This is a genomic window from Bradyrhizobium mercantei (genome assembly GCF_001982635.1).
Classification (GTDB): Bacteria; Pseudomonadota; Alphaproteobacteria; order Rhizobiales; family Xanthobacteraceae; genus Bradyrhizobium; species Bradyrhizobium mercantei.
This window is the reverse complement of the sequence record NZ_MKFI01000001.1, coordinates 1,135,694-1,570,373: the sequence shown is the minus strand read 5'-3', so window position 1 is coordinate 1,570,373 and position 434,680 is coordinate 1,135,694. Positions and strand designations below refer to the sequence as shown.

422 protein-coding genes and 1 pseudogene (1 of these 423 only partly in view) are annotated in these 434,680 nt (G+C 64.1%); 262 read left to right on the top strand and 161 right to left on the bottom strand.

What is annotated here, in order from left to right:
- Positions 1-1,601: NADP-dependent glyceraldehyde-3-phosphate dehydrogenase (locus BI327_RS07650; RefSeq protein ID WP_076859322.1), on the bottom strand; the 1,601-nt coding region annotated here is incomplete at its 3' end.
- A 670-nt stretch (positions 1,602-2,271) separates the two neighbouring features.
- Between BI327_RS07650 and BI327_RS07645 the strand changes: the two genes are divergently transcribed.
- The 13 genes from BI327_RS07645 to pyc all read left to right on the top strand — a co-directional run bounded on the left by BI327_RS07645 (position 2,272) and on the right by pyc (position 15,939).
- Positions 2,272-3,564, top strand: a complete 1,293-nt coding sequence (locus BI327_RS07645) for an ABC transporter substrate-binding protein (protein WP_245334744.1) — start codon at positions 2,272-2,274, stop codon at positions 3,562-3,564.
- Positions 3,565-3,679: 115 nt separating this feature from the next.
- Positions 3,680-4,612 carry a carbohydrate ABC transporter permease gene (locus tag BI327_RS07640; protein ID WP_076859077.1) on the top strand — a complete coding sequence of 311 codons (933 nt, stop codon included), beginning with the start codon at positions 3,680-3,682 and terminating at the stop codon, positions 4,610-4,612.
- Entirely contained in the window at positions 4,609-5,571 is a 963-nt protein-coding gene (locus BI327_RS07635) for a carbohydrate ABC transporter permease (RefSeq protein ID WP_076859076.1), read from the top strand. The genes BI327_RS07640 and BI327_RS07635 overlap by 4 nt, the downstream gene beginning before the upstream one ends.
- Positions 5,568-5,768, top strand: coding sequence for a hypothetical protein (locus BI327_RS07630; RefSeq protein ID WP_076859075.1), 201 nt, complete (start codon positions 5,568-5,570; stop codon positions 5,766-5,768). The genes BI327_RS07635 and BI327_RS07630 overlap by 4 nt, the downstream gene beginning before the upstream one ends.
- Before the next feature lie 7 nt (positions 5,769-5,775).
- Complete coding sequence (locus BI327_RS07625; RefSeq protein WP_076859074.1) at positions 5,776-6,873, top strand: ABC transporter ATP-binding protein; 1,098 nt, start codon at positions 5,776-5,778, stop codon at positions 6,871-6,873.
- Positions 6,866-7,888 carry an ABC transporter ATP-binding protein gene (locus tag BI327_RS07620; RefSeq protein ID WP_076859073.1) on the top strand — a complete coding sequence of 341 codons (1,023 nt, stop codon included), beginning with the start codon at positions 6,866-6,868 and terminating at the stop codon, positions 7,886-7,888. Before BI327_RS07625 ends, BI327_RS07620 begins: the two co-directional genes overlap by 8 nt.
- 13 nt (positions 7,889-7,901) lie before the next feature.
- Positions 7,902-8,525: a dihydroxyacetone kinase subunit DhaL gene (dhaL, locus tag BI327_RS07615; protein ID WP_076859072.1), complete on the top strand. Its 624-nt coding sequence runs from the start codon at positions 7,902-7,904 to the stop codon at positions 8,523-8,525.
- Positions 8,522-8,914 (top strand): dihydroxyacetone kinase phosphoryl donor subunit DhaM, encoded by a 393-nt coding sequence (gene dhaM / locus BI327_RS07610; RefSeq protein ID WP_076859071.1) that lies wholly within the window; start codon positions 8,522-8,524, stop codon positions 8,912-8,914. The genes dhaL and dhaM overlap by 4 nt, the downstream gene beginning before the upstream one ends.
- A 76-nt stretch (positions 8,915-8,990) precedes the next feature.
- The gene (locus tag BI327_RS07605) at positions 8,991-9,254 is read left to right on the top strand and encodes an HPr family phosphocarrier protein (RefSeq protein WP_347337662.1); all 264 of its coding nucleotides are present in this window, start codon (positions 8,991-8,993) and stop codon (positions 9,252-9,254) included.
- 1 nt (position 9,255) lies between these two features.
- Entirely contained in the window at positions 9,256-10,875 is a 1,620-nt protein-coding gene (ptsP, locus tag BI327_RS07600) for a phosphoenolpyruvate--protein phosphotransferase (protein ID WP_076859069.1), read from the top strand.
- The gene (locus BI327_RS07595; RefSeq protein WP_076859068.1) at positions 10,868-11,290 is read left to right on the top strand and encodes a hypothetical protein; all 423 of its coding nucleotides are present in this window, start codon (positions 10,868-10,870) and stop codon (positions 11,288-11,290) included. The genes ptsP and BI327_RS07595 overlap by 8 nt, the downstream gene beginning before the upstream one ends.
- Positions 11,291-11,307: 17 nt before the next feature.
- Complete coding sequence (gene dhaK / locus BI327_RS07590; RefSeq protein ID WP_076859067.1) at positions 11,308-12,291, top strand: dihydroxyacetone kinase subunit DhaK; 984 nt, start codon at positions 11,308-11,310, stop codon at positions 12,289-12,291.
- A 186-nt stretch (positions 12,292-12,477) separates the two neighbouring features.
- Positions 12,478-15,939: a pyruvate carboxylase gene (gene pyc / locus BI327_RS07585; RefSeq protein ID WP_245334736.1), complete on the top strand. Its 3,462-nt coding sequence runs from the start codon at positions 12,478-12,480 to the stop codon at positions 15,937-15,939.
- A 1,351-nt stretch (positions 15,940-17,290) separates the two neighbouring features.
- On the opposite strand, the gene BI327_RS41505 is transcribed toward pyc, so the two are convergent.
- Together BI327_RS41505 and BI327_RS42615 are read right to left on the bottom strand one after the other, a co-directional pair.
- Positions 17,291-17,647, bottom strand: a complete 357-nt coding sequence (locus BI327_RS41505; protein WP_143271550.1) for a hypothetical protein — start codon at positions 17,645-17,647, stop codon at positions 17,291-17,293.
- An 8-nt stretch (positions 17,648-17,655) separates the two neighbouring features.
- On the bottom strand, positions 17,656-17,832 hold the full coding sequence (locus BI327_RS42615) for a hypothetical protein (protein ID WP_167386843.1): 177 nt from the start codon (positions 17,830-17,832) through the stop codon (positions 17,656-17,658).
- A 1,143-nt stretch (positions 17,833-18,975) separates the two neighbouring features.
- Between BI327_RS42615 and BI327_RS43050 the strand changes: the two are divergent.
- The 5 genes and pseudogenes from BI327_RS43050 to BI327_RS07550 form a co-directional block, all read left to right on the top strand.
- Positions 18,976-19,239 (top strand): annotated as a pseudogene (locus tag BI327_RS43050) (helix-turn-helix domain-containing protein); the annotation flags it as partial.
- A 214-nt stretch (positions 19,240-19,453) separates the two neighbouring features.
- On the top strand, positions 19,454-20,704 hold the full coding sequence (locus tag BI327_RS07565; protein ID WP_076859064.1) for an acetyl-CoA C-acetyltransferase: 1,251 nt from the start codon (positions 19,454-19,456) through the stop codon (positions 20,702-20,704).
- A gap of 18 nt (positions 20,705-20,722) precedes the next feature.
- The gene (locus BI327_RS07560; RefSeq protein WP_076859063.1) at positions 20,723-21,505 is read left to right on the top strand and encodes an SDR family NAD(P)-dependent oxidoreductase; all 783 of its coding nucleotides are present in this window, start codon (positions 20,723-20,725) and stop codon (positions 21,503-21,505) included.
- A gap of 32 nt (positions 21,506-21,537) precedes the next feature.
- Positions 21,538-22,305, top strand: a complete 768-nt coding sequence (locus BI327_RS07555; protein ID WP_076859062.1) for a crotonase/enoyl-CoA hydratase family protein — start codon at positions 21,538-21,540, stop codon at positions 22,303-22,305.
- Positions 22,306-22,389: 84 nt separating this feature from the next.
- Positions 22,390-23,550 (top strand): acyl-CoA dehydrogenase family protein, encoded by a 1,161-nt coding sequence (locus tag BI327_RS07550; protein WP_076859061.1) that lies wholly within the window; start codon positions 22,390-22,392, stop codon positions 23,548-23,550.
- A gap of 124 nt (positions 23,551-23,674) precedes the next feature.
- Here BI327_RS07550 and BI327_RS07545 read toward each other — a convergent pair whose 3' ends face one another.
- Positions 23,675-24,232 carry a TetR/AcrR family transcriptional regulator gene (locus BI327_RS07545; RefSeq protein WP_076859060.1) on the bottom strand — a complete coding sequence of 186 codons (558 nt, stop codon included), beginning with the start codon at positions 24,230-24,232 and terminating at the stop codon, positions 23,675-23,677.
- A gap of 81 nt (positions 24,233-24,313) precedes the next feature.
- On the opposite strand from BI327_RS07545, the gene BI327_RS07540 reads away from it, so the two are divergent.
- On the top strand, positions 24,314-25,135 hold the full coding sequence (locus BI327_RS07540) for an oxidoreductase (RefSeq protein WP_076859059.1): 822 nt from the start codon (positions 24,314-24,316) through the stop codon (positions 25,133-25,135).
- Positions 25,136-25,308: 173 nt separating this feature from the next.
- On the opposite strand, the gene BI327_RS07535 is transcribed toward BI327_RS07540, so the two are convergent.
- Positions 25,309-25,986: a GntR family transcriptional regulator gene (locus BI327_RS07535; protein WP_076859058.1), complete on the bottom strand. Its 678-nt coding sequence runs from the start codon at positions 25,984-25,986 to the stop codon at positions 25,309-25,311.
- Between the two features lie 144 nt (positions 25,987-26,130).
- On the opposite strand from BI327_RS07535, the gene BI327_RS07530 reads away from it, so the two are divergent.
- The 3 genes from BI327_RS07530 to BI327_RS07520 all read left to right on the top strand — a co-directional run bounded on the left by BI327_RS07530 (position 26,131) and on the right by BI327_RS07520 (position 31,577).
- On the top strand, positions 26,131-29,532 hold the full coding sequence (locus BI327_RS07530) for a molybdopterin-dependent oxidoreductase (RefSeq protein ID WP_076859057.1): 3,402 nt from the start codon (positions 26,131-26,133) through the stop codon (positions 29,530-29,532).
- Between the two features lie 51 nt (positions 29,533-29,583).
- Entirely contained in the window at positions 29,584-31,038 is a 1,455-nt protein-coding gene (locus BI327_RS07525) for a short-chain fatty acid transporter (RefSeq protein WP_076859056.1), read from the top strand.
- 326 nt (positions 31,039-31,364) lie between these two features.
- Positions 31,365-31,577, top strand: a complete 213-nt coding sequence (locus BI327_RS07520; RefSeq protein WP_076859055.1) for a hypothetical protein — start codon at positions 31,365-31,367, stop codon at positions 31,575-31,577.
- An 18-nt stretch (positions 31,578-31,595) separates the two neighbouring features.
- Here the strand turns inward: BI327_RS07520 and BI327_RS07515 are convergent, their stop codons facing one another.
- Genes BI327_RS07515 through BI327_RS07505 form a run of 3 tightly spaced genes read right to left on the bottom strand, consistent with a single transcriptional unit; the run spans position 31,596 to position 36,277 of the window.
- Positions 31,596-32,318 carry a formyltransferase family protein gene (locus BI327_RS07515; protein ID WP_076859315.1) on the bottom strand — a complete coding sequence of 241 codons (723 nt, stop codon included), beginning with the start codon at positions 32,316-32,318 and terminating at the stop codon, positions 31,596-31,598.
- A gap of 37 nt (positions 32,319-32,355) precedes the next feature.
- Complete coding sequence (locus BI327_RS07510) at positions 32,356-33,714, bottom strand: hypothetical protein (RefSeq protein ID WP_076859054.1); 1,359 nt, start codon at positions 33,712-33,714, stop codon at positions 32,356-32,358.
- Between the two features lie 58 nt (positions 33,715-33,772).
- Complete coding sequence (locus tag BI327_RS07505) at positions 33,773-36,277, bottom strand: HAD family hydrolase (RefSeq protein ID WP_076859053.1); 2,505 nt, start codon at positions 36,275-36,277, stop codon at positions 33,773-33,775.
- A 508-nt stretch (positions 36,278-36,785) separates the two neighbouring features.
- Here BI327_RS07505 and BI327_RS07500 point away from each other — a divergent pair.
- From BI327_RS07500 to BI327_RS07450, 11 genes are all read left to right on the top strand, one after another.
- Positions 36,786-37,487 carry an RNA polymerase sigma factor gene (locus BI327_RS07500; RefSeq protein ID WP_076859052.1) on the top strand — a complete coding sequence of 234 codons (702 nt, stop codon included), beginning with the start codon at positions 36,786-36,788 and terminating at the stop codon, positions 37,485-37,487.
- Positions 37,488-37,627: 140 nt separating this feature from the next.
- Positions 37,628-38,452 (top strand): flagellin, encoded by an 825-nt coding sequence (locus BI327_RS07495; protein ID WP_076859051.1) that lies wholly within the window; start codon positions 37,628-37,630, stop codon positions 38,450-38,452.
- Between the two features lie 63 nt (positions 38,453-38,515).
- Complete coding sequence (gene fliD / locus BI327_RS07490) at positions 38,516-40,222, top strand: flagellar filament capping protein FliD (protein WP_076859050.1); 1,707 nt, start codon at positions 38,516-38,518, stop codon at positions 40,220-40,222.
- Positions 40,222-40,665 (top strand): flagellar export chaperone FliS, encoded by a 444-nt coding sequence (locus BI327_RS07485; protein ID WP_076859049.1) that lies wholly within the window; start codon positions 40,222-40,224, stop codon positions 40,663-40,665. Before fliD ends, BI327_RS07485 begins: the two co-directional genes overlap by 1 nt.
- Positions 40,666-40,762: 97 nt before the next feature.
- The gene (locus BI327_RS43650; RefSeq protein WP_347337658.1) at positions 40,763-41,284 is read left to right on the top strand and encodes a hypothetical protein; all 522 of its coding nucleotides are present in this window, start codon (positions 40,763-40,765) and stop codon (positions 41,282-41,284) included.
- 251 nt (positions 41,285-41,535) lie between these two features.
- Positions 41,536-42,207, top strand: a complete 672-nt coding sequence (locus BI327_RS07475) for a flagellar hook assembly protein FlgD (protein ID WP_076859047.1) — start codon at positions 41,536-41,538, stop codon at positions 42,205-42,207.
- 19 nt (positions 42,208-42,226) lie between these two features.
- Positions 42,227-43,516, top strand: coding sequence for a flagellar hook protein FlgE (gene flgE / locus BI327_RS07470; protein ID WP_076859046.1), 1,290 nt, complete (start codon positions 42,227-42,229; stop codon positions 43,514-43,516).
- Positions 43,513-43,770, top strand: coding sequence for a hypothetical protein (locus BI327_RS07465; protein ID WP_347337657.1), 258 nt, complete (start codon positions 43,513-43,515; stop codon positions 43,768-43,770). The genes flgE and BI327_RS07465 overlap by 4 nt, the downstream gene beginning before the upstream one ends.
- A 20-nt stretch (positions 43,771-43,790) precedes the next feature.
- Positions 43,791-44,246, top strand: a complete 456-nt coding sequence (locus tag BI327_RS07460; protein WP_076859045.1) for a flagellar protein FlgN — start codon at positions 43,791-43,793, stop codon at positions 44,244-44,246.
- 28 nt (positions 44,247-44,274) lie between these two features.
- Entirely contained in the window at positions 44,275-46,053 is a 1,779-nt protein-coding gene (flgK, locus tag BI327_RS07455) for a flagellar hook-associated protein FlgK (protein WP_076859044.1), read from the top strand.
- A 16-nt stretch (positions 46,054-46,069) separates the two neighbouring features.
- Positions 46,070-46,978, top strand: a complete 909-nt coding sequence (locus BI327_RS07450) for a flagellin (RefSeq protein ID WP_076859043.1) — start codon at positions 46,070-46,072, stop codon at positions 46,976-46,978.
- Between the two features lie 17 nt (positions 46,979-46,995).
- On the opposite strand, the gene BI327_RS07445 is transcribed toward BI327_RS07450, so the two are convergent.
- The 4 genes from BI327_RS07445 to BI327_RS07430 all read right to left on the bottom strand — a co-directional run bounded on the left by BI327_RS07445 (position 46,996) and on the right by BI327_RS07430 (position 50,425).
- The gene (locus tag BI327_RS07445; protein WP_076859042.1) at positions 46,996-47,931 is read right to left on the bottom strand and encodes a substrate-binding periplasmic protein; all 936 of its coding nucleotides are present in this window, start codon (positions 47,929-47,931) and stop codon (positions 46,996-46,998) included.
- On the bottom strand, positions 47,928-48,278 hold the full coding sequence (locus BI327_RS07440) for a c-type cytochrome (protein ID WP_076859041.1): 351 nt from the start codon (positions 48,276-48,278) through the stop codon (positions 47,928-47,930). Before BI327_RS07440 ends, BI327_RS07445 begins: the two co-directional genes overlap by 4 nt.
- A gap of 13 nt (positions 48,279-48,291) precedes the next feature.
- Positions 48,292-49,956, bottom strand: a complete 1,665-nt coding sequence (locus BI327_RS07435) for a methanol/ethanol family PQQ-dependent dehydrogenase (RefSeq protein WP_076859040.1) — start codon at positions 49,954-49,956, stop codon at positions 48,292-48,294.
- Positions 49,957-50,179: 223 nt separating this feature from the next.
- Positions 50,180-50,425, bottom strand: coding sequence for a hypothetical protein (locus tag BI327_RS07430; RefSeq protein ID WP_076859039.1), 246 nt, complete (start codon positions 50,423-50,425; stop codon positions 50,180-50,182).
- Between the two features lie 201 nt (positions 50,426-50,626).
- Between BI327_RS07430 and BI327_RS07425 the strand changes: the two genes are divergently transcribed.
- Positions 50,627-51,025: an EF-hand domain-containing protein gene (locus BI327_RS07425; protein ID WP_076859038.1), complete on the top strand. Its 399-nt coding sequence runs from the start codon at positions 50,627-50,629 to the stop codon at positions 51,023-51,025.
- 330 nt (positions 51,026-51,355) lie between these two features.
- A complete protein-coding gene (gene pqqA / locus BI327_RS07420) occupies positions 51,356-51,436 on the top strand; it encodes a pyrroloquinoline quinone precursor peptide PqqA (RefSeq protein ID WP_009031067.1) in 81 nt (26 codons plus the stop codon).
- Between the two features lie 214 nt (positions 51,437-51,650).
- Here pqqA and BI327_RS07415 read toward each other — a convergent pair whose 3' ends face one another.
- Positions 51,651-54,779, bottom strand: a complete 3,129-nt coding sequence (locus BI327_RS07415) for an efflux RND transporter permease subunit (RefSeq protein ID WP_076859037.1) — start codon at positions 54,777-54,779, stop codon at positions 51,651-51,653.
- On the bottom strand, positions 54,772-55,839 hold the full coding sequence (locus tag BI327_RS07410; protein ID WP_245334735.1) for an efflux RND transporter periplasmic adaptor subunit: 1,068 nt from the start codon (positions 55,837-55,839) through the stop codon (positions 54,772-54,774). Before BI327_RS07410 ends, BI327_RS07415 begins: the two co-directional genes overlap by 8 nt.
- 211 nt (positions 55,840-56,050) lie before the next feature.
- Between BI327_RS07410 and BI327_RS07405 the strand changes: the two genes are divergently transcribed.
- The gene (locus BI327_RS07405; protein ID WP_076859036.1) at positions 56,051-56,287 is read left to right on the top strand and encodes a hypothetical protein; all 237 of its coding nucleotides are present in this window, start codon (positions 56,051-56,053) and stop codon (positions 56,285-56,287) included.
- Between the two features lie 6 nt (positions 56,288-56,293).
- Here BI327_RS07405 and BI327_RS07400 read toward each other — a convergent pair whose 3' ends face one another.
- Genes BI327_RS07400 through BI327_RS07385 form a run of 4 tightly spaced genes read right to left on the bottom strand, consistent with a single transcriptional unit; the run spans position 56,294 to position 59,059 of the window.
- Positions 56,294-56,647: a hypothetical protein gene (locus tag BI327_RS07400; protein WP_076859035.1), complete on the bottom strand. Its 354-nt coding sequence runs from the start codon at positions 56,645-56,647 to the stop codon at positions 56,294-56,296.
- 39 nt (positions 56,648-56,686) lie between these two features.
- Positions 56,687-57,397, bottom strand: a complete 711-nt coding sequence (locus tag BI327_RS07395; protein WP_076859034.1) for an ABC transporter ATP-binding protein — start codon at positions 57,395-57,397, stop codon at positions 56,687-56,689.
- A complete protein-coding gene (locus BI327_RS07390; RefSeq protein ID WP_076859033.1) occupies positions 57,387-58,124 on the bottom strand; it encodes an ABC transporter permease in 738 nt (245 codons plus the stop codon). Before BI327_RS07390 ends, BI327_RS07395 begins: the two co-directional genes overlap by 11 nt.
- Positions 58,125-58,126: 2 nt before the next feature.
- Complete coding sequence (locus BI327_RS07385; RefSeq protein ID WP_167386852.1) at positions 58,127-59,059, bottom strand: ABC transporter substrate-binding protein; 933 nt, start codon at positions 59,057-59,059, stop codon at positions 58,127-58,129.
- Between the two features lie 149 nt (positions 59,060-59,208).
- On the opposite strand from BI327_RS07385, the gene BI327_RS07380 reads away from it, so the two are divergent.
- Positions 59,209-59,550, top strand: coding sequence for a hypothetical protein (locus BI327_RS07380; RefSeq protein WP_394329838.1), 342 nt, complete (start codon positions 59,209-59,211; stop codon positions 59,548-59,550).
- A gap of 26 nt (positions 59,551-59,576) precedes the next feature.
- On the opposite strand, the gene BI327_RS07375 is transcribed toward BI327_RS07380, so the two are convergent.
- Together BI327_RS07375 and BI327_RS07370 are read right to left on the bottom strand one after the other, a co-directional pair.
- Entirely contained in the window at positions 59,577-60,401 is an 825-nt protein-coding gene (locus BI327_RS07375) for a quinoprotein dehydrogenase-associated SoxYZ-like carrier (protein WP_076859030.1), read from the bottom strand.
- A 54-nt stretch (positions 60,402-60,455) separates the two neighbouring features.
- Positions 60,456-61,382 carry a quinoprotein relay system zinc metallohydrolase 2 gene (locus BI327_RS07370; RefSeq protein ID WP_076859029.1) on the bottom strand — a complete coding sequence of 309 codons (927 nt, stop codon included), beginning with the start codon at positions 61,380-61,382 and terminating at the stop codon, positions 60,456-60,458.
- 167 nt (positions 61,383-61,549) lie between these two features.
- Here BI327_RS07370 and BI327_RS07365 point away from each other — a divergent pair, with 167 nt between their 5' ends.
- Both BI327_RS07365 and BI327_RS07360 read left to right on the top strand, forming a co-directional pair.
- Positions 61,550-62,431, top strand: a complete 882-nt coding sequence (locus tag BI327_RS07365; protein WP_076859028.1) for a substrate-binding domain-containing protein — start codon at positions 61,550-61,552, stop codon at positions 62,429-62,431.
- A complete protein-coding gene (locus tag BI327_RS07360; RefSeq protein WP_076859027.1) occupies positions 62,428-62,982 on the top strand; it encodes a PQQ-dependent catabolism-associated CXXCW motif protein in 555 nt (184 codons plus the stop codon). Before BI327_RS07365 ends, BI327_RS07360 begins: the two co-directional genes overlap by 4 nt.
- A gap of 23 nt (positions 62,983-63,005) precedes the next feature.
- Here the strand turns inward: BI327_RS07360 and BI327_RS07355 are convergent, their stop codons facing one another.
- The 6 genes from BI327_RS07355 to BI327_RS07330 all read right to left on the bottom strand — a co-directional run bounded on the left by BI327_RS07355 (position 63,006) and on the right by BI327_RS07330 (position 67,851).
- A complete protein-coding gene (locus BI327_RS07355) occupies positions 63,006-63,302 on the bottom strand; it encodes a copper-binding protein (RefSeq protein ID WP_076859026.1) in 297 nt (98 codons plus the stop codon).
- A gap of 113 nt (positions 63,303-63,415) precedes the next feature.
- Positions 63,416-64,033, bottom strand: coding sequence for a hypothetical protein (locus tag BI327_RS07350; RefSeq protein ID WP_076859025.1), 618 nt, complete (start codon positions 64,031-64,033; stop codon positions 63,416-63,418).
- Complete coding sequence (locus BI327_RS07345) at positions 64,030-64,878, bottom strand: ABC transporter permease (protein ID WP_076859024.1); 849 nt, start codon at positions 64,876-64,878, stop codon at positions 64,030-64,032. The genes BI327_RS07350 and BI327_RS07345 overlap by 4 nt, the downstream gene beginning before the upstream one ends.
- Positions 64,875-65,690 (bottom strand): ABC transporter ATP-binding protein, encoded by an 816-nt coding sequence (locus BI327_RS07340; protein ID WP_245334733.1) that lies wholly within the window; start codon positions 65,688-65,690, stop codon positions 64,875-64,877. The genes BI327_RS07345 and BI327_RS07340 overlap by 4 nt, the downstream gene beginning before the upstream one ends.
- Complete coding sequence (locus BI327_RS07335) at positions 65,687-66,664, bottom strand: YVTN family beta-propeller repeat protein (protein WP_076859023.1); 978 nt, start codon at positions 66,662-66,664, stop codon at positions 65,687-65,689. Before BI327_RS07335 ends, BI327_RS07340 begins: the two co-directional genes overlap by 4 nt.
- Before the next feature lie 5 nt (positions 66,665-66,669).
- Entirely contained in the window at positions 66,670-67,851 is a 1,182-nt protein-coding gene (locus BI327_RS07330) for an ABC transporter substrate-binding protein (RefSeq protein ID WP_076859022.1), read from the bottom strand.
- Positions 67,852-68,010: 159 nt separating this feature from the next.
- Here BI327_RS07330 and BI327_RS07325 point away from each other — a divergent pair, with 159 nt between their 5' ends.
- Entirely contained in the window at positions 68,011-68,526 is a 516-nt protein-coding gene (locus tag BI327_RS07325) for a DUF3280 domain-containing protein (RefSeq protein WP_089025391.1), read from the top strand.
- A 177-nt stretch (positions 68,527-68,703) separates the two neighbouring features.
- On the opposite strand, the gene fghA is transcribed toward BI327_RS07325, so the two are convergent.
- Positions 68,704-69,543 (bottom strand): S-formylglutathione hydrolase, encoded by an 840-nt coding sequence (gene fghA / locus BI327_RS07320; protein ID WP_076859021.1) that lies wholly within the window; start codon positions 69,541-69,543, stop codon positions 68,704-68,706.
- Between the two features lie 30 nt (positions 69,544-69,573).
- The gene (locus BI327_RS07315; protein ID WP_076859020.1) at positions 69,574-70,194 is read right to left on the bottom strand and encodes a response regulator transcription factor; all 621 of its coding nucleotides are present in this window, start codon (positions 70,192-70,194) and stop codon (positions 69,574-69,576) included.
- 178 nt (positions 70,195-70,372) lie between these two features.
- Here BI327_RS07315 and BI327_RS07310 point away from each other — a divergent pair, with 178 nt between their 5' ends.
- On the top strand, positions 70,373-71,737 hold the full coding sequence (locus BI327_RS07310; protein ID WP_076859019.1) for a histidine kinase: 1,365 nt from the start codon (positions 70,373-70,375) through the stop codon (positions 71,735-71,737).
- Here the strand turns inward: BI327_RS07310 and BI327_RS07305 are convergent.
- Both BI327_RS07305 and BI327_RS07300 read right to left on the bottom strand, forming a co-directional pair.
- Positions 71,734-72,138, bottom strand: coding sequence for a YkvA family protein (locus BI327_RS07305; protein ID WP_076859018.1), 405 nt, complete (start codon positions 72,136-72,138; stop codon positions 71,734-71,736). The genes BI327_RS07310 and BI327_RS07305 overlap by 4 nt on opposite strands.
- 32 nt (positions 72,139-72,170) lie before the next feature.
- A complete protein-coding gene (locus tag BI327_RS07300) occupies positions 72,171-73,145 on the bottom strand; it encodes a helix-turn-helix domain-containing protein (RefSeq protein ID WP_076859017.1) in 975 nt (324 codons plus the stop codon).
- Between the two features lie 421 nt (positions 73,146-73,566).
- Between BI327_RS07300 and xoxF5 the strand changes: the two genes are divergently transcribed.
- From xoxF5 to BI327_RS07275, 5 genes are all read left to right on the top strand, one after another.
- Complete coding sequence (gene xoxF5 / locus BI327_RS07295; protein WP_076859016.1) at positions 73,567-75,372, top strand: lanthanide-dependent methanol dehydrogenase XoxF5; 1,806 nt, start codon at positions 73,567-73,569, stop codon at positions 75,370-75,372.
- Positions 75,373-75,494: 122 nt separating this feature from the next.
- Positions 75,495-75,977 carry a c-type cytochrome, methanol metabolism-related gene (locus tag BI327_RS07290; protein WP_076859305.1) on the top strand — a complete coding sequence of 161 codons (483 nt, stop codon included), beginning with the start codon at positions 75,495-75,497 and terminating at the stop codon, positions 75,975-75,977.
- A 50-nt stretch (positions 75,978-76,027) separates the two neighbouring features.
- Positions 76,028-77,137, top strand: coding sequence for an S-(hydroxymethyl)glutathione dehydrogenase/class III alcohol dehydrogenase (locus tag BI327_RS07285; RefSeq protein WP_076859303.1), 1,110 nt, complete (start codon positions 76,028-76,030; stop codon positions 77,135-77,137).
- 33 nt (positions 77,138-77,170) lie between these two features.
- Positions 77,171-77,734 carry an S-(hydroxymethyl)glutathione synthase gene (gene gfa, locus BI327_RS07280; protein WP_076859015.1) on the top strand — a complete coding sequence of 188 codons (564 nt, stop codon included), beginning with the start codon at positions 77,171-77,173 and terminating at the stop codon, positions 77,732-77,734.
- A gap of 140 nt (positions 77,735-77,874) precedes the next feature.
- Positions 77,875-78,831, top strand: coding sequence for a hypothetical protein (locus BI327_RS07275; protein ID WP_076859014.1), 957 nt, complete (start codon positions 77,875-77,877; stop codon positions 78,829-78,831).
- Between the two features lie 6 nt (positions 78,832-78,837).
- Here the strand turns inward: BI327_RS07275 and BI327_RS07270 are convergent, their stop codons facing one another.
- Complete coding sequence (locus BI327_RS07270) at positions 78,838-79,269, bottom strand: hypothetical protein (protein ID WP_076859013.1); 432 nt, start codon at positions 79,267-79,269, stop codon at positions 78,838-78,840.
- Between the two features lie 221 nt (positions 79,270-79,490).
- Here BI327_RS07270 and BI327_RS07265 point away from each other — a divergent pair, with 221 nt between their 5' ends.
- Entirely contained in the window at positions 79,491-80,633 is a 1,143-nt protein-coding gene (locus BI327_RS07265) for an epoxide hydrolase family protein (protein WP_076859302.1), read from the top strand.
- An 18-nt stretch (positions 80,634-80,651) separates the two neighbouring features.
- Here the strand turns inward: BI327_RS07265 and BI327_RS07260 are convergent, their stop codons facing one another.
- Positions 80,652-81,116 carry a GNAT family N-acetyltransferase gene (locus tag BI327_RS07260; protein WP_076859012.1) on the bottom strand — a complete coding sequence of 155 codons (465 nt, stop codon included), beginning with the start codon at positions 81,114-81,116 and terminating at the stop codon, positions 80,652-80,654.
- A 447-nt stretch (positions 81,117-81,563) separates the two neighbouring features.
- Here BI327_RS07260 and BI327_RS07255 point away from each other — a divergent pair, with 447 nt between their 5' ends.
- Positions 81,564-82,196 carry an invasion associated locus B family protein gene (locus tag BI327_RS07255; protein ID WP_076859011.1) on the top strand — a complete coding sequence of 211 codons (633 nt, stop codon included), beginning with the start codon at positions 81,564-81,566 and terminating at the stop codon, positions 82,194-82,196.
- A 52-nt stretch (positions 82,197-82,248) separates the two neighbouring features.
- Here BI327_RS07255 and BI327_RS07250 read toward each other — a convergent pair whose 3' ends face one another.
- Positions 82,249-82,722 carry a hypothetical protein gene (locus BI327_RS07250; RefSeq protein WP_076859010.1) on the bottom strand — a complete coding sequence of 158 codons (474 nt, stop codon included), beginning with the start codon at positions 82,720-82,722 and terminating at the stop codon, positions 82,249-82,251.
- 40 nt (positions 82,723-82,762) lie between these two features.
- Positions 82,763-83,089: a hypothetical protein gene (locus BI327_RS07245; protein ID WP_076859009.1), complete on the bottom strand. Its 327-nt coding sequence runs from the start codon at positions 83,087-83,089 to the stop codon at positions 82,763-82,765.
- A gap of 113 nt (positions 83,090-83,202) precedes the next feature.
- Between BI327_RS07245 and BI327_RS07240 the strand changes: the two genes are divergently transcribed.
- Positions 83,203-84,135 (top strand): LysR family transcriptional regulator, encoded by a 933-nt coding sequence (locus BI327_RS07240; protein ID WP_076859008.1) that lies wholly within the window; start codon positions 83,203-83,205, stop codon positions 84,133-84,135.
- A gap of 230 nt (positions 84,136-84,365) precedes the next feature.
- Here BI327_RS07240 and BI327_RS07235 read toward each other — a convergent pair whose 3' ends face one another.
- A complete protein-coding gene (locus BI327_RS07235; RefSeq protein WP_021080321.1) occupies positions 84,366-85,160 on the bottom strand; it encodes a class II aldolase/adducin family protein in 795 nt (264 codons plus the stop codon).
- A 185-nt stretch (positions 85,161-85,345) separates the two neighbouring features.
- Between BI327_RS07235 and BI327_RS07230 the strand changes: the two genes are divergently transcribed.
- Together BI327_RS07230 and BI327_RS07225 are read left to right on the top strand one after the other, a co-directional pair.
- Positions 85,346-86,842, top strand: coding sequence for a M81 family metallopeptidase (locus BI327_RS07230; protein WP_076859007.1), 1,497 nt, complete (start codon positions 85,346-85,348; stop codon positions 86,840-86,842).
- Positions 86,839-87,849 (top strand): glutathione S-transferase N-terminal domain-containing protein, encoded by a 1,011-nt coding sequence (locus BI327_RS07225; protein ID WP_076859006.1) that lies wholly within the window; start codon positions 86,839-86,841, stop codon positions 87,847-87,849. The genes BI327_RS07230 and BI327_RS07225 overlap by 4 nt, the downstream gene beginning before the upstream one ends.
- 35 nt (positions 87,850-87,884) lie before the next feature.
- Here the strand turns inward: BI327_RS07225 and BI327_RS07220 are convergent, their stop codons facing one another.
- The 5 genes from BI327_RS07220 to BI327_RS07200 form a co-directional block, all read right to left on the bottom strand.
- Positions 87,885-88,514: a 2-hydroxychromene-2-carboxylate isomerase gene (locus BI327_RS07220; protein WP_076859301.1), complete on the bottom strand. Its 630-nt coding sequence runs from the start codon at positions 88,512-88,514 to the stop codon at positions 87,885-87,887.
- Positions 88,515-89,018: 504 nt separating this feature from the next.
- Positions 89,019-90,941 (bottom strand): flavin-containing monooxygenase, encoded by a 1,923-nt coding sequence (locus tag BI327_RS07215; protein WP_076859005.1) that lies wholly within the window; start codon positions 90,939-90,941, stop codon positions 89,019-89,021.
- Between the two features lie 9 nt (positions 90,942-90,950).
- Positions 90,951-91,724 (bottom strand): SDR family NAD(P)-dependent oxidoreductase, encoded by a 774-nt coding sequence (locus BI327_RS07210; RefSeq protein ID WP_076859004.1) that lies wholly within the window; start codon positions 91,722-91,724, stop codon positions 90,951-90,953.
- Positions 91,721-92,365, bottom strand: a complete 645-nt coding sequence (locus BI327_RS07205) for a TetR/AcrR family transcriptional regulator (RefSeq protein WP_076859003.1) — start codon at positions 92,363-92,365, stop codon at positions 91,721-91,723. Before BI327_RS07205 ends, BI327_RS07210 begins: the two co-directional genes overlap by 4 nt.
- Positions 92,362-93,858, bottom strand: coding sequence for an AMP-binding protein (locus BI327_RS07200; protein ID WP_076859002.1), 1,497 nt, complete (start codon positions 93,856-93,858; stop codon positions 92,362-92,364). The genes BI327_RS07205 and BI327_RS07200 overlap by 4 nt, the downstream gene beginning before the upstream one ends.
- 170 nt (positions 93,859-94,028) lie before the next feature.
- On the opposite strand from BI327_RS07200, the gene BI327_RS07195 reads away from it, so the two are divergent.
- From BI327_RS07195 to BI327_RS07155, 9 genes are all read left to right on the top strand, one after another.
- The gene (locus BI327_RS07195) at positions 94,029-95,288 is read left to right on the top strand and encodes an ABC transporter substrate-binding protein (RefSeq protein ID WP_076859001.1); all 1,260 of its coding nucleotides are present in this window, start codon (positions 94,029-94,031) and stop codon (positions 95,286-95,288) included.
- A 97-nt stretch (positions 95,289-95,385) separates the two neighbouring features.
- Positions 95,386-96,288 (top strand): branched-chain amino acid ABC transporter permease, encoded by a 903-nt coding sequence (locus BI327_RS07190; RefSeq protein ID WP_076859299.1) that lies wholly within the window; start codon positions 95,386-95,388, stop codon positions 96,286-96,288.
- Positions 96,285-97,304: a branched-chain amino acid ABC transporter permease gene (locus BI327_RS07185; protein WP_076859000.1), complete on the top strand. Its 1,020-nt coding sequence runs from the start codon at positions 96,285-96,287 to the stop codon at positions 97,302-97,304. Before BI327_RS07190 ends, BI327_RS07185 begins: the two co-directional genes overlap by 4 nt.
- Positions 97,305-97,306: 2 nt before the next feature.
- Positions 97,307-98,065 carry an ABC transporter ATP-binding protein gene (locus BI327_RS07180; protein WP_076858999.1) on the top strand — a complete coding sequence of 253 codons (759 nt, stop codon included), beginning with the start codon at positions 97,307-97,309 and terminating at the stop codon, positions 98,063-98,065.
- Positions 98,062-98,778, top strand: a complete 717-nt coding sequence (locus tag BI327_RS07175; protein ID WP_076858998.1) for an ABC transporter ATP-binding protein — start codon at positions 98,062-98,064, stop codon at positions 98,776-98,778. Before BI327_RS07180 ends, BI327_RS07175 begins: the two co-directional genes overlap by 4 nt.
- A gap of 98 nt (positions 98,779-98,876) precedes the next feature.
- Positions 98,877-100,082: a CaiB/BaiF CoA transferase family protein gene (locus BI327_RS07170; RefSeq protein WP_076858997.1), complete on the top strand. Its 1,206-nt coding sequence runs from the start codon at positions 98,877-98,879 to the stop codon at positions 100,080-100,082.
- 16 nt (positions 100,083-100,098) lie between these two features.
- Complete coding sequence (locus tag BI327_RS07165) at positions 100,099-100,875, top strand: enoyl-CoA hydratase/isomerase family protein (RefSeq protein WP_076858996.1); 777 nt, start codon at positions 100,099-100,101, stop codon at positions 100,873-100,875.
- Entirely contained in the window at positions 100,876-101,331 is a 456-nt protein-coding gene (locus tag BI327_RS07160) for a MaoC family dehydratase (protein ID WP_076858995.1), read from the top strand. It abuts the gene before it with no gap.
- 3 nt (positions 101,332-101,334) lie between these two features.
- A complete protein-coding gene (locus BI327_RS07155) occupies positions 101,335-102,189 on the top strand; it encodes an HpcH/HpaI aldolase/citrate lyase family protein (protein ID WP_076858994.1) in 855 nt (284 codons plus the stop codon).
- Between the two features lie 10 nt (positions 102,190-102,199).
- Here BI327_RS07155 and BI327_RS07150 read toward each other — a convergent pair whose 3' ends face one another.
- Positions 102,200-103,792: an ATP-binding protein gene (locus tag BI327_RS07150; RefSeq protein ID WP_076858993.1), complete on the bottom strand. Its 1,593-nt coding sequence runs from the start codon at positions 103,790-103,792 to the stop codon at positions 102,200-102,202.
- A complete protein-coding gene (locus tag BI327_RS07145) occupies positions 103,789-104,490 on the bottom strand; it encodes a response regulator transcription factor (protein WP_076859298.1) in 702 nt (233 codons plus the stop codon). The genes BI327_RS07150 and BI327_RS07145 overlap by 4 nt, the downstream gene beginning before the upstream one ends.
- Before the next feature lie 320 nt (positions 104,491-104,810).
- Between BI327_RS07145 and BI327_RS07140 the strand changes: the two genes are divergently transcribed.
- The gene (locus BI327_RS07140) at positions 104,811-106,115 is read left to right on the top strand and encodes a glycoside hydrolase family 3 N-terminal domain-containing protein (RefSeq protein ID WP_076858992.1); all 1,305 of its coding nucleotides are present in this window, start codon (positions 104,811-104,813) and stop codon (positions 106,113-106,115) included.
- A gap of 9 nt (positions 106,116-106,124) precedes the next feature.
- On the opposite strand, the gene BI327_RS07135 is transcribed toward BI327_RS07140, so the two are convergent.
- The 3 genes from BI327_RS07135 to BI327_RS07125 all read right to left on the bottom strand — a co-directional run bounded on the left by BI327_RS07135 (position 106,125) and on the right by BI327_RS07125 (position 108,504).
- Positions 106,125-107,279, bottom strand: a complete 1,155-nt coding sequence (locus BI327_RS07135; protein ID WP_076858991.1) for an OpgC domain-containing protein — start codon at positions 107,277-107,279, stop codon at positions 106,125-106,127.
- A gap of 165 nt (positions 107,280-107,444) precedes the next feature.
- On the bottom strand, positions 107,445-107,720 hold the full coding sequence (locus BI327_RS07130; protein ID WP_076858990.1) for a hypothetical protein: 276 nt from the start codon (positions 107,718-107,720) through the stop codon (positions 107,445-107,447).
- Positions 107,721-107,868: 148 nt separating this feature from the next.
- A complete protein-coding gene (locus BI327_RS07125) occupies positions 107,869-108,504 on the bottom strand; it encodes a LexA family transcriptional regulator (RefSeq protein ID WP_076858989.1) in 636 nt (211 codons plus the stop codon).
- 127 nt (positions 108,505-108,631) lie between these two features.
- On the opposite strand from BI327_RS07125, the gene BI327_RS07120 reads away from it, so the two are divergent.
- The 4 genes from BI327_RS07120 to BI327_RS07105 all read left to right on the top strand — a co-directional run bounded on the left by BI327_RS07120 (position 108,632) and on the right by BI327_RS07105 (position 112,229).
- A complete protein-coding gene (locus BI327_RS07120; RefSeq protein ID WP_076858988.1) occupies positions 108,632-109,192 on the top strand; it encodes a GcrA family cell cycle regulator in 561 nt (186 codons plus the stop codon).
- 94 nt (positions 109,193-109,286) lie between these two features.
- Positions 109,287-109,862, top strand: coding sequence for a DUF6456 domain-containing protein (locus tag BI327_RS07115; RefSeq protein ID WP_076858987.1), 576 nt, complete (start codon positions 109,287-109,289; stop codon positions 109,860-109,862).
- Between the two features lie 370 nt (positions 109,863-110,232).
- Positions 110,233-110,655 (top strand): GFA family protein, encoded by a 423-nt coding sequence (locus BI327_RS07110; protein ID WP_076858986.1) that lies wholly within the window; start codon positions 110,233-110,235, stop codon positions 110,653-110,655.
- A 311-nt stretch (positions 110,656-110,966) separates the two neighbouring features.
- On the top strand, positions 110,967-112,229 hold the full coding sequence (locus BI327_RS07105; protein WP_076858985.1) for a CaiB/BaiF CoA transferase family protein: 1,263 nt from the start codon (positions 110,967-110,969) through the stop codon (positions 112,227-112,229).
- Positions 112,230-112,382: 153 nt separating this feature from the next.
- On the opposite strand, the gene BI327_RS07100 is transcribed toward BI327_RS07105, so the two are convergent.
- Positions 112,383-112,568, bottom strand: a complete 186-nt coding sequence (locus tag BI327_RS07100) for a hypothetical protein (protein WP_016847356.1) — start codon at positions 112,566-112,568, stop codon at positions 112,383-112,385.
- Positions 112,569-112,593: 25 nt separating this feature from the next.
- Between BI327_RS07100 and BI327_RS07095 the strand changes: the two genes are divergently transcribed.
- Positions 112,594-112,776: a hypothetical protein gene (locus BI327_RS07095; protein WP_076858984.1), complete on the top strand. Its 183-nt coding sequence runs from the start codon at positions 112,594-112,596 to the stop codon at positions 112,774-112,776.
- Between the two features lie 23 nt (positions 112,777-112,799).
- Here BI327_RS07095 and BI327_RS07090 read toward each other — a convergent pair whose 3' ends face one another.
- From BI327_RS07090 to BI327_RS07075, 4 genes are all read right to left on the bottom strand, one after another.
- Positions 112,800-113,120 carry a cupin domain-containing protein gene (locus BI327_RS07090; protein WP_076858983.1) on the bottom strand — a complete coding sequence of 107 codons (321 nt, stop codon included), beginning with the start codon at positions 113,118-113,120 and terminating at the stop codon, positions 112,800-112,802.
- A complete protein-coding gene (locus tag BI327_RS07085; protein ID WP_245334732.1) occupies positions 113,117-113,803 on the bottom strand; it encodes a YqcI/YcgG family protein in 687 nt (228 codons plus the stop codon). Before BI327_RS07085 ends, BI327_RS07090 begins: the two co-directional genes overlap by 4 nt.
- Before the next feature lie 94 nt (positions 113,804-113,897).
- Positions 113,898-115,190 (bottom strand): MFS transporter, encoded by a 1,293-nt coding sequence (locus BI327_RS07080; protein WP_076858981.1) that lies wholly within the window; start codon positions 115,188-115,190, stop codon positions 113,898-113,900.
- Positions 115,190-115,903, bottom strand: coding sequence for a hypothetical protein (locus BI327_RS07075; RefSeq protein WP_076858980.1), 714 nt, complete (start codon positions 115,901-115,903; stop codon positions 115,190-115,192). Before BI327_RS07075 ends, BI327_RS07080 begins: the two co-directional genes overlap by 1 nt.
- A 117-nt stretch (positions 115,904-116,020) precedes the next feature.
- Here BI327_RS07075 and BI327_RS07070 point away from each other — a divergent pair, with 117 nt between their 5' ends.
- From BI327_RS07070 to BI327_RS07055, 4 genes are all read left to right on the top strand, one after another.
- A complete protein-coding gene (locus BI327_RS07070; protein ID WP_245334731.1) occupies positions 116,021-116,986 on the top strand; it encodes a GlxA family transcriptional regulator in 966 nt (321 codons plus the stop codon).
- Positions 116,987-117,151: 165 nt separating this feature from the next.
- Entirely contained in the window at positions 117,152-118,285 is a 1,134-nt protein-coding gene (locus BI327_RS07065) for an alpha-hydroxy acid oxidase (protein ID WP_076858978.1), read from the top strand.
- A gap of 143 nt (positions 118,286-118,428) precedes the next feature.
- The gene (locus BI327_RS07060) at positions 118,429-118,632 is read left to right on the top strand and encodes a hypothetical protein (protein ID WP_076858977.1); all 204 of its coding nucleotides are present in this window, start codon (positions 118,429-118,431) and stop codon (positions 118,630-118,632) included.
- A 425-nt stretch (positions 118,633-119,057) separates the two neighbouring features.
- Positions 119,058-119,411, top strand: coding sequence for a phasin (locus BI327_RS07055; RefSeq protein ID WP_021080362.1), 354 nt, complete (start codon positions 119,058-119,060; stop codon positions 119,409-119,411).
- A gap of 25 nt (positions 119,412-119,436) precedes the next feature.
- On the opposite strand, the gene BI327_RS07050 is transcribed toward BI327_RS07055, so the two are convergent.
- A complete protein-coding gene (locus BI327_RS07050) occupies positions 119,437-119,697 on the bottom strand; it encodes a hypothetical protein (RefSeq protein ID WP_076858976.1) in 261 nt (86 codons plus the stop codon).
- Between the two features lie 204 nt (positions 119,698-119,901).
- Here BI327_RS07050 and BI327_RS07045 point away from each other — a divergent pair, with 204 nt between their 5' ends.
- The gene (locus BI327_RS07045) at positions 119,902-120,204 is read left to right on the top strand and encodes a hypothetical protein (RefSeq protein WP_076858975.1); all 303 of its coding nucleotides are present in this window, start codon (positions 119,902-119,904) and stop codon (positions 120,202-120,204) included.
- Positions 120,205-120,227: 23 nt separating this feature from the next.
- Here the strand turns inward: BI327_RS07045 and BI327_RS07040 are convergent, their stop codons facing one another.
- Positions 120,228-120,413, bottom strand: a complete 186-nt coding sequence (locus tag BI327_RS07040; protein ID WP_021080365.1) for a hypothetical protein — start codon at positions 120,411-120,413, stop codon at positions 120,228-120,230.
- A gap of 1,191 nt (positions 120,414-121,604) precedes the next feature.
- Between BI327_RS07040 and BI327_RS42220 the strand changes: the two genes are divergently transcribed.
- The 8 genes from BI327_RS42220 (at position 121,605) to BI327_RS07000 (ending at position 126,554) form a co-directional block, all read left to right on the top strand.
- Positions 121,605-121,766, top strand: a complete 162-nt coding sequence (locus BI327_RS42220) for a hypothetical protein (RefSeq protein WP_159450412.1) — start codon at positions 121,605-121,607, stop codon at positions 121,764-121,766.
- A gap of 1 nt (position 121,767) precedes the next feature.
- Entirely contained in the window at positions 121,768-122,022 is a 255-nt protein-coding gene (locus BI327_RS07030; protein WP_076858973.1) for a hypothetical protein, read from the top strand.
- An 835-nt stretch (positions 122,023-122,857) separates the two neighbouring features.
- Positions 122,858-123,094, top strand: a complete 237-nt coding sequence (locus BI327_RS07025; protein ID WP_076858972.1) for a hypothetical protein — start codon at positions 122,858-122,860, stop codon at positions 123,092-123,094.
- A 4-nt stretch (positions 123,095-123,098) separates the two neighbouring features.
- Entirely contained in the window at positions 123,099-123,392 is a 294-nt protein-coding gene (locus BI327_RS07020; protein ID WP_076858971.1) for a hypothetical protein, read from the top strand.
- A gap of 87 nt (positions 123,393-123,479) precedes the next feature.
- On the top strand, positions 123,480-123,908 hold the full coding sequence (locus BI327_RS07015) for a GNAT family N-acetyltransferase (protein WP_076858970.1): 429 nt from the start codon (positions 123,480-123,482) through the stop codon (positions 123,906-123,908).
- Positions 123,909-124,079: 171 nt separating this feature from the next.
- Positions 124,080-125,306: an acyl-CoA dehydrogenase family protein gene (locus tag BI327_RS07010; protein WP_076858969.1), complete on the top strand. Its 1,227-nt coding sequence runs from the start codon at positions 124,080-124,082 to the stop codon at positions 125,304-125,306.
- 10 nt (positions 125,307-125,316) lie between these two features.
- Positions 125,317-125,871: a flavin reductase family protein gene (locus tag BI327_RS07005; protein WP_076858968.1), complete on the top strand. Its 555-nt coding sequence runs from the start codon at positions 125,317-125,319 to the stop codon at positions 125,869-125,871.
- Positions 125,868-126,554 (top strand): TetR/AcrR family transcriptional regulator, encoded by a 687-nt coding sequence (locus BI327_RS07000; protein ID WP_076858967.1) that lies wholly within the window; start codon positions 125,868-125,870, stop codon positions 126,552-126,554. The genes BI327_RS07005 and BI327_RS07000 overlap by 4 nt, the downstream gene beginning before the upstream one ends.
- A 6-nt stretch (positions 126,555-126,560) precedes the next feature.
- Here the strand turns inward: BI327_RS07000 and BI327_RS06995 are convergent, their stop codons facing one another.
- Entirely contained in the window at positions 126,561-127,436 is an 876-nt protein-coding gene (locus BI327_RS06995) for a polysaccharide deacetylase family protein (RefSeq protein WP_076858966.1), read from the bottom strand.
- A 16-nt stretch (positions 127,437-127,452) separates the two neighbouring features.
- Positions 127,453-128,550: an LLM class flavin-dependent oxidoreductase gene (locus BI327_RS06990; RefSeq protein WP_076858965.1), complete on the bottom strand. Its 1,098-nt coding sequence runs from the start codon at positions 128,548-128,550 to the stop codon at positions 127,453-127,455.
- A 168-nt stretch (positions 128,551-128,718) separates the two neighbouring features.
- Here BI327_RS06990 and BI327_RS06985 point away from each other — a divergent pair, with 168 nt between their 5' ends.
- The 8 genes from BI327_RS06985 to BI327_RS06950 all read left to right on the top strand — a co-directional run bounded on the left by BI327_RS06985 (position 128,719) and on the right by BI327_RS06950 (position 137,206).
- Positions 128,719-129,600 (top strand): FAD binding domain-containing protein, encoded by an 882-nt coding sequence (locus BI327_RS06985; RefSeq protein ID WP_076858964.1) that lies wholly within the window; start codon positions 128,719-128,721, stop codon positions 129,598-129,600.
- Positions 129,597-130,082 (top strand): (2Fe-2S)-binding protein, encoded by a 486-nt coding sequence (locus BI327_RS06980; RefSeq protein WP_076858963.1) that lies wholly within the window; start codon positions 129,597-129,599, stop codon positions 130,080-130,082. Before BI327_RS06985 ends, BI327_RS06980 begins: the two co-directional genes overlap by 4 nt.
- The gene (locus BI327_RS06975; RefSeq protein ID WP_076858962.1) at positions 130,079-132,466 is read left to right on the top strand and encodes a xanthine dehydrogenase family protein molybdopterin-binding subunit; all 2,388 of its coding nucleotides are present in this window, start codon (positions 130,079-130,081) and stop codon (positions 132,464-132,466) included. The genes BI327_RS06980 and BI327_RS06975 overlap by 4 nt, the downstream gene beginning before the upstream one ends.
- A gap of 79 nt (positions 132,467-132,545) precedes the next feature.
- On the top strand, positions 132,546-133,799 hold the full coding sequence (locus BI327_RS06970; protein WP_076858961.1) for an ABC transporter substrate-binding protein: 1,254 nt from the start codon (positions 132,546-132,548) through the stop codon (positions 133,797-133,799).
- 52 nt (positions 133,800-133,851) lie between these two features.
- Positions 133,852-134,736 carry a branched-chain amino acid ABC transporter permease gene (locus BI327_RS06965; protein WP_076858960.1) on the top strand — a complete coding sequence of 295 codons (885 nt, stop codon included), beginning with the start codon at positions 133,852-133,854 and terminating at the stop codon, positions 134,734-134,736.
- A gap of 7 nt (positions 134,737-134,743) precedes the next feature.
- Positions 134,744-135,730, top strand: a complete 987-nt coding sequence (locus BI327_RS06960; protein WP_076858959.1) for a branched-chain amino acid ABC transporter permease — start codon at positions 134,744-134,746, stop codon at positions 135,728-135,730.
- Positions 135,727-136,497, top strand: coding sequence for an ABC transporter ATP-binding protein (locus tag BI327_RS06955; protein WP_076858958.1), 771 nt, complete (start codon positions 135,727-135,729; stop codon positions 136,495-136,497). The genes BI327_RS06960 and BI327_RS06955 overlap by 4 nt, the downstream gene beginning before the upstream one ends.
- Before the next feature lie 4 nt (positions 136,498-136,501).
- Positions 136,502-137,206: an ABC transporter ATP-binding protein gene (locus BI327_RS06950; RefSeq protein WP_076859296.1), complete on the top strand. Its 705-nt coding sequence runs from the start codon at positions 136,502-136,504 to the stop codon at positions 137,204-137,206.
- 13 nt (positions 137,207-137,219) lie between these two features.
- Here the strand turns inward: BI327_RS06950 and BI327_RS06945 are convergent, their stop codons facing one another.
- Complete coding sequence (locus BI327_RS06945; RefSeq protein ID WP_245334730.1) at positions 137,220-138,569, bottom strand: zinc-dependent alcohol dehydrogenase; 1,350 nt, start codon at positions 138,567-138,569, stop codon at positions 137,220-137,222.
- Between BI327_RS06945 and BI327_RS06940 the strand changes: the two genes are divergently transcribed.
- The 7 genes from BI327_RS06940 (at position 138,568) to BI327_RS06910 (ending at position 144,583) form a co-directional block, all read left to right on the top strand.
- A complete protein-coding gene (locus BI327_RS06940; protein ID WP_076858956.1) occupies positions 138,568-139,575 on the top strand; it encodes an ABC transporter substrate-binding protein in 1,008 nt (335 codons plus the stop codon). The two genes, BI327_RS06945 and BI327_RS06940, sit on opposite strands and share 2 nt — an antisense overlap.
- 38 nt (positions 139,576-139,613) lie before the next feature.
- On the top strand, positions 139,614-140,429 hold the full coding sequence (locus BI327_RS06935) for an ABC transporter permease (protein WP_076858955.1): 816 nt from the start codon (positions 139,614-139,616) through the stop codon (positions 140,427-140,429).
- A 4-nt stretch (positions 140,430-140,433) separates the two neighbouring features.
- The gene (locus tag BI327_RS06930) at positions 140,434-141,219 is read left to right on the top strand and encodes an ABC transporter permease (protein WP_076858954.1); all 786 of its coding nucleotides are present in this window, start codon (positions 140,434-140,436) and stop codon (positions 141,217-141,219) included.
- Entirely contained in the window at positions 141,216-142,274 is a 1,059-nt protein-coding gene (locus BI327_RS06925; protein ID WP_076858953.1) for an ABC transporter ATP-binding protein, read from the top strand. The genes BI327_RS06930 and BI327_RS06925 overlap by 4 nt, the downstream gene beginning before the upstream one ends.
- 9 nt (positions 142,275-142,283) lie before the next feature.
- A complete protein-coding gene (locus BI327_RS06920) occupies positions 142,284-143,123 on the top strand; it encodes a phosphodiesterase (protein WP_076858952.1) in 840 nt (279 codons plus the stop codon).
- A gap of 295 nt (positions 143,124-143,418) precedes the next feature.
- Positions 143,419-144,156, top strand: coding sequence for a Crp/Fnr family transcriptional regulator (locus BI327_RS06915; RefSeq protein ID WP_076858951.1), 738 nt, complete (start codon positions 143,419-143,421; stop codon positions 144,154-144,156).
- A 139-nt stretch (positions 144,157-144,295) separates the two neighbouring features.
- Complete coding sequence (locus BI327_RS06910) at positions 144,296-144,583, top strand: hypothetical protein (RefSeq protein WP_143271549.1); 288 nt, start codon at positions 144,296-144,298, stop codon at positions 144,581-144,583.
- Between the two features lie 63 nt (positions 144,584-144,646).
- Here the strand turns inward: BI327_RS06910 and BI327_RS06905 are convergent, their stop codons facing one another.
- The 7 genes from BI327_RS06905 to BI327_RS06875 form a co-directional block, all read right to left on the bottom strand.
- Complete coding sequence (locus BI327_RS06905; RefSeq protein WP_076858949.1) at positions 144,647-145,741, bottom strand: amidohydrolase family protein; 1,095 nt, start codon at positions 145,739-145,741, stop codon at positions 144,647-144,649.
- 103 nt (positions 145,742-145,844) lie between these two features.
- The gene (locus BI327_RS06900) at positions 145,845-146,840 is read right to left on the bottom strand and encodes a Bug family tripartite tricarboxylate transporter substrate binding protein (protein WP_076858948.1); all 996 of its coding nucleotides are present in this window, start codon (positions 146,838-146,840) and stop codon (positions 145,845-145,847) included.
- A 26-nt stretch (positions 146,841-146,866) separates the two neighbouring features.
- A complete protein-coding gene (locus BI327_RS06895) occupies positions 146,867-147,553 on the bottom strand; it encodes a cyclase family protein (protein ID WP_076858947.1) in 687 nt (228 codons plus the stop codon).
- A gap of 93 nt (positions 147,554-147,646) precedes the next feature.
- Positions 147,647-148,942, bottom strand: coding sequence for a TRAP transporter large permease (locus tag BI327_RS06890; protein WP_076858946.1), 1,296 nt, complete (start codon positions 148,940-148,942; stop codon positions 147,647-147,649).
- 15 nt (positions 148,943-148,957) lie between these two features.
- Positions 148,958-149,470, bottom strand: coding sequence for a TRAP transporter small permease (locus BI327_RS06885; RefSeq protein ID WP_076858945.1), 513 nt, complete (start codon positions 149,468-149,470; stop codon positions 148,958-148,960).
- 41 nt (positions 149,471-149,511) lie between these two features.
- On the bottom strand, positions 149,512-150,537 hold the full coding sequence (locus tag BI327_RS06880) for a TRAP transporter substrate-binding protein (protein WP_245334729.1): 1,026 nt from the start codon (positions 150,535-150,537) through the stop codon (positions 149,512-149,514).
- A gap of 39 nt (positions 150,538-150,576) precedes the next feature.
- Entirely contained in the window at positions 150,577-151,311 is a 735-nt protein-coding gene (locus tag BI327_RS06875) for a GntR family transcriptional regulator (protein WP_076858943.1), read from the bottom strand.
- 81 nt (positions 151,312-151,392) lie between these two features.
- Between BI327_RS06875 and BI327_RS06870 the strand changes: the two genes are divergently transcribed.
- Complete coding sequence (locus BI327_RS06870) at positions 151,393-152,199, top strand: SDR family NAD(P)-dependent oxidoreductase (protein WP_076858942.1); 807 nt, start codon at positions 151,393-151,395, stop codon at positions 152,197-152,199.
- On the opposite strand, the gene BI327_RS06865 is transcribed toward BI327_RS06870, so the two are convergent.
- Positions 152,200-152,907: a molybdate ABC transporter substrate-binding protein gene (locus BI327_RS06865; protein ID WP_076859294.1), complete on the bottom strand. Its 708-nt coding sequence runs from the start codon at positions 152,905-152,907 to the stop codon at positions 152,200-152,202.
- A 38-nt stretch (positions 152,908-152,945) separates the two neighbouring features.
- Positions 152,946-153,920, bottom strand: coding sequence for a Bug family tripartite tricarboxylate transporter substrate binding protein (locus tag BI327_RS06860; protein ID WP_076858941.1), 975 nt, complete (start codon positions 153,918-153,920; stop codon positions 152,946-152,948).
- Positions 153,921-154,070: 150 nt separating this feature from the next.
- On the opposite strand from BI327_RS06860, the gene BI327_RS06855 reads away from it, so the two are divergent.
- The 3 genes from BI327_RS06855 (at position 154,071) to BI327_RS06845 (ending at position 158,222) form a co-directional block, all read left to right on the top strand.
- A complete protein-coding gene (locus BI327_RS06855) occupies positions 154,071-155,141 on the top strand; it encodes an ABC transporter substrate-binding protein (protein ID WP_245334728.1) in 1,071 nt (356 codons plus the stop codon).
- A 124-nt stretch (positions 155,142-155,265) separates the two neighbouring features.
- On the top strand, positions 155,266-157,365 hold the full coding sequence (locus BI327_RS06850) for a molybdopterin oxidoreductase family protein (RefSeq protein ID WP_076858939.1): 2,100 nt from the start codon (positions 155,266-155,268) through the stop codon (positions 157,363-157,365).
- A gap of 77 nt (positions 157,366-157,442) precedes the next feature.
- A complete protein-coding gene (locus tag BI327_RS06845) occupies positions 157,443-158,222 on the top strand; it encodes an enoyl-CoA hydratase/isomerase family protein (RefSeq protein WP_076858938.1) in 780 nt (259 codons plus the stop codon).
- A gap of 467 nt (positions 158,223-158,689) precedes the next feature.
- Here BI327_RS06845 and BI327_RS06840 read toward each other — a convergent pair whose 3' ends face one another.
- The 3 genes from BI327_RS06840 to BI327_RS06830 all read right to left on the bottom strand — a co-directional run bounded on the left by BI327_RS06840 (position 158,690) and on the right by BI327_RS06830 (position 162,960).
- Complete coding sequence (locus BI327_RS06840; RefSeq protein WP_076858937.1) at positions 158,690-159,118, bottom strand: GlcG/HbpS family heme-binding protein; 429 nt, start codon at positions 159,116-159,118, stop codon at positions 158,690-158,692.
- The gene (locus BI327_RS06835; RefSeq protein ID WP_076858936.1) at positions 159,111-162,089 is read right to left on the bottom strand and encodes an FAD-binding and (Fe-S)-binding domain-containing protein; all 2,979 of its coding nucleotides are present in this window, start codon (positions 162,087-162,089) and stop codon (positions 159,111-159,113) included. Before BI327_RS06835 ends, BI327_RS06840 begins: the two co-directional genes overlap by 8 nt.
- Before the next feature lie 118 nt (positions 162,090-162,207).
- A complete protein-coding gene (locus BI327_RS06830) occupies positions 162,208-162,960 on the bottom strand; it encodes a GntR family transcriptional regulator (RefSeq protein ID WP_076858935.1) in 753 nt (250 codons plus the stop codon).
- A gap of 132 nt (positions 162,961-163,092) precedes the next feature.
- On the opposite strand from BI327_RS06830, the gene BI327_RS06825 reads away from it, so the two are divergent.
- The 9 genes from BI327_RS06825 (at position 163,093) to BI327_RS06785 (ending at position 173,470) form a co-directional block, all read left to right on the top strand.
- Positions 163,093-164,295 (top strand): pyridoxal-phosphate-dependent aminotransferase family protein, encoded by a 1,203-nt coding sequence (locus BI327_RS06825; RefSeq protein WP_076859293.1) that lies wholly within the window; start codon positions 163,093-163,095, stop codon positions 164,293-164,295.
- A 39-nt stretch (positions 164,296-164,334) separates the two neighbouring features.
- Positions 164,335-165,618, top strand: coding sequence for an MFS transporter (locus BI327_RS06820; protein WP_076858934.1), 1,284 nt, complete (start codon positions 164,335-164,337; stop codon positions 165,616-165,618).
- A gap of 130 nt (positions 165,619-165,748) precedes the next feature.
- The gene (locus BI327_RS06815) at positions 165,749-166,945 is read left to right on the top strand and encodes a pyridoxal-phosphate-dependent aminotransferase family protein (protein WP_076858933.1); all 1,197 of its coding nucleotides are present in this window, start codon (positions 165,749-165,751) and stop codon (positions 166,943-166,945) included.
- A 33-nt stretch (positions 166,946-166,978) separates the two neighbouring features.
- Positions 166,979-167,776, top strand: coding sequence for an enoyl-CoA hydratase/isomerase family protein (locus tag BI327_RS06810; RefSeq protein ID WP_076858932.1), 798 nt, complete (start codon positions 166,979-166,981; stop codon positions 167,774-167,776).
- A 485-nt stretch (positions 167,777-168,261) separates the two neighbouring features.
- Complete coding sequence (locus tag BI327_RS06805; protein ID WP_394329841.1) at positions 168,262-169,239, top strand: tripartite tricarboxylate transporter substrate binding protein; 978 nt, start codon at positions 168,262-168,264, stop codon at positions 169,237-169,239.
- A gap of 106 nt (positions 169,240-169,345) precedes the next feature.
- Complete coding sequence (locus tag BI327_RS06800) at positions 169,346-170,221, top strand: S-methyl-5'-thioadenosine phosphorylase (protein ID WP_076858930.1); 876 nt, start codon at positions 169,346-169,348, stop codon at positions 170,219-170,221.
- Positions 170,218-171,321, top strand: a complete 1,104-nt coding sequence (mtnA, locus tag BI327_RS06795) for an S-methyl-5-thioribose-1-phosphate isomerase (RefSeq protein WP_076858929.1) — start codon at positions 170,218-170,220, stop codon at positions 171,319-171,321. The genes BI327_RS06800 and mtnA overlap by 4 nt, the downstream gene beginning before the upstream one ends.
- Positions 171,322-171,393: 72 nt before the next feature.
- Positions 171,394-171,936, top strand: coding sequence for a tripartite tricarboxylate transporter TctB family protein (locus BI327_RS06790; protein ID WP_076858928.1), 543 nt, complete (start codon positions 171,394-171,396; stop codon positions 171,934-171,936).
- Positions 171,937-171,958: 22 nt separating this feature from the next.
- Positions 171,959-173,470: a tripartite tricarboxylate transporter permease gene (locus BI327_RS06785; protein WP_076858927.1), complete on the top strand. Its 1,512-nt coding sequence runs from the start codon at positions 171,959-171,961 to the stop codon at positions 173,468-173,470.
- A 48-nt stretch (positions 173,471-173,518) separates the two neighbouring features.
- Here BI327_RS06785 and BI327_RS06780 read toward each other — a convergent pair whose 3' ends face one another.
- Positions 173,519-174,712, bottom strand: a complete 1,194-nt coding sequence (locus BI327_RS06780) for a CaiB/BaiF CoA transferase family protein (protein ID WP_076858926.1) — start codon at positions 174,710-174,712, stop codon at positions 173,519-173,521.
- A gap of 298 nt (positions 174,713-175,010) precedes the next feature.
- Between BI327_RS06780 and BI327_RS06775 the strand changes: the two genes are divergently transcribed.
- From BI327_RS06775 to BI327_RS06740, 8 genes are all read left to right on the top strand, one after another.
- Positions 175,011-176,564 (top strand): lipopolysaccharide biosynthesis protein, encoded by a 1,554-nt coding sequence (locus tag BI327_RS06775; RefSeq protein WP_076858925.1) that lies wholly within the window; start codon positions 175,011-175,013, stop codon positions 176,562-176,564.
- 2 nt (positions 176,565-176,566) lie between these two features.
- The gene (gene asnB, locus BI327_RS06770) at positions 176,567-178,405 is read left to right on the top strand and encodes an asparagine synthase (glutamine-hydrolyzing) (protein ID WP_076858924.1); all 1,839 of its coding nucleotides are present in this window, start codon (positions 176,567-176,569) and stop codon (positions 178,403-178,405) included.
- A 3-nt stretch (positions 178,406-178,408) separates the two neighbouring features.
- Positions 178,409-179,506 (top strand): glycosyltransferase family protein, encoded by a 1,098-nt coding sequence (locus BI327_RS06765; RefSeq protein WP_076858923.1) that lies wholly within the window; start codon positions 178,409-178,411, stop codon positions 179,504-179,506.
- 148 nt (positions 179,507-179,654) lie between these two features.
- Positions 179,655-180,494 carry a methyltransferase domain-containing protein gene (locus BI327_RS06760; protein ID WP_167386842.1) on the top strand — a complete coding sequence of 280 codons (840 nt, stop codon included), beginning with the start codon at positions 179,655-179,657 and terminating at the stop codon, positions 180,492-180,494.
- On the top strand, positions 180,491-181,060 hold the full coding sequence (locus tag BI327_RS06755) for an acyltransferase (RefSeq protein WP_076858921.1): 570 nt from the start codon (positions 180,491-180,493) through the stop codon (positions 181,058-181,060). Before BI327_RS06760 ends, BI327_RS06755 begins: the two co-directional genes overlap by 4 nt.
- The gene (locus BI327_RS06750; RefSeq protein WP_076858920.1) at positions 181,050-181,901 is read left to right on the top strand and encodes a class I SAM-dependent methyltransferase; all 852 of its coding nucleotides are present in this window, start codon (positions 181,050-181,052) and stop codon (positions 181,899-181,901) included. Before BI327_RS06755 ends, BI327_RS06750 begins: the two co-directional genes overlap by 11 nt.
- Positions 181,902-181,904: 3 nt before the next feature.
- Positions 181,905-182,834: an NAD-dependent epimerase/dehydratase family protein gene (locus BI327_RS06745; RefSeq protein ID WP_076858919.1), complete on the top strand. Its 930-nt coding sequence runs from the start codon at positions 181,905-181,907 to the stop codon at positions 182,832-182,834.
- A complete protein-coding gene (locus tag BI327_RS06740; RefSeq protein WP_245334727.1) occupies positions 182,768-184,021 on the top strand; it encodes a glycosyltransferase family 4 protein in 1,254 nt (417 codons plus the stop codon). The genes BI327_RS06745 and BI327_RS06740 overlap by 67 nt, the downstream gene beginning before the upstream one ends.
- Positions 184,022-184,035: 14 nt before the next feature.
- Here the strand turns inward: BI327_RS06740 and BI327_RS06735 are convergent, their stop codons facing one another.
- Positions 184,036-185,181, bottom strand: a complete 1,146-nt coding sequence (locus BI327_RS06735) for a glycosyltransferase (protein ID WP_143271548.1) — start codon at positions 185,179-185,181, stop codon at positions 184,036-184,038.
- The gene (locus BI327_RS06730; RefSeq protein ID WP_076858916.1) at positions 185,178-186,395 is read right to left on the bottom strand and encodes a glycosyltransferase; all 1,218 of its coding nucleotides are present in this window, start codon (positions 186,393-186,395) and stop codon (positions 185,178-185,180) included. Before BI327_RS06730 ends, BI327_RS06735 begins: the two co-directional genes overlap by 4 nt.
- Positions 186,396-186,706: 311 nt before the next feature.
- On the opposite strand from BI327_RS06730, the gene asnB (BI327_RS06725) reads away from it, so the two are divergent.
- From asnB (BI327_RS06725) to BI327_RS06615, 22 genes are all read left to right on the top strand, one after another.
- Positions 186,707-188,626 carry an asparagine synthase (glutamine-hydrolyzing) gene (asnB, locus tag BI327_RS06725; protein WP_083741944.1) on the top strand — a complete coding sequence of 640 codons (1,920 nt, stop codon included), beginning with the start codon at positions 186,707-186,709 and terminating at the stop codon, positions 188,624-188,626.
- A gap of 71 nt (positions 188,627-188,697) precedes the next feature.
- A complete protein-coding gene (locus BI327_RS06720) occupies positions 188,698-189,909 on the top strand; it encodes a glycosyltransferase family 4 protein (protein ID WP_076858914.1) in 1,212 nt (403 codons plus the stop codon).
- Between the two features lie 242 nt (positions 189,910-190,151).
- A complete protein-coding gene (locus BI327_RS06715; protein ID WP_245334726.1) occupies positions 190,152-190,748 on the top strand; it encodes a winged helix-turn-helix transcriptional regulator in 597 nt (198 codons plus the stop codon).
- A gap of 20 nt (positions 190,749-190,768) precedes the next feature.
- Positions 190,769-191,251 carry a transcription termination/antitermination protein NusG gene (nusG, locus tag BI327_RS06710; RefSeq protein ID WP_245334725.1) on the top strand — a complete coding sequence of 161 codons (483 nt, stop codon included), beginning with the start codon at positions 190,769-190,771 and terminating at the stop codon, positions 191,249-191,251.
- A gap of 113 nt (positions 191,252-191,364) precedes the next feature.
- Entirely contained in the window at positions 191,365-192,303 is a 939-nt protein-coding gene (locus BI327_RS06705) for a Gfo/Idh/MocA family oxidoreductase (protein WP_076858911.1), read from the top strand.
- Entirely contained in the window at positions 192,300-192,893 is a 594-nt protein-coding gene (locus tag BI327_RS06700) for an acyltransferase (protein WP_083741943.1), read from the top strand. Before BI327_RS06705 ends, BI327_RS06700 begins: the two co-directional genes overlap by 4 nt.
- 4 nt (positions 192,894-192,897) lie before the next feature.
- On the top strand, positions 192,898-193,893 hold the full coding sequence (locus BI327_RS06695) for an NAD-dependent epimerase/dehydratase family protein (RefSeq protein ID WP_076858910.1): 996 nt from the start codon (positions 192,898-192,900) through the stop codon (positions 193,891-193,893).
- 36 nt (positions 193,894-193,929) lie between these two features.
- The gene (gene asnB, locus BI327_RS06690; protein WP_076858909.1) at positions 193,930-195,801 is read left to right on the top strand and encodes an asparagine synthase (glutamine-hydrolyzing); all 1,872 of its coding nucleotides are present in this window, start codon (positions 193,930-193,932) and stop codon (positions 195,799-195,801) included.
- Between the two features lie 138 nt (positions 195,802-195,939).
- Positions 195,940-196,821, top strand: coding sequence for an ABC transporter permease (locus BI327_RS06685; RefSeq protein ID WP_076858908.1), 882 nt, complete (start codon positions 195,940-195,942; stop codon positions 196,819-196,821).
- Complete coding sequence (locus tag BI327_RS06680; RefSeq protein ID WP_076858907.1) at positions 196,821-198,581, top strand: ABC transporter ATP-binding protein; 1,761 nt, start codon at positions 196,821-196,823, stop codon at positions 198,579-198,581. The genes BI327_RS06685 and BI327_RS06680 overlap by 1 nt, the downstream gene beginning before the upstream one ends.
- Positions 198,571-199,293 (top strand): class I SAM-dependent methyltransferase, encoded by a 723-nt coding sequence (locus tag BI327_RS06675; protein WP_083741942.1) that lies wholly within the window; start codon positions 198,571-198,573, stop codon positions 199,291-199,293. The genes BI327_RS06680 and BI327_RS06675 overlap by 11 nt, the downstream gene beginning before the upstream one ends.
- Entirely contained in the window at positions 199,239-200,735 is a 1,497-nt protein-coding gene (locus BI327_RS06670; RefSeq protein ID WP_159450411.1) for a hypothetical protein, read from the top strand. Before BI327_RS06675 ends, BI327_RS06670 begins: the two co-directional genes overlap by 55 nt.
- Positions 200,736-200,737: 2 nt before the next feature.
- The gene (locus BI327_RS06665; RefSeq protein ID WP_076858904.1) at positions 200,738-201,433 is read left to right on the top strand and encodes a metallophosphoesterase family protein; all 696 of its coding nucleotides are present in this window, start codon (positions 200,738-200,740) and stop codon (positions 201,431-201,433) included.
- Positions 201,430-202,485: an ATP-grasp domain-containing protein gene (locus tag BI327_RS06660; RefSeq protein WP_076858903.1), complete on the top strand. Its 1,056-nt coding sequence runs from the start codon at positions 201,430-201,432 to the stop codon at positions 202,483-202,485. Before BI327_RS06665 ends, BI327_RS06660 begins: the two co-directional genes overlap by 4 nt.
- 50 nt (positions 202,486-202,535) lie before the next feature.
- A complete protein-coding gene (locus BI327_RS06655; protein WP_083741941.1) occupies positions 202,536-203,690 on the top strand; it encodes a class I SAM-dependent methyltransferase in 1,155 nt (384 codons plus the stop codon).
- A 94-nt stretch (positions 203,691-203,784) separates the two neighbouring features.
- Positions 203,785-204,915, top strand: coding sequence for a DegT/DnrJ/EryC1/StrS family aminotransferase (locus BI327_RS06650; RefSeq protein ID WP_076858901.1), 1,131 nt, complete (start codon positions 203,785-203,787; stop codon positions 204,913-204,915).
- Complete coding sequence (locus tag BI327_RS06645; RefSeq protein ID WP_076858900.1) at positions 204,915-206,525, top strand: glycosyltransferase; 1,611 nt, start codon at positions 204,915-204,917, stop codon at positions 206,523-206,525. Before BI327_RS06650 ends, BI327_RS06645 begins: the two co-directional genes overlap by 1 nt.
- A 220-nt stretch (positions 206,526-206,745) precedes the next feature.
- Positions 206,746-208,668: a glycosyltransferase gene (locus tag BI327_RS06640; protein ID WP_143271546.1), complete on the top strand. Its 1,923-nt coding sequence runs from the start codon at positions 206,746-206,748 to the stop codon at positions 208,666-208,668.
- 166 nt (positions 208,669-208,834) lie between these two features.
- Positions 208,835-210,583 (top strand): glycosyltransferase, encoded by a 1,749-nt coding sequence (locus BI327_RS06635; protein WP_143271545.1) that lies wholly within the window; start codon positions 208,835-208,837, stop codon positions 210,581-210,583.
- Between the two features lie 93 nt (positions 210,584-210,676).
- Complete coding sequence (locus BI327_RS06630; protein WP_143271544.1) at positions 210,677-211,807, top strand: class I SAM-dependent methyltransferase; 1,131 nt, start codon at positions 210,677-210,679, stop codon at positions 211,805-211,807.
- A 7-nt stretch (positions 211,808-211,814) separates the two neighbouring features.
- Positions 211,815-212,702, top strand: coding sequence for an NAD-dependent epimerase/dehydratase family protein (locus BI327_RS06625; RefSeq protein ID WP_076858896.1), 888 nt, complete (start codon positions 211,815-211,817; stop codon positions 212,700-212,702).
- A gap of 272 nt (positions 212,703-212,974) precedes the next feature.
- On the top strand, positions 212,975-214,279 hold the full coding sequence (locus tag BI327_RS06615; RefSeq protein WP_076859288.1) for a nucleotide sugar dehydrogenase: 1,305 nt from the start codon (positions 212,975-212,977) through the stop codon (positions 214,277-214,279).
- Positions 214,280-214,345: 66 nt separating this feature from the next.
- Here BI327_RS06615 and BI327_RS06610 read toward each other — a convergent pair whose 3' ends face one another.
- Positions 214,346-215,710, bottom strand: a complete 1,365-nt coding sequence (locus BI327_RS06610; protein ID WP_089025388.1) for a hypothetical protein — start codon at positions 215,708-215,710, stop codon at positions 214,346-214,348.
- Positions 215,711-216,069: 359 nt separating this feature from the next.
- Between BI327_RS06610 and BI327_RS06605 the strand changes: the two genes are divergently transcribed.
- The 3 genes from BI327_RS06605 to BI327_RS06595 are packed head-to-tail and all read left to right on the top strand — an operon-like array spanning position 216,070 to position 218,711.
- On the top strand, positions 216,070-217,131 hold the full coding sequence (locus BI327_RS06605; RefSeq protein ID WP_076858893.1) for a Gfo/Idh/MocA family protein: 1,062 nt from the start codon (positions 216,070-216,072) through the stop codon (positions 217,129-217,131).
- Positions 217,128-217,595 (top strand): acyltransferase, encoded by a 468-nt coding sequence (locus BI327_RS06600; RefSeq protein ID WP_076858892.1) that lies wholly within the window; start codon positions 217,128-217,130, stop codon positions 217,593-217,595. The genes BI327_RS06605 and BI327_RS06600 overlap by 4 nt, the downstream gene beginning before the upstream one ends.
- 18 nt (positions 217,596-217,613) lie before the next feature.
- Positions 217,614-218,711 (top strand): DegT/DnrJ/EryC1/StrS family aminotransferase, encoded by a 1,098-nt coding sequence (locus BI327_RS06595; protein ID WP_076858891.1) that lies wholly within the window; start codon positions 217,614-217,616, stop codon positions 218,709-218,711.
- 32 nt (positions 218,712-218,743) lie between these two features.
- Here BI327_RS06595 and BI327_RS06590 read toward each other — a convergent pair whose 3' ends face one another.
- Positions 218,744-219,274 (bottom strand): HAD family hydrolase, encoded by a 531-nt coding sequence (locus BI327_RS06590; protein WP_076858890.1) that lies wholly within the window; start codon positions 219,272-219,274, stop codon positions 218,744-218,746.
- A gap of 101 nt (positions 219,275-219,375) precedes the next feature.
- Positions 219,376-220,599 carry a phenylacetate--CoA ligase family protein gene (locus BI327_RS06585; RefSeq protein WP_076858889.1) on the bottom strand — a complete coding sequence of 408 codons (1,224 nt, stop codon included), beginning with the start codon at positions 220,597-220,599 and terminating at the stop codon, positions 219,376-219,378.
- A gap of 107 nt (positions 220,600-220,706) precedes the next feature.
- Between BI327_RS06585 and BI327_RS06580 the strand changes: the two genes are divergently transcribed.
- Positions 220,707-221,858 (top strand): AGE family epimerase/isomerase, encoded by a 1,152-nt coding sequence (locus BI327_RS06580; RefSeq protein ID WP_076858888.1) that lies wholly within the window; start codon positions 220,707-220,709, stop codon positions 221,856-221,858.
- A 74-nt stretch (positions 221,859-221,932) separates the two neighbouring features.
- On the opposite strand, the gene BI327_RS06575 is transcribed toward BI327_RS06580, so the two are convergent.
- From BI327_RS06575 to BI327_RS06550, 6 genes are all read right to left on the bottom strand, one after another.
- Entirely contained in the window at positions 221,933-222,772 is an 840-nt protein-coding gene (locus BI327_RS06575) for an ABC transporter ATP-binding protein (RefSeq protein WP_029084718.1), read from the bottom strand.
- Between the two features lie 132 nt (positions 222,773-222,904).
- Positions 222,905-224,188 carry an ABC transporter substrate-binding protein gene (locus tag BI327_RS06570; RefSeq protein ID WP_076858887.1) on the bottom strand — a complete coding sequence of 428 codons (1,284 nt, stop codon included), beginning with the start codon at positions 224,186-224,188 and terminating at the stop codon, positions 222,905-222,907.
- A gap of 51 nt (positions 224,189-224,239) precedes the next feature.
- Positions 224,240-225,313, bottom strand: a complete 1,074-nt coding sequence (locus tag BI327_RS06565; protein ID WP_076858886.1) for a branched-chain amino acid ABC transporter permease — start codon at positions 225,311-225,313, stop codon at positions 224,240-224,242.
- Between the two features lie 3 nt (positions 225,314-225,316).
- Positions 225,317-226,210: a branched-chain amino acid ABC transporter permease gene (locus tag BI327_RS06560; protein WP_076859286.1), complete on the bottom strand. Its 894-nt coding sequence runs from the start codon at positions 226,208-226,210 to the stop codon at positions 225,317-225,319.
- Between the two features lie 145 nt (positions 226,211-226,355).
- On the bottom strand, positions 226,356-228,284 hold the full coding sequence (locus BI327_RS06555) for a long-chain fatty acid--CoA ligase (RefSeq protein WP_076858885.1): 1,929 nt from the start codon (positions 228,282-228,284) through the stop codon (positions 226,356-226,358).
- Positions 228,281-229,102, bottom strand: coding sequence for an ABC transporter ATP-binding protein (locus tag BI327_RS06550; protein WP_076858884.1), 822 nt, complete (start codon positions 229,100-229,102; stop codon positions 228,281-228,283). The genes BI327_RS06555 and BI327_RS06550 overlap by 4 nt, the downstream gene beginning before the upstream one ends.
- Before the next feature lie 389 nt (positions 229,103-229,491).
- On the opposite strand from BI327_RS06550, the gene BI327_RS06545 reads away from it, so the two are divergent.
- The 3 genes from BI327_RS06545 to fcl all read left to right on the top strand — a co-directional run bounded on the left by BI327_RS06545 (position 229,492) and on the right by fcl (position 232,347).
- Positions 229,492-230,166, top strand: coding sequence for a Crp/Fnr family transcriptional regulator (locus tag BI327_RS06545; RefSeq protein WP_076858883.1), 675 nt, complete (start codon positions 229,492-229,494; stop codon positions 230,164-230,166).
- Between the two features lie 143 nt (positions 230,167-230,309).
- Positions 230,310-231,410: a GDP-mannose 4,6-dehydratase gene (gene gmd, locus BI327_RS06540; protein WP_076858882.1), complete on the top strand. Its 1,101-nt coding sequence runs from the start codon at positions 230,310-230,312 to the stop codon at positions 231,408-231,410.
- The gene (gene fcl / locus BI327_RS06535; protein ID WP_283807767.1) at positions 231,391-232,347 is read left to right on the top strand and encodes a GDP-L-fucose synthase; all 957 of its coding nucleotides are present in this window, start codon (positions 231,391-231,393) and stop codon (positions 232,345-232,347) included. Before gmd ends, fcl begins: the two co-directional genes overlap by 20 nt.
- Positions 232,348-232,495: 148 nt before the next feature.
- Here the strand turns inward: fcl and BI327_RS06530 are convergent, their stop codons facing one another.
- Positions 232,496-233,338, bottom strand: a complete 843-nt coding sequence (locus BI327_RS06530) for a uroporphyrinogen-III synthase (protein ID WP_076858880.1) — start codon at positions 233,336-233,338, stop codon at positions 232,496-232,498.
- Between the two features lie 135 nt (positions 233,339-233,473).
- Here BI327_RS06530 and purU point away from each other — a divergent pair, with 135 nt between their 5' ends.
- Together purU and BI327_RS06520 are read left to right on the top strand one after the other, a co-directional pair.
- Positions 233,474-234,337 carry a formyltetrahydrofolate deformylase gene (purU, locus tag BI327_RS06525; protein ID WP_076858879.1) on the top strand — a complete coding sequence of 288 codons (864 nt, stop codon included), beginning with the start codon at positions 233,474-233,476 and terminating at the stop codon, positions 234,335-234,337.
- A gap of 64 nt (positions 234,338-234,401) precedes the next feature.
- Positions 234,402-235,187, top strand: a complete 786-nt coding sequence (locus BI327_RS06520; RefSeq protein WP_076858878.1) for a phosphodiesterase — start codon at positions 234,402-234,404, stop codon at positions 235,185-235,187.
- A gap of 123 nt (positions 235,188-235,310) precedes the next feature.
- Here the strand turns inward: BI327_RS06520 and BI327_RS06515 are convergent, their stop codons facing one another.
- On the bottom strand, positions 235,311-235,514 hold the full coding sequence (locus tag BI327_RS06515; protein WP_394329836.1) for a hypothetical protein: 204 nt from the start codon (positions 235,512-235,514) through the stop codon (positions 235,311-235,313).
- A 455-nt stretch (positions 235,515-235,969) separates the two neighbouring features.
- On the opposite strand from BI327_RS06515, the gene BI327_RS06510 reads away from it, so the two are divergent.
- From BI327_RS06510 to BI327_RS06480, 7 genes are read left to right on the top strand one after another with little or no spacing between them, the layout of a single operon-like run.
- The gene (locus BI327_RS06510; RefSeq protein ID WP_076858877.1) at positions 235,970-237,151 is read left to right on the top strand and encodes an ABC transporter substrate-binding protein; all 1,182 of its coding nucleotides are present in this window, start codon (positions 235,970-235,972) and stop codon (positions 237,149-237,151) included.
- Entirely contained in the window at positions 237,148-237,339 is a 192-nt protein-coding gene (locus tag BI327_RS06505; protein WP_076858876.1) for a hypothetical protein, read from the top strand. Before BI327_RS06510 ends, BI327_RS06505 begins: the two co-directional genes overlap by 4 nt.
- 4 nt (positions 237,340-237,343) lie before the next feature.
- Positions 237,344-238,213 carry a branched-chain amino acid ABC transporter permease gene (locus BI327_RS06500; protein WP_076858875.1) on the top strand — a complete coding sequence of 290 codons (870 nt, stop codon included), beginning with the start codon at positions 237,344-237,346 and terminating at the stop codon, positions 238,211-238,213.
- Between the two features lie 7 nt (positions 238,214-238,220).
- The gene (locus BI327_RS06495; RefSeq protein WP_076858874.1) at positions 238,221-239,252 is read left to right on the top strand and encodes a branched-chain amino acid ABC transporter permease; all 1,032 of its coding nucleotides are present in this window, start codon (positions 238,221-238,223) and stop codon (positions 239,250-239,252) included.
- A complete protein-coding gene (locus BI327_RS06490) occupies positions 239,249-240,001 on the top strand; it encodes an ABC transporter ATP-binding protein (RefSeq protein WP_076858873.1) in 753 nt (250 codons plus the stop codon). Before BI327_RS06495 ends, BI327_RS06490 begins: the two co-directional genes overlap by 4 nt.
- Positions 239,994-240,719 (top strand): ABC transporter ATP-binding protein, encoded by a 726-nt coding sequence (locus BI327_RS06485; protein ID WP_076858872.1) that lies wholly within the window; start codon positions 239,994-239,996, stop codon positions 240,717-240,719. The genes BI327_RS06490 and BI327_RS06485 overlap by 8 nt, the downstream gene beginning before the upstream one ends.
- A gap of 19 nt (positions 240,720-240,738) precedes the next feature.
- Complete coding sequence (locus BI327_RS06480) at positions 240,739-241,857, top strand: cobalamin-independent methionine synthase II family protein (protein WP_076858871.1); 1,119 nt, start codon at positions 240,739-240,741, stop codon at positions 241,855-241,857.
- A 123-nt stretch (positions 241,858-241,980) separates the two neighbouring features.
- On the opposite strand, the gene BI327_RS06475 is transcribed toward BI327_RS06480, so the two are convergent.
- Positions 241,981-243,711 (bottom strand): caspase family protein, encoded by a 1,731-nt coding sequence (locus BI327_RS06475; protein WP_076858870.1) that lies wholly within the window; start codon positions 243,709-243,711, stop codon positions 241,981-241,983.
- A 186-nt stretch (positions 243,712-243,897) separates the two neighbouring features.
- On the opposite strand from BI327_RS06475, the gene BI327_RS06470 reads away from it, so the two are divergent.
- The 3 genes from BI327_RS06470 to ahcY all read left to right on the top strand — a co-directional run bounded on the left by BI327_RS06470 (position 243,898) and on the right by ahcY (position 248,140).
- Complete coding sequence (locus tag BI327_RS06470; protein ID WP_076858869.1) at positions 243,898-245,253, top strand: hypothetical protein; 1,356 nt, start codon at positions 243,898-243,900, stop codon at positions 245,251-245,253.
- Positions 245,254-245,313: 60 nt separating this feature from the next.
- A complete protein-coding gene (metK, locus tag BI327_RS06465; RefSeq protein ID WP_076858868.1) occupies positions 245,314-246,510 on the top strand; it encodes a methionine adenosyltransferase in 1,197 nt (398 codons plus the stop codon).
- Between the two features lie 202 nt (positions 246,511-246,712).
- Complete coding sequence (ahcY, locus tag BI327_RS06460) at positions 246,713-248,140, top strand: adenosylhomocysteinase (protein ID WP_076858867.1); 1,428 nt, start codon at positions 246,713-246,715, stop codon at positions 248,138-248,140.
- 79 nt (positions 248,141-248,219) lie between these two features.
- Here the strand turns inward: ahcY and BI327_RS06455 are convergent, their stop codons facing one another.
- The 8 genes from BI327_RS06455 to BI327_RS06420 all read right to left on the bottom strand — a co-directional run bounded on the left by BI327_RS06455 (position 248,220) and on the right by BI327_RS06420 (position 259,994).
- Positions 248,220-249,704: an HlyD family type I secretion periplasmic adaptor subunit gene (locus BI327_RS06455; protein WP_076858866.1), complete on the bottom strand. Its 1,485-nt coding sequence runs from the start codon at positions 249,702-249,704 to the stop codon at positions 248,220-248,222.
- Positions 249,705-249,709: 5 nt separating this feature from the next.
- Positions 249,710-251,848, bottom strand: coding sequence for a type I secretion system permease/ATPase (locus tag BI327_RS06450; RefSeq protein WP_076858865.1), 2,139 nt, complete (start codon positions 251,846-251,848; stop codon positions 249,710-249,712).
- 370 nt (positions 251,849-252,218) lie between these two features.
- Positions 252,219-253,073, bottom strand: a complete 855-nt coding sequence (locus tag BI327_RS06445; protein WP_143271543.1) for a hypothetical protein — start codon at positions 253,071-253,073, stop codon at positions 252,219-252,221.
- Positions 253,074-253,449: 376 nt separating this feature from the next.
- Complete coding sequence (locus BI327_RS06440) at positions 253,450-254,304, bottom strand: hypothetical protein (RefSeq protein WP_143271542.1); 855 nt, start codon at positions 254,302-254,304, stop codon at positions 253,450-253,452.
- Between the two features lie 411 nt (positions 254,305-254,715).
- On the bottom strand, positions 254,716-255,570 hold the full coding sequence (locus BI327_RS06435) for a hypothetical protein (RefSeq protein WP_143271541.1): 855 nt from the start codon (positions 255,568-255,570) through the stop codon (positions 254,716-254,718).
- 502 nt (positions 255,571-256,072) lie between these two features.
- Positions 256,073-256,867: an IclR family transcriptional regulator gene (locus tag BI327_RS06430; RefSeq protein ID WP_076858861.1), complete on the bottom strand. Its 795-nt coding sequence runs from the start codon at positions 256,865-256,867 to the stop codon at positions 256,073-256,075.
- Positions 256,868-257,065: 198 nt separating this feature from the next.
- Positions 257,066-258,784 carry an FAD-dependent oxidoreductase gene (locus tag BI327_RS06425; RefSeq protein WP_083741940.1) on the bottom strand — a complete coding sequence of 573 codons (1,719 nt, stop codon included), beginning with the start codon at positions 258,782-258,784 and terminating at the stop codon, positions 257,066-257,068.
- A gap of 10 nt (positions 258,785-258,794) precedes the next feature.
- Complete coding sequence (locus BI327_RS06420) at positions 258,795-259,994, bottom strand: ABC transporter substrate-binding protein (RefSeq protein WP_076858860.1); 1,200 nt, start codon at positions 259,992-259,994, stop codon at positions 258,795-258,797.
- Positions 259,995-260,353: 359 nt separating this feature from the next.
- Here BI327_RS06420 and BI327_RS06415 point away from each other — a divergent pair, with 359 nt between their 5' ends.
- Positions 260,354-261,283: an aspartyl/asparaginyl beta-hydroxylase domain-containing protein gene (locus BI327_RS06415; protein ID WP_076858859.1), complete on the top strand. Its 930-nt coding sequence runs from the start codon at positions 260,354-260,356 to the stop codon at positions 261,281-261,283.
- 91 nt (positions 261,284-261,374) lie between these two features.
- On the opposite strand, the gene BI327_RS42610 is transcribed toward BI327_RS06415, so the two are convergent.
- Entirely contained in the window at positions 261,375-261,530 is a 156-nt protein-coding gene (locus BI327_RS42610) for a hypothetical protein (RefSeq protein WP_167350189.1), read from the bottom strand.
- 454 nt (positions 261,531-261,984) lie between these two features.
- On the opposite strand from BI327_RS42610, the gene BI327_RS06410 reads away from it, so the two are divergent.
- Positions 261,985-263,685 carry an NAD-dependent malic enzyme gene (locus BI327_RS06410; protein ID WP_076858858.1) on the top strand — a complete coding sequence of 567 codons (1,701 nt, stop codon included), beginning with the start codon at positions 261,985-261,987 and terminating at the stop codon, positions 263,683-263,685.
- Here the strand turns inward: BI327_RS06410 and BI327_RS06405 are convergent.
- Positions 263,682-264,935 (bottom strand): MFS transporter, encoded by a 1,254-nt coding sequence (locus BI327_RS06405; protein WP_076858857.1) that lies wholly within the window; start codon positions 264,933-264,935, stop codon positions 263,682-263,684. The genes BI327_RS06410 and BI327_RS06405 overlap by 4 nt on opposite strands.
- A 30-nt stretch (positions 264,936-264,965) precedes the next feature.
- Positions 264,966-265,424: a cupin domain-containing protein gene (locus BI327_RS06400; protein ID WP_076859279.1), complete on the bottom strand. Its 459-nt coding sequence runs from the start codon at positions 265,422-265,424 to the stop codon at positions 264,966-264,968.
- 89 nt (positions 265,425-265,513) lie between these two features.
- Between BI327_RS06400 and pdxR the strand changes: the two genes are divergently transcribed.
- The 3 genes from pdxR to BI327_RS06385 all read left to right on the top strand — a co-directional run bounded on the left by pdxR (position 265,514) and on the right by BI327_RS06385 (position 268,841).
- Positions 265,514-266,947: a MocR-like pyridoxine biosynthesis transcription factor PdxR gene (pdxR, locus tag BI327_RS06395; protein WP_076858856.1), complete on the top strand. Its 1,434-nt coding sequence runs from the start codon at positions 265,514-265,516 to the stop codon at positions 266,945-266,947.
- Positions 266,948-267,079: 132 nt separating this feature from the next.
- On the top strand, positions 267,080-268,438 hold the full coding sequence (locus BI327_RS06390) for an MFS transporter (protein WP_076858855.1): 1,359 nt from the start codon (positions 267,080-267,082) through the stop codon (positions 268,436-268,438).
- 25 nt (positions 268,439-268,463) lie between these two features.
- Complete coding sequence (locus BI327_RS06385) at positions 268,464-268,841, top strand: SPW repeat protein (protein ID WP_076859277.1); 378 nt, start codon at positions 268,464-268,466, stop codon at positions 268,839-268,841.
- A gap of 3 nt (positions 268,842-268,844) precedes the next feature.
- Here the strand turns inward: BI327_RS06385 and BI327_RS06380 are convergent, their stop codons facing one another.
- A complete protein-coding gene (locus tag BI327_RS06380; RefSeq protein WP_245334723.1) occupies positions 268,845-269,117 on the bottom strand; it encodes a hypothetical protein in 273 nt (90 codons plus the stop codon).
- Positions 269,118-269,375: 258 nt separating this feature from the next.
- Positions 269,376-269,543, bottom strand: coding sequence for a hypothetical protein (locus tag BI327_RS42215; protein WP_159450410.1), 168 nt, complete (start codon positions 269,541-269,543; stop codon positions 269,376-269,378).
- Positions 269,544-269,732: 189 nt separating this feature from the next.
- Here BI327_RS42215 and BI327_RS06370 point away from each other — a divergent pair, with 189 nt between their 5' ends.
- On the top strand, positions 269,733-269,999 hold the full coding sequence (locus BI327_RS06370; RefSeq protein WP_076858852.1) for a hypothetical protein: 267 nt from the start codon (positions 269,733-269,735) through the stop codon (positions 269,997-269,999).
- A 62-nt stretch (positions 270,000-270,061) separates the two neighbouring features.
- Here the strand turns inward: BI327_RS06370 and BI327_RS06365 are convergent, their stop codons facing one another.
- The gene (locus BI327_RS06365) at positions 270,062-270,763 is read right to left on the bottom strand and encodes a fumarylacetoacetate hydrolase family protein (RefSeq protein ID WP_076858851.1); all 702 of its coding nucleotides are present in this window, start codon (positions 270,761-270,763) and stop codon (positions 270,062-270,064) included.
- A 153-nt stretch (positions 270,764-270,916) separates the two neighbouring features.
- Here BI327_RS06365 and BI327_RS06360 point away from each other — a divergent pair, with 153 nt between their 5' ends.
- The gene (locus BI327_RS06360) at positions 270,917-272,095 is read left to right on the top strand and encodes a dipeptidase (protein ID WP_076859276.1); all 1,179 of its coding nucleotides are present in this window, start codon (positions 270,917-270,919) and stop codon (positions 272,093-272,095) included.
- A 124-nt stretch (positions 272,096-272,219) separates the two neighbouring features.
- Here the strand turns inward: BI327_RS06360 and BI327_RS06355 are convergent, their stop codons facing one another.
- Both BI327_RS06355 and galE read right to left on the bottom strand, forming a co-directional pair.
- Positions 272,220-274,028 (bottom strand): ABC transporter ATP-binding protein, encoded by a 1,809-nt coding sequence (locus tag BI327_RS06355; RefSeq protein WP_076858850.1) that lies wholly within the window; start codon positions 274,026-274,028, stop codon positions 272,220-272,222.
- A 107-nt stretch (positions 274,029-274,135) separates the two neighbouring features.
- Positions 274,136-275,149: a UDP-glucose 4-epimerase GalE gene (gene galE, locus BI327_RS06350; protein ID WP_076858849.1), complete on the bottom strand. Its 1,014-nt coding sequence runs from the start codon at positions 275,147-275,149 to the stop codon at positions 274,136-274,138.
- A 137-nt stretch (positions 275,150-275,286) separates the two neighbouring features.
- Between galE and BI327_RS06345 the strand changes: the two genes are divergently transcribed.
- Positions 275,287-276,327 (top strand): glycosyltransferase family 4 protein, encoded by a 1,041-nt coding sequence (locus BI327_RS06345; RefSeq protein WP_076859274.1) that lies wholly within the window; start codon positions 275,287-275,289, stop codon positions 276,325-276,327.
- Here the strand turns inward: BI327_RS06345 and waaF are convergent.
- Positions 276,309-277,373, bottom strand: a complete 1,065-nt coding sequence (gene waaF, locus BI327_RS06340; protein WP_076858848.1) for a lipopolysaccharide heptosyltransferase II — start codon at positions 277,371-277,373, stop codon at positions 276,309-276,311. The two genes, BI327_RS06345 and waaF, sit on opposite strands and share 19 nt — an antisense overlap.
- Positions 277,374-277,510: 137 nt before the next feature.
- On the opposite strand from waaF, the gene rfaD reads away from it, so the two are divergent.
- From rfaD to BI327_RS06310, 6 genes are all read left to right on the top strand, one after another.
- On the top strand, positions 277,511-278,491 hold the full coding sequence (gene rfaD / locus BI327_RS06335; protein ID WP_076858847.1) for an ADP-glyceromanno-heptose 6-epimerase: 981 nt from the start codon (positions 277,511-277,513) through the stop codon (positions 278,489-278,491).
- Between the two features lie 18 nt (positions 278,492-278,509).
- Positions 278,510-279,982, top strand: coding sequence for a D-glycero-beta-D-manno-heptose-7-phosphate kinase (gene rfaE1 / locus BI327_RS06330; RefSeq protein ID WP_076858846.1), 1,473 nt, complete (start codon positions 278,510-278,512; stop codon positions 279,980-279,982).
- 8 nt (positions 279,983-279,990) lie between these two features.
- Complete coding sequence (locus BI327_RS06325; RefSeq protein WP_076858845.1) at positions 279,991-281,271, top strand: O-antigen ligase family protein; 1,281 nt, start codon at positions 279,991-279,993, stop codon at positions 281,269-281,271.
- Positions 281,272-281,356: 85 nt separating this feature from the next.
- On the top strand, positions 281,357-283,270 hold the full coding sequence (locus tag BI327_RS06320; RefSeq protein ID WP_076858844.1) for a nucleoside-diphosphate sugar epimerase/dehydratase: 1,914 nt from the start codon (positions 281,357-281,359) through the stop codon (positions 283,268-283,270).
- Positions 283,271-283,318: 48 nt separating this feature from the next.
- Entirely contained in the window at positions 283,319-284,533 is a 1,215-nt protein-coding gene (locus tag BI327_RS06315; protein WP_076858843.1) for a glycosyltransferase family 4 protein, read from the top strand.
- On the top strand, positions 284,530-285,471 hold the full coding sequence (locus tag BI327_RS06310; RefSeq protein ID WP_076858842.1) for an NAD-dependent epimerase/dehydratase family protein: 942 nt from the start codon (positions 284,530-284,532) through the stop codon (positions 285,469-285,471). The genes BI327_RS06315 and BI327_RS06310 overlap by 4 nt, the downstream gene beginning before the upstream one ends.
- 5 nt (positions 285,472-285,476) lie before the next feature.
- Here the strand turns inward: BI327_RS06310 and BI327_RS06305 are convergent, their stop codons facing one another.
- Both BI327_RS06305 and BI327_RS06300 read right to left on the bottom strand, forming a co-directional pair.
- Positions 285,477-286,487 (bottom strand): MraY family glycosyltransferase, encoded by a 1,011-nt coding sequence (locus BI327_RS06305; RefSeq protein WP_076858841.1) that lies wholly within the window; start codon positions 286,485-286,487, stop codon positions 285,477-285,479.
- Between the two features lie 10 nt (positions 286,488-286,497).
- Positions 286,498-287,463, bottom strand: a complete 966-nt coding sequence (locus tag BI327_RS06300; protein ID WP_076858840.1) for a lysylphosphatidylglycerol synthase transmembrane domain-containing protein — start codon at positions 287,461-287,463, stop codon at positions 286,498-286,500.
- A 352-nt stretch (positions 287,464-287,815) separates the two neighbouring features.
- On the opposite strand from BI327_RS06300, the gene BI327_RS06295 reads away from it, so the two are divergent.
- The 6 genes from BI327_RS06295 (at position 287,816) to BI327_RS06270 (ending at position 296,317) form a co-directional block, all read left to right on the top strand.
- Complete coding sequence (locus BI327_RS06295) at positions 287,816-289,228, top strand: mannose-1-phosphate guanylyltransferase/mannose-6-phosphate isomerase (protein ID WP_076858839.1); 1,413 nt, start codon at positions 287,816-287,818, stop codon at positions 289,226-289,228.
- 249 nt (positions 289,229-289,477) lie between these two features.
- Positions 289,478-290,494 carry a Gfo/Idh/MocA family protein gene (locus BI327_RS06290; protein ID WP_076858838.1) on the top strand — a complete coding sequence of 339 codons (1,017 nt, stop codon included), beginning with the start codon at positions 289,478-289,480 and terminating at the stop codon, positions 290,492-290,494.
- Positions 290,495-290,544: 50 nt separating this feature from the next.
- On the top strand, positions 290,545-291,696 hold the full coding sequence (locus BI327_RS06285) for a DegT/DnrJ/EryC1/StrS family aminotransferase (protein ID WP_076858837.1): 1,152 nt from the start codon (positions 290,545-290,547) through the stop codon (positions 291,694-291,696).
- A 103-nt stretch (positions 291,697-291,799) separates the two neighbouring features.
- Entirely contained in the window at positions 291,800-293,329 is a 1,530-nt protein-coding gene (gene murJ / locus BI327_RS06280; protein WP_076858836.1) for a murein biosynthesis integral membrane protein MurJ, read from the top strand.
- Positions 293,330-293,457: 128 nt separating this feature from the next.
- Positions 293,458-295,767 carry a xanthine dehydrogenase family protein molybdopterin-binding subunit gene (locus tag BI327_RS06275; protein WP_076858835.1) on the top strand — a complete coding sequence of 770 codons (2,310 nt, stop codon included), beginning with the start codon at positions 293,458-293,460 and terminating at the stop codon, positions 295,765-295,767.
- Between the two features lie 103 nt (positions 295,768-295,870).
- Positions 295,871-296,317 carry a c-type cytochrome gene (locus BI327_RS06270; protein WP_076858834.1) on the top strand — a complete coding sequence of 149 codons (447 nt, stop codon included), beginning with the start codon at positions 295,871-295,873 and terminating at the stop codon, positions 296,315-296,317.
- A gap of 97 nt (positions 296,318-296,414) precedes the next feature.
- Here BI327_RS06270 and BI327_RS06265 read toward each other — a convergent pair whose 3' ends face one another.
- Positions 296,415-296,837 (bottom strand): CHRD domain-containing protein, encoded by a 423-nt coding sequence (locus BI327_RS06265; protein WP_076858833.1) that lies wholly within the window; start codon positions 296,835-296,837, stop codon positions 296,415-296,417.
- 165 nt (positions 296,838-297,002) lie between these two features.
- Here BI327_RS06265 and BI327_RS06260 point away from each other — a divergent pair, with 165 nt between their 5' ends.
- On the top strand, positions 297,003-297,941 hold the full coding sequence (locus BI327_RS06260; RefSeq protein ID WP_076858832.1) for a c-type cytochrome: 939 nt from the start codon (positions 297,003-297,005) through the stop codon (positions 297,939-297,941).
- A 74-nt stretch (positions 297,942-298,015) separates the two neighbouring features.
- Here BI327_RS06260 and BI327_RS06255 read toward each other — a convergent pair whose 3' ends face one another.
- Together BI327_RS06255 and BI327_RS06250 are read right to left on the bottom strand one after the other, a co-directional pair.
- A complete protein-coding gene (locus BI327_RS06255; RefSeq protein WP_089025387.1) occupies positions 298,016-298,369 on the bottom strand; it encodes a DoxX family membrane protein in 354 nt (117 codons plus the stop codon).
- 20 nt (positions 298,370-298,389) lie between these two features.
- Positions 298,390-299,064, bottom strand: a complete 675-nt coding sequence (locus BI327_RS06250) for a hypothetical protein (protein ID WP_143271540.1) — start codon at positions 299,062-299,064, stop codon at positions 298,390-298,392.
- A gap of 125 nt (positions 299,065-299,189) precedes the next feature.
- On the opposite strand from BI327_RS06250, the gene BI327_RS06245 reads away from it, so the two are divergent.
- Complete coding sequence (locus tag BI327_RS06245; RefSeq protein ID WP_076858830.1) at positions 299,190-299,795, top strand: TetR/AcrR family transcriptional regulator; 606 nt, start codon at positions 299,190-299,192, stop codon at positions 299,793-299,795.
- A gap of 104 nt (positions 299,796-299,899) precedes the next feature.
- On the opposite strand, the gene BI327_RS06240 is transcribed toward BI327_RS06245, so the two are convergent.
- Positions 299,900-300,145 carry an Lrp/AsnC ligand binding domain-containing protein gene (locus tag BI327_RS06240; protein WP_016845986.1) on the bottom strand — a complete coding sequence of 82 codons (246 nt, stop codon included), beginning with the start codon at positions 300,143-300,145 and terminating at the stop codon, positions 299,900-299,902.
- A 192-nt stretch (positions 300,146-300,337) separates the two neighbouring features.
- On the opposite strand from BI327_RS06240, the gene thiD reads away from it, so the two are divergent.
- From thiD to BI327_RS06220, 4 genes are all read left to right on the top strand, one after another.
- Entirely contained in the window at positions 300,338-301,135 is a 798-nt protein-coding gene (thiD, locus tag BI327_RS06235) for a bifunctional hydroxymethylpyrimidine kinase/phosphomethylpyrimidine kinase (protein WP_076858829.1), read from the top strand.
- A 206-nt stretch (positions 301,136-301,341) separates the two neighbouring features.
- Positions 301,342-302,154: a UDP-2,3-diacylglucosamine diphosphatase gene (locus BI327_RS06230; protein ID WP_076858828.1), complete on the top strand. Its 813-nt coding sequence runs from the start codon at positions 301,342-301,344 to the stop codon at positions 302,152-302,154.
- The gene (locus BI327_RS06225; protein ID WP_076858827.1) at positions 302,151-303,242 is read left to right on the top strand and encodes a glycosyltransferase family 4 protein; all 1,092 of its coding nucleotides are present in this window, start codon (positions 302,151-302,153) and stop codon (positions 303,240-303,242) included. The genes BI327_RS06230 and BI327_RS06225 overlap by 4 nt, the downstream gene beginning before the upstream one ends.
- Positions 303,243-303,344: 102 nt before the next feature.
- Positions 303,345-304,334 carry a threonine/serine dehydratase gene (locus tag BI327_RS06220; RefSeq protein WP_076858826.1) on the top strand — a complete coding sequence of 330 codons (990 nt, stop codon included), beginning with the start codon at positions 303,345-303,347 and terminating at the stop codon, positions 304,332-304,334.
- Between the two features lie 74 nt (positions 304,335-304,408).
- Here the strand turns inward: BI327_RS06220 and BI327_RS06215 are convergent, their stop codons facing one another.
- Positions 304,409-305,038: a CGNR zinc finger domain-containing protein gene (locus BI327_RS06215; RefSeq protein WP_076858825.1), complete on the bottom strand. Its 630-nt coding sequence runs from the start codon at positions 305,036-305,038 to the stop codon at positions 304,409-304,411.
- A gap of 58 nt (positions 305,039-305,096) precedes the next feature.
- On the opposite strand from BI327_RS06215, the gene BI327_RS06210 reads away from it, so the two are divergent.
- Entirely contained in the window at positions 305,097-306,032 is a 936-nt protein-coding gene (locus BI327_RS06210; protein WP_076858824.1) for a DMT family transporter, read from the top strand.
- Between the two features lie 9 nt (positions 306,033-306,041).
- Here BI327_RS06210 and BI327_RS06205 read toward each other — a convergent pair whose 3' ends face one another.
- Positions 306,042-307,598 (bottom strand): caspase family protein, encoded by a 1,557-nt coding sequence (locus BI327_RS06205; RefSeq protein WP_174683028.1) that lies wholly within the window; start codon positions 307,596-307,598, stop codon positions 306,042-306,044.
- Positions 307,599-307,831: 233 nt separating this feature from the next.
- Complete coding sequence (locus BI327_RS06200) at positions 307,832-309,196, bottom strand: hypothetical protein (protein ID WP_076858823.1); 1,365 nt, start codon at positions 309,194-309,196, stop codon at positions 307,832-307,834.
- A 75-nt stretch (positions 309,197-309,271) separates the two neighbouring features.
- Between BI327_RS06200 and BI327_RS06195 the strand changes: the two genes are divergently transcribed.
- Positions 309,272-310,471, top strand: coding sequence for an MFS transporter (locus tag BI327_RS06195; RefSeq protein WP_076858822.1), 1,200 nt, complete (start codon positions 309,272-309,274; stop codon positions 310,469-310,471).
- Here the strand turns inward: BI327_RS06195 and dgcA are convergent.
- Positions 310,441-311,442, bottom strand: coding sequence for an N-acetyl-D-Glu racemase DgcA (gene dgcA, locus BI327_RS06190; protein WP_076858821.1), 1,002 nt, complete (start codon positions 311,440-311,442; stop codon positions 310,441-310,443). The genes BI327_RS06195 and dgcA overlap by 31 nt on opposite strands.
- A 143-nt stretch (positions 311,443-311,585) precedes the next feature.
- Here dgcA and BI327_RS06185 point away from each other — a divergent pair, with 143 nt between their 5' ends.
- The 3 genes from BI327_RS06185 (at position 311,586) to BI327_RS06175 (ending at position 314,485) form a co-directional block, all read left to right on the top strand.
- Positions 311,586-312,719, top strand: coding sequence for an MlaE family ABC transporter permease (locus BI327_RS06185; protein ID WP_076858820.1), 1,134 nt, complete (start codon positions 311,586-311,588; stop codon positions 312,717-312,719).
- 2 nt (positions 312,720-312,721) lie between these two features.
- Complete coding sequence (locus BI327_RS06180) at positions 312,722-313,492, top strand: ABC transporter ATP-binding protein (protein WP_076858819.1); 771 nt, start codon at positions 312,722-312,724, stop codon at positions 313,490-313,492.
- 120 nt (positions 313,493-313,612) lie between these two features.
- Entirely contained in the window at positions 313,613-314,485 is an 873-nt protein-coding gene (locus BI327_RS06175) for an MlaD family protein (protein ID WP_076858818.1), read from the top strand.
- Positions 314,486-314,744: 259 nt separating this feature from the next.
- On the opposite strand, the gene BI327_RS06170 is transcribed toward BI327_RS06175, so the two are convergent.
- A complete protein-coding gene (locus tag BI327_RS06170; protein WP_076858817.1) occupies positions 314,745-320,816 on the bottom strand; it encodes an apolipoprotein A-IV repeat region-like domain-containing protein in 6,072 nt (2,023 codons plus the stop codon).
- A gap of 380 nt (positions 320,817-321,196) precedes the next feature.
- Here BI327_RS06170 and BI327_RS06165 point away from each other — a divergent pair, with 380 nt between their 5' ends.
- Complete coding sequence (locus BI327_RS06165) at positions 321,197-321,574, top strand: Hpt domain-containing protein (protein WP_076858816.1); 378 nt, start codon at positions 321,197-321,199, stop codon at positions 321,572-321,574.
- A gap of 162 nt (positions 321,575-321,736) precedes the next feature.
- Positions 321,737-322,057 carry a 2Fe-2S iron-sulfur cluster-binding protein gene (locus BI327_RS06160; protein WP_018272592.1) on the top strand — a complete coding sequence of 107 codons (321 nt, stop codon included), beginning with the start codon at positions 321,737-321,739 and terminating at the stop codon, positions 322,055-322,057.
- 16 nt (positions 322,058-322,073) lie between these two features.
- Here the strand turns inward: BI327_RS06160 and BI327_RS06155 are convergent, their stop codons facing one another.
- On the bottom strand, positions 322,074-322,535 hold the full coding sequence (locus tag BI327_RS06155; protein ID WP_024585034.1) for an acyl-CoA thioesterase: 462 nt from the start codon (positions 322,533-322,535) through the stop codon (positions 322,074-322,076).
- A 163-nt stretch (positions 322,536-322,698) separates the two neighbouring features.
- Here BI327_RS06155 and BI327_RS06150 point away from each other — a divergent pair, with 163 nt between their 5' ends.
- Entirely contained in the window at positions 322,699-323,727 is a 1,029-nt protein-coding gene (locus tag BI327_RS06150) for an NAD(P)/FAD-dependent oxidoreductase (RefSeq protein WP_076858815.1), read from the top strand.
- Between the two features lie 142 nt (positions 323,728-323,869).
- A complete protein-coding gene (locus BI327_RS06145) occupies positions 323,870-324,445 on the top strand; it encodes a DUF2147 domain-containing protein (RefSeq protein WP_076859270.1) in 576 nt (191 codons plus the stop codon).
- Between the two features lie 191 nt (positions 324,446-324,636).
- Here BI327_RS06145 and BI327_RS06140 read toward each other — a convergent pair whose 3' ends face one another.
- Entirely contained in the window at positions 324,637-325,839 is a 1,203-nt protein-coding gene (locus BI327_RS06140) for an alpha/beta fold hydrolase (protein ID WP_245334722.1), read from the bottom strand.
- 204 nt (positions 325,840-326,043) lie between these two features.
- Between BI327_RS06140 and BI327_RS06135 the strand changes: the two genes are divergently transcribed.
- Positions 326,044-326,622: a TetR/AcrR family transcriptional regulator gene (locus tag BI327_RS06135; RefSeq protein WP_210191179.1), complete on the top strand. Its 579-nt coding sequence runs from the start codon at positions 326,044-326,046 to the stop codon at positions 326,620-326,622.
- A gap of 203 nt (positions 326,623-326,825) precedes the next feature.
- On the opposite strand, the gene BI327_RS06130 is transcribed toward BI327_RS06135, so the two are convergent.
- Positions 326,826-328,784, bottom strand: a complete 1,959-nt coding sequence (locus tag BI327_RS06130; RefSeq protein WP_076858812.1) for a hypothetical protein — start codon at positions 328,782-328,784, stop codon at positions 326,826-326,828.
- A 103-nt stretch (positions 328,785-328,887) separates the two neighbouring features.
- Entirely contained in the window at positions 328,888-329,964 is a 1,077-nt protein-coding gene (locus BI327_RS06125) for a lysylphosphatidylglycerol synthase transmembrane domain-containing protein (protein ID WP_076858811.1), read from the bottom strand.
- 636 nt (positions 329,965-330,600) lie between these two features.
- On the opposite strand from BI327_RS06125, the gene BI327_RS06120 reads away from it, so the two are divergent.
- Both BI327_RS06120 and BI327_RS06115 read left to right on the top strand, forming a co-directional pair.
- The gene (locus BI327_RS06120) at positions 330,601-331,989 is read left to right on the top strand and encodes an MFS transporter (protein ID WP_076858810.1); all 1,389 of its coding nucleotides are present in this window, start codon (positions 330,601-330,603) and stop codon (positions 331,987-331,989) included.
- Between the two features lie 183 nt (positions 331,990-332,172).
- Positions 332,173-334,575: an EAL domain-containing protein gene (locus BI327_RS06115; protein WP_076858809.1), complete on the top strand. Its 2,403-nt coding sequence runs from the start codon at positions 332,173-332,175 to the stop codon at positions 334,573-334,575.
- Positions 334,576-334,698: 123 nt separating this feature from the next.
- Here the strand turns inward: BI327_RS06115 and BI327_RS06110 are convergent, their stop codons facing one another.
- Positions 334,699-335,133 carry a hypothetical protein gene (locus tag BI327_RS06110; protein ID WP_076858808.1) on the bottom strand — a complete coding sequence of 145 codons (435 nt, stop codon included), beginning with the start codon at positions 335,131-335,133 and terminating at the stop codon, positions 334,699-334,701.
- 70 nt (positions 335,134-335,203) lie between these two features.
- Between BI327_RS06110 and BI327_RS06105 the strand changes: the two genes are divergently transcribed.
- The 3 genes from BI327_RS06105 to BI327_RS06095 all read left to right on the top strand — a co-directional run bounded on the left by BI327_RS06105 (position 335,204) and on the right by BI327_RS06095 (position 336,940).
- Complete coding sequence (locus BI327_RS06105; RefSeq protein WP_076859268.1) at positions 335,204-335,830, top strand: hypothetical protein; 627 nt, start codon at positions 335,204-335,206, stop codon at positions 335,828-335,830.
- Between the two features lie 70 nt (positions 335,831-335,900).
- The gene (locus BI327_RS06100; RefSeq protein WP_076859266.1) at positions 335,901-336,494 is read left to right on the top strand and encodes a YdcF family protein; all 594 of its coding nucleotides are present in this window, start codon (positions 335,901-335,903) and stop codon (positions 336,492-336,494) included.
- Between the two features lie 89 nt (positions 336,495-336,583).
- Positions 336,584-336,940 carry a hypothetical protein gene (locus BI327_RS06095; RefSeq protein ID WP_076858807.1) on the top strand — a complete coding sequence of 119 codons (357 nt, stop codon included), beginning with the start codon at positions 336,584-336,586 and terminating at the stop codon, positions 336,938-336,940.
- 39 nt (positions 336,941-336,979) lie between these two features.
- Here BI327_RS06095 and BI327_RS06090 read toward each other — a convergent pair whose 3' ends face one another.
- The gene (locus tag BI327_RS06090; protein ID WP_076858806.1) at positions 336,980-338,323 is read right to left on the bottom strand and encodes an aminotransferase-like domain-containing protein; all 1,344 of its coding nucleotides are present in this window, start codon (positions 338,321-338,323) and stop codon (positions 336,980-336,982) included.
- Positions 338,324-338,504: 181 nt separating this feature from the next.
- Here BI327_RS06090 and BI327_RS06085 point away from each other — a divergent pair, with 181 nt between their 5' ends.
- The gene (locus BI327_RS06085; protein WP_076858805.1) at positions 338,505-338,741 is read left to right on the top strand and encodes a DUF1127 domain-containing protein; all 237 of its coding nucleotides are present in this window, start codon (positions 338,505-338,507) and stop codon (positions 338,739-338,741) included.
- Positions 338,742-338,879: 138 nt separating this feature from the next.
- On the opposite strand, the gene BI327_RS06080 is transcribed toward BI327_RS06085, so the two are convergent.
- The gene (locus BI327_RS06080; protein WP_021077991.1) at positions 338,880-339,305 is read right to left on the bottom strand and encodes a universal stress protein; all 426 of its coding nucleotides are present in this window, start codon (positions 339,303-339,305) and stop codon (positions 338,880-338,882) included.
- A gap of 161 nt (positions 339,306-339,466) precedes the next feature.
- Positions 339,467-340,009: a SixA phosphatase family protein gene (locus BI327_RS06075; protein ID WP_076858804.1), complete on the bottom strand. Its 543-nt coding sequence runs from the start codon at positions 340,007-340,009 to the stop codon at positions 339,467-339,469.
- A gap of 94 nt (positions 340,010-340,103) precedes the next feature.
- Here BI327_RS06075 and BI327_RS06070 point away from each other — a divergent pair, with 94 nt between their 5' ends.
- The 5 genes from BI327_RS06070 (at position 340,104) to BI327_RS06050 (ending at position 348,047) form a co-directional block, all read left to right on the top strand.
- Positions 340,104-341,600, top strand: a complete 1,497-nt coding sequence (locus tag BI327_RS06070; protein ID WP_076858803.1) for an NAD(P)/FAD-dependent oxidoreductase — start codon at positions 340,104-340,106, stop codon at positions 341,598-341,600.
- A 73-nt stretch (positions 341,601-341,673) separates the two neighbouring features.
- A complete protein-coding gene (gene msrB / locus BI327_RS06065; protein WP_076858802.1) occupies positions 341,674-342,174 on the top strand; it encodes a peptide-methionine (R)-S-oxide reductase MsrB in 501 nt (166 codons plus the stop codon).
- Between the two features lie 225 nt (positions 342,175-342,399).
- Positions 342,400-344,235 (top strand): flagellar hook-basal body complex protein, encoded by a 1,836-nt coding sequence (locus BI327_RS06060; RefSeq protein WP_076858801.1) that lies wholly within the window; start codon positions 342,400-342,402, stop codon positions 344,233-344,235.
- 46 nt (positions 344,236-344,281) lie between these two features.
- On the top strand, positions 344,282-346,159 hold the full coding sequence (gene flgK / locus BI327_RS06055) for a flagellar hook-associated protein FlgK (protein ID WP_076858800.1): 1,878 nt from the start codon (positions 344,282-344,284) through the stop codon (positions 346,157-346,159).
- A 7-nt stretch (positions 346,160-346,166) separates the two neighbouring features.
- Positions 346,167-348,047, top strand: coding sequence for a flagellar protein (locus BI327_RS06050; RefSeq protein WP_076858799.1), 1,881 nt, complete (start codon positions 346,167-346,169; stop codon positions 348,045-348,047).
- 72 nt (positions 348,048-348,119) lie between these two features.
- Here BI327_RS06050 and flbT read toward each other — a convergent pair whose 3' ends face one another.
- Both flbT and BI327_RS42210 read right to left on the bottom strand, forming a co-directional pair.
- Positions 348,120-348,551, bottom strand: a complete 432-nt coding sequence (gene flbT, locus BI327_RS06045; protein WP_076858798.1) for a flagellar biosynthesis repressor FlbT — start codon at positions 348,549-348,551, stop codon at positions 348,120-348,122.
- Positions 348,552-348,774: 223 nt separating this feature from the next.
- Positions 348,775-348,927: a hypothetical protein gene (locus BI327_RS42210; RefSeq protein ID WP_210191173.1), complete on the bottom strand. Its 153-nt coding sequence runs from the start codon at positions 348,925-348,927 to the stop codon at positions 348,775-348,777.
- On the opposite strand from BI327_RS42210, the gene BI327_RS06040 reads away from it, so the two are divergent.
- The 3 genes from BI327_RS06040 to BI327_RS06030 all read left to right on the top strand — a co-directional run bounded on the left by BI327_RS06040 (position 348,914) and on the right by BI327_RS06030 (position 351,051).
- Positions 348,914-350,083, top strand: a complete 1,170-nt coding sequence (locus BI327_RS06040) for a flagellin N-terminal helical domain-containing protein (protein ID WP_076859264.1) — start codon at positions 348,914-348,916, stop codon at positions 350,081-350,083. The two genes, BI327_RS42210 and BI327_RS06040, sit on opposite strands and share 14 nt — an antisense overlap.
- Before the next feature lie 207 nt (positions 350,084-350,290).
- On the top strand, positions 350,291-350,656 hold the full coding sequence (gene flaF / locus BI327_RS06035; protein WP_076858797.1) for a flagellar biosynthesis regulator FlaF: 366 nt from the start codon (positions 350,291-350,293) through the stop codon (positions 350,654-350,656).
- A gap of 29 nt (positions 350,657-350,685) precedes the next feature.
- The gene (locus BI327_RS06030; RefSeq protein WP_076858796.1) at positions 350,686-351,051 is read left to right on the top strand and encodes a hypothetical protein; all 366 of its coding nucleotides are present in this window, start codon (positions 350,686-350,688) and stop codon (positions 351,049-351,051) included.
- 18 nt (positions 351,052-351,069) lie between these two features.
- Here the strand turns inward: BI327_RS06030 and BI327_RS06025 are convergent, their stop codons facing one another.
- The 4 genes from BI327_RS06025 to BI327_RS06010 form a co-directional block, all read right to left on the bottom strand.
- The gene (locus BI327_RS06025) at positions 351,070-351,456 is read right to left on the bottom strand and encodes a hypothetical protein (protein WP_074131709.1); all 387 of its coding nucleotides are present in this window, start codon (positions 351,454-351,456) and stop codon (positions 351,070-351,072) included.
- Positions 351,457-351,616: 160 nt separating this feature from the next.
- Positions 351,617-352,114 carry a hypothetical protein gene (locus BI327_RS06020; protein WP_076858795.1) on the bottom strand — a complete coding sequence of 166 codons (498 nt, stop codon included), beginning with the start codon at positions 352,112-352,114 and terminating at the stop codon, positions 351,617-351,619.
- A 24-nt stretch (positions 352,115-352,138) separates the two neighbouring features.
- Positions 352,139-352,495, bottom strand: coding sequence for a flagellar assembly peptidoglycan hydrolase FlgJ (flgJ, locus tag BI327_RS06015; protein WP_089025384.1), 357 nt, complete (start codon positions 352,493-352,495; stop codon positions 352,139-352,141).
- Complete coding sequence (locus BI327_RS06010) at positions 352,495-353,619, bottom strand: flagellar basal body P-ring protein FlgI (protein ID WP_076858794.1); 1,125 nt, start codon at positions 353,617-353,619, stop codon at positions 352,495-352,497. Before BI327_RS06010 ends, flgJ begins: the two co-directional genes overlap by 1 nt.
- A 265-nt stretch (positions 353,620-353,884) precedes the next feature.
- On the opposite strand from BI327_RS06010, the gene BI327_RS06005 reads away from it, so the two are divergent.
- Positions 353,885-354,298: a flagellar assembly protein FliX gene (locus BI327_RS06005; RefSeq protein WP_076858793.1), complete on the top strand. Its 414-nt coding sequence runs from the start codon at positions 353,885-353,887 to the stop codon at positions 354,296-354,298.
- A 40-nt stretch (positions 354,299-354,338) separates the two neighbouring features.
- Here BI327_RS06005 and BI327_RS06000 read toward each other — a convergent pair whose 3' ends face one another.
- The gene (locus BI327_RS06000) at positions 354,339-354,725 is read right to left on the bottom strand and encodes a winged helix-turn-helix transcriptional regulator (protein ID WP_074131694.1); all 387 of its coding nucleotides are present in this window, start codon (positions 354,723-354,725) and stop codon (positions 354,339-354,341) included.
- A gap of 102 nt (positions 354,726-354,827) precedes the next feature.
- Between BI327_RS06000 and BI327_RS05995 the strand changes: the two genes are divergently transcribed.
- From BI327_RS05995 to BI327_RS05985, 3 genes are all read left to right on the top strand, one after another.
- Positions 354,828-355,439, top strand: coding sequence for an NAD(P)-dependent oxidoreductase (locus BI327_RS05995; protein WP_076858792.1), 612 nt, complete (start codon positions 354,828-354,830; stop codon positions 355,437-355,439).
- A gap of 222 nt (positions 355,440-355,661) precedes the next feature.
- The gene (gene dksA, locus BI327_RS05990) at positions 355,662-356,027 is read left to right on the top strand and encodes an RNA polymerase-binding protein DksA (protein WP_021077973.1); all 366 of its coding nucleotides are present in this window, start codon (positions 355,662-355,664) and stop codon (positions 356,025-356,027) included.
- Positions 356,028-356,283: 256 nt separating this feature from the next.
- Positions 356,284-357,090 carry a phytanoyl-CoA dioxygenase family protein gene (locus BI327_RS05985; protein WP_076858791.1) on the top strand — a complete coding sequence of 269 codons (807 nt, stop codon included), beginning with the start codon at positions 356,284-356,286 and terminating at the stop codon, positions 357,088-357,090.
- Between the two features lie 30 nt (positions 357,091-357,120).
- Here BI327_RS05985 and BI327_RS05980 read toward each other — a convergent pair whose 3' ends face one another.
- The gene (locus tag BI327_RS05980; RefSeq protein WP_347337655.1) at positions 357,121-357,663 is read right to left on the bottom strand and encodes a winged helix-turn-helix transcriptional regulator; all 543 of its coding nucleotides are present in this window, start codon (positions 357,661-357,663) and stop codon (positions 357,121-357,123) included.
- Here BI327_RS05980 and BI327_RS05975 point away from each other — a divergent pair.
- Complete coding sequence (locus BI327_RS05975; protein WP_076859261.1) at positions 357,644-358,672, top strand: SDR family oxidoreductase; 1,029 nt, start codon at positions 357,644-357,646, stop codon at positions 358,670-358,672. The two genes, BI327_RS05980 and BI327_RS05975, sit on opposite strands and share 20 nt — an antisense overlap.
- Before the next feature lie 110 nt (positions 358,673-358,782).
- Positions 358,783-359,568: a 2-keto-4-pentenoate hydratase gene (locus tag BI327_RS05970; protein WP_076858789.1), complete on the top strand. Its 786-nt coding sequence runs from the start codon at positions 358,783-358,785 to the stop codon at positions 359,566-359,568.
- Between the two features lie 197 nt (positions 359,569-359,765).
- On the opposite strand, the gene BI327_RS05965 is transcribed toward BI327_RS05970, so the two are convergent.
- On the bottom strand, positions 359,766-360,518 hold the full coding sequence (locus BI327_RS05965; RefSeq protein ID WP_076858788.1) for a carbonic anhydrase: 753 nt from the start codon (positions 360,516-360,518) through the stop codon (positions 359,766-359,768).
- A 590-nt stretch (positions 360,519-361,108) separates the two neighbouring features.
- Here BI327_RS05965 and BI327_RS05960 point away from each other — a divergent pair.
- The 7 genes from BI327_RS05960 (at position 361,109) to BI327_RS05930 (ending at position 365,009) form a co-directional block, all read left to right on the top strand.
- A complete protein-coding gene (locus BI327_RS05960; RefSeq protein WP_076858787.1) occupies positions 361,109-361,432 on the top strand; it encodes an ArsR/SmtB family transcription factor in 324 nt (107 codons plus the stop codon).
- Entirely contained in the window at positions 361,429-361,860 is a 432-nt protein-coding gene (locus BI327_RS05955) for an SRPBCC family protein (RefSeq protein ID WP_076858786.1), read from the top strand. The genes BI327_RS05960 and BI327_RS05955 overlap by 4 nt, the downstream gene beginning before the upstream one ends.
- Positions 361,861-362,051: 191 nt before the next feature.
- Complete coding sequence (locus BI327_RS05950; protein WP_076858785.1) at positions 362,052-362,285, top strand: hypothetical protein; 234 nt, start codon at positions 362,052-362,054, stop codon at positions 362,283-362,285.
- 33 nt (positions 362,286-362,318) lie between these two features.
- A complete protein-coding gene (locus BI327_RS05945) occupies positions 362,319-362,750 on the top strand; it encodes a DUF1801 domain-containing protein (RefSeq protein ID WP_076858784.1) in 432 nt (143 codons plus the stop codon).
- 39 nt (positions 362,751-362,789) lie between these two features.
- Positions 362,790-363,293 (top strand): GNAT family N-acetyltransferase, encoded by a 504-nt coding sequence (locus BI327_RS05940; RefSeq protein WP_076858783.1) that lies wholly within the window; start codon positions 362,790-362,792, stop codon positions 363,291-363,293.
- Positions 363,294-363,672: 379 nt separating this feature from the next.
- Complete coding sequence (locus BI327_RS05935; protein ID WP_076858782.1) at positions 363,673-364,632, top strand: phosphatase PAP2 family protein; 960 nt, start codon at positions 363,673-363,675, stop codon at positions 364,630-364,632.
- 104 nt (positions 364,633-364,736) lie between these two features.
- Complete coding sequence (locus BI327_RS05930; RefSeq protein WP_076858781.1) at positions 364,737-365,009, top strand: hypothetical protein; 273 nt, start codon at positions 364,737-364,739, stop codon at positions 365,007-365,009.
- Positions 365,010-365,060: 51 nt separating this feature from the next.
- Here BI327_RS05930 and BI327_RS05925 read toward each other — a convergent pair whose 3' ends face one another.
- The 7 genes from BI327_RS05925 to flgF form a co-directional block, all read right to left on the bottom strand.
- Positions 365,061-365,399 (bottom strand): hypothetical protein, encoded by a 339-nt coding sequence (locus tag BI327_RS05925; protein WP_076858780.1) that lies wholly within the window; start codon positions 365,397-365,399, stop codon positions 365,061-365,063.
- Between the two features lie 154 nt (positions 365,400-365,553).
- Entirely contained in the window at positions 365,554-365,847 is a 294-nt protein-coding gene (locus BI327_RS05920) for an antibiotic biosynthesis monooxygenase (protein ID WP_076858779.1), read from the bottom strand.
- A gap of 96 nt (positions 365,848-365,943) precedes the next feature.
- On the bottom strand, positions 365,944-366,378 hold the full coding sequence (locus BI327_RS05915) for a hypothetical protein (RefSeq protein WP_076859259.1): 435 nt from the start codon (positions 366,376-366,378) through the stop codon (positions 365,944-365,946).
- Positions 366,379-366,692: 314 nt separating this feature from the next.
- Positions 366,693-367,445, bottom strand: a complete 753-nt coding sequence (gene flgH / locus BI327_RS05910) for a flagellar basal body L-ring protein FlgH (RefSeq protein ID WP_076858778.1) — start codon at positions 367,443-367,445, stop codon at positions 366,693-366,695.
- 5 nt (positions 367,446-367,450) lie between these two features.
- Entirely contained in the window at positions 367,451-368,506 is a 1,056-nt protein-coding gene (gene flgA / locus BI327_RS05905) for a flagellar basal body P-ring formation chaperone FlgA (RefSeq protein WP_076858777.1), read from the bottom strand.
- A gap of 2 nt (positions 368,507-368,508) precedes the next feature.
- Positions 368,509-369,297: a flagellar basal-body rod protein FlgG gene (flgG, locus tag BI327_RS05900; protein ID WP_076858776.1), complete on the bottom strand. Its 789-nt coding sequence runs from the start codon at positions 369,295-369,297 to the stop codon at positions 368,509-368,511.
- Between the two features lie 16 nt (positions 369,298-369,313).
- A complete protein-coding gene (flgF, locus tag BI327_RS05895; protein WP_076858775.1) occupies positions 369,314-370,078 on the bottom strand; it encodes a flagellar basal-body rod protein FlgF in 765 nt (254 codons plus the stop codon).
- Between the two features lie 382 nt (positions 370,079-370,460).
- On the opposite strand from flgF, the gene fliL reads away from it, so the two are divergent.
- From fliL to BI327_RS05870, 5 genes are all read left to right on the top strand, one after another.
- Complete coding sequence (fliL, locus tag BI327_RS05890) at positions 370,461-370,949, top strand: flagellar basal body-associated protein FliL (RefSeq protein ID WP_076858774.1); 489 nt, start codon at positions 370,461-370,463, stop codon at positions 370,947-370,949.
- An 18-nt stretch (positions 370,950-370,967) separates the two neighbouring features.
- The gene (gene fliM / locus BI327_RS05885; protein WP_076858773.1) at positions 370,968-372,167 is read left to right on the top strand and encodes a flagellar motor switch protein FliM; all 1,200 of its coding nucleotides are present in this window, start codon (positions 370,968-370,970) and stop codon (positions 372,165-372,167) included.
- A complete protein-coding gene (locus tag BI327_RS05880) occupies positions 372,164-372,634 on the top strand; it encodes a DUF6468 domain-containing protein (protein WP_076858772.1) in 471 nt (156 codons plus the stop codon). The genes fliM and BI327_RS05880 overlap by 4 nt, the downstream gene beginning before the upstream one ends.
- Positions 372,631-373,455 (top strand): MotE family protein, encoded by an 825-nt coding sequence (locus tag BI327_RS05875; RefSeq protein ID WP_076858771.1) that lies wholly within the window; start codon positions 372,631-372,633, stop codon positions 373,453-373,455. Before BI327_RS05880 ends, BI327_RS05875 begins: the two co-directional genes overlap by 4 nt.
- A 207-nt stretch (positions 373,456-373,662) precedes the next feature.
- On the top strand, positions 373,663-377,457 hold the full coding sequence (locus BI327_RS05870) for a hypothetical protein (protein ID WP_076858770.1): 3,795 nt from the start codon (positions 373,663-373,665) through the stop codon (positions 377,455-377,457).
- A gap of 15 nt (positions 377,458-377,472) precedes the next feature.
- On the opposite strand, the gene BI327_RS05865 is transcribed toward BI327_RS05870, so the two are convergent.
- Positions 377,473-378,312, bottom strand: coding sequence for a glyoxalase superfamily protein (locus BI327_RS05865; RefSeq protein ID WP_076858769.1), 840 nt, complete (start codon positions 378,310-378,312; stop codon positions 377,473-377,475).
- 268 nt (positions 378,313-378,580) lie between these two features.
- On the opposite strand from BI327_RS05865, the gene BI327_RS05860 reads away from it, so the two are divergent.
- From BI327_RS05860 to BI327_RS05840, 5 genes are all read left to right on the top strand, one after another.
- Complete coding sequence (locus BI327_RS05860) at positions 378,581-378,817, top strand: hypothetical protein (protein WP_076858768.1); 237 nt, start codon at positions 378,581-378,583, stop codon at positions 378,815-378,817.
- Positions 378,818-378,967: 150 nt separating this feature from the next.
- Positions 378,968-379,909, top strand: coding sequence for a LysR family transcriptional regulator (locus BI327_RS05855; protein WP_076858767.1), 942 nt, complete (start codon positions 378,968-378,970; stop codon positions 379,907-379,909).
- 158 nt (positions 379,910-380,067) lie between these two features.
- Entirely contained in the window at positions 380,068-380,778 is a 711-nt protein-coding gene (locus tag BI327_RS05850) for an SDR family NAD(P)-dependent oxidoreductase (protein WP_076858766.1), read from the top strand.
- Between the two features lie 24 nt (positions 380,779-380,802).
- A complete protein-coding gene (locus BI327_RS05845; RefSeq protein WP_076858765.1) occupies positions 380,803-381,045 on the top strand; it encodes a tautomerase family protein in 243 nt (80 codons plus the stop codon).
- Between the two features lie 121 nt (positions 381,046-381,166).
- Positions 381,167-382,408, top strand: a complete 1,242-nt coding sequence (locus tag BI327_RS05840) for a YbfB/YjiJ family MFS transporter (RefSeq protein ID WP_245334719.1) — start codon at positions 381,167-381,169, stop codon at positions 382,406-382,408.
- On the opposite strand, the gene BI327_RS05835 is transcribed toward BI327_RS05840, so the two are convergent.
- The 4 genes from BI327_RS05835 to BI327_RS05820 all read right to left on the bottom strand — a co-directional run bounded on the left by BI327_RS05835 (position 382,405) and on the right by BI327_RS05820 (position 386,268).
- Positions 382,405-383,556, bottom strand: coding sequence for an aminotransferase class V-fold PLP-dependent enzyme (locus BI327_RS05835; protein WP_076858764.1), 1,152 nt, complete (start codon positions 383,554-383,556; stop codon positions 382,405-382,407). The two genes, BI327_RS05840 and BI327_RS05835, sit on opposite strands and share 4 nt — an antisense overlap.
- A 54-nt stretch (positions 383,557-383,610) precedes the next feature.
- Positions 383,611-384,489, bottom strand: coding sequence for a hypothetical protein (locus tag BI327_RS05830; RefSeq protein WP_076858763.1), 879 nt, complete (start codon positions 384,487-384,489; stop codon positions 383,611-383,613).
- 85 nt (positions 384,490-384,574) lie between these two features.
- On the bottom strand, positions 384,575-385,327 hold the full coding sequence (fliP, locus tag BI327_RS05825; protein ID WP_076858762.1) for a flagellar type III secretion system pore protein FliP: 753 nt from the start codon (positions 385,325-385,327) through the stop codon (positions 384,575-384,577).
- On the bottom strand, positions 385,324-386,268 hold the full coding sequence (locus BI327_RS05820) for a flagellar biosynthetic protein FliO (RefSeq protein WP_076858761.1): 945 nt from the start codon (positions 386,266-386,268) through the stop codon (positions 385,324-385,326). Before BI327_RS05820 ends, fliP begins: the two co-directional genes overlap by 4 nt.
- A 359-nt stretch (positions 386,269-386,627) precedes the next feature.
- On the opposite strand from BI327_RS05820, the gene flgB reads away from it, so the two are divergent.
- The 9 genes from flgB (at position 386,628) to BI327_RS05775 (ending at position 394,837) form a co-directional block, all read left to right on the top strand.
- Positions 386,628-387,038: a flagellar basal body rod protein FlgB gene (flgB, locus tag BI327_RS05815; RefSeq protein ID WP_076858760.1), complete on the top strand. Its 411-nt coding sequence runs from the start codon at positions 386,628-386,630 to the stop codon at positions 387,036-387,038.
- Positions 387,039-387,068: 30 nt separating this feature from the next.
- Positions 387,069-387,494, top strand: coding sequence for a flagellar basal body rod protein FlgC (flgC, locus tag BI327_RS05810; RefSeq protein ID WP_076858759.1), 426 nt, complete (start codon positions 387,069-387,071; stop codon positions 387,492-387,494).
- Positions 387,495-387,520: 26 nt separating this feature from the next.
- Positions 387,521-387,835, top strand: coding sequence for a flagellar hook-basal body complex protein FliE (gene fliE / locus BI327_RS05805; protein ID WP_076858758.1), 315 nt, complete (start codon positions 387,521-387,523; stop codon positions 387,833-387,835).
- Positions 387,836-387,958: 123 nt separating this feature from the next.
- Positions 387,959-388,222 (top strand): flagellar biosynthesis protein FliQ, encoded by a 264-nt coding sequence (gene fliQ, locus BI327_RS05800; RefSeq protein WP_021077937.1) that lies wholly within the window; start codon positions 387,959-387,961, stop codon positions 388,220-388,222.
- 18 nt (positions 388,223-388,240) lie between these two features.
- Entirely contained in the window at positions 388,241-389,011 is a 771-nt protein-coding gene (fliR, locus tag BI327_RS05795) for a flagellar biosynthetic protein FliR (RefSeq protein ID WP_076858757.1), read from the top strand.
- Between the two features lie 10 nt (positions 389,012-389,021).
- The gene (gene flhB, locus BI327_RS05790; RefSeq protein WP_076858756.1) at positions 389,022-390,095 is read left to right on the top strand and encodes a flagellar biosynthesis protein FlhB; all 1,074 of its coding nucleotides are present in this window, start codon (positions 389,022-389,024) and stop codon (positions 390,093-390,095) included.
- Between the two features lie 141 nt (positions 390,096-390,236).
- Positions 390,237-392,807 (top strand): cell cycle histidine kinase CckA, encoded by a 2,571-nt coding sequence (gene cckA, locus BI327_RS05785; protein ID WP_076858755.1) that lies wholly within the window; start codon positions 390,237-390,239, stop codon positions 392,805-392,807.
- 242 nt (positions 392,808-393,049) lie between these two features.
- Entirely contained in the window at positions 393,050-394,012 is a 963-nt protein-coding gene (locus tag BI327_RS05780) for a Tim44 domain-containing protein (protein ID WP_076858754.1), read from the top strand.
- A gap of 150 nt (positions 394,013-394,162) precedes the next feature.
- On the top strand, positions 394,163-394,837 hold the full coding sequence (locus BI327_RS05775) for a lectin (protein ID WP_076858753.1): 675 nt from the start codon (positions 394,163-394,165) through the stop codon (positions 394,835-394,837).
- A gap of 156 nt (positions 394,838-394,993) precedes the next feature.
- Here BI327_RS05775 and BI327_RS05770 read toward each other — a convergent pair whose 3' ends face one another.
- Positions 394,994-395,401 carry a DUF3606 domain-containing protein gene (locus tag BI327_RS05770; protein WP_076858752.1) on the bottom strand — a complete coding sequence of 136 codons (408 nt, stop codon included), beginning with the start codon at positions 395,399-395,401 and terminating at the stop codon, positions 394,994-394,996.
- A 154-nt stretch (positions 395,402-395,555) separates the two neighbouring features.
- Here BI327_RS05770 and BI327_RS05765 point away from each other — a divergent pair, with 154 nt between their 5' ends.
- A complete protein-coding gene (locus BI327_RS05765) occupies positions 395,556-396,263 on the top strand; it encodes a glutathione S-transferase (RefSeq protein ID WP_076858751.1) in 708 nt (235 codons plus the stop codon).
- Positions 396,264-396,378: 115 nt separating this feature from the next.
- Here BI327_RS05765 and BI327_RS05760 read toward each other — a convergent pair whose 3' ends face one another.
- Together BI327_RS05760 and BI327_RS05755 are read right to left on the bottom strand one after the other, a co-directional pair.
- Entirely contained in the window at positions 396,379-396,738 is a 360-nt protein-coding gene (locus tag BI327_RS05760) for a GFA family protein (protein WP_076858750.1), read from the bottom strand.
- A 9-nt stretch (positions 396,739-396,747) separates the two neighbouring features.
- Positions 396,748-397,422, bottom strand: coding sequence for a methyltransferase family protein (locus BI327_RS05755; RefSeq protein ID WP_076858749.1), 675 nt, complete (start codon positions 397,420-397,422; stop codon positions 396,748-396,750).
- 155 nt (positions 397,423-397,577) lie between these two features.
- Between BI327_RS05755 and BI327_RS05750 the strand changes: the two genes are divergently transcribed.
- Together BI327_RS05750 and BI327_RS05745 are read left to right on the top strand one after the other, a co-directional pair.
- The gene (locus BI327_RS05750) at positions 397,578-397,904 is read left to right on the top strand and encodes an ArsR/SmtB family transcription factor (RefSeq protein WP_076858748.1); all 327 of its coding nucleotides are present in this window, start codon (positions 397,578-397,580) and stop codon (positions 397,902-397,904) included.
- Complete coding sequence (locus BI327_RS05745; RefSeq protein WP_076858747.1) at positions 397,904-398,344, top strand: SRPBCC family protein; 441 nt, start codon at positions 397,904-397,906, stop codon at positions 398,342-398,344. Before BI327_RS05750 ends, BI327_RS05745 begins: the two co-directional genes overlap by 1 nt.
- 4 nt (positions 398,345-398,348) lie before the next feature.
- On the opposite strand, the gene BI327_RS05740 is transcribed toward BI327_RS05745, so the two are convergent.
- Positions 398,349-398,840 (bottom strand): hypothetical protein, encoded by a 492-nt coding sequence (locus BI327_RS05740; RefSeq protein WP_394329835.1) that lies wholly within the window; start codon positions 398,838-398,840, stop codon positions 398,349-398,351.
- Between the two features lie 75 nt (positions 398,841-398,915).
- Positions 398,916-399,233 carry a Kazal-type serine protease inhibitor family protein gene (locus BI327_RS05735; RefSeq protein WP_076858746.1) on the bottom strand — a complete coding sequence of 106 codons (318 nt, stop codon included), beginning with the start codon at positions 399,231-399,233 and terminating at the stop codon, positions 398,916-398,918.
- A gap of 219 nt (positions 399,234-399,452) precedes the next feature.
- On the opposite strand from BI327_RS05735, the gene BI327_RS05730 reads away from it, so the two are divergent.
- From BI327_RS05730 to BI327_RS05720, 3 genes are all read left to right on the top strand, one after another.
- Positions 399,453-401,108 carry a fumarate hydratase gene (locus BI327_RS05730; RefSeq protein WP_076859254.1) on the top strand — a complete coding sequence of 552 codons (1,656 nt, stop codon included), beginning with the start codon at positions 399,453-399,455 and terminating at the stop codon, positions 401,106-401,108.
- Positions 401,105-401,779, top strand: a complete 675-nt coding sequence (locus BI327_RS05725; protein WP_076858745.1) for a DUF429 domain-containing protein — start codon at positions 401,105-401,107, stop codon at positions 401,777-401,779. Before BI327_RS05730 ends, BI327_RS05725 begins: the two co-directional genes overlap by 4 nt.
- A gap of 180 nt (positions 401,780-401,959) precedes the next feature.
- On the top strand, positions 401,960-402,541 hold the full coding sequence (locus BI327_RS05720) for a hypothetical protein (RefSeq protein ID WP_076858744.1): 582 nt from the start codon (positions 401,960-401,962) through the stop codon (positions 402,539-402,541).
- A gap of 36 nt (positions 402,542-402,577) precedes the next feature.
- On the opposite strand, the gene BI327_RS05715 is transcribed toward BI327_RS05720, so the two are convergent.
- The 4 genes from BI327_RS05715 to BI327_RS05700 all read right to left on the bottom strand — a co-directional run bounded on the left by BI327_RS05715 (position 402,578) and on the right by BI327_RS05700 (position 405,880).
- Positions 402,578-402,874 carry a hypothetical protein gene (locus BI327_RS05715; protein WP_076858743.1) on the bottom strand — a complete coding sequence of 99 codons (297 nt, stop codon included), beginning with the start codon at positions 402,872-402,874 and terminating at the stop codon, positions 402,578-402,580.
- 60 nt (positions 402,875-402,934) lie between these two features.
- A complete protein-coding gene (locus BI327_RS05710) occupies positions 402,935-403,483 on the bottom strand; it encodes an inner membrane-spanning protein YciB (protein ID WP_076859252.1) in 549 nt (182 codons plus the stop codon).
- Positions 403,484-403,537: 54 nt separating this feature from the next.
- Positions 403,538-404,113 carry a hypothetical protein gene (locus BI327_RS05705; RefSeq protein ID WP_076858742.1) on the bottom strand — a complete coding sequence of 192 codons (576 nt, stop codon included), beginning with the start codon at positions 404,111-404,113 and terminating at the stop codon, positions 403,538-403,540.
- 363 nt (positions 404,114-404,476) lie between these two features.
- Positions 404,477-405,880 carry a carotenoid oxygenase family protein gene (locus BI327_RS05700; protein WP_076858741.1) on the bottom strand — a complete coding sequence of 468 codons (1,404 nt, stop codon included), beginning with the start codon at positions 405,878-405,880 and terminating at the stop codon, positions 404,477-404,479.
- Positions 405,881-405,993: 113 nt separating this feature from the next.
- On the opposite strand from BI327_RS05700, the gene BI327_RS05695 reads away from it, so the two are divergent.
- Complete coding sequence (locus BI327_RS05695) at positions 405,994-406,719, top strand: TetR/AcrR family transcriptional regulator (protein ID WP_076858740.1); 726 nt, start codon at positions 405,994-405,996, stop codon at positions 406,717-406,719.
- 233 nt (positions 406,720-406,952) lie between these two features.
- Here BI327_RS05695 and BI327_RS05690 read toward each other — a convergent pair whose 3' ends face one another.
- Together BI327_RS05690 and BI327_RS05685 are read right to left on the bottom strand one after the other, a co-directional pair.
- On the bottom strand, positions 406,953-410,342 hold the full coding sequence (locus BI327_RS05690; protein ID WP_076858739.1) for an adenylate/guanylate cyclase domain-containing protein: 3,390 nt from the start codon (positions 410,340-410,342) through the stop codon (positions 406,953-406,955).
- A gap of 296 nt (positions 410,343-410,638) precedes the next feature.
- Positions 410,639-411,241 carry a hypothetical protein gene (locus tag BI327_RS05685; RefSeq protein WP_076858738.1) on the bottom strand — a complete coding sequence of 201 codons (603 nt, stop codon included), beginning with the start codon at positions 411,239-411,241 and terminating at the stop codon, positions 410,639-410,641.
- A 165-nt stretch (positions 411,242-411,406) separates the two neighbouring features.
- Between BI327_RS05685 and BI327_RS05680 the strand changes: the two genes are divergently transcribed.
- A complete protein-coding gene (locus BI327_RS05680; RefSeq protein WP_076858737.1) occupies positions 411,407-412,129 on the top strand; it encodes an SET domain-containing protein in 723 nt (240 codons plus the stop codon).
- A 29-nt stretch (positions 412,130-412,158) separates the two neighbouring features.
- On the opposite strand, the gene BI327_RS05675 is transcribed toward BI327_RS05680, so the two are convergent.
- Positions 412,159-412,593 carry an RrF2 family transcriptional regulator gene (locus tag BI327_RS05675; RefSeq protein ID WP_076858736.1) on the bottom strand — a complete coding sequence of 145 codons (435 nt, stop codon included), beginning with the start codon at positions 412,591-412,593 and terminating at the stop codon, positions 412,159-412,161.
- Positions 412,594-412,676: 83 nt separating this feature from the next.
- Here BI327_RS05675 and BI327_RS05670 point away from each other — a divergent pair, with 83 nt between their 5' ends.
- The gene (locus BI327_RS05670; protein ID WP_076858735.1) at positions 412,677-413,138 is read left to right on the top strand and encodes a group III truncated hemoglobin; all 462 of its coding nucleotides are present in this window, start codon (positions 412,677-412,679) and stop codon (positions 413,136-413,138) included.
- Positions 413,135-413,293 carry a hypothetical protein gene (locus BI327_RS42605; RefSeq protein ID WP_167386840.1) on the top strand — a complete coding sequence of 53 codons (159 nt, stop codon included), beginning with the start codon at positions 413,135-413,137 and terminating at the stop codon, positions 413,291-413,293. Before BI327_RS05670 ends, BI327_RS42605 begins: the two co-directional genes overlap by 4 nt.
- A gap of 61 nt (positions 413,294-413,354) precedes the next feature.
- On the opposite strand, the gene BI327_RS05665 is transcribed toward BI327_RS42605, so the two are convergent.
- Together BI327_RS05665 and BI327_RS05660 are read right to left on the bottom strand one after the other, a co-directional pair.
- Positions 413,355-413,753 (bottom strand): hypothetical protein, encoded by a 399-nt coding sequence (locus tag BI327_RS05665; RefSeq protein ID WP_076858734.1) that lies wholly within the window; start codon positions 413,751-413,753, stop codon positions 413,355-413,357.
- Positions 413,754-413,785: 32 nt separating this feature from the next.
- Complete coding sequence (locus BI327_RS05660) at positions 413,786-414,010, bottom strand: hypothetical protein (protein ID WP_076858733.1); 225 nt, start codon at positions 414,008-414,010, stop codon at positions 413,786-413,788.
- Positions 414,011-414,104: 94 nt separating this feature from the next.
- On the opposite strand from BI327_RS05660, the gene BI327_RS05655 reads away from it, so the two are divergent.
- The 3 genes from BI327_RS05655 (at position 414,105) to BI327_RS05645 (ending at position 416,380) form a co-directional block, all read left to right on the top strand.
- Positions 414,105-414,929, top strand: a complete 825-nt coding sequence (locus tag BI327_RS05655; protein ID WP_076858732.1) for a helix-turn-helix domain-containing protein — start codon at positions 414,105-414,107, stop codon at positions 414,927-414,929.
- A gap of 62 nt (positions 414,930-414,991) precedes the next feature.
- The gene (locus BI327_RS05650) at positions 414,992-415,657 is read left to right on the top strand and encodes a DsbA family oxidoreductase (RefSeq protein ID WP_076858731.1); all 666 of its coding nucleotides are present in this window, start codon (positions 414,992-414,994) and stop codon (positions 415,655-415,657) included.
- A gap of 84 nt (positions 415,658-415,741) precedes the next feature.
- A complete protein-coding gene (locus tag BI327_RS05645) occupies positions 415,742-416,380 on the top strand; it encodes an NIPSNAP family protein (RefSeq protein WP_076858730.1) in 639 nt (212 codons plus the stop codon).
- Between the two features lie 192 nt (positions 416,381-416,572).
- Here BI327_RS05645 and BI327_RS05640 read toward each other — a convergent pair whose 3' ends face one another.
- The 3 genes from BI327_RS05640 to BI327_RS05630 form a co-directional block, all read right to left on the bottom strand.
- Positions 416,573-417,406 (bottom strand): transglutaminase domain-containing protein, encoded by an 834-nt coding sequence (locus tag BI327_RS05640; RefSeq protein WP_076858729.1) that lies wholly within the window; start codon positions 417,404-417,406, stop codon positions 416,573-416,575.
- A gap of 86 nt (positions 417,407-417,492) precedes the next feature.
- Positions 417,493-418,677 carry a GNAT family N-acetyltransferase gene (locus tag BI327_RS05635; RefSeq protein ID WP_076858728.1) on the bottom strand — a complete coding sequence of 395 codons (1,185 nt, stop codon included), beginning with the start codon at positions 418,675-418,677 and terminating at the stop codon, positions 417,493-417,495.
- A 160-nt stretch (positions 418,678-418,837) separates the two neighbouring features.
- Positions 418,838-419,479 carry a TetR/AcrR family transcriptional regulator gene (locus tag BI327_RS05630; protein ID WP_143271539.1) on the bottom strand — a complete coding sequence of 214 codons (642 nt, stop codon included), beginning with the start codon at positions 419,477-419,479 and terminating at the stop codon, positions 418,838-418,840.
- A gap of 255 nt (positions 419,480-419,734) precedes the next feature.
- Here BI327_RS05630 and BI327_RS05625 point away from each other — a divergent pair, with 255 nt between their 5' ends.
- The 5 genes from BI327_RS05625 (at position 419,735) to BI327_RS05605 (ending at position 426,313) form a co-directional block, all read left to right on the top strand.
- The gene (locus BI327_RS05625; protein WP_143271538.1) at positions 419,735-420,352 is read left to right on the top strand and encodes a hypothetical protein; all 618 of its coding nucleotides are present in this window, start codon (positions 419,735-419,737) and stop codon (positions 420,350-420,352) included.
- A 208-nt stretch (positions 420,353-420,560) separates the two neighbouring features.
- On the top strand, positions 420,561-421,826 hold the full coding sequence (locus BI327_RS05620; RefSeq protein ID WP_076858725.1) for an MFS transporter: 1,266 nt from the start codon (positions 420,561-420,563) through the stop codon (positions 421,824-421,826).
- Between the two features lie 32 nt (positions 421,827-421,858).
- Positions 421,859-423,145 carry a DUF1254 domain-containing protein gene (locus tag BI327_RS05615; RefSeq protein ID WP_076858724.1) on the top strand — a complete coding sequence of 429 codons (1,287 nt, stop codon included), beginning with the start codon at positions 421,859-421,861 and terminating at the stop codon, positions 423,143-423,145.
- A 53-nt stretch (positions 423,146-423,198) separates the two neighbouring features.
- Complete coding sequence (locus BI327_RS05610; RefSeq protein ID WP_076858723.1) at positions 423,199-425,322, top strand: hypothetical protein; 2,124 nt, start codon at positions 423,199-423,201, stop codon at positions 425,320-425,322.
- Between the two features lie 241 nt (positions 425,323-425,563).
- The gene (locus BI327_RS05605) at positions 425,564-426,313 is read left to right on the top strand and encodes an SDR family NAD(P)-dependent oxidoreductase (RefSeq protein ID WP_076858722.1); all 750 of its coding nucleotides are present in this window, start codon (positions 425,564-425,566) and stop codon (positions 426,311-426,313) included.
- Between the two features lie 115 nt (positions 426,314-426,428).
- Here the strand turns inward: BI327_RS05605 and BI327_RS05600 are convergent, their stop codons facing one another.
- Entirely contained in the window at positions 426,429-426,881 is a 453-nt protein-coding gene (locus tag BI327_RS05600) for a hypothetical protein (protein WP_076858721.1), read from the bottom strand.
- A gap of 160 nt (positions 426,882-427,041) precedes the next feature.
- On the opposite strand from BI327_RS05600, the gene BI327_RS05595 reads away from it, so the two are divergent.
- From BI327_RS05595 to BI327_RS05580, 4 genes are all read left to right on the top strand, one after another.
- Positions 427,042-427,269 (top strand): hypothetical protein, encoded by a 228-nt coding sequence (locus tag BI327_RS05595; protein ID WP_076858720.1) that lies wholly within the window; start codon positions 427,042-427,044, stop codon positions 427,267-427,269.
- Positions 427,270-427,421: 152 nt separating this feature from the next.
- Positions 427,422-428,879, top strand: a complete 1,458-nt coding sequence (locus BI327_RS05590; protein WP_076858719.1) for a caspase family protein — start codon at positions 427,422-427,424, stop codon at positions 428,877-428,879.
- 73 nt (positions 428,880-428,952) lie between these two features.
- A complete protein-coding gene (locus tag BI327_RS05585; RefSeq protein ID WP_076858718.1) occupies positions 428,953-430,977 on the top strand; it encodes a pyrroloquinoline quinone-dependent dehydrogenase in 2,025 nt (674 codons plus the stop codon).
- A gap of 200 nt (positions 430,978-431,177) precedes the next feature.
- On the top strand, positions 431,178-431,471 hold the full coding sequence (locus BI327_RS05580; protein ID WP_076859250.1) for an HdeA/HdeB family chaperone: 294 nt from the start codon (positions 431,178-431,180) through the stop codon (positions 431,469-431,471).
- 81 nt (positions 431,472-431,552) lie between these two features.
- On the opposite strand, the gene BI327_RS05575 is transcribed toward BI327_RS05580, so the two are convergent.
- From BI327_RS05575 to BI327_RS42205, 3 genes are read right to left on the bottom strand one after another with little or no spacing between them, the layout of a single operon-like run.
- Positions 431,553-432,014, bottom strand: a complete 462-nt coding sequence (locus tag BI327_RS05575; RefSeq protein ID WP_076858717.1) for a PaaI family thioesterase — start codon at positions 432,012-432,014, stop codon at positions 431,553-431,555.
- Positions 432,015-432,050: 36 nt separating this feature from the next.
- Positions 432,051-433,526: an amidase gene (locus tag BI327_RS05570; RefSeq protein ID WP_076858716.1), complete on the bottom strand. Its 1,476-nt coding sequence runs from the start codon at positions 433,524-433,526 to the stop codon at positions 432,051-432,053.
- Positions 433,486-433,851 carry a hypothetical protein gene (locus tag BI327_RS42205; RefSeq protein ID WP_159450408.1) on the bottom strand — a complete coding sequence of 122 codons (366 nt, stop codon included), beginning with the start codon at positions 433,849-433,851 and terminating at the stop codon, positions 433,486-433,488. The genes BI327_RS05570 and BI327_RS42205 overlap by 41 nt, the downstream gene beginning before the upstream one ends.
- Before the next feature lie 90 nt (positions 433,852-433,941).
- Here BI327_RS42205 and BI327_RS05560 point away from each other — a divergent pair, with 90 nt between their 5' ends.
- Entirely contained in the window at positions 433,942-434,244 is a 303-nt protein-coding gene (locus BI327_RS05560) for a hypothetical protein (RefSeq protein ID WP_076858714.1), read from the top strand.
- Positions 434,245-434,342: 98 nt separating this feature from the next.
- Positions 434,343-434,573, top strand: a complete 231-nt coding sequence (locus BI327_RS05555; protein ID WP_076858713.1) for a hypothetical protein — start codon at positions 434,343-434,345, stop codon at positions 434,571-434,573.
- 51 nt (positions 434,574-434,624) lie between these two features.
- On the opposite strand, the gene BI327_RS05550 is transcribed toward BI327_RS05555, so the two are convergent.
- Positions 434,625-434,680: the 3' portion of a hypothetical protein gene (locus BI327_RS05550; protein WP_076858712.1), read on the bottom strand. The gene runs 151 nt beyond the window's last position; the window shows 56 of its 207 coding nt (coding positions 152-207); its start codon lies off the right edge, out of view; it ends in the stop codon at positions 434,625-434,627.

Here is a 434,680-nt window from a genome sequence, read left to right as displayed (position 1 = left end):
TTGGACCGGTGCTCCTTCACGATTGTCCCCAGCAGCCGTCTGTTGGTGTCGGTTTGCTTGGTGGCGATCATCGACCGGATCGAGAAGGATCGCAGTGCGTCCGATACCGACAATGTGCCCTCGGCCGAGTCCTTGCGCCCTGTAAAGGGAAAAACGTCGGGGCCGCGTTGGCACTGGCAGTTGATGTTGACGCGGCAAACCTGGTTGACAAGAGGATCGACCAGCCGCCCGACCAGTTCGGGATTTGCGCTGAAGATGCTGACCTGTTGGCCGTTCTCCGCGCCGGCGACATAGTCGAGTGCAGCCTCGATCTTGTCGAACGGAATGACAGGAATCACAGGTCCAAACTGCTCTTCGCGGTAGAGCTTCATCCCCTCGCTTACGGGATATACGAGGGCGGGGTAGAACAACGATTGGCAAGTGCTCCCGCCCCCCGGATTGACGACGCGCGCTCCCTTGCCTTCCGCATCCTTGATGCATTCGGTGAGGTAGGCGGCCTTGCCGGGCTCAGCGAGGGGGGTGATGCTGACCCCAGCGTCCCAGGGCATGCCGACTTTCAGCTTTGCGATCTCTTCGCTGAAGCGATGCATGAATTGATCGACGATTGAGCCGTGAATCAGCAACGCCTTGAGGGCGGTGCATCGTTGACCGTTGAACGAGAGCGCTCCGAGCAGGCACTCGCGGACTGCAAGTTCGATGTCGGCGTCGGGCATGACGATCGCCGCATTCTTCGCGTCGAGCCCGAGGATGGCGCGCAGGCGATTGACCTTGGGGTGCAGCTTTTTGAGATGATCTGCGACCTTGCTCGAGCCGATCAGCGTCAGCACATTGACCTTGCCGGATCCGAGCAATGCAGGAACGACGTCGGCACCATTGCCGTAGACGGTGTTGACCACGCCCTTCGGAAAGGAGCTGCCGAAGGCTTCGAGCAATGGATGGAACAGGAGAACGCCGAAGCGCGGGGGTTTGAGCAGGATTGTGTTGCCCATGATGAGCGCAGGAATCAAGGTCGCGAAAGTCTCATTCAGCGGGTAGTTGTACGGCCCCATGCAAAGGACGACGCCGAGCGGCGTTCGACGGATTTGCCCGATCGTGCCCTCCGCGACGACGAAGCGAGAGCTGGAATTGTCGAGGTCCTTGAGTGCGTCGATCGTGGCAGCGATATAGGCGATCGTGCGGTCGAATTCTTTCTCGGAATCGGGAAGAGTCTTGCCGACCTCCCACATGATCAGACTGACGATCTCGGCCCTTCGCGCCAGCATCTGCCGGGTAAACCTTTCCACACAGGCAATTCTTTCAGCGACCGTCATCGTCGGCCACTCGCCGCCGCCGTTCGCGTAAGCCCTAACCGCGGCAGCGAGAGCCGCTTCGGTTGCTTCGCTGGAGCCTTTTGGATAGGAGCCAAGTTCTGTCGGCTCCAGTAAGCCTTCGCAATTCCTGGTCCAGATCGGCGACAAGACGGGTTGGTTGACGCCATTCCATGGCTTCAACGCTCCATCCAAAAGAATGCTGCGCTGGTGGATCGGCGCGGCCAGTCGATGCTTGGACGGAATGTCGGGCAGCGACACGAAGAGTCGTTCGAGATTCGCGCTGTCGAGCATGGTCGTTACCTCATCCCAAGTGTTGTTGCGTTGTGCATTGCGGACTTCGAAATGATCGCGTTGTCGCCGATTCGCTAAACGGTCAGTAATCTAGAATACTAAACATCGCGATTCAAGCGCGAGTCATCTTTTCCGCGGCGCTCCGTACCCGCCGCTTGCATCCCCAATCGTGATTTCAGTGATTTGCGACATCATGGGCTGTCCCTCGCAGGGCGCCGGTGACAATGGTGAATGACGCATTTGGCCTATATTTAGAGGTAAATGTCGCGATCCAATCGACGTTCGTCGCCTGGCCGAGCCAGATATGTTGCGATGCGAAGCTGGGTCAATGTCTCTGACTGATTGGCCGCTGAACTTTTTTGCTTCCCCGCGATAAACCCGCTTGACGCCATTTTGAATTTAGTAATACGTTTAGCGAAACAAAAAACTAAACATCACGCTTCGGGCTGATGTTGGGAGGAGCCAGTCCTTCCGGATCGAGTATCCGGAAACGGTCCGTCTCAAATCCCCATCATGGCTCAGCAAAACTCGGTTTCAGGGGGTCGGCTTTCGTCCGCGAAACGGGCTGAGCGGGTTTGTGATTCCATGGAGAGAGGAAACGGACATGCGACGATTGAAGTGGCTAGGTAGTGCAGCGACATCGGTTGCCCTTGGGGCGGCGGTGCTTGGGATGTTCGGTGGCGGCGAGGCTGCGGCTCAGGGCAAGCAGCTCACGCTGTGCTGGGCGGCGTGGGATCCTGCGAACGCTCTGGTCGAGCTCGGCAAGGACTTTACCAAGCAGTCCGGCATCGAGATGAAGTACGAGTTCGTTCCCTGGACGAGCTATGCCGATCGCTTCCTCAACGAGCTCAACTCCCACGGCAAGCTCTGCGACCTGCTCATCGGCGACAGCCAGTGGATCGGTGGTGCCGCCGAGAACAAATGGTACGTCAAGCTCAACGACTTCTTCGACAAAGAGCACATCTCGATGGACGACTTCGTCCCGGCGACGGTCGTCGGCTATTCGGAGTGGCCGAAGAACACGCCGAACTACTGGGCGCTGCCGGCGATGGCCGACGCGGTGGGCTGGACCTATCGCAAGGACTGGTTCTCGCGTCCCGAAATCCAGTCGGCGTTCAAGGCCAAGTACGGCCGCGACCTGGCGCCGCCGAAGACCTATGACGAGCTGAAGCAGGTCGGCGAGTTCTTCCAGGGCCGTGAGATCGACGGCAAGAAGGTCTACGGCGCCTACATCTTCACCGAGCGCGGATCGGAAGGCATCACGATGGGCGTGACCAACGCGCTCTACAATTACGGCTTCAGCTACGACAATCCGAAGAAGCCGTACCAGATGCAAGGCATCGTCAATTCGCCGGAAGCGGCCAAGGGGCTCGAGTTCTACAAGGAACTCTACAAGTGCTGCACCGCGCCCGGCATGACCAATGCCTACATGCAGGAAGGGCTTGATGCCTTCAAGTCCGGCCAGGTGGCGATGCAGATGAACTGGTTCGCCTTCTTCCCCGGCCTCTACAAGGATCCGAATGTCGGCGGCGACAAGATCGGCTTCTTCGTCAATCCGGCCGGTCCGAAGGGGCACTTCACCCAGCTCGGCGGCCAGGGCATCTCGGTGGTTGCGACCTCCGAGCACAAGGACGACGCGCTCGCCTACATCAAATGGTTCGCGCAGCCGACGGTGCAGCAGCGATGGTGGCAGCTCGGCGGCTACTCGGCGCTGAAGGCCGTGGTCGACGCGCCCGACTTCCCGAAGAGCGCGGCGTTCGCCCCGCAATTCCTGGAGTCGATGGGCATCGTCAAGGACTTCTGGGCCGAGCCGTCCTACGCGCAGCTGCTGCTCGACATGCAGAAGCGCGTGCATGACTACGTCGTCGCCGACAAGGGCACGTCGCAGCAGGCGCTCGATCTTTTGGTCAAGGACTGGACCAAGGTGTTCAAGGAGCAGGGCAAGGACGTTGCGTCCCAGTAGACGCAACAATCGCAACCAGCATGACCGGCTTCCCCGGAGCGAGGCTCCGGGGAGGTCGAGCCCAACCAGCCGATGGAACCCCATGAGTACGATAATTCATCCTGATCACGCCGCGATGACCGGAGCCGGGGAGGTTGCCCTGTCTCAACCCATGAAGCATGTGCGCGGTCTGTCCGACCGGACCATTGCGTGGCTGTTCGTGGCGCCGACGATCGCGCTGCTGCTCGCCATCAACATCTTCCCGCTGGTCTGGATGATCCGGCTGTCCTTCACCAACCTCAACCTCAGCATGTCCTATCTGCCGCTGCGGTTCATTGGACTCGACAATTTCACCGACATCCTCGGCGACGAGGACGTTTGGTTCCGGCTGCAGACCACGGCCCGCTTCGTCCTCTGGTCAGTGGCGCTTGAGATGGTGATCGGATTCGGCCTGGCGCTGCTGATCAAGCGACAGTTCCGCGGTCACAGTTTCTGGACCACGATCATCCTGCTGCCGATGATGCTGTCGCCCGCGGTGGTCGGCAATTTCTGGACGCTGCTGCTGCAGCCGCAGATCGGCCCGTTCAATCACTTTATCAGTCTGTTGACTGGCGTGCCCGCAAGTTCGTTCAGCATGACCGGCGAGGTCGTCCTGGCGCCCTGGACCATCGTTTTGGTCGATACCTGGATGTGGACGCCTTACGTGATGCTGATCTGCCTCGCCGGGCTGCGCTCCATTCCCGACTACATCTATGAGGCGGCCGAAGTCGATCGCGCCTCCGCCTGGCGGCAGTTCTGGTCGATCACGCTGCCGATGACGGTGCCGTTCCTGATGCTCGCGGTGCTGTTCCGCGCGATCGAGAACTTCAAGATGTTCGACATGGTGAACCTGCTGACCTCAGGTGGGCCGGGCTCGACCACCGAGCTGGTGTCGATCACGCTGAAGCGCGCCGCGTTCGAGAAATGGCGCACCGGCTATTCGTCCGCGCTGGCCATCATCCTGTTCGTGACCGTGTTCGGTGCGGCCAACATCTACGTCAAGGCGCTCAATAAGGTGAAGCAACGATGACCGCAGCTGCCGCAAAATCTACCGCCCACTCGATTGTCGAGGCGTCGCCACGCTCGAGAGCGGTGGCCGGATCCCTGGTCATTCTCTACGCCGTGATCACGCTGTTGCCGATGGTGTGGATCGTCGCCACCGCGTTCAAGTCGCAGAGCGATGCGATCGCCTATCCGCCCAAGGTCTTGTTCGAGCCGACGCTGGAAGGCTATGTCAATCTGTTCACCGTGCGTACGCGTCAGACAGCGGATTTCATCGCGAAACTGCCGCCGCCGTCGACCTGGTATGACGTCATCGTTCGCAAGCATGACATGGTCATTGCCGGCCCGTCCAAGGTGGTGCCGCGCTTCGTCAACTCGCTGATCATCGGCTTCGGCTCGACGTTCCTGGCCGTCTTCCTCGGCACGCTCGCGGCCTACGCGTTCTCGCGCTTCCGCATTCCGCTCGCCGACGATCTCTTGTTCTTCATCCTGTCGACGCGAATGATGCCGCCGGTCGCGGTGGCGATCCCGATCTATCTGATGTACCGCCAGCTCAACTTGACCGACACGCGGCTCGGCATGATCCTGCTCTACACTGCCGTGAACGTCTCGCTCGCGGTCTGGCTGCTCAAGGGCTTCATCGACGAGATTCCGCGCGAATATGAGGAGGCCGCCCTGGTCGACGGCTATACGCGGCTGCAGGCGCTGCGCAAGGTGGTGCTGCCGCAGGCGGTCACGGGCATCGCAGCCACCGCGATCTTCTGCCTGATCTTCTCCTGGAACGAGTATGCCTTCGCGGTGCTGCTGACCAGCGGCGAGGCGCAGACCATGCCGCCCTTCATCCCCTTCATCATCGGCGAAGGCGGGCAGGACTGGCCGGCCGTTGCAGCCGCGACCACGCTGTTCGTCGTCCCGATCGTCCTGTTCACCGTGCTGTTGCGCAAGCACTTGCTGCGCGGCATCACCTTCGGAGCTGTCCGCAAATGAGCGACGTTTCCATCCCCAAGGGCGGACTATCACGCTGGTTTCGCCGTAGCCGCTGGGAGACAGCTGCCATGACCCTGATCGGCGGCGGCATCGTCATGCTGGTGCAGCCCTGGTCGATCGATCTCTACGGCTACTCCTTCGTGACGATTTTGACCGGCACGTTGGGCTTCACCATCGTTAGCCATTTTCCGGAGTAAACGGCCAATGGCACAGATTCGTGTTGAAAACCTGCGGAAGTCGTTCGACCAGTTCACGGCCGTCCACGGCTCCAATTTCACCATCCCCGATGGTACGTTCTTCGCGATGCTGGGTCCGTCCGGCTGCGGCAAGACAACCACGCTGCGCATGATCGCCGGCCTCGAGTTGCCGACTGAAGGCAAGATCCTGCTCGACGACGAGGACGTCACCTTTCGCCGCGCGGCCGCACGCGACATCGCCTTCGTCTTTCAACTCTTTGCGCTGTATCCCCATTTCAACGTCGCAGAGAACATCGCCTTTCCCCTGAGGTGTCAGGGCATGAGTCGACGGGCTATTGGCGAGCGGGTGCAGGAGACCGCGCGGATGCTGCGGATCGAGCATCTGTTGTCAAGCAAGACCTCGAAGCTCTCGGGCGGCGATCGCCAGCGCGTCGCGCTGGGGCGCGCCATGGTCCGGCGGCCGAAGGCCTTCCTGATGGACGAGCCTCTCGGCGCACTCGATGCCGAGTTTCGTCATCTGATGTGCGGCGAGCTGCGCGATTTGCACGATCGCATCAAGGCGACCACCGTCTATGTCACCCACGACCAGCTCGAGGCGATGTCGATGGCGGATCAGATCGCGGTCATGAACAAGGGGCTTGTTGAGCAGATTGGTTCGCCGCAGGAGATTTATGATCGGCCGGCGAGCATGTTTGTCGCAGACTTCATCGGCTCGCCGTCGATGAACTTCCTGCGCTTCGAGGGCGGTCTGCGATCCGGCGATCGTGCAATCCGGCTGCAGGACGCGAATGTTGCCGTCCCCGAAGTTCGCGAGGATCGCGCAAGTGCGCCGCTCGTACTTGGGGTGCGTCCGGAGCACGTCCGCTTTTCCGACGATGCACTAATGCGAGGGAAGGTGTTTGGCGCGGAATATTTGGGAACCACCCAGATCGTCACCGTCGACACGGCGAATGGGCGGGTCGCGGCGCGGCTGCCGTCCACCGCAAATGTGCGGATCGGCGAAGCGGTTGGTCTCGTATTCCAGTCCGAAAGGCTGACGCTGTTCGATGCGGGCAGTGGGTTGGCCATACGCAGCGCAATCGAAGGGAGCGTCCGTCATGGCTGACGTCATACTCCGCAACGTCAGCAAGCGTTTCGGCTCGGTCGAAGCCGTTCGTGAGCTATCACTGGCCGTCAATGACGGTGAATTCCTGGTGCTGCTTGGGCCGAGCGGCGCCGGCAAGACCACGACGCTACGGCTGATCACCGGGCTTGAACGCCCGGATGCCGGCTCCGTGATGATCAATGGGCGCGACGTCACGCAGGACCCTCCCGGATCTCGGGACATCGCCTTCGTGTTTCAGCAATATTCGCTGTATCCGCATTTGACGGTCTTCGACAACCTGGCGTTTCCATTGCGCTCTCCGGCGCGTCGTGTTCCGGAGCCGGTCATCCGGAAGCGCGTCGAGCAGACCGCGGAGCTGCTGCATATCGCCGGCAAGTTGAACAATCGCGCGACCCGCCTGTCCGGCGGCGAAATGCAGCGCGTGGCGATCGGCCGCGCGCTGGTGCGCGATCCCTCGATCTACCTGATGGACGAGCCGCTGTCGTCCCTGGACGCGAAGCTCCGCGCCGAGCTTCGGCTTGAGCTCAAGCGGATCCAGCTCGAGGTCGGTGCAACGATTCTCTACGTGACCCACGATCAGGTGGAGGCCATGACAATGGCCAGCCGTATTGGCGTGGTGAAGGACGGCCGGCTGCTGCAGGTCGGCACTCCGCGGGAGATCTACGAAGCGCCGTCTTGCAGCTATGTTGCCTCGCGGCTCGGGACGCCGCAGATCAATCTGCTTCCAGCCAGTCTCATGTCCGACATCCCGCTCCCGCGTGGGACCCAAACGGTCGGGATCCGCACCGAGCATTTGCAGATCGCCGCACGCAATGGCGGACGGTTGATCGGTCGGGTGAGCCGGGTCGAGCATTTGGGTGAGCAGAATCACGTCCACCTCGACTACAGAGGACAGATGCTCGTGACACTGGCGGATCCGCACCAACCGTTGATGTCCGGTCAGGAAGTGGAAATGCGGTTGACCAACCCGCTGTATTTCGACGCTGCGGGGCAACGTTTGGACGCAATGCTTTAGAGAGGATAGTTCAATGTCGCTGCAACCCGAGATATTCAAGTCGTTGGTGAGGTCCGCTGCAGAACAGGTCATCGCCAGCGCGCCGGAGCTCACGAGCCTGGATCAGGCGATCGGCGACGGTGACCACGGGACCAACATGAAGCGCGGCTGCGAAGCCGTGCTCGGCAAGCTCGATGCCATCTCGGCGGAGCCGCTCGATGCGGCGCTGAAAATGATCGGCAAGACCCTGGTCATGACCGTGGGCGGTGCATCCGGGCCGCTTTATGGCAGCTTTTTTCTCGCGGCCGGGGAGGCGGCGTCTCGCCACGCGCAATTGCCAGGCGACCTCGCTGACATCTTCGACAGCGGGGTGACCGCCGTGAGCGCGCGAGGCCGCTCGCAGGCTGGGGAAAAGACGATGCTCGACGTGCTTATTCCGGTGCTGGAGACGTTGAGGACCGCAGCGGGCCAAGCCGATCTGATCGATCGTGTACGCGCGATCGCCGCCGAGGCCGCCGAACGGACGGCGCCGATGCAGGCGACCAAAGGTCGCGCCTCATTTCTCGGCGAGCGCAGCGCCGGACATGTCGATCCCGGCGCGCGGTCGAGCTGCGTGCTGGTACAAGCGGTGTGTGCGGGCCTGGAGGGACAACAATGACCGATACGGTTGGAATCGTGATCGTTTCGCACTCAGCTGACATCGCCAAGGGCACCGCCGACATGGTGCGGCAGATGGTCGGCAGCGAGGTCAAAGTGGCTTTTTGCGGCGGCAATTCTGATGGCGGGCTGGGCACAAACGTGCCGTTGATCATCGACGCGATCAACAGCGCCTGGTCTTCAAGGGGCGTCGCAATCCTGGTCGATCTCGGCGGCGCCGAGACCAACAGCGAGATGGCGGTCGAGATGCTCGAGCCTGAACGGCAGGATTTCGTCGTTGTCTGCAATGCGCCCATCGTGGAAGGAGCGGTGATGGCGGCAACCGAATCGGCGGGCGGCAGCTCGCTCGCTCAAGTGAAGGCCGTGGCCGAGGAACTGTCCGCCGGCTAACGGATCGACGAAGGTATGATGGAAAATGACTATGCTGGAAACGTCACAAGCTGACGAACACACATTCACGAGCAGCGTGCGCTTGGTGCACGCCGTGGGCATGCACGCGCGCCCGGCGGTCAAGCTGACCAAGCTCGCCAAGAAATTCCAGGCGCAGATCTCCGTGCGGGTCGCGGGGGCGCCCGAATGGATCAATGCCAAGAGCGTCGCCAAGATCATGGCGATGCGTGCGGCGCACGGCAGCACGATCGAGATCAAGGGCGCGGGCAGCGATGCGCAGGCAGCGGTCGCGGCGCTGGTCGATCTGATCGCAACCGACTTTCCGGACGGGAATTCGTGACATGCGCAACGGCGTTGCAGGAGCGGCCTATCGCGGCAGGACGGCTTCAATCGGATTCGCTCATGGACCGTTTGTCCGTGTCGACCAGCTAGAGAGCGCCCAACGCGCGGCCGGCAGTCTGGTTGACGAAGCGCTGGCTCTGCGAAGTGCCATTGATACGGCCAGCCAGCAGATCGTTGACCTCGCCGCCATTGCCGGAGGGGAAGCCGCGCAAATTCTGGAGTTTCAGGTCGCGCTACTTGACGACGAAGACTTCATGGCCGTGATCTTTGCGGCGATCGGTGAGGGCGCAGCGGCCGACGCCGCGTGGCGCTCGGAACTCGACAAGCAGATCGCCGACTATGGCGCGGCGCCGGACGAATATTTGAGAGCTCGTTCGTCGGATTTGGCCGACCTTCGCGATCGTGTGATCCGCGCCCTGCAAGGCGATCAGCGTGCCACACTTGGAATTCCGAGCGGCGCCATAGTGTGTGCAGACGATCTTCCACCGTCCCAATTTCTTGAGATCGACTGGTCGGGTGGAGGCGGACTTGCTCTTTTGCAGGGCAGTCCCACCAGCCACGTTGCGATGTTGGCCCGGGCGCGTGGAGTTCCGATGGTTGTGCAGCTCGGGACCATCCCTGCAGCGGGGGCAACCGCGCTCCTCGATGGCGAAGGTGCAACGCTTGAGCTTGATCCGTGCGCCGAGCAGATCGGCTCGTTCGAGACCCGGCGCGAGGTTCATTGCAAGAGCCGGGCCGCTGCCCGCGCGATTCTCCGCCGCCCGGCGGCGTCCTGGCGTGGTGAGCGGATCAAGCTCTTCATCAACATCCAGCGCGTCGAGGATCTCGATCATGCCGACGCGCAATATGCCGACGGCATCGGCCTGATGCGGACCGAGTTCCTGCTGACGAACAACGGAGGCCTGCCCGACGAGGAGACTCAGTTTCAAGCCTACGATGCCGTTCTTCGTTGGGCCGGCCAACGCCCGGTGACGATTCGCACCTTTGATGCAGGCGGTGACAAGCCGGTCTCGGGATTCACGCCCGGGGGAGAAGCCAATCCGTTCCTTGGGGTTCGGGGCCTGCGCCTCTGCCTGGCCCGGCCGGAGATTTTTGCCGTTCAGCTGCGTGCCCTTGCCCGTGCTGCCGTCCACGGAAATCTTAAGGTGATGTTCCCGATGGTGACCTCAGCCGACGAGCTCGAGGTAGGCCGCAAGCTGTTCGTTCAGGTCGTGGCCGAATTGCAGGCGAACGGAGTCGCTGCAGCGCTTCCCGAACTGGGGATCATGGTCGAGGTGCCAGCTGCGGCGCTGGCAATTCCGAGTTTCAAGGCCTCGTTCTTCTCGATCGGTTCGAACGACCTCGCGCAGTACGTCCTGGCCTGCGATCGATCGAACGGGGCGCTTGCCGGCCTGTTGGATCCGCTGCATCCAGCCGTCGTCGAGCTGATCAAGCGGACAGCCGAGCACGGTCAGCGTACCGGTATCAGCGTCAGCTTGTGTGGCGATATGGCGAGCGATCCGCGCTGCACGTCGACGCTGTTGAATTGCGGCCTGCGCGAGCTTTCGGTGAATCCTTCGACACTCGCCCAGATCAAGCAAACCGTCGACGGTTTGAGCAACGGAGGAAATCATGGCTGATGCGGCGGTCGACGAGGAGGCGGATGCCGGCGCGGTCGCAGTCTACAAGCGCATCTTCAAGGAAGTCCTCGACAAGCGTCCCTCGGGTATGCGGTTGCGGCTCGCCCATGCTATGGGGAAGAACCGCAGCTTCGTCAGCCAGATATCCAATCCGACCTACCCGGTCCCGATACCGGTGCAGCACCTCAACACGATTTTCGACGTCTGCCATTTCTCGCCTCAAGCCAAGGCTGCCTTCCTCCGCGCCTATGGGCGCGCTCATCCACGCCGGGTCAACAGGCTAACCGAAGGACCCCATGAGCGAACATTGACGCTTCATCTGCCGGATCTCGGCAACACCAAGCGAAATGGCCAGCTTGACGCACTGTTTCAGGAATTCGCGCGGCGTCTGGCCGCCCTCGTACAAGACAAGTGAGTTTGGATATGACGAAAATGAAGAAGTTCATGAATTCCGCTGAGACGGTCCTCCAGGAAAGTCTGGATGGTTTCGTCGGAGCCCATGCCGACATCGTGACGCTGGGACCGGAGCGGAAGTTTGTTCATCGCCGCGAGCTTAATCGGAACAAGGTTGCGCTGGTGTCCGGTGGTGGCAGTGGCCATGAGCCCTTGCACGCCGGCTTTGTCGGCTACGGCATGCTCGATGCGGCCTGCCCTGGGCAGGTCTTCACGTCGCCTACGCCTGATCAGATCGTCGAGGCGGCGCAGGCGGTCGCGGGTGACGCCGGCGTTCTTTTCATCGTGAAGAACTATGCCGGCGACCGAATGAATTTTGAGATGGCAGCCGAAATCGCCGATGGCCGAACGGCCACCGTGATCACCGATGACGACGTCGCGGTGGAGAATTCGACCCACAGCATGGGACGCCGTGGCGTGGCCGGTACGATGGTCGTCGAGAAGATCGTCGGTGCAGCAGCTGAGAAAGGTGCCGATCTCGCGAGGTGCGTTGCGCTGGCAGAGCGTGTCAATGCGCGCACCCGGTCCATGGGCGTGGCGTTGACGAGCTGTACGGTTCCGGCTGCCGGCACCCCGACATTCTCGCTCGCTAACGACGAGATGGAGATGGGCGTCGGCATTCACGGCGAGCCGGGGCGCCGTCGCCTCAAGCTCGAGACTGCCGATGTGATCGCGGCGGAGATGACGACGGCCATCGCCGACGATCTCGCCCCGCGCGCCGGCTCTGACGCCCTGCTGCTGGTCAACGGATTCGGCGGCACGCCGACGATCGAGCTCTATCTGATGTATCATGCGGCGCGCCGCATGCTCGAGCAGCGCGGACTGCGCATATCCCGTTCGGTGGTTGGAAATTTCGTCACTTCGCTTGAAATGGCCGGCTGCTCGATCACCGTCAGCCTGCTCGATGGCGAGACCGCCGCGCTCTGGGATCATCCCGTGCATACCGCGGCGATCAGATGGTGAGCATTGGTTGCATTCCCGATACGTTAGGAAATTCCGCGCGAGCGGAGCACAGGCCTGGGTGTGAATCCACTCACGCACCGGGGATCTCCCGGTTCTCCTCCCTGAAACCTCGCCGTGCCTTCGGGCACGGCTTTTTCTTGTCGAGCCGACGTGCTCCGGCCCCCCTCATGAGACAGGTCTAAAACGGTGAATTCGACGACGCTCAACGTGCCGATACGCCGGCTCCTGGTCGCCAATCGTTCAGAGATTGCCATCCGGATATTTCGTGCGGCGACCGAGCTGGGGATTCGAACATTCGCTGTCTATGCAAAGGAAGACAGACTTTCGTTGCATCGCTTCAAGGCGGACGAGGCCTATCAGATCGGTAAGGGCAAGGGAGCGTTGGAGGCTTATCTGTCGATCGATGAGATCGTCGGGATCGCCAGGGACCATCGGATTGACGCGATCCATCCAGGCTACGGTTTCCTCTCGGAGAGTCCGGAACTAGCAGAGGCCTGCGCGCGCGAAGGAATTGCGTTCGTCGGACCTTCGCCACAAACGATGCGAACGCTTGGCAACAAGGTTGCTGCACGTCATCTGGCGATTGCCTGCGATGTTCCGGTGATGCCGGCAAGCGATCCCCTTCCGGACGACCCAGCGTCGATTCTCGCCGTGGCCGACGCGATTGGATATCCGGTCATGATCAAGGCCTCATGGGGTGGCGGCGGCCGTGGGATGCGGCCGATCGATAGCCCTGATCGTCTGGTAGACGCCGTGATGAGTGCGCGGCGTGAGGCAAAGTCGGCATTCGGCAAGGATGAAGTCTATCTCGAGAAGCTGGTACGTCGTGCGCGACATGTTGAGGTCCAGATTCTGGGCGACAAGCACGGCAACCAGGTGCACCTGTTCGAACGCGATTGCTCGATCCAGCGGCGCCATCAAAAGCTGATCGAACGGGCTCCTGCGCCTTATCTGAATCCGACGACGCGCGAGGCATTGTGCCAATCGGCACTCCGGATCGGGCGCGCGACCGACTATATCGGCGCGGGCACGGTCGAATTCCTGATGGATGCAGAGAGTGGCCAGTTCTACTTCATCGAGGTAAACCCCAGGATCCAGGTCGAGCACACGGTGACCGAGGCCGTCACAGGGCTCGACATCGTGAAGGCGCAGATCAGGATCGCCGGCGGCGGCCGCATTGGTGACGCTGCTGAAACGGGCGTCCCGGTGCAGTCGGAGATTCGGCTGTCAGGGCACGCCCTGCAGTGCCGGATAACCACGGAGGATCCGCAGAACAATTTCATTCCCGACTATGGCCGGATCACCGCTTATCGCGGGGCCATGGGATTTGGAATCCGGGTTGATGGTGGAACGGCCTATTCGGGCGCTGTGGTCACGCGGTTCTATGATCCGTTGCTCGAGAAGGTGACCGCATGGGCTCCCACGCCTGACGAGGTCATCGACCGCATGGCACGTGCACTAACCGAGTATCGCATCCGAGGCGTGGCGACCAACCTGCCGTTCCTGCACAACGTGATCACCCACCCGCAATTCCGCAACAACAGCTACACCACCCGGTTCATCGACGAGACGCCGGCCCTGTTTGATTTCAGCCAGCGCCAGGATCGCGCCACCAAGCTGCTGAAGTGGATCGCGGACGTCACCGTCAATGGTCATCCCGATACAAGAGGACGAGCTCGACCGGCGGCCGGCACGCTTGGTCCAGAGCCGCCCGAGTTCGATACGGCCCCGGTTGATGGAACGCGTCAGATCTTCGAACGGCTGGGTCCGAAAGGTTTCGCAAACTGGATGAAGGAGCAGGCACGTGTCCTCGTCACGGATACGACGATGCGCGATGCGCATCAGTCATTGCTTGCGACGCGAGTCAGGACCAGAGACATCGTCGCGGTTGCTCAATCCTATGCGGAAGGCTTGCCGCAACTGCTCTCGCTCGAGTGTTGGGGTGGCGCTACCTTTGACGTCGCCATGCGCTTCCTTTCCGAGGATCCGTGGGAGCGATTGAGGCTGATCCGAGAGAAAGTCCCGAATATCCTCACTCAGATGCTGCTTCGGGGCGCCAATGGCGTTGGCTACACCAACTATCCCGACAATGTGGTTCGATACTTCGTCCGGCAGGCTGCGGAAGCCGGAATGGATATCTTCCGGATCTTTGACTGCCTCAACTGGGTCGAGAACATGCGGGTGTCGATCGACGCGGTGCTGGAATGCGGCAAGCTGGCCGAGGGCGCGATCTGCTATACCGGCGACATTCTCGATCCCTCGCGCGCCAAGTATTCACTGAACTATTATACCGCGCTGGCAAAGGAACTCGCGGGTGCGGGGGTCCACGTCATCGGCCTAAAGGACATGGCGGGCGTGTTGAAGCCGGCGGCCGCTCGCGTCCTGATCAAGGCGATCAAGGACTCGACTGATCTCCCAATCCATTTTCACACGCATGACACGTCCGGCATTGCTGGTGCGACGATCCTCGCCGCGATCGAAGCCGGCGTCGATGCCATCGATGCTTCGATGGACGCCATGAGCGGAACGACGTCGCAGCCTGCATTGGGGTCAATCGTTGAGGCGCTCGCGCGCAGCGAGCGCGATACGATGCTCGATTCCGACGCAATTCGCCGGATCAGCCTCTACTGGCAGGCGGTGAGGGCTCAATACGCCGCGTTTGAAAGCGACGTGAGGTCGGGTGCTTCCGAAGTCTATCTGCACGAGATGCCGGGTGGCCAATTTACCAATCTGAAGGAACAGGCCAGGTCGCTGGGCCTTGAAGGGCGCTGGCACGAAGTGGCCAAGGCTTATCGGGCTGCTAACGACCTGTTTGGGGACATCGTCAAGGTGACGCCTTCCTCCAAGGTCGTCGGGGACATGGCGTTGATGATGGTGTCCCAGGGGCTGACGTCCGGAGACATCGTCGATCCGGCGCGCGAGATCGCATTCCCGGCCTCGGTCGTCGATATGCTGCGGGGGGACCTCGGTCAGCCGCCGGGTGGGTGGCCGAGGGTGCTGCAGGAAAAGGCTATGAAAGGGAATGCGACGATCGCCGTGCGGCCCGGTTCGCTATTGGGGATCGCGGATCTGTCCTCGCTTCGGTTGGAGGCGGCAAAGACGAGCGGTCGCGCGGTGGACGATTTCGAGTTTGCGGCCTTCTTGATGTACCCAAAGGTCTTTGCCGAATTCAGCGCAATGCAACGCAAATTTGGTCCCGTCTCCGTCCTGCCGACCCTCGCATTCTTTTATGGCATGAAGGTCGGCGAAGAGCTGACGTTGGAAATCGAGGACGGAAAATCACTCGTCGTCGTCCTGACGACCATCGGCGATGTCCGCGATGACGGACAGGTCGAACTTTTCTTCGAACTCAATGGTCAGCCCCGTATCATTACCGTGCCTGATCGCTCTGCAGCTTCGGCAATCAAGACACGCCCAAAATCCGAGGATGGCAACGTCCATCATGTCGCCGCGCCGATGCCCGGTGTGATCTCGACCATCAGCGTGGCTGGCGATCAATTGGTGAAGGCGGGCGACGTTCTCCTGACGCTTGAGGCGATGAAGATGGAAACAGTCCTTCATGCACCGCATGACGGTGTCGTCGCGAAGGTTTGGGTGGAACGGGGAACGCAAGTCGATGCGAAGGATCTACTGATCGAGTTGCGATAGTTGGCCGCTTATCGGACCTACTAGATGTATGAGGCCAAGAGGCACTTTTGAAGCGCGAAATGCGCCTAAACTCGTCATCTACTTCTGTAACGTGTTGAAATTACAGAGAATGCGAACGCCCTCCGAGCGCACCATAAGCTCACGTGTTGGGATGCTTTCAGCGGGTGTCAGGTGGCCTTCGTTCTAGACGGTTTTTGGAAAGCGTATGCCAGTGCGATCGAATGCGCCTCGACCGCAGATCTCCTGCTCCAGGCGCACCATGACGCTAGTGTTCATTGGCAAGCAACGTGTTTCTGAAAACGAGCGCAGCTGAGCCGGCCTTGTCGATCAGTATGTTTCGCTTGGGCGTGTACACACAAATCCGGTACGCCCGTCTGGAACGGTGAGGTCCGGATTTGCCTCAAAGGCAGACACGGAAGATTGCCTAAGTGAATGGTCTGCCCTGGGCCATTTCCGGACTCCTGCATCGCAAGAAGTCGCGCAAAAAAATGACGGGCCAATCTAAACGTCCGCCCCCAGTGGCACCTATTACTTGCAGCCGCGGCAAATCGTAAGCTTGCCCTTTAGCTTGTCATCGTCCGCGGGATCGACCGATTGCTGCCCAGAGGCACGATCTGCTTCCTGATTGAGCTTGGGCTGCTTTGTCTGGCGCGACCTGACGGGTCGTGTCGTCTGGCTTGGTGGGTCATCGTCGATGCCGACGCTAAAGCCATCGTAATCGGGGACCGGCGTAGGCGACGGTGGCGACCTGTTGATCACTTGCGCCGGCGAAACGCTGTCGGACTCTAACGGCGTGTGTTCGATAGTCGCAGATTGTGGGGCATTCGAGCGTGGCAGCAAATCTTTAGCGGCTCTAGGCAGTGCTGAACTCTTGGCGGTCGCCGTCGGTGGCCAAATGCTGTTGGTTGCGGCCGGAGATGCCGACCCCTCACTCGACGGCGGCGGCGCAAGCGAGAGCGGAGGGGAAAGCGACGTCTGACATCTCGCGCTGTCGTGTGACCAAATTCCCGCTGCCAATAGACCAAGGGCAAACAGCGTTGCGCTCTTCATTCCCTGTCCTGCAAATCACTTAGAATAAAACCATTGATCGTGTGACTCCTATGGCCACGCGTCGGCGAAAATGTCACATCCGACATAACGATCAAGATTGACGGAAGTGGGGAGCTATGGACCGACACATGCGCGCTTCGGCCGACGCTCGTTCCTTGCCTCCAATAGGCGCGTTTGGACATGAGAGACCTCTCCCACAAGGGACGAGGCAAACAGTACCGACATCACCCGCCTTGCGCATTGCGAAGGCTGACCATGGCAATGGCGGCGCGGTCTTGCCTAATGCGAAGGTCAACCCTGTCTACCGCTGTTCAACCCTGGTGCGCCACAGAGCATCGAAAGTATTCGCGTGAGTCGGCGTCCCATCTTCGGGATCGACCGGATCGCCAGCTTTTTCCACAAGGGCGCTGGCAAGCTTTTCGCTGGGACGAGACTGCGTCGAAACCCGCACAGGCCATTCCAGTAATGATCTTGAGAGCATGGGCCTGCCTTCGTACCAGCATTTTCGTCCGTCGATGAGGCGCCAAGACCAATACTCGCGCGGATTTGGCGGCATCGCGGCGTTGCATTGTTGTTTCGCCTGCGCGCTTGGGATTCCAATTAATAGAAACGAAGTGATGCAGGCGGCCAAAGGCATTAATAGAAATTGTTTCGTCATCTGAGCACTCAGAGACTACTTCGCTGCTGCAATCGGCGCACAGCAACGACCAGATCGGGCCGCTCAAGAACCTCCACTAACCTGTCGAGAATGCGCTCATTGTCGTGGGGGCGGGGTTGAAGGTATTCGTTCAGTATGCCTTGGGCCTCGCTGACGGCCTGAAGAGCAAGTTGTTGATCGGTCATCACTTCTTACCCATTCGACTGATGGAAGATCGCGGAATCAAAGAAGGATTAAGGATCAAGTCGTCTTTTTGACTTATCCCATCAAATTTTATTTCAATTGAGATGGATTGCGACTTTAGGCAGCGCGCCACCCTCCGCTCGCCTAGGCCACGGGCACCATAAACTCGGCGGACAGCGGTCGGGGGAACGTAGGTAGCACTCCAGTGACTCGAACCCCCGACGTCTCCCAGACCGCTCTTCCGAAGTGAGCCGGCGCGTTATCCTCGCGAGTCGAAACCCAGCATTCCGACAGATCAAAAAGCTCTCGTTCGTTCAATGCAGTCCCATCTCCCCATTTGTCGGAATAGCTACTGATCTTTCTTGCAAATCATGCGTCTCTTAATCAGCGGGTCCCAGGTTCGAGCCCTGGTGCGCCCACCAAGCTTTCAAAGCTTAGGTTTAGCCCTCGTAACGGTCACTCCGACCAGCGGTCGCATTTGTTCCGGCTACCGCTTTCGCGTGCTTCCTCGCGACGTTTCATGATCTCCGCTTTCAACTGCCTGCGTGCATCGTTGCACGACCGGCAATTGTTGGAGCGCGCCCGCTATTGCGCGTGGAATCTCGATCACCGTTCAGCGCCGGCTTCAATTTGACGGACTTCATCACGACGGGTCCGTGACCACCGCGCCGACGACGGTTGGAGCGAAGCTGCCGGCTGAGCGCGGGGCGCCCTGCGGCGAGAGCGGTTGACAGGGGGAAGCGCCCACTTTAATCACCTGACTAATTAATCAATTAATTAAAGCTCGGAATCCTAGGGAAAGAATCCGCTTGAAGCTGGCCGGCCAAAGATATTCGAAGCTGCTTGCCCCGCGCGGTCGCGGCTTCATTTGGCTGGAAAACCACGCGCCGATGGATTCCAGGCCGCGCCCGAAGCCTCCTGCGACCGCGTCAAGCCGTCGATCCCTGGAGCGGTCCTGCGGCATCGCTGTGATTGCCGGCGCGGCCCGCGCCGATCCCTGCCGTCAGATCTTGCATGCAGGTCCGCGCGCGCGTGGGCGGCGCGCCGCTGCGCGCCCGGCCGTGACGTCGCGGACCGGCACCTTCCGCTCGAACCCGAGCGGGCTTCGTTCACCCGTACGAAAAATGAGGAGTGAGGCGTAAACGATGGGACGTCGATCTGAAGTACTGATGGCGCAAGATTCCGCCGGCACGGACAACCGGCGCGTGATCCAGGTGGTCTCGCGCGCATTCGACATCGTGCGTTGCTTCGAAGGTCGAAGCATACGCCTCGGCAATCGCGACATCGCCGATCGCTGTGGTCTGCCGCGATCGACGGTCTCCCGTCTCACGCTGACCCTCACCCAGATCGGCCAGTTGATCTACCTGCCGCAAGAGCAGAAATATGCCCTGGGTCCGCACGCCGCCGCGCCCGGCGTGCCATTGTTTGCGCAGGGTTGCGACAAGCCCGTCTGTGCCGACGAGCCGCAACTTCCGAAGGTGCCGCGCTACTTCGAAGATCAGCGCAACTCGATTGCCGAGCCGCTTGCGGTGACGCCGCTTCACCGCTGACGCTTCGGCTCGTCCCGAGGCAAAAGGCCCGGCGACACCGCACAACGAAATTTCTGAAAGGGAAGGGAAACGCATGTCTGAAGCATACATCATCGACGCGGTCCGTACGCCGCGCGGCATCGGCAAGCCGGGCAAGGGTGCGCTGTCGCACCTGCACCCGCAGCATCTGGCTGCGACCGTGCTCGGCGCGCTCAAGGAGCGCAACAAGCTCGACACCTCGACCGTCGATGACATCATCTGGTCGACCTCGACCCAGGAAGGCAAGCAGGGCGGCGATCTCGGCCGCATGTCGGCACTCGCGGCCGGCTACGACATCAATGCCAGCGGTACGACGCTGGATCGTTTCTGCGGCGGCGGCATCACCTCGGTGAACCTCGCGGCAGCTTCGGTGATGTCGGGAATGGAAGACTGTGTCATCGCGGGTGGTACCGAGATGATGAGCTATCAGCAGACCCTCGCAGCCGAGCGCTCCAAGGCCGGACAGCCGGCGCGGATGATGGGTTCGGGCAATCCGGCGCTTGACGAGATTCACCCGCAGTCGCACCAGGGCGTGTGCGGCGATGCTATCGCGACGCGCGAGGGGATCAGCCGCGAGGCCTGCGATGCCCTGGCACTGACGAGCCAGCAGCGCGCCAAGCGGGCGATCGATGAAGGCCGCTTCGCCAAGTCGGTGATCCCGGTGCTCAACGACGACGGCAGCGTCGCGCTCGGCCGTGAGGAGTTTCCGCGCCCCGAGACCACGGCCGAAGGGCTTGCCTCGCTGAAGCCGAGCTTCGAGCAGCTTGCCGATTTCGACCTCGGCAACGGCACGACCTTCAAGAAGCAGATCCAGCGCCGCTACCCAGGCCTCGAGTGGAAGGGCGTGCATCACGCCGGCAACAGCTCGGGCGTGGTGGACGGTGCCGCAGCGGTTTTGATCACGTCGAAGGAATATGCCGAGAAGCACGGCCTCAAGCCGCGCGGCCGCATCGTTGCCTATGCCAATCAGGGCGATGACCCGACACTGATGCTCAACGCGCCGGTTCCGGCGGCCAAGAAGGTTCTCGCCAAGGCCGGCCTGACCAAGAACGACATCGACGTCTGGGAGATCAACGAGGCCTTTGCCGTTGTCGCCGAGAAATTCATCCGCGACCTCGAGCTCGATCGCGAGAAGGTCAATATCAATGGCGGCTCGATTGCGCTCGGCCACCCGATCGGCGCCACCGGATCGATCCTGATCGGCACCGCGCTCGACGAGCTCGAGCGCAGCGGCGGTCGCTATGGTCTGGTCACCATGTGCGCCGCCGGCGGCATGGCGCCGGCCATCATCATCGAACGCCTCTGATCGCGAAAGGATAGCGTAATGAAACTCGATTCATCAGTCGCCGCGGTCGTCACCGGCGGCGCGTCAGGCCTCGGCGCAGCCACCTCGCGGGCGCTCGCCGCGCAGGGCGTGAAGGTCGCGATCTTCGACTTCAACGAAGAGAAGGGTGAAGCCATCGCCAAGGAAATCGGCGGTGTGTTCTGCAAGGTCGATGTCACCTCTGACGAACAGGTCGAAGTGGGCTTCGCCAAGGCCCGCGCGGCACACGGCCAGGAGCGCATCCTGGTGAACTGCGCCGGCACCGGCAACGCGGTGAAGACCGCGGGCCGCGACAAGAAGACCGGCGAGCCCACGCACTTCCCGATCGACGCCTTCAACCGCATCATCCAGATCAACCTGGTCGGCACCTTCCGCTGTATCGCCAAGTCGGCGCAGGGCATGCTGTCGTTGTCGCCGCTGGAGCACGGCGAGCGCGGTGCGGTCGTCAACACCGCGTCGGTCGCGGCCGAGGATGGCCAGATGGGGCAGGCGGCCTATTCGGCCTCAAAGGCCGGCGTCGTCGGCATGACGCTGCCGATCGCGCGCGACCTGATGGCCGAGGGCATTCGCGTCAATACCATCCTGCCGGGCATCTTCAACACGCCGCTGCTGCAAGGTGCGCCTGAGAACGTCAAGGCCGCGCTCAGCGCGTCGGTGCCGTTCCCGAAGCGTCTCGGCATGCCGGAGGAATATGCGCAGCTCGCGCTGACCATGATCACCAACGGCTACTTCAACGGTGAAGATGTCCGTCTCGACGGCGCGATCCGCATGGCTCCGCGCTAGGCAACGGCGCACGGCAACAGGAGACCAAAGCGATGTCCGAAGAAACTCCGGTCCTCACTGAAGTCCGCGGACCGATCCTGATCATCACGCTGAACCGGCCGGAAGCCAAGAACGCCGCCAACCTCGCCCTCTCCAAGGGCGTGGCCGCGGCGATCGACCGGCTCGACGCCGACGATGCGCTGAGCGTCGGCATCATCACCGGCGCCGGCGGCACGTTCTGCTCGGGCATGGACCTCAAGGGGTTCCTGAAGGGCGAGCGGCCGTCGATCCCCGGCCGCGGCTTCGCCGGTCTTACCGAGGCGCCGCCGAAGAAGCCGCTGATTGCGGCGGTCGACGGCTACGCGCTCGCCGGCGGGATGGAGATCGCGCTGTCGTGCGACATGATCGTCGCCAACCGCAACGCCAAGTTCGGGATCCCCGAGGTGAAGCGTGGATTGGCGGCTGCGGCCGGCGGACTGATCCGGATGCCGCGCCAGATGCCGCACCGCGTGGCGATGGAGTTTGCGTTGACGGGCGAGTTCTTCGGCGCAGAGCGCGCCTATCAACTCGGCATCATCAACCGCGTCACCGACGGCCCGGCGCTCGACGCCGCGCTCGAGCTTGCAGCAGCGATCGGCGCCAACGGCCCGCTCGCCGTCAAGGCATCCAAGCAGGTGGTCGTCGAGTCCCGGCTCTGGCCGGAAGACCAGATGTGGAACAGGCAGCAGGAGATCGTCGGTCCGGTCTTCGTCTCCGAGGATGCCCGCGAGGGCGCGGCTGCCTTCGCGGAAAAGCGCGCGCCGAACTGGAAGGGCAAGTAAGGCAGCGACCGTTTCGACAACGGAGCGCCGGTTTTGTTGAAGCAGAACCGGCGCTTTCTTTTGAGAGCGCTATTGGGGTGAACGATGCGCAGCTTTACCGAAGACCAGGTCATCTTCCGCGATTCCTATCGCAAGTTCCTTGCGAGTGAGATCACGCCGCACATGGAAGAGTGGCGGGAGGCCGGCATCGTCGACCGCAGCGCGTTCAAGAAGGCCGGCGACCTCGGCTTCCTGATGATCTGGCCCGAAGAAAAATACGGCGGAATGGGCGACGAGGACTTCCGCTATGAGCAGATCATCATCGAGGAGACCGCGCGCTCGGGCTGCAAGGGCTGGTTCAATACGCTGCACAGCCGCCTGGTCGGCTCCTACTTCAAGCGCTTCGGCACCGAGGAGCAGCGCGACCGCTTCCTGCCGAAATGCGTCAGCGGCGAGACGATTCTCGCTATTGCGATGACCGAGCCCGGCGCGGGCTCAGACCTTGCAGGCATGCGGACGACGGCGGAGGACAAGGGCGATCATTTCCTGCTCAACGGCTCCAAGACCTATATTTCCAACGGCATCAATTCCGACGTGGTGATCGTGGCGGCCAAGCTCGCGGGCGCCGAGAAAAAGCATGCGATGGTGCTGCTGATCGTCGAGCGCGGCATGGAAGGTTTCGAGCGCGGCCGCAATCTCAAGAAGATGGGCATGCCGGCGCAGGACACCGCCGAACTGTTCTTCAACAATGTGAAGGTGCCCAAGGCCAACGTGCTGGGAGAGCCGGGCAGGGGCTTCTACTATCTGATGGAAGGCCTCGCCGAGGAGCGGCTGATCTCCGCGGTCGGATCGATCGCCAATGGCCGCAAGGCATTCGACATCACGCGCAGTTATGTGATGGATCGCAAGCTGTTCGGCCGGCCGCTGGCCGAACAGCAGAACACCCAGTTCCGCATGGCGGAGATGGATGCCGAGATCGATCTCGTGCAGGTCTATGTCGATCACTGCGTGGCCGAGCACAATGCGGGACGCCTGACCAGCAACATGGGCGCCAAGGCCAAGATGATGTCGTCGGAAGTCGAGTGGAAGATGCTCGACCTCGGCGTCCAGCTACACGGCGGCGCAGGCTATATGGATGAATATCCGATCAGCCGCATGTTCACCGACGCGCGTGTCAACCGGATCCTGGCGGGAAGCTCCGAAGTGATGCGGCTGATCATCGGCCGCGATGTCTTCTCGGAGCATTACAAGAGCATCCTGGATTAGGGCGTGCCATAATCGGGGCCACGGGTGTTTGTTCTGCTCCGGATAGCGGTGGGCAGCCGACATTGCCCGAGTTTGCTTGTGAAGCGGTTGCCTTGACCGCTTTTTCTATTGTCTCGCGATCGCTTCAGGCTACGCAGCGCATGGCCATGGTCGTCAGGCCATGCAGCAGCTCGTCGAGATGAGCTTGATCGCGCGCCTCATGCTTCGCAGCAATTGCGAAATGCAGGACCGCGTCGGCAAGTCGACGAACCGTCATCCCAGACGCTCGGATCTTGTCTTTTTCCGGTGCCAGCAACTGCTCGATCAAAGCGCGGAACCCCTCGTTGCACTCTGCAATTACCATCCGACTTTCGGCGCTCATGCCCTCGATGATGTCCTCGGTATGGGGTGAGGCGTGAAGCATCCTATAGGGGCGCCTAGCCACATGCTCGAAGACGATGCCGAGCTGCTTGCGCAAGTCACTGCACCCTTCCAACTCACGCTGCGTCTCCTTGAGCGCCCGATCCATGAACAGGCGGGTCGTCGCGAATAGGACCGCGTCCTTGTTGGGGAAAGCATTGTAGAGCGTCTGCCGCGCAACTCCGGCTTCGCGCGCAATATCATTCATGCCGGTCCGCTTTACCCCGTAGTGCATGAACAGCCCGGCGGCCGCCTCGCAGATCGCTATTTCTCGCTCATTCATGGCAGACACATTGACAAACAGAGGCTGAGTGTCAATATGGACATAACGACAAAGATTGTCCAATTGACTAAAGGACCCACCATGAACCCAAGAACCGCATTAGTTACCGGGGCCTCGTCCGGCATCGGCGAAGCCACTGCACGCATTCTCAAGAAAGAAGGTTTCACCGTGTATGCCGCCGCTCGGCGGGTGGACGCAATGAAGTCCCTGGAGGCCGCCGGCGTTCATATCGTACCGCTCGATCTTACCGACGAAGTGTCGATTCGAGCCTGCGTCGACGCCATTTTCGCGCGCGGAGGTCGGATCGATGTACTGGTGAACAACGCGGGCTACGGGTCCCATGGCGCCATCGAGGACGTGACCATCGAGGAGGCGCGGCGCCAGTTCGAAGTCAATATCTTCGGCCTTGCGCGTCTCACCCAGCTCGTCCTGCCAAATATGCGGGAGAACGGTTTCGGCAAGATCGTCAATGTCACCTCGATCGGTGGCAAGATGTCGATGCCCTTCGGCGGCTGGTATCACGCCACCAAGTACGCGCTTGAGGGCTGGTCGGATGCTCTGCGGATCGAGACAGCGCCGTTTGGTATCGACGTCATCATTGTCGAGCCCGGTGGGATCAAAACGCCTTGGGGCAGCATCGCTGCCGATCACCTCCGCACGGCATCGGGCGCTGGCGCTTATGCGGCAGCGGCGACGAAGGCCGCAGACGGCATGGCCAAATACTATGCGGGCAAGCAGCTCTCGGATCCGTTGGTTATCGCGCAGACGATCGGTCGGGCCGTGACGGCCTCAAAGCCCCAGACGCGTTACGCCGCGGGCTATTTGGCGAAGACCATCCTGTTGCTACGCTGGCTGTTGTCCGATCGTCTGTTCGATCGGATGATCGTTTCGATGGCGGGCTGAGGAGTGGAGCGACCGCTCCGCTCTTTGCAGGCGAACTTGAGCCTTGCTGCCGAGCCATGATCCAGTCGCGGTGAAGCATACCCACTGACGAAGAGTGGAAGGCATTCAACGCCGGCAAACAAGCCGCGGAGTGCCGCGCTCACTGCTGCCGGCTATCTACTTCACTCCGCGCGTCAACCGCGCGCCTGCCTAAGCGGCTCGCGCGCGTGTTCCTTCGAGCGCATCAATGCGTCGACGAAGATCGGCTCCCAGGAGCGTATGTGGCTGCGCAGCAGGGTCGGCAGCGCCTCGGTTTCGCCGGCGAGCGCGAGCTCGATCAGTTTGTAGTGTTCGGGCACCGAAGCCTGCTGTCGCTCATGCCCCGCGCGCGAGCTGATGCCGTAGAGCCGCATCTTGTCGCGCAAGCCCATCACCATGTCGGTCAGGAGCTCGTTGCCGGCGGCGGCGATGAACTCGCGATGATAGTTGCGATCGGCTTCCAGATAGAGCTGGACGTCGTCGGTCTCGACCGCCTTGGCGATCTGGTCGGCCCAGCCGCGCACGACCGGTAGATCCTTTGGAGGATTGGCGGCGACCAGCACGGCGGCGTGCAGTTCGAGTACTTCGCGCATGTCGAACAGATTACGCAGCTCGGTCAGCGACGGCTCCACCACCTTGAAGCCACGGTTGCGCATCGGCTCGACCAGGCCGCCGCGGCTGAGTTCGAGCAGCGCTTCGCGCACCGGGGTCGAGGAGACGCCGAGGCTCGCGGCGAGACTTGGCACCGAGTACATGGTGCCGGGAAGGCTCTGCCCGGAAATGATCTCGGCGCGCACCCGTTGCAGCACCTGTTCGCGCAAATTCTGGTCCATGGGTGGTCGCAGCCGTCTCTCGCCGGGAACTCCGATTCGTCCCCTGATTATTACTTAGCCTTGACGGGACGGGTAGCGTATGACGTAAATGTGTAACGCATTACTAAAGTGCGTCACATGGGCTGACTGGATTGTGAGACGGCAGTGAAACAGCGGCTACCCGGCTATTGCACGCTTTGTCGCTCGCGCTGCGGTGCTGTCACCGTGGTCGAGGACGGGCGGCTTGTCGGTGTAGAGGTATTGAATAACCACCCGACTGGCGGCGCACTGTGCGCCAAGGGCCGCGCGGCACCCGAAATCGTCGCCAGCCCGCGCCGTCTGACCGTGCCGCTCAAGCGGACGCGCCCGCGCGATGCGGCCGATCCGGGCTGGGTCGAGGTGTCCTGGGACGAGGCGTTGACCGAGATCGCGGCCCGGCTCGGCACGATCCGCGCCGAGAGCGGCGCCGAAGCAGTGGCGTTCGGCGTCACCACGCCGAGCGGCACGCCGATGGTCGACAGCTTCGAGTGGGTCGAGCGCTTCATCCGCGGCTTCGGCAGTCCCAATCTGATCTACGCTGTCGAGATCTGCGGCTGGCACAAGGACTTTGCCCACGCGCTGACCTTCGGCCGCGGCATCGGCTTTCCCGACTACGACAATGCGGATGCGATCATCCTGTGGGGCCACAATCCCGCGCGCACATGGCTGGCCCAGGCGACACGGATCGCCGATGCGCGGCGGCGCGGTGCCAAGGTCGTCGTCGTCGATCCCAAGCCGAACGGCTCTGGCCAGCAGGCCGACCTGTGGCTGCGCATCCGCCCGGGCGCCGATGGCGCGCTTGCGATGGGGGCGATCCGTCATCTCATCACGACCGGCGATTTCGATGCGGAGTTCGTCAACGCCTGGACCAACGGATCGCTGCTGGTCGATCGCGCCACCGGGCGGTTCCTGCGCGCCGATGCGCTGTGGCCGGATGGCGCGGCTGAGGCTTTCGTTCGTCTCGATGCGTCGGGCGCGCCGGTGCCTTGTGACACAAGCTACGCGCCGGAGCGCGGCGGCCAGCTGCGCGGCGCGCTGTCGATCCATGGGCGCGACGGCCGGACGATCTCGGCGGCAACCGCGTTCGAATTGCTGGCCGAGCGCGCTGCGCCATATACGCCGATGCGTGTGGCGCAACTGACCTGGCTTGATGTCGAGGATATCGACGCGTTCAATGCGCTGCTCGCGACCCGCCCGCGGCTTGCCTATCATTCCTGGACCGGCGTCGGGCAGCAGACCAACGCCACTGCGATCGAGCGCACGATCGCGTCGCTCTATGCGCTGACCGGCGCCTGCGATCGGCCCGGCGGCAATCGCTGGCCGGTCCCGCCGCCGACACGTCCCCTCAACGACTACAACATCCTGCCGCCGGAGCAGCAGGCCAAGGCGCTCGGCCTTGCTGAGCTGCCGCTCGGCCCGCCGGCGAAGGGCTGGATCACGGCGCGCGATTTCAGCCGCGCCGTGCTCGAGGGCGAGCCTTATCGGGTGCGTGCGCTGGTCGCCTTCGGCACCAATTTCGTGGTCTCGCAGGGCCATTCCGAGCGCAACCGCGCGGCGCTGAACGCGCTGGAATTCCAGGTTCATATCGACATGTTCATGAACCCGACCGCGGAGAGCGCCGATTTCGTTCTGCCGGCCAGCACGCCGTGGGAACGCGACGCGCTCAAGATCGGGTTCGAGATCACGCAGGCAGCCGTCGAGACCGTGCAGTTTCGCCCGCGCATGGTGGAGCCGGTCGGCGCGGTGAAGGCCGATTACGAGATCGCGGCCGCACTCGCGCTCAAGCTCGGCATGGGCGACTTGTTCTTCGGCGGCGACATCAAGGCCGGCTGGAATTATCAGCTAGCGCCGCTCGGCATCGGTGTCGAGGATCTGCGCGGTCATCCCGAAGGACTTCGCTTTCCACAGGCCTTCCGCAACGAGAAGTATGCCGTCACGCGCGAAGACGGCACCGCGGCGGGCTTTGCGACGCCGACGCGCCGTGTCGAGATTTATTCGGAACTGATGCTGGGACACGGATATGATCCCTTGCCCGATCATGTCGAGCCGGTCGGCAGCCCGCTCACGACAGCCGCCGACGAACGCTTTCCGCTCGTGCTCTCCACCGCCAAGAGCGGCTGGTTCGTTCACTCCTCATATCGGCATGTCGCCTCGCTGCGGCGCAAGTCGCCGGACCCGGCCGTCGAGATCAGCCCGCAACTCGCCGAGCGGCGCGGGCTTGTCGAGGGCGACTGGGCCGTGGTGGAGACGCAAGGCGGTGCCGTGCGTCTGAAGGTCCGTCTCAATGCGGCGCTCGACGATCGCGTGGTCGTCGCCGAATTCGGCTGGTGGGAGGACTGTCCGCCGCTCGGCCGCGATCGCTCCGCGACATCAGGTATCCGCACGCGCAATATCAATGCGGTGCTACACGACGATGCGCGCGATCCGGTCAGCGGCTCCGTTCCGCTGCGCGCGATCGTCTGCGAGATCAGGCGCGACGGCGTCGCCAGCCGCGGCGTCTGGAGCGGCCGGCGGCGATTTGTGGTCGCCGAGCGCCGGGCCGAGGCCGACAATGTCATAGCCCTCAGCCTGCGGCCGCTTGATGGCGGTCCGTTGCCCGACTTCCTGCCAGGACAGCATGTGATGATCGCGCTACCCGGCGCGACCGAGGCACGCGCCTATTCGCTGACCGGATCGGGCGATCTGCCTGATGCGCTGTCGATCGCGGTGAAGGGGCGCTTCTTCGATGAAGCCAGTCGCGCCGACGCGCCGTTCTTCATGCCGGATCGCCTGCATGGCCTCGCCGTCGGAGACGAGGTTCTGCTGGAGCCGCCGGGCGGCATCTTCACGCCGCCAATGAAGGGGCCGCGGCCGCTGGTCTTCCTCGCGGCCGGCATCGGCATCACGCCGTTCATCAGCCATCTCGAGACACTGCACCACGTTGCACCACAGGATCGCGTTCGCAAAATCCTGCTGCTGCATGGCTGCCGCAGCAGCCGCGAGCATCCGTTCGCGCAGCGGCTCGCGGAGCTGGAAGCCGCCACGCCGGAGCTGACGCGCGTGACCTTCTACTCGGCGCCCCTCGCGCAGGACCCGGTCAACTCGCATGCGTTGTGCAAGGGACGGATCGATCTCGCGCAGGTCAAGCCGCTGTTGGCGCGCCGGCCGCTGGTCTACATCTGCGGCTCGCCGGAATTCGTCACAGCGCAGATCGAGGCCGCAGTGGCGCTCGGTATTCCGCGGTTCGACATCTTTGCCGAAAGCTTCGTATCGCCGCCGTCGGTGCCGAGCGACCTCGCGCCGCGCACCATCCGGCTTGCGAGCAGCAAGCAGAGCTTCTCCTGGGGACCGGAGCAGGGCACGCTGCTCGACGCGGCGAGTGCGGCCGGCGTCGCGCTGCCGAGCGGCTGCCGTGTCGGGCAGTGCGAAAGCTGCGCGGTCGAGGTGCTCGATGGGGAATTCACCCATCTTGGTCCGGTCGATGGCAGCGAGGGCCAATGCCTCGCCTGCCAAGCCGTGCCGCTCACCGATCTCACGCTCGCACTTTGATGACCAAACACGATTGAAGACGAACCGCATCACCGGAAGGGGATCATATTGATGACCAATGCAACGCACGACCAGACCATGAGCCTGCGAGAACCCGTCGCGGACAACATCATCGCGCGCTTTTCGCAAGCCCTGGTGTCGTTCGCGGAGCGCTGGTTTCCGGATGCCTACGTCTTTGTCCTGATCGCGGTGATTGTGGTTGCAGCAGGTGCGATGCTGCACGGTGGCTCGCCGCTCGCCGTCAGCCGCGCATTCGGCGACGGGTTCTGGAACCTGATTCCGTTCACGATGCAGATGGCACTGGTCGCGATCGGCGGTTACGTCGTGGCGATGTCGCCGCCGGTTGCTTCCGTGCTGGCGCGGCTTGCAAGCGTGCCGAAGACCGGGCGCGGCGCGGTGGTCTTCGTCGGCGTGCTCAGCATTCTTCTGTCGCTGCTGAACTGGGGCCTCAGCCTGATCTTCTCCGGCCTCCTGGTGCGGGAGATCGCGCGGCGCACCGACATCAGGCTCGACTATCGGGCGGCGGGTGCGGCGGGTTATCTCGGGCTCGGCTGCGGCTTCACCCTCGGCATCACGTCGTCGGCCGCGCAGCTCCAGGCCAATGCGGGCAGCATTCCGGCCTCGCTGCTGCCGATCACCGGCGTGATCGGCTTCTCGGAGACCATCCTGACCTGGCAGAACATGGTCACCGTCCTGATGGTGACCGTCGTGTCCGCGGCGATCTGCTATTTCACGACGCCGGCGCCCGAACAGGCGAAGACGGCGCAAGATCTCGGCGTCGCGCTCGGCGATGACCGCATCGAGGCCAGGAAACCGGCGCGTCCCGGCGACTGGCTCGAGTTCAGCCCGCTGCTGACGATCCTGATCGCCGTGCTTGCCGCCGGCTGGCTGTGGCAGACGTTCCAGTCGGGCAATCCGCTGATCACGCTGTCGGGCCTCAACACCTATAGTTTCGTCTTCCTGATTCTCGGCATCGTGCTGCATTGGCGCCCGCGCAGCCTGATCGAATCGTTCTCGAAGGCGATGCCGAGCGTCTCCGGCGTGCTGCTGCAATTCCCGTTCTATGCCGGCATCGCGCAGATCCTGACCAAGGTGCCGAACAGCAGCGGCACGACGCTGTCGGACACGATCGCGCACTGGTTCGTCGGCGCCTCCAGCAATTCCACCGTGTTCTCCTTCCTGGTCGGAATCTACTCCGCGCTGCTCGGCTTCTTCGTACCTTCGGCCGGCGGCAAGTGGATCATCGAGGCGCCCTACATCATGAAGGCGGCCAACGATATCGGCGCGCATCTCGGCTGGACTGTGATGGTCTACAACATCGCCGAGACGTTGCCGAACTTCATCAACCCGTTCTGGATGCTGCCGCTGCTCGGCATTCTCGGCCTGAAGTCGAAGGATCTGATCGGCTACACCTCGGTGCAGTTCTTCATCCACTTCCCGATCGTGATGCTGCTGGCGGCGATCCTGATGGCGACCTTCACCTATCACCCGCCGATCCTGCCCTGAGCGATGATGGCCGGGTCGGTACCCCGGCATCACAAGAACTGTGCTGTTTTTCCGCCCGGCGCGAACGAGGCATCGCGCCGGGTCGTGATCTTTGGACGGCCATTTCATTGACTGGCGCGTGGTTCGGCCGGATATTGATGCGCGATATTCGCATTGTTCAAGGTCCCGCAATGAGACATCACCACCGCAGCTTGATGTGCGACATGCGAAACCGCATGCCGCACCGCTGCGTCTCGGCGGCGACCGGCGTCTGTTGTTGATCGCTTAGACGATCCCAAGCACCCGACAATCAGACAGGAGCGCCGTCATCCGGCGATCGAGCACGCATGTCCCAAGCCCAAGTGTCCCAAGCCTACGTCATCGAAGTATCGGATCGCACCGCAGGTATCGTCGTCAGCGACAGCAGAGGCTTCTGCTTCTTCTCCTCGGATCGCGCCTTTGATGGCCTTGACGGCGGCTATTTCGGCTCCGCGCGCGCCGCGGAGCGGGCGGTGAGGGCGCACCTGCAGCAGCGCCGCGAGGGCCGAGGTCGCGCGTGAAGGTGTTGAGGTCAATCCTCAGGAGGCCGCGGCGAGCGGCGGCGAGATCACCTGCGGCGCTTCCGTCTCCGTGGCCGTCGTCGCCAGCTGGAAGCGGATGCCGTGCAGCGAATAGGTCAGCGGGATGCCGCGAAAATCGTCATGGAAGGCGCGGATCCGGCGCGCCAGCTCGCCGGCGCTGACGCCGGCGGGAAGCTCGCACATCTCGCGGTACATCTGCCGGGTGCTCTTGATGCCGCACCAGGCGATGTCCAATTCCGCTAGCGGTGAGGGATCGCAGGCGAGATCGTGCGACATCCGCCAGAACAGATGGGCGAGCCGCACATAGGCGATCTGCTCGAGTCCGCGCACGCTGATCTTGTCGGGAATGATGAACGACTCGACCCCGACGATGGGACCGGAATCGACGCGCCTCGCCATCACATGGGCGGTCGCGCCGAAGGTGCGGGCGCCGTCGTAGAGTGCGAAATGCGCCGGCGCCCAGCCGGGATATTGCGGCGGTCCGGGGTGGAAATTGTAGGCGCCGTAGCCGAGCGCCGCCAGAATGTGTTCGGGCACTATCACGCTGGTGGTGAAGGCCAGCAGCCGGGCTTCGCGCAGCACGTCAGGCTCGATCGCAGCGAGCTCCTCGGCCGTCACCGCGCAGCGGAACGAGAGCGCCGGATTGTGCGCCTTCAACAGCTCGGTGAGCGCAAATTGCTGACTGACGATGCCGGTGAGAAGGATGATGGTCTTCATGATGCGGGCGTCCTTCCCTTGCTCGATTGCTGTGCCGTGATCAACCGCGCAGCCCGGCCATGACCACGACGCTGCCGGCATCGCGGGATTGGCTGACGGTGCGGAACAGATCGGCCGGCAAGGTCTGCCATGGCGCAATCTCGATGATCCGGTTGTTCGCGCTTTTGGCGGCCGACTTCGCCGCGCGGATATCGTCCTGCCAGGGGCAGAGCGCGAGCTCGAGCCGGCCGAATCCGCCGCAGTCGGCGGCAAACGCGCCGGTCACCGCCTCGATGCTGGCCGCCATCTCGCGCGCGTCGCTGGTTGCGATGTCGCGCATGATCACTGTGATCGCGTCATTCGAGGCCGCCTGCGACTGGATCACGATCATGGCGTCGCGGCCGCCGCTGCGGCTGGCACGCCGCGCGGGGCGCATCGCGACACCGAATTCGGCGTCGGGCCCAAGATCGCCGTTGTCGGTGGGCAGGCTGTGAATGATCGTCGTGTGGCGGGGCGTGCCGGCGTCTTCGGCCGGCGCGTGGTACGAGCGCGGCAGCCAGGCGGTGTCGAGCGGCATCTGTGACGACGTCAGGGTCCACGCCTGGTCGAGCAGGTAGCCTTCCCACACTGCGGGATAGGCGGTCGCGATGTGATGCCAGTTGCGCAGCAGCGCTTTGGCCGCCGGGGTGCGGGCGAGGTAGAGGGTACGCGCCGACATCTCCCACCGGTTCCACTTGTGGAGCGCGATGTCGCAATCGAGCGAGGACGGCAGTAGCGGCGGTTCGCCGAGGGTCGCATCGGCTTCGATGAAAAGCAGCGGCTCGCGGTGCTGCTCCCACATCCGCAGCATGAAGGCTGTCTTCTCGGATGCGCGCGGCGGCTCGCCGTCCGCGGTGTCGATCGGCACGATGTCGTAAGCGATCTGGAATTCGGCGAGCTTATCCCGGAGCGCGCGGGCATGGTCATCGCCGCAGGCACGGGGATAGCAGGAGACCACGCGCAGCGCGGCATCGGATCGGGCGCCTTCCGCCGGCGCGATCGGGCGCCAATTGAGCCCGCCCCACCACATCTCGTGCGGCCCATCGAAGCTCGGCCCGATCGTCCCGAAGTCGGTCAGCTTCGACTTCAGGAAATCGAAGGCGGGATTCTCGCCGAAAGGGATGACGACCGCACAGTCGGTGTGAAGCGACCGGTAAAGCATCTCGGCGGCAGGCCCGCTCGGCGGTTCGATCAGGATGATGACGCCATGGTCGCGAGCCGGCACTGCACCGGACTGATGGATGGCCACGCGTCCAAGCCGTCCGGACAGCCAGGCGAGCCGCCGGCGCTGTGCGGCACTCATGCGGATGCCGTTCGCCGCCAGCAATTGGTCGAAATTCGTCTGCAAGCCGTGCGCTTGCGCCGTGTCAGCCGAAATCATGCCCGCACTACCCCTCGTTAACCTTCTACGGGCGGGGCGGTCAGATCAGGCGGACAAATCAATCGCGGTCGGTTGCCGGCGTGCCATTGGCGCTGCGCCAGCTCAGCGTGGCGGACGGCGCACCATTGCCGTCGCGGTCCCCGGCCGCGAGGATGCGGTCATGATCGAGGGCGGTCAGCGCGACCGTGTAGATCGCAACATCGTCTTTGAAGCCATCGACCGGGATCAGCAGCATGCTGTCCTCGGTGGCGGCGTGGAATTGACGGCCGCGCCGCTCGAGACCGGCATCGATGAGCCGGCCCTCGGCGATCGCCGTCGCGTTCGAACTCTCCGCGGCTTTCGCCGCGCTCTCGCCATACTGGACTGTGACGCCGTGGAGCATGCCGTCACGGGTGAGCTTTGCCAACGGCAGCGCGATGGTCGCAACCGCCATGCGGGACGACAGGGGAATCCGCAGGCGCACGTCGCCGAGCCCGGTATGATAAACGGTGATGGTTTCCAGCGAGGCCTGGCCGTTCTTCTCGAACAGGCCGATTTGCAGAGTCCCGCATGGCGCCTCGCCGAACACGTTCGCGGGCAGCCGGTTGGCGCCGAACAGCGTGTAGAGATAGGCGTGCGACGGCGACAGCGCGGCAAAACTGCCGGCCAGCCACATCGGAGGCGCCGGCGCCGTGCAGGCGGTCACGAGACCGCGGGCAACGATGCAGTCATTGACGAAGTTGGCGTCGAGCAGTGGCGCCAGCGCCTGGGTGCCGAGATTGACGTCGTGCTTGATGCCGCCGAGCAGCACGAGCTCATCATCGTCGGGCAACAGCAGGAGACGTCCGAGGACGGCGGCTGCCCAGCGTGCCGCGGCAGAAGGGTCCGCGTCAGGCCGCAATGCATGGCGCGATGCCAGCTCGCGGGCGCGCGACCCGTAGGCAAGCGTGCCGGATTGCACTTCGGTCGCCAGCGCGAGCTGCGCGGCCGGGCGCTGATCGTCCTCGCGCAACACCTCGCCGCCGCGATAATCGCGCACCGATCCCTCCGCTGAACAGCAAAGCTGCTCCAGCAAGGCGACGTTGCGGATCAGCATGCGTTTCACGTGCGGCGTGACCACGCGATCCGAGATCAGGCCCTCCGCGGTGTCGTCGTCGGCGATGTCGTCGAAGGCATCGTCCAGCGTCAAAAGATAGGCGCCGTGCAGGCGGATGCGAATGCCTTCGCGATCGAACATGCGCCGCAGCGATTTCTGCACGCTCGCGGAATAGCCGAGGTCGACCAGGATCAGGTCGGTGCAATCGTCGAAATCGGAAATCTGCGCGCGAAGGTAGGTGAGCAGACGGGCGCGAACGCCGGCGGCGATGTCGGTGATTTCGCGCGGATCCATCAGGTCGGGCAGGGCGTCGGAGAGCTCGCGGCCGCTCGCAATGCCGTCGGGATATTGCGCAAAGAACGTCATCACCGCGGGCGGCTGCACCTTGACGATATCGACGAAGGTTGCCGCGTCGATCTTGACGACGCGGCTCAGCAGCTCGCTGAGCGGTTCGAGCGTGTCGGCGGATCCGACCAGGCTGACGCGTCGATTGATCTCGACGTAGGCGCAGGTGTCGCCGTGATTTGCCTGCCAGACACGGTACGGCAGCAGACCGTCGCGGCCGAGGAAGCCGATCGCAACCCGCGCGCCCTCGCAAGCGAGCGCTGCGCGCCGCGCTTCGATGAATGCGTCGAACGCCGTCATGACAGGGCCGAGCACGGTCACGCCGAGGTTGAAGGCGGCAGAATGCTCAGCGCTGCGTGCCGTTACCGCGCGCCGCAGGGTGCGGGCGCCGCAATCGAGCCGCGACGGCTGATCGGGACACAGCAGTTCGAAGATCGACGTCTCGCGCTGAAACTTCGATGCCAACGCCGCACCGGCCTGCGGGTAGTAGCGCGGGCGGATGCCGTGGCGCTGAGCGCCCTTGATGTCGGCGTTGTGATTGTCGCCGACATGGAACGAGCTTGCCGCATCGATGCCTTGCTCGGCGAGATAGGCCGCAAACAGCGCTTCGCTCTTGCTGCTGCCGTGATCGCAGGACGCGTAGAGGAAATCCCAGGTCAGCCCCGGGCTACAGGAGCGCAGCAGCTGCGCGAGCTGGTCGGTGCTCCAGTAGGTATCTGAAATGAAACCGGTGCGAAAACCGCCGCGCTTCATGTCCAGATATTGCTCGAGCATTTCCGGATTGGCGCGGCACAGCTCGAGCTCGGCTTCGAACTCGAGCTGCGCGAGATCCTGCAATGCGTCGCGGTTCAGACCGAACAGCCTGAACGGAAAGTACTTATAGATGTCGGCGATGCGCACTTCTGTGGAGCCGTTGCGTTCTTGCGCGAGCTTGCGCGCACGCGCCTCCGCCTGGATTCGATGCTGAACGAAATTGACGGACATATTTGGAAATTTTTCAGCAATGCGAGAAAGCTGAAAAACCCTTTCAAATACGCCATCCGGCGTCGTGCAGGCGCGCAACAGAAATGTATCGAAAACATCGAATGAACATGCAGAAACATTCTGCGCTCGACGCGTCGCGTCGATCGTCATGATCGTCATGCGCAAAATTCCCGCCAGTCCTCATGCGTTTAACGCGTGCATGAGACAAATCAGGCGCGATGATTCAAAAAAGTTGATGCGAGATTCGAAAACGCGCGCTTCGCGACTGACAGACTCAAAAAATCCGATAACGTCGAAATGGTGATTCGGAAAAAATTGCCTAGTCGCAATCGTCGAATGCAAGATGGCGACCAACGGCGATGGATCACTCGCATGCTCTGCGCATGCATGTGTTCGCGTGGCGTTAGTTGATGTGACAACAGCGTTTTCCGGCGCGACGAACTCTCCCGCGGGAATGCGAGGCGATGCTGAACGACTGCTCCAGATTCCGTCGAACTTTTCCCTGCGCCTTCGCGCAGCGGCAGCTTTTGCCGGGCGGTCGGCAAAAAAATCCAGCTAAGCATTTGAAAAATAACAAAAAAACTTCGCCTGGTTTGCTCGGGCCCTCCGTTCAACGCTCAGAAGCCGCATGGGATGTGTGCCAGCGGCGCTGGTTGGAGAGCGGGGCATGAGTTACGCGCTTGATATGATGGCGGCGGCCGAGGTGGAGGCCACGACGCCCGCGGTTGCGCCGGTCGAAGCGGCTGCTCCCTGGAGCAACGTCCCCACAATTGCCGACGCGGGTCCGCTCGACACCGTCGAGATCCAGGACGAAGACAAGGAACTGCTCGACCGCCTCGCCGCCGGCGACGAGGCGGCGTTTCGTGCTCTCGTCGAGCGCCATGTCGATCGCGCCTACGCGATCGCGCTGCGCATCGTCGGTAACGCCGCGGACGCCGAGGACGTGGTGCAGGACACGATGCTGAAGGTGTGGACGCATCGCGGCCGCTGGCAGCATGGCCGCGCCAAGTTCTCGACCTGGCTCTATCGAGTCGTCAGCAACCGCTGCATCGATCTGCGCCGCAGGCCGCGCACCGAGAATGTCGATGTCGTGCCCGAGGTCGCCGACACCCAGCTCGACGCAAGCACCGTCATCGAGCGCAACGAAATCGGAAATCTTCTGGAGGTCGCGATGCAGCGGCTGCCCGAGCAGCAGCGCGTCGCGGTGATCCTGTCCTACCACGAGAACATGAGCAACGGCGAGATCGCCGAAGTGATGGATACGACGATCGCCGCGGTGGAGTCGCTGCTGAAACGCGGGCGGCAGCAGCTACGCGAAATGCTCAAGCGGCACGAGCGGGACCTGCGCGGCGCGTTTACCGACTGCTAACCATAAATTCCAGCTTCTGAAGATTTCGCGCCTGACCACCGGCGGCCGACCCGTTTGATCGGGCGGACGGGGGCTGGATCCGCGTCACCTCAATTTCTCACGATGCGGCATGCCATGCCCCATCAGCACAGGAGCTATACATGCCGGCAATTTCCACCAATACCGCCGCGAACTCCGCGGTCCGCTACCTCAACATCAACTCGATGCAGGAAACCAGCGCGCTGTCGAAGCTGTCGAGCGGCTCGCGCATCACCTCTGCTTCCGACGACGCAGCCGGCCTCGCGATCTCGACCCGCATTTCCTCCGACATCACGACGCTGCAGCAGGCCGCCACCAACGCGGCGCAGGCGACCTCGATCCTGCAGACCGCCGACGGCGGCGCGTCCAACATCTCGGACATCCTGGCCCGCATGAAGTCGCTGGCTTCCGAGTCCGCGTCCGGCACCGTGGCCGATTCCAGCCGTGCCTACATCAACTCGGAATTCACGCAGCTCAAGGGCGAAATCGACTCCATCGCCTCCGGCACCCGCTACAGCAGCCAGAGCCTGCTCGATGGTTCGAGCGTGTTCTCCTCGGGCGTCTCGGTGCTGGTCGGCTCGACCTCGGCCGATACCATCACGATCACGCTGACCAGCCTGACGGCGTCCTCGCTCGGCGTGACCTCGCTCGACGTCTCCAGCCTGTCGAGCGCCACCAGCGCCATGTCGGCCCTCGACAGCGCGATCGACACCGTGTCGTCCGCCCGCGCCGAGATCGGTGCCCAGGAATCGCGCTTCAACTTCTCGGCCGACTCGATCTCGACCCAGACCCAGAACCTGCAGTCCGCCAATTCGGCGATCAAGGACGTCGATATCGCCGCCGAGCAGGCGACGCTGTCCTCGGCCGAAGTGAAGACCCAGGCCGCGGTTTCGGCGGAAACGGCGGCGAACCAGATGCCGCAGTACCTGCTGAAGCTGCTCGGCTAGTTCGAACGACAAATCGGGCCGGCATGATGCCGGCCCGGTTCTCATTGCGGCGGAAGTGTCGACATGACGGTTAGCAGCGCTACCTCGAGCTCCTCGAGCACATCAAGCACGGCATCGTCCAGTTCCGCCAGCACGGTGACCACGACCGGCACGACGAACTCGACCAGTATCGATTGGGATGCCCTGATCGAGGCCGAGGTCAACGCCAAGCTCGCAGCGGCGACATCGATCACCACGACGATCACCGCGAACCAGGCCAAGATCACGGCCTACCAATCCTTGCAGACCGAGCTGTCGACCCTGGCCTCCGGGTTGTCGTCGCTCAGCACGTCGATCATCAATTCGATCGCCACCAACGCCTTCGCCACGCGCTCGGCGACGATCTCGTCCACCGGCGACGTCAGCGCCTCGTCGGCGCTCAACATGAGCGTCAACAGCGGTTCGGCGACCGGCGATCACACGCTCCAGATCACCCAGCTTGCGACCGCGCAGAAGGTGATCGGCTCAGCGCAGTCGAGCACGTCGACGGCGCTGGGCCTTGCCGGCACGTTCTCGCTGGGCCTGTCCGGCGGCACCAGCACGGCGATCTCGATCACCAGCGGCATGTCGATGCAGGATGTCGTCGACACCATCAATGCCCAGACCTCGACCACCAATGTCCAGGCCTCCATCGTCCAGGTGTCGAGCGGGTCCTATCAGCTGGTGCTGACAGGAACCGCGGACGCTGCCGACATCACCTATTCGTCGACATCGGGCGACGACATTCTCAACAAGCTCGGCGTCACCGACACGACCGGCGCCTTTACCGATGTGCTGCAGAAGTCGCAATCCGCGGAATTCACCCTCGACGGCATCGCGCTGACGCGCAACACCAACGACATTTCCGACGTTCTGTCCGGCGTCACCTTCGACCTGCTGCAGCCGACGCCGAGCGGCACCAGCCTGAACATCAGCATCGAGACCGACACCAGCCAGATCACGACGGCGCTTCAGACCTTCGTCACCAACTACAACGCGTTTCGCGACCAGGTGATCGCGCAGTCCGCGCAGAATTCCGACGGCACGGCCGCATCGAGCGCGGTGCTGTTCGGCGACAGCACGATGCGCGATATCATGACCCAGCTGCAGCAGGTGCTCAGCGGGACCGTGAACGGCATGACGATGGCGGATCTCGGCCTGTCCTTCAACGAGAACAACGAGCTGCAGCTCGATACCGGCACGCTGTCGACCGTGCTGACGCAAAACCTTGCCGGCGTCACCAAGCTGCTGTCGGCGCAGACGACCACATCGTCGAGCCAGCTCAGCGTGGTCAACACCGGCACATCGCCGCAATCCTTCACGCTCGACCTCACGGTGGATTCGACGGGGACGCTGACCGGAGCCTCGGTCGGCGGTGACAGCTCCGGCTTTTCGGTGGTCGGCAATACCATCATCGGCAATTCGGGCACGATCTACGCCGGCATGGCGTTCAGCTATACCGGATCGACCTCGCAGTCGATCACCGTGACATCGACATCCGGTCTTGCGACGCAGCTTTACCAGCTTGCGCAGACCAATTCGGGGACCAGCGGTCAGCTTCAGACCATGATCACGAACCTGCAGTCGCGCGATACCGATCTGTCGTCCCAGGTCAGCGACATCCAGAGCAATGCCGCGACGTTCAAGGCGCAGCTCCAGGTCCAATACGCCAATTACCAGGCCGCCATCGAAAGCGCGAACAACACGCTGGGCTACCTGAAAGCACTCCTAGACGCAGCATCGAGTAACTGATGACACAGAACGCGACCGCCTACCTCGCCAACAATGCCTATCGATCCGCCGCGGTGGCGGTGCCGCCCCTGAAGGCGGTGGTGATGCTGTGCGACGGCGCCATCACGCTGTTGCAGAAGGCGCTGGACGCGCACGAAGCGAAGCGTTTCGAGGAAGGCCACACCTATCTGACGCGGGCGACCGCGATCCTGCGCGGACTGAGCCACCATCTCGACGTCACCCGCGGCGGCGCGATGGCCGATCGTCTGTTCCGGACCTACAACGCCCTGATCATGGCGTGCCTGCGCTCCTACGGCCGGCCGCACGCCCGGGAGAACTTTCGGCGCATCATTGCCAGCCTGACGGAACTCCGGGACGCCTGGAAGTTCGTTGAGGCAAACGCCGGCAAGGCCGCCAAGGCCAAGACGCTCGACAGGGCGCTCGAATCGGCCGCCGGCCGCTGAGCGGGCGAATCGGCCGGCGAACCCCGGTTTCGCCGGGAGGGGGCAGGGCGCTCGGGCGGGGCGGCCTGTTGAGGAAAAAGGCCGCTCGGTGAGCACCATGCTGGACCTGACGCCACGGCGGCGGAAATTGATTTCCGCCGTCCCGCGAATGCTTTATGACAGCCTTGGGGATGAGGCTGGATCTACGCGCGGGATGGACGTTGCGACATTCGAAGACCTGATCGACCGGCTGGGGGAGGATCTGTCCCGCTGGCCCGACGATCAACGTCTTGCCGCCGTCCAGCTTCTCGCATCCTCGCCTGAGGCGCGGACGCTCTATGAGCAGGCGAGCGCGGTGCGCCGGGCGATGGCGGCGCCGCCGGTTCGTGCACCCAGGGGCCTCGTCGACCGCATCGTGACCGCTGCAGCGAAACTGCCTCAAGAGAACATGCCCCAACAGCCGGCTTCGGAGCCGGCCCCGCCCGAAGATCAGCCGAACGACGCGCAAGCCTCAGGCGAATCCGCGCAGCAAGGCAAGGTGCTGCCGGCGCTGTTGCTGGCGCTGTTCCTGTTGCCCGCGCTGGCGCCGCCGGCATTGACGCTCGGCGGGCCGGATCTGCCGGTCAGCCTTTCGCTCTAATTCTCCCGCTCTAACTCTCCGAATTCCCGCGACGGCACTTCGCGCTTCCGCGCCGCGGGGCCGCATGCGCGCGCTTGCCGGGCTCGCGAGGCCGCGGCCGATCGGCAAAATCTGCCGATTAATCAAATGATTTCAGGCGGATGAATCCGCGCCTGAATTCGGCGCGTCGTCCGTTTTATCTGCGAACGACTTCACGACCCCAATGTTCCACCGCGTTCCGTCGCCTAGCCCGCGACGAAGAGAGCCTTGTCATGACCGTTTCCTCGGCAACCTCTGCAGCCACCTCCGCCGCCTCGAGCTCGTCCTCGAGTTCATCGTCGAGTGCGTCGATGGGGATGAGCTCGACCGATTTCCTCAACCTGCTGGTCAGCGAGCTGCAGAACCAGGATCCGCTGAACGCCACCAGCACGACCGACTTCATCAACCAGCTCACCTCCTACGCCAACTTCACCGAGCAGCAGTCCACCAACGCCAGCATGACGTCGCTCGCGAGCTCGTTCTCGAGCCTCGTGACGCTCAACTCGGTCAACTATATCGGCCACACCGTCGAAGCGAAGACGAACACGGCGCAGCTGACCGACGGTTCAGCGACGTTCGGCTACTCGCTCACCTCGGCCGCTTCCAACGTCGCGATCACGATCCAGGACTCCTCGGGCAACACGGTGTGGAGCGGCAAGGGCACCGGAAACGCCGGCTCCAACACCTTCACCTGGAACGGCCAGACCACGAACGGCACCCAGCTCAGCAATGGCGGCCAGTACACGATCTCGGTGACCGCGACCGACTCCGCCGGAAACTCGCTGCTTAGCTACACCACGATGACGGGAACGGTGACCGGGATCGATGCCTCGGGCTCGACGCCGTCGCTGCTCGTGAACGGCGTCCCCGTCAGCGCCGCCAACATCATCGGCGTCACGTCCTGATTGCTTCCGGAGTATTATCATGAGTCTCACTGGTGCTCTTTCCTCGGCGATCTCGGCGCTCAATGCGCAGAGCCAGTCGCTGGCAATGATTTCCGATAACATTTCCAACGCCGATACCACGGGCTACAAGACCACGTCGGCGATGTTCGAGGATCTGGTGACGGCGTCGAACAGCGCCACCTCCTACACGTCGGGCGGCGTCACGGTGTCCGGCCGCGCCAACATCACCCAGCAGGGCTTGTTGTCTGCGACCACCAATGCGACCGACGTCGCGATCCAGGGCAGCGGCTTCTTCGTCACCACCAACGCGACGTCCGGCGGCACCACCTCCTATACGCGCAACGGCGCGTTCACCACCGACAATCTGGGTTACCTCGTCAACAACGGCAATTACCTCGAGGGCTGGCGCACCGACGCCGACGGCAACATCGTCGGCAACGCCTCAGCCGCGAGCCTCGGGCCGATCAACACCCAGGTGGCTTCGACCAGCGGCAGCGCGACCACCAAGACGACAGTCGCGGCGAACCTGCCGGCCGATGCGGCCGTCGGCGCGACCTTCAACAGCTCGATGACGGTCTACGACTCGCTCGGTACGGCGAGCACGATCCAGATCGATTGGAAAAAGACCGCCGACAACAGCTGGCAGGCCAGCTTCGAGACGCCAAAGCTCGCGTCGGACTCCACGACGGACAGCGCCAACGCGATCACCGATACGGTGGATATCACCTTCAACAGCGATGGCTCGCTCGCCTCGACAAGCCCGAGCCCGCCGACAATCTCGATAACAGGCTGGAAGGACGGCGCGGCCGACAGCTCTACCGCCAACGGCACGGCGATCACGCTCAATCTCGGTACGGCCGGCAAGACCGATGGCCTCACGCAATATTCGTCCGGCGAGACCACGCCGGCGGTCGATCTCACGAGCATCACCTCGGACGGTCTGCCCTACGGCAAGCTGAGCAGCATCGCGATCGGCAAGGGCGGTGTGGTCGACGCCACCTATTCCAACGGTCAGACGATCGCGATCTACAAGATCGCGGTCGCGACCTTCAGCGACGCCAACGGATTGAGCGCGGCCAGCGACGGCATGTACTCCGCGACGGCCGCCTCCGGCAACGCCACGCTGCAAACCTCGGGGACCAACGGTGCCGGCACGATCTACGGCAGCGAACTGGAATCGAGCACCACCGACACCAGCGGCCAGTTCTCCAACATGATCTCGGCGCAGCAGGCCTATTCGGCGGCGTCACAGGTGATCACCACCGTCGACAAGATGTTCGATACCCTGATCTCGGCGGTGTCGCGATGATGGCAAACGCAAGCGGCGAAGATGCCTTGTTGCGGAAGCTGCGGCGCCTAACGGCGCGGGCGGGGGCCGTCAAGGCCCACGATCGGGCGCAGCTCACCGCGCTGCTCGACGATATCGGGACACTGCGTGGCCAGCTGGTGCGCGAATGCGCACGGCTCGACCAGGAACTCAACCGGGCCACGGTCCGGGTCACGGCGATTACCGCGTACGGGCGCAGCGCACAATCAGTCCGCGCCCTGCGTCGCGGACACTAGCTTGAACGGGGAGCGATGACATGACACCGGAACGCAACATCAAGATCAATCCCGCGGGCAATGACGAGCGCGCCAGGTCGTTGATCGCGCTGATCGACAATCTGATCGCGATCGTGAACGAGGAGAATGTCGAGCTCGCCAAGGGGCTGCCGGCCTCGCGGCTGAAGCAGGTCGACGAGAAGAACCGGCTCGCCACCCTGTTCGAGCAGTGCGTGGCCGAGGCCGTCGGCAAGGCCGCAAACCTCAACGTCCAAGACCGCGTGCTGCGTGAGCAGTTGATGGACCGCATTCTGAAGCTGCGGGTCGCGATGGACGAGAACGTGATGCGGCTGCGCGCGGCGATCGACGCCAGCAACCGAAGGATCGAGGCGATCATGCAGGCAATCCGCGAGCAGATCGCCAACGTCTCGCCCTATGGCGCCGGCGGCCGTCGCGTCACGCCCGCGATGTCCTATGGCACCAACGTGCGGGCCTGAATCAGGCCGGCGGCGGAGGGAGTAGGTCGTGTCATCGCTCGATATTGCACGAAGCATCGCGTTCAGCGGGCTGTCAGCCACGCAGGTGCAGATCAGCATAGCCTCGGCCAATATCTCCAATGCCGACACCAAGGGCTATACCGAGAAGACCGCCAACCAGAGCAGCAGTGTCACCGCCGGTGTCGGTACCGGCGTCACCATCACCGGGATCACCAGCACGGTCGACAAGCTGCTGCTGAAGTCGCTGGTCGGGGCCGATTCCGATCTTGGTGCCGCCGACACCAACAACAATTACCTGACCGAGCTCCAGCAGCTCTATGGCTCAACCTCGAGCTCGGACAGCTCCACGACGGGGACGTCGCTCGCCAACACGATCGCGGCGTTCGAGTCGGCGTTGTCGTCGCTGGCGAGCACGCCGAGCAGCGCATCGTTGCAGGCGAACGCCGTCAGCGCGCTCAACGCGGTCACGGCCCAGCTGCAGCAGACCTCGAGCGGTATCCAGAAGCTGCGCGCCGACGCCGACCAGGATATCGCCTCGTCGGTCAGCGACATCAATACCGACCTGCAGCAGATTTCCGACCTCAACAAGCAGATCAAGCAGGAAGCGGCGGCGGGCCAGCCGACCGCCGATCTCGAGGACCAGCGCAACAGCGCGCTGCAGGATCTCGCGTCGCAAATGAACGTGAGCTATTTCACGAACTCGAGCGGTGACCTGCAGGTCTATACCGGCTCGGGACAGGCGCTGGTCGACAGCACGGCGCATCCGCTGAGCTACACGGCAGCGTCCAGCGTCACGGCATCGACGACGTATGTCGCGGGATCGGCGACGAGCGGCTTCAGCGGAATCACCGTCAACGGGGTCGACATCACCTCGCAGATCTCCTCCGGCAAGGTCAGCGCGTTGATCACCCTGCGTGACCAGACGTTGCCGGCGGCGCAGTCGCAGCTCGATGAGCTTGCCCAGCAGCTTACCGCGAGCGTGAACGCCGTATCGAACCAGGGCACATCGTTGCCGCCGCCGTCCAGCCTGACCGGAACGGCGACCGTGAGCAGTTCAACGGCGCTGTCGGCGACCGGCACGGTGCGGATCGCGGTTGCGGACAAGAGCGGCAATCTCGTGTCCTACAAGGACCTCGATCTGTCGTCCTACGCGACGGTCGGTGACCTCGTCACCGCGATCAACGGGATCTCGGGCCTGTCGGCGTCGGTCGATGCCAATGGCCATCTGTCGATCTCGGCGACCGGATCCGGCAACGGTGTTGCCATCAACGAGATGACGAGCTCGGTCGGCAGTTCGGGTGAGGGCTTTTCGGACTATTTCGGGCTCAACGATCTCATCACCGGCACCAACGCTTCGAATATCGCGGTGCGTAGCGACATCCTCAGCGGCACGGCGACACTGCCGACGGCGACGCTCGACGCGTCGTCCACCCTGACGGTCGGAAACTCGGTGCTGTCGTCAGGCTCGGCCACCGTGGTGAATGCGCTCTCGAGCGCGCTGACCGGGTCGACCAATTTCGGCATGGCGGGCGGGCTCGGCGCGACGACCGGCTCCTTCACGGATTATGCGGCTGCGATCGTTGCCAACGTCGCGGGCAAGGCGAGCCAGGCGTCGGCGACCTATACCGCCAAGCAAACCGCGCAGTCGACCTATGCGAGCTCACTGTCGTCGCAGTCCGGCGTCAACATTGACCAGGAAAGCGCGAATCTGAGCGCATTGCAGAACAAATACGCTGCCGCGTCCCAGATCATCACGGCCATCAACGCCATGTTCTCGGCGCTGATGACCGCGATGAGCGCAAGCTAAGGGTGAGGGCGTCGTCATGTTGATGCGTGTTGCCACCTTCGCGCAGTCGGATCAGATGATCACCAATGCACTGCGGCTGCAGGCGGTGATGGCCAACGAGCAGGTGCAGGAATCTTCCGGGCTGCAATCCGAGGACTTCGGGGGATACGGTGCCAACGCCGGGCGCGTCATCAATCTGCAGGTCTCGGTGACGCGCGCCCAGACCTATATCGATGCCAGCAATCTCGCCGACAACAAGGTGCAGGCGATGTATTCGGCGGTCGGCTCGGTGACCGATATCATCACGCAGCTCCGGACCCAGCTTAGCGCGGCCACCACCGGCAGCAGCACGGCGACGGCATCGGTGATCAACTACGCCCAGCAGGCAACGTCGCAGATGCAGGGGCTGCTCAACACCCAGTATGACGGCGAATATGTCTTCAGCGGCGCGCGCACCGATACTGCGCCTGTGGATCTGTCGAGCTTCGACAGCGGCACCGGCTCGCTGACGACGTCAGACAGCAGCTACTACAAGGGCGACAGCGAGATCGCGTCGGTGCGCGTGTCGGACAGCCAGTCGGTCTCCTACGGCGTCACCGCAGACAATTCGGCATTCGAACAGGTCATGCGGCTGTTGAAATATGTCGGCAACAGCACGACGTTGTCGTCGAGCGATATCTCGCAGGCGCTCGACCTCGCCAGCAGTGCGCTGGATGCAACCTCCACGGTGCAGGCCAAGCTGTCGACGGCGGCATCGCAGATCGAAACTGCCAGCACCAACCAGAGCGACTATCAGAATTTCGCCAAGACCCTGTCGACCAACCTCACCAGCGTCGACGTCGCCGCGGTGACGGCGCAGCTCGCGACCTATCAGGCGCAGCTGACGGCATCCTATTCGGCGATCTCCAAGATCCAGAGCCTGAACCTGGCGAGCTATCTGCGATAGCGGGGCGGTCGCCGGCGTCACCGGTTCAGGATCTTCAGCCAGACATCGCCGAGGATGATCGGTTCGCGCGGCGGAAGCCAGGTGAGGCCTGCGGCCTTGCCAAGCTCGGCGATGCTGCCTTTGGCCTGCAGCTCGGACAGCACCTTGTTGACGGCCTCCAGCAGCGCCTTGTCGGATGCGAGCGCGACGTAACCGCGGTTGGCACCGATCGGATAGTAATAGCCGGAGGCCGTGATCCTGGTCTCCGGATGATCAGCGCGGTAGGCGTCGAACCGGCGCAGGTCGAGCAGCGTTGCGTCATATTCGCCGCGCTCGAGCTCGCCCAGCAGGTCGCTGCGTCCGGGAACGAGGTGGGTGATGTCTTCGATCAGCTTTCCCTTGTCGAAGGTCATCAGGATGGCATCGCCCAGCGTGCCGCTTTCGATCGTCAGACGAAGCCCGGCGAGATCGCCGATATCGGTGATCTTGCGGTCCTTGATCTTGTCCTGGGCCTTGGGGCCGAGCACGACGGTCATCGGCGAATAGATGTAGGGCGCGCTCGGCACCAACACTCCGATCGGAATCCGCCGCCGGCGATCCTCGCGGGTGGCGCCGTCGAAGTCCGGCAGCTTGGCCGTCGTGACACCCGGCGCCTTCAGCGAGTCAGTGGTGAGTGCGTAGCCGCCGACCAGCGAGCAGCGCCCGTCGGACAGTAGCGCGTTGGCTTCGAGCGCGGGGCTCGAATCCTCGTCGAGCTTGCTCTCGAACCACTGAATCTTGAGCGGACGTCCAAGCCGCTCGGCGATTACTTGCGCGAGCGCGACGTCGAAGCCGGAATCCGGCTTGCCGCGATGATGTGCCGATAGTGGCGGGAGATCCTCGTCGAGGCACACCTTGAGCGGCTCGCTGGCATGCGCTGCCGCCGACGTAGCGAGCAGCAAGGCCGCCGCTGCGCCTGCCAGGAGGGCCCTCATTGGGGCCTCCGGGTCGCCAGGAAGGCCCAGACGTCGGCGATCTCCTGCTCGTTCAGGATGTCGGCCCAGGGCGGCATCTTGCCGTTCTTGCCTTGCTTTACAGTGGTCACGAAGCGGGTCTTGTCGCCGGCAAAGGCGCGCAGGTCCGGCGTGATGGTGCCGGAGTTGACCATGTTGGGCCCATGGCAGTGCGAGCAGTTCTTGGCGTAGGTGACCTTGCCTTGGTCGGCCTGACCTTCAAGATCGATTGCACCGGGTTGCTGTGCGGCGGCCGGGATCAAGGTGATCGAGGCCGCCGCGACGGCGGCGAAGATCGCCGCCGTCAACAGGGATACTCTTTCAGTCACGTGGGCTCCGCGCTCAGTTCTTGACCGCGAAAACCCACAGCGAGCCGCCAGGTGGCACCTTGGCAAGCCGCTCGTCGCCGGAGAACAGCGAATAGACGCCGCCATAACCCGAGGTGACGGCGACATATTGCACGCCGTCCTGCTGCCAGGTGATGGGTTGTCCTTCGATGCCCGAGCCAGTCTGGAACTGCCAGAGCTTCTTGCCGGTGCCGGCGTCGAACGCCTCGAATTCGCCGGTCAGCTGACCGGAGAACACCACGCCGCCGGCGGTGGAGAGGACGCCGGAGAAGCGCGGAATGTCGCTCGGCGCTTCCCACTTCGCCTTGCCGGTCATCGGATCGATCGCCTTGAGATGACCGCGCGGTCCGGTGCCCCATTCCCAGGGATCGGTGAGGTCCATGCCGAGATACCATTCACCCTGCTTGAACGTCACCGGTTCGGCCTTGTACTTGCCGCCGAAGGCGAGCGTATTGGCGTAGGCGAGGCCGGTCTGCGGATTGAACGACATCGGCTCCCAGTTCTTGCCGCCGAGGATCGACGGATAGACCGTGACCTTCTTGCCCTCACGCGCGTCCTTGGCGACGTCGGTCTCGATCGGGCGGCCGGTCTTCATGTCGATCCCGGTGGCCCAGTTGACGTTCACATAGGGATTGGCCGCGAGCAGCTTCCCGTTGGTGCGGTCGAGCACGTAGAAGAAGCCGTTGCGGTTGGCATCCATCAGCACCTTGGTCGGCTTGCCCTCGACATTCATGTCGGCGAGCACCATCTCGGCCACCGAGTCATAGTCGAACGGATTGTTCGGCGAGAACTGGTAGTGCCACTTGATCTTGCCGGTCTTCGGATCGAGCGCCAGCACCGAGCAGGTGTAGAGGTTGTCGCCGGGACGCACCGCCGAGTTGAACGGTCCGGGATTGCCGATGCCCCAATACACCGTGTTCAGTTCGGCATCATAGGAGCCGGTGATCCAGGTCGATCCGCCGCCGAGCTTCCAGGTGTCGCCCTTCCAGGTGTCGCCGCCGGGTTCGTCCGGCGTCGGGATCGAGTAGGTCCGCCAGAGCTTCTTGCCGGTGGCGGGATCCCAGCCGTCGATGAAGCCGCGCGTGCCGAACTCGGCGCCCGAGATGCCGGTGATCACGACGCCGTCGGCGACCAGCGGCGCCACCGTCATCGAGTAGCCTTCCTTGATGTCCGCGGCCTTCTCGCGCCACAGCTCCTTGCCGGTCTTGGCGTCGAGCGCGATCACGTTGGCGTCGAGGGTGGTGCGGAACACCTTGCCGTCATACAGCGCGGCGCCGCGATTGATGATGCCGCAGCAGACGATCCGCGGCGTCTCGGCGGGATATTCGACCTTGGTCTTCCAGATCTGCTTGCCGGTCTTGGCGTCGATCGCGATCGTCGCGTTGTGCGTGGTGACGTACAGAACGCCCTGGTAGACGAGCGGCTGCGATTCCTCGCTGCGGTCGTCGTTCAAACTGTAATTCCAGACCGGCACCAGATTCTTGATGGTGTCCTTGTTGATCTGGTTCAGCGTCGAGAAGCGCTGAAGATTGTAACCCATTCCGTAATTGAGAACGTTCGATGTATCGGTCGCCCCCTTGACCAACTGCTCGTTGGTCTGGGCGCTTGCACCATACGATGCAAGAATCACGAGGCTTGCGGCCAGCGCAATGCGTCTCATCCTATCCTCCCAATGAACCTTTTTCTGCACGCCTATTCCTGACGTTGCGGACGCAACCATCCGCCTGAAACCAAAACGGGTCAATACGAAAACGTGAACGAACCCCAGCCAACCGTGAGAGGCCGTCGACGGCGCCAGGTTTTTTGCAGATGCGTCCGTGCCTTACCGTCGCGTGGAATACGCAACACCAGCGTTGGCCCTCATGTCGCAGCGCGAACGGTCGTCAGCTCGACGGCGTGTGGGGACAAGCGCTCGGCCGCGGTTTCGCGCCCCGCTTGTCCGGCGGCACATTGCAATTGTCGATGCGCTGCTCGTCGGTCCATTTGCGGCCGAGCCGCTCCTTGCCGGTGAGCGGGCGCTGCTGGACCGTCTCTGCCGACCGGGCAGGGGCCCCGTTCTGCGCGGACACCGGCGCGATCAGACCGAGCGCAACGAGGCAGCCCAACGCGGTCCTGCAAATATCGCTCATGGGTGGCCTCGCTCGTGCTGCTGCAAATGCAATCGACAGGCCGCCACCGTTGATCCGTCAGGGCGTCGTTTTCCACCCGAAACCCGACAGGATCTCGCCGGTTGCATGAACGGTAGGAACCCTCGCCGAAGCTGCTATGCTGAGCTTCGATCGCAGACCCGCTCCGGTCTTTTGCCGGAGCGGCATCAAGGGAGACGAACGATGATTTCGCGCCGATCGCTTGCTTTGACTTTGGCCATGGCCGTCCTGTCAGTTCCCGCCCTGGCGGCATCCGGCGGTCGCAGCGCGCTCAAGATGCTCGACCCCGACAATGACGGCACGGTCGACCTTGCCGAAGCCAAGAAGGCTGCCGCCGATCTGTTCGCAAAGCTCGATCCTGATCATGACGGTACGCTCGACGTGCGCGAATTGCGCGGACGGTTGACCGCAAAGGAGCTCAAGATGGCGGATCCGGATCGCGACGGCACCCTGACGCTCGACGAATACCTCGCGGTCGTCGAGCAGCGTTTCAAGGCGGCTGATCCCGACAATGATGGAACGCTGGATGCGAAAGAGTTGAAGTCGCGCGCCGGCCAGGCTCTGCTGCGTCTGCTCAAATAGGGGGCTTGCCGGGCGGATTTGCGGATATTGACGCCGGATTCCGCGCATAACAAAAAAAGATACGATTTCGCTCTTGGGCAAGACGCAGCCGGCATAATCAGGTTTGCTTATTGGTGCGTCGCTGCCCGGTGGCCGGAAAATGCCTGACAGAACAATGCCGGCATTTCCCAGCCGTTTCGAAACCGGGCAGACGTGAGCGAGCCGTCGTCCGTTCCGGCATGTCCAGAAGCGAAGTCGGGCCCTCACCACCCCAGCTTGCGCCCTGGAAAAGCCAGCCCTAGCTTGCCGCGCGGCGCGAGGCTTGCGCCAGCTTTTACTTGGGAGAAGGAAATGGCCTGGAAAACACCGAAGATCGTCGAAGTGCCGGTGGGCATGGAAATCAACATGTACGCCTGCGCAGCGCGCAAGTAAGACCACCTGTCGACCTGCCGCGGCTTCGATGGCAAACGCCGTCGAAGCCGTGGCAGCGTCGGCGGGCCTTTTGTCTCCGGGCAACTGTCGAATCGATCGCTGCGGCGTCGCCGCGCCAATCTCCGTCTGAACGGGATTCGACACTCCCCCCAATTCTCAACTGTCCATTGCCGGATCGTGCTGCGTCACGCTTGATCAGCGCCGCTATGCGTGTTCAGGGCCGGCTCTTGAACCGCGCATATCGAAGCGCGAGGGTCGGCAGCACCAGCAGACTCAGTGCCATCGAAGTCATCAGGCCCCCAAGGATGACGATCGCCATCGGGCCCTCGATTTCACGTCCCGGTTCTCCCGCGCCGATCGCGAGCGGCAGCAATCCAAGGCCGGTCACTAGCGACGTCATCAGGATCGGGACGAGGCGGTCGGCCGCGCCCTCGATCACGGTATCCAGCCCCCACACGCGACCGTCGACCAGCACGAGATGCTCGTAGTGAGAGATCATCAGGATGGAGTTGCGCAGCGTGATTCCGAACAGCGTGACGAAGCCGACCATCGATCCGAGCGAAAGCAGGCCACCGGTCAACGCCAATGCGAACACGCCACCGACAAAGGCAAACGGCAAATTGATCAATACCAGCATCAGATTTCGCCAATGGCCGGTAACCATCGCAAGCAGAACGACGATACCTGTGCCGGCCAGCAGGGAGTTGACGATGAGATCGTGCCGCGACCGCGCCTGCGCCTCGGCCGCTCCGGCAAATTCGACATGAGCACCTGGCGGCAGCGTGACCTCGCGGGCGAGCTTGCGCTTGGCGGCGGCCACGAAGGATTCGAGATCGCGTCCGCTGACGTTCGCCGTGACGGTCTGAACGCGCTGCGCATTCAGGTGCTGGATCTGATAACGGCCCGAGGTCTCGTAGACGTCGGCGATTTGCTTCAGCAGAATGTAGGCGCCGCTCGGCGTGCGCACCGGTAGCTCACCGATCTGGGTGACGCGGGCGCGGGCATGCGCGTCGAGGATCACGATGACATTGAAGACGGCGTTGCCTTCATATCCCTGGCCGACGACATCGCCCTGATAGGCGGTGCGAATCATTTCGAGCACTTCGACCGCATCGAGTCCCCAGCGCTGCAGATCCGTCGGGCGAAGCGTCACGTTGACCTGCGGCATCCCCGGCGGGGATCGTTGCTGCACGTCGACTGCCCCCGCGACCTCATCCAGTTCTCGCGCGACGTCGCGCGCAGCGCGCTCGAGCAAATCGAGATCGGGCCCGTAGATGTTGACGACCACCGCCGCGGTGAAGCCGGAGACGGTCTCCTCGACGCGTTCGGTCAGGTAGGTCTTGCTCGAGAAGGATACCCCGGGAAAGTCGGCAAGAGCCGCCCTGATGCGCGCTTCCGCCACGGATTGAGCGCGGCCCGAGAGCCCGGGCTCCAAATCGACCTCGAACTCGCTGGAATGCGGACCAACCGTGTCGATGCCGGCCTCGGCCCGGCCTGCATGCTGCGCCACCCTGCGCACGCCCGGAATCTGCCGGAGCGTATCCGTCATCAGCTTGCCGATACGAAGCGATTCGTCGAGCGAGGTGCCGGGGATCGCAGAGACGTGCAGGATCAGATGGCCTTCCCGCAGATCCGGCAGGAAGGTGCCGCCGAAGAAAGGCAGCATCGCCGCGCCGGCGATCGTTAAAGCCGCGGCCGCCGTCATCACCAGCTTCGGGTAACGGCCGATACGACGCAGCAATGCCTGGTAGTAGCGACGGGACCACCGCACCGCAGGCGGTTCATGCAAGCGCTGTCCGCCCGTCCTCCCGACGAGGAGCAGCATGGAGAGTGCCGGCGTCACCGTAAGGGCGACCGCGAGCGAGGCGAGCACGGCCAGGATGTAGGCGATGCCCAGGGGGCCGAACAGACGGCCTGCAACGCCGGAGAGCGTCAGGATCGGGAGGAAGACCAGCAGCACGGCAAACGTCGCGTAGGCCACGGCGGTACGCACTTCGAGGAAGGCCTCGAGCACGACGCGCGCCTCGGGTCTCGGCGCAGTCGCGCGGCGGTTTTCGCGCAATCGACGCACGACATTCTCGACGCCGATCACGGCGTCATCGACGACTTCGCCGATCGCGATTGCAAGGCCGCCGAGCGTCATCGTGTTGAGCGTTTCGCCCATCCATTGCAGTGCGAGCACCGCCGCTATCAACGACAGGGGAATTGCGGTGCAGCTGATGATCGAGGTGCGCCAGTCGAACAGAAATAGAAACAGGACAACGACGACGAGCGCGCCGCCGATCAGCAAGGCGTTGAGCACGTTCTCGGTCGCCGCGTCGATGAAATTGGCCGGGCGGAAGATGTCGGCATGAAGCTTGACTCCGTCGGCTTCGAGGCCGGGTCGCAGTTCCTGCAGCGCGGCTTCCGCCCGCGTCGTGACCTCTCGCGTGTTCGCGCCGTATTGCTGGCTGACCATCAGCATGATGCCGGGCGCGCCGTCGATGAGGGCGGCCCCGATCGGCGGCTCCGGTGCGGTCACGACGGTGGCGACGTCGCCGAGCACCACGCTTGCGCCGCCTTCATGTCGAAGAACGGTGCGAGCAAGCTGGTCGGGCGTCAAGGACTGGCCCTGGGTTTGCAGTGTGACGCGCTGATTGGCGGTATCGATGAAGCCGGCGCCCCGTACGCCGGTGGCCTTGCGCGCGGCGGCCAGCACATCATTGAGACCGACCCGGAATCGGATCAAATCGTCGGGGCGGACCTGCACTTGCAGCGACCGGACGTCCTTGCCGTAGGTGGAGACTTGCGCCACGCCCGTCACGGCCAGAAGCCGCCGTGCCACGGTCCAGTCCGCAATTGTTCGCAAGTCCATCAGCGAGAGCCGGTCGGACGTCAGGCCAATGACCAGCACCGTGCCGGCCAGCGGAGTCAATGGTGTCATCGACGGCGTCTGCACGCCCTGTGGCAGCCGTGCGGACACGGCCGCGAGACGTTCCGTCACCAATTGGCGCGCCCGGTAGATATCGCTGCCCGGCTGGAAGACGACCGTCACCACGGAGAGGCCCTGGATCGATGACGAGCGCAGACTTTCGACACCGGCCAGGCCGTTGATCGACGTCTCGATCGGTTGCGTAACCAGAATCTCGACATGCTCCGGGCTGAGGCCGGGGGCTTCGGTCTGGATCGTGACCTGGGGCGGTGCGAACTCGGGGAAGACGCCGTATTTGGCTTCGCCGAGCGCGAACAGGCCGTAGCCCAGCAGCGCGAACGAAAGCGCGAGCACGATGCCGCGGAAGCGGATGGCGAACGCGACGAGAGCGGCTTGCGGCCCTGACCGATCGGAGCCGGTGCCGTCAATCATTGTCATCGCCGCCCCGAAGCTCGCTCTTGGCCTCTTCGGAAAGCAGGACCTGTGCACCCCGGATGACGATTTCCGATCCCGACGGGATGTCCCGGACGACGTAGTCGTCATCCGAGACCGGCTGATCCGTGCTGATCGGATGCCGCCGGAAGCTGTCGGGGCTCACGCGCAGGTAAACCCACGATCGGCCCTGCCATCGCACGATCGCGGTATCCTCGATGAACACGCCCTCGTAAGTGTTGCCCGACGGCACATAGGCAGTGGTGTTCATACCCGGCAGCAGGCCGCTGTCGCCTGGCGCCGAGAAGAAATAGCTCAATCCCTGAATGCGGGGGTCGGTGCGTGTTGCCGGAGAGATGTACTGCAGATCGATATTCGCATTTTGCGTCGGCGCCTGCGCCAGGGCCGTCCCCGGAGTCCCGGTGACACTCACACCGGGCGGCAGCGTCACCTGAACCAGAAACTGATCGCGCTCGATCAACCTGACAATGGCGGGCGAGCGCTCGACGATTCCACGGCCGATCACCGACCCCCATTCCTGCTGTGCCGTTGCCGCGAGAGTCCGGAGCTGCGATTCCGCAGCCGCAAGCGCGGCCTTGTCGGTCCGCAACGTTCCTTCCGCGGCCTCGGCTTCCTTTCTCGGGAGCGCGGCGGAATCGACGAGGTTCTTGGTCCGGTCGAATGCGCTCTTGGCGACTTCGAGCTTGGCCTGCGCCGTCTGAAGTTGGGCCTGCGCGTTGGCGTAGCTGTTGGCGAGCTCGGTAATGCGGGAGATGTCCAGCACCGCGCCGTATGCGCGGAATTGCTCGGGATGCGGAGCGGCTTCCACGACCGCGGTCTCGAGTCCGATCTGTCCCTGCTGGCTGGGTGTCAGCTTGACCACCGCCTGGCCGCTGTTTGCGGCGCGGGAAGGCTCGGCGCGACCCGAATCCGATTTCTCCGGCTGCGGCTCCGCCGCCGCGCGCCGGACCTCGCCGGTGAGAGCCCAAGCGCCGGCGGCGAGCGCCAGCAAGCACACAGCGACCGCGACACCGCGCCAGGAGGTTTCCGTAAGAGCCATCAGCCTGTTAGCAGTTGTGGGGAAGCAGCTTATTGACGAAATGAATTGGCGGCAAGGTGCCGGTTTCACGGTTACCGTCTCGTGTGAGGCCGGCGTGCTTGCTGGCCCGTGACCGCCAGGTTCCGCTTGATCTCGCGCGAAAATGAAACTTCCGGCTGCTGTGGGCGTAGCGCTTATGTTATCTTTTGAAGACGCCCGCGAGGTTTCATGCATGAATCCGATTGATCTGATCGTCACTGTATGTGCCGTGCTGTCGCCCGCCACCTGCGAGGAGCAGCATCTGGTGTTCAACTGGAACGGCTCGCTGCAGCAATGCGCCATGGCCGCGCCGCCGTACATCGCGCAATGGGTCGGCGAACATCCGAAATGGACCGCGGTGCGATGGCGTTGCGAATATCCGCACAGCAACGATCGCGCCGGCACCGGCGGCAATCCGCCGGCCGGCTAGCCCCGTTTACTTGTTGCAGTCCTTCAGATCCTTGTCGGACACCGAAAACACGGCGTCGGCCTTGATCTCGATGTCGCGGGCGACGCACTGCTTGCCCCCGCTGTAGCCGACCTTGGCGTCGTAGCGGCCGGGCTCGACGCCGGTGATGCGCAGACGCTCGTCGTGGTCGACTTCCTTGTCCTTGTCGTTGAGCGTCTGGTTGGGACCCCACTCGTTCTTGCCGGCGGGCGACAGCTCGAAGCTCGAAATCGTGGCGCTGGTCAGATTCCACAGCCGGATGCCTTTGCCCTTGCTCTGGGCGAGCACGGTCGCCGGCAGCACGAGCAACGCAACACCAACAGCGATCAACGCGCGCGACATCCAACCTCTCCTTTGCTTTCGTCCAAGGATGACGGCGTCTCACATATTTGCAAGATCCAACTGCGAGAGCTGCCGCTTGATTTCGTTAATATCGGGCTCACCGCGCGTCGCGCGCGGCGTGGCGATGGTTTCGACGTGGAGGATCCGCGCCGGCCGTGGCGACAGGAAGAACAGGCGGTCGCCGAGCCGGACTGCGTCGTCGACATCGTGGGTGACAAGGAGCGTCATCATCTTCCGGCTGGCCACCAGGGTCGCAATCTGATCGCGCAGCCGTCCCGCGAGTGCATTGTCGAGCGAGGCAAGCGGCTCGTCGAGAATCAGGAAATCGGGCTCGATGGCGAAGGCTCGGGCGAGCGCGACGCGGCGGGCGAGGCCGAGCGAGAGCTCTCCTGGAAAATGGTTGCGGTGCGAACTCAGCTCGAGCACCTCGAACAGCGCCGACAACCTGCCATCGTCGACGTCAGGTGCGGCGAGCCGCACGTTCTCCTCGACCGTGCGCCAGGGCAACAGCCGCGGCTCCTGGAACACCATGCCAAGGCGCATGCCGGGCGTGCACATCACCTGGCCCCGGTAGTTGCCGTCGAGCCCGGCGAGAATCCGGAGCAGGGTGCTCTTGCCGCAACCCGACGGGCCGAACAGCACGCCCACCTCGCCGGCGTTCAGCGTGAAGGTGACGTTGTCGAGCACGTCGTGCCGCTTCCCGGCCGCGCTCTCGAAGCTCTTGCCTGTGATATTGACCTCAAGCTGCACGGAGCCGCCACCGCGTTAGCCTGGTTTCAAACGGCTGCACCATCAGGGTCTCGATGACCAGCACGACGCCCGCAAAGCTCAGCGAATAGGCGAGCAGCAGGGGGATGTCGAACAGCTGGAAGGCGACGCCGATCTCGAAGCCGACACCGTTCGGCCGGCCCAGATATTCGGCGACCAGCACGATCTTCCAGACCAGCGAGAGCCCGGAGCGTGCGGCGGCCGCAATGTAGGGAGCTAGCTGCGGCAGGATCACATGCCGGAAGGCGCGGCCGCGCGGCAACGCAAACGCCGTCGCCATCTCGTCGAGCGCAGGATCGAGCGCGCGGGCGCCCTCGCGCAGCGTGACCACGGCGGTCGGCAGCTTGTTGATGGCGATGGCCGCGATCGCCGCGACCTCGGTCAGTCCGGCCCAGATATAGGCCAGCACGATGACGACCAGCGCCGGCAAATTGAGCAGCAGGATCAGCCAGGGGTCACCAAGGCGATTGGCGAGCGAGACGCGGCCCATCAGATAGCCGATCGCCGAGCCGAGCGCCATTGCAAGTGTGAACGCCAGCGCGACGCGTGCCAGCGTCGCGCCGAGATTGATGAACAAGGCGCCCGATCGGGCTTCCGCGACCAGCACCGAAAGCACCGCCGGCGGTGCCGGCAGCTTCGCATCGCCGATCACCAGCGAGGCAATCCACCAGGTGGCGATGAACAGCGTGAATGACAGCAGGCGCAGCACCGCTAGTCTCCCGGGATCGCTTGATAGAACGTGCCGGGATCGAGCTCGGTGGCGGTGCCGACCAGGTCGCGGCCACCGAGCTGCGCCAGCACCCGGTAGAGCACGCGCGCATCCGCTTCTTCGTCAGCGATTGGTCGGCGCGGGATGCCTTCCCGGTAGCGGTCGCGATAGGCCTGCAGCGTTGCCGCATCCTGCGCGCCGGTCAGCGGCGCGATCGCGTCCCATTCGGCATCCGAGGTCGCCAAAATCTCCTTCGCGGCACGCGTCACGGCGATGAAGCGGGCCACCAGATCCTTGTTGGCATTGGCCCAGGCCTCGTCGAACACGTAGCCGATCATCGCGATGCGGCCCTTGCTACCAAGCTTCTGCAGGATCTCCTCCATGCCAGCGAGACGGCGAAAGCCCTTGGCCTCGAGCGCAGCGCAGAAATTCCAGTAGTTGAGCGTCGCGTCCATCTCGCCGCCGAGCGTCTTGGCGGCGAGCAGCGGCGGCGCGCCATAGACGATAGTCGCCTGCGACTTCAGGTCGATGCCGTCCTGCTTCGATGCGGCCTGCAGCAGCAGCCAGTTCTTGTCGATCGCGCCGCCGGCGACGGCAAGCTTGCGTCCCTTGAGGTCGGCAAGCGTCTTGACCGGCGAGGCGGCCGGTACCATCACGGCGCCCAGCGCGCTCGAATAGGGATAGAATTGCAGCTTGGCGCCGAGCGAACGCTCGCGCGACACCCAGGGCCAGTCGGACACCATCACGTCGGCCGTGCCGGAGCGCAGCGCGATCTTGCCGGCCTCGGGGCTGGCGAGCTCGACGACGTCGATCGACAGATTGGCCTTCTTGTCGAGACCATGGGAGCGAATGACGGCCAGTTCCCAGGCCAGCGTTCCGGTCTTCTGCGCTGCAACGCGGACGGTCTCCGCATAGCATGAGGTGCCGAACTGCATGACCGCCAGAACTGCCGCAGCCAACACCGTGCGTACAGAGATGATCATCGTTTCTTGAGCCACTTCCCCGAATGTTTTCTTTTCTGATCAACATCCATAGCATAGCTTGCGGGAAGAGAAGAGGAAGCACGACCATGGCAGGAGCCGGCATGCTACGACCGATTGTTGCCATCCTGGCGCTCGCCGGGACCGCCGTCTGCGTGCGGGCCCAGGAAATCAACGACTATCCGACCTCGGCGCGGGCGGAATATGTGTTCGGCTGCATGAAGGCCAATGGCGAATCCCGGCAGTCGATCGAGCAATGTTCCTGCTCGATCGACGTGGTCGCCTCGATCATCCCCTATGATCGCTACGTCACCGCCGAGACCGTGCTGAGCATGGCGCAGGTGCGCGGCAATCTGGGCGGCCAGTTCCGGTCGTCCGAGCAGGCCGCGAACGCGCTCAACGACCTCAGGCGCGCCCAGGCCGAAGCCGAAGTTCGGTGTTTCTAGAGCGTGATCGCGAGATCGCGTGCCCGTCAGGTCCCGGGATTCTCGATCTTCCATTCGTGCTCGAAGACGTGTCCCTCGGTATCCTTGGCTTCGGCACGGAAGAGCTTGGCGCCATTCGAGACGTAGGTGAAGCGGATATTGGGATCCTCGGAAATCGAAATTCCGCCCTCCATCGCCAGCACCGGACTGTCGTCCTGCCAGATGTGCAGCTCGTTGACGAAGAAGGCCGGGATATAGAGCTGCGTGACCTGGTCCATCTGCAGGCCTGAATTGTTCGGATGCCCGATCATGATCTGGGCTTCCCGCGTGCTGGTCGCCGGCCCCTGTTCAGACTTTGTGAATTGCCGGTAGCGCATCTGGCCGAGCCGGCTGTTCGCTTCCTCGACGTTCTTGCCGGCCGGAGCCGAGCAGCCGCCGGACGCTTTGACATAGACCTTGCTGACATACAGCTTGCCGTCGCTGAGCTCCGCGACGGCGTGCACGTTGGTGTAGTTGTTGACGCGGACGCGGGTCGAGATCTCGGTGACGTTGGCGCTCGGCCCCAGCATGAATTTCGCGGCCATCGGCGCCGGGTTCTCGTCGATGACGAGCGTGATCGCGACGACGCGTCGGCTGTCGCTGGGCTGCAACTTGGTGCGCAGCGTCACCGGAACGATCGCGGCATCTTCGGCGCGCACTGGCATCTCGATGCCGATGACGTCGTTGCCGTCATTCATCGGACGATTGCTGAAGATGTCCTGGACGAGGCCCGGCCAGGGATCATAGGTCTCGGCCGCGCGCGCGGCCGGTGTACCCAGCGCGATCGCAACCAAGCTTATGATCCAAAGCAGGCGGGCGCGATGTCCAGTCATGTTCGCGAAATCCTATGCAGCCGCGTCATTATAAGACCAACACGGGACCAACAGCTACTCCCATTCAATTTCCGAAAATGCTGCAGTTGCGTTGCGGGCGTTGTAATCGTCGAACAATTGCCAACGCGGCCGCTCGGCGGCTGCGGCTTGCTCCGCCGCAGCCGTGATCGGCTTGCCGCTTTTGACCAGCGCCCGCACGTCCGCGGCGAGCGTTTCAAGATAACGCCGCTCGTCGGCGAGCGCCGCAGGCCATGCGCTCACGGGTCCGTGACCGGGAACCACGCGCTCGGCGGGAATCGCCTGGAGGTCGTCGAGCGCGCGCAGCCAGCCTTTGAGGCTGCCGTCGACCACGGGAATATGCTCGAGGAACACCATATCGCCCGCGAACAAGGTCCCGGTGCGTTCGTCGAAGACGGTGAGGTCGTTGTCGCTGTGGGCGGGTGGCCATGCCTTCAGGGCGAGGACCCGACCGCCGAGGTCGAGCTTCAGCGTGTCCGCGACCAGTACGGTCGGTGGGATGATCTTCACCTCGTCGATCAAGGCGTCGCCCATCGTGCGGCGAAAGCCGTCGAGATAGAATTGCCCGCGCGCCGCCAGTGCGCGGGGCAGGGCCTTGTGGCCGACAAAGCTGGTCCCGTCGCCGACAAAAGCGGCGTTGCCGAAGCTGTGGTCGGGGTGCGCGTGGGTGTTGATCACGTAGCGGATCGGCTTGTCGCTATGGCTGCGCACCGCCGCGAGCAATTGGCGCCCTTCGCGGACGCTGCCGCCGGTGTCGATGACGGCAACCGCACTGTCGCCAACCACGAAGCCGACATTGGCGATGGCGCCTTCGTTGTCGCGCGTCATCAGTGCGACGACCCCGGTGTGAACGAATATTCCGGGGGCGACTTCGCTTACAGGCAATTCCACCTCTTGCGCCCGCGCTATGGTCGGCGCCCAGAGCATCAGGAGCAGCGCAAGCATCGAACCGCCATGAGTCATGTTTCCGCCTCAGTTTCTCCGGGGCGCGCGATCGAGGTCGTCGCGCGCCAGTTTGCGCTGCAACAAGCAACGCGGCACCGTTGCGATCATTGTTCCTGTTGCACGTCGTGCTGCGCCGGGCAATTGGTGGCTGATGGTGACCCGTCCGATCAAGAGGAGACCGCGTAATGAGAGTTGTCGGATGCCGTCCTGTTCTGCTCGCGCTTGCGGGCTTCATTGCCTGTCTTGCCGGTCGCGATATCGCGCAGGCGCAGGTGAATGATCAGGGCGAACTCTCGATCGAGCTGGTCGATGCCAGGGTGCTGCGCATCTGCGCCGATCCGCGCAATTTGCCGTTCTCGAACGACAAGGGCGAGGGCTTTGAGAACAAGATCGGCGAGCTGTTTGCCGAGAAGCTGCAGAAGAAGCTCGACTACATGTACTTTCCGCAGGCCACCGGCTTCGTGCGAATGACACTCGGCGCGCATCGCTGCGACGTGATCATGGGGTTTCCGCAAGGCGATGACCTCGCGCAGGGCACGAATCCCTATTACCGCACGTCCTACGCGATCGTCGCGAAGCCGGGCACTGGGCTCGATGAGGTCACGACGCTCGAAGACGAGCGGCTGAAGGGCAAGCATATCGGCATCGTGGCGGGAACGCCGCCTGCGACCAACATGGCCTTGAACGGCCTGATGGGCAACGCCAAGCCCTATCCGCTGATGATCGATACGCGCTACGATTCGTCGGCCGAGGCGATGATGAACGATCTGGCCAAGGGTGAGATCGACGCCGGCATCCTGTGGGGGCCGATGGCGGGCTTCTATGCCAAGAAGGCGAATCCGCCGCTGCACATTACGCCGCTGGTCAAGGAGACCACGGGACCGAAGCTGGTCTATCGCATCGGCATGGGCGTGCGCGGGTCCGACCAGAACTGGAAGCGCCAGCTCAATCGCCTGATCCAGGAGAACCAGCCGGCGATCAACAAGATCCTGCTCGATTACGGTGTTCCGCTGCTCGACGAGAACGACCGCCCGATCGGGCCGGAGACCGCCACCAAGTCGCCATGACCAAGCTCGCGGCCATGCTTGCGGTGATGTTGCTCGCCGCTTCGCCTGTCCGCGCGCAGGACGCGCCCGCAGAGCCCGAGGGCTATCGGACCGAGGATTACCGCGCGCCGGTGCCGGTGACGCTGGCCGGCGCACGCGTGCTCACGACCGCGGAAGCGGAAGCGATCTGGCACGACAAGTCCGGTGCCTTCGTCGACGTGCTGCCGCGCGCGCCGAAGCCAAATCTGCCCGCCGGAACGGTGTGGCGCGAGCGGCCGCATCTCGATATTCCCGGCAGCATCTGGCTGCCCGACACGGGCTACGGCAGGCTTGCCGCCTCGACCGAGGACTATCTGCGGCGCGGCCTGGCGCGCGCCTCCGGCGGCGACAAAGCAAAATTGCTGGTGGTCTACTGCCAGGAGAATTGCTGGATGTCGTGGAACGCGGCCAAGCGCGTGCTCTCTTACGGCTACCGCAATGTCGCGTGGTATCCGGATGGGACCGATGGCTGGGACCGTGCCAAATTGCCGCTGGCGGATGCGGAGCCCGAGCCGCGTGAGGGCGAGCAATAGCCCGTCCTCACGCGGCTTGTGGGTTATTTTTCCTTGTCGAGCTTGTCGATGGTCTTGCCGCCATCGCTGTCTGACGCCGTGAACGTCACCTTGTCACCGGCGTGGAAGGCTTCGAGCGACTGCCCCTTGGGCACCTTGTATTCCTGTATCGCGCCGCCGGCTGCGCCCACCGTGCCGCTCTGTGTCTGCTGGATCGAGATGGTGCTGCGCAGTCGGTCAATCTTGGTGACCATTCCCGACATGGATTGCTGGGCCAAAGCCGCTGTGGTGATCAGGCTCGCGGCGGCGAGGCTGGTCATGACGATCTTGGCTGCTCTCATCGAGGTCTCCCAACTTCAGATATAGTTGAAGACAACGAGCGGGGAGCGCAGTTGGTTCCGGACTGCTGCGATCCGGCGGCATTAATGATCCCCGGGGCGATCGGTCGCAGGCCTCAATCCAGCTCCTGCTGGATGGTGCGGCCCAGCGCGAACAGCCGCTGATCGATGGCGGTCGGCACCTCGCAAACGAATTTCACCACCCGCCCGCGGTCCTCGAAGATCCGCGTCTCCCAGACCAGCTGGTTGCCGAGCTCATCGACCTTGGCTTGGTCCGGCGGCGTGGCGTCCTGCAGCGCCTGGAGCCTGATCGTGTCGTCGCGGATCTTTTCCGCGGCCTCGCGCTGCTTGCGCATCACGCGCTCCAGCCCGTTCATGACGGAGGCGCGCTGCCCGTTGAGCGTATCGAACAGGCCCGCGAACAGCAGTTTTCCCGCATTGGCCTTGTCGGCCGCGGCAGCGGAGAGGAACTCGGTGATCTCCTTCTGCGCATCCTCCAACGGAATGCGGCGTGCCGCGAGCTTGGCCGCAAGTGCGCTGATCTTCGGATCGTCCCTCCACTTGGTCTCGGCATCGCCGAGCGGCGGGCCGGCCCAGACCGCGGCAAGCGAGATCTCGGGCACCTTGGCCTGCTGGCAGGGCCAGTCCGGATAGCGCGGGTCGGCGCCGAACGCGGCCTGGTTCGACAGAACCATCGCGAACAGCATGCCCAGTCCGAAACGCCAACCTGTCATGCCTCGCCTCCGCCGGGTCCGCGGCGCACTAGGCCGCGCGATGGATCGTAAGCCAGGATCGCGCCGATCATGAACACCACCGTGCACCCGCCGACCACCGCGAGCGAAACCCAGTTCATCTTGCCGTACAACGCAAACCGGATCAGCTCCACCGCATGCGTGAACGGATTGCATTGGCAGACATAGTACAGCATTGGGCTGCCTTCTTGCACCCGCCAGAGCGGATAGAGGGCCGACGAAGCGAAGAACATCGGGAAGATCACAAAGTTCATCACGCCGGCGAAATTTTCCAACTGCTTGATGCTGGCCGAGATCAGCATGCCCAATGCGCCGAGCATCAGGCCCGACAGCACCAGCGCCGGAAGCACGGTGAGGTAGCCGATGGTCGGCGGCGTGATGTCCCAGAACCACGCGATCAGCAGGAACGCGTAGACCTGCAGCAGCGACACCGCCGTGCCGGCGAGCAGTTTGCAGAACAGCAGATAGCCGCGCGGCAGCGGGCTGACCAGCAGCGTGCGCATGTTGCCCATCTCGCGGTCATAGACCATCGACAGCGAGGATTGCATGCCGTTGAACAGCTGGATCATCGCCATCAGGCCGGGCGCGATATAGACCTCGTAGAGGATGTAGGTCTCATAGGGCGGGATGATCGAGATGCCGAGTACCTGGCGGAAGCCGGCCGCGAAGATGAACAGCCAGACCAGCGGCCTGACCAACGCCGAGACGAAACGTTCGCGCTGATGCAGGAAGCGCAGCGCCTCGCGCCATACGATGCCGTTCAGGCAGACGATGTATTCGGACAGCGAGAAGCCGCTGCGCTCGGGTGTGACCGTCGTGCTGCTCATGTTGGCGGCTTTCCGGTGAGGGTTGCCGTTCCGGTCAGGCGCATGAACGCGGTGTTGACGTCCTGCGCGCCGGCATCAGTGATCACGCGCGACATCGGGCCATGCGCCAGCATCCGGCCCTGATGCAGCACGACAAGGTCGTCGCCCGGCATGATCTCGTCGAACAGATGCGTCGCCCAGAGCACGCCGATGCCCTGTTCGGTGACGAGCTGCCGGACATGGTCGAGAATGTCGGCGCGCGCCTTGACGTCAAGCCCGACGGTCGCCTCGTCGAGCAGCAGCAGCCGGGGACGGTGCAGCAGCGCGCGGGCGATCTCGAGCCGCCGCATCTGGCCGCCCGAGAGATCGCGCACCTTGCTGGCCGCGCGGTCGGCAAGGCCGATGCGGCCGAGCACCTCGGCGCTGCGCGTCCGCGCCTCGCGCCTGGAGATGCCGTGCAGCGCGGCGTGATACAACAGGTTCTGCGTCAGCGAGAGGTCGAGGTCGAGCGTGCGCGGCTGGAACACGACGCCCATCAGCCGCAGCGCTTCACCGGGCGTCCGGCTGATGTCGTGGCCGAAGATCTTGATCTGGCCGTTCTGGATGCCGAACAGCCGCGTCACCAGCGAGAACAGCGTACTCTTGCCGGCGCCGTTGAGGCCGAGCAATGCGGTGAAGCTCGCCGGTGCGACGGTGAAGTTGACATCGATCAGGGCGCGGCGCGGGCCGTAGCTGTGGCTGACATTGCCGATCGACAGCGCCGGCTGCACCGCCGCTGTGGGACCTGCGTCCGGCGAGGGCTCGTTCGCGATATGGGCGTCGGTTGCGGTCATGGCTGCGCGATCGTGATCCCCCAGGGCAATTCGCCGACCTGAATGGTCTTGATCACCTTCTGGGAGGCGATATCGATCACCGAGACATCGTTGGAGACGCCGTTGGTGACCATCAGATATTTTTCGTCCGGGGTGAAATCCATGTGCCAGACCCGCTGGCCGACCAGGAGATATTTGAGCACCTTGTGGGTCGTGGCATCGACCACCGCGACCCGGTTCGCCGGGCCCAGCGCGACGAACGCGATCTTGTCGTCCTTGGTCATGCCGATGCCGACCGGCTGGATTGCCTCGTTGCGCAGTCCCGGGATTTCGAAGGTGACTTTGCCGGTCACCACGTGCTTGACTGGATCGATGATCGAGACGGTGCCGCCGATCTCGGAGGAGACCCACAACTCGGAGCCGTCATGCTTGAACTGGGCGAAGCGTGGCCGCGAATCGACCAGCACGTTGGCGACGATCTGGCGCGTCGTGGTGTCGATGAAATGCGCCATGTTGGTGGTTTCGGACGTGTTGATCAGGATCTTGCCGTCCGGGCTGATCGTCATGCCCTCGGGCTCGACGCCGACCTGGATGTCGCCGATGCGGGCGCGCTTTTCGAGATCGATCACGGTGACCGTGTTGTCGTTCTCGTTGGCGACATACATGGTCTTGCCGGCGGCATCCTGCGTGAACAATTCGGGGTCGGGGCCGGAGGGCAGGGTGTCGACGATCTCCTGCGTCTTGGTGTCGATCACCTGGATGGTGTCGTCGTCGCCGACCGCGACCATCACGAACTTGCCGTCGCGCGAGAACTCGATGCCGCGCGGCCGCTGGCCGACCTTGATGGTCTTTGTCACCGTCCAGCTATTGGTGTCGATCACCGTGACGGTGTTGCCTTTCTCGTTGGAGACATAGGCAACGAAGGCGGACGCCGGTGTCGCGGCAAGCCAAACGAGCATCCCGGTCAACAGACAGCGGCGCCACATGCGTTTCATCTCCCTCACTGCAGCTTGCATTTCGTTTCAGGCCGGTCAACACCGAGCGTGTCGAGTTCGGAGACCTGATGCAGGAAACCTTCCTGCGGCGAGACCGAAACGACCATACGACCATCGGCCAGCAGGATCGGTTGGCGGAGCTGCAGATTCCAGTCTCGCAGGGTCAACCGCGTGCCCTTGAAGGCGGCGATCGAGAAATCCGGGCTCTTGAGGAAGGCGATGACCTTCTTGGGATCGCCCGAATTGGTTCGCGAAGTGGCTTCGCCGATCATGCGCGCCGCGGTCCAGGCCTGCATGTCGAGCGCCGTCATGCGGCGCATGTTCAGCTTGACGAAGCGGTTCTGGATCTGGACGGCGCCCCATTGATCATGCGCGGCGTCCCAGCTGGTCGGCACCAGGCCGGCCGAACCCGCCACGGGCCGCGGGTCCCAGGTGCGGTAAGGCAGGTAGTTCGCGAACACCTCGCTCTCGTCGGCGGCGACGAGCACGTCGTAAGCCGGGGCCTGCTGCGTGAACACCGGCATCTGGCGCTGGATCAGCGTCACGCCAGAGTCGGTGCGGCGTGCGCCGCCGGTGTCCTCGAATGTCCGCTCCTGCACGATCTTGGCGCCGAAACGCGTGGCGGCGCGGCGCAGCGCGTCGGCGTAAAGCTTGTCCTGATCGTGCGAGCCGCTCACCAGCAGCCAGCGCTTCCACTGCTTCCACACCAGATACTGGCCGAGCGCGTCCGCCAGCATCGAGCGGGTCGGCGCGACGTGGATGACATTGCCGCGGCAATCCTGCTCGCGCAGCCGATCGTCGATCGCACCCGCGTTCAGCAGCACAGTGCCGCGGTCGCGCAAGGCATCGGCGACCTTGAGCAGGGCATCGGCGGGCAGGTCGGTGATGATATAGTCGTTATGGGCGGCGAGATCGGTCGCGATCTTGGCGACATCGTCGCTGTCCTTGACCTTGACCTCGTCGAGCGTGAAGCGCTGGTTGAGGAATTTCCCGGTTGTATTGTTGTCCTCGATCGCAAGCCGCGCGCCGGCGATCCCGTCATTGTCGGCCGGTTGCTGGACCAGCGAGAGCGTCGATTTGACGCCGGCATGACCGAGATAGCCGATATGGATCTCGACGGGATCAGCCGCCAGCGCTCCGGACGCCATCATGCTGAGCGCGATCGTGCCGATCAGCCATCGGAACATAATTCCTCCCGCAGTCATTCTTCACCGGGCATGGCGTTGTCGAAAGGCGGGCTTCCGCTTTTCTTGCCTTGCGTTGACGTGCAAGATGCCGGAATTGGCCTGGCTTGCAACCCCGCTTTTTGTCGTTGCGAGGTTACAAATTTCGATTGGTTCACAATCATGAGATCAGCGTTTGCTTTCGCCGTATCTTTGCTGTTGGTGTCTGCGGCAGCGCGCGCCGAACCGCCCAAGCTTGCGGTGTTCGACCTCGAGATGATCGACACCAGCTTGCAAGGCGAGGTGAACGGACCGCGGACCGACGAGCAGGCGCGGCTGCTCCGGACCGGCGATCAGGTGCGCAAGGAGCTCGCCGATTCAGGCAAGTTCCGTGTGCTCGATATCTCGCCAGTCAATGCTGCGGCGCACGGCAGCAATCTTCAGGCCTGCGGCGGATGCGATGTGAAACTGGCCGGCGAACTCGGGGCTGACCTTGCGATGACAGGCGTGGTGCAGAAGGTCTCCAACCTCATCCTCAACATCAATCTCTATCTGCGCGACGTGCACACCGGGCAATTGGTCGCCGCGGCCAGCGCCGACATGCGCGGCAATACCGACGAATCCTGGTCGCGCGCCACCGATTACCTCGTGCGCAACCGCCTGCTCGCGCCGAACTACGGCGCGCCGCAAGCAAGGTAGCGTGCGTGCACAGATTTTCTCCGTCATCCTGAGGCGCGAGCGAAGCGAGCCTCGAAGGATGGATCGGCCCGGCTACAGCCGCGCGGAGAAAGTCGGGCCCGTCGACCCTTCGAGACGGCCGCTGCGCGGTCTCCTCAGGGTGACGGGGATCGACTGGTGCGATCGCCGCGCGAGGCGTCACGCCTTCAGCCGTGCGGCGTGCCAGCGCAGGTGATCGGCCATGAAGGTCGAGATGAAGTAATAGCTGTGGTCGTAGCCGGGTTGACGCCGCAGGGTGAGTGGAATGTTGGCCTTCTCGCAGGCGGCCTTCAGCAACTCGGGCCGCAACTGCTCGGTGAGAAATCCGTCGGCATCGCCGTAATCGACCAGCAGGTCGGGGAAGCGGGCGCCGTCCTCGATCAATGCCACCGCGTCGTGCTTGCGCCACGCCTGTTTGTTGCTGCCGAGATAGCCGCCGAGCGCCTTGTTGCCCCACGGCACCTGCGACGGCGCCACGATCGGCGCAAATGCGCTCGCCGCGCGATAGCGATCGGGGTGGCGCAGCGCAACCGTCAGCGCGCCATGGCCGCCCATGGAATGACCGAGTATCGATTGCCGCGCCGTGTCGACCGGGAATTGTTCGGCGATCAGCTTCGGCAATTCCTCGATCACGTAGCTCCACATCCGGTAATTGGCCGCGAACGGCTGCTCCGTCGCATCGACATAGAAGCCGGCGCCGAGGCCGAAATCGTAGGAATTGGCGGGATCGCCGGGGACGCCTTCCCCGCGCGGGCTGGTGTCGGGCGCGACGAAGATCAGGCCGAGCTCGGCGCAGGCCTGGCGGAATTCACCCTTCTCGGTGACGTTGGCGTGGGTGCAGGTCAGGCCCGACAGATAGGTCACGACTGGCAATTTGGCGCCGGCCGTGTGCTCGGGAACGAACACCGAGAACGTCATGTCGGTCTTGGTCTCGCGGCTTGGATGCCGATAGACGCCTTGCGTGCCGCCATGCGACTTGTTCTGGGAAACCATCTGCATTGTCGTATTCCTCTCGGTTGGAGCGCTGCGTCAGGCGACGCCGCTCTCGATCGCCAGGCGCACCAGCTCTGCCGAGGTGCGCACGCCAAGCTTCTGGCGCATGATCGATGACGTATTCGCGACCGTCTTGTATGACGAATGCACCAGCCAGGCGATCTCCGACAGGCTCTTGCCGGAACTGAGCAGGCGCAGGATCTCCATCTCGCGCGAGGTGAGCTTGGACAGCGGATTCTGCGCAAAGCCCGGCCGCGCAAAGGCGACGTTACGCGCGATCGCGGGCGGCAGATAGACGCCGCCATTGCCGACTTCGCGCACCGCCTCCACAAGATCGTTGGGATCGCCGGTCTTCGAGACGTAGCCCTTGGCGCCGATGTCGATGGCGCGAGCGGCAAACACCGGGTCGTCGTTCATGCTGAACATGATGAGGCGCGCCGATGCATCGTGGGACAGGATGCGGCGCGCCAGCTCGAAGCCCGAGACCGTCGGCAGGTTGATGTCGATGACGCAGAGATCGGGCTTTTCCGCAACGAAGGCCCGCTCGCCGCTTTCGGCGTCCGCGGCTTCGAGCAGCGTGATCTCGGGATCGTCAGCGAACACGGTGCGACAACCGGAGGCAACGATGGGATGATCATCAACGATCAGAATGCGCATGGCGTTGTTCCGGCGACCTTCGATTCACTCATCATCATGTCGGTTTGCGCGAAGAACAGCTCGGTTCCGACCGGTTGTGCAGCTCGCGCGAGATTGCGATAGGGTGCGATTAGATAGCCGGGCAAATTTGGCTGTCAACGATCCTCTCAGAGGAGGGATCGCGGTCGGGGGCAACGTCATGTGGCAAAAGCTATCCTTGCGCGCACGGATCAACCTGCTGCTGGCGCTGATTTTGGCGCTCGGGTTGGGCATCAATATCGCACGGCTAGTGCTGGAGGCGGGACCTCGTGTTCAGGCAGAAGATCAAAGCGTTATCCGGCTGGCACGCGAGTTCGTAGCGACGATCGTGGCCGGTCTGGACGAAGCGCCGGATCCGGATGCGCGGCTCGACCAGATCGTCCAGGACCTGAGCCGGCTGCGTCATGTCAGCATCACGCGGCAGAACGGCGCGATCGCAAAGTCTACCGGGCGACCCGAGAGCGCCGGCGATTTGCGCGCGCCGCCGGAGTGGTTCGTCGCGCTGGTCCATCCCGAGCAGACCTCGGTGCGGGTGCCGATCTCGGTTCACGGCAAGCCGCAATCGCTTGTCATCACCTCGCATCCCGACGATGAAATCGCCGAGATCTGGGATGGCATCGTCACCCAGCTCGAGGTCGGCTCCGCGATCGCGATCGCGCTGCTTCTGGTCACCATGCTGGTGGTCGGCCGCGCGCTTGCGCCGCTGGAGGCGCTGTCGCAGGCGATGATCAGCATTGAAGCCGGCGATTACGATGCCCGCGTCGAGCCCGGCGGGTCGCCGGAATTGGCCGCGATCTGTGCCAAACTGAACCATTTGGCGGCGACGCTGGGTGAGGCCGTCGACAGCAAGCGGCAGCTGGCCGAACGTGCGGTGTCGCTGCAGGATTCCGAGCGCAAGGAAATCGCGCGCGAATTGCACGATGAGTTCGGGCCTTATTTGTTCGCGCTGCGCGCGCATGCCGGCGCGTTGACCCGGCTGTCGGAGGTCGAGCGGCCCGATCCCGCGGCACTGCGCAAGCACGGCAACGCCATCCTCGAGCAGGTCAATGCGCTGCAGCAGTTCACCCGACGCATCCTGGAGCGATTGCGGCCGGTGGGATTGGCCGAACTCGGGCTCAGGGAAGCGCTCGGCGCGCTGGTGCGGATGTGGAGCGAAACTCACCCGGAGGTGGAGATCGAGAGCAACGTATCGCCCGAGCTCGGCGATACCGGCGAGATGGCCGACCTGACGATCTATCGCATCGTCCAGGAAGCGCTCACCAATGTGTTCCGCCACGCCGGCGCGACGGCGGTCGATATCACGATCGAACCCGCGGAGCGGCAGACCGGCCTGCGCGGCAGCCGCGGCTGCGCGCTGGTGAGGGTGCGCGACAACGGCCGCGGCCTGCTCAGGGATCACCGGCTTGGCCGCGGTCTGACCGGCATGCAGGAACGGATCCTCGCGCTTGGCGGCACCCTCAACATCAATTCCAGCGATGATGGCGTGACGGTCGAGGCGCTGGTGCCGAAGGCCGCGCCAGCCTAGGGCGCGGACCTCAGCCAGTAGGTGAAGGCGATCCACGCCAGCGCCAGCGCGCCGGCGATCCAGAGCACGATGATCGCGATCATCCCGGCGCGGCTGGTCGGACGCTGCAGCAGGTCGCCGGCCTTGGCGCGGCATTCCGCCATCACCTCGTCCGGAACGAGCGAGATGGCAATCCAGATTCCGAGCGGCAGCAGGATCAGATCGTCGAGATAGCCGACGACGGGGATGAAGTCCGGAATCAGGTCGATCGGCGAGAGCGCATAGGCCGCGACGGCGACCGCAAGCGCCTTGGCGTACCACGGCACGCGCGGATCACGCGAGGCGAGATAGAGCGCGACACTGTCCCGCTTGAGGTTGCGCGCCCAGGCCTTGATTGAAGAAAGGTTGATGACGGACAGCATGGCGCGACGCCTGCACGCCAGGCTGATACGCGCTATTCCAGTACCACGTCCACCGGCATGCCGCCGTGCAGACCCTTGTGGACGGAGGAGGGCGCGATGCCGAAATACTTCCGGAAGACGCGGCTGAAATGCGAGGAACTCGAGAAGCCCCAGGAGAACGCGACGTCCGTAATGGTCTTGCCGTTCTGGGATTCCAACTCCTGCCGGCAATTCTGCAGGCGCGCCTTCCAGATGTAGTCGCTGACCGTCATGCCGCGATCGCTGAACAGCATGTGCAGATAGCGCTTCGAGCAGCCGAGCGCTGCGGAAATGCGGTCGATGCAGAGATCGGGATCGCGCAAATGCTCGCGGATGAAGCCCTGGGCGCGCACATAGGTCGCCTCGGCGCTGCCGCGGTCGAACATGGCGCCGGTTTCGCGCAGCGGCAGCAGCAAGAGGTCGATCAGCGCATCGGCCACGCCGACCGCGTTTACCGGGGTCAACGTCGGGGCCTCGCCGAAAGCCGCATGGACGAAATCATAAGCGATGCGGCCGGTGCCGTTACGTGCCGACAGTTTGCACGGCGCCATCTTGGAGAGCTGGAAGCCGCGCTCCTTGAGCAGGTCCTTCGGCACGATGACAACCTCGTGACGCGTCAGGGACGGGCTGATGATCGTGTGCGGACACGACACGTCGTAGGCGAAGCAGTCGCCCGGCATGATGTCGAAGTGCAGGCCGTCCTGCTCGAAATGCGAGACGCCGTGGGTCTGGAACACGATCTTGATGTAGGGGTGCTCGCTCAGTTTGATGCGCGAGATGGTATGGGCGATGCGATGCTGGCTTGCCTCGATCTGGCACAGCTTCAGCCGCGACACCGTCGTGAAATTGATCCGGCCCTCGAGCGAGGATCCCTCGAGTGCATCGACGTCGAACTGACCGCAGAGGTCAGTGAGCGCATCCGACCAGCGCTGGATTTGCCGCTTCGGCGTCAATCCGTTCGTGCTGAGTGAATGGACTGTATCGGTCATCTTTCCAGCCACCGATTCGATCCCCAACGTGACTGCCACCGCGCTTGAGTCTGGTCCGGATGATGCGCCTTCTCCCTGATTCTGAATAGGTTAGGGAGGCGGCGGGATTTCTTCCCGGTTAGTGTCGGGTGATCCTCCGACTTAGTTCTGGGCTCGTCAAGCGCAACCTTAGAACGCGTCAATCTGGCGCTCGAATTACGCCGGCCTACGATTGATGCCCTGCAACATGAAGCAATCTTTCCCGCCAATTCGCGGCATGGCCGGCAAAAATCTGGCGAAGCTTCGCTTTTGAGCAAACGGCTCTTCTCTATTGGGCAAGTCAGCAGGCTTTGATGGGACTACGACTGGGACACCAAAATGGAAGAAGTGGGGCCGTTTCGGCGGAAACCCTTGAGCTCTTGAACCTGGGAGGAAAACCACGATGCGCAAGTTGCTTTACGCGACCGGTCTTGGGGCTATGGCGGTATTTGCCGTCGGAGCGGCCAATGCCAATGACGAGCTCCACAAGATGGCGCAGAACCCGAAAGACTGGGTGATGCCGACCGGAGACTACGCGAATACACGTTTCTCCAAGCTGAATCAGATCAACGCCTCGAACGTCGGAAAGTTGCAGGTTGCCTGGACGTTTTCGACCGGCGTGCTGCGCGGCCACGAAGGCGGCCCGCTGATCATCGGCAACATGATGTACGTGCACACCCCGTTCCCGAACAAGGTCTACGCTATTGACCTTTCCAAGGACAATCAGATCGTCTGGAAGTACGAGCCGAAGCAGGATCCGAACGTCATTCCGGTGATGTGCTGTGACACGGTCAACCGCGGCGTTGCCTATGGTGACGGCAAGATCATCCTGCACCAGGCCGACACCACGCTGGTCGCGCTCGATGCCAAGACCGGCAAGGTGGAATGGAGCGTCAAGAACGGCGATCCGAGCAAGGGATCGACGGGTACCTCGGCGCCGATGGTGGTCAAGGACAAGGTCCTGGTCGGCATCTCCGGCGGCGAGTTCGGCGTTCAGGCCCACATGACGGCCTACGATCTCAAGACCGGCAAGCTGGTCTGGCGTGGATACTCGGAAGGTCCGGATGACCAAATCCTGGTCGACGATAAGACCACCGAGCTCGGCAAGCCGATCGGCAAGGACTCGAGCCTGAAGACGTGGCAAGGCGATCAGTGGAAGATCGGCGGCGGCGCGACTTGGGGCTGGATCTCCTACGATCCCGAGCTGAACCTCGTGTATTACGGGTCGGGCAACCCCTCGACTTGGAATCCGAAGCAGCGTCCCGGCGACAACAAGTGGTCGATGACGATCTGGGCGCGTAACCCGGATACCGGTGTCGCCAAGTGGGTCTACCAGATGACGCCCCATGACGAATGGGACTATGACGGCGTCAACGAGATGATCCTCTCGGATCAGTCGATCGACGGCAAGCCGCGCAAGCTGCTGACGCACTTCGATCGTAACGGCCTCGGCTATACGCTCGATCGCGCCACCGGCGAGTTGCTGGTCGCCGACAAGTATGATCCGAAGGTGAACTGGACCTCCGGCGTCGACATGAACAAGAGCTCGCCGACCTATGGTCGTCCGAAGGTTCTTGACGCAGCGTCGACCGACAAGGCCGGCGAGGACCACAACGTCAAGGGCATCTGCCCGGCAGCGCTTGGTTCGAAGGACGAGCAGCCGGCGGCGTACTCGCCGGATACCCAGCTGTTCTATGTGCCGACCAACCACGTCTGCATGGACTACGAGCCGTTCAAGGTGAGCTACACCGCAGGTCAGCCCTATGTCGGCGCGACACTGTCGATGTATCCGCCTCCCGGTGAGACCAACATGGGCAACTTCATTGCCTGGGACGGCAAGACCGGCAAGATCGTCTGGTCGAACAAGGAGCAGTTCTCGGTCTGGTCGGGTGCACTCGCGACCGCCGGCGGCGTGGTGTTCTACGGCACGCTGGAAGGCTACCTGAAGGCTGTCGATGCCAAGACGGGCAAGGAGCTCTACAAGTTCAAGACTCCGTCCGGCATTATCGGCAACGTCACCACCTATGAACATGGCGGCAAGCAGTACGTCGCAGTTCTGTCGGGTGTTGGCGGTTGGGCAGGCATCGGCCTCGCGGCCGGTCTGACTGATCCGACGGCCGGTCTCGGTGCAGTCGGTGGCTACGCCGCGCTGAGCAACTACACCGCGCTCGGTGGAACGCTCACCGTGTTCTCGCTGCCGCAGCAGTGAGCTGAACGAACCTCGTTCCGGCGCATGGACCACCTCCATGCGCCGGTCCGTCTTCAATCGCACGCGAGGATATGCTTTTGCGTAAGATCTGGTTTGTGACTGCTGCGATCTTCGTCGTGGCAATGGGAGGAGTTGCCTCTGCCGAAGCTCCCGGCGACCCGACGGCGGTCAAATCCGAGGACGGCAAGTATCTCGATAAGGACGGTAACCCGACCTACAAGGTCGAACCTGACGGGACCGTGGATTGGTACACCTACTCCGGATATCGCCGATACCATTCGGAGTGCCACGTCTGCCACGGGCCCGATGGCATGGGTTCGACTTATGCGCCTGCGCTGAAGGACTCGCTGAAGAGTATGAACTATGCCGATTTTCTTGGCGTGGTCGCGAGCGGACGCAAGAACGTTTCGACGTCGCAGGAGAACGTCATGCCGGCGTTCGGCGACAATCCGAACGTTGCTTGCTACATGGACGACCTCTATGTCTACCTGCGCGCTCGTTCCAATGACGCGGTTGGGCGCGTACGGCCGGCCAAGCACGAAGACAAGTCAGAAGCCTACGGCAAGGCGGAAGACGCCTGCATGGGCCACAACGACAAGAAGTGAGCGTGACCGGCGCGAACGACAAACCTGTTTGATGTTTAGTGGAGACCAAGATGAAGACCCGCGCCGCAGTCGCATTCGAAGCAAAGAAGCCGCTTGAGATCGTCGAGCTGGATCTGGAAGGCCCCAAGGCCGGCGAGGTCCTTGTCGAGATCATGGCGACGGGCATCTGCCACACCGATGCCTACACGCTCGACGGTTTCGACAGCGAAGGCATCTTCCCCTCGATCCTCGGCCACGAAGGCGCCGGCATCGTTCGTGAGGTCGGGGCCGGCGTGACGTCGGTGAAGCCGGGCGATCACGTGATCCCGCTCTATACGCCCGAGTGCCGGCAGTGCAAAAGCTGCCTGAGCCAGAAGACCAATCTCTGCACCGCGATCCGCGCGACGCAAGGCAAGGGCGTGATGCCGGACGGCACCTCGCGCTTCAGCTACAAGGGCAAGACGGTCTTCCACTATATGGGCTGCTCGACCTTCTCGAACTTCACCGTGCTGCCAGAGATTGCGGTCGCGAAGATTCGCGAGGACGCGCCGTTCGACAAGAGCTGCTACATCGGCTGCGGCGTCACCACCGGCGTCGGTGCGGTCGTCAACACCGCCAAGGTGACGCCGGGCTCAAACGTCGTGGTGTTCGGTCTCGGCGGCATCGGCCTCAACGTGATCCAGGGCGCCAAGATGGTCGGTGCGGATAAAATCATCGGCGTCGACATCAACGATTCAAAGGACGCCTGGGGCAAACAGTTCGGCATGACGCATTTCGTCAACCCGACCAAGGTGAGCGGCGACATCGTCCAGCACCTGGTCGGCCTCACCGACGGCGGCGCCGACTACACCTTCGACTGCACCGGCAACACGACCGTGATGCGGCAGGCGCTGGAAGCCTGTCACCGCGGCTGGGGTGTCTCGGTGGTGATCGGCGTGGCTGAATCCGGCAAGGAGATCGCGACGCGTCCGTTCCAGCTCGTCACCGGACGCGTCTGGAAGGGCACTGCGTTCGGCGGCGCGCGCGGCCGCACCGACGTGCCGAAGATCGTCGACTGGTACATGGGCGGAAAGATCCAGATCGATCCGATGATCACCCATGTGCTGAAGCTCGATGAGATCAACAAGGGCTTCGACCTGATGCACGAGGGAAAATCGATCCGTTCGGTCGTCGTATTCTGAAATCAAAACACCAAGCACTAGGAGGATAGGTCAATGACTGTTCATATCCACCCGTCGGTCGACAGTGGCGTCAAGCAAGGCTCCGGCAGTTTTGCCGGCGGCACGCTGGTCTGCAAATGCGCGGACAAGAAGGTCAAGGTCGGGGTCAAGGGCGACGTTGCCCATAACCACGCCTGCGGCTGCACCAAATGCTGGAAGCCCTCGGGCGCCACCTTCTCGGTGGTCGCGGTGGTTCCGCGCGAGAACGTCACCGTGCTGGAGAACGGCGACAAGCTGAAGATCGTCGACGCGGCTGCGGTGATCCAGCGCCACGCCTGCACCGGCTGCGGCACCCATATGTACGGCCGGATCGAGAACAAGGGCCACCCGTTCTACGGCCTCGACTTCATCCATCCCGAGCTGTTCCAAGAGTCCGGCTCGGCGGCTCCAGGGTTTGCTGCTTTCGTCTCGTCGGTGATCGAATCCGGCGTCAAGCCGGCCGATATGGCCGGGATCAGGTCGCGGCTGAAGGAGCTTGGGCTCGAGCCCTATGACTGCCTGTCGCCGCCGCTGATGGACGCCATCGCCACCCACGTGGCGAACTCCAAGGCGGCCTAAAGAAGAGGCAGTCGAACAGGCGCGGCCTGATGGCCCGGCCCCTGAAGGGATCCTGCGCCGGCAGCGGGCCTGCCGGCAACGGATATGCTGGTAGTACCCGTGACCTTGAACCTTGCATGCCCTGCGGGCGACCACAGGGCATGCATTTTATTTTCCGCCTTGCCCTCGTCCTTTCCCCGATCCTGCTCCTCGCGAACGCCCATGCGGCGTCGCCGGAAGACCGCTACATCGCCGCGCGCGACGCTGCGATCGCCAAATTCGCCAAGCTGTCGAGCGACAACAAGATCGACGAGGCCGCCGACAAGGCCGAAGCGGCCGCGCGCGCCGAGCTGAAGGGGCAGCTGAATGCCATCCTGTCCCAGCCCGCCCGGCCGGGCTTTGCGCCTGCCCAGCTCAACCTCGACACTCTATATAAGGGCGATATGGGGTTCGGCATGCTGGACGGCCTGCGCTTCGATGCCGATACCGGCAGGGAAGGGGCAAAAATCGGAGAAAAGCGCGCCGACGGCAGCTTTGTCGAGCCGAAGGCCCATATCATCGTCACCACCGAAGCCCTGTTCACGCGCTGGCTGCATGAACACAAGACCTGGTGGGACAAGGGCAGCAAGAACGTGCCGCAGCAGGTCGATGCGGCGCTGAAGTTCGAGGGCCTTTACACCCAGGCGATCTCGACCGATGCCGCCGTGGTCAATTTCGACGACCTGCCGGTCACCAAACCGGCGTCCGCCACTTTGGCTTACGGCTTCCTTGCCGGCCGCACCCAGGATTCGTTCCCCGACAAGGCCGACGAGGTGTTCGTGGCGGCGCTCGCCGGCGGCAAGATGTATGTCGTCTACGGCGAGATCGAGCCAGCCGTGCAGGTGGCGGCCTGCAGCGCGATCCGGACCGACTACAACAAGAAGGCCGACGCGGCCGCCGAGAAGCTCGAGCGCAAGCAGATCACCAGGGCGGCGTATGCCAAGCTCGGCGACCTTCGCCAGCAGGGCGAGGATTCCTTCAAGCGCTGCTTCACCGAGCGCGCACCGCAGCAGCCGGCATTTGCCGCGGCCGCGAAGCAGGCTCAGGCGCTGCTGGAGACGGCGATCGGCAAACAGTAGAGCGGGCTACTCCAAATCTCCCAACAGCCATAACGCCCAGATCACCTGCATGATCGGCCAGGCTGCAAATACGATACACAAGAGCCAATAGGGGAGCGGCTTCCGCGCTCGGCGCACTTTCACGATGGAGGCGACCCCGAATGGTACCAGCAGAAGGAATGTCGGTGCGAAAAGTCCGCCATAGAGTATGACGCGCGACGCGTGAGCAGCAATGCCTGTCTCTATGATGGATTGCAGCACGAACAAGTAGGCGACGAGCAGCACGGGCGCAAACAGCGCGGACGTGACGGCCGGTGAAAACCCCGTCGGATCGATGTCGGGTCTTTTCACCCATGTCCTGATGGTGAGCCAGGCGGACAGGAACACGATGGTCAGCGGCAATCCCAACTTCAACAGAGCGTCTTGTCCGTCATGGATGCTCGTCAGATAGATTGCCACAACAAGCCCCCATCGGCTGCGACGTCAGCGTCTCGACCGCCTGCGCTTCATGTTGTCGAGGCCTCCATTAGCAACACGGCGCCGCCGATCGTGGATTTTGTCGTGCAGATTTCGCGGTTTGTCGTGCAGACCTCGTGCAGGCGGCGCTTGTCGCAGGTTTGATCGGCGACCCGCGTGCGCCTATCTTCTCCGGAAAGCTCTGCATCCCCGGGGAGACGCACATGAATTCCACCATCAGCCCGTTTCGCATCGCCGTCAGCGACGATGTCCTCGAGGATCTCCGCAGCCGGCTGCGACGGACCCGCTGGCCGGAAGCCGAGCTGGTCGACGACTGGAGCCAGGGCGCGCCGCTGCAATGGATCAAGGATGTCTGCCACTATTGGGCCGAGACCTATGATTGGCGGCAGCGCGAGGCGCAGCTCAATCGCTTCAGCCAGTTCACCACCGAAATCGACGGGCTCGACATCCACTTCATCCATGTCCGCTCAAAGCATCCGGAGGCGCGGCCCTTGATCATCACCCATGGCTGGCCGGGTTCGGTGGTCGAATTCCACAAGGTGATCGAACCTCTGACCGATCCGACCGCGCATGGCGGCAGCGCCGCCGATGCCTACCATGTGGTGTGTCCGTCGCTGCCGGGCTTCGGCTTCTCCGCCAAGCCGGTTGCGACAGGCTGGGGCGTCGACCGGATCGCCAAGGCCTGGGCGGTCCTGATGGAGCGGCTCGGCTACAGCAGCTATTTCGCGCAAGGCGGCGATTGGGGTTCCGCCGTCACCACCGCGATCGGCGGACAGGACTCAGTCCATTGCGCTGGCATTCACATCACGCTTGCGATGTCGACCCGGCCCAATGTCGAGGGCCAGCCGACGCCGGAGGAAACCCGCGCGCTCAACGGCATCAAATATTATGCCGCGTGGGACTCCGGCTATTCCAAGCAGCAATCCACCCGGCCGCAGACGCTCGGCTACGGGCTCACGGATTCGCCGAGCGGGCAGGCCGCCTGGATCCTGGAAAAATTCTGGGCCTGGACCGACTGCGACGGGCATCCGGAAAACATCCTGAGCCGCGACGAGCTGCTCGACAACGTCATGCTGTACTGGGTCACCGCGACGGCCGCGTCGTCGGCGCGGCTCTATTGGGAAAGCTTCGGGCCGGGCAAGCGAACCCCGCACAAAGTGAGTGTGCCGACCGGCGTTGCCGTGTTTCCCAAGGAGATCGTCACGCCGGTACGCAAATGGATGGAGACGAGCTTCACCAACATCCAGCACTGGAGCGAGATGCCGAAGGGCGGGCATTTCTCGGCATTCGAGCAGCCCGAACTATTCGTTCGCGAGGTGCGGGCGTTTTTCGGGAAGCTGCGCTGAAGCTAAGGCAGCTACGAACTACAGCAGTCCCCGATAGATCCCAGGTGCAGAGCCTTCGATCGCCACCGCGCCGACTGCCTTCGCATAGAAGTCGGCTGGCCCGACGCCGCCGATGATCGCGTAGCCGAAGCCCTGGTGTTTCATGTCTTCAAGACAGGCGAACAGCAGCGCCTTGCCGATTCCGCCCTGCTGAGCCTTTGGCGCGACTCCGGTAGGACCGAAGAAGTTGCGACAGGCCGCGTCGTGGCAGGCGAAGCCCACGATCTTCTTGTGCTGGATCGCGATGAAGCAGGCGACCGGTTGGCGGCTGAACGCGACCTCGGTCTCGCTCGCCCATGCCTCGCTGAATGTCTCCCGCACCCAGGCTGTGACCTTGTGCTTTTCGGGGGCGAGCGCGCGGCGCATGACTATCCCGGCCTGCTGCAAGCGATCGTAGGCGGGCCGGGAATCGGGCAGGGCATAGAGCTTGACGAGCATATCCATCCCGCGACCTTAGTTGAAAAGGCGCCCCGCGGGCAAATCATGACACGGCCCGTCCTGCGTCGCTTCGTCATTACGGGGCGTGCGCAGCACGAGCCCGGAATCCACCGCGTCGCGGGCTCTGCGGATCAATGGATTCCGGGTTCTCGCGGAACCTGTCATCGGCGCGCATTCGCGCGACCCGTTGGCGAGCCCCGGAATGGCGGTCTCGCGTGCCGGAATACGGGCCGTGCCGCTACCACTTCCGCTGTTGCTTATTCGCGGCCTTCACCTCACGCACAATCGCCCAATAGTACCCGCCGCAGAATGCGACGATCGCAACAATCACAGTGGCGGCGATAATCTCTTGCATATCCGCGGTTCTCCAAGTACACGTACCTCAAATTCGTGGGAATTATACCCACGTAAAGTGAAAATCGGTTTCGAGATGTGGCTAGGCGGAGCGCAGGCATGGTGAGAGTCAACGCAACAGACTGGCGTCGTCGGGCGATCGTCGCTCTCGTCGTCCTGGCCGGCATCGGGTCGGCACAGGCGGCTCGAACCGCCGAAAAATCGGATGCCAGCGGGGGTGTCGTTTCCGTGCCGAGCGACACGCGAGGCCAGGCGTCCGCGGCGGATGGTGCTGTCAGGGCCGTCCAGCTTCCGCGCGGCGCTTCCGCGATCAGCGAGACCTACGGAGACTGGATCGTCAAATGCCAGCTCGACGGCGGTGCAAGGTTGTGCACCCTCAGTCAGACGCAGACCTCCAAGGAGACCAATCAGCAAGTCTTCGCGATCGAACTGCTGCTCCGCAACGGAAAAGCCGAGGGCAACATGCTGATGCCATTTGGGCTGAAGCTCGACGCCGGAGCCGTCGTCAAGCTTGACGGCAAGGACCTGGAGCAGACGCGCTTCTCCACCTGCACGGCGCAAGGCTGTTTGCTTCCGGTCTCTTTTCCGACCGTCGTGACCGACACCATGAGCAAGGCCAATACGCTCACCGTTGCCGCACAGAACATCAACACCGGGCAGGCGGTCGTCTTCAATATCCCGCTCAACGGCTTTGCCGCAGCGCTGGAGCGCACCATTCAGCTCGGCAGCTGACCAGTACGCCGCGCTGTGAGCTCGCCCCGTGAGCCCACAAGGCTACTCGGACTCAGGCAGCGAACCGATCGCCATCGGTCACGGCGGCATTCCGGGCTTCGATCGCCTTGACGGAGTTCTCGAACGCTTTCTCCAGCACGCCTCTGCCGACGGTACGAAGCACGAGGCCGAGGATCCATCCCTTGAGGTTCTTGCCGTCGCGTACCACGACCACGTCGATATCGGTCGTGCCGTCGGGCCGGCGCACAAAATTGTAGATGTGGCCCGACGCTCCGCCCCATACATTGGAGTCGGTCGTCGTCAGGACGACGTGATCGGGATCGGACCAGTCGTAGCGCAGGCGTTCCCAGATGCCGCCCGAGCCTTCTGTCACGTCGGCATGCGAGGGGCCGCGATGATGCACCTTGAGATAGGCGTCCGCACTGTTGCCGAAGAGCTTTGAGCGGCCCGGCCCGAAGTCGGTGAGACCGGCAACGTACTGCTCGGGTGTCAGGCTCGTCGTGCGATGAAGGCGGATGGTGGACATCTGCGGCTCCTGCAATTGGAAGGCACCGGCGGCGTCGGGGCTAGTTGGAGAGTGCGCCCGACTTGCGGATGGTGAGGCTGTCGCCGTTCCGGCTGATCTCCAGCGAGCCTGCCTGGTTCGGCGTCGACAGCAGGGCCCGCTGACCGGGCGCCAGCACCGACACAAAGCGGACCGGCGTTCCAGCCGCGCCCTGTGCGAGCGTGGTGACGACGCGATATCCTTCGGGCTCGACGGTGTAGTAGGCGACGCCGGACACGTCGCCGAGATGGATGCTCTGGCCCGCGATCGGCTTGAGACCAGCCGCGTGCGCGGCTCCCAGCGAGGCGAGGGTGAAGGCGCTTGCGAAAACGATGCTGCGGATCGACATGAGATCCTCCTTTGGCTTCGGTGACGATTTGGGCAGCGAGCGATTGCCCGTCTGACCCCTTGCCGCAGGAGATGGTCAGGCTATGATCATCGATCAAATAGATGGGATCGATAATGGCCATCGATATCGTCAATTTAGGTCGTATCGACTTGAATTTGCTCGTTCATCTCGATGCGCTGCTGACCGAACGAAGCGTGACGAGGGCGGCGGCCTGCGTCGGCATCGGCCAATCCGCGATGAGTCATAATCTTGCCCGCCTGCGCGAGCTGTTCGCTGACGAGCTTCTGACGCGTGGAGCCGATGGTATGCGGCTGACCCCGCGCGCGATGACCCTGCTCGAGCCAGTGCGGACTGCGCTGGCGCAGATCGAGACGGTGGTGTTGCGCGACCAGACCTTCGATCCGGCCACGGCGGTGCGGACGTTCAGGCTCGGACTGTCGGACAGTATGGAGATCCTGATCATGCCCGCTCTGCTGGCGCGCGTGCGCGAGGCTGCGCCGGGTGTTCACTTCCGGCTCTACAATGTCGATTCGTCTCGACTGCTCGATGATCTCGACGCCGACGAACTGGATCTCGCCGTCGCCCATGGGCCGCTCCCGCAGGGACAAATGCATCACAAGCGGCGCACGCTGTTGACCGAGCGCTTCCTGTGCATGTTCAACGCCGAGAAGACCGGTATCACGCCGCCGATCTCGCTCGATGATTACGTGCGGCTTCCGCATGTGCTGACCAGCCTGCGGCCGGGCCGCAGCGTGCGCGGAATTGTCGACGACGCGCTCGACAAGCTCGGTCTGCAGCGCACCGTTGCGCTGACCACGCCGCGTTTCTTCACCGTGCCGCATCTGGTGGCGCAGGCGCCCGTCATCGTCACCATGGGGGCGCGGCTGGCCACCCGCTTTTCCGCCGAATTCGGGCTCAGCCTCAGCCCGCCTCCGGTGGAGTTGAGCGAGATGCCGGTGACGTTGCTCTGGCACGCCTCCTACGATCGCGATCCGGCCCATGCCTGGTTGCGAAACCAGGTGGTGCAGCTGGCAGCTGAAATGTGAGGGAGCGCATCGCCTGCGACAAATCAACTCGACGGTGGCTGTTTGACTCACAGCCCGTGCAACACATTCGGTGTCGTCCCTGCGAAAGCAGGGACCCATGACCACGAATAGTTGTCGGTGAGTGGTGTTGGAACGACGAGTCCCTTCAGCAACGAAAGCCGCGGAGTATGGGTCCCTGCGTTCGCAGGGACGACACCGCTATCGAGAACGGTGCTTTGCGCTCAACGGCCTCAATCCCGATACGATGGATCGGCCCGATCGAGCTTGCGCAGCAGCGCCGGCCAGGCGAGCTCGCCGTTGCGCGCGGCGCGGCCGGGCTTCGGCAGCATCCGCTCATAGGTGTCTTCGAGAATGTTTTGCGGCGGATAGATCAGCTTGGTGTTGCAGGACAACGCCATCACCTGGGTCTGGCAGGCGCGCTCGAGGCGGAATAGTACGTTGAAGGCGGCAGGCACGGTGCGGCCGACGACCAACAGGCCATGGTTGCGCAGGATCATCGCCTCGTTATCGCCGAGGTCGCGGACCAGCCGCTCGCGCTCGTCGACATTGTCGGCGATGCCTTCGAAGTCGTGATAGGCGATGTGCAGGAAGCGCATCGAGGTCTGCGCGAGCGGCAGCAGGCCGCATTCCATCGCCGAGACCGCCATGCCGGCGGGGGTGTGGGTGTGCGCGACGCAGTCCATGTCGTGCTTGGCCATATGGATGGCGCTGTGAATGACGAAGCCCGCGACATTGACGTCATAGTCGGTCGCGTTGAGTAGCGTATTGCCCTCGACGTCGACCTTGATCAGGCTGGAGGCGTCGATCTCCTCATACAGCATGCCGTAGGCGTTGATCAGGAACTGGTCGGTGGTGCCGGGTACCCGGCACGAGATGTGGTTCGCGATCATCTCGGTCATGCCGTACATCGCCGTCAGCCGATAGCAAGCGGCGAGATCGACGCGGGCCTGCCACTCCTCGGCGCTCACCTGCTCGCGAACGGATTTGACGACCTTGATCGCGGGCGAGCTGACGGGGGGATTCATGGCGTTCTCTCCTTGGGAAATCTGGGCCGAGGCCTGATTGTAGCCGCGGAACATAGCAGAATCCGCGCGGCGGCAAGCTCGCGTGCGTCTGCGTATTTGCAGGTCTGTCGGGCGAAAACCGAATGCGGATTGGCGCGCCGCGTCTTCGATGCCACACTGCGGCAAAACAGCCGAGGCGCACCAAAATGAGCGATCGCAAGATACGTATCGCCGTCCTGCATTTCTCCCACGAAACCGTCTCGTTCCTGCCGAACGAGACCACGCTCGACGACTTCATCTATCCCGGCTCGCCGGCCAAGGGCGAGGCGCTGCTGCAATTCGATCCCAAGAACTACATGGGCGGCTTCGTGCAGGTGGCGCGCGAGTTCTCCGAGGTGGAGCTGGTTGGCATCGAATCCCCGCTCTGGCCGAAAACCTACACCGGATCGGGCTGGATCACCCAGGAAGCCTATCGCACCTTCACCGGCAAGATGATCGCAGGGCTGAAGGAGGAGGGGCCGTTCGACGGTGTCTATCTGTGCCTGCATGGCGCCATGGCCGTGCGCGACGTGCCGCGGCCGGAGGCCGATCTGGCGCGGCAGGTCCGCGAGGTAGTTGGCCGCTCCGCCTTCATCGCGGCGACCTTCGACCCGCACGGCAATGAGGACGAGGCGTTCCTCGAACAGGCGGACATGGCGTTCGCGGTTAAATATTTCCCGCATTACGACGCGCATCTGCAGGGCGAGCGGGCGGCGCGGATGCTGGTGCGGGCGATCCGCGGCGACTACAAGCCGGCGCATAAAACCATCAAGGTTCCGGTGATCTCGCCCACCGTGCTGCAATGGACCGGGGCGCGTCCGTGGATGGATCTCGTGCAGCGCGCGCTGGTCTGGGAGGCCCGCGAGGTCGACGTCTACGTCAACATCTTCTTCGGCTTCCCGTTCGCCGATGTGCCGGATGTCGGCATGACCGTGCAGGTGCTGACCAACGGCAACCCGAAGCTTGCCGAGCAGGTCGCGCGCGATCTTGCAGGCACGATCTGGCGCCTGCGCGAAGCGCTGCTGCAGTCGACCAAATTGCACGGCATTGCCGAAGGTGTGACGCTGGCAAAGCAGGCAACAGCCGATGGCAGCACGCCGGTGGTGCTGGCCGATCACAGCGACCGCTCGGGATCGGCGACCTGGCTGCTGCGCGAGATCATCGCGCAGGACCTCGCCAACACTGTCATCGCGACCATTGCGGATGCCAAGGCAACGGCCAGCCTGAAGGCGGCCGGCGCCAAGGCCGGCGATGCCTTCGACATGGAGATCGGCGGTCGCGCCGACGAGTCGGCGGGCGATCCCGTTCGCATTCAGGGCACCATCTCGGCCGCGGGCGAGGGCTATGGGCAGTTCTGGGTCTGCGTGCGCTTCGGGCGCAACAATGTGCTGATCCTCTCCACCTATCTGGTGCAGGTGATGGAGCCGTTCTCGCTGAAGGCGCTGGTGCCAGACATTGGCAGCTTCGAGGTGATGGCGATCAAGTCGCGGGTGCATTTCCGGCGCGGCTTTGACGACAATGGCTTTGCCAGGACGATCCTGCTGGTCGAGCCCGAGCAACCGTTCCTCGGCACCACGCGTCTCGACAAGCTGCCTTACAGGAATGTCGACCTCACGCGGTTCTACCCCTACGGCAATCCGGCGTTTTCGGAGCAATCGTCATGACGGAAGGCCGCTATCGCCTGATCGGTTCGACCGCATCGCCTTATGCGATCAAGCTACGCGCGCTGATGCGCTACCGGCGGATTCCGCACGACTGGGTGATCATGACCAAGGCGCTGCGCGAGGCGACCGCGCATCTGAAGCCGATGCTGATCCCGGTGCTGCAATATCCCGACGGTAGCTACCGCGGCGAGACGACGACGCTCGCCTATGATCTGGAAGCGCGCTGCCAGGGACGCTCGGTCATCCCCGAGGACCAGGCCGTCGCATTCGTCTGCGATCTGCTCGAGGACCTCGCCGACGAATGGGCGGTGAAACCGCTGTTTCTCTATCGCTGGTGGGATCCGGAAGACCAGGCCTATGTGTCGCGCTGGGCCGGCGAGGAATGGTCGACCTCGGAAGCCGAGGCCGGCAGCCGCGAGGAGATCGAGGAATTCCGGCAGCGGCAGATTTCGCGCATGGGCATTCTAGGCGCGACGGACGAGAACAGACCACTGCTTGAGGAGAGCTATCGCCGGACGCTTGCGGCGTTCGAGCCGCATGTCGGCATGACGAGCTATCTATTCGGCAGCCGGCCATCGCTGGCGGATTTCGCCTGGTTCGGCCAGCTCAGCGAGATGGCGACCGACCCGACTCCGATGCGGATCATGCGGCAGCGTGCGCCGTTCACCGATCATTGGGTGCGGCGGCTCGATGATGCGTCCGGCGTCGAGGGCCACTGGTATCCGCGTGAGCAGGCGCTCGGCGGATTCGCCGAGGCGCTGCTGCGGATCGCGGGCGAACTCTATCTGCCTTTCCTTGCTGCCAATGCGGATGCATTCGCGAAAGGCCTCGAGCGCCTTGAGCTCAACGTCTGGGGACTGCCTTACGCGCTGGCGCCGTTCAAATATCAGGTCAAGTGCCTGCAGCAGCTGCGCACGAAGTTTGCCGCGCTCGCTGCCGACGATCGCGCGGCATTGAAGCCGGTGCTGGAACGCACCGGGTGCTGGGCGGACCTGGATGGCGGCTGATCGATCACGGCAATCAGGTTCAAAACCACGTGAACTCAGGTCCGGTGCCTGCTGCCGAGCGCGACGGCGATCGTCTCGGGTTTCTTGATCCGCTCGGTCAGCATGTCGATGCGGTCGCCGCCCCAGAACAGCTCGCCGTTGAACACCATGGTTGGAACACCGAACACGCCGAGCGCCTCGGCCTCATCGATGATGCGATCGTGCTCGGCGCGGGCGGGGCCGTGAACGTAGGACTCGAAAGCGTCGACGGAACCACCGATCGCGGCAATCACGGCGGCAATCTCCGACAACTCGTCGATCTCCAGCTCGTGGTTCCAGAATTTCTGGAACACCGTGTCATGATAGGGCCGGAACAGCCCATGGCGCTGCGCGAACAGCATCCCGGCGCTGGCGTAGAAGGCGTCGTAGATCCGGCGCGGCCCCTTCATGGTGAGCCCCTGCGCGTTGGCGAACCGTCGCGCATCCATATAGGCGTAGCGCACCTTGCGCCAGAAATGCGGCGTGCGCGCCTCGACCGTGCCCATGAACTCGGGAATGCGCAGCGTGTAGGGCAGCCATTGCAGCTCGACGCCGTAGACCTCCTCGAGTTCGAATAGCCGCTTGTTGGCGACATAGGCGTAGGGAGACTTGTAGTCGGTGTAGATGCGTACAAGCGGCTTTTCCATCATCGCTCCTGATCCGGTCAGGACAATTGTTCCTGATCCCGTGCGGTGACGCAATGAGGCGACGATAGAGGGATGGCACTCAAACGAACGGGCCCCGGTGCAGTCAAGCATCGCGGGGCCCTGCTACTTCGTTTTAGCGAAGGATCTCTGGTATAGACCAGTGGTGTTTCTGGACCCAAAAGCGCTTGGCCTTTGCGCTCTCGTCCTGCGGATATGTTCAGATTGTCGGCAGTGCACGCAGCTAGCAGCTGCTATCAGCCTCACGTGCACCGAGACCTTGCCGCTGAGCAAGGTCGCTGGCTTTCGCCGGTGGCGTCATGCTCCTCTCCAAGGGTGGGCCGACGGACCTCTGTCCGCTTTCTGCTGCCTGGCGGCCGATCCCATAATCGTCCGTCAATTCCTGCGACGCGAGGAGCAGACGCTCCAGCACCCCGACAGGTGCAGTCATCGAAATGCTGCGGCAGTTATGCCCTGCTGTCAAGTTAACGAGCGGGGTATTTCAGGTCAGCTTTCCTGTCGCGCCTTGGTCTTTCGATACTGCGTGAAATCCGGATCGTGCGTCATTTTCCAGTAGTCCACGAACCGCCACGGCATCGCCGAGAACACGCGACCGCGGCTGTTGCGGTAGTAGGTCGTCATTCCCGGATGCGTCCAGATGAGTTGCTCATGCTCGGCATCGACATTGCGGATGTATTCGTCATGCGCGCGTGGATCGACGTCGATCGCTGCGATGGCGTTCTCGATCATCTCGACCAGACACGCGGAGATGTAGCGGCTCTGGCATTCCGACTGAAAGATCACGCTGCCGCCATGCGCCGGCCCCGAGTTGGGACCGAGCATCAGAAACAGATTTGGGAAGTCAGGCACGGTGAGGCCGAGATAAGCGGTCGGATTGTCGTGGCTCCAGACCTGCTTGAGGTTCTTGCCGTCGCGCCCGGTGATGTTGAGGCGTGCCGCCATCTCCGAGACCTTGAAGCCGGTCGAGATCACGATGATGTCGTGCTCGCGCGATGTGCCGTCGGCCGTGACGATTCCTTCCGGTGCGAAATGGTCGATCGTGTCGGTGACCAGCTCGACATTCGGTTTGGTCAACGTCTTGAACCAGTTGTTGTCGAGCAGGATGCGCTTGCCATAGGGCGGATAGGTCGGCATGCACCTCTCGATCAGGTCGGGGCGATCCTTCAATTCGGAGAGGATGAACTCGGCCAGTTCCTGGCGATGCCGGTCATTGCCCTTGTTGACGGCCCGGTCGGGATGCGGCCAGGCCGGATCCTTGCGCAGGAACGGCAGTAGCCCGTCGCCGTAACGCCAAAACATGTTGAAGCGATACCACTGCACATAGAACGGCAGATGGGCGAGCAGCCACTGCGCGCCCTCGGTAATCGGATCGGAATAGCCCTTCACCGGCCGCGCCCATTGCGCGGTGCGCTGATAGACGGTGACCGAGGCGACGCGATCGGCGATCGACGGCACCAGCTGCATCGCGGTCGCGCCGGTGCCGATCACGGCGACATGCTTGCCGTCGAGCTTGATGTCGTCGGACCACAGCGCCGAATGGACCTTGAGGCCGGTGAAATCCTCGTCGCCGTTAAAGCGGGCGGGCAGGGGATCGTTGAGCTGGCCGATCGCGCTGACCAGCGCGGTGGATTCGAAACTCTCCTCGCTGTCCGCGGTCTTCAGCGTCGAAATCCAGCGGCGCTTGGCTTCGTCCCACCGCGAAGCGACGAGCTCGGTCGAGAGACGGACGTGCTTGCGGATGTCGTACTCGCGCACGACTTTGAGCAGATAATCCAGCAATTCCTGGCGCTGCGCGAAATAGCGCGTCCACGGATTGCGAGCACCGAAGGAGAAGGAATAGGAATGGTTCGGCGTATCGACGCCGCAGCCGGGATAGCGGTTGACGTACCAGGTGCCGCCGATCTCGTCCTGCTTCTCGACGATCGTGTAGGGAATTCCGAGCCGCCCCAGCGCAACGCCAAGCGCAATCGCGCAGACTCCGGCACCGACGATCAGTACGTGCTGCTGCGCCAGCTTTTCGCCCGACGGGCGCTCGCGCCAGCGGGCTTCGCGGGGAACGAATCCCATCTCCTCCCGCATCAGCGGGGCATATTCGGGCGTGACGTCCTCGCCGAGCGTCGCGCGCATCATCCGCAGCATCAGCTCATCGCCGGGATCGGTGATGACGGGCTTCGGCGTCCCGCTCGCGAACAGGTTCAGCACGGCGGCGCGGATCTCGTCCTGGATCTCCTTCGGCACGCCGGCATCCGGATCGGGGATCAGGCGGACGTCGCGCTTGGGCTTGTAGGGCGGCTCGAGCCACTTCTCGTCGCCGGTCATGTGCACCAGCACCATTAGCAGCACGCGGATGTCGCCCTCAGCAATGGCGGAGGATAAATCGAGGTGTTGGCGCGAAAGCTCGATATTCATGGATTGTCCTCAGCTGCGTGGAGCGTCCGGCAGGCCGCCATAGGCGGCCCAAGTGGTGCCTGCGATGTAGCCGGCATCGACCGGCAGGTTGATGCCGGTCACGCCGCTGCTCTGCGGCGAGAGCAGCCAGGCGATCGCCTGCGCCACTTCGATCGGCTCGACCAGCCGGTTCATCGCGGTGGGGCTCGCCAGCAGGTCCTTGTTCAGGGCGCCCGACGCGATACCTGCTTCAAGCGCAGCCGTGCGGGTGAAGCCGGGCGACACCGCGTTGACGCGCACGCCGCTCCGTCCCCATTCGGCCGCGAGCGTCTGCGTGATCTGGATGACGCCGGCCTTCGCCGCGGTATAGGCATGGATCGGACCCGACGTCATGCCGGCCACCGAGGCGACATTGACGATCGCGCCGTGACGCCGCTTCGCCATGCCGATGCCGACGCTGCGCGCGACCAGGAAGGTGCCGCGCAGGTCGATGTTGACCTCGCGGTCCCATTGCTCCATCCGCACCCGGTCGATCGTGTGCATCTTGCCGAACACGCCGGCCGCGTTGACGAGGCCGGTGATCGGGCCGTGCGCCTTCTCGATATCGGCGATGCCGGCGACGACGGCGCTCTCGCTCGCGACGTCGAACGGCGCGGGCCACAGGATGGCCGCTGTACCGACCAACGGCTCGGGCGCGATGTCGACGATGACGACGCGATGCCCTTGGTCGGCGAGCAGCGTGGCGGTGGCGGCGCCAATGCCGCGGCTGCCGCCGGTGACGAGGATGGTGCCATCAGCACTCATGACTTTCTTCCCTTGTCGCTCGTGGTGAACAGGCCGCGCGTCACCAGCTTCTGGTACGCCGTGATGACATAGTCGGGCACGGCGGTGACGCCGCGCTCGGAATAGGAGTAGCGGCGGCTGAGATAACCGCGCGCGCCCATCAGGACCTGGACGATGGCCTCGAATTCCTCGTCGCTGAAATCGTTGGTCGCGCCCGCGGCGCGCGCGCGCTGGAGGATCCGGACGTAGGCGTTCGAGATGTTGTCGAAATGCTTCTGGTAGCCGATCGGCGCGAAGAACTCGGCTTCGTTGAGGATGCGGAGAAACTCCGGCACTTCGCGGATGAAATCGAAGAAGGCGCTGAAGCGCTCGACCTCCTGGCGGGCTTCGCTGGCGGTGCCGGTGCGGGCATGGATGAAGCGGACCATGTCGAGGCCGATCTTCGGCAGCAGCTGGTCGAGCAGTTCCTGGCGATTCTCGAAGTGGTTGTAAAAGGTGCCCTGCGCGACACCGGCGGCTTCGGTGATGCGGGCAACCGAGGCTTCGGCATAGCCGTATTTGCCGACGATCTTGGTCGCGGCGTCGAAGATCTTCTGCTTGGTCCAGGCGTTGCGCTCGACCCGGTTGAGTTTGGTCACCTTGGCGGATGTCGCTTGTGTCATGCGGAGGCCTCGAGTTCGGCGCGGAGCACGCGTTTGAGCACCTTGCCGGATGGATTGCGCGGCAGGCTGTCTCGGATGATGAGTTGCCGTGGCACCTTGAAGGCGGCGAGCCGCGAGCGGCAGAAATCGGCAAGATTTGGGAGATCGAGCCTGGCGTCGTCGGCGAGCACCACGATGGCGACCGGCTTCTCACCCCAGCGCGCGTCCGGCAGGCCTATCACCGCGACCTCGCGCACCTCAGGCATTTCATAGATGACGCGCTCGACCTCGGAGGAGGCGATGTTCTCGCCGCCGGAGATGATCATGTCCTTCTTGCGGTCGGTCAGATAGAGAAAGCCGTCATCGTCGAGATAGCCGATGTCGCCGGTGCGGAACCAGTCGCCGAAGAATGCCGATGCGGTCTTCTCCTGATCCTTCCAATAGCCCTGCGTGACCTTCGGGCCGCGCAGGCAGATCTCGCCGTCCTGGTCGGCAGGCAGTCGCTTGCCGGCATCGTCGCGGATCTCGATCTCGACATGGGCGATGGCGCGGCCGGTCGAGCCGATCTTCTCGATCTCGCGGCCTGCGTCCATGAAGGTATCGCCGCCGCAGCTTTCGGTGAGGCCGTAGGCATCGATGTAGCGCGCGTTCTTGAAATAATCCGAGAAGGCGCGGATGCGGACCTCCGGTGTCTTCTCGCCGCCGCCGATCGCCCAGCGCAGGCTGGAGACGTCGTAGCGGTCGCGGTTCGGACAGGTGAGGAGGGCCGTGGTCATGACCGGTGCGAACCATGCGGCGTTGAGTTTTTCGCGCTCGATGGCGGCGAGCGCCGGCTCGGGCTCGAAGCTGCGGTGGATGCACAGCATGCCGCCATGCCAGAGCACGGCGATGCCGGGCAGGTCGAGCGCGCCAACATGATAGAGCGGACCGACCACGAGCAGCCGCGTGTCGGCATTCAGTCCGAGCACCAGGGTCTGGTCGGCGGATTTCCAGTAGATGTTCTCGTAGGTGAGCATCACCCCTTTGGGCCGATCCGTCGTGCCCGAGGTGTACATCAGCCGCATCAGGTCGCGCGGCCGGCGCACATGGATCGGCGCCGGTGCGATGTCGGGTGCAAGGTTGGTGACGCTGGATTGCGCGACTTCATCGAGCAGCACGACAGGCGCACCGCCGCTTGCGATCGCGGCAAATTCCTCGTCGGCGACCAGCAGGCGCGCGCCGGAATTGCCGACGATGTAACCGACTTCATCGGCCGACAGGCGATAGTTGATCGGCAGGAACACCGCGCCGATATGGCTGGTCGCGAACACCAGCTCGAGAAAGGCCGTGCTGTTCTTCATCAGGACAGCGACGACATCGCCGGGCGCAATCCCGCGTGCCGTGAGCCAGCCGCCGACTTGCCGGATCCGCAGGTCAAAGTCGGCGTAGGAGACGTCCTCGCCGCGATATTTCAGCGCACAGCGGTCCGGAGTCCGCCTGGCGTGAAATGCGATGAAGCTGGAAAGATTGATCATTTGCCGCCCGTCGGGCCGATTTCCGGCGCCGTGTTCTCCCTAGATGAACTATGACTCGTAATTCATATTTGGCTTGACGTCACCCCCCTTGCTCTGAAAACATTGTGGCCATGGAGACGGAACGATCTCCGCAAGCGATTTTGGGAACGCGACCCGACAGGGAGGGGAATATGAAGAAGACGCGGAAGCCGGGCATCAGCCGGCGCGCCACGCTTGCGCTGATGGGCGCCGGCGCGGCGACCTTGGCCGCGCCATGGGTGGCGCGCGCGCAGGCCAAGACGATCAAGATCGGCATGCCGACCATTCTGTCGGGCCGCGTCGCGCAGCTCGGCACCTCCTCGCGCAATGCGGTGATGCTGGAAGTCGAGAAGGTCAATGCTGCCGGCGGCCTTGCCGGGCGACAGATCGAGATGGTGATCCGCGACTCCAAGGGACAGCCGCAGGAAGCCGCGCGTATCGCCCGCGAGCTCGTCAATACCGACGGCTGCGAGATGCTGCTGGACGGTGAGGCATCGTCGGGATCGTTCGCGGTTCACGAGGTGGCGCGCGATCTCGGCGTGCTCTGCATCCACACCTGCTCGGAAGCCTCGTCGCTGACGGCCGATCCCAAGCAACACATCCCGAACGCCTTCCGTTGCGTTCGGCAGGGTATTCATGACTCGATCGTCGGCGCCGGCTACGCGGCAGGGATCGCCAAGGCCAAGGGCCTGAAGAAGTGGGCGACCTGTTCGCCTGACTATGCCTACGGCCGCGACACCACCGGCGAGTTCGTGCTGTACCTCAAGAAGTTCGCGCCCGATGTCGAGATCATCAGCGAGTCCTGGCCAAAACTGTTCCAGCCCGACTACACCGAGGTGGTGACCAAGATCCTGCAGGCCAAGCCGCAGGCGCTGTATTCCTGCCTGTGGGGCGGCGATCTCACGTCCTATATCGACCAGGCAAACATCTACGCGCTGTTCACCCAGATGGAGGTGTTCGCGGTCAACATGGCCGACTACACCGCGCTCACCGTGGTGAAGAACCTGCCGAAGGGCATCCACTCCGGTGATCGCTACATCAAGACGTTCCCGGCGACGCCGGAGAATGCCGCCTGGGGCGATGCCTACAAGGCGAAGTACAACGAGTATCCGACCAACTGGTCCTGGCAGAACGCAACCGCGGTCATGTTCCTCAACGAGGCCGTCAAGAAGGCGAACTCGACCGATGGCAAGAAGGTCGCAGAGGTTCTTACCGGGCTCACCATCAAGTGCCCGTTCGGCGCCGACGGCACCGTCACCATGCGTGCGGACGATCACACGCTGGTCGGCTACGCGATCGGCTGGGGCACCACGATCCCGAAAGAGCCTTACGTTCCTGATGTGAAGGCCGGTGACTGGAAGACCATCTTCGAGCTCGAAGCCGAGTGGAAGAAGAGCAAGGGCTACACCTGATCCGCATGTGAGGCGGAGGAAGCAGCCAGCTGCCTCCGCCTTTCATCTGAGTTTTCTCGCGTGCCGGCGTTGCGGCTCGCCGTAATGGATGATTCCCGTGGACCTCGACGCGCTCGCCAGTTGTCTCGCCAGCCCTGCCTGCCTGGTGACGCAAACCACCAGCGGCCTGATCATCGGCATGCTGCTGTTTCTCGTCGCCGTCGGGCTGACCCTGATCTTCGGCGTGCTCAAGGTGGTCAATTTCAGCCATGGCGCCTTCTACATGTTCGGCGCCTATTTCGCGATGACGGCCTACCAGCTCACCGGCAGCTTTGCGCTGGCGATCCTGAGCGGCGCAGTGGGTACCGCAATCCTCGGCCTGATCTTCGAGCGCGTGTTCATGAGCCGGGTCTACGGCCGCGACGTGCTGATGCAGCTCCTGGTCTGTTACGCCTTCGTGCTGATCTTCGATGATGTCGTCCGCATGATCTGGGGGCCTGAATTCAGGTCGATGGGCATGCCGGCCGCGTTCCAGGTGCCGCCGCTGTTCATCGCCGGCGGCGTCGTGCCGCCCTATTATCTGCTGCTGATCGGTGTGGCGCTCGCCGCCGCGGTGGTTCTCGGCCTAGGACTGGCGCGCTCAAGAATTGGCAAGGTGATCCGTGCGGCCGCGCATAACCCCGGAATGGTCTCCGCGCTCGGCATCAACACCGGGCTGATCTATGGCGGCGTGTTCGCCCTCGGCGGCATGCTGGCGGGCCTGGCCGGAGCGCTTGCCGCGCCGGTGCGCTCGCTGACGCCGGGCATGGGGTTCTCGGTGCTGATCGAGTCCTTCATCGTCACGGTGATCGGAGGTATGGGCTCGATCCTCGGGGCATTGATCGGTGCGCTCTTGATCGGCCTGATCCGCTCGTTCGGATCGCTCGGCTTCCCGCTGTTCACCGAGGGGCTGATGTATCTCTTCATGGTGATCGTTCTGGTGTCGCGGCCGACAGGCCTGTTCGGCAAGGAGGTCGCATGACCGAGTTGCAGGCCGGGCAGGGCGCGCAGCCCCTTAAGGTGCCCCGAATCGACGCCAGACCGCAGCGCTACCGCGATGTGCTGATTGCGCTCGTGGCCTTCGTCCTGCTCGCGCTGCTGCCGTTCATCTTCGGCAGCAAGCAGCTGCTCGACTTCGTGATCCGCTGCGCGGCTTACGGATTGTTCGCGACGTCGCTCAACCTGCTGGTCGGCTACACCGGCCTGATCTCGTTCGGCCACGGCATGTTCTTCGGCCTCGGCGCCTATGGCTTCGGCCTGATGATGCAGAAGACCGGCGTGGCGATCCCGGTGGCCTTCGTCGCCACGCTGGCGATGACCTTCGTGGTCGCCATCGTGATCGGCGCAATCTGCGTGCGGCTGAAGGAGATCTACTTCGCCTTCGTCACGCTGGCGTTCCAGATGCTGATCCACTCGACGATCCTGTCGTGGCAGTCGCTGACAGGCGGCGACCAGGGCCTGCGCGGCGGCATTCCGCGGCCGCCGTTTCTCGGCATCGATTTGTCGAACCATCTGCATCTCTACATCACGAGCTGCGCGCTGCTGGTGATCGGGCTCTTCCTGATGCGCCAGATCGCGCAGTCGCCGTTCGGCTACACGCTGCGCATGATCCGCGACAACGCCACGCGGGCGAGCTTCATCGGCATCGACGTCTGGCGTGCGAAGCTTGTGATCTTCGTGCTGGCGGCGCTGTTCGCCGCGACCGGCGGCATGATCATGGCGCTGTTCGTCTCCGGCGCCTATCCCGAATTCGCCTACTGGACGATCTCGGGCGAGGGCATCTTCATCAACATGCTCGGCGGCGTGACCACCTTCCTCGGGCCGATGGTCGGCACGGTTCTGCTGCTGATCCTCAACGACACGGTCACGCGCCTGACCGAGTATCACGGCATCGTACTCGGCGTCGTGATCCTGTTTTTCGCCATCGGCCTGCGCAAGGGCCTGATGGACTTTGTCGTCGAATGGTTCGCGCAGCGACGCGGCGAGGGGCGCGGCTAGCGATGCTGGAGATTCGCGGGCTTTCAAAATCCTTTGGCGGCGTCAAGGCGACCGACAACGTCTCGCTCGACTTTGCCGACGGTTCGCTCACCGCCGTGATCGGGCCCAACGGCGCCGGCAAGAGCACATTCTTCAACCTGATCACCGGCGCGCTGCGGCCCGACGCCGGGCAGATTTTGCTGAACGGTGTCGACATGGCGGGCAGGGCGCCGCCGGAGATCGTGCGCCACGGCATCGGTCGCGCCTTCCAGGTTGCGAGCATCTTCCCGTCGCTGACGGTCGAGGAGACGATGCTGGCCGCGGTCTGTGCCGATCAGCGCCGCGCCGGTGTGATGCATCGCTGCTTTCCATTGGCCGAGACGCGCGACCGCGCCGAGCATGCAATGGAGCTGCTCGGCCTTGCCGGCAAGCGCAACAGGACCGCGGCGACGCTGTCGCATGGCGACCAGAAGCTGCTCGATATTGCGCTCGCGCTGGTGCTCGAGCCCAAGGTGCTGTTGTTGGACGAGCCCACGGCTGGCATGGGCACGGAGGAGCGTTGGCGCATGATCGACAAGGTGCGCGAGCTCTGGGAGAAGCAGAAGATCACGGTCGTGTTCATCGAGCACGACATGGATATCGTGTTCAAGATCGCGCCGCAGATTGTCGTGCTGTGCTACGGCCGGATCCTTGCGACCGGGACGCCCGACGCGATCCGCACCAACGAGGCCGTCATCGAGGCCTATCTCGGCAGCGACGACCATGCGGGAGCGGTGGCATGAGCATGCAGCCGGTGGTGCAGGTCGAGGACCTCGACGTCTACTACGGCACCAGCCAGATCCTGTTCGGCGTCGGCCTCTCGGTACGCAAGGGCGAGACCATGGCGCTGCTCGGCCGCAACGGCGCCGGCAAGTCGACCACCATGAAGGCCATCATGGGACTGGCGCCAGCACGCCGCGGCCAAGTCACACTGCGCGGCCAGGTGGTGTCCGGAATGAGGCCGCATCACATCGCGCGTGCCGGGCTCGGCTTCGTGCCGGAGGATCGCCAGATCTTCCCCGAGCACACGGTCGAGGACAATCTCGTGATCGGCCAGAAGAAGGGGCCGGGCGGTGAGGATGAGTGGTCGATCCGCCGCGTCTATGACGTGTTTCCGCTGCTGGAGCCGCTGCGCTATCGGATCGCCGGAAGGTTGTCTGGCGGCGAGCAGCAGATGCTGGCGATCGCCCGCACGCTGATGGGCAATCCGGTGCTGCTGTTGCTGGACGAGCCGAGCGAGGGGCTGGCGCCGATCATCGTGCAGCGCATCGGCGAACTGCTGCGGCAGCTCCGGGGCACCGGTGCCACAGTATTGATCGCCGAGCAGAACATGCATTTTTGCCTTGGCCTTGCGAGCCACGCGACGGTTATCGACAAGGGACAGATCGTCTACACATCCTCCATCGAAGAGCTGAAGGCCAACGACAACATCCGGCAGCGCTATCTGGCGCTGTAGGGCATGATCCGGACCGGCACGGTCGCGTTAGCGCAAAGTGTGTAGCGGTTTCCGATCGGATCATGCCCCAGAGGCCTTCGACAGACGTGGGAGGACAAATGGCGGGCGAACGCAAGCTGACGCCGACGCACGAGGCGCCGTATCGCGGGCTGAAGGTGCTCGATTTCGGGCAAGGGATCGCCTCACCCTATTGCGCGATGCTGCTCGGGGTCTATGGCGCCGACGTCATCAAGGTCGAGCCGCCGGAAGGCGACTGGTCGCGCTATCTGGGCACGACCTACGGCAATCACACGACCCTGTCGGCGGTCTACAACCGCGGCAAGCGTAGCCTGTGCCTCGACATGAAACACAAGGACGGGATCGCGATCGCGCAGCGGTTGGCGCGCGAGGCCGACGTGCTCATTGAAGGGTTTCGCCCCGGTGTCGCCGAGCGGCTTGGGCTCGGCTACGAGAGCCTGGCGTGCGACAATCCGGGCTTGGTCTACCTGTCGGTCAGCGGCTTCGGGCAAAGCGGGCCTTATGCCAAGCGGCCCGGCTCGGATTCGGTGGCGCAGGCGTTCTCGGGACTGGTCTCGGTCAATGTCGGCACCGATGGCGTGCCGCATCGGGTCGGCACCACGATCTCCGACGTCGTCACCGGCGTCTACGCTTTCCAGGCGATCGCGACGACGTTGTTTGCGCGCGCAACGGTCGGCACCGGCCGCTGGATCGACGTCAATCTTTGCCAGTCGACATCGGCGCTGCTCGGTCACAAGGTCGCGGAGTTCATCCTCGAGGGCGGTGCGCCGCGCGCGCTGAACGTGCCGGCCGGCACCTACCAGACGCAGGACGGCTGGATGATGGTGACGCTGGTGAACGAGCCGCAATACAAGCGGCTGTGCGGTGCGATCGGCCGCGAGGATCTCGCCAGCGATCCGCGCTTCGCCGACTTCGCCCGCCGCGCCGATGCCGCCGACGCTCTCATCCCGCAGCTGCGCGAGGTGTTCCGGACGCAGCCGACGGACGCCTGGCTGACGTACCTGCACGCCGCCGACATCATCGCGGAGCGGATCCTCAATCCCGGCGAATGGCTGCGCAATGCCCATGTCGAGGCGACCAGGGCGTCGGTCCGCCAGGATACGCCGGGCGTCGGCGCGGTCTATTCGCCGCGGACACCGGGGATCGCGAGCCTGTCCGAGGATCACCTGTGTCCCGCGCCGGACGTTGGACAGGACAGCCGGGCTGTGCTGACAGAGGCTGGATTTGGCTCCGCGGAGATCGACGGCCTGCTGCTGTCGGGCGCGGTGCGGCAGGCCAAGCGATGAGGGGAGGTAGCAGATCATGAGCACAAACCTGGTTCGTTACTCGGTCACTGAGCAGATTGCGGAGATCGTGCTGGATCGCGCGCCGGTGAACGCGCTCAGCATTCCCCTGATCGACGCGCTGCTGGCGGCGCTGGCGAAGGCGCGCGATGATGAGGCGGTGCGCGCCGTGATCATCAGCAGCGCCCACAAGGTGTTTTGCGCCGGTCTCGATCTCGACATCGTCAGGGGCAAGCCCGCGATCGAGACCAAGACATTCCTCGAGCGGCTGTACTTCGCGCTAAACGATACGCAGTACCGCATGGGTAAGCCGACGATCGCGGCGATCGACGGCGCGGTGCGGGCCGGCGGCATGACCATCGCGATCTCCTGCGACATGATCGTCGCGGGCGACAGTTCGACCTTCGGCTATCCAGAGATCGATGTCGGCCTGATTCCGGCGATCCACTTCGTGCAATTGCCACGGCTGGTCGGAAAGCATCAGGCATTCGGCCCGTTGTTCCTCGGCGAGCCATTCGATGCGGCAACCGCCTTTCGGATGGGCCTGCTCAGCGAAGTGGTGCCGAAGGGCACCGCGCTGGCGCGTGCCCGCGAGATCGCGCGCAAACTGGCGGCGAAATCGCCGATCGTCATGAAGATCGGCCGCGACGCCTTCATGCGTGCGGTGGATGCCGATTTCCGCCGCTCGGTCGAGAACACGGCGGAGAGTTTCGTGGTGGTCGCGTCGACGGAAGATTGCCAGGAAGGGCTGAATGCGTTCGTCGAGAAGCGGACGCCCAACTACAAGGGACGTTAAATGGCTGGATTGTATTTCGAGGAGTTCGAGGTTGGGCAGGAATTCCATCACGAGTTCAGCCGGACCGTGACAGAAATGGACAACACCATGTTCAGCCTGCTGACAATGAATCCGCAGCCGTTGCACATCGACGCGCATTTCGCCGAGAAGACCGAGTTCGGGCAACGGCTGTTCAACAGCCTCTACACGCTCGGTATCATGATCGGCATGAGCGTGTATGACACGACCCTGGGCACCACGGTCGGCAATCTCGGCATGACCGACGTCAAGTTCCCAAAGCCGGTGTTCCATGGCGACACGCTGAAAGCGCACACGAAGATCATCGGCAAGCGCGCCAGCAAGTCGCGCCCGACCCAGGGCATTGTCGAATTCGAGCACACCATGACCAATCAGCGTGGTGAGGTGGTGGCAAGCTGCCGCCGCACCGGCCTGATGCACTGCAAGCCGAAGGCATAGACGATGCGATCGTTCCTGTTCGTTCCCGGCGACAGCACCCGGAAATATGAGAGCGCGAAGAAGACCGCGGCCGATGCGCTGATCCTCGATCTCGAGGATTCCATCGCGCCGGACCAGAAGGTCGTCGCGCGCGGCATCACGCGCGCAATGCTCGATGCGCGCAATCCGGACCAGAAGCTCTATATCCGCGTCAATGCGCTCGACACCGACCTGACGCTCGGCGATCTCGCCGCCGTAATGCCCGGCAAGCCCGATGGCATCGTGCTGCCGAAATGCGCCGGCGCCGCCGACGTCAACAAGCTGGCGCTCTATCTCGATGCGTTCGAGGCTGCTTCAGGTATCCCGCAGGGGTCCACACGGATCGTCACGGTCGCGACCGAAACGGCGCGCGCGGTGCTGAAAATCCTCGACTTCGAGAATATGAGCCCGCGGCTGTGGGGCATGATGTGGGGCGCGGAGGATCTCGCAGCCTCGCTCGGCGCTACCCGCAACCGCACTGACGGCCGCTATCACTCACCCTTCATTCTGGCCCGCGATCTCTGCCTGATCGGCGCGGCCGCGGCCGGGGTGGTGGCGATCGACACCATCGCGACCGACATCAACGATCTCGATGCGCTGAAGGCCGAGGCGATCGCCGCGCGGCAGGACGGCTTCCTCGCCAAGGCCGTGATCCATCCCAAGCATGTCGATGTCGTCAACGCGGCATTCATGCCGACCGATGAGGAGATCGCATGGTCGGAGCGGGTGATCGCCGCGTTCGCCGACAATCCGTCGGGTGTCGCCAAGATGGACGGCAAGATGCTGGATAAGCCTCACCTGCGTGCCGCCGAGAAGATCCTGGCGTCGCGCAGGAAATAGGGCGACCCGGTCAGACGGCCGGGAACTCCAGCGCGAAGGCGACGCCCCGGCTGGATGGTAAAAGACGGATCGTGCCGCCATGGGTCGCCATGACGGCCTGCGCGATGGCGAGCCCCATGCCCGTGCCGCCGCTATCGCGTCGGGTGGTGAAGAAGGCGTCGAAGACCTTGTCGCTGTTGGCATCGGAGATCGGGTCGCCGTCGTTGCTCACCGTCATGCTGATGATGGAAGCTTCGCCGCGTGCCTCCAGCCGCACGGATGTCGCATTGTGACGGAACGCATTGTCGGCCAGATGCGCCAGCACGATCAGCGCCTTTTCGCCGGACATCCCGATTGAGCGATCGAGGCTGCCGCTAGCCACGATCGTCCGCCCGGCAAAGCGGCTCTTCAGGGTCTCGATGACGGTCGAGAGAGGGGTCTGCTCGTTCTGCGGCGCACTTTCCGCGCGCGCAAGCTCGCGCAGCCGCTGGCTCATCGCATCGAGCCGTTCGACGTCGCCAATAATGTTCGAGATGAAGCTCTGTTGCTCGGATCGGGTCAGGATATCCGATTTGCTCTGGAGGGAATCCTGCAGCAGCTCAGCTGCGCCCCTGATCGATGTCAGCGGTGATTTCAACTCGTGGGTCAGGTGTGCCGAGAAGGTGGCGATGTAGTCGGAGCGGCGCGACAATTGCTGGGCCATCTCGAGAAAGCTATCGGAGAGTTGGGCGAGCTCCCGGGTGCCATAGTGCTGCAGCGGCCGAAACGCGTTGCGGTCGCCGCGGCCGATCCGCACGGCGCGATCGACGAGCTCGCGCATCGGACGGGTGACCGTGCGTGAGAACATCAGCCCGATCGCAACCGTCGCCAGCAGCACCGCCAATGTGGCGAGCAGGAACTTGCCGCGCTCCTGATAGAGATGGTCGAAGATGTTGCTCGGCGTTCGCGACGTGTAGATCACGCCGGCAACGTGATCGTTGACGATCACGGGCATCGCGGAGAAGACATGAACGCCGACGCCACGGCTGATCGAATAGATCGGCGGCGGAGGCTTGTCCGGCATGCGGATGCGCAACGCGGCGCTGTACTGGCCTCCGAGCGCCGCGGCGACTTCCTCGATATGGGCGAGCGACTGTCCGACCTCCTGGCGACCGGCGATCACCACGCCTTGCGGGTCGAGGATGCGGAAGCCCGCAAGCGTGACTTTTTGCGTCTCCAGGATGATGGGCATCAGCCGGGCACCGATCTCGACATAGGCCGGATCCGCGGGCTTTGGCGCAGGCAGCGCATCGGGCCGTCGCCGTAGCAAGTCGTTGCCGGCGAGATCGAGCGCAGGCCGGATCGGGGTCACCTGATCGCCGGGATCGGGTAATGCCTCCGGCGGCACGATCGCGCCGAGCGGGATGCCCTTGTCGAGCTGCGCCTGCACGTCCGTTGCATAGATCGCAGCCAGCACGCGGCTCTGCGCGATCAGCTCGGCCTGGGTCTGATGAATCAGCTGGTTGTCGTAGAGGCGGAAGAAGAACAGCCCCATCAGCGGCAGCATCGCGACCAAGGCGAGCACGGTGAATATCACGAAGCTGAGCGACGGTCGCCACTTCTGGTCGGCGCGGAAGGACGTCATGCCGGGGGCTCGCAGCGCCCGAGCTTGAAGCCGACGCCGTGCACGGTCTCGATGACGTTCTCACACTGCGCCGCGGCGAGCTTGGCCCTGATGTTGCGGATGTGGCTGTCGATCGTGCGGTCGGAGACCTGGATGTTGAGGTGATATGCCGCACTCATGATCTGCTCGCGGTTGAACACCGCCGTCGGCCGGGTCAGGAAGGCGCGCAGGATCCCGAATTCGATCGCGGTGAGATGAAGCGCCGTGCCGGCGAAGGTCGCAACGTGCTGCTCGGGATCGATCGAAAGCTGTCCCCGCGACAGCACGGCCGCCTCCGGCATCGCACCTGCACGCGGCATCAGACGCCGCAGGATGACATTGATCCTCGCGACGAGCTCGCGCGGACTGAACGGCTTGGTCACATAGTCGTCGCCGCCGATCTCAAGGCCGAGGACGCGATCGATTTCCTCGTCGCGGGCGGAAAGGAACAGGATCGGCACGTCGGACGATTTGCGGATCTCGCGGCAGACGTCGAGGCCATCGAACTCCGGCATGCCGATGTCGAGCACGAGGAGGTCCGGCCGTTCGCCGGCAAATCGGGCCAGGGCGTCCTTGCCGTCGCGCGCTTCGGTCACACTCATGCCGGCTTTCTTGAGGGCGACACGGATGACCTCGCGGATATGCGGGTCATCGTCGACGACGAGAATTCGGTGGGTCAACGGGATCTCCGAATGCGGCGTGCTGGTCACGCCTTTGCGCTCGCTTGATGCAATTGTCTTACAAGGCAACTGCCGCGGGAGACAAGAACGGATCGGCATCAAGACGGTCGGCTCATCTGGCTACGTCCATCGCGGGCGGATCAGACCCGGCCCGCAGCCCGGCAAAATTGAGCCTTGCATGTGCAGCGGGTGAGAACGCTGCCAGCAGGAGTTCAGGATTCTTATGCAGATTGCGTGCAGACGCAGCTTATCGGCTCGTGCTGGTGAATCTCGTCTGATACGGACGAGGCCGAGCGTCCCTCTCCATCATGCGTGCTCCCATGCAAGTCAGCAAAAGCATCGGCATTAGCCTGCTCTGGATCGTCGGCTTCGTATTGGTCTGCGCAGGCATCAGCAACAACGATCCGTATCTGGTCCCGTTGCGCGGGACGGGCAATCTTCTCCTCGTGGTGGCGAGCGCAGCCGTCGTGCTTTTGCTGGTTCGCCGCACCGGGTGGCGCAGGCGGACGCTAGCGGGGAGGCTGCTGGTCATCCTGTGGTGCCTGCCGCCGCTCGCGGTGCTCGCCGCGCATGGTGTGTTCGAGCTGCGAAAGCACCGTGTTCTCCGGACTGAGCCGGTTCTCGCGCGGTCGCTCGGACAGCATTTCATCGTCGGCTACCGGTCGTTTGACGAGGTCGCGCCACTTGTGGAGAAGGGGTTCATTGCCGGCATCTATGTCACCGGGCGCAACGTCGCCGGCAGGACGGCTGACGCGCTGAAGACGGAAATCGCCGCGCTGCAGGCCAGGAGGGGGGCCGCGGGGCTGCCGCCACTGATGGTCGCGACGGATCAGGAAGGCGGCATTGTTTCACACCTCGTGCCGCCGCTGACGCGGCTGCCCGCGCTTGCCTCATTGGCCGACCTGGCGCCGGATGAGCGCAAGGCAAAAGCCGAGGAGTTCGGCCGCATCCATGGACGCGAACTGGCGTCGCTTGGCATCAATCTTAATCTTGCCCCGGTGCTCGACCTGCGGCCGGACGCCAGGCACGATCGGCTCGATTTCAATACGCTGATCAATCAGCGGGCGATTTCCGCTGACCCGGCCAAGGTGAGCGCGGTCGCAGGCGCCTACATTCATGGTCTCGAATCCGCAGGCGTCAGCGCCACGGTGAAGCACTTTCCGGGATTGGGCCGCGTGCGCGCCGACACGCACCACTTCGACGCCGATCTCGATACGCCGGTCGGCGAACTGGACGCGACCGACTGGCGTCCGTTCCGCGATGTGCTGTCAACGACCGGCGCACGCCTGATGGTCGGGCATGTCGCGGTGAGTGCGCTCGACCCCGGTCGGCCTGCATCGCACTCAAAGGTCGTCGTCGATGGGCTGCTCCGGAAGACCTGGAACTACCAGGGCATCGTCATGACGGACGATCTGGTGATGGGCGCGATCTATCAGCACGATGTCTGCACCGCGGTCGTGGAGGCGTTGAACGCGGGCGTCGATCTCCTGCTGGTCGCCTATGACGGGTTGCAATTTTACCGTCTGTTCGCTTGTGCGACCGATGCGGCCGCGCGAGGGGAGCTCGACGCCGCAATGCTGCACGACAGCGAGACGCGGCTGGGCCGCGCCTTGCTGATCGACTAGGGAGCAAATTCAGGAATGAGCTCCGACGGCCGATTTATTGTCCTGCTGCTTCGACCACGAGACGTAGTAGGCAACCGCAATCATCGCCGCGATGCCGGCGACGCTGACCACAACCTGCCTGATCACCGAGTTCGGGCCGGTGATCAGGATCAGGTGCGCGGCAAAGGAGAGGAACACGCCTGCACAAAACACGGCGAGCCACTCCTCGCCGCACTTGATGATCGGCTGCAAGGCGTAGGAGCGCAGGTACCCCCAATTGCACGGCACCAGCAAGGTAAACAGGAATGTCAGGGCCAGGAAATGCAGGATGCGGTGCGGCGCGATGTCCTCCCGGTCGCTGGGCAAGAGCACATCACTCAATTCAGTCGGCATCATCTGGGCGAGGGCCGGGATCTCGCTGCTGGAGACGATCGCGAGCGCGAACACCAGATACAACAGGGCCGCAGCGCGCAGCGTCGGCATGGCCTGCATCGCGCGAATCTCGGGCGCGTACCGCTTGCCGACCAGCGCGAGCCAGCCGCCCATCACAAACAGCAATTGCCAGCAGAACGGGTTCAGGTACCAGTATCCGTCGGGGTATGACATCAGGTTCCAGTCGAGCACGCGGGCGGTCGCATAAAGCGCCGCGGAGCCGGCGAGCGTCGCGTTGGGTACATAGAACAACCCGCATATGACAATGGGCTGGAACGCCATCAGGACGATGCTGAGTTGCAGCACGTCGAGATTGAGCGGCTTGGCCTGCAGGAACAGGCCGTAGATCAGCGTTCGAATCCCGTGATCGATAAAGCCGGTGATGTTGAACTCGCTGATGATCTCGGGCGCCGCGGTCCGGGCCGCAACGTAGCTGATCAACTCGACATAGATGACGAACAGAACGATGTAGGCCGCGTAGAGCTGCCACACGCGCCTGAAGATGCGGGTGGCCGCTACCAGCATTCCGCGTTCCGCGGCCATCCTCGTGTAGATCAGCGTTGTCGTGTAGCCACCGACGAACACAAACAGGTCGGTGGCGCCGCTAAAGCCGAAGTTGCGCATGGTCAGCGCGCTGACGACGTTGTGCGGAATATGGTCCAGGAACAGAAACCAGTTCGCGATGCCAAGCAGCAGCGCGATCCTGAGATCGCCATCGGCCTTCGCGATCTCGGCGTTTGTTGTCGGAGTCATCTGAAGCTGAAATCTGCCGGCCCGAGAAAACGAATCGTCAATCTAGAGGGAACCCACGCCCGGTCCGAATAGACTCTGCGTGAACCCTATCTAGTCCGTTTCGGGTTCCGGCCAAGTGGTCGGCTCAAGAAAGATCACGGTTTCGCAATCGGCACGTGACTGAGGTCAGACCGGCTCGTGTTTGCGCAGGTCACGGGCGTGATCCAGCGTATTGGCCTGCAGGTCGGCGCCGGTCGGGGCGATCTCCGGCAGGGCGGCCTCGGTAAGGATGTCGACCGTGACATCTTCGACCGAGCACTCGGCGATCTCGTGGATGAAGCTGATGTTTGTGTATTCTCCCGATGCGACCCGCGAGACGACCTCGCGCCGTGTCATTTCAGGATCGACGATCGCCTCGCGGCCACGGCGGCCATAGTCGATCATGACGACAAAATACTGCATGCCTGATGGTTCGATGCGTTGACTGTCATCGACCATTATTTCCGATAATCGGAAATATGTCAAGAGGGGTCGCCGATAATCGGAATTCGGGCGGGCGCTCCGACCGATTCGTGCTCCGAATCGGTCAGGCAGGTGCCGAAGCAGCGCTCTACTTCTCGGACGATCGGCCGCCCTTGGAAGTGGATTTGCGGCCCTTCGCCGCCGTCTTGCCGCGCAGCCTTTCGATCTGGCCGCGGGGCAGGGTGACGCAGATTTCGCCGATCCATTCGAGCTTGACGCCGTTGATCGGCTTGGCGTTGAAGCTCTTGAGGTTGACGGTGCCGGAAGAACTGCCGCGTTCGATCGTCTTCAGGTAACGCTCGCCGCTCTTCAGCCGGACCGCAGCCTCCTCTCCGTAGAAGCTCGACAGCGGATAGCGCTGCTCGCGATAGACCACGATGACGTCGCCGTTCTCGTATTTCGGCAGCATCGAATCGCCCGAGACCTCGAAAGCAACGGTCTCCTCCGTCATCGGGAACGGGAGTTCGATCTCCCCGAGCCCTTCCGGCGGTACCTGCTCGAGCTCCGGCTGGATCGATGCGCCGGCGCCGACCCGGCCCACGATCGGGACCGAGTTCAGCTCCAGATATTCCATGATCGGGGCGATCTCCGATGCCTTGATCAACCTGATTCCCGAAAGAATTTCGGAAACCGCCCCGGCCCGAACGCCCATTGCGCGGGCCAGCCCGCCTTTGCTCTTCCCTGTCTTTTCCAGTGCCCGTTCGATCAGTGCCGCATCCAGCATGTTTCATCCTCTCCAAGCCTGGATACATTACTACCGTTACGATTATCAGAAATCAAGCTTGACTTTTTGTTCGGAATATCGGAAGTTGTGCGAGGCGCCGGCGGAATGACAAAAATGGGAATTTGGAATGGAAATGATGAATTGGCTGCCGGAGCATTCGGCAGCCTTGCAGGACCTGCGCGCCCGCGGCTTGTCCTATTCGGAAATCGCTGACGCGATCAACGCAACCTTCAACACGGCCTATACACGTTACGCGGCGCTCAGCCGGGCCCAGCGCATGGGGTTGGCGGGCCTCGGTCGGTTCGAGCCGTCCCTGCCGGGGCACCTCGACCCGCCCAAACCGGCCTTGCCGGAGCTTCCGAAGATCGGCCGTCTCGGTGCGGGGCAGGCCGAGCTGAAGCCCGATTGGCTTCGCTGGCCGAAGATCTTCGTCGAACCGGAGGAGATGCCTCAGCTTCGTTGCGCGGCAGTCGAGCCGCGGCACCTGTCCCTGCTCGACCTCAAGCGCGGAGACTGCCGCTATCCCTATGGCGGGGATGCCGACGGCGAAGCCGTTACCTTCTGCGGTCACCCGTGCCGGCCGGACTCGAGCTACTGCTCCCCGCATTTTCACCTGAGCCGCGACCCCGAGGCCTCGGCGAGGCCAGTCTTGAGCGACGCCTGGCTTCAGGCCGTCGAGGCCATCTGAGGGAATCCATCTCCCGGCCGACGGACGTCGGCCCGCAACCGCGGTCGCGCGGAAGCCTCCGCGCGCCCATCATCAGAGGTCTTGGAGGTAACCAATGCCGCGCGCAAAACGCCGGAAGCCATACGATCCCGCAGGAACACATGACCGGTGCTCCCGGGATCTGCCCTTTAATGCCGAGGTGGCGACCATCGAGGTGGACGATCCCCTTGCGCTCGAGCCCGGCGATAAGATCGTGGCGTTTCGCTCGATCCGTAGCGATCCGCTGGGACGGCTGCACGCACACCGGCAGATCGACGACACGCAGTATCGGAGCGGTCGGGCCTTCCAGTACGATTGGGAAAAGGCCGAGCGCGGCCCTCGCGCGGTGGATACGACACGCGAATACGTCGATGGCGGTCAGCAACGCGAGGCGATCACGGAGGGGCAGCGCCAGGCGACATTGCGTTTGAACCGCGCCGAGCACGAGCTTGGCGCTGACGGTTCGGCGCTGGTGCACGACGTCTTGATCCTCGGCATGACCATGGAGCAGGTTGGACAGCGACGCGGACTGCGCACGCAGCGCTGGCAGGACTATTTTGCACGGCGTCTCAAGGAATGCCTGGATCGGCTGGCGCTGATGTATGGGCTTGCCACGGTCAATCGAGTTCCCGCAAAGGACCGGCAATGCTGATCTAGCGTGAAGTGCTGACGTGCCGGTCGCCGCGCAGGCTTCCGGCGCGCCGGCAATCTTCACATGCGGCACTGTGCAATTGCCTCACACTGAGCTCCATCTTGTCTGCGATGGCAGATGTGTCCGGTCAGGCCGTGTCGAAGATGGTCGACAGCGGCGCGGACTCTCATGTAGCTTTGCTTGTGTCGACGACCTGCCTGCATTCGAGTGCAGTGATTGCCTCTTGCGCGGGGAATGGTCTGGTACGTCCACAAGGGAGTTCGCAGCGGCTACGCCCGTTTACGTCTTGTCCAGCATCGCAAACATCACGAGTAACGTGGGTCGATGCCGGCGCGGAGTCCGATCAAATTCACCCAAGGAGAATCGACCGATGAATCACACTGGAAACTGCTTTTGCGGCGCTGTCGAACTCAAGGTCACGGGAGAACCTGAGGCGATGGGCTACTGCCACTGCCGTTCATGCCGTTCCTGGTCCGGCGGTCCGGTGAATGCGTTCAGCCTCTGGAAGCCCGAGGCCGTCGAGGTCACCAAGGGCGCCGATCATATCGAAACCTTCGAAAAGACCGCGATGAGCCAGCGCAAATACTGCACCAAGTGCGGCGGCCACTTGATGACCAACCACCCGACGCTTGGGCTCGTCGACGTGTTCACGGCGACGATCCCGACGCTGAAGTTCAGCCCTGGCGTTCACGTCAACTATTCCGAGGCGGTGCTGCCGATACGCGATGGCCTGCCGAAGTTGAAGGACTTTCCGGCCGAGTTCGGCGGCTCCGGTGAAGTGATCGCTGAATAGCGCGACTGCTCTCCATGATGAAGGCGGGTAGCGACGGGCGTCGCTACCCGTCAATATGTGTGTCTTCCGCCGGGCGGTCCCCCGACAGATCGCTATCCGGCAGGTTTCCTCGACATTCGCACAATCCGACCATGCCGGTGCTGCCCGCACCGCGGGACCGTCCTGGCCGATGACAGCCATGTCAGACGAAGGTCCCGCCCTGCAAAATCCGGGTTTGGTTTTGGTGATGGGCTTCCGCTAAAAGGCGAGCAGCGCCGGTCTTGCCAAAGGGCGCGGTATTTCGCCTGATAAAATAACAGAGGAAGCGTCAGATCATGACCAGACCAGAACTGCCGGAGCGCGCGCCGCGCGGGGAGGGAGTTCCGACGGCGCTCGATGGCCTGCTGGTCGTCGACTTCACCCGCGTCGTCGCCGGCCCGGCCTGCACGCAGACGCTGGCCGACTTCGGGGCCGAGGTCATCAAGATCGAGAATCCGGACGGTGGTGATGACACGCGGGCCTATGAGCACGCCGAAATCGGCGGGGAGAGCGCGGCGTATCTGAGCCTCAATCGCAACAAGCGCGGCATTGCGCTCGATTTCAACAATCCGGCAGCGCTCGAAGTCGCGCGCGCGTTGATTGCCAAGGCCGACGTCGTGGTGGAGAACTTCTCCGGTGGCGTGATGAAGAAATTCGGTCTCGATTATGCGTCGGTGGCGCCGACCAATCCGCGGCTGATTTATTGCTCAATCTCCGCCTACGGCCGCAAGGGCGAATTTGCGCTGCGCCCGGGCTTCGACCCGATCACGCAGGCCGAAAGCGGTTTCATGTCGCTCAACGGTTTTCCGGATGGCGAGCCGGTGCGCACCGGTCCTCCGATCGTGGACATGGCGACGGGAATGTCGGCCTGCAACGCCATCCTGCTGGCGCTGATTGCGCGTGATCGGCTCGGTCGCGGCCAGCAGGTCGAGGTCGCGCTGATCGACACCGCGGTGTCGATGACCGGCTTCTACGGCATGGCTTATCTCATCAACGGCAACAATCCCGGTCGCTTCGGCAACTCTCCGAACGGTTCACCGACCGTCGGCGTCTACCGGGCGTCCGACGGACCGCTCTACATGGCCTGTGCCAACGACCGGCTCTATCGCCGGCTTGTCACCGACGTGCTGGAGCGTCCGGATCTCGTCACCGACCCCGAGTTTGCTCACCGCAAGGCGCGGACGGCCAACAAGGAGAAGCTGCGCGGCATCATCGCCAGCGTGTTTGCGAGCGATACGCTCGAGCACTGGATGGCGAAGATGAAGAAGGCCAATATTCCGGTCGGCTATCTGCGGACCGTGGAGGAGGGGTTCAACGCACCCGAGGTGCGCGATCGCCATCGTCTGAGCAAAATCGCGCATCCGACCGCCGGCTCGGTTCCGAACATCGAGTCGCCGGTCCATATGAGCCTGACGCCGACGGTCGATCCTGTTGCCGCTCCGCTGCTCGGTCAGCACACGCGGGACGTGTTGAGCAAGACGCTTGGCTACGACGACCGGCGCATCGCAGCGTTGACGGAGGCTGGTGCGTTCGGCAAGGCCGGCAACACCGGCTAGCTCGATCAGCCGCCAGCGAAGATCAAATATCGGAAAAGCGACCTGCGCGTAGGCGAGAGAAGGCCTCTCGCCTCGCAGGATGTCGTCCGGACACCGTCCGGCCTTCGGCGCGCGCCGACGGCCCTCAAGCTGGAACTCGCCCGTTTCCGGAACTCAGTTCGGCTTGCTGCGCAAGTTGTTCCTTGGCATACTTTCAACTTCCTCGGGCTCCGCGCGATCAATCTCGAGGCGGGCCATCCGGAGTATCAGGGTTGCCGTGGTCAGGCCGAGGCGTTCGGCCTCTTGCGCCGCGGTGTCGACCTTCTGGGCCAAGCCTTCACGTTTACCTGGGTATGCCATTCGTAATCCTCACTTAAGGTGCGAGATGAAAAATCCCACATATGTTGCAGAGCTGCAGAACAAGCTCGGAGCTCCATCGAGCGAAACACTGGAAAGCCTGCGACTGTTGAAGGCCTTCCTTCGGCTTGCGCCCGACCAGCGTTGCGAGGTCATCGAGCTGGTCGAACGTTTGGCGGTTGAACCGCCGCGCGATCCTTCACTGTCCTGAGGTGTTCGCGTTTTCCCTTGATCTCAGTTGTTCATCGGCTTGGCGGGCGGCTGCGTCGCGATCACGTAGATCGCACCACCCTCGAGCGCCTCGGATTGATGCCGGGTGCCGGCCGGCAGCAGGATGGTGTCGCCCGCGCCGACCACCCGCTCGCCGCCGTCCCAGATGAAGTTCAGCCTGCCGCTGATGATCATCAGGATTTCGTCGACGGGGTGGGTATGGAACTGATGCACCTTGCCGGCCGCATCATGCTGCAACTCGACGGAGCCCTGGGCCGGGAGCAGGTTCAGTATCTCCGGATCGATGGCAAATTCGGTCTTCGTGCTTGCGATGATCCGGGTCATGCTGCCTGTTCCTTGTTCGCGATGGGTGGCGCCTTGTTCTGCGCGAGCTTGGCGAAAGGACAGCCTGAGCTCGCATTGTTGTCGTCGTGCAGGAAGTACTGCAGGTATTCGCGGCCGTCGGTTGCGCCGTAGCGACCAAGAAGCGGAGAGGGGCTCGCGCTGTCGTAAGGGATCAGACGCTTGCGTACCTCGGCGAACGCGGCATTCGCCGCCTTTTCGGTCCCGAGAATTTTCTCGAACACCCAGCGCGGCTGAAAGGTGAGCATGAATGCACTGGATCGGCGGCTTTGGCGCATCACATGCGCGGGTGTCGTGCACACCACGAAGATCGGCTCGCCCGCGAACGAGAACTCCCACATCGGGTGGTCGATCTGCTCCGGAATCTCCGAAGGCCACGGGTTCTTGTCCAGGCGCGCGAGCTGGTCGAGCGTCAGCCACATCTTGCGATAATAGGCATCGAGCGTCTGCACCGGGCGGGGCCGCGTGAACACGATCAGCGATGTATTGGGACCGAACGAGCGGGCCTCGGAGACATATTGTGCGAGCTGTTCGCCGAGCACCGCGACATCATAGGGATCGAGAAAGAGGTAGCGGAGCTGGTCCTGGCGATGTCCGGTCACCCCGAACACGCAAGGAAACGGCCTGGCCTCGCTGCTCATCTGCGCTTCGAACTCGGAAAACATCACGCTTTGCCAGCTGGAGACCGGAAAGTTTGACGCGACTTCGCCTTTTCTCAAAAACAAGCGCTCCATAACACCCCCTACACTCATAACGACACTAACGAGCTATCAACTTGCTTCTCATCAGCAGCGGTCCAGCGATGCCCGGCAGCGACATGAGAAGCAGAATGACAATCAAGGCGCTGTAGCCGCCGTCACCGATCGCGGCCGTGTTGTGCACGGCATCGGTCCCGGAAGCGTGGCTTGCAGCGAGCATTGCGAAGCCAATGATGGGCTGCGAAACGCCGGCGAAGATTCCGGCGGCCGTGGTGTTCACGGAAGCCCCGACACCGATAAGGTCGGCGGTGTAGAGTTTCTTGACGCATTTCAGCACCAGCGGGACGGTGCCGCCGGCGACGAGGCCCAGCGCCGTGAACACGACGGTGACGTAGGCGAGACCAAACGTCTGGGCGATCGGCGGCAGCAGCAGCGCGATCAGCAGCATGCGCAACACGCAAATGCCGATCAACGCGCGGTCGAGCGCCGCTGCGGCATGATCGGCCGCGTGACCCAGGAAGATCGAGCCGAGTGCATTGCCGATCATGAAGGCAAGCAGGGGCGTACCGGCAGCTGTCGGTGAGATATTGAAGAGGTGGGCGACCATCGGAATGCCCCAGACGCCTGACAGCGTCGTCACGACCGCGAAGTGCGACGCAAAGGTCATTGCGCAGCCCCAGTTCGCGACATGGGCCAGCGATTGCCGCGCAGCGAGCACCACACCCTTCAGCGTCTTGTTGCTGTGCGAGGCCGGATCGGGCTTGAGCGCGAGCTTGGCGAAGGCGAGGTTGGCGAGGCCGATGCAGGCGATGAACAGGAAGCAGGCCCGCCAGCCGAATCCCGAGACCGCGGCGGCAAGCGGCGTGGTCGCGATCACGCCTCCGACATAGCCGGAGACCTGCGAGATGCCCGACATCATGCCGAACCGCTCGTCCGCGAAGCTCTGCGCAACGAGTTTCAGGAGGGCGGTGAAGACCAGCGCGTCACCGCAGGCAACGATCAGGCGCGCTGCAAAGACATTGAGCAGGTTCGGCGCCAAGGCGAACGCGGCGCTGCCGAGCGACGAGGCGATCATGCTGACGAGGACGACGCGCTTGACGCCGAAACGGTCGACCAGGAGGCCGGCCGGAATCTGCATCAGGGTGTAGCCCCAGAAGTAGCTCGAGGCGAGCATCGCAACACCGGCCGCGTCGGTGTTGAAGTCGTGCATGAAGCTGAGGCTCACCGATTGCGGCGACACGCGCTGCAGGAAGGCTATGGCGTAGGCGATCGCCACTGCGGTCCAGGCCAGATAGGCGCGATCGGTGAAGCGCGACGTCGGCGCGTATACCGCTTGTTGTCCGAGCATCGACATCAAACCCTCGCGTAACCGACCGAGAAAAGGGCATCCGCTGAATTCGGAATCTTGCGCGACATCGCGGCATCGACCAGCGACGCGGTGCCATGATAGGCCTGCCGATGGTGCTTAATGTGGCCGTAAGCGCCACGCATGATCATGTCGGGCAGTTCGAGAGGCTTGCCCGGATAGAGCGAGGTACACATCTCGACACAGGCCGCCTGCAAAGCGAGATCCTGTGCATCGTCGAGCAATGATGGAGACACTTTTTCGCAAATCTTAGCGTTCGCCGCCCAGACGATCGGATTGCGGGTTCGCCAGCCATAGAGCACGTTGCCGTCGGCTCTCTCGGTCGCACCCGAACATTTCAACACTTCCGATGTGAAGAAGCCGTAGAGGCCGCGGCCCTGGTGTGCCGGGAGTACTTCAGTGCCGCTTCGATAGATTCCAAGTCCGGCCGACATCTGCAGGATGCGGTAGACCGAGAACGCCACGAGGCCAGAGCCGTCATAGACGAGGATCAGGCTGTACTTCTTGTCGAAGGGCGAGGAGGTCGCTGTCCAGTGCGGCTCGGTGGCCTGCCAGTTGACGGCAATGATGCCGTTCATGGCGTCCATCAGCGGCTGACGGTCGCAGGCTTCGATCCGGGAGGCGTCGGGTAGGCTGTAGACCGCGTAATCCGCCCAAGGCGATTTGATCGCCTCGTATCCGCTGCCCAGATTTCGCGACATGGCAGAACTCCAGAATTCCACCGCGAGCTATACAGGGCAGCCTCGAATGGCTTAAAGGACAATATGCCCTCGAAAACTGCCAAAGCGCCCCGACCTGAGCCGCGCGACAAGAAAGCGATGCGATCGATCGCGATCGTCGCCTTTCCGGGCGTGACCTTGCTCGATATTTCCGGGCCGGCGCAGGTGTTCGCTGAACTGGAAGCGATCGAGCTGCCCGGGCCCGGCTACTCGATATCCTATCTGTCGACCGCGGGCGGATTGGTGCCGACCGATGTCGGCATGATGATCGACACGGCGCCGATCGACAGTGTTGCTCCCGTCGAGGTCGACACGCTTGTCATCCCCGGCGGGCCCGGCATTTGGAAGATCCGGAACGACGCCAAATTGATGGGGTGGATTGCGGAAGCATTGCCGAAGGCGCGCCGTATCGCGTCGGTATGCCTCGGCGCTTTTGCGCTGGCCTGGACCGGGATCTTGGACGGCAAGCGTGCTGCAACGCACTGGCGCTACTGTCCGCGCCTGCAGGACAACTTTCCAAACATCCGCGTCGAGCCCAACGCCATCTTCGTCAAGGACGGACGGGTCTGGTCGTCGGCCGGTGTCAGCGCCGGCATCGACCTCGCGCTCGCCATGATCGAGGAGGATTTCGGCCATACCATCGCGCTTGATGTCGCGCGCAGACTTGTGGTGTTTCTGAAGCGGCCTGGCGGTCAGAGCCAGTTCTCGACCGTCCTTGCGGCCCAGGCGTCCGACGTCGAGGGACGCTTCAGCGCGCTGCATGCCTGGATCATCGAGAACATCACCGAAGACCTCAAGGTCGAGACTCTCGCGGAGAGGGCCGGCATGACGCCGCGCACGTTTGCCCGGACCTATGTCAGCCGCACCGGCATGACACCCGCGAGCGGCGTCGAGGCGCTCCGTGTGGAGACCGCGCGCTTGCTGCTCGAAAGCCGGCAGATCGGTGGCGTGGTCGAGGTCGCCAAGCGCGCAGGGTTCGGCGATGACGAACGCATGCGGCGGGCGTTCCTTCGCCACCTCGGCGTATCGCCGACCGAGTACAGAAACCGATTCTCGGGCAGCTAGCACGCCTCGGGCGCGATCGGTTCGGACGCAGCCGTTTCGCGTCGAGATCCGATCTATCTCACAAGCGAATAGCTGGCCTTCGCTGGCCGGATTCGTGGGTTAAGGTGGTAGCTTTTCCGGTTTGTCTGCGGCTAATGTGCCGGCCAAATCGGGAGAAGAAACACCATGAATGACGGGACCCCCATTCGGCAGACGCGCAATGTCGAGCTCGGCGCCAGCGGCGAGGAATTCCAGAACCTGCACGAATTCGCGCAAAAGGCCCGCGCCAAGCTGAACCAGAACGCCTGGGATTACATCGTCGGCGCCTCAGAGACCGAGACCACGATGCGCCGCAACAGAATGGCGCTCGACGAGATCGCGTTCCGGCCGCGCGTCCTGCGCAACGTCATCAACGTCGATTCTTCCACCACGGTTTTCGGGCGCAAGCTGCGGCTTCCCGTGATGATCGCGCCGGTTGGCGCGCTCGAGATCTTCGATCCGGATGCGGGTGCGGCCGTCGCGCGCGGAGCGGGGACGTTCGGTGCGGCCCATATGCTGAGCTCGGTGTCCGAGCCTGGACTGGAGAACACCGCCAAGGCTGCGCCTGACGCCTTGCGCATCTTCCAGCTCTATGTGCGGGGCGACGATGCTTTCGTCGAGGATGTGGTCAGCCGCAGCATCGACAACGGTTACGCCGCGTTCTGCCTCACCGTGGACACCGCCCACTACAGCCGGCGTGAGCGCGACATCGCCAAGCGCTATGTCCGCGAAAGCCGCATCCGCGCCACCGGCGGCGATTTCCAGAAGGGGCTGGAATGGCGAACGGTGAAGTTGATCAAGGACAAGTTCAAGATTCCGCTCATTCTCAAGGGCATCGCTACCGCCGAAGACGCCAAAATCGCCCTCGATCACGGGGTCGACTGGATCTATGTTTCAAATCATGGCGGACGGCAGCTCGACCACGGCCGCGGCTCCATGCATGTCCTGCCCGAGATCGTTCAGGCCGTCGCCGGCCGTGCCAAGATCATGGTCGACGGCTCGATCTGCCGCGGCACGGACATCGTGAAGGCGATCGTCTCGGGGGCCGACCTTGTCGGGATCGGCCGTCTGCAATGCTGGGCGCTCGCTGCGGCCGGCGAGGCAGGCATCGTCCGGATGCTTGAATTGCTGGAGGATGAGGTGATCCGCTGCCTCGGGCTGCTCGGTGTCACCAGCTTCGCCGAACTGGACAAGTCCTATCTGCATCCGGCGATGCCGACCAACCTGCCGAGCGTGTTCAGCGCATTCCCGCTGCTCGATATCGACCCCTACCGCTACTGAGCGGCGGCGCGGGACGCATGGAGCGATGACGGGATCAAGGTGCTGGGCACCTGATCGCGTCATCATGCCATCAATCTGTGATGTCCATGAAGCCGCCGCGGCAGAGACTAAGTCTGATCCAAATGCGGCACTAGTCGAGGCGAATGGCAGACAACCCATTCGCTGAATTCCCGCTTGAACGCGCTATCGGCTTGCGCTGGACCCTTCGCGATATCCAGGCCGGCAGGCTCAAATTGTCACCGGTCAGCGACGACGATCTGCGCATCCTCACCGAGCTCGGTCTGGTCGAATTGCATGACGACGCGCCTGCGTTGACGGAGGCGGGGGCCGCCGTGCTGAGCGACTGAACGGGCGGCAACCTAGCGCGCGTTCAGGAAGCTTTCGCCGGCATTGCAGGGCGTGCACTGATAGGTCAGCACATCGTAGACTTGGTCGCGCGGCTCGATCAAGGCGAGCCGCATTTGCGTGCCGCACTTCATGCACGGCATTTCTATGCTGGTCTTGAATCGTGTGCAGGTCGGTGTTGGACGAACGGCGCGCAGCATCGGATCCCCTTATTCCCCAGAGACGCGAACGCGACCAACGAAGAAAGCCGAATCACTATGCCACAGTGCTGACATGATTGGAATCGGCCGGCGGCCCCGTCCGGCCGTGACTAGGCAATTTTTCCTTGGCTGCCGAACGGGCATGGCCTGGCATGGGTCGCGATACGGCGCTGACGCCGTCACATTCTATGCTAACGTGCCGGACACTTATTTCAGGGGGCGCGATCATGATTGAGCCGAAGCTTGAAGTTCCCGCCGAGTTGCGCGATCTCGCGGAGAAAACCATCGACCAGGCCGAACAGGCCTTCAGCCTGTTCTTTGATGCCGCCAGCAAGTCGATGACGGCGATGCCGGGCACCGGTACCGAAATTTCCAAACAGGCGCTGTCGTTCACCGAGCAGAACATGAAGGCGGCCTTCGAGCATGCCCGCAAGCTCGTGCACGCGACCGATCTGCAGGAGGCGATGCGGATCCAGTCGGAATTCCTGCGCAGCCAGTTCACCAACGCCGGCGAGCACATGCGGCAGATCAGCGGAAGCGTGATGTCCGCGACCAAGGACGCCACAAAGGGCAAGTTCTAGAACGGCATTCGCGGCGCATCGACGTCTAGCGCCGGCGCGCGACGGCAACGCCGAGCAGAAACGCGACGAACAGACTTGCGAGCGGGGCTTCCCGCGTGACCGCGCTTACGGTGGCGAGGGCTCCGCCCGGCCGGCGCGAGCTTGCGACGGCCTCGCTGAGGCGATCGGCGGCCGCGCGAAGTCCGTCCGACACCTCCGTGATGGTGCGAGAAACGTCCGTCGCGGTGTCGATCGCTCGCTCACCGAGCGTGGGTTGAAGCGGAGACTCGGGTGTTTCGGAGCTCATGTGCCGTGCCGCGGTTTCACTGAAGCCCAGGTGCCGTCACCTTTGGCAATCCGGGGATGCTTTGAACGGCCGGTAGCGACCGCATATCGTGGAAATTCGGTAGCTGTGGATTGGTTCCACCGAGATGCCTCGCTTTCATATCGGGGAACAGGAAACCTGCGCGCGGCTCGCGGCTTGTCTCGGTGGAGGAGACGACCAATGACAATGCAGGCGCACGGCATGACCGAAGGCGGTTCGGTCAAGCATCGAAATCGGCATGGTGGCACGCCGCTGCTGGTTGCGGCAGTGGTTGCGATCCTCGGCGTGCTGGGCATGCTGGTCGTCGACCACGGTCCGTGGAGCAAGCCGAAGGTGCAGCCGGCCGCTTCCGCCAATTATTCAACGACTGGCGAGGCGGCGCGTGCGGCCGGCGCGAAGGTGATGCCAACCGAGCCCAAGGCGCCGATTGAGCCTGCTCCACCTGGCCCCAAGCCCGCTCAACCGGCAAATCCGATCCCGCCGCAGTAGATGCGGGCGTTCGCGCGGGATGATCAGCGCACGCTGACGAGCATGCCCCACGCCGCGGCGAACCCCGCACCGACGAGAACCAGCACCGGGCTGTCGCAGAAGAGGCCGCCATACTGGCACATGGTGGTACCGAGCGAACCGATCTGATGATGGCCCGCTGCATAGAACAGGCCGGACAGGACCGCGAGCACGGCAGCAACGAAATACATCGACGCTTCCTCCTTGCAATCGAACTGCGGCGCGGGTCGATCGACGCGGGCCAAAACTGTCCTGATGTCGGTCCAAGTTGCAAGCTGCTTGGTCCCCTTGACGCGTCGGGCAACTCAGCGGCACACTGACATCATCGCAACAAGCATAAGGCGATCAGCGCCGGCTCGTGTTGCGATTTCCGATCAGACTCGGACTTTCGATCAAGGCGGTTTCTCACCGTCGAAGCTGACGCATCACATTTTACCGATCGCGTTCAGCTTGCAAAAAGGGTTTGACTCGTCGGGCAACTCAGGGGCATAATCTGAAAATCAGAAATTGTTGAGCCCGCGCGGAGCAATCCGCGGCGGGCTTTTTGTTTGCCGTTTCACCAATCGGACGGCGGCCGCAACGTCACGACGCCACATCCTCCCAGCCCGCGCCTGAGCGTCGTCAGCGCGCTGCCGTCCGAACCCTTTTGAAGCGGGTACGAATTGACCGGCGCGCGCGAACGCGCCGGTCCTGCGGCGCGGCGAAAGCCGGCGCCGCCCGCGGCCCCGTTCGTCCAGGGATAAGGTTCTCGCCCCAAAAGATCGCCGCCCGCTGCGCGATCTGCCGCACATTTCTTTCTATGGCTACCTATACTGCAATGACTGCCGTTGCGATGAATGCCGGGCAGGGTCTGGAATTTGTGCTGTTATCTCGGCTCTTTCGTAAGGGCCTCGCGAACTGATCTGCCGAGATCACGGACGCCGACTTCGGTTCGCAAAAACGGGTTGACTCGTCGGGCAACTCAGGGGCATAATCGGAAAATCAGAAATTGTTGATCCCGCGCGGAGCAATCCGCGGCGGGCTTTTTCTTTGCCGTTTCACCAATCGGACGGCGGCCGCAACGTCACGACGTCACATCCTCCCAGCCCGTCGCCTGAGCGTCGTCAGCGCGCCGCCGTCCGAACCTGTTGAAACAGTACGAATTGGCCGGTGCGCGCGAACGCGCCGGTCCTGCGGCGCGGCGAAAGCCGGCGCCGCCCGCGGCCCCACTCGTCAGGGATAAGGTTCGCGCCCCAAAGGTCGCCCCCGCTGCGCGATCTGCCGCACATTTCATTCTATGGCCGTCTCGCGCGCTGTCGGCCGATCAACGAGGTTCTTATGACCGCCTACCTGATATTGCTCGCGCTCGCGGGCTTGGTTGCCATCGCCCTGTCGGAGTTCGCATGAGCGCCGAGATCATCCAGTTCATTCCGCGCCCGCGCAGGGATCGCGAGCAGACGGACTTTCCCACGATCGCATTTCACTCGGCGTTGCCCGATCCCGAACCGGATCACGCGGACACGGCTCCGAGCGAATACCTCCCGTCCGATTGGCAGGAGAAGTGAGGTGGCGAAGACGATTACGCAAATTCGGTCACTTGCAAGGAGTCATACGCGAAGCGCGATCAACGTGTTGGTCGGCGTGATGCGATCGACCAGCGCTACACCGGCTGCTCGCGTGTCCGCCGCCAATGCCATCCTCGATCGCGGCTGGGGCAAAGCTCCGCAGGCGATCGAGAATGGTGATGGGGCGCTCGAGCTTGTGCACCGCATCGAGAGAATTATCGTTGAGCCACAGGAAATTGAGGGCGAGGATACTTGAAAGCTGCGGCCGAAGTCCGTCCCATTCGGCGGATCGCTAAAGCCGCTTCGTCGAGGAACCTTCCGACACGTTCAATCACATCATCGAGAACCCAGACCGCTATCGGGGCCGCTTGCGCTATCGCGTGATTGCTCGCCAGAATCGCTCTACCAGCGCGTAGTCCGGGATGATATCTATCATTGCGTGTCCGAGCGCAAGTCCTGGCTTCTTAGAAGTTCAACTGGCTTGGCTATCGATATTGCGAAGACGGCCGTCTGGAGATCGAAGCCACTCTGGCCACCCTGGTCGGGCTCCTGGTTTTTTGTGCGGGGCTTATGGTGATTCTGTTCTTCATTCACTGAACTGCGTCCAGGTCGATGTGTTCTTGACGCTCTACTCCTCAGCACGGACGCGATCGCGGACGAGCCCAGGTGGGGCCAGGTCTGCAGCCATCTGAGCTGCACGCAACGATTTTGCAGGATGGCCCTCGCCGCATAATCGTGATGAGACCTTTGTTGATCGGATACAGAGAGAATTTCGCGGCCTTCTCGACCACGCTCAAGCACAGGCACTCTATGATGCCGATCCTGCTTCTTGGGAAAAGATAATGATCCGCTGAACTCGCGCAATCATCCGGCGTCTCCTTCAAGCGGGTTGTTGCCGCGCGAGGCCGGGGCGCGATCCGCGCTATGACTATTTCAATCCTGCGCTAAGCGGGGCTGGCGCTTTCGGCCGGTTCGGTACCGGCGGACAGTTTTCGCAGGGATCAGCGACATCGTCGCAACCACTTTACGAGACGCGATCGGCCGAGGCACCGGCGCTGGCGCGCAAGCCGCTTTGCCTATCGGGAGCAACCTTGTCGATCCTGAAAATTCCAACCGCTAAAGTGTTCGAGCCGTTGCTTCAGCCGGCGCGTTATAAGGGGGCGTTTGGCGGTCGAGGCTCGGGAAAGTGCGTCGTCTGGGACAAAGTTCTCGGTCTTGGGATGACACCGCAACTCGCGGGAGATGTAAGCACCTGGGCCGGTATGATCATGGGATTCTATTTCGGAAAGCGAACGTTCGAGAATGTCGCCCGCATCATACGACGGTGATCCGATGCATGAAGCCGATATCAAAGCAATTGTGATGGAAACGCTGATTGAACAAGACCGGGTGCGCCGAAGCGACATCGACGCCGTGGTGGTCAAGACCATTGCGACTGTCTTGACGTCATTCGGTTTTGAAGAGGGTGACCAACGAGAATTACGCGCGGACTTCCAGCACCTGCGGCGCTGGCGAAAGAGCGTAGAGCAGGCGCAAAGTTACACATTCAAGGCAGTTATCACCGTGATCGCTACCGGATTCGTCGGCGCCATCTGGCTAGGTATCAAGGCAACGCTTGGAAAATGATCAGTACTCCGGGAGAGGTGAGCGCAACTCCCTCCAGACTGAAGAGCCAAGTACTTTGGCGGACAATGGCATATCGAGGTGCGAAGAATGTACAGGATACGCGAGGTTGATCCGCAGGACGAAGAGGTTACGGATGCGCTCGCCGAGCTTCATCAGCTGACCTTCTGCGATGGGACTCGTGTGCCCGACTTCGAGCATGGGTACTGGTGGATCGCTTTCCGTGGGCTGAAGCCCATCGGATTCGCGGGTGTCGTTCCATCAACCCATGTTGCCAACGCCGGATATCTGTGCCGCGTTGGGGTCGTGATGCCGCACTGCGGCCACGGCCTGCAAGTGCGGCTTACTCGGGCGCTGGAAGCGCGAGCACGGCGGGCCGGCTGGAAGGTGATCGTGTCGGATACGACCGATAATCGTTTCTCGGCCAACAACTTTATTCGCCAAGGATACAGGCTCTTCGAACCTGCGTCGCCGTGGGCATGGCAGCACACGCTGTATTGGCGGAAGGAACTTGTTTAGATCCTGCGAGGTGGATTGGACGGCCGCCGGCAGTTTGACGACCTAGAGCCGCCCGGTGGTCGATTGGCCACCGGGCTTCGTGGCGCATCTTGATCTCTGGTGATCGCTCGATAAACTGAGCCGATCGGCCGGGTCGTGCGAAATGTTGGAGGTCGAACAAGGGAAGAGACCATGGTTAAGGTTGGCCGCGGGCTCGACGCGAACGTGCCGCAAAGCCCGGATATGGATCGCTATTCGGTCATGGTCGCGCGAGCCAAGGCGCTCGTGCCGGCCCTGCGTGAACGCGCGTCGCGGACCGAAGAACTGCGCCGCTTGCCACCGGAGACAGAGCGCGATCTGCGAGATAGCGGTCTCTTCCGGATCCTGCAGCCCAAGCGGGTCGGGGGCAGCGAGCTCGACTATGTCGCGCTGGTCGATTGTGCCGACGCCCTTGGGCAGGGCGACGCCTCGGTGTCTTGGAATTTTGCAAACCTTGCAAGTCACCACTGGATGCTGGGTATGTTCGCGCCCGAGGCGCAGAACGCGGTGTGGGGCGAAAATCCGGATACGCTGATCGCGTCCTCCTTCGTTTTCCCGGCCGGTCGCGCCAGAAAGGCAAGCGGCGGATATGTGCTGAGTGGTCATTGGCCATTCTCGTCCGGAGTGGAGGCCTGTGGATGGAACATGCTCGCGAGCGTGGTCGCCACGGATGATGAGGCCGATGGTGTCGAGTATCGGCTGTTCCTGTTGAACAGGCGGGACTACAGTATTGACGACACCTGGAATGCGGCCGGTCTACGCGGAACGGGATCGAACGATGTGCGGGTAACCGATGCATTCGTTCCCGACCATATGACAGTTGCCGTCAGCGATCTTGCGGGTGGCGCGACGCCTGGAAGTGTCGTCAATCCGAATGCGCTGTACATGCTTCCGGTATTTTCGTTGTTTCCCTACGTACTGTCTGGAGTCGGACTGGGAAATGCCCAGGCTTGCCTTGACGATTATGTCGAGATCGCGCGGCACCGCGCCTCGACATATAACCGCGCCAAGATAGGCGACCTGCAAAGCACGCAGATCAAGATCGCTGAGGCATCCGCGAAGATAGACGCCGCGCGGCTGATCATGCGCACGAATTGCGTTGAAGTGCTTGCGGAAGTCCGGCGTGGCGATATCCCGAGCATTGCTGCGAAGACGAAGCTCCGGCGCGATGGCGCGTTCGCGGTCAATCTGTGCACTGAAGCCGTGTCCCTTCTGTTTGCGGCGAGCGGGGCGCGCAGCCTTTTCACCTCGGGAGCGTTGCAGCGCCAATTCCGCGATGCACACGCGGTGAACTCGCATCTCGCCTTCAATTTCGATGCGGCAGGCACCAATTACGGGCGGGTGGCCCTTGGGCTGCCGTCCGAAAACCTGACGCTTTGAGGTGAGCAGGATGTCTGACTCGCCCAAACATCCGCCGGATCCGGCCAGTGAGCTCGCAAGCGACAGTTCGACGATCGATCCTCGTGACTTCCGCAATGCGCTCGGGACCTTCGCGACCGGTGTAACGATCGTCACGGCGATGTCGGCCGACGGACGGCCGTACGGAATTACTTGTAATTCCTTCGCGTCCGTGTCGCTCAATCCCCCGCTGGTGCTATGGAGCCTGGGGACGTTTTCGCAGGGGCTGCCGATCTTCCAGAATGCCAGCCATTTCACGGTCAACGTTCTGGATGCCACGCAGCAGACGCTGGCGATGCAGTTTGCCAGATCGTCGGGTGACAAGTTCGCGGGTGTGAGTTGGACACCAGGCCTCGGCAATGCTCCTGTGCTTGCCGACGTGGTCGCAAATTTCCAATGCCGCGCCGCCAATCGCTACTACGGCGGCGATCACGTCATTTTTCTGGGGGCGGTGGAAGCCTACGCCTACAATCGAAGCAACCCGCTGCTATTCGCGCGGGGCGGTTTTGGCCGGTTCCTGGCTGATGATGGTGGCAAGGCATCATGAATCGAAAGGCGCCCGTCAAGCGAGCTCGTGCCAAACAGAAGCGACTATCGGCTGACGACCGTCGCAGTGAATTCGTCACCAAGGCGACCGAGCTGTTTGCGGAGGAGGGATTTGGCGGCGGCACGCGTGCCCTCGCTCGCAAGCTCGGTGTGACGCAGCCGTTGCTTTACCGCTACTTCCCGAGCAAGGATGATCTCATCAAAGAGGTCTACCGCAAGGTATATCTCGAACCCCTTGAAATCGGCTGGGAGAAGTTGCTGTCGGATCGCTCGCGTCCGCTCCGCGTTCGGCTTCAGGAATTTTACGAGGTCTATACCGATGCGATCTTCAACCGAAAATGGCTGAGGATCTATCTCTACTCGGGTCTGAAGGGCCTCGATATCAATCGTTGGTATGTCGGCATGGTCAAGGACAAGATCCTGACCCGTATTCTCAGGGAATGCCGCCACGATGCCGGCCTGGCGACGCAGAGCAGGCCCAGCGCCGCGGAGCTGGAGCTGGCATGGGTGTTTCACGGCGGCATCTTCTATTATGGCGTACGCAAGTACATCTACGAGGCGCCCGTCCTGGAGGACAAGGCGCAGATGATCAGCGATGCGCTGGATATCTTCCTCGCGGGATTTGAGAGGATGGCGGAGAGCGCGACCGATCGTCGGCGGGCGCCGGTCAAGGTCGCCGGCTGAGCTGCCCTACTTGGTCGCCGTCTGATCCCGATACCAATCTCCGATCTCGCTCGCTGTCATCATTGCCACGCCGTCATGGCCGATGACGTAATCGAGCAAGGCCTCCAGGTACTTGATTCGATGCGGCACCCCCGTGATGTAGGGATGCACCGAGATCGCCATGACCCGCGCGTTCTCCGCGCCTTCGAGGTATAGCCGATCGAATTGGTCGGTGCAGCGCGTCAGGAAATGTTCCGACGGGAGATGCTGCAGCGCGTGAATGACAATGTCATTGGTCTCCACGGAATAGGGAATCGTGGTCACGGTTCCGTGCGGCGTGGCGATGTCCTGGGGAAGATCGTCGATCACCCAGTCGGCCACGTATTCGATCCCGTTGAGGCGCAGGAGATCGAGCGTTTCTTCGGTCTCGGTCAGGCCCGGGCTTTCCCATGATCGCGGTGGCTTCCCGGTAAATCCGGCGATGGTGTCGACCGTACGCTTGATTGCATCCGCCTGGTTCTCGACCTTGTGCATCGGTCCCTGGACAAACCCATGTCCCATGAACTCGAAGCCCGCCTCAAGCGCTGCTGACGCCACGCGCGGATAGCTGTTGCAGACGTTGGCATTTGCGGCGAGCGTCACCGGTATCTTGCGGTCGGTGAGGGCTTTGAATTGCCGCCAGAAACCGGCGCGCATGCCGTATTCGTGCCACGACCAGTTGGGCACGTCGGGCAACAGGGGCTGGCCCATCGGTGGGCTCAGCACGGTACGCGGCATTGCATTCCCAATGCGCCATTCCTCGACGTTGAGGATGACCCAGACGGCAAGCTTCTTGCCATCCGGCAATGTCAGTCTGGGCCGGTCGACTAGCGCCTGGTACGGAATGCGATCAGTGAAAGCCATGTCGAAACTCCCTAGATCACGCCAATGACCTTGCGCCGGCAGCATTGACGCGCGGCAAGACCTTCTCGGCCATCAGGATCATCGATTGACGGCCAAGTTCACGATCCTTCCAGTCCTTGCCGGCATAGAGCAAGGTTCCGAAGGTGCCGGTCTCTTCCTGGAACGCCAACAACTGATCGGCCACGCTGTCGGGCGTACCGTAGATGATCAACTTGTCGCAGATCGTCTCCAGAGTGACCTCGGCGTCGGGCTGGTCACGCCGTGTCTTGAACAATTCGAGCCGGCCGCCGCGCTTCAGCTTCGTGAACAGCTGGTGATAATAATACACATAGGGACTGTCGGGTGACGTGGCATAGGCCTTCGCGGTTGCTGCGTCGTTTGCCACGAACACGCTCTTGGCGACGCGCCAATTGGCAGGGTCGGCCACCCGGTTCACGCGCTCGCACCCCTCGACATATTTGGGCCAGTGGCTCTTCACCCAGGCCGGCATCAGGAAGTTTGCCGAGATCGGATCCCAGCCGCGTGCCGCGGCCTCGGTGACGCCCTTTGAGAACGGTGCGACCGCAGTGACCACGATCGGCGGGTGGGGGGCCTGCAAAGGGCGCGCTACGATCCCTTGGCCGATGTCCTCGATCAGCGTTCGCTTGACCGAGACGTTCCAGTATTTGCCTTGCAAATCATAGGGCGCCTTGCCGGCCCAGATATCGAGGACCTGGTTGATCGCCTCGAGGAACATGGCATTGCGGTCGGCATCAAGATTGCCGAAAACCTCGGCGTCGGACAGCAATCCGCCCGGGCTTATTCCAAGTATGAAGCGGCCATCGAGCATGTGATCAAGCATGGCGACGGATGCCGCGACCGCTGCCGGATGGGTGTTCGGCATGTTGATGGTGCCGGTTCCCAGCTTGATCTGCTTGGTTGCGGCTGCGAGCCAAGCGATGAAGGCGATGCTGGAGGTGATGTTCTCGGCTTTGTCGGTGACATGCTCGCCGACATACGCTTCGGTGAATCCAAGCTCATCCGCGAGCAGGAAGGCCTCACGATCTTCCCGAAGCGATTGCCGCCAATCCTTCTCGAGGGGGTGGATCGGCATCGTAAAGAATCCGAGCTTCAAGATCCGCCTCCCTGCGCGTTGAACTTTAGTTGGCGGGAAACCTGCGTCCTTCCCAGGGCGAAGACAAGCCCTGCCGCGCAAATAATCACTCGATAAACAAGCTTGACCTTTGAACAGGGCGGCCCTCTAATCGGGCAAACCAAAATTGGGCCGGGAGGCCACGCCCACATGAAAGCTGCGGCTTTCGCCTATGCCCGCGCGACCAGCGTCGTGAACGCGCTGGAGTTGCTTGCCGCGCATGGCGACAGGGCGAAGGTTCTGTCGGGTGGCCAGAGCCTGATGCCGGCGATGAACCTGCGGCTCCTGTCCCCGGACATTCTGGTCGATATCGGCGGCCTCGCCGAGTTGCGCGGGATCGCGGTAAGGGGAAACGTGCTGGTGGTCGGTGCGCTGACCCGGCATGTCGACATGCTCAGATCGCCGGAGATTGCGCTGCACGCGCCGCTGCTGCGGGATGCCGTTGCCCACGTTGCTCATCCCGCCATTCGCAATCGCGGAACGATTGGCGGTAGCCTGGCGCATGCAGATCCGGCGTCCGAACTGCCGCCCTGCGTTGTCGCACTTGACGCAACGGTCGTTATTCGCGGCCCGGCCGGCGAGCGCCGGATCGCTGCGACCGAATTTTTCAAGGGAATCTACGAAACCGCGTTGTCGCCGGATGAATTGCTCGTCGCGATCGAGCTGCCGGTCGCAGGCCAAGGTTCGACGTTCTTCTTCCAGGAGTACGCGCGGCGGCATGGTGACTACGCCATCGTCGGTCTCGCCGCGCGTGCTGTTGTCGCTGTCGGCGGATTCACGGATCTTCGGCTCGGCTTCTTTGCGGTTGGTGACCGGCCTCTGCTCGCAGCAGCGGCCGGCAAGCTGGTCAATGCATCCGTGACGCCCGCATTGCTGGCAGAAGCGGCGACAGCGCTGGCCGATGAACTCGACCCACAGGAGGACCAGCAGGCTACCGCGGCGATGCGCCGACACCTCGCCGCAGTCTTGCTCCGCCGCTGCGTCGCCGCGTTGCTCGCGAGGCCCGAGCTGGAAGCGGGAGCGGCTACGTGAGCGCTCCGGTATCGGTCTCGCTTCGGGTCAACGGCGAGCCCATCGATGCCCTTGTCTTGCCGCGGCTCAATCTCGCTGATTTCCTCCGCGAAAACCTCAAGCTGACCGGAACCCATGTCGGTTGCGAGCACGGCGTCTGTGGTGCCTGTACGGTCCGGATCGATGGCGAGATCGTTCGCTCCTGCCTGATGCTGACGGTCCAGGCGCAGGGCGCGTCGGTCGAGACAATCGAGGGGCTGTCGGACAGCGGTGAGATCGCCGATCTTCAGGCGGCATTTCGCGAACGCAATGCGTTGCAGTGCGGCTATTGCACGCCTGCGATGCTGATGACGGCGCAGGACCTACTGAAGCAGACGCTAGTTCCCGACCGTCAAACGATCCGCGAACATCTGTCCGGCAATTATTGCCGCTGCACCGGCTATCAGGCCATCGTGGACGCTGTCGAAGCGACAGCCAGGACGCGCGCGGAGCGGCCGGCATGACCGAGACCCGCGCGACAGATACGCTTTCGGTGCTCGATCGCCCGAATTCCTACATCGGCAAGACGGTGCCACGACCGAACCTCGACAGGTTGCTGCAAGGGCGCGGGCAATATGTCAGCGACCTGGAAATGCCGCGGATGGCGCACGTGGTCTTCCTGCGGTCGCCGCATGCCCACGCCAAAATCGTGATGATCGATGCCGACGCTGCGAAGCGCATGTCCGGCGTCATTTCCATCGTCACCGGTCGTGAGCTCGAGGCCGTCATCACGCCGTGGGTGGGTGTGCTCTCGCATCTGAAGGGATTGAAGTCGGCGCCGCAGCACGCGATCGCGGTCGACCGGGTCTGCTGGCAGGGTGAGGCTGTTGCCGCGATCGTCGCGACCAGCCGTGCTGCGGCTGAAGATGCCATGGAGCATATTGCCGTCGAATACGAGGAGCTCGAGGCGGTCACGGACATGTGCACGGCGCTCGATCCCGCGACCCCAGTCATTCACGCCTCGCTCGGTGACAATCTCGCCTTTGAACGGACGCTCGATGCCGGCGACGTCGACCGCGCATTGTCGGAGTCAGATGTCGTCGAGGCCGATTTCGTGTTCGGGCGCCACACCGGCGTGACGCTTGAACCGCGCGCCGTCGTCGCGGACTGGAATGCGGCCGAGGCGCGGCTCACGATCTATCAGGGCACGCAGGCGCCCCACATGGTGCAGAACATCGCAGCCCTGCATCTCGGATTGAGAGAGGCGCAGGTCCGGGTGGTTTGCAAGGACGTCGGCGGCTCGTTCGGCATCAAGGTCCATATCTACGCCGACGAGATGGCGACCTACGCGCTGTCCAAGCTGCTGCGGCGTCCGGTCAAATTCGTGGCTGACCGCGTCGAGAGCTTCAACACGGACATTCATGCCCGCGATCATCGATGCAGGGGGCGGATCGGCGTCAGGCCCGACGGCACCATCACGGCCTTCGAGATCGATGATCTCACGGGGATCGGTCCCTATTCGATGTATCCGCGCACCAGCGCCATTGAGGCCAATCAGGTGGTCAATCTGGTTGGTGGTCCGTATGTCACCCCGAACTATCGGGCGCGGGCGCGGGTCGTGTTCCAGAACAAGAACGTCATGTGCCAGTACCGGGCGGTTGGGCACCCGATCGCCTGTTCGGTCACCGAAGGCCTGGTCGACCTTGCCGCAGCAAGGATCGGCATGGACCCGGTCGAAATCCGCCGGCGCAATTTGATCGCCGACGATGCCTATCCCTGCGCATCCCCCTCGGGCATGAGGTTCGAGCAGCTCTCGCATCACGCCTCGTTGGCCAAGCTGCTGCAGATGATGGACTACGACGCGTTGCGTGCCGAGCAAGCGGCCTTGCGCGCCAGGAACGTCCACCGAGGCATCGGAATCGCCAGCTTCATCGAGGTGACCAACCCCAGCGCTGCTTTCTATGGGGTCGGCGGTGCGAAGATTTCCTCGCAGGATGGCGTTGCGGTTCGGCTCGACGCGCAAGGCTCGGTGATTTGCCAGACCAGCATCACGGAACAGGGACAAGGGTCGGAATCGCTGACGGCCCAGATCGTCGGCAGCGTGCTTGGTGTTTCGATGGAGCGGGTCCGGGTGATCCTGGGCGACACCGACAATACGCCCTACGGTGGCGGCACCTGGGCCTCGCGCGGAGCCGGAATCGGTGGCGAAGCCGCGTTGCAGGCTGCCAAGGCTCTGCGCCGGAATATTCTGGATGTCGCCGCAGCCATCCTGCAATCGACGCCGGCCGGGCTCGATATCGTCAACAACAGCATCGTCAACGCCGACGACGGTACGCCGCGCATCGAGCTGAACGAGCTGGCGCGGATCGTCTATTTTCGACCGGACACCCTTCCGCCGGGCATTCAGGCCGAGTTGATAGCGACGCGACATTTCGTTCCGCGCCAGTATCCCTTTGCGTTCACCAACGGCATTCAGGCCTCGTGGCTCGAGGTCGATGTAGAGACCGGATTCGTGACGCTGTTGAAGCATTGGGTTGTCGAAGACTGCGGCACCATCATCAACCCGCAACTGGTCGACGAGCAGATCCGGGGCGGAGTCGTGCAGGGGCTCGGCGCGGCGCTGTTCGAGAAGTGCATCTATGACGAGCGCGGTCAGCTGACCAACGCCAACATGGCGGACTATCTGGTCCCGATGTCGGGCGAGATGCCGGACATCGAGATCGGCCACGTGGTGTCTCCGACGCAGGAATCGGAGCTGGGAGCCAAAGGGGCGGGCGAGGCGGGGACGGCCGGTGCGGCGGCTGCGGTTGCCAACGCGGTCAACGACGCGCTCCGGCCGTTCGGCGCAATAATTACCGAGATTCCGCTGACGCCTCAGGTTATCCTGACGGCCTTGGGACGAATCTGAGGTGGAGACGTTCCGGGCAAAGACAATACGATAAGCAAAACACAGACACTGCACAGACAGTTCTTGGGGAGGAATAGTCATGACGAACAAGGTCACCAAAGCTGGATCGATATCGCGGCGTCGTCTGCTGACGACGGCAAGTGCCGGCGCCGTTCTTGCCGTCTCGCCTTTCCGCATCAATCTGGTGCGGGCGGAGGAAGCACCGATCAAGATCGGCTTCCCCGTTCCCTTGACCGGTCCGTATGGCGCCGAGGCCCAGGATCAGGTGCGTGCGGGGCAACTCGCCGTCGCCCAGTTCAATGATGCCGGTGGTCTCAACGGCCGCAAGGCCGAACTCGTCGTGCGGGACGACAAGCTCAATCCCGGTGAGGCGGCGACGCGGACCCTGGAGCTGGTCGAGAAGGAGAAGGTGAATTTCGTCGTCGGCAGTCTGTCGGCTGCGGTTCAGCTCGCGATCAACAATGTCACCAAGGAACGCGGCGTCATCTTCAATTCGATCAGCCAGTCCGACGCCATCAACGAGGCGGCGGACTTTAGCAAGTTCACGTTTCACGAAGCGCTGAATCCGCACATGACGTCGGGCGCGGTCGGCCGTTACGCCTTCACCAAGTTCGGCAAGAAGGTCGCATTCCTCACGGCGGATTACGCCTACGGCCACGAGATGGTGCGCGGCTTCCTCGAGGTCGGCAAGGAATTCAACATCGAGAACCTCGGTGACGTCCGTCATCCGCTGGGCACGACCGACTTCTCCACCCTGCTGCCCCGTCTCCAGGCGCTGAAGCCCGATATTCTCTGCATCAGCAATTTCGGCCGCGACCAGCAAATTGCGCTGAAACAGGCCACCGACTTCGGCATCAAGAAGTCCATCCAGATCATCGCACCGCTGCTGTCGCATGCCAGCCGCGTCGCGGCGGGTCCGCAGGCATTCGAGGGTGTCGTCGGCGGCTGCTCGTTCTACTGGGGTATCGAGGACAAGTTCGCCTCGACCAAGGCGTTCAACGATGCGTTCCGCAAGATGTATGACGGCAAGTTGCCGACCGACTACGGTGCCCTCGGCTATGGCGGTGTTCGGACCGTGCTCGAGGCGGTCAAGAGCGCCGGCAGCGTGGAGACCGACAAGGTCGTCGCGGCGCTGGAAGCCCTGAAGTACGACTACTACAAGGGCCCGCAATACTATCGCAAATGCGACCACCAATCGGTGCAATCGGTGCTCGTGATCAAGTCGAAGTCCAAGGACATGAAGAACGAGTCCGACGTGTTCGAGGTTCTGTCGACCGAAGAACCCAACGAGAAGAACCTGCGCAGCTGCGAAGCGCTCGGCCACAAGGCTTGAACTCGCGCGGCGGCGCGTGCCTCGGCGGCGCGCGCCGTATCCAGGAGGACAAATGGCGGGCCTGAGCTTTGACCTGATTGCGCTGCAATTGTTCGCCGGGCTGGCGCTCGGCGCCATCTATGTGCTGTTTGCGATCGGGCTCTCGCTGATCTTCGGGATGTTGACCGTCGTCAACTTCGCCCATGGTGCCTTCTACATGGTCGGCGCCTATGTCGGGCTCTATCTGATCTCGATCGGCGGCAATTTCTGGATCTGCCTGGTCGCCGTGCCGATCCTGATCGGCCTGTTCGGCCTCGCCGTCGAGCGCGTGCTGATCCGGCCGCTTTACGGCCGCGGCATCGACTATCCGCTGCTGCTGACCTTCGGGCTGAGCTACGTGATGGTCGAATGCGTACGCATCGCCTTTGGCAAGACCGGATATCCCTTCGATACGCCGGAGGTCCTTCAAGGCGCCGTCAACATCGGCGTCGGATACTTTCCGCTCTACCGCCTGTTCGTGATCGGGGCGACGGCCGTCGTGCTGCTGGCGCTTTGGCTGTTCCTGGAGAAGACCAGCTTCGGGCTCATCATTCGCGCCGGCGCGCGCGACCCGCAGATCGTCCGCGTCCTCGGGGTCGATGTGTCCCGGGTCTGGTTGATCGTGTTCGGGATAGGTACCGCGATCGCGGGCTTCGCCGGCCTGTTGGCTGCCCCGCTCCAGGGCGTCATCCCGGAGATGGGCGGCACGATCCTCGCCGAGGCCTTCGTGGTGACGGTCGTGGGAGGCATGGGGTCGATCGGCGGCGCCGTGCTGGCAGGGCTGCTGGTCGGCGTGGTGGTCAGCATGACGTCGCTGTTTGCGCCCGAGATGGCCAAGGTTTCGATCTTTGCCCTGATGGCGATCGTCCTGATCGTTCGTCCCCAGGGCTTCTTCGGCCGCGCCGGATTGATGAGCTGAGCCGGCCATGACCGACGCCACCGAATCCATCAAGGAGCCCCGCACCGCGACCGTCAGCTGGTACGAGTTCGCAACGCGGCACCGGGCCAGCATTGTGGCCGCGGTGATCCTGGTCTTTCCGCTGGTGATGCCGTTCACGGCGCTCGCCGTGAACATCCTGATCTACGGCTTGTACGCCCTCGGCTTCAACCTGGTGTTCGGCTATCTCGGTCTCCTGTCCTTTGGGCATGCGGCGCTGTTCGGGACGGGTGCGTACCTCTGTGGCATTGCCATCGTGCACTTCGGCTGGCCATGGTATGCGGCGATCGCGGCCGGGGTTGCGGGCGGTCTGCTGATGGCGCTGTTGATCGGCGTGCTCGCGATCAGGACCCGCGGCATCTACTTCGCCATGGTGACCATGGCGCTGTCGCAGTGTGTCTATTACCTGTTCTATCAGGCGGTCGACCTGACCGGCGGCGAAAACGGCCTCCGCGGCATCAACGTCCGCACCATCGATCTGTTCGGCCTGCGGATCGACTTCATCAATCCGATGATCCGGTACTACGTCATTGCGGCGTTCGTGATTGCCGCGTTCTTCGTGATGTCGCGCATTCTCGCCTCGCCATTTGGCGCCGTCATTGAAGCGGTTCGCGAGAACGAGACGCGTGCCCGCGCGTCGGGCTATGACGTGACCAAAACCCGATTGCTGACCTTCGTCTTGTCGGGCGGCTTCTGCGGCCTCGCGGGCGCGTTGCAGGCCCTGCATCTGTCGATCGTTCCGATCGAGATACTGCACTACGAGACGTCGGGCCTGGTCGTGATGATCGCTCTGCTGGGCGGCATGGGGACGTTCTTCGGGCCGATGATCGGCGCGGCGGTGTTCCTGGTGCTGGAGAACGTGGTCTCGGTGTGGACGGTTCACTGGCAGCTGATCGTAGGCGCCATCTTCATCGCTTGTGTGCTGTTCTTCCCGGCCGGAATCTGGGGCACGCTGATCGCGCGGAGCAGACGATGAGCGCCGCAGAGGGCCAATCGAAAGAAATCATTCTGCGCACCCGGGGCGTCGGCAAGACGTTCGGGAAGTTCGTCGCGCTCAACAATATCTCGGCCGAGTTCTCCAGGGGAGCGATCACCTCCATCATTGGTCCGAACGGGGCTGGAAAGAGCACCTATTTCAATTTGCTGTGCGGCGCCTTTCCTCCAACAAAGGGCAGTGTTGAATTCGAGGGCAAGGATGTCACCGGCCTGCCGCAGCATCGCTTTGCGCACATGGGGATCGCAAAATCGTTTCAGATCACCAGCGTGTTTCCCCAACTCACGACGCGAGAGAACATCCGGGTCGGCCTGCAGGCCCTGGTGTCGCGATACGACATCTGGCGCCCACGTGCGCGGTTGACCGAACTTGTCGAGCGGGCGGACGAACTGCTGGCGCTGGTCGGGCTGTGGGAGTCCCGGGAACGCGCGGCCAAGACGTTGGCGCATGGTGAGCAGCGGGCGCTGGAGATCGGCATGGCGCTTGCGAGCCAACCGCGTTTGCTGCTGCTGGACGAGCCGACGGCCGGCATGAGCCCGGAAGAAACCCGAACCATGATGGATCTGATCGTGAAGCTTGCAAAAGAGCGAACGGTCATCCTGGTCGAGCACAAGATGAAGCTGGTGCTCGGGATCAGCGATCGCATCCTCGTGCTGCACCACGGAGAGTTGCTGGCCGAGGGCACGCCACAGGAGGTCCGGCAGAACGAGGCGGTGAAGCGGGTCTATCTTGGCCAGCGGGAGCACTGACGGCATGCTGCAGATCAGCAAGCTCAATGCCTGGTATGGCGCAAGCCACGCGCTGCAGGACATCAGTCTCGAGGTCACGAAAGGCGAAATCGTCTGTCTGATCGGCCGCAACGGGGCCGGCAAGACGACGACGCTGAAGTCGATCATGGGGCTGATGGGGCGGGCGCGCGGCTCGGTCACCTTCAAGGGTGAGGAGCTGCTGCGCCAGCCGGCGCATGTGCGCTTCGCGTTGGGACTGGCCTACGTGCCGGAGGAGCGGCGGATTGTGCAGGGCCTGACCGTGCGGGAGAATCTGCGGCTCGGGCTGGTCGCATCGAGGGAGAAGAAGCGGGAAGCCGAGCTGGTCGACGAAATCGCCGTGATTTTCCCGCGATTGGCCGAGCGCATGGACCAGGAGGCCGTCACGATGTCCGGCGGGGAGCAGCAGATGCTGGCGATCGCGCGGGCGATGATCGCAAAGCCCGACCTGATCATGCTGGATGAACCCTCGGAGGGCATCATGCCGGTGCTGGTCGACGAGATGTTCGAGCTGTTCCGCAGCATGAAGGCGCAGGGGACGACGGTTCTGCTGGTCGAGCAGAACGTTGAGCTCGCGCTTGGTATCGCCGATCGAGCCTACGTGCTGGATCAGGGGTCGGTGGTGCACCAGGCGTCGGCGCAAGCGTTGCTGGCCGATGACGAGATCAAGGAGCGCTATTGTTCGGTGTGAACGGGACGCTCGTCTATTCCGCGGCGCTCGCGATCATCGCGTCGGCCCTGCGATTGGTGACAACGACCTTGATCGCGTCATCGACGCGGTCCCGAGCATATCTGAGTGCCGTCGGCAGATCACCCAGCGGAAACGTATGCGTGTGGATCCTGGTGGCGTCGAACCGCTTGGCTGCCATCAATTCCATGGCGCGGTGAGTTGCGCTGCGGCCTTCGCCGCGGATCCCATAAGCGTAGATGTTGTTTCGAACGAGGTGGGCGATGTCCAGCGTCGCGGCCTCATGAGGGAAGGCGGCCAGACAGATCTTGCCGCCGCGATTGGTCATGTGAATGGCCTGGTTGAGTGTCGCTTCGGTGCCGGCACATTCGAGGACATAGTCTGCACCGATCCCCCCTGTTAGTTGCTTCACGACCTCGACGGCGTCTTCGTCGTTGATGTTGATGACGCGGTCGGCCCCCAGCTCCCCGCCGATCGCCAGCCGCTTGTTGCGCGTTCCGGTCAGGATGACCGGGCTTGCGCCAAGCGCCTTGGCCACAGCAACTGCGAGAAGTCCGATCGGCCCCGGGCCGATCACCACGACACTCTCGCCGGCCACCAATCCCCCCAACTCCGTCAAGCCATACATCGATGTCCCGGCCGTCACCACGAGCGTCGCTTCAGCGTCGCTCATGGTGTCCGGTACGCGCGCCAGCGTGTTGATGTGGTTGATCGCGTATTCCGCGAATCCGCCGTCAGTCGTAAAGCCGTTGGCGCGGTGACCCTTTTCCGGCTTTCCATAGTTGAGGCAGGACGTGTACATGCCCTGACGGCAGCGTTTGCATTGGCCGCAACCGGCGTGGATCTCGACGCTGACCCGTTCGCCGATCCTGAACTCGTCGACGTCGGGGCCGAGCGCGGCAACCGTGCCCATGTATTCGTGCCCCGGCGTGAAGTTCTTGTTGAAGGGCGCGCCGCCCTGAATGCTGGCCGGCGATCCGGCATGGATGATCTCGAGATCGGTGGCGCAGATCGCAACCGCATCGATGCGGACCAGCACCTCGGCACGCGATGGCACCGGCGTCGGCTTTTCGCGGAGCTGGAGCTGGTCGGGGTCACCAAGGACCCAGGCTTTCATCAGGTCGGGGACGGGAAGATCGGGCGATGTTTTGACGCCGGGCGGCTGGTACATGGGCGCTTCCTCTCTTGGTTGATAGCCTAGCGCGAAACGACCGGCCCTCGCGAGCATCCGCTCGTTGGCGTCGGGGGCCGCTGCATTTGCTGCACGGCAGCAAGCGCGTCGCAAAACCTTCATACGCGGCCTATACTTGGTCGCCCGGTTGATGTTGAAATCCGCATTGCATCCTCCCAGACCGGAGCCTCCCATGAAGACCGTTCGCCTTGTCCTAGCGTTGCTGGCGCTGACGCTGATCGCGCCGTGGCAATCCGCCAGGGCGGCGGACGTGATCTGCTACAATTGCCCGCCGGAATGGGCGGATTGGGCCTCGATGCTGAAGGCGATCAAGGCGGACCTCAACTACGACATCCCGCATGACAACAAGAATTCCGGCCAGGCGCTTGCCCAGATCCTGGCCGAGAAGAGCAATCCGGTCGGCGACATCGGCTATTTCGGCGTCACCTTCGGCATGAAGGCCAAGGCCCAGGACGCGCTCGAGCCCTACAAGCCGGCGCATTGGGACCAGGTCCCCGCCGGCCTCAAGGATCCCGATGGCTACTGGACCACGATCCACTCCGGAACGCTCGGCCTGTTCGTGAACAAGGACGCGCTCGGCGGCAAGCCGGTGCCGGCCTGCTGGAAGGACCTCCTGAAGCCCGACTACAAGGGGATGGTCGGCTACCTCGATCCGTCGTCGGCGGCCGTCGGCTATGTCGGCGCGGTTGCCGTCAATCTGGCGCTGGGCGGCTCGCCCACCAATTTCGATCCGGCGATCACCTTCTTCAAGGAATTGCGCAAGAACGATCCGATCGTGCCCAAGCAGACGTCGTATGCCCGCGTCGTCTCCGGTGAGATGCCGATCCTGTTCGACTACGACTTCAACGCCTACCGCGCGAAATATTCGGAGAAGGGCAACTTCGAGTTCGTGATTCCCTGCGAGGGGTCGGTGGTGTTTCCCTATGTCGTCGGTCTCGTGAAGAACGCGCCCGACAAGGAGAAGGCCAAGAAGGTGATGGACTATCTCTTGTCCGACAAGGGGCAGGCGATCTGGACCAATGCCTATCTGCGGCCGGCCCGCCCGATCGAACTGCCGGCTGCCGTGAAGGGCAAATTCCTCCCCGACAGCGACTACGCCCGCGCCAAGAGCGTCGACTGGGGCGAGATGGAAAACGTGCAAAAAGCCTTCGTCGACCGCTATCTCGCCGAGGTTCGCTGAGGCAATATGGTGCCCCTTGCTGGGGCACCATTCTTCCGATGTCGCAAAAATCCTTCGTCTGGCTCTGCCTGCTGCCGCTTGCGGTCGTGACCACGGCATTCTTCCTGCTGCCGATGGCGCGCCTCGTGGTCGCTGGCGCCGAGGGGCCGCACGGGCTCGCCGGATATCTCGCGATCCTGACCGAAGGCCGCTATCGCGCGACGCTGATCAACACCGTGCTGCTGGCGGCGGCAACCACCATCGTCACCCTGATCGTGGCGACGATCGCCGGAATGTTTCTGCAACGGCACCGCTTTCCCGGGCGGGCCGTGCTGATCGCGATGCTGACCTTTCCGTTGGCGTTTCCCGGCGTGGTGGTCGGCTTCATGATCATCCTGCTGGCAGGGCGCCAAGGGCTGATCGGCGATCTTTCGAACCGGATCTTCGGCGAGAAGTTCGTGTTCGCCTATTCGATCTACGGGCTCTTCCTGGGCTATCTCTACTTCTCGATCCCGCGCGTGATCCTCACCATCATGGCGGCGGTGCAGAAGCTCGATGTCGGTCTGGAGGAAGCCGCGCGTTCGCTTGGCGCCAGCCCCTGGGCGGTCCAGCGTGACGTCGTGCTGCCGGCGCTGGCGCCGGCATTCGTCGCGTCCGGCGCGATCGCGTTTGCAACTGCGATGGGCGCTTTCGGTACCGCCTTCACGCTGGCGACGAACATCGACGTGCTGCCGATGCTGATCTACACCGAGTTCACGCTGGCCGCCAATTTCGCGACGTCCGCGGCGCTGTCGGTCGGGCTCGGCCTGATCACCTGGCTCATCCTGGCGCTCGCCCGCACGTTCAGCGGCAGCGCCGTCGCGGCGGCCGGGTGAAAGCATGCGCGATCGCCTGATCTTCGCCAGCCAGTTCGTCTTCACGCTGCTCGTCGCGGCATTCCTGGTGGTGCCCGCAGGGCTTTCGATCTCCGCCGGCGTCACCGTCAATTATTTCCGCGGCATCCAGTCCGGCGTGACGCTGCAATGGGTCGCGCAGGTCTGGGAGCTCTATGCCGGCACCATTCTGCTCTCCTTCGTGATCGCCTTCGCGACGCTCGCCGTCACGCTGCTTGCGGGTGTTCCCGCAGCCTACGCCCTTCATACCCGCGGAGGCCGGCTTGCCCGGATCGTCGAGGAGATCATCACGCTGCCTTTGGCGATCCCCGGGCTTGCGATCGCGCTGGCGCTGTTGCTCGCCTATGGCAGCTTCGGCGATTTCCGCCGGTCCTGGCTGTTCATCCTGGTCGGCCACGTGATCTTCACCATGCCGTTCATGGTGCGGTCGGTGATGGCGGTGTTTGCCACCGTGGACATCAGGACGCTCGACGAGGGCGCCGCCTCGCTGGGCGCCTCGCCGTGGCGGCGTTTCTGCGATGTGATCGTGCCCAATGCGCTGCCGGGAATTCTGGCCGGCGCGCTGATGGTGGTGACGCTCTCGCTCGGCGAATTCAATCTGACCTGGATGCTGCATACGCCATTGACGAAGACATTGCCGATCGGGCTCGCCGACAGCTACGCCTCGATGCGGCTCGAGGTGGCCTCGGCCTACACGCTGATCTTCTTCGTGATGATCATTCCGCTGCTGGTTGCGATGCAGCTCTTGGCCGACAGGGATCAAAAGCGATGAGTACGGCGGGGCACGGTGCAGCGGTTCGGATCGAGGCCTGCGGCAAAACCTTTGCCGACGGCACGCGCGCGCTGGATCCCGCAACGCTCGACATCGCGCGCGGCGAGACGCTGGTGCTGCTTGGCCCATCCGGCTGCGGCAAGACGACGATGCTGCGCATCATCGCGGGCCTTGAATTGCCGGATGCCGGCGGCAGGGTCCTGTTTGACGGCAAGGACATGACCACGGTCCCGATCGAGCGGCGCAATGTCGGGATGGTGTTCCAGTCTTACGCCCTGTTCCCCAACATGACGGTGGCGGACAATATCGCCTACGGGCTGAAGATCCGTGGCGTTGCCAAGAGCGAACGCGCCGCGCGCGTCGCCGAGCTGGTGGCGCTCACCAACATCACGGGATTGGAGAACCGCCGCATCGACCAGCTTTCGGGCGGCCAGCGGCAGCGCGTGGCATTGGCGCGTGCCGTCGCAATCCGGCCCGGAATATTGCTGCTCGACGAGCCCCTGACAGCTCTTGACGCCGCCCTGCGGGACCGGCTGCGGAGCGAGCTCAACCGGCTGTTGCGAGCGCTTGGAATCACGGCGATCTATGTCACGCACGATCAGGCCGAAGCGATGGAATTGGGCGACCGGATTGTCGTGATGCGGAAAGGTGCGATCGCGCAGATCGGCACGCCGCGCGAGGTCTATTTCGCGCCGAAGGATCGCTTCGTGGCGGAATTCATCGGAGCGGCCAACATCGTCGAAGCTCCGATCGAGAGCGGCGTCATGATGCTGCCCGGCGGACGGCTGCCGATCGAGGGAAGCGCGACGGCTGCGAATGCGACCGTGATGATCCGTCCCGAAACCATTCGTGTGACGGACGCCGGGGCAGGGCCGCTCTCGGGCATTGTCGATTCCGTCAGTTTCATCGGCGACCGGCAGCGCATTGTCGTGAGCGGCGCATCGAGCAAGCCGCTCAATGTCGACGTGCCCAACACAATTCAAGCCAAAGTCGGTGATCGAATAGGGCTTTCGATCGCGGCCGACGCTGTTCGTCTTCTGCCTTCCGAACCCTGAGATTGATCGATGCCGTCGAAACCGGTCCTCATCGCCCAGATATCCGACCTCCACATCAAGCCGCCGGGCGCGTTGGCCTATGGCCGGGTCGATACCGCCAAGGCGCTCGAACGCTGTGTGGCCGCGCTCAATGCATTCGAGCCGGCACCCGATTTCGTCGTCATCTCGGGCGACCTCGTCGATACGCCGTCGGTCGAGGAATACGATTATCTCAAGCAACTGCTCGCGCCGCTGCGCATCCCGTTTGCCGGCGTTCCCGGCAATCACGACTCGCGTGAGTGGATGCGCGCCGCGTTTCCCGCCGCGCCCTATGTTCGCGCAACGGGACCGCTCGACCAGAAGATCGAGGTCAATGGCGTTGATCTGCTGCTGCTTGATTCAAGCGTTGCCGGCAAGCCGCACGGCATGCTCGAAGAGCCCACGCTGCAATGGCTGGACGCGGCGCTGGCGGCGGCAGTTGACCGGCCGGCGCTGCTTTTCCTGCATCACCCGCCCTTCAAGGGCGGCATCTGGCATATGGACCGGCAGGACCTTTTCAATGCCGACGAGTTGGCCGCAATCGTCAGGCGTCATCCGCGGGTGCGGTTGATCGGCTGCGGGCACGTCCACCGGGCCATGCTGACGACCTTTGCCGGGATTCCCGTGACCTTGTGCCCGGCGCCGAACCATGCGGTCGACCTCGATCTCGGGCAGCTCCGCGAACCATCGTTCAAGGTGGAACCGGCTGCGTTCCACTTGCACACATGGTTTCCCGGCCAGGATTTTGGGCAGTTGGTCACGCACCACGTCCCGATCGGTCAGTTTGACGGGCCGCACCCGTTCTTTGGGCCGGACGGAAAGCTGCTGTGAGTTGGCGGCGTTGACCCCTCACGCAGATGGGTTTTCGCCAGGCGAGATGGGCGTGGCCGGCCCGGATATTCCGGATCACGGACAGCCCGATACCTTACAATTGCGCGTTGCATAGGCACGAATTTATTCCAAATTGTACCTTGGATGCCCTCTATCCGTTTTGGCCGGCCCGGACCTTTGTTGCTGTAGGCCCCCGGCGGGGCTATAGTCCTCTCTGCTTTCATTGAGCGATGGCTTTGTCGGTGTCCGCTTTGCTGGCGGCCGATTGAACGCAACACAATCAGTCTGGATCACGATGACCGGTGCGCCGCCCATAGAACGAACTGCCGGCGCACCGTCGTTTACGAACAACAAGCTGTCGGTGCTGCGCAAGCATCCTTACTTCGCCGATCTCGAGCCCGAGGCATTCGATCAGCTCTGCCGCTACGCCAAGCACACCACGCTGAAGCGGGGCACGACGATCTTTTCCAAGGGCGATCCGGGCACCAGCCTGATTGCGGTGATCTCGGGCACGGTGAAGATCAGCATCTCGTCGCCGGATGGTCGCAACGCGATCCTGAACCTGATCGAGGCGGGAGAGATCTTCGGCGAGATCGCGCTGCTTGACGGCCTGTCGCGGACGGCGGACGCCACCGCCAACACCAATTGCGAGCTGTTCGTCATCGACCGTCGCGAGTTCATTCCGTTCGTGCGCAGCCAGCCGACGCTGGCGATGAAGTTCATCGAGCTGCTGTGCGCGAGGTTGCGCTGGACCAGCGATCAGGTCGAGCAGGTGATCCTGCAGGATCTGCCCGGCCGCCTCGCGAGCGCGCTGCTGCGCCTCAGCGACAAGCACAAGCCCCAGGGGCGCACCATCTCGATCACCCAGCAGGAGATCAGCGAGATGGTCGGCATGACCCGCGAGAGCATCAACAAGCAGCTCCGCGCCTGGGCCACGCGCGGCTGGGTCCGGCTCGAGCATGGCGCGATCGTCGTGCTGAAGCCGGAGTCGCTGCAAGCGCTGGTCGACGCCGGCGCCGACGACGGCGAGTAGTCGCTTCCGGCTGCCCCGGTCAGACCCGCATTTCACGATACGGTGAGCCGGACAAAGCCTGTGAAACCATTCACATCGGCCTTGCGTGCCCTGCGGTAAGTGACCCCTGGTGGATCACGTCCGCAAGGTGGAGGAATCCATGCAGGATTCGTTCGACAACCGACAGCAGGATCCAGACAGCAACCAAGATCCGGAGAGCAACTACGAGAGCTTCAGTATCAAGCTGATCGCTTTGCCGGTGCTGGTGATCGTTGCGTTGATCGGAGTGCTGGTCAGTCACCCGGCCGCGGTCCAATGGATATCGGACGCGGCGCAGGCGGAGTTCGCCGGGACTGAAGCCGTCTACGCCGATCCAGTGCCCAACGTCGCGCAGGTGGCACCAACGGCCCAGCCGCGCAATGAGATCCGGACGGTGAAGGCCTATTGATCGACGTCGCGCACCAAGGCGCCACGTCGACGATTCATATCGTCCAACGGTCCGCCGCCATCCTCACGCGGCAACACCGAGCAGCCTTGCTGCGGTCCGGCCGAGAATGTTGGCCTTGTCGTCGTCGCTCAGCGACGCGCAGGCGAAGATGTGATCGACCGGCGCCAGTTGCCATGGATAGGGATAGTCGCTTCCCAGCACGATCTGGCCGGCGCCGACCTGGGCGGCGAGATGCCGGATCGCCTCGGGCGTGAAGATCAGCGAGTCGAAATAGATCTGCTTGAGGTATTCCGTCGGCGCCTTCTGCAGCTTGATCTCCGCATTGCATCCCTTGGGTCCGACCAGGCAGGGATGGTCCGAGCGATCGGCATAGGATGGGAGGTAGCCGCCGCCATGCGCGGCGATGATCTTCAATCCCGGGAATCGGTCGAGCGTGCCCTCGAAGATCAAATGCGAGAGCGCGATCGTTGTCTCGAGCGGATTGCCGATCGTGTTGCCGAGCCAGCCATTGCCGGAGAGCCGCTTGCCGAGCTCGGGCACGCCCTGCGGATGGATGAACAGGGGGACACCGAGTTCCTCGGCCTTCGCCCAAACGGGGTGAAACCTAGAATCGGAGAATTCGACGCCGTCGACGACACCGCCGATCGCCGCACCCTTCAGCCCCTGCTTCTTGACCGCGGTCTCGAGCTCCTGAACCGCAAGGTCCGGGGCCTGCAATGTCAGCGAGGCGAAGGCTGCGAAGCGGTCGGGCTTCGAGGCGCAGAGTTCGGCGAGCTTTTCATTCTGGATTTTGACGATCTTGCCGGCCAGATCGCGATCGCGGTCATACCAGAACGGATTGATCGAGAGCACCTCCATGTCGACGGCCTGCGCGTCCATCGCGGCCAGGCGTTTGTCGATCTCGACGAAGGCCTCCGCGGCGCCGTTGACCGGCGGCAGTTGATATTTCCCGGCATCGGCGCCGAGCAGGGCGCCGGCCTCGCGGAAGTGGCAATGCGAATGAATGTCTATCGTCTTGATGCGATTGCCGTCGACGGTGACCGGCAATTTCTGGCGCGATTGCTGCGCATTCGCGTTGTGGACCATCCCGCAGCCGCAGAACACGATTCCCGCCGCCGCATTCGCTCCCGCTTTCAGGAAATCCCGCCTTGTGGTCATGACGATCGCCTCCCTGTCTTTTTGTTATGGAGCGGCGAGCGTAGGGATGCCGGCTAGTGGTCGCAAGATCACACGCTGTGCGTGTCGCGCAATGTTGATCTGCTTAAACCGGCTTGATCCCGGCCTTTGCGATGATGTCGCGCCATTTCGGAACTTCGTCCGCGATCCGCTTGCGCATGCCGTCAGGGCCGTTCGCAAGCACCTCGAAGCCGTCATTGCGCAGCTGCTCGGCGATCTTCGGCCGCTTCAGGATCTCGATCGATTTCGCCGACAGCAATTCGACGACGGAGGAGGGCGTTTTCGCGGGTGCGAGGAAGCCCTGGAAGGTGTCGGAGACGAAATCCTTGTAGCCGAGCTCGATCATGGTCGGCACGTCCTGCAAGTCGAACCACCGACGGGTTCCGGTGACGGCGAGCGCTTTCAATGCGCCCGACTCGATGTGCGGATGCGCAGGCGGCAGCGCGGCGAATGCGACCTGGGTGGTTCCGCTCAGGATCGCCTGGATGGCGGGACCCGCGCCCGAGAATGGCACATGCGTCATCTGGATCCGGCCCATGATCTTGAACAGCTCGCCGGCAAGATGCGGCGTCGTCCCGAGGCCTGGGCTCGCATAGTTCAACTCGTCCGGGTTGGCCTTGGCACGTGCGACCAGGTCGGCGATCGAATTGATGGCGAGCTTCGGATTGACCAGGATCACGTTCGGCGACGTGCCAAGCTCGGCGATCGGCGCAAAATCCTTGTCGGGATCGTATGGGATCCTGGCGTAAAGACCCGGGTTGACGACATAGGCACTCGACGTGATCAGGAGGGTATAGCCGTCGGGCTCGGCATGCGCGGCGATGCCGATGCCGATATTGCCGCCGCCGCCGGGACGGTTCTCGACCACGATGGTGCCGCCGAGCGCTTCGCCAAGATGGGTGCCGAGGATGCGGGCCATGATATCGGTCGGGCCGCCCGGCGCGAACGGCACGATGATCTTGGTTGGGCGTTCCGGATAGCCGGCGGCCTTGGCCCCTCCGGTAAGGTTGGCAACCGCGAGCACGCCACCGGCCTTCAGGACCGAACGACGCGAGGGAAGGGCGGATCTGCTTCCTGTCATCGGAGCTCCCTCATCCGCATCGTGCGTTAGAGGTCGAATACCGCGATCGCGCGGATCGGTGACGCGGTGCCGTCGCGCCATTTCATGGGCAGGCCGATGAAGGTGAACTGCCCCTCGCCAAGCAGCGCTTCGAGATTGCACAGGCTTTCGATATGGGTGATGTCGAGATCGAGGCAGGCTTTGTGGACCAGCAGGTTCTCGTCGCTGTCGGTACCGGGCCGCATCGAGTCGATGCCGAAATGAACGATGCCTTGTTTCGCCAGCCACTCGGTGGCCGCGACATTCACGCCGGCATTGTCGGTCGAATATTCCTTGCGCGGAAAGGTTCGCGCGTGATGGCCGGTGCAGAGCAGCACGGTGCCGCCCTTTGGGATCGGCCGTCCGGCGGCCTTCACGGCCGTATCGAGGTCGGACGGCGTGATCTCGGCACGCGGCGCAATGTGGCGCAGGTCGAGACAGATGCCCGGCACAATGCACTTCTCCAGCGGATATTCATTGATCGGGATGCCGCTGGGGCCGAAATGCCGGGGCGCGTCAATGTGGGTTCCTCCGTGGTCGGGCATCGAGATGAACATCGATGCCAAGCCATAGACGTTTCGCGACTCCGCCAGGGCTTCCTCGTGGTTCTTCCACATCCCGTGCATGATCGGCGGATGGCCGGGATAGCTCGGTGTGCGGTGATAGAGCTCGCGGCTCAGGTCGATGATCCTCACGACGGGTGCCCTTTCTTGACGGAGCTGGCGCAGGCGCGCTTCTGCGGATCATGCTGACGCGTTTGCCGTGCGCGCGCAAGATGCCGCTTGCCCTCAGTGCAGAACTTGAAGCTGTCGCGGCAGCCATAGCGAGATTTCCGGCAGATACGTCACGCACATCAGGACGAACAACATCACCGCGTAGAACGGCCAGATCTTGCGCATGACCTGCTCGATCGTGACCTTGCCGACCGCGCAGCCGACGAACAGGATCGCGCCGACCGGCGGATGGCACAGGCCGATGCCGAGATTGAGCAGCATGATCATGCCGAAATGCACGGGGTCGACGCCGAAGTTCTTCATGACCGGCAGCAGGATCGGCGTCGCGATCAGGATCGACGGTGCCATGTCGACGAGTGTGCCGAGCACCAGCAGCAACACGTTGATCAGGAGCAGGATGACGTACTTGTTATCTGATATCGACAGGAAGAACGCGGTCATCTTGGCGGGCATCTGCGTCAGCGCCATGATGTAGCCGACGCTGGAGGCGCAGGCGATCAGCGTCATCACCATTGCGACGGTGCGCAGCGTGCGATGCAGCAGCACCGGCAGATCGCGCCAGCGATAGTCGCGATAGATGAACATGGTCACGAAGAAGGCCCAGATGCAGGCGATTGCGCCGGCTTCGATTGCAGTGAAGATGCCGCCCAGAATGCCGCCCAGGATGATCACGAGCGTGATGAGGCCCCAGGACGCATCGATGGCAATGCGTATCGCGTCCTTGGCCGGAACGGTCTGGCCGTGCGGGTGCTTCTCGCGATAGGCGACAGCGAGGCACAAAACGATCAGCGAAAAGCCGAGCAGCAGCCCCGGGAATACGCCGGCCATGAAGAGGGCGCTGATCGAGATCGTTCCGCCCGTCGCAAGCGAATAGAGCACCGCATTGTGGCTCGGCGGCACCAGCAGGGCCTGAACCGACGAGGTGATCGTCAGGTTGGTCGCGAACACCCGCGGATAGCCGTTCTTTTCCATTTGCGGGATCATCACCGAACCGATCGCGGATGTATCGGCGACGGCCGATCCCGAGATGCCGCTCAGGAAGGTCGTCGCGAGCACGTTGACGATCGAAAGGCCGCCGCGCAGACGGGTCAGTCCAACCAGCACGTCGGCAAACGCGACCAGGCGGCGAGCCATGCCGCCCTCGGCCATGATCGCGCCGGCCAGCACGAAAAACGGGATGGTCAGCATCGCGACCTTGCTGACGCCGTCGGAGATCTTCAGCATCACCGCTTCGAGGGGAATGCCGATCCACAAGGCGCCGACGATGGCCGCCATCGCCAGCGAGTAGGCGATCGGCATGCCGATCAGGAAGCAGAACAGCATGGTCGTGAGCAGAATGGAGATGTCCATGGCGGCTTCTCGCGGTCAGTCGATCGATGCTTCGCGATGCGCACCGATCGGATCGGGTGGCGCACCGAGAAAAATTCGTTCGATGATGAACAGCAGTAGGCAGGCGCCGCCGATCGGAATCGGAAGATAGGTGACGCCGACCGAAAGCGACGGGAAGTCGGCGATCGTGTTGTACCAGGTCACCTCCACCAGCCGAGTGCCCCAGATCATCATGAACAGCGCGATCAGCCCCATCAGCAGCTGGACGAGGAGGTCGACGAGGTTGCGGAGCGAATCGGGCAGCTTGCCGGCGAAATAGCCGACGTTCATATGCAGATTGAGCCGATATCCGGCGGCCGCACCGATGAACGTCACGACGATGGTGAGCAAGACCGCGAGTGGTTCGGGCCAGGACGCGGCGCTGTTCAGCACATAACGGGTGAACACCGCCCAGGGGATGACTGCTGAAATCAGGATCAGCGCGGCAGAGCCCGTGATGACGCAGGCAAGGTACAGATAGTCCATCGCGCGGCGATATGATCCGGCCATGTCATGTCCTGTAGGATGTCGATTTCCCGTGCGGCGCCGCGTCAGGCAGACTGGACCCGTCCGATCATGTCCTGGTATTTCGGGCCGTATTTATCCCATACCGGCTTGACCGCGCTCTGGAAGGGCGCCTTGTCGGCAATCTCGATGATCTCGCACCCGGCGGCTTTCGCTTTCTCCATCGCCTGCTGCTCGTAGATGTTCCAGAGCCCGCGCTCTTCCATCTGGGCCTCGCGGGCAAGCTTCCTGATCAGCGTCTGGTCATCGGCTGTCAGCGCGGACCAGGCCCGCTTCGAGAACACCAGCAATTCGGGAACGATCAAGTGCTCGGTGAGCGAGAAGTGCTTCGCTGCGGTGTAGTGATTGCTGAAGACGTAGCTCGGTGGATTGTTCTCGGCGCCGTCGATGACGCCGGTCTGCAACGCGCTAAACACCTGGTCGTAACCCATCGCGATGCCGTTGCCGCCGAGCGCGTTCATCATGTCGATGAAGATCGGATTGCCGATGACGCGAAACTTGAGGCCCTTGATGTCGGCGATGGTCTTGATCGCGTGCTTGGTGTTGTAGAGGCTGCGCGCGCCGGAATTCATCCAGCACAATGCGACCAGTCCGGCGTTCGGGCTCGCGGTGATCTTGTCCAGCAGCTCCTGGCCGATCGGGCCGTCCATCATCCGGTCGGCATGCGCCATGTTCTTGAACAGGAAGGGCATGTTGACGACGTTGATGTCGTCGACGATGGGACCGATCGAGCCCGCGCTGACGCGCAGCATCTGGATTGCGCCGATCTGGGTCTGCTCGATGGTTTCCTTCTCACCGCCGAGCTGCATCGAGGGGAACATCTGGAGCGACAGCCGGCCATTGGTCGCCGCCGCCAGCTTCTTGCCGAGATTTTCCGTCGCCACCACGGTCGGGTAGCCCGGCGGCTGCACGTCGGATGCCTTGAAGACGGCTTTCGTCTGGGCCAGCGCCGGCGATGTCGCTGCCACCGCGCCGAGGCCGGCCCCCATCCGCATGAGATCGCGACGGCTGAGCCCCGCAACGCGGCGCTGTGATCGGCGTGCATGATCCATGGCGTTTCCTTCCAGCAGTTTTTGGTCCGGATCGCTCGACTAGTTGAGCTGGTCGAAAAACTCCGGATTGTTGTGTTTGGTGGTGCCGATGTCGGCCAGCAGCCGGTCCAGGTGCTTGACCATCGCGCTTGCCGCAGATGGCGCATCGCGTGCATCGATCGCGGCCATGATGACCTCGTGTTCGGCGATCACTTCGGCCATTCGCCCGCGCTGCGGCAGCGTGAGACGCCGGAATCGATCGACGTGAACCTTGACCTGCAGGATCAGCCTCCAGATGCCCGGGTAACCCGCGATGTCGGCGATGGCGGCATGAAAGGCCTCGTCGGCCTGATGGAACGCCTCGCGATCTCCGGCCGCATCGGCCTCACGCTGGCGCGCGAGGATGGAATGCAAGCCAAGGAGCTGGCTCTTGCTCGCGCGTTCAGTGGCCATGCGGGTCGTGGTTTCCTCCAGCGACCTCCGGACGATGATCGCCTCGGGCAGCGCCGCGAGCGGGATGCGCGACACGAAGATGCCGGATTGCGGGAAGATTTCCACCAGGCCCTCATCCGACAGGCGGAGGATGGCTTCGCGCACGGGCGTCCGGCTCACGCCGTAGGACATCGCGATCTCGGCTTCGAGGATCGGGTCACCCGGCTTGCGCTGCAACGAGACGAGTTCGGCGCGCAGCTCGGCATAGATGCGCGCGGCGGCAGTCGCAGTACGAGGGCGGCCGCTCCGCCTGTGGCCAGCGGGGTTGCGGAACTCGGACTTTCTCGGCGCGCGGTCGGGCATTCTTGCTCTCGAAACTGATATATTAGTATATGAAATCGCCATGGAAGGCAAACGAGCGTCACTCGTATCCCGGGAGGTCACATGACCGACTACCGCAAGCTATTCGATCTCACCGGCAAGACTGCCGTCGTGCTGGGAGCAGCGTCGGGGATCGGCAAATCATCGGCCGAGGCGCTGGCCTCACTCGGTGCGCGCGTGCTCTGTGCCGATCGAACCCAGGAAGGCGCGGATGCGACGGCTGCTGCAATCCGGCAGCAGGGTCGGGCAGCAACGTCAGCCAGTTGCGATGCGGCGGATCGCGCCGATGTCGAGGCATTGGCCGCGAAGGCGCTGGCGGGACTCCAGCGCATCGACATCGCGGTGACGACGCCGGGGCTGAATATCCGCAAGACCATTCTCGATTACACCGACGAGGATCTCGATCGCGTCATCAATCTCAACATCAAGGGCACGGTCTGGTTCTTCCAGGCATTCGGCCGCATCATGGTCGAGCAGCGCGGCGGCAGCCTGATTGCCTGCTCCTCGGTGCGCGCCGTGACCATCGAGCCGGGGCTCGCGGTCTATGGCTCGACCAAGGCTGCGATCGGTCTTCTGGTTAAGGGCTTCGCGTCCGAGGTCGGGCGATCGGGTGTTCGCGTCAACGCGATCGCGCCAAGCATCGCCGAGACCGCGCTGACAGGCCCGTTCAAGCAGCGGCCCGACATCTACAATCTCTATGCCGGCCACACCGTGTTCAATCGCTGGAGCAGCGCCGACGAGGTCGCCACCGCCGTCGCCTACCTCGCATCGGACGCGGCGAGCTATGTCAGCGGCAGCACGCTGTTTGTCGACGGCGGCTGGACTGCGGTCGATGGACCGCCGACGGGTCTCACCCAGTTGGCGCGTTAGCTACCGGGGCAGCCCGGAGACAAAGCCAGCCTGACTACGTAGTTCGGATGCGTCCGGCGACGTCAGCAGCGCGATCAGCCGTTGCGCCTGCGATGCCGACGATGCCCGCGCCGGGATGGCGGCCGTGTACATGGTCGCGAGCCCGCATCCTGCCGGCAGGGTGCCCGACAGCACGACGCCCTTGGTGCTGATGATCTCGGTCGATTGTGTGCAGCCGATCGGCCGCTGGTCACGCGACTCCGCCAGATGCCGCATCGCCGTCGCGCCGTTCGGAAAGATTCTCAGCCGATCGGCGACGACATCAGCGATGCCGAGTTGCGCCAGCACCTTGGCGACGTGAATTCCGGCCGTCGATGCCTTGGTGTCAGGCACGAAGATCGCGTCCGCCGCGAGCAGCGCTGCGCGCAGGCCGGCCGCATCGTCCGCCTTTGCGAGCGGATCGCGCGCGCGGACCGCAAGCGCGGTTTCAACCCGGCCGATGTCGGTGATCGAGCTGCGCACAACCAGCCCCTCGTCGGCCAGCTTCGCGATCAAGGCGGCGGTCAGGATGACGATGTCGGTCGGAGCGCCCGCGCGGAGCTTGTCGGCCATGGCGCCGACCGCACCAAAATCCCCGGCAATGCCGAGACCGGTTTCGGCTTCAAACGCCGGTGCAAGGCTGCGCACCAGGCCTTGCGCCGCGCCGCCACTCAGGATGTTCAACATCATGCGCATTGTTCCATCGGCAGGGGACCCGCATTGCTTGGTTATTGAGGCTTGTCCAGCCTCTTGACGACGTCTGCCCACTTCACGATATCGGCGCGCAGGAATTTGTCGAATTCGTCCGGCGTCATTGTCATGGGCACCGCGCCCTGCGCGGCCCAGAGCTTCTCGACCTCAGGCCGCTTGATCGCAGCGTTCACGGCCGCGTTGAGCTTGTCGATGATCGGCTTCGGCGTACCCATTGGTGCCATCAGGCCGAGCCAGATCGTGGCCTCATAGCCGGCAACGCCGGCCTCGGTCACTGTTGGAACGTTAGGCAGCACTGCGGAGCGGGTCTTGCCGGTCGTCGCGAGCGCGCGCACCTGGTTCTCGGCAACATTCGGTGCCATCGCCGGTACGGCATCGATCATCATCTGAACCTGGCCGCCGATGACGCCGCTGCGCGCTTCACCACTGTTGCGATAGGGCACATGCACGACGTCGATCCCGGCCATGGCTTTGAACAATTCGCCGGCCATGTGATACGGCGTGCCCTGGCCTGACGAAGCGTAGTTCAGCTTTCCGGGTTGCGCCTTTGCGAGTGCGATGAATTCCAGCAGCGTCTTCGCCGGCACCGCGGGGTGGACCACGATCACGAGGTCCGACGTGTTCAGGGACGCGACCGGCGCCAGGTCGCGCATCAGCTCGTATTTGCGCTGCGGCACCAGTGATTCGTTCGCGGTCTGGGTGTTCGACATCATCAGAAGCGTGTAGCCATCGGCCGGCGCCTTCGCGACCTCGAGGGTGCCGATCACGCCGCCGGCGCCGGTCCGGTTCTCGACCACGAAGGGCTGGCCGAGGTTTTCCTGCAGGATGCTGCCGATCTGCCGCGCAACGACATCGGCCGGACCGCCGGGGCCGAAGGGAACGATGATCCTGACCGGCCGTGCGGGGTAGTCCTCGGCGCCCGCGTGCGAGACTGAGATCGATACGGTCAGCAAAACAGCGACAAATACAAAGGCGCACCGAAATCCCGCCATTGATCGTCTCCCCCAACTTTAGTCTTCTTTCTTGGTCAGAACTCTAGCTGCAACCTGAAGCATCTGTCGACGACAGTTACCGTCTTCGCGCATCGGAATAAGGGCGTAGGGATGGTGTATTCAACTTCGCCACCGCGTGCGGGGAATCATATGAGGAACCATCCTGGGCTATCGCGTCGCGATATGCTGAAGGGCACCAGCGCCGTGCTGGCGGGGGCCGCCCTTTCAACACGCGTGATGGCCGCCGCGCCACCCGCGGAACCGGTGACGCCGGCGCTGATCGAGGCGGCGAAGAAGGAGGGCGAGGTCGTCTATTACACCTCGACCGATCTGCCGGTCGCGGAGAAGCTGGCGAAGGCGTTCGAGGCGAAATACCCTTACATTACCGTGCGTGTCGAACGCACCGGCGCGGAGCGCGTGTTCCAGCGGGTCGGCCAGGAATATTCCAGCAACATTCACGCCGTCGACGTCGTCAATTCCTCCGACGCCGCGCATTTCATCGTGTGGAAGCGCGACGGCATTCTGGCGCCCTACGTTCCCGAGGAGGTCGCGAAGTATTATCCGGACGAGCATCGCGATGCCGACGGACAGTTCGCAAGCTTCCGGGTCTGGCTGTCGATCATCGCCTACAACACCAATCTCGTGAAAGCCGAGGAGGCGCCGAAGAGCTTTGCCGATCTGCTCGATCCCAAGTGGAAGGGCAAGATCGTGAAGGCGCATCCCGGCTATAGCGGCACCATCATGACCGCGACCTACCAGATGCAGCGCGATCTCGGCTGGAGCTTCTTCGAGCAGCTCGCCAAGCAGAACATCATGCAGGTGCAGTCCTCGACCGATCCGCCGAAGAAGCTCGACCTCGGCGAGCGTGCGGTCATGGCCGACGGTAACGAGTACAACATCTTTCAGTTGAAGGAGATGGGCCGCCCGGTCGAGCCGGTCTACGCCACCGAAGGGTCACCGATCATCGTTGGCCCGAACGGGATCTTCAAGGACTGTCCGCATCCGAATGCCGCCAGACTGTTTCAGTCATTCGCGCTCGGGCGCGAGGGGCAGCAGCTCAATGTCGAGATCGGCGGCCTCAGGTCGGTCCATGCCCAGGCCCAGGAGAAGCCCGGGCGCAAGCCGCTGAAGGACGTCAAAACGATGAAGGACGACCCCGCGGCGGTGGAGCGGGAAGGGGAATCGATCAAGGCGCGCTACACCCGCATCTTCCGCGTTTGACCAACGAGCGAGGCCGATAGCCGGGCATTTCGGCGTTTGACGCATGGCATATGCCCGGATTTCGCCCGGACCGGGTCAATAATGCCCCTCGGCGGAGCGGGCGTTTGATGTTACCAATTTGGCCATGAACCAGCATGCCAAGGTCGACGTCCGCCATTCCACCTGTCCGCACGACTGCCCCTCGGCATGTGCGCTGGACGTTGAAGTCATCGACGGACGTTCGATCGGCAGGGTGCGCGGCTCCAAGCAGCAGACCTACACGGCCGGCGTGGTCTGCGCCAAGGTCGCGCGTTATGCCGAGCGGATTCATCACGCCGAACGGCTGATGCATCCGCTGCGCCGGACCGGGCCGAAGGGCTCCGGCCAGTTCGCACGGATTTCCTGGGACGAGGCGCTGGACGAGATCGCGGCGCGTTTCGATGCGGCCGAGCGCGAGTTCGGCGCCGAGTCGGTCTGGCCTTATTACTATGCGGGCACGATGGGGCTCGTGATGCGCGACGGTCTCAACCGTCTGTCGCATGTGAAGAAATATTCGCGCTTCTACGGCACGATCTGCGCAACCATCGCGCGCATCGGCTTCGCCGCCGGAACCGGCAAGATCGCCGGCGTCGATCCTCGCGAGATGGGCGTCTCCGATCTCGTGGTGATCTGGGGCACCAATCCGGTGAACACCCAGGTCAACGTGATGACGCACGCATCGCGGGCGCGGAAGGAGCGCGGTGCGAAGATCGCGGCGGTCGACGTCTACAACAACGAGACCATGAAGCAGGCCGACATCAAGATCCTGCTGCGGCCGGGCACCGATGGCGCCTTCGCGTGTGCGGTGATGCACGTGCTGTTCCGCGAGGGATTGGCCGATCGCGACTATCTCGCGCGCTACACCGATTGCCCCGACGAGCTGGAGGCGCATCTCAAGACGCGCACGCCGGAATGGGCATCGGTGATCTCGGGCGTGCCGGTCGAGGAGATCGAGGCGTTCGCGCGGCTGGTCGGGACGACCAAGCGCACGTTCTTCCGTCTCGGTTACGGTTTTACCCGCAGCCGCAACGGTGCGGCGCAGATGCACGCGGCGACCTGCATTCCCGCGGTGACCGGCGCCTGGCAATATGAGGGCGGCGGCGCGTTCTTCAACAATGCCGGGATCTGGCGCTTCGACGAGTCGATCATCGAAGGTCACGACGCGATCGATCCCGCAACGCGCGTGCTCGATCAGTCGCAGATCGGCCGCATCCTGACCGGTGATGCCGAGGCGCTGCGCGGCGGCGGGCCGGTGAAGGCGATGCTGATCCAGAACACCAATCCGATGACGGTGGCGCCCGAGCAGGCGCTGGTGCGGCAGGGCTTCGCGCGCGAGGATCTGTTCGTCGCGGTGCACGAGCAGTTCATGACCGAAACGGCGCAGATGGCCGATATCGTGCTGCCGGCGACGATGTTCATGGAGCACGACGACCTCTACTACGGCGGCGGCCATCAGCACATCTCGGTCGGCCCGAAGCTGATCGATCCGCCCGGCGAGTGCCGTTCCAATCACGAGGTGATGCAGGGGCTCGGCCGCCGCCTCAATGCCGTGCATCCCGGCTTCGACATGACGGCGCGCCAGCTCATCGATGCGACGCTGAAGAAGAGCGGGCATGGCGATATCGATGCGCTCGAGGCGGAGCTGTGGCGCGACCTGCAGCCTGATTTCCGCACCTCGCATTACCTCGATGGCTTTGCCCATTCCGACAAGAAGTTCCACTTCAAGGTCGACTGGGGCAAGGTGCCGGTCGGGACCGGCGGACTGATGGGCGCATGGGACAAGATGCCCTCGCTGCCCGACCACTGGACCATCATCGAGGAGGCCGACGCGCAGCATCCGTTCCGGCTCGCGACGTCACCGTCGCGCAGCTTCCTCAACACCAGCTTCAACGAAACGCCGTCGTCGCAGGCCCGCGAGGGGGCACCGACCGTGATGATTCATCCCGACGATGCGGCTACGCTCTCGATCGCCGACGGCGACGCGGTGACGCTCGGCAACATGCGCGGCGAGACGACGCTGACCGCAAAGCTGTTCGACGGCGTTCGCCGCGGCGTGCTGATTGCCGAGTCGATCCATCCGAACAAGTCCCACATCGGCGGGCGCGGCATCAACATGCTGACCGGCGCGGAAGCCGTCGCGCCGCTCGGCGGCGCCGCGTTCCACGACAACAAGGTCTGGATCAGGAAGGCGTCCGCCGCCGCATAATCCTGCTTGCAGTCGGCGCCGATCCTGCCGCAAATGTCGGCTGACAACAGCCCACGGGCAAGAAACAGGCAGGAAACATGACCGACAACAGCGTTCTCTTGGAAAAGCGCGGGCAGGCGTTCTGGATCACCATCAACCGTCCGGACAAGCGCAACGCGCTCAATGCCGGCGTGATCGCGGGCATCGCCAAGGGCTATCGCGACGCGCATGACGACAAGGACGTGCGCGTCATCGTGCTGACCGGCGCGGGCGACAAGGCGTTCTGCGCCGGCGCCGATCTGCAGAACAGCGGTGCGGCGTTCTCGATGGATTTCTCGCGGCCGAATGTCGACTACGCCGACCTGCTGCGGCTGTCGCAGAGCGCCACAAAGCCCGCGATCGCGCGAGTCGGTGGCGTCTGCATGGCAGGCGGCATGGGGCTGTTGTGCATGACCGACATGGCAGTGGCCGCCGACGGCGTGATCTTCGGTCTGCCCGAGGTGAAGGTCGGCGTGTTTCCGATGCAGGTGCTGAGCCTGCTGCAATCGATCGCTCCGCCGCGCCTCGTCAACGAATGGGCGCTGACCGGCGAGCCGTTCGACGCCAAGGCGGCCCAGGCGGCGGGCCTTCTCAACTACGTCGTGCCGGCGGCCGAGCTCGACGCCAAGGTCGACTGGCTGATCGGCCGCATCGTCGACAAGTCACCGACCGCGATCCGCCGCGGCAAATACGCGATGCGCGCGATCGCCTCGATGTCGTTCGACGAAAGCATCGCCTACACCGAAAGCCAGATCGCGCTGCTCGCGATGACCGAGGACGCCAAGGAAGGCCTCAAGGCTTTCGGCGAGAAGCGCAAGCCGACCTGGACGGGACGCTGAGGCATCGCGGTGCCGCTTCGTCTCGCCTGCATGCGGCCGCTCAGGATGACGGAATCGGCTTGCTCAGTGTCATCACCCGCGCATGCGGGTGATCCAGTATTCCGGAGGCGGTCGTGCTTGAGCCGATAGGCCGCGGCGTACTGGGTCGCCCGGTCGAGCCGGGCGACGACAACGGTGGATGAGGACAAAGCTTCACATCCTCTCGGGCGCCGTATCAAAATATCGAAAACAACCCCATGCAAAGGAGCGGGCGGCGGCCGGCGTTAGACAAGGCAACTTGACATGCCGGGCAACTCAGGGGTATATTTCTAATATTCCGAAGTTTATTGGTCGCAAATCGGGTGAGGGGTTACGGTCTATCGAGAGAGCAAGAGCCCTCACCCGGCGCTGCGCGCCGACCTCTCCCCGACGGGGAGAGGTGAACTGAGGCCACGGCGAACCCGAGTCGACCAAAAACTCATCCCGTTCTAGCCCGCGTTGGCCTTCAGGCCGGCGGCTTCGATGCCGGCCACGGCGCAGATCTCGTCATTGTCCGATGTGTCGCCGCTGACGCCGACGGCGCCGAGCAGGGTGGTGCCGTCCATGATCAGCACGCCGCCGGGGACCGGCACCATCCGGCCCTGCGCCAGCGTGTTCACGGCGTCGACGAAATAGGCCTGCTCCTGCGCGCGCTGGAACAGCGCCCGCGATCCCATGCCGAGCGCCAGCGCGCCATAGGCCTTGCCGTGGGCGATCTCGGCCCGCATCAGGCTGGTGCCGTCCTGCGCCGCAGTCACCTTCACCGCGCCGCGCGCGTCGAGGATCGTGACCACCAGCGGCTTCAGCTTCTTCTCGACGCCCTTGGCGAGCGCGACGTCCAGAATCTTGCGGGCGGTTTCGAGAGTGAGCTCAGCCATGGGCCTCTTCCTTTGTCGGTAATGATCTGCTGGAATTCGACTTCGCACGTTTCAGGCTCATCGCCAATACGCTGGCGACATGCAGCGGCGTGCGACCGCTGCCGTCCTTGATCTGGTGCCGGCACGAGGTGCCGTCGGCCACGATCAGCGTGTCCTGGTCCGCGCTGCGAACCGCAGGCAGTAGCGACAGCTCGGCCATCTCGATCGAGGCCTGGTAAGTGTCGGCGCCATAGCCGAACGCGCCGGCCATGCCGCAGCAACTCGACTCGATGGTCTTGACGTCGAGGCCCGGCACCAGCCGCAGCACCTTCTCCACCGGCTTGAACGCACCGAAGGATTTTTGGTGGCAATGACCGTGCACGACCGCCTTGCCGGCCACAGTGCCGAGCGGCAAAGCGAGACGCCCGGCCTCGGCCTCGCGCGCCAGAAATTCCTCGAACAGCAAGGCGTGCGCGCTGACGGTCTTGGCGGCGTCATCCGAGCGCAGCGACAGCAGCTCATCGCGCAAGGTCAGAAGGCAGCTCGGCTCCAGCCCGATGATCGGCACGCCGCGCGCCGCGAACGGCACGTAGGTTGCAACCAGCCGGTCGAGCTCGGCGCGCGCCTGCTCGACCAGCCCGGCCGACAGGAAGGTGCGACCGCAGCACGGCGGCCGGGCGCCGTTCGATGGCTTCGGCAGATGCACGCGATAGCCGCCGGCGATCAAGACCTCGATCGCGGCGTCGAGGTTCTCGCGCTCGTAGCCGCGGTTGAACGTATCGGCGAACAGCACCACCTCGCGGCCGCCAGCCGGACCCAGCACCTCGGCGTCGGGCCGGAACGTGTCGCTGCGAAATTCCGGCAGCGCGCGCTTGGCGCTGATGCCGGCGAGCTTTTCGAACAGGCTGCGCAACAGCGGGCTGCGGTTGCGCCAGTTCGCAAGCGGCGCAAAGCGCGAGGCGAGATCGACATAGCGCGGCAGATAGCCGACCAGCCGGTCGCGCAGCGACAGGCCGTGCGTTGCGGCGCGCGCGGCCAGCACCTCGATCTTCATCTTGGCCATGTCGACGCCGGTCGGGCATTCATGGCGGCAGGCCTTGCAGGAGACGCAGAGCTTCAGCGTCTCCATCATCTCGTCGGAGGAAAGCGCATCCGGTCCGAGCTGGCCTGAGATGGCGAGCCGCAGCGTGTTGGCGCGGCCGCGGGTGACGTCCTTCTCGTTGCGAGTGGCTCGATAGGACGGGCACATCACGCCGCCTTCGAGCTTGCGGCAGGCGCCGTTGTTGTTGCACATCTCGACCGCGCCCTGGAAACCGCCGCCGGCGCCGGGATAGGCCGACCAGTCGAGCACGGTCTTCAACTCGCCGACGCGATAGCCCGGCGCAAAACGAAACAGCGAGCGATCGTCCATCCTGGGCGGATCGACGATCTTGCCCGGGTTGAGCGTGTTGGCCGGATCGAAGCGCTGCTTGACCTCGCGGAAATCGGCGACGATGCGGGCGCCGAACATGGTCTCGTGGAATTCCGAGCGCACCAGGCCGTCGCCGTGCTCGCCGGAATGCGAGCCCTTGTACTCGCGCACCATCGCGAAGGCTTCCTCGGCAATGGCGCGCATTGCCTTGACGTCCTTCTCGAGCTTGAGATTGAGCACCGGGCGCACATGCAGGCAGCCTTCGGAGGCATGCGCGTACATCGTGCCGCGGGTGCCGTGCCTGGCGAACACGGCATTGAGCCGTTCGGTGTAGTCGGCGAGGTGCGGCAGCGGCACCGCGCAATCCTCGACGAACGAGACCGGCTTGCCCTCCTGCTTCATCGACATCATGACGTTGAGGCCGGCGGCGCGGAAATCGGCGATACCGGTCTGCAGCGCGGGCTCGACGATCTCGACCACACCGCCCCATTTGCGCTGCGGCTTGTCCCAGCCGAAGCCGAGGTCGCCCATCAGTTCGCCGAGCTGCTTCAGGCGGGCGAGATTGTCGGCCTGGTTCTCTTCCGCGAACTCGACCACCAGGATCGCGTCCGGATCGCCGCGCACCGCGGCCGAAATGATCGGCTGGAACATCGCGATCTCGCGCCCCAGCGCGATCATGGTGCGATCGACCAGCTCCACGGCAATGGGCCGCAGCTTCACCAGATGCTGGGCCGCGTCCATCGCCTCGTAGAAGCTGCCGAAATGGCAGACGCCGAGCGCCTTGTTGCGGATCACAGGCCACAACTTCAGCTCGACCTGCGTCGTGAAGGCGAGCGTGCCCTCGGAGCCGACCAAAAGATGGGCCAGATTGTTCGGCGCGTTGCGCGGCACCAGCGCGTCGAGGTTATAGCCGCCGACGCGGCGCTGCACCTTGGGGAATTTGTCCGCGATCTCGAGCGCCTCGCGCTCGCCGAGATCGAGCATGTCGCGAAACAGCTTCAATCCGCTGTCGGATGCATTGATCCGCGTCAGGTCGCGCGGCACCTCGCCGAAATGCAGCAGCGTGCCGTCGGCGAGCGCGGCATCCATCGACAGCGTGTTGTCGCGCATGGTGCCGTAGCGCAGCGAGCGGCCGCCGCAGGAATTGTTGCCGGCCATGCCGCCGATCGTGGCGCGCGAGGCGGTCGAGACGTCGACCGGAAACCACAGCCCATGCTTCTTCAGTTGCCGGTTAAGGTCGTCGAGCACGATGCCGGGCTCGACCACGCAAGTGCGGTTCTCGACGTCGAGCGAGACGATCTTGTTCAGATGCCTGGACAGGTCGACCACGATGCCGTCGTTGACGGTCTGGCCGCATTGCGAGGTGCCGCCGCCGCGCGGGGTGACGATCCGCCCGGCGTCGCGCACGATCGCGAGCGTCCGCAGCGCCTCGTCGACGGTCCGCGGCACCACCACGCCGGCCGGCATGATCTGGTAGAACGAGGCATCAGTCGCGTAGCGGCCGCGGTTGAAAGCATCGAAGAAGACGTCGCCGGTCAGTTCGGACCGCAGGCGCTGTTCGAGCGAGGAGGCGTTCTTCATCCCAGATCCGATGTGATCCATGGCGCTGATGGCCTGCTCATGGATTATGCATTCTATCGACTTGAGAATTACATTATGAATTCATAATGGGCAAGGCTGGCTGCCCTCAAGCCACCCTTTAGTCGCCCTGAGGCGTCGTCTCCAGCCCGGTGTCCGGCCCTTCCGCGAGGTGATCGATCGCGGCGGATCGCTTGTTGCGCAGGTGCTGGAACAGGATGTCGCTGAGTTCGCTGCCGGCGCGGCGGCGCAGCGCATCGAGGATCGCCTCGTGCTCGCGCATCGCCTCGCCCCAGCGCTGTCGCTTGCGGGCGAAATTGGCGGAATAGCGCACCCGGCGGATCCGGCCCGCGAAGTTGGCGTAGGTCGCCTTCAGCGTCTCGTTGCGTGCAGCCGCGACGATGCTCTCGTGGATCTGCTGGTTGATCTGGAAATAGCCGTGCATGTCGCGGTGCAGATAGTGGCCGTACATCTCGTAGTGCAGCCGTTCGATCGCAGCGATTTCCTCGTCGGTAATGGCCTCGCAGGCCAGCCGTCCGGCAAGGCTCTCGAGGCCGGCCATGACGTCGAACAATTCCTCGAGGTCGCGCTGGCTGAGCTGGCGCACCCGCGCGCCACGATTGGGCAGCAGCTCGATCAGGCCTTCGGCGGCCAGCACCTTGAGCGCCTCGCGCAGCGGGGTCCTGGAAATTCCCAGCATCTCGCAGAGCTGTCGCTCCGGAACGCGGGCGCCCTCGGGGATGTTGCCTTCCACCACATAGTCGCGGAGCCGCAGCAGGACCTCGCCGTGCAGCGAGGCCTCCTGGCGGTCGCTGCCGTTGCCGGCGGCGGGCGGGGTGATCGGAACCCCGGTTTCGGGAATCGCGGATTTCATATTCTGAACAATAATTTGCCGGTGCGGCCGCGTCGATGTCCGCAATCGAATACCAAATTTGGATTGAAAAGACAAAAAATGAATGCAAAATGGCGCTTCGAAGAGCCGGAATCCGGCGATTGGGAGGGTCTGATGCATCAAGGGCGCCATTTTCTGCAGATTCCGGGCCCGAGCCCGGTCCCGGATCGCATTCTTCGCGCGATGGATATGCCTGTTATCGACCACCGCAGCGCGGAGTTCGGCGAGCTCGGCCGCGCCGTGCTGGAGGGGAGCGGCAAGATCTTCCAGACGACAGGCCCGGTGGTGATCTTCCCGTCGTCGGGGACCGGTGCCTGGGAAGCCGCGATCGTCAACACGCTGTCGCCCGGCGACAAGGTTTTGATGGTCGAGACCGGCCACTTCGCCACCCTGTGGCGGCAACTGGCCGGCCGTTTCGGCATCGAGGTCGACTTCGTTGCGGGCGATTGGCGCCGCGGCGCCGATCCCGCCCAGATCGAAGCCAAGCTCGCCGCTGATACCGCGCACAGCATCAAAGCCGTGATGGTGGTCCACAATGAGACCTCGACCGGCGCGACCAGCCGGATCGCGGACATCCGTGCCGCCATCGACCGCGCCGCGCATCCGGCGCTCTTGATGGTCGACACCATTTCCTCGCTGGGTTCGGTCGACTACCGGCACGACGAATGGAAGGTCGATGTCAGCGTCAGCTGCTCGCAGAAGGGTTTCATGCTTCCGCCCGGCCTCGGCTTCAATGCGATCTCGGAAAAGGCGCGCGCCGCGTCGCGCACCAACAAGATGCCGCGCTCCTATTTCGACTGGGAGGAAATGCTGAAGCCGAACGCCAAGGGCTTCTTCCCCTATACGCCGGCGACGAACCTGCTCTACGGGCTGCGCGAGGCGATCGCGATGCTGCTGGAGGAGGGACTCGACAATGTGTTCGCCCGCCATCAGCGGCTCGCCGCCGCGACGCGTGCCGCCGTCAATCATTGGGGGCTCGAGGTGCTGTGCCAGGAGCCGTCGGAATTCTCGCCGGTTCTGACCGCGGTGCTGATGCCGCCCGGCCATGATGCCGATGCGTTCCGCAAGGTCGTGCTCGACAATTTCAACATGTCGCTCGGGTCAGGCCTGTCGAAGGTCGCCGGCAAGGTGTTTCGCATCGGTCATCTCGGCGAGTGCAACGAGCTGACGCTGCTCGGCGCGCTCACCGGGGTCGAGATGGGGCTGTCGGTCGCCGGCGTGCCGCACCGCGCGGGCGGCGTCGCGGTTGCGATGAAGCTGCTCGAGCAGCGCGATCAGCGCAATTCATCGTCGCATCTGAAAGTGGTCGGCACCTAGCGACACCAACACCAGAAAATCGCAGACCAGGGAGGGGATATGAGGCTTCGGTTCAAGGCCACCCATGTCGTGTTGGCCATGCTCTGCGTGATGTATTTCATCACCTATGTCGACCGGGTGAACATCGGCACCGCGGCCGGCGAGATCCAGAAGGAACTCGGCCTGTCGAACACCCAGCTTGGCCTGGTGTTCTCGGCCTTCGCCTATCCGTATCTGCTGTTCCAGGTGATCGGCGGCTGGGTCGGCGATCGTTTCGGGCCGCGCCAGACCCTGTTCTGGTGCGGCATGATCTGGGCGGCGGCGACCATCATGACCGGCTTCGTCAATGGTCTCGCCGCGCTGTTCATTGCGCGCTTCGCGTTGGGGTTCGGCGAAGGCGCGACGTTCCCGACCGCGACGCGCGCGATGCAGTACTGGACGCCGGCGAACCGTCGCGGCTTCGCGCAGGGCCTGACGCATTCGTTCGCGCGGCTCGGCAATGCCATCACTCCGCCGGTGGTCGCGCTCTTGATCCTCTGGCTGACCTGGCGCGGCGCGTTCGTCGTGCTCGGGTTTGTCAGCCTGATCTGGGGCATCGCGTGGGTCTGGTACTTCCGCAACGAGCCGCGGGACCATGGCTCGATCACTGCGGCCGAGCTTGCGACGTTGCCGCCGCGGCCGAAAGGCGAGCGGCCGAAAGTGCCGTGGGGACCTTTGTTGCAGCGGATGTGGCCGGTGACCCTGACCTATTTCTGCTACGGCTGGTGCCTGTGGCTCTACCTCAACTGGCTGCCGCTGTTCTTCAAGAACAACTACAGCCTCGATCTGAAGAACTCGGCGCTGTTCGCATCCGGCGTGTTCTTTGCCGGCGTCGTCGGCGACAGCATCGGCGGCGTCATCTCCGACCGCATCCTCGAGCGCACGGGCAATGTGCGGCTGGCGCGGCTCAGCGTCACGGTCATAGGCTTCGCCGGTGCGCTGCTGTCGCTGATGCCGATCCTGTTCGTTCACGACATCACGGTGGTCGCGCTGTGTCTGTCGGCCGGCTTCTTCTGCGCCGAGCTCGTGATCGGTCCGATGTGGTCGATCCCGATGGACATCGCACCGAAATATTCCGGCACCGCCGCCGGGATCATGAACACCGGCTCGGCCTTTGCGGCGATCGTCTCGCCGCTGGTTGCCGGCTTCGTCATCGATGCCACCGGGAACTGGTACCTGCCGTTCCTGATGTCGATGGGCCTGCTGCTGCTCGGCGGTTTCTCGGCATTTCTGATGCACCCCGAGCGGCCGTTCGAGGAGGCCGGCGAACTGGTGGCGCCGGGCAAGGTCGTGGCCGCCGAGTGAGGGCGCTTTTGGCCCCGGCGGAGCGCCGTCAGATATGCATGACGGCCCTTCGCCGGGCCTAGGACAAACCCGGCGAATAGTGATATGCGAGCGGCTTACCAAGACCAAGGCAAGACCGGGAAAGACGCTCATGACCGTGCATACTGGAAGGCATTTTCTGCAGATTCCGGGACCGACCAACGTGCCGGACCGGGTGCTGCGGGCCATGGATATGCCGACCATGGACCATCGCGGTGCCGAATTCGCCGAGATCGGCTTCGCCGTGATGTCGGCGATGCAGCGCGTGTTCCGCACCAAGCAGCCCGTGATCATCTACCCGTCGTCGGGGACCGGCGCCTGGGAAGCCGCGATCGTCAACACGCTGCGGCCCGGCGACAAGGTCTTGATGTGCGAGACCGGCCAGTTCGCGGTGCTGTGGCACGGCATTGCCGACAAGTTCAAGCTCGACGTCGACTTCATTGCAGGCGACTGGCGCCACGGCGCCGACCTCGAGCAGATCGAGGCCAGGCTTGCGGCTGACAAGGCGCACAAGATCAAGGCGGTCTGCGTGGTCCACAATGAGACCTCGACCGCCTGCGTCACCTACCCGCGCGACGTCCGCAAGATCCTCGACACGCTGAAGCATCCGGCGCTGTTGATGGTCGACACCATCTCCGGCCTCGGCTCGCTCGAATATGAGCACGACGCCTGGGGCATCGACGTCTCGATCGCGGGCTCGCAGAAGGGCCTGATGCTGCCGCCCGGCCTCGGCTTCAACGCCGTGTCGGAGAAGGCGCTTGCGGTGGCCAAGGCCAATCCGGGGATGCGCTCCTATTGGGACTGGCAGGAAGTCATCAACATCAACAAGGCCGGCACCTGGCCGTACACGCCCGCCACCAACCTGCTGTTCGGCCTGCGCGAGGCCGTCAAGATGCTGGAGGAGGAGGGGCTGGAGAACGTGTTCGCCCGCCACAAGCGCCACAGCGAAGCGACCCGCGCCGCGATCAAGGTGTGGGGCCTCGAGACCCAGTGCCAGGAGCAGGGCGCGCATTCGCCGGCGCTGACCGCGGTGCGCCTGCCCGACGGCCACGACGCCGACCATTTCCGCAAGGTCGTGCTGGAGAATTTCGACATGTCGCTCGGCACCGGCCTCAACAAGGTCAAGGGCAAGGTGTTCCGGATCGGCCACATCGGCCACTTCAACGATTTGATGCTGATGGGCACGCTGTCCGGCGTCGAGATGGGTCTCGATCTCGCCAAGGTGCCGCATCGCGGCGGCGGCGTGCTGGCGGCGATGGAAGTCCTGAAGGGACGCGACGCGTCGCAGGCGTCCAAGGCCGTCGCTTAAGAATCGAATCGCAAACAACAGAAAGAGCGAGACATGAACGCGCCCGTCACTTCGACCGAAGACCTGATCTACTCCGTCGAGGACGGGATCGCGCGCATCACGTTCAACCGGCCGCAGGCCCGCAATGCGCTGACCTTTGCGATGTATGAGCAGATGGCCTCGATCTGCGAGAGCATCAATCAGGATCACGCCATCAAGGCGCTGATCCTGACCGGCGCCGGCGACAAGGCGTTCGCCTCGGGCACCGACATCTCGCAGTTCCGCGCGTTCAAGACCGCGCAGGATGCGCTGGACTATGAGGCGCGGATCGACCGCGTGCTGGGAACGCTCGAACAGTGCCGCGTGCCTGTGATCGCCGCGATTGCCGGCGCCTGCACCGGCGGCGGCGCCGGCATCGCCGCATGCTGCGACATCCGCATCGGCACCGAGGCAACGCGGATCGGCTTCCCGATCGCGCGCACGCTCGGCAACTGTCTCTCGATGTCCAACATCTCGCGGCTGGTGTCGCTGATCGGCCCGGCGCGGACCAAGGACCTGATCTTCAAGGCCCGCCTGGTCGAGGCGCCGGAAGCGCTGGCGCTCGGGCTGTTGAACGAAGTCGTCCCCGATGTGGAGACCTTGCAGCGCCGCGCCCTCGAGACGGCAAAGCTCGTCGCCGGCCATGCGCCGATCACGCTGGAGGTGACCAAGGAAGCGGTGCGCCGCATCCGCCGCACGCTGTCGCGCGAGGAAGGCGAGGACCTGATCCTGCGCGCTTACATGAGCGAGGATTTCCGCGAGGGCATGGACGCCTTTCTCAACAAGCGCGCGCCGAACTTCAAGGGCAAGTAGCGGCGGTTCCGATCTGCCCTTCATCCAGCCTCTGTCATCGCCCGGCTTGACCGGGCGATCCAGTACGCCGCGGCCCATCGGCTTAACAACAACTGTCTCTGGAATACTGGATCGCCCGGTCAAGCCGGGCGATGACACCGGCTATGTGTTTTGCAATTGAATCGTGAACCGTCCCGATCGTCGTCCCTGCGAAAGCAGGGACCCATAACCACAGTTGGTGAAGTTGGTGATTGTTGGGCGATGTGGAACGACGAGTCCCATTGACAACACGGGCCGCGGAGTATGGGTCCCTGCTTTCGCAGGGACGACAATCTTAATGCGGTTGCAGCATCGCAGACGGGCAAAGCCACCTCATTCCAAAGTCATAGACCATGCGGCAGTTCGCGGCTTGAACTCACTCGCATTCTCGGCACAATGACGCCACCCGCCGCTTCGCAGGTTTTGCCAAGCCGAACAAATAGATAGGGAAGAAACACGTGGGACAGATTGTAAAGACCACGGCTGCAATCGCGGCCCTGCTGCTGAGCGCGCCGGCGTTTGCCGGCTGGGAGCCGAGCAAGCCGGTCGAAATCGTGGTTGCGGCCGGCGCCGGCGGCGCTTCCGACCAGATGGCGCGGATGATGCAGGCGGCGATCCAGAAGAACAATCTGATGAAGCAGCCGATGGTGGTGTCGCTGAAGGGCGGCGCGTCGGGTGCGGAAGCGCTGATGTACATGAAGTCCAGCGAGGGCGATCCCAACAAGGTGCTGATCGCCTATTCGCTGATCTACATGCTGCCGCTGTCGGCCAAGATTCCGTTCAACTGGCGCGACCTCACGCCGGTGTCGGTGATCGCGCTCGACCAGTTCGTGCTGTGGGACAACGCCTCCGGTCCGAAGACCGTGAAGGAGTTCATCGCGGCCGCAAAGGCCGCGAGCGCGCCGTTCAAGATGGGCGGCACCGGCTCCAAGCGCGAGGACCACGTGCTGACCGTCTTCATGGAGCAGAAGACCGGCGCGAAATTCTCGTATCTGCCCTACAAGTCGGGCGGCGAGGCCGCGACGCAATTGGTCGGCGGCCACACCGAGTCCAACGTCAACAATCCGAGCGAGAACCTCGAGGTCTGGCGCGCCGGTCAGGTTCGTGCGCTCTGCGTGTTCGACAAGGAGCGCATCTCCTACAAGACCAAGGTCACCGACACGCAGTCCTGGAACGACATCCCGACCTGCAAGGAGGAGGGGCTGGACGTGCAGTATCTGATGCTGCGCGCGATGTTCCTGCCGGGCAAGGTCACCCAGGAGCAGCAGGCATTCTATGTCGACCTGTTCCAGAAGGTGACGCAGACGGCTGAATACAAGGACTACATGGAGAAGCAGGCGTTGAAGCCGATCTTCCTCACCGGCAAGGACATGGTCGAATTCCTCGAGGATGACGACAAGCAGAACGCCTCGCTGATGAACGCGGCGGGCTTCGTCGCGAAATAGCGCGTGCGGTCCGGAATTGCCTTGCAAGCGGCGGCGGCGCGATGATTACTGCGCCGCAGTACGGCCGGACGTCCGGCAAGCCATTGCGGGACGGTGAGGAGCGATCATGACCAAAGCCGTGTTGGGGATCATCGGCGGATCCGGCATCTACGATCTGCCGGGCCTGGAAAACGTCCGCGAGGAAGCGATCACGAGTCCGTGGGGCGAGCCGTCGGCGCCGCTGCGCCGGGGCGAGATGGCGGGACTGCCGATCGTATTCCTGCCGCGGCACGGCCCGGGACACGTGCTGTCGCCATCCGACATCAACTACCGCGCCAATATCGACGTGCTGAAGCGGGCAGGGGTCACCGACCTCGTCGCGCTGTCCGCATGCGGCTCGTTCAAGGAAGAGCTGCCGCCGGGCACATTCGTTCTGGTCGACCAGTTCGTCGATCGCACCCACAAGCGAGAGAGCTCGTTCTTCGGCAAGGGCTGCGTCGCGCATGTCTCGATGGCGCATCCGGTGTCGCCGCTGCTGGCGAAGCATCTCGCGGCCTCAGCCGAAGCCGAGCGCATCGCATTCGCGCGTGGCGGAACTTATCTGTGCATGGAAGGACCGCAATTCTCCTCACTCGCCGAGAGCCTGACCTACAAGGCGCAGGGCTATTCGGTGATCGGCATGACCAACATGCCGGAAGCCAAGCTCGCCCGCGAGGCCGAGATCTGCTACGCCAGCGTGGCGATGGTCACCGATTTCGACTGCTGGCATCCGGCGCATGATGCGGTGACGGTGCAGGATATCATTCGCGTGCTGAATTCGAACGCCGAGAAGGCAAAGGCGCTGGTCGCGCGTCTGGCGCGGGATTTCCCGCGCGAGCACGAGCCGTGTCCGATCGGCTCAGACCGTGCGCTGGACACCGCGCTGATCACGGCGCCCACGGCGCGTGATCCGCAGTTGCTTGCCAAGCTCGATGCGGTCGCCGGACGGGTGTTGCGCACATGAAGGTGGATGGTCGGCATTTTCGCAGCATCTGGCTCGAGCCCGACGGCTGGTCGGTCGGCGCGATCGATCAGCGCCGGCTGCCGCATGAATTCATCGTCGCTGACATCACGACGGCGGACGAGGCCGGCGAGGCGATCAGCTCGATGCTGGTCCGTGGCGCGCCGTTGATCGGCGCCACCGCCGCCTATGGCATGGCGCTCGCGATGCGCGCCGATGCCTCCGACGCGGCGCTCGAGCGCGCCGGCAAGATGTTGGCCGCGACCCGGCCGACCGCAATCAATCTGAAATGGGCCATCGACGAGATGCAGCGCGCGCTGGCGCCACTCGCTGCGTCAGCCCGCGCGGAAGCCGCCTATGCCCGCGCCCGCGAGATCGCCGACGAGGACGTCGAGATCAACCGCGATATCGGCCGCCACGGGCTCGGCCTGATCGAGAAAATCGCTGCGACCAAGAAGCCGGGCGAGCCGGTCAACGTGCTGACGCATTGCAATGCCGGCTGGCTTGCAACCGTCGATTGGGGAACGGCGACGTCACCAATCTATCAGGCGCATGATCGCGGCATTGCGGTCCATGTCTGGGTCGACGAGACGCGGCCGCGCAACCAGGGCGCCTCGCTCACCGCCTGGGAACTCGGTCACCACGGCGTGCCGCACACCGTGATCCCCGACAACACCGGCGGCCATCTGATGCAGCATCGCATGGTCGACCTCGCGATCGTCGGCACCGATCGTGTCGCCGCCAATGGCGACGTCTGCAACAAGATCGGGACCTACCTGAAAGCGCTGGCGGCGCACGACAACGGCGTGCCGTTCTATGTCGCGCTGCCGTCGCCGACCATCGACTTTAGTATCGACGATGGCGTCAAACAGATCCCGATCGAGCAGCGCGCGGCGAGCGAGGTGACGCACCTCACCGGGCGGACGGCGGATGGACGGATCGAGACCGTGCGCGTGGTTCCGGACGGCTCAACGGTCGCCAATTTCGGCTTCGACGTCACGCCGGCGCGGCTGGTGACCGGATTGATCACCGAGCGCGGCGTGCTGGGCGCAGATCGTGCTGCGCTTGCGAGCGCGTTTCCCGAACGTTCCAAGCTTAGCTGAAGGCTGCATTGACGGTGATTGCTTCTGCACGCTATCCCAATCGTTGCCCTCGCAACCCAGACCGTCTCGTCCATGTCCAACACAGATATTGAGATCGTCGTCGACGATCCGACCGCGCCTGAAGAGAATTCCCCTGCCGTCGTTTCGACCGGCGTCGTCGACATCGTCGTCTCGCTGCTCCTGCTTGCGCTCGCCGTGGTGCTGGGCTGGGACAATTGGCGCACCGGGGCGTCATGGGACTCGACCGGGCCGCAGCCGGGCTATTTCCCGTTCTATCTCTCGGTGATCCTCGGCGGCGCCAGCCTCTATGGCCTCGGCGCCGCGTTCCTCTCGCGCCGGGAAGCTGCCGAGACCTTCGTCACCCGCGCCCAGTTTCGCCGGGTGCTGGCGGTGTTCGTGCCGACCTTCCTGTTCTGCCTCGCCACCCAATATCTCGGCCTCTATGTCGCGAGCTTTCTCCTGATCGCGGGCTTCATGCGCCTGGTCGGCAAGATCGCGCTGTGGAAGTCGCTGCTCACCGCCTTCATCTTCACCGCCGCGATGTTCGTGACCTTCGACATCGCATTCGACGTCATCATGCCGAAGGGGCCGCTCGAAGCGGCCTTCGGCTACTGAGCGACCGACAGGATCTCGCGACATGGAAGCCTTCGGTCTCCTGCTCCACGGCTTTGCCGTCCTGCTGACGTGGAAGACGCTGCTGTTGATGATGGTTGGCCTCGTGCTTGGCATCTTCGTCGGCGTATTGCCCGGGCTCGGCGGCCCCAATGGCGTTGCGATCCTGCTGCCGCTGACCTTCACGATGGATCCGACCTCGGCCATCGTGATGCTGTCCTGCATCTACTGGGGCGCGCTGTTCGGCGGCGCCATCACCTCGATCCTGTTCAACATCCCCGGCGAAGCCTGGTCGGTCGCGACCACCTTCGACGGCTATCCGATGGCGCAGCAGGGCAGGGCGGCGGAAGCGCTGACCGCCGCGTTCACCTCGTCCTTCATCGGCTCGCTGGTCGCGGTGCTCTTGATCACCTTCCTGGCGCCGATGATCTCGTCATTCGCGCTGAAGTTCGGCCCGCCGGAATTCTTCGCGGTCTATCTCCTGACCTTCTGCTCTTTCGTCGGCCTCGGCCGCGAAGCCAAGCACAAGACGGTGATTTCGATGTCGCTCGGGCTGCTGCTCGCCGGCGTCGGCATGGATACGGTGTCCGGGCAGCTGCGCATGACGTTCGGCTCCGCGGAGCTGTTGCGTGGCATCAACTTCCTGGTCGCTGTCATCGGCCTGTTCGGCATCAGCGAGATCCTGCTCACGATGGAGGAGCGCCTGGCGCTGCGCGGGCATGCCGCCGGGATTTCCCTGCGCGTCGTACTTTCGGTGTGGAAGGACCTGCCGAAATACTGGGTCACGCTGCTGCGCTCGTCGGTGATCGGCTGCTGGCTCGGCATCACGCCGGGCGGCGCGATCGCAGCCTCGTTCATGGGCTACAACCTCGCCAAGCGCTTTTCCAAGGATCAGGAAAGTTTTGGCAAGGGCCGCATCGAGGGCGTGTTCGCGCCGGAGACCGCCGCGCATGCCTCGGGCACCTCGGCTTTGCTGCCGATGCTCGCGCTCGGCATTCCCGGCTCGGGCACTGCCGCGATCCTGCTCGGCGGCCTGATGGTGTGGGGCCTCAACCCGGGTCCGCTATTGTTCGTCGAGCACAAGGATTTCGTCTGGGGCCTGATCGCCTCGATGTATCTCGGCAACGTCGTCGGCCTCGTGCTGGTGCTGACCACGGTGCCGATCTTCGCCTCGATCCTGCGCGTGCCGTTCGCGGCGGTGGCGCCGATGATCGTGGTGTCCTGCGCGATCGGCGCCTACGCGATCCAGAATGCGATGTTCGATATCTGGCTGATGCTGGGCTTCGGCGTCGTCGGCTACGTCTTCAAGAAGATCGGGATTCCGCTTGCGCCGTTCACGCTCGCTCTGGTGCTCGGCAGCCGCGCCGAGGACGCGTTCCGGCTCTCGATGATCGGCTCCGGCGGCGACATGAAGGTGTTCTGGTCGAACGGCCTCGTCGGCAGCATCACGACGCTCGCGATCGTGCTGCTGTTCTGGCCGGTGATCGACAAGGCGATCGCAGGCTTGGGCCGAATGTTGCGGCCTGCGCGGGCGTAGGCGATTCGAAGCTGATGAGCGGCGAATCGCCTCTGTATTGAAGTACCGTCAGACCACCTTGCGCTGGCGGAGCTCGGCGATCTCGTCCTTGCCGAAGCCGAACTCGGCCAGCAGTTCGTCGGTCTGCTCGCCGAATTCCGGCGGGCGCGCCGCCATCTTGCTCGGCGTCCGCGACAGCGTCACGGGCTGGCTGACCAGCTGGATGTGCCGGTTCTCGTCATTGGGCACGTGCTGCGCCATGCCGAGATGCTTGACCTGGGCATCCTCGAACATCTGGTCGATCGAGTAGATCGGCCCGCACGGCACGCCGGCGGCGTTCAGTTCCTCAACCCAGGTGTCGGTCGACTTCTTCTCGGTCAACACGTTGATCCTGGCATTGAGCGCGTCGCGGTTCTTCGAGCGCGCCGGTGCGGTCGCGTAGTCGGGGTCGGTGATCAGCTCGGGTGCGCCGATCGCCTGGGCGCAGCGCTCCCAGATCCGGCCGCCGGTCGTGGCGATGTTGATGTAGCCGTCGGAGGTCTTGAACACGCCGGTCGGGATCGAGGTCGGATGATTGTTGCCGGCCTGCTTGGCAACTTCCTTTTCCATCAGCCAGCGCGCCGCCTGGAAATCCAGCATGAAGATCTGCGCCTGCAGCAGCGAGGTCTGCACCCACTGCCCCTGGCCGGACACGTCGCGTTCCAAAAGCGCGGTGAGGATGCCGAGTGCGCAGAACAGGCCCGCGGTGAGGTCGGCGACGGGGATGCCGACCCGCATCGGTCCTTCGCCGGGCGCGCCGGTCACCGACATCAGGCCGCCCATGCCCTGCGCGATCTGATCGAAGCCCGGGCGCTTGTGATAGGGGCCGTCCTGGCCGAAGCCGGAGATGCTGCCATAGACGATCTTCGGATTGATCTTGCGGATGCTCTCATAGTCGATGCCGAGCTTGGCCTTGACGTCCGGCCGGAAGTTCTCGACCACGACGTCGGCCTGCTCGGCCAGCCGCTTGAACACTTCGAGCCCCTTGGGGTCCTTCAGGTTCAGCGTCATGGCGCGCTTGTTGCGATGCAGGTTCTGGAAATCGGAGCCGCCACGCGGGCCGCCCGGCTGCTCACCGCCGCCGTCCTCCAGAAGCGCGTCGATCTTGATGACGTTGGCACCCCAGTCGGCGAGCTGGCGCACGCAGGTCGGCCCAGACCGGACCCGGGTCAAATCCAGCACGGTGAAGCGGGACAGGGCTTGGGATGCGCGGGGAAAGGGCATTGAGACACCTCTTGTTTGGCGGGCCGCTCTGGGGCTTAAGCCCATCTGCCTTAGACAATTTGGCTGACCTTTCCAACCGTTACCCGGACAACAAACCGGGACCGGAAACAAACAGGCATGGTTCCGCTGTGATCCGCCATCGTCTTGGCCGTGGTTAAGACCGGCCCACGCCGGCCTCGCGGTCCGCCAACCCTCGACAATCGCGCCGCCGGCTGCTAGCCCGTCGCCGTGCCGAATGGCTTTTGCCCTTATGGAAGAGGCACTTGAGGCGCAACGAGGAGATGGACCGAAAGCGGGCATGGCGGTGAAAAAGGGTCCATCCCATCTGCTCGGTAACTCGGCATGGAACGCGACGGCCTTCGCGGTCGCGGTGCTGCTCAATCTTGCGATTCTTCCGTTCGTGATCTTCCGGCTCGGTCTCGCCGCGTTCGGTGTCGCGGGCCTGGTGACGGCCTGCGTCGCGCCGGCGCTGATGTTCAGCAATGCACTTGGCCTGTCGACGACGCGCGAACTCGCGCAAAGGTTGGAACCGTCCGATCGCGACGAGGCGCGACGGTTTTTCGGGACCGCCCTTGCGCTCGCCATCGTCGCGGGCTGCCTGATCGCGGCCTTGCTCGGCCTTGCAGGCGCGCCGCTCGCACGACTGGCGTTTCACCTCGGTGGCCCGGCCGCTGACGACCTTCGGCTTGCCTTCGCATTGGCCGGCGCCGGCTGGCTATGCCAGTGCGTGTTCGCGATCTTCCTCTCGCTGTTCACGGCGCGCCAGGACTATCGGCGGATCGCGTCGATCGGCATCACCGGCACGGTGGTGACGACGATGTCGATGCTGCTGCTGATCCCGCATGCGCCGCGCGCCTCGACCTTCCTCGGCTGCCAGGCGCTCGGTTTCGCGACCAATCTCCTGATGGGCATCGCCTGGTCGCGGCACGCGATCCGTGACTGGCTGGCACGGCCGGCACTCGATCGCGGTGCGCTGCATGCGCTGGTGAAACTTGGCGGCTGGCAGATGGCTGCGCAAAGCGGTGCGCTGTTCGCCGGCCAGGCCGACCGCTATCTGCTCGGCGCGCTGTTGCAGCCGCAATTCGTCGGCTTCTACAGCGTCGCGCAGCGGCTCGAGGAGGCGGTCTATATCGGTGTGCTGAAGATCGGCGAGATCCTGTTCCCGTTCTTCAGCACGCTGCAGAACGAGGATGACGACCGCAAGGTCGACCTGCTGCTTCGCTCGTCCTGGATTCTGAACGTGCTGGCCGCGAGCGCGCTGGGCGGCCTGATCCCGGTCGCCGGCGCGCTGCTGTATCGCTGGACCGGCGCCGAGGTCGCCGCCGAGGCGCAGCTCGTGCTGGTCGTGCTCTCGATCAGCGGAATCTTGGGGTCGAGCGCCAACGTGTTCGCGTTCTATCTGCTGTCGCAGGGGCGCTCCAGCTCCAACGCGCTGATCTCGCTCGTCACCGGCATCTTCACGCTGGCGACCAGCGCCATTGCGCTGCCGTATATCGGCTGGCACGCGGCCGGTTGGAGCTCCTGCGTCGGGATGGTCGCGCAGATGGTGATCACGGTGCTGCTGTTGCGCCGGACCTTCAGGCTTTCCGCGATGTGGTCGCGGATGCTGCACTTCGTCCTGATCCCGCTCGGCACGGGCATCGCCGTTGCGTTGGCGCTGCGCTCGCAGCTTGGCCACACCTCATTCGACCACGCGCCGTCATGGTGGTATGTGGTGTCGCTCTACGGCGTGTCGGCGGCGGTGATCTTTGTTGCCGCCGTTGCAATGTCGCAGCTCGGTCCCTATCGCGCCGTGTGCTGGCGCGATCTCCGCGTCATCATCACCCGCTTCTTGCCCTTCAAGGCCGCCTAGACATGTGTGGTATCGCAGGCATCGTCAATCTGCGCGGCGCCCCGGTGCAGCCGGCCGACATCTCGCGGCTCACCAATCTGATCGCGCATCGCGGTCCGTTCGGTGAGGGCACCTGGTTCAACGCCAAGCGAAACGTCGCCTTCGGCCACCGCCGGCTCGCCATCATCGATCCCGGCGAGGGCGGCTATCAGCCGATGGCATCAGGCGATGGCCGCCATGTGATCGTCTACAATGGCGAGATCTACAACTTCCTCGAATTGCGCCGCGAGCTCGAGGCGAAGGGCGCAGTTTTCCGCAGCCAGTCCGATACCGAGGTGATCCTTGCCGCCTGGCAGGCGTGGGGCGAGGACATGCTGCTGCGCTTCAACGGCATGTGGGCGCTGGCGATCTACGATACGGTCACGGATGATCTGTTCCTTGCGCGCGACCGCTTCGGCATCAAGCCGATGCTGTACGCGTTGTCGTCGGAACGGTTCGTGTTCGCGTCCGAGCAGCGGGCGCTGGCGCGGAGCGGGCTCATCGAGACGTCGCTCGACGTCGACGTCGCGCGGCGGCTGTTGCTTGACCCGTTCGGGATCGAAGGCAGCGAGCGGACTTTGTTCGCGCAACTGCGCCGCCTGCAAGGCGGCCATTGCATGTGGCTGCGCCAGGGGCGCATCGAGCTGCGGCGCTGGTGGCGGACCGTGGATCATTTGCCCGCGATCCCGGATACCGAAGCGGAACGCGTGGATCGCTTTCGCGAGCTGTTTCAGGATTCCGTCGCCTTGCGCATGCGCAGCGACGTTCCGATCGGGACCTGCCTGTCCGGCGGCTTTGATTCGTCCGCGGTGATCTGCGCGATGGCGAGCCACGAGAAGGCCGGCATGGGACCGCGTGACTCGACCGCCTGGCGGCATGCCTTTGTCGCGACCTTTCCCGGCGCCAGCAATGACGAGCGGCCGATGGCCGAGCAGGCGGCCGCGTGGGCCGATGTGACGCCGAGCTTTCTCGAGATCGGTCGCGCCGACGCGCTCACCGATCTTGACCGGATCCTCGACGACAATGACGACGTCTATATCGGGTTGCCGAGCGCGCCGTGGCTGATCTATCGCGAACTCCGGCGCCAGAACGTCACCGTGTCGCTTGACGGCCACGGGGCGGACGAGCTGATGGGCGCCTACATGCAGGAGGGGCAGTCGGCCGCATTCCGGATCCGGAACGCAGCAGCCGCGCTCGCGTCACGATCGCAGCTCGCGCAACGCGGCATCGACGTGTTGCGGGCGCAGATGATCCGGCGCCAGGGGCACTATTTCCTGCGCGGCGGCCTGACGGCGATGCCCGCGCCGTTGCCGCTGGTCGCCGAGGATGACCAACTGCCTGATGCGTGGGGCGCATTGAACCGGCGTCTCTACCGCATGTTCCACTCGACCACGCTGCCCACCATCCTGCGCAATTTCGACCGGCTCTCGATGGCGCACGGGATCGAGGTGCGCATGCCGTTCATGGACTGGCGGCTGGTGACCTATACGATGGCGCTGCCGGAAACGAGCAAGGCGGCGGACGGCATCACCAAGGTGGTGGCGCGGCAGGCGATGGCGAACCTGATGCCCGAAAGCATCCGCACCGCGCGCCGCAAGGTCGGATTCAACTCGCCGATGCCGGAATGGTTGAACGGACCGTTGGCCGGCTGGACCGCGGCGCTGCTGGACCGGAGTGTCCCGGCATTTGCCGAGTTCGTCGATGAAGCGCCGCTTCGAAAGGTGGTCGGTCGCCTGACGGCGCAGCAAAGCTGGGATTGGGAATCCGTCGGCCGGATCTGGCCATACCTGAACATGAAATGGATGTTGGCAAGGTCCGCATAACCGATGCGTCTGTTCCAGAATAGCGGTCTCTATCCGTCCTATCTGCCGCGGCTCAATCAGCTCGCGGCAAAAGCGTCGAGCTTCGCGGCGCGCCGCGACGTGTTCCTGCACGATCGCTTTGGCGCGGCGCATTTCCTTGCGCCCGTGCTCGATGGTGCACCGGACGCCTTCTTCACCAATGGCGACGACGAAGTGCTGCAACGCCAATGGGCGCAAGAGCAAGGTATGACGGGGACGCCGACGCTCGAGGCCATTCTGCTGGCGCAGATCGAGCATCACCGGACCGACGTGTTCTACAATCTCGATCCCGTGCGCTATCCGAGTGCATTCGTGGCCAAGCTTCCCGGCTGTGTGAAGAAGACATTGTGCTGGCGGGCGGCGCCCTCCGGAAATGCCGATCTCACCGCTTATGGCGCGGTGCTCGGAAACTTCCCCTCGATCCTCGAGTCCTGGCGCGGCAAGGGCTGCCGCGCCGAGCTTTTCTTCCCGGCGATCGACCCTGTGATGGAGCAGTACGGTCACGGCGAGCGGCCGATCGACGTGGCGTTCGTCGGTGGCTATTCGCGGCATCACAGCGCGCGGGGCAGGACCCTCGAACAGGTTGCGGCTCTGGCCGCCGATCGCAAGATCGTATTTTGTCTCGATGCGTCGCGGCTGACACGGCTTGCCGAAAGCGCGGTCGGCCGGCTGCTGCCACTGCGCAAGCACCGCCGCCCCGATGTCATCGCGCGCATCGCGAGGCAGCCGCTGTTTGGCCGGGACCTCTACGAACTGTTCGGATCGGCGAAGATCGTGCTCAACGGCGCAATCGACATGGCCGGCAACGATCGCGGCAATATGCGCTGCTTCGAGGCGATGGGCTGCGGGGCGCTGCTGGTGTCTGACGCCGGCAACTATCCGGAGGCGATGCAGGACGGGGTCACGATGCGCACCTACGACGCCCCCGAGCGGGCTGCCGAGGCGATTTCGAGCAGCCTGCGGGATTGGCCCCAATGGGCCGGAATCGCAGCATCCGGCAGGAGGGGCGTGCAGGAGACCTACAGCAAGGCCGCGCAATGGGCGCAGTTTACCGATCTCGTCGCGCGGATTGAGCCGTGCTAGAGCGTTTTCGAGCGAAATGGGCGCCGGTTCGCGTGAAGAAAACGCGTCAAAATCAGAATCCAGAGCCCCGTTCCGATTCCATCGGAACGGAAAAGGCTCTAGACGGGTGCAAAGAGCCGGCCAGAGGGCGGGCGATCGGGCCGAGATAATGTCTGCAAGTGACTTGATCCATCAATTGAAATGGGCAGCCGACGGACTTGCCGTGCCGCTGTTCAGGATGCGGCCGCGGCCGTTCGGCCCGGGCTACCAGACGGTCAAGCGCGACACCATCACCGCGGCGATCGACGCGGGCCTGCTTCGGGCAGGAAAGCAGCTGCCGCCCGGCTACGGCGTCGCCATGGACGAACGCGTCGTGGAGTATCCGTGGGTCTATGGCCAGTTGAGCAATGTCGGCAAGATGCTGGACGCGGGATCGACCTTCAACCACGACTTCCTGCTGCAGCGTCCGCCGCTGCGCGGCGCCGATCTCACCATCATGACGCTGGCACCCGAGAAGCGCTGCTATTGGCGTGATGGCTACTCCTATGTGTTCGGCGATCTCCGGCAGACGATGTTCGGCGATCATGTGTTCGACACGGTCGCCAGCATTTCGACGATCGAGCATATCGGGCTCGACAATCAGATGCTGTACACGGGCGATCCGCGCGACGCGGAGACCGATCGGGACGGCTTCGTTCCGGCGGTGAAGGAGTTCAAGCGCATCCTCAAGCCCGGCGGGACCTGTCTGATCTCTGTGCCGTTCGGCAAGCGCGACAATCTCGGCTGGTATCAAGTGTTCGACCTTGCGATGATCGAGCGCATCATCGAGGCATTCGGTGCGGCATCTCATCATGTCGACTATTTCGGCTACTCGCGGCAGGGCTGGTCGAGCCAGAGCGCCGAGGCGCTCACTGACGCGACCGTTTTCGACATCCATACCGGCAAGGGGCAGGGCGATGACCTTGCGGCGTCGTCGCGCGCCGTGGCTTGCCTGCAGTTGACGGCATGAACCTCGATTACCTGATCCAGCGTCTGATGGGTCGCGCAACGTGCCGCTTGCAGCCGGACGCGGCGCTCGGCCGTTCTGCCAGGATCAGAAATATCCGCGGCGATTCCGACAAGATCGCCGTCGGCCGCAATAGCCGCATCCTGGGCGAGCTCCTGACCTTCGCACACGGTGGGGAGATCCGGATCGGCGAGTGGTGCTACGTCGGAGAGGGAACGCGGATCTGGTCGGCGGCCTCGATCGAGATCGGCAACCGTGTGCTGATCTCGCATTCGGCGAATGTTTTCGACAATCTCACGCATCCGCTGCGGGCGGCGGAACGTCACCGACAGGTTCAGCAGATTTTTACGCGCGGGCATCCGAGCGATATCTCGCTCGACGAGAGTCCGGTCAAACTCTGCGATGACGCCTGGATCGGCGCGGGCGCAATGGTCCTGCGCGGTGTGACGGTCGGGCAGGGCGCGATCGTTGCGGCCGGCGCGGTCGTGACCAGGGATGTTGCGCCGTTTTCGATCGTGGCGGGCAACCCGGCCGTGCTGGTGAGGGAGCTTGGCCCCGATGAGCGGTGAGCGCAAGTTTACCACCTGGGAGGATGCGGTGGTCTGGCTGCGCAATCAGCCGGATCAGCGCCAGCTGGTGCTCGATGCGTTCTACGACGATCCGCTGGCCGGTGCTGCCGAACGCTATTTCCAGAGCTCCGAATGGCAGGCGGTCGCGGCGCTGCTGGCCGGCCGTTCGGGCACCGCGCTCGACGTCGGAGCCGGTCGCGGCATTGCGAGTTACGCGCTGGCCCGAAGCGGCTTTGCGGTGACGGCGCTCGAACCGGATCCCAGCGCGATCGTGGGCGCGGCGGCGATTCGTGGGCTGGCGCAACAGACGCAATTGCCGATCCAGGTGGTCGAAGAATTCTCCGAACGGCTGCCGTTCGCCGATGCATCGTTCGATCTGGTCTTCGCCCGCGCGGTGCTGCACCATACGCGCGACCTCGAGGGGGCATGCCGGGAGATGTTTCGCGTGCTGCGGCCAGGGGGCATGCTGATCGCGGCGCGCGAGCATGTCATCAGCAAGGAGGCGGATCTTCCGCAGTTCCTTGCGCAGCACCCGTTGCACCATCTTTACGGCGGCGAACATGCCTTCCTGCTCGATCGTTACACCGGCGCGTTGGCCAAAGCGGGATTTGCCGCGATCGACACGCTGGCGCCGTTCGAGAGCCCGATCAATCTGTTTCCCTATACGCCGGAGACCTTGCGCGCGGCGATCGTGACGCGGTTGACGCAAAAGATTCCGGTGGCGCCGTTGTGGCGAACCGCGCTTGGATCACGCCGGGTGTTCGTCTCGCTGCTGTCGATGGCCGAACGCTTCGACAATCGACCGGGACGGCTCTACTCCTTTGTCTGTCACAAGGCCTGAGCGATGATCGTCTGGGTTACAGGCGCGAACGGGTTCATCGGCCGCCATCTCGTGCATGAGTTGGCGGGAGCGGGCCATGCGGTGCACGGCGTCGGACACGGAGCGCTGGACGCAACCGAAGCCCGGCGGCTTGGTCTGCGGAGCTGGATCAACGGCGAAATCGACGCCGCCAATCTCAATGCGCTGGCGGCGGCGCACGGAGTGCCGATGCATCTGTTTCATCTGGCCGGCGGATCGTCGGTCGGCGTCTCGATCGAGCGGCCGTTCGAGGATTTCTCGCGGACCGTCGCAAGCACGGCGCGGCTGCTCGAATGGCTGCACGGATCCGCGCCTGACTGCGCCGTGATCGCGGCGTCGAGTGCGGCGGTCTACGGCGCCGACCATGTCGGTCCGATTGCGGAAACTGCCGTCGCAACTCCGATGTCGCCCTATGGGCAGCACAAGCACATGATGGAGCAATTGTGCCGGAGCTACGCGCAGTCCTTTGGCATCCGCAGCACGATCGTGCGGCTGTTCTCGGTCTATGGACCCAATTTGCGCAAGCAGCTGCTGTGGGACATCTGTTCGCGGCTGGCGGCCGAGGAGCCGGTGCTCACACTCGGCGGAACCGGCAAGGAAATCCGCGACTGGACCGACGTTCGCGATGTCGCGAGGCTGCTCGCAAGCGTCGCGGAATTGTCGTCGCCGGAGAGCTTCCGCGTCATCAATGGCGGTTCGGGCCGCGGAACGAGCGTTGCCGACATCGCAGCCGGCCTTGTCAGGCAGTGGGGCGGCAACACGGTTGTGCAACATTCGGGACTGAGCCGGCCCGGTGATCCCGTGAGCCTGTTGGCCGACGATGCAATGCTGCGCCAGATCGGATTCGATTGGCGCATTCCGCTCGATCAGGGCCTGGCCGATTACGTCGCCTGGTTCAAGGGGCAGGTTTCGTGACGGCCCGCCCGTTGCGGTTCGCGTTCACACACATTTCGCGGCGGCTTTGGGCCGGCGGCTACAATTATCAGCGCAATCTGTTCGCGGCGCTCGCCCGGTTTCTGCCTGGCGAACTGGTTCCGGTCGTGCTTGCCGGGACCAAGGCCGAAGAGAATGAGCTCGCCGAGCTTGCCGCGATACCCGGTGTCGAGGTCGTCAGGTCGGAAGCATTTGATGGCCAACCGGGTTTAGCGGCGGCGCTTGCGCTTGGTGTGGACGGGGGAGCCGCGGCGGCGTTTCGCTCCGCGCGCGTCGATGTCGTTGTCGAAGCCGCGCGCTTCTTCGGCTGGCGGCTGCCGATCCCTGCGGTGGCGTGGATTCCGGATCTGCAACACCGTTCGCTGCCTCAGCTGTTTCCGAGGGCGGCCCGCTGGCGCCGCGAGATCGGCTTTCGCGTCCAGATTGCGTCGGGGCGAACCATCATGCTGAGCAGCGAGAGCGCCTTCCGCGATTTCAGGACCTGCTATCCGCGTGCCGGAAACCGCGTCAAGGTCGTGCGCTTCGCGACCCAGCCGGCGGCCGCGTTCCTCAACACCGACCCGTCGGAAGTCATCGCGACGTACAAGCTGCCGGCGAACTATTTTTACCTGCCCAATCAGTTCTACCGCCACAAGAACCACCAGCTGGTCGTCGACGCCCTGACGATCCTGAAGGGGCGCGGGGTCGACGTGGTGGTTGCTGCATCGGGCAGCACGGAAGACCGGCGTGAACCCGGCTACTATGACCTGGTCAATTCCGAGATCCAACAACGCGGCCTCGAAACGCACTTCCGTCACCTCGGCGTCATTCCGCTGCCGCACGTCTACGCGCTGCTGCGGGCTTCAATCGCATTGCTCAACCCATCGCGTTTCGAGGGCTGGAGCACGACGGTTGAAGAGGCGAAATCGTTCGGTGTCCCGATGATCCTGTCTGATATCGACGTGCACCGCGAGCAAACCTCGGGCGCAGCGCGCTATTTCGCCGTCGATGATCCGGCCGCGCTGGCCGACCATTTGATGCAAGCCGCACGCGAGGCGCAGGGGCCCATCGTTCGACATGTCATCCCGCATCAGGACGGCCACGTCAGGGCGTTCGCGGCGAATTTCGCGGCTACCATGCGACAGGCCGCCGGTCAGGATGAGCCTGCGGAAGTTGGAAGCAAGCGTTAAACGAAGCGCCGGCCTCAGGTCGCGTTCGGGACCAGTTCGAAGTCGGAGTCGGGGCTTTCGTAGGCCCTCAGCATGGCCTTCGCGATTTGCGCCGGGTTGTGCCATCGCTCGACATAACGCCGCGACGCCTGGCCGCGCGCAACCCATTCGGATCGGCGATCGAGAATGGCGGCAATGTCCTCGACCAGGTTTCCCGGGTTGAGCCTGTAAAGCGGCAGCTCGCGCCTGATGGCATCCGGGACGAACATCATGTCCTCCTCCCTGATGTAACAGGCGACCGGCTTTCCCATCGCCATCATCTCGACCGCGAAGCCTCCGTACCAGCCTGCCAGTACCTGGTCGATTGCGAGGTCGGCCGAGCGATAGATCTCCAGTGCCTGCCCGTGACTGGTCTTTTCGACCAGGACGAGCTCGAAGTCGTACCGCGACCGCAATTGCTCGAGCGCGTTCATGATCATCGGCGTGCCCTTGATCCGCCCGGCGGTCGGGGCATGAACGATCCTCGGCCGTCCGTGTCCGGAGGGCGGCGCAACGTCGAATTTCTCGATCTCGACGTTTGCGTACGGCAGAAAGCGACCGTTCGGTACGACGTGTCCGAGCTCCGGATTGAGATAGAAGACCCGATCGAACAGCGGCAGGACCTTCTCGATCAGGAAATGGCGTCGATGATCGAGCGCGTCCAGGCATCGCTGATACAGCTCGCAATGCTGCGGCGCGCACATCGTCCATTCGTTGCGCTTGTTGCCCTCTTGCGCCAGCCGGACGTCGCAGCCTTGCAGCGTCATGAACAGCTTCTTGTTGACGAGGCGCGCGGCGTGCAGGTCTGCTGCCGCCAGCCGGTTGATGGTGTCCGTCAGCAGCGACACCCTGGAGAGCAGCGATCCCGGCGCAGACAACGGAAAGCCCGGCGACAGGAAGGTCTGTCCGAAATAGAAATGAAGGACGTCGTAGCGCCATTGCTTGGCCAGGCCGAACGCCGTGCTGCGGATGGCCGTCTCAAGAAATCCGGCGTTCTTTGCCGATAGCACCCGATCCGCTGCGTAACCGAGCCATGTGTCGTTTCGAACGACGACGTCGCTGGATGCTCCGAGCTGCCGTTCGGCGCGGGATAGCACCCAGGGCTGATTCCCAACGTTGACTGGTCCGTGCAGGATTTTCATGCGCGCGTGTTCGCGAACTCACCGACTTGCCGCATCAGGCTCGACCGCAGATCCTCGGGAAGATCCGCAGTTTCACAATAGAGCCGCCCGAGCCGCGCCGCGACGGCCTGCAGGCTGTAATGTGCTTCCACATAGCGGCGTCCGGCCTTGCCGATGGCATTGAGGTCGAGTTCGCCCCGCAAGCATCGCTTCAGCACATCATAGATCTCGTCGGGACGCGTGTTGATGATCGGGCAGGTGGCCGGATCGATCATCATCTGGTCGTTACGCAGGAAGCACAGGACCGGCTTGGCCATGGCCATCGCCTCGAGCGCGGTGTAGCCGTGGAAGCCCGCGACGAACTGATCCGCAACGACGTGCGCCGCGCCGAAGAGCTCGATGACCTTCTTGTTGGGGACGCCCTGCACGGACACCAGCTCGATCGTCTCGCCTTCCTTGACCAGCCGGTCGATCGCATCGATCAGGAGCCGGGTTCCCTTGAAATGTCCGTGGTTCGGCGCATGCGCGACTTTCAAGATGTCGCCCGGCCGGTAGACCGGAGGACTGGCGATCAATCTGGTCGCGTCAATCGGCCAGTAATGCATGTCGCGGCTGCCGGGCACGTAGGCCACCATGTCGCCCATCGCGAGCTGCGCAGTCGCGCGCCCCTTCAGACGATCGATCGACGACGCATGCATCTCGTCCGTGCAGACGCAGAACTTGCCTGGTGACGGGCATTCCTCGCACAGGTTTGGCTGACCGAGCTTCAGCGTGAGGTCTCGCGCCCTGACATCGGCACCATAGGCGTAGGTGTACAGCCGCTTCCCCGACTTGGCGAGCAGGTCGAGTTCCTCGGGGTGGATACCGTAGCGCCCGTCGCTCAGCATCAAGCCGCGGTCGTAGAAGTAATTGAAGATGTCGAAGCGCAGCATCGCCCAAGCAAGCACGAGGCGGCGAAACAGGCCGAGGGCCCCTTTGCTGCGTGTCAGGCGAAGGAAGCCCTCGAACAGGATGAGATTGATGTCGAACGACCGCGTCACGTAGTAGGTGTTGAACACGAGCGAGGAGGAATGAAATCCCAGCATGCGGTCGCATCGCGCAAGCAGCGGCAAAGTGAGGATTGGCGTCGAGGCCCAGAGGGTGCGCACCTTGCCCCTGGCAAGGCGCCTCTCGGTCGCGCGCCGCGCTTTTGCAATCAGCGTGCGCGTGGCGAAATCTGCGATAGCCGACCGCATCGTCCAGTCAGGTTTAGCGACGTCGCCGGCCTGAAGCGCGGCCTCCGTTGGGGCTGTCGATCTGAACAGGTCCAATTGTCTCACTCGTGGTGTTCGGCGGCGCCACATCTAGCACACATTTGCGCTGAGGCGACTGCTGAACGGGGCGTCGCTCGGTCTATTGGAGGCCGCTCCGCCGAGCTCAGGTTCCTTGTCCGTGGAAAGCAGCCGGCTCGCTCGATAATGACTTCGGCGAGAGACCGCGGCTGCTCCGTCATCATCTCTCGCCCGGCAACATCCCGACTGGATCGGCGTCGAAACATTGACGTTCAATGCATGAACGGGCTAAGAGGGCGGCACCTGGTATCATTGCGCACATCATCCGAGGCGGCGGTCATATCGAGCCGCGTGATCGAACCAATCTGGATAGGCATTTCGTGTGCGGCATATTCGGCCTCGTAGATAAGACCGGATCCGTCGATGCCCGCCGGGTGGACCAGTTGACTGATCTCGTGGCTCACCGTGGACCGGATGGGCGCGGAGTGAGGGTCAACGGCAATGTCGGGCTCGGGCACCGCCGGCTGGCGATCATCGATCTGACCGACGACGGTGCGCAGCCGATGCGCGATCGGCGCTTCCCGGTCTGGATCACCTACAACGGCGAGATCTACAATTATCTCGAGCTCCGCACCGAGCTCGAGTCGCTCGGCTACGCCTTCTTCACCGCCTCGGACACTGAGGTGCTGCTCGCGGCCTATATCTGCTGGGGCACGAAATGCCTCGAGCGCTTCAACGGCATGTGGTCGTTTGCGATCCACGACGAGCGCGACAATACACTGTTCTGTGCCCGCGATCGGTTCGGCGTCAAGCCGTTCTACTATGTCGACACCGCCACTCAGTTCGCGTTCGGCTCGGAAATCCGGCAACTGCTTCCGTTGATCGAGCGCCCGGTCGCGGATGACGATCTGGTCAACGATTTCCTTGTGTGCGGCCTGACCGATCATACCAGTCGAACCTTCTTCAAGGGCATCGACAAGCTGCCGCCCGGACATTGGATGCGCCTCGACATAGCGACGGGCAAGTCCGAGATCGAACGCTACTATTCGCTCGCGCCGCGCCAGCCTGCAACCGATGAAAAAAGTTCAGCCGGATTGCTGCGGGAGCTCCTGGACGACGCGATACGTCTGCGCCTCCGCTCCGACGTTCGCGTCGGAACCTGCCTGTCCGGCGGACTGGACAGTTCGAGCGTCGCGACGCTCGCGGCGAGACGGTATGCGCAAGGCTCCAACGAGCGCTTCTTTGCCATCACCGCGGTGAGTGAGCAGGAGAGCAACAATGAAGAAGCCTATGCGGCTGAAGTGGCGGCGAAATCGGAACTGAACTGGTTGCGCACGAAGCCCGGCTATGAAGACTTCGCGTCGACCGCGGAAGCCTTGCTGGAGGTCCAGGAGGAGCCATTCGCCGGCCCTTCGATCATGATGCAGCACGAGGTGATGAAGTCCGCGCGATCGAACGGCGTGATCGTGCTTCTCGACGGCCAGGGCGGTGATGAGACGCTGCTCGGGTATCATCGCTACTATGCCGCCTGGCTGCTCGACCATTTTCGCAGCGCCGGTGTGCGTGGATTTCTTCGGGCCTTCCGTGCCGCGACGCAAGCCGGTGTTTCGTACCGGCGATTGCTGATGTACTTGTTCGGGGCGAGCTCAGCGGGGCTGCGCGGAGCCTACTATCGCTGGCGCTATGCTTTCCTGAAGAATCCCGGCCTGCCGGAGCCGCTTCGCCGCTTCGCGCGGGCCACCAAAGATGCGCAGGGCATGCAGTTTCTGGAGATCACGGAAACCAATCTGCCGATGCTGTTGCGGTTCGAAGACAAGAATTCCATGCGGTTTGGCATCGAAACGCGACTGCCGTTTCTCGATTATCGCTTCGTCGAATTTGCGCTGGCGCTTCCGACGCGCATCAAGCTGAACAAGGGCTGGGCGAAGTGGCCGCTGCGCATGGCCATGAATGATCTTCTGCCATCCCGCATCACCTGGCGAAAGGACAAGATCGGTTTTGCCGCACCGGATCAGCTATGGCTGACGCGGCATTCGGCCGCGATGTACGACCGGGTGATCGCCAGCGAGCTCTTGGCCCGCTATGTCGACATGCCGATGCTCAAGAAGAAATTTCACCGGCTCGATCTCGGAATGCGCTGGAGGCTCTATTGCGTTGCGCTCTGGGGTGAGCGATTCCAGGTCCAGGCGCCATGAAGGTTTCGCGTTCTCGCCTTGGCCTGGCCGTCGTCATTGCCGTCTTGTCGGTCTCTTCTTTGAGTTGATGGATGAATATCTGGCTGTTGCATCCCTTCGCCGGAGGGCCGGGCCTCGGCCGCCACTGGCGGCCGTTCTGGCTGGCCGACGCCTGGGGAAAAATGGGGCATCGCGTGGTGGTGGTCAGCGCGGGCTTCCATCATCTGCACAGGGAGCCGCGGGCTCCCGGGCCGAGCCGCATCAACGGCGTCGACTTCTGGTTTCTCGATACCCCGCGCTACGGCCAAGGCAGCGTCGGCAGGCTTCGGAACAATCTGTCGTTCGGGCCGCGCCTTCGCGAGGGTTCGGCCGCGATAGCCGGGCAGTTTGGCGCACCGGACCTTGTGATCGCCTCGAGCCCCCATCTGTTTTTCATTTCGGCGGCGCATCAGGTCGCGCAGCGATTTGGCGCCAGGTTCTGGGTCGAAATTCGTGATTTGTGGCCGGAGAGTATCATATCGCTCGGGATGACTCCGGCATGGCATCCGCTGATGAAGGCGCTCGGCTGGAAGGAGCGGGCGGCCTATCGCGTCGCGGAGCGTGTTGTATGCCTGTTGGCAGGGGCGGAGCCCCATATGCGTGCGCGCGGTTTGCCGGCCAGCCGGTTTCTGTGGATACCCAACGGGGTCTCCGACGCCGAAATTCAAAGCGCGCAAGATATTCAGAATCTCAATCACGAGTTCATCGATCGCATCAATGCAATGAAGCGGCTGGGCCGGCGGGTCGTGCTCTACGCAGGCGGTATGGGCCCGCCCAACGCCATGGAGGTCATCATCGATGCCGCCATGGCGCTGGGCAGGACGAATCCCGAGATCTACTTCGTCCTCATCGGCTCCGGCACGTCGCGGACCGAGCTGAAGCAGCGCGCGGCAGGGCTTGCGAATTTGGAATTCCAGGATGAGGTCGATCGATCGATCGTGCACGGGATGCTGCACGCATCCGATTGCGCGGTGGTATCCTTCCACAAGAACGCGCTCTATCACCATGGCATCAGTCCGAACAAGCTGTTCGACTACTGCCTGTTTGCAGCGCGCAGCGTCATTGCCTGCGAGGAGCGGGCGCTTGCCGGGCTCGAAGACCTGGTGACCTCGCGATGCGAGCCGGATGATCCTGCCGTGCTCGCCAAATCTCTTGTCGCCGCACTGGACGGCCCGACACGTCCACAGAGCGAACGGATCGCGGTGGCGCAGCGATATAGCTACTCCGTGCTCGCCGCGCGGTACCTGGCTCACCTAACTCCCTAGACTTGGCTCCCTAGACCTGGCTCAACCTGAGTAGGCCTCGACCACGTGATCCTGTGTGATCTGTGACCGTCTTGCCACAGGCGACGGAACAAAAATACGATACAAATCAGTGCGTTGACGCGTTCATCGCGTGAACAATTTTGCTTGACGTTCATTGTGTGAACGCGCTACCAGCCTCCCCCAGGGGAAAAGGCGAGATGGCGAGCATCCTACCGACAGGCGAGAACGACAGCGATCGGCTGGTGCTCGGTCTGCTCACCTCCGTTGAGGAGGATGGCGCGCGATCGCAGCGGCGCATCGCGGCCGAACTCGGCGTCGCGCTTGGCCTCGTCAACGCGTACCTGAAGCGCGCGGTCAAGAAGGGCTTCGTGAAGGTCGGACAAGCGCCGGCGCGCCGATATGCCTACTATCTGACGCCCCAGGGGTTCTCCGAAAAATCGCGGCTGACGGTGCAATTCCTTTCGTCGTCCTTCTCGCTGTTTCGCAAGGCGAAGGAGGAGTACGGCAGGATATTCGATCGTGCTCAGGCGCTCGGCTTCAGACGGGTCGTGCTCGCCGGCAAATCCGATCTGTGCGAAATCGCCATTTTGTGCGCGGTCGACGGGCCGGTTTCCATCGTCGCCATCGTTGATCCGGACGAGGCGGAAACGCGCTTCATCGGCGTCAAGGTCGTGCCGTCCTACGCAATGATCGATGAGCCGTTCGATGCGGTCGTCGTCACCCATCTCACCGCTGCCGCGAGTGCGTTCGACCAGGCCGTGAGCAGCTTCGGGCCGGAAAAGGTACTCGCGCCGGACCTGCTCGGACTGCGTCCTCCCCAACACAAGGGGGCGGTGTGATGGCGTCCAGCTGGTACGTGGTGCAGACCCAGGTCAATGCCGAGATCAAGGCGGCGATCAACCTCGGGCAGCAGGGGTACTCGGTCTATCTTCCGCGTTATCTGAAGCGTCGCAGTCATGCCCGGAAGGTGGAGACCGTGGCGCGGCCGCTGTTTCCGCGTTACCTCTTTGTCGCAATCGATCTCGCAGCCCAGCGCTGGCGCGCCATCCAGTCGACACTCGGTGTGTCGCATCTCGTCTGCGTCGGCGACCGGCCGGCGCTGGTCGAGGACCGCGTGATCGATGCATTGAAGGTCCGTGAGGACCGCAGCGGCTTCATCGAACTGGCGCGTCGGCCGGCCTTCTCGCCGGGCGATCAAGTGCGCATCGTCGATGGCGCGTTCGTTGACAGCCTTGCGCTCGTGGAAGATGTCAGCGATCACGACCGCGTCGCGGTTCTCTTGAATCTGCTGGGCCGGAAGGTGCGTGTGTTTGTCGGGGCGGATCTGCTCGCCGCGTCGTGAATTTGTCTGCCGCAGTTTGGCAGGCATTCGTTTAAGTGCGACTTGGGGAGGTTCGATTCACCCCAAGTGCGGTAGCTTGCCTGAAGCAAGCGTGATTTCGAAAGGGAGGTTTCATGTCGACCTATGCATTGATCGGCGCTGCTGGCTACATCGCGCCGCGGCATATGAGGGCAATGGCCGAGACCGGCGGCAAGCTCGCGGTGGCCTATGATCCCAACGACTCCGTGGGCATCATGGACAGCCATTTTCCGGATGCGGAATTCTTCACCGAGTTCGAGCTGTTTGACCGCTACGTCGATCAGTCGCGCAGGGTCGGCCGGACCATCGACTACGTCACCGTTTGCTCGCCGAATTATCTTCACGATGCGCACTGCCGATTTGCGCTTCGGTCGGGCGTTGATGTGATCTGCGAAAAGCCGCTGGTTCTCAATCCCGGCGACATCGACGAGCTGGCCGCCGTTGAGCGGGATACCGGCCGGCGCATCTCCACCATTCTGCAGCTGCGTCTGCATCCCGCGATCATCGCGCTCCGCGATCGCTTCGCCAACACGGGCAAGCGTCACAAGGTCGAGCTCACCTACATCACGTCGCGGGGCCGCTGGTATCACACCTCCTGGAAGGGCGCCGAACCCAAGTCCGGTGGCGTGGCCACCAATATCGGCGTGCATTTCTTCGACATGCTGAGCTTCGTGTTCGGGCCCGCCAGCCGCAACGAGGCACACCTGCGCGAGGCGGAGCGGGCGGCCGGCTCGCTCGAATGCGAGCGCGCGGATGTGAGCTGGTTCCTGTCGCTGGACCGCAACGATCTACCGGACGGCGTGAAGGGCAAGAAGACGACATATCGCTCCATCACCGTCGATGGTGAGGAGGTCGAATTCTCGGAAGGTTTCACGGATCTGCACACGCGAAGCTACGAGGAGATCATCGCAGGCCGCGGTTTCGGCCTGGACGAGGTTCGCCCCTCGATCGACATCGTGTCCACGTTCCGCACCGCGCCGATCGTCCGGAGCAACGGCGTCCACGCCTTTGCCCAGAAGGTGATGCACCGATGAGCGAGATGCGCGAGGATCCGCGCTTTCCCGGTGCCTCGATCCATCAGTCGAGCTACGTCGACGATGGTGCCGTGATCGGGCGCGGCACCAAGATCTGGCACTTCAGTCACATCCTGTCGCGCACGGTCGTCGGCGAGAACTGCTCGATCGGGCAGAACGTCATGATCGGTCCGAACGTCAAAGTCGGAAACGGCTGCAAGATCCAGAACAACGTCTCGATCTACGACGGCGTCGAACTGGCGGACGACGTGTTTTGCGGTCCGAGCTGTGTCTTCACCAACGTGAACAATCCGCGGGCCGACGTTTCGCGCAAGGATGAGTTTCGCAAGACGCCGATCGGGCGCGGCGCCAGCATCGGCGCCAATGCCACCATCGTCTGCGGGCATTCGCTCGGAGAATATTGCTTCATCGGCGCCGGCGCGGTGATCACAAAGGACGTTCCGAATTTCGCCCTGATGGCAGGCAATCCAGCCCGCCGGATCGGCTGGATGAGCAGGGCGGGTGAGCGATTGGGTGATGATCTCATTTGCCCACGCACCAACCGCCGTTATGAGCTACGCAACGAAACGCTTGTAGAAATCGAAGGCTGAAAAAATGGATATTCGCGGAAAGAAGTTCGTCGTCATCGGTGGGGCCGGGCTCATCGGGTCGCACGCAGTCGATCAGCTGACCAAGACCGACGTCGGCGAGATCGTGATTTACGACAACTTCGTGCGTGGCACGCATGAAAATCTCGCCGGCGCGCTGCGCGATCCCCGGGTCAAGATCTTCGAGGCCGGCGGCGACATCACGCAGACCGACATCCTCGATTCCGCCCTGAAGGGGGCTGACGGCGTTTTCCAGTTCGCCGCTCTGTGGCTGCTGCAGTGCCATGAATTCCCGCGCACGGCCTTTGAGGTCAACGTCAAGGGCATGTTCAACGTGCTCGACGGCTGCGTGCGCAACGGCGTCAAGCGCCTGGTCTGGTCGTCGTCGGCGTCGGTCTACGGCGACGCCGTCGAGGAACCGATGACGGAAGATCATCCCTTCAACAACAAGAACTTCTACGGCGCCACGAAGATCTGCGGCGAGGCGATGGCTCGCGCCTACCACTTCCGCTACGGCCTCGACTATGTCGGTCTTCGATACATGAACGTGTACGGGCCGCGTCAGGATTACCGCGGCGCCTATATCGCCGTGATCATGAAGATGCTCGATGCGATCGATAAGGGCCAGGGGCCGACGATCCTCGGCGATGGCTCCGAAGCGTTCGACTTCGTCGCCGTGGAGGATTGCGCGCGCGCCAACCTCTGCGCGATGGGGGCGGAGGCGACCGACCGTTTCTACAACGTCGGTACCGGCAAGCGCACGTCGTTGAAGGAGATCGCCGAGAAGCTGCTGAACCTCACCGGTTCGAATCAGCCGATCAATTATGCGCCGCGCAGCCAGGCGACGCTGGTCCGCAACCGCATCGGCTCGCCGAAGCTCGCGCAGCAGGACATCGGCTTCACCGCGGGCATCGATCTCGATGAAGGCCTGCGTCGGCTGATCGATTGGCGCAAGAGCCATATCGACGAGGTCGATCAGCGGCGCGCCAAGGCGCAGATATAGGCTCCAGGTTCAACCCAAACTGATCGGCCAGCATCCATGTGCGGCATAGCCGGAATTCTGCATCGCGACGGGCGCCCCGCTTCGATCACCACGTTGACGGCAATGACCGACATCATTGCCCATCGTGGCCCGGACGGGGAGGGCCACTACTGCAACGGCCCCGTCGGACTTGGTCATCGTCGGCTGTCGATCATCGATCTGACCGACGCGTCGCGCCAGCCAATGGAGACGCGCGACGGTCGGTTTGTGCTGACCTACAATGGCGAGATCTACAACTTCAAGGAATTGAAGGTTGAGCTTTCGGCCAGGGGCCACGTCTTCAATTCGTCCGGCGACAGCGAGGTCCTGCTGCATTCGTTCGCCGAATGGGGGCTTGGCGCGCTGCTCAGGTTCAATGGCATGTTTGCCTTTGGCATCTGGGACAATCAGGAACGCACGCTGACCCTTGCCCGGGATCGGTTCGGCGTGAAGCCGGTCTATTATGCCGAGGTCGGCCAGACGTTCATGTTCGCCTCGGAGCATAAGGCGTTTCGGGCGCTTCCCGAGTTCAAGCCGCGCATGGATGTGAGAGGGCTCTCGGAATACCTGAGCTTTCAGAATTTCTTTGGCGAGCGGACCCTGTTTGCCGGGGTGAAGCTCCTGCCTGCGGGATGCTATCTGCAGATATCGCCGGGCGGCAAGATAGCCGAGCCGGTGCAGTATTGGGACTTTCATTTCGAGGAGCCGGAGCACGACATCGACGAGAACGGCGCGATCGAGGAGCTCGATCGCCTGTTCAGGCAGGCGGTCAACCGGCAGCTGATCAGCGACGTCGAGGTGGGCTGCTATCTCTCGGGCGGAATGGATTCCGGTTCGATTGCCGCGCTGGCCTCTGGCCAGCTGCCGTTCATGCGCACCTTTACCGTAGGCTTCGATCTCAACTCGGCCTCGGGCGTCGAGCTCGGATACGACGAGCGGTCGAAGGCCGAGCATATGTCGTATCTGTTCAAGACCGAGCACTACGAGATGGTCCTGAAGGCCGGCGACATGGAGCGCGCGCTGCCGCGGCTCGCGTGGCATCTCGAAGAGCCCAGGGTCGGACAGTCCTACCCGAATTTCTATGCGGCGAAGCTCGCGTCCAAGTTCGGCAAGGTGGTTCTGACCGGGACCGGAGGCGACGAGCTGTTTGGCGGTTATCCCTGGCGCTACTACCGCGCGGTGGTGAACGACGATTTCGACCACTACATCGAGAAATACTTCGGTTTCTGGCAGCGCATGCTTCCGAGCGGGATCATGCCGAAGTTGCTGGCGCCGGTGTGGGAAGAGGCCAAGGAGACGTCCTCGATCGACATCTTCCGCGGCGTGTTCAAGGAGCACGCATCGGAGCTGCGCCGTCCCGAGGATTACGTCAATCACTCGCTCTACTTCGAGGCCAAGACGTTCCTGAACGGTCTGTTGGTGGTCGAGGACAAGCTCGCCATGGCGCATGGTCTCGAGAGCCGGGTGCCCTTCCTCGACAATGATCTCGTCGATTTCTCGATGCGCCTGCCCGCCAGGATGAAGCTCGGAAATCTCACGGAAGTCGTCGGCCTCAACGAAAACGAACCCGGCGGCAAGGCGCAGCGCTACTATGAGCGCACAAAGGACGGGAAGCTGATCCTTCGCAAGATGATGGGCCGCCACATCCCGAGCGAAGTGGCCGATCGCGAAAAGCAGGGATTCTCCGCGCCGGACGCCAGCTGGTTCAAGGGCGAGAGCATCGAGTACGTGAAGCGCCGGCTCTTCAGCAACAGCGCCCGCATCTACGATCTGATGGACGCCAAGACCGTTCGCGGCCTGGTCGATGACCATCTTGCGGGTCGCGAAAACAGGCGGCTGCTGATCTGGTCTCTGCTCAATCTCGAGCAGATCATGGAAAGCCATTTCTAGAACTTCGGGCGCACGGCTCAAGACAATGAATCATTTCCTTCCAGCCATCAGATCGTCGATGGTCACTTGGAAGGAGGGGAAGCATGCGGTCGTTTTGCCATCGCGCAATCCTGAGCGGTCTATGGAAGCTTGTCTCTGATGGAATACGAAAGCGAACTCGATGCGCAATCGCATCGGATCGGATTTATCGCAGCGCTCCACCCGAAGCGGTTCATCGCCGACTTGGCAAGCGCGCTCAATCTGCTGTGGACGACCCGCAATTTGGCGGGGGCGATGGCGTCGCGCGAACTCCGGATGCGGTACGCGGGTCAATTTGCCGGCGCTTTCTGGATCGTCGGTCACCCCGTCTTCCAGATGGCTGTTTACATCTTTATTTTCGGGGTCGTCTTTCAGCAGCGGATCGGCGGCACCCTGGAACTGCCGCGAGACTATACGACGTACATTCTATCGGGGCTCGTCCCGTGGCTGACGCTCAGTGCCATGCTGCCTGGCCTATGTGCATCGGTAGTCGGCAGCGCCAATCTCGTTAAGCAATTCACGTTCCAGGCAGAGATACTGGTGGTGAAGGATGTGCTGATCGCGATGGTGTTTTGGGCGGTGGGAATCTCGGTCATCACCATCTACATCCTCGCAAGCTATCACACTCTGCCGCCGACCTTCGTTCTGTTGCCCGTCGTCCTGGCGCTGAGCATATTGTTTTTCATCGGACTGGGTTGGACCCTCTCGGCAATCGGTGTGTTTGTCCGGGATATGAAGGATATCGCCGTCGTTCTGGTATCGGCCGGCGTCTATGTGCTGCCGATCGTTTATTTGCCTAGCTGGGCACCTGCGCTCTTTCGACCCGTGATCCAACTCAATCCCCTCAGTGCGTTCATCTGGGTTTATCAGGACACCCTCTACTTTGGGCGGTTCGAACACCCATACGCCTGGATCGTCTTTGCTTTGATGTCCCTGGCTTGTTTTGGCCTGGGATATCGATTGTTTCAAACCCTGAAGCCTTCTTTCGGCAAGGTCCTGTGATGAGTGTAATCACAGTCGAGGGCCTGAGTGTCGCCTACAAGCTGTACAGCAAGCCGACCGACGTCCTGCGCGAAGCGCTATTCGGCGGTCGTCGGCACGACAAGTTCTGGGCTCTTCGCGATGTCTCCCTCAAGATTGGAGAGGGGGAGCGTGTTGGGATTGTCGGGCCTAACGGCGCGGGGAAAAGCACGCTGCTCAAGGTCATCGCAGGCAATCTGACGCCCACGAGTGGACGCGTACGCGTGGATGGAAGAATTTCATCCCTGCTCAGCATGGTGCCGGCGTGGAACGAAAGCTCGAGCGGGCTCGAAAACATCCGCTTCAACCTACTTCTGCAGGGGATGTCCCGCTCAGCGATCAGCCGAGCTATCGAAGATATCGTTGATTTCACGGAGCTGGGGGCGTTCATTCATCAGCCGGTCAAGACATATTCGACCGGCATGGGCGCGCGTCTCTCTTTCGCAATCGCGACAGCCACGGAGCCGGAGATTCTCATCGTCGATGAAGTGCTCGGCACGGGTGACGGGTACTTTGCCGCAAAGGCGCACCGGCGCATGCAGGAATTCTGCGCGCGAGGTCGAGCCTTCGTGCTTGTAAGTCACTCGATCGCCGCTGTTCAGCAGATGTGCTCCAACGTCATCTGGATGCAGAACGGCGGCATTCGCGCAGCGGGAGATGCGCAGTCGGTGTTGGCCAAGTATGAGCTCGACTATCGTCGGAGCGAGGACGAAGCGACTAGAGGCAAGGCCATTCAGGCAGGGATGGTTGTGTCATCCAAGCCGTCCCCTGGCGAGATGGGTGGGGAAGCGTTGCGCCTTCGCATCGTCCCGTCAAACGGCTTGCGCTTTTCCACGACGCACTATGTCAAGGAAGCGAGAATCGTGAACGAGCTCGCGGGGCTTGACGTCAAGCTTCCGCTGACGATCGCGTCGGATGAAGCTGATGGTGGCGGCTCGCTCGATTTGCTGTCGAGCGAATGGGGGCGACTGCACGAGCGGTATGGCGCGGAGTGCCGGATATTGCAGCGTGCCTCGGGCCGTAATCCGGGAGGGCAAATCGTCATCGGCCACGAACTCGCGCTGGCCGCACCCTCAGCAATCACGGCTCTGAACGTGTCGCTCGACGTTGCTTCGCAAGAGACGGAGGCGCTTGCGGTCGAAGTGCTTGATCTTCGTGCCGGTGCCTGGAAGCAGGCGGCGCTGCTGAAAAAGACCGACCTGAACGACGGCTGGCAACGGCTTGACTTTCGCGTCGAAATTCAGTTGCCCGACGAGGAAATCGCGTTCCAACTCCGTGAAAGTCTGCTCAAACAGGCAAAGAGTGAAGTCGAAATTACGCATGTCGAAATGCGTGTCTCCGGAAAATCCGCGCATTCGGTCATGGAGCGGGAAGGGTTCGAAATCGTCATCGACACCGAGTTCAACGAGAGCGTCCCTGTCGCCGACGTCGGCATCAAGATCAGCCGAATGGATGGCACCTATGTCTATTGGCAGTCGTCCGGAATGGCAGGTGCCAACATCTACGAAGGCAAGGGCCGCCGCAGGGTGACTTTCAAGTTTGAGGACAATGTGTTTGGGGCCGGCGAGTATTTCGTCAACGCCTATGTGGCGGACGGCTGGAAGTTCCCGGAAAACTATCCCTATTCGCAGGTGTTCCAGCGTCTTGTGAACGCGCTCTCGTTCCGGATCAACCGATCAGACCATGACCTCGATTGCGGCGTCGTGGCAAAACTGTTCCCAGTGAGGGTCGATGAAATTTGAGTTGAGCGAAAAGTCCTGGGACAAGGTTCGTGCGCACCAGCGAGACGAGCTCGCGCGTCTGGCAAGCGACCAGAGCTACGCTCGTGCTGTGGCCAGGGATCCATACTATGCATGCGTCGGTGACTTGCTTGGATCGGGACCGGGGCGCGTACTCGAGATCGGATGCGGGCCTGGGCGTTATGTGGCGTTGCTTGCCAACCTGGGCTGGGATGTCGTCGGAGCCGATCCGCACCGGTTTCCGTCCTGGGAGATCATCAGCAAGCATTGCAACGTTACATGGGAAGAAGGAGTCTTTGCCGAAAAGCTTCGCTATCCCGATGGTTCTTTTGATGCGGTGGCCTGCCTTGGCGCATTGCTCTACTTCAAGGACCCCAAGCTGGCGTTCGCAGAGATCTTTCGCGTTCTAAAGCCGGGCGGGCGGCTGCTCGTCCGGTCGGTCAACCGGACAAACTTGTTTCGCCTGGTTCGGGGCAGGAATATCGATCCGGCCACCGTCAGCACCTATTCAGAGCAGGAACTTGCCGACTTTCTTCGGTCCTCGGGCTTCGATGTTTCGTCGACATTCTCCTACGGATTCTTTCCGCCAATTCTTCCCGTTCTGTGGTGGTACCTCGTCAATGGACCTGTCTCGATATCCGCTCAGGATGCATTATCCAGATGGACGCCGGCTCGGTACCGCGTGAACGTGGTTGCAGCCGCGATACGTCGATGAATGCGGGCCGTGACTGGATAGCGCACCACCTGAAGATATTCGGCTGTTGCGCAGTCGGGAAGGATGCACCAGTCATTCTGTATCGAGCCGCCGAGGCCGATCTGGGTTTGGCAAGCAAAGCTCTCGAATGCGGGACGACAGTGGTGGCTGTCCTTCCGGATAAGGGATTTGTCCGGGCGTTCGAGGCGACGGTCGATGACAGCGGAGCGGGTTCGCCCGCAGTGCTCAGCGCGGACCTTGCAGGACCGAAGCCATGGAGGCGGTTGCGGACATTGCATCCGCATCTGCGATTCAATTCTGCAGTTGGGACGTCCGTGGTATCAGATAGCGACGGCGCACCGGTATGGCTCCATCGACAGATGGATAATGCGGCTTCGATCATCTTCGTAGGCACCGATCTTGCGTCTGACCTCGTTCGGTATCGTCAGGGGGACCCCGAAGCCGCTAGCAAGCGGCCTACCGAGCCCATGTGGGGCTTTGCAGGCGAGCGGCCGAACTATCTGTTCGAAGGTCAGCTCGCCGGTGAAGGTCCGCGCGAGCGGCATGCGGACTGGTGGTGCGAGGTCCTGGCGGACGCGCTGGCGCGTCTGTGCGGTGAGACCAGGCTTCCAATGCTGCCGAATGGAGCGCAGGGGGCAATCGTCATCACCGGCGATGACGATCAGGCGGGGCTGGATCGGTATCGTCAACAGCGGGACGCGCTCGGTTCACTGCCGGTCACGTATTTTCTCCACCCCCTCACCAGGCACACACCGGGGACCTTGGGCGAACTCAAGTCGCGCGGGCCCGTCGAGCTTGGCCTGCATCCCGATGCGCTCGAAGAGCCGCACAAATACGCCTCGCTGTTCTCGGAGCAGGCGGTGTGGTTCAAGCAGCTGACGGGAGAGGACACGCGGACTGTCCGAAACCATGGATTTCTGAACGACGGCTACTGGGAGCATGCCAAGCCGTGGAACGCGCACGGCGTGAACGGTAGCTCCAATCTGCCCGGGTTTGACGGTCGCATGCTCAATGGCTCGCTGCTGCCTGCGAAGCTTCTGCTCGACGACAAGCTGACGGACCACTGGAGCATTCTGACCGCCATCGGCGACGGGGTCGTGTTCGTGCACGGCTGGGATGATCATCAATCGGCGGATTGCATTCTCGGACTAGCGGACGATATCCGGAACAGCGAGGTCCCCGGGGTGATTGTCGTCAATCTGCACCCGGAGAATATCGATAAGACCCGCGGAATGCATCGCGCAGTTTGCAAGCTCGTCGAGGACGGCTTCGTTCCATGGACGCTGAGCGAATGCTTCGAATGGTTCGAGCGGCGTCCGGAACAGCACGCGCCTGGTTCGGAGCAGGGCGAAGCTGGTCCGGAGCAGCGTGAGCCCGGCCCGCGGCCGGCGCTCTTCCGGCCGTCCTCCTGGCCGTCGATCTTCCGTCGACGGAGCGCTTGAATATGCGGCTCGGAATCCTGTCCGACGCGCATGGCAATGTCGAAGCGTTCGAGCTGGCGCTGAACATCCTGGCGGATGCGAAAGCTGATGCGATCTACTTTCTCGGAGATTCAGTGGGCTATATCCCGGAGACGGGAGTTGTCAGCGCACTTCGGGCCAGCGGCATCCCGGTCGTGAAGGGAAATCACGATGACATGCTGGTGCGGCAGGCCGCGAGTGCGGAGCGCGATGCCATCTATCGTCATCGTGAGACGTTTGCCTTGCTGAGCGACGATGAGCGCGACTTTGTCCGGAGCTGGCCGTCGCAACTGACCGTCCGCGATGAGCGTGGAGCGCTGCTGTTCGTGCATGGCAGCCCGAAGGACCCCCTGGAAGGCTATGTCTATCCGGACAGCAGCCTGTCGGATTTTGCGGAGGTCGACGCGGATGTCGTCTTCATGGGACATACGCACCATCCTTTCGTGCGCCGGCACGCGGAAAAGCTCTTTGTCAATGTAGGGAGCTGCGGCCTTCCGCGAGGAAGCGACCTGCGGGGATCGGTCTGCATCTTCGATGCAAACGAGCGGGCCGCCAAGATCATCCGGTTCGATATTTCGGGCCCGTGCCGTCGAATCCTGTCGCGCTACTCGCTGGCGCCGCCGGTTGCTTCGCTGCTCGAGAGATGCGCCAATTTCGAAGTGAGTGAGGGAAAGTCTTGAAGAGCAGGCGGGCAAAGGTTCTGCTGACGGGGATCGGCGGAGGTGGGCACGGCGAGCAGATACTCAAGGCTCTCCGGTTGGGCGAGATCGAATACGACATCGTGGGCACAGACGTCAGCGATCTCTGCGCCAACCGAAACCTGGTCGATAAATTCGTGCGGCTGCCGCGGGCCAACGACCCCGCCTATCTGGACGAGCTGCGATCGCTGGCCCTGTCGGAAAAGTGCGTTGCCGTCTTTCATGGATCGGAACCCGAGATGGCTGTTCTGAGCCAGGCGAGACCCGCACTCGAGGCCGATGGCCTGTACGTGCCGGTAAATCCACCGAGCGTTCTTGACGTGTGCCAGGACAAGACCAAGACAATGGCTCACCTGGCCTCGTGTGGATTTACGACGCCGAACTTCATGGAAGTCCGCGCGTTGCCGGATCTCGACCAATGGGAAACCCTCCCGGCGATCCTCAAGCCATCGGTGGGTGGCGGCGGCTCGGCGAATGTTTTCATCGTTCAGTCGCGCGAAGAACTGCTGGCGTTCTCGCGATACCTGCTTGCAACCTGCAAAACCTTCATCATCCAGGAATACATCGGAACCTCCGACGACGAATATACGGTCGGCGTGCTGTTCGGTGCGGACGGCGTCCTGCTCAACTCGATTGCGATCAAGCGCGTCATCAACAACGCCCTGACGATCCGTACCCAGGTTCCCAACCGGTCGGGCCGTCCCGATCTCGGGTCGCGCCTTGTGATATCGACCGGCATTTCTCAGGGGCACATTGCCGACTGGCCTGATGTGCGAAATGCGTGCGAGAAGATCGCCGGGTCCCTTTCACCGCGCGCTCCGATCAACGTGCAATGTCGTCTAGTGGACGGCGCCGTGATTCCGTTTGAGATCAATCCCAGGTTTTCGGGAACGACCTCGCTGAGGGCGATGGCCGGATACAACGAACCCGACGTTCTCGTTCGAAGGGACGTCTACGGAGAGAACATCCCGGTCCGGTTTCCGTACAAGGAAATGATGGTCCTGCGGGGCTTGCAAGAGCATGCGATCGGCTAAGTGGCGTTCTGAACTCGACCGAAGGCGGCGGATCAACAAGGAGTAGGCTTATGACAGCGCAATGTCCGGTGTGCACATCGACGCAGCTTGACGACATCTACCCGTCTTTTTCGGGCACATGCATCACGTCCGACATGATGGTGCTTCGCGATGCATCGCTGGACAACCGGCTGTGCAACGGATGCGGCCTGATATTCAACGCCGGTGGGACCAGGGGACGGGCCGAAGCCTTCTACAAGGATAGCTACAATCTGATGATGAAGAGCCCGGATGCGGCAATCCAGAGCTTCTCGGGTCCGGCTCCGATCTCTCAAGCCGAGCGCACGCATCAGATTCTGAGGGAAATGACCAATCTGCCGGCTGACGGATCGGTTCTGGAGATCGGTGCCGGAAAGGGCGATTTCCTCGGGCATTTTCTCGACGAATCCCGCGATTGGCGCGCGGCTGCGTTCGAGCCGAGCTCGGCATTCGACGTGCTGCAGAAGCGGTTTCCCGCGGCCCGGCTCAAGCGTTGCGACTACAAGGACTTCGACGCCGAGGCGCGGAGCTTCGATCTGATCGTGGCCTTGGGCGTCCTGGAGCATGTCGAAAACCCGCTCGACATGTTGCAGTGGGCGCAGCAGCGCCTCAAGGAGGACGGGCATTTCTACATTCGCGTTCCAAATTTTGCGAAGAACCCGAACGACCTGTTTTGCGCAGATCACCTTTCGAAGCTGACGCTGCATACATTGGAAGCGCTGGCGCACGCCGCGGGATTTGATGTGGTGTCTTCAAAAGAGGCAGGTGTGCCGATCTTTGTTCTGCTAAGGAAGGTCGGTAGCGCGAAGCCGCACATGGTGGATGTGGCCGAACTGAACCGGAGCATCGTCGATCAAAACGGGCTGGTGGCCAAAAGCGCGATGGACGCGATCGACAAGTGCCGCAAGGCAGCTGATGCCTCCGGGGAGCCGTTTGCCATCTTTGGCCTGGGATCGTCGGGCTTGTTTGCGCCGTTCTACCTTGGCTTCGACGGCGCGAAGATCGCAGCCTATCTCGATGAAAACCGCTCCACATGGGGCAGCGGCTTGCACGGACGGCCGGTGGGCGGTCTCGACAAGATCAAGGAATTGGGAATTCGACACGTGGCATTGGCGATCAGTCCAGTCTATTTCGATCAAGTGAAAGCGAAGCTGGTACCTTACGGAGTGGAAGTGTACTCGGCTTAAGTCGCGTCAAAGACCTGTCCTCTAGCTCCCCGCCGGACTCCAGGCAGTTGTTGTCGACCGCGTGCGGGGACCAGGCATCGAGAGTATCGACCCAATGAACATCACAGAACCGAGCTTCGACGAAGCTGAAATTGCGTTGCTGCGAGAGTGCCTCAACTCGAAATGGGTGACGCAGGGGCCGCTCACGGAACGCTTCGAGCGGCTCATTGCCGAAAAACACGGTGTCAAACACGCACTCGCGTGCACGTCCTGCACCGCCGCGCTGCATTTGGCGACCTTGGCCCTGAAGCTTGGGCCGGGAGACGAGGTGATCGTTCCTGCTTTCACGTGGGTGACGAGCGCGCACAGTGCCGAATATGTCGGTGCGAAGCCGGTCTTCGTCGACGTCGATTTGTCGACCTTCAACCTCGACCCGGATCGGTTGCTGGCCGCGATCACGCCGCGCACGAAGGCGATCGTTGCGGTCCATCTGTTTGGTCTTGCGGCGCCGATGGACGAGATCAAGGCGATCGCAGAACCTCGAGGCATCGCCGTGATCGAGGACGCCGCGTGCGCGATCGGGACGACGTACAAGGGCAAGCCGGTCGGGGCGATCGGCGACATCGGCTGCTTTTCATTTCACCCGCGCAAGGCGGTCACGACCGGAGAGGGCGGAGCGGTAACCACCAATCGCGATGATCTTGCCGAGCGCGTGCGATCGCAACGGAACCATGGCTCCACCGGTGCCCCTGATGCGTCGATCGAGCCGCACGGCCCATGGACCATGGCGACCTTCGACAATCTCGGCTTCAACTTGCGTTTGTCGGACATTCAGGCCGCCGTCGGGGTGGCGCAGATGGGCAAGCTCGATCGTCTGCTGGCCGAGCGCCGGCGTCTCGGACGCCGATACTCCGAATTGCTGGCGGGAGCGAATTCGATCGTCACCCCGTTGGGCGGAGATGTCGAAGGACATGCGTACCAGTCATACGTCATTCGTCTGCTCGAAGGCGGACGCAAGCGGCGCAACGCTCTTATGAGCGCTCTCGCCGACAAGAAGATCCAGACCCGCCCCGGCACCCACGCGGTTCACCGCCTGGGATACTACGTCAACAAATATGCTTTGAAGCCGGAGCAGTTCCCCAACGCGGTCACCGCCGAGGACACGACGATTACGCTGCCGATTTTTCCTGGAATGACAGAGGATGATCAGCAGATGGTCGTGCAAATCGTGCGGGCTATGGATTGATGGCGCTCTCGCAGACGGAGCGGGAGGCGCTGCAGAAGGCGCTGGTTGAGTGCAATCTGCCGCTGGAGGAGCGGTGGGCGCTTGGCGGTCAGGGCTCCATGCCAAAGGACGAATGGCACAGCTTTGACCGCACTCCCTGGCGGCATCCGTGGATGACGGCGGACAATATCCGGCACTTCGCGGCTTACAGCAAGTTGCAGCTGGCTCAGCTCGAGGAGCGACTTCAGGCCCACAAAAGAAAGACGCGGCTGCGGCGATGGCTGCGTCAATTTCCCTTGAAGTTGAAGCAGAGGGAAAACCGGTATGCGTTCGCCGGCAACATGGCGAATGTCAACTACCTGCGGGCGGCGCCGCTTAGACGGCGAAACCTGGAGGTGGATCTCGTGCTTCATCCGCACGATGATTCCATATTTGCGCAGCCCGCGTGGGAAGATTTTGATGGGGAGATCACCGAGCTCGGAGAAAATCCGGCGGCGAGGCTTTTCCAGGCAAGGCTTCCGGACTGGGTGCATCGGTATCAAACGGATACCAATTGGGAGCCCATTCTGCTGGACGCCGAGAGGGCGACCGTAACGCCGGAGCAGCTGCTTCTTTGGCCTGAATACATGTACTATCTGCCGACTGCCGCGGCGCTGTCGCACTACGATGCCCTGCTGGTTTCGCAGAGCCCCTACCTCGGGTTTTTCTCCGGCCGTCCCTATCTGTTTGGACAGACCGGCGGCGATATCTGGCTCGAAGCATCGCGGAATGATTCGCTTGGCATCCTGACCCGTAAGTCGATCGCGTCTTCATATGCGGCGCTCGTCTCCAATCCGATTACGCTCCCGCACGCTCGCCGCTACGGCCTGCATAATCTCCTCTACGTTCCGTGGCCTCTCGATGAGGATGTGTACAGTCCCGGCGATAGCGCCGACATTCGATCCGAATGGCGGGACCGGGTGGGAGGGGATTTCTTTGTTCTGACTTCGATGCGGATGGACCGCTACTGGAAGGGGGCTCAGCACGCTCTCGACGGCTTCGTCCGTTTCGCGTCGCAGGCTCCGCAAGCAAGACTGCTGGTGCTCGGTTGGGGCGATGATCTCGAGGCTGCGCGAAACCAGGTGAAGCAGCTGGGCCTGCTTGACCGGGTTCTTTTCCTGCCGACCGTCGGCAAGAAAAGGCTCGTGCGCTACCTTCGTGCAGCGGACGTCGTCATTGAACAGTTTGTCCTGGGGTATTACGGCGCCTCGGGGCTCGAGGCGATGGCCTGCGGAAAGCCGACCATCATGAGGATCGAGCGAGAGCAGTATGATGCCCTCATCGACGTCGGAGCGCCGCCGACGCTGGATGCGCAGAACGGCCAGGAAGTCGAAAGGCATCTCTCCGCTCTCTACGGCGACCGGGCGTTGTGCCGGCGCATTGGAGAGCAGACGCGAGACTGGTTTATCAGGGCGCAATCGTCGCAAAGATGGTCGAAGGTTTACCGCCTGCTGCTGGAGGCCATGGTCGCCGGGCTTCCGTTGTCATTTTCAGACTCGCCATTGTGCGAACCGCTTTCCAAGGAAGAGCTGGAATACCATGCAGAACAACGGGCATCGGCGCCGCCTTTTCCTCACTACGTCGACCCATAGCGGATGGCTCCAGATCCGATAAAATCCGCTACGGCTTCAATCAGGTTTCGCACGGATGCCTGATCTGAGGATGTGCAACACGTGCTGACGTCGGACGCCCGGCCGACGGACGCCCCGTCCAGCGCGCTATCGTACAAGAAGCGCTTTTCCGAAGTTTGAGTAGAGATTTTCCAAGGGCTCGTTGAGAGCCCATGTCACAGATGCAGCAGATGATGGGTTCATGCGTTTAGAAGCTCATTCCCAAATTGCCGAGCCTGGACCGGCGGGGACGGATCAAGCTGTCCCCAATCCCGGCCAGAAAGAGATTTTGCAGTCCTTCGAATGGCTGAAGTCGTTTTCGCGAGCGAAGGGCAGGCCGCTTCGCGTGCTTCATATCGGAAACATCGCGAACAACGCCTACAACAATGCGCGCATCCAGCGGCGATATGGCGTTGAAGCCGATGTCCTCTGTTTTGACTATTACCATTCCATGGCGACCCCGGAATGGGAGGATGGCGGGTTGACGACGGCTGTCGATCCTGCGCTGCCGGATTGGTGGGCGTCCAACCTCGGCGGGTTCAAGCGGCCGGCATGGTTTGTACAAGGGCCGCTGCCACTCTGTATCGGATATCTGGCGGCGCGCACCAAAAAGGCGAGGGTCTTCGCACGGCTCCGCAGATGGGGGCTCGAGTCCGCTTATTGGAGTCTTCTGGAGGACCGCGCTCACTCGATGGGCAGGAAGCGCGGTATCGCTCCGGAATGGCGCCTCATCTTGCAGGGTTGGATTTCCAAATTCGACCCGTGGAAGACTCTCGCGGAATCTCTGGTGCCGTCGCGGCAGTCTCTCCGGGAATTGGTCATGCGACCGCTGGCGATCGCTGCTTCCGCGAAGCCTCCCGGGGTCCCCGGAGGGGCAATGCTGGTCGAGCTCTGGCGGATGCAGCGCAGGGCCCGAAACATGCCGGCGGTGTTCAACCGGCAAGGCGTGCTGAACGGGCTCAACGAAGATGAGGTCCTGGCATCGTTCTCTCTTCTGAAGATGTTCTTCTATCTTCTCAAGATCACGGTGACTTCGGTCGCCGCAATAGCCCTCTTCGTGCTGCTGCTTCCGTTTCGAGCCGTGTCCCGCGACGGTGAAGTCAAACGGAGCTTGAAGGACGCGGAGGCGGATGCTTCTGCGCTGATCGAGGAATTGCGCAAGAGGGAAGACGGTGTCTCCGAAACGTGCTGGCAGGAGTTGCACCAATATCTCTCGACGACGGCGGTGATGTTCAGGCCCATTCTCGATCACTACGACATTGTTCAGGGCTACTCGATTGACGGCCTCATTCCGTTCGCGAATGGCGTGAGGAATTTCACCGCCTACGAACACGGCACGCTGCGCGATCTTCCGTTCGAAAACGATCTGACAGGCCTGCGGTGCCGCATCGCATATCGGAAGGCGCCGATATCCTTCATCACCAATTCCGATGTGCTGCCGTCGGTCGAACGTCTGGGTCTGGAGCCGAGCAAGCTTCGCTTTCTCCCGCACGCTTTCGATGAAACCAAGCTGATACGGTTTCGCAAAGATCGTCCGGACCTCAAGCCGCCATCACAACATGTGAGAATCTTTTCACCCAGCCGGCACCAGTTGACCGGCGAAGGGCGCAAGGGGAACGATATATTCCTGCGAGGAGCTGCGCTCGCAGCGTCCACGAACCGGAACTTCCGGATAACGCTCGTGGAGTGGGGTGCGGAAGTAGACTTGAGCAAAAGGCTCATCGACGAGCTTGGTATCGCGGATCTGGTCGAGTGGGTCCAGCCGATGGGCAAGCAGGCGCTTTGGCAGTCGTATTGCACGTCTCATATCGTCGCGGACCAGTTTGTCCTGCCGGCGCTGGGTGGTGTCGGGTTCGAGGCCTTGGCGCTTGGGTGCCGGCTGCTCACGCGCATCGACCAGGCCCAGCTCACGACGTTTTTTGGCGAATGTCCCCCGGTCTTGAGCGCCTCCTCGCCGAGCGATGTCGCGAGCGCCATAACGGCCGTGATAAACGACGCCGAAGACAGCGCCGGCCTGGGCGCTGCCGGCGAAACATGGATCAGGAACTTCCACTCGGCTGAGCGGATCGTCGGGATTCAGGTTTCGGCATACAAGACAGTCCTGGAACGAAACGCAGCGATATAGACGATCTTCTCGCTATCCATCCGAGCGAGCCAGGCGGTAAGCGTATTGCGCGCCATAGGGTCGACGACGATTCGACAGCGAGTAACTTTGCCCAGCCTCAAATGAATTTCTGTTTTTATGCAGCGGTCCCGGCCCTGGACGACTTTGCTGCCCGTGGAGACGAAGAGTGTCGATTGAGCTTGATTTGAAGAATTGGGGTTTCTCGGCCGAGCACTCGAAATGGCTTGTTGACTTTCGCAGGGCCAACGGCCGGGCCCCTCGTGTGCTCTCGATCGGGAATATTGCCAACAACGCGTACAAGAACGCGGTGATCCTGAGGCAGTGCGGCGTCGAGTGTGACGTCTTGTGCCCCAATTACTATCACGTCATGGGAGTCCCGGAGTGGGAAGAGGGACGGTTCTCGACGTCGGAGCTGAATTTCGATCGGCCCGATTGGTCGTCGGTCCCGGTAGCGGGATTCGAACGGCCGAAATGGTTCGCGCAAGGTTATCTGGGAACGTGCCTGGACTATCTGATCTCCCTGCGAGAGGGGGCACCGTCGGCGGATGCGCTTTGGGATCAGCTGCTGGAGGAAACGAATTCTCCCGGCTTCGGCAGCGGCTCCGCGATCTTTCACGATCCTCACCCGCCTGAGGTCGTCGAAAAGGCCGCGCAGCGTTTGCAAGGGCTGTTCAAGGTCTGCTTCCCGGCGCGGTCCGATGCGCCGCAGTTCGAGGCCGTGTCCCTGAGCTACTACGGAATACTCGCCGACGAACGACGGTGGAAGCGCCTGTTCTCGCACTATGACGTTGTGACCGGCTATGCGATTGACGGGATCTATCCGCTGTTCTTTGGCAAGCGTCCCTACATCTGCTTCGAGCACGGCACGATCAGATCAATTCCATTCGATGAAAATATCCTTGGACAGCTATGTGCGCTGTCCTACGTGATGGCCGACGATGTTTTGATCACCAACTGCGACAACGTCGTCGCCGCAAATCGATTGAACCTGAATTCCTATCGATTTGTGCCTCATGCCATCCTGGAACGTAAGCTTGACGAGCAGCGCATCAGCCAATTGCGCGCCGATCTGCTGGCGCGCCATCAGGCGGATTTCATCGTTTTCCATCCGCCTCGCCAGCATTGGTCCAGCGAGCGCAATCTCAATTTCGAGAAAGGCAACGATATCTTCCTGCGCGGTTTCGCGGACTTCGTGAAAACCGCGCGCCCGAAGGCCGTGGCTGGCCTGGTGAATTGGGGACAGCATGTTGCCGAGACCAAGCGCCTGATAGAGGAGCTTGGAATCGAAGACCGGGTATTCTGGATCGACCCGGTCCCCGTGCAGGTCATGACGGACTATGTGGCCGCTTCCGACGTGTTGGCCGATCAATTCGTCATCGGCGCGTGGGGCAGCATCATGCCGATCGGGATGATGCTCGGCAAGCCGACCCTTCTCTACCTGAACGAAGAAGTTCATCACTGGTGCTTCCCCGTGATGCCGCCGGTCCTGAATGCGAAGACCGTCGATGAAGTGTCTTCATCACTGACGAAGGCGACGGATGACGAATATCGCCACAGGATCGCGGCCGACGGAGTCCGATGGTATAATCAATATCACTCCGAGAACGTGGTGGCTGGGCGACTGTTCGACAGCCTGATCGCGGCCAAGCGCTCGGAGCGGGAATGCGAGATGAAGCGCAGCGTCCAGGAATTGCGGGCGCAGCTATCGATCCTTGAATTCGAGCGCCCAGTGCCGAAGGCTCCCGAACCCCTGCCCAGCGAGCCCATCGCGCCGCCATGTCCGGCACCGCCCCCGCGCCGAGTGCTGGCGTCGATATTGAGGTATGTACCGGGAATCAGGTCGGTGTCCCGCCTTCTACTGCGGTATGCTCCAAACCTGAGAGGTGCTATTGTCCGCCGGCTTCAATTGGATTGAGCGCGTGAGAGAATGGCACCTTGGGCGACATTCCGTTGAGACGCGAGCAAATTCGAGAAGCGCGTTGCGCCAGCCTAGTATGAGGGAACTGTCTTGCTGCCGAAATTCGTAAGCCTTTATCGTCCCGCTGACGCGGCTCAAATCCTGAACGTCGAGAGCTTCACGACCGATGGTGGTCACATCGTCGAAGGAGCTTTGCGTACCGCGGATCCCGATGTGTGGTATCCGATCGTACAGGGCGTACCATCCTTCCTTTCCGGTCCCATGCAACTCGATCTTCCCGAGTTCAGGGCTCGCCACAACCTGCCGGTGCGAAAGAACGGAAAGGTGCGCTCCGACGCGACCGAGCAGGCCAAGACCAACGCGACATTCTCCGACAAGTGGAGGCGATTCCGGCAATACGGCTTGCAGCCTGAACACGGGCAGTTTCTGTTCAGCTGGTATTGCAAGAAGCTCGGCGTGCCGGATATCGATGCACTGAAACGCTTCTATGCGCAGAAGAAGCGCGTGCTCGAGGTCGGACCAGGGTCAGGCTTCAATACCCGCTTCATTGCCCAGAACTGTCCAGGTGAAGTGTTCGCGCTGGACATTTCCGACGCTGCATTCACGACCTTTGAAAACACCCAGGACCTGGACAATTGTTGCGTCGTTCAGGCCGACCTCATGGAGACGCCCTTCAAGGACGAAATGTTCGACTTTGTCATTGCCGACGGCGTCCTTCACCATACGCCCAACACCAGGGCTGCGGTCGAAGCCCTTTACAAGAAGGTCGCTCCGGGTGGTCAGTTCTTCTTCTATGTCTATCGCAAGATGGGGCCGGTTCGCTTCTTCACCGACGAGCATGTTCGTCAAAACTTCATGCCTCTCTCTCCGGAAGAATGCTACGCGCAGTGTGAGGCGATCACCGACCTCGGCCGGGAACTCTCGCGTCTCAATGCAACGATTACGTTGGAAAAGCCGATCGATGTTCTCGGCATTCCCGCGGGCACGCACAATGTCCAGCGGCTGTTCTACTACAATTTCCTGAAATGCTTCTGGAACGAAGCCTTCGATTACGAAACGAACAATATGGTCAACTTTGATTGGTATCATCCGCACAACGCGTGGCAGCATACGGACAAGGAAGTCGAGGGGTGGCTGAAGGAGCTCGGCGTTGAGAATTACGTCTTCAACGATGCAAACCCGAACGGCATCTCTGTTCTGCTGACGAAACCGGCGGGCTAGCTCGAGTATGCGGATCCTGTTGACAGGCGGTACCGGTTTTGTCGGTTCTGCGCTGGCTCGCCGGCTGGTCGCCGACGGCCATGAACTCTTCTGCGTCTGTCGGCCGGAGGCGTCCATTGCCTACGGCACAAAGGTGGCCTGGGATGGCACCGGGCAGATCGAGGCGGGTACGTTTCCGAAGGCCGTCGACGCGGTGATTCACGCGGCTCAGTCGCGCAACTATCGGCATTTTCCTGGAGACTCCCGGGAGATGTTCGCGGTCAATGTCGGCATGACGATGTTGCTGCTGGATTGGGCCGCGCAGTCGGCGGTCAAGCAGTTCTGCCTGATCTCGTCCGGTGCGGTGTACGAGCCATTCGGCGGCGCGTTGCATGAGGACAGCGCCTTGGCGCCAACCGGCTTCCTCGGCGCGAGCAAGCTTGCTTCCGAGGTGATTGCCAAGCCATTTTCCAACTTGCTCGGCCTCAGCATCCTCAGATTGTTCTTTCCGTATGGTCCAAGCCAGCATGGCAGACTGATCCCGGAATTGATCCGTCGGGTCCGGCAGGGTAGCCCGGTTCAGATTGCCGGAGATGCGGGAGGGCTTCGGCTGACGCCGACCTTCGTGGACGATGTGGTCGAGGTCATCCTCGCGAGCATCACGTCGTCATGGACTGGGACCTTGAATGTAGCGACGCCTGAATCGCTATCAATTCGACAGATCGCTTCCTGCATCGGCCGGGAGCTCGGCATCGAGCCGAAGTTCGAGATCACGAACGCCGGCGCTGCGGTCGACATGACACCGGATTTGAACCGGCTGGCCGCTCGTTTCGATCTGAGCCGGTTCACCCGCTTCGATGAAGGTGTGCGACGCATGCTGGCTTGCGCTTCGGATCCCTCCGTCAGCGCGCAGTGAGTTCGCTGAACAGCACGGTTCAGCATGGTCCGGGCGCGGCCGCAATTCCTGAGGGCGCTGCCGTCAACGGTGCTGCCGGCGAGACCGCTAGGTCCTCGGAATTGACGTTCCATGCCGGCTGCGCAGCTTCGGCTTTGGGCTTGTCCATCCGGCCCAACGAGGCTATGCAACCGCAAGCGGAATTAGGCGCCGAAGGCATCTCTTCGGCGGTAGACGACCAAAACAACGTCCCGCGTGGGGCACTTCTTCACCAGAACTAGATGGCGCTTGAGATGAAAGCTGAGCTGATCGAGAAGCTTGACCGCAAGACGGCAAAAATTGGAATCGTCGGTCTGGGTTATGTCGGCCTGCCCCTGATGCTTCGCTATTGCGAGGTGGGTTACAAGGTGGTCGGCTTCGACATTGATCAATCCAAGGTGGACCGGCTTCGCGCGGGCGATTCCTACATCGAGCACATCTCGAGCGCCAGCATCAGGAATGCGACCGAGCTTGGGTTCGAGCCGACCACGGATTTCTCCCGCGCGAAGGAAGTCGATGCGCTCATCCTTTGCGTTCCGACCCCGCTCAACAAATATCGTGAGCCCGATCTCAGCTTCGTGCTGAATACGACGGAATCGCTGCTGCCGTATCTCCACAAGGGAATGGTGCTGTCGCTCGAAAGCACGACCTACCCTGGCACGACGGAGGAGGAGCTGAAGCCGCGCATCGAGAAATGCGGCCTCACCGTCGGCAGCGACATCTTCCTGGTCTTCTCGCCGGAACGCGAAGATCCCGGCAACCAGAATTTCACCACCCGGTCGATCCCGAAAGTCTGCGGTGGCTGCACGCCCGCATGTCTCGAGGCAGGCATCGCCCTCTATCGCCAGGTGATCGACAAGGTCGTTCCGGTGAGCTCGACCCAGGCCGCCGAGCTGACGAAGCTGCTGGAGAACATCCATCGGTCGGTGAACATCGGTCTCGTCAACGAGATGAAGATGGTTGCCGACAAGATGGGGATCGACATTCACGAGGTGATCCGCGCGGCGGCGACCAAGCCGTTCGGATTTGTCCCGTATTACCCGGGTCCGGGCATCGGCGGGCACTGCATTCCGATCGACCCGTTCTACTTGACGTGGAAGGCCCGGGAATACGGCATGCACACGCGCTTCATCGAGCTCGCCGGCGAGATCAACTCCTCGATGCCGGATTACGTCGTGTCGAAGATCTCGCTGGCGCTCAATCAGCGGCACAAGTCGATCAGCGGCAGCTCGATCCTGGTGCTCGGCATTGCCTACAAGAAGAATGTCGATGACGTTCGCGAGTCGCCGTCGGTGCTGCTGATGGAGAGGCTTCGCGATCTCGGCGCCAAGGTCGCCTACAGCGATCCGCACGTCGCCACGTTCCCGAAGATGCGGGCGCATTCGTTCGATCTGTCGAGTGTCGCGCTCACCGAGGACAATCTGCGGCGCTTCGATTGCGTCCTGCTCGCAACCGACCACGACAAGTTCGACTATCAGATGCTCGGCGCGCATGCTCCGCTGCTGGTCGATTGTCGCGGAAAGTTTTCCCAGCCGGCAGACAATATCATTCGCGCCTAGGCGATCCTGCCGGCGCTCCGGTTGGTCCGTCGCGCCGGCAATTCTTCGGGTTCAGAGCCGCGCGCGCTAGCCGGCACTTGTCGCCGGTAGGGCCTCACTCACGGCGGCCGCCGGCGCGGCCGCCCGCTCGAAGGCTGCGCGCGGCGCGATGTACCAGAGCAGGAACAATAGGCCGGTGCCGTTCGTGAGCAGGCCGGTCGAAAGCGGCACGTTGAGGAGAACCTGGGGGAGGAGCCCGGCGGACAGCAGCACAAATTGCGGCGGCAAGCCGGACGACAGCCGGTTGCCGAGAGCAATGATCAGGCCGCAGCCCAGCGCGGATACCGGGGCGAGCACAAGCCCGACGGAGGCGACCCCTTCGGTCGCAAACAGCGACGCATTGAAGGCACCGAGATCGTAGGACCTGGCCATCACGGCCCATATCGGCTCGCCATAGGGACAAGCAACCACGAGCTTCAGAACGTTGATTTGGCAGAAATGGGTCAGCGGGTGCGCTGAGAAGTAGTTGTTGTAAACCTCGAGGGCGAGCGACGGGATCGCGACCATCCTGGTGTTGACGGTGCCGAAATAAACCAGTCCGGGATTGAGCGGAAACACGTCAGCCTTGACCAGGAAGAACAAGATCAATCCGATCAGGACAGGCAGGAAGAACGACAGGATCGTCGTAACCCTTGCCTCAGTCACCAGTTTGCCGATGACTGCGAGAAACAGCAGCCAGACCGGGGCAAACAGCGCCATCTTGGTCAGCATGATCGGGTAGAACAGAAGCATCAGCAGCAGCACGATCGCCGCCTGCCAGATCCGTTTGCTGACGACGAAGCAGGCAAAGGCGAACGGCAACAGGGCGTTCGAGAAGATCCACACCGCGTAGCGCAGGGAGGCCGGCAACGCCACCTCCGCGCGATATTTGTACATCTCGGTGAGATCGACCAGCTTGAGGTGATAAAGCGAGCCGATGCCGATGATGGCCGCCGAGGCGATCAGGATGACGGTCGGCAGCATGTGGAAGGCGCGGGCCGGCATCACGACCGCCTGCCGCAGCGGCGCGGTGATGAACAGCGACGGTGCGAGGAATGCAAATCCCGACAGCACGATCGAGGCAAGCGCCAGGCGGTGATCGTAATCGAGCAGCGAAAACTCGATCAGCCAGAGATATCCCAGGATCATGATGTAGAAGTAGAACCCGACGAGATAGCCAAAGCTGAAGCGTCCGATTGCGAACAGGATGACGACCGGGCTGAACGCCACGACGTTCAGGATCGCAGCTGCAAGGTGCGACTTGTCGTAGCCGATGATGCCCGGGAACGAATTGATGATCGTGATGCAGTACAGCGAAACGGCGCAAACCACGATATGGGCAAAGGCCAGCAGGGCCAGTCTGGCCTGGGGCCAACCGAAACCCGGCTCCAGCTGAATAACGCGATCGTTCATTGTCATTTACCGCCGTGTCGGGCTGTGCGTCTGGGCTGTTTCGCTGGTGGTTATCGTATTCGGCAGGGGACATGGCACGGCCCCGGTAGGACGACAAGAATTATGCCGGATTATGCTTATGCCTCATTCTATGATTCCTGCCCAATGACGCAAATGCCGCCTGCGCCTCGGTCGGGGCAGGGCCGGCAACACGGCAACAGATCAGCCGCGGCCCTGCCGCCTCGATCGGCGCATGGCCTTGCCTTATCCCGCGTTTTCTGGGTAATGGAACGCTACCGTGCGGCTCGCAAGGCCGCTTGTTCCCTCGGCTCTTCGGCTGGCTGCAATGGCCGGCCACGAGATCAAGACAGGGCCTGTGCATGATCAGATTTGGCCTGCTCGGGTGCGGGCGTATCGCCAAGCGTCATTCCGATCTCCTGGGTGGCAATCACATCGCGGGAGCGAGCCTGGTTGCGGTCTGCGATCCGATCCGTGCGCGCGCGGATGCGGTCGCGGGCAAGTTCGGCGTTGCTGCCCATTACGACATGGACGAATTCCTGGCCCGCAAGGATATCGACGCGGTTGCCGTGCTGACGCCGAGCGGGCTGCATCCCGCGCATGTGATCGCCTGTGCCAGGGCAGGCAAGCACGTCGTGGTCGAAAAGCCGATGGCGCTGCGGCTGCAGGACGCCGACGACATGATCCGCGCCTGCGACCAGGCCGGCGTCAAGATGTTCATCGTCAAGCAGAACCGCTTCAACGTGCCTGTGGTCAAGGCGCGTGAGGCGCTCGATGCCGGCCGCTTCGGCAAGCTCATCCTGGGCACGGTCCGGGTGCGCTGGTGCCGCGACCAGGCCTATTACGACCAGGACGATTGGCGCGGCACCTGGGCCTATGACGGCGGCGTGCTGACCAATCAGGCGAGCCATCATGTCGACATGCTGGAGTGGTTCTTCGGCGACGTGGTGAGCGTGCATGCGCGCGCGACGACGGCGCTGGCCAGGATCGAAACCGAGGACACCGCGGTCGCGACGCTCAAGTTCCGCAACGGTGCGCTCGGCATCATCGAGGCGACCACCGCGGCGCGCCCGACCGACCTCGAGGGCTCGCTGTCGATCCTCGGCGAAAACGGCACCGTCGAGATCTCCGGTTTCGCGGTCAATCAGATCCGGCACTGGCGCTTTGTCGACGAGCTGCCGTCGGACAAGGACGTCGTGGAGAAGTTCTCGGTCAACCCGCCCAACGTCTACGGCTTCGGCCATCAGGCCTACTACCATCACGTGGTCGATTGCCTGGAGAATCAGCGCGCGGCGCTGGTCGACGGGCTCGAGGGCCGCAAGAGCCTGGAGCTGATCTCGGCGCTCTATGAGTCGATCGAAACCGGCGAGGAAGTCGCGCTTCGCTTCACGCCGCGCCTGAGCCGGTTGGGTGTCGTTTCGTGAATCGGCCGGAAGTGCATCAGGCCAGCGTGCGCGATGTCGCGTTCGGCGAACGCGTCAAGATCGTCGAGCCCTGCAATCTCTATGGCTGCACGCTCGGCGACGATTGCTTCATCGGGCCTTTCACCGAAATCCAGAAGGGCGTGGTGGTCGGCGCGCGCACCCGTGTGCAGTCGCATGCCTTCGTCTGCGAGCTCGTCACCATCGGCGAGGACTGCTTCGTCGGGCATGGCGTGATGTTCGTCAACGACACGTTCTCCACCGGCGGTCCGGCGCGCGGACGCAAGGAGCTGTGGCGCGAGACGGTGATCGGCAACCGGGTGTCGATCGGCTCCAACGCCACCATCATGCCGGTCAGGATCGCCGACGACGTGGTCATCGGCGCGGGATCCGTGGTGACCAAGGACATCACGATATCAGGCACCTATGCCGGCAATCCGGCGCGCCGGCTGCTGGCGAGCCAATAGGGCAACAGGGGAATACCGATGGCTGTGCCGTATGCCGACCTGCAACTGCAGTACCAGTCGATCAAGGGCGAGATTGATGCGGCGATCGCCGGCGTGATCCGCGACAACGCCTTCATCCGCGGCGGCTATGTCGACGCCTTCGAGCGCGAGTTCGCCGCAGCTGCGGAGGTTGCGCATTGCGTGTCTTGCGCCAACGGCACCGACGCGCTCTACCTCGCCATGCGCGCGCTGAAGGTGCAGCCGGGTGACGAGGTGATCACGACGGCGCATTCGTGGATCTCGACCGCGGCGATGGTCACCCATTCCGGCGCCACCGTCGTGTTCTGCGACACCGACGACGCGACGTTCACGATCGATCCGGCCGCGATCGAGGCGGCGATCACGCCGCGCACGGTGGGCATCATCCCGGTGCATTTGTACGGCCAGCCCGCGGACATGGACGCGATCATGGCGATCGCGCGCAAGCACAAGCTCTGGGTGATCGAGGATTGCGCCCAGGCCCATCTCGCGCGCTACAAGGGCCGCATGGTCGGCACCTTCGGCGAGGCCGCGACCTATTCATTCTATCCCGGCAAGAATCTCGGCGCGATGGGCGACGCCGGCGCGGTCGTCACCAACGATGCGGCGCTCGCCGAGCAGATGGCAATGTTGGCGCGCCATGGCGGGCTGGTGAAGCACCAGCACCATATCGAGGGCATCAACAGCCGGCTCGACGGCATGCAGGCCGCGATCCTCTCGGCCAAGCTGCCGCACCTCGAAGCGTGGACCGAGGCCCGGCAGGCCGCGGCCGAAGTCTATGATGCCGGCCTCAACCAGATCGAGGACGTTGTGGTGCCCGAGGTCGCGCCGGCGCGAAGCCACGTCTATCACCTCTACACGATCAGGCATCCGCGCCGCGACGCGCTCGCCGCGCACCTGAACGCCAATGGCGTGCAGATCGCGATCAACTACCCCACCGCACTGCCGTTCCTGCCGGCCTATGCGCGGTTCGACCACCGGCCGGAGCAGTTCCCCAACGCCCATCGCGACCAGGGCCGGATTCTCTCGCTGCCGATGTTCGCCGAGATCACGCGCCAGCAGCAGGACGAAGTGATCGAGTTGGTTCGAAAGTTCTGATCGCGATTGCCGTCGCACACCGCGCGCGGGGCTCAGTCTCGCCGCAGCAACGGCCTCAGGAACTGCTCCAGGTTGGAGCCCGGGAACAGGTAGCCTTTCAGGCCCGCCGCGCGCGCGGCCTCGAGATCGGTCGGCTGGTCGCCGACCAGAAAGCTCCGCTCAACGTCGACCGGAAAGCGCGCCAGCAGGTCGTTGATCATGCCCGGCGCCGGTTTGCGGCGATGGCTGACCTGCCCATATCGCTCCACGGTGCCTTCAGGATGGAACGGGCAGTATTCGAAGGCGTCGATATGCGCGCCGATCTTGCCGAGCTCGGCGGCCATCCACTCATGGAGTTGCTGGATATGCACCTCCTCATAGAGGCCTCTCGCAACGCCTGACTGATTGGTCACGACAAACGCAAAATAACCCCTGTCGTTGACGGCCTTCACCGCCTCGCGCGCGCCGTCGATCCAGATCAGCCTGTGGCTTTCGAACAGATAGCCGATATCCCTGTTCAGGACGCCGTCCCGATCGAAGAAAACCGCCGGCCTGCGCGGCTGATCTCCGGAAGCGCTGCTCATGAGGTGATGATCCCGTCTCCGCGCGGCATGAGCCAGTTCAATAGTTCACAATGCCGCGCGCGACAAATGCGGATTGACCAGGCCAGGGATGGTCGCGATGCCTATCGCTCGTCCGCAATCACCTTGCCGTCGTTCGGCAGCGAGCCCGCAGCGACCAGCTCGACCGCGCCGCCGAGTTTTGTCACTGCACGCAGTGTTGTCGCAACTTCGCCCTGCAGGGCCTCCGGCGCTGAGGCGCATTCGGCTTTCAGCGTCATTGCATCGGCCTCGCCGGCGCGCGTGACCACGAGGCGGAGCCGTCCGAGCTCCGGGTGGCGCTTGCCGATCTCCGCGATCTGCTCGGGGCGGACAAACATGCCCTTCACCTTGGTGGTCTGGTCGGCGCGGCCCATCCAGCCCTTGATGCGCATGTTGGTGCGTCCGCACCGGCTCGCGCCGGGCAGGGCGGCGGTCAGGTCGCCGAGCGCAAGGCGGATCCAGGGATGATGCGGGTCGAGCGAGGTCACCACGATCTCGCCGACATCACCCGGCGCGACGGGATCGCCGGTGCCGGGCTTGACGATCTCCAGGATCAAATCCTCGTTGACCGTCATTCCCTCGCGGGCCGGCGTCTCGAATGCGATCAGGCCGAGATCGGCGGTGCCGAACGCCTGGTAGGCTTCGACGCCGCGCGACTTCATCTCCTCCTGCAGCGATTTGGGGAATGCCGCGCCTGACACCAGTGCGCGCTTGATCGAGGACACATCGCGGCCGGCGGTCGCGGCGGCATCGAGCAGGATCTTCAGGAAATCAGGTGTGCCGCTATAGCCGACCGGGCGATAGGCCTCGATCAGCTCGAATTGTTGCTCGGTGTTGCCCGGTCCCGCCGGGATCACGGCGCAGCCGAGCGCCCGCGCCGAGGCGTCGAAGATGAAGCCCCCGGGGGTGAGGTGATAGCTGAAGGTGTTCAGCACCACGTCGCCCTCGCGAAAGCCCGCCGCAAACAGCGCCCGCGCGCCGCGCCAGGGGTCTGTCTGGCGGCCTTCGGGTTCGAAGATCGGTCCGGGCGAGGTGAACAGCCGGGCGAACGAGCCGGGCGCATCGGCCACAAAGCCGCCGAACGGCGGGGCGGCCTTGTGCAGGGCCGGCAATTCCGACTTGCGCAGCACCGGCAGGCCCGCCAGCGCCTCCCGGCTGGTGATGGATGCGGGATCAATGCCCTGCAGCAGATTGGCATAGGCGGGCGCGGCCACCGCCTTGCCCAGCACCTCCGGCAGCCTGGCGAACAGGGCGGCCTCGCGCTCGGCCGGATCGCGCGTTTCAAGGGCGTCGTAATGGTCGGTCATGGCAGGTCCTTTGGCAGGTCCTTGAGAGGATTTGCGCAGGTGGCGTGCCGGTCCGCCCGTGCTATCAGACGGTGACCGCTGAGGTTGGGACGGTTCCAGGGAGCACGATGGCTGAGGCAGAGAGCTTTGCGGCGGACGGAGCCGCCGACGTGGTCGCAAGGTTGAAGCGCCGCATCATCGACCAGGCGCTGCCGCTGTGGTCGACCACAGGCTGGGACGGCGCGGCCGGCGGCTTTGTCGACCGCTTGCATCAGGATGGGACAGCCGATCACGCAGCTCCACGCCGGACCATGGTGCAGGCGCGCCAGATCTATTGCTACGCCAAGGCCGCTCAGCTGGGCTGGTATCCGGAAGGCCGCGCGATCGCGCTGAAGGGGCTGGACTACCTGCTCGCCAAGGCCAAGGCGCCGGACGGCCGGCCGGGCTTCGTCTACAGCCTGACGGCGGAAGGCGGGGTGTTTGACCCGCTGCGCGACACCTACGCCCATGCCTTCGTGCTGCTCGCGCTGGCGACCGCCTACGGCCTCGACCAGGACGCCCAGATCCGCGCCGAGATCGACGCGCTGCTGGCGTTCCTCGACAACCAGCTGCGCTCGCCCCATGGCGGTTTCCACGAAGGCTTGCCGCCGTCGATGCCGCGCCGGCAGAACCCGCAGATGCATCTGTTCGAGGCGATGATCGCCTGCTTCGACGCGACGCACGATTTGTCGTTCCAGAACCGTGCCGGCGATTTCTTCGCGCTGTTCCTGGCGAGCCTCTACGACAAGCAGACCCGCACGCTCGGCGAATATTTCGAGGAGGATTGGTCGAAGATCCCGCCGGTCAGCGTTGAGCCCGGGCATCTTGCGGAATGGGTCTGGCTGCTCAAGGGATTTGAGCGGATCACCGGCTGCCCGACCGGGCGCCCGCGTGGCGAGCTGTTGGCCTCCGCGCTGCGCTATCGCGACGGGGCCACCGGCTGCCTGATCGACGAGGGCGACGCCGAGGGTAACATCCGCCGCCACACCAGGCGGCTGTGGCCGCAGAGCGAGCTGGCGAAGGCCTGGATCGCGCAGGCTGAATCGGGCGAGGCTGGCGCGGCGGACCAGGCGCGCGCGGCGCTCGTGCTGCTGGAGCGGCACTATCTCAGCCATCCCGTGGCCGGCGGCTGGTACGACCAGTTCGACCGCGACGGCAATTCGCTGGTCGCCACGATCCCGGCGTCGTCGTTCTACCATGTGCTCTGCGCGGTCACCGAAGCCGAGCAGGTGCTCGGCTAGAGGCGCCTTGCTGGTGTGATGCGTTCTCTGCACGCGAACCGATCCTCAACTCCGCGCGAAAACGCGCCACGGCCTCACAGCCAGCGCTTGCGCCGCTTGAAGCTCTTCAGGTTCTTGAAGCTCTTGCGCTGGTCGCCGGCGCCGCCGAGGTAGAATTCCTTGACGTCCTCGTTGTCGCGCAGCTCGTCGGCGGAGCCGTCGAGCACGACCTTGCCCTGTTCCATGATGTAGCCGTGGCTCGCGACCGATAGCGCCGCGCGCGCGTTCTGCTCCACCAAGAGGATCGTGACGCCGAGATCGCGGTTGATCTCCTTGATGATCGCGAACACTTCCTTGACGAGGAGCGGCGACAATCCCATCGACGGTTCGTCCATCAGGATCATCTTCGGGCGCGCCATCAGCGCGCGGCCGATCGCGAGCATCTGCTGCTCGCCGCCCGAAAGATAGCCGGCGAGGCCGGTGCGTTCCTTCAGGCGCGGGAAATATTTGAACACCATGTCGATGTCGGCGGAAACCTCGCCGTCGCGCCGCGTGAAGGCGCCGAGCCGCAAATTCTCCAGCGACGTCATGTCGGCGACGATGCGGCGGCCTTCCATCACCTGGAAGATACCGCGGCGGACGATCTTGTCCGGATCGATGCCGTTGATGCGCTGGCCCTCGAACAGGATCTCGCCGCGGGTGACCTCGCCGTCCTCGGTCTTGAGCAGGCCGGAGATCGCCTTCAGCGTGGTCGATTTACCGGCGCCGTTGGCGCCGAGCAGCGCCACGATCGCGCCCTTCGGCACCTCGAGGCTGAGGCCGCGCAGCACCAGGATGACGTCGTCATAGACGACCTCGATGTTGTTGACGCTGAGCAGCGGCGGCGGCGGGACGGCCGTCGGCCCTGGGCGGGTGGCTTCGAGGGTTTCGTTCATGGCTCTGGTTCACCCCTCGATGTCATTGCCGGGCTTGACCCGGCAATCCATCGATCGGAAGACGTTTTGTCTTGATGGATGCGCGGGTCGAGCCCGCGCATGACGATTTGTGTGTTCGGTCGGATTACGACCTCACCAGCCAAACCATTCCGGCTTGCGCGGCAGTTCGACGGTCTTCACCTTCTCGAGCTTGATCGTGCCCTTGCCCATCAGGTCGTTGATGTCACCATCGGTCGCGCCGGACACCTTGGCGCGATAGAGATCGACCTTGGTCGTCGGGCGATGATCCTTCTCGGTCCAGCTCGAGGGATTGCAGACGCCGTCCATGCCTGCCGGCACCCAGTCCTTCTTCTGGTAGAAGCCCTTGGCGACGTTCTCGCCGGTGGCGCCGCCGTTCTTGGCGGCCCAATCCAGCGCTTCCTTCATGTAGAGCGCGCTGCAGACTGCGGCGATGTAATGCACCGGGCGATAGACCTTGCCCGACGGATCGGACATCTTCGAAATCTCCATCACCGTCTTCATGCCGGGCGCATTGCCGCCCCAGCCGACCGCTGTGCGCAGCGGGAAGATCACGCCGTCGGCGGCGTCGCCCGCGGTCTTGGCGGCGTTCTCATCCATGCCCCAGACGTTGCTGAGGAACTGGACGTCGACGCCGGCGGTCTTGCAGGCCTTCATGACCGAGATGTTGGAGGCCGCGGTGTTGCCCAGATAGGCGTAGTTGGCGCCGGCGCTCTTCAAGCTGAGGCACTGCGCCGAGTAGTCGCCGGGCGACAGCGCGAACACCAGCGGCGGCAGCACCTCGAAGCCGAGCTCGGTCGCGAGCGCCTCGCCGGCGGCCTTCGGCGCGTTCGGATAGGGATGGTTGGCGCCCATGTGGACGAATTTGGGCTTGCCGGGCTTGCCCTTCGCCTTCCAGTCCTCGGCCGCCCAGGTCAGCTCGGCGCGCAGCGCGTCCGAATAGCTCGGACCGTAGAAGAAATTGTAGGGCGCCGGCTTGGCCTTGCCGCTGGTGCCTTCGGGATCGGTCAGCGCGGCGGCATAGGAGCCCGACATGTCGGGGATCTTGTCCTGCGCGAGGAAGCCGGTCAGCGCCTCGGTATCAGCGGTGCCCCAGCCCATGATCGCCGCGACCTTGCCGTCCGGCGCCGACCACTTCTTGTACAGCGCGATCGCGCGCGGCACCTGGTAGCCATAGTCGTTGCTGTCGACGCTGAGCTGCTTGCCGCCGACGCCGCCATTCTTGTTGACCCAGGCGAAGGTATCGGCAACGCCCTGGCCATAGGGCGTGCCCACGTCGGAGGTGCCGCCCGAGAGGTCCTGCAGATGGCCGATGGCGATCTGGGCCTGCGCGGTGGCGGCGGCGCTGCCGATCAGCAGCGCAAGCGAGACCGAGCTCAAAAGGGATCTAATCGTCATTTTTGTTTCCTCCTGCTTATTCGTTGAACCGAATTTGAGTTGCCCGATGCGTCAGTGCGAGAACGGATAAAGCTTCCAGTAGGCCTTGATCTGCCGCCAGCGATGCGCGAGCCCGTCCGGCTCGAACATCAGGAAGCCGATGATGATCAGGCCGATCGCGATCTCGCGCAGGAAGGTGATGTTGTTGTTGAGCTGCAGCGCCTTGTCGATGGCGCCGCCCTTCAGCCAGGCGCTCAGCCATTCCATCGATTCCGGAAGCAGCACCACGAAGGCCGTGCCCATCAGCGTGCCCATCACCGAGCCGGTGCCGCCGATGATGACCATCGCGAGGAACAGCACCGAGCGCTCGATGCCGAAGCCCTCCTGCGAGACCACGAGCTGATAATGCGCGTAGAGCGCGCCCGCGATGCCGGCAAAGAAGGCGGCGAGCCCGAACGACAGCGTCCGGTACTTGGTGAGGTTGATGCCCATGATCTCGGCAGAGAGATAGTGGTCGCGGATCGCGACCAGCGCGCGGCCGTCGCGGGTGCGCATCAGATTGGTGACCAGGAGATAGCTGACCACCATGTAGGCGAGCACGACGTAGAAATACTGCCGGTCGCCGCGCAGGGTGTAGCCGAAGATCGAGAACGGATTGGCGCTGGCCGGTACCGAGCCGCCCGAGAACCATTCGGCGCGCGAGAAGAAGTCGAGCAGGATGTACTGCGCGGCGAGCGTCGCGATCACGAGGTAGAGCCCCTTCAGCCGCGCCGCCGGCACGCCGAAGATCAGGCCGACCAGCGCGGTGACCACGCCGGCAAGCGGAATCGCGAAGAACACCGGGATCGGCGCGTTGTTGGAAATGTAGGCCGAGGTGAACGCGCCGAACAGGAAGAACGCGGCGTGGCCGATCGAGATCTGGCCGGTGAAGCCGACCAGGATGTTGAGGCCGAGCGCTGCGATCGCGAAGATGCCGATCTGGATCGCGATCGAGAGCAAATAATTCGACAGCAGCATCGGCGCGAAGCAAGCGAGCGCGATGCCGGCAATCGCGAAATTGCGGCTGGTCGCGGTCGGGAAGATCGTGGTGTCGGCCGCGTAGCTGGTGCGGAAATCGCCTGACGGAATGAGGGTGCTCGTTGCCATGGATCAGACCCGCTCGATGTCCTTGGTGCCGAACAGGCCGTACGGCTTGATCATCAGGATGATGATCAGGACGTAGAACGGCGCGATCTCGTAGAGATTGCCCCAGTGCAGATACTGGCTGTCGACATATTGGGCGACGTTTTCCAGAAGCCCGATGATGATGCCGCCGAGCACGGCGCCGCCGACCGAGTCGAGCCCGCCGAGGATCGCAGCCGGAAACACCTTGATGCCGTAGGCGGAGAGGCCGGACGACACGCCGTTGACCACGGCGACCACGACGCCGGCGACCGCCGAGACCGTGGCCGAGATCGCCCAGGCCATCGCGAACACGCTCTTCACGGAGATGCCGAGCGACTGCGCGACCTGCTGGTTGAAGGCGGTGGCGCGCATCGCGAGGCCATATTTGGAAGCGCGGAAGAACCAGGCCATGCCGACCATCATGGCGAGCGACACCACGAGGCTCATGACATAGACGGTCTGGATCTGCAGTCCGAACAGGCTGACCGCCTGGCTCTGGAATACGCGCGGGAACGGCTGCGGGTTGACGCCGAAGATCCACTTCAGCGCGGCCTGGAACACGGTGGAGAGGCCGATCGTCACCATGATCACCGAGATGATCGGTTCGCCGATCATCGGACGCAGGATCACGACCTGGATCGCGATGCCGAAGATGAACATGAACACCAGCGTGATCGGCATGCCGACCCAGAACGGCACCTGATACTTCGTCAGCAGCGCCCAGCATACCCATGCGCCGACCAGGAGCAATTCGCCTTGCGCGAAGTTCACGACCTGCGTCGCCTTGTAGATCAGCACAAACGACATCGCGACCACGCCGTAGAGCGTGCCGACCACGAGGCCGTTGACGATCAGCTGGATCAGGAACTGGGTGTTCATGGGGTGTGACCAGGTTTGCAGTTCGTCATCGCCGGGCTTGACCCGGCGATCCATCGAAAAGGATGGCCTTCTCTGCGAAGCAGATGGATGCGCGGGTCAAGCCCGCGCATGACGACCAGATGTGCGGAACGAGCGCATTGAATGATCATTCCGCGGCCTCCGCGATCGCGGCGTGGCCGAGATCGACGACCTCGAGCGTGGTGCGGACGCGCTGCGTCGAGCCGTCCTGGAAGCGGATCACGGTGTCGACCGGGATCTTGGCCTTGCCGCGGTAGATCGCGTCGATGATGTCGGCGTATTTCTCGTTGATCACGCCGCGGCGCACCTTGCGGGTTCGCGTCAGCTCGCCGTCGTCGGCGTCGAGCTCCTTGTACAGCAGCAGGAAGCGCGAGATGCGCTGCGCCGGCGGCAGCGTGGCGTTGACCGTCTCGACCTCCTTCTTCAACAGCGCATAGACCTCGGGCCGCGAGGACAGGTCGGTGTAGGTCGTGAACGAGAGCCGGTTCTTCTCCGCCCATTTCGAGATGATCGAGTAGCGGATGCAGATCATCGCGGCGAGCGCGTCGCGGCCGGCGCCGAGCACGACGGCTTCGGCGACATAGGGCGAGAACTTCAGCTTGTTCTCGATATATTGCGGCGAAAAGCGTTCGCCGCGCGAGGTCTCGGCGAGATCCTTGATGCGGTCGATCACGACGAGCTGCCGATTGTCGTTGTAGTAGCCGGCGTCGCCCGAATGCATCCAGCCGTCCTTGATGTCGGCGACTGACGCTTCGGGGTTCTTGTAGTAGCCGTGGAACATGTTGGGGTGCCGCACCACGATCTCGCCGACGCCGTTGACGTCGGCATTGTCGATGCGGATCTCGATGGTGTCGGCCATCGGGACACCGGTCGTGTCGGGATCGACCTTGCCCTCGGGATGCAGCGTGTAGGCGCCGAGCAGCTCGGTCTGGCCGTACAGCGTGCGCAGCGGTACGCCCATCGCCTGGAAGAACTTGAAGGTGTCCGGCCCGAGCGCCGCGCCGCCGGTCGCCGCCGAGCGCAGCCGCGTGAAGCCGAGCCGGTCGCGCAACGCGCGGAACAAGAGCTGGTCGGCGAGCACGGAGCGCTTGCCCTCGGCGAGCGCCGCAAGCCCGGCCTTCATGCCGAGATCGTAGAGCCGCTGCTTGAACGGCGAAGCGTCCATCACGCCGGCGCGGACGTCGGCCGCGATCGATTCCCAGACCCGCGGCGCAAACAGCACGAAGGTCGGCGCGATCTCGCGGAAGTCGTGCATCATCGTGTCGGGCTCTTCGACGAAGTTGACCTTCATCCGCGAGAGCAGCGCTTTGCCGAGCGCGTAGATCTGCTCCATGATCCAGGGCAGCGGCAGCACCGAGACATATTCGTCGTCCGGCCCCTTCGGATCGAAGGCGAGATAGGTCGCGCAGTGCCGCAGCACGCGCCCGGCCGAGAGCATCGCGAGCTTCGGATTGGCCGTCGTGCCCGAGGTCGTGCAGAGGATCGCGATGTCTTCGCCCTTGGTTTGGTCGACCAGCCGCTCATACAGCCCGGGTTCGCGCGCGGCGCGATCGCGGCCGAGCGCTGTGAGCTTGCTCGCCTCCATCAATCGCGCATCGTCGTATTTGCGCATGCCGCGCGGGTCGGAATAGACGATGTGCTTGAGATTGGGCACCCGGTCGGCCAAGCCGAGCAGCTTGTCGACCTGTTCCTCGTCCTCGGCGAAGACCAGCTTGGCTTCGCCATAGGTCAGGAGATAGGCGGCTTCCTCGTCCAGCACGTCGCGGTACAGGCCGAGGCTCATCGCACCGATCGCGTGGCCGGCGATCTCGGCGGCGACCCAGTCCGGCCGGTTGTCGCCGATGATGCCGATCACGTCGCCGCGGCCGAGGCCGAGCTCGACCATGCCGAGCGCGAAATCATGGGTGCGGCTCTGGTAGTCGCTCCAGGTGAATTCGCGCCACAGCCCGAAATCCTTCTCGCGCAGCGCGATCTCGTTGCCGTGCTCCTTCGCGTTGAGGCGAAGCATCTTGGGGAAGGTGTCGGCCTGCGCGGCGCGACCGGCATAGTCCATCATGCCGCGCTCTCCCGCACCGCCGGCTTGTCGTCGGGGTCGACCAGCGCCTCGTCCTCTTCGCCGAGATAGGCGCGCTTGACGTGGGGATCGGCCAGCACGGTGGCCGGATCGCCCTCGGCGATCTTGCGGCCAAAGTCGAGCACCATGACGCGGTGGGAGATGTCCATCACGACGCCCATGTCGTGTTCGATCATCATCACGGTCATGCCGAACTCTTCGTTGAGATCGACGATGTAGCGCGCCATGTCCTCCTTCTCTTCGAAGTTCATGCCGGCCATCGGCTCGTCGAGCAGGATCAGCTGCGGCTCGAGCGCCATCGCGCGGGCGAGTTCGACGCGCTTGCGCAGGCCGTAGGGCAGGGTGCCGGCGGTCGCCTTGCGCACCGATTGCAGGTCGAGGAAGTCGATGATCTCCTCGACCTTGCGGCGGTGCTCCAGCTCCTCGCGGCGCGCGCCGGTCAGCCAGTACAGCGATCCCGTGATGAAGTTGTTCTTCAGGAGGTGATGGCGGCCGACCATGATGTTGTCGAGCACGCTCATATGGTGGAACAGCGCGAGGTTCTGGAAGGTCCGGCCGATGCCCAGGCGAGGCCGCGCGTTCGGGGTGAGGCCGGTGATGTCCTGGCCGCGATAGAACAGCTGGCCTTCGGTCGGCCGGTAGCGGCCGGAGATGCAGTTGACGATCGAGGTCTTGCCGGCGCCGTTCGGGCCGATGATGGAGAACAGCTCGCCCTCGTTGACGCCGAAGCTCACTTCGGTCAGCGCGCGGACGCCGCCAAAGCGCAATGAGACTCCGCGCACCTCGAGACTGTTGGCCACCCTGTTCCCTCCAGATACCGGCGCTTTGCGCGCTCTTTATCTTCGCTTCGATCTTACATCTCGATCTTACATGGGCCGCCGATGGGAGACCATCCGACTAATGAGGCCGGCGTCCGGGAGCATCGCTCGCCCCGATCGCCTGCGTCATGCGCGGTAACGCCGCACCCGCCTGCAAGCCCGGACTCACGCTGTCCGCCCGCAGCGATCCATCAAGGAGCGTGCGCGCGGCGTTACGCGAGGTGGCTCTGAATACGAGAAAGCGATAGGTTGAATTGTCATGTGCCCGACAATTGGTCAGGAATTTTCGCTGGCATTCCAGGAAGCGGGCGTCTGACTTGGTGCACGGCATTGTTGCGGTGCAATATTTGGGGTGGGATGCCGTCGCTAGAATGATCGCTGCCGATTACCTGAAGCGCATCGCGGCCTGGTCGCGCGAATTGAGCGAGCAAGAAATCGAAATCGCGCGCGCCGGCATTTCCGAGAAGTCCTACCGCGCCAACGAATTCATCTTCATGCGCGGCGACAATTTCCAATACTGGACCGGCATCGTCACCGGGTTGGCGCGGATGGGCATCGTCTCGCGCGGCGGCAAGGCGGCGAGTTTCGCAGGCCTCACCGCCGGCGCCTGGTTCGGCGAGGGGACCGTGCTCAAGAACGAACCGCGGCGCTACGACGTGGTCGCACTGCGCGATACAAGACTGGCGATGATGGATCGCCGGACCTTCGTCTGGCTGTTCGAGAACAGCGTCGGCTTCAACCGCTTCCTGGTGGGGTCGCTCAATGAGCGGCTCGGCCAGTTCATCGCGCTGCTCGAATATGGCCGCACGCTTGACGCCACCGCGCGGCTGGCGCGCTCGATCGCCTCGCTGTTCAACCCGATTCTCTATCCCGACCTCACCTTGCACCTGGAGATCACCCAGGAGGAGATCGGGGCGCTGTCGGGAATCTCCCGGCAGAATGCCAACCAGTGCCTGAAGCGGCTGGAGCGCGAGGGGTTGCTGCGGCTGGAATATGGCGGGGTGACCATCCTCAACCTCGATCGCCTGCGCCATTACGGGGAATGACCGGCTCCGGACCGGATAAGGCTGTTTTTCGAAGGCTCTAAAGTCCTGATTTCAAACGATTAAGCCATTAGACTTGGCGGGGGCCGGATGCTACAGACGCCCCTCGTCGGGACCGCGCGGTTTCCGCGCTTTCTGGAGATGACATGGCGGTTAGGGATTCGGCGGCTCAGGACTCAAAGCGGCGCGTTGCGCTGATCACCGGCGTCACCGGGCAGGACGGCGCGTACCTCGCAGAATATCTGCTCGGCCTCGGCTACACCGTGCACGGGATCAAGCGCCGCTCGTCCTCGTTCAACACCGCGCGCGTCGACCATCTCTACCAGGATCCGCATGCCGGCAACGTGCCGTTCCTGATGCACTACGGCGACATGACCGATTCGACCAATCTGATCCGCCTGGTGCAGCAGATCCGGCCGACCGAGATCTACAACCTCGCCGCCCAGAGTCATGTTGCGGTCAGCTTCGAGAGCCCGGAATACACCGCCAACGCCGACGCCATCGGCGTGCTGCGCCTGCTGGAGGCGATCCGCATTCTCGGCATGGCGAAGGAGACCCGGTTCTACCAGGCCTCGACCTCGGAACTGTACGGCCTCGTGCAGGAGGTGCCGCAGAAGGAGACCACGCCGTTCTATCCGCGCTCGCCCTATGGCGTCGCCAAGCTTTACGGCTACTGGATCACGGTGAACTACCGTGAGGCCTACGGCATGTTCGCCAGCAACGGCATCCTGTTCAATCATGAGAGCCCGATCCGCGGCGAGACCTTCGTGACGCGCAAGATCACCCGCGCCGTCGCGCGCATCGAGGCCGGCCTCGAGAACAAGCTCTATCTCGGCAATCTCGATGCCAAGCGCGACTGGGGCCACGCCCGCGACTATGTCGAGGGCATGCACAAGATCCTGCAGGTGGACCAGCCCGGCGATTTCGTGCTGGCGACCGGTGAGACGCGCTCGGTCCGCGAGTTCGTCGAGCTGGCGTTTGCCGAAGTCGGCCGCAGCATCGAGTGGCGCGGCAAGGGTGTCGAGGAGGTCGGCGTCGACAAGGCGTCGGGCAGGACCCTGGTGCAGATCGACCCGACCTATTTCCGCCCGACCGAGGTCGATCTCCTGATCGGCGACGCCAGCAAGGCGCGCGCCAAGCTCGGCTGGGCGCCGAAGACGTCGTTCGCACAACTGGTGAAGGAAATGGTCGCCAGCGATCTCGTCGAGGCCAGGCAGGATGCGGCCAATGGCAAGCACGGCGTTTGAACTGAAGGGCAAGACGGTCTTCGTCGCCGGCCATCGCGGCATGGTCGGCGCGGCGCTGATGCGCCGGCTGGCGCGCGAGCAGGCCGATCTCCTGACGGTGTCGCGCGGTGAGGTCGATCTGCGCGACCAGGCCGCAGTGAATGCCTGGTTTGCCGCGAAGCGGCCGCAGGCGGTGTTCCTCGCCGCGGCCAAGGTCGGCGGCATCGTCGCCAACAACACGCTGCGGGCGGAATTCCTCTACGACAATCTGGCGATCTCGACCAATGTGATCCAGGCGGCCCACGCCAATGGCTGCGAGAAGCTGATGTTCTTCGGCTCGTCCTGCATTTATCCGCGCCTGGCGCCGCAGCCGCTGCGCGAGGATTCGATGCTGACCGGTCCGCTGGAGCCGACCAACGAGCCCTATGCGATTGCCAAGATCGCCGGCATCAAGATGGCCGAGGCCTATCGCAGCCAGTACGGCGCCGATTTCATCAGCGTGATGCCGACCAATCTCTATGGTCCCGGCGACAATTATCATCCCGAATACAGCCACGTCGTCGCCGCGCTGATCCGCCGCTTCCACGAGGCCAAGGTCTCGGGCGCCGGCACGGTCGTGGTGTGGGGCACCGGCACACCGCGCCGTGAGTTCCTCTATGTCGACGATCTCGCCGACGCCTGCATCCATTTGATGAAGACCTATTCCTCGCCGGACCTTGTCAATATCGGCACCGGTGAGGACATCACGATCGCCGAATTCGCCCGCGTGGTTGCAGCCGCCGTCGGCTATCGCGGCGAGATCAGCTTCGATACCTCGCGCCCCGACGGCACGCCGCGCAAGCTGCTCGACGTCGGCCGGCTGGCCAAGCTCGGCTGGCGCGCCACCACCTCGCTCGAGGATGGCATCAAGCTCGCGTACCAGGCCTATCTGAACGAGACCAAGCAGGCGGCGGAGTAGAGCACAGCTCTCTCCTCACCGTCATTGCGAGCCAACGGGTCGCGCGAACGCGCGCCCGATGACAGGCTCCGCGAAGCAATCCATCGCGCGGCTTGCGGATCCATGGATTGCTTCGTCGCTTCGCTCCTCGCAATGACGGTGGAGGATTTTAGCGTGCCCCAGCGCGCGGCGGCGCCTTCGCCAGTGCAGTCGCCATCGCCGAGATCAGCGGCTTCATAAAGAACGCATCGTTCGCCGGGTAGATGTCGGTGGATAGGCCGTAGGTCTGCAATTCGTCCGACACCACGGGCCCGACGGAGGCGATCGGCGTCCGCTGCAATCCGTCGCGCAGTTGCGCCTCGCATTTGTGCGCCTGCGCGACCTCCATCAGGCGGCGAACCTGGCCGGAGCTCGTCAGCGCGATCGCGTCGATGCGGCCCTGCGCCATCTCCTCGATCGCGGTGACGATGTTGGCGTCGGCGGCCTGCGCGTCGTAGACATAGGGCAGCACCGTATCGACCTCGGCGCCCTGTGCCGTGATCGCGCCGATCAGCGTGGCGTGGTCCTTGTCTGGATAGAGCTGCAGGCCGAGCCGGTGGCCGGTGAGGTCGAGCTTCGACAGCATCTCGGCGACGCCTTCCGACGTCGGCTTCTCGGTGGTCATTTGCGGCTCCAGGCCGATCTCGCGCAGCGCCCGTCCCGGCTTGGGACCGCGGGCGAATTTGCGCGCCTTGCCGAGGCTCGTGACAAACTCCGCCTCGACCCCGATCCGGCGCGCGACCTTCATCAGGCGGCGCAGGCCTTCCCCGGTCATCAGCACGAGGTCGTCGAGCGGCCGCTCGATGGCGCGGCGAATCCAGGCCTCGACCGGCGCCGGGTCCGGCGCATCGTGGATGGTGAACATCGGGCATTGCAGCACGTCGGCACCCTGCTCGGCGAGCAGGCGGGAAAACTGCGCCTCCTCGCGCGTCTCGAGGATCAGGATGCGGTAGCCGTTCAGCCGGTCAGCCATGATGGTCCCTAACAAACATTGTCGTCATTTGTTCGATTTGACCCCCGCGCCGGGATTGGCGCAAGGCCGCCTGCGGTGTAGACGGGGGCCGAAAATGACCGTTCCACGAACCTGCTCAAGCTTTGGTCAATTGGCATGCCCGACCATCAATTCGTTCTGACCCTGTCCTGTCCTGATCGTCCCGGGATCGTCTCCGCGGTCTCGACCTTCCTGGCGCATAATGGCCAGAACATCCTGGACGCCCAACAGTTCAACGACGTCGAGACCGGCAAGTTCTTCATGCGCGTGGTGTTCACCGCGGCCGACCTCGCGGTCGGGCTGCCGGCGCTGCAGACCGGATTTGCCGCGATCGCCGAGCGTTTCGGCATGGAATGGCAGATGCGCGACCGCGCCAGCCGCCGCCGGGTGATGCTATTGGTGTCGAAGTCCGATCACTGCCTGGTCGACATCCTCTATCGCTGGCGCACCGGCGAGCTCGAGATGATCCCGACGGCGATCGTCTCCAATCACCCGCGCGAGACCTATGGCTCGCTCGATTTCGGCGATATCCCGTTCCATCATCTGCCGGTAACCAAAGAGACCAAGCGGCAGCAGGAAGACGCGGTGTGGCAGCTCGCCCAGGACACCAACACCGACCTCGTGGTGCTGGCCCGCTACATGCAGATCCTGTCGGACGAAATGTCGGCGCGGCTGTCGGGCCGCTGCATCAACATCCATCATTCCTTCCTGCCGGGCTTCAAGGGCGCCAAGCCCTATCACCAGGCCCACGAGCGCGGCGTCAAGGTGATCGGCGCCACCGCGCACTATGTGACCAGCGATCTCGACGAGGGTCCGATCATCGACCAGGACGTCGAGCGCATCAGCCATCGCGACACGCCCGAGGACCTCGTGCGCAAGGGCCGCGACATCGAGCGCCGCGTCCTGGCGCGCGCGATCCGCTACCATCTCGCCGACCGCGTCATCCTCAACGGCCGCAAGACCGTGGTGTTCGTGGACTGATCCTCAAGCTTCGCCCGGTTGTCGTGCCTTGACGGCCTGGTGCCGTCCTGCATCGAGGTGCTGCATGAAACTCATCCACATGAGCGACATCCATCTGACGGCGCCGGGCAGGGCGATCTTTGGCCGTGATCCCCTGCACAATTTCGAGCGCGCGCTCGATCACGTGCTTGCCGATCATCGCGATGCCGAGCTGATGGTGATCTCGGGTGATCTTTCCGATCTCGGTGACCTCGCGGACTATCACCTGCTGCGCGAACGCCTGAACGGATTTCCGATCCCGGTGCGTCTCTGCATCGGCAATCACGACCACCGCGAGATCTTTCTCAGCGTGTTTCCCGAATGCGCCGACGCGGACGGATTCGTGCAGGGCGTTCACGACACGTCGTTCGGCCGCGTTTTGCTGCTTGACACCTACGAGCCGCAGACGGCCGCCGGCAGCTTCTGCGCCACGCGGCAGGACTGGCTGGAGCGGCAGTTGGCGGAGCACGACGGCCCGTTCTTCCTGTTCATGCATCACAATCCGATCCCGACGCATATCGCCCCGGTGGATCGGATCGGCCTGCTCGATGATGCCGCGTTCCGCGCGATCGTCGCCAGGCACCGGAGCAAGATCCGGCACATCTTCTTCGGTCACTGCCATCTGGTGTTGAGCGGTTCGGTCGCCGGCGTCCCCACGACCTCGCTGCGCGGCACCAACCACGCGAGCTATCCGGTGTTCGCCGAGGTGCTGACGGTCGCCGATCTGCCGGAGTCCTACGGCGTCGCGTTCATTGGCGATGACTACGTCACCGTCCACATGGTGGAGTTCGGCTATCGCGGCGAGATCATCCGCGAGGATGGGCTCGACTAAAGCATGATCCGGAAAAGTGCGAAGCGGTTTTCCTTCGCGACAAGCGCGGAACGCGTTTGCGCGGAGATCATGCTAAAACAACAATCTGAAGCGCGATGACGATTCAACCCATCTCATCGCGCTTTAGTGGGCGGCGTCCGGCGCCGGCGTTGCCGGCTTGGAGGCGTCATCCCCACGCTCGGCCGCGGGCATCAGGCGCTTGCGCTCCCGCTCTTGCATGAACTTGTCGTATTCGGGGGTGCCCGCCCGCGGTGGCGCGTCCGCGGGCAGGCCGCCGGCCCAGGCCGGAATGTAGTCGGCCATGCCCGCCGAGAGCTTCTGGTTCACGGTGCTGCATCCTCCGAGCGCGCAGGCCGCGAGCGCGAGGGCAGTCAGGACAGGGATAGGGCGCGTGAGGATCGGCATGTGAGGCAGGATACTGCTGTGGTCTTTATGGATGATGATCTTGGGGCGCGACCGTTCGGCTGCAATTGTGCTTGTTTGTTGACATTGCAACGTCGTTTGTACGATCGTACAAATGAATCGGGTCCGCAAAGACATTGATTGCGCGCAACTGTTCTCGCGGGCATTGAGTTTCGTGGCTCGATCTTGGTATCTTGATACCTGCTTCTGCGGCTGGGCCCGATCGCGTCGCGCGCGACACCGTCCATCGTCCGATTGACAGGGGGCACGGGGAGACGCCTTGTCGCGTTGCGGCTTGGCCGTGACATGCTTGGGTTAAGGTGAGGCAAGAGCCGGGGGACTCGGCTCGGCAGATAGAGTCGGAAGGGGGAGGGATGCCGATGTTCAATCGTCGCAAAATGCTGCTGTGGGGGGCGGCTTCGACCGTGCTTGCCGGATTGTGCGCCAGCGTGCCGGCGCGGGCGGAAGACGCCGTCAAGATTGGCCTGATCCTGCCGATGACCGGCGGCCAGGCCTCGACCGGCAAGCAGATCGATAACGCCATCAAGCTCTACATGCAGCAGAACGGCGATACCGTCGCGGGCAAGAAGATCGAGATCATCCTCAAGGACGACGCCGCGGTGCCCGACAACACCAAGCGGCTCGCGCAGGAACTGATCGTCAACGACAAGGTCAATTTCATCGCCGGCTTCGGCGTGACGCCCGCAGCGCTTGCCGCGGCGCCGCTGGCGACACAGGCCAAGATTCCGGAAGTCGTGATGGCGGCCGGCACCTCGATCATCACCGAGCGCTCGCCCTATATCGTGCGTACCAGCTTCACGCTGGCGCAGTCCTCGACCATCATCGGCGACTGGGCGGTCAAGAACGGCATCAAGAAGGTCGCAACCCTGACCTCCGACTACGCGCCGGGCAACGACGCGCTGAACTTCTTCAAGCAGCACTTCACCGCCGGCGGCGGCGAGATCGTGGAAGAGGTCAAGGTGCCGCTCGCCAATCCCGATTTCGCGCCGTTCCTGCAGCGCATGAAGGATTCCAAGCCCGACGCGATGTTCGTGTTCGTGCCGGCGGGGCAGGGCGGCAACTTCATGAAGCAGTATGCCGAGCGCGGGCTCGACAAGAGCGGCATCAAGGTGATCGGCCCCGGCGACGTGATGGACGACGACCTGCTCAACAACATGGGCGATGCCGCGCTCGGCGCGGTGACGGCGCACCTCTATTCGGCGGCGCATCCGTCCCAGATGAACAAAGACTTCGTCGCCGCCTACAAGAAGGCGTTCGGCAACCGTCCGGGCTTCATGGCGGTGAGCGGCTATGACGGCATTCACCTGATCTACGAGGCGCTGAAGAAGACCAATGGCGCGACCGACGGCGACAAGCTGATCGAGGCGATGAAGGGCATGAAATGGGAGAGCCCGCGCGGCCCGATCTCGATCGATCCGGAAACCCGCGACATCGTGCAGAACATCTATGTCCGCAAGGTCGAGAAGGTCGACGGCGAGCTCTACAACGTCGAGTTCGCGACCTTCGAGGCCGTCAAGGATTCCGGCAAGACCAAGAAGTGACTGCCGTCATCTCCGGCGTCATGCCCGGCCAAAAGCGCGAAGCGCGTCTTCGCGCGGATGTGCCGGGCATCCACGTCTTTCCCGCCGGGAGCAGGGAAGAAGACGTGGATGGCCGGGACAAGCCCGGCCATGACGGAGTATTCGGCGTGGTCGAAGTGGTACTTGTCACGACTTCTCGGTTAGGCTGACCTGATGGCCTCGATCCTCACCAATTTGTTCGACGGCGTCGCCTACGGCATGCTGCTGTTCGTGCTCGCCTGCGGGCTTGCGGTGACGCTCGGGTTGATGAATTTCGTCAATCTCGCGCATGGCGCCTTCGCGATGGCCGGCGGCTATATCTGCGCCGTGCTGGTCAACAATTCCGGCTGGCCGTTTTTTGCCGCACTGCCGCTCGCCTTTGTCGGCAGCGCCGTGATCGGCATCGCGCTGGAGCGCGCGCTGTACCGCCATCTCTACAGCCGCAGCCACCTCGATCAGGTGCTGTTCTCGATCGGTCTGGTGTTCATGTCGGTCGCGGCGGTCGACTACATCATGGGATCGTCGCGGGTCTTCATCAAACTGCCGGCGGCGCTGGAGGGCCAGATCGACCTGTTCGGCGTCGGCATCGGCCGCTACCGGCTGATGATCGTCGTGATCTGCGGCCTGCTCACGCTGGCGCTGCAACTGATCCTGGCGAAGACGCGGTTCGGCAGCCGCCTGCGCGCCGCGGTCGATGATCCGCGTGCCGCGATCGGGCTCGGCATCAACGTGCCGCAGGTGTTCGCCTTCACCTTTGCGTTCGGTTGCGGCCTGGCCGGTCTCGGCGGCGCGCTGAGCGCGGAGATCCTCGGGCTCGATCCGTATTTCCCGCTGAAATTCATGATCTACTTCCTGATCGTCGTCACCGTCGGCGGATCGTCGTCGATCACCGGGCCGTTCCTCGCCTCGCTGCTGCTCGGGATCGCCGACGTCGCCGGCAAATATTACGTGCCCAAGATGGGCCCGTTCGTGATCTACACGGTCATGATCGTGATCCTGCTCTGGCGTCCCAACGGCCTGTTCGGCCGCACCGCGGCGCGGTGAGTTCGCCATGAGCGCGCTGTCCGATGTCTCCACTCATGCGATGGCCACGGCGCGCTGGCGGATCAGCGAGGTCGCGTTCTGGGTGCTGGCGCTCGCCTGCGCCTTCCTGTTCCCGTCGCGCTATCTGATCATGACCGACATCGTGCGGCTCGGCCTGTTCGCGCTGTCGCTCGACCTGATCCTCGGCTACGCCGGCATCGTCTCGCTCGGCCACGCGGCGTTCTTCGGCGCGGGTGCTTACTCTGCCGGCTTGCTGGCGCTGCATGGCATCATCAATGAGCCCGTGATCGCGCTGGTCGCCGCCGGTCTCGTTGCGGCGGTGCTCGGCTTCCTGACCAGCTTCCTGGTCATCCGCGGCGTCGACCTGACGCGGCTGATGGTGACGCTCGGCATCGCGCTGCTGCTGGAAGCGCTCGCCGAACGCTTCTCTGATATCACCGGCGGCACCGACGGCCTGCAGGGCATCGAGATGCAACCGATCCTCGGACTGTTTGCGTTCGACATGTTCGGCAAGACCGGGTTCTTCTATTCGCTGATCGTGCTGTTCATCCTGTTCCTGCTGGCGCGACGTGTGGTGCATTCGCCGTTCGGCCTGTCGCTGCGCGCCATCAGGAACAACCCGCTGCGTGCGGCCGCGATCGGCGTGCCGGTCAACCGCCGCCTGATCGCGGTCTATACGCTTGCCGCCTTCTATGCCGGGATCGCCGGCGCGCTGTTCACCCAGACCACGGCACTCGCCTCGCTCGACGTGTTTTCGTTCGAGCGCTCCGCCGACCTGATGCTGGTGCTCGTGATCGGCGGCACCGGTTATCTCTATGGCGGCCTGATCGGCGCCGTCGTGTTCAAGATGCTGCAGGAGTTGTTCCAGAGCCTCACGCCGCAATACTGGCTGTTCTGGATCGGCCTCGTGCTGGTCGTGATCGTGATGGTCGGCCGCGCGCGGATCCATCGCTGGGTGCTGTTCGTGCCGAACCTGATCATCCGCCAGGTCGCCGGCCGCAAGGCTGCCGTCGCCGTGCCCGAGGGTGATGCGTCATGACGATCGCGCTCGAAACACGCGGCCTCGAGAAATCCTTCGGCGGCCTCCGCGTCACCCGCGACCTTTCGCTGAGGGTGATGCAGGGCGCCCGCCACGCGCTGATCGGGCCGAACGGCGCCGGCAAGACCACCGTCATCAATCAGCTCACCGGCGTGCTGACGCCGAACAGCGGACGCATCCTGCTCGAAGGCCATGACATCACCGACCTCTCCGTGCACAAGCGGGTGTTGCGCGGGCTGTCGCGCACCTTCCAGATCAACCAGCTCTATGCCGACCTGACCCCGCTCGAGACCATCGGCCTTGCGGTGTCCGAGCGGATGGGCCGCGGCGGCGACTGGTGGCGGCGGATGGGCACGCGTGATGACGTCAACGCCGAGATCGCCGAGATATTGGCGCGCTTCCATCTACTCGATGTGATGACCGAGCTGACCTCGACATTGCCCTACGGCAAGCAGCGCCTGCTCGAGATCGCGGTCGCAATCGCCGCCAAGCCGCGGGTCCTGCTGCTCGATGAGCCCGCGGCCGGGGTGCCCGAGAGCGAGCGCCACGATATCCTGGCGGTGGTCGCGGCGCTGCCGCGCGACGTCACGGTGCTCCTGATCGAGCACGACATGGACCTCGTATTCTCTTTCGCCGACCGTATCTCGGTGCTGGTCAATGGCGGCCTGCTCACCGAGGGCGCACCCGACGAGGTCGCGCGCGATCCGCAGGTGCGGGCGGTCTATCTCGGCGAGGCGGCCGATGCGTGAGCTTCTCTCCATCCAGGGGCTGCGCACCGGATATGGTGAGGCGGTGGTGCTGCCCGATATGTCGCTGGCGCTTGCCGAGGGCCAGGTGCTCGCGCTGCTCGGCCGCAACGGCACCGGCAAGACCACGCTGATCAATTCGATCGTCGGCATCGTCAGGCGCTTCGGCGGCAGCGTTACGCTCGCCGGCCAGGACATCACCGCGCTGCGGCCCGACCAGCGCGCCCGCGCCGGGATCGGCTGGGTACCGCAGGAGCGCAACATCTTCCGCTCGCTGACGGTGGAGGAGAACATGACCGCGGTGGCGCAGCCCGGGCCGTGGACAGTCGAGCGGGTGTACGAGATGTTTCCGCGGCTGAAGGAGCGGCGCGGCAATTTCGGCAACCAGCTGTCCGGCGGCGAACAGCAGATGCTGGCGATCGGCCGCGCGCTGACGTTGAATCCGAAAGTGCTGCTGCTCGACGAGCCGACCGAAGGCCTGGCGCCGATCATTGTTGAGGAATTGTTAAAGGCGATCGGAACCATCACCCGCTCCGGTGGCATCTGCTCGATCATCGTCGAGCAGAACGCGCAAAAGATTCTGGGGCTCGCCGACCGCGTTGTGATATTGGAACGCGGCACCATCGTGCATGATGCCGCAAGCAGCGCGCTGAAAGCCGATCCCGCCGTCCTCGAGCGCCATCTCGGCGTCTCCGGGGCCAACGGGGGCAAGGCACACTAGAAACGTCCGGGAGTTGACCATGCAGCGAACCAAGCCTCCGTTCCGCGCCGACGAGGTCGGCAGCCTGTTGCGCCCGCCGAAGATCAAGGAGGCCCGCGCCAGATTGGAGAAGGGCGAGATCTCGGCCGACGAGTTGCGCAAGGTCGAGGACATGGAGATCGAGAAGGTCGTGCACAAGCAGGCCTCGGTCGGCCTGAAGCTTGCGACCGACGGCGAGTTCCGCCGCTCCTGGTGGCACTTCGATTTCCTCAGCCATCTGACCGGCTGCGAGCTGTTCCATCCCGACATGGGCATCCAGTTCGCGGGCGTGCAGACCCGGCACGACGCCATCAGGGTGATTGGCAAGCTCGACTTCTCCGATCAGCACCCGATGCTCGATCACTTTCGCTTCCTGAAGAAGTACGCCGACCAGGCACACGTCACGCCGAAGATGACGATCCCGTCGCCGGCGGTGCTGCACTTCCGCGGCGGCCGCAAGCTGATCTCGAAGGAGGTCTACCCGGACCTCGAGGAATTCTATCAGGACCTCGGCAAGACCTATCGCAAGGCGGTGAAGGCGTTCTACGACGCCGGCTGCCGTTACCTGCAATTCGACGACACGGTGTGGGCCTATCTGTGCTCGCAGGAGGAGTTGCAGAAATCACGCGACCGCGGCGACAATCCCGACGGGCTGCAGGAGATCTACGCGCGCGTCATCAACTACGCGATCGCGGATCGTCCGTCCGACATGGTGATCACGACCCATGTCTGCCGCGGCAATTTCCGCTCGACCTGGATTTCCTCTGGCGGCTACGAGCCGGTCGCCGAGACCATGCTCGCCGGCACCAATTACGACGGCTATTTCCTCGAATATGATTCGGACCGTGCCGGCGGCTTCGAGCCGCTGCGCTTCCTGCCCAAGGGCAACAAGGTCGTGGTGGTCGGCGTCATCACCTCGAAGTTCGGCGAGCTCGAGAAGAAGGACGACATCAAGCGGCGGCTGGAGGAGGCGGCAAAATTCGCCCCGATCGAGCAGCTCGCTGTATCTCCGCAATGCGGCTTTGCCTCGACCGAGGAAGGCAACATCCTCTCCGAGGAAGAGCAGTGGGCCAAGCTGCGCCTCGCGGTCGAAGTCGCCAACGAGGTGTGGGGCAAGTAGCCCCGGCCATATCCCAATCGTCATTGCGAGGAGCGATAGCGACGAAGCAATCCATCTTTCCCTTTGTGGAGACGTGGATTGCTTCGCTTCGCTCGCAATGACGGAGAGAGTCGTCTTGTGGCTTCACTTCTCCGCCAGATAGACCTCGCCGAGCAGCGACGAGTTCGACCATGGCACCTGCTTGCCCTTGGTCGCGGCGACGACCTCGGCGCGGACCCGCGTCAGCATCTGCTGCACCTCGAGGCCGGGCGTGCCGACATGACGCGACAGCGCCGCCGAGAACGGGCTGTTGGCGCCTTCGCCGTCGAGCGCGACCTGGCCCGGCGCCGTCGCGAACGCGATCAGCGTGCCGGCGCCGAGCGTCGAGCCCGATCCGAGCGTAGCTGGCGCGGCAAGGCCGGAGCCGGCCTCGATGCCGCGGCTCGGACCCGTGGACGCCAGCTGCGGCGCCATCGGATTGTTGCGACAGGCATCGAGGATCAGGATGTTGGTGCGGATCTGGTCGTCGAGGCCGGCCATGATCGTATCCATGTCGACCATCGCCTCGGTCATGCGCCCACCCGCCTTGAACGCGATATCGACCGGCACGAGGTAGTTGCGGCCGTCGATCTGCACGCCGTGGCCGGCGTAGTAGACGACGGCGATCTGCGACCGCGCCGCTTCGCGCAGGAAGTTGTTGATCTTGGTCTGCATCGCGTCGCGATCGAGATCGAGGCCTTCCGAGACGGCGAAGCCGATGTCGCGCAGGCTCTTGGCGATGGCGCGGGCATCGTTCGGCGGATTGGGCAACGCCTTGACATGCGCATAGGCGCCGTTGCCGATCACCAGCGCGACGCGCCGGCCGGTCGCTGCCGCCTGAGCCGGTGCGGCGGGCGGGGCCGGTGCCGCGACGGAAGCTGCCGGCGGTGCAGGAGCAGGGCTGCTCTCGGCGGCGGGCACTTCTGCGGTCTTGCGCGGTGCTGCGTCGGCCTCCTTCAGCAGCGCGAGCCGCACCTTGGCGGTCGCCTGATTGGCCTTGCTGCCGGCGTCGGAGGCCACGCCCTCGAGCACGGAGGCGTAGTCGTCCTTGGCGTGCGCAGCGTCGCCCTTGGCCTCATAGGCGAGGCCGCGCTGGGTATAGGCGGAGATCAATACGCTGCCGGGCGGCGTCATGATGTTGACGGGCGCTTTCGCCTTGGCGAGCCGGATCGCTTCCGACGTGTCGGCAATCGCGCGCGCGATGTCGCCCTTGGCGCGCCAGATCACAGCGCGGCTGATCAGCGGCTGCGGCAGCGACGGATCGATCCTGACCGCCTCATTGATGTCGGCGAGCGCGCCGTCGAGATCACCGAGCGCCTGCTTCGAGGCGCCGCGGTTCTGATAGGAGAAGGCCGATTTCGGCAGGGCCTTGATCGCGGCGTCATAGTCAGCGATCGCCTTGGTGTAGTCGCCCTTGCTGCGATAGGCATTGCCGCGGTTGTGGAAGATGATGCCGCTCGGCGGACCCATGCGCAGCGCGTCGTTGAAGTCGGCGATCGCGATGTCGTACTCGCCCTTGTCGTAATAGGCCGAGCCGCGCAGATTGTAGACGGCGGTGCTCGGCTTCAGGCGCAGCGCCTCGGTGGCGTCAGTGATCACCTGCGGGTAGTTGCCCTTCTTGTTCCAGCCGACTGCGCGCCAGAAATGGATGGTCGCGAGCTTCTCGCCGGAAAACACCTTCAGCGCGATGATCTTGGTGCAGGCGTCGATCATCTGGTCGGCGGGCGTCGTGTCGGTCGTGCAGAGCGGGCCGAGCTGGGCGCGCGTCTGCGCGAAACCGGGCGCCGACCACAGGACGGCAACTAGCAGGCAGGGGATCAGGAGCAGGCGGCGCATCGGTCATCCGGGCGTGGTGGCCGTCATGGCGATCGGCGACGGCGAGGTGGTTCTGGGGGCGATCATGAATGTTTGGTGATCGGGCGGTAGAGGGGGTTCAATTGGTGGGAAAATGATGGTAAGACCTCGCCGCACACTATCTCTGCCCACTTTTGTCCCACTCACCGCAGCTGCCCACTGGGCGTCATGAAGAACGACGAAATCCTCAGTCAGATCACGGATTTCTGCCGCCGTTCCGACATGGCGGAGTCGACGTTCGGCCGCCGTGCCGTCAACGACGGCAAGCTGGTGCACCGGCTGCGCGAGGGCAAGCGCATCACGATCGATACGCTCGACCGCATCAATGGCTTCATCGCGACCTCGACACCGGGCGGCGTGGCGCCGCCGCGCGGCCTCGTGGTTCCGCCGGAAAAGCGTGATCCCAGGGGCAATTTCCGCTTCTTCGAGAACCGCCAGCGCTATCTGCTGTTCGTGCACACCTGCAGCGAGAAACGGGTGATCGCCGACCGGGTCGCGCTGGAACTGGCGGCGATCCACCCGCGGCCGCCGGCGCTGCGGGTGTTCGATGCCGGCATGGGCGACGGCACAGTGCTTGCGCGGGTCCTGCGTGCCATGCATGGCCGCTTCCCACATATGCCGTTCTATGTCGCCGGCAAGGAACTGAGCCTGGAGGACGTCCGCCTCACCCTCGACAAGGTCCCTGATCGCCTGTTCGAGCATCCTGCCAGCGTCTTCGTGTTCACCAACATGTATTACGCCGAGGCGCCCTGGCTGACGCCCAAGAACTCCGCGGCAGCCGCCAGCATGATCTGGCACGAAGTGGCGCTGCGCGGGGCCTCCTCGGGCGAATTCGAGGCCCAGATCGCGGAGCTCGGCCCGTTCCTGGAACAGAATTGGCGGGCCAATCTCAGCCCCGGCAATGCGATGCCGATCTATGAGCGGCCGGTGGCGCTGGTGCTGTACCGCGACGACCATCGCTTCCTGCTCGATTCCATCATTCCCCGGGCGGGCCGCACCGAGGCGAATTTCGATCTCGTGATCGCCTCGCAGCCCTACCGTGCGAAATCCTCGGTGAACTTCCGCGCCAAGCGGATCATCGCGCCACTGGCGCGCGCGCTGCGCGGCGGTGGCCGGCTGATAGGAATCCACTCCCACGGCGGCGATCCCGGGCTTGAAATGATTCAAGCCGTCTGGCCCGGAGAAAATCCTTTCGCCGTCAGCCGTCATGAGATACTGCGCGCGGTGAAGTACGAGTTGGGCTCCGCGGGGCGCGAGCTGAACTTCAACGCCTACGCCGATAACCGTTCGATCTTCCGATATGATATGGAAGCGCTGCCCAATGAGGTGACTGGCTCGATCGGAACCTCGACGGCCTTTGCTGCGTGGAATGCCGCGGTGTATGTCGCGCAGATCGAAGATGAGCGGTTGACCGAAACGACCGAAAACGGACGAGCTCTCGAGGCCACACGCGAAGTTCTCCGCAAACACAACGGGCTGTGGTTCTACGACGAATCCTACGTCATCTCGCGGCGACGAGACTGACATGCCGGGGACATATTCACCAACCAACGTCGGACATCGACGAAACAAGGGGTTTGCTTGATGCGCGCGTCTTATCTCTTCACCAGCGAGTCGGTCTCCGAAGGCCATCCGGACAAGGTCTGCGATCGTATCTCGGATGAGATCGTCGATCTGTTCTACCGCGAGGGACCGAAAGCGGGCATCGACCCGTGGCAGATCCGTGCGGCCTGTGAGACGCTCGCGACCACCAACAAGGTGGTGATCGCCGGCGAAACGCGCGGCCCGAGCTCGGTCACCAACGACCAGATCGAGAGCGTCGTCCGCGGTGCGATCAAGGACATCGGCTACGAGCAGGATGGCTTCCACTGGAACACCTGCGATATCGAGATCCTGCTGCATCCGCAGTCGGCCGACATCGCGCAGGGCGTCGACGCGCTGCAGCCGGGCGAGGTCAAGGAAGAGGGTGCCGGCGACCAGGGCATCATGTTCGGTTACGCCACCAACGAGACGCCGGACCTGATGCCGGCGCCGATCTTCTACGCCCACAAGATCCTGCGGCTGATCTCCGAAGCGCGCCACTCCGGCAAGGAGAAGGTGCTGGGTCCGGACTCCAAGAGCCAGGTCACCGTGCAGTACGAGAACGGCAAGCCGGTCGGCGTCCGTGAGATCGTGGTCTCGCACCAGCATCTGGTCGAGGATCTCTCATCCAACCAGATCCGCGACATCGTCGAACCCTATGTCCGCGAGGCGCTGCCGAAGGAGTGGATCAACGGCAAGACGATCTGGCACATCAATCCGACCGGCAAGTTCTTCATCGGCGGTCCCGACGGCGATTCCGGCCTGACCGGCCGCAAGATCATCGTCGACACCTATGGCGGCGCGGCTCCGCATGGCGGCGGCGCGTTCTCGGGCAAGGATCCGACCAAGGTCGACCGTTCGGCTGCTTACGCTGCGCGCTATGTCGCCAAGAACATCGTCGCGGCCGGCCTTGCCGACCGTTGCACGCTGCAGCTTGCCTACGCGATCGGCGTGGCGCGCCCGCTGTCGATCTACATCGACACCCACGGCACCGGCAAGGTGTCGGAGGATGAGCTCGAGAAGGCGGCGGCAAAGGCGATGGACCTGACGCCGCGCGGCATCCGCACCCATCTCGACCTCAACCGCCCGATCTACGCGCGAACCTCGGCCTACGGCCATTTCGGCCGCACGCCGGACAATGAAGGCGGCTTCTCCTGGGAGAAGACCGATCTCGTCGAGCCGCTCAAGCGCGCGCTCTAACTTTACTTGCCTCGCCCCGCCTGCGGGGAGAGGTCGCCGCGAAGCGGCGGGTGAGGGGGACTCTCCGCGAGCTCAGCGCGCGGGTAGAGCCCCTCACCCCAGCCCTCTCCCCGTAAGAACGGGGAGAGGGAGAAGATCGTGCAACATCGCGTTCCGCTCGCTTTGTAACTGACACGCTAGATTCACCCACTAGGAAACCGACATGAACGCCCCCACGAAGCCCGGCTTCACCGACTACATCGTCAAGGACATTGCGCTCGCCGATTTCGGCCGCAAGGAAATCTCGCTGGCCGAGACCGAAATGCCCGGCCTGATGGCCACCCGCGAGGAGTTCGGCCCCAAGCAGCCGCTGAAGGGCGCGCGCATCGCGGGCTCCCTGCACATGACGATCCAGACCGCCGTGCTGATCGAGACGCTGGCTGCGCTCGGCGCCGACATCCGCTGGGTCTCCTGCAACATCTACTCGACCCAGGATCACGCCGCGGCCGCGATCGCCGCCGCCGGCATTCCGGTGTTCGCCGTGAAGGGCGAGACGCTGACCGAGTACTGGGACTACACCGCCAAGCTGTTCGACTGGCATGGCGGCGGTACGCCGAACATGATCCTCGATGACGGCGGCGACGCCACCATGCTGGTGCACGCCGGCTTCCGTGCCGAGCAGGGCGACACCGCCTTCCTCGACAAGCCGACCTCCGAGGAAGAAGAGATCTTCTACGCGCTGGTCAAGCGCCTGCTGAAGGAGAAGCCGAAGGGCTACTTCGCCGAGATCGCCAAGAACATCAAGGGCGTCTCGGAGGAGACCACCACGGGCGTGCATCGCCTGTACGAGATGGCCAACAAGGGCACGCTGTTGTTCCCGGCGATCAATGTCAACGACAGCGTCACCAAGTCGAAGTTCGACAACCTCTATGGCTGCCGCGAGTCGCTGGTCGACGGCATCCGCCGCGGCACCGACGTGATGCTGTCGGGCAAGGTCGCGATGGTCGCCGGCTTCGGCGACGTCGGCAAGGGTTCGGCAGCCTCGCTGCGCCAGGCCGGCTGCCGCGTCATGGTCTCCGAGGTCGATCCGATCTGCGCGCTGCAGGCGGCGATGGAAGGCTATGAAGTCGTGACGATGGAAGACGCGGCACCGCGCGCCGACATCTTCGTCACCGCCACCGGCAACAAGGACATCATCACCATCGACCACATGCGCGCGATGAAGGATCGCGCCATCGTCTGCAACATCGGCCACTTCGACAACGAGATCCAGATCGCGAGCCTTCGCAATCTGAAGTGGACCAACATCAAGCCGCAGGTCGACGAGATCGAATTCCCCGACAAGCACCGCATCATCATGCTGTCGGAGGGGCGCCTCGTGAACCTCGGCAATGCGATGGGCCACCCGTCCTTCGTGATGTCGGCGTCGTTCACCAACCAGACGCTGGCGCAGATCGAGCTGTTCGCCAACAACAAGGACGGCAAGTACGCCAAGAAGGTCTACGTGCTGCCGAAGACGCTCGACGAGAAGGTCGCCCGCCTGCACCTCGCCAAGATCGGCGTCAAGCTGACCGAGCTGCGCAAGGACCAGGCCGACTATATCGGCGTGAAGCAGGAAGGTCCGTACAAGTCGGATCACTACCGCTACTGATCCGCGATCGCAGCAATCGATCATGTGAAAAGCCCCGGACATCGTCCGGGGCTTTTTGCTGCAGCGACGTGCCGCGGATTTATCGCTCCCTGCCTGCTTCCTTCACGGCCTGCAGCACAGGCGAGAGCAGGTATTCGATCACCCGGCGGTCGCCGGTCTTGATCTCGGCAGAGACGCGCATGCCGGAGCGGATCGGCTCGCGGCGGCCGTCGACCAGAATCCAGTCCTGCAGCAGCGTCACCCGGGCGGGATAGGCAAGCTCGGCCGGCGGGGCGCCCGCAATCCCGGACATCGCATTCTGCGCCGCCGCGGGGCCGTGACCGGCATTCGAAGCGGTGGCGGCGTCGCGGCCGAGTTTGCGCACCCGGCCCGGCACCAGGCCGTAGCGCGAGAACGGGAAGGCTTCGAGCTTGACCTCGACAGCCTGTCCCTCGCTGACGAAGCCGATATCCTTGTTCGGTACCATGCAGTCGACTTCGATGCCGGCGCCATCGGGAACGATGGTCATCAGCGTGTCTGCGGTGGTGACCACCGCACCTGAGGTGTGGATTTTCAGCCCCTGGACGGTGCCGTCGACCGGCGCCACCAGACGGCGATAGCTCTCTTTCTGCCGCGTCTTGGTGATGTCCTGGTCGAGTTGCGAAATCTTCGTCAGGGCCTTGGTGAGGCGGTCGGTGCTGTCGGCCATGTAGCCGGCTTCGCTCTCGGCGAGCTTGGCTTGGATCGAGCTGCGTTCGGCCCGGATCTGGTCGATATTGCGTTCGGCAATCTTGAGATCGGCGTTCTTCTCGACGATCTGCTGCTCGCTGTCGAGCACTGGCGGCCGGGTGCCGTTGCCCTTCTCGTAGAGCGCCTTCGCCGTCTTGTTCTTTTCCTCCAGCAACGGAAGGATCAGCTTGGCGCGCTCGATCTGCGCGTCGTTGGATTGAAGCGATGCGTCCTTCTGCGCCATCTCGGCGGTGAGGCCTGCAACCATGGCGCGATGTTTTTCGATTTCCCGCCGCGCCTGGCTGCGGCTCTGCTCGACCTGTGCGGGGGCAGCGCCTTCGGGGCCGCGGAACGGTCTTTCGGGGTCGCGGCTAAGCAGCGCGCGTGCGACCTCCGCATCAAGCTCAGCCTGCGTGCGGTTATAGGTCAGCGCCGCGAGATCGGCGCGTACCTCGGTCGGATCCAGATCGACCAGCAACTGGCCGGCCGTGACATGATCGCCCTCATCGACATGAATGCCGCGGATCATGGCGGTTTCGAGCGGCTGCACCACCTTGACCTGGCCGAGCGGCACGACCTTGCCGTCGGCCACCGCGACCATGTCGATGCGCGCCAGCCCGGCCCAGATCAGGGCGGCGGCGAGCAGGCCGCAGAGCGCCGACGCGGTGATGCGCAGCGTCGGCGACAACGGCGTTTCGATCAGCTCGATCGTGGCGGGCAGAAACTCGCGCTCCACCGCGGTGAGCCGCGGGGCGGCCGGGACCAGCCGCAGCGGCGCCGGACGAGGCGCCTCCGGATTCGGTGGAGCGTTGTTGTCGTTGCTATCGTTGGGGCGGAGCGGCATCGGTTGGACCATGGCGTTCACCCTGCTGCCTGGCGGACAAGATTGGCGTAAAGGCCGTTGTGATGCACCAGCGTGTCATGGGTGCCGGCTTCGGCGAGCTGCCCGCGCTCCATCACCAGGATGCGGTCGGCGGCGCGGACCGTGGAAAGCCGATGCGCCACGATCAGCACGGTGCGGCCCCGGCAGATCGCGCGCATGTTGTTCTGGATAATCCGCTCACTCTCATAATCGAGCGCCGAGGTGGCCTCGTCGAAGATCAGGATGCGCGGATTGGTGACCAGCGCGCGGGCAATCGCAATGCGCTGGCGCTGGCCGCCGGAGAGATTGGCGCCGCGCTCTTCGACGATGGTGTCGTAGCCGTGCGGCAATTCGCAAATGAACTCGTGCGCGCCGGCCAGCAGGGCCGCCTGCATCACGCGTTCGAGCGGCATCGAGGGATCGACGAGCGCGATATTCTCGCGGATGGAACGGTTGAACAGCACGTTCTCCTGCAGCACCACGCCGATCTGGCGCCGCAGCCAGGCGGGATCGAGCAGCGCGATGTCGAAACCGTCGACGATGACGCGGCCGCGCTCCGGCGCGTAGAGCCGTTGCAGCAGTTTCGTCAGCGTCGACTTGCCGGAGCCGGAGCGGCCGACGATACCGACCACCTCGCCGGCGCCGATCTCAAACGAGAGATCGCGAAGCACCTCCGGGTTGTCGGGCTGATAGCGGAACGCGACATTGTCGAACCGCAACTGTCCCTTGATCGCCGGCAGGTTCTGCCTGGTGCTGACGTTGGGCTCGGTCGGCGTATCGATGATGTCTGCGAGCCGCTCGATCGACAGGCGGAACTGCTGGAAGTCCTGCCACAGCTGCGCGAGCCGCAGCACCGGCGAGCTGATCTGGCTCGCCAGCATGTTGAACGCGACGAACTCGCCGATGGTGAGGTGATTGGCGATCACCGCCTGGGCGCCGAACCAGAGGATCGCGGCGCTGGTCACCTTGTTGACGAGGCCAACCAGCTGGGTGCCGGCGGCGCCCATCGTCACCACCCGCAGCGAGGATCCGATATAGGCGGCAAGCTGCTCGTCCCAGCGTCGCCGCATTTGCGGCTCGACCGCGCAGGCCTTCAGGGTCTGAATGCCGGAGAGGCTCTCGACCAGCAGCGACTGATTTGCGGCACCGCGCTGGAATTTCTCCTGCACGCGCGCCTTGAGGATCGGCGTGATGACCAGCGAGATCACGACGTAGAACGGGATCGACATCACCACAATCAGCGTCAGCGGCACGCTGTACCAGAACATCACCCCGAGAAAGAGCAGGCTGAACGCGACGTCGACCACCAGGGTGAGCGCCGAGGAGGTGACGAACGTCCGGACGTTCTCCAGTTCCCGCACCCGCGCCACGGTCTGGCCGGTGGCCCTGCTTTCGAAGTAGGCGATCGGCAGCGCGACGAGGTGCTTGAACAGTTGCGAGCCCAGGATGGCGTCCATCCGGCTCGTGGTATGGGCAAAGGCGTAGGTGCGCAGCCAGTTCAGCAGCGCGTCGGCGATGTTGATGACCAGCAGGCCGATGATCAGTACGTTCAGCGTGGTGAGCCCGCGATGCACCAGGACCTTGTCGATCACCACCTGGAAGAACAGCGGCGACGCCAGCGCGACGAGCTGGATGAACACCGAAATGACCAGCACTTCGGTGAGGACCCTCGAAAAGCGCTTGACCACCGGAATGAACCAGCCGAGCCCGAAGCGCGTGACCTCGCTGGGTAGCACGTCGCGCTTGGCGAACAGCACGAGCTCGCCGGTCCATTTCTGCTCGAGTTCTTCCAGGGTCCAGCGGACAGGCGGCCCGCCGCCGAGACCGACCATGACGTCTGCCTCGGCCCATCGCCCGATCACGAAGAAGGCGCCGTCCTTGCAGCGTGCGATCACCGGCAGCGCCAGTGCCCGCAGTCGCTCGATGGAGGCAGGGATGGCCTGGGCCTTCAGCCCGACGCCGCGGGCGATACGCACGAGATCATCACATTCGGCCGTGCGACCCTCGGCGATATACTCACGGCGCGCGCGGTCGACATCGAACGCTTCGCCTAGCATGGCCAGCACCAGCCCAAGGCTGCCGAGACCTGTATCAGCCTGTGTCGCGGGCACGGCTGCAATTTGCTGATTACCGATCATGTGGGGCGCCCCCTACAAAAAATTTCGCGGCAAATGATTTCGACCGCATGTCTTCAACAGGTCGTCCGGCGCGGTCCCTGTCGCGACGGACTTGATTTTCAAAAGCATCAATTAGTGCGGCAACTTGACGCGAGGGTTCAACGCGAACGTGCAAGCAATGAGAAATTTTTCAAATGTCGTTGTCGGAACTCAAAACGGAGACGGCTGCATTCCAGCTCGCGGAGGTGCCAGCCGCCACCGGCGCACCGTCTGCTGCCTCGATAGCTCGATTGAATGCAGTCGGACCAGGTCCGACTGCATTCAACTCGTCAGGCGGGCCGGTGATTGCCGGTCGTGCCGTGTTCAAGTCATCCTGTCTCGTGGCGTCAATTTACGTCACGGGGAATACCTTGCCGCTCACGACTGAGCCGGCCTCGACGACGCTCCAGCCGGCATAGCTACCAGTCAACATATTGCTGGCATAGAGAAGGCCGGCATTGGCCGTGTCCGGCACACCGACGTCCCAATACAGCAGGTCGATCTGCCCGGTCGCCGTCATCGTCGTCGCCTCCAGACCTTGCGGAGTGCCGACGCCATTCTGGTAGTTGAAGCCCACACCCACGGAATCCGAATTCAGATCGCCGATCCCCGGGGTGCCGACGCTGTTCGCGACCAGGAAGCTCGCGTTGACGTTGAGGCCAGCATTGAACGTACCGCCCAGGCCGATGACGTCGACCTGGCCGTTCGCCAGCTGGGTCTGGATGACGTCGCCATTCAAGCCAACGCTCGTGATTCCGGCCCATGAAGGAGTGTTCAGATTCCAGGCCGTAATGCCGACGGCCTTTGGAAGTCCGGCGCTCCCGGCGACCAGACTGCTGGCCGTGAAGGCGCCGGTCGACGTGTTGAACTTTAACATGTCGATCGTGCCGTCGGCGAGCTGCGAACCAAATGCGCCGGCATCGTTCGCATAACCGAAGATCTTCGGCACCGGCACCGAGCTCATCGCGGAGGAAGTCAGGACGCCGTTGGCTCCGATCCCCAGAAAGTCAACAAAGCCAGTCTTCTGGTTCTGCGCCACCAAGGTGCTGCTTGTGTTGGCGACGATCTTCCAATCCGCCCCGAGGCCGTAGTCCACCGTATTGGACGCCACCAGCGTCGAGCCTTCGTATTTCAGGTAGTCAACGACGCCGGTGGTGTTGTTCTGGATGACGACGTTGTTCTGCAAAGGTACTGGCATGAACGGCATAAGATATCTCCTTGATAATATGAAAAGTCCCACGAAAAAAATAAGAACGAAAACAGTACTTGTGGTTCGACCCGCTCGCTCGGAACGGGCCTCACCTGGAGATTGGCACGGGATTCCAGCTAAGGTTTATCGGCTGAAATCGGGAACCCGGGTCGCCGATATGCGGACGAAAAATCTCAGAGGGCGCGCCGTTTCACATTTGAATACTACTACTCTTCCACGTCAACACTTGTGATCGGGACCACATTTTTGATCGGGACCACATTTCGGTGCCGGCCGTGCGCCTTAAACGAAAGATGCAGTCGGACCAGGTCCGACTGCATCCAACTCCTCAGGTGAGCCGGCGATGAGATCATCCGGCCTCGTGACGTCACTTTTACGTCACGGGGAACACCTTGCTGCTGACGACGGCGCCGGCCTCGACGACGCTCCAGCCGGCATAATTGCCGGACAGCATATTGCTGGCATAGAGCAGGCCGGCATTGGCCACGTCAGGCGTGCCGACGTCCCAATACAGCAGGTCGATCTGCCCGGCCGCCGTCATTGTCGTCGCCTCCAGACCTTGCGGAGTGCCGGCGCCATTCTGATAGTTGAAGCCGACACCGGTGGAGTTCGAGTTCAAATCGCCGATCCCCGGGGTACCGACACTGCTCGCGACCAGGAAGCTCGCGTTGACGTTGAGGCCGGTATTGAAGTTCCCGCCCAGACCGATGACGTCGACCTGGCCGTTCGCGAGCTGGGTCTGGATCACGTCACCAGACAAGCCCACGCTTGTGATTCCGGCCCATGACGGCGTATTCGAAGCCCAGGCCGTGATGCCGACAGCCTTTGGAAGTCCGGCGCTGCCGGCGACCAGACTGCTGGCCGTGAAGGCGCCGGTCGACGTGTTGAATTTCAACATGTCGATCGTGCCGTCGGCAAGCTGCGAACCAAATGAGCCGTTGTCGGGAGCAAAGCCGAAGATCTTCGGCACCGGCACCGAGCTCATCGCCGAGGAATTCAGGGCGCCGTTGGCTCCGATTCCGAGGAAGTCGACAAAACCGGTCTTCTGGTTTTGTGCCACCAGCGTGCTGCCCGTGTTGGCGACGATTTTCCAATCCGCCCCGAGGCCGTAGTCCTGCGTCATGGACGCCACCAGTGTCGAGCCTTCGTATTTCAGATAATCGACGACGCCGGTGGTGTTATTCTGGATAACAACGTTGTTCTGCAAAGGTGTTGGCATAAAAGGCATTGTAGTTCTCCTTGTCGGTCCCAAAAGGACCATTTCAAAACGAACAAAGACAGTCTTTGCGGTTCGACCTGCTCAATTTGAGCAGGCTTCACCGAGACATTCGTCACCGCTGCCACCTTAAGGTTCATTCGCTGAAGTGAGGAACCTGGGCTGACAGCGCTGGAACTGTTGACGTCTTGCGGTGCGTCATCGGCGATCGCAAACGACGCAACCGTTGAAAATCCGGCCGCAGCGTGCGGACGAGAAATCCGTCAGCGCGCGCGCCTTTTCATGTGTTTGATATCACTGTTCTGCACGCGCCAATGCGATCTGGAGCACAATTTTGGCGCCGGCTCTGTTGCCTCTGAAAGAATGCAGTCGGACCAGGTCCGACTGCATTCCACTCAGGTCATCCGGCCTTGCGGCGTGAATTTACGAGACGGGGAATACGTGGAGACTCTCGACCGCGCCGCCCTCGACGACGCTCCAGCCGGCATAATTGCCGGACAGCATGTTGCTGGCGTAGAGAAGGCCGGTATTGGCCGTGTCGGGGTTGCCGACGTCCCAATAGAGCAGATCGATCTGCCCGGACGCCGTCATCGTCGTCGCTTCCAGACCTTGCGGATTGCCGGCGCCATTCTGGTAGTTGAAGCCCACACCCACGGAATCCGAATTCAGCTCGCCGATCCGCGGGGTGCCGACGCTGTTCGCGACCAGATAACTGGATTGAAGGGTAAGGCCGTTATTGAAAGTACCGCCCAGGCCGATGATATCGAGCTGGCCGGACGACGTTTGGGTATCGATCACGTCGCCGCCCAGGCCGGGGCTCGGTAATCCGTTCCATGTCGGGGGCGCCGCAGCGTAGGCCGTGATGCCGACCGCGGTTGGAAGTCCGGCGGTTCCGGCGACCAGGCTGCTGGCCGTGAAGGCACCGGTCGACGTATTGAATTTCAGCATGTCGATCGTGCCGTCGGCGAGCTGCGAACCAAATGCGCCGGCGTCGTTCGCGTAACCGAAGATGCGCGGCAGCGCCACCGAACTCATCGCTGAGGACGTCAGGGCTCCGTTGGCTCCGATCCCGAGGAAGTCAACAAAGCCGGTCTTCTGGTTTTGCGCCACCAGCACGCTGTTCGTGTTGGCGACGATTTTCCAATCCGCGCCGAGGCCGTAGTCCTGCGTCATGGACGCCACCAGCGTCGAGCCTTCGTATTTCAGGTAATCGACGACCCCAGTGGTGTTGTTCTGGATGACAACATTGTTTTGCAAAGGCGTTGGCATGAAAGGCATTACATTCTCCATGTTGGTCCGAGAGGACCATTCCAAAAACGAACAACGATGATCGTTGCAGCTCGGACCGCTCACTTCGAACGGACCTCACCGAGGAGTTGGTGCCGGGATTCTCGGCAAGGTTCACCCATTCATCCGCTGAAAATCGCGATATCGAGCCGGCCAGGCTTGAACCGATTGCGTGTGCCTGCGAATGCGACATCGACAATCGCAACCGATGTGCAGCCAGGCTTTGTCGCGTGTACGTCATACAGCGGCTGATTCTCACAGCACCGGCTTGCGCCTTCGGGCAACTCAGTGGTAGCGGCGCGCCTCTATCCACCTGTCATTCCGGGGCTCGCGAAGCGAGAACCCGGAATCCATCGTGCGACATGACAAGTGGTGAAATGGCTTCCGGGGTTCGACGCTTCGCGTCGTCCCGGAATGACGGGGGAAGACGTCACGTCGAATGATCTCGGCGCATTGGGTGGGTGAGCAAGCCGTAACCCGTGCCGTGCTCGCATCACCCCGGCTTCTGCGCCGAGCCGTGTCCCAGCTGCCGCGAGATTTCGCCGGCGCAGTCGCGCAGCGCGGTTGCGATCGGGCTGTCCCAGCCGGCGTCGAAGGTGCCTTCCGGGCCCATCGCGGTGATGACCAGCGCGACGTGGCCGGCGTGATCGAACACCGGGGCGGCGAAGGCATTGACGCCGGGCAGGGGATCGCCGATCGCCCGCGCAAGCCCGCGGCTCTGAACCTCGGCGAGCATCTCCGTGGTCTTCGCGTTGCTGGTCTCACGTTTCGGATTGTAACCGACGCCGAGGCGATCGAGGCCGCTCTCGAGCGCCGTCCTGACGGCATTCGGCGGCATGAAGGCGGCAAAGGCGCGGCCGGTCGCGGTCTCGAGCAGCGCCACCACCGATCCGACGCGCATTGCGATATGCACCGGATGGCTCGGCTCCTCGAGCCGCACCACCGTTGCGCCGTGAGTGCCCCAGACCGACAGCGACACCGCATGATTGATGCTGTCGGCGAGCGTGGCGATCTTGGGCGTCGCGATCCGCACCGCGGACTGCCGGCGCAGGCTGATCAGGCCGAGCTCGAGCGCGAGCGCCCCGATCTCGTAGCGGCCGGTGGTCTCGTCCTGCTCGATCAGGCCGATGCGGGAGAAGCTCACCAGATAGGGATGTGCCTTGGCCGGCGGCATGCCGGCCTCGCGCGCGAGATCGCGCAGCATCATCGACTCGCCGCTGCGGGCGAGCGCACGGAGCAGTTCTCCGCCGACCTCGATCGACTGTATGCCGCGGCTTTCTCTCGTCATGTGGCCCTGTTTGTGTTCGTCGTTTCGCACTTAGCAGGAAACCTGGCTGGCCGCGAGACGTCGACGCGCGGGGAGTCTTTTTGCCCGTCATCCTGAGGAGCCGCGGAGCGGCGTCTCGAAGGATGCACGGCCGGCTGGTGGCCGTCGACCCTTCGAGACGCGCGCAAGAGCGCGCTCCTCAGGGTGACGGGACTGGGCTCATGCCGCGCTTCTCTCGGCTGCCGCGCCGGCGATATGCTTGCCGGCGATGTAGCCGAAGGTCAGTGCCGGCCCGAGCGTGATGCCGGCGCCCGGATAGTTGCCGCCCATGATGCTCGCCATGTCGTTGCCGGCGGCATAGAGGCCGGCAATCGGCTGGCCGTCGGCGTCGAGCGCGCGGGCATTGGCGTCGGTCCGGATGCCGGCATAGGTGCCGAGATCGCCGATCACCATCTTGATGGCGTAGAACGGCCCGTGCTGGATCGGCGCGATGCAGGGATTGGGGCCGTGCAGCGCATCGCCCTGGTAGCGGTTATAGGCGCGCGAGCCCTTGCCGAAGGCGGGATCGCGCCCGTCTGCCGCTGTCGTGTTGAACGCCGCGACGGTCGCCTCGAACGCCTTGGCGTCGATACCGGTTTGCGCGGCAAGCTCGGCGAGCGTCGCGCCGCGCTTGAGGTAGCCGGTCTTCAGATGATGGCCAAGCGGCATCGGGCGCGGCGGCACACAGCCGAGGCCGTATTTGCGCAGCGTCCCGTGATCGCAGACGAGATACGCCGCGATCTCCTCGCCGGGCTTCGCCGCCTTGATCATCGCCTGTACGAAGTCGTGGTAGGAGTTGCCTTCATTGGCGAAGCGCTTGCCGTCGGCCATGACAGCGATCACGCCGGGCTTGGCGCGATCGATGAAGTGCGGCATCACGCCCTTCGAGCCGTCCTTGCGGGTGGTGACCGAGACCGGCACCCAGGCGGCCGCGTTCGGCAGTGAATCGTCGACGCGGCCGCCGGCGGATTCCGCAAGCCGCAGGCCATCGCCGGTGTTGCCGGTCGGGCCAGGCGAATAGTGCTCCTTGCCGGTTGGCGCATGCGGAAACATCTTCTGCCGCCGCGCAACATCGTGTGGGAAGCCGCCGCAGGCGAGCACGACACCGCGTTTCGCGTTGACGCGAATGGGGCGGCCCTCGCGCACGACGATTGCGCCGCGCACCACGCCGTTCTCGACGATCAGTTCGCGCACCGGCGAGTTGAGCCAGAGCGGGATCTTGAGGTCGAGGGCCGATTTGGCCAGCCGTCCGGCGAGCGCATTGCCGTTGGTCAACGTCATGCCGCGGCCGTTGCGCATCACGTCGATCGCGTGCTTCGACAGCCGCTTGGCGACATAGGCCGCCGAGGTCAGCGACCGTGTCGCGCGCATGAAGTGCACGATCTCCTTGCCGGAGCCGAGCATCATGCCGAACACGGTGAGCTCGGGCAGGGGACTGCCGAGATCCTTCAGCGCATCGCCGAGCTCGTGGGCGTCGAACGGCCGCGTCACCATCGAGCGGCCGCCCTGCGCGCCGCCGGGCGCCTCGGCATGATAGTCCGGAAAGGTCAGCGGCATGTCGAAGCGAACCGCGGTCTTGGTCGTGAAGAAGTCGACCGCCTTCGGCCCTTCGGTCAGGAACGCATCGACGCGCGCGGCATCGAAGCTGTTGCCGGCCTCGTGGCGCAGATAGGCTTTGGCCTGATCGGGGCTCTCCTCGATGCCCCAGGCCTTCGCCAGCGAGGTGCCCGGTATCCACAACCAGCCGCCGGAGCGCGCGGTGGTGCCGCCGAACCGCGGCTCCTTCTCGACGACGAGGACCTTCAGGCCGTGATGGCCGGCGGTAACCGCCGCCGACAGCCCGGCGCAGCCCGAGCCGACGACGAGCGCGTCGCAGTCATAAGTTTCTTCGTTGGCCACGCGATCGATCCTATTTCTTGAGCAGCGGGCACTTCGACTCGGAGACCGGACGGAAGGCATCCTCGCCCTTCACCGTCTTGATGATGTCGAGATAGTCCCATGGCTCCTTGGATTCCGAGGGCTTCTTCACCTTTGCGAGATACATGTCGCGGATGACGCGGCCGTCCTCGCGCAGTCTGCCGCCATGCACGAAGGTGTCCTCGATCGGCAGCTCGCGCATCTTGGCCATCACCTTCTGCGGGTCGTCGGTGCCGGCGGCCTTGATCGCCTTCAGATAATGCAGCACCGAGCCGTAGACGCCGGTCTGGATCATGGTCGGCATCACATTGGCGCGGGCGAAGAACTTTTTCGACCAGGCGCGGGTCTTGTCGTCCATGTTCCAGTACGACGCCGTCGTCATGTAGGTGCCCTGCGCGGCGTTGAGGCCGATCGCATGCACGTCGGTGTCGAACATCAGGAGGCCGACCAGCTTCTGGCCGCCCTGCACGAGGCCGAACTCGCCGGACTGCTTGATCGAATTGTCGGTGTCCTGGCCGGCATTGGCGAACGCCACCACGTCCGCCTTCGAGCTCTGCGCCTGCAATGCAAAGGAGGAGAAGTCGGCAGTGTTGGTCGGGTGCCGGACGCCGCCGAGCACCTTGCCGCCCATCTCGTTGATGAAGCGCGTGGCGTCCTTCTCGAGCTGCTGGCCGAAGGCGTAGTCCGCGGTGATGAAGTACCAGGACTTGCCGCCTTCCGCGATCACCGCCGACGCGGTGACCTTCGACAGCGCGTAGGTGTCGTAGGTGAAGTGCACGGTGTTGGGGCTGCACAGCTCGTCGGTCAGCGAGCTCGCGCCGGGGCCGGACAACAGCGCGATCTTGTTGCGCTCGCGCACCATGTTGTGCACGGCGATCGCAATGCCGGAATTGGGAATGTCGACGACGGCGTCGACCTTGCCGTTGTCGAACCAGCCGCGCACGATCTGCACGCCGACGTCGGTCTTCATCTGGTGGTCGGCGGAGACGATCTCGATCGGCTTGCCGAGCACGGTGGGGCCGAATTCCTCGACCGCCATCTTGGCCGCCTCGACCGAGCCCGGGCCGGAATTGTCGCGGCCCCAGCTCGACAGGTCGGTCAGCACCCCGATGCGCACGACGTCATCTGAAACCTGAGCATGCGCGGCCGTCGTCATGACAGCGAGAATGGCTGCCGCCAAGAAATGTCTCATCGTTCCTCCTCTGGATGTCCCGCGTTCTCTGGCGGTCTCCAGACAATTAGTAATTATCTAATTAGTTTGTCAATGGCGAATAATGTGTGTGTGAATGTTGCCACATGGTTGCCCCTTCGAATGAGCCGGTGCTTCACATTTGGTGAGCATACGCTTACATGGCTGGTCCGGGATGGCACGGCGGCCGGGTTTGCGGCTCACGCCAGGGCTTCGCGGCCGTGTCAGGTCACTATGAAACAGGGGAATTTTCGCGGACGGCGAAGCGCTTCGCCGCCCGGGCTGGGCCGCCCGTCACGGGCATTGGCTCTTGCGGGGGCGGTGCATGAAGAGCGTCGGCGGACTGCGATCATAGACGGATCATGTTGAGACAGCTCTTCGCGCCGCAGCTCGTTATTCTTTACGTGCTGGTGGCTTCTACACTTTACGTTCACTTCCGCGGCAAGCAGCGGCTGCGCTTCGCGCGCCAGCTCGGCGATCACTCGACCTACCTCGCGCCCTACAATGTGCTGATGTATGCGGGCTCCGCGGTGCCGAACACGCCGGTGATCGCGGTCGAGCAGTTTCCCGAGCTGAAGAAGCTCTCCGACAATTGGGAGACGATCCGCGACGAGGCGACACGCCTGTTCGACGAAGGCTTCATCCGCGCCGCCGCCAAGAACAACGATTGGGGCTTCTATTCGTTCTTCAAGAGCGGCTGGAAGCGCTTCTATCTGAAATGGTACGACGACTTCCTGCCGTCGGCGCGCACGCTGTGCCCGCAAACCGTCGAGCTGCTCAACTCGATCCCGAACGTGCACGGCGCGATGTTCGCGATGCTGCCGCCGGGCGGCAAGTTAGGGGCGCATCGCGATCCCTTCGCCGGCTCCTTGCGCTATCACCTCGGTCTGGTGACGCCGAACTCGAACCAGTGCCGCATCCTCGTCGACGGCGTCGAATGCGTCTGGCGCGACGGCGAGGCCTTCATGTTCGACGAGACCTTCATCCACAGCGCCGAGAACAAGACCGACGTCAACCGCATCATCCTGTTCTGCGACGTCGAGCGCCCGATGAAGTACGGCTTCATGACGAAGATGAACCGCTGGGTCAGCCACAACATCGTCAAGGCGTCGGCGACCCAGAATGTCGACGGCGAGCATGTCGGCGCGCTGAACAAGGTGTTCGGCAAGCTCTACGAGGTCCATCTCGCCAGCCGCAAGGTCAAGGAGTGGAATCGGAACGTGTACTACACGCTCAAATATTCCGTGACCGCGCTGATCCTCGGTCTGATCGTGGTGTCGGCGCTGCGGTGAGCCGCGGCGAGACTACCGCGCTGAAAGCAAAAGCCCCGGAGCATGCTCCGGGGCTTTTTGTCTGGGGGGTGAGCTGTGAGGCGCGACGGCATCAGTCGCGTTCGAAAACCTTGGCGCCGGGGTAGACGCGCCTGGCGTAGGCGACGACCCACTCGCGGTCCTGGGTCTCCAGGAACGGCGTTCGGATCTTGCACGACCCGACGATGAGGTGCCACAGGCCGTCCAGCTTCTGAATGTTGACGATCATTAGCGTGTTCCTCGAGAACCGGCGTTCCGGTCGATACTTGCTTCCCGCGATAGTCGCGCGCTGCGCTCCCCGGAGCAGTGATCCTGATCACGGACTTCGGAACACGGCTCGCGCCCGCCGAGAATTCTGTCGTTGGTCGCGCCGGCAAAGCGACACTGGCCGCCGTGCATCCGTTGGAGTAGCCGCGAGTATAAGAATCACGCGCCATCGCTCAATTGTACGAGCGTAAGCACGGGGTACCACAAGGGTTCAGGGCGGCTATACCAAGGTATGTCGACGTTTTTCCGGCGGTGTTGCAGCGGTGCATTGCCTGAGTGACTTTTCCACAACGTCCCTAGCCAGCCGCGACGTCGGGCGCCGTTCAACTTTGCGCTGCCCGGCGGCTTTCGCGCTCCGATCCGTTACACGAGGGTGATACAGCTCCATCAGTCATTTCGTATTGAGGGACCTTGTCATGTCGGAGACCACTGGAGCTTTCGAGACCACCGCGCTGAGCGGCTACGAGCTGCTGGCCGATCCGCAGCTCAACAAGGGCACGGCGTTCTCCGAGGCCGAGCGCGAGGCGTTCGACCTGCACGGCCTGCTGCCGCCCAACATCCTGACGCTGGACGAGCAGGTCTCGCGCCGCCTCGAGGCGTTGCGCGGCTTCGAGACCGACATCGAGCGTTATGCCTTCCTGCGCGAGTTGCAGGACACCAACGAGACGCTGTTCTACGCGCTGCTGGTCAGCAACCTGGAAGAGCTTTTGCCGATCGTCTACACGCCGACCGTCGGCGAAGGCTGCCAGAAATTCAGCCGGCTGTTTCGCAAGCCGCGCGGTCTGTTCCTCAGCATTCCGCACCAGCACCGGATCGACCGCATTTTCGCCCATCCGCGCTTCGATCACGTCGAGGCGATCGTGGTGACCGACGGCGAGCGCATCCTCGGCCTCGGCGACCAGGGCGCCGGCGGCATGGGCATCCCGATCGGCAAGCTCTCGCTCTACACCGGCTGCGGCGGCCTGCATCCGGCGACCACGCTGCCGATCATGCTCGATGTCGGCACCGACAATCCGGACTGCCTGGCCGATCCGCTCTATGTCGGTTGGCGCAACGAGCGCGTCCGCGGCCAGGCCTATGACGACTTCATCGAGGCGTTCGTCTCTGCGGTGGTGAAGCGCTGGCCGCGCGTGCTGCTGCAATGGGAGGACTTCGCCAAGAACAACGCGACGCGGATGCTCGACCGCTATCGCGACCGGCTGCTGACCTTCAACGACGACATCCAGGGCACCGCGGCGGTGGCGACCGGCGCCTTGCTCTCCGCGATCAACGTCACCGGCGTTCCGCTCACCGAGCAGCGCGTCGCCGTGCTCGGTGCAGGCTCGGCCGGCTGCGGCATCGCCAGCCTGATCCGCGCTGCGATGGTCGATGCCGGCCTGCCGGAGAGCGAGGCGGCCAAGCGCTTCTTCATGGTCGACCGCGACGGGTTGCTGCTCGAGGGTATGAGCGGGCTCGCCCCGTTCCAGCTGCCGTTCGTGCAGAGCAAGCAGGCGATCGCGGGCTGGCAGCTCAGCCACCCCGACAAGATCGCGCTGCTCGACGTCGTGCGCAACGCCAAGCCGACCGTGCTGATCGGCGTCTCCGGCCAGGCCGGGGCGTTCTCCGAGCCGATCGTCCGCGCGATGGCGGAGTGCAACAAGCGGCCGGTGATCTTCCCGTTGTCCAACCCGACCTCGCGCGAGGAGGCGACGCCGGTGGATATCGAGGCGTGGACCGAGGGACGGGCGCTGATCGGCGTCGGCAGCCCGTTCCCACCGATCATCCGCGACGGCGCGCGCTTCAAGGTCGACCAGACCAACAACTCCTACATCTTCCCGGGCGTCGGTGTCGGCGCGCTCGCGGTCGGTGCCAGCCGGGTCAGCGACGGGATGTTCATGGCGGCTGCCAAGGCGCTCGCCAGCGTCTCGCCGGCGCGCAACAACCCGAAGCACAATCTGCTGCCGCCGGTCAGCGCGCTGCGCGAGGTCGCGCTGACGGTTGCGTTGGCGGTGGCGCTGCAGGCGCATAAGGAAGGGCTCGCAGAGAAGGATATTCCGATCGACCAGGTCGAGGCGCGCATCCACGCCAAGGTCTGGACCCCGCGTTACGTGCCGTACCGGCGCAGTGACCGGGCCTAGAGTCCGGGCGCTTCGGCGCGTCCGGGCGTCCCTTCGACGCCCGCGTCCGGCCGGTTTCGCGCGCGTGGTCTTGATGTGATCCAGCCAACCACGAGCGCGGCAAGGCCGAAGCCAACACAGAGCGCACAGACCGAGGTCCATCCGCCGTGCACCCAGGCGATCCCGGCCAGCGCGGATCCCGCGGCGCCGCCGATGAAGAACAATCCGGTATAGAGCCCGTTGAGGCGGCCGCGGATCTCCGGACGCAGCGAATTGACGGCATGCCGCCCCAGCGTCTGATCGCCGATCACGCCGAGATCGATGATCACCGCAGCCAGCACCAGCAGCAGCAGCGCGGCGCCACGGTGCGTCGCCGGATCGAAGCCCAGCCGGTCCGCACCGAAGATGACGGCGAGCCCCGATCCGGCGATCACGCAGGCATGGGCAAGGCGCGTCGCGGCTTCGTCGAGATGCCGGTCGGCGGCCCATCCGGCGACCGGCGCCACGATCGCGCCGCCGATCCCCGCAAGGGCAAAGGCGCCGATCCCGATCTGTCCGAGCCCGAAGGGAGGTGCCGCGAGCAGCAGCGGGACGGCGGTCCAGAATGCACCGAAGCTCCCCATGCACAATGCCTGGCACGCTACGCGCCGCTGCAGCACCGGCTCGCCGCGGAGCACGATCCAGAGCGACGAGACCAGTTCGAGAAAGCCCAGGCGGCTCGATTGCGCACGGGCAGGCACGATCACCGCACAGGCAAGAGAGACCACCGCGAGCGCCGCGGCGTCGACGAGATATGCGCCGCGCCAGCCGAGCAGGCTGGCCGACAGGCTGGCGCTCGGCCGCGACAGCAGGACGCCGACCATCAGCCCGCTCATGACTTTGCCGATCACGCGGCCGCGCGCCGACGGCTCGGCGAGGCCGGCCGCGAGGGGCACGACCATCTGCGTGGCGCTGGTCGTCAGCCCCACGACGAATACGCTGAGCAGAAAGGCCGAAGCCGAGGGCGACCAGGCCGCGGCCGACAGCGCGATGGTGCCGGTCACGAGCGTCGTCAACATCACCGAGCGCATCCGGAAGATGTCGATCAGCGGGACAAGCAGCACCAGCCCGGCGGTGTAGCCGAGCATCGGCATCATCGCGATCAGGCCGGCGGCGCTTTCCGTGAGCCCGAACGACGCGGCGATCGGCGCCGAGAGCGACTGCGCGGCGAACAGCGGCAGCACGATCACCGCAATCGCCGCGCTCAGTGCGGCTGTGAGAGCACTCTGCATCGTCAGGGAGCCCGCGAGGTTGGTTGGCCGCTACAGCGGCTTCATGAGATCTGCGGAGGTTGCGTCGCGCGGCGCGATATAGATCGCGAGCAGGGTCGCCGGCTCGGTCGCGCTCGGATTGCGCGAAACGCGATGGACGGCTCCAACCGGCTCCCACCAGGCTTCGCCGGCGCTGTAGGTGCGCTCGGGACCTTCGCCGACCTGTGAGGCCACCATGCCCGACACGACATAGGCCATCACGCCGTTGGCATGGGCATGCGCGGGCGATCCCGTTCCGGGAGGATACGTCACCTCGACGAGGGTGATGTCGCGCGCAGGATCGCCCGGCAGGCTCTGCCTGATCACGTCACGTCTGGAGGATTGTTTCGTCCCCGTTGCAGCCTTTTGCGGCTGCGCATTGGCGTCCGAACCGCGCGCCGCGGCAAACGCCGCGAGCAGCGCCGCGATCGAGGCGCGATTGAAGTCCCGTCGAAGGATGGTCGATTTCATGTCGAAGGCTCCCGTGTCGTTCCAGGCCATCGATCTAGCGGTCGGATGGCCTATCCAGAAGGGCCAAGAACCTGCATATTGACTAGGCCATGGTAAAACGCCCCAACAGACTGGCGAGCAATCTGGTCCGCAGCGGCGGCACACCGCTGTCGCGCCAGCTCTATGAGCGCTTCCGGAGCGCGATCGCGAGCGGACAGCTTCAGCCGGGCGACCGGCTGCCTTCGGTCCGCGATCTTGCCGAGGAGCTCGCAATGGCGCGCGGCACGGTCGACGCCGCCTATGCCATGCTGGCCGGGGAGGGCTATGTCGTCACGTGCGCTCAGGCGGGAACGATCGTGTCACCGGAGCTGCGCGACGCCGTGGCGCCCGGCGACGTCACGAAACGTCCAACCCGGCCCAGCAGCCGCCCGAGCGTGCGCGCCGAACCTCTGCTGCTGCAGATGGGACTGCCTGCCGTCGATCTGTTCCCGCGCAAGCTCTGGACCCATGTGATCGCGCGAGAGGCGCGCCGGAGCTCGGCGTCAGACATGATGTATCCGGATCCCGCCGGCTTCGAACCGTTGCGGCAGGCAATCGCGGCCTATCTCGCATCCTCGCGCGGGATCGCGTGCGACTGGCGTCAGGTGCTGGTGACCAACGGGTTTCAAGGCGGCCTCGATCTGTCGCTGCGCATCCTGCTTCGGCGCGGCGATTGTGCATGGATCGAAGACCCCTGCTTCCCTCCGGTGCGATCAGCGCTCGAGCTGGCCGGTACCGAACTGGTTGCCGTGCCGGTCGATGCCGAGGGAATGCGGGTTGCCGAAGGAGTGAAGCAAGCGCGGCGTGCACGGCTCGCAGTGGTCACGCCGTCGCATCAAAGTCCATTGGGCGTATCGCTCTCGCTGCCGCGCAGAATGGCGCTGCTGCAGTGGGCGAACCAGGCGAATGCCTATGTCATCGAGGACGACTATGACAGCGAGTTCCGGTTCGTCGGCCGGCCGCTGCCGGCGCTGAAAAGCCTCGATCGCGGCCAACGCGTGATCTATTCGGGGTCGTTCAGCAAGACGCTGTTTCCGGGGTTGCGGCTCGGCTACCTGGTCCTGCCGGATCGCCTGCTCGACAGCTTCATTGCGGCCAGTGCCGGCCACAGCAGCGGCCTTAATCCCTTTGCGCAGCGGGTCGCAGCGAGCTTCATGGCGGACGGGCATTTCGCGCGACATCTGAAACGGATGCGGAAACTCTATGCCGCGCGCCGTGCTGCCCTGGCCGCCGCGCTGACCGCCGAATTCGGCGCGCGTATCGGGATTGAGCTGCAGCCGGGTGGCATGCACCTGCTGCTTCGGTTCGCCGGCCGCGTGCCCGATGCAAAGCTCGCGCGGCTGGCCCGGGCCGATGGATTTGGCGCGGAGCCGCTCTCCGGCCGCTGCATTCGGCGCGATTGCGGGCAGGGCCTGCTGGTCGGCTTCACCAACGTGGCCGAGTCCGATGCGCCTGTGATCGCGCGGCGGCTCAGGCGCGCAATCGAACCGGCGTTCCGGCGGTAAAGGCGAACCGACTAAAGTTCTAGGCGCCAGGTTCCGCTCTGCTGGAACCTTCTGGGGCGTCATCTCGTTTGTGCTCAAACGACCCGAACGGTCAAAAATCCATCCGGGGGCTTGTCCGAGGGAGACGCTCCCATGGTAACGCTTGGCCCGTCAATCCGCCCGTCATTTGGCCCCGACGCCAATCAACTCACGCCATCCGAACATCAGCTCCAGCTGCGCCGCGCGGTGATCGCCTCCACGGTCGGCACCGCGATCGAATGGTATGACTTCTTCCTCTACAGCACCGTCACCGGCCTGGTGTTCGCAAAACTGTTCTTTCCGCATTCCGATCCCTGGGTCGGCACGCTGGAGGCCTTCGCGATCTATGCGGTCGGCTTCATCGCACGGCCGATCGGCGCTGCGATCTTCGGCCATTACGGCGACCGCATCGGCCGCAAGTCGACGCTGATCGCGACGCTGCTGCTGATGGGACTGGCCACCGCGGCAGTCGCATTGGTGCCGACCTATGCCAGCATCGGCATCTGGGGCGCGGTGATCCTCACCGTGCTGCGTTTCATCCAGGGCGTCGGCGTCGGCGGCGAATGGGGCGGCTCGGTGCTGATGTCGATGGAGTGGGCGCGCAACGATCGCTCGCGCGGCTTGATCGCATCATGGCCGCAATTCGGCGTGCCCTGCGGGCTATTCCTCGCCAACCTTGCCGTGCTGGCATTCAGCCAGATGTCGGGCGACCAGTTCCTGGCGTGGGGCTGGCGCGTTCCGTTCGCGCTCAGCATCATCCTGGTTGGTGTCGGCCTCTACATCCGGCTCGGCATTCTGGAAACGCCCGTGTTCAGCAAGCTGCTGGCCGAGCGTCAGCTCGACCGCACGCCGATGTTGACCGTGATCCGCGACCATCCGAAGGAGATCCTGCTGTCCGCCTTCGCGCGCATGGCCGAGCAGGCCCCGTTCTACATCTTCACCGCCTTCGTGTTCTCCTACGGGGTCGGCACGCTGCACATGTCGCGGGACATGCTGCTGACCGCAGTGCTGGCGGCCTCGGTGCTGTCGTTCGTCTCGATCCCGGTGTTCGGGCACCTGTCGGACCAGATCGGCCGCAAGAACATGTACATGATCGGCGCGGTCGTGACCGGCATCTTCGGCTTCATCTATTTCGCGATGCTCAACACCGGATCGACGGCGGTCATCTTCCTGGCGATCATTCTCTCGCTCATTCCGCACGACATGATGTACGGCCCGCAGGCCGCGCTGATCGCCGAAAGCTTCACCGGACGGCTGCGCTACAGCGGCGCCTCGCTCGGCTACCAGCTCGCATCCGTGATCGCCGGCGGTCCCGCGCCGCTGATCGCGGCGTGGCTGTTCGGCACCTATCATTCGGCGACGGCGATCGCGATCTACATCGCGCTCTGCGCCGTCATCTCGCTGGTCGCGACCGCGCTGATGACCGACTACACCGGCAAGGACATCAATGCCGCGGCCGCCCATCAGCGGTGAATTCGACACAACAACGGAGAAGACGATGGTGAAATGGCGAAATGAATCCGCGCTCGATCTCTACAACCTCGCGGCAGCGATATTCCTGCTCGCCGCACCGTGGCTGTTCGCGCATGCCAATCCGACGGCGGAGATCGACCTCAGGATCAGCGGTGCCGCGATCGCGATCATGTCGCTGGCGGCGATCGCAGCGTTCTCGATCTGGGAGGAATGGATCAATCTGTTCGTCGGGTGCTGGCTGATCGTCTCGCCCTGGCTGCTCGGCTTCACGCACACCCGCGCGATGCATTTTGCCATCGCCGCGGGTGCGGTGGTCGCGTTCATGGCGCTGCTCGAGCTGTGGCTCGAATACGAGAAGACGCATCTCGGCCCGGCGGCGGCGCAGGATGCAGCAAGGCACTAGAGGCTAGCAGCCGCGGCAAATGCCTCGGATCTTGCGGTCGACGATCGCATCTTCCTGATCGATGATCTGCTGCGGCGTCGATGCGGCTGCCGGGATGTCGGCGGCGCGCGGCTGGCGATGGCCGACCGGCGCCGACCATGGCCGGGTCGCGGTTTCGTTTGCTGCGTAGGTGCCGGGCTCTTGCATCGTCGCCTGTGCAAGGCAAGCGGTCGCCATTGTCGCCGACAGGATTGCGGCCAAGCCAAGTTGTTTACCAAGTCGTCGAACGTCGATCATGTGACTCTCCATACCGTCGCCGCCGCGCTTGCGCGGCCTTGATCAAGTGGAGTGCCTCGGTCGTTCCCGTATTCCCCGCTCCAGTTGATGTGATGAGGCGCTCGCGGTTCGGTGATCGCGCGTGAGGAAATATTTTCCGGCGATCACGGTCATTGGTCACAGGAGCCGAGCTTGGTCGGCTTCATTCACGCGGAGAAATCCTATGACCAAACTGACCTTCGCTGCGCTTGCGTTGGTTGCGGCAGCTGCGTATTCGGCTCAAGCGTCCGCCGCCAGCAACAATGCTGCGGTGCGGCGCGCCCATGCGTCGATGACGACGACGACAACGACGCCGGTCAGCAGCAAGACGACCGATTGCGCGCGTGCGCCGAACGTCGGATCGTTCGCGACCGCTCCCTTCACCGAACCGCCCTGCATGCCCGGCACGATGCGCTGATCCAGCGCCGCGAAAAGCCCCCGGACCTCCGGTCCGGGGTTTTTGAAACGATGCGAGGTCGTCGGGGAGGGGCCGCGATCATGCGTGACCCACCTCACAGGCCGGCCGGTGCGATCGTGCGACGACTGCGGCGTCGGAGCCGGCGCATGGTGCCCGGCCCGAGTTCAAGGAGACGTCGCATGACACGCAATTCGCTTCTTGCTTTCGCTGCCGTTGTCGCGTTCGGCGTGACCGCGTTGAACTCCGCACAAGCGGGCAGACTTCCCATGGCGCCGCCGAAGAATGTGGGCGCGAAACTCCCTCCGGGCGGTTCTGGCGGTCCGCATCGGCAGCCGGTCGATCCGCCGCCCTACCTCGGAACGGGTTACAGCGGTGACAGTGCCGGTGGCAGCGGAGGTGGCGGATATTTCGGCGACCCCAATCATCCCGGCCACGAGCAGTTCTGAAAACGCATACGGCCCCGAACCAGGTTCGGGGCCGCGGTCTGCGGGCGGATTGGATCCCGAGTCTACTCGGGCTTGCCGATCGTCACGGCGAGCTTGCCGACACCGTCGACGCCGCATTCGAGCTTGTCGCCCACTTGCAGCTGCGAGACGCCGGCGGGCGTGCCGGTCATGATGATGTCGCCGGCGGCGAGCTTCACCTGCTGCGAGAGCTGCCAGATGATCTCCGGCACATTCCAGATCAGTTCGGTCAGGTCGCCCTTCTGCGCTTCCTTGCCGTTGACGGTGAGCCAGATCTTGCCCGCGGAGGGGTGGCCGATCTTCGAGGCCGGCTGGATCGCAGAGCACGGCGCGGAATAGTCGAACGACTTGCCGATCTCCCAAGGCCGCTCCTTCTTGCGCGAGGCGATCTGCAGGTCGCGGCGGGTCAGGTCGATGCCGACCGCATAGCCGTAGACATGCTCGAGCGCCTTGTCGGCGGGGATATTCAGCCCGCCGCTCTTCATCGCCACCACCAGCTCGACCTCGTGATGCAGGTCCTTGGTCAGCGGCGGATAGGGGATGGTCGCGCCATCGGGCACCAGCATGTCGGCATGCTTGCCGAAGAAGAACGGCGGCGCCCGCTCGTCATTACCCATCTCCCTGATATGCTCGAGATAGTTGCGGCCGACGCACCAGATGCGGCGCACCGGATAGGTGCCGGATTCTCCGACGACGGGAAGCGAGGGCTGCGGGGGAAGCGGAATGACGGTGGAGGCGGCGTTCATGAACGGGTCCCGGAGGGTTGAAGGAGGGAGCGCGGGCCGTATTTACGCGGTTACGGCGCTGGGGGCTAGGGGCTGCGGTTGCGTCCGGCGCAGAGGTGAGGCCTGCTTTCCGCCGACCGTGGCCGCGTTCGGCCGGCAGCAGCGGTGATGCCGATGCGGAAATGGCTTTCGATCGGCCTTACGCTGGCAGCTGTGGCCGTGGTCGCTGCGGCGGTTCGCTTCTTTGTGGTCATGCCGGAGCGGATCGACTGGGGCCAGAACAAGGTCCAGCGCGTGGCGGTGGAAATTTCGCCCGCCGCGCGGGCCTTGCAGGCGACGCTCGACGTCGCGGACATGCACGCGGACAGCCTGTTGTGGAAGCGCGACCTGATCGCGCGATCCGATCGTGGCCACATCGATCTGCCGCGCCTGATCGAGGGACGCTACGCGCTGCAAGTGTTCTCGTCGGTCACCAAGTCGCCCAAGGGCCAGAACTATGATGCCAACGGCGCCGACACCGATACGATCACGAACCTCGCCATCATCGATCTGCAACCGCCGCGGACGTGGTTCTCGTTGTTGCAGCGCTCGCTATGGCATGCCGAGAAATTGCACAGCTTTGCCGAGCAGTCCGCCGGACGGCTTCGCGTGATCACGACGCCGGCCGATATCGATCGCCTGCTCGCGGACCGCAAGAACGGCGTCACGGTGGTCGGCGGAATGCTCTCGATCGAGGGCCTGCACGATCTCGAGGGCAATATCGGCAATCTCGACGTGCTCTACGCCGCCGGATTCAGGATGGCTGGTCTCGCGCACTTCTTCGACAATGACGTCGCGGGTTCGATGCACGGCGTGGCGAAGGGCGGACTGACGCCGCTCGGCCGTCAGGTCGTGCAGCGGATGGAGGCGATGGGAATGGTCGTCGACCTCGCGCATGCGAGTCACGCGGCGGTCGCCGACGTGCTGGCGATGGCGACGCGCCCGGTGGTTTCGAGCCATGGCGGCGTCCAGGCGACTTGCAAGGTCAACCGCAACCTTACCGACGACGAAGTCAGGGGTGTCGCGCGGACCGGCGGCGTGGTCGGCATCGGCTTCTGGCAAGGCGCAGTCTGCTCGCTGGAACCGAACAATGTCGCGCAGGCGATTGCCCATGTCCGCGACCTTGTCGGGATCGACCATGTCGGCCTCGGCTCGGATTTCGACGGCTCGACCACCACGGGATTCGATGCGAGCGAGATTGTCGCCGTGACCCAGGCCCTGCTGTCGCGCGGGTTCTCCGAGGACGACATCCGCAAGGTCATGGGCGGCAACGTCCTGCGCGTGTTGCGCGCAGGCATCGTCCCCAAGGGATGAGACTTTAGAGCGTCGTTCCGACTCTAAAGCGCGATGAGATTAGGCCTCATCGTCGTTGTGCTTTAGCTTCTCGTTTGAGCATGATCTTTTCGGAAAACCGCTTCGCACTTTTCCGGATCATGCTCTAGCCGGTGGCGCTGATCGGCGCCAGCGCCAGCGGCGACGGGTCGTGGTGCTGCAGGCGGAAGAACGAGGCGTAGCGGCCGCCGCGGCGCAGCAACTCCTCGTGACGCCCGCGCTCGACGATCTCGCCGCCCTCGACCACCAGGATCGCATCGGCATGCATGATGGTGTGCAGGCGGTGCGCGATCACGATCGTGGTGCGGCCCTGGCAGAGATGCTCGATCGCTTCCTGCACCTGCTTCTCCGACTCGGAGTCCAGCGCGGCGGTGGCCTCGTCGAGCAGGATGATCGGCGCGTTCTTGATCAGCGCGCGGGCGACCGCGATGCGCTGGCGCTGCCCGCCGGACAGCTGCGTGCCGTGCTCGCCGACCGGCGTGTCGTAGCCGAGCGGAAAGCTCATGATGAAGTCGTGCGCGCAGGCGGCCTTGGCGGCGTCGATGATCTCGGCCTCGGTGGCGCCTTGCTTGCCGAAGGCGATGTTGGCGCGGATGGTGTCGCGGAACAGATAGACGTCCTGGCCGACATAGGCGGTCTGTTGGCGCAGCGACTTGCGCGAGACCTGAGCGATCGACTGCCCGTCGATCACGATCGCGCCTTCCTGCGTCTCGTAGAAGCGCAGCAGCAAAGCCAGCACGGTCGACTTGCCGCCGCCGGAGGGACCGACCAGCGCGGTCACCTTGCCGGGTTCGGCCACGAAGCTCATGCGGTTCAGCACCGGCTCGCTCGGCCGGTAGGCGAAGCTGACGTCGCGCAGTTCGATCCGGGCGTCGGAGAGTCTCAGCGCCGGCTTGTCGTCATCGGTCTGCTCGCTCGCCGGGCTGTCGACCACCTCGAGCAGCATCCGCGCGCCGACCAGCTGGCTGTTGAGGTCGATGTTGAGCCGCGCCAGCCGCTTGGCCGGCTCGGTCGCCATCAGGAAGGCGGTCAGGAAGGTGAAGAACTGGCCCGGCGTGGAGCCGAGCGCCACCACGCTGTAGCCGCCATAGAGCAGGCAGCCGGCGACCGCGAAGCCGCCGAGCATCTCCATCAGCGGGTTGGAGCGGTTGGCGACGCGCGCCATCTTGTTGGCATTGCTCTCGACGGTCGCGATGTGCTCGTCGATCCGACGCTGCATGGCGTCTTCCAGCGTGAACGCCTTCACGGTGCGGATGCCCTGCAGCGATTCCTGCATCGTCTCCATGATGTCGGCGGTGCCGGTGAACTGGTTATAGGCGAGCCCCTTGATGCGCTTGACGAGCTTGCGCAGCATCAGCATCGCCGGCGGCACTGCCACGAGCCCGATGAACGACATCAGCGGATCCTGCCACACCATGACGGCGACCATGCTGATCAGCATCAGGAAGTCGCGGCCGATCGCATTGACCAGCATGTTGAGCACGTCGGTGATCGACTTGGCGCCGGCGGTCAGCCGCGCCAGGAATTCCGACGAGTGCCGCTGCGAGAAGAACCCGATGCTCTCGCTCATCAGCTTGGCGAACAATTGCCGCTGGTTGCTGGCGAGGATGGCGTTCGAGATCTTGTTCAGGATCACCATGTGGCCGTAAGTCGCCACGCCCTTGATGAACAGCAGCACCACGGTGATACCGGCGAACATCGCGATGCCGGGGATGTTCTTGTCGACATAGGCCTGGTTGATCACCTGGCCGAGCACATAGGTGGCGGCGGCCGTCGAGCCGGCGGCAACCGCCATCAGGGCGAACGCCGTCAGATAGCGCCGCCAATAGGTGATCCCCTGTTCCGTGACCAGGCGGCGGATCAGGATCGCCGCGCCATAGGGATCGTCGGTAATTTTCTTTGGAAACTGAGCCATCCGCGTTCCATTGACGGCGGGCAGCGCCGGCCGTCAGGGTTGCGGACCTCCTTGCCCGCTTGGCGGGGCTTTTTCAAGCATAATAAGAGCGTGATAACGGCTTGATTTTAGGCCGATTCTGCCTGTCGCGCGGAGCCCCCGCGCTCCCGGAACAGCTTCTCCTCCCAGGCCAGCGCGTGGCTCGCGATGGTCTCGAGATCATCGTAGCGCGGGGTCCAGTCGAGAGCTGAGCGGATCCTCGTCGTATCGGCCACCATGGTCATGATGTCGCCGGGCCGCCGCGCAGCGTAGGAGACCGCGAAATTGCGCATCGAGACCCGGCGCACCGCCTCGATCGTCTCGAGCACGGAGTAGCCGCGGCCGTATCCGCAGTTCATCGTCACCGATTGACCGCCGCCGCGCAGATAGGACAGCGCCGAGCGATGCGCCTCGACGAGGTCGCTGACATGGATGAAGTCGCGCACGCAGCTGCCGTCCTGGGTCGGATAGTCGGTGCCGAACACGTCGATCTTGGCGCGCTGTCCGGTCGCGGCCTCGACCGCGATCTTGAGCAGATGGGTGGCGCCGATGGTGGCCAGACCGACGCGGCCCTTCGGGTCGGCACCGGCGACGTTGAAGTAGCGCAGCACGACGTAGCTCATGCCATGGGCCGATGCGACATCGTGCAGCATGATCTCGGTCATCAGCTTCGACGAGCCGTAAGGCGACAGCGGACGCGTCGGTGCGATCTCCGGCACCGGCACCTGGTCCGGGTTGCCGTAGACGGCCGCAGTCGAGGAGAAGATGAAGCGGCTGACGCCGCCCTTCACCGCCGCATTGAGCAGGCTGCGCGTCGTCATGGTGTTGTTGCGGTAATAGCCGAGCGGATCGCGCATCGAGTCCGGAACTACGACCGAGCCGGCGAAATGGATGATGCTGTCGATGCCGTGCTGTGCGATCACGCCCTCGACGAGGTTCTCGTCGCCGGCATCGCCGATGAACAGCGGCACGCCTTCGGGCAGGAACGCCGAGAAGCCGGTGGAGAGATTGTCGATCACGACGACGCTCTCGCCGGCATCGACCAGCGCATGGACCATGTGACTTCCGATATAGCCGGCGCCGCCGGTCACGAGCACGGTCATGGATCAAGCTCTCCCGATATCTTTAACTGGCGATGCTAACGGGAGTGCGGTGAAGAGGGGGTTTCGCCGCGGCCGAACTGGCCACTATGCTTAATGTTGCGTATAGGAACTGGCGCGAAACGGAGACTTGCGTGCCGATCGAGAACACACCTGCCGGCGAGCTCGAGCTCATCGTGCCCAATCTGCACCGGCGCTATTCGGGTGTCACCGCGACCAATCGGATGGTCGCGCCGAAGCTTGCAAAGATGTTTCGCGCAGGCTGGCTCGGCTCGCATCGGCCCGCCGGCATCGACGCGATGGGATTTCTTGATCTGATGCGGCTGTGGCGGCGCGCGCGGCCGGTGATCTGGCACGCGCGGCGCAACGACGAGATGATCGCAGGACTCGCGCTGCGCGCGCTCGGCTGGCCGTTGAAATTGCTGTTCACATCGGCCGCGCAGCGGCATCACACCTGGCTGACGCGCTGGCTGATCCGCAACATGGACGCGATCATCGCGACCAGCCCGCTGTCGGCCTCCTATCTGAAGCGCGAGGCGACGGTCGTGATGCACGGCGTCGACACCGGTCGCTATGCGCCGCCGGCAGATCGCGCGAGCGCCTTCGCCGAAAGCGGATTGCCGGGGCGTTACGCGATCGGTTGCTTCGGACGGGTGCGCGCGCAGAAGGGCAGCGACGTCTTCGTCGAGGCAATGTGCAGGCTGCTGCCGCGCTATCCCGATTTCACTGCTGTCCTTGTCGGCGCCGTGGTGCCGGAGCAGCTGGCCTTTGCCAATGAGCTGAAGCGGAAGATCGAGGCCGCCGGGCTGCAATCGCGCATCATCATCACGGGTGAATTGCCGATCGAGGATGTCGTGCGCTGGTACCAGCGGCTGACGATCTACGCCTTCACCTCGCGCAACGAAGGCTTCGGCCTGACCCTGATCGAGGCGATGTCGGCGGGGGCGGCGCTGGTGGCGGCACGCGCGGGTGCCGCCGAGTTCGTCGTCGAGAACGGGGTCACCGGCGTGCTGACGCCGCCGGGCGATGCCGACGCGCTCACGGCCGCGCTCGAGCCCTTGATGCGCGATCCGGCATCGGCCGCGGCGATGGGTGCGCGGGCGCGGCAACGAGTTGTGGATAAGTTCAGTCTCGATGCCGAGGCGAACGCGATCGCCGAGGTCTATCGCACGCTGATCTGAGCCAGCACGCGCTGCGCGATCTCCACGACCTCTTCGGGCGCGATGTCGCGCATGCAGCGATGGTCGTTCATGGTGCAGACCGTGCGCTGGCACGGCTGGCACGGCAGCTTGCTCCTGGTCTGCCGCACCGTCGCGGCGAGGCCGTTGAGGGGCGCCCAGAGATAGGGATCGGTCGGGCCGAAGATGCCCATCGTCGGCGTCCCGATCGCGGCCGCGATGTGCATCAGCCCGGAGTCGTTAGAGATCGCGACGCTGGCCGCGGCCATCGCCAGCGCGCCGTTGCGCAAATCGGTGCCGGTGAGATCGCGGACCCGCGCGCCGCCGGCGGCCACGATCTCCTGCGCCAGCGCTTTCTCGCCAGGCCCGCCGACCACCCAGACGTCGAAGCCATGTTCGGCGAACAGCCGGGCGGCTTCCGGATAATAGGTCCAGCGCTTCGAGGCGCCGACGGATCCCGGTCCCAGCGCGACGGCAGGGCCGGTGCCGAGGCCATTGGCCTGCCGCCAGCGGCTGACCTCGTCTGCGGGAACCCGGAGCTGCGGCACCGGCCATTCCGGCGGGCGGGCGGCGCCGTCGGGCAGCGCCAGGATGGCGTTCTTGTCGATGAAACGTGGCTGCTGCTTCTCGCGCCAGCGCATCGCGTTGATCAGGCCGAACCGCGCCTCGCCGAAGAAGCCGACCCGTTCGGGGATGCCCGCCAGCGCCGGGGCGATCGCAGCCTTCCAGGTCCGCGGCAGCACCAGTGCGGTGGCGTAGTTCCGGGAGCGGAGCTCGGCGGCCAACGCCCGCTGCTGGGCCAGCGCCAGCCGGCTGCGCGGCAGGTCGAACACGATCCCGGCGCGGACCCCGGGCATGTAATCGACCAGCGGGGCGCAGAGGCGGGTGGTCAGGAGGTCGACCGGCCGGTTCGGCCAGCGCTTGCGCAGTACCCGCACCACGGTGTGGCCGCGCACGAAATCGCCGATCCAAACATAGGGCACGACGAGGATAGGTCTGGTATCCTCAGCATCCTGCGTTTCGATATCAGATATTGAATCAGTATTCATTTCTAAATAGGCCAAAGCCGGATCGGGCGCGGCCAAGTCGGTAACCGGTTCGCGATGAGAGGTAAAGCCGCCGTTGCCTGTGGCGCGGGAGTGGGGCAAAGCTGGCGGCTGGCAAAGGAATCTGGCGGGATTTCATAATGTTTCTGGTAACCGGGGGTGCCGGTTTTATCGGATCGAACGTCGTGGCCGCGTTGAATGACGCCGGGCGCAGCGATGTGGCGGTCTGCGATCTGCTTGGGCAGGACGGCAAGTGGCGGAACCTGGCCAAGCGTCAGCTGGCCGACGTCGTCCCTCCGGCCGAGCTCGGCGACTGGCTCAAGGGGCGGCGGCTGGACGGCATTGTCCATCTCGGCGCCATCTCCGAGACCACCGCAACCGACGGCGACCTGGTGATCGAGACCAATTTCCGCCTCTCGATGCGGCTGCTCGACTGGTGCACCGCGAATGCCACGCCGTTCATCTATGCCTCCTCGGCCGCGACCTATGGCGACGGCGACCAGGGCTTCGACGACGATGGCTCGGTCGAGGCGCTGAAGCGGCTGCGGCCGATGAACCTGTACGGCTGGAGCAAGCAGCTGTTCGACCTCGTGGTTGCCGAGCGCGCAGCGAAGGGCCAGCCGCTACCGCCGCAATGGGCGGGGCTGAAATTCTTCAACGTGTTCGGCCCGAACGAGTATCACAAGGGCCCGATGATGAGCGTCTTGGCGCGCCGCTTCGACGACATCAGGGAGGGCCGCGTCGTGCAGCTGTTCAAGTCGCATCGCGAGGGGATCGCCGACGGCGATCAGCGCCGCGACTTCATCTATGTCGACGACGTCGTGCGGGTGATGATGTGGCTGATCGCGACGCCGCGGGTCTCCGGGCTGTTCAATGTCGGCACCGGCAAGGCACGCAGCTTCAAGGACCTGATCGTCTCGGCCTATGGCGCGCTCGGGCTTCCGCCGAACATTGAGTATGTCGACATGCCCGAGCAGATCCGCGGCAGCTACCAGTACTTCACCGAGAGCGTCGTCGATCGTCTCGCGCGCGCCGGATATAATGGCGGCTTCACCCGCCTGGAGGACGCGGTCGGGGCCTATGTGAAGGGCTTTCTCGATCGCGCGGATCGCTATCGCTAGAGCGGATGACGGTGACTGATGTTCGATTTTGAAGCGATCTCGCGTGCAATGTCCGGCCAGACCGTGCTCTGCGTCGGCGACCTCATGCTCGACGAGTTCGTCTATGGCGAGGTGTCGCGGATCTCGCCGGAGGCGCCGGCGCCGGTGATCGCGGTCCGGCGCAGCGAGACCAATATCGGCGGCGCCGGCAACGTCGCGCGCAACATCGCTTCGCTGGGTGGGCGCTGCATCTTCGTCGGCCTGATCGGCGAGGATGCCGCCGGCACGGCGCTGTCGGAGGCGCTGGCGAAAGAGGCTGGGATCGAGACCGTGCTGGTGCGCGACGCCGCGCGGCCGACCACGCGCAAGGTGCGCTTCGTTTCCGAACAATTCTCGACCCACATGCTGCGCTCCGATTGGGAGCTCGCCGCGCCGGCTGGGCCCGCGATCGAGCAGCAGCTGATCGATGCGATCCTGCCGCGCCTTGCGCAGGCCGACATCGTGCTACTGTCGGACTATGCCAAGGGCGTGCTCACCGCGCGGGTGATCCGCAACGTGATCGACGCCGCGCGCCAGGCAGGCAAGCGCGTGATCGTCGATCCCAAGAGCGCCAATCTGGCGATCTATCGCGGCGCGACCGTGCTGACGCCGAACCGCAAGGAGTTCGCCGAGGCGACCCGCAGCCGCGCCGATAGTCAGGACAGCATCGCGCAGGCCGCGCCCGATGCGATGTATCTCGCGGATTGCGAGGCGATGCTGGTGACGCAGGGCGAGCGCGGCATGACGCTGGTGACGCGCGACGGCGGCTCGGTCCATGTGCCGGCGCTGCCGGTCAAGGTGCGCGATGTCTCCGGGGCCGGCGATACCGTCGCCGCAGCGCTGGCACTGGCGCTGGCAGGCGGCGCCGACTGGGAAGGCGCGCTGCGGATCGCGAGCGCGGCGGCCGCGGTTGCGGTCGGCAAGACCGGCACCGCGATCGTCAAGTCCGATGAACTGCGGCGACGGATCCTGCCGCATGCGTCGCTGGCGGCCGAAGAGAAGATCGTCCCGGCCGGCGGCGATATCGATGCGCATCTCGCGGAATGGCGCCGGCAGGATCTGCGCATCGGCTTCACCAATGGCTGCTTCGACATCCTGCATCCCGGGCACGTCAAGGTGCTGACCGCCGCGCGTAGCACCTGTGACCGCCTGATCGTCGGCTTGAACAGCGACGCCTCGGTGAAGCGGCTGAAGGGCGAGGGGCGTCCGGTGCAGAACGAGCGCGCCCGCGCCGAGGTGCTGGCGGCGCTGGAAGCCGTCGACCTCGTCGCGATCTTCGCGGAGGACACGCCGATCAATTTGATCACCAAGGTGCGGCCGAGCGTGCTGGTCAAGGGCGGCGACTATACCCGCGAGCAGGTGGTCGGCCACGAGATCGTCGAGGCCGCAGGCGGCGAGGTGGTGCTGGTCGAGATCCTGCCCGGCCACAGCACGACGTCGCTGGTTGCGCGGGCCCGCGAGGGCAAGGCGTGAGCGCGAGCATGGCATCCCCGGCACAAGCCGCGGCGTGCCCGGCCTGGCGCGATCCGGCGCGCTGGCACACCACGACCGATGTGGTCGCGGTCCTGATCGCGCTGTCGCTGCCGTGGTCGACGTCGCTGGTCGGCATCTTCGGCGTGGTGCTGTTGATCGCGATTGCGCCGACCGTCGACCTGAAGGCGTTCTGGATGCTGCTGAAGCGGCCGATCTGCGTGGCGCCGATCGCACTGTTTTGCCTGGCGCTCGCCGGCACGCTCTGGTCGGACGCGGCATGGGGCGCGCGATTTTACGCGGTCGGGCCGACCGCAAAGCTCCTGGTGCTGCCGGTCCTGCTCTATCATTTTCAGCGCTCGACCCGCGGGACGTGGGTGTTCGTGGCTTTCCTGGTGTCCTGCACGCTGTTGATGCTGATGTCGTGGCTGGTGCTTGCCTATCCCCACCTCGCGCTGCGGGCGCCCGCTCCCGGCGAGCAGGGCGTCTTCGTCAAGAACTACATCGACCAGAGCCAGGAATTCACCTTGTGCGCGGTCGCGCTGGCCTATCCGATCGTGATGCTGCTGCGGGCGAAGCGCATCCTGCCAGCCTTGCTGCTGATCGCGATTGCGCTCAGCCTGTTTGCCAACATGGCGCTGGTGGTGGTGTCGCGGACCGCGCTGGTGACGGTTCCGATTATGTTCGCGGTGTTTGCGCTGCTCCATCTGCGCTGGCGCAGCATCCTGCTGATTCTTTGCGCGACCGCCGCGCTGTCCGTGGTGGCGTGGTATGCCTCGCCGCAATTGCGCTGGACGGCAGAATCATTCCAGCGCGATTACAAGCTCTACATGCAGCGGGGCGAGCCGACGTCGGTCGGTTTGCGGCTCGAATTCTGGCGAAAGTCGCTCGGCTTCTTCGCCGAGGCCCCGGTCATCGGCCATGGCACCGGAGCGACCCGCGGCCTGTTCGAGCGCGTCGCGACCGGCGGCGTGACCCAGGCCTCCGGCGAGGTGATCGGCAACCCTCACAATCAAACGTTGAACGTCGCCGTGCAGTGGGGCATTGTGGGTGTGGCGATCCTGTACGCGATGTGGCTGCTGCACCTCTTGCTGTTCCGCGGCGACGGTCTCGTCAACTGGATCGGACTTCTTGTCGTGGTACAGAATATTACGAGTTCGTTGTTTAATTCACACATTTTCGACTTTCACGAAGGCTGGATGTATGTGCTGGGCGTCGGGGTCGCGGGCGGCATGGTGCTGAAGGGACGATTGGAGCCCGATATGGAACCTGAACCGCCCATCCGTCCATGATCGCTGGCAAGGGCACTGCAGATACGCTATCAGCCTGCCAAATGTCCCACCGCAAACTCCCAGTTGCCGGCAACCCGTCCGCTAGATGACGCGTCTTTCACAATTTACCCTGCGCAACTTCCTGATTTTGCTGCATGACGCGCTTGCGACGACGTTTGCGTTGCTGGCGAGCTTCTATCTGCGTTTCGAAGGCAGCCTGCTGACCGATCGGCTGCCGCATCTGCTGCTCATTCTGCCCTGGTTCGTGCTGTTCAGCATCGTCGTCAGCTACCTCTCCAATCTGACCACGGCGAAATGGCGTTTCACCTCGCTGCCCGACGCCGTGAATATCCTGCGGGTCGCGGCGGTGCTGACGCTGGCACTGGTCGTGCTCGACTATGTCTACTTCTTCACGGGAGCGAATTCGCCGAGCCCGGTGTTCCTCGGCCGGGTCACGATCATCCTGTTCTTCTTCCTCGAGGTGTTCGCGCTGAGCGCGTTGCGCCTGGGCTATCGCTATTTCCGCTATTCGCGCACGCGCCTGCATGCCCGCTCGGACAACGCGGCGGCCGCACTGCTGGTCGGACGCACCGCCGATGCCGAAGTCGTGCTGCGCGGTATCGAGAACGGCGCGATCAAGCGGCTCTGGCCGGTCGGCGTGCTCTCGCCGTCGGTTGCGGACCGCGGCCAGATGATCCGCAACATTCCGGTGGTCGGCGGCGTCGATGACATCGAGGCCGTGATTCGGGATTTCGAGGCCCGCCAGCGGCCGATCAAGCGCGTGGTCATGACCCCTTCGGCATTCGAGCCGGAAGCGCATCCGGAGAGCGTGCTGATGCGCGCCAAGCGGCTCGGCCTGATGGTCAGCCGCCTGCCGTCGCTGGAGGGCGGCGATGCGCCGCGGCTCACCAACGTCGCGGTCGAGGACCTGCTGCTGCGCCCGAGCCAGAAGATCGACTACGCGCGGCTCGAGACGCTGGTGAAGGGCAAGTCGGTCATCGTGACCGGCGGCGGCGGCTCGATCGGCGCGGAAATCTGCGAGCGGGTCGCGACCTTCGGCGCGGCGCGTCTCTTGGTCGTGGAGAACTCGGAGCCGGCGCTCTATGCGGTCACCGAGGCGCTGTCCGCGCGCGACTCTGGCCCCGAGATCGAGGGCCGCATCGCCGACATCAGGGACCGCGAGCGCATCACGCGCCTGATGAGCGAGTTCAAGCCCGACATCGTGTTCCATGCCGCGGCGCTCAAGCATGTGCCGATCCTGGAGCGTGACTGGAGCGAGGGGGTCAAGACCAACATCTTCGGCTCGGTCAACGTGGCCGACGCGGCGCGCGCCGCGGGCGCGAGCGCGATGGTGATGATCTCGACCGACAAGGCGATCGAGCCGGTCTCGATGCTCGGCCTGACCAAGCGTTTTGCCGAGATGTACTGCCAGGCGCTGGACCATGACCTGATGACCGAGGCCAGGGGCGGGCCGCACATGCGCTTGATCTCGGTGCGGTTCGGCAACGTGCTGGCGTCCAACGGATCGGTGGTGCCGAAATTCAAGGCCCAGATCGAGGCCGGCGGGCCGATCACGGTGACCCATCCGGACATGGTTCGCTACTTCATGACCATTCGCGAAGCCTGCGATCTCGTGATCACGGCAGCGACGCATGCGGTGACGCCGGCGCGGCCCGACGTCTCGGTCTATGTGCTGAACATGGGGCAGCCCGTGAAGATCGTCGATCTCGCCGAGCGGATGATCCGTCTGTCGGGCCTGCAACCTGGTGTCGACGTCGAGATCGTGTTCAGCGGCATCCGTCCCGGCGAGCGACTGAACGAGATCCTGTTCGCAAGCCAGGAGCCGACGCTCGAAATCGGCGTTGCCGGCGTCATGGCGGCCAAGCCGAACCAGCCGCCGATGTTGACGCTGCGCAAGTGGCTTGCGGCGCTGGAAGATGCGATCGAGAGGGATGACCGCGTCACCATCCGCGCCGTGCTTCAGGACGCCGTGCCCGAGTTCGGATCGAATGCCGCCTGACCACGCCGTCCTGCGGACGACGGGGCAGGATCGTTTCGAAAGCCATTGATGCCTCATTCTCGAAAAGTCGTGGTCGTCAGCCAGCACTATCCGCCGGACCACAGCACGACCGCCGCGATCATGTCCGCGATCGCCGAGCGGATCGCGCAGGAGGCGGAAGTGATGGTGGTCTCCGGGATGCCGGGCTCGGCGCGGGCGGCCGCGCCCGGGCGACCCGCCGTCGTCGAGATCAGGAACTGGCTGCCGGGCAAGGCGGCGCTGGTCAAGCGCGCGCTGGCGGAGGCGCTGTTCACCGGCCGGATCTTCCTTGCGCTGCTGTCGCGGCTCAAGCGCGGCGACGTGGCGCTGACGGTGACCGCGCCGTTCACGCTTCCCTATGCGGTGGCCGCCGCCGCAACGTTGAAGGGCGCGAAGTCGGCGCTGATCCTGCACGATTTGTTTCCCGACGTGCTGGTCATGGCCGGGTTGCTGCGGCCGTCCTCGCTGGTTGCGCGCGCAATGCGCGCGATCAACGCGCTGATGTTTCGCGCCTTGAACGCCGTCATCGTCATCGGCCGCGACGCCGAGAAGCTGTTGCTGCGCTATGGCGGAATGACCCAGGACAAGATCAGGTTCATCCCGAACTGGGCCACGCTCACCCCCGGCAACCGGCCGGTCAGTCCCGACAATCCGTTTCGCAAGGCGATCGCCGCGCGCTTCGTCGTCGGGCTGTCGGGCAATCTGGGCTTCACCCACGATCCTGACATCGTGTTCCAGGCTGCGCGGCTGCTGCGCGATGAACGCGACATCCACTTCCTGCTGTCGGGGTGGGGCATGGGATTCGCGCGGCTGAAGGAGATGCAGGCGTCAGCGCAACTCGCCAACGTCACGCTGGTCGACCGCGTCGCGGACGGCGAGCTGGATGCGCTGCTCTCCAGTGCCGACGTCTGGCTCATTCCCTATCGCAAGGACGTCGCCGGCGTGTCGGTGCCGAGCCGGTTCTATAATCTGCTCGCGGCCGGCCGGCCCGTTATCCTGGTCTCCGAGCCCGAGGCCGAGGCGGCGCTCACCGTCAGTGAGAACGGGTTGGGCTGGGTCGTCACGCCGGGCCGGCCCGATCAGCTCGCCGATGCCGTCAGGCTGGCGTCGCGATCGCAGGATGCCGCGATGGCCGAACGTGCGGTTGCGACCGCGCGCACCTTCAGTCCCGAGCGGGCGCTGGCGAGCTACGCCGCGCTGGTCGCGGAGCTGCTATCCAATCGTGATATGGAGCGGACGGCATGACGGATCGCCGCCGGACGGTTCTGGTCACGGGCGCCAGCGGCTTCGTCGGCCGCCATGTGGTGCCCGAGCTGGCGCGCAATGGCTGGGTGGTGCGCCGCGCGGTGCGAACCCCGCCGCAGGATGCCAACGACGTGATGATCGGCTCGCTCAGTCCTGCCACCGACTGGCGCGCCGCGCTCGACGGCGTCGACGCCGTCGTTCATCTCGCGGCCCGCGTTCACCAGCAGTCCGACGAAGACGCGATCGAGCTCTACCGCAACGTCAATATCGAGGGCACGCTGCACCTGGCGCGTTCCGCGGCCGCGGCCGGGATCCGGGATTTCATTTTCGTCAGCACGATCCTGGTGCATGGCCGGAGCAATTACGGGCGTCCTCCGTTTCGCGAGGACGATGTCCTGACGCCTCGCGGCCTCTACGGAAACTCGAAAGCGGCCGCCGAGGTCGGCTTGAAGGAAATCGTGCCGGGCAGCGGCATGCGGGTGACCGTCATCCGGCCGCCGCTGATCTACGGCGCAGGTGCGAAGGGAAATTTTGCCTTGCTCAAGCGTGCGGTGATCAAGCGCATGCCGCTTCCGCTCGCCTATGTGAGGAATCGCCGCGCGTTCCTGTCGGCGGAAAACCTGGCGTCGTTCATCCTGTACCGGCTGTCGCAACCGGGAAATGATTTCGACGTGTTCCTGGTGGCCGACCGCGAACAGGTCTCGACGCGCGAATTCGTCGAGCGTCTGGCCCGCGCGGCAGACACCTCGCCGCGCCTGTTCTGGCTGCCGTCATCGCTGCTGAAGATGTCGCTCACGATCGGCGGCCGCAAGGAAGCCTATGACAGCCTGTTCGCTTCCCTCGAACTCGATCTCTCCAAGGTCGCGAGCACCGGATGGCAGCAGCCGATCAGCCTCGATGAGGGGCTGCGACTTGCGTTGCGCCCGAACGATGTCTGACCTGATCAGAGCGGTCGCGAGAACCGGCGCAGCTGCCAGGCGACGCCGAGTGCGCCGGCCAGCAGCAGGGCGATATCCGCGGTGAGGGAATTGAGGGCGACCGAGGCGAAAGCGAGCAGCGCCAGCACCACGTTGAGCGCAAAGACCTCGCCGACGACGCGCCATACCGAAAAGCCGTTGTCGGTGGCGCGCTGATAGAAGTGCGAGCGGTGCGCGGCCCAGAACGGCTCGCGCCGCGCCATGCGGCGAAACAGCGTGACCGTCGCATCCGCCAGATAGTACAGCGGCAGCAGCAGCGCGGCAGCGAATTGCTGATGCAGGGCAAGCTCGAGCAGGCACCAGCCGAGCAGCAGGCCGATCGGCAGGCTGCCGACATCGCCGAGGAAGATCTTTGCCACCGGCCGGTTGAACGGCGCGAAGCCGAGCAGCGCGCCGCACAGCGCTGCCGCGACCAGCGCGGGCGCAGGCGGGAGGTGGCCGAAGCTGCCGAGCAGCGCAACCGCGACCGTGATCGGCACAGCCTCGGCCGCCGTCATCAGGTCGAGCCCGTCCATGAAGTTGACGAGGTTGACGAACCAGAGGCCGGCGATCAGCAGCAGGCCGCGTTCGAGCCAGACCGGGCAGGCCGGAACGAGCTTGAGATCGCCCGGCAGCGAGAACAGCACCGCCGCGACGGCGGCACCCTGCAGCAACAGCCGCGGGACGACGGGCAGGGAGTGCATGTCGTCGGCGAAGCCCACCACTGCGATGAACAGGCAGGCCGCGAACACGATCAATGGAATCGTCAGATCCGGCGATCCGGTCAGCGCGATCACCAGCCCGGCCGCGAGCAGCGTGGCCGCGATGACCGCGATGCCGGCGCCCTGCGGCGTTGGAATGCGGTGCGACGAGCGCGCATTCGGCTTCGCCAGCGCCACGCGCAGCAGCAGCGGCCGCGTCAGGCGGATCAGGACGGCCGAGATCGCTGCGGCCAAAGCCGCGGCGATCAGCGACAGGAGGATCTCGAAAGCGTTCATTCTGGTCCGGCTACTGCGATCCCGGGACTTCAATCGGCGCCGCACCCTTGGCGGCCTTTTCCGGGCTCAGGATCCAAACCAGCCCGCCGAACACGCCGACCACGAACGACACGGCGCCGAACAGCAGCGAGATGTTGACGCCCTCATTGGCGATCAATCCGGCATAGCCGAAGGCCAGCGCCATCGTGGCTTCGCGCACGCCCCAGCCCGCGATCGAGATCGGCATCATCGTGATCAGCATCACCGGCGGCAACAATTGGAAGATGTCGCCGAAGGTGACCGGGGCCGTGATCGACTTCACCACGCACCAGCCGATCACGACGGTCACCACGTGAATGGCGATCGACAGCGTTGCGACCCTCAAGCCATGCTCGCGGCTGAACAGCACCCGGTTCGCGATGACAGCGCAGGCGTGGATGTGATGCGTCGCCCACCATTGCTTCAGCCACGGCCACGGCAACACGCCGATCAGCAGGAAGCCAAATCCCGCCCCGAGTGCGGCAAGGTCGAGCAGCAGCAATGCCGTCCAGCCGTGGGTATCGGAAATCAGCCGGTAGCTCCAGGGCAGGGTGGCGGCGATCAGGACGGCGAGCGCGATCAGTCCGACTGCGCGGTCGACGAAGATCGAATAGGTGGCGGCGCGCCAGCCCGCCCCGGCGCGGGCGACCAGCCAGAGCCGCACGGCGTCGCCGCCGATCGAGGACGGCAGTGTCTGGTTGAAGAAGGTGCCGATCACGTTGAAGCGCATCGCCTGCCGGGTCTCCAGCGGCGCGCCGCACTCGACGCTGATCTCGCGCCAGCGCAGCACCCCGAGGAAGATCTGCAGGAACGTGACCGCAACCGCGAGGCCGAGCCAGCCCAGGCTTTCGATCTGGATGCGGGCGGCGAGGTCATACAGGTTGACCTTGCGCAGCGAAAAATAGAGCAGCGCAGCCGAGATCAGGATCTTGACGGTCGAAAGCAGGATTTGGCGCATTTCCGTTCGCGCTGCCAGGTTTCAGAATGTGTCAAAAACAGCGCAAACCGCTTTCGCGCGCCCAAATTCGCCGCCTTGGTATGGTTTCCGCACCGATCTGGCAATACCCGTACTGGTCCCTATTGCGGCAGGTGCGAAGGGGCGGCTAAAGAGCCCGGAACGGGGACGCCCCGCCGCTCACCGGTGGTTTACGATACCGGTAAAATCCGACCAGACGCGTGGGGGCGCGTGACTGCTCGGACAGTGCTTCCCAAGGTAAAAAGGGGCTGCCGGCCGCGGTGGCCCGGGCCAATTTGGTATGCCGTCCGCGGACGGGTACCATTGGACCTGCACGACAGGACTTGAGGCATCGATGGACCGACGAATTATTCCCCTGATCATGTGTGGCGGCGCGGGCACGCGGCTTTGGCCGGCATCACGCGAAGTGCATCCGAAGCAATTCCTGTCGCTGTTCGGGGCGCGCTCGACCTTCCAGGAGACGCTGCTGCGGGTCGCTGACGCCAGCCTGTTCGAGCGGCCCATCGTGATCACCAACGAGGCCTACCGCTTCATGGTGCTGGAGCAGCTCGCCGAGATCGGCCGCCAAGCCGACGTGCTGCTGGAGCCGATGCGCCGCGACTCCGGGCCCGCGATCGCGGCCGGTGCGGCGTTCGCGCAGAGCCGCGACAATGAGGCGATCGTGCTGGCGCTCGCCGCCGACCATCTGGTGCGCGATACGCCGGCCTTCGTCGCCGCGTGCCGTGGCGGATTGGTGGCCGCGGAAGCCGGTCGCATCGTGACGTTCGGCGTCAAGCCGGAGCGGCCCGCCACCGAATATGGCTACATCAACCCGGGCGAGGCGGTCGCCGGCGAGGTGCGCGCGGTGGCGAAATTCGTCGAGAAGCCGGACGCCTCGACGGCGGCAGGCTATATCGATGCGGGCTATCTCTGGAACAGCGGCAACTTCATGTTCCGCGCCGGCGTGCTGCTCGACGAGTATCGCAACGTCGATGCGGACAGCATTGCCTCGGTGGAGCAGTCGGTTGCATCGGCGGCGCGCGATCTCGGCTTCGTCAAGCTCGATGCGCCGGCGTTCGGCTCGGCAAAGGCGATCTCGATCGACTACGCCGTCATGGAGAAGACGTCCCTTGCCGCGGTGGTGCCGGTGGCGTGCGGCTGGTCCGACATCGGCTCGTGGCGCCAGGTCTGGGAGCTGTCCGACAAGGACGGCCTCGGCAACGCGGCGCGCGGCACCGCGGTGTTCGAGGATTCCCGCAATTGCAACGTCTCGACCGACCGGGCGCTGGTTGCGCTCGAGGGCGTCGACGACCTCGTCGTGGTCGCGACCCAGGACGCCGTGCTGGTGTCACGCCAGAAGGACGCCAACGGGCTGAAGCGGCTGGTCGCGAAATTGAAGGTGTCCGCACCCGCGGTGACCGAGAACCATATCAAGGTGCACCGTCCCTGGGGCTCCTATCAGTCGGTCGACAATGGCGACCGCCACCAGGTCAAGCGCATCGTCGTCAAGCCGGGCGGGCGGCTGTCGTTGCAGAAGCACCATCACCGCTCCGAGCACTGGATCGTCGTGCGCGGGACCGCGCAGGTCACCGTCAACGAGTTGATCAAGACGGTGCACGAGAACGAATCGATCTACATCCCGATCGGCGCGGTGCATCGGCTGGAGAATCCCGGCAAGATTCAGCTCGAGTTGATCGAGGTGCAGACCGGCAGCTATCTCGGCGAGGACGACATCATTCGCATCGAGGACGACTATCAGCGCACCTGAGGGAGCGGGTTCCCGCGCGAATCATCGGGCGCGGAACGATGTAACTCTTTGAATCAAAACGTGTCCGGATTTCGTTGTTGGCATTCGCCACATTTGTGACGCCGTGCTATAGCGGCTCCCGACGAAGCGGGGTGATTTGCGCCAGAGGCGCAGATCGGGAAGAGGGGCCTAGGTGCTGATTCCCACGGAGCCGGTGTGGCTCCCTGAGGAGCCGGGACAACCGCCAGAACGTTACTTGGGGTCTACGATATGAATGCAAAATTGTCCGCAGCCGGCGCGAAGGCCGACATCGGCCGCGCATTGCGCGTCGGCGTGATCGGCGCCGGCGTGATGGGCAGCAACCATGCCCGTGTGCTGGCTGGACTGCCCGGGGTGGTGTTGATCGGTATCGTCGATCCGCTGCCGGAGCACCGCACGCGCGCCATCGAGCTAGTCGGTTGCCGCGCCTTTGAGAGCCTCGATCAGTTGCTCGCCGAGGGCATCGATGCGGTGACCATCGCAGCCCCCACCCATCTGCATCACGAGATCGCGCTCGCCTGCATCGCGCGCAACATCCACATCCTGGTCGAGAAGCCGGTCGCATCCACGGTCGAAGAGGGCCGCGAGATCGTCGCCGCCGCCGAGCGGGCCGGCGTCACGCTGATGGTCGGCCATGTCGAGCGTTTCAATCCGGCGGTCGCGGCGATCAAGCAGGCGATCTCGGGTGAGGACATCCTGTCGATCGGCATCACCCGGGTCGGCCCGTTCCCGCCGCGGATGTCCAATGTCGGCGTCGTGATTGATCTCGCCGTGCACGACATCGACCTGATCCGCTGGTTTACCGAGTCCGATATCGTCGAGGTGCAGCCGCAGCTCTCGAGCGCGGTCGCCGAGCGCGAGGACATCGCGCTGCTGCAATTCCGCACCGCGTCCGGCGTGCTCGCCCACATCAACACCAACTGGCTGACGCCGTTCAAGGCGCGCAACGTCACGGTCGCGACCCGCGGCAAATATGTGATGGGCGACCTGCTCACGCGCCAGGTCACCGAATGCTTCGGCTTCAAGCCGGACGGCAGCTACTCGATGCGTCATCTGCCGGTCGGTCACGACGAGCCGTTGCGCGCCGAACTGATCGCCTTCCTCGATGCCGTGCGCAGCGGCAAGCTGCCGGCAGTGTCCGGCGACGAGGGCGTGGCGAGCCTCGAGATCGCGATCCGCTGCCTGGAATCGCCGGCGCGGCCTGCCGCCTCGACGATCCGCAAGGGGCCGCGCCGCATCGCCGGCTGATTGTCTTCACCGGCTGATCGTCATTCATTCAACACCTGCAAAGAGCTTCCATGAACCAGCATATGCAGCTTGAGCCCATTCCCTTCATCGATATCGCCGCGCAGCGCCGGCGGCTCGGCAAGTCGGTCGATGACGCGGTGGCCCGCGTGCTCGACCATTGCCAGTTCATCAACGGCCCGGAAGTCACCGCGCTGGAGAAGGCGCTGGCGGACTATACCGGCGCCAAGCATGTGGTGAGCTGCGCCAGCGGCACCGACGCGCTGCTGATGGTCCTGATGGCCAAGAATGTCGGACCGGGCGACGCGGTGCTGTGCCCGACGTTCACCTTCTGCGCGACCGGCGAGGTCGTGACCCTGACCGGCGCCACGCCGGTGTTCGTCGATGTCGACGAGGAGACCTTCAACATCGACATCAACTCGCTGAAGCGCGGTGTCGCGACGGCGCGCTCGCGCGGGCTGAAGCCGGTCGCCGTGATCCCGGTCGACCTGTTCGGTCAGAGCGCCGATCACGATGCGATCAGCGCGGTTGCCGAGGCCGAGGGCCTTTTTGTCCTGGATGACGCCGCGCAGGGCTTTGGCGCCACCTACAAGAACCGCAAGCTCGGCACCTTCGGACTCGCGACCGGCACTAGCTTCTTCCCGGCGAAGCCGCTCGGCTGTTTCGGCGACGGCGGCGCGATCTTCACCGATGACGCAGAACTCGCCGCCACGCTGCGCAGCATCCGCGTCCACGGCCAGGGCTCGGACAAGTACGACAACGTCCGGCTCGGCCTCACGGCGCGGCTCGACACCATGCAGGCGGCGATCCTGCTCGAGAAGCTGAAGATCTTCGACGACGAGATCGCAGCACGCAACAAGGTCGCGGAGCGCTATTCGCGCGCGCTCGGCAACCTCGTCGCCGTGCCGCGCCTCGCGCCGGGCTGCACCTCGGTGTGGGCGCAGTACACCATTCGCCTGTCCGAGGGCATCGACCGCGACGCCTTCGCGGCGGCGCTGAAGGCGCAGGGCGTCCCGACCATGATCTACTATCCGAAGTCGGTTCACCAGCAGACGGCGTACAGCCACTATCCGGTTGCCGACGGCGGCCTGCCGGTCAGCGAGCGCCTGTCAAAGGACGTCATCGCCCTGCCGATGCACCCCTATCTCGACGAGGCGACACAGGACCGCGTCATCGCGGCTGTGCGCAGCGCGCTACAGGCATGATCCCGAAAAGTGGTTTCCGGTTTTCGGGCTGGATCATGCCTAGATCGTTAACGTCCTGAATACGTCATTTTGACGTATGGTGATGATGCGCTAGAAGCAGCGCATGCTTGGGCGCATCTTCACCGTCGGCGGCTATACCCTGCTATCGCGGGTGACCGGGTTCGCGCGCGACATCATGCTCGCGGCGATTCTCGGCGCCGGGCCGGTGGCCGACGCCTTCTTCGTGGCGCTGCGGCTGCCCAATCATTTCCGTGCGATCTTTGCCGAAGGCGCCTTCAACGCCGCCTTCGTGCCGGCCTATGCCCATGTCCATGGCGAGCGCGGCGAGGCGTCGGCGCGGCTGTTCGCCGACCGCATCTTCACGCTGCTGTTCGCCTCGCAAGTGGTCCTGCTCGTGGTGGCGATGGCGTTCATGCCGCAGGCGATGAGCATCCTTGCGCCGGGCTTCACCGACGATGCCGCGCAGCGCAAGCTCGCGATCGAGCTGACGCGGATCACCTTTCCCTATCTGCTCTTGATCACGCTGGTAACGCTCTATGGCGGCATGCTCAACGTGATGCATCGCTTCGCCAGCGCCGCCGCAGCGCCGATCTTCCTCAACCTCGCCATGATGATGACGCTGGCGCTTGCCGCGTTCTTCCCGAGCGCCGGCCATGCCGCGGCCTGGGGCGTGCTGATCTCGGGCTTCCTGCAATTTGCCCTGCTCGCCGGCGACCTCGCGCGCCATGGCGGCCTGCCGCGTTTCGCGCCGCTCAAGCTCGACGAGGATGTCCGCGCCTTCTTCCGTGCGCTGGGCCCGGCGACGCTGGGCTCGATGGGAACGCAGGTCGCGCTGTTCGCCGACACCATCATCGCGACCTTCCTGCCCGCCGGCGCGCTGTCGGCGCTGTATTATGCCGACCGCCTCAACCAATTGCCGATCGGCGTGATCGGGATCGCGATCGGCACCGTGCTGCTGCCGGAGATGTCGCGCCGCCTGACCGCCGACGACCACGCCGGCGCGATGGCAGCGCAGCGCCGCGCCTTCGACTTCACGCTGCTGTTCTCGGTGCCGTTCGTGGCCGCGTTCCTGACGGTTGCCGATCCGATCATGCGCGCGATGTTTGCCCGCGGCGCGTTCTCGAAGGCCGATGCCGCAAGCGCCGGCGCCACGCTCGCGGCCTATGCGGTCGGCTTGATCCCGTTCGTGATGATCCGCAGCGCGGTCGCGACCTTCTATGCCCGCAAGGATACCGCAACGCCTGTCAAGGCGGCGCTGACCGGGGTCGCGGTCAACGTCGCGCTGAAGATCGCGCTGGTCGGCACGCTGGCGCAGGTCGGGCTCGCGCTCGCGACCGCGGTCGGGGCCTGGGTCAATCTGCTGCTGGTGCTGATGTTCGCGGTCCGCCGCGGCTATCTCGCGCTCGATCGCGCGCTGATTCGCTCATTCGCCACCTTTGCGCTGTGCGGCGTGCTGCTCGCGGTCGCGCTGTGGCTGACCTCGCATTTCGCGGTGGTGTGGTTCGCGCCGATGAAGATCTTCCGCGACGAAATGATCCTGCTGCTGCTGATGGTGGTCGGCGTCTTCGTCTACGCCTTCCTGATCCTCACGCTGTTCGGCCGCGGCTGGCTGTTCGCGCTGCGGCGCGTATAGTTTTACCTGTCAAATCAAATGCATAGGAACGGGCTGTGCGATAGCGCCGCGCGCGACCGAAAGCGGTTTGCGCTTCGCCGACAACCACGCCAATATGCGCAAAACACACCAAGGCAATTGGAGAGACGATGGCAGCTCCCATCAAATTCGGCGTCGGACAAAGTGTGCGGCGCAAGGAGGACGACGCTCTGATTCGCGGCAAGGGCCGCTACACCGACGACGTCGCACCGTCTCCCGCATTGCACGCGCTGATGCTGCGCTCGCCGCATGCGCACGCGACCTACACGATCGATGCCGGCAAGGCCCGCGGCATGCCCGGCGTGGCGTTGATCCTGACCGCGGCCGATGTCGCCGAGCTCGGCGGCCTGCCGTGCCTGTTCAATCTCGAGACCGATCCGTTCATCGCGCCGCCTTATCCGATCCTCGCCAGGGATGAAGTGCGCCATGTCGGCGACGCCGTGGCCTTCGTGGTCGCCGACACCGTCGATCATGCCCGTGACGCGATCGAGGCGATCGACGTCAAGTGGACGCCGTTGCCGGCGGTGGCGGGTCTCGTCAATGCGGTGAAGAAGGACGCGCCGCAGGTCTGGCCCGACAAGCCCGGCAACGTGCTGTTCGACGTCTCGATCGGCGACAAGGGCGCCGCCGAGGCTGCGTTCGCCAAGGCGCATGCGGTGGCGGAGATCACCATCGTCAATCCGCGCGTCATTACCAACTTCATGGAGACGCGGGCCGCGGTCGCCGAATACGACGCCAAGAAGGACCATCTGACGCTGACGATCGGCAGCCAGGGCAGCCACCGCCTGCGCGAGATCCTCTGCGACATGATCCTGAAGATGCCGAAGGAGAACATGCGGGTGATCTGCCCGGATGTCGGCGGCGGCTTCGGCACCAAGCTGTTTCCCTATCGCGAGTATGCGTTGATCGCGGTCGCAGCGCGCAAGCTCAAGAAGTCGGTGAAATGGACCGCCGAGCGCTCCGACCATTTCATGGGCGACGCGCAGGGCCGCGACAACCTCACCACCGCGAAGATGGCGCTCGCCGAGGACGGCAAATTCCTCGGCATGGATGTCGACCTGATGGGCGACATGGGCGCCTATCTCTCGACCTTCGCACCCTATATCCCGCATGGCGGCGCCGGCATGCTGCCGGGCCTCTACGACATCCAGGCCTTCCACTGCCGCGTCCGTACCGTGTTCACCAACACGGTGCCGGTCGATGCCTATCGCGGCGCCGGCCGCCCGGAGGCGGCCTACGTCATCGAGCGCCTCGTCGATGCAGCCGCGCGCAAACTCGGAATGACGCCGGATGCCATCCGGCGCAAGAACTTCATCCCGCCGAAGTCGCTGCCCTACACGACCGCGACCGGCAAAGTCTACGACTCCGGTGATTTCGTCGCGCATATGAAGCGCGCGATGGAGATCGCCAACTGGAAGGAGTTCGGCAAGCGCGCCAAGGCCGCCAAGAAGGACGGCCTGGTGCGGGGCATCGGCATGGCGAGCTATGTCGAGGTCTGCGGCACCATGGGCGAGGAGACCGCCAATGTGGCGCTCGATCCCAATGGCGACATCTCGATCCTGATCGGCACGCAGTCGAGCGGGCAGGGCCACCAGACCGCCTATGCGCAGATCGTCGCCGAGCAGTTCGGCGTACCGCCTGAGCGCGTCCACGTGCTGCAGGGCGACACCGACAAGATCGCGACCGGGCTCGGCACCGGCGGCTCGGCATCGATCCCGTCCGGCGGCGTCAGCGTGCAGCGCGCGACGCACGATCTCGGCAACAAGCTGAAGGAGCTCGCGGCGCAGGCCTTGGAAGCCGGCACCGGCGACCTCGAAATTGCCGACGGCCGCATCCGCATCGCCGGCACCGACCGCTCGGTCAGCTTCGCCGATCTCGCCAAGCGTCCCGGTGGCGATACGTCGAAGATGAATGCGAGCGCGACCTTCGCCAGCGCCGACGGCACCTATCCGAACGGCACGCATCTCGCCGAGGTCGAGATCGATCCCTCAACCGGCATCATCAAGATCGTCAGCTACGTCATCGTCGACGATTTCGGCGTCACGCTGAACCCGCTGATGCTCGCCGGCCAGGTTCATGGCGGCGCGATGCAGGGCATCGGGCAGGCGCTGATGGAGCAGGCGGTCTACAGCCAGACCGACGGTCAGCTCGTCACCGGCACCTTCATGGATTATGCGATGCCGCGCGCTTCGGACGGTCCGTCCTTCGTGTTCGAGACCAACAACGTTCCCTGCAAGACGAACCCGCTCGGCGTGAAGGGCGCGGGCGAGGCCGGCGCGATCGGCTCCTGCCCGGCGGTCGTCAACGCGATCGTCGAGGGGCTGCATCGCGAATACGGCATCGACCACATCGACATGCCGGCGACGCCCGAGCGGGTCTGGATCGCGATCCGCGAGGCGCAGCGCCGCCATACTCTCTGATAAATTGTCGCAGGCGGAATGAAGATTCCGCCTGCGGTGTTTGCAAACCAGGCCGGCCGCGTACCTGCGGTCCGGGACACAGCAGGATTGAGGGGTTTTGCCGATGAAGCGGATTGTCATCGTTGCTGCGATGCTTGCGTTGAGTGCGGGGGCTGTGGTGGCCGACCAGAATCAGGTCAAGCAGACCCAGGCCCAGATGAAGGAAACCGGCAAGAACGCGGGCGCCATCGCCGCCATGCTCAAGGGCGAGAAGCCCTACGACCAGGCAACCGTCGATGCCGCGCTGGCGAGGTTCGAAGACACCGCCAAGAAGCTTCCGACGCTGTTCCCGGAGAGCAGCAAGGGTATCAAGCTGGAGGGCGACTACTCCACCTCGCCGAAGATCTGGGAAGACAAGGCCGGTTTCGAGCAGCACATCGCGAGCTACGCCAAGGCGGTCGCCGACACCAAGGGCAAGGTCAAGGATATCGATACGCTGAAGGCGGAAATGCCGCCGCTGTTCAAGCAATGCGGCGGCTGCCACGAGACCTACCGCCTCAAGAAGGGCTGATCGCCATTCGGGCAACGAGAAGGGCGGACGCTGCGAGGCGTCCGCCCTTCGTTCGTGTCGGCCGTTTCTTGTTGCAGTGTTTTACTTCGTGACCTCGTTACTTCGTGACCTGGCCGCGGATCTCGCCGCCCGGATTGGCCGCGGTGTGGACGTTGACATAGTACTTGCCGGCCAGCAGGTCGGCGGCCTGCGCGTCGGTCAGCGTGGCGCTGCCCTCGACCGGGCTCGACGTCGCGTTTGGGATCGCGACCGCGACGCCGGAATTCTTGCCGGCTTCGGCGGGGCCGTGGAAATGCGCGGCGGTGGCGGGACCCGAAAGGCCGGAATAGGTCAGCTTCCAGCTGAGCTTCTTGCTGGCGGCATCGTAGTCGATGTCGGCGGTGCCGGTCCCGGCGCTGGTGTTCGCCGGCACTTCGGATTTGCCGTCCAGCTTGGCGTGCAGCTTTTCGGCAAGTGCCGGGCCCGCGAACGCAATCGCGGCGCCGAGTGTCAGCGTAGCAAGCAAGGTCTTGTTGGACATGGTTCTCTCCCCTTTGACGTCACACGATGGTTGCAGTCTTCAAACAGCGGCTTTTTGGATTTATTCCCGAAATGATCGTGGGTGCGGCAAATTTGATGCGAGCTTGTGCGACCGGTTGCCATCATACTGGTCGATGAGCTGACGCGACCAATGACGGATCGGTGAATGTTGCGACGAATTCTCCTCCTGGCCGGCCTGGCCGGATTAATCGGCTTCGGCGTGTTCTGGTGGTTGACGATCCCCGCAACCGTCGCTGCGAGCGCGCTGCCGGCCTACCAGCCTGACCTGGCCAACGGCCTCACAACGTTCAATGCGGGGGGATGTTCCTCCTGCCATGCGGTGCCGAAGCAGGACGATCGCACCAGGCTGGGCGGCGGGCTTGCGATACCGTCGCCGTTCGGCACGTTCTACGCGCCGAACATCTCGCCGGACCCGAACGACGGCATCGGCCGCTGGAGCGAGGCCGATTTTGTGACCGCGGTCATGAAGGGCACCTCGCCGTCGGGGACGCACTATTTCCCGGCATTTCCCTACACGTCCTACCAGCACGCCAGGGTCAACGACGTGCGCGACCTGTTCGCCTATCTGAAGACCCTGCCGCCGGTCGCCGGCAAGGTGCGCGACCACGATGTGCCGTTTCCGTTCAACATCAGGCGCAATGTCGGCGTCTGGAAATTCCTGTTCATGAACGGCAAGCCGTTCGTCGCGGATGCGAGCCGCTCGGCGCATTGGTATCGCGGCGCCTATCTCGTCAACAGCTTCGGCCATTGCGCCGAGTGTCACAGCCCGCGGAATTTCCTCGGCGGCATCATCAGCACGCAGCGCTTCGCCGGCGGCCCGAATCCGGAGGGCGAGGGCTGGGTGCCCAACATCACGCCGAGGGGGATCGCGGACTGGAGCGCCAAGGATATCGTCTATTTCCTCGAGAGCGGCCAGACGCCGGACGGCGACAGCGCCGGCGGATCGATGGTGCGCGTGATCCGCAACACCTCGCAGCTCTCGGATTCCGATCGCGACGCGATCGCCGAGTACATCAAGTCGCTGCCGCCGGTCGAGGGGCCGCCGAAGCCGACGCGCAAGGCGGAGAAGAAGGATCCTTCCTGACTGCGGCGGATGATGCCTGCTGTCTGCGATGCTAGGTTATCTGCGATGCCTGGCTATCTGCGCTGCTTTGCCCGCTATCCGCGCCACGCACTGGCGGCAATGAACATCAAGCCGCCGGCAATCGCGAGGTCCTTGAAGAATAGCGTTCGTTCCACCTTGTCGGCGAGGTCGAGGTGAAATCCGAACGCGGTCGCGAGGCAAAACAGCGCGAGCGCGCCGGCAGCAAGTGACGACTGCCAGCCGATCAGCAACGCAAGGCCCGCACCAAGCTCGAGCGCGATGACCAGCGGCAGCAGCAAGCCGGGAACGTGGTGTGCCGCCATGTGGTCGAGGAACGGCTTGGGGCCGGCGATCTTGGCTGCGCCGGCAAGGATGAACAGCAACGCGAGTAGGCTTCGTCCGGCTATCGTGACCATCGTGATCGGCATCGGGGGATCCTCCGGGCTTGTTATTGGCTGTTGCGAGCGTGGATGCCGGCCTGTGAAGCGAACAGGACGGCGGACAGGATGAAGGCAAAGACGAAGAAGATCGTACGTCCCAGGACCAGTGCCTTCGCCTGCTCCACCGGCGTGACCGAAATCAGGACCCCGAACGGGATGTAGCACCACAACACCACCGCGATGGTCCTGCCGAGCCTGCCGAACTGCAGGAAGCCGAGCGAGAACAGCAGGACTGCGAAATAGCTGGCGTGAAACTTGACCTGCGAGGCGATCATCTGTAGCTCGCCGTCGGCCGGTGACAACGGCAATCCGTTCTGGATCGCATGCACCATGGTCATGATGTGGTGGTTCTCGACGCAATCGAGGAAAACCGTGAGCATCATGGCGGCGAGCGCGATGCCCAGCACATAGGGGTCCATGATGGTGCGCAGCCGGGCGGCCAGCACGGCGAAGAATGCGCCGTAGAAGATCATGAAGAGATTATCGAGCCCGAGATTGAGCCGCAGACCGAGCGGCACGAGCGGGGTTCCCAGATGCGCGCCATAGCTTTCGGCGGAGCGGGCGGTCTGGAAGAAGTCCTGCGAACCCCTGGTGGTGAGGATACCGACCACCATGGCGGCGACGGTCAATGCCGCGAGCGTCGCCAGAATCGCGAGCGTACGGTCCAATCCTCTGAACTGCATGATATAGCTACTCCGTGCGCGTCCAGCCGACTCGTTGGGTTACAAATATCAACTGCTATCTGAAAATAGATATCAGATGATATTTGAAAATCAATTGGTATTTGTAAATTCGGGAGCCCGATCCGTTGCCCAGGTTGAATCGCGAGGAAAGTCAGGCGCGTACGAAGAATCTCCTGATCGAGGCGGCGCGCGAGGAGATCATCAAGAAGGGGTTTGCGCAGGCCTCGGTACGCGACATCGCCGACGCAGCCGGATTTTCGCAGGGCGCGTTCTATTCGAACTTTCCCGACAAGGAGGCGATCCTTCTGGAACTGGTGCAACGGCACCAATCCGAGGAGCGTGCAAAAATCGAAAGCGTATTGGGCCAGGCCTCCAGCGAGCCTGCGAAGGTGATGGCCGGCCTCGAAAAATGGGCCGCCACCGCCAATTCGGATCCGGGCTTTGCCGTGCTGGCGATCGAGCTGCAATTGCAGGCGTTGCGCAGCCCGACTTTTGCGCAAGGCTATAACGAACTCAACCGCAAGCACCGCCGTGCCCTGGGCGTGCTGGTGACGCGGCTGTTCGAATTGCTAGGCAAGCAGGCGCCCGCCGATCCCGTCGAGATCGCCACCGGCTTCATCGCCTTGGGGCGCGGCATGGCGCTGTTGTCGCGGGTCGGCGAAGTGAATCGCAGCGGCCGGATCGTGGTCACGTTCCTGAAGGCGTTGATCGACTCGGCGCCTTCAGCCTAGAGCATGATCCGGAAAAGTGCGCAGCGGTTTTCCGACAAGATCATGCTCAAACAAGAATCTAAAGCGCGCGCCTCGCGAGCCGGGCACGTATGCAGCTCGATGTCCTACTTCGCGCCGAACGCCTTGAAGGTGATGATGGTGAGGGTGTCCTGGATGCCCGGGATCACCTGAACCTTCTCGTTGATGAAATGCCCGATGTCGGTGTCGTGGTCGACATAGAACTTGACCAGCAGATCGTAATTGCCCGCGGTGGAGTAGATCTCGGAGGCAATCTCGGCTTCCGCCAGCGCGTTGGCGACGGTGTAGGACTGGCCGAGCTTGCATTTGATCTGGACGAAGAAAGGAACCATCAAAGTCGTCTCCGGGGATTTGGCCGACTATAGGCCAAAAACCGGCGGCCAAGGCAAGGGGACAAGACGAGGAAAGGCAGCGCCAACTCGCGGTAAAGTCAGGCGAACTTGCTGCCGCCGGGCGGCCGGGCTAGGACAGGCCATGGTGTCGTTCGTGACAGTCTCATTCGTTTCAACCGCCGGTGCCGCAACATGACGCCGGTCGCGCTCACCATTGCCGGCTCGGATTCCTCGGGCGGGGCGGGCATCCAGGCCGACCTCAAGAGCTTTGCCGCGCTCGGGGTCTATGGCGCCTCCGCCATCACCGCGCTGACCGCGCAGAACACCACGGGGGTCAGCGGCATCCATCCGGTGCCGGCTGCATTCGTCACCGCGCAGATCGATGCGGTGTTCGCCGACCTCGACGTCGGCGCGGTCAAGATCGGCATGGTGGCGCAGGCCGAGACCATCGCCGCGATCGCCGATGGGCTGACGCGCTGGACGCCGCGCCACGTCGTGCTCGACCCGGTGATGGTCGCGACCTCGGGCGACCGGTTGCTCGCCGCCGAGGCCGTCGACGCGCTGAAGGCCCAGCTGTTTCCGCTGGCCTCGCTGCTCACGCCGAACCTGCCGGAAGCGGCGGCGCTGCTGAACGAGCCGGTCGCCTCGAGCGAGGCCGACGTCGAACGGCAGGGCAAGCGGTTGCTGGCGCTGGGATGCCGCGCGGTGCTGGTCAAGGGCGGCCACGGCCACGGTGCCGAGAGCACCGATTATCTCATCGACGCCGAGCGCAGCATCGCGCTCGCAGCGCCGCGCATCGCGACATCAAACACGCACGGCACCGGCTGTTCGCTGTCGTCGGCGATCGCGGCAGGGCTCGCGAAAGGCGAGGCGATGGAGACCGCGGTGCGCAACGCCAAGGCCTGGATCTCTGACGCGATCGCCGCCGCCGATCGCTTCGCGGTCGGCCACGGCCACGGGCCGGTGCATCACTTCCACAAGTACTACTGAAGCGCTGAAGCCGCGTTGTTCCACCGCGATATGCAGCAACACACGCCTGTTGCGCACAGCCGCAAGCACTGATGTCGCCAGATTGTCGCATGCGGCTGTTATCCGCAGGGCAGGGGCGCGCTGCTGATTCTCGTTAACTCTTTGTGGAGCCTCAGGTCGCGGGGATCGTCATCGCCTTGTCACAGGAATCTGTTAGGTGCACAGGCATGGGAAGTGACTCCTTGAGTGAAGAAAGCCCCGAGCGGCGCTTTCGCACTTTGTTTATCTCCGATGTCCATCTCGGAGCCCGCGGTTCGCAAGCCGACCGCCTGTTGGACTTCCTCCGCTCTCACGATGCCGACACGATCTACCTGGTTGGTGATATCGTCGACGGCTGGGCGCTGAAGTCGAACTGGTACTGGCCGCAGACCCACAACGATTTCGTGCAGAAGATGCTGCGCAAGGCGCGCAAGGGCGCCAAGGTGATCTACGTCCCGGGCAACCACGACGAGTTCCTGCGCAAATATTACGGCACGCATTTCGGCGGCATCGACGTGGTGGAGAACACCATTCACACCGGCGCCGACGGCAAGCGCTATCTCATCATCCACGGCGACATCTTCGATCTCGTGGTGCAGAACGCGCGCTGGCTCGCCCATCTTGGCGACAAGGCCTACGACTTCGCGATCCAGATGAATCGCTTCGTCAACTTCTTCCGCAAGATGTTCGGCGTTCCCTACTGGTCGCTGTCGCAATGGGCCAAGCTGAAGGTCAAGAAGGCGGTGAACTATATCGGCGCGTTCGAGGCGACGCTGGCCGGCGAGGCACGGCGCCACGGCTGCGACGGCGTGATCTGCGGTCACATCCACTACGCGACGATTCATGACGAGCACGGCATCCGCTACATGAATTGCGGCGACTGGGTGGAGAGCTGCACCGCGCTCGCCGAGCACGAGGACGGCCATTTCGAGATCATCACCTGGACCGACCCGGTACGCCGGATCGCGCCAGTTCCGCGAGTGACGGCACGCGCTGCATGACGCATATCCTGGTCGCGACCGATGCGTGGCATCCCCAGGTCAACGGGGTTGTCCGCACGCTGACCATGATGGCACAGGCGGCGCAATCGCTCGGCGTCGAGGTGAGCTTCCTGACGCCGGACGAGTTCCGTACCTTCGCGATGCCGAGCTATCGCGATCTCCGCCTGGCGTTGCCGTACCACGCCAAGGTCAAGAGCCTGATCGAGGCGGCCAGGCCCGACAGCATCCATATCGCGACCGAAGGCCCGATCGGGCTTGCGGTCCGCCGCTACTGCCGCAAGCACGGCCTGCCGTTCACGACGAGCTTCCACACCCGCTTCCCTGAATACGTCTCGGCCCGGACGCCGGTCCCGGAGGCCTGGGTTTGGCGGGCGCTGCGCTGGTTCCACCGGCCGAGCCGGGCGGTGATGGCGGCGACCCCGGCGCTGGCGGCCGAGCTGCGCCAGCGCGGCTTCCGCAACGTGGTGCTGTGGTCGCGCGGCGTCGACACCGCGCTGTTCCACCCGCGCGACGTCGATCTCTGCCTGCCGCAGCCGGTCTATCTCAGCGTCGGCCGGGTGGCGGTGGAGAAGAACCTCGAGGCCTTCCTCGATCTCGATCTGCCCGGCACCAAGGTCGTGGTCGGCGACGGCCCAGCGCGCGCGGCGCTGGAGCGGAAATATCCGGATGCCGTCTTCCTCGGCGCCCGCCATGGGGAAGAATTGGCTGAAATCTATGCTGCGGCCGATGTGTTCGTTTTCCCCAGCCGCACCGATACGTTTGGTTTGGTGCTGCTCGAAGCGCTGGCCAGCGGCCTGCCGGTTGCCGCTTTTCCGGTCACCGGCCCCCGCGACGTGATCGGCGCGGCACCGGTCGGCGTGCTCGACGAGGATTTGCACCACGCCTGCCTGGAGGCGCTCAGCATTCCGCGGCAGGCCTGCGTCGATTTCGCCGCGCTCCACACCTGGCAGGCCTCGGCCCGGGTGTTCATCGACCGCTGCATGAATGTCCGCCCTGCCGCGCCCGATGGCGAGGGGGAAATGTTCGAATTCGGTGCCGAGGAGCACCATTTTGCGGTCCTGCCGGCGCCTCAGCCAAACTCACACTGACTTGTTTTGACGCGTTTTCTTGACGCGAACCGGTGCCCACTTCGCTCGAAAACGCTATGAAGCGTCTTGCCGGGCTGCGGCCCGCCGCGATACAAATCGCGGATGACGGACACCGTTCTAAATCCACCCGTCGCTGCCGCGGACATCGATGCCGCCGCAAGGGTGGTCGCGCCGTTCGCGGTGCGCACGCCGCTCCTGACCTTCCCCGTTCTCAACGAACGCGTCGGCAGCCGGGTCTTCCTCAAGCCCGAGATGTTGCAGCGAACCGGATCGTTCAAGTTCCGCGGCGCCTTCAACAAGCTCGCCTCCATCCCGCAGGACAAGCGGAGCGGCGGCGTCGTGGCGTTCTCCTCGGGCAACCACGCCCAGGGCGTCGCCGCGGCGGCGAAGATCCTCAACATGCAGGCGACCATCGTGATGCCTGCGGACTCGCCGCTCACCAAGCGTGAGCGGACCAAGTCCTACGGCGCCGAAGTCGTGCTGTACGATCGCGATCGCGATGACCGCGCGGCGATCGCCAGCGGCATCGCCAGCAAGCGCGGCGCGACCCTGGTGCCTCCCTATGACGATCCCCTGGTGATCGCGGGCCAGGGCACCGCCGGCCGCGAGATCGCCGAGGACATGGCGGCCCTCGGGCTCACGCCCGACATCGTCGTCGCGCCGGCGTCAGGCGGCGGATTGATCGCCGGTGTCGCCACCGCGGTGAAGGCGAAATATCCGCAGGCCCAGGTGATCGTCGCCGAGCCCGCGGGCTATGACGATCATGCCTTGTCACTCAAGGTCGGACATCGCGAGGCGCATGCGGTGGCGCCGCGCACGATCTGCGATGCGCTGATGGCGATGATGCCGGGTGAACTCACCTTCGCCATCAACAGCAAGCTGCTCGCAAACGGTGTTAGCGCATCCGACGAAGAGGTTGGCGCGGCTGTTGCTTTTGCCTATCGCGAGCTCAAGCTCGTGGTCGAGCCGGGCGGCGCGATCGGTCTCGCCGCGCTGCTGGCCGGACGGATCGACGCCAGGGACAAGAACGTCGTCATCGTGCTCTCCGGCGGCAATGTCGACGCCGATTTGTTCGCGAAGCTCGTCGCCTGAGGCCGGCATTTTTTTCACAATATGCGGGGGGCAGGGCGGTGGCCGCTCTGCCCCGTTCCGTTGCCGTGTCCCGTCTATTCCGTAGCCGAGCGCCAGCGCCGCTGTTTCTCGCGATTGCCGCAGTTTTTCATGCTGCACCACTGTCGCCGGTGCGCCTTGCTGGTATCGATGAAGTAGACTTCGCAGTCGGCCGCGCCACATTTGCGGATACGCCCGTGGTCTGCGGATAGCAGCAAATCCTCGATTGCCAGGGCGCACGCATGCAGCGGCATCTCCTGAGAGGCGGGCAGCCTCCAACCCGACACGATGGCGCCTGATCGTCCGGTCGCCGTGAACGCTCTGGCGGCGTGTGCCCGGCGCACTTCCGCGGCGATCGCATCCAGCGGGTTCTGCGGTACGGGCAGCCCGTCGTGGATTGCGGCAAGGATGGCGTACAGCTGTTCCCTGAGATCGCGAACGCGCCGTACGACGCGTGTGCAAGCGGGCCCGCCGAACGATCGCAACCGCTTCGCCGCGGAAGCCTCGATCAGTCCAGCCAACTCAGCGAAATTCAGCAAATCGCCATAGCCAGCCAGCATCTCGATCGGTGTGTCGAACGGCCGCTCGTCCAGCGTGTTGACGAGGTCCAGGGCAGGGTGACCTCCGCTCCAATCGAACGGATTGCTTCGTCCCGGCGCTCTCGATCTTGCCTGCGATACGGTCATAACCCATAATAGCATTTATAAAGGTTATGTACATCCGCTGCCAAGGGTGACCACAGCCATGTCGGGCGAACGCGACGCCAGCCAGTATTTTCAGGGCGCGCTGTGCGGTCTCGCGGCCGTGAGCATTTGGTCGGGGTGGATCGTCGTCGCGCGCCTTGGCCTTCGGACGAGCCTCACCCCCTGGGATATTGCGGCTTTGCGCTTCGGCGTTGCCGGCATTCTGCTGTTGCCCTACGTGGTGAAGACCGGACTGGCATTCGATCGTCTCGGCTGGGCCGGACTGGGGGCTATTGTGCTGGGTGGCGCCGGCCCGGTCTTGCTCGCCAACTCGGGCCTTCGGTTCGCTCCGGCCGCGCATGCCGGCGCACTCTTCCCGGGTGTGATGCCCTTGATGGTGGCGTTACTCGCGGCAGCGGTCTTGAAGGAGGCGTTCACCGCGGCAAAAAAGGTTGGTTTCGCGCTCATTCTGCCGGGCGTGTTCGCCATTGCGTGGGGATCCGGCGGTGAGTTGGGATCGCTGCAGAATGTCGGTCATGGGCTGTTACTCTGCGCCGCACTGGCATGGGCCTTCTACACGGTCGCGATGCGACGAGCCCGTCTTGATGGCTTGCATGCTGCAGCCATATCCGCCGTCGGCTCCATGATCCTCTATCTGCCCGTCTACATGCTCTTACCTGGAAGAACGCTTGCGGCAGCGCCGTGGAGCGATGTCGCCCTGCAGGCTGTCGTGCAGGGCCTGTTCACCGCAATCCTCTCGCTGCTTCTCTATGGGCGAGCCGTCTGTATCCTCGGCGCTTCGAGCGGCGCGGCATTCGCGGCGCTCTGTCCCGCCATGACCGCGCTATTGGCGATTCCTGTGCTCGGCGAATGGCCCAGACCGTCCGACTGGGCGGCGATCGCTCTGATTTCGGCGGGGGTCTACATCGTCAGCGGCGGTCCGCTGCCGCGATCGGTCAATCGCGCTTTGCAGACGCGTCGCGCGAGCCAGGATTGATCCGACGGTTCAACGCCTGAAGCCGCCGCCATGATGGCTGCCGCCCATTCCGCCCAAGTGCGAGCCGGACGAAGTTGAGCGGAAGGCGGTGTGACCGCCGAACCTCTGCCGGTTGATTTGTGCGCTTTGCCGCTCGGCGTGGACATGCTGCCTGCCATTGCCCTTCATGATCGGGTTCGACGCGCTCTTGCCGGCATTGGCCGCGGGAAGGCTCGCGATCTTGCCGTTGCCGATGGCGGTCGGCATCCCAACCGGCTTCGTTCCGGGCGCGGGCATGGTCACGATCTTGCCGACGGTGCCTTGCACGCCGGCGTTGAGCGGACGGAAGACTGGACGGCTTGAGAGCCGCGTGAACTGCATCAGCGGCACCACCTTCGGCCGGGCTTGCAGCTTCAATGCCGACTGCGCGTACGGGCTCCCGGCGAAATTGTCGTGGAAGGTCTTGTAGGCGAACGGGGTGTTGGCAAGCACCGCCTTGTGCCAGGCCGCGACCTGCAACCAGTTGGTCAGCAGGAAGCGAATGCGGTCGCACAGCGGATCGCGCGGATAGAGCCGGATGAATTCCTCATAATAGTCCGGCCGGCCCTCCGACAGCACAAAATCATAGGCCTGGCGCACGGAGCGGTTCGGCAGGTTCGACGCCATCTGCACGATCGGCCCATTCGCCGGCGCGCGGGCCGACGCCGTCGCGGTGTCGCCGAAGAAATAGAAATCGGAAGTCAGCGACGAGCTCTCCCACGGCGTCTGCTTGCCGTCGGTCGTGTTGTTCACCTCGAGGCGAATGCGCTTGAACAACTGCTCGATCGGCAGATTGGGCTCGCGCGCCAGGCGCAGGAAGGCGTTGGTATAGGGGCTGTGGCCGTTGCTGCCGTCCTGCGCCTCCATGCCGGGCGCAGTCGAATAGCCGACGATCGAGCCGTTCGGCGCGTCGACGACGGCAAGGCCGCGGCCGGCATCGTTGACGTTGGGAAACGGGTTGTTGCGGCAGGCATCGAGCACCACGATGCGCATCCGGCTCGGGATGTTCTCGAGCGTGCCCATCACGTCGACGAGGCGCACCGAATGGCCGTCGAGATCGGCCGGGGTCGCGATCCTCGCATCGACCGGAATGAGATAATTCTCGCCGGCGAGCTGCACGCCATGGCCGGCGTAGTACACCATCGCGACGGTGTTGGGCCCGCGCGCCGCCACCTTGTCGGAAAAATCCTGCAGCACCTTCACCATGTCGCCCTGCCTGAGATCGGTCGCGGCGATCACCTCGAAGCCGGCCGCGTTCAACAGCTCGGCCATCGACTGCGCGTCATTGCCGGGATTGGCGAGTTTTGGCGCATTCTCATAGTTCGCATTGCCGATCACGAGCGCCACGCGCTGCTCGGGGCCGCGCAGTGCGGCCGGCATCGTCGCAGGCACCGTCGGTGAAGCGCCCTGGTCGATAGATTGTGCCGGCGTCTGCGTCGCATTGCCGACGGTGATGCCGCCGGTCTCGGCGAATCCCGAGCTGGGCACGCCAAGGCTCAACAGGCCGAGCAATGCGGCCAATATCATGATGGACTTCAGGCGGACCATGGAGCGCTCCCAGGCTGGCCCGGTGCGAGACCGGTCGCGGGGAGGCTAGGCGCGGACGCGGCCGCGGTACGTGAGCTGGGTCACGCTGCGGCGGCGGTCGATGTGAGGAGAATGCTCGGACCGCACCGCTTGTCATGCGCGGGCTTGACCCGCGCATCCATCACAAAAGGAGCTTTTTGATTGATGGATTGCCGGGTCAAGCCCGGCAATGACGAGAAGCGAACGCGTCGCGCCTACGAGAAGAACGCGATCTTCTCGGCCTGGGTCATACGGCGGATCGGCGCGAGCGGATCGTTGGCCGCGACGTTCGGCTTTTTCAGCAGTCCGCTGGCGATGATGGTCGAGCCGAGCGAGACCTCTGCCGCGGGTGCAGGGGTAGTTTCAACGGCGGGCGGGAGAGGCGGCGGCACGGGCGCTGGGGCTTCGGCAATCGCTGCCATCGCGACCGGCGCCATCGCGATCGGTGCCATAGCAACCGGCGCCGCGACGACCGGCGGCTCGATCCTGACTTCGATCTTGAGCGCGGGCGCCGGCGCAGGCTCGGGCTGAATGGCGGGCGCAGCTATTTCAGGCTCGGCTGCCATCGCCTCGGCGACGCGCATCGCCTCGGCGACGCGCATCTCCTCGGCGGCGCGGATTTCCTCGGCGATCGCTTCCTCGTCGACCGGATCGGGCGCGCCCATCTCCATCGCGATCAGGTCGAGCACCGCTTCGTCTTCCGCATCGGCGGTGGCCTCGTCGGTGACGCGGGCGAGTTCTGCGGCCTCGGCTTCGGCCAGCGCGGCCTCAGCCTTGAGCCAGGCCTCGTTCGGCTGCGGCGTTGCGGCCGCCTCAGGGGTCGGCGCTGCGGCCGGCGTCGCGGCTTCGGCGAGCGGCGCCGCTGCGGCCTCCTGAGGTGGCGCTGGCGGCGCGGCGGCCGTAGCAGCTTCGGCGGCAGTGTGATCGGCGGCAGCGCTTTCGGCCACCGGTGGCGGCGAGGGGGCTGCCGAAGGCGGCTCGGCCACCGGTGCCTCGGCCACATCTGGTTTGGCCGCTTGGGTCGCCGCCTTGTCCGGATCGAACTCGCTGAGGCGGCGGGCCAGCGTCGCGAAGGCGCTATCCAGCACGGCCCTGGCGTCGTCCATCGAGAGCTCGGCAGCACCGGTCTCGATCGCGCTGATCTGCGAATCGATGATGTCGCAGATCCGGCCGTCATTGCCGATCTCGCGCAGCCGCCAGGAGATTTCCCGGATCACCCGCACGCCCTTGCGCACCGGGGCAAGGCTTTGCTCGAAGCTGATGCCGTCGAGCGCTGACATGGCGGACGCCTGGCTGGCCTCGATCGTGCCGCGCAAGGCGGCAAGCGCCTGCGCCAGCTGCTCGTCCCGGATCGCGTCTGCGGCGGCCTGCCGCTGCGCGCTGAGGCTTTCCTCGATCCGCGCCACCGCATCGAGCACCATGCGGGTGTCCGCATTGCGGTTGCGCTTGGCGTATTCGCCGAGGAACCAGCGGCCCCGCGAGGTCTCCATGAAGGCCGCGCTGATCGCGGCATAGTCCTCCTCGCTCGGCAGGGCCGCGCGGGCGGATATCGGCGACAGGGCGAATGCTTCTTCGGCCATCACAATCTCTTCGCGCAAATCACTGCGCGTTACGCTAACGATCACCACGATATCGCGCGAATCGCAATTGAATTGATGTCTTCCGAATCACAAATCCCCATTGCAGCAAAAGTTGCATCGCGGCGATTCGCGCGCAGCCTTGCGGCATTCTATGCCACGCTGTTCGGGATGACCGGCGTTCACCTGCCGTTTTTCACGGTGTGGATGAAGGCGATCGGGATCGATGCCACCTGGATCGGCATCATCACGGCGGTGCCGCCGGTGACGCGCTTCACCGTGCTGCCGCTGGTCACTGCGGCTGCGGAACGGCGCCAGATGCTGCGCGGCGCGATCATCGCCACCGGCTTTGCGACGGCATTCGGCTTTGCCGTGATCGGCACCCAGCACCAGCCGCTCGTGCTGCTCGCGGTCTATGCGCTGACCTGCTGCGTCTGGACCCCGATGGTGCCGCTCACCGACGCCTATGCGCTGCGCGGCGTCAGGCAATTCGGTCTCAGCTATGGACCGCTGCGGCTGTGGGGCTCGGCCGCCTTCGCGGTCTGCGCACTCATCAGCGGGTTCCTGCTGCGCTATGTCGCGGAGGTCGATCTGATCTGGATCATCACGGCGGTCACTGTGCTCGGCGCGCTGGTCGGGCTGACGCTGCGGCCGCTGGGACGCCCAGTGACAGCGGCCACGCCGACGGCCGGCGCGCCGAAACTGCTGCGTAACCCCACCTTTCTCGCCATCATCGTGTCGTCGGCGCTGATCCAGGGCAGCCACGGCGCCTATTACATCTTCGCTTCGATTGCCTGGCAGCAGGCTGGCTTCAGCGGCCTGACCATTGCGGTGCTCTGGGTGCTCGGCGTGATCGCCGAGATCGTGCTGTTTGCATTGTCGCCGCGCTTCACGCTGCCGTCGGCGGTGCTGGTGATGATCGCAGCCGCCAGCGCGGTGGCGCGCTGGGCGATCACCGCGCAGGACCCTCCGCTTGCGGTGCTCGCCGTGGTCCAGCTCGGACACGGCTTAAGCTTCGGGCTGACGCAGGTCGGCATCATGGGTCTGATGGTGCATCACGTGCCGGTCCATGTGATGGCGCGCGCGCAGGGTTATCTCACCGCCTGCGGCGGCATCGTCGCGAGCACCACGGCGATCGTCAGCGGCATGGTCTATGCGCGCTTCGGGCTCGGCGTCTACGACATGATGGCCGCGATGGCGGCCACGGGCGGGCTCGTGATGTGGCTGGCGCGGAAGCGGCTAACCTTTTACCCCCAGAGCGCGGCCTCGGGCGGATAGACCAGGCTGCCCTCGTAGCGCAGGCCGTCGTCGCAGTCCTTTGCCAGCAGCAACGGACCGTCGAGATCGACGAAGCGGGCCTGTTGCGCGATCAGCATCGCCGGTGCCATCGCAAGCGAGGTCGCGACCATGCAGCCGATCATGATCTCGAAGCCGAGCGCGCGGGCTGCATCGGCCATTGCGAGCGCTTCGGTCAGCCCGCCGGTCTTGTCGAGCTTGATGTTGACGGCGTCGTAGCGGCCGCGCAGGCCCTCCAGCGAGGCGCGGTCATGCACGCTCTCGTCGGCGCAGACCGCAACCGGGCGCTGGATCCGCGAAAGCGCTGCGTCGTTGCCGGCCGGCAGCGGCTGCTCGATCAGCGTGACGCCGGCATCGGCGCAGGCTTTGAGGTTGGCGGCGAGATTGTCCTCGGTCCAGGCCTCATTGGCGTCGACGATCAGCTCGGAGCGAGGCGCCGCCTTGCGCACGGCGGCGATCCGTTCGCCGTCGCCATCGCCGCCGAGCTTGATCTTGAGCAGCGCGCGGTGTGCGGCCTTCGCCGTGGCCTCGGCCATCGCCTCTGATGTCCCGAGCGAGATCGTATAGGCGGTGGTACGGGGCTCCGGCGCGGGACGGCCGAGCAGGTTCCAGATCCGCTGACCGGCGCGCTTGGCCTCGAGGTCCGCCAGCGCGCAATCCAGCGCGTTGCGGGCGGCGCCGGCGGGCATCCGGGCTTGCAGAGCGATGCGGTCCATCCCGCCGGCGAGCGGCTCCTGCATCGCCCGGATCGCGTGCAGCGTCGCCTCCGGGGTTTCGCCGTAGCGCGGGTAGGGCACGCATTCGCCGCGGCCAATGAGGCCGCTTTGGCTCACTTCGGCGACCACCACGACGGCCTCGGTCTTGGCGCCGCGGCTGATCGTGAAGGTGCCCGCGATCGGCCAGCGCTCGATCCGGCAGGTCAGGGAAATTGCTCCGGGAGGGGTGGAAGTCATTTTAAAGTCTACTATTTCCTGAACCGTAGCTTGCGAGGCGCAACCAACTATGGCTGGTTAGCGACAGATTCGACAAGCCGATCCGGCAAGCCGCCGGAGATCTGCATGAGCGGCGGCCAGCCGGCTTGAGGGGTAGGCAAAAGGTGAGCGGCGACCCGACACTGGAGCGGATAGCCCAAGGCGAAGGACTGGCGTTGTGCGCGGCGGGCAACTGGACGGCGCGCTTTGCCCCTGCGCTCGAGCGGATCGTCTCCGACGCCGAGAAGCTGCGCGGCAGCCGGCCCCACATCTTCATCGACGTGTCGCAGGTCGCGAGCCTCGACACCTTCGGCGCCTGGCTGATCGAGCGGCTGCGCCGCAGCCTCAGCGACGCCAGCGCCGAAGCCGAGATCGCCGGCCTTTCCGCCAATTATTCCAGCCTGGTCGACGAGGTCCGCCGCGTCGGCCCGGCGCCCAGGGCCGCGAGCGAACCGCTGCTGATATCGGGCATGCTCGAGCAGATCGGGCGCACCGTGGCCGGGATCGGCGGCACCATCATCGGCCTGGTCGACATGCTCGGCGCGGTGCTGACCGCGGCCGCCAAGGTGCTGATCCATCCGCGCAGCTTCCGCTTCACCTCGACCGTGCATCACCTCGAGCAGGTCTGCTTGCGCGCGGTACCGATCGTGGTGCTGATCACCTTCCTGATCGGCTGCATCATCTCGCAGCAGGGTATCTTCCATTTCCGCAGGTTCGGCGCCGACATCTTCGTCGTCGACATGCTGGGCGTGCTGGTGCTGCGCGAGATCGGCGTGCTCCTGGTCGCGATCATGGTCGCGGGTCGCTCCGGCTCGGCCTATACCGCCGAGCTCGGCTCGATGAAGATGCGCGAGGAGATCGACGCGCTGCGCACCATGGGTTTTGATCCGATCGAGGTCCTGATCCTGCCGCGCATGCTGGCGCTGGTATTGGCGCTGCCGATCCTGGCCTTCCTCGGCGCGATGGCCGCGCTCTATGGCGGCGGCCTGGTGGCCTGGCTCTATGGCGGCGTCGATCCGGAGGCCTTCCTGCTCCGCCTTCGTGATGCCATATCGATCGACCATTTCATCGTCGGCATGGTCAAGGCGCCGGTGATGGCGGCCGTGATCGGCATCGTCGCCTGCGTCGAGGGGCTGGCGGTACAGGGTTCGGCGGAGTCGCTCGGACAGCACACCACCGCGTCGGTGGTGAAAGGGATCTTCTTCGTGATCGTGATGGACGGCGTGTTCGCGATCTTCTTCGCCTCGATCGGGATGTGATCATGGCGGAGCAGGACAACGACGCCATCATCCGGGTCCGCGACATCACCGTGCAATTCGGCAATACGCGCGTGCTCGACGGCCTCAACCTCGACGTCAAGCGCGGCGAGATCTTAGGCTTCGTCGGCCCGTCGGGCGCCGGCAAGTCGGTGCTCACGCGCACCATCATCGGCCTGGTGCCGAAGGTCTCCGGCCGCATCGAGGTGTTCGGCGTCGATCTCGACGCCGCGAACTCGTCGCAGCGCCGCGCCGTCGAGCGGCGCTGGGGCATCCTGTTCCAGCAGGGCGCGTTGTTCTCCTCGCTGACGGTGCGCCAGAACATCCAGTTTCCGGCGCGCGAATATCTGCGGGTCTCGCAGCGGCTGCTCGACGAGATCATGGTGGCGAAACTGGTGATGGTCGGCCTCAAGCCCGAGGTCGCCGATCGCTATCCGTCGGAACTGTCCGGCGGCATGATCAAGCGCGTCGCGCTGGCGCGCGCGCTCGCGCTCGATCCGGAGCTCGTGTTTCTCGACGAGCCGACATCGGGCCTCGATCCGATCGGCGCCGGCGATTTCGACGAGCTGGTGCGCACCCTGCAGCGCACTTTGGGGCTGACCGTTTTCATGGTAACCCACGACCTCGACAGCCTTTACACCGCGTGCGACCGTATCGCCGTTTTAGGGAACGGTAAGATCATTGCTGCAGGATCGATCGCCGACATGAAGGCATCGCAGCATCCATGGCTGCAGCAATATTTCAACGGCAAGCGCGCCCGAGCCGTTGTGGCCTAGCCCATGATCCCGAAAAATGGAGCCGGTTTTCCGACGAGATCATGCGCCAACAGGAAATTCGACGGGCTCACGCGCAGACTGGCTGCGCGAGGGCCCAACAGTGATGAACGCGAGTAATTGATGGAAACGCGGGCGAACTACGTCTTGATCGGGGCTTTCACGCTGGCGGTGATCGCCGCCGCGTTCGGCTTCGTGCTGTGGTTCCAGAGCCTGCACACCACCAAGCAGCGCAGCCCGCTGCGGGTGATCTTCGAGGGGCCGGCGTCGGGCCTGCGCAACGGCGGCAATGTCAATTTCAACGGTATCCGGATAGGGGAGGTCGTCTCGGTCAAGCTCGACAACCCGCGGCGCGTGGTTGCGCTCGCGATGATCGAGAACAGCGCACCGCTGCGCAAGGACACCCTGGTCGGTCTCGAGTTCCAGGGGCTGACCGGTGTCGCCGCGATCTCGCTGAAGGGCGGCGAGGAGGCCGCCCCGCCGGTGCCGCTGGACGAGGACGGCATCCCGGTCCTGACCGCCGATCCCAACGCGCTACAGGACGTCACCGAGGCGATCCGCGCCACCCTGCAAAACGTCAACCGCATCGTCGCCGACAATCAGCAGTCGGTGAAGAATTCGCTGAAGAACCTCGAGGTCTTCACCGAGGCGCTGGCGCGCAATTCCGAGAAGATCGACAACGTCATGCTCAAGGTCGACGGCGTGATGGGCAAGGCCGACAATCTGATGCTGGGGCTCAATGCGATCGCCGGCGGCAACAATGGCAGCGAGCTGAATCTCATGGTCAAGTCGATCCGCGAACTCGCCGACAATGTCGACAAGCGGACCAATCTTCTGATCAACGACGGCCGCCGCACGCTGGCCGACATCAGCCGCGCGGTGAACAATTTCGACCGCAACCCGAGCCGGGTGATCTTCGGCGGCAGCAACAACGCCGCGCCCGAGCCCGCGCCGGCTCCGGCCGCAGCGCCAGGGCCGCGGCGGCGGCAGCAGTGACAGGCGAATGGCGAGTGACAAATAGCGAGTAGGGTTCGCTGCCTACACGACCGTCATTGCGAGCGAAGCGAAGCAATCCATCGCGCCGCGTACGCCGAGGAATGGATTGCTTCGTCGCTGACGCTCCTCGCAATGACGGTGGTTAGGCCATCGCACTATCGCCGATGCGTCGTCCGCGAATTCAATCCCGGGCTCAAAACAAAACGGAGGCCTGAGGGCCTCCGTTTTTTCATTCGCTACCCACTATTCGCCAATCAGCTTACCCCAGCCGTCCCGCCGCGTGCGCGAGCAGGGTGTAGACCAGCCCGGTCTCCGAGGTCAGGTGGCCAGCCAGCTCCTGCTGGCCGCGGCCGTCGCGGGCGACTTCGTCGAGCAGCCGCTCGAACTCCGCGATGTAGCGGTCGACCGTCTGCTTGAAGCCGCGGTCGGCGCGATACTTGCGGGCCACCTCGTCGAATGCCTTCTGGCCGGCCGGCGTGTACAGGCGCTTGGAGAACGCCTTGTTCTCGCCGCGCTGGTAGCGATCCCACATCTCGGCCGCCAGCGTACGGTCCATCAGCCGGCCGATGTCGAGCGACAGCGACTCCAGCGGATTGGCGGCCGGCTGCTGTTGCTGCGGACGCGGGCGCTGCTGCGCGTCGCGGCCCTGCGGGGCAGGCGGCGGTGCGTCGCTGCGGTTGAGCAGGTCGGACAGCCAGCCGTCGCCGTTGTTGTTGGGGCCCGCCGGGCTCACCGACGGGGCCTCGGTGCGGCGCGAGCTCGCCATGCCGAGATCGGGCGGCGGCAGCGTCGAAGCGCTGTTGCCGTTGTCCCGCACGCTGTCCCGCATCCGCACGTCGGCGCGGCCGCCGGCGGCAGCAGCCATCACCGGCTCCTCGTGGCGGACGCTGGCGCGGTTGGTCGAGACCACGTCGAGGCCGCGGCCGTGATGGGCGACGATGCGGTTCAGCTCGGCGAGGGCCTCGATCTGGTCGACGATCACCTTGCGCATCTGCGCGGTGTTTTCGGCGGCCTCCTGCGGCATCTCGAGCACGCCGCGGCGCAGCTCGTTGCGGGTGGCCTCGAGCTCGCCGTGCATCTCGCTCGCCATCTGCTTCATCGCCGTGACCATCGCGGAGAACTTCTCCGTCGATTCCTTGAACATCGCATCGGTCTCGGCGTTGCTCTGCTGGTAGAGTTCGTTCATCGCATCGACGGTCTGCTGACGCTCGTTCTCGGCGGCCTGGCGCACCGCCTCGAACTGCCGGCTGATCGCAGCCGAACCGGCGCCTGCGGTTTCCGCCACCACGCGCGCGATGTCGCGGGCGCGTTCCTCGGCAGCGCCGAGCGATTCATCGAGCAGGCCGGTGAAGCGCGACAGCCGCTGATCGAGATCGGTGGTGCGCAGGTCGATGGTGGTGACCAGCGCTTCCAGCGCCTCCTTGCGCTCGCTGACGGAGGCCGTCGTCGAGCGGTTGGCCTGCTCGACCACGGCAGCCGCGTCGATCAGCGCCTTGCCATGGGTCTCGAACTGGCTCGACAGCGCGCCGAGATCTTCCAGCGCCTTGCCGGTCTTGCTGTTGAACACCGTCAGCTGGTCTTCCAGCGTCTCGGTCGCCACGCCGTTGCGCGAGGTGACGTCGTTCATGGCGGACACGAAGTCGGCCACGCGGGTCACCAGCGCGCGCTCCAGCGAGTTGAGGTTGTCGTGGGCGCCGGTCAGCACTTCCTGCAGCAGGATGTTGCCCTCGCGCAGCCGCTCGAACAGCGCGACCGTATCGGTGCGCAGGATCTTGCTGGTCTCCTGCATCTCCGTGACGGCCGAGATCGAGACCTGGCGCGACTGGTCGATCGCCGCGCGCGAGGCCTGCTCGAGATCCTTGAGCGACTTCGCCACCGCGCCGGTCGCCTGGTCGCCGGCCGAGGTGATGTTGCGCGCGACATCGCCGCCATGCGCCGCCATCGATTGCGAGAAGGCGAGGCCGCGGGTTTCGATCGCCTTCAGGGCGTCGGCCGTGGCGCGATCCATGTCGGCCGAAAGCTGCGTGGTCTTGGCGGTCAGCGCCTCGACCAGCGAGCCGCGGCGGCCGTCGACCATCTGCGACAGACGCTCGGTCTGCTGCTGTACATAGGTGACGATCTCGTCGGTCTTGCCGGTCATCGCCGAGCCGAATGCGCTGGAGGCAGACAGCACCGAACGTTCGATGTCGGCGGAGGTCGTCTTGACCTTGGTCGAGACCTCGTTGGACATGGTGATCAGCGCGGCCTGCGCGTTCTGCGCCGAGGTCTGGATGTTGTCCGTGGTCTTGACCGTGACCGAACCCAGCGCGCGCTCGATATCGGTCGAGAGCGTGCGGATCTGGGCGGCGGCATCGGCCGAGGTCGCCGCGAACGAGCTCTGGGCCTCGCGGGCGCTGCTCAGAATGGTCTGCGCGGTCTCCGCGCTGGTTGTGGTCAGCGAGCGTTCGATCTCGACCGAGATCGCGCGCATCTGGGCTGCCGCCTCGCTCGACGTCGCCACGAACGAGGTCTGGGCGTCGCGGGCGCTGCCGAGGATCGTCTGGGCGGTGTTGGTGCCGACCGACGTCAGGGTGCGCTCGACATCGGCTGCCAGCGACTTGACGTGGTTGGCGGCCTCGGTGGAGGCGTTGACGAGGGTGTTCTGCGCCTCGCGGGCGCCGGCCGTCAGCACCTCGGCGGTGCCGGAACCGGCCATCGACAGCGCACGCTGGATGTCGGAGGCGAGCGCCGACACCTTCGTCGCGGATTCGGTCGATGCGTTGACCAGCATGCTCTGGGCTTCACGCGCACCCGAGGTGATCGATTCCGCGGTGGCGGAGCCGGCCATCGACAGCGAGCGCTCCATGTCGGCGGCCAGCGTGCGGACCAGGTCGGTGGCTTCGGTCGAGGCGCCGGCCAGCGTGCTCTGGGCCTCGCGCGCCGCGGCGACCACGGATTCCGCGGTGGCGGAGCCGGCCATCGAGAGCGAGCGCTCCATGTCTGCGGCCAGCGTGCGGACCAGGTCGGTGGCTTCGGTCGAGGCGCCGGCCAGCGTGCTCTGGGCCTCGCGCGCCGCAGCGACGACGGATTCCGCGGTCGCGGTGCCGGCCATCGACAGTGAGCGCTCGATGTCGGCCGACAGCGTGCGGACCAGATTGGTTGCATCGGTCGAGGCACCGGCCAGGGTGCTCTGGGCCTCGCGGGCGGAGGCGACGATGGCTTCCGCGGTCGCGCTGCCGGCGGTCGACAGCGAGTGCTGCATGTCGGCGGCAAGCGTGCGGACCAGATTGGTGGCTTCGGTGGATGCACCGGCGAGGGTGTTCTGGGCCTCGCGGGCCGAGGCGACGACGGCTTCCGCGGTTGCGGTACCGGCCATCGAGAGCGAGCGCTCGACGTCGCTGGCGAGCGACTTGACCTGGCCGGTGACGTCGCTCGAGGTCGAGATCAGCATGGTCTGAGCGTCGCGAGCACCGGTCATGATCGCTTCGGCGGCGGCGGAGCCGGACATCGACAGCGATGCCTCGACATCGGCGGCCAGCGACTTGACCTGGCTCGCGGCTTCGACCGAGGCAGAGACCAGCGTGGTCTGCGCGTCGCGGGCACCCGACAGCACGGAGGCCGCGGTGGCGCTGCCGGCTGCCTGCAAGGTGCGCTCGACGTCCTCGGACAGCGCTTTGATCTGCGAGGCGACGTCGCCGGAGGCGGAGACCAGCGACACCTGGGCGTCGCGGGCGCTGGTGAGGATCGAGTTGGCGGCGCTGGTGCCGACTGCGGTCAGCACGCCCTCGACCTCGGCCGAACTCAGCTTGAGCTGGTTGCCGACGTCGGCGGAGACCGTGAGCAGGGCCTGCTGCGCGGTGCGCGCGCCGGTCTGGATGGTTTCGCTGGTGTTGACCACGAGGTTGGTCAGCGAGCGCTCGGCGTCCTCGACATGGGACTTGATGCTCGACGACAAGAGCTCGGCGCGGGACATCAGGTCCTCGCTGGCCTGGCGGCCGCTGCTCTCGATGCGGCCGGCAACAGCCTCGACGCGCGAGCCCAAGAGATCCTCGAACTGCGCGACGCGGGTGTCGATGTCGCCGGCGATGACGCCGACGCGGCTCTCGATGCCCTGCTGGATGTCGGCGAAGCGCGCCGAGATGGTGTCGGTCAGGTTCGAGCTATGGCCACTGATGGTATCGACGAGGCGGGTGTTGTGACCGTTGATGGTGTCGGCGAGACGGGTGCTGTGCCCGTTGATGGTGTCGACGAGGCGGAGGCTGTGGCCGTCGATGGTTTCGGTGACGCCATTGATGCGGTGGTCGACCGCGGCGATCGCCTGCACCGTGCCCTCGGTCAGGGTCGTGGTGAGCAGGCCGAGGCGCGAGTCGATCGAGTGGATCGCCTGGGTGGCGCCTTCGGTGAGCTGGGTCGCGAGCGTGCCGAGATGGCCGTCGATGGTGTCGGTGACCGACTTGGCGCGGCTCTCGAAGGTGACCTCAATCGTCTTCATGCGGCCGTCGATCGCGTCGTCGAGCGATTGCAGGCGGCCGTCGAACGAGCCGATCTTGGTGGCGAGCGAACTGTCGAACGACGACAGCTTGTCGTTCAGCGAGGCGTCGAGATTGCTGACGCGGCTGCCCAGCGTCGTCTCGAACTGCAGCAGGCGCTGGTCGAGCGAAGCGGTGATCTCGCCGCTATTGGAGGTGACGCGATGGTCGAAGGTGTCGACATAGGTCTTCAAGCTGTCAGTGATGTCCTGGGTCCGCTGGCCCATGCGCTCGACGATGTCACCGCCGAAGGTCTTCACCGTGCGGTCGAATTCCGAGATGTGACGGGTGATCAGCGCGCCGAGCGTGCCGGAGTCGCGGGCGAATTTCTCGGCGAGCTCGCTGCCGTGGTTCTTCACCAGGTCGTCGAACGCGCTCATCTGCAGCGACAGCGAATCGTGCGCGGTTTCGGTCTGGCCCACCACCTTGGCGACCAGCGAGTTGACGGTGACGTCGAGCGCCTCGCTCGCCCGGTCGCCGGAGTTCATGATCTGGCCGGCGAGGCGGTTGCCGGCGTCGTCGATCTTGCTGACGAGGTCGTTGCTGCGCAGCTCGAGCTCGAGCAGCAGCGAGTCCGCCGAGTTCTTCAGGGAATCGTGCACCTCTTCGGTGCGGTCGGAGATGCCGTCGACGATGGCGGACGAACGCTGCTCGAACTCGCCGGTGATGCGGTCGATGCGCTCGTTCAGCATCTCGTGGACGCGATCGGCCAGATCGACGAACTCGTCATGGACGTGGCCGGTCTTGAAGTTGAGGCTGGTGGTGAGCCGCTCGGAGGCGTCCATCACCGCGCGGGTGGTCTCGGCGCTGGCTTCCTCGAGGCGGTCGAGCAGGTCGCCGCCGCGCTCGCCGAGCGCGAGGATCATGTTGTCGCCGGCATGGCTCAGCGCGGTCGTGATGTGCTGGCCGCGCTCTTCCAGCGCGCCGGTGATGCTCTTGGCGACCTCGTCGACCCGCGAGGCGATCGCGTCGGAAATCAGCGCGATGTCGTGGCGCAGGTCGATCTGCACGCCGGAGATCGCGCTGCGCACCTGTTCGGCCTGGCCGACTAGATTGTCGCGCTGGTGGGCGATGTCCTGCAGCAGCGCGCGGATGCGCACTTCATTGTCGGAGTAGGCGCGTTCCAGCGCTGCAACCTCGTTGGCAACGAGGGTCTCGAGCTCGCCGGCGCGCGCGATCGCGCGCTCGACGCCGTCGCCCATCGCCGCGACTTCGCGGCGGATCGCCTGGCCGACCGTCACCATGGAATCGGCGGCGGCGTTTTCCGGCTCGGAGAAGCGCATCGCGACCTGCGCCATCGATTGCGCGATCATCTGCATGCGCTGACCGTGCGCGGCGAGGCTGGCGAGATAGTAGAACAGCAGAATCGGAACGGCGAACAGCGCGGCGAGGCCGGCGAGCACCAGCACGCCGGTGCCCTGGGCCATCGAAGCCTGCAGGGCCGGCCAGAACGCGATGGTGAGGATCACGCCGCCGAGCAGCCAGGCGCCGGAGCAGACGAAGAACAGCGTGAAGGCGTTGCGCGCGCGCCCTCCCTGCAGCGTCTGCAACATCTGGCCGATGGTCTCGCGATCATCGTTGGCGGCGCGGCGCGGTGCGCGCGTTTCTTCGATCGGCTCGAACACTGCACGATCGGCATTGGTACGCGATTCAAAAGATGTGGCCGAGAAATCGGGAGCGGACGGCGGCAGGTTCGGTGGCGTGGCGCTCTCGTTGAGGGGGCTGCGATTTTCCGCGCCCTGTTCGCTGATGTTGAGGGCCTCCTGGATGGCAGAAAGCGCGACTTCGGTGGGATCTTTGACCTTCTTGGGTGTGTTCGCCATGTTCAGTCTGAGCCCTCTCACTAATTACGCGTCGGCGAGCCTGCGATCGTCCCCACGCATGCTCGAAGCCGGTGCCCACAAGCGGAGCGCAAGCGCGCCCCCTCGGCGGCTTGTCCGCTACATCCGCAAACATCCTATGGGGAGAGTGAAGCGAATGAAATGCTTGCGATTAATACTTTCTTAATCATCGTTAACAGCTTTGCGCCATAAGGTCTTATGGGTACTCGAAATTCCCGCCACGGCGCGTCGATTGTGTCCGGAAATTGTCCAGAATCGGGCGGTTTTGCCGATCATCCCGACAACAATCCGTTAACCAGTTTCGTGATTGGCTGACCCAACGACCCGCCGGCAAGCCCCGGCGGAGACGACAGGGACAGGCCATGCCGCTTCATCTCGAACGGGTTGAATGGACGCAATCGCCACCGCTCGCGCCTGGCGACGGGCCGATCGACGTCGATCACCTCCGGCGCATGACGCTGGGCGACCCGGACCTGGAGCGGGAAGTGCTGGCGATGTTCTCGACCCAGTCGGCCCGGATCCTGGGTCAACTGGCCGCCCTGCCGCCCGAGGCGGCGACCCACGCTCACACCCTGAAAGGGTCGGCGCGGGCGATCGGCGCCTTCGGCGTCGCCGAGGCTGCCGCAAACCTCGAGACTGCACTGACCGGGGGTTCCGATCCGGCCCAGCCGCTTGCGGCGCTCGGTGCGGCGATTGCCGAGGCGCGTACGGCGGTCGAGCTGATTCTGGGCCGCTCATAGGCTTCCGACGTCTCAACGGCCCACCAAAGCGGCCTGGGCGCCCGTCCAGCCCGGCCGGCAGGTTTTCGGTCTCCGCGCTAGCGCTGTGCGGATCGACCCGTTATACGACTGCCCGGGACCTTTCCATCCATCGTCCGGCGCATTCCGGCAGCACGAGCAATCATGGCCAAAATCCACTTTATCGACCATTCCGGCGAGAAACGCACAGTTGAGATCGAGAACGGCGCGACGGTGATGGAAGGCGCGATCCGCAACGCCATTCCCGGCATTGAAGCCGAATGCGGCGGCGCCTGCGCCTGTGCGACCTGCCATGTCTATGTCGATGAAGCGTGGCGCGAGAAGGTCGGTGCGCCGTCGCCGATGGAAGAGGACATGCTGGATTTCGGTTTCGACGTGCGCCCGAATTCGCGGCTGTCCTGCCAGATCAAGGTGACCGACGATCTCGACGGACTGGTCGTGTCGACGCCGGAACGGCAGGCCTGAGGTCTCCTGACTTTCCTTACTCGCCGTCCGGATTGACTCCGCGACGGACCCAGCGGCGGAAGTTCTCCTTGACCTCCGCCGGCAGCGGTGTCGGCCTGCGCGTGGCCTCATCGATCATCACGGTGATCGCCTTCGCCGACGCGACGCATCTCCCTTCCGAGAACACCACCTGATCGAAGGTGGTCGACGTCCGCCCGAACTTGACGAGACCGAGCCCGAGCTCGATCTGACCCGGCCAGTGCAGCTCGGCGCGGAAATGGATGTCGAGGCGCACCATGATCCAGCCGAGCCCGGCCGGCATCAGCCCCATGCTGCGGTCCTTCACCAGCGTGACGCGGCCGGTTTCGAAATAGCTCGCATAGACCGCGTTGTTGACGTGCCCGTTGGGGTCGAGGTCGGCGAAGCGCACATTGTCGGACAGGCGATAGGGAAAGTCTTCCAGGCGCGGCGCATCGTCGGCGCGGACAGGGGCATTCACGAGGGGGATCTCCGTCGGTTTCCCGCCCATACAGCCGAGTTGCGCAGGCTCGGCAAGGGGTTGCCGCGCCAGCCGCTGTCCCTATTATGCATGTCCCGATCCGGCCACACTCGACGGGACAGGCGAAGGCCGTCCAGTCGATCTCAACTGAAAAGAAGCGGACATGAGCGAAGCGATCAAGACCGATGTGCTGATTATTGGCGCGGGCCCCTGCGGACTGTTTGCCGTGTTCGAACTGGGCCTGCTCGACATGAAGGTGCATCTGGTCGACATCCTCGACAAGATCGGCGGGCAGTGCGCCGAGCTTTATCCCGAGAAGCCGATCTACGACATTCCCGGCATTCCCTTCGTCACTGGCCAGGGTCTCACCGATCAACTGCTCGAGCAGATCAAGCCGTTCGGTCCGTCCTTCCACCTCAACGAGATGGTGGAGAGCATCGAGAAGATCGGCGATCCCTTGTTTCGCGTGAAGACCGACGCCGGCAAGGAGTTCGAGGCCAAGGTCGTGGTGATCTCGGCCGGCGGCGGGTCGTTCCAGCCGAAGCGGCCGCCGGTGCCCGGCATCGAGGCCTATGAAGGCACCTCGGTGTTCTATGCCGTGCGCAAGATGGAGCAATTCCGCGACAAGAACATCCTGATCGTCGGCGGCGGCGACTCCGCGCTCGACTGGACGCTCAATCTGCATCCGATCGCCAAGCGCATCACGCTGCTGCACCGGCGCGACGATTTCCGCGCGGCGCCGCACAGCGTCGAGCAGATGCGCACACTGGTCGCCGACGGCAAGATGGATCTCAGGATCGGCCAGGTCACCGGGCTCGAAGGCGCCGAAGGTCAGCTCTCGGGCGCGGCGCTGAAGGGCAATGACAATGCGATGTCGACGATCGCCTGCGATACGATGCTGCCGTTCTTCGGGCTCACCATGAAGCTCGGCCCGGTCGCGAACTGGGGCGTGGCGCTGGAGAACAATCTGGTGCCGGTCGATACCGCGGCGTTCGAGACCAACGTTTCGGGCATCTTCGCGATCGGCGACATCAACACCTATCCGGGCAAGCTGAAGCTCATTCTTTCCGGCTTCCACGAGGGCGCGCTGATGGCGCAGAAGGCGCACCGCTACGTGTATCCGGACAAGCGGCTGGTGTTCCAGTACACAACCTCGTCATCAAGTTTGCAGAAGAAGCTTGGCGTGAACTGATTCCGCTGCAACAGCGACCAATGCCGGAGGCATGGGCCAGTTCCTGCGCGGTTGCGGGTACTGGAACACTTCGTGAAATGGCCGTAGTCTGCAACTACCGGTCTGCCGCTATTCGAGTTTGTCGATCGATCAGGTGATGATGATGCGGAACACGCTGTCGAGACTTCGGCTGATCCTTGCGATCGCCACGGCCTTTGCGCTGGCTGCTCCGCTTGCGGCCTCGGCGGCCGACCCGTCATCGGCCGCCGGCCTCTGGCAGAAGATCGAGGACGGCAAGCCCGAGGGCTGGTTCCTGGTGATCGACCACAACGGCATCTTCGAAGGCGTGATCGCCAAGATGTTTTCCGATCCCGATGATCCGCCGAATCCGGTCTGCTCGAAATGCACCGACGATCGCAAGAACGCGCCGTGGCTTGGCCTGTCGTTCATCCGCGATATGAAGCGCGATGGCCTGAAGTACGAGAACGGCAACGTGCTCGATCCGCGCGACGGCAAGGTCTACAAGGCCAAGATGACCCTGAGCACCGACGGGCAGAAGCTGACCATGCGCGGCTATCTCGGCATCTCGCTGTTTGGCAAGGATGAGGTCTGGACGCGCTTGCCGGACAGTGCGATGGCCCAGCTCGATCCCGCGATCGTCGCCAAATATCTGCCGGCGCAAGCCGCGGCGGCGAAGCCGCCGGTTGCAGCACCCGTGCCTGCCACGAAGCGGCACTAAGCCGATTATCCTCCGGCCTCGATCAAGCTCGCTCGCATTTGCGCGGAGCGAGCGTTCTGCTGCGGCGTGGGCTCATGCCGCGCGGCCCAGTCGGGCACGCACGTCTGGTGATGCGAGGCACGTCGCTGCACCCTCAAAGCCCGGAGCGCCAGGATAGGGCGCCAGTACAAGGAAGGATCGCGTCATCCCGGCTAGCGGCCGCCGGGTCCAAAATCGCTGGTGTGATCCGCCCCACCCATTTCCTTGATGAAGCCGAGCAGGAGCGTGCTGAGCCGAACCGGCTGCTCCTGTTGGATCCAGTGACCGGCGCCGTCGATCAGCTCGATGCCACCCATCCTCGTCGCCGCCTTCGTCCGCATAAGATCGAGCGCGCCCGGCGCCGCATAGGTGCCCCAATCGCTCTTGCCGCCGATGAACAGCGACGGGACATCGATCGTCTTGCCCGAAAACAGGCGCAACTCGGCGTTGAGGTCAGGATCGGAAAAGACGCGATAGGCCTGCAGGGCGCCTTGAAACCCGGTGCGGGCATACTCCTCCGTGTACACGCCAAGCTCCGGCTCGGTGAGCCATTTGCAGGCCAGGACCTCGGCGTTGGACGGTTGGAATGGCGCGACGGTCTGGGACATCGTCTTACCGAGATCCATGACGTAATAGGTGGGCATTTGTGCAAGTTCTGTGGCGGTTGGCGCCTTCAACGGATGCGGCTTGTTTCCCGGCCAGTCGGCGCTCTTGACGTGGAAGAATGCGCGAAGAAACGCGTGTAGACCTTGCGGGGGGTGCCACAGGTCATCGTTGGCCTGCGGTGCGCTCAGGTATTGCTGATAATGCTGTCTCGGCGGATCGAGCGCCGCCAGCGCGGCCGCCAGCTTCTGGTTTTCAGTGTTTGGTTGAACCAACGATGCCTCGCTCTGCGCGGTGTTGAACGGAAACGCCGGCGGGCCGGGGAACGGTGCGCTCATCAGCACCACCGAGGGAAAGACGTCAGGTCGAGCGAGCGCACAATAGGCCGCCACGGGCGAGCCGAAGTCGTGCCCGACGAGCATTGCCGTGCGCCGATACCCCAGCGCCGAAACCAATCCGAGCGCGTCACGCGTCATGTTCAAGAAGCTGAACGGCGCCAGCGGGGCGTCATAGCCGTTCACCCAACCGGTGGTGCGGCCAAAACCCCGCTGGTCGGGCGCCACGACGTGGTAGCCGGCGTCAGCCAGAATTGGGATCAGGTGTCGCCAGCCGTAAGCCAGATCCGGAAAGCCGTGCAGCAGCAGCGCGAGCGGCCGGCCGGAGCTTTCGTAACCGGCCTCGAGAATATGGACATCGAGGCCGTTGACCCCGTGGATCATGCGCGAGCGGACCTCCTTGGGAAGGGTGCTCCCGCCATATGTTGATGTGGTCAAATCGGCTCCTCCCATGGGGTTTGCGTGGGCCGGTCGAAGTGAGGCCGCAACCAGGCTGGCCGCGCCGATCGCCAGGACGGATCGTCGGGACGCCGATGGCTTGAAGCTCGCTGGACTCATGACGAACGCACGTCTTTCTATGGTGATCGCCATAGTATGGCGATCACCATAGTGCCGTCAAGCGAAACGTGTTATGTCCACGGCATGCCTCGTAAGACTGACGCCCGCGCTCGCGCGATTGCCACGGCCGAACGGCTGTTTCGCATCCAGGGCTACACCGCGACCGGATTGACCCAGATCATTGAAGAAAGCGGCGCGCCCAAAGGATCGTTCTACTTTCACTTTCCACGCGGCAAGACACAGCTCGCAGAGGAAGCAATCGATCATTACGTCGCGTGTAGAATTGCTGTGTTGCGGAGTATCTCGGCGGATACGACGGGTGACGCCCTGAATTTCGTTCATCGGATATTCGGCACATTCGCCGCCGAAATGGTCACCTCCGATTTCCAGTACGGATGTCTCATGCAAAATCTGGCGAATGAGCTGCCCGCGCTCGACGCCGAGTTGACCAAACGGGTGGCGCGCGGATTTGTCGATTCGACCGAGATTATCGCGGAGCATTTCAGGGGGTGCGGTTTCGCTCCCGCGCGCGCGTCCTCGACCGCAGCCGCATTGGTCGCCGCTCTCGAAGGCGCGCGAACGATTGCCCGCCTGGAGCGCACGCCGGCGGTCTTTGAGGCGCTGGCGGATGTTAGTCGCCAAAGGTGCCTGTCAGCGGAATGACCGGGGGTTCGCCGCCGCGACAGATCCATGTCGGCTCCTGGCCCGTCGCGACATCTCGCGCTGCCGCATCAGCCTGGTCGTTGTTGGGGAAGGGCGGACGCCGCGCCGTCGGTGTTTATCGGTCCACGGCCTGGTGACCCCGATCCCTACTGTGCATGGGGTTGTTTTCGATGTTTTCGATTCAACCCGGTCTCATCGCGCTTTTAGCGCTGCACCGGTGCTGTCGGCAGCGGTGCCACCGGCTCGGACGTCACTTCGCCCACGCTGGTGTCGAGCTGCAGCACGGCGGCGGCCGCGGGGACTGCGGCATCGGCCATCGCCGCATGGCCTTCGGCGCTCGGATGCACCGCGCCGCCATACACCGCCGACAGGATGCCCCACGTCGCATCGTGGATGTCGCTCGGCTGCATCGAGGACGGCAGCCCCTGCGGGTAGGTCATTGCCGCGAAATAGCTGTCATTGGCGTCGCGGATCCAGCGCGCACGCGGCAGATAGGCGCGGTATTCACCGGCGCTGCGCCCGCATTTCAGCGGCTGGTTGGCGGCGGCGACGATGTCCGACACGAAGCTGTCGCCATTGGCGGCGAAGCAGTCGCGGTCGAACTCCGGATCGGTCGACGCGCGTGCACAGAAGCCGTGGCTCGCAAACGCATCCTGATGCGCATCGACGAAGGTCATGCGGTCGGCCTGCGGATTGCGGCAGATGATGCCGGACTGGCACTGCGCGAGCGCCTTGAGTTGCGGCAGGAACTCGTTCTGCACGAAGCCCGAGACCTCCGCGAGCCGCTTCGGGTCGGCGTTGAAGGAGGGGTGGATGTCGAAGCCGGCGCGGCCGCCGGGACACGGCGCGCCGCCATTGGCCAGCGCCGGATTGGCGTACGCCGTATAGACCACGCGCGAGAGATCACCGCCGACCAGGGGCTTCAGCGCATCGCGCAGCTTGGCGAAACCGGCCGGCAGGTCGCGCGCCAAAGCCGAGCGGGCATCGTCGACGCTGGCCAGCGAGCCGCCGCGGCCGAGCAGCGTGCGTTCGGTCGGCGTGTCGACGATCACGTTGGCGACGAGGCCGGAGAAGTAGATGTCGTTGGCGCCGATCGACAGCAGCACCAGATCGAGCGTGCGATCCGGCTGCCGGCGCTTGGCGGCGGCAAGCGCCGTGCGCAGCTCCGCGATCTGGCCGTTGACGCTGCCCGAGCAGGTGTTGCCGGACTTCGTCGGCAGGCATTCCCGCGCCTGCTGCGAGCCGAGCAGGCCGTCGGCGATGGTGGCGCCGGTGCAGGCCAGCGGCAGATAGGTCACCGCGATGTGCGGATATTGCACGGCGAGCGCGAGCGCCGTGCGGGTCTGGTAGCTGTACAGCGAGCGGTGACAGGCCGAGTTGAGCCACAGCGCGCTCTGGCGCTGCCAGTTGGTCAGGGTATCGGGCGCCTCGCAGGCGCGGCCGCCTTTGTAGCCGGCGCGGCTCGGCCGGTAATATTGCGCACCGCCGAGATAGGAGCGGAAGCAGAAGCCTTCGTCGGACAGTGCGATCGCGCGGTCGGGATTGCCTTCGCCGGACGCGATGCTGTCGCCGAGGCCCGCGATCAGCAAGTCGCGGACCGCGATCTGCGTGGTCACGCGCTGGTTGGCCTCCGAGCCGCTCGCGACGTCGACGGTCGCGATCGTGGTGCGGCCGTAGCGGACCCGCAGATTGACCGGCTCGGCGCAATCGAACGTCTGGGATTGCGGCCCGTCGCCGTCGTCGAACGACCAGGCGCAGGTGGCGCCGACCGGAACCGGGCCGGTGAGCCGCACCACGATCGGGTGATCGATCGGCGTCAGATAGCTTTCCTTGACGTTGTCGCGGGTGCAGGGCTCGCTGACGCGGCCTTGCAGGTCGATGCACAGCCGGTTGACCGTGTTGCGCGCCCAGCCGCGGCCGTCGCTTTGCAGTTCCAGCGCCTGTTCCGAGGCCAGCACGCTGCGGCCGAGCCCGCTTTCGACATGGAGGCGGAAGTCGCGTTCCTCGCGGAACAGGCGGAAGCGGTTGCGGACCTCCCAGGAGATCTGCAGGGAGTTGTCCTGGGCCTCTGCGGCCGATGCGAATACCGCCACGAGCGCGCTGCCGAGCAGCACGCCCGCGACCGTCACACGAAACGAAAATCGAACCAAAAAGCCAATCATGGCGCGGTTTGACGCGAGCGGTACGGCGAAAATAAGAGAAGCGGCTGCGGGGATCGAAAATCCGGGACCGAGCGACCCGGACAATGGCCGATAACGTTGCCTGTTACCGTTTCAGCTGCCTGATCCGCTGCTGCCGGCTTTCGATCGGTTGCCGCACGGTCGCCGAAGCCGTGCAGGCTTGGCTTAATCGCTTTCGTTCCTGCCAGGGCTGCACCACGTTGAGCCACAGCTCGCGCATGCCCATGATCGAGATCGAAATCCCGAACGGGATCAGGAAATAGAGGATACGGAACACCACCAGCGTCGCCAGCAACTGCTCCTTGCTGAACTCCGGCAGCGCCACCAGCATCGCGGCATCGAACACGCCGATCGAGCCGGGCGCGTGGCTGGCAAAGCCGAGCAGCGTCGCCAGGATGAACACGACCGCCAGCGAGACGAAATCGATATGCGGCTCGGTCGGCATCAGCAGGTACATTGCGAGCGCGCAGAAGCCGAGATCGACCACGCCGATCAGGATTTGCAGCAGCGTCAGCTTGGCCGACGGCAGCACCACCTTCCAGCCGTTCTGGCCGAGCTCGCGGCGCTTCTCGCCGGTCAAGAGCCAGACGAAATAGGCGCCGATGCCGGCGAGGCAGCCGAGCGCGATCAGCCGGTTCATGGCCGGCGGCAGCAGGTCCATCGCCGACGCCGCCGCGGGGTGCCAGGCCATGCCGAAGCCGAGCACGAACAAATTGCCGAGCCAGAAGGTCAGGCCCGACAGAAAGCAGATCTTGGCGACGTCGATCGCGGAGAGGCCGTAATCGGAATAGATCCGGAAGCGGATCGCGCCGCCGGTGAAGACGGTCGCGCCGATATTGTGACCGATCGTATAGCTGGTGAAGCTCGACAGCGCTGCGATGCGGTAGGGGACGTGGGTCTTGCCGATCGTGCGCAGCGCGAAGAAGTCATAGAAGGTCAGCGTGCAGAACGCGCCCACCACGCAGAGCGCCGCCAGTGCGATCCGATGCGGCGCGATGTCGGTCAGCGCGGTGAGGATGATCCCGGTATCGACGCCCTTCAGCGTATGCACCAGCGACGTGATCGCGAACGCGATGATCAACACACTCGCGGCGATCCCGAGCCGTTTCCAGCCGATCTTTTCCTTGAAACCACGCCCAAGCGTGGTCAGCAGCCGAAGCATTCATCCTCCCGGCGGGCGGCGATTTCAGTGGGACCCGGTCACGGACGGCGACGGGTGACGGGCAAACGCACCGTACGCGATGACCCATAAGGCAAAACCGATGCGTTGTGCAGCCCTTGACAAGCCAAGGTTCAGCTCCTGTCGAGCGTCATTGTCATACTCGCTACATATGTTCTCGCTCTGCGGAATGTGAGTCGCAGCCATGCCGTCCGTTGCTACGGGACCGCTGCGTGTTCCGCCGTTCCAGGCGGTTTCGCCGGCATTTTTGCCGATTTTGTGATCGTGTCGACGCTGCCGCTGGGCTGTTGGACCAAGACGAATGGACGATATGCATCAGCATGGGGACATCCGGGCCGGTCGTGGCGTTTACCAAAGTGTGAAGTCGACGCGCGCGTGCGCATGATCCGGCTGCGGACCGCGGTTCGGGCCGGAATGAGACGCGTCGGGACGGGTCCGTAGGTCTATTGAGGCAAAACGCCGCGCAAGGTTGCTGCGGCGGCCCGATGGTCGGACCGGCGACGATGTCATACTTCGATCGGCGGCGAAATGTTCTGGCGAAACGAAGTCCTATGTCTCGCATTGGTTGCCGAGAGCGAGGACAAGACCATGCAACAGAGATCCCTGAGCGCTGGACGCATGCCGGAGCAGCGCGCGGCGGCGCATCCCCAGTCGAGCGGACTTGCGGCGACGTTGACGCTCGCCGCGATGAGCCTCGGTTACGGCGTCGTGCAGCTCGACGTCACCATCGTCAACACGGCGCTCAATGCCATCGGCGGCTCGCTCGGCGGCGGCGTTGCCGAGCTGCAATGGGTGGTCAGCGCCTACACGATCGCGTTTGCCGCCTTCATCCTGACCGCGGGCGCGCTCGGCGACCGGATCGGCGCCAAGCGCATCTTCATGGCCGGCTTTGCGATCTTCACGGCGGCGTCGGTCGCCTGCGCGGTCGCGCCTGACGCCGTGACGCTGATCGCCGCGCGCTGCGTGCAGGGGCTGGCGGCGGCCATCCTGGTGCCGAACTCGCTCGCGCTGCTGCGCCATGCCTATGCCGACGAGAAGGCGCGCGGACGTGCGGTCGGCGTCTGGGCCGCAGGCGCGAGCCTGGCGCTGACCGCGGGTCCGTTCGTCGGCGGTGGACTGATCACGCTGGTCGGCTGGCGCGCGATCTTCCTGGTCAATCTGCCGATCGGCCTAGCCGGTCTCTGGCTGGCCTGGCGCTTTGCCGGCGAAACCACGCGCCATCAGCAGCACCGGCTCGATCTGCCGGGCCAGCTTGCGGCGATCGCCGCGCTGGGCACGCTGGCCGGCGCGCTCATCGAGGGCGGCGCGCTCGGCTGGAGCAGCCCGTTCGTGGTCGCGGGCTTCGCGCTCGCCGCCATCTTCTCCGTGCTGTTCATCTGGCATGAGGCCCGCGCGCCGCAGCCGATGCTGCCGCTCTCGCTGTTCAGTCACAGGATGTTCGCGCTGACCTCGCTGGTCGGCCTTCTGGTCAACGTCGCGTTCTACGGCCTGATCTTCGTGCTCAGCCTCTACTTCCAGCAAGTCAACGGGCTGTCGGCGTTCGCAACCGGCCTCGCGTTCGTGCCGATGCTCGGCGCGGTGCTGCCCGCCAATTTGATCGCGCCGCGTGTCGCGGAGCGGTTCGGCGCGCCGGCGGCGATCGCGCTTGGTGCCGCGCTCTCGGCGGTCGGGTGCCTGGCACTGCTGTTCATCGGCCCCACCACGAGCTATCCCGCGATCTGCCTGCAACTGCTGGCGATCAGCGGCGGCCTCGGCCTGCTGGTGCCGCCCCTGACGTCAACGCTGCTCGGCAGTGCCGAGCCGCAGCATGCCGGCATCGCGGCCGGGGTGCTGAATGCGACAAGGCAGACCGGCAGCGTGCTTGGTGTCGCGCTGTTCGGATCGATGGTCAGCCGATCCGCGGCCTTCATCGCGGGCCTGCATGCGGCCCTGGTGATCTCCGCAGGCGTGTTGCTCGCGGCCGCGGCACTGATCTGGATCGGCTCATCGTCACGGGCGCGGCAATGAGAGACCGCGAACGCGAAATTGCATCGGTGCCTGCGTGAGCAAATCACACAGGTACCCGGGCTTTTCGATGGGATTTCGGCTGTGCATTCAAGGCTTCTTCACCATTCGTGGAACCTTGCTGCGGTGCAGTTACCGTTCGTACACGAATAGGCTTGCTTTTATAGGTCCATAACGGGGGCCTATATGTATCGCGTTCTAACCTGTCTCACTTTGGAGCATGACTGGCGGCTTGTCGTCCTTGGCGGGGTGATCTGCCTGCTCGCCAGTGCGGTCGCGATCAGCCTGTTTCACCGTGCCCGCGCCGCAGAGGGCCGCGCCCGCGAGATCTGGATCGGTCTCGATGCGGCCGTCGGCGGCTGCGGGATCTGGGCCACCCATTTCGTCGCCATGCTGGCGTACGATCCCGGCATCGAGGCCGGATACAGCATTCCGATCACGCTGCTCTCGCTGGTGCTCGCAGTTGCGATCCTGGCGGTTGGATTGGCCGTCGCAACGCTCGACCAACGCTGGTGGACGATCGCAGCCGGTGGCGCAATCGTCGGCGCCGGTGTCGCGGCGATGCATTACACCGGGATGCTGGGGCTCGAGCTGCCGGCGCGCGTCGTCTGGTCGCCCGGCATCGTGGCGGCGTCGATCATCTTCGGAAGCCTGTTCGGCGCCGTCGCGCTCGTGGTTGCCGCGCGTGGCGAGCGTTTTGGCACCACCGCCGCCGCGACCGCTCTGCTGACGGTTGCGATCGTCTCGCATCATTTCACCGCGATGGGCGCGGTGACGCTGGTCCCGGATCCGACCATCGTCCCCGACGGACTGACGGTCTCGCCGCGCGTGCTCTCGTTCATGACCGCGGTTGCGGCGTTCGCGATCCTCGGCCTCTCGCTGATCGCCTCCATCCTCGATCGCCGCGCCAAGACCGAGCTCCACAAGCAGAAAATGGTGCTCGATACCGCGCTTGAAAACATGTCACAGGGCCTGTGCATGTTCGACGCCGACGGCCGCATCATGCTGTTCAACGAGCGCTACAGCGAGATCATGGGGCGCGGTCGGGTGCCCCTGCAGGGACGCCTGCTGATCGACGTCCTGCAGGACTTGCATTCCATTGGCGAGTGGGACGGCGATCCCACGGAGTTCTGCCATGCGCTCGTCGCCGAGGCCAAGGCCGGCAACAGCGCGACGCGGATCGTCAGCCGCAATGAGCGCGCGATCCGTGTCGTCGATCAGCCGATGAAGGGCGGCGGCTGGGTCGCGACCTTCGAAGACATCACCGAATGGCAGCAGGCGCAGGAACAGATCTCACACATGGCGCGGCATGACGCGCTGACCAATTTGCCGAACCGGACGCTGTTCCGTGAGCAGCTTGAGAAGGCCTCCCGGCTCGCCAAGCGCTCCGACCAGCTCGCCGTGCTCTGTCTCGATCTCGATCATTTCAAGGAAATCAACGACACGCTCGGACATCCGATCGGCGACGCGCTGCTGCGCGAAGTCGCGCGCCGGCTCGGCGAGTGCGTGACCGAGCACGACACCGTGGCGCGACTCGGCGGCGACGAATTCGCCATCGTGCAGTTCTGCAGCAATTGCGAACCATCCGTCGTGTCGTCGCTGGCCAGTTGCGTGGTCGAGCGGATCGCCGCGCCCTACGAGATCGGCGGCCATCAGCTCGTGATCGGCGTCAGCATCGGCATCTCGCTGGCGCCCGAAGACGGCAAGGATCCCGACGAACTGCTGCAAAAGGCCGATCTGGCGCTGTACCGAGCCAAGGCCGACGGCCGCGGCACCTACCGGTTCTTCGAGACCGGGATGGATGCGCGTGCGCAGGCACGCCGGCTGCTGGAGCGTGACCTGCGGCTCGCGCTCGAGCGCGACGAGTTCGAGGTCTATTACCAGCCGATCCGTGACGTCGAGGGCGATCGGGTCGTCGCCTTCGAGGCGCTGGCGCGCTGGAATCACGCGCAGCGCGGGCTGATCGCACCCAACAATTTCATCCCTGTCGCCGAGGAAACCGGACTGATCGTCCCGCTCGGCGAGGTCGTGCTGCGCAAGGCCTGTGTCGAGGCCGCAAGGTGGCCCGCTGATATCGCGGTTGCCGTCAACCTGTCTCCGGTGCAGTTCAAGAATCCGAACCTGGTGTCGTCGGTGAAGGCGGCGCTGGACGCGTCAGGCCTGTCGGCGGACCGGCTCGAGCTCGAGATCACCGAATCGGTGCTGTTGCAGAACAGCGAGGCGACGCTTGCGGTGCTGCATGAGCTGCGTGGTTTCGGCGTCCGCATCTCGCTCGACGATTTCGGCACCGGCTATTCCTCGCTGAGCTATCTGCGCAGCTTCCCGTTCGACAAGATCAAGATCGACCGTTCGTTCGTCACCGACCTTGCGACGCGCGAGGATTCGATGGCGATCGTGCGCGCGGTCACTGGTCTCGGCAAGAGCCTCGGCATCGTCACCACGGCCGAGGGCGTCGAGACCGATACCCAGTTCGACCTGCTGCGGCAGGAGGGCTGCACGCAGGCGCAGGGCTATCTGTTCAGCCCGCCGCGGCCAGCAGCTGACGTCATCAAGATGTTGCACCGGATGCCGGAACGGTCGGTGGCCTGATTGAACCGGCGTCCGCTTCGCTCGAAAACGCTCTAGCGCGAGATGAGATTCGACAGCGGAGGTTCATCTCTCCCTTGGGAGAGGTGAAGTGTGCGTGGCCGAACCGATTCGATTCTAACTCATCTAGCTCTTGCGCAGGGCAAAATAGGCGCCGCAAAACGCCATCACGGCGCCGAGGCACAGAGCGGCGAGGCCGGCGAGCACGGCGGAGATGGTCGACACCGTGCTCGGCGCCGAAGCGGCCTGGCCGGCGCCGGCCAGCATCAGCACGCCGACGACGATCAGGAACTGCCGCATCCGTTGCGGGATCTGGCCGGCCACTGCGCTGTGCATCAGATTGGCGGTGAAGTAGCCGCCCGAGAACCCGACGGTCGCGATCAGCCACCATGCAATCGCTGCGCCCGCCGGCATGAACTCGCGGGTATCCGAGCGCCACAGGCCGCCGAGATCGAGCCCGTAGCGCGCGCCGAGCATGTGCACGGCAAGCGCCAGCAGCACGCCTGAAATCATCGCGCCGCCGAGGATGAGGTAACGCGGAAAATAGGTCGTCTCGGGCATGGCTCGCTTGTAGGATGAGTGCGATGTCCCGCGCAAGCGCGTGGATGGATTTGAACAGGTGGAACGGCGGATTGCCAACAACGTTGCAGGAACTGCCGGAGACAGGCGAGGCGCAGCCGTACGCTATGCCTACAAGGCCTCCCTGATCGGCTCGGCGCACCAGTTCGAACTGACCGAGGACGGGCTGTCGTGGCGGATCGCCGGCCGGTCGGGCGTGTGGGATTACGCCGACATCTCCGCGGTGAAGCTGTCCTATCGCCCGGTCTCGATGCAGCAGCAGCGGTTTCGCGCCGATATCGACAACACCAAGGGCGGGCGGATCGCGATCCTCTCGACCACCTGGCAGACCGCCACGCTGGTGGCGCCGCAGGGGCATCTCTACCGCGACTTCATCGTCGAGCTGCATCGCCGGATGCAGGCGGCGGGCAGCACGGCGAGGCTGGTCGGAGGTCTCGGGCCGAAGACCTACACCGCGGCGCTGGCCGTGCTGGCCTGGCTTGCGGTGGCCATGTTCGGATTGCTCGTCATGGCGCTCATGACATCCAACTGGATGGGCGCGTTGTTCCTGCTCGGCTTCGCGGCGCTGTTCGCCTGGCAGGTCGGCGGCTTCGTCACGCGCAACCGGCCGCGGCGCTACAGCTTCGATCAGCTGCCTGATGCGCTGCTGCCGAAAGCGGATCGCAACCAAGCGCAATGAAATGTGACTTCGTGCACCGGCCTGCGCGCGGCATCGTCGCCGCGGTGTGGTGGTCGGGGAGAGCAGGGGCATGGACGATCGAAGCTTGCGGATCCCGTCTGACGACGAGATCGCCGCGATCAATGCGCAGCACCTGATCGAGACGCCGCTCAAGCCCGCCGATCTGCTGTTCGTGTTCGGCACGCGCGGGGAGGTTGCCGAGCGGGTCGATGCCGCGGTCCGGCTCTGGCGCGACGGCCTTGCGCGCTGGTCGATCGTGAGCGGCGGCATCACGCCGGGCGATGACCGCTCGGAATGCGAGATCATCAAGGCTGCGATGGTGGTGCGCGGCATGCCGGCCGAGCGGATCCTCGAGGAGCATCGCGCGCAGAACACTGGCGAGAACGTGATCTTCTCGCTGCCGGTGATCGACGCGGCGCTGGGGCTCGCCAATATCAGCAGCGTGATCTGCCTCGGCAACAGCTGGACCGCGCGGCGCTATCCGATGACGCTGCACCGGCACTGGCCGGAGGTCGAGAAGATGCTGGTGACGGTGGACAGTTTCGCGGTCTCCCGCGCACGCTGGCACACCGTTCCCGAGTTTCGCCGCCGCGTCCTGAGCGAGTGGGACAAGATCGAACCGTATTTGGCGAGGGGATTCATCGCGGAGTGGCCGGCGGCCTGAAGGGCGAATCGATGCTGGCCGGACTGTAAGCGGGCTGTAAGCAACACGCTGTAACATTGGCGTCTGATTTGCTTTCGCTGGAGTGTCAGATGACAATCCGGACCCCCTTTCTGGCGCTATGCCTCGCGCTCTTGAGCATGCCCCCGGCTCTTTCCAAGGGCAGCGTCGGCAACAAGCATGATCCGCTGGATCACAATCACATCGACGATCTGCCGCTCGATGTCCGGCAATACGTTGCCGGAATCTGCAAGGGCACGCCGGTCGCGCAGCACGACTTCGCGACCTATTCGCCGCAAGAGAAGCGCTGGCGGATCAACCTCGAATATCTGCAATGCGGCGTGGTCGGGGAATATCGCCGGGGCAACCAATGCCTGGATGTGGACTTCGTCGCCGAGGGCACGCATTTTCGTCTCGCCAGAAAGACGTATGCGGCCTGCGGCTTTTGATGCCCTGGCGCTCCGGCCAGCCGGCGTGACAACGCGGTGTCACTCGGTCGAGTCGAAATCCTCTTCGGTCGCGCTCAGCATTCCCGCCAGCGTCCGCAGGCCGAGCTCGAGCTGCTCCATCGGCGGCGCGGCAAGCGCGAGCCGCACCGCGTTGGGCGCGTGCCCCGGCGTGGCGGCGAAGGTGGTCGACGGCGTCAGCGCGATGTCGCGGCGCGCCGCGGCCGCGACCAGGGTCTGCGAGCGCCAGTGCGGCGGCAGGGTTAGCCACAAATGATATGACTTCGGGTTGGTCTGGATCTCGAAATCAGCCAGATGCTTCGCCGCGATCTGCTGGCGGCGTCCGGCGTCGATCCGCTTCAGCCGTGACAATTCGGCGGCGGTGCCGTCGGCCATCAGCCGCTGCCCCGCGGCGAAGGCGTAGCCCGACGCGGTCCAGCCGCCCGAGCGTACCGCGGCCATGATGTTCTCGCGCAGCCGTGGCGGCGAGACGATGAAGCCGAGCGCGAGGCCCGGCGCCACCTTCTTCGACAGGCTGTCGAGCACGATGCAGCTGTCGGGCGCGAGCGCGGCCAGCGGCACCTGGTCGTCGAGGAAGCCGTAGACGCCATCCTCGATGACGACGAGGCCGAGTTTCTCCACCACGCGCAACAGCTCGGCGCGGCGCTCGGCCGGCATGGTGATGCTAAGCGGGTTCTGGATCGTGGGCTGGACGTAGATCGCGGACAGATGGGCCTCGCGGTGCGCCTTCTGCACCGCGTCGGGGCGCACGCCGAGCTCGTCCATCGCGAGCGGCACCAGCGAGATGCCGAGCCGCGCGGCGATGCCCTTGACGAACGGATAGGTCAGCGCCTCCACGCCGCAGCGGCCGCCCGGTGGCACCACGGCGGCAAGCGCCGCGGCGATGCATTGCCGGCCATTGGCGGTGAACACGATCTGGTCGGGATTCGGCGTCCAGCTCTTGCGCGCCAGGAATTCCGAGGAGATCGTGCGCGCCGCCCGCGTGCCGAAGCTCGTCGCCGGCCGCAGTGCGCCCTCGAGCACTTCGGGCCGCTCCAGCCCTTCGAGGCTCTTGGCGATCATCGTCGCCTGGTGCGGCAGCAGCGGATAGTTGAATTCGAGGTCGATGCGGGCGCCGCGCGGCTCGGTCGGGGCGGCGATGCCGCGCCGCGCCTCGCCGGACACGAAGGTACCGCGGCCGACTTCGCCGACCACCAGCCCGCGCCGCAACAGCTCGGTGTAGACCCGGCTCGCGGTCGAGACCGCGATGTTGCGGTCATAGGCGAAATGGCGCTGCGGCGGCAGCCGGTCGCCGGCCTTCAGCGCGCCGCTGGCGATCTCGGCGGCCACCGCATCCGCCAGCTTCAGATATTCGAACCTCGACATTATTGCACCGAGAGCAATGTTTTACTTGCTCCGAGCAATGTACCGGATCATTTAAGAGGGAACAAGCCCATGATTGCACCGAGGAGCGCGCAAGCAATCCGAGGTTTTGACGGCGCAGGTGTCGAAACGGCATTTGCGTCAACGGCATAGCCTTGCCGTGTGGGCATCGAAGGAGATGACAATGACGACGATATCCTCAGCCGCCGCGTCGCCCGCGCGGTCCAGTATGTTGGGCGGATTGCTCCGATTGATCCGAGATTGGGGCGACGCCCTGGCGACCTATTGGGTGCGCCGCGAGGCGATCAAGACACTGCGCCAGCTCGATGATCGCGCCCTGCGCGATATCGGGCTCTCGCGCTGCCATATCGAGACCGCCGTCACCGGCGATCACGACCTGGAGCTGGTGCGGATCCGTTGAACTGACCCATGCAGCGAGGGGCCGGGCGAGGCGGCGCTTCCGCAGCCGCCGGCTCCTTTGCATGGGGTTGTTTTCGATATTTCGGCAGCGCGCCCCTGTTGCGGTCGTTGAGCGCGGTGTGGCTGAACCAATAGCGCTTCAGTGCCGCACCACCAGCACCGAGCATTTGGCGTAGCGCACCACGTGTCCGGCATTCGAGCCGAGGAAGTAGGTGCGCATCGCCGGGCGGTGCGAGGTCATCACGATCAGGTCGGCCTTCATGGTCGCGGCCTCTTCGAGGATCTCGTGATAGATGCCGCCCTGGCGGACCACGCCCGAGATGCGACCCGGCGCGATGCCGGATTCGCGCGCGACGATCGCGAGCGCTTCTTCCGATGTCTCACGTTGCTGGCTGTCGAAATCCGCCGGCACATATTCGGCGAGCATCACCGGCGTCATCGGCAGCACGTTGAGCAGACGCACCGCCCCGTTCCATGTTTGCGACAGTGTCGCTGCGGTTGCGATCGCAGGCTTCGCCAGATCGGTATCGGCGAGGTCGATCGGAACGAGAATGGATTTGTACATCTGCGCCTCCTGTCCGCGATTGGTCTGGAGCCGTTTGGTCCCTGTGCCGGGACGCGCGCCTTCTTTTTCTTGTTTCTCTTGGAGTAGCCTGTCGACGCGAACCGGTCCCCCTGTCGCGCAATCGTCAATATAGCATGGCGGAGCGGCGGTGTCCGCTGGCGTCAGCTACGCGAAGCCTGCTTCAACAGTTTAGGGCTGACGAACAGGACGAGCTTGCCGCGCCGGAACGAGACGTCGTTCCAGTCGTCGGTCGCGAAGTCGAACACGGCGAGCCCCGAGGTCGGCAGATTGTCGCTGAGTGCGCGCTTGGCGGCATCGTCGCCACTGCCGGTCAGCGTCAGCGCGAGCTCATGCATGCCGGGGTTATGGCCGATCAGCATCAGCCGCTTCGGATCGGTGACCGACGCCATCCGGATCGCGGTCAAGAGCTGCGCCGGATCGGCACCGTAGAGTTCCGGTACGAATTCGCCTTTCGGCGCAGGTCCCGCGCCCTTCAGCGCCTCGCGCACGATCTCCCAGGTCTGCGTGGTGCGGACCGCCGGCGACACCAGCGCCAGATTGGGCAAAGGCGGATGGCGGGCGATCCAGCCGCCGATCGCCGCCGCATCGCGGTGGCCGCGCTCGTCGAGGCGGCGGTCCTGATCCTGCCCCGAAGGCGCGTCGTGTTCGGTTTTGGCGTGACGCAGCAGCAGCAAACGGCGCATGGACTTCCATCTCGATTCGGTCTGGTCGAATTAATTCTACAAGCTCATGCCCTGGACAAGGTGACAAGCGCCGCAGCGGTTCGTAAGAAACGACATGAACGAGACTTCCACAAGTGCGGCAGACGGCCCCGATGAGGGGGCTTCGCCGTTCCGCGACCGCCTGGCGTTCGACCTCGATGTCGATATCTGCGTGGTCGGGGCGGGGCTGGCCGGCCTGACCGTGGCGCGCGAGGCCGCGCGGCTTGGGGCGAGCGTGGCCGTGCTCGAGGGCCGCCAGGTCGGCTGGAACGCCTCCGGCCATCATCTCGGCACCGTGATGCCGGGCTTCGGCCTGCCGATGACGGACGTGATCGAGCGCGTCGGCCTCGACGATGCCCGCGAGTTGTGGGCGCTGTCCCGGGAAGGCGCCGACTATGTCCGCGCCACCGCCACCGAGGATTTGATCCCGGGCATCAAGGCGAGCGACGGCGCGCTGGAAGTCTCCAATGTCGATGCCGGCGAGGCGCTGATCAGCCGGCTGCAGACGCTGGCTGAGGATTTTGCGACCGAGGTCGAAGGCTGGCAGGTCGATCGGGTGCGCAGCGTGCTGCGGACCGGCCGCTATTTCCACGGCATCTATTATCCGAAAGCGTTCCAGATCGACGGCCGCAAATATGTGCACGGCCTTGCCGCGCTGGCGACACGGGCGGGTGTGCGGATCTTCGAGGAGACGCCGGTCGTCAGCATCGATTTTTCGGGCGTCCGCAAACGCATCGTGACGCCGACGGCGCGGCTGCGTGCCAACCACATCGTGCTCGCCGGCAACATCCATCTCGGCGCGCCGTTGAAGCGCCTGTCGGACACGCTGCTGCCGGTGTGGCGCTACGCGGCGCTGACCGAACCGCTCGGCGAGCGGCTGGCGGAGACGATCGCCTTTCCCGGCTCGGTCATCGACAGCGACGGCATCGACCATTTCCGCGTCGTCGATGGCGACCGGCTGTTGTGGGCCAGTCCGGAAACCACCTGGGACGCACGGCCGACGCGGTTCGGCAGGGCGGTGCAGCGCCGCATCGCCACCGTCTTTCCGCAACTCGGCAAGGTTCCGATCGCCGACACGTTCGGCGGCGCGGTCGGCATCACCGTGCATGGCATGCCGCAGATCGGGCAGTTGCGCAGGGGCCTGTGGGTGGCGAGCGGTTTCGGCCGGCAGGGGCTCAACACCTCGGCGCTCGCCGGGCAGTTGATTGCGCGCAGCATCCTGTGGGGTGATGACCGCTGGCGGCTGTTTTCGCCGTTCGAGCTGGTCTGGGCCGGCGGCACCACCGGCCGGGTCGCCGGTCATTTCGTCAGCCTGTGGACGCGGGCGGCCTCGTCCGCCGCGGGCGTTCTGGCGCGTTACCGCGAGGGGGCACGCGCGCGGGAGCAGGTCCGCGAGGCGCGGCTCGCCGAGGCCAATCTCAAGGCGGGAACCCGCGGGCTGGCGCCGCGCCGTCCGCCGCCGGCCGCTATCCGGCCAGTGCCGCCGCCGGCGCCCCGGCCGGTTGAGGACGGCGAGGCGCCATATCCTCGCGCCTCGCAAGAAAGTGAGCGGATCTCCGACGGGCGGATGTAACGTCGGCCGGCGGGGTTCGTATCTGTTGACGAACCCGTTCGCCAGCACTGGCCGTCCGCATCGGAGATGATTGATGATCGATCGCCGTATCCTGCTTGCTTCCGTCGCCGGCCTGTTTGGCCTCGCCGCCTTCCGCTGGCTGCGCGCCGCGCCGGCGCAGGCCGCCGAGAAATTCGAGATCGAGAAGACCGACGCCGAATGGCGCGCGCAGCTGACGCCGCAGCAATACGAGATCCTGCGCAAGGAGGGCACCGAGCGGCCGGGATCGAGCCCGCTGCTCAAGGAGCACCGCAAGGGCACCTTCGCCTGCGCCGGCTGCGACCTGCCGCTGTTCTCGTCCGAGACCAAATATGAGAGCGGCACCGGCTGGCCGAGCTTCTGGAAGCCGCTGGACAATGCGGTCGGCACGACGTCGGACCGCACCTTCGGCATGCTGCGTACCGAGGTGCATTGCCGCCGCTGCGGCGGCCATCTCGGCCACGTCTTCGACGACGGCCCGAAGCCGACCGGCTTGCGCTACTGCATGGACGGTTTTGCGCTGGTGTTTCACCCGGCGGCGCCGTCGGCAACCTGACGGCGCCCATAGCGCTTTCGGGCGGAGGCGCGCGGTCAGAACTGCGCTCCGTCCCGGCAATTGTTGCCTGCCCGGCAATTGTGCCCCGGTTAAACGGCCGGGGCATTTTTTTCAAGCGCATGATTTTGTTACGTTTCGTTTCGTGGCACGACCCTTGCGACATGCTCCGCCGATGCGGCCCTCTGCTGATTGCCAGCCGCCGGGAATCGAATTGGAGAACATGTCATGGGTATCTTCGGCGCTCTTACGACGGCGGTCGGTGGCTTGCGCGCAGGGTCGTACGCGCTCGAGAACATCTCCGGCAACATCGCCAACTCGCAGACCACGGCCTTCAAGCGCATCGACACCTCCTTCCTCGACCTGGTGCCGCAGACCGCGCTGACCGCGCAGCTCGCCGGCGGCGTCACGGCGCAGTCCCGCTCGACCAACTCGGTGCAGGGCGACGTGCAGTCGGCCTCGGTGGCGACCTTCATGGCAATCAACGGCAACGGTTTCTTCGCGGTGCAGAAGCCCGGCGGCTTCACCGACGGCTCGCCGGTGTTCGACGGCGTCGACCGCTATACCCGCCGCGGCGATTTCCAGCTCAACAAGGATGGCTATCTGGTCAACGGCGCCGGCTATTACCTCGAGGGCGTGCCGATCGACCCGACCACCGGCAACCCGTCGGGCTCTTCGCCGCAGGTGCTGCGCTTCAAGAACGACTTCCTGCCAGCACAGCAGACCACCAAGATCGACTACCGTGCCAACCTCGCGTCCTATCCGCTGACCACCGCGCACGACACCTCGGTTCCCGGCTCGGAGCTGATCCGGCCCGGCGCGTTCAGCGCTGGCCATAACCCGCTGGTACTGGGCACGCCGGCCGCGCCCTACACCGATTCCTCCGTCACCGGCACCGCGCAGAACAACAAGGCGACGCCGTCGGTCGCCAACACCGCCGCAACCTTGCTTTCGGGCGCTGCTGGCAGCGATTCGATCAATACCAACTTCAGCGCCGGCTCTGCCGGCCCTCCGGTCGTGCCGGCCGATACGATCACGGTCAACGGCACCGTCATCACCTTCGTGGCTTCGGGAGCGACCGGCAACCAGCTCAACGTCACCGACAGTATCGGAACGCTGCTCGCCAAGATCGACGCGATTACCGGCACCGCGACGCCATCGACGATCAGCGGCGGCAAGATCACTCTGCACTCCGGCACTGCGGCGGACCTGCAGGTGACAAGCTCGAACTCGACCGCTCTCGCGGCGCTCGGCTTCACAGGGCAGGCGGTTGCGACCCGCGGCGGCGGCGGCACGGTTGGGACCGGCCAGGTGGTCGGCAACGACAATTCGACCTTCCTGAACGAATCCGTCTCGGGCGGCGCCGTCACCGCTTACGACGTGTCGGGTGCGCCGGTGAACCTGCAATTCCGCTGGGCCAAGACCGACAGCTCCTCGCTCGGCGCCGGACATACCGACACCTGGAACATGTTCTACCAGGTCAATCCCAATGCAACCGGCACGCAGGTCTCCTGGCAGAACGCGAACATCAACTTCACCTTCGCCTCCAACGGCCAGATGTCGCCGGCGATTTCCTCGGTGACGCTCAACAATGCCGTGGTCAACGGCGTGTCGCTCGGCAATCCCGTCATCAATTTCGGCTCCGGCGGCGTGACCCAGTTCGCCGACGCCAACGGTAACGTCCAGGTCAACCAGATCCAGCAGGATGGTTTCCCGGCCGGCCAGCTGCAATCGGTCAGCGTCTCGACCAATGGCCGCATCGTCGGCAACTACACCAACGGCCGCAACATCGACCTCGCCGAAATCTCGGTCGCGACCTTCAACGGCACCAACTTCCTCAAGCGCATCGACGGCGGCGCGTTCGAGGCGACCGATGAGTCCGGTGGCGCGCTGTTCGGCAAGGGGGGGAGCACCATCGTCGGCTCTTCGCTCGAGAGCTCGAACACCGATATCGCCGACGAGTTCACCAAGCTGATCGTGACCCAGCAGGCCTATTCGGCCAACACCAAGGTGATCACGACGACCAATTCGATGGTGCAGGACCTCCTGAACGTGGTGCGCTGATCGCATCGACGATGCAGGCGTGAAGCAGTAAAGGCGAGTACATAGCATGGGTTTGAGCCAAGCCCTTTCCACCGCGATGTCGGGCCTGCGCGCCACGCAGGCCTCGCTCTCGCTCGTGTCGTCGAACGTCGCCAACGCGGAGACGCCCGGCTACGTCAGGAAGACGCTGAACCAGGATACCGGTACCACCGGCCAGTTCGGGTCGAGCGTTCTCATCACCGGCGTCAACCGCCAGCTCGACGAATTCCTGCAGACCCAACTTCGCACCGAGACGTCGGGCGCGTCCTACGCCGACGTCCGCTCGCAATTCCTGGCCAACCTCCAGGGCGTTTACGGCAATCCCGACTCCACCGGCACGATCGAGGACGCCTACAACAAGTTCCTGACCGCGCTGCAGGGGCTGTCGACCAGCCCGGATTCGCAGTCCGCGCGCATCGGCGTCGTCAATGCCGCGCAATCGATGGCGCAGCAGCTCAACGCGACCTCGCAGGGGATCCAGACCCTGCGCGCCAATGCCGAGGCCGGCATCAGCGACTCCGTCAACACCGCCAACAATGCGATGCAGCAGATCGCGCGCCTCAATGTGCAGCTCCAGGCCAATGGCGGCACGACCGACGCCTCGACCGCGGCATTGCTCGATCAGCGCGATCGTTACGTCACCCAGCTTTCGCAGTTGATGGACATCCGCACCGTCACCAACAGCCAGAACCAGGTGACCGTGTTCACCAATTCCGGCGTCCAACTGGTCGGCACCGAAGCGGCGACGCTCAGCTTCAACGCCCAGGGCACGATGACGCCCAACACGCAGTACAATACCGACCCGACCAAGAGTACCGTCGGCACCATCACCATCAATTTCCCGCACGGCGGCACCTACGACATGGTGTCGACCAACTCGATCCGATCAGGCAAGATCGCTGCCTATCTCGAACTGCGTGACAACACGCTGACGCAGGCCCAGACCCAGCTCGATCAGTTCGCCGCCGCAATGTCGAGCGCGCTGTCAGACAAGACCACCGCGGGCACCGCCGCGACGGCGGGGGCGCAGTCCGGCTTCGACCTCGATCTCTCGGGATTGCAGAGCGGCAACACCATCCACGTCTCCTACAAGGACAACACCACCGGGCTGACGCACAATCTGTCGATCGTTCGCGTCGACGATCCGAGCGTGCTGCCGCTGAGCAACACCGCAACCGTCGATCCGAACGACGAGGTGCTGGGGGTGGATTTCTCCGGCGGCATGAGCTCGGTGCTGTCGCAGCTCAACGGCGCGCTCGGAGGAACCGGCCTGCAATTCTCCAATCCGTCCGGATCGACGCTGCGCGTGCTTGACGACGGCGCTGCCAACAAGGCCGACGTGACCGCGGCATCGGTGACATCGACGGTGTCGTCGCTGACCTCGGGCGATCCGCAGCTTCCGCTGTTCACCGACAATGGCGGGCTCTACACCGGCGCAATCACCGCCAACGGTTCGCAGTCGACCGGCCTTGCCGCGCGCATCAGCGTCAACACCGCCCTGGTCGGCGATCCCTCGCGCATGGTCGTGTACTCGACCAATCCGCAGACACCGGCCGGCGACACCACGCGCGCCAACCTCATTTTGAACCAGCTGTCGAACGCGTCGTACAGCTATTCGCCGAAGACCGGCCTCGGCACCACCGGCGCGCCGTTCACCGGCACGCTGCTGAACTTCGCCAAGCAGTTCATCAGCCAGCAGGGCGAATCGGCGACGGCCGCCAAGCAACTCGCCGACGGTCAGGACGTCGTGCTGAACACGCTGCAGACCAAGATGGACTCGACCTCCGGCGTCAACATGGACGAGGAGATGGCGCATCTGCTTTCGCTCCAGAACGCCTATTCGGCCAATGCGCGCGTGATGTCGTCGATCAAGCAGATGTACGACGCGCTGCTGCAGCTCACGTGAGGGTAACATGTCGATCGACGGCGTAAGCGGCAGAACTTCCTATATCGGCACCACGATCCTCAACCTGCGCAGTCAGCTCAATGACCTGACGACGCAGCTTGCAACCGGCAAGGTCTCGACGACCTATGCGGGGCAGGGGCTCGATCGCGGCTTCGCGCTCAGCCTGCGTGCGCAGATCAGCAGCATCAACGCGTTCTCCGACACGGCGACCAACCTCAACACGCGCCTCAGCGTCGCCAATCTGACCTTGCAGGGGCTGTCCGATGTCGGCACCCAGGTGAAGAACGCCTCGACCACCGCGACGCTGACGCTCAACGACAGCGGCCAGACCTCGGGCCAGATCACCGCGCAGGCGGCGTTCGCCAACGCGGTCGCGATGCTGAACAGCCAGTCGGGCGACCGCTATCTGTTCTCCGGCCGCGCCATGGATACGCCGGCCACGGTTTCCGCCGACACCATGTTGAAGGGCACGGCAACCCAGGCCGGCCTGACCCAGCTCATCAATGAGCGCAAGCAGGCCGATCAGGGCGCCAATTCGATGGGACGGCTGAGCGTCTCGTCGCCGCCGGCGACCACGACGGTGACCAGCGTCGCCGAGGACGGCTCGCCGTTCGGCCTGAAGCTGCTGTCGGTGCAATCGTCACTGACCGGTGCCACCGTGACGCAGCCGGCCGGCACGCCGAAGTCGACCTCGGTCGACCTCGGCGCCGTCAATCCGAAGGACGGCGACAAGATCAAGTTCAACTTCACGCTGCCCGACGGCACCACCGATTCGATCGAGCTCACGGCGACGACGACGAACCCGCCACCGGCCGGTTCGTTCCTGATCGGCGCCGATACCACGGCGACGACGGCCAACCTCCAGTCGACGCTGACGTCGTCGATCAAGACGCTGAGCGATACGTCGCTGGTCGCGGCCTCCGCGGTCGCAGCGTCGAGCAACTTCTTCAATCCGGTCGCGACCGTCGCGGGTGCCGCCGTCAATAGCCAGAACACCCCGCCGGCGCCGATCTCAGGCGCCACCGCCCTTTCGGGTGCGGCGGGCACCGACTCGCTGTCGACAAGCTTCGCCGCCGGCGACACCATCACGGTGAACGGCACTCCGATCACCTTCGTCGCCTCGGGCGCCGCCGGCAACCAGCTCAACATCACCGACAGCGTGCAGACGCTGATGGCGAAGATCGACCAGATCAGCGGCACCAAGAACCCGTCCACCATCAGCAACGGTGCGATCACCCTGCATGGCGCCGACGGCCAGAACCTCTCGATCTCGAGTTCCAACACGGCCGCACTCGGTGCGCTCGGCATCGCCAACAACACGACCGCGACCCCGGCGCCGCTCCGGGTCGGGGGACCGCCGTTCGACACGGCGACGAACCTCGTCGCGGGCACGCCCGCCAACACGGTCTACTGGTATACCGGCGAGAACGGCCCGGGATCGGCGCGCGGCACGGCCGTCGCGCAGGTCGATCAATCGATCACCGTGCAGTATGGCGCGCGCGCCAACGAGCAGGCGTTCCGCTATCTGCTGCAGAACGTCGCGGTGTATGCGGCTGTCACCACGAACGCCAGCAATCCGAATGCGAGCGGGCAGGTGACGGCGCTGGCGCAGCGCGTAAGCGCGAACCTCGCCCCGCAGAACGGCCAGCAGCAGATCCAGGACGTGCAGGCCGAATTCGCCGGCGCGCAGACCGCAACCAAGGCGGCCACCGATCGCCAGACCCAGCTCAAGGGCATGGCGGAAACGATGCTCGACTCGGTCGAGGGCGTCAATCAGGACGAGGTCGCGACCAAGATCCTGGCGCTGCAGACCAGCCTGCAGGCCTCGTACCAGACCACCTCGATGCTGTATCAGACCACGCTGTTGAAATATCTGCCGATCAGCTGATTGCCCGCCGCCCATCTCCAGCCAGCAAAAAGGCCTCCTCGCGGAGGCCTTTTTCATTCGGGCGAGGGACTCTTACGCGCTCTTGCGAGAGTCGTCCCGATTGGCGTTCTGCTGGCCGCGCGCGGTTTCCAGCAGCTTCTCCTCGTGCGCGATCAGCTTCTTGGATTCCTTCAGCGCGTGATAAAGATCGCCGTTGAGGATGAAGTTGTTGACGCTTTCGATGAACGGCCAGGCGCTCGGCATCGCGGTGATGATGTCGCGCACCAGGCTGAAATAGGTCGGATGGTGCGCCATCGGGTCCGGCGACAGATACATGAGCTGCACGGCGAGATAGATCAGCTTCGCCGGTGTGTCGGCGGTCTCCGGCGTCAGGATGTCCTTCTCGCGCAGGATCGGGATGCGGTCGCCGTCGATCAGCAGGCGGGCGCGCTGATCGGTGTTTGTGATCACGCAGTTGCCGACGATGATGCGCTCGTTCGGCTTGAGTTCGACCTTCAGGGCCATGACCGTTCTCCTTTGCCGGCAGTCGCGCGACGTCGTCGCTAGCGGAACATGTTCGGCATTGCTTAGCAGCCGCCGTCGCGTCCGGGGGCCGATGCGACAGCGATCCTTTCCCATGATGGTTAATGCTTGGTGAACGAGGCGCCGGTGCAGGTGCCGGCATTCGGCCGGAATCGGCAATCCTCTCAGTAGTTTTCGCGGCGAACCTCGCCCAATGGCGACAATTTTATTCTTCGGCATTTGTCTCAAATGCCGTGCCGGAGATTTCTTTTTCCTTCGCGGCTTGAACGCAGGATCGGCCGTCCGCCCGATCAGAAAGGATTGGCGCGGTTTTTTCCTCAGTTTCACACCAGAAAGGTATGAAAATGTCTGACATCATTCTCTCGTCCTCCGTTCGTCAGAACCTCCTCTCCCTCCAGTCCACCGCCGATCTGCTCTCCACCACGCAGAACCGCCTTGCCACCGGCAAGAAGGTCAACACGGCGCTCGACAACCCGACCAACTTCTTCACCGCTCAGTCGCTCGATAACCGCGCCAGCGACATCAACAACCTGCTCGACGGCATCGGCAACGGTGTGCAGGTGCTGCAGGCCGCCAACACCGGCATCACCTCGCTGCAGAAGCTCGTCGATAGCGCGAAGTCGATTGCCAACCAGGTGCTGCAGAGCCCGACCGGCTACACCACCCGGTCCCAGGTCACGTCCACCGCGGCGCTTGGCGGCACGGCGGCCAACCTGGTCGACGGCACCACGATCAAGAGCGGTGACGTGCTGGCGATCGCGGCTTCGGCCGGTCAGCCCGCCTTCACCTTCACCTTCGGTGCGAACAGCTCGCTGGCGCAGCTGAACACGGCGCTGTCGGCCAGCAACCTGACGGCGAGCCTCGACAGCTCCAACAAGCTCGTCATCACCACGACCAATGACGCGGCGTCCTCGACGATCGGTGCGGTGACCTTCACCAACACCGGCGGCGGCACCGCGACGTTCAGCGCGGCCGGCACGGCTCCGGTTGCCGACTCGGCTTCGCAGTCGGCGCGCGCGGCCCTGGTGCAGCAGTACAACAACACCATCTCGCAGATCACGACCACGGCGCAGGATGCATCGTTCAACGGCATCAACCTGTTGAACGGCGACAGCCTGAAGCTGACCTTCAACGAGACCGGCAAGTCCACGCTGAGCATCACCGGTGTCACCTTCAGCGCCTCCGGCCTCGGCCTGAAATCGCTGACCGCCGGCACCGACTTCCTCGACAACAACTCGGCGAACAGCGTGATCTCGTCGCTGAGCTCGGCGAGTTCCTCGTTGCGCAGCGAAGCTTCGACGCTGGGTTCGAACCTCTCGATCGTGCAGATCCGTCAGGACTTCTCGAAGAACCTGATCAACGTGCTGCAGACCGGTTCGTCGAACCTGACGCTGGCCGACACCAACGAGGAAGCGGCCAACAGCCAGGCGCTGTCGACCCGCCAGTCGATCGCGGTCTCCGCGCTGGCGCTGGCCAACCAGTCGCAGCAGAGCGTGCTGCAGCTGCTCCGCTAAGCGCGCCGGCAAGCACATCAAGAACGGCGGGGGGAAACCCCGCCGTTTTTCTTTGTCTCCGGGATATTACGGTATCTGTCCGTGCCGTCAGAACGACGCATTTCGTAACGGTTGCTAACCATATTTAAAGGCGCCGGATGCATAAATATCGAGCGCTAGAATTGCGTCTCCGCGGCTCAAGAAATCCGCATCCCATCGAGGTCATTAATGTCGAATGCAGCCCAGGCCTACGCTCGTACGTCCACGACGACGGCGTCCCCACGTGAAATCGAGGCGCAGGCGCTCCTGAAGGCAGCCCGTCAACTGCAGGAAGTCCAGGCCAACTGGAACGGTCTCGACAGGGCGCTCGATCACGCATTGCTGTTCAACCGGAGGCTGTGGTCGATTTTCCTCAGTGCCGCGCAGGGCGACGACAATCCGCAGCCGCTCGAGGTGCGTCAGAACATCGCCAACATCGGCGTCTTCGTGATGAAGCAGACCGTCGACATCCAGATGAATCCCGACCCGGCCAAGCTGAAGTCGCTGATCGACATCAATTGCAATATCGCCGCCGGCCTCTCGGGCCGCGGCTGATCGCGTAGTCTCGCGACGGAGCGCGCGGCATGGCCGATGTATTGAGCATCCTGTCGGCGAACTACAAGGCCGCCGGCCTGACGGTTCCGTCAAAGACGCCCTATGTCGCCGTCGATCCGAACCTCTATGAGGGCAGCTGGAGCGGAAAATACGCCAACAACAAGTCGTTCAACATCTCGGTGTCGAACGTCGACGGCTTCCGCGCCAAAGTGCATTACCAGAGCGACGGCACCAGCAAGTATCAGGACGTGCTGATCAAGGACGGCGCGTTCCGGATCGGCGATACCAAGTTCTCGCTGGTGCAGCAGGGGACGGCGCTGATCGCCAATGTCGTCACCGATCCGGCCACCGGATCGACCTATCTCGACAAGGCCTACGCCACGCAGAAGACCTGAGAGGTCGTTCGCCGGCGTCTATGCGCGGCGGTCGGTGGCACGCGCCCGCGTCGGCGCGTCCTTGCTGAGATCGAGCGCGTGGAAATAGGCGCGTCGGCGCAATACGGCTTCTTCCGGAAACTGCCTCACCACCAGGTTGGTGCGATTGTCGACCACCTGATAGACCACGGCGCGCGCGTCGCGGTCGATGATGACCTGGTCGGTGACCGAGGGAGCCTGATTTGAAATCGACGCGTTGACGGCGTTCGGATCGATCGTGACGCGCACGCTCGGCTCCGGAGCGGTGACGCTCTGGCTCGCGGGCAATTCGGTCTTCACCGCCTTCTGCGCCGTATCGCTCACAGGAGTGATCATCGGCGCTGCAACCGGTGCCCCCACCGGCTTGATGTTGAAATCTGTACTCATGGCAGCCTCGTAGTGCACAGGCACTAGTTCGCTTGAGTCAAATCCCAACCCCTCACGATCCGCAACTCTACGGGGAACCTCTCAATAGGCTGTTAGGGAACACGCTGAATGCCGGGCTGACCGGCACGTGTCGAATTGAGCTAAATTGTCGGCGTGTGCGTCAGAGCGTGCGGCTGACGGCGATCGGCGTCATGTTGCGCGGGCCCGGCGTGGCGCGCTGTCCGTTCGCGGTATAGGTGTTCGGGATGTTGCGGCGCTGCACTTCGGCATTGACGCCGCGCACGATGCCTTCGGAGACCGCGTGCGCGGTCGCAAGCACGGTCAGGTTGACCTGCAGCATGGCGCGAAACGTCTCGTGATGACGCCGCAGCGTCGCGAGCAGTTCGGGCTCGGTCTGCGACAGCATCTTCTGCATCGATTTCAGATGCTCCACCGCGAGCATGTAGCGCCGCGACAGGTCCGACTTCTGCGCCTCGAGCCGCATGCCCTCGCGGATCTTGCCGGCGCGGACGAACTCGGTTTCCTGCTCGACGACGGCGAGCAGCGCGCTCATCACTTCGGTCAGCTCGTTGGCGAGACGGGCGACGTCGGGAGGCGTTTTCGTCGCGGGCCGCGCGGCGGGGGCGGCGGGCCGCGGCTGCTGTGGACGCTGGTTCATCGCGCTGCTCCTTGGGAAACGGAATTAGCTCTTGTTCGCCTGCTGCAGGATCAGCGAGCGGAACACTTCGTTGGAAATGCCGACACCGCCGGATTTGGCGAAGTTCTTCGAATACTCGTCGGTCAGCATCGAGCGCCATGGGCCGGTGCCGACCGTGTCGCCGTAGGGGCCGTCGCCCTTCAGGCCGGTCGTCATCTGCGAGAACATCGAGTTGAGGAACATCGATTCGAAATCGGTCGCGGTCGCCTTCGCCTTGGTAATCTGCTGCGGCGTGACCTTCTTCATCGCGTCCTGCAGCACGGGATCGGGGCGGCCGTTGAACATCGGCATCAGCGCCTTGTTCGGCATGCTGCCGGTGGTGCTGTTGATCAGGCTCGCCATCACATCACCTCGATGTCGGCTTCGATCCCGCCGGCGGCCTTGATCGCCTGCAGGATGCTGATCAGGTCGCGCGGTCCGATGCCGAGGCCGTTGAGGCCGTCGACGAGTTGCTGCAGCGAGACGCCGTTTCTGACGAGCGCGAATTTCTTGCCGTCCTCGCTGACGCCGACGCTGGTGCGCGGTGTCACGACCGTTCGGCCGCGCGACAGCGGATTGGGCTGGCTGACCTGCGGGCTCTCCGAGATCGTGACGGTGAGGTTGCCCTGCGCCACCGCGACGGTGGCGACGCGAACATCGCGGCCCATCACGATGATGCCGGAGCGCTCGTCGATCACGATCTTCGCGGTAAGGTCGGGCTCGACCTGCAACTGCTCGATCTCGGTCAGGAAGGCAACGACGTTGCCTTTGAACTCCGGCGGGATCGAGAGTTGCACCGTGGACGGATCGATCGGTTCGGCGGTCTTGACGCCGAGATAGTCGTTGACCGCGGCGGCGATCCGCTTTGCTGTCGTGAAGTCGGCGTTGCGCAGCGCGAGCCGCACATTGGGCAGGCGGTTGAGTGCGAATTCGATCTCGCGCTCGATGATGGCGCCGTTGGCGATCCGTCCGACCGTCGGCACGCCGCGCACGACGCTGGCGGCGGCGCCTTCGGCCGCGAAGCCGGCGACCGCCACGGATCCCTGTGCCACCGCGTAGACATTGCCATCCGCGCCGAGCAGGGGGGTGACGAGCAGGGTGCCGCCCTGCAGGTTCTTGGCGTCGCCGAGCGCGGAGACGGTGACGTCCATCCGCGTGCCCTGGGTGCCGAACGGCGGCAGGTTGCCGGTGACCATCACGGCGGCGACGTTGCCGGTGCGGATGGTGGCGCCGCGGATGTTGACGCCCATGCGCTCGAGCATCGCTTGCAGTGATTGCTTGGTGAAGGGGATGTTGTTCAGCGTGTCGCCGGTGCCGTTGAGGCCGACGACGAGGCCGTAGCCGATCAACTGGTTCTGGCGCACGCCCTCGATATTGGCGAGGTCCTTGATCCGCGACGTCGCGGCGGCCGGCATGACGGAGGCCGCCAGCGCCAGCAGCGCGGCGCAGGCCACTGCGAATAGATTTGCGATGCGGATGCCGGGCATCCCGAAGCTCCCCTCGAACTGAACTCGCGGATCACGCGACACTCCCATGACGGCGATCCGCCATTAACCATGCGAGCTGCGTGCCACTCCGTCTTGGCTTCGCAATGTGTTGATATATTTATCGAAATTATCGGATCGACATTTTCCTCCGGTTGGCCAGGGAGCGCGAAACTGCCGTGTGGGCTGCAGAAATTGCCGGGTCGTTTACGCGCCGTTAACCATAAAACGGCGATGCTCGGCCCATTCAGGCCTGCGGGATCACCAGATGCGCATCTACGGACCGAACGGCACCACGCTTGGCACGTCCACCAGCTCGACGCGGCGCACCTCGTCGAGCGGCTTCTCGCTGCCGGACGCGACGACCGCGCAGGAGGAGGTCCGCTCCACCGCGGCGCCAAAGGCCGCCGCCAGCCTCGATGCGCTGCTCGCGCTGCAGGGCGTCGAAGACCCGACCGAACGCCGCAAGCGCTCGGTGGCGCGCGGCAAGGGCGCACTCGACGTGCTCGACGCGCTCAAGCTCGGACTGCTGTCCGGCAATTTCGATTCCTCCACGGTGAACCGGCTGCGTGACGCCGCCGCGAGCCTGAAGGAATCCTCCGGCGATCCCGGCCTCGATGCCGTGCTGAGCGAGATCGAGCTGCGCGTCGAGGTCGAGCTCGCCAAGGCCGGGCAATACTAGGCTCTCTCGATCAAGTCATCTCTGTCACGCCGCCAGTGCCTCAGGCCGCCAGCGCCTTGCGCTGCGCGTCGTATCGGCGTTGTGCAGCCAGCACCTCCTTCAGATTCTGCTCGGCCCAGTCGCGCAGCGGATCGACCGCTTCGGCGAGCGTCGATCCGAGCGGCGTGATCGAATATTCCACCGTGACCGGCACGGTTGCGATCGCGCGGCGGCGCAGCAGCCCGTCGCGCTCCAGGCTCTTCAACACCTGTGACAGCATCTTCTGCGAGATGCCTTCGATGGCGCGGCGCAGCTGGTTGAAGCGCATCGGCTCGCTGCGCAGCAGCAGCAGGATCAGCACCGCCCATTTGTCGCCGACCCGGTCGAGGATCTGGCGCGTCGGGCAATTGGCGGCGTAGGCGTCCGGCTTCAGGCTGGCGGCTTTCATCGGGTTACTCCGGCGTAATCAGGTGAGACAAGAGTGCCTTCTTCACACCTACATCCATTTCGCTATCTAGTCACCATTGGAAACTATCAATCGGAGACTTTGATGAAGATCGCCATCGCCGGCGCGTCCGGCCAGGCCGGCTCGCGCCTCACCGCGGAACTGGCCCGCCGCGGCCACGCCGTCACCGCCATCGCCCGCAACCCTGAGAAGATCGCGACCCTGCCGGGTGTCACCGCCACCAAGGGGGACGTCAACGACCAGGCGGGCCTGGCCGCGCTGTGGGCCGGCCACGACGCCGCGATCAGTTCCGTCCATTTCTCGGTCAGCGACCCCCTCAAGCTGATCGGGGCCGCCAAGGCCTCCGGGGTCGGCCGTTACCTGGTCGTCGGCGGTGCCGGCAGCCTCGACGTGGCCCCCGGCGTCCGCCTGGTGACCACGCCGAACTTCCCGGCCCAGTACAAGGCCGAGGCAACGAAAGGGGCCGAATTCCTCGACATGCTGCGCCGCGAGAACGACCTGAACTGGACCTTTTTGTCGCCCTCGGCGCTGTTCGTGGCGGGCGAGCGGACCGGCAAGTTCCGGCTCGGGACCGACCAGCTTCTGACCGCCGCCGACGGCAAAAGCTCGATCTCGTTCGAGGATTTCGCAGTTGCACTCGCCGACGAAATCGAGCGCCCGGCCCATATCCGCCAGCGCTTCACGGTCGGCTATTGAGGGGGCGGGAGCAGGGCTGAGGCGGCCCCCAAGCAGGGCGGATAAGTTTGCCTGTGCAAGGCCTTGGGGGCGGCCCGCCTTTCGTGGTGGCAGATATTGTCTGTCACATGACGTGGCTATATAAGGCGCCGCGCGGAGGGGTTTTGTTCCCTCCGCCAGACAGGGACATGGCTGCCTTTGGAAAAGCTGAAGAACTACCGGCCGACTGAAAAAGAGCCTTTCATGAATGAGCGGCAGCGCGATTATTTCCGCGCCAAGCTGCTGGCCTGGAAGGATGAGATCCTCCGCGAATCGAAGGTCACGCTGCAGACGTTGCAGGAAGAAAACGTCAATCACCCCGACCTCGCGGACCGAGCTTCCTCGGAAACCGACCGCGCGATCGAGCTTCGTGCCCGCGACCGTCAGCGCAAGCTGATCTCGAAGATCGACGCGGCGCTCCAGCGCATCGAAGACAACACCTACGGCTATTGCGAAGAGACCGGTGACCCGATCTCGCTGAAGCGGCTCGAAGCCCGCCCGATCGCGACGCTGTCGGTGGAGGCGCAGGAACGCCACGAGAAGCGCGAGAAGGTCTATCGCGACGAGTAGTGGCGGCGGGCCACTGCAAATTGATTCCGGCGCGCACCGGTTGTAGGTTCGCGCCGCCATGATGACACGCACTCTCAACATCGCCTCGGTGTTCTTCCTGGGCTGATCTCGTTTCCGGGCAGGAAACACGCTTCCGCGCGGAAGCGCTGATCACCCCCGGCAAGCTCCGCTTGTCGGGTTCCAGTGAACCGAATGGGCCGGTCAGGTTCCGCGCAGCGCGGACCATCGATGACTGGCGACAGTTTGAGAGACAATCATGAACGATCGAGACGACGCGCGTGCGCTCAGCGACGCGCAGATCGCGCAATTCATTGCGCAGGGCTTTGTCCGAATCGACAACGCCTTTCCCCGCGAACTCGCCGATGCCGGGCGCGCCATCATGTGGCGTGACTTGCCATGCCGCGAGCACGCCCCCTCGACCTGGACGCGCCCGGTGGTGCGGCTGCCCGGCTATGGCGGCACGCCGTTCCGGGAGGCGATCAACACGCCGGTGCTGCACCGGGCGTTCGACCAGATCGCAGGTCCGGGCCGCTGGCGCCCGCGCGACAACATCGGGACCTTCCCGGTGCGGTTTCCGCATCCGGACGATCCCGGTGATGCCGGCTGGCATGTCGATGTCAGCTTCCCCGGCGATGATTGCGACCCGAACGAGCGGAGCGACTTCTCCGCCTGGCGGGTGAACGTCAACTCGCGCGGCCGCGCGCTGTTGATGCTGTTCCTGTTCTCCGACGTCGGCGAGCACGATGCGCCGACCCGGATCCGGGTCGGGTCGCATCTGCCGATGGCGCGATACCTCGCGCCGGCGGGCGAGGCGGGACGCGCACGCATGAACCTCGAGCAGATGGGGGCCGATTGCGAGATCGCGCTGGCAACCGGCGAGGCGGGCACGGTCTATCTGTGCCATCCGCTGCTGGTGCACGCCGCGCAGATGCATCGGGGAAAGACGCCGCGCTTCATGGCCCAGCCTGCGCTCGGCGCCGGTGAGCCGTACCGGCTCCAGCGTGACGATGCCGCCTATTCGCCGGTCGAGATCGCGATCCGGATGGCGCTTGGTATGGGTTGATCGCATGCCGCTCTGAAGGCGAGACGGCAGTCAAGCCAGTTCGGCTCCGAGTGCCGTCTCGCTTGCCTGCGCGCTGCGGCGCGGGCCGTAGGTCTTCGACCATACGAGCAATTCGCGGAAAGCCGGCGTCAGGCCCCAGGCCGAATCCGTCAGCTCGTATTCGACCTGCAGCGGCTTCTCGGCGAGCACCTTGCGCGCCACCAGCCCGTCGCGCTCGAGCTCGCGCAGCTGCGCGCTCAGCATGTGCTGGGTGATCGGCATGAGCGCGCGGCGCAGCGCGCCGAACCGCACGCCGCCATGCATCAGCGTGAACAGGATCTCGAGCTTCCACTTGCCGCTGAGCGCATGGATCGCCTGCTTGGAGTCGATCAGCAAAGCGGGGTCGGTGGGGCAGCTCTCGCAGTCACCGCCGCCACAAATATCCGTGGTATTGTTTTCCATACCGGTCTCGATTTTCATCCTACTTGCTCGAACAGAGATAGTGACCAGATGCGGCCTGTGCAGGGTGGGCGGCGCAATTCCGGACCCGCCGAACCAGGAAGAGGGCAGCGACATGAGCATGGTTTTGGTCACGGGCGGATCGGGTTTCATCGGCGTGCATACGATCCTGCAGCTGCTGGCCGACGGGCATGCGGTGCGAACCACGCTGCGCAATCCGGATCGCAGCAAGGATGTGATCGCGATGCTGCGTGAGGGCGGCGCGCGGACGGCCGACCAGGTCGGCTTTGTCACCGCCGACCTCACGCGCGACGACGGCTGGCGCGAGGCGGCCGCCGGGTGCGATTACGTGCTGCATGTCGCATCGCCGCTCGGCTCCAATGTGCCCGAGGACGAGAACGAGCTGATCGTCCCGGCGCGGGAAGGCACGCTGCGGGTGCTGCGCGCGGCACGCGACGCCGGCGTGAAGCGCGTCGTCGTGACGTCGTCGTTTGCCGCGATCGGTTATGGCCATCCGCCGCAAGCGGCGCCGTTCGACGAGACGGTCTGGACCAATCTCCAGGGGCCCGACGTGCAGGCTTATCCGAAATCCAAGACGCTGGCCGAGCGCGCCGCCTGGGATTTCGTCGCGCGCGAGGGCAATGGGCTCGAGCTTGCCGTGGTCAATCCGACCGCGGTGTTCGGCCCGGCGCTCGGTGCCGATTTCTCGGAATCGATCGGCATCATCAAGGCGCTGCTCGATGGCGCGATGCCGGCGGTGCCGCGGATCCATTTCGGCCTCGTCGACGTGCGCGATGTCGCCGACCTGCATCTGCGCGCCATGACCTCGCCCAAGGCCAAGGGCGAGCGCTTCCTGGCGGTCGCCGGCGACACCATGTCGGTGCTGCAGGTGGCCCGCCTGCTGCGCAGGAAACTCGGCGGCAAGGCGCACCGTGTGCCGCGGTTCCAGGCGCCGGATTGGGCGATGCGGCTCGCCGCGCGGCGCAATCCGCTGGCCCGCGCCGCCCTGCCGCTGCTCGGCAAGGTGCGCCGCTCGACCAGCGCCAAGGCGCAAAGCCTGCTCGGCTGGCGCCCGCGCGGCAATGAGGAGATGATCCTCGCGACCGCGGAGAGCCTGATCAGGCTTGGCCTGGTCAAGGCCTGAGGGCTGCTCCCCGTCCAGCGCGCTTGCCAGACGCGTTGGCGAGTGCTGAATTGCCGTGAGCAGACGAGAGGCGCCACCGCGCCGCCGAGAACAACAGGGAGGCTGCGCAGATGGAACGGATCCTCGCGGCCGCAAAGGCGATCGCCGCAGCGCGCCGCAGTCGCGCGCCGCTCAAGGCGCTTCCGAAAGACGTCGTGCCGCGCGACGAGGCCGAGGGCTACCGCGTGCAATATGCGCTGCACGATTTGCTGCTGGAGCAGGTCGGCAGCCTGGTCGGTTACAAGATCGGCTGCACCAGCGCGGTGATGCAGGAATATATCAATATCCCGCATCCCTGCGGCGGCGGCGTGTTCGAGAAGGTCGTGCATGACAGCGGCGTGAAATTGCCGGCGGCCGATTTCGTCCATGTCGGCGTCGAGTGCGAGATCGCGGTGCGGCTGGCACGCAATCTTGCGCCGGGCGAAGCGCCGTTCACCGCCGAATGGGTGGCGGAGGCGATCGAGGCCTACTATCCCGCGATCGAGATCGTCGACGACCGCTACGTCAAATGGGAGACGCTGGGCGCGCCGACGCTGATCGCCGACGATTTCTTCGCCGCCGGCTGCGTGCTGGGAGAAGCCGTGCCGCGCATCACCGCGCCCGATCTGCGCGAGGTCGCGGGGCGAGCGATCGTCAACGGCAAGGAGGAGGGGCGCGGCACCGGTGCCGACGTGCTGGGGCATCCGCACAACGCGCTTGCCTGGCTCGCCAATCATCTCGCCGCCGAAGGCCGTGGCCTGCATGCCGGCCAGATCGTCATGACCGGCAGCCTGGTCAAGACGGTGTGGCTCAAGGCGGGCGATACGGTCGTGATGGAGCTCGATGGGCTCGGCAAGGTGGAAGCGGCGTTCACCTAACGGAGCTCTGTCGTCGTCGCGAGCCCGTCTCCACATAAGAGATGTCGTCCCTGCGAAAGCAGGGACCCATAACCACGAATGCCGATCGTTGCGCGTCGCCGGAACGACGAGCGGCGTTCGCGACAGCGGCCGCGGAGTATGGGTCCCTGCTTTCGCAGGGACGACACCAACTGTGCGGCTTGACGTTCGCCTGACCTTCACATCGCCGGCCGCTTGGCGTCCGTGACCAGTTCGACCTTGCCATCGGCCAGCCGATAGACCGCGCCGACGACCCTGAGCTTGCCCTGATCGACCGCGGCGCTGAGGATCGGCGTTGCGGATTTCAGCTTCGCGACGTTGTCGATGACGTTTTGCCTGATGGCGTTGGCGAGCCGGTCGCCCGGCTTGCCCTCGGTCGCCTTCACCGCCGGCGCGAGCGCAGTGACCAGCGAGGGCAGATGGCCGGGCAGGGTGGTGTTGTCCTTCAGCGACTTGATCGCGGCGTCGACCGCACCGCAACTGTCATGGCCGAGCACCATGAACAGCGGCACGTTGAGCACGGACTGCGCATATTCGAGGCTCGCGACCATCTCGTCGCTGGCGAAATTGCCGGCGACGCGGCAGACGAACAGATCGCCGCGGCCGGTGTCGAACGCGTATTCCGGTGCGATGCGGGAGTCCGCGCAACTCAAAATGCCGGCGAACGGATTCTGTCCGCCGGCCAGCGCCTCGCGCTCGTGCTTGAAATCATGCCGTCGCGAAACGCCCTCGACGTAACGGAGATTGCCCTTCACCAGCCGGTCGAGCGCGGCGTCCGGCGGCAGCACGTTCTGCGGCTTCGGCGGCGGCTTGGTCTCTTTGGCGGACACCAGCGGCGCGACGGCGAGGCTGGCGGCGGTGCACACCGCGGCAGCGAGGAAATGGCGCCGGGAGGTTTGGCTGGGAGGAGTGGCGTCGCAGAGCTGGCACATCAAGGTTCTCCGTGAACAGGGACCGCGTCCGCGCAATATTTGTAGGTCAAGCGCCGTGCCTTCGCAACGACAGGTATTCATGCGCTCGCGCTGACAGTCCGATTGCGTCGAGATTGATCGCGACCTTCTCCACATGTCGTCCTGGCTTTCGCCAGGATGACACCGAATGTGTGGCGCGGCCTGTATCCCGATCTGCGTCCCTGCCTAGTGCGCAATTGCGCACGGGAGCAGGGACCCATAACCACAAGGTCGTGTTGTTAAAGAGGGCTGTGGCCCCAGCATCGCACAACAATTCGCATTCGTGGTTTTGGGTCCCGGCCTTCGCCGGGACGACGGTGAGTGTGCAGCGGGGCTTGGGAATCATACATCCGCACTTCCGCATTCTCGCGACATGATTTGTCTGAGACGTCGGGCAAAATGTGCTGGTGCATAACCCACGGGCTATGAGAGACCGGGGGCGGGTCAACTGACGGAATTTGGGTGAAAAGCCAAATATCTCGGCTGAAATCGAATTGCCGAACTTTTCGGTTGACTCATCCATAACTGGCTGGCTATAGATAAACCCATAACCAACGGGTTATTGATCGCAAATGCCAGACGCTCACGACATCCTGTTTCGAACCCTCGCCGACCCGACCCGCCGGGCCATCTTCGAGCGCTTGTGCCGCGAGGGCGAGCAGACTGTCGGGGCGCTGACGGCGCGGGCGAGCATTTCGCAGCCGGCGGTGTCGAAGCATCTCGGCGTGCTGAAGCAGGCCGGGCTGGTGCGCGATCGCCATGAAGGAAGGCAGACCCATTACAGCGCGCAGCTCGGCGCGCTGGCGCCGCTGATCGACTGGACCAGCCAGATGGCGGGCTTCTGGCAGAACCGGTTCGACCACCTCGAAGATCTTCTCAAAAGGATGGACCAATGAACAAAACCACCGCTGAAACGCGCTCCGCAATCGTCGAACGTGAATTTCCCCATCCCCCGGAAAAGCTCTGGCGCGCGCTGACGCAACCGCATCTGATGGAGGAGTGGCTGATGAAGAACGACTTCAAGCCCGAGGTCGGGCACAGCTTCAATCTGCGCGGCGAGTGGGGCGGCGTGCTGGACTGCAAGGTGCTCACCGTCGAGCCGCACAAGACGCTGTCCTACACCTGGAATTTCGCGCATGCGGATGCGGCCTACAATCTCGAGAGCGTGGTCGTCTTCACGCTGACGCCGACCGCGCGCGGCACCCATCTGCGCGTCGAGCAGTCCGGCTTCCAGCCGCATCAGAAGCAGGCCTATGGCGGCGCCCATGCCGGGTGGAAGCAGTTCCTCGAGAATCTCGATCAGCTGATGGCACGGCCGGAGTGACGGCCTGCGTACCGCAGCAATTTCGTACGCAGAGCCATCCCCGTCATTGCGAGGAGCGGTAGCGACGAAGCAATCCATGCATCCGCATGTGTGGAGCGACGGATTGCTTCGCGGAGCCTGTCATCCGGCGGCGCTTCGCGCCGATCGGGTAGCTCACAATGACGATCGTACTCACGCAAACAGGAGGTCACATGAACTGGAACAACTGGATCAGACAAATTCACCGCTGGCTCTCGATCGTCTTCACGGTCGCGGTCATCATCAACATCGTCGCCATGGTCCTGCAGCAACAGGCGGTCTGGATCGGCCTGCTGGCGCTGTTCCCGTTGATCCCCATGCTGCTCAGTGGCCTGTATCTATTCGCCTTGCCCTATCTCACGCCGCGTCGCGAGCGTGAGGGATCGACGATGGCATCACAAACGTGATTGCATAGGCAGGGCAGGGAGCGCGAGGCAGCAATGACGGCATCTGAACGGATCGACCAGATGATCGAGGATCTCACCGACTGGCGCGGCAACACGCTCGCCAGCCTGCGCAAGAGCATCCTCGCCGCCGACTCCGAGATCATCGAGGAGTGGAAGTGGATGGGCAGCCCGGTGTGGTCGCGCGACGGCATCATCGCGGTCGGCAACGCCCACAAGGGTAAGGTGAAGCTGACCTTCATGTATGGCGCCCAGCTTCCCGATCCCGACAAGCTGTTCAACACCGGCTTCGAGGGCAATGTGCGGCGCGCGATCGATCTGTTCGAGGGCGACAAGGTCAACGCCCCTGCGCTGAAGGCGCTCATACGTGCCGCGATCGAGCTCAACCAGACGAAATCCAGGAAACCTGCGAAGAAGCCGGCGAAGCAGGCCGCGGGTCCCCGCGCGACCGCGAAGAAGAAGGCGTGAGCCGCGCCGGCATGCGGCCGCTGACCTGATCGAACCCAGATGATCAAGACCATGCTCGCCACAGCGTCGGACGCGGAAGCGATCTCGGCATTGCTTGAGGCCAACTCCGCCGATCGCGGCGGCATGCTGCTCGGGCATTGGCCGCGCGAGGCGATCGAGGCGCACATCGCAAGCCGGCAATCGATCGTCATCGCGACCGACGAGCAGGGCAGGTTGCTCGGCGCGCTCCTGACGTCGGAGAGGGGATTTGACGAGGCGGCGCCGGTGCAGGCGATGCTGAAGGCGTGGCCCGGCGGCCCTGATGCGTATGTGTATGGTCCGGTTTGCGTCGCTGCGGACGCGCGCGGCCTCGGAGTCCTCGCGGCGCTATACGCGAAGCTTCAGGCGACGTTTCCCGGCCGCGAAGCGATCCTCTTCATCAGGGAGGACAATCCACGCTCGCTCAGGGCGCATCTCGGGCTCGGCATGCGCGAGGTCGCGCGATACGATTTCGACGGCAAGGTCTTCATAGTCTTGAGCGACCGGCTGGAACTCGCTCGATAATCCGGCCTCCGTGCACGGGAACCCAACGCCCGTTTGTGGAAATAGAGTGAAACAAATCGTTCACCATTGGACATGAAAGTCGCGCGGCCTGCCGCCGGTTGTACCGGCGTACCGACGCAACTTAACCCGTGACTGCTAAACCTGCGGCTGTGGAATGAGCGGGTCTCGTGTCGAGGTTCCCGCTGGAATGGCAGTTGTAATGTACAGTGAGTTGGTTGTCCCGCCAGGGATCGCATCGCCGGCCGACACTCATGTTCCAGAGGGGGCCTGTCCGACAGCAGGGCAGATTCGCACCCCCCGATCCCGCCACCGCAGCAGCGACCTGAGTCGGCCTGCACTGTCGCAGCCGGCGGACGCTCAAGCGATTGCGGGCGAGGACGTGGACATCGCAGTCGCCAAGCGACTGTTGCAGCTGAACTGGATCCTGATCGCCGCGATCCTGGCCGTCTTCCTGTGCGCGCTCCTCCTCACCGACTTTCGGGTGCGCGCCAGCGGTTACCTCATCGTCGCAGGGGTGGCCGGCTTCCACGCAGCGTTCGGGTATCGCAACATGAGGTCGGCCTCCAGCGATCCGCGAGTCTATGCGACGCTGTCCGTCCTGCCGCAGATCGTCCTCATCGCCGTGCTGGTCGCGTCGCTCGGATACATTGCGGCGTCCGCGAACCTGCCGATGCAGGATGCCAATCTGCTCGCCTTCGACCGGTTGCTTGGCCTGGATTTCCGCGCCTATCTGGATTTCGTCAACGATCGGCCGGCTCTGATCGGCGTGCTCGCAAGGACCTACAACTCCATTTGGGCTCAGCTCTTCGGGGTGCTGATCCTGCTCAGCATGGTCGGCCAGTGTCGCCGCGCGGCTGAACTGGTGCTCGCTTTCACGACAGGCCTGATCGTGACGACCGGCATCTCGACCCTGGTTCCGGCCACCGGTGTCTACGGGACACTCGGGCTCCTGCCGGCAGATTACTCGCACATTGATCCGAGCGTCTATTACGACACCTTGAGAGAACTGCCGCTCGTCCGCAACGGAACGACAAGGCTGCTCGATGCGTTTGAACTGGGGCCGCTGCTGACGTTTCCGAGCTTTCACGCCGTTTCCGCAGCGCTGTACATGTGGGCTTGCTGGCCGATCCGTTGGCTGAGAGGTGTCGGCTTGATCTGGAATGCGGTGATGCTGGCGGCAACGCCTATCGGAGGCGGTCACTACTTCGCCGATGTCATGGCCGGTTTGGCAGTGGCGGCGGCATCGATCTATGCCGTGAACCGCCTGAGTGCGCGTCTCACACCGGCCGAGCATGCGCGACCGAAGCTGCTGTTGCAGCTTTCGCCGGCGGCGACGTGAGCCGGGGGCGCTTCGCGGTTACGTCTGCTTGTTGCAGGCGACGGCTTTCAGGCTGAACCTGCCAACCACGGTTCCGACAAACGTGAGAGGCAGAGTGGGCGGCAATGAACTGGGAAGCGATCTTGGAAGCTCTGTTGGGCTCGTTTTCCCCAACGCCATCCGGCTCCAGATTGCTTGATGCTGCTCCAACCGGAATCTTCCGCTCGCCGCTGTTCTGGACGTGGATTGCGTTGCTTGCCGTTCTGATCGGATTGGCGTGTTGCATCATTCACATCGGCCTTCGGTCGACTCCGGCGTTGCTTTGGCTCGCGTTCTTCGTGGATGTCGTGGCTCTGGTGTTCGTGCGAGGCGCGCTCAAATGGCGTTATCCGATCTAACGCTCGGTTCGGCGATGGGATCCGGAGGGGCTGCGTCGGCGCGCGGCCAGCCTATGCCGAGATGTCGACCGCCTGGCCGGCCTTGCCGGCGTTCTTCTGGAACGACTGCTCGATCAGCTCCTTGATCTTCTGCTCGACCGCGGCGCGCTGGCCCGGCGTCATGTTCTTCAGGTCCTCTTCCGACAGGCCCATGCTCTTGAGGATGTTGGCGCGCATGCGGTCCATCGGGCTCATCTGCGCGTATTTGAGAAACGTCTGCTCGACGGTCTCGTCGGGCGAGATGCCGCCGGAGGCTTGCGTGGATCCGCTGGCGCCGGCGGTCAGCGGTTTCTTCAACGTGCCAGTCGTCATGCTGGCCGTGACCGATCCAAAGGCCGAGATCGACGTCATCTGCGCGCGCAGTCCCCGTTGCAATGCTGCAATCGCGGAGCAAATGGCGTGCCATACTGTGCCGCAGTGATTTCAAGGAGATCGCGGCGACGCCACGCGCGTACGACGCGCAGGCGGCAGCTTCTGCCGGGTGAAGTCTGCCTGGGCGTGGCCGCTATGCCTTCGTATGCACGATCACCGGACCCGCTACTGCGGTGGCCTGGCCGACCAGCAAGGGACCGAGATTGTTGTCGATCCAGGTCAGCGCGCGGCGGTTGGCTTCCTCGGCACCGGCATAATTGTTGAAGACGCTGATCGCGGTGACGGTGTCGTCGCCGGCATAGACCACGTAATAGGCCATGAAGCCTTCGACGTCGCTGATGATCGGGATGGCGCCTTCCTTGATCCGGCGCGCGAGCTCCTCGGCGCTACCGGTCTTCGCCTTGGCGTGACGGATGGCGGCATACATGCGTTCCTCCTTCCGGCTGCATCGATCGGGCTGCGCTTAGCGCATGCGCCATCGTACGCCTGACGGGTCGCAGATGCCATCGCCTTTGCGGACGGATTAGCTGAAACGCCTGGTCACGACGGGCGTGCGGCGATCGGGGAGTTTCGGCAGCCGCGCCACATCCGCGCGCGTCGTCCTGGTTTTTGGCCCGGGGGCGGGCTCCGGCTCCGGTTGCTGCCGGAACAGCGTGGCCTCGAACACCACGCCGGGGGCCTGCTTGGCCGTCCCCATGCACACCGCGCGGTTGCCGCTGAAGGAGCCCGTCAGCTGCGCCTCGACCTCGTCGCATCCGAACACGGTAGTGAACGGGCCGTCGGCATATCGGTGCGTCGTCAGGACCGCCGTGAAGCGGTCCTCGTCGAGCTGATAGGTGCCGCCATAGGTGAACATGGCGTCGCCGCCGCTGATCCTGCCATTTGCGAGCTGGACTATTCCGGTGCCTTCGCCCCGCGGCGTCCGGAACCACGCCGCATATTGTCCGTCTCTTTGCATGACCGTCATACAAACAGAAAACCCTGCGTTGTCGTCTCCCTACGTTGCAAGCGTCGGGACTTCTACTGCGGCCTGCTGCAAGGGTTAATGAACCGAGAAGCGGATCGCGCGACTTGCGCAAAGCGTATCGGATTGGTGCGCACTCATTGCGCGCGTGCATTCGACCGGTCAGAAGAAAATGCCACGGCCCTCGCCAGGGGAGCTGACGAGGGCCGTGTTGGTACACCGCGTCGCGCCTAGGTTCGCGACGAGATGTGGGAGCTCGTAAGGGTCTTAGTCAGGCATGATCCGTTTCCGAAGATCGGTTCATGCCGTTAGAAGGGCAAGAGGACGTCGAGAACCTGCTGGCCGTAGCGCGGCTGCTGCACGTCGGTGATCTGGCCGCGGCCGCCATAGGCGATGCGGGCCTGGGCGATTTTCGAGGAGTCGATGGTGTTGTCGCTCTGGATGTCCTCCGGGCGCACGATGCCGGCCACGATCAGCTCGCGGATTTCGAAGTTGACGCGGATCTCCTGCTTGCCCTCGACCACGAGATTGCCGTTCGGCAGCACCTGGGTGACGACGGCGGCGACGTTGGTCTGCAACGCTTCCTGGCGGTTCACCGAACCCTTGCCGTCGCTCGAGGCCGTCGAGTCGGCGGTCAGGATGCGGCCGGGCAGGATCTTGTTGGGCTGCGTGATGGTCTGCGAGCCGAGGAAGTTGGTGACCCCCGAGTCTTCCGTATTGGTGCGGCTGCGCTGGGTCTCGTTGGCGATCGCGGCCTTGTCGGTGAAGTTCACCGTAATCGTCAGGATGTCGCCGACTCGCGAGGCGCGCTGGTCCTTGAAGAAGGCGCGGGAGCCGCTGCGCCACAGCGAGTTCGGGCTGTAGGAGGCGACCTCGGGCTTCGGCATCGGCATCTGCACCGGCTTGTAGCCGGGCTGCGTGGTCGGGTTGTCGATCGACGTCAGCTTCGGCTGCTCGCCGATCTGGGAGAGACGGTCGATCGACGAGCAACCGCTGGCGAACGTTCCGAGTGCGAACAGCGCACCGGTCAGGATGAGGCGGTTGATGCGGTACTGGGACATGAACTTTACTCGGCGTTTGGTGCGACTGAACTCAGCTTGACGGGAGCGGAATTTGACTCGGAGGCGTCGGCGCTAGGGGCGGTGAGCGGGGTCGCGACCGAGATCGAGACTTCGCCGCGGCCGGTGACGACGCCGGACACGGCGCGCTTGGATTGCAGATTCATCACGCTGACGACGTCGCCCTCGGCGCCGCCATCCATCGCCTTGCCGCGGATGGTGAGATAGATGCCGGCGGTGCGGTAGATCAGCGTGACGTTCTGGTCGCGGGTGACGAGATCGGGCTTCGTCATGTCGGCGACGCGCAGCGCCTGGCCGGCGCGGAGCTGGCGGCGCACCTGCATGCCGATCGAGCTGTCGCGCACCGCCGCGTCGTTGCCGATTTCGGCCTTCGGACGGCGCTCGATCACCACGTCGGAGGCCTTCAGCACGTCGCCGCGCTCGACATTGCGCGTCAGCACGGCGGCCTCGATGGTCTCGATCGCGGTGCCGGTGAGGCGCAGCTTGTAGGGCGCGGTGCCTGCGTCGTTGCTGATCTCGAAAGTGACGTCGAAGCGCGTCGAGCGCGGGTCGTAGCGAACGGCGAGCGGCTGCATCGCACCGGTATTGGTGGCCTCGAGGCGGATGTCGCCGGGATCGCGGTCGAAGGTCAGCGCGATGTTGCCGGCCCTGCCGAGGCCGTGGCGGCCTTCCAGCGCGCGCGACACCTGCTGCTCGATCTCCTTGCTGTCGATGGTGCGCGCGAGCCGCGTCACCGTGATCTCCTTCAGCTCGCGGGTGTCGACGCCGATCACTTGGTGCGAGCGCAGCACGTTCAGCACCTGCGCCACCGGCAGCGTGCCCGTGGTGCCGAGGTCGGGCGCGCGGTAGACCGCGATGCTGCCGGCGCTGCCGGCATTGTCGATGAGATCGCCGACCCGCACGATGTCGTCCGCGACCGTGATGCTGGCGCGCAGCGTCGGCACCGCGATGGTCTCGCTGCGGCTTTGCGCGGCAGCCGAACTCATCGAGGCTGCAAGAAGTGCGGCTGCGATCAGGAGTGAGCGGGCGATCATCGACATCATCCTCAGCGGAACAGGTTGGAGGTCGACTGCATCATCTGGTCGGCGGCGGAAACCACCTTCGAGTTCATCTCGTAGGCGCGTTGCGCCGCGATCAGGTCGGAGATTTCCGAGACCACCTCGACGTTGGCCTGTTCGAGGTTGCTCTGCTGCATGTCGCCATAGCCGTCGGTGTTGGCGGTGCCGTCCTGGGGCTGGCCGGAGGCCGGGGTTTCCTGGAACAGGTTGTCGCCGATCGGCATCAGGCCGGCCTTGTTGATGAAGCGGGTCAGGCCGATCGTGCCGATATTGGTCGATGCGGTTTGGCCCGGCAGCGTCACCGAGACCTGGCCCTGCGCATTGATGGTGAGACCGGAGGCGTTCTGCGGGATCGTGATCGTCGGCTGCAACAGGTTGCCCTGCGCATTGACGATGCGGCCCTGGTTGTCCATCTGGAACGAGCCGTCGCGGGTGTAGGTAAAGGTGCCGTCCGGCATCAGGATCTTGAAGAAGCCTTCGCCGCGGATCGCGATGTCGAGATCGTTGCCGGTCGGCGACAGCGTGCCCTGGGTCATCATCCGCGGTGTGCCGACGGTCTTGACGCCGCCGCCGAGGTCGATGCCCATCGGCATTATGGTGTTCTGGTCGGAAGCCTGCGCGCCGACGCGGCGCACGTGGTCGTAGATCAGGTCCTGGAACGCGGCGCGTTGCTTCTTGTAGCCGGTGGTGCGCAGGTTCGCGATGTTGTTGGAGATCACCTGAACGGAGAGTTCCTGTGCCGCCATTCCGGTCGCAGCTGTATAAAGTGCGCGCATCGGTCAGTCCCCCGGATCAGTTCGGCACGTCGGCGAGCTTCTCGATCGCCGATTTGTGCAGGTCGCTCTGCTGCTGCAGCAGCGAGGCGATTTGGGTGTAGGTCCGCGTGATCTCGATCATGCGGCTCATCTCGACGACGGAATTGACGTTCGACTTCTCGATGAAGCCCTGGCGGATCTGGGCCTTGGTGTCCGGCAGCGCCTGCGCGCCCTCGCCGGGCGCGTAGAGGTTGGAGCCTTCCTTGAGCAGGCGCTGGGCCTGCGCGAACGAGACCAGGCGCAGCTTGCCGCGGATCGAGTCGAGGCGGGACGTGCCCTCGAGCACCGAGATGTTGCCGTCGGGCGCGATGTTGACGTCGTGGTCGGTCTGCTGGAACGTGATCGGGCCGGAGGTGCCGAGCACCTGGTAGCCCGATGCGGTGACCAACTGGCCGCGATTGTTGATCGCCAGATTGCCTTCGCGGGTGTAGCGCTCGCCGCCGGGCGTCTGCACCACCAGGAAGGCGTTGCCGTCGATCGCGACGTCGAGCGGGTTCTTGGTCTCTTCGGTCGGACCCTGCGAGAAGTCGTGGAAGGTCGCACGGTCCTGCACGAACGAGACGCGGCGGTCGCGAGCCGCGAAATTGTCCTCATGCGCGTTCGAGGACAGATATTCCTCAAACAGCGACCGGTCGGCCTTGTAGCCGTTGGTGTTCATGTTCGCGATGTTGTTGGAAACGACATCCATCTGCCGTTCCAGCACCATCTGCTTCGATAGTCCGACCAGAAGCGTATTCTGCATCGGTGGTTCTCCCCTGTGAGGTGATCCGAAGCAGAGGTTCTCCCAAACCTTCACGCCGGACCGTCGGTAACCATTGGGTTCTCCCAAACCCTCGGGTCACGCCACCCTCTCAGCGAAAGCCGTGCCAACTTTGAATATTCAGATATTTGAATGGCTTAGGTGTTTATCCAGGGGCGTCGCGGGGCGGCAGAAAGGTCTTGTTGACCATGTTTGCCCGGCAGTTTTTTCCTAGTCGAAGGTAAATCCTAAGCTTCCGTTAACCATTATGACCCCAGTGTTGCCGGCATTGGGGCGCGTGTGCGCCGGCGGCCTTTGTATCGCGTCTTCAAGCCAAAGCTGGGGCAAATCGCGTTCGCATCCTTCAGGTTGAAGCGAGCGGACGATGGCGGACGAGGAAAAGACGGAAAGCGGCGAGGGCGCGGCCGCTCCGAAGAAGGGCAAGCTCAAGCTGATCATTGCCGTCGTCGGCTTCCTCGTCGTGCTCGGCGCGGGCGCGGGCGGCTGGTTCTTCTTCATGCGCGGCCACGGCGAGGAGCAGCACGCCGAAGCGCCGCCGCTGAAGCCGCCGAGCTTCGTCGACATCCCCGACATGCTGGTCAACCTGGTCGGGGCGCCCGGCGAGCGGGTGCAATATCTCAAGCTGAAGCTCGTGCTCGAGGTCAAGGAAGAGAAGCAGGCCGAGGCGATCAAGCCTTCGCTGCCGCGCGTCACCGACCTGTTCCAGACCTATATGCGCGAACTGCGCCCGAGCGATCTCAACGGCTCGGCCGGCCTGTTCCGCCTCAAGGAGGAACTGACCAAGCGCGTCAACCTCGCGCTGGCGCCCAACCAGGTGAACGCGGTGCTGTTCAAGGAAGTCGTGATCCAGTGACGGGGTGGATGTAAAGCCATGGCCGGCAACGACCAGATGGACCAGGACGCCATTGCGGCCCAATGGGAAGCCTCGCTCGATTCCGAGGATCCCGCGGCCGCCGCGGCGGAAGCTGCCAAGAACGAACTCACCGAGAACATGGCGCTGCAATGGGCCGCCATGGTCGAGGACGGCAGCCGCGACTTCGGCGGCAAGACCAATGGCGAGCGCGTGCTGTCGCAGGAGGAGATCGACAATCTCCTCGGCTTCACGGTCGGCGACGTCAGCCTCGACGATCATTCCGGCATCCGCGCCATCATCGATTCGGCGATGGTGTCCTACGAGCGTCTGCCGATGCTCGAGATCGTGTTCGACCGCCTGGTGCGGTTGATGACGACATCGCTGCGCAATTTCACCTCCGACAACGTCGAAGTCTCGCTCGACCGCATCACCTCGGTGCGCTTCGGCGACTACATGAACTCGATCCCGCTGCCGGCGGTGCTCTCGGTGTTCAAGGCGGAGGAGTGGGAGAATTTCGGCCTCGCCATGGTCGACTCCAACCTGATCTATTCGATGATCGACGTGCTGCTCGGCGGCCGCCGTGGCCAGACCCAGCTCAAGATCGAGGGCCGGCCCTACACCACGATCGAGACCAACCTCGTGAAGCGGCTGGTCGAAGTGGTGCTGTCGGATGCCGAGCAAGCGTTCCGGCCGCTGTCGCCGGTAACCTTCACGATCGACCGGCTCGAGACCAATCCGCGCTTTGCCGCGATCTCTCGCCCGGCCAACGCCGCGATCCTGGTGCGGCTGCGCATCGACATGGAAGACCGCGGCGGCAATGTCGAATTGCTGCTGCCCTACGCCACCATCGAACCGATCCGCAACGTGCTGTTGCAGATGTTCATGGGCGAAAAATTCGGCCGCGACCCGATCTGGGAAGGCCATTTCGCGACCGAGGTGGCGCAGGCCGAGATCTCGGTCGATGCGGTGCTGTACGAGGCCGACATCCCGCTGAAGGAGCTGATGAAGCTCAAGGTCGGCGACACGCTGCCGCTGGACATCCGCTCCGACGCGCTGGTCTCGGTGCGTTGCGGCAACGTCACCCTGACGGAAGGCCGCATGGGCCGCGTCGGCGACCGCGTCGCGATCCGCGTCACCAAGAACTTGCGTAAACCCCAAACCACCTTCGCGATGTTCGAGAAGGCGGACGAGCGGACCAAAATGATGGAGGCACCATGAGTCATGTGCTTGGACTAGCAATCGAGAGTCTGGTGGCCGTGCTGCTGATGCTGACGATCGGCTATTGCTGGCTGCTCAACAAGCGGCTGCAGCGGCTGAAGGCGGACGAGCATTCGCTGAAGGCGACGATCGCCGAATTGATCACCGCGACCGAGATCGCCGAGCGGGCGATCGGCGGGTTGAAGCACGCGGTGCGTGACGTCAACGAGAACCTCGGCAACCAGCTCGACGCGGCGACGCAGATGTCGGCGCAGCTGAAGAACCAGCTCGCCGAAGGCGATCACGTGGTGCGCCGCCTGTCCAAGATCGCGCTGGCCGCACGGCCGCCGGAGCCCGCGCACGCACCGGCACAGGCGGCAGCGCCCGCTGCTGCTGCGCCGGCACCCAGGGTTTCGGCCGCGCGCGCGGTTGCCGCGGCGGCTGAAGCCTTCACCGAGCGCAGGAGGGCCGGCGGCCTCGCTGCATGAAGTTGCTTCGTGACATCAGAGTGATGCCTGTGGTGCTGGTCGCGATCTTCGGCCTGATGGTGCTGAAGGTCGCGGGCCTCGTGCTCGATGGCGGTTACGTGTTCGCCGACGATACGCCGCCGGCCGGTCCGGCCGGTCCGTCCTGGGCGCAGCAGAATTTCAACTTCCCCGGCGGCGGCAAGCCGGTGGCCGACAGCAAGATCAAGGCCGATCCCGGCGACATCACGGGATCGGTCGAGCACAAGGAAGCCAGGAAGGACGACAAGAAGGACGAGGCGCCGAAGCCGGCCGCACCGGCCGCCGAGCCGTCGAAGCCCGACGGCGTCGTGGTCAATCTGGATGCGCCCGCGCCGGTGTCAGCCTCGGAGCGCGCGATCCTGGAGCGGTTGCAGTCGCGCCGCCAGGAGCTCGAGACACGCGCGCGCGAGGTCGAGATCCGCGAGAGCCTGTTGAAGGCCGCCGAGAAGCGCATCGAGGCCAAGGTCGAGGAAGCCAAGGCCAATGATGCCAAGGCGAATGCCGACGCCGCGGCCAAGGCGGAAGCCGAGGCCGCCCGCTTCAAGGGCATCGTCACCATGTACGAGAACATGAAGCCGAAGGACGCCGCCAAGGTGTTCGATCGCCTCGAGATGGGCGTGCTCTACCAGATCGCCTCGCAGATCCAGCCGCGCAAGATGTCCGACATCCTCGGCCTGATGCAGCCCGAGGCCGCCGAACGGCTCACGGTCGAGCTCGCCCGCAGAGCCAGCGGCGACAAGTCGGCATCATCAGACGATCTCCCCAAGATCGAAGGCAAGATGCTCGCGCCGAAGACGAATTGAGGGGCCGTTGGCCCTTCACGATCGTCATTGCGGGCTCGCGCCAGGAGGCGCGCCCCGGAATGACGGACCCACACAACATGACGTAGCCTCCGTGTTCGCAATCCGTTGACGTTAACAGCTCCTTAACGCCGCTCGATCCAAGATCAGGATGCGTGGGCGAGGGCGCTTCGCGCTGGTGTGGCTGAGGTCCCGAGAAGACGTTTCGAGATGGCGCGAACGGCTGCCGCTGGAACATGGTCGCTAGGCCGCGCCTGGGCGCGGACCGCGCGCCTGTGCCTGCTCGCCACCGGCCTTGTTCTCACGGCGCTCGGCTGTTCGACCGCGGCGCGTGCCGAAGAGGCGGTGCCGGGTGAGGCGACGTTCTCGGCCGCGAACGGCTACGCAAGACTGGTGCTGAAAACGAAGGAGGAGGTCGAGTCGGAGGTGATGACCGCCGGCTCGATCATCGTGATCCGCTTCAAGCGTCCGGTCGATATTCCCGTCGAGAAATTGTCGGATGCGGTGCCAGATTATGTCGGCGCCGCGCGCCGCGATCCGGATGGTTCGGCGATCCGCCTGTCACTGGCGCGCCGTGTCACCATCAACACCATGACTGCCGGCGAGCGCATCTTCGTTGACTTCCTGCCCGACGGCTGGACCGGCCCGCCGCCGTCGCTGCCGCAGGAGGTGATCCGCGAACTGGCGGAACGCGCCCGCGCCGCCGAGCGTCTGCTGCGTATCCAGCGCGCCGCCGATGCCGCCAAGAAGAAACCGCCGATCCGCGTTCGTGCGCTGGTGCAGCCCACCTTTGTCCGGTTCGTGTTCGAGGTCCCCGACGGGGTCAGCGTCTCCTCGGTGCTGAACGAGCAGAAGCTGACGCTGTCCTTCAACTCGGTCCTGAGCTTTGACCTCGCCGATGCCAAGGTCGCCGCGCCGCCGAACGTCGCGTCGATCAGTGCGCGCGCCGACACGGATACGTCAGCGGTCGACGTGACCTTGATTGGCGATGTCGACGTGCATTCGTTCCGCGACGAGAAGAACTACATCGTCGATGTCGCCTTCCAGCAGAACGAGCAGCAGCAGGCCGCCAAACCCTCGCCGAGCTCGCTGCTGCCGACGCCGCGCGGCAAGAAGGGCGCCGCCGCGATCGCGCCGGTGACATCGGAAAGCATCGCGCAACAGGCCAAGATCGAGATCAAGCCCGAACAAACCAAGTCCGAGCCTGCCAAGTCCGAGCCGCCGCAATCCGAGCCGGCCAAATCCGAGCAGGGCACGGGCGAACAACCGGTCACCATGCCCGCGAAAACGGAGCAGCCGAGATCAGAGCTGCCCAATTCAGAGCTGCCGAAGATCGCGGCTGCACCGGCAGCCGACGTCGAGAGCGCCGCTGCACCCGCTGCAACGCGCGAGGGCAGCGCCCCTTCTGCGGCGGAGCAAGGCAAGGCGCCCGTCAGCGAGACGCCGAAGCCTGTGCCCGCCGTCGCGGCCGCGCCGGCGGTGGAAGCACCGAAGCCCGCTGCGGCACCATCTGCGCCTGCCGAGGCCCGCGCTAGCGCCAAGTCTGCGGTCGACGCCCAGCGCGACAGCGACGGGCTGCGTGTGACGTTCTCGTTCCCCGCTGCGACGCCGGCGGCGCTGTTCCGCCGTGCCGACACGGTGTGGCTGGTGTTCGACACGCCTGAGGCGATCGACGTCGATCCGATCCGCGCCAAGGGCGGCTCGCTGATCTCAGACGTCAGCCGGATCGCGCTGGAGAAGGGCCAGGCGGTGCGCTTCCGCCTCAACCGGCCGCAGATGCCGTCGCTCGAAAGCGACGACCGCTCGCGCGGCGTGAGCTGGACGCTGACCTTTGCCGACCGGGTGCAGAAGCCGCCGCTGCCGTTGTCGGTGGTGCGCAATATCAGCGAGCCCTCGCTCGCCAATGTCAGCGTGCCGCTCGCCAATCCCGGCCAGCTGCACAAACTGGTCGATCCCGACGCCGGCGATACGCTCTGGATCGTGACCGCGCCGCCGCCGACCCGCGGCATCATCAAGCGGCAGGATTTCGTCGAGCTCTCGCTATTGGAATCGATCCACGGCGTCGTGGTTCATCCGAACGCCGACGACGTCAAGGCGGAGGTCGGCGCCGACAAGGTGATGCTGGGTCGGCCCGGCGGCCTGACGCTGTCGTCGGCCGACGTCGCCGCCGAGCGCGCGACTGCGGCGGTGAAGCCGCTGTTCGATCCGGACGAGTGGCGCAAGAACCAGTCGGAAAACTTCCTGAAACAGCTCGACGGCCTGATTGGCGCGGCGTCGACGGCCAATGCCGAGCAGCTGCCGCAGGCGCGGCTCGATCTCGCCGATTTCTACATGGCGCGCGGCATGTACCAGGAAGCCCATGGCGTCGCCAATCTGATCCTGTCCGAGAGCAAGCGCGGCAGCGAGACGGCGTCGGTGGTGATGGTGCACGCGGTCGCCAGCATCCTGATCGGCCACCCGGCGCAGGGTCTGAAGGATCTCGCCAATTCCGTGATCGGCAACGGCTACGATTCCCAATTGTGGAAGGGGCTCGCCTTCGCCCGCGAAGGCAAATGGGCAGAGGCGCGCGAGAAATTCAAGAACGCCGAATTCGCGGTCGCGACGCTGCCGCCCGACCTGCAGCGCATCGTCACCATGGATTCGATGAAGGCCTCGCTCGAGGTCAAGGACTATGCCGGCGCCGCGCGGCGCAAGAGCGATCTCGATGTGGTCGGCGTTCCCGATACGCTCAAGCCCGCGATTGCGGTGCTGCGCGGCCGGCTCGCCGAAGCGCTCGGCCAGGAAAAGGACGCGCTTGACGCCTACCGCTTCGCCGCCAATTCGGCCGACCGCCAGGCCGCTGCCGAAGGCAAGCTGCTGGAGACGCTGCTGAAGCAGAAGCGCGGCGAGATCGGCCGCGACGACGTACTGAAGGAGCTCGAGCTGCTGTCGATGCTGTGGCGCGGCGACAACATCGAGCTGAAGACGCTCTACATGCTGTCGAAGATCTACGCCGAGACCGCGCGCTATGCCGACGCCTTCGCGGTGACGCGTGCCGCGACCCGGCTGCAGCCGAACGCGCCGGAATCGCGCCAGGCGCAGGATGCCGCCTCGGCGCTGTTCGTGCAGCTCTATCTCGGCCCCAAGGGCGACGAGATGGCGCCGATCGATGCGCTCGGCACCTTCTACGAATATCGCGAGCTGACGCCGATCGGCCGCCGCGGCGACGAGATGATCCGCCGGCTCGCCGACCGCCTCGTCGGCGTCGATCTGCTCGATCAGGCCGCCGACCTGCTGCAATACCAGGTCGACAAGCGGCTCGAAGGCGCGGCGCGCGCCCAGGTCGCCGCGCGGCTTGCGATGGTCTATCTGATGAACCGCAAGCCCGACCGCGCCATCGGTGCGCTGCGCTCGACCCGGATCGCCGACCTCTCCGGCGAATTGCGCCAGCAGCGGCTGCTGCTCGAGGCGCGCGCGCAGAGCGACGTCGGCCGCCACGACCTCGCGCTCGACATCATCTCGAACATCACCGGCCGCGAGGCGATCCGGCTGCGTTCGGACATCTACTGGGCGTCGCGGCACTGGCGCGAAGCCTCCGAACAGATCGAGCTCTATTACGGCGACCGCTGGCGCGACTTCACCCCGCTCAATCCGAGCGAGAAGGCCGACGTCATCCGCGCCGTGGTCGGCTACGCGCTCGCCGAGGACGCCATCGGGCTGTCCCGGTTCCGCGAGAAATACGCGCCGCTGATGTCCGGCGATGCCGACAAGCTGGCATTCGACGCCGCGAGCAAGCCGGTCGCGACCTCGAGTGCGGAATTCGCCCAGATCGCGCGGATGGCCGCCAGCGTCGACACGCTCGACGGCTTCATCCGCGAGATGAAGACCCGCTTCCCCGACGCCACCGCGCGTGCACCGCTGCCCGATCCGGTCTCGACCGGATCGGTGCCCGACAAGCCGAAGGTCGCACCGGTGAGCGCGCTGCCGGCCATCAAGGGTGAGCGCCGCGCCAGCGCGACGCCCTAGCTAGCCGCGCAGGGCCTACGGCCCGGGCGATACCCACGCGGTCGAAACGATTCCCTTCGTATCGAGCGCAATGCGCCAATGCGATGCTCCGTTCTCGTGCCTCACGCTGTAGACGTCCTCGCCCTGAGCACCGACACCGAGGAAGCGAGTGGACTCGATCGCGCCGAGATCGCCCAGGCTGAGTTGCAGGCTGGGCAGTTGCTCACGCGTTGCGGCGGCGAGCCCTGGGCTCATAGCGTCGTAGTTCGGATGTCCCGATACGATTCCTGCGATAAGATGGCGGAGCGCAGCTTCGGTTCCCGGCGTCGCGGTTTGGCTCTTCATCCTCTCGGCAATTCGATCGGCTACTTCCTTTGCCTTTGCGGCATCGACCCGCATCATCCGCATGTCCCTGCCGTTTTGATGCAAGAGCAGCGACGTTGCCCGTCCGTCCGGTCCGGCGACGAAGCTGACCTGTGCGTCGACGAGCCTGGCGAAGAATTCGGTTTGGCCTTCGGCAAAGAACGGAACGGAGGGCTGTCCGGTCAGCTGCATCACCAGGTGCTGCTCCTCGCGGGTGACCGTAAAGATGGACTGCTCGCTGAGCTGATAGAATCCGGCATAGCCGTCGAGCACCGCCGTCGCGACCGCGATCTCGTGCCGCACGGCATCCGGCGGTGATTGCGGAGCGGAGGGCGGCACGTCGGGCACTCCGCCGGCCGCCTGGATTCGCGCCGCCAGCGTGTTCCAGTCACGCTGGCCGAACAGTTTGGCGATCAGCTCCAGGCTGTCGCTGTGGGTGAGGGGGATCGATTTGGCACCGAGGGCTTCGCGCAGCGTCTGCGCCATGGCCTTGGCATCACGAAAGTCGCGCATGGATCAACCTTTGCATCGACGAACGGAAAGCGTCAGGGGCTTGCATTGCTGACCCGTTCGTGCGGGCAAAGGAAGCCTGAAATCGGCTTGATACATTCACCGTCCCCGGGCGGGGTGCAAGCGGCAGGTGGTATCGACCCGGCCAAATGTTCGCCGGGGCCGTCCGATTTGTCAATTGCAAGAGCGCGTGATCGTGAGCGTCCTCTCGACAGACGCCCATCAAATCGGCAACCATGGCTGATGTCGCCAGCCGGGAGGACGTCGTTACATGAGCAAGCCGATCAAGACCGAAGCCGAACTCGTCGCGATGGCGCGCGCGGAGTTGAAGGTGCATGCCGACTGCCCCGACGGCATGGACATCTCCGTGCTGCGCGACGGCGACAGCTGGGAATTCCGCGCCAGCGCCAACGAGGCGACGGCGGCAAGGCCCGGCTATCCCGAATGCGTCGCGATGCTGGTGCAGATCGGCGATCATCTCAGCAAGCAGTATGACGTGAAGGAGTAAGCATGATCCGGAAAAGTGCGAAGCGGTTTTCCGGCGCGACAAACGCGAGGCGTTTGCGCGGAGATCATGCTCAAACAATGAGCTAAAGCGCGATGACAATTCAACTCAATCTCATCGTGCTTTAGCAGCGGCTGCGAAGCGGGGGGATCGATGGATCGCATCGACGCCATGAAGGTGTTCGTCGCGGCGGTCGACGAGGGCAGCCTTGCCGGCGCGGGACGGAAACTGCGGCGCTCGCCGGCGGCGGTCAGCCGGGCGATCGCATTCCTTGAGCATCACGTCGGCGCCGAGCTGCTTCATCGCACCACGCGATCGCTGAAGCTGAGCGATGCCGGCCAGCGTTACGCCGCGGCATGCCGCCGCATCCTGAGCGAGCTCGAGGAGGCCGACATCTCGGCCGGCGGCGAGCGAGCCGCGCCGCGCGGCACGCTGACCATCACCGCGCCCATCGTCGTGGGTGAGGATGTGCTGCGGCCGGTGCTCGACGCCTTCATGACGGACTATCCGGCGGTGACGGTGCGGCTCGTGATGCTCGATCGCACCGTCAATCTGATCGACGAGGGCATCGACGTTGCGCTGCGCATCGCCCATCTCGCCGATTCCAATTTCATCGCGATCAAGCTCGGCGAGGTGCGCCGCGTGGTCGCGGCGTCGCCCGGCTATCTCGCGGGGCATCCCGTGATCGGCGAGCCGGTCGATCTGGCGAAGCACCAGATCATCGCGATGACGCATTTCGGGCTCGACTCCTGGAGCTTTCCGCCGGCTGCGAGGTCGAAGGTCGCGCGCGCGGTCCAGTTCACGCCGCGGCTGGTGGTCAACACGGTGCGGGCGGCGGTTGCCTCGGCCAGCGAAGGCCACGGCATCACGCGGCTGTTCTCGTATCACATCGCCGAGGAAATCCGCGACGGGCGGCTGCGGATATTGCTGGCCAAGGACGAGCATCCACCGCTACCGGTGCATCTCTTGGCGCCGCAGGGCCGCTTCGACGTTCCGAAGGTGCGCGCCTTCGTCGACTTCGCGGCGCCGCGGCTGAAGCGCTATTTCGAGCGGTTGTCGCGCGAGGCCAGCAAGGCCGGAGCCAAACCGCGATGAAGCCAAACCGGTTCGCTGATTTCCCGATGCTGCTCAGTCGTTCGCGCCGCGGAAGAGTGTCTGCCGAATAGCGGGCATTCGCGCGGAATGCGGATGTATCTAGGTTCGTCTCCATCGAAGCGGCGCTGGGTCGCTTCAGCAACGGATGGAGAGAAATCATGGGTGCAGAGCAGAAGGTTGCCATCATCACCGGTGCGTCGCAGGGCCTCGGCGAGGCGATCCTGAAGGGTTATCGCGACCGCAACTGGCGCGTCGTCGCCAACTCCCGCAACATCAAGCCGTCGTCGGACCCGGATGTTCTGGCGGTGCCGGGCGACATCGGCGATCCCGAGGTTGCCGAGCGTATCGTCAAGCAGGCGCTTGGGCGCTTCGGCCGCATCGACACGCTGGTCAACAATGCCGGCATCTTCGTCGCCAAGCCGTTCACCGACCATACGGACCAGGACTATGCCGCAGTGCTGGCGACCAATCTCAACGGCTTCTTCTACATCACCCGCCGCGTCGCCAAGGAGATGGTGAAGCAGGGATCCGGGCACATCGTGCAGATCACGACCAGCCTCGTCGATCACGCCAACAGCAACGTTCCCTCGGTGCTGGCCTCGCTGACCAAGGGCGGTCTCGCCGCCGCGACCAAGTCGCTCGCGATCGAGTACGCCGCCAAGGGCATCCGCGTTAACGCGGTGGCGCCGGGCGTGATCAAGACCCCGATGCACGCGCCCGAGACGCACGACTACCTCGCCAAGCTGCATCCGGTCGGCCGGATGGGCGAGATGAAGGACATCGCCGACGCCGTGCTGTTCCTCGAAGGTGCGGGCTTCGTCACCGGCGAGATCCTGCACGTCGACGGCGGCCAGAGCGCCGGTCACTGAAGCCAGCATGATCCGGAGTGTGTCATGCCTATCGTCACCATCCAGGTCACGCGTGAGGGGACGGCGCCGGGGGCGTCGTCCACCACACCGGAACAGAAGGCAGCGCTGATCAAGGGCGCCAGCGAGCTGCTGCGCGACGTGCTCGGCAAGCCCTTGGAATCGACCTTCGTCGTCATCGAGGAAGTCGACACCGACAATTGGGGCTGGGGCGGACTGCCCGCGCTCGAATATCGCAAGAAGCTCGCTACGGCGGCTTCTTCCCGCTGATGGCTTTCGCCAGACCGAACCCTGCACCTCTCCCGATCGGGAGAGGTGAGCCGTGATCGCTAGGAGCGATTGCTGCGATCGCAACTAATCATTTTTCACGAACGGCCGGAGGGCCTACGCCATGTCCATGTCAGCCAATGTCGATCATGACCGGCGCCATCACGCCGGGCCGCATCGCGATGCGGGCAAGCCGCCGTGGATTTCCGCGACGGCGGGCTTGTGTGCCTCGCTGGTCGGGCTCGGTCTGGCGCGCTTTGCCTATACGCCGCTGATCCCGGCGTTGATCGCCGCAAACTGGTTCACGCCGGCGGAAGCGGTTTATCTCGGTGCGGCCAACCTCGCCGGATATCTCGCCGGCGCGCTGATCGCCCGCGACCTCGGCGCGCGGATCGGCTCGGTATGGGCGCTGCGCGGCATGATGGCGTTGGCCGCGATCACCTGCTTTGCCTGCGCGGTGCCGATCTCCTTCATCTGGTTCTTCGGCTTCCGCTTCCTCGCCGGCATCAGTGGCGGCGTGATCATGGTGCTGGCGGCGACCGCGATCCTGCCGCACACGGCCCCACACAAGCGCGGTTTGATCGGCGGCGTGATCTTCGCCGGCGTTGGCCTCGGCGTAGCAGCATCCGGCACGCTGGTGCCGCTGCTGCTGCAACAGGGCGTCAAGCAGGCCTGGTATGGCCTTGGCGTGCTGTCGGCGGTGCTGACCTTGATCAGCTGGAAGGCGTGGCCGGCGGACGCACCTGCTGCACATAATGCGGCCGAGCAGCGCAACGCGTCGCACGGGGTGCGCTCGCCGCTGGTGATCGCGCTGTGCGTGGAATATGGCCTCAACGCGCTGGCGCTGGTGCCGCACATGGTGTTCCTGGTCGATTTCGTCGCCCGCGGCTTGGGGCAGGGGATCGCGGCGGGCTCCTATTACTGGGTGCTGTACGGCATCGGCGCCGTGGTCGGCCCGCTGTTGTCGGGACATCTCGCCGACCGCGCCGGCTTCGCCGCGGCGCTTCGCGTGGCGTTCCTGATCGAGGCGGTTGCGGTCGCGCTGCCCGCCGTGACGACCACGCCCGTTGCGCTGATCGTGTCGAGCCTGATTGTCGGCGGCTTCACGCCCGGCATCGTGCCGCTGGTGATCGGCCGCATCCACGAGCTGATCCCGCATTCGGCGGCGAGCCAGCGCTCGGCCTGGGCGCAGGCGACCACGACCTTCGCGCTGTTCCAGGCGGCGGGCGCCTACGGCCTGTCCTGGCTGTTCGCGCAGAGCGGCGGCAACTATGCGCTGCTGTTCGTGATCGGCGCGGCCGGAGTCGCCGTCGCACTTGCGATCGAGCTGTTCAGCGTCGTGGCACTCGGGCGCAAACGGAGCTAACCGCGCGGCGTTTTCGTCAACACAGCGACGAGGCGGTCGACATCGGCCTCGTCGTTGAAGACGTGCGGCGAGATCCGCATCCGGCCGAGCCGCAGCGCCACGTGGATGTTCTCGGCGGCAAGCTGTGCGATCAGTTCCTTCGGGATGCCGCCGGCCATGCCGAGGCTCAGGATGTGCGGCGCGCGCACGCTCGAGGCCAGCACGTCGAATCCGAGGTCGTGCACGCCGTCGGCGATCCGCGCGTTGAGCATCGCGAGCCGCGCGCTGACGGCAGCGGCGCCCCATTCCGCCATCATCTCCATGCCGATCGATGCCATCTCCAGTGTAATGAAATGATCGCGCTCGCCCATGTCGTAGCGGCGCGCGTTGTCGACATAGGCGAGGTCGCCGAAATAGACCGGGTTCTCGGAGTTCACATTGCGGCGGCCGGCCGAGGTCTGCTCCAGCGGCACGCCGTTCTGGTGGCGTTTTGCAACGTAGAGGAAGGCGCGGCCGTAGGGGCCGATCAGCCATTTGTAGGTCGGAAAGATCACGGCATCCGGATCGAGCTTTGTCACGTCCATCGCCACGACACCGGCGCTCTGGGTCGCGTCGATGACGAACATCGCGCCCTGTTGGCGCAGCACGGCCTGCACCCTGTCGACGTCGATCATGCCGCCGTCTGACCAGTGCACCGAGGAGATCGAGGCGAGGGCGACCGGCGGCGCGCCCGCCCGCTCGATGGTTGCGAGCACCGCGGACGTCCAGTCGCCATCGGCGGGCTGGCGCACGGTGTCGACGACAAAACCCTGCGCCTCGGCGCGGGCATGCCATTCCAGCACCGGCGAGGAGTGATCGTTCTCCAGCACGACGACACGGGTGCCGCGCGGAATGGTCAGCGCTTTCGCGATTGTCGCGACGCCGTAGCTGATTGCCGGGATCAGCGCGACGTCGTTTGCATCGGCATTGATCAGGCGAGCGGCCGCGGTGCGGGCGCGCTCATGCTGGCGGCCGGCGAAACCGGCATCGATGGTCCAGGGCTGGCCCTTGCGCGCGACCGCCATGCGGCCGGCGTCGAGCGTCTTGAGTGGCAGCGGGCTGTAGGAGGCCGAATTCAGATAGCAGACCTCGCGGGGGATCTCGAACAGATGGCGCTGGGAGGGAAGCATGTCGTCTCGTTGCTGGAATTTGCGGATGATGGCGCGATGCGGAAGTGTGAGCGCTTAGCCGTCATACTGGTCTGGCCCCATCGCCCATGGTGCCTGATCGTAGCCGTTGGCGAAGATGCGGTTGGTCTGGTCAGGATTGCGGTTGGCCAGGGGCCGCAGATACATCGGATGAGTGGCGCTGCGCACCTCGTGCTCGACGGTGAACAGATGCCGGCCATTGGCGGGATCGACGATGTCGCAGAAGCGGTACTGGTACTGATTGTCCTCGCGCGAGACCAGATTGCGCTCGCGCAGCCGCCTGTAGGGGCCCGAGAAGTCCGTGATGTAGATCTGGACGTGATGGCCGTCGAACTCGCCCTGCGCCTGATCTGTCTCGCGGAATTGCAGATACTGATCCTTGCCGACCTTTGCGCGCGCGACACCGCCGTCGACGCTCGCGGGAATGCCCATGATCTCCGGATAGAACCGGCTGATCGCCTCGGCGGTGCCACGCGGTACGGCGAATTCGACATAGGGCATGCCGAGCGCGATGCGCCCGAACCGCTCGGCGTCCGGCTCGTAGCAGCGCAGCCGATTGCCCCACGGGCAAATCGCCTCGACGTGATCATTGTGCTCGCGATAGCCGAACGCGGTGCCCTCGAGCTTGGGCGCAACCGCGGCGAGCCGCGCGAGCAGGGCCTGCCGTCCGGCGATCACGATGCCGGTATGGCCGCGCAGCACCTGTGGTCTGCCGCTCGGCAGATGAAACTGGCTACGGCCGGCATTCACCCACATGTTGCTGTCCGAGACCATCAGATAGGGATCGCGGGTCAGCCCGATGCCCGCGACGTAGAACAGCGTGGCGAGGCGCTGGTCCGGCACCTGCACATTGACATGTTCGAGATGGATGGCGTTGCCGAGATCTTCTGCGGCGCGGTCGAATGGCTGCTGCACGGCACGGCTCCCTGGATGCGGTGCCGCGCATGATAGTGCAACGGCACGGCCGATCCAGCTGACGGGCCATGAATGTTTCGCGGGGCTACCCTCCGTAACTCTGCACCAGGCTGCCGGCGACCAGCGCCCAGCCGTCGACCAGGACGAAGAAGATCAGCTTGAACGGCAGCGAGACCACGACCGGCGGCAGCATCATCATGCCCATCGACATCAGGACCGAGGCGACCACGAGGTCGATGATCAGGAACGGCAGGAATAACAGGAAGCCGATCTCGAAGGCGCGCTTCAATTCCGAGATCATGAAGGCCGGCACCAGGATGCGCAGCGACATCTCCTCCGGCGTCGCCGGCGGCGGCTCGCCCGAGAGGTCCATGAACAGCTTCAGGTCCTTCTCGCGGACGTTCTTCTGCATGAAGCCGCGCAGCGGCACCGAGGCGCGCTGCAACGCCTCCTCGACGCCGATCTGGTTGGCGACCAAGGGCTTGATGCCGTCGTCATAGGATTTCTGCAGCACCGGCCCCATCACGAAGGCGGTGAGGAACATCGCCAGCGCGATCATCACCGAGTTCGGCGGCGCGGTCGCGGTGCCGAGCGCGGTGCGCAGCAGCGACAGCACGACCACGATGCGCGTGAACGACGTCATCATGACCAGGATCGACGGCGCGATCGACAACACCGTGAGCAGCGCGATCAGCTGGATCGCGCGCTCGGTCACGCCGCCATTGCCGCCGCCGAGATTGATGGAGATGTCCTGCGCCATCGCCGGATCGGCGAAGGATCCGGCGGCGATCAGGACAGCGATGAAAAAAACTCTACGCGGGACTGCCCAGAACCTCACGAAGGGTTCTTCGGTCGGCCGAGCAGCGAGGCCATCTCGTCCTCGAGATTCTCGAAACCGGTCTTCTGTCCGCCGGCGGGCGGGGTGGGCTGCTCGCTGCGCGGTGCACGAACCGGTGGTGCCTCGGGGGCAACCGGCGGCGCGACGGTCTCACCGGGGCCGGTCGGACGGCGCAGTGCCGCCTCGAGCCGCTGCGCCATCTCGGCGAGATTGGCATCGGCGTTCGAGGCCGGCGGCGGCGCGGCCGGAGGTGCCTGCGTTGCGACCGGCGGCGGCGCAGGGGGAGGCGGAGGCGGCGGTGTCACGGCGCGCTCGGGCGCGCGCAGCGGCGGCGGCGCTTTCGGCGGCTCGGCAGCGCGCGGCGGACGCGGGACGACGGGCTCGGAGCGCGGCGGCAGACGCGGCGGCATCGGATCGGGCCGCGGCTCGCCGCGCTCGGGCGTGAAGCCCGTGAGCGGATCGCTACGACGCTCGGCGAGCGGCGGCGGGGGCCGGCGCAGTTCGTCGGCGAAGGAGGGGCGCGCCGGGCGCGGCGGCAGCTCCGGCTCGGGAAGGTCGAAATTCTCGGCGCGGGCGGCTTCGCTCTCGTTCCAGGCCGTATCCGGGAGCGGCGCGGCGCGCGGCAGCGCAGCCTCGGGGGCGACCGCGGGACGGGTCGACATCTGATCGCGGCCGGGCATGGCGCGGACGATGTTCGGCTCGACGACGATGTCGGTGGGGCCGCCGATCATCAGGAGATGCTCGATGTTGTCTCGGCGGACCAGCACCAGGCGGCGGCGGCCGTCGACGGCGGCCGCATCGATCACCGCCAGACGCGGCATGCGTCCGCGGTTGGCGTTGGCCCCGAGCCGGTTTCCGGCGAAGCGGCGAACGAGCCATGCGGTGACGCCGATCAGCGCCAGCACGACGACGAACGCCAAGACGAATGTAATGACCTGCATATTGGAGTCCCCGGCCATCTTGGCCTTCCTCAGCTTCCGCCATCAACGAGCGCGGATTGATAGGTGCGGTTTGCGCAGCGAATCGCGCCCGAGATTCGCCTTATTTCTTAATTCCCAGCGGCTTGCAGCCGAGTGTTCTATTAATAAACCAAGAATCGCTTGTCCCAAAACGACTTCTCAGCGCCCCACGCTGTCTTGGTTTGTGCTGGTTAACGCAGCATTCGTGGCGAAAATGCGCTCGCAGGCCGCAGTTGCGGCGTTCTCCACGGATCCGTCCGGCATTTTAACCATCCGTTAACCATACACCGGGCAAATTCTGCCTACCTCGGAAGAGCCCAGAGGTTAACGGAGCCGCGGCGATGGCCATGAACGATCTCCCGATCCTGTCGGCGTTGCGCACCAAGATGCAGTGGCATCAGGAGCGCCAGCGGGTGCTCGCCGAGAACATTTCCAATTCCGATACGCCGAACTTCCGGCCGCACGACCTGGTCGAGCCGAAGTTCGACCGGGCTGGCACGACGGTGGGCGGCGGCATGGGGACGCTGCCGATGATGCAGACCAGCGCCACCCACATGGCGGCCTCCGGCGCGGCAGACACATTCGACAATGACCGCGGCAAGAGCGGGTTCCAGACCCGGCCGGCCGGCAACGCGGTCAATCTCGAGGAGCAGATGATGAAGGTGTCGGCCAACCAGATGGACTTCGCGGCGGTCACCTCGCTCTACAGCAAGAGCCTGCATCTGCTGAAAACCGCGATCGGCAAGGGCTAGGCCACCTAACGGCGGCGGCAGGAGGATCCCATGGCAGATGGAACAAGCGATTTCGCCCGCTCGATGAGCATCGCGACCTCGGGCCTGCGCGCCCAGGCGGGACGGATGCGGGTGATCTCGGAAAATATCGCCAACGCTGATTCGACAGCGCAGACCGCGGGCGGCGATCCCTACCGCCGCAAGGTGCCGACCTTTTCGTCAGCGCTCGATCGCACGCTCGACGCCCAGGTCGTGACGCTCGGCCGGATCCGCCCCGACCAGTCGTCATTCCGCGTCAAGCACGAGCCGGGCAATCCGGCGGCCGACGCCTCCGGCAACGTCAAATATCCGAACGTCAATTCGATGGTCGAAATGACCGATATGCGCGACGCCCAGCGCTCCTACGAGGCGAACCTCAACATCATCAGCGCGACGCGGCGGATGATCCAGCGCACGCTCGACATCCTCAAGTCCTGACGCAACAAGAACAGGGAACGTAACTCATGGCTACACCGACAGTTGCCGCCAACGCCTACGCCAGCCTCGCAAAGATGATGGAGCGCGGCGGCGCCGAGAAGGCCGGCGCGCAGGCCGTCACCGGTCCGTCCTTCAGCGCGCTGCTCAAGGACTCCGTCGGCAGCGTGCTGGAAGCCGGCAAGAAGTCCGATGCGCAGACCATGGCGATGGCCTCGGGCAAGGCGAACGTGATGGACGTGGTGACGGCGGTCGCCGACACCGACGTTGCGGTCTCGACGCTGGTCTCAGTCCGCGACCGCGTGATCCAGGCCTACGAAGACATCATGAAGATGCCGATTTGACGTCGCTTGCGACGTCATCCCGGGGCGATGCGTAGCATCGAACCCGGGATCTCGAGGCTCCGGGTTCGATGCTTTGCATCGCCCCGGAACGACAGTGCAAGACAACCAACAGCGAGAACAACAATGACCGGTCCTGAAACTCTCGACGTGGCGCGCGATGCGATCTGGACCATCGTGATCGTGTCATCGCCCTTGATGGTGGTCGGCCTCGTGGTCGGCGTCGTGGTGTCGCTGTTCCAGGCGCTGACCCAGATCCAGGAACAGACGCTGGTCTTCGTGCCGAAGATCCTCGCGATCTTTGTCACATTGCTGCTGGCGCTGCCGTTCATGGCAGATTCGCTCAGCAGCCACATGATGCGGATTTCGTCGCGAATCATCGGCGGTTGATGCACTAATGCCGCGGTCATGCGCATCGATGTCTCCCTGCTGCCGGCGCTGGCCGCAATCTTCGTGCTGGTCTTCGCGCGCGTGGGCGCGATGGTGATGCTGCTGCCCGGTTTCGGCGAAAGCAACATCCCGGCGCGCGTCAAGCTGTCGATCGCGCTGCTGCTGACGCTGATCATCCTGCCCCTGCATCGCAACGCCTATCACGTCGATCTGACGTCGATATCCTCGCTCGGCGTCCTGATGGTGCATGAGCTCATCATCGGCATCGTGCTTGGCGCGACCGCGCGGGTGACGCTGTCGGCGCTCAACGTCGCGGGCTCCGTGATCGCGCAGCAGCTCGGCCTCGGCTTCGTCACCGCCGTCGATCCGACCCAGGGCCAGCAGGGCCAGATCGTCGGCAACTTCCTCACCATCCTCGGCCTGACGCTGCTGTTTGCCACCGACAGCCACTATCTGGTCATCGCGGCGCTGAGCGAGAGCTACCGCATCTTCTCGCCGGGCGAGATCATGCCGACCGGCGACGTCGCAGCCCTTGCGACCTCAGCCTTCTCCGCGGCCTTCAAGATCGGCCTGCAATTGTCGGCGCCGTTCCTGGTGTTCGGCCTCGTCTTCAACATCGGGCTCGGCGTGCTGGCGCGGCTGATGCCGCAGATGCAGGTCTACTTCGTCGGCGTGCCGCTCTCGATCATGATCGGCTTCCTGATCTTCGGCGTCGTGCTCGCCGCTATGATGAACACCTATCTCGACTACTTCCTCGGCGTCATGCGCCAGCTCGCTCCGATGAACTAGGGGAGAGCCTATGGCCGACGATACCGAAGACAAAACAGAAGACCCTACGCAAAAACGTCTCGACGAAGCCCTTGAGAAAGGCGACGTCGTCAAGAGCCAGGAGGTCAACACCTGGTTCGTGATCGCCGGCGCCACGCTGGTGCTGTCGACCTTCTCAGGCTCGATCGGCAGCGGCATCTTGATGCCGTTACGCAACTTGATCGCCAATTCATGGATGATCCGCACCGACGGTGCCGGCCTGCTTCAACTGACCCAGACGCTCGGCTACGCCGTGGTCGCCGCGATCGGCGTGCCGTTCCTGATGCTGGCGCTGGCCGCGGTTGCCGGCAACATGATCCAGCATCAGCTGGTGTGGTCGGGCGAGCAGCTGAAACCGAAATTCTCTAAGATCTCGCCGGCGGCCGGCTTCAAGCGGCTGTTCGGCAAGCAGGCGGTGGCGAACTTCCTGAAAGGCCTGTTCAAGCTGATCGCGCTCGGCGCCGTGATGGTCATGGTGCTGTGGCCGGACCGGATGCGGATGGAATCGTTCCTGCGGGTCGATCCGGCCGAGCTGTTGCCCGCCATCACCGGCATGACGGTGCACCTGCTGGCGGCGGTGGTCGCGATCCTGGCCGTGGTTGCGATCGCCGATTACTTCTTCCAGTACCGTACCTGGTACGAGCGTCACAAGATGTCGCTGCAGGAGATGAAAGAGGAGTTCAAGCAGTCGGAAGGCGACCCGCACGTCAAGGGCAGGATCAAGCAGTTGCGGGTGCAGCGCGCCAAGAAGCGCATGATGGCCCAGGTTCCGAAGGCCTCGGTGATCATCACCAACCCGACCCACTATTCGGTCGCGCTGGCCTATGACCGCAGCATGTCGGCGCCGATCTGCGTCGCCAAGGGCGTCGACGTCCTCGCTTTCAGGATCAGGGAGATCGCCAAGGAGCACGACATTCCGATCGTGGAGAACGTGCCACTGGCCAGGGCGCTCTATGCGACCGTCGACATCGACAAGGAAATCCCGGTCGAGCACTATCATGCGGTTGCCGAAATCATCGGTTACGTGATGCGGCTGAGGCGCGGGCTGTCCGGCCTGCGGCACTAAGGGGCGGAAAACCGCTTGAAATGCGCGTAACTTGCGAAATCGCCGCCTGATGGACTTGCGTTTTCGGGTCCGATTCAGGCACTCAGGAGCAAGGTGGCCGGCCGGTCGCCTTCGTGATGCAGACGAGCCATGTCTCTCCAGATGACCGCCGATAGCAACGATCCTCCCGTGACCGAGCCGTTCGTGGCCCACGGGCCAGCGCGGCGGAGCGGCAGCATCCTGCTGGTGGTCCTGATCGCCATCGGCATCGTCGCTGTGGCAGTCTGGCTGATGACCATCGGCCGCACCCAGGCGCAGCCCTATATCCTCGCCGTGCTGGCGCTGCTCGCCACCGTCGGCCTGTTCAACCTGTTCGCGCTGGCCGCCGGCATCATCCGCTTCTCCGACCGCGCCACCGACGATCCCGTGATGGCACGGATCGCCGACCAGGCCCAGGAAGGGCTCGTGGTCACCGACTCCCGCGGCCACGTGGTCTATTCCAATGCCGCCTATCTGACGCTGACCGGCGCGGCCGGCCCGCAGGACGTCCGTCCCGTCGAGCGTGTCTTCATCGGCAACCCCGACGTGTCTGAGGCGGTGTTCCGCCTCCTGAAGGCGGCGCGCGAGGGCAAGCGGCAGCAGGAGGAGGTCCGCGTCGCCGGGCGCGAAGCCGGGCAGGGCCGTTGGCTGCGGCTGCGGGTCCGTCCGCTCGGCGAGGGCAAGCGCGACGCCAGATATGCGGTGTGGTCGATCGCCGACATCACCCGCGACCGTGAGCGCCAGGAAGACGTGTTCCAGGAACTGCGGCACGCGATCGAATATCTCGATCACGCGCCATGCGGCTTCTTCTCGGTCAATCCGGCCGGCGAGATCGCCTATGTCAACGCCACGCTGGCCAATTGGCTGGACTATGACCTGGCCGAGATCGGGTCGGGCGGGCTGAAGCTGACCGATATCGTCTCGGGCGACGGCGCGGCGCTCCTGACCTCGATTGCGGCGGTGCCCGGCGAGGTCAAGACCGAGGTGTTCGATATCGACCTGCGCATGCGCGGCGGCAAGACCGTGCCGGTGCGGCTCTATCACAAGCTCGCCTTCGGCGCCGACGGCGCGGCGGGCGCCTCGCGCACGCTGGTGATCAGCCGCGCCCGCGACGAGCATTCCGATCCGGAGCGCGCCGCCGAGGTGCGCTTCATGCGCTTCTTCGACCATACGCCGATGGCGATCGCGACCGTCGACCGCGGCGGCAATGTGGTCGGCGCCAATGCGCGCTACGCCAAGCTGGCGCAGGGGCTGAACGGCGACGGCGGCGCGGCCAAGTCGATTTTCCGCGCGGTCAATCCGCGCGACCGTGGCCTCCTGATCGCCGCGATCAACCAGGCTGCCGAGGGGCAGGGCGACATCGCGCCGGTCGAGGTGATGCTCGACGGGCCCAAGGAGCGCTTTGCCCAGTTCTTCGTCACGACCATCGAGAAGGACGAGCGCGACGCCGAGACCGCGATCGTCTACATGCTCGAGATCACCGAGCGTCGCGCGCTGGAAAACCAGATCAACCAGTCGCAGAAGATGGAGATGGTCGGCCAGCTCGCCGGCGGCATCGCGCACGACTTCAACAACGTGCTGTCGGCCATCATGATGGCGAACGACTTCCTGCTGAACGCGCACAAGCCGACCGACCCGTCGTTCCAGGACATCATGCAGATCAAGCAGAACGCCACCCGCGCCGCGACGCTGGTGCGGCAGCTCCTGGCGTTCTCGCGCCGCCAGACGCTGCGGCCGCAGGTGCTCGATCTCGGCGACGCATTGAGCGATCTCACCATGCTGCTGCGCCGGCTGATCGGCGAGAAGGTCAAGCTCGACCTCGTGCATGGCCGCGACCTGTGGCCGGTGAAGGTCGACGTCTCGCAGTTCGAGCAGGTGGTGGTCAATCTCGCGGTGAACGCGCGCGATGCGATGCCCGACGGCGGCAAGCTGATCATCCGCACCGCCAACGTGCCGACCGAGGAGGCCGCCCAGCTCGCCAACAAGGGCATGCCGGCGGCCGACTATGTGAAGATCGAGATCTCGGACACCGGCACCGGCATTCCGCACGAGATCATCGACAAGATCTTCGAGCCGTTCTTCTCGACCAAGGAGGTCGGCAAGGGCACCGGGCTCGGCCTGTCCACGGTCTACGGCATCGTCAAGCAGACCGGCGGCTTCGTCTATGTCGATTCCGTGCCGGGCGGCGGCACCACGTTCCGGATCTATCTGCCGCGGCATCGCCAGGAGCAGGAGATCGCGCCTGAAACGCAGGCCGGCAACGGCGCCGCAAAGGACGCCGCGGCCGCGGCGGAAGCTGCCAAGCCGAAGCCGGATCTCACCGGGCAGGGCACCATCCTGCTGGTCGAGGACGAGGACGGTCTGCGCTCGCTCAATGCGCGCGGCCTGCGTTCGCGCGGCTACAGCGTGATCGAGGCCGCCAATGGCGTCGAGGCGCTGGAGGCGTTCGAGGAGAAGAACGGCGCCGTCGATCTCGTGGTCTCCGACGTCGTGATGCCGGAGATGGACGGGCCGACGCTGCTGAAGGAAATGCGCAGCCGCAATGCCGAGCTCAAGATCATCTTCGTCTCCGGTTATGCCGAGGACGCGTTCGAGAAGAGCCTGCCGGAGAACCAGCAGTTTGCATTCCTGCCGAAGCCTTTCACGCTGACGCAACTGGTGGCTGCGGTGAAGGAAACCATGACGGCGAATTAGCCGCGCGGCGGGTTTCCCCGCGGTTTTGCCCTTGCTGGCGAGGTTCCGGACGGATGCTGTTCCGGTTGAAACCGGGCCTCATCTCGCGGTAGGACGCGCCGTCGCATCCACAAGGACCATAGTGTCACATCACCGCGACCGAGGGCCGCAGCCGCGGTTCCCGTTTCCCGCTTCACTTTTATCAGGCCCTGCCCATCTTAGCGGCGTTTCCCCATGCCGGGGAATCCTTTGAGGAAACCAACATGAATTTCTCGCAACGCACGCGTGGAATTGTTCGGGCGATCGCCGTCGCGATGGCGCTGGCGCTGCCCGTGATGATGACCGTTTCGGCGGCCGACGCCCGCGTTGGCGGTGGCGGCTCGCGCGGCTCGCGAACATTCTCGGCGCCGCCCTCGACCAGCACCGCGCCGGGCTCGGTTGCGCCGATGAACCGTACCTTCAGCCAGCCTGGTAGCCCGAACATGGGCTCGCCGGCGGCGGCGAATTCCGGCGGCCTGTTCGGCCGCGGCGGCATGGGCCGTGGTCTGCTCGGCGGCCTGGCCGCGGGCTTCCTTGGCGCCGGCCTGTTCGGCATGCTGTTCGGCGGCGGCCTGTTCTCGGGTCTCGGCGGCCTGTCGTCGATGCTCGGCCTGCTGCTGCAGATCGGCCTGATCGTGCTCGTGGTCCGGCTCGCGATGTCGTGGTGGCAGCGCCGCAATGCACCGGCCGCCGCCTATGCGGGTGGCCCCGACGTCGGCCCCGGCCCGCAGGCGAACGCCCGCTCGGGCTTCGGCTTTGGCCTCGGCGGCGGATCGAACGCGCCGGTCGAGATCGCGCCTGGCGACTACGAGACGTTCGAGCGGCTGCTCGGCGACATCCAGACCGCGTGGTCCAACGAGGACATCGCGAAGCTGCACACGCTCGCGACGCCTGAGATGGTGTCGTACTTCTCTAGGGATCTTGAGGAGAACAAGGCGCGCAACGTCACCAACAAGGTGACCAATGTAAAGCTCTTGCAGGGCGATCTGGCGGAGGCCTGGCGCGAAGGCGACAGCGAATACGCGACGGTCGCGATGCGCTACTCGCTGGTCGACACCATGCTCGAGCGCGGCACCGGCCGCGTGGTCAGCGGCAACGGACAGCCGGAGGAGGTCACCGAGGTCTGGACCTTCGTGCGCCAGCGCGGCGGCAATTGGGAGCTCTCGGCGATCCAGCAGACCAACTGATCGATTGCCTGATATGAGTGTTACAAGGCGCCGCGGCCTGGTCCGCGGCGCCTTTGTTTTGCGCGCTGCATTGGCACGGCGTCGCGCCGGAATATCCGGACACGCCGCGGGTTGATGTCAGCGGACCATAACAACCATCGGGAGGATGAGATGAAGATCGTTGCGCAGTTCGCGGTTCCCGCCTGTCTTGCATTCGTGGTGATGACCGCGCCCGCTGCGGCGCAGACCGCCGACACCAGCTTCTTCGTGACCAGCAACGGCATCGGCAATGGCGGCAATCTCGGCGGGCTCGCCGGCGCCGACAATCATTGCCAGACCCTGGCGCAGGCCGCGGGCTTCGGCGCGCCGAAGACGTGGCGTGCCTATCTCTCGACCCAGGCGGCCGACGGCAAGCCCGCGGTGAATGCGCGCGATCGGATCGGCAACGGGCCGTGGAAGAACGTGAAGGGCGTCGTGGTCGCCAAGGACGTCGCCGATCTGCACAGCGCCGGCAACAATCTCACCAAGCAGACCGCTCTGTCCGAGAAGGGCGAGGTCGTCAACGGTGCCGGCGACACGCCGAACCGTCACGACATCCTGACGGGATCGCAGGCGGACGGGACGGCGTTTGCGGCCGGTGAGGACCGCACGTGCAAGAACTGGACGAGCAGCACGCAGGGCGCCGCCATGGTCGGGCATTTCGACCGCAAGGGCCTGCGCGACGACGAGCCGTCAAAATCCTGGAACATGTCGCATCCCTCGCGCGGCCCGGATGGCGGCTGCTCGCAGGCCGATCTGAAGAGCACCGGCGGCGACGGCTTGCTGTATTGCTTCGCGGCGAACTGAGGGGGAGCGCGGAGCACGCATCTGCCTCGTCATTGCGAGGAGCTCACGACAAAATTGCAAAGCAATTTTGCGCTTAAGCGACGAAGCAATCCATCGCGCCGCATATGCGGAAAAATGGATTGCTTCGCTCCGCTCGCAATGACGGGGGGCGCGCGCTTAGCTCTTCTTGCGCTTGACGGTCTTCTCGACCGCCTTCTTGCCCGTCTTCTTTTTCTTCGCGGCCTTCTTCTTGGCCGCGAAATAGGCCTCGACCTTCTTCGAGGAATGTCCGACGGCGGCGACCGCCGTCTTGAGCCGGGCAGGCGTCACCTTGAACTTTGTCGACCAGTAACGGACTTCGTAGGGTTGGCTGATCGCGATCCGTGCGCGGTCGGCGGCCTTGTGCCGCTGCTCCTTGAAATAGGCTTCCACCTTCTTGGCGGAATGCCCGACCTTCTTGACGGCGGCTTTCAGCTTCGCCGGCGTGACCTTGAACTTCTTGGACCAGTACGCAACTTCGTAGGACTCGCTCAACGCGATCAGGGCGCGATCCTGTGCGCCCCGCTTCTTCTTATTTTCCGCCATAAGATGATCCTTCATCGAAGATTCGACGCTGGAACCTTAGCAGTCCCTGCGCGGTTCGGACAGGCGGCCGGTGCGCGATGGACGATCTGACCGCGGCGCGGCTACGATCGCGGTGAAGAGCGACGACGCTTGCGGAGTTTTCGGAGGTAAGTGCATGCACTATCAGCTTTACTACTGGCCAATGATCCAGGGCCGCGGCGAATATGTCCGCCTCGCGCTCGAGGATGCCGGCGCTGGATACACGGACGTTGCGCGCGGCAAGGGCGGCACCGGCGCCATGATGAAGATGATGGACGCGCACAAGGGCACGCCGCCATTTGCGCCGCCGTTCCTCAAGGCCGGCAGTCTCGTGATCGGGCAGACCGCCAACATCCTGCTCTATCTCGGCGCCCGCCACGGCCTGGCGCCGAAGGCGGAGGCTGGAAAGCTCTGGGTGCACCAGCTTCAGCTAACGATCGCGGATTTCGTGCTGGAGATTCACGACACCCATCATCCGCTCGGCCCGTCGCTGTATTACGAGGACCAGAAGGCACCGGCGAAGAAGCGCACCGAGGAGTTCTGGGCGTCGCGGGTGCCGAAATATCTCGGCTATTTCGAGGATCTGGTCGCGGCGAATGGCGGCACCTTCGTCACTGGACGCAGGCTAACCTACGTCGACCTGTCGCTGTTCCAGATCGTGGAAGGCCTGCGCTACGCCTTTCCGAAGCGCATGGCCGCGTTCGAGAAGAAGGTGCCCCGCCTGATCGCGCTGCGCGATCGCATCGCCGAGCGGCCGAACATCAAGGCGTATCTGGCAAGCGAACGGCGGATTCCGTTCAACGAGGAGGGGATCTTCCGGCGCTACAAGGCGCTGGATTTGTAGGCGCCGGTGCTCGGGCTCGTTGCCTCGTCATGGCCGGGCTCGACCCGGCCATCCATGTCTTTGACTCCAGATGATGGATGCCCGGGGCAAGCCCGGGCATGACGAAGGGAGAGCGCTACCGGCTCTTCCCGTCCACCGGCGTCATCGTGATCTTCGATAGATCGATGCCGTCGATGCAGCTGACATTGAGCGCCACGATGTCGGTGCCGTCGGGCTTCTTGCCGCGTGCGAATACGTCGACGCCGCAGTCGACGCAGAGCTGGTGGCGGATCGCATGGCGGTTGAACAGATATTCCCTCAGGTTCTCGGCGCCGGCGCGAAGCTGGAAGCTCATTGGCGGCATGAACACGAAGTGCAGGCCCTTCTTGGTGCAGATCGAACAGTTGCAGGCCGTCACCATCGCCATGTCGGTGGTGCATTCGAAGCGGACCTGGCCGCAATGGCAGCCGCCGGTATAGGTCTTGCTCTCAGCCATGATGGTTCCTCACCACAATCCCGGCACGAGGCGATAGCGCACCCGCGCGGCATAATCGGCATAGCCTGACAATCCCGCCACCAGCGTGCGCTCCTCGATCCCGGTGCGGAACGCAAACATCGCAAAGAACACCGGCACGAAGGCAAGGCCCCACCAGGAGCCGAGCATCAGCGGCACGGCGATGAAGAACAGCATCACGCTCGAATACATCGGATGGCGCACCAGCGCGTAGGGACCACTCGAGATCACGTGATGATCGCGCTCGGTCTGCACCTTCACAACGGGCGCCGCGAACGAATTGGTGCGGAACACCCACAGGATCAGCACGGTCGAGACCAGATACAGCACAAGGCCGAGCACGATCAGCGCCACGCCCGCGTTGGCACCGCCGAAGCGGCGATCGAGGCCCATCGCGACGAACCACAGCACGGCAATGACCAGGAACACCAGCATGAAGCGCTTGTCTTCGGGCGGCTGGCCCTCGCGCGCGGTGAGACGCATGCGCTCGGCCAAGAGGCCGGGATCGACCTTGGCGAGCCACAGTCCGCAGGCCGGGCCGATCAGCGCCGAGGCGATCAGATAGGCCCACGCGCCGGGCCAGTGCAGCGTGCCGGCGAAGGCAAACAGCAGCGCGGCCATGGCGAGGACGAAGAAGGTGTTTTGCAGAAGGAGCTTTGCGATCATGGGCGGCTCCGTGATTCCGACGGGGATTATCGCACTGTTTTTCCAGCAAGCATGCGGCCGCGATCATCAACTTTCGGAGCGGGTGAGGTGTTCCTGCGTCGCGGCCGCATCGCATCTGCATTGACAATCGTATAAGTAATTGCTTATATATTGTCATGACCGCCGCCATGCAGCTGACCAATGTGCTCAAGACCCTCGCAGACCCGACGCGGCGCGCGGTGTTCGAGCGGATCATCCGCGAAGGCGAGATCGCCGCAACCGGGCTGGTGCAGGGCTCGAAGGTGTCGCAGCCGGCGGTGTCGCAGCATCTGCGCGCGCTGCGCGATGCCGGGCTCGTCGCCGAGCGGCGCGAGGGCCGGCACATCCACTACCGCGTCGCGCCGAAGGGGCTCGGCCCGCTGATCGACTGGCTCGGCCACTACGAGACGTTCTGGGCCGAGCGCTTCGCCAATCTCGAGAAATTGTTGAAGGAGAGTGAGTGATGGGTGAGACGCACGCGATCACGGTCGAGAAGGTGCTGCCCTATGCCGCCGACAGGATCTGGCGGACGCTGACCACGAGCGACTTGCTGATGAAATGGCTGATGCCGAACGATTTCGTTGCCGCCGTCGGCCATCGGTTCAATTTTCGCACCAAGCCGATGGGCGATTGGGACGGCGTCGTGCACTGTCAGGTGCTGGATTGCGATCCGCCGCGTTTGCTGCGCTACTCTTGGAAGGGCGGAGCCGACACCAATCCGGACTACGGCTCCAAGCTCGATTCCGTTGTCACCTGGACGCTGACGCCGGTCGAGGGCGGCACGCTCGTCCGCATGGTGCATGACGGCTTCGTATTCCCGGGCAACCGCTTTGCATTCGACATGATGAGCCCGGGATGGGGCAAGATCGTCGACGCGATCGGGCGGGTCACCGCGGAAGCTTGACGGCTCACTCGTTGTTGCCGCGACGAACCGTGATTGAGGCGTCGGTCCTGTTGCGCGTGCATTCCAGATTGAGGCGGCGATAGCGCATCGTGATGGTGTTGCCGCGCAGGATGCCCATGCGCTTCAGGCAGCGCGAGGTGCCGGTCACGGCGTCGTCCTTCGGCACGGTGAAGATCAATGCCGTGGCGGAGCCGACCAGGTTGAAGAACTCCGGCTTCATCTTGCGATCGGTCTTGGCATAGAGCTCGATCGAATAGTCCTTGCCGCGGCAGCCGAGCGACAATTCCTTCGCGGCCGGATGTGTGAGGTATGTGATGTTGGCGGCGCTGAAGTTGACCTTCAGCCCGTCGATCTGGCCGGCGAGCTGCTTGGCGATGTCCACGCAGGGATCGGCATGAGCGGGCGCGGCCGTCAAGGCGGTCGCCAGCGCGATCAGCGCAGCCGGCAGAGTGGAGCGGATGCCGAAAGGCAAACGTCGGCGCAACGGTGCTGTCACGAAATACCCCCGCGGTATGAAAATACGCGAAGCTACATGCAGGCTCCCGCGCAGCGCGTCAATATCGCCCGCCCGTCAGGATGCGCACTTTCCGTCCTGCGCCTTGGAGGCGCCGGCGGCGCGGCGCTCGCAGTCGTTGCCGTAGGTCTTGCCGTCGCAGCCGCACACCGGCTTGAAGATCTTGTTGCAGATTGTCGGCTGGAACGCGCAGGTGCCGGTCTGATCGGCGCGGCCGCATTGCCCTTGTTTGAACTGGCAGAACTGGCCGCCGCGGCTGCATTGCAGGCCGCCAAGGCCGCCGCACGGCCTGCCGAGACGAGCCGCATCGGCGCCACTCGGGAGCGCGATCAACAAGGCCAGCGCCGTAAACGGGATGAAAAGCGCTGATTTCATGAAGGGCTCCTGATGGCTTCCTTGGCGGTTTTCCGAGCTGCTCGGCGTTGTGGCACCCGAGATTACGGCGGGATGAAACCTAGCACGTGGATTGCCGGTCCGGCGCATGGCTGGAAGGCGGCCGGCTTCCCTTTCCTTTGTCCGAAAAAGGCTTAGAACGGCTCTACATTGCCGGCGGCCTCGCGGCCGGACCGGCCTTTCGAAACCGACGAGCAGCTCATGAACGCCCCCTCAGCCTTTCCCGACCAGCAGAAGCCCGTTCCGCCCTACAAGCACACGCCCTTGTTCCCGTTGGGTGCCGACACCACGCCCTACAAGAAGGTGACGAGCGAGGGCGTCCGGGTCGAGAAGGTGCTGGGCAAGGACATGCTGGTGGTGTCGCGCGAGGCGCTTCGGGCGCTCTCCGAAGCCGCCTTCGGCGACATCAACCACTATCTGCGGCCGGGGCATCTGAAGCAGCTGCGCTCGATCCTCGAGGACAAGGAAGCCAGCGACAACGACAAGTTCGTCGCCTTCGACTTCCTGAAGAACGCCAACATCGCCGCCGGCGGCGTGCTGCCGATGTGCCAGGACACCGGCACCGCGATCATCATGGGCAAGAAGGGCTGCAACGTCATCACCGACGGCGACGACGAGGCCGCGCTCTCCGAAGGCGCGCGCGACGCCTATCTGCGCCGCAATCTGCGCTACTCGCAGGTGGCGCCGCTGTCGATGTATGAGGAGAAGAACACCGCCAACAACATGCCGGCGCAGTGCGAGATCTACGCCGAGGGCGACGACGCCTACAAGTTCATGTTCATGGCCAAGGGCGGTGGAAGTGCCAACAAGAGCTTCCTGTTCCAGGCAACGCCCTCGGTGCTGACCAAGGACCGGTTGCTGGCGTTCCTGAAGGAGAAGGTGCTGACGCTCGGCACCGCGGCGTGCCCGCCGTATCACCTCGCGATCGTGATCGGCGGCACCTCGGCCGAGCTCTGCATGAAGACCGTGAAGCTCGCCTCAGCGCGCTATCTCGATGCGCTGCCGACCCACGGCTCGCCTGACGGCAATGCGTTCCGCGATCTCGAGATGGAGCAGGAAATCCTCAAGATGACGCAGTCGCTCGGTGTGGGCGCGCAGTTCGGCGGCAAGTATTTCTGCCACGACGTCCGCGTGATCCGCATGCCGCGCCATGGCGCCTCGCTGCCGATCGGGCTCGGCGTGTCCTGCTCGGCCGATCGCCAGGTGCTCGGCAAGATCACCAAGGACGGCGTCTATCTCGAGGAGCTCGAGCACAATCCGGCGCAGTACCTGCCCGCGGTCGAGCAGTCGCTCGGTGGCGAGGTTGTCAAGATCGACCTCAACAAGCCGATGAAGGAAATCCTCGCGACGATGTCGCAATACCCGATCAAGACCCGCGTCTCGATGACCGGCACCATGATCGTCGCGCGCGACTCCGCGCACGCCAAGCTGCGCGAGCGGCTGGAGAAGGGCGAGCCGCTGCCGGATTATTTCAAGAACCACCCGGTGTACTACGCCGGTCCCGCCAAGACACCCGACGGCTACGCCTCCGGCGCGTTCGGCCCGACCACCGCAGGCCGCATGGATTCCTTCGTCGACCAGTTCCAGGCCGCCGGCGGCTCGATGGTGATGGTCGCCAAGGGCAACCGCGCGGTCGCGGTGCGCGAGGCCTGCAAGAAGCATGGCGGCTTCTATCTCGGCTCGATCGGTGGTGCTGCGGCGAACCTCGCCGAGCACTGCATCAAGAAGGTCGAGGTGGTCGAGTATCCCGAGCTCGGCATGGAAGCGATCTGGCGCATCGAGGTGGTCGACTTCCCGGCCTTCATCATCATCGATGACAAGGGCAACGACTTCTTCAAGGAATTGAATCTGGGTTGAGGGCGACAGGCCTCGACGGATTCTCCAAGGGCTGGGTCGCCGTCACCATCGACGGCGACCGGCGTACGATTTCCTTTCACAGCGACATTGCGGACGCGCTGTCGCGTCCGTTCGATCGTGCCGGGATCGATATTCCGATCGGCATGACCGATGACGGCGAGCGCGATTGCGATCGTCTGGCCCGCGAGCGGCTGCGTCCGCACACCTCGCGTGTCTTCACCGGCGCGCGGCGCTGGCTGTGGCAGGAGTTTGGCGATCCCGATCAGGCGAACGAGGAAGCGCAGCGCCGCGGCCAGACCCGCGTCTCGCGGCAGCTCTGGCACCTCGGCACCAAGATCATGGAGGTCGACGCGTTCGCCCGCGCCAACGCTGCGCGCGATATTCGCGAGGTGCATCCCGAACTGGTGTTCCTGCGGCTGAACGGCGGCACGCCGCTGCCGCGCAAGAAATCGGAGGAGGGCGATGCGCTCCGATGCAGGCTGCTCAGGCGCTCGGGCTTTTGCGAGATCGATCGCTGGCTCACCGAGGCGCGGATCGGCACCGGCGCGAAGCGCGACGACGTGCTCGATGCCTGCGCCGTGGCACTTGCCGCGCACGAACCTCACGGCTGCGTTCCCGATCGGACGTCACCACGCGACGCGTGCGGTGTGCCGATGCGGATCTGGTTCTAATCCAGTGTGACAACGTCACGCCCGGCGCCCCGGCCTGTATCGCTTGCATTAACCACGACCCGGCGACTGCGACGTTCTGCCGCGCGCCTGGTTGTGGTGCGCGAAGAAAGCAACCGATTTCCGCCAAGGACCCTTAAGGTTTGTCGCCGACCCTGCGCCGCATCGTGAGGGAGATTGTCGATGAAGCCTTTTTCGTTCGGTGTATTTCTCGTGGCCTGCGTGGTGGTCTATTTGTACTTCACCCTGTCGCCCGGCGACGGCTTTGTTTATCGCGTGCCGATAGCGCAGGCACGCCAGCAGCTCGCGAAGGCCGAGCTGCCGCCTCTGGTGTTCGGGAGCCAGGCGCTCGACGTCGGGGTCCGCAACAACGGCGATACCGAAGTGGTCTGGATCGTGCGCAGGAAGGGCGAGGAATTATTCCGCTATACCGCCCAGCTCAGCGCCGAGGACAAGGACTCCACGCGCGTCAAGCTGAAGCTGGAGGGCGCGCAGGGGCGTACCCAGAACTACGCCAAGAACCTCGACGATAACCCCAAGACGCGGGACTTGTACCTTGCCGCGATGCAGGAGCGTGTCTCGTCGACGCTGGAGCACCGGCCGTTCGAGATGTCGCGCCTTCATGCCGCGATGGCCTCGGCCGCGGTGGCGAACCTCGGCAACATCCGTGCCTCTGCGGATCAGGCCGCCGCGGCAGCCGCCGAGCTTGAACGCGATGTCGTGCAGAGGACCTATCGCAACGAGCCGGCCGGCGTGCGTCGCTGAGTGTGCGATAACGCCGGCCTGCGTGTTCGGCCGGCGTTACGCCCGCGTGCCGGTGAAGGGAAAGCTGCCCATCGGGCCGATGCCCATCTCGCCGGAGATGCCGTCGCCGGCGACCTTGCCGGTGAATTCGAGCGTCAGCGGCATCGGGTTGGTGATGGAAACCTTCCAGGCGACGTCGTCGCCGTTCACGGAGCCGTCGAAAATTTCGGTGGAGTTGCCCTCGGCGCCCTGCGTGCCGGTGAGCGTGCCGCCCGAGCTCGAAAGCGACAGCGTCGCCTTGCGCTCGCCCATCGGCGTCGTCATCGTGAGATTCCAGTTTCCGTCCACCGCCATTGATGTATCCCCTCGGTTATTTAGAGCGAGCGCGGGTATAGCTCATCTTGCCGCGCACGCCTAGTTCGCGGCTGCGGCGCGCAGCCGGTTTCCGATCAGGAAGCGGAACGCGACATACTGGATCGCGAAGGCGGCGATCTTGGCGCCGACGAGCACCACCGACACGTAGAACGCCCACAGCTTCATGTCGCCGGTCGCCGCGACCGTGCCGGCGGCGAGGATGAACATCAGCCCGGCCCAGGCGTAGCCGGCGAGGGTGGCGTATTCCGGAATGGTCTCGGTCACGATCGGCGGCAGATAGCGCAGCATCCAGCCGCGTTTGAGCATGATCGCGCCGATCGCGATGTGACCAATCGCGGGCTTCGCCAGCACGAAGCGCGGATCGTTGGTGAGAAGCGTCGCGCCGCCCAGCACGATCACCAGCCCAAGGCTCGCCCAGGTCATGTAGCCGAGCGCCTGTCCCTTGATGCGCGCATAGACCACTTGCGCGATCGCACCCGCGATCGCAACGCCAGTGGCGATCAGGACGTTGTCGGTGACGAGATAGACCACCAGGAATACGATGGTGGAGAGGAAGTCGCTCGCGAGCCTGGCAAATACGCTCTTCATCGTCGTGGTGTCCGTTTCCTCGTGATGATCGTTGTGAAGCAGTTGCGGCAGCATCTAGCGTGAGGGCAGCGCGCCGGCCGGCGGCGTGCCGTACTTGGCCGCGCGATATTGCGGATACCAGCGGGTGAAGCCGACCGCGGCGTTGCGTGCGGCGAAGGCGATCAAGAGGCCGGTCCAGAGCGGCAGGGCCGGCACGTAGAGCACCGCGATGTTGCCGATCAGCATCAACAGCGTCGCCGCAGTCCAGGCTCCGGTGATCAGATAGTTGGCATGGAGGAAGCCCGGCTGCTTCGCAATCTCGGCATCGACTTGCTCGAGCGCATATTGCCGCGTGAAGGGATGTCCTATCAGCATCGAGCCGAACGACACTGCGAGGATGCCGGCATCGACGGCGATCTTCACCGCGATGCTGCTCGGCGTCGCATCGACGAAGGTGAGATAGAAGCCGACCGCGGTAAACACGATCACCGAGCCGAGGCCGAGGATCTTGATGCTGCGGCCGCGCGCGATATCGAACGCGATGACGGCAAGGCAGATCAGCGCGGCGCAGAGCAGGCTCACCGTGGCCGAGGTCAGCAGCATCAGCGTGGCGAAGGCGCCGTAGGGAGCGAGGATCAGGAAGATCGTCATTGGGAGCCTCAAAGGGCTAATCTTTACACCGTAAAGATACCCTAGAGGCGGGCAGGAGAGGCGTCAAGCGAAATCTTTACAGTGTCAGAATCGTGATGCGCGAATGAAAAGGTAAGTGTTTTCAGATTGATATGCCGGTTTGGCGTTGCTTTGGTTCTTGCTGCGTCATGGCCGGGCTTGTCCCGGCCATCCACGGCTTTCGTGCAACCGGCGACAAAGACGTGGATGCCCGGCAGCCGGCTACGCCAAGGCTTCGCCGGGCTGTGTCCCGGGCTCGCCGAAGCTTTAGCGAAGGCGGCCACGGGGCCGGGCATGACGGTGTGGAGACACTTCGACCGAATGGGAGCAAACGGCGATAGGCTGCTACTCCGCGCCCACCCAATTGCCGTGGAAGCCATCCGGCACTCGGTGGCCGAGATGCACCAGCGCCGCCGGGCCCGCCTCGACATCCTGCGCGTTGAAGACGGCGAGGTCGCTGCGGTTTTCGCGCGCGCGCCAGACCACGGCGAGCAGCCAGCCGTCGCCTTCCGCGGCGTCAGGACTGCGCTCGACAAAGACCGGCTCGGAGATCGTGTCGCCGGCGGGCAGGAGATAGTGGCCGAGCCGCTTGCCACGGCCGTCGACATGCACGATGCCGGACAGCGCACCGAACATCGGCAGGTCGGGGTTGGCGCAGGCGTACCAGCCGTGATTGCTGGCACGTCCGGCGCGGCGATCGTCGACGCGGGGGAATTCGCCGGTGAGGTCGTCGAGATAGGTCTGCGTAAAGCGGTCGGTGTTGCCGGCAAGGTCGAAGGTCCAGCGGCAGTAGCGCGCGCGGTTCTTCTTCGGATCGGTCGGCGAGCCGTCGGGATGGTCGAACAGCGGCGCTTCCTCGAACTGCATCACATCCGCGATGATCCGGTTGCCTTCTTCCCACGCGTTCATGACATGGAAGACATAGCAGGTCTCGGCGCGGAACCAGACAATATCCTTCGACGAGCCGCTGCGCTTCATCACGCCGACATAGGCGCCTTTCTCCGGCTCCCAGGCATAGGGCGCCTGGCCGCGCATCGCGCGCTGCATGCTGCCAGTGATCGGCAGGATCGGAAACAGCACATGGTTCTCGGTGACGATGAAGTCGTGCACCATGCTGGCATAGGGCGCCTCGAAACGTTCGAACCGCGTCACCACGCCGGACGCACTCACCGCTCCGTACGACAGCGCCGGCGTCAGCGGACCTGCGGCGTTGTAGCCGAAGAACACCATCTCGCCGGTGACCGGGTCGATCTTGGGATGCGCGGAGAAGGGACCGGAGATCGCGCCCTTGTAGTCGCAATAGCCGAGGCGATTGAGCGTGCCGGGTTCGATCTCGGTCGGCAAATGGCTCTCGACCAGCGCGAGCAGCTTGCCGCCATGGTAGATGATGTTGGTGTTGGCGACGCAGCCATCGGTCGTGATCGTCTCCGGCGCGTCCGGCAGCTTGCGGCCGAAGCCGCCGAACAGCGCGCGGCCGGCGTCGTGCTCGGCCTGCCACTTCGCGGTGCGGACCCAGCGGTTGCGGTAGCTGGCGCGGCCGTTCTCGAGATGAAAGGCATGCAGCATGCCGTCGCCGACGAACCAGTGCGCGCCCGGCACCTCGAACTGCGGATTGGGGCCGTTGCGGTAGAGCGTGCCGTTCAGCTCGCGCGGCAATTCCCCTGACACTTTCAGGAACGGCGCATCGGCTTCAAACGGGATCGGCGCCAGATTGGTCCGCGCCGTGTTGGAGGTGACCTGGTCGAGCATTCCGCGTCTCCCTGCATTATGATCTTTACATCGTAAAGATATCAGTAGAGATCACGCCTTCGATCGTCAAGCAAAATCTTTACAGTGTAAAAATTGCGACATATAACAGCCGGATGGCAAGATTATCCAAGGAAAACAAGGCGGCTCGCCCTGCACGGGCTCCGACCCGCCGGGTTGCGCGAGCAACCGATCGTCCGGCACCGCGGCGCCGGACCAATGACGCGCCGTATCATCACGGCGATCTGCACGAGGCGCTGCTCAAGGCGGCCGAGCGCGTGCTCGAGCGTGACGGTCTGGCCGGACTGACCTTGCGTGCGGTCGCGCGCGAGGCCGGCGTGTCGCACGCCGCGCCCACGCATCATTTCGGCGATCTGACCGGATTGCTCAGCGAACTCGCGGCGATCGGTTTCCGGCAATTCGGCCAGGCGATGGCCGCGGCGGACGCTTCAGCGGCGACGCCGCCCGAAAAGGGCGTGGCGAGCGCCAAGGCCTATGTCGCCTATGCGCAGGCGCATCCCGGCATGTATGGGCTGATGTTCCGCAGCGAGCGGCTCGATCATTCGCGGCCGTCGCTGCACGAGGCATCCGAAGCTTCGTTCGCAGGGCTGACCCGCGGCGTCGGGGCCAGCCGGCACGAGCAGATCTCCAAGGAGCAGCTGACGTTGGACCAGGCCGCCGCGATCGCGTCCGCCTGGTCGCTGGTGCATGGCTTCACCATGCTGATGCTCGACGGACGCCTCAAGACGATTCTGGATCGCGCGCCCGAGGGCACATCGGTAGAGACGCTGTTGACCGCGATGCTGCGGTTGAACGCGCGCCGGCAGCCGCCGTTAGGTTGAGCTAGATCAACAGCCAGTTTCACCTCTCCCCGATGGGGAGGGGGTATAGTGATATCCCAAATTTAGGCCAGTTTTGACGTGACGACCATTGCCACGAGAATCGGGTATCCGGAAAATCGAATCCGTCATGCTTTCTCATCGCGGCATGCTTGTCGGAAAACAGTTGTCATTGGCAACGGAAGTACATTGCGATCAGAAATGCAGGTTAGTGATGGGCTAGGTGCGGAAGTCGTTCAAGTCGTCAAATCGGCGAGCAGAGCCTTGGCCTGTTTCAAATCCACCGTGTCAAACCCCTCGGTGAACCAGCCGTAGACTGGAGCAAGCAGTTCGCGAGCTTGTTGCCGTCTCCCTTGATTGCGCCAGAGCCGCGCCATGCTCATGGCCGCGCGTAGCTCCCACGATTTTGCCTGCTGTGATCGGGCAATCCCGAGCGCAAGGTTGAAAGAGGCCTCAGCCCTCCCGACGTCTGGCTGCGGAGTTCTGAGTGCTATTTCCCCTGCACTGCGGTGAACCTCGGGCTCCCACCATCGTTCATTGGTTGCGCTCACCGCGTCGAAGGCTTCCCCGCTGCAGTGAGACGCGTCGCTGAGCTGATCAAGTTCGGCATGGGCTCTCGCGAGACATGACAGGTAAAAAGAAACCCACACTTCCGCTCCAGTGGATCGGTAGGCGGTGATCCCAGAGGCAATCATTTGGATTGCATCGGAAGGCTTACCGGTCACGGCGAAAAGCCAGCCTCGACTCATCGTTTCGTGCGGCTTCCAATGGAGAGAACCTGTTTCATCAACGAGCGCGCCGAGTTCATCAATGGCCTCGCTAGCTTTCGTGAAGCTTCCGCAATGAAGATAGGTGAACGTCGCATGCCCCAACGCGTAAATCAGCGTGGCAGCCTGACCAATCTCACGCGCATCCTTGATCGCGTGGTGCGCGTCTTCAATGGCCGCCGCCGGATAGCCTAGAAACCAAAGAGCCCATGACCGATACGACAATACCGAGACCCTGCTGTCTACGCCAAAACGCGCCGCCAGCGAACGATGCTCGTCAGGATCATAAAGCCTAAGCGCCTGATCAAGGTGTGATCGTCCTTCTGCGATATCACCTGTACAAGCCAAGGAAATTCCTACGATTCGATTTGCGATCAGGAGCGCAGCCGTGGTCCCCTGCTTCTCGGCGAGGGCGAGAAACTCCGCCGAAAGCTCTCGCATGGCATGGCAATTGGATGCCACATAGTTCGCGGTCCACACCCCGTAGAGAGCCGAAAACAACATGAGTGGGTCTTCGGGAGGGTTGCCGAGTGCTTCAGCCTGTTCGATCAAAAGACGAGCGCGTTCCGCCGCCGCCTTGGTCTCCGGTGCGGCATAGCCTTTCACATGGAGGAGCGGGGTTACGAGCGCGACCTGAAGCCTGATTTGCTCTTGGCGCAGCGCCGCCGTCCCGGGTAAGCCTGCGATCTGATCAAGTGCGCGGGTTAGCTGCGCTACTCCTTCCACGAGCGCCGAGCGCTCCAGTGAACGGTAACCCGCCTTGCCCCAAAGGTTGGCGGCTTTTTCGATCAACCCCGCCTCAGTGTAGTGACGCGCGAGTATCTCCGGCTGGTTCTCGGCAATGTCACGGAACTCGCTGTTGAGACGTTCGGCGATACGAGCGTGCAGTGCCCGTCTCGGCTGGCGCAGCAAGGTGCCATAGGCGGCGTCTCGCACCAGGGCGTGCTTGAACAAGTAGGTCGCATGCGGCGGCACGTCCTTGCGGAAAAGCAAGCCGGCTCGGTTCAGACGGTCGAGCGACGAGGCGAGTTCCTCCTCCGGCTTGTTCACCACGGCCGCCAACAGCCCATGAGAGAACTCACGACCGATCGCCGCCCCGATCTGTGCCACCTCCTTTGCGGCGGAGCCGAGCCGGTCCAGCCGCGCCATCAGGGAAGCATGCAGGCTCGCAGGCACCGCCGGCGCCAACGAGGGAACTGCGGCCGCAATCTGCATCGCTTCTGGCTCGCTCCTGGCCTCAAGCACCGCCTTTGTCATCTCCTCGACGAACAATGGAATGCCGTCAGTGCGCTCGATGATGTCTTGTCTGATGTTTGCCGGGAGCAAGCTGTTGCCGATGACGCGGTCAATCATGCTGCCGATGTCACGATGTCCCAGCCTGTTGAGGGCAAGCGTCGTTACGTGAGGCTGTCCCACCCAGGGCGCCTCAAACTCCGGCCGAAACGTCACAATCAAGAGCACCGGAAGCGTCACGATCCGGTCCACGGTGCGACCGAACGCCTCCAGGCTCGTGGGGTCGGCCCAGTGCGCATCCTCAAAAATCATCATCACCGGGTTGAAGCGCGCCAGAGTTTCCAGTTGCAGACTGAGTGCCTCCAGCGTCTTCTGTCGGCGCTGTTGGGGAGCAAGCTCCAGCATGGGATAGCGTCTATCGTTGGGAAGCGACAACATCTCGCCCAATAGTGCTGCGTCCTGCTTCGACGTTGAGGTCCGCGCCAGCAGCGCATCGAGCTTGTCGAGCTTTGAATGTGGTGAGTCGCCATGCGCAAATCCAGCGGCACGTTCGAACTGGCCGATGAGTGGATGAAAGGCGGTGTGTGTGTGCTGCGGCGAGCAGAAATAGCGCAAGCGCGTATGCGGCTCGGTAGCCACACGTTCAAGCAGTGCGGCCGTCAGTCGAGACTTGCCGATGCCGGCCTCGCCGGAGAGCAACACCACCTGTCCCTCGCCTGATTTGGCTTTCGACCAGCGTCGCAGCAGCAAGTCGAGTTCTTCCTCCCGTCCAATGAGGTCAGTGACGCCGCTTGCGTGCATGGCTTCGAAACGGCCTTCGACGGAAGCCGCTCGCAGTGCCGCCCATGCTCGGGTAGGCCCAGTGATACCCTTGAGTTCCTTTGGCCCAAGGTCTTCAAGCTCGAACAAGCTGCCCACGAGCTTGCGCGTACTCTCGGCAATCACTACGCTGTTCGGCACGGCAACGCCCTGCAGGCGCGCCGCGAGGTTCGGTGTATCGCCGACGATTGCTTGCTCCTGAGAGGCGCCCGACCCGACTAAATCGCCGACGACCACCAGTCCAGTGGCAATCCCAACCCGCGTTTTTAGCGGAGCGTTGGTCTTCAGACCACTTACGGCAGCCACCAATTCCAGCCCCGCACGCAAGGCCCGCTCGGCGTCGTCCTCGTGGGCGTGAGGGTAGCCGAAATACACAAGCACCCCGTCGCCCATGTACTTTGCAACGAAGCCTTCGAAACGACCTATGGTTTCTGCCACGACACCCTGATAGGCGGTGATGATTTCCCGCATATCCTCTGGGTCCATGCGCGCCGACAGCGCCGTTGATCCGACCAAGTCTGAAAACATCACAGTGACTTGGCGACGTTCAGCGCGGTCCTCGGGAGGGAGGTCAAGAGCATCGGGAGTGTTCGCCCGGTCGGCGGAGGGCGGGTTGCCAGTCGCGTCGGTGCGCAGCGCGGCAATAGCTTCAAGGAGTAACCGGCGGTGGCCGACAGGGCCAACGCCAAGTTCTTTCAAGTCCTCCTGCGTAAGGCTCGGTAGAACTCGCTCATCGATCTCATTCTCGCGGAATGCCACCTCATACCGTTCGAGACCGAGGCCTCGCAGCCAATCTCCGACATCCATGGTGGCGCTCCTGCTCCGCCTGAGACATCAAGCCTCCAGCTTCGGCTTGCTCCCGAAAGAAATAGATTGCCGGAAAGCCAATCTGCCTAACCAATTCAACCACGAGAAACCGGTGAGCATAGGCTCTCACTGTCATTTGGAAAAACGATAACATCCGTTGATAGCGACGAAACTAGATATTCCGAATATCCGAAATATCGCGCGATGGCCGTCAGGTCAAAACTGGCCTAAATTTGGGATATCACCATACCTCGTGTGTGGTCGAACCGATTCGGTCCAAACTCATCTTGCTCTACCTAGCGTTTCGTCAGTGCCGTGGTGCGACCGCTCTGGCCGATCGTCTTCACCTGGTCCGTGCCGCATTTGAAATCGCGGGCGAAGTCGTCGGCGGCCTGCCGCGCCAGCGCGTTGGCGTTGGGATTGGCGGCGACGTCGACATAGGCGACATGACAGACATCACCCGGCGGCAGCCGCGTCACCGCGAGCATCGTCCGCGAGACCGGGCTGCCGCGTTTGTCCTGCTCGCTGTTGTCGGCGATCTGCCAGCGCTGGATGATTGCGAACGGTTTGCTGCCGGCTGCACGCCATTCGACGGTATCGCCGGTCGAACTGAACGGGCCGAACCAGGCCTGCGCCGCCGGTTCCCTGGCTGCGGCCGCCTGGTTTCGGCCGACCGAGACCACTTCGCGCAGATCGCCCTCGTTGATCAGCACCACAAGGCCGGATTTTCCCGGGCAGACCCGCGTGGTGCCGCCGTCCTCCTCGTTGGGCTTGCCGATCGTGCGGCAGGCCTTCGGTGCGGTCGAGGTGTAGCTGCTGCTGATCGTCTCGGCGCCGGCCTGACCAGGATTTGCGCCGGCAAGCGCCATAACGATTGTTGCAAAAGCAAGGTATTTCATCGGGGGAAACCTGCGATCCGGACGTTACTTTGTGTCTGACATATGCAATCTGGGGAAGGTTCAATAGACACGCGGGAAACACCTGACAGGCGCGCGGAATCGTCCTAGAAGGGCGACTTCGCAACTTCTGTCGCGTGCACCCAGCGTGCCGTAGCCTCGATCGACATGCCCACATCATTATCGCACAAGCCCTATCGCGTCGGCCGTTCCCGTACCGGCCTCGGCCTTTTCGCCACCAAGCCGATCAAGAAAGGCACCAAGATCATCCGCTATTTCGGGCCGCTGCTCGACTCGAAGAAGAAGGATGAGGACGCGATCGAGAACAAATATCTGTTCGAGCTCACCAACCGCTGGACCATCGACGGCTCGATCCGCGAGAACGTCGCCCGCTACATCAACCACGCCTGCCGGCCGAACGCGGAATCCGACGTCAAGCCGCGCAAGCGCAAGGTGTTCATCCGCGCCATCAAGGACATCGAGCCGGGCGACGAGATCAACTACGACTACGGAACCGACTATTTCAAAGCCTATCTGAAGCCGATCGGCTGCAAGTGCGATGCCTGCGAGAAGAAGCGCAAGAAGAAGCGCGCGGAGGCGAGGGCGGAGAAGCTGCGGCTGAAGGAGAAGGCCGAGCGGAAAGCCAAGCGCGAGGCCGAGAAAGTCGCCGAGCAGCGCGCCAAGCAGAGGAAGGCCAAGGCGAAGAAGGCTGCCACGGCAAACGGCAAGCTCGCCAGCGGCGAGACCCTGAATGGCAAGACTCTGAACGGCAAGGCGTTGAACGACAAGGCGTTGAACGGCAAGCACCTCAACGGCCACAGCCTGACGGGTCTATCCGGCAGGCGGGCGGCCCCCTCGAAGCGCAGCGCTGCGCGCGTGCTGCAGGCCTGATTTCCCAGACCGATCCTGTTCGGCGATCATCAAGACGCGCGCGCTGGATGGCGTGCGGGACGCGGCAGGTAGGCGCATTCGGCGAGCGTGGTTCCGTCGAGTTCGCGCATGAAGGCCTCGCGCGCCGCGGCTAGCCTCGCCTTCAACCGGCAGCGTGGCAGCAGCACGCAATCGCCGCCATCATCCCTGAAACATTCGACCAGCGCGCTGCCGCCTTCCAGCGCACGCACCACTTGCCCGAGGGTGATGGTCTCCGCCGGCCGCGCCAGCGAAAACCCGCCGCCAACACCACGCTGGGTCGCGATGAAGCCGGCCTCGGCGAGGTCGCGCACCACCTTGGCGAGGTGATTGCGGGAAATGCCGAATTCGGCCGCGATCTCGCTGGTGGCGAACGACCGGTCCGGCTCGCCGGCCAGCCGCATCAGCGCGCGGAGCGCAAAATCCGTGAACGAAGTCAGGCGCATGGAAGCCCTTCGAAATCAGCACTTGGCGGCTCAGCTATAGCAGTCTAAATAGGTATTTGAAATGCATATTTAGGATATGAGCGATGACAGGAGCAGAGCGCCGCGAGCAGATCACCGCCGAGATCGTCGCGCGGACCGGGATCACCGAGGCCATGATCGCGCAGCTGGTGCACGGCTTCTACGCCAAGGTCCGCAACGACCCGATGATCGGGCCGGTGTTCGAGGCCAGGATCAGCGATTGGGAGCCGCATCTCGCCCAGATGTGCGCGTTCTGGTCCTCGGTCGCGCTGATGACCGGGCGCTATCACGGCACGCCGATGGTCAAGCATATGCCGCTGCCGATCGATGCCGCGCACTTCGACCGCTGGCTCGAACTGTTCGCGGCGACCGCGCAGGAGCTGTGCCCGCCGGTTGCGGAGGTTCATTTCATCGAGCGCGCGCGCCGCATTGCCTCGAGCCTCGAGATGGGCGTCGCCAGCGGGCAGGGCGTGATGCTGGCGGTCGGCGAGCGTTACAGGCGAAGCGAAGCAGGAGCAGTGCAATGAGGAACAGGGCGAAGGCGATCGCGCGTGCCATCGACAGCGCGTGGTTTCAACAGGATCAGGCCGATCCGTTTTCCGGCAGCAGCCTCGTGCCGATGCTGATCATCGGTCTGGCGCTGACCTTTGCGGGCATGATTGTCGCAGTGGCGCTGAGCTGACTGAAGAGAACGGCCGTCGCGTTTTACCACGACGGCCGCTCGTCAACCTCTCGCATTCGGTTTACGCGGCGACCGTCTCGCCGCTGCGGCGCAGCCCAACATATTGCAGCTCGGCGAACACGCCGGTCGCGATCGCCTGGGCGAGGATCATGATGGTCCCGAACAGGTTCGGCGATACCGCGCCCGACAGCAGCAGCACGATGCTGGCAAGCGTCCAGGCCGCGTTACCGATGACCACCAGCATCACCACCGGCTTCGGTACGGATGTCCGGGTGCCGAGCCAGCCGACCAGCGCGGTATAGGCAATCAGGAACAGCCCGGTCTCGCGCAGCAGCGCTTCGGGCAGATTGAAGAACGATGCCAGCGCGCCGGCATCGAGCACCATCGCGATGGCGGATACGCCGCTGAACACGGCATCGGCAAGCAAGGCGCGGCGCAGCAGCTGGGACGAATGGATCATGGCAGTGTCTCCTCGGGTTGGGATCGGGTTGGTCAGCGGAACAGGGCCTGCAGCTGACGCCACAGGCGGAGCGGGCACAGCGCCTTGCCGACCCTCATCTCCACCGCATAGACCTGCGCGAACACGAACACGCTGGTCGCGTGCACGAGCGGCTGGGGCATGTTGAGCGAACGCGCGACCAGCCAGGTGGCCAGATGGACCAGCCACGGGAGCAGGACAGCGAAGGCGCGGATAAGGGACAGCATCAGCATGGTCATCTCCTGTGCCGTGGAAGATGAGCCGGCCCGCGCGCCAATTCGATTACCTCAGGCGTAATGGAACGGGCGAATTCCGCATGGTAGGTTTTGCAGCATGAACGCACATGCATCCATGGCGCGGGCCGAGCCCGCAAAACCCGTCCTGATCGGCGAGCACCTGCGCGAATGGCGGCAGCGCCGCCATCTCAGCCAGCTCGATCTCGCCGTCGACGCCGAGATCTCGGCGCGGCATCTGAGCTTCGTCGAGACCGGCCGCTCGGCGCCGTCGCGCGACATGGTCCTCAAACTGGCGGAGCGCCTCGACGTGCCCCTACGCGAACGCAACGTGCTGCTGGTCGCCGCGGGTTTTGCGCCCGCATTCCCGCAACGTGCGCTGGATGATCCCGCGCTGAAATCGGCGCGCGAGGCCATCAATCTGGTGCTGAAGGCGCACGAGCCCAATCCGGCGCTGGCCTACGACCGCCATTACAATCTGGTGTCGGCCAACCGCATGGTGGCGCCGCTGCTCGACGGTGTGCCGCAGCGGCTGCTCGGCCAGCCCTTCAACATCCTGCGGCTGGCCTTCCATCCGGAGGGGCTGGCGCCGCGCACCGTCAATCTGGCGGAATGGGCCGCGCATCTCTTGGAGCGGCTGCACCGGCAATGCGAGGCCACCGCCGATCCGGAGCTGCTGAAGCTCTACCAGGACCTGAAGTCCTATCCGATCCCGGCGCGCTCGGCGCCGATCACCGCCGACAACAATGTCGCGCTGCCCTTCAAGCTTCGCCTCAACGGCGAGATCCTGAGCTTCATCTCGACCACCATGGTGTTCGGCACGCCGGTCGACATCACGCTGCAGGAACTGGCGCTGGAAACCTTCTTTCCGGCCGATGAGCTGACCGCCGAGCGGATGCGGCAGATGGCAGCCAGTATGAAATAGCGGCTTGTCTCGGGGCGCTTTCGGCCTACCTTTGGGGTTCCATTTCCGCTGGGAACCCTGCCATGAGCGATCTGAAGCCGCTTCGCCTCGATATCGTCTCCGACGTCGTTTGCCCCTGGTGCTACATCGGCAAGCATCGCATCGAGGACGCGCTCAAGCTGGTGCCCGACGTGCCGGTCGAGGTGCACTGGCGGCCGTTCTTCCTCAACAATTGGGTGCCGCGCGAGGGTATCAGCCGCGAGGAATATCTCACCGCCAAGTTCGGCTCGGTCGACGCCTACAAGGGCATCGCCGGCCGCGTGGTTGCGGCTGCCAACGAGGAGGGGCTGACCTACCATCCCGAGCTCGTCAAGCGCCAGCCCAACACGATCGACTGCCATCGCCTGATCCACTGGGCCGAGGCCAAGGGCAAGGCGGCCGAGATGAAGCAGCGGCTGATGGAGCTGTATTTCCGCGACGGCGGCGATCTCACCGACGGCAACGTGCTGGTGCAGGCGGCAGCCGATGTCGGGCTCGACGCCAGTGACGTGCGCAAGCGTCTTGCCACCGACGAGGATGTCGCGCTGGTCTCGGCGCAGGCGCAGGAGGCCGCCGAGAAGGGCATCTCCGGCGTGCCGACCTTCGTGTTCGCGCAGAAATATGCGGTATCCGGCGCCCAGCCGGCCGAGCAGCTCGCCCGCGCCATCCGCCAGGTCTCGGCCGAGATCAACGCGCAGGCGGCAGAGTAGTCCGCTATCCCCATTGAAAGCCCGGCTCACGCCGGGCTTTTTCGTTTGCCCACGCGATCAATCCAAACAATCAGGGAGACAACCATGATCTATGAGCTGCGTACCTACACGGTCCGTCCAGGCGCCGTCGGCGAGATGGTGAAGGCCGCGAGCACGATCTCGCGCGACATCCGCGGCGACAATTTCGGCAAGCTCGAAGGCTACTGGATCACCGAAATCGGACCGCTCAATCAGGTCATGCACATGTGGAGCTACGCCGATCTCAACGAGCGGGCTCGGCTGCGCGCCGAGCTTGGGAAAAATCCGCGCTGGACCGGCGAGTACATTCCGGCGATCCGTCCACTCCTGGTCCGCCAGGAGGTCCGGCTGCTGAATGCGATCATTCCGCCGGTGGCGCCTGCCACCACAGGCAACATCTACGAATTCCGCAACTACCGCGCCAAGCCGCTCGGTGGCGTCAAGCAATGGCTCGATCTGTTCACCGGCGTAATGCCGGAGCGCGAAAAATACTCCAAGATCGTCGGCCTCTGGCAAACCGATGCGGGACAGCCCAACGAGGTCTGCCACATCTGGGCCTATCCCGATCTCAATGCCCGCGCTGCCGCGCGCGGCGCCGCGCTGAAGGATCCGGCCTGGCAGGAATTCCTGGGCAAGGGCACGCAGCTGCTCGAGGAGATGCACTCGACCATCATGCTGCCGGCCCCGCACTCGCCGTTGCAGTAAGGACGGTGGCGCAGAAAGCCTCACCCGACGCTTCCATCGGATGAGGCTTTCCAGGCAAGGGCGCGCGCCGTCTGAGAACCGGCGCGCCGCAACCCTAGAAGGGCCAGCTGACACCAACCTGACGGCTGGAACTGATTGTTTCCTGATGTGTCTGCATGCCTACGAAAGGGTAAACCGTCCGCCGGGCGCGCATTACGACAGCCAGGGCGGCATCAGGCTGCGCGATGCCGCCTCATCCAGCACGGCATATTGATCCGAGCCGTCCTCGAACGCCGTGACCAAGTCGGCCAGCCGGTCGAGCTCGGCAAGGACGTCGACCTTCAAGACCTTGCCGGCCGGCGCAGCGTCGCGCCAGCTGTCCCAATCTGACATTTGCCGGTTCGTCAGCGACAGCAGATCGCGGTAGACGTTGACGTGGAGAAACCACAGGCCGGTGGTCGCGGCATGCCCGAAGGCTCCGGCCGCCACCGCGTTGCTTCTCGCCAGCCGCCAGGCCTGCGATGCTGTCAGGAATGCATCGCGCGGCAGGTTGGCGCAGTCGAACGTGATTTGCTGCTGGTCGATCTGAAGCGCATCGAGCTGTGCGTCGGCCTGCCTCCAGCGCTTCTCCCCCGGTGACCAATATTCGCAGATCCAATGGTCGTGATAGATGTCGTCGCCGATGTAGGTGGCAAAGCCGCAGCGGACCCGTGCCGGGATCGATCGGCTTCGCAGCATGCTGCACAGCAGGAGCGCGTAGTCGCGGCAGGTGCCGAACGTGCGGCTGCGCGGCGGGCGTGGCGCGGTGAGCGATCCGGCGAACGCAACCTGGATCAGCTTCAACCGATCCGCGACCGGCTGGGTTTGCCTGACCATCGGGACGCCGGGCGGGATGCCGTAGCGCTCCGCCCACGCGACATGAATGATCAGTCCCGAGACGACCTCGCGTAGTCCGGAGATCGTCTCGGGCAAATCGTCATATGCGCGGGCCAACGCGCCGGGGTCGGTCAACGCGTCCTGCCGGACATAGTGTTCCTGGATCGTCACGTTCCCACCAGATTACGACGCAATCGGCCCGAGGCCGCCAAGCGCAGCCTACCGATCCGCGCGGGCTCGTGTAAGAGGGTCGTGTGTTATCCGGGCTTGCCGCGCCGGCCGCGGATGAAGCGGACGGCGCTGCGCGCGGCTTCGTAGGCGGCATTGTTCAGGGTAAGCGCGGCATGGATGGCGCCGACCAGCGGATCGCGGCGTCGCAGCGGCAGCAGCACGTCGCCGATCGCGAACCGGCTGCGCCAGATCGGGTCGATCATGGGATGGCCGGGCGCCGCGGTGGAATCGGCCGAATTGATCGCGGGATCGGCGCAGAGATGGCGCGTCAGCTCCAGCGTCAACTGTGCCCCCGGTGAATGCTTCGCGAACCGCTCGTCGATGCCGATCTTGAAGAAGAAGGCGCGGTCCTGGTGGCGCACCACGATGCCGCCTGCGACCGGCGTGCCGCCGGCATGCAGCGTAATGATTTCGCAGCGGCCGGCTTCGGCCATCGCCGCCGTCGCGCGGCGGATGAAGGTCGCGTCACCGGCATGCTGGCCGAGCGCCGTGCCGCGCTGGCCCTTCCAGCCACCGGCTTCGAGGGCAAGGAAGGTCTCGAGCGCCGCGGCAACGGCGCGCGGCGTGCGCGCGACCTCGAAGCGCACCGGGCCGTGGTCGGACAGGCGATGGCGCTGGCGGCGCAGCTCCTTCAGCTTCTTGGGCCCGAGCGCATCGCGCAGCAATTCGTCGGCATCGTGCGTCGCATCGAGCTGTGCGCGCTGATAGGCGCTCAGCACGCGCGGCTCCAGGCCGTCCCGGGCCAGCACCGCGCGGATCGCCGCCATCGCCGGGCCGTCGAGCGACACGGTGCGCAGGATCAGCGCATGCGCGCCCGCATTGCGGGCCTGTTGCAGCATCTTTCCGACAGCTTCCTCGGCGGCGTCGCGGTCGAGCAGCGGCGTGCATAGCGTGCCGTAGGGTTCGGCGCCGACCAGCGCGGGCAGGGGGATGCGGTAGATCCGCCGCATCGGCACGACCGGCAGCAGCCCGATTAATTGCCCGGCATCGCCGGCGGCGCTGAGCAGCGACGCATCGGTGCGGCCGCGCGCGGAGGCATCGACCGCCAATTCCCAGTCGGGCTGGTAGTAGCCATTGGCCTCGATCGCGCGCTCGGCAAGCGCGCGCCACGCGCCGACCGGCGCTGATGACAGCGGCGGCAACACGCGATCGCCCGTGGCATCGTTGCGCGATGCACGGCGGATCATTGCCTGGTCAGCAATATCGGCCACGTCCCTGTTTCCCCGGTCCGCAAGGCTGGATCGGCCCGCGTTCGTCAGGGTTACGCTAGCGGAGAGAGATGGAAAATGCCGTTGAGGGCGTCGGGCAATTTGAACGGTAATGTTAACGGGCCGTTCAGCATGCGCGCCGCCGATCCATGGCGGGCGCGGCCTATGATCGTTCCGCTTCCATCTGTCGCAAGGCCGCCTTCAGCAGCAGCGTGAGGCAATCCTTCGCCTCGGGAATGCTTCGGTTCGGATAGGTGCGAAGCGATTGCCACATTTCCCAATCGAGCAGGGTCGCAAGGGCAACCAGCCATTTCTGCCGGGTCTCGGCGGGCACCTGCTCGAGCTCGGTGGCGAACCACTGGCCGACCACGTCGCGAAAGGCCTTGCGCACCCGCAGGCGGTGCTTCTGCAGCAGCGGCGAGGTCTCGATCATCGCGTTGGAAGCCCGACGATGCGGCGTCATTCGCTCCAGCGCCTGGGCTCGCATGTCGACGAACTGCGCAACGCGAACGTCCGCCGCGCCCTGCAGGACGGATTTCGCAGGCGCCGGCTCGATCGATTCGGGGGGCATCAGCTCGTCGAGCACCGCCTGCGTGAGCTGTCCCTTCTCCGGAAAATGCAGAAACAACGTGCGTATCGATACGCCGGCGCGGTCTGCGATCTGCTGCGCCGATGGACGCGCGAAGCCCTCGTTCTGAAGCGCGATGCATGCAGTGACGATATTGCCCCGGGTGATCTGAGTGCGCTGCCGCCGGCCGTCGGCCGTCTTGGCGGAGGAGAGACCTGAGGTCGAGCGGGAAACCATGCAATCGCGGTCCTTCAAAAGCTTGATTGCCTCTTAGCAAAATCGAGCACGTGAAAATATTCGCGGCTAGCCAGAGAGAGCGGATTTTTCCCGTTACGGCAAGTCCTTCGCTTCCCGCGTCTCGCAGGCCGCGATTTGTCGAAGCGCGGACGCCGGCTTGACACCGCTCGAGCGGGCAGAATATATCTGCATAAATATATGCAAATATATTCCCGGACGGAGCGTGTCCGAGGAGAGTCGACCGGGGAGGAGCCATTGCCGGATTCCAGCTATCGTGTGCTGCGGTTTGACGAGGTGATCGTTCGACCCAATCGCGGCGAGGAGATCGCCGGGACGCTCAAAGCCGGCGGCGCGCCGCCTCATGCGCAGCTGCTTGGTGTCTTCGTGCCGCTGATCGGCGTCTCGAGCAACGTCGTCACTGTCGCCACAAGCTGGACCGGCGAGCCAACGCCGCATGCCTATGAGGATGCAAACGTCGTCGGCAGCCGCAGCCGGCTGTTCGACGTGCTGGCGCGCGGGCAGGAGTCGTGCTCCGCCGAAGGCATCTACACCCATCGCTGGTTTGTCGTCGCGCCGGATCAGGTCGGGGCGCTGACGGAGATCAGCGTTGAGGCCTGGAAATCATCGGAAGCCGACACGGCGATGCACATCGCCGGCTTCTGGCGCTGCCGCGAGCTGAACGCGAATGGCGAGGCGGTGGTGCTGATGATCGTGAATTATCCCAGTCTCTCCGCATGGGATGAGAGCCGCTACTGGAAGCCGAAACCCGTGCACCAGGCCCAGCCGAACCGCAACGTCTGGGGCGGACTGTTCGCGCGGCGGCGCGAGATACTGCGCGATTCCTGGGTGACGGTGCACCGCCTGGCAACATAGCGCGTGAAGTGTCACCGGCGGCTTGACAGCGCTCAAACCGCAAAATTATAAATGCATAAAAATATGCAATAATATTTCGGGAGGCGTGCGATGTCGTTGAGCGGCAACAGGCGATCGCCAATTGATCCGGCGGTCGTGGCTATCGAGCGCATCGACGATGCCGGCCGTCCGCTGTCAGCGCGCGTCGCTTGCGATTAACGGGGGCATCATGGCGCGGCAGATCATGGATCCCGGTTGGAAGGTCGTCATCGGTTCGGGAATCGGCATTTCATTCGGTGGCGCGCCGATCTTTACGGCGGGTTTCGCGCATCTGAGCGGCGCAATGGCACAGGACTATGGCTGGAGCCAGGTCGAGGTCGCGCGGGCCGCGACCATCGTGCTGTCGTCGACGATGGTCGCCTATCTGTTCTGCGCGTGGCCGCTCGATCGTCTGGGGTCACGCAAGTTCGCGCTGATCAGCATTGCCCTGTTCGCCGGGTCGCTTGCTGTTCTGAGCCAGGTCGGAAATTCGCTGCTGCAGTTCTATCTCGCGGCCGCCCTGTTCGGCTTTGTCGGCGCGGGCACCAACGTCGTGTCGTATGCGAAGGCCATCTCGCGCTGGTTCGATCAGCGGCGGGGCCTCGCGCTCGGTCTTGCCGCGAGCGCGCAGGCGGGCGGCAGCTTCATCGTGCCGCTGGCCGCGCACTGGATTATCGCAAGATATGGCTGGTCGGCCTGCCTGCTGGCGTTCGCCGCATTTGAGATTGTCGTCTGCCTGCCGCTGGTGGCGTGGCTGGTGGCGGATGCTCCTCCCGCCGGCGTTCCCGCGTCGAAGAACGACGGGCCGCGGCTCTCGGTTGAAGCCCCGGCGCCGGAGGCCGCCATCAGCGCCGCGGAGATCATCGGCACGCCGACCTTCTGGAAGCTTGCGCTCTGCTTTGCCGTGATCGGAATGTCATTCTACGCGATCGCGCCGAACGTCATGTACATCCTCAAGCGACGCGCGGAGGTGACCGCGGCCGACGTTGCCTGGATTCAGGCAGCCGGCGCCGTCGCTGCGCTGTTCGGACGAATCGTCGTCGGACATTTGCTCGACCGGTTGCACGCCCGCGTCGTCGGCATCCTGACCGTTCTGCTGATGGCGCTGTCGGCGCTGCTCAATGCGACCGCAGACGCCGTTGCTCCGATGGTGGTCGCCTCGATCCTGATGGGCTTCTCGATCAGCGGCGAGGCGGACCTGATGCCGTATCTGGCAGGGCGCTATTTCGGCACGCGGTCGGTTTCCAAGGTGTTCAGCTGGCTCTTGTTTGCGTTCTGCATCGGCGCGGCGATCGGCCCGGTGGCGTTCGTCTGGCTGTCGACATTGAGCGACAGCGTCGTGTTGCCGCTGCTGCTGTTGGCGGCCGTGCAGATCGTCCCCGTGATGCTGTTCCTGTCGCTTGGCCGTTATCGCACGCCCGAGCGCGTCCAGAACCTTGCCGTCGCATTGACGTGAGCTTGTATCGATAGCCCGACCTGGAGAAGAAAATGACGCTCAGGGATCTGCCGCAGACATCCGCTTCCGCCGGCGCACCGGTATCCCGCCCGATGGCAGGGGAGGCTAGCCTGGCCGCGGCCGCGGGCGAGGCGTTCGTCTATGCGTTGCCGCTGATCGAGATGGCCGCGGTGCGTCGTAATACGCTCGGCCGCACCGGACGGCAAAATGCGCTGTCGCATCAGCGCGACCTGATCGATCACCGGGCGCGCTGGGTCACGACGCCGAACAACGATACCCTGTATTCGATCGCATGGCTCGATCTGACCCAAGGCGCCGTCCGGCTGACGATCCCGCAGACGGGAGGGCGCTATTTCTCCGCTGCGCTGATGGACATGTTCACCAACAACAATGCGGTGCTCGGCACAAGGACGATCGGCAATGCGGGCGGCACGTTCACGATTATCGGACCGGACCAGACCGGCTCCGGCCCGGATGTGGTCCGCGTTGCGACGGCGCATGCATGGCTTCTGATCAGAATATTGATCGACGGCCACGTTGATCTCGCGGCTGCGCGCCAGGTTCAGGACGGTTTCAAGCTCGAAGGTCCGTCCGGCAGTGCGCCCAACGAGCATGCGGCGCGCAACGACGCCGCGCCGGCGCTGTTCGCCAGCATTCAGAGCCTGATGGCGTCAGATCCGCCGCCGGCGACGGACACCGCGGTCCTGCGCCGGATCGCAGCCGCGCTCCAACAGCCGGCGCCGGCCGCGGCGGATGCGATCGCGGAGGGCGTTGCTGCCGCGCGGTCGGCGCTGATGTCCGGCGGCAAGCGATTGGAATTCATCGAGGGCTGGAGCTATCCGCGCGCGAACCTCGGCAATTTCGATCAGGACTATCGCTACCGTGCCGCCGTGGCCCTGTGGGGCATCGGAGCCTTGCCGGTCGCCGAGGCGATGTACATGCGCGCCGCGGGAAATCTGGAGAACGGTTTCTTCGACGGCACCGCCGACTACCAGCTTCACTTGCCCGCCCGGCTGCCGCTGAACGGCTTTTGGTCGCTGACGATGTACGAGGTCGCAGACGACAATCAGTTGTTCCTCACCGAGAACTCGCTGGGGCGCTATGCCATCGGTGACCGCACCGACGGGTTGCGGCGCAATGCCGACGGCTCGATCACGCTGTGGATCGGCCGGGGCGATCCGGGCGGTGATCGAACCGCCAACTGGCTGCCGGCGCCAAAGCGCGGACCGTTCAGCCTGATCACGCGCTGCTACTTGCCGCGTCAGGAGATGCTGTCGGGACGCTGGCGCTTGCCTCCGGTCCGGGAGGCCGGGCGCTAGGACATTCGGCGATCCGAAACGGATCACGGGGCAAGTCAATCACGACGGGGGCAATGATGACGCGGAAGCGCGTATTCGCTGGCGCAATCGCCGGGCTGTTCTGCATGCAGGTGGCGGCGCAGGCGGCCGATCGAACGACCGACGCCGCCCGCGACATGCCGAAGAAGGCCGTGAAGCTCAAGGCGCCATCGGCCGAAAAGCCGTTCTTCCTGGTCAACGACAACCGCGTCACCGTCTCGCAATTTTCCGGAGGCGTTCCTGGCTACGCCAAGAATTCGCAGAGCACGACGCTTGCCTACACCCACTATGACACCTGGGCCTATGGCAGCAACAGCTTCTCGCTGTTGACGTCGAAATACGATCACGGCGCGGCCACCGCGCCGTGCCTCGGATCCGTGCTCGCGCCGACCGGACGATGCGCCGGCGGTGTGGCGGCTTCGACGTCGATCCGCAGCACATTCGGCTGGAACGAACTGTTCGACACCAATGCGTTCTCCATCGGCCCGCTGACCAACATCTCGTTCCTGGTCGGGGCCGACGCTGCGATCTCGAATATCTTCACGGCCTCCAGCAACTACGATGTCCTTGCCGGTCTGCAATTCGGCTTCAGCCTGCCGTACAAGGGCTATTTCAACATCAGCCCGATGTACTTCCAGCGGATGCAACACGGCGCGCAACTGATGCCCCCGAGCTTCGGCGGCAATGTGTCGATGCCGCCGCCTTATCCCGGCCTTCCCGACGGCGTGATGCACTTCACTCCGACCTGGGGACTAGATTTCAACTACTATATGGATCTCGGCTTCCTGCCGGAGACACTGCAATATTTCTCGATCAGTGGACGCGCGGCGATCCGCGGCGCTGATGGCAATGGCGGTTACGGCCCGTATCCGAGAAACCCGCTCAACAACCGCACCACCGCCTACGCGCTGGAGCCGGTCCGCCTGACGCTCGACGCCGGCAAGCTGTTCTGGGGCGCGAGCTATGCGCACCTCGTCGACGTCTGGGCGGCCTGGCGCTACGAAAAAAACATCAGCGGTTATGCCGAAGCCTATGACACATCCTGCATCACCAAGGGCGTCTACAACGGCAGTTGTACAAGCAACGGCATCTACTACGGCATGACCATGAAACTGGGCGCGCCGATCCCGGGAACGCCGGCCCTGTCGCCGTTCGGCACGCCATTCTTCACCAGCGTCGACAATAGCTTCACCTATGGCGTGCTGCCGAACGCGACCTCTCCCGGCGAAACCGCAAAGACCGTCAAGCAGGTCTACGCCTTCACCCACACCGATAGCTGGGCCTACGGCACCAATCGTCTCTATGCCGAGCTGCTGAAATCCGATCATCGCGATCCGGCTTCGCCCTGTTCGGCGGTCTACAGCCATCCGGCCTTTGGCGTCACCACGCCTTGTTCGGGCAATATGGAGATCAACGCCTCGCTGCGCAGCACATTCGGCTTCAACGAGGTCTTCAACACCACGGCGTTCAGGGCAGGCGCGCTGCGCAACGTGTCGTTCGAAATCGGCGCCGACGGACGCACGACGCTGGGCTACGCGGCGCCGGCCAAGGAGGCGATCGTCGCCGGTCTGCAATTCGCGTTCGATTTGCCGTTCAAGAGCTATCTGACGATCGCGCCGCTCTATTATCAAGAATGGAATCATTCGGCCTATGCCTATCCGAACAACGCGGGCAACAGTCCGTATGGCGTCGGACTCTACGGCGTTCCGCCTTACACGGGCCTGATGCCTGCCGGCTTCACCGGAACGATCGACGGCAATCTGCATTACGATCCGACCTGGGCGTTCGAGATCGATTACGGCAGCGCGCTCGATTTCCTGCCGGAAAGCATGCGCTATTTCTCCCTGAGCGGACACGTCGGCATCTACGGGCCAAAGGGCAACGGCGCCTACGGTGGCTATACGCTTCCGTCGAGCTGGAACACCAAGACGGAGATCAATGCCGAGCCGGTCCGGCTGAGCTTCGACGCCAGCAAGGCGCTGTGGGGCGAAAAATACGCGCACCTCATTGAGGCCTTCGTGGCGTACCGCTACTGGCACAACAAGTTCGGCCTCGACGGCGGCAATCCCGCCAACGGCATCTGCTTCTTTGCCAACGGCGCGAGCAACAAGAGCTGCACCGAACAGACGGTCTATACCGGGGTGACGATGAAGTTCTAAGGGGGGGGCTGTCGTTCACCCCTTAGCGATCGGATCACGGTGCGGGGAATTGCGAATAGGATAGTCCCGCGAGGAGCTGCCCAATCGGGTGGCGGTGGAAAAACGCACCCTCGGAACACGCGCGCGATCCGGATCATTTTTGCACCACCGCTGTGCGCACTTCCGCACTGAGCGGCCGATGCAGGCGCGCCTAGCTGCAAGGTCCCCGGACGATCCGGGTGTGCAAACCCAGGGAATTGATATGTCGAGATTGGAAGGCAAGGTCGCGGTGATCAGCGGCGGCAACAGCGGCATCGGGCTCGCCATCGCACAACGCTTCGTGACGGAAGGCGCGGACGTGTTCATCTTCGGCCGTCGCCAGGACGCGCTCGACAAGGCGGCAAAGCTGATCGGCGGCGGCGTCACCACGATCCAGGCGGATGCGTCCAGGCTCGAAGACCTCGATCGCGTCGCCGGGACGGTCCGCAAGGCAAAGGGCAGGGTGGACGTGGTCGTGTCGAACGCCGGCTTCACCGAGCAGGTGCCGCTGCGCGACATCACGGAGGAGCATTACGACCGCACCTTCAACCTGATGGCCAAGGGACCGTTGTTCCTGGTGCAGAAGATGCTGCCGATGATGGGGCGCGGAGGTTCGATCATCCTGGTGTCCTCGGCCATGCACTATATGGGCCTGGCGAACCATTCGACCTACGCGGCCACCAAGGCGGCGGTGCGCTCATACGTGCGGACCTGGGCGGCCGAGTTCAAGGACAGCGGCATCCGCGCCAACCTGCTCAGCCCAGGCCCGGTCGACACGCCGATCATGGATTCCCAGGCTTCGACGCCCGAGCAAGCCGCCGCGATCCGCAAGATGTATTCCAACTACACGCCGATGCTGCGGATCGGCCGTCCCGAGGAATTGGCGGCGGCGGCCGTCTTCCTCGCCTCGGACGAGAGCTCGTTCATGACCGGCTCGGACATGGTCGTCGACGGCGGCGTCAGCAACGTCTGATCTGCAAACCGGACCTTTCCTGTAGCGGTGCCTGATCCAGGCGCGGGCGCCGCTCGCGTTTCAGAACCTCATCAAATATCCGATGTAGGGTCGGCGGGCCGGGGCCGAGAATGCGCTAGGGTTTGGCGTTCCGTTGCGTTTCCGCGGCAACGGTGCTCTCGACCGGTTCGTAACTCTCGGTCACGCAATTGTCGTCGGCTTCCACCTGCCGGCGATCGAAGATCGCGCCTTCATTGATGAAGACGCGATATGTCTGCGTCCCCAGCGGCTTGCCGATCACCGAGGTCAGTTCGGCGCGCACGCAGGCGGTCCAGCCGGTGCCGCGCGGGTCGTGCAGCGGGGCCGAGACGCGCACATGGGTCGGCTGCGATCCGGCGGTGAAGACCGAATCCAGCTTGCCCGCGACCAGCCGCTTGACGTCCGGAGGCGTCTCGAGCGGCGCCGGATCGGTGGCCTTGACCTTCAATATCTCCGGCCATACCGCGTGGCTGTCCGCCAGCCCGCAGCCGCTCAAGATGAAAGCGGCGCCGGCCAGCAGCGCCGCCACTTGTACCTGTCCCTGTCCCATTCCGCGAATTTAATGTGCCGCCGCCAAGATTGCGCCCCCCTGATGGGGCTGAATTTGCATGACGCGGCGCTTTGTCGATCAACAAATGTCGAGCGACAAGTTATCTTCGGGGTAGAGGTATTGCCGGATGTTTCCACGGCTGCGGGGGAGAGAGATTGACATGAAGAGCTTCACGGTTGCTGCCGTTATCCTGGCGCTGATCGCGACACCGACCCTGGCCCAGGGCCGGCGAGGGGGCGGCGGGGGCGATACGAAGACGGAGCAGAAGCCCAAGGTCGACGAAAAGGCCTACAAAGCCGCGCTAGACCGCATCCCCGAGCCCAAGGAGAAATACGATCCCTGGGGCGTCACCAAGCCGGCTGCCGATCCGGCCAAGAAAACTAAATAGCAACCGAAATAATCCACCAAAGTAGTTGGGTCCACCGGGCCGCTGCGGCAATTCGACGGCAGAACCGGGGGCGGCGGCCGCACATTGCCGCACGGCATGAACCTTCGCCTGACGGCCTTCGACCCATCTCCGAAGTCATTTCGGAGGCCGCCATGCTTCGCCGTTCACTGCTCAGCCTGATGATTCCGGCTGCGATCCTGCTCGGTGGCGCGCCGGCATTGGCGGAAAACCGGCTGGCGCTGGTGATCGGGCAGTCGGCTTACAAATCGGTGCCCGCGCTGCCCAATCCGGCCAACGACGCCAGGGCGGTGTCACAGATGCTGACCGACGCCGGATTTGCGGTGACGGCGGCATCGGATCTGTCGCAGGACGAGATGCGTGCGCGGATCAGCGACTTCGCCGGCCAAGTGGCGGCGAAGGGCGCCGACACCGTGGCGCTGGTGTTCTATGCCGGGCATGGCTTGCAGATCGACGGCGAGAACTATCTGGTGCCGGTCGATGTCGATCCGAAGCGCGAGGCCGACATCCCGATCCAGGCGGTTCGTCTCAACGACATCCTGAACACGCTGACCTCGGTGCCGAGCCGGATGCGCATCGTGCTGCTCGATGCCTGCCGCAACAATCCATTCCCGGAGCTCAGCAAGACCGCAGGTCATGGGCTTGCCATCGTCGATGCCAGGGTCGGCGCGCCCGGCACCTTCGTCTCGTTCTCGACCTCGCCGGGCGCCGAAGCCGAGGACGGCAGCGGCGCCAACAGCCCCTATACGACCGCGTTGCTGGCATCGGCGAAGGAGCCGGGCATCCCGATCGAGGACACGTTCAAGCGCGTTCGCCTGGCGGTGAACAAGGCGACCGACGGCCGTCAGACCCCGTGGGACTCCTCGTCGCTCACCGACGATTTCCGCTTCACGGCGGGTGTGGCGGCGCCGCCCCAAACTGCGGACCAAGCCATGGCGCAGGCGACGCCGACGCCGCCCGCGGCCAAGCGTACCGTCGACGAATGGAAGCGCGAGTTGCAGGGCAAGCCGATCGAAATTGCCAACGAGCTGATGGTGGTCGACGGCACCGACGAATCCTACGAGGCTTTCGCCGCGGTCTTCGCCGGTACGCCGCGCGGCCTGCAGGCACGCGACTGGCTCGACCGCCATCGCCGCATGGTGGCGTGGAACAATGCGATTCTCGCCAACACCGCAGCGGCCTATCGCAGCTTCCTTGCGCAATATCCTGACACCGACCTGACAGCCACCGCGCGCAAGATGATCGAGCGGCTGCGCTACCGTCCCGATCCGACGCCGGCCGTCGCGCTCAGCGTGCCCGCGACCAATGTCGCGCTGGCGGCGCCGACCTGTCCCTGCAACGCGGCCCCGCCGTCGCAGCAGCAGAAGGCGGCCGTCGCACCGGCGAAGAAGCGCGTCGACCCCGATCCGCCGCGGCGCGCCGGCAAGCGTCCGCCGCGCGTCGTGGTCGAGGATGACGTGGTGGTGGTGCGCCGTCCGCCGCCGGCTGTGGTCTACGAGCCTGTCGGACCGCCGATCGGCATAGGGATCGGCATCGGCGGCGGCGGATATCGCGGCAACTATGGCGGCGGCTACCGCAGGGGTGGATACTGACGCGCCGATCGCGTAAAGGCATTCCCCGCATGAGGTGCGTCGCCCGATGATCGCATCTTGCGGGAGGACGCAAATGCGATCCCTGTTTCGCCTGCTTGCCGTGCTGTTGCTGTGTGTGCAGCCGGCGCTCGGCTGGGAGTATTGGGGCGGCGACCGCGGCGGACAGCGCTTCTCGCCGCTGACGCAGATCACATCGGACAATGTCGGCACGCTGGTGCGTGGCTGGGAATTCCGCACCGGCGATCTCGACACCCGTCCGCCCGACGTCATGAAGCGCACCAAGTTCGAGGCGACGCCGCTGTTCGTCGAGGACAGCCTGATCTTCTGCACGCCGTTCAACGAGGTGATCGCGCTCGATCCCGGCACCGGCATGCAGAAATGGCGTTTCGATCCCAAGGTCAGCATGGCGCAGCGGCCGGCCAATCGCTTCGTCTGCCGTGGCGTCGCGCATTGGACCGATGATCGTGCGGCTGATGGTGCGGCCTGCAAGTCACGCATGTTCACCGGTACCAACGATGCGCGCCTGATCGCGCTCGATGCGAGGAGCGGCAAGCCCTGCGCCGATTTCGGCAATAATGGCGAGATCAAGATCGACGCCGGGATGAAGCTGGAATGGCCGGGCGAGTTTCAGATCACGTCGGCGCCGGTGACCGGACACGGCGTGGTCGTCGTCGGGTCCTCGATCGCCGACAACCGCCGGGTCGATGCGCCGCTCGGCGCGGTGCGCGCTTTCGATGTGCGGAGCGGCCAGCCGCGCTGGACCTTCGATCCGCTGGTGCATAGCGGCGTCGAGGCCGGCCACAGCAATGTCTGGGCGCCGATGTCGGTGGACGAGGAGCGGGGCCTGATTTTCCTGCCGACGACGTCGCCCAGTCCGGATTTCTGGGGCGGCAAGCGCCCCGGCAATGACGAGCACGCCAATTCAGTCGTCGCGCTCCGCATCGAGACCGGCGAACTGGTGTGGGCCTTCCAGACCGTGCATCACGACGTCTGGGATTACGACCTGCCGGCGCAACCGACGCTGGCACGGATCGATACCGGCAATGGCATGCGCGACGTCGTGATCCAGCCGACCAAGCAGGGTTTTGTGTTCGTGCTCGATCGCGACACCGGCAAGCCGGTGTGGCCGGTCGAGGAGCGCGCGGTGCCGCAGAACGGCGCCGAGGGCGAGACCCTGTCGCCGACGCAGCCGTTCCCGACCCATGTACCACCATTGCTGACGCAGCGCATGACCGCCGATGATATCGCCGGTTTGGTGCCGGGCGTCGGCAGCGCGGCTTGCGAGAAGCTGCTCGCGCAATCCCGCAACGAGGGCCTCTACACGCCGCCATCGACGCAAGGCACGATCGTCTATCCGATGACCGGCGGCGGCGTGAACTGGGGCAGCGCGGCGTTCGATCCGGTCAACCAGATCCTGCTCGCCAATGTCAGCCACGCCGCGCACATGATTACCTTGATTCCGCGCGACCAGGCCAAGGGCTTCAATCCGCCGCCCGGCCATGATTTCGGCCAGCAGCTAGGCGCGCCGTTTGCGATGTCGCGGGGGCTGGTGAAGTCGGAGGTCGGGTCGCCCTGCAACAAGCCGCCGTGGGGCGAGACGGTGGCAGTCGATCTCAAGGCCGGCAAGATCCTCTGGCATTCGACGGTCGGCACCAGCGAGGATCTCGCGCCGCTCGGCATCGCGCTCAACACCGGCACGCCACTGCTCAGCGGCGTCGCGATCACCGCCGGAGGACTGGTGTTCACCGGCGCGATGGATGCCTGGCTGCGCGCGTTCGACGTCAAGTCGGGAAAGCAATTGTGGCTCGGGCGGCTTCCGGTGCCGGGCGTCGCCAATCCGATGACCTATCTCTGGAAGGGCGAGCAGTATGTCGCGATCGGCGCCGGCGGCCATTCCGAAGGCGGCACATCGATCGGCGACAGCGTCGTCGCATTTCGTCTGCCGCGCCAAGGTGAAAGCGTTTCGCTTCTCGCGCGTCTGATCGATCGTCCCGGCGGACGGTTCGCCGCCAAGGCACTCGCGGCCGGCGTGGCGGTGATCGTGCTGATCGGACTGCTGTGGCGTTCGCGAAGGAGGCGTCGCATCACCGCGGCGTAGTTCGGCAGCGCGCGCATTGCGCCGCTGCATGACAAATCAGCGACATTGGTTCTCAATGCGTGCACCGAAACGACGTGCAGACAAGCGCGCGCGATGTCATGCTTGCGCTCGCTGCGACGCTTCGCTTACGAGGTCGCGAGCGGACGCGCTGGACATCCAGCGAGCTGTTCATTTCAGATCATTTGCCCATGGAGATTGCGATGAAGATCACTGCCTCGATCCTGCTTGCCGCCGCGCTCGCGCTGTCGTCCGCACCGGCCAACGCCACCGTCCTCGATCTCTCGACCATGACCTGCAAGCAGTTCGTCGAAGGCGGCGACGACACCATCAAGATGGTGCTGGTTTGGATGGACGGCTGGTACAAGGGCGATTCCGACGAGGCGATCATCGACACCGACGTGTTCACCGAGAATGCCAAGAAGTTCGGCACCTACTGCGGAAAGAATCCGACCATCAGCATCGTCAATGCCGCCGAGGCGGTCCTGGGCAAATAAGCCTCTTGTTTGAGCATAATCTCAGCGCAAACGCCTTGCGCTTGTCGCGGGAAACCGCTTCGCACTTTTCCGGATTATGCTCTATCCCGGCAGCATCGCGAACGCGCTCGACACCATCGCCACCGGCTTGTTGTCGGTGGCGGAGATCAGGGTGACGCGGCCGAAGCTCATGGTGCGGCCGAGCCGGACCACGCGGGCGTCGGCCAGCACGTCGGAGGCAGTCACCGCGCGCATGAAATGCGTGGTCTGGTCGACCGTCGTCATCGGACGATAGCCCTTGTTGGCGGCGAGATTGGCCAGCACCATCGCGGTGTCGGCGAATGCCATCAGCGCCTGGCCGCAGACGATGCCGCCGTTGCGGCACAGCCGCTCGGAAAACGGCATGCGCAGGATCGCGCCGGGCTGCCAGTCGGCATCGCCGCCGGCGGGGGCTGCGATGTCGAACTGCTCGACCGACAAATTGAGGTCCTGCACCCATGGCGCAAAGACGTCGCCGAGCACCCGGCGCGCATCCTCGATCCCGAATTCACTGGCCTGCTGCATGACGTCCCCTGTTGAGTTATTGTTGTTATCTATTGCCTAGTTGCGCGCGACATGCACGCGCGGCGTTTTGCCGTCGTTCCACTTGCCGCCGATCGCCCGTTCGATCTGGGCCGCGAGCTGCAGCAACAGCCCGTCATCGGCCTGCTTTCCGATCGCCTGGATGCCGAGCGGCAGGCCGTGCTCGTTGGTCGCAAGCGGCAGCGAGATCGCGGGGATGCCGCAGAGATTGGCGAGCGGCGTGAAGGCGAAGTTGCGCCAGAGATTGCCGAACCAGTCCAGCACCGACGGATTGTCCGAGATGGTGAGATATTCCGTGGTGCCGACCTTCGGCGTCGGCAGCGCCGTGATCGGCGTCAGGATGATGTCCCAGTCCTCGAAGAAGGCGCCGAAGCCGCGCGCCGTGGTGTTGAAGACCGCCTGCATGCGGGCGCGATCGGCGAAGCTGGTATCGCGGCCGTGCTCCCAGATGCGGATGTTGATCGGCTCGATCAGGTCGGCCGGCGGCCGGGTCAGTCCGCGCGCGGCGAGCATGTTGCCGATCACGACGGCGAAATTGCTGATGTAGCAGGTGGTCTGCGCCGCGAATGCCTCCCGGTAGTCGAGCGACGGCAGTGCGTAATCGACCTGATGGCCGAGGCCTTCGAGGAAGCGTCCGATCCGCTCGAGCTCGGCTGCGATATGCGGCGTCGCGCGATAGTCACCCCATGTGTGCGACAGCGCGATCCTGAGCCGGCCGGGATCGCGCGCGATCATCGCGGTGTAAGGCTCCGGCGAGGTCCAGAACGGCATGAACTCGCCGGGGGCAGGTCCCCGGCAGGCATCGACAAAGGCGGCGGTGTCGCGCACCGAGCGCGACTGGCAGCCCTGGATCGAGACGAGCCCGGTGAGATCGGACAGATGCGGTGCTAGCGAGAACACGCCGCGCGATACTTTCAGTCCGATATTGCCGTTGACGCCGGCGGGAATCCGGATCGAGCCGCCGCCGTCGGTCGCGTGCGCGATCGGCACCGCGCCGGCGGCAACCATCGCAGCACTCCCGGCCGACGAGCCGCAGGTGGTGTAGTCGGTGTCCCAGGGATTGCGCGTGACATAGACCGCGGGATTTTCCGCCGAGCTGCAAACCCCGAACTCCGGCGTGGTGGTGCGGCCGATCAAATTGAGGCCGGCCTTGCGCAGCTTCGTCGTCAGGAAGGTATCGGCCGTGGCGCGATTGCCGCGCATCATCAGCGAGCCCATCTCCTGCAGCCGTCCCTTCAAGGTCGGGCCGAGGTCCTTCATCAGGAAGGGCAGGCCGGCGAAGGGACCGCTGAGATCGGCGCCGTCGCGCGCGGGATCGGCGATCACGTCGTCGAACAGCTCGACGACGCCGGAGAGCGCGGGATCGACCTTGGCGACGGCGGCCGCCGCCTGCGACGCCAGCTCCCGGGGCGTCAGCTCGCCGTTCCGGACGCGCTCCGCGAGCGCCGTCCCGTCATGCTGCGTCCACTCGTCCCAGCTCATCGCCAAAGTCATTGATCGATTCCTTTTCTGCTTTGTTGCGCACTGTAATTTGCGCGGCTGCCCGGTCAAACCGCACTGCGGCGCGGCCGTCCGCTGCGGGAGCTGCGGCACGCCGGCGCTGCGTTCCGACGCGCGGGCGCTGGCGTTGCAAGGGCTGTGCCCGGCTTGAAAATGCCCCAGTTTCGGCGCCCAATTGCCTCCCGTCAGCGGTGGGGGCGTACATGTTCCGCAGGTTGGTGTTGCTCGGCGGCGTGGTTGCGATCGGGGTCATGCTCAGTGGTTGCACGCGCTGCGGTCCGATCTGGGACGACTGGATGCAGACGCCGAAATCCTGCAAGTCAGACAACCTCTAGCGCGGGGATAGGCCCGCTTGGCGGCCGCTTTCTTGCGGTGATATACCGCGGACGGAAATGCAAGGAGCGTTCTCATGAGAGTTTTATGCGCAGTCGCGGTTGCGGTGCTGCTGTCGCCGCCGGCCTATGCGCAAATGCCGAACATCAACCTGGTGCCTGAGCTCAAGAGCAAGACCCAGGAGGAGAAGGATCAGGACGCGGTCAACCAGCGGGCCTACAAGGACTCGCTGAGCAAGATTCCCGATGCCAAGGGATCGTCCGATCCTTGGGGCGTCGTGCGCAGCGACCCGCCGAAGGCGGCAGCCCATCCCGCCAAGCCGAAGACCAAGACCGGCAGCTCCGCGCAGCCCGGAAGCGCCCCGCAGCGCAGCCAGTAACGCCTGCTCGCGCGGCTTCGCAGGCCTCCCGCGGACTCGGATTCTCCCGGCGCCGCCCCTATATTGGGGAGGTCGTCAGTTGGTCCGGAGTTGCGGCAATGGTGTTTCGTCCGCGCGATCTCGCCAGCCGGATGGCCGAGCGGCGCAAGCCGGATGACGGCTATCTGCGCGAGACCTTCAGCCTGCCACGCGATCAGGCCCGCCTGCGGGCGCGTGACTTTCTCGAGCGCTACCCGAAGGCCGCCTATATGAGCGCCGTCGAGAGCTGGCGCGAGCTGCCCGGCGGCGACATCGAGTTCACGATGCGGCGGCTCGCCAGCGCGGACTGAAGCGCATGACCGGCCGTTCGGCCCGGCCGCACTTGCCGGACGGGCTGCGCCTCACTCGCCGTCGCTGCGCCCGTGGGTCTGCCCCCGTCCGAGATTGTTCAGCTCGC

Coding starts and splice junctions, on each gene's coding strand:
- BI327_RS07645 (WP_245334744.1), top strand. CDS start 2,272: ATGTTCGGTGGCGGCGAGGCTGCGGCTCAGGGCAAGCAGCTCACGCTG.
- BI327_RS07640 (WP_076859077.1), top strand. CDS start 3,680: ATGACCGGAGCCGGGGAGGTTGCCCTGTCTCAACCCATGAAGCATGTG.
- BI327_RS07635 (WP_076859076.1), top strand. CDS start 4,609: ATGACCGCAGCTGCCGCAAAATCTACCGCCCACTCGATTGTCGAGGCG.
- BI327_RS07630 (WP_076859075.1), top strand. CDS start 5,568: ATGAGCGACGTTTCCATCCCCAAGGGCGGACTATCACGCTGGTTTCGC.
- BI327_RS07625 (WP_076859074.1), top strand. CDS start 5,776: ATGGCACAGATTCGTGTTGAAAACCTGCGGAAGTCGTTCGACCAGTTC.
- BI327_RS07620 (WP_076859073.1), top strand. CDS start 6,866: ATGGCTGACGTCATACTCCGCAACGTCAGCAAGCGTTTCGGCTCGGTC.
- dhaL (WP_076859072.1), top strand. CDS start 7,902: ATGTCGCTGCAACCCGAGATATTCAAGTCGTTGGTGAGGTCCGCTGCA.
- dhaM (WP_076859071.1), top strand. CDS start 8,522: ATGACCGATACGGTTGGAATCGTGATCGTTTCGCACTCAGCTGACATC.
- ptsP (WP_076859069.1), top strand. CDS start 9,256: ATGCGCAACGGCGTTGCAGGAGCGGCCTATCGCGGCAGGACGGCTTCA.
- BI327_RS07595 (WP_076859068.1), top strand. CDS start 10,868: ATGGCTGATGCGGCGGTCGACGAGGAGGCGGATGCCGGCGCGGTCGCA.
- dhaK (WP_076859067.1), top strand. CDS start 11,308: ATGAAGAAGTTCATGAATTCCGCTGAGACGGTCCTCCAGGAAAGTCTG.
- BI327_RS41505 (WP_143271550.1), bottom strand. CDS start 17,647: ATGACGAAACAATTTCTATTAATGCCTTTGGCCGCCTGCATCACTTCG.
- BI327_RS42615 (WP_167386843.1), bottom strand. CDS start 17,832: ATGACCGATCAACAACTTGCTCTTCAGGCCGTCAGCGAGGCCCAAGGC.
- BI327_RS07565 (WP_076859064.1), top strand. CDS start 19,454: ATGTCTGAAGCATACATCATCGACGCGGTCCGTACGCCGCGCGGCATC.
- BI327_RS07560 (WP_076859063.1), top strand. CDS start 20,723: ATGAAACTCGATTCATCAGTCGCCGCGGTCGTCACCGGCGGCGCGTCA.
- BI327_RS07555 (WP_076859062.1), top strand. CDS start 21,538: ATGTCCGAAGAAACTCCGGTCCTCACTGAAGTCCGCGGACCGATCCTG.
- BI327_RS07550 (WP_076859061.1), top strand. CDS start 22,390: ATGCGCAGCTTTACCGAAGACCAGGTCATCTTCCGCGATTCCTATCGC.
- BI327_RS07545 (WP_076859060.1), bottom strand. CDS start 24,232: ATGAATGAGCGAGAAATAGCGATCTGCGAGGCGGCCGCCGGGCTGTTC.
- BI327_RS07540 (WP_076859059.1), top strand. CDS start 24,314: ATGAACCCAAGAACCGCATTAGTTACCGGGGCCTCGTCCGGCATCGGC.
- BI327_RS07535 (WP_076859058.1), bottom strand. CDS start 25,986: ATGGACCAGAATTTGCGCGAACAGGTGCTGCAACGGGTGCGCGCCGAG.
- BI327_RS07525 (WP_076859056.1), top strand. CDS start 29,584: ATGACCAATGCAACGCACGACCAGACCATGAGCCTGCGAGAACCCGTC.
- BI327_RS07520 (WP_076859055.1), top strand. CDS start 31,365: ATGTCCCAAGCCCAAGTGTCCCAAGCCTACGTCATCGAAGTATCGGAT.
- BI327_RS07510 (WP_076859054.1), bottom strand. CDS start 33,714: ATGATTTCGGCTGACACGGCGCAAGCGCACGGCTTGCAGACGAATTTC.
- BI327_RS07505 (WP_076859053.1), bottom strand. CDS start 36,277: ATGACGATCATGACGATCGACGCGACGCGTCGAGCGCAGAATGTTTCT.
- BI327_RS07500 (WP_076859052.1), top strand. CDS start 36,786: ATGAGTTACGCGCTTGATATGATGGCGGCGGCCGAGGTGGAGGCCACG.
- BI327_RS07495 (WP_076859051.1), top strand. CDS start 37,628: ATGCCGGCAATTTCCACCAATACCGCCGCGAACTCCGCGGTCCGCTAC.
- fliD (WP_076859050.1), top strand. CDS start 38,516: ATGACGGTTAGCAGCGCTACCTCGAGCTCCTCGAGCACATCAAGCACG.
- BI327_RS07485 (WP_076859049.1), top strand. CDS start 40,222: ATGACACAGAACGCGACCGCCTACCTCGCCAACAATGCCTATCGATCC.
- BI327_RS43650 (WP_347337658.1), top strand. CDS start 40,763: ATGCTGGACCTGACGCCACGGCGGCGGAAATTGATTTCCGCCGTCCCG.
- BI327_RS07475 (WP_076859047.1), top strand. CDS start 41,536: ATGACCGTTTCCTCGGCAACCTCTGCAGCCACCTCCGCCGCCTCGAGC.
- flgE (WP_076859046.1), top strand. CDS start 42,227: ATGAGTCTCACTGGTGCTCTTTCCTCGGCGATCTCGGCGCTCAATGCG.
- BI327_RS07465 (WP_347337657.1), top strand. CDS start 43,513: ATGATGGCAAACGCAAGCGGCGAAGATGCCTTGTTGCGGAAGCTGCGG.
- BI327_RS07460 (WP_076859045.1), top strand. CDS start 43,791: ATGACACCGGAACGCAACATCAAGATCAATCCCGCGGGCAATGACGAG.
- BI327_RS07450 (WP_076859043.1), top strand. CDS start 46,070: ATGTTGATGCGTGTTGCCACCTTCGCGCAGTCGGATCAGATGATCACC.
- BI327_RS07445 (WP_076859042.1), bottom strand. CDS start 47,931: ATGAGGGCCCTCCTGGCAGGCGCAGCGGCGGCCTTGCTGCTCGCTACG.
- BI327_RS07435 (WP_076859040.1), bottom strand. CDS start 49,956: ATGAGACGCATTGCGCTGGCCGCAAGCCTCGTGATTCTTGCATCGTAT.
- BI327_RS07430 (WP_076859039.1), bottom strand. CDS start 50,425: ATGAGCGATATTTGCAGGACCGCGTTGGGCTGCCTCGTTGCGCTCGGT.
- BI327_RS07425 (WP_076859038.1), top strand. CDS start 50,627: ATGATTTCGCGCCGATCGCTTGCTTTGACTTTGGCCATGGCCGTCCTG.
- pqqA (WP_009031067.1), top strand. CDS start 51,356: ATGGCCTGGAAAACACCGAAGATCGTCGAAGTGCCGGTGGGCATGGAA.
- BI327_RS07415 (WP_076859037.1), bottom strand. CDS start 54,779: ATGATTGACGGCACCGGCTCCGATCGGTCAGGGCCGCAAGCCGCTCTC.
- BI327_RS07410 (WP_245334735.1), bottom strand. CDS start 55,839: ATGGCTCTTACGGAAACCTCCTGGCGCGGTGTCGCGGTCGCTGTGTGC.
- BI327_RS07405 (WP_076859036.1), top strand. CDS start 56,051: ATGAATCCGATTGATCTGATCGTCACTGTATGTGCCGTGCTGTCGCCC.
- BI327_RS07400 (WP_076859035.1), bottom strand. CDS start 56,647: ATGTCGCGCGCGTTGATCGCTGTTGGTGTTGCGTTGCTCGTGCTGCCG.
- BI327_RS07385 (WP_167386852.1), bottom strand. CDS start 59,059: ATGCAGTTCGGCACCTCATGCTATGCGGAGACCGTCCGCGTTGCAGCG.
- BI327_RS07380 (WP_394329838.1), top strand. CDS start 59,209: ATGCTACGACCGATTGTTGCCATCCTGGCGCTCGCCGGGACCGCCGTC.
- BI327_RS07375 (WP_076859030.1), bottom strand. CDS start 60,401: ATGACTGGACATCGCGCCCGCCTGCTTTGGATCATAAGCTTGGTTGCG.
- BI327_RS07370 (WP_076859029.1), bottom strand. CDS start 61,382: ATGACTCATGGCGGTTCGATGCTTGCGCTGCTCCTGATGCTCTGGGCG.
- BI327_RS07365 (WP_076859028.1), top strand. CDS start 61,550: ATGAGAGTTGTCGGATGCCGTCCTGTTCTGCTCGCGCTTGCGGGCTTC.
- BI327_RS07360 (WP_076859027.1), top strand. CDS start 62,428: ATGACCAAGCTCGCGGCCATGCTTGCGGTGATGTTGCTCGCCGCTTCG.
- BI327_RS07355 (WP_076859026.1), bottom strand. CDS start 63,302: ATGAGAGCAGCCAAGATCGTCATGACCAGCCTCGCCGCCGCGAGCCTG.
- BI327_RS07350 (WP_076859025.1), bottom strand. CDS start 64,033: ATGACAGGTTGGCGTTTCGGACTGGGCATGCTGTTCGCGATGGTTCTG.
- BI327_RS07345 (WP_076859024.1), bottom strand. CDS start 64,878: ATGAGCAGCACGACGGTCACACCCGAGCGCAGCGGCTTCTCGCTGTCC.
- BI327_RS07340 (WP_245334733.1), bottom strand. CDS start 65,690: ATGACCGCAACCGACGCCCATATCGCGAACGAGCCCTCGCCGGACGCA.
- BI327_RS07335 (WP_076859023.1), bottom strand. CDS start 66,664: ATGAAACGCATGTGGCGCCGCTGTCTGTTGACCGGGATGCTCGTTTGG.
- BI327_RS07330 (WP_076859022.1), bottom strand. CDS start 67,851: ATGTTCCGATGGCTGATCGGCACGATCGCGCTCAGCATGATGGCGTCC.
- BI327_RS07325 (WP_089025391.1), top strand. CDS start 68,011: ATGAGATCAGCGTTTGCTTTCGCCGTATCTTTGCTGTTGGTGTCTGCG.
- fghA (WP_076859021.1), bottom strand. CDS start 69,543: ATGCAGATGGTTTCCCAGAACAAGTCGCATGGCGGCACGCAAGGCGTC.
- BI327_RS07315 (WP_076859020.1), bottom strand. CDS start 70,194: ATGCGCATTCTGATCGTTGATGATCATCCCATCGTTGCCTCCGGTTGT.
- BI327_RS07310 (WP_076859019.1), top strand. CDS start 70,373: ATGTGGCAAAAGCTATCCTTGCGCGCACGGATCAACCTGCTGCTGGCG.
- BI327_RS07305 (WP_076859018.1), bottom strand. CDS start 72,138: ATGCTGTCCGTCATCAACCTTTCTTCAATCAAGGCCTGGGCGCGCAAC.
- BI327_RS07300 (WP_076859017.1), bottom strand. CDS start 73,145: ATGACCGATACAGTCCATTCACTCAGCACGAACGGATTGACGCCGAAG.
- xoxF5 (WP_076859016.1), top strand. CDS start 73,567: ATGCGCAAGTTGCTTTACGCGACCGGTCTTGGGGCTATGGCGGTATTT.
- BI327_RS07290 (WP_076859305.1), top strand. CDS start 75,495: ATGGGAGGAGTTGCCTCTGCCGAAGCTCCCGGCGACCCGACGGCGGTC.
- BI327_RS07285 (WP_076859303.1), top strand. CDS start 76,028: ATGAAGACCCGCGCCGCAGTCGCATTCGAAGCAAAGAAGCCGCTTGAG.
- gfa (WP_076859015.1), top strand. CDS start 77,171: ATGACTGTTCATATCCACCCGTCGGTCGACAGTGGCGTCAAGCAAGGC.
- BI327_RS07275 (WP_076859014.1), top strand. CDS start 77,875: ATGCATTTTATTTTCCGCCTTGCCCTCGTCCTTTCCCCGATCCTGCTC.
- BI327_RS07265 (WP_076859302.1), top strand. CDS start 79,491: ATGAATTCCACCATCAGCCCGTTTCGCATCGCCGTCAGCGACGATGTC.
- BI327_RS07260 (WP_076859012.1), bottom strand. CDS start 81,116: ATGGATATGCTCGTCAAGCTCTATGCCCTGCCCGATTCCCGGCCCGCC.
- BI327_RS07255 (WP_076859011.1), top strand. CDS start 81,564: ATGGTGAGAGTCAACGCAACAGACTGGCGTCGTCGGGCGATCGTCGCT.
- BI327_RS07250 (WP_076859010.1), bottom strand. CDS start 82,722: ATGTCCACCATCCGCCTTCATCGCACGACGAGCCTGACACCCGAGCAG.
- BI327_RS07245 (WP_076859009.1), bottom strand. CDS start 83,089: ATGTCGATCCGCAGCATCGTTTTCGCAAGCGCCTTCACCCTCGCCTCG.
- BI327_RS07240 (WP_076859008.1), top strand. CDS start 83,203: ATGGCCATCGATATCGTCAATTTAGGTCGTATCGACTTGAATTTGCTC.
- BI327_RS07235 (WP_021080321.1), bottom strand. CDS start 85,160: ATGAATCCCCCCGTCAGCTCGCCCGCGATCAAGGTCGTCAAATCCGTT.
- BI327_RS07230 (WP_076859007.1), top strand. CDS start 85,346: ATGAGCGATCGCAAGATACGTATCGCCGTCCTGCATTTCTCCCACGAA.
- BI327_RS07225 (WP_076859006.1), top strand. CDS start 86,839: ATGACGGAAGGCCGCTATCGCCTGATCGGTTCGACCGCATCGCCTTAT.
- BI327_RS07220 (WP_076859301.1), bottom strand. CDS start 88,514: ATGGAAAAGCCGCTTGTACGCATCTACACCGACTACAAGTCTCCCTAC.
- BI327_RS07215 (WP_076859005.1), bottom strand. CDS start 90,941: ATGAATATCGAGCTTTCGCGCCAACACCTCGATTTATCCTCCGCCATT.
- BI327_RS07210 (WP_076859004.1), bottom strand. CDS start 91,724: ATGAGTGCTGATGGCACCATCCTCGTCACCGGCGGCAGCCGCGGCATT.
- BI327_RS07205 (WP_076859003.1), bottom strand. CDS start 92,365: ATGACACAAGCGACATCCGCCAAGGTGACCAAACTCAACCGGGTCGAG.
- BI327_RS07200 (WP_076859002.1), bottom strand. CDS start 93,858: ATGATCAATCTTTCCAGCTTCATCGCATTTCACGCCAGGCGGACTCCG.
- BI327_RS07195 (WP_076859001.1), top strand. CDS start 94,029: ATGAAGAAGACGCGGAAGCCGGGCATCAGCCGGCGCGCCACGCTTGCG.
- BI327_RS07185 (WP_076859000.1), top strand. CDS start 96,285: ATGACCGAGTTGCAGGCCGGGCAGGGCGCGCAGCCCCTTAAGGTGCCC.
- BI327_RS07180 (WP_076858999.1), top strand. CDS start 97,307: ATGCTGGAGATTCGCGGGCTTTCAAAATCCTTTGGCGGCGTCAAGGCG.
- BI327_RS07175 (WP_076858998.1), top strand. CDS start 98,062: ATGAGCATGCAGCCGGTGGTGCAGGTCGAGGACCTCGACGTCTACTAC.
- BI327_RS07170 (WP_076858997.1), top strand. CDS start 98,877: ATGGCGGGCGAACGCAAGCTGACGCCGACGCACGAGGCGCCGTATCGC.
- BI327_RS07165 (WP_076858996.1), top strand. CDS start 100,099: ATGAGCACAAACCTGGTTCGTTACTCGGTCACTGAGCAGATTGCGGAG.
- BI327_RS07160 (WP_076858995.1), top strand. CDS start 100,876: ATGGCTGGATTGTATTTCGAGGAGTTCGAGGTTGGGCAGGAATTCCAT.
- BI327_RS07155 (WP_076858994.1), top strand. CDS start 101,335: ATGCGATCGTTCCTGTTCGTTCCCGGCGACAGCACCCGGAAATATGAG.
- BI327_RS07150 (WP_076858993.1), bottom strand. CDS start 103,792: ATGACGTCCTTCCGCGCCGACCAGAAGTGGCGACCGTCGCTCAGCTTC.
- BI327_RS07140 (WP_076858992.1), top strand. CDS start 104,811: ATGCAAGTCAGCAAAAGCATCGGCATTAGCCTGCTCTGGATCGTCGGC.
- BI327_RS07135 (WP_076858991.1), bottom strand. CDS start 107,279: ATGACTCCGACAACAAACGCCGAGATCGCGAAGGCCGATGGCGATCTC.
- BI327_RS07130 (WP_076858990.1), bottom strand. CDS start 107,720: ATGCAGTATTTTGTCGTCATGATCGACTATGGCCGCCGTGGCCGCGAG.
- BI327_RS07125 (WP_076858989.1), bottom strand. CDS start 108,504: ATGCTGGATGCGGCACTGATCGAACGGGCACTGGAAAAGACAGGGAAG.
- BI327_RS07120 (WP_076858988.1), top strand. CDS start 108,632: ATGGAAATGATGAATTGGCTGCCGGAGCATTCGGCAGCCTTGCAGGAC.
- BI327_RS07115 (WP_076858987.1), top strand. CDS start 109,287: ATGCCGCGCGCAAAACGCCGGAAGCCATACGATCCCGCAGGAACACAT.
- BI327_RS07110 (WP_076858986.1), top strand. CDS start 110,233: ATGAATCACACTGGAAACTGCTTTTGCGGCGCTGTCGAACTCAAGGTC.
- BI327_RS07100 (WP_016847356.1), bottom strand. CDS start 112,568: ATGGCATACCCAGGTAAACGTGAAGGCTTGGCCCAGAAGGTCGACACC.
- BI327_RS07095 (WP_076858984.1), top strand. CDS start 112,594: ATGAAAAATCCCACATATGTTGCAGAGCTGCAGAACAAGCTCGGAGCT.
- BI327_RS07090 (WP_076858983.1), bottom strand. CDS start 113,120: ATGACCCGGATCATCGCAAGCACGAAGACCGAATTTGCCATCGATCCG.
- BI327_RS07085 (WP_245334732.1), bottom strand. CDS start 113,803: ATGTTTTCCGAGTTCGAAGCGCAGATGAGCAGCGAGGCCAGGCCGTTT.
- BI327_RS07080 (WP_076858981.1), bottom strand. CDS start 115,190: ATGTCGATGCTCGGACAACAAGCGGTATACGCGCCGACGTCGCGCTTC.
- BI327_RS07075 (WP_076858980.1), bottom strand. CDS start 115,903: ATGTCGCGAAATCTGGGCAGCGGATACGAGGCGATCAAATCGCCTTGG.
- BI327_RS07070 (WP_245334731.1), top strand. CDS start 116,021: ATGCGATCGATCGCGATCGTCGCCTTTCCGGGCGTGACCTTGCTCGAT.
- BI327_RS07065 (WP_076858978.1), top strand. CDS start 117,152: ATGAATGACGGGACCCCCATTCGGCAGACGCGCAATGTCGAGCTCGGC.
- BI327_RS07060 (WP_076858977.1), top strand. CDS start 118,429: ATGGCAGACAACCCATTCGCTGAATTCCCGCTTGAACGCGCTATCGGC.
- BI327_RS07055 (WP_021080362.1), top strand. CDS start 119,058: ATGATTGAGCCGAAGCTTGAAGTTCCCGCCGAGTTGCGCGATCTCGCG.
- BI327_RS07050 (WP_076858976.1), bottom strand. CDS start 119,697: ATGAGCTCCGAAACACCCGAGTCTCCGCTTCAACCCACGCTCGGTGAG.
- BI327_RS07045 (WP_076858975.1), top strand. CDS start 119,902: ATGCAGGCGCACGGCATGACCGAAGGCGGTTCGGTCAAGCATCGAAAT.
- BI327_RS07040 (WP_021080365.1), bottom strand. CDS start 120,413: ATGTATTTCGTTGCTGCCGTGCTCGCGGTCCTGTCCGGCCTGTTCTAT.
- BI327_RS42220 (WP_159450412.1), top strand. CDS start 121,605: ATGAGCGCCGAGATCATCCAGTTCATTCCGCGCCCGCGCAGGGATCGC.
- BI327_RS07020 (WP_076858971.1), top strand. CDS start 123,099: ATGCATGAAGCCGATATCAAAGCAATTGTGATGGAAACGCTGATTGAA.
- BI327_RS07015 (WP_076858970.1), top strand. CDS start 123,480: ATGTACAGGATACGCGAGGTTGATCCGCAGGACGAAGAGGTTACGGAT.
- BI327_RS07010 (WP_076858969.1), top strand. CDS start 124,080: ATGGTTAAGGTTGGCCGCGGGCTCGACGCGAACGTGCCGCAAAGCCCG.
- BI327_RS07005 (WP_076858968.1), top strand. CDS start 125,317: ATGTCTGACTCGCCCAAACATCCGCCGGATCCGGCCAGTGAGCTCGCA.
- BI327_RS07000 (WP_076858967.1), top strand. CDS start 125,868: ATGAATCGAAAGGCGCCCGTCAAGCGAGCTCGTGCCAAACAGAAGCGA.
- BI327_RS06995 (WP_076858966.1), bottom strand. CDS start 127,436: ATGGCTTTCACTGATCGCATTCCGTACCAGGCGCTAGTCGACCGGCCC.
- BI327_RS06985 (WP_076858964.1), top strand. CDS start 128,719: ATGAAAGCTGCGGCTTTCGCCTATGCCCGCGCGACCAGCGTCGTGAAC.
- BI327_RS06975 (WP_076858962.1), top strand. CDS start 130,079: ATGACCGAGACCCGCGCGACAGATACGCTTTCGGTGCTCGATCGCCCG.
- BI327_RS06970 (WP_076858961.1), top strand. CDS start 132,546: ATGACGAACAAGGTCACCAAAGCTGGATCGATATCGCGGCGTCGTCTG.
- BI327_RS06965 (WP_076858960.1), top strand. CDS start 133,852: ATGGCGGGCCTGAGCTTTGACCTGATTGCGCTGCAATTGTTCGCCGGG.
- BI327_RS06960 (WP_076858959.1), top strand. CDS start 134,744: ATGACCGACGCCACCGAATCCATCAAGGAGCCCCGCACCGCGACCGTC.
- BI327_RS06955 (WP_076858958.1), top strand. CDS start 135,727: ATGAGCGCCGCAGAGGGCCAATCGAAAGAAATCATTCTGCGCACCCGG.
- BI327_RS06950 (WP_076859296.1), top strand. CDS start 136,502: ATGCTGCAGATCAGCAAGCTCAATGCCTGGTATGGCGCAAGCCACGCG.
- BI327_RS06940 (WP_076858956.1), top strand. CDS start 138,568: ATGAAGACCGTTCGCCTTGTCCTAGCGTTGCTGGCGCTGACGCTGATC.
- BI327_RS06945 (WP_245334730.1), bottom strand. CDS start 138,569: ATGGGAGGCTCCGGTCTGGGAGGATGCAATGCGGATTTCAACATCAAC.
- BI327_RS06935 (WP_076858955.1), top strand. CDS start 139,614: ATGTCGCAAAAATCCTTCGTCTGGCTCTGCCTGCTGCCGCTTGCGGTC.
- BI327_RS06930 (WP_076858954.1), top strand. CDS start 140,434: ATGCGCGATCGCCTGATCTTCGCCAGCCAGTTCGTCTTCACGCTGCTC.
- BI327_RS06925 (WP_076858953.1), top strand. CDS start 141,216: ATGAGTACGGCGGGGCACGGTGCAGCGGTTCGGATCGAGGCCTGCGGC.
- BI327_RS06920 (WP_076858952.1), top strand. CDS start 142,284: ATGCCGTCGAAACCGGTCCTCATCGCCCAGATATCCGACCTCCACATC.
- BI327_RS06915 (WP_076858951.1), top strand. CDS start 143,419: ATGACCGGTGCGCCGCCCATAGAACGAACTGCCGGCGCACCGTCGTTT.
- BI327_RS06910 (WP_143271549.1), top strand. CDS start 144,296: ATGCAGGATTCGTTCGACAACCGACAGCAGGATCCAGACAGCAACCAA.
- BI327_RS06905 (WP_076858949.1), bottom strand. CDS start 145,741: ATGACCACAAGGCGGGATTTCCTGAAAGCGGGAGCGAATGCGGCGGCG.
- BI327_RS06900 (WP_076858948.1), bottom strand. CDS start 146,840: ATGACAGGAAGCAGATCCGCCCTTCCCTCGCGTCGTTCGGTCCTGAAG.
- BI327_RS06890 (WP_076858946.1), bottom strand. CDS start 148,942: ATGGACATCTCCATTCTGCTCACGACCATGCTGTTCTGCTTCCTGATC.
- BI327_RS06885 (WP_076858945.1), bottom strand. CDS start 149,470: ATGGCCGGATCATATCGCCGCGCGATGGACTATCTGTACCTTGCCTGC.
- BI327_RS06880 (WP_245334729.1), bottom strand. CDS start 150,537: ATGGATCATGCACGCCGATCACAGCGCCGCGTTGCGGGGCTCAGCCGT.
- BI327_RS06875 (WP_076858943.1), bottom strand. CDS start 151,311: ATGCCCGACCGCGCGCCGAGAAAGTCCGAGTTCCGCAACCCCGCTGGC.
- BI327_RS06870 (WP_076858942.1), top strand. CDS start 151,393: ATGACCGACTACCGCAAGCTATTCGATCTCACCGGCAAGACTGCCGTC.
- BI327_RS06865 (WP_076859294.1), bottom strand. CDS start 152,907: ATGATGTTGAACATCCTGAGTGGCGGCGCGGCGCAAGGCCTGGTGCGC.
- BI327_RS06860 (WP_076858941.1), bottom strand. CDS start 153,920: ATGGCGGGATTTCGGTGCGCCTTTGTATTTGTCGCTGTTTTGCTGACC.
- BI327_RS06855 (WP_245334728.1), top strand. CDS start 154,071: ATGAGGAACCATCCTGGGCTATCGCGTCGCGATATGCTGAAGGGCACC.
- BI327_RS06850 (WP_076858939.1), top strand. CDS start 155,266: ATGAACCAGCATGCCAAGGTCGACGTCCGCCATTCCACCTGTCCGCAC.
- BI327_RS06845 (WP_076858938.1), top strand. CDS start 157,443: ATGACCGACAACAGCGTTCTCTTGGAAAAGCGCGGGCAGGCGTTCTGG.
- BI327_RS06840 (WP_076858937.1), bottom strand. CDS start 159,118: ATGGCTGAGCTCACTCTCGAAACCGCCCGCAAGATTCTGGACGTCGCG.
- BI327_RS06835 (WP_076858936.1), bottom strand. CDS start 162,089: ATGAAGAACGCCTCCTCGCTCGAACAGCGCCTGCGGTCCGAACTGACC.
- BI327_RS06830 (WP_076858935.1), bottom strand. CDS start 162,960: ATGAAATCCGCGATTCCCGAAACCGGGGTTCCGATCACCCCGCCCGCC.
- BI327_RS06825 (WP_076859293.1), top strand. CDS start 163,093: ATGCATCAAGGGCGCCATTTTCTGCAGATTCCGGGCCCGAGCCCGGTC.
- BI327_RS06820 (WP_076858934.1), top strand. CDS start 164,335: ATGAGGCTTCGGTTCAAGGCCACCCATGTCGTGTTGGCCATGCTCTGC.
- BI327_RS06815 (WP_076858933.1), top strand. CDS start 165,749: ATGACCGTGCATACTGGAAGGCATTTTCTGCAGATTCCGGGACCGACC.
- BI327_RS06810 (WP_076858932.1), top strand. CDS start 166,979: ATGAACGCGCCCGTCACTTCGACCGAAGACCTGATCTACTCCGTCGAG.
- BI327_RS06800 (WP_076858930.1), top strand. CDS start 169,346: ATGACCAAAGCCGTGTTGGGGATCATCGGCGGATCCGGCATCTACGAT.
- mtnA (WP_076858929.1), top strand. CDS start 170,218: ATGAAGGTGGATGGTCGGCATTTTCGCAGCATCTGGCTCGAGCCCGAC.
- BI327_RS06790 (WP_076858928.1), top strand. CDS start 171,394: ATGTCCAACACAGATATTGAGATCGTCGTCGACGATCCGACCGCGCCT.
- BI327_RS06785 (WP_076858927.1), top strand. CDS start 171,959: ATGGAAGCCTTCGGTCTCCTGCTCCACGGCTTTGCCGTCCTGCTGACG.
- BI327_RS06780 (WP_076858926.1), bottom strand. CDS start 174,712: ATGCCCTTTCCCCGCGCATCCCAAGCCCTGTCCCGCTTCACCGTGCTG.
- BI327_RS06775 (WP_076858925.1), top strand. CDS start 175,011: ATGGCGGTGAAAAAGGGTCCATCCCATCTGCTCGGTAACTCGGCATGG.
- asnB (WP_076858924.1), top strand. CDS start 176,567: ATGTGTGGTATCGCAGGCATCGTCAATCTGCGCGGCGCCCCGGTGCAG.
- BI327_RS06765 (WP_076858923.1), top strand. CDS start 178,409: ATGCGTCTGTTCCAGAATAGCGGTCTCTATCCGTCCTATCTGCCGCGG.
- BI327_RS06760 (WP_167386842.1), top strand. CDS start 179,655: ATGTCTGCAAGTGACTTGATCCATCAATTGAAATGGGCAGCCGACGGA.
- BI327_RS06755 (WP_076858921.1), top strand. CDS start 180,491: ATGAACCTCGATTACCTGATCCAGCGTCTGATGGGTCGCGCAACGTGC.
- BI327_RS06750 (WP_076858920.1), top strand. CDS start 181,050: ATGAGCGGTGAGCGCAAGTTTACCACCTGGGAGGATGCGGTGGTCTGG.
- BI327_RS06745 (WP_076858919.1), top strand. CDS start 181,905: ATGATCGTCTGGGTTACAGGCGCGAACGGGTTCATCGGCCGCCATCTC.
- BI327_RS06735 (WP_143271548.1), bottom strand. CDS start 185,181: ATGAAAATCCTGCACGGACCAGTCAACGTTGGGAATCAGCCCTGGGTG.
- BI327_RS06730 (WP_076858916.1), bottom strand. CDS start 186,395: ATGCGGTCGGCTATCGCAGATTTCGCCACGCGCACGCTGATTGCAAAA.
- asnB (WP_083741944.1), top strand. CDS start 186,707: ATGCATGAACGGGCTAAGAGGGCGGCACCTGGTATCATTGCGCACATC.
- BI327_RS06720 (WP_076858914.1), top strand. CDS start 188,698: ATGAATATCTGGCTGTTGCATCCCTTCGCCGGAGGGCCGGGCCTCGGC.
- BI327_RS06705 (WP_076858911.1), top strand. CDS start 191,365: ATGTCGACCTATGCATTGATCGGCGCTGCTGGCTACATCGCGCCGCGG.
- BI327_RS06700 (WP_083741943.1), top strand. CDS start 192,300: ATGAGCGAGATGCGCGAGGATCCGCGCTTTCCCGGTGCCTCGATCCAT.
- BI327_RS06695 (WP_076858910.1), top strand. CDS start 192,898: ATGGATATTCGCGGAAAGAAGTTCGTCGTCATCGGTGGGGCCGGGCTC.
- asnB (WP_076858909.1), top strand. CDS start 193,930: ATGTGCGGCATAGCCGGAATTCTGCATCGCGACGGGCGCCCCGCTTCG.
- BI327_RS06685 (WP_076858908.1), top strand. CDS start 195,940: ATGGAATACGAAAGCGAACTCGATGCGCAATCGCATCGGATCGGATTT.
- BI327_RS06680 (WP_076858907.1), top strand. CDS start 196,821: ATGAGTGTAATCACAGTCGAGGGCCTGAGTGTCGCCTACAAGCTGTAC.
- BI327_RS06675 (WP_083741942.1), top strand. CDS start 198,571: ATGAAATTTGAGTTGAGCGAAAAGTCCTGGGACAAGGTTCGTGCGCAC.
- BI327_RS06670 (WP_159450411.1), top strand. CDS start 199,239: ATGGACGCCGGCTCGGTACCGCGTGAACGTGGTTGCAGCCGCGATACG.
- BI327_RS06665 (WP_076858904.1), top strand. CDS start 200,738: ATGCGGCTCGGAATCCTGTCCGACGCGCATGGCAATGTCGAAGCGTTC.
- BI327_RS06655 (WP_083741941.1), top strand. CDS start 202,536: ATGACAGCGCAATGTCCGGTGTGCACATCGACGCAGCTTGACGACATC.
- BI327_RS06650 (WP_076858901.1), top strand. CDS start 203,785: ATGAACATCACAGAACCGAGCTTCGACGAAGCTGAAATTGCGTTGCTG.
- BI327_RS06645 (WP_076858900.1), top strand. CDS start 204,915: ATGGCGCTCTCGCAGACGGAGCGGGAGGCGCTGCAGAAGGCGCTGGTT.
- BI327_RS06640 (WP_143271546.1), top strand. CDS start 206,746: ATGCGTTTAGAAGCTCATTCCCAAATTGCCGAGCCTGGACCGGCGGGG.
- BI327_RS06625 (WP_076858896.1), top strand. CDS start 211,815: ATGCGGATCCTGTTGACAGGCGGTACCGGTTTTGTCGGTTCTGCGCTG.
- BI327_RS06615 (WP_076859288.1), top strand. CDS start 212,975: ATGAAAGCTGAGCTGATCGAGAAGCTTGACCGCAAGACGGCAAAAATT.
- BI327_RS06610 (WP_089025388.1), bottom strand. CDS start 215,710: ATGAACGATCGCGTTATTCAGCTGGAGCCGGGTTTCGGTTGGCCCCAG.
- BI327_RS06605 (WP_076858893.1), top strand. CDS start 216,070: ATGATCAGATTTGGCCTGCTCGGGTGCGGGCGTATCGCCAAGCGTCAT.
- BI327_RS06595 (WP_076858891.1), top strand. CDS start 217,614: ATGGCTGTGCCGTATGCCGACCTGCAACTGCAGTACCAGTCGATCAAG.
- BI327_RS06590 (WP_076858890.1), bottom strand. CDS start 219,274: ATGAGCAGCGCTTCCGGAGATCAGCCGCGCAGGCCGGCGGTTTTCTTC.
- BI327_RS06585 (WP_076858889.1), bottom strand. CDS start 220,599: ATGACCGACCATTACGACGCCCTTGAAACGCGCGATCCGGCCGAGCGC.
- BI327_RS06580 (WP_076858888.1), top strand. CDS start 220,707: ATGGCTGAGGCAGAGAGCTTTGCGGCGGACGGAGCCGCCGACGTGGTC.
- BI327_RS06575 (WP_029084718.1), bottom strand. CDS start 222,772: ATGAACGAAACCCTCGAAGCCACCCGCCCAGGGCCGACGGCCGTCCCG.
- BI327_RS06570 (WP_076858887.1), bottom strand. CDS start 224,188: ATGACGATTAGATCCCTTTTGAGCTCGGTCTCGCTTGCGCTGCTGATC.
- BI327_RS06565 (WP_076858886.1), bottom strand. CDS start 225,313: ATGGCAACGAGCACCCTCATTCCGTCAGGCGATTTCCGCACCAGCTAC.
- BI327_RS06560 (WP_076859286.1), bottom strand. CDS start 226,210: ATGAACACCCAGTTCCTGATCCAGCTGATCGTCAACGGCCTCGTGGTC.
- BI327_RS06555 (WP_076858885.1), bottom strand. CDS start 228,284: ATGATGGACTATGCCGGTCGCGCCGCGCAGGCCGACACCTTCCCCAAG.
- BI327_RS06545 (WP_076858883.1), top strand. CDS start 229,492: ATGATCGCTGCCGATTACCTGAAGCGCATCGCGGCCTGGTCGCGCGAA.
- gmd (WP_076858882.1), top strand. CDS start 230,310: ATGGCGGTTAGGGATTCGGCGGCTCAGGACTCAAAGCGGCGCGTTGCG.
- fcl (WP_283807767.1), top strand. CDS start 231,391: ATGGCAAGCACGGCGTTTGAACTGAAGGGCAAGACGGTCTTCGTCGCC.
- BI327_RS06530 (WP_076858880.1), bottom strand. CDS start 233,338: ATGGCTGACCGGCTGAACGGCTACCGCATCCTGATCCTCGAGACGCGC.
- purU (WP_076858879.1), top strand. CDS start 233,474: ATGCCCGACCATCAATTCGTTCTGACCCTGTCCTGTCCTGATCGTCCC.
- BI327_RS06520 (WP_076858878.1), top strand. CDS start 234,402: ATGAAACTCATCCACATGAGCGACATCCATCTGACGGCGCCGGGCAGG.
- BI327_RS06510 (WP_076858877.1), top strand. CDS start 235,970: ATGTTCAATCGTCGCAAAATGCTGCTGTGGGGGGCGGCTTCGACCGTG.
- BI327_RS06500 (WP_076858875.1), top strand. CDS start 237,344: ATGGCCTCGATCCTCACCAATTTGTTCGACGGCGTCGCCTACGGCATG.
- BI327_RS06495 (WP_076858874.1), top strand. CDS start 238,221: ATGAGCGCGCTGTCCGATGTCTCCACTCATGCGATGGCCACGGCGCGC.
- BI327_RS06490 (WP_076858873.1), top strand. CDS start 239,249: ATGACGATCGCGCTCGAAACACGCGGCCTCGAGAAATCCTTCGGCGGC.
- BI327_RS06485 (WP_076858872.1), top strand. CDS start 239,994: ATGCGTGAGCTTCTCTCCATCCAGGGGCTGCGCACCGGATATGGTGAG.
- BI327_RS06480 (WP_076858871.1), top strand. CDS start 240,739: ATGCAGCGAACCAAGCCTCCGTTCCGCGCCGACGAGGTCGGCAGCCTG.
- BI327_RS06475 (WP_076858870.1), bottom strand. CDS start 243,711: ATGCGCCGCCTGCTCCTGATCCCCTGCCTGCTAGTTGCCGTCCTGTGG.
- BI327_RS06470 (WP_076858869.1), top strand. CDS start 243,898: ATGAAGAACGACGAAATCCTCAGTCAGATCACGGATTTCTGCCGCCGT.
- metK (WP_076858868.1), top strand. CDS start 245,314: ATGCGCGCGTCTTATCTCTTCACCAGCGAGTCGGTCTCCGAAGGCCAT.
- ahcY (WP_076858867.1), top strand. CDS start 246,713: ATGAACGCCCCCACGAAGCCCGGCTTCACCGACTACATCGTCAAGGAC.
- BI327_RS06455 (WP_076858866.1), bottom strand. CDS start 249,704: ATGGTCCAACCGATGCCGCTCCGCCCCAACGATAGCAACGACAACAAC.
- BI327_RS06450 (WP_076858865.1), bottom strand. CDS start 251,848: ATGATCGGTAATCAGCAAATTGCAGCCGTGCCCGCGACACAGGCTGAT.
- BI327_RS06445 (WP_143271543.1), bottom strand. CDS start 253,073: ATGCCGTTCATGCCAGTACCTTTGCAGAACAACGTCGTCATCCAGAAC.
- BI327_RS06440 (WP_143271542.1), bottom strand. CDS start 254,304: ATGCCTTTTATGCCAACACCTTTGCAGAACAACGTTGTTATCCAGAAT.
- BI327_RS06435 (WP_143271541.1), bottom strand. CDS start 255,570: ATGCCTTTCATGCCAACGCCTTTGCAAAACAATGTTGTCATCCAGAAC.
- BI327_RS06430 (WP_076858861.1), bottom strand. CDS start 256,867: ATGACGAGAGAAAGCCGCGGCATACAGTCGATCGAGGTCGGCGGAGAA.
- BI327_RS06420 (WP_076858860.1), bottom strand. CDS start 259,994: ATGAGACATTTCTTGGCGGCAGCCATTCTCGCTGTCATGACGACGGCC.
- BI327_RS06415 (WP_076858859.1), top strand. CDS start 260,354: ATGTTGAGACAGCTCTTCGCGCCGCAGCTCGTTATTCTTTACGTGCTG.
- BI327_RS42610 (WP_167350189.1), bottom strand. CDS start 261,530: ATGATCGTCAACATTCAGAAGCTGGACGGCCTGTGGCACCTCATCGTC.
- BI327_RS06410 (WP_076858858.1), top strand. CDS start 261,985: ATGTCGGAGACCACTGGAGCTTTCGAGACCACCGCGCTGAGCGGCTAC.
- BI327_RS06405 (WP_076858857.1), bottom strand. CDS start 264,935: ATGCAGAGTGCTCTCACAGCCGCACTGAGCGCGGCGATTGCGGTGATC.
- BI327_RS06400 (WP_076859279.1), bottom strand. CDS start 265,424: ATGAAATCGACCATCCTTCGACGGGACTTCAATCGCGCCTCGATCGCG.
- pdxR (WP_076858856.1), top strand. CDS start 265,514: ATGGTAAAACGCCCCAACAGACTGGCGAGCAATCTGGTCCGCAGCGGC.
- BI327_RS06390 (WP_076858855.1), top strand. CDS start 267,080: ATGGTAACGCTTGGCCCGTCAATCCGCCCGTCATTTGGCCCCGACGCC.
- BI327_RS06385 (WP_076859277.1), top strand. CDS start 268,464: ATGGTGAAATGGCGAAATGAATCCGCGCTCGATCTCTACAACCTCGCG.
- BI327_RS06380 (WP_245334723.1), bottom strand. CDS start 269,117: ATGATCGACGTTCGACGACTTGGTAAACAACTTGGCTTGGCCGCAATC.
- BI327_RS06370 (WP_076858852.1), top strand. CDS start 269,733: ATGACACGCAATTCGCTTCTTGCTTTCGCTGCCGTTGTCGCGTTCGGC.
- BI327_RS06365 (WP_076858851.1), bottom strand. CDS start 270,763: ATGAACGCCGCCTCCACCGTCATTCCGCTTCCCCCGCAGCCCTCGCTT.
- BI327_RS06360 (WP_076859276.1), top strand. CDS start 270,917: ATGCGGAAATGGCTTTCGATCGGCCTTACGCTGGCAGCTGTGGCCGTG.
- BI327_RS06355 (WP_076858850.1), bottom strand. CDS start 274,028: ATGGCTCAGTTTCCAAAGAAAATTACCGACGATCCCTATGGCGCGGCG.
- galE (WP_076858849.1), bottom strand. CDS start 275,149: ATGACCGTGCTCGTGACCGGCGGCGCCGGCTATATCGGAAGTCACATG.
- waaF (WP_076858848.1), bottom strand. CDS start 277,373: ATGAATACTGATTCAATATCTGATATCGAAACGCAGGATGCTGAGGAT.
- rfaD (WP_076858847.1), top strand. CDS start 277,511: ATGTTTCTGGTAACCGGGGGTGCCGGTTTTATCGGATCGAACGTCGTG.
- rfaE1 (WP_076858846.1), top strand. CDS start 278,510: ATGTTCGATTTTGAAGCGATCTCGCGTGCAATGTCCGGCCAGACCGTG.
- BI327_RS06325 (WP_076858845.1), top strand. CDS start 279,991: ATGGCATCCCCGGCACAAGCCGCGGCGTGCCCGGCCTGGCGCGATCCG.
- BI327_RS06320 (WP_076858844.1), top strand. CDS start 281,357: ATGACGCGTCTTTCACAATTTACCCTGCGCAACTTCCTGATTTTGCTG.
- BI327_RS06315 (WP_076858843.1), top strand. CDS start 283,319: ATGCCTCATTCTCGAAAAGTCGTGGTCGTCAGCCAGCACTATCCGCCG.
- BI327_RS06310 (WP_076858842.1), top strand. CDS start 284,530: ATGACGGATCGCCGCCGGACGGTTCTGGTCACGGGCGCCAGCGGCTTC.
- BI327_RS06305 (WP_076858841.1), bottom strand. CDS start 286,487: ATGAACGCTTTCGAGATCCTCCTGTCGCTGATCGCCGCGGCTTTGGCC.
- BI327_RS06300 (WP_076858840.1), bottom strand. CDS start 287,463: ATGCGCCAAATCCTGCTTTCGACCGTCAAGATCCTGATCTCGGCTGCG.
- BI327_RS06295 (WP_076858839.1), top strand. CDS start 287,816: ATGGACCGACGAATTATTCCCCTGATCATGTGTGGCGGCGCGGGCACG.
- BI327_RS06290 (WP_076858838.1), top strand. CDS start 289,478: ATGAATGCAAAATTGTCCGCAGCCGGCGCGAAGGCCGACATCGGCCGC.
- BI327_RS06285 (WP_076858837.1), top strand. CDS start 290,545: ATGAACCAGCATATGCAGCTTGAGCCCATTCCCTTCATCGATATCGCC.
- murJ (WP_076858836.1), top strand. CDS start 291,800: ATGCTTGGGCGCATCTTCACCGTCGGCGGCTATACCCTGCTATCGCGG.
- BI327_RS06275 (WP_076858835.1), top strand. CDS start 293,458: ATGGCAGCTCCCATCAAATTCGGCGTCGGACAAAGTGTGCGGCGCAAG.
- BI327_RS06270 (WP_076858834.1), top strand. CDS start 295,871: ATGAAGCGGATTGTCATCGTTGCTGCGATGCTTGCGTTGAGTGCGGGG.
- BI327_RS06265 (WP_076858833.1), bottom strand. CDS start 296,837: ATGTCCAACAAGACCTTGCTTGCTACGCTGACACTCGGCGCCGCGATT.
- BI327_RS06260 (WP_076858832.1), top strand. CDS start 297,003: ATGTTGCGACGAATTCTCCTCCTGGCCGGCCTGGCCGGATTAATCGGC.
- BI327_RS06255 (WP_089025387.1), bottom strand. CDS start 298,369: ATGCCGATCACGATGGTCACGATAGCCGGACGAAGCCTACTCGCGTTG.
- BI327_RS06250 (WP_143271540.1), bottom strand. CDS start 299,064: ATGCAGTTCAGAGGATTGGACCGTACGCTCGCGATTCTGGCGACGCTC.
- BI327_RS06240 (WP_016845986.1), bottom strand. CDS start 300,145: ATGGTTCCTTTCTTCGTCCAGATCAAATGCAAGCTCGGCCAGTCCTAC.
- thiD (WP_076858829.1), top strand. CDS start 300,338: ATGACGCCGGTCGCGCTCACCATTGCCGGCTCGGATTCCTCGGGCGGG.
- BI327_RS06230 (WP_076858828.1), top strand. CDS start 301,342: ATGGGAAGTGACTCCTTGAGTGAAGAAAGCCCCGAGCGGCGCTTTCGC.
- BI327_RS06225 (WP_076858827.1), top strand. CDS start 302,151: ATGACGCATATCCTGGTCGCGACCGATGCGTGGCATCCCCAGGTCAAC.
- BI327_RS06220 (WP_076858826.1), top strand. CDS start 303,345: ATGACGGACACCGTTCTAAATCCACCCGTCGCTGCCGCGGACATCGAT.
- BI327_RS06215 (WP_076858825.1), bottom strand. CDS start 305,038: ATGACCGTATCGCAGGCAAGATCGAGAGCGCCGGGACGAAGCAATCCG.
- BI327_RS06210 (WP_076858824.1), top strand. CDS start 305,097: ATGTCGGGCGAACGCGACGCCAGCCAGTATTTTCAGGGCGCGCTGTGC.
- BI327_RS06205 (WP_174683028.1), bottom strand. CDS start 307,598: ATGGTCCGCCTGAAGTCCATCATGATATTGGCCGCATTGCTCGGCCTG.
- BI327_RS06200 (WP_076858823.1), bottom strand. CDS start 309,196: ATGGCCGAAGAAGCATTCGCCCTGTCGCCGATATCCGCCCGCGCGGCC.
- BI327_RS06195 (WP_076858822.1), top strand. CDS start 309,272: ATGTCTTCCGAATCACAAATCCCCATTGCAGCAAAAGTTGCATCGCGG.
- dgcA (WP_076858821.1), bottom strand. CDS start 311,442: ATGACTTCCACCCCTCCCGGAGCAATTTCCCTGACCTGCCGGATCGAG.
- BI327_RS06180 (WP_076858819.1), top strand. CDS start 312,722: ATGGCGGAGCAGGACAACGACGCCATCATCCGGGTCCGCGACATCACC.
- BI327_RS06175 (WP_076858818.1), top strand. CDS start 313,613: ATGGAAACGCGGGCGAACTACGTCTTGATCGGGGCTTTCACGCTGGCG.
- BI327_RS06170 (WP_076858817.1), bottom strand. CDS start 320,816: ATGGCGAACACACCCAAGAAGGTCAAAGATCCCACCGAAGTCGCGCTT.
- BI327_RS06165 (WP_076858816.1), top strand. CDS start 321,197: ATGCCGCTTCATCTCGAACGGGTTGAATGGACGCAATCGCCACCGCTC.
- BI327_RS06160 (WP_018272592.1), top strand. CDS start 321,737: ATGGCCAAAATCCACTTTATCGACCATTCCGGCGAGAAACGCACAGTT.
- BI327_RS06150 (WP_076858815.1), top strand. CDS start 322,699: ATGAGCGAAGCGATCAAGACCGATGTGCTGATTATTGGCGCGGGCCCC.
- BI327_RS06145 (WP_076859270.1), top strand. CDS start 323,870: ATGCGGAACACGCTGTCGAGACTTCGGCTGATCCTTGCGATCGCCACG.
- BI327_RS06135 (WP_210191179.1), top strand. CDS start 326,044: ATGCCTCGTAAGACTGACGCCCGCGCTCGCGCGATTGCCACGGCCGAA.
- BI327_RS06130 (WP_076858812.1), bottom strand. CDS start 328,784: ATGATTGGCTTTTTGGTTCGATTTTCGTTTCGTGTGACGGTCGCGGGC.
- BI327_RS06125 (WP_076858811.1), bottom strand. CDS start 329,964: ATGCTTCGGCTGCTGACCACGCTTGGGCGTGGTTTCAAGGAAAAGATC.
- BI327_RS06120 (WP_076858810.1), top strand. CDS start 330,601: ATGCCGGAGCAGCGCGCGGCGGCGCATCCCCAGTCGAGCGGACTTGCG.
- BI327_RS06115 (WP_076858809.1), top strand. CDS start 332,173: ATGTATCGCGTTCTAACCTGTCTCACTTTGGAGCATGACTGGCGGCTT.
- BI327_RS06110 (WP_076858808.1), bottom strand. CDS start 335,133: ATGCCCGAGACGACCTATTTTCCGCGTTACCTCATCCTCGGCGGCGCG.
- BI327_RS06100 (WP_076859266.1), top strand. CDS start 335,901: ATGGACGATCGAAGCTTGCGGATCCCGTCTGACGACGAGATCGCCGCG.
- BI327_RS06095 (WP_076858807.1), top strand. CDS start 336,584: ATGACAATCCGGACCCCCTTTCTGGCGCTATGCCTCGCGCTCTTGAGC.
- BI327_RS06090 (WP_076858806.1), bottom strand. CDS start 338,323: ATGTCGAGGTTCGAATATCTGAAGCTGGCGGATGCGGTGGCCGCCGAG.
- BI327_RS06085 (WP_076858805.1), top strand. CDS start 338,505: ATGACGACGATATCCTCAGCCGCCGCGTCGCCCGCGCGGTCCAGTATG.
- BI327_RS06080 (WP_021077991.1), bottom strand. CDS start 339,305: ATGTACAAATCCATTCTCGTTCCGATCGACCTCGCCGATACCGATCTG.
- BI327_RS06075 (WP_076858804.1), bottom strand. CDS start 340,009: ATGCGCCGTTTGCTGCTGCTGCGTCACGCCAAAACCGAACACGACGCG.
- BI327_RS06070 (WP_076858803.1), top strand. CDS start 340,104: ATGAACGAGACTTCCACAAGTGCGGCAGACGGCCCCGATGAGGGGGCT.
- msrB (WP_076858802.1), top strand. CDS start 341,674: ATGATCGATCGCCGTATCCTGCTTGCTTCCGTCGCCGGCCTGTTTGGC.
- BI327_RS06060 (WP_076858801.1), top strand. CDS start 342,400: ATGGGTATCTTCGGCGCTCTTACGACGGCGGTCGGTGGCTTGCGCGCA.
- flgK (WP_076858800.1), top strand. CDS start 344,282: ATGGGTTTGAGCCAAGCCCTTTCCACCGCGATGTCGGGCCTGCGCGCC.
- BI327_RS06050 (WP_076858799.1), top strand. CDS start 346,167: ATGTCGATCGACGGCGTAAGCGGCAGAACTTCCTATATCGGCACCACG.
- flbT (WP_076858798.1), bottom strand. CDS start 348,551: ATGGCCCTGAAGGTCGAACTCAAGCCGAACGAGCGCATCATCGTCGGC.
- BI327_RS06040 (WP_076859264.1), top strand. CDS start 348,914: ATGTCTGACATCATTCTCTCGTCCTCCGTTCGTCAGAACCTCCTCTCC.
- BI327_RS42210 (WP_210191173.1), bottom strand. CDS start 348,927: ATGATGTCAGACATTTTCATACCTTTCTGGTGTGAAACTGAGGAAAAA.
- flaF (WP_076858797.1), top strand. CDS start 350,291: ATGTCGAATGCAGCCCAGGCCTACGCTCGTACGTCCACGACGACGGCG.
- BI327_RS06030 (WP_076858796.1), top strand. CDS start 350,686: ATGGCCGATGTATTGAGCATCCTGTCGGCGAACTACAAGGCCGCCGGC.
- BI327_RS06025 (WP_074131709.1), bottom strand. CDS start 351,456: ATGAGTACAGATTTCAACATCAAGCCGGTGGGGGCACCGGTTGCAGCG.
- BI327_RS06020 (WP_076858795.1), bottom strand. CDS start 352,114: ATGAACCAGCGTCCACAGCAGCCGCGGCCCGCCGCCCCCGCCGCGCGG.
- flgJ (WP_089025384.1), bottom strand. CDS start 352,495: ATGGCGAGCCTGATCAACAGCACCACCGGCAGCATGCCGAACAAGGCG.
- BI327_RS06010 (WP_076858794.1), bottom strand. CDS start 353,619: ATGCCCGGCATCCGCATCGCAAATCTATTCGCAGTGGCCTGCGCCGCG.
- BI327_RS06005 (WP_076858793.1), top strand. CDS start 353,885: ATGCGCATCTACGGACCGAACGGCACCACGCTTGGCACGTCCACCAGC.
- BI327_RS06000 (WP_074131694.1), bottom strand. CDS start 354,725: ATGAAAGCCGCCAGCCTGAAGCCGGACGCCTACGCCGCCAATTGCCCG.
- BI327_RS05995 (WP_076858792.1), top strand. CDS start 354,828: ATGAAGATCGCCATCGCCGGCGCGTCCGGCCAGGCCGGCTCGCGCCTC.
- dksA (WP_021077973.1), top strand. CDS start 355,662: ATGAATGAGCGGCAGCGCGATTATTTCCGCGCCAAGCTGCTGGCCTGG.
- BI327_RS05985 (WP_076858791.1), top strand. CDS start 356,284: ATGAACGATCGAGACGACGCGCGTGCGCTCAGCGACGCGCAGATCGCG.
- BI327_RS05975 (WP_076859261.1), top strand. CDS start 357,644: ATGAGCATGGTTTTGGTCACGGGCGGATCGGGTTTCATCGGCGTGCAT.
- BI327_RS05970 (WP_076858789.1), top strand. CDS start 358,783: ATGGAACGGATCCTCGCGGCCGCAAAGGCGATCGCCGCAGCGCGCCGC.
- BI327_RS05965 (WP_076858788.1), bottom strand. CDS start 360,518: ATGTGCCAGCTCTGCGACGCCACTCCTCCCAGCCAAACCTCCCGGCGC.
- BI327_RS05960 (WP_076858787.1), top strand. CDS start 361,109: ATGCCAGACGCTCACGACATCCTGTTTCGAACCCTCGCCGACCCGACC.
- BI327_RS05955 (WP_076858786.1), top strand. CDS start 361,429: ATGAACAAAACCACCGCTGAAACGCGCTCCGCAATCGTCGAACGTGAA.
- BI327_RS05950 (WP_076858785.1), top strand. CDS start 362,052: ATGAACTGGAACAACTGGATCAGACAAATTCACCGCTGGCTCTCGATC.
- BI327_RS05945 (WP_076858784.1), top strand. CDS start 362,319: ATGACGGCATCTGAACGGATCGACCAGATGATCGAGGATCTCACCGAC.
- BI327_RS05940 (WP_076858783.1), top strand. CDS start 362,790: ATGATCAAGACCATGCTCGCCACAGCGTCGGACGCGGAAGCGATCTCG.
- BI327_RS05930 (WP_076858781.1), top strand. CDS start 364,737: ATGAACTGGGAAGCGATCTTGGAAGCTCTGTTGGGCTCGTTTTCCCCA.
- BI327_RS05925 (WP_076858780.1), bottom strand. CDS start 365,399: ATGACGTCGATCTCGGCCTTTGGATCGGTCACGGCCAGCATGACGACT.
- BI327_RS05920 (WP_076858779.1), bottom strand. CDS start 365,847: ATGTATGCCGCCATCCGTCACGCCAAGGCGAAGACCGGTAGCGCCGAG.
- BI327_RS05915 (WP_076859259.1), bottom strand. CDS start 366,378: ATGCAAAGAGACGGACAATATGCGGCGTGGTTCCGGACGCCGCGGGGC.
- flgH (WP_076858778.1), bottom strand. CDS start 367,445: ATGTCCCAGTACCGCATCAACCGCCTCATCCTGACCGGTGCGCTGTTC.
- flgA (WP_076858777.1), bottom strand. CDS start 368,506: ATGATGTCGATGATCGCCCGCTCACTCCTGATCGCAGCCGCACTTCTT.
- flgG (WP_076858776.1), bottom strand. CDS start 369,297: ATGCGCGCACTTTATACAGCTGCGACCGGAATGGCGGCACAGGAACTC.
- flgF (WP_076858775.1), bottom strand. CDS start 370,078: ATGCAGAATACGCTTCTGGTCGGACTATCGAAGCAGATGGTGCTGGAA.
- fliL (WP_076858774.1), top strand. CDS start 370,461: ATGGCGGACGAGGAAAAGACGGAAAGCGGCGAGGGCGCGGCCGCTCCG.
- fliM (WP_076858773.1), top strand. CDS start 370,968: ATGGCCGGCAACGACCAGATGGACCAGGACGCCATTGCGGCCCAATGG.
- BI327_RS05880 (WP_076858772.1), top strand. CDS start 372,164: ATGAGTCATGTGCTTGGACTAGCAATCGAGAGTCTGGTGGCCGTGCTG.
- BI327_RS05875 (WP_076858771.1), top strand. CDS start 372,631: ATGAAGTTGCTTCGTGACATCAGAGTGATGCCTGTGGTGCTGGTCGCG.
- BI327_RS05870 (WP_076858770.1), top strand. CDS start 373,663: ATGGCGCGAACGGCTGCCGCTGGAACATGGTCGCTAGGCCGCGCCTGG.
- BI327_RS05865 (WP_076858769.1), bottom strand. CDS start 378,312: ATGCGCGACTTTCGTGATGCCAAGGCCATGGCGCAGACGCTGCGCGAA.
- BI327_RS05860 (WP_076858768.1), top strand. CDS start 378,581: ATGAGCAAGCCGATCAAGACCGAAGCCGAACTCGTCGCGATGGCGCGC.
- BI327_RS05855 (WP_076858767.1), top strand. CDS start 378,968: ATGGATCGCATCGACGCCATGAAGGTGTTCGTCGCGGCGGTCGACGAG.
- BI327_RS05850 (WP_076858766.1), top strand. CDS start 380,068: ATGGGTGCAGAGCAGAAGGTTGCCATCATCACCGGTGCGTCGCAGGGC.
- BI327_RS05845 (WP_076858765.1), top strand. CDS start 380,803: ATGCCTATCGTCACCATCCAGGTCACGCGTGAGGGGACGGCGCCGGGG.
- BI327_RS05840 (WP_245334719.1), top strand. CDS start 381,167: ATGTCCATGTCAGCCAATGTCGATCATGACCGGCGCCATCACGCCGGG.
- BI327_RS05835 (WP_076858764.1), bottom strand. CDS start 383,556: ATGCTTCCCTCCCAGCGCCATCTGTTCGAGATCCCCCGCGAGGTCTGC.
- BI327_RS05820 (WP_076858761.1), bottom strand. CDS start 386,268: ATGCAGGTCATTACATTCGTCTTGGCGTTCGTCGTCGTGCTGGCGCTG.
- flgB (WP_076858760.1), top strand. CDS start 386,628: ATGGCCATGAACGATCTCCCGATCCTGTCGGCGTTGCGCACCAAGATG.
- flgC (WP_076858759.1), top strand. CDS start 387,069: ATGGCAGATGGAACAAGCGATTTCGCCCGCTCGATGAGCATCGCGACC.
- fliE (WP_076858758.1), top strand. CDS start 387,521: ATGGCTACACCGACAGTTGCCGCCAACGCCTACGCCAGCCTCGCAAAG.
- fliQ (WP_021077937.1), top strand. CDS start 387,959: ATGACCGGTCCTGAAACTCTCGACGTGGCGCGCGATGCGATCTGGACC.
- fliR (WP_076858757.1), top strand. CDS start 388,241: ATGCGCATCGATGTCTCCCTGCTGCCGGCGCTGGCCGCAATCTTCGTG.
- flhB (WP_076858756.1), top strand. CDS start 389,022: ATGGCCGACGATACCGAAGACAAAACAGAAGACCCTACGCAAAAACGT.
- cckA (WP_076858755.1), top strand. CDS start 390,237: ATGACCGCCGATAGCAACGATCCTCCCGTGACCGAGCCGTTCGTGGCC.
- BI327_RS05780 (WP_076858754.1), top strand. CDS start 393,050: ATGAATTTCTCGCAACGCACGCGTGGAATTGTTCGGGCGATCGCCGTC.
- BI327_RS05775 (WP_076858753.1), top strand. CDS start 394,163: ATGAAGATCGTTGCGCAGTTCGCGGTTCCCGCCTGTCTTGCATTCGTG.
- BI327_RS05770 (WP_076858752.1), bottom strand. CDS start 395,401: ATGGCGGAAAATAAGAAGAAGCGGGGCGCACAGGATCGCGCCCTGATC.
- BI327_RS05765 (WP_076858751.1), top strand. CDS start 395,556: ATGCACTATCAGCTTTACTACTGGCCAATGATCCAGGGCCGCGGCGAA.
- BI327_RS05760 (WP_076858750.1), bottom strand. CDS start 396,738: ATGGCTGAGAGCAAGACCTATACCGGCGGCTGCCATTGCGGCCAGGTC.
- BI327_RS05755 (WP_076858749.1), bottom strand. CDS start 397,422: ATGATCGCAAAGCTCCTTCTGCAAAACACCTTCTTCGTCCTCGCCATG.
- BI327_RS05750 (WP_076858748.1), top strand. CDS start 397,578: ATGACCGCCGCCATGCAGCTGACCAATGTGCTCAAGACCCTCGCAGAC.
- BI327_RS05745 (WP_076858747.1), top strand. CDS start 397,904: ATGGGTGAGACGCACGCGATCACGGTCGAGAAGGTGCTGCCCTATGCC.
- BI327_RS05735 (WP_076858746.1), bottom strand. CDS start 399,233: ATGAAATCAGCGCTTTTCATCCCGTTTACGGCGCTGGCCTTGTTGATC.
- BI327_RS05730 (WP_076859254.1), top strand. CDS start 399,453: ATGAACGCCCCCTCAGCCTTTCCCGACCAGCAGAAGCCCGTTCCGCCC.
- BI327_RS05720 (WP_076858744.1), top strand. CDS start 401,960: ATGAAGCCTTTTTCGTTCGGTGTATTTCTCGTGGCCTGCGTGGTGGTC.
- BI327_RS05715 (WP_076858743.1), bottom strand. CDS start 402,874: ATGGCGGTGGACGGAAACTGGAATCTCACGATGACGACGCCGATGGGC.
- BI327_RS05710 (WP_076859252.1), bottom strand. CDS start 403,483: ATGAAGAGCGTATTTGCCAGGCTCGCGAGCGACTTCCTCTCCACCATC.
- BI327_RS05705 (WP_076858742.1), bottom strand. CDS start 404,113: ATGACGATCTTCCTGATCCTCGCTCCCTACGGCGCCTTCGCCACGCTG.
- BI327_RS05700 (WP_076858741.1), bottom strand. CDS start 405,880: ATGCTCGACCAGGTCACCTCCAACACGGCGCGGACCAATCTGGCGCCG.
- BI327_RS05695 (WP_076858740.1), top strand. CDS start 405,994: ATGGCAAGATTATCCAAGGAAAACAAGGCGGCTCGCCCTGCACGGGCT.
- BI327_RS05690 (WP_076858739.1), bottom strand. CDS start 410,342: ATGGATGTCGGAGATTGGCTGCGAGGCCTCGGTCTCGAACGGTATGAG.
- BI327_RS05685 (WP_076858738.1), bottom strand. CDS start 411,241: ATGAAATACCTTGCTTTTGCAACAATCGTTATGGCGCTTGCCGGCGCA.
- BI327_RS05680 (WP_076858737.1), top strand. CDS start 411,407: ATGCCCACATCATTATCGCACAAGCCCTATCGCGTCGGCCGTTCCCGT.
- BI327_RS05675 (WP_076858736.1), bottom strand. CDS start 412,593: ATGCGCCTGACTTCGTTCACGGATTTTGCGCTCCGCGCGCTGATGCGG.
- BI327_RS05670 (WP_076858735.1), top strand. CDS start 412,677: ATGACAGGAGCAGAGCGCCGCGAGCAGATCACCGCCGAGATCGTCGCG.
- BI327_RS42605 (WP_167386840.1), top strand. CDS start 413,135: ATGAGGAACAGGGCGAAGGCGATCGCGCGTGCCATCGACAGCGCGTGG.
- BI327_RS05665 (WP_076858734.1), bottom strand. CDS start 413,753: ATGATCCATTCGTCCCAGCTGCTGCGCCGCGCCTTGCTTGCCGATGCC.
- BI327_RS05660 (WP_076858733.1), bottom strand. CDS start 414,010: ATGACCATGCTGATGCTGTCCCTTATCCGCGCCTTCGCTGTCCTGCTC.
- BI327_RS05655 (WP_076858732.1), top strand. CDS start 414,105: ATGAACGCACATGCATCCATGGCGCGGGCCGAGCCCGCAAAACCCGTC.
- BI327_RS05650 (WP_076858731.1), top strand. CDS start 414,992: ATGAGCGATCTGAAGCCGCTTCGCCTCGATATCGTCTCCGACGTCGTT.
- BI327_RS05645 (WP_076858730.1), top strand. CDS start 415,742: ATGATCTATGAGCTGCGTACCTACACGGTCCGTCCAGGCGCCGTCGGC.
- BI327_RS05630 (WP_143271539.1), bottom strand. CDS start 419,479: ATGGTTTCCCGCTCGACCTCAGGTCTCTCCTCCGCCAAGACGGCCGAC.
- BI327_RS05620 (WP_076858725.1), top strand. CDS start 420,561: ATGGCGCGGCAGATCATGGATCCCGGTTGGAAGGTCGTCATCGGTTCG.
- BI327_RS05615 (WP_076858724.1), top strand. CDS start 421,859: ATGACGCTCAGGGATCTGCCGCAGACATCCGCTTCCGCCGGCGCACCG.
- BI327_RS05610 (WP_076858723.1), top strand. CDS start 423,199: ATGATGACGCGGAAGCGCGTATTCGCTGGCGCAATCGCCGGGCTGTTC.
- BI327_RS05605 (WP_076858722.1), top strand. CDS start 425,564: ATGTCGAGATTGGAAGGCAAGGTCGCGGTGATCAGCGGCGGCAACAGC.
- BI327_RS05600 (WP_076858721.1), bottom strand. CDS start 426,881: ATGGGACAGGGACAGGTACAAGTGGCGGCGCTGCTGGCCGGCGCCGCT.
- BI327_RS05595 (WP_076858720.1), top strand. CDS start 427,042: ATGAAGAGCTTCACGGTTGCTGCCGTTATCCTGGCGCTGATCGCGACA.
- BI327_RS05590 (WP_076858719.1), top strand. CDS start 427,422: ATGCTTCGCCGTTCACTGCTCAGCCTGATGATTCCGGCTGCGATCCTG.
- BI327_RS05585 (WP_076858718.1), top strand. CDS start 428,953: ATGCGATCCCTGTTTCGCCTGCTTGCCGTGCTGTTGCTGTGTGTGCAG.
- BI327_RS05580 (WP_076859250.1), top strand. CDS start 431,178: ATGAAGATCACTGCCTCGATCCTGCTTGCCGCCGCGCTCGCGCTGTCG.
- BI327_RS05575 (WP_076858717.1), bottom strand. CDS start 432,014: ATGCAGCAGGCCAGTGAATTCGGGATCGAGGATGCGCGCCGGGTGCTC.
- BI327_RS05570 (WP_076858716.1), bottom strand. CDS start 433,526: ATGACTTTGGCGATGAGCTGGGACGAGTGGACGCAGCATGACGGGACG.
- BI327_RS05560 (WP_076858714.1), top strand. CDS start 433,942: ATGAGAGTTTTATGCGCAGTCGCGGTTGCGGTGCTGCTGTCGCCGCCG.
- BI327_RS05555 (WP_076858713.1), top strand. CDS start 434,343: ATGGTGTTTCGTCCGCGCGATCTCGCCAGCCGGATGGCCGAGCGGCGC.